The sequence below is a fragment of the Crossiella cryophila genome (assembly GCF_014204915.1).
Taxonomy (GTDB): domain Bacteria; phylum Actinomycetota; class Actinomycetes; order Mycobacteriales; family Pseudonocardiaceae; genus Crossiella; species Crossiella cryophila.
The window spans coordinates 3807501-4268873 of sequence record NZ_JACHMH010000001.1 but is presented as its reverse complement, the minus strand read 5'-3'; the positions used below and the strand labels follow the sequence as shown (position 1 = coordinate 4268873).

Annotated in this window: 382 protein-coding genes, 1 tRNA gene, 2 rRNA genes and 2 riboswitches (2 of these 387 running past the window's edge); of the genes, 160 read left to right on the top strand and 225 right to left on the bottom strand. The window is 70.2% G+C overall.

All coding sequences use genetic code 11. The features are described from left to right. From tpiA to HNR67_RS19040, 5 genes are all read right to left on the bottom strand, one after another. Window positions 1-539, bottom strand: the 5' portion of a protein-coding gene (gene tpiA / locus HNR67_RS19060; protein ID WP_185003600.1) for a triose-phosphate isomerase. 247 nt of this gene lie to the left of the window's left edge; 539 of the gene's 786 nt are visible here — the first part of the coding sequence; its start codon is at window positions 537-539; the stop codon falls past the left edge of the window. Continuing rightward, the gene (locus HNR67_RS19055; RefSeq protein ID WP_185003599.1) at window positions 539-1759 is read right to left on the bottom strand and encodes a phosphoglycerate kinase; all 1221 of its coding nucleotides are present in this window, start codon (window positions 1757-1759) and stop codon (window positions 539-541) included. The genes tpiA and HNR67_RS19055 overlap by 1 nt, the downstream gene beginning before the upstream one ends. Before the next feature lie 13 nt (window positions 1760-1772). Beyond that, complete coding sequence (gap, locus tag HNR67_RS19050; protein WP_185003598.1) at window positions 1773-2777, bottom strand: type I glyceraldehyde-3-phosphate dehydrogenase; 1005 nt, start codon at window positions 2775-2777, stop codon at window positions 1773-1775. A 184-nt stretch (window positions 2778-2961) separates the two neighbouring features. Then, on the bottom strand, window positions 2962-3816 hold the full coding sequence (locus tag HNR67_RS19045; RefSeq protein ID WP_185003597.1) for a hypothetical protein: 855 nt from the start codon (window positions 3814-3816) through the stop codon (window positions 2962-2964). A gap of 19 nt (window positions 3817-3835) precedes the next feature. Beyond that, window positions 3836-4246, bottom strand: coding sequence for a MarR family winged helix-turn-helix transcriptional regulator (locus tag HNR67_RS19040; protein ID WP_185003596.1), 411 nt, complete (start codon window positions 4244-4246; stop codon window positions 3836-3838). Between the two features lie 95 nt (window positions 4247-4341). Here HNR67_RS19040 and HNR67_RS19035 point away from each other — a divergent pair, with 95 nt between their 5' ends. The 3 genes from HNR67_RS19035 to HNR67_RS19025 all read left to right on the top strand — a co-directional run bounded on the left by HNR67_RS19035 (window position 4342) and on the right by HNR67_RS19025 (window position 6037). Continuing rightward, a complete protein-coding gene (locus tag HNR67_RS19035) occupies window positions 4342-4770 on the top strand; it encodes an ester cyclase (protein ID WP_221489963.1) in 429 nt (142 codons plus the stop codon). Between the two features lie 37 nt (window positions 4771-4807). After that, window positions 4808-5698, top strand: a complete 891-nt coding sequence (locus HNR67_RS19030; protein ID WP_185003595.1) for a GNAT family N-acetyltransferase — start codon at window positions 4808-4810, stop codon at window positions 5696-5698. 81 nt (window positions 5699-5779) lie between these two features. Next, entirely contained in the window at window positions 5780-6037 is a 258-nt protein-coding gene (locus tag HNR67_RS19025) for a hypothetical protein (protein ID WP_185003594.1), read from the top strand. Window positions 6038-6065: 28 nt separating this feature from the next. Here the strand turns inward: HNR67_RS19025 and whiA are convergent, their stop codons facing one another. The 10 genes from whiA to HNR67_RS18975 all read right to left on the bottom strand — a co-directional run bounded on the left by whiA (window position 6066) and on the right by HNR67_RS18975 (window position 16385). Then, entirely contained in the window at window positions 6066-7046 is a 981-nt protein-coding gene (whiA, locus tag HNR67_RS19020) for a DNA-binding protein WhiA (RefSeq protein ID WP_185003593.1), read from the bottom strand. Next, window positions 7037-8038 (bottom strand): gluconeogenesis factor YvcK family protein, encoded by a 1002-nt coding sequence (locus tag HNR67_RS19015; RefSeq protein WP_185010839.1) that lies wholly within the window; start codon window positions 8036-8038, stop codon window positions 7037-7039. Before HNR67_RS19015 ends, whiA begins: the two co-directional genes overlap by 10 nt. Window positions 8039-8070: 32 nt before the next feature. Then, the gene (gene rapZ, locus HNR67_RS19010) at window positions 8071-8949 is read right to left on the bottom strand and encodes an RNase adapter RapZ (RefSeq protein ID WP_185003592.1); all 879 of its coding nucleotides are present in this window, start codon (window positions 8947-8949) and stop codon (window positions 8071-8073) included. Continuing rightward, window positions 8946-10988 (bottom strand): excinuclease ABC subunit UvrC, encoded by a 2043-nt coding sequence (gene uvrC, locus HNR67_RS19005; RefSeq protein ID WP_185003591.1) that lies wholly within the window; start codon window positions 10986-10988, stop codon window positions 8946-8948. Before uvrC ends, rapZ begins: the two co-directional genes overlap by 4 nt. Window positions 10989-11033: 45 nt before the next feature. After that, entirely contained in the window at window positions 11034-11462 is a 429-nt protein-coding gene (locus HNR67_RS19000; RefSeq protein ID WP_246492547.1) for a Rieske (2Fe-2S) protein, read from the bottom strand. A gap of 14 nt (window positions 11463-11476) precedes the next feature. Continuing rightward, complete coding sequence (locus HNR67_RS18995) at window positions 11477-12469, bottom strand: hypothetical protein (RefSeq protein ID WP_221489962.1); 993 nt, start codon at window positions 12467-12469, stop codon at window positions 11477-11479. Between the two features lie 133 nt (window positions 12470-12602). After that, window positions 12603-13571, bottom strand: coding sequence for a M28 family metallopeptidase (locus tag HNR67_RS18990; RefSeq protein ID WP_185003589.1), 969 nt, complete (start codon window positions 13569-13571; stop codon window positions 12603-12605). Window positions 13572-13831: 260 nt separating this feature from the next. After that, complete coding sequence (locus HNR67_RS18985; protein WP_425554127.1) at window positions 13832-15022, bottom strand: SPFH domain-containing protein; 1191 nt, start codon at window positions 15020-15022, stop codon at window positions 13832-13834. A gap of 49 nt (window positions 15023-15071) precedes the next feature. Next, complete coding sequence (locus HNR67_RS18980; RefSeq protein ID WP_185003587.1) at window positions 15072-15500, bottom strand: NfeD family protein; 429 nt, start codon at window positions 15498-15500, stop codon at window positions 15072-15074. Window positions 15501-15599: 99 nt separating this feature from the next. Further along, window positions 15600-16385, bottom strand: coding sequence for a DUF3097 domain-containing protein (locus HNR67_RS18975; RefSeq protein WP_312987584.1), 786 nt, complete (start codon window positions 16383-16385; stop codon window positions 15600-15602). A 1001-nt stretch (window positions 16386-17386) separates the two neighbouring features. Here HNR67_RS18975 and HNR67_RS18970 point away from each other — a divergent pair. After that, window positions 17387-18160, top strand: coding sequence for a hypothetical protein (locus HNR67_RS18970; protein WP_185010835.1), 774 nt, complete (start codon window positions 17387-17389; stop codon window positions 18158-18160). A 909-nt stretch (window positions 18161-19069) separates the two neighbouring features. On the opposite strand, the gene HNR67_RS18965 is transcribed toward HNR67_RS18970, so the two are convergent. From HNR67_RS18965 to asnB, 6 genes are all read right to left on the bottom strand, one after another. Beyond that, window positions 19070-20119, bottom strand: coding sequence for a ferrochelatase (locus HNR67_RS18965; protein ID WP_185003585.1), 1050 nt, complete (start codon window positions 20117-20119; stop codon window positions 19070-19072). 66 nt (window positions 20120-20185) lie between these two features. After that, window positions 20186-20953 (bottom strand): enoyl-ACP reductase FabI, encoded by a 768-nt coding sequence (gene fabI, locus HNR67_RS18960; RefSeq protein ID WP_185003584.1) that lies wholly within the window; start codon window positions 20951-20953, stop codon window positions 20186-20188. 76 nt (window positions 20954-21029) lie between these two features. Next, on the bottom strand, window positions 21030-21731 hold the full coding sequence (gene fabG / locus HNR67_RS18955; RefSeq protein WP_185003583.1) for a 3-oxoacyl-ACP reductase FabG: 702 nt from the start codon (window positions 21729-21731) through the stop codon (window positions 21030-21032). Between the two features lie 218 nt (window positions 21732-21949). Beyond that, the gene (locus HNR67_RS18950) at window positions 21950-22654 is read right to left on the bottom strand and encodes a chitinase (RefSeq protein ID WP_185003582.1); all 705 of its coding nucleotides are present in this window, start codon (window positions 22652-22654) and stop codon (window positions 21950-21952) included. A gap of 192 nt (window positions 22655-22846) precedes the next feature. Beyond that, window positions 22847-23365, bottom strand: coding sequence for a GNAT family N-acetyltransferase (locus HNR67_RS18945; protein WP_185003581.1), 519 nt, complete (start codon window positions 23363-23365; stop codon window positions 22847-22849). Between the two features lie 2 nt (window positions 23366-23367). Continuing rightward, window positions 23368-25302 carry an asparagine synthase (glutamine-hydrolyzing) gene (gene asnB / locus HNR67_RS18940; RefSeq protein ID WP_185003580.1) on the bottom strand — a complete coding sequence of 645 codons (1935 nt, stop codon included), beginning with the start codon at window positions 25300-25302 and terminating at the stop codon, window positions 23368-23370. Window positions 25303-25467: 165 nt separating this feature from the next. On the opposite strand from asnB, the gene HNR67_RS18935 reads away from it, so the two are divergent. From HNR67_RS18935 to HNR67_RS18905, 7 genes are all read left to right on the top strand, one after another. After that, the gene (locus HNR67_RS18935) at window positions 25468-26820 is read left to right on the top strand and encodes an MFS transporter (RefSeq protein ID WP_185003579.1); all 1353 of its coding nucleotides are present in this window, start codon (window positions 25468-25470) and stop codon (window positions 26818-26820) included. 162 nt (window positions 26821-26982) lie between these two features. Continuing rightward, on the top strand, window positions 26983-28026 hold the full coding sequence (locus HNR67_RS18930; protein ID WP_185003578.1) for a trypsin-like serine peptidase: 1044 nt from the start codon (window positions 26983-26985) through the stop codon (window positions 28024-28026). Then, complete coding sequence (locus tag HNR67_RS18925) at window positions 28023-28946, top strand: hypothetical protein (protein ID WP_185003577.1); 924 nt, start codon at window positions 28023-28025, stop codon at window positions 28944-28946. Before HNR67_RS18930 ends, HNR67_RS18925 begins: the two co-directional genes overlap by 4 nt. Before the next feature lie 15 nt (window positions 28947-28961). Next, window positions 28962-29543 carry a DUF4333 domain-containing protein gene (locus tag HNR67_RS18920; protein WP_185003576.1) on the top strand — a complete coding sequence of 194 codons (582 nt, stop codon included), beginning with the start codon at window positions 28962-28964 and terminating at the stop codon, window positions 29541-29543. A 10-nt stretch (window positions 29544-29553) separates the two neighbouring features. Beyond that, window positions 29554-30219, top strand: a complete 666-nt coding sequence (locus HNR67_RS18915) for a response regulator transcription factor (RefSeq protein WP_185003575.1) — start codon at window positions 29554-29556, stop codon at window positions 30217-30219. Window position 30220: 1 nt separating this feature from the next. Next, on the top strand, window positions 30221-31624 hold the full coding sequence (locus HNR67_RS18910; RefSeq protein WP_185003574.1) for a sensor histidine kinase: 1404 nt from the start codon (window positions 30221-30223) through the stop codon (window positions 31622-31624). After that, window positions 31621-32556 carry a TAXI family TRAP transporter solute-binding subunit gene (locus tag HNR67_RS18905; protein WP_185003573.1) on the top strand — a complete coding sequence of 312 codons (936 nt, stop codon included), beginning with the start codon at window positions 31621-31623 and terminating at the stop codon, window positions 32554-32556. Before HNR67_RS18910 ends, HNR67_RS18905 begins: the two co-directional genes overlap by 4 nt. A gap of 2 nt (window positions 32557-32558) precedes the next feature. Here the strand turns inward: HNR67_RS18905 and HNR67_RS18900 are convergent, their stop codons facing one another. Together HNR67_RS18900 and HNR67_RS18895 are read right to left on the bottom strand one after the other, a co-directional pair. Continuing rightward, a complete protein-coding gene (locus HNR67_RS18900) occupies window positions 32559-33398 on the bottom strand; it encodes an SDR family NAD(P)-dependent oxidoreductase (RefSeq protein WP_185003572.1) in 840 nt (279 codons plus the stop codon). Between the two features lie 15 nt (window positions 33399-33413). Beyond that, window positions 33414-34370: a quinone oxidoreductase family protein gene (locus HNR67_RS18895; RefSeq protein ID WP_185003571.1), complete on the bottom strand. Its 957-nt coding sequence runs from the start codon at window positions 34368-34370 to the stop codon at window positions 33414-33416. Window positions 34371-34450: 80 nt separating this feature from the next. Between HNR67_RS18895 and HNR67_RS18890 the strand changes: the two genes are divergently transcribed. Then, window positions 34451-35137 (top strand): TetR/AcrR family transcriptional regulator, encoded by a 687-nt coding sequence (locus tag HNR67_RS18890; RefSeq protein ID WP_185003570.1) that lies wholly within the window; start codon window positions 34451-34453, stop codon window positions 35135-35137. A gap of 34 nt (window positions 35138-35171) precedes the next feature. Here the strand turns inward: HNR67_RS18890 and HNR67_RS18885 are convergent, their stop codons facing one another. Further along, the gene (locus HNR67_RS18885; RefSeq protein ID WP_185003569.1) at window positions 35172-36476 is read right to left on the bottom strand and encodes a helix-turn-helix domain-containing protein; all 1305 of its coding nucleotides are present in this window, start codon (window positions 36474-36476) and stop codon (window positions 35172-35174) included. A 303-nt stretch (window positions 36477-36779) separates the two neighbouring features. On the opposite strand from HNR67_RS18885, the gene HNR67_RS18880 reads away from it, so the two are divergent. After that, window positions 36780-37985 (top strand): cytochrome P450, encoded by a 1206-nt coding sequence (locus HNR67_RS18880; protein ID WP_185003568.1) that lies wholly within the window; start codon window positions 36780-36782, stop codon window positions 37983-37985. 777 nt (window positions 37986-38762) lie between these two features. Here the strand turns inward: HNR67_RS18880 and HNR67_RS18875 are convergent. The 4 genes from HNR67_RS18875 to HNR67_RS18860 all read right to left on the bottom strand — a co-directional run bounded on the left by HNR67_RS18875 (window position 38763) and on the right by HNR67_RS18860 (window position 43141). Further along, entirely contained in the window at window positions 38763-39734 is a 972-nt protein-coding gene (locus tag HNR67_RS18875) for a VWA domain-containing protein (protein WP_185003567.1), read from the bottom strand. Then, complete coding sequence (locus HNR67_RS18870; protein WP_185003566.1) at window positions 39734-40711, bottom strand: DUF58 domain-containing protein; 978 nt, start codon at window positions 40709-40711, stop codon at window positions 39734-39736. Before HNR67_RS18870 ends, HNR67_RS18875 begins: the two co-directional genes overlap by 1 nt. Further along, on the bottom strand, window positions 40708-41796 hold the full coding sequence (locus tag HNR67_RS18865; protein ID WP_185003565.1) for an AAA family ATPase: 1089 nt from the start codon (window positions 41794-41796) through the stop codon (window positions 40708-40710). The genes HNR67_RS18870 and HNR67_RS18865 overlap by 4 nt, the downstream gene beginning before the upstream one ends. Window positions 41797-41926: 130 nt before the next feature. Then, window positions 41927-43141 carry a cytochrome P450 family protein gene (locus HNR67_RS18860; protein WP_185003564.1) on the bottom strand — a complete coding sequence of 405 codons (1215 nt, stop codon included), beginning with the start codon at window positions 43139-43141 and terminating at the stop codon, window positions 41927-41929. A gap of 90 nt (window positions 43142-43231) precedes the next feature. Here HNR67_RS18860 and HNR67_RS18855 point away from each other — a divergent pair, with 90 nt between their 5' ends. Next, a complete protein-coding gene (locus HNR67_RS18855) occupies window positions 43232-43843 on the top strand; it encodes a TetR/AcrR family transcriptional regulator (RefSeq protein WP_185003563.1) in 612 nt (203 codons plus the stop codon). Here HNR67_RS18855 and mobA read toward each other — a convergent pair. Both mobA and HNR67_RS44535 read right to left on the bottom strand, forming a co-directional pair. Beyond that, on the bottom strand, window positions 43816-44403 hold the full coding sequence (gene mobA / locus HNR67_RS18850; RefSeq protein ID WP_185003562.1) for a molybdenum cofactor guanylyltransferase: 588 nt from the start codon (window positions 44401-44403) through the stop codon (window positions 43816-43818). The genes HNR67_RS18855 and mobA overlap by 28 nt on opposite strands. Before the next feature lie 6 nt (window positions 44404-44409). Beyond that, window positions 44410-44862 carry a MarR family winged helix-turn-helix transcriptional regulator gene (locus HNR67_RS44535; protein ID WP_312987575.1) on the bottom strand — a complete coding sequence of 151 codons (453 nt, stop codon included), beginning with the start codon at window positions 44860-44862 and terminating at the stop codon, window positions 44410-44412. A gap of 118 nt (window positions 44863-44980) precedes the next feature. Between HNR67_RS44535 and HNR67_RS18840 the strand changes: the two genes are divergently transcribed. After that, window positions 44981-45532, top strand: coding sequence for a flavodoxin family protein (locus tag HNR67_RS18840; protein WP_185003560.1), 552 nt, complete (start codon window positions 44981-44983; stop codon window positions 45530-45532). Between the two features lie 27 nt (window positions 45533-45559). On the opposite strand, the gene HNR67_RS18835 is transcribed toward HNR67_RS18840, so the two are convergent. The 3 genes from HNR67_RS18835 to HNR67_RS18825 are packed head-to-tail and all read right to left on the bottom strand — an operon-like array spanning window position 45560 to window position 51762. Then, complete coding sequence (locus HNR67_RS18835; RefSeq protein ID WP_185003559.1) at window positions 45560-47992, bottom strand: NACHT domain-containing protein; 2433 nt, start codon at window positions 47990-47992, stop codon at window positions 45560-45562. Between the two features lie 21 nt (window positions 47993-48013). Continuing rightward, on the bottom strand, window positions 48014-48637 hold the full coding sequence (locus HNR67_RS18830; protein ID WP_185003558.1) for an NACHT N-terminal Helical domain 1-containing protein: 624 nt from the start codon (window positions 48635-48637) through the stop codon (window positions 48014-48016). Continuing rightward, window positions 48634-51762 carry an NACHT domain-containing protein gene (locus HNR67_RS18825; protein WP_407645134.1) on the bottom strand — a complete coding sequence of 1043 codons (3129 nt, stop codon included), beginning with the start codon at window positions 51760-51762 and terminating at the stop codon, window positions 48634-48636. Before HNR67_RS18825 ends, HNR67_RS18830 begins: the two co-directional genes overlap by 4 nt. On the opposite strand from HNR67_RS18825, the gene HNR67_RS18820 reads away from it, so the two are divergent. Genes HNR67_RS18820 through HNR67_RS46270 form a run of 3 tightly spaced genes read left to right on the top strand, consistent with a single transcriptional unit; the run spans window position 51761 to window position 55079 of the window. Continuing rightward, window positions 51761-52882: a hypothetical protein gene (locus HNR67_RS18820; protein ID WP_185003556.1), complete on the top strand. Its 1122-nt coding sequence runs from the start codon at window positions 51761-51763 to the stop codon at window positions 52880-52882. The genes HNR67_RS18825 and HNR67_RS18820 overlap by 2 nt on opposite strands. A 36-nt stretch (window positions 52883-52918) precedes the next feature. Further along, window positions 52919-54049, top strand: a complete 1131-nt coding sequence (locus tag HNR67_RS18815) for a hypothetical protein (protein WP_185003555.1) — start codon at window positions 52919-52921, stop codon at window positions 54047-54049. A 52-nt stretch (window positions 54050-54101) separates the two neighbouring features. Further along, window positions 54102-55079, top strand: a complete 978-nt coding sequence (locus HNR67_RS46270) for a DMT family transporter (protein WP_221489961.1) — start codon at window positions 54102-54104, stop codon at window positions 55077-55079. A 181-nt stretch (window positions 55080-55260) separates the two neighbouring features. On the opposite strand, the gene HNR67_RS18805 is transcribed toward HNR67_RS46270, so the two are convergent. Further along, entirely contained in the window at window positions 55261-56400 is a 1140-nt protein-coding gene (locus HNR67_RS18805; protein ID WP_185003554.1) for a serine hydrolase domain-containing protein, read from the bottom strand. 83 nt (window positions 56401-56483) lie between these two features. Here HNR67_RS18805 and HNR67_RS18800 point away from each other — a divergent pair, with 83 nt between their 5' ends. Beyond that, window positions 56484-56858 carry a MerR family transcriptional regulator gene (locus tag HNR67_RS18800; RefSeq protein WP_185003553.1) on the top strand — a complete coding sequence of 125 codons (375 nt, stop codon included), beginning with the start codon at window positions 56484-56486 and terminating at the stop codon, window positions 56856-56858. Beyond that, window positions 56858-57778 (top strand): phosphotransferase, encoded by a 921-nt coding sequence (locus tag HNR67_RS18795; protein ID WP_185003552.1) that lies wholly within the window; start codon window positions 56858-56860, stop codon window positions 57776-57778. The genes HNR67_RS18800 and HNR67_RS18795 overlap by 1 nt, the downstream gene beginning before the upstream one ends. A 1-nt stretch (window position 57779) precedes the next feature. Here the strand turns inward: HNR67_RS18795 and HNR67_RS18790 are convergent, their stop codons facing one another. Together HNR67_RS18790 and HNR67_RS18785 are read right to left on the bottom strand one after the other, a co-directional pair. Beyond that, window positions 57780-59138 carry an NlpC/P60 family protein gene (locus tag HNR67_RS18790; RefSeq protein WP_185003551.1) on the bottom strand — a complete coding sequence of 453 codons (1359 nt, stop codon included), beginning with the start codon at window positions 59136-59138 and terminating at the stop codon, window positions 57780-57782. Between the two features lie 288 nt (window positions 59139-59426). Further along, window positions 59427-60965 (bottom strand): AMP-binding protein, encoded by a 1539-nt coding sequence (locus tag HNR67_RS18785; RefSeq protein ID WP_185003550.1) that lies wholly within the window; start codon window positions 60963-60965, stop codon window positions 59427-59429. A 1066-nt stretch (window positions 60966-62031) separates the two neighbouring features. Here HNR67_RS18785 and HNR67_RS18780 point away from each other — a divergent pair. Together HNR67_RS18780 and HNR67_RS18775 are read left to right on the top strand one after the other, a co-directional pair. Beyond that, a complete protein-coding gene (locus HNR67_RS18780; RefSeq protein WP_185003549.1) occupies window positions 62032-62454 on the top strand; it encodes a hypothetical protein in 423 nt (140 codons plus the stop codon). Beyond that, window positions 62438-63835, top strand: coding sequence for a flagellar basal body protein FliL (locus HNR67_RS18775; protein WP_185003548.1), 1398 nt, complete (start codon window positions 62438-62440; stop codon window positions 63833-63835). Before HNR67_RS18780 ends, HNR67_RS18775 begins: the two co-directional genes overlap by 17 nt. A 49-nt stretch (window positions 63836-63884) precedes the next feature. On the opposite strand, the gene HNR67_RS18770 is transcribed toward HNR67_RS18775, so the two are convergent. The 3 genes from HNR67_RS18770 to HNR67_RS18760 are packed head-to-tail and all read right to left on the bottom strand — an operon-like array spanning window position 63885 to window position 65642. After that, window positions 63885-64238: a VOC family protein gene (locus tag HNR67_RS18770; protein WP_185003547.1), complete on the bottom strand. Its 354-nt coding sequence runs from the start codon at window positions 64236-64238 to the stop codon at window positions 63885-63887. A gap of 16 nt (window positions 64239-64254) precedes the next feature. Beyond that, window positions 64255-64926: a hypothetical protein gene (locus HNR67_RS18765; RefSeq protein ID WP_185003546.1), complete on the bottom strand. Its 672-nt coding sequence runs from the start codon at window positions 64924-64926 to the stop codon at window positions 64255-64257. Beyond that, on the bottom strand, window positions 64923-65642 hold the full coding sequence (locus HNR67_RS18760) for an ABC transporter ATP-binding protein (RefSeq protein WP_185003545.1): 720 nt from the start codon (window positions 65640-65642) through the stop codon (window positions 64923-64925). Before HNR67_RS18760 ends, HNR67_RS18765 begins: the two co-directional genes overlap by 4 nt. A 193-nt stretch (window positions 65643-65835) precedes the next feature. Between HNR67_RS18760 and acnA the strand changes: the two genes are divergently transcribed. After that, window positions 65836-68592, top strand: coding sequence for an aconitate hydratase AcnA (acnA, locus tag HNR67_RS18755; RefSeq protein WP_312987569.1), 2757 nt, complete (start codon window positions 65836-65838; stop codon window positions 68590-68592). A gap of 69 nt (window positions 68593-68661) precedes the next feature. On the opposite strand, the gene HNR67_RS18750 is transcribed toward acnA, so the two are convergent. From HNR67_RS18750 to HNR67_RS18735, 4 genes are all read right to left on the bottom strand, one after another. Further along, entirely contained in the window at window positions 68662-69516 is an 855-nt protein-coding gene (locus tag HNR67_RS18750) for a glutamate ABC transporter substrate-binding protein (RefSeq protein ID WP_407645133.1), read from the bottom strand. Window positions 69517-69790: 274 nt separating this feature from the next. After that, window positions 69791-71407, bottom strand: a complete 1617-nt coding sequence (locus HNR67_RS18745) for an alpha/beta hydrolase (protein WP_312987567.1) — start codon at window positions 71405-71407, stop codon at window positions 69791-69793. Between the two features lie 104 nt (window positions 71408-71511). After that, the gene (locus tag HNR67_RS18740; RefSeq protein ID WP_185003543.1) at window positions 71512-73323 is read right to left on the bottom strand and encodes a LamG-like jellyroll fold domain-containing protein; all 1812 of its coding nucleotides are present in this window, start codon (window positions 73321-73323) and stop codon (window positions 71512-71514) included. Window positions 73324-73405: 82 nt separating this feature from the next. Further along, complete coding sequence (locus tag HNR67_RS18735; protein WP_312987565.1) at window positions 73406-74857, bottom strand: aminotransferase-like domain-containing protein; 1452 nt, start codon at window positions 74855-74857, stop codon at window positions 73406-73408. A gap of 87 nt (window positions 74858-74944) precedes the next feature. On the opposite strand from HNR67_RS18735, the gene HNR67_RS18730 reads away from it, so the two are divergent. Both HNR67_RS18730 and HNR67_RS18725 read left to right on the top strand, forming a co-directional pair. After that, window positions 74945-76120 (top strand): trans-sulfuration enzyme family protein, encoded by a 1176-nt coding sequence (locus HNR67_RS18730; RefSeq protein WP_185003541.1) that lies wholly within the window; start codon window positions 74945-74947, stop codon window positions 76118-76120. Window positions 76121-77400: 1280 nt separating this feature from the next. Beyond that, window positions 77401-77871: an SRPBCC family protein gene (locus HNR67_RS18725; RefSeq protein ID WP_185003540.1), complete on the top strand. Its 471-nt coding sequence runs from the start codon at window positions 77401-77403 to the stop codon at window positions 77869-77871. A 327-nt stretch (window positions 77872-78198) separates the two neighbouring features. Here the strand turns inward: HNR67_RS18725 and HNR67_RS18720 are convergent, their stop codons facing one another. From HNR67_RS18720 to HNR67_RS18695, 6 genes are all read right to left on the bottom strand, one after another. Beyond that, a complete protein-coding gene (locus HNR67_RS18720) occupies window positions 78199-78669 on the bottom strand; it encodes a nitroreductase family deazaflavin-dependent oxidoreductase (RefSeq protein ID WP_185003539.1) in 471 nt (156 codons plus the stop codon). A gap of 12 nt (window positions 78670-78681) precedes the next feature. After that, entirely contained in the window at window positions 78682-79656 is a 975-nt protein-coding gene (gene egtD / locus HNR67_RS18715; RefSeq protein ID WP_185003538.1) for an L-histidine N(alpha)-methyltransferase, read from the bottom strand. Further along, entirely contained in the window at window positions 79653-80405 is a 753-nt protein-coding gene (egtC, locus tag HNR67_RS18710; RefSeq protein ID WP_185003537.1) for an ergothioneine biosynthesis protein EgtC, read from the bottom strand. Before egtC ends, egtD begins: the two co-directional genes overlap by 4 nt. Before the next feature lie 2 nt (window positions 80406-80407). Further along, a complete protein-coding gene (egtB, locus tag HNR67_RS18705; protein ID WP_185003536.1) occupies window positions 80408-81754 on the bottom strand; it encodes an ergothioneine biosynthesis protein EgtB in 1347 nt (448 codons plus the stop codon). Beyond that, window positions 81751-82998: an ergothioneine biosynthesis glutamate--cysteine ligase EgtA gene (gene egtA / locus HNR67_RS18700; protein ID WP_185003535.1), complete on the bottom strand. Its 1248-nt coding sequence runs from the start codon at window positions 82996-82998 to the stop codon at window positions 81751-81753. The genes egtB and egtA overlap by 4 nt, the downstream gene beginning before the upstream one ends. Before the next feature lie 534 nt (window positions 82999-83532). Beyond that, the gene (locus HNR67_RS18695) at window positions 83533-86064 is read right to left on the bottom strand and encodes a PQQ-dependent sugar dehydrogenase (protein ID WP_312987563.1); all 2532 of its coding nucleotides are present in this window, start codon (window positions 86062-86064) and stop codon (window positions 83533-83535) included. 318 nt (window positions 86065-86382) lie between these two features. Here HNR67_RS18695 and HNR67_RS18690 point away from each other — a divergent pair, with 318 nt between their 5' ends. Continuing rightward, the gene (locus HNR67_RS18690; protein WP_185003533.1) at window positions 86383-86979 is read left to right on the top strand and encodes a TetR/AcrR family transcriptional regulator; all 597 of its coding nucleotides are present in this window, start codon (window positions 86383-86385) and stop codon (window positions 86977-86979) included. Between the two features lie 185 nt (window positions 86980-87164). On the opposite strand, the gene HNR67_RS18685 is transcribed toward HNR67_RS18690, so the two are convergent. Continuing rightward, window positions 87165-87872 carry a GntR family transcriptional regulator gene (locus tag HNR67_RS18685; protein ID WP_185003532.1) on the bottom strand — a complete coding sequence of 236 codons (708 nt, stop codon included), beginning with the start codon at window positions 87870-87872 and terminating at the stop codon, window positions 87165-87167. An 80-nt stretch (window positions 87873-87952) separates the two neighbouring features. On the opposite strand from HNR67_RS18685, the gene HNR67_RS18680 reads away from it, so the two are divergent. Next, the gene (locus tag HNR67_RS18680) at window positions 87953-88744 is read left to right on the top strand and encodes a sulfite exporter TauE/SafE family protein (protein WP_185003531.1); all 792 of its coding nucleotides are present in this window, start codon (window positions 87953-87955) and stop codon (window positions 88742-88744) included. A gap of 1 nt (window position 88745) precedes the next feature. Here the strand turns inward: HNR67_RS18680 and HNR67_RS18675 are convergent, their stop codons facing one another. Beyond that, complete coding sequence (locus HNR67_RS18675) at window positions 88746-88997, bottom strand: hypothetical protein (protein WP_185003530.1); 252 nt, start codon at window positions 88995-88997, stop codon at window positions 88746-88748. Between the two features lie 96 nt (window positions 88998-89093). Here HNR67_RS18675 and HNR67_RS18670 point away from each other — a divergent pair, with 96 nt between their 5' ends. After that, window positions 89094-91055, top strand: a complete 1962-nt coding sequence (locus HNR67_RS18670; protein WP_221489958.1) for a heavy metal translocating P-type ATPase — start codon at window positions 89094-89096, stop codon at window positions 91053-91055. On the opposite strand, the gene HNR67_RS18665 is transcribed toward HNR67_RS18670, so the two are convergent. Further along, a complete protein-coding gene (locus HNR67_RS18665; RefSeq protein WP_185003528.1) occupies window positions 91052-91564 on the bottom strand; it encodes a DUF1707 SHOCT-like domain-containing protein in 513 nt (170 codons plus the stop codon). The two genes, HNR67_RS18670 and HNR67_RS18665, sit on opposite strands and share 4 nt — an antisense overlap. Before the next feature lie 171 nt (window positions 91565-91735). Here HNR67_RS18665 and HNR67_RS18660 point away from each other — a divergent pair, with 171 nt between their 5' ends. Together HNR67_RS18660 and HNR67_RS18655 are read left to right on the top strand one after the other, a co-directional pair. Further along, a complete protein-coding gene (locus tag HNR67_RS18660) occupies window positions 91736-92302 on the top strand; it encodes a TetR/AcrR family transcriptional regulator (protein WP_185003527.1) in 567 nt (188 codons plus the stop codon). Beyond that, window positions 92299-93582 carry a cytochrome P450 gene (locus HNR67_RS18655; RefSeq protein WP_185003526.1) on the top strand — a complete coding sequence of 428 codons (1284 nt, stop codon included), beginning with the start codon at window positions 92299-92301 and terminating at the stop codon, window positions 93580-93582. Before HNR67_RS18660 ends, HNR67_RS18655 begins: the two co-directional genes overlap by 4 nt. Before the next feature lie 29 nt (window positions 93583-93611). On the opposite strand, the gene HNR67_RS18650 is transcribed toward HNR67_RS18655, so the two are convergent. The 5 genes from HNR67_RS18650 to HNR67_RS18630 form a co-directional block, all read right to left on the bottom strand. Then, complete coding sequence (locus HNR67_RS18650; protein WP_185003525.1) at window positions 93612-95081, bottom strand: peptide MFS transporter; 1470 nt, start codon at window positions 95079-95081, stop codon at window positions 93612-93614. 140 nt (window positions 95082-95221) lie between these two features. Beyond that, the gene (locus tag HNR67_RS18645) at window positions 95222-97882 is read right to left on the bottom strand and encodes a hypothetical protein (RefSeq protein ID WP_185003524.1); all 2661 of its coding nucleotides are present in this window, start codon (window positions 97880-97882) and stop codon (window positions 95222-95224) included. Between the two features lie 34 nt (window positions 97883-97916). After that, complete coding sequence (locus tag HNR67_RS18640; protein ID WP_312987559.1) at window positions 97917-98747, bottom strand: sugar phosphate isomerase/epimerase family protein; 831 nt, start codon at window positions 98745-98747, stop codon at window positions 97917-97919. Continuing rightward, window positions 98744-99904: a dihydrodipicolinate synthase family protein gene (locus HNR67_RS18635; protein WP_185003523.1), complete on the bottom strand. Its 1161-nt coding sequence runs from the start codon at window positions 99902-99904 to the stop codon at window positions 98744-98746. Before HNR67_RS18635 ends, HNR67_RS18640 begins: the two co-directional genes overlap by 4 nt. Further along, the gene (locus HNR67_RS18630) at window positions 99901-101058 is read right to left on the bottom strand and encodes a Gfo/Idh/MocA family protein (protein ID WP_185003522.1); all 1158 of its coding nucleotides are present in this window, start codon (window positions 101056-101058) and stop codon (window positions 99901-99903) included. Before HNR67_RS18630 ends, HNR67_RS18635 begins: the two co-directional genes overlap by 4 nt. A gap of 124 nt (window positions 101059-101182) precedes the next feature. Between HNR67_RS18630 and HNR67_RS18625 the strand changes: the two genes are divergently transcribed. The 8 genes from HNR67_RS18625 to HNR67_RS18590 all read left to right on the top strand — a co-directional run bounded on the left by HNR67_RS18625 (window position 101183) and on the right by HNR67_RS18590 (window position 109812). Next, the gene (locus tag HNR67_RS18625) at window positions 101183-102211 is read left to right on the top strand and encodes a LacI family DNA-binding transcriptional regulator (protein WP_246492546.1); all 1029 of its coding nucleotides are present in this window, start codon (window positions 101183-101185) and stop codon (window positions 102209-102211) included. A 249-nt stretch (window positions 102212-102460) separates the two neighbouring features. After that, window positions 102461-103819, top strand: coding sequence for a hemolysin family protein (locus HNR67_RS18620; protein WP_185003521.1), 1359 nt, complete (start codon window positions 102461-102463; stop codon window positions 103817-103819). After that, window positions 103816-104859 carry a hemolysin family protein gene (locus HNR67_RS18615; protein ID WP_185003520.1) on the top strand — a complete coding sequence of 348 codons (1044 nt, stop codon included), beginning with the start codon at window positions 103816-103818 and terminating at the stop codon, window positions 104857-104859. The genes HNR67_RS18620 and HNR67_RS18615 overlap by 4 nt, the downstream gene beginning before the upstream one ends. Window positions 104860-105378: 519 nt before the next feature. Beyond that, window positions 105379-105903 carry an RNA polymerase sigma factor gene (locus HNR67_RS18610; protein WP_185003519.1) on the top strand — a complete coding sequence of 175 codons (525 nt, stop codon included), beginning with the start codon at window positions 105379-105381 and terminating at the stop codon, window positions 105901-105903. Continuing rightward, window positions 105900-106601 carry an STAS domain-containing protein gene (locus HNR67_RS18605; RefSeq protein WP_185003518.1) on the top strand — a complete coding sequence of 234 codons (702 nt, stop codon included), beginning with the start codon at window positions 105900-105902 and terminating at the stop codon, window positions 106599-106601. The genes HNR67_RS18610 and HNR67_RS18605 overlap by 4 nt, the downstream gene beginning before the upstream one ends. A gap of 23 nt (window positions 106602-106624) precedes the next feature. Further along, window positions 106625-107581 (top strand): 3-methyladenine DNA glycosylase, encoded by a 957-nt coding sequence (locus HNR67_RS18600; RefSeq protein WP_246493310.1) that lies wholly within the window; start codon window positions 106625-106627, stop codon window positions 107579-107581. A gap of 131 nt (window positions 107582-107712) precedes the next feature. After that, window positions 107713-109500 (top strand): substrate-binding domain-containing protein, encoded by a 1788-nt coding sequence (locus HNR67_RS18595; protein ID WP_185003517.1) that lies wholly within the window; start codon window positions 107713-107715, stop codon window positions 109498-109500. A gap of 81 nt (window positions 109501-109581) precedes the next feature. Beyond that, window positions 109582-109812, top strand: coding sequence for a DUF397 domain-containing protein (locus HNR67_RS18590; RefSeq protein WP_185003516.1), 231 nt, complete (start codon window positions 109582-109584; stop codon window positions 109810-109812). Window positions 109813-110557: 745 nt separating this feature from the next. Here the strand turns inward: HNR67_RS18590 and gcvP are convergent. From gcvP to HNR67_RS18520, 14 genes are all read right to left on the bottom strand, one after another. Continuing rightward, window positions 110558-113440, bottom strand: coding sequence for an aminomethyl-transferring glycine dehydrogenase (gene gcvP, locus HNR67_RS18585; protein WP_185003515.1), 2883 nt, complete (start codon window positions 113438-113440; stop codon window positions 110558-110560). 64 nt (window positions 113441-113504) lie between these two features. Next, window positions 113505-113593: riboswitch (glycine riboswitch) on the bottom strand. 6 nt (window positions 113594-113599) lie between these two features. Next, window positions 113600-113699, bottom strand: a riboswitch (glycine riboswitch). An 81-nt stretch (window positions 113700-113780) separates the two neighbouring features. Further along, entirely contained in the window at window positions 113781-114044 is a 264-nt protein-coding gene (locus HNR67_RS18580) for a hypothetical protein (RefSeq protein WP_185003514.1), read from the bottom strand. A 119-nt stretch (window positions 114045-114163) separates the two neighbouring features. Continuing rightward, window positions 114164-114895: a hypothetical protein gene (locus tag HNR67_RS18575; protein ID WP_185003513.1), complete on the bottom strand. Its 732-nt coding sequence runs from the start codon at window positions 114893-114895 to the stop codon at window positions 114164-114166. Between the two features lie 131 nt (window positions 114896-115026). Continuing rightward, window positions 115027-115593 carry a MerR family transcriptional regulator gene (locus HNR67_RS18570; RefSeq protein ID WP_185003512.1) on the bottom strand — a complete coding sequence of 189 codons (567 nt, stop codon included), beginning with the start codon at window positions 115591-115593 and terminating at the stop codon, window positions 115027-115029. A 406-nt stretch (window positions 115594-115999) separates the two neighbouring features. Further along, complete coding sequence (locus tag HNR67_RS18565; protein WP_086781012.1) at window positions 116000-116473, bottom strand: bifunctional nuclease family protein; 474 nt, start codon at window positions 116471-116473, stop codon at window positions 116000-116002. 162 nt (window positions 116474-116635) lie between these two features. Next, complete coding sequence (gene ftsR / locus HNR67_RS18560) at window positions 116636-117364, bottom strand: transcriptional regulator FtsR (RefSeq protein ID WP_185003511.1); 729 nt, start codon at window positions 117362-117364, stop codon at window positions 116636-116638. Then, window positions 117361-117816: a glycogen accumulation regulator GarA gene (gene garA / locus HNR67_RS18555; RefSeq protein ID WP_185003510.1), complete on the bottom strand. Its 456-nt coding sequence runs from the start codon at window positions 117814-117816 to the stop codon at window positions 117361-117363. The genes ftsR and garA overlap by 4 nt, the downstream gene beginning before the upstream one ends. A gap of 116 nt (window positions 117817-117932) precedes the next feature. Next, window positions 117933-118319, bottom strand: coding sequence for a glycine cleavage system protein GcvH (gcvH, locus tag HNR67_RS18550; RefSeq protein ID WP_185003509.1), 387 nt, complete (start codon window positions 118317-118319; stop codon window positions 117933-117935). 46 nt (window positions 118320-118365) lie between these two features. Next, window positions 118366-119103 (bottom strand): DUF881 domain-containing protein, encoded by a 738-nt coding sequence (locus HNR67_RS18545; RefSeq protein ID WP_185003508.1) that lies wholly within the window; start codon window positions 119101-119103, stop codon window positions 118366-118368. A gap of 1 nt (window position 119104) precedes the next feature. After that, window positions 119105-119437: a small basic family protein gene (locus tag HNR67_RS18540; RefSeq protein WP_185003507.1), complete on the bottom strand. Its 333-nt coding sequence runs from the start codon at window positions 119435-119437 to the stop codon at window positions 119105-119107. After that, entirely contained in the window at window positions 119434-120324 is an 891-nt protein-coding gene (locus tag HNR67_RS18535) for a DUF881 domain-containing protein (RefSeq protein WP_185003506.1), read from the bottom strand. Before HNR67_RS18535 ends, HNR67_RS18540 begins: the two co-directional genes overlap by 4 nt. Next, window positions 120317-120943, bottom strand: a complete 627-nt coding sequence (locus tag HNR67_RS18530; RefSeq protein ID WP_185003505.1) for a CDP-alcohol phosphatidyltransferase family protein — start codon at window positions 120941-120943, stop codon at window positions 120317-120319. Before HNR67_RS18530 ends, HNR67_RS18535 begins: the two co-directional genes overlap by 8 nt. Window positions 120944-121054: 111 nt before the next feature. Beyond that, the gene (locus HNR67_RS18525) at window positions 121055-121282 is read right to left on the bottom strand and encodes a hypothetical protein (RefSeq protein ID WP_185003504.1); all 228 of its coding nucleotides are present in this window, start codon (window positions 121280-121282) and stop codon (window positions 121055-121057) included. A 315-nt stretch (window positions 121283-121597) separates the two neighbouring features. Continuing rightward, window positions 121598-122311, bottom strand: coding sequence for a DUF6319 family protein (locus tag HNR67_RS18520; protein WP_185003503.1), 714 nt, complete (start codon window positions 122309-122311; stop codon window positions 121598-121600). A 136-nt stretch (window positions 122312-122447) separates the two neighbouring features. Between HNR67_RS18520 and HNR67_RS18515 the strand changes: the two genes are divergently transcribed. Then, on the top strand, window positions 122448-122846 hold the full coding sequence (locus HNR67_RS18515) for a hypothetical protein (protein ID WP_185003502.1): 399 nt from the start codon (window positions 122448-122450) through the stop codon (window positions 122844-122846). 54 nt (window positions 122847-122900) lie between these two features. Here HNR67_RS18515 and glmS read toward each other — a convergent pair whose 3' ends face one another. Together glmS and HNR67_RS18505 are read right to left on the bottom strand one after the other, a co-directional pair. Beyond that, the gene (gene glmS, locus HNR67_RS18510) at window positions 122901-124718 is read right to left on the bottom strand and encodes a glutamine--fructose-6-phosphate transaminase (isomerizing) (RefSeq protein ID WP_185003501.1); all 1818 of its coding nucleotides are present in this window, start codon (window positions 124716-124718) and stop codon (window positions 122901-122903) included. Between the two features lie 33 nt (window positions 124719-124751). Beyond that, window positions 124752-125024 (bottom strand): hypothetical protein, encoded by a 273-nt coding sequence (locus HNR67_RS18505; RefSeq protein WP_185003500.1) that lies wholly within the window; start codon window positions 125022-125024, stop codon window positions 124752-124754. 115 nt (window positions 125025-125139) lie between these two features. On the opposite strand from HNR67_RS18505, the gene HNR67_RS18500 reads away from it, so the two are divergent. Next, window positions 125140-125949, top strand: coding sequence for an alpha/beta hydrolase family protein (locus HNR67_RS18500; RefSeq protein WP_185003499.1), 810 nt, complete (start codon window positions 125140-125142; stop codon window positions 125947-125949). 231 nt (window positions 125950-126180) lie between these two features. On the opposite strand, the gene HNR67_RS18495 is transcribed toward HNR67_RS18500, so the two are convergent. Genes HNR67_RS18495 through HNR67_RS18485 form a run of 3 tightly spaced genes read right to left on the bottom strand, consistent with a single transcriptional unit; the run spans window position 126181 to window position 128895 of the window. Then, window positions 126181-126792 (bottom strand): class I SAM-dependent methyltransferase, encoded by a 612-nt coding sequence (locus HNR67_RS18495; protein WP_185003498.1) that lies wholly within the window; start codon window positions 126790-126792, stop codon window positions 126181-126183. Window positions 126793-126850: 58 nt separating this feature from the next. Continuing rightward, entirely contained in the window at window positions 126851-128020 is a 1170-nt protein-coding gene (gene kynU, locus HNR67_RS18490) for a kynureninase (RefSeq protein ID WP_185003497.1), read from the bottom strand. A gap of 35 nt (window positions 128021-128055) precedes the next feature. Beyond that, the gene (locus tag HNR67_RS18485; protein WP_185003496.1) at window positions 128056-128895 is read right to left on the bottom strand and encodes a tryptophan 2,3-dioxygenase; all 840 of its coding nucleotides are present in this window, start codon (window positions 128893-128895) and stop codon (window positions 128056-128058) included. A 125-nt stretch (window positions 128896-129020) separates the two neighbouring features. Here HNR67_RS18485 and HNR67_RS18480 point away from each other — a divergent pair, with 125 nt between their 5' ends. Further along, window positions 129021-129476, top strand: coding sequence for an Lrp/AsnC family transcriptional regulator (locus HNR67_RS18480; protein WP_312987550.1), 456 nt, complete (start codon window positions 129021-129023; stop codon window positions 129474-129476). Here HNR67_RS18480 and HNR67_RS18475 read toward each other — a convergent pair. Beyond that, entirely contained in the window at window positions 129401-130096 is a 696-nt protein-coding gene (locus HNR67_RS18475) for a hypothetical protein (RefSeq protein ID WP_185003494.1), read from the bottom strand. The two genes, HNR67_RS18480 and HNR67_RS18475, sit on opposite strands and share 76 nt — an antisense overlap. 56 nt (window positions 130097-130152) lie before the next feature. Between HNR67_RS18475 and HNR67_RS45705 the strand changes: the two genes are divergently transcribed. Then, window positions 130153-131082, top strand: coding sequence for a TetR/AcrR family transcriptional regulator C-terminal domain-containing protein (locus HNR67_RS45705; protein WP_312987548.1), 930 nt, complete (start codon window positions 130153-130155; stop codon window positions 131080-131082). A 30-nt stretch (window positions 131083-131112) separates the two neighbouring features. Here HNR67_RS45705 and HNR67_RS18465 read toward each other — a convergent pair whose 3' ends face one another. Both HNR67_RS18465 and HNR67_RS18460 read right to left on the bottom strand, forming a co-directional pair. Continuing rightward, complete coding sequence (locus tag HNR67_RS18465) at window positions 131113-131910, bottom strand: enoyl-CoA hydratase-related protein (RefSeq protein ID WP_312987546.1); 798 nt, start codon at window positions 131908-131910, stop codon at window positions 131113-131115. Window positions 131911-131926: 16 nt separating this feature from the next. Beyond that, a complete protein-coding gene (locus HNR67_RS18460; RefSeq protein ID WP_185003493.1) occupies window positions 131927-133105 on the bottom strand; it encodes a thiolase family protein in 1179 nt (392 codons plus the stop codon). Window positions 133106-133155: 50 nt separating this feature from the next. Between HNR67_RS18460 and HNR67_RS18455 the strand changes: the two genes are divergently transcribed. From HNR67_RS18455 to HNR67_RS18440, 4 genes are all read left to right on the top strand, one after another. Beyond that, entirely contained in the window at window positions 133156-133908 is a 753-nt protein-coding gene (locus tag HNR67_RS18455; RefSeq protein WP_185010821.1) for an SDR family NAD(P)-dependent oxidoreductase, read from the top strand. After that, entirely contained in the window at window positions 133905-134303 is a 399-nt protein-coding gene (locus HNR67_RS18450; RefSeq protein ID WP_425554146.1) for a RidA family protein, read from the top strand. Before HNR67_RS18455 ends, HNR67_RS18450 begins: the two co-directional genes overlap by 4 nt. A 241-nt stretch (window positions 134304-134544) precedes the next feature. After that, complete coding sequence (locus tag HNR67_RS18445) at window positions 134545-135087, top strand: DinB family protein (RefSeq protein ID WP_185003492.1); 543 nt, start codon at window positions 134545-134547, stop codon at window positions 135085-135087. Beyond that, a complete protein-coding gene (locus HNR67_RS18440; protein ID WP_185003491.1) occupies window positions 135087-135383 on the top strand; it encodes a hypothetical protein in 297 nt (98 codons plus the stop codon). The genes HNR67_RS18445 and HNR67_RS18440 overlap by 1 nt, the downstream gene beginning before the upstream one ends. On the opposite strand, the gene HNR67_RS18435 is transcribed toward HNR67_RS18440, so the two are convergent. Next, window positions 135373-136233 (bottom strand): PaaX family transcriptional regulator, encoded by an 861-nt coding sequence (locus HNR67_RS18435; protein ID WP_185003490.1) that lies wholly within the window; start codon window positions 136231-136233, stop codon window positions 135373-135375. The two genes, HNR67_RS18440 and HNR67_RS18435, sit on opposite strands and share 11 nt — an antisense overlap. A gap of 105 nt (window positions 136234-136338) precedes the next feature. Between HNR67_RS18435 and HNR67_RS18430 the strand changes: the two genes are divergently transcribed. Then, entirely contained in the window at window positions 136339-137970 is a 1632-nt protein-coding gene (locus tag HNR67_RS18430) for an AMP-binding protein (protein ID WP_185003489.1), read from the top strand. Next, window positions 137967-138368, top strand: a complete 402-nt coding sequence (locus HNR67_RS18425; protein ID WP_185003488.1) for a DUF952 domain-containing protein — start codon at window positions 137967-137969, stop codon at window positions 138366-138368. The genes HNR67_RS18430 and HNR67_RS18425 overlap by 4 nt, the downstream gene beginning before the upstream one ends. 600 nt (window positions 138369-138968) lie before the next feature. Here the strand turns inward: HNR67_RS18425 and HNR67_RS18420 are convergent. Next, on the bottom strand, window positions 138969-139730 hold the full coding sequence (locus HNR67_RS18420) for an SDR family NAD(P)-dependent oxidoreductase (protein ID WP_185003487.1): 762 nt from the start codon (window positions 139728-139730) through the stop codon (window positions 138969-138971). 65 nt (window positions 139731-139795) lie between these two features. Here HNR67_RS18420 and HNR67_RS18415 point away from each other — a divergent pair, with 65 nt between their 5' ends. The 4 genes from HNR67_RS18415 to HNR67_RS18400 are packed head-to-tail and all read left to right on the top strand — an operon-like array spanning window position 139796 to window position 147265. Then, window positions 139796-142150, top strand: coding sequence for a bifunctional salicylyl-CoA 5-hydroxylase/oxidoreductase (locus HNR67_RS18415; protein WP_185003486.1), 2355 nt, complete (start codon window positions 139796-139798; stop codon window positions 142148-142150). Then, complete coding sequence (locus tag HNR67_RS18410; protein ID WP_185003485.1) at window positions 142150-144192, top strand: acetate--CoA ligase family protein; 2043 nt, start codon at window positions 142150-142152, stop codon at window positions 144190-144192. Before HNR67_RS18415 ends, HNR67_RS18410 begins: the two co-directional genes overlap by 1 nt. A gap of 1 nt (window position 144193) precedes the next feature. Further along, a complete protein-coding gene (locus tag HNR67_RS18405) occupies window positions 144194-145735 on the top strand; it encodes an AMP-binding protein (RefSeq protein WP_185003484.1) in 1542 nt (513 codons plus the stop codon). A 3-nt stretch (window positions 145736-145738) separates the two neighbouring features. After that, entirely contained in the window at window positions 145739-147265 is a 1527-nt protein-coding gene (locus tag HNR67_RS18400; protein ID WP_221489955.1) for an acyl-CoA mutase large subunit family protein, read from the top strand. Here the strand turns inward: HNR67_RS18400 and HNR67_RS18395 are convergent. From HNR67_RS18395 to HNR67_RS18375, 5 genes are all read right to left on the bottom strand, one after another. Continuing rightward, window positions 147262-147783 (bottom strand): hypothetical protein, encoded by a 522-nt coding sequence (locus HNR67_RS18395; RefSeq protein WP_185003483.1) that lies wholly within the window; start codon window positions 147781-147783, stop codon window positions 147262-147264. The genes HNR67_RS18400 and HNR67_RS18395 overlap by 4 nt on opposite strands. 102 nt (window positions 147784-147885) lie before the next feature. Then, window positions 147886-148662: an EI24 domain-containing protein gene (locus HNR67_RS18390; RefSeq protein WP_185003482.1), complete on the bottom strand. Its 777-nt coding sequence runs from the start codon at window positions 148660-148662 to the stop codon at window positions 147886-147888. 42 nt (window positions 148663-148704) lie between these two features. After that, window positions 148705-149010: a hypothetical protein gene (locus tag HNR67_RS18385; RefSeq protein ID WP_185003481.1), complete on the bottom strand. Its 306-nt coding sequence runs from the start codon at window positions 149008-149010 to the stop codon at window positions 148705-148707. A gap of 120 nt (window positions 149011-149130) precedes the next feature. Next, window positions 149131-150198 (bottom strand): hypothetical protein, encoded by a 1068-nt coding sequence (locus HNR67_RS18380; RefSeq protein ID WP_185003480.1) that lies wholly within the window; start codon window positions 150196-150198, stop codon window positions 149131-149133. Next, entirely contained in the window at window positions 150195-151661 is a 1467-nt protein-coding gene (locus HNR67_RS18375) for an AbfB domain-containing protein (RefSeq protein ID WP_185003479.1), read from the bottom strand. The genes HNR67_RS18380 and HNR67_RS18375 overlap by 4 nt, the downstream gene beginning before the upstream one ends. A gap of 384 nt (window positions 151662-152045) precedes the next feature. Here HNR67_RS18375 and HNR67_RS45700 point away from each other — a divergent pair, with 384 nt between their 5' ends. The 3 genes from HNR67_RS45700 to HNR67_RS18360 all read left to right on the top strand — a co-directional run bounded on the left by HNR67_RS45700 (window position 152046) and on the right by HNR67_RS18360 (window position 155702). Further along, window positions 152046-152642: a TetR/AcrR family transcriptional regulator gene (locus tag HNR67_RS45700; protein WP_185003478.1), complete on the top strand. Its 597-nt coding sequence runs from the start codon at window positions 152046-152048 to the stop codon at window positions 152640-152642. 196 nt (window positions 152643-152838) lie between these two features. Beyond that, the gene (locus HNR67_RS18365; protein ID WP_185003477.1) at window positions 152839-154059 is read left to right on the top strand and encodes a lipase family protein; all 1221 of its coding nucleotides are present in this window, start codon (window positions 152839-152841) and stop codon (window positions 154057-154059) included. A 17-nt stretch (window positions 154060-154076) separates the two neighbouring features. Then, entirely contained in the window at window positions 154077-155702 is a 1626-nt protein-coding gene (locus tag HNR67_RS18360) for an AMP-dependent synthetase/ligase (RefSeq protein ID WP_185003476.1), read from the top strand. A 1-nt stretch (window position 155703) separates the two neighbouring features. Here the strand turns inward: HNR67_RS18360 and HNR67_RS18355 are convergent, their stop codons facing one another. Together HNR67_RS18355 and HNR67_RS18350 are read right to left on the bottom strand one after the other, a co-directional pair. Next, window positions 155704-155925: a hypothetical protein gene (locus HNR67_RS18355; protein WP_185003475.1), complete on the bottom strand. Its 222-nt coding sequence runs from the start codon at window positions 155923-155925 to the stop codon at window positions 155704-155706. Between the two features lie 1050 nt (window positions 155926-156975). Beyond that, complete coding sequence (locus HNR67_RS18350; RefSeq protein ID WP_185003474.1) at window positions 156976-157608, bottom strand: TetR/AcrR family transcriptional regulator; 633 nt, start codon at window positions 157606-157608, stop codon at window positions 156976-156978. Between the two features lie 135 nt (window positions 157609-157743). Between HNR67_RS18350 and HNR67_RS18345 the strand changes: the two genes are divergently transcribed. The 3 genes from HNR67_RS18345 (at window position 157744) to HNR67_RS18335 (ending at window position 163889) form a co-directional block, all read left to right on the top strand. After that, window positions 157744-158850, top strand: coding sequence for a matrixin family metalloprotease (locus HNR67_RS18345; RefSeq protein ID WP_185003473.1), 1107 nt, complete (start codon window positions 157744-157746; stop codon window positions 158848-158850). Window positions 158851-158913: 63 nt separating this feature from the next. Further along, window positions 158914-159351 carry a PPOX class F420-dependent oxidoreductase gene (locus tag HNR67_RS18340; protein ID WP_185003472.1) on the top strand — a complete coding sequence of 146 codons (438 nt, stop codon included), beginning with the start codon at window positions 158914-158916 and terminating at the stop codon, window positions 159349-159351. A gap of 254 nt (window positions 159352-159605) precedes the next feature. Then, entirely contained in the window at window positions 159606-163889 is a 4284-nt protein-coding gene (locus tag HNR67_RS18335) for a GH92 family glycosyl hydrolase (protein ID WP_185010817.1), read from the top strand. An 82-nt stretch (window positions 163890-163971) separates the two neighbouring features. Here the strand turns inward: HNR67_RS18335 and HNR67_RS18330 are convergent, their stop codons facing one another. Beyond that, window positions 163972-165174, bottom strand: coding sequence for a serine hydrolase domain-containing protein (locus HNR67_RS18330; RefSeq protein WP_312987538.1), 1203 nt, complete (start codon window positions 165172-165174; stop codon window positions 163972-163974). A gap of 375 nt (window positions 165175-165549) precedes the next feature. On the opposite strand from HNR67_RS18330, the gene HNR67_RS18325 reads away from it, so the two are divergent. Further along, window positions 165550-166734, top strand: coding sequence for a glycoside hydrolase family 18 protein (locus HNR67_RS18325; protein ID WP_407645180.1), 1185 nt, complete (start codon window positions 165550-165552; stop codon window positions 166732-166734). Between the two features lie 59 nt (window positions 166735-166793). Here HNR67_RS18325 and HNR67_RS18320 read toward each other — a convergent pair whose 3' ends face one another. From HNR67_RS18320 to HNR67_RS18245, 16 genes are all read right to left on the bottom strand, one after another. Further along, window positions 166794-167294 (bottom strand): SRPBCC family protein, encoded by a 501-nt coding sequence (locus tag HNR67_RS18320; protein ID WP_185003470.1) that lies wholly within the window; start codon window positions 167292-167294, stop codon window positions 166794-166796. Continuing rightward, a complete protein-coding gene (locus HNR67_RS18315) occupies window positions 167291-167653 on the bottom strand; it encodes a metalloregulator ArsR/SmtB family transcription factor (RefSeq protein ID WP_185003469.1) in 363 nt (120 codons plus the stop codon). Before HNR67_RS18315 ends, HNR67_RS18320 begins: the two co-directional genes overlap by 4 nt. 36 nt (window positions 167654-167689) lie before the next feature. Beyond that, window positions 167690-168433: a hypothetical protein gene (locus HNR67_RS44510; RefSeq protein ID WP_246494078.1), complete on the bottom strand. Its 744-nt coding sequence runs from the start codon at window positions 168431-168433 to the stop codon at window positions 167690-167692. Beyond that, entirely contained in the window at window positions 168430-168924 is a 495-nt protein-coding gene (locus HNR67_RS18305; RefSeq protein ID WP_185003468.1) for a hypothetical protein, read from the bottom strand. Before HNR67_RS18305 ends, HNR67_RS44510 begins: the two co-directional genes overlap by 4 nt. Then, window positions 168921-170150, bottom strand: a complete 1230-nt coding sequence (locus tag HNR67_RS18300; RefSeq protein WP_185003467.1) for an MCE family protein — start codon at window positions 170148-170150, stop codon at window positions 168921-168923. Before HNR67_RS18300 ends, HNR67_RS18305 begins: the two co-directional genes overlap by 4 nt. Next, entirely contained in the window at window positions 170147-171250 is a 1104-nt protein-coding gene (locus HNR67_RS18295; protein ID WP_185010811.1) for an MCE family protein, read from the bottom strand. Before HNR67_RS18295 ends, HNR67_RS18300 begins: the two co-directional genes overlap by 4 nt. Window positions 171251-171456: 206 nt before the next feature. After that, window positions 171457-172623 carry an MCE family protein gene (locus tag HNR67_RS18290; RefSeq protein ID WP_185003466.1) on the bottom strand — a complete coding sequence of 389 codons (1167 nt, stop codon included), beginning with the start codon at window positions 172621-172623 and terminating at the stop codon, window positions 171457-171459. Further along, window positions 172620-173636, bottom strand: coding sequence for an MCE family protein (locus tag HNR67_RS18285; protein ID WP_185003465.1), 1017 nt, complete (start codon window positions 173634-173636; stop codon window positions 172620-172622). Before HNR67_RS18285 ends, HNR67_RS18290 begins: the two co-directional genes overlap by 4 nt. Then, the gene (locus HNR67_RS18280; protein ID WP_185003464.1) at window positions 173633-174670 is read right to left on the bottom strand and encodes an MCE family protein; all 1038 of its coding nucleotides are present in this window, start codon (window positions 174668-174670) and stop codon (window positions 173633-173635) included. Before HNR67_RS18280 ends, HNR67_RS18285 begins: the two co-directional genes overlap by 4 nt. Further along, window positions 174667-175938, bottom strand: coding sequence for an MCE family protein (locus HNR67_RS18275; protein WP_185003463.1), 1272 nt, complete (start codon window positions 175936-175938; stop codon window positions 174667-174669). The genes HNR67_RS18280 and HNR67_RS18275 overlap by 4 nt, the downstream gene beginning before the upstream one ends. After that, entirely contained in the window at window positions 175935-176762 is an 828-nt protein-coding gene (locus HNR67_RS18270) for an MlaE family ABC transporter permease (protein WP_185003462.1), read from the bottom strand. Before HNR67_RS18270 ends, HNR67_RS18275 begins: the two co-directional genes overlap by 4 nt. Window positions 176763-176765: 3 nt before the next feature. Continuing rightward, the gene (locus HNR67_RS18265; protein ID WP_185003461.1) at window positions 176766-177557 is read right to left on the bottom strand and encodes an MlaE family ABC transporter permease; all 792 of its coding nucleotides are present in this window, start codon (window positions 177555-177557) and stop codon (window positions 176766-176768) included. Further along, window positions 177554-178318 (bottom strand): glucose 1-dehydrogenase, encoded by a 765-nt coding sequence (locus HNR67_RS18260; RefSeq protein ID WP_185003460.1) that lies wholly within the window; start codon window positions 178316-178318, stop codon window positions 177554-177556. The genes HNR67_RS18265 and HNR67_RS18260 overlap by 4 nt, the downstream gene beginning before the upstream one ends. Next, complete coding sequence (locus HNR67_RS18255; RefSeq protein ID WP_185003459.1) at window positions 178315-179826, bottom strand: aldehyde dehydrogenase family protein; 1512 nt, start codon at window positions 179824-179826, stop codon at window positions 178315-178317. Before HNR67_RS18255 ends, HNR67_RS18260 begins: the two co-directional genes overlap by 4 nt. A gap of 21 nt (window positions 179827-179847) precedes the next feature. Further along, window positions 179848-180741, bottom strand: a complete 894-nt coding sequence (locus HNR67_RS18250; protein ID WP_185010809.1) for a 3-oxoacyl-ACP reductase — start codon at window positions 180739-180741, stop codon at window positions 179848-179850. A gap of 25 nt (window positions 180742-180766) precedes the next feature. Beyond that, window positions 180767-181849 (bottom strand): Zn-dependent alcohol dehydrogenase, encoded by a 1083-nt coding sequence (locus HNR67_RS18245; RefSeq protein ID WP_185003458.1) that lies wholly within the window; start codon window positions 181847-181849, stop codon window positions 180767-180769. Between the two features lie 159 nt (window positions 181850-182008). Here HNR67_RS18245 and HNR67_RS18240 point away from each other — a divergent pair, with 159 nt between their 5' ends. Both HNR67_RS18240 and HNR67_RS18235 read left to right on the top strand, forming a co-directional pair. Beyond that, window positions 182009-183190 carry an acyl-CoA dehydrogenase family protein gene (locus HNR67_RS18240; RefSeq protein ID WP_185003457.1) on the top strand — a complete coding sequence of 394 codons (1182 nt, stop codon included), beginning with the start codon at window positions 182009-182011 and terminating at the stop codon, window positions 183188-183190. 8 nt (window positions 183191-183198) lie between these two features. After that, the gene (locus tag HNR67_RS18235) at window positions 183199-184281 is read left to right on the top strand and encodes an acyl-CoA dehydrogenase family protein (protein ID WP_185003456.1); all 1083 of its coding nucleotides are present in this window, start codon (window positions 183199-183201) and stop codon (window positions 184279-184281) included. Window positions 184282-185061: 780 nt separating this feature from the next. Here the strand turns inward: HNR67_RS18235 and HNR67_RS18230 are convergent. The 3 genes from HNR67_RS18230 to HNR67_RS18220 form a co-directional block, all read right to left on the bottom strand. Then, a complete protein-coding gene (locus HNR67_RS18230) occupies window positions 185062-188748 on the bottom strand; it encodes a glycoside hydrolase family 2 TIM barrel-domain containing protein (protein WP_407645179.1) in 3687 nt (1228 codons plus the stop codon). Between the two features lie 125 nt (window positions 188749-188873). Next, window positions 188874-189971 carry an NAD(P)H-dependent flavin oxidoreductase gene (locus HNR67_RS18225; protein WP_185003455.1) on the bottom strand — a complete coding sequence of 366 codons (1098 nt, stop codon included), beginning with the start codon at window positions 189969-189971 and terminating at the stop codon, window positions 188874-188876. After that, window positions 189952-191550 carry an acyl-CoA synthetase gene (locus HNR67_RS18220; protein ID WP_185003454.1) on the bottom strand — a complete coding sequence of 533 codons (1599 nt, stop codon included), beginning with the start codon at window positions 191548-191550 and terminating at the stop codon, window positions 189952-189954. The genes HNR67_RS18225 and HNR67_RS18220 overlap by 20 nt, the downstream gene beginning before the upstream one ends. A gap of 62 nt (window positions 191551-191612) precedes the next feature. Between HNR67_RS18220 and HNR67_RS18215 the strand changes: the two genes are divergently transcribed. Further along, complete coding sequence (locus HNR67_RS18215) at window positions 191613-192404, top strand: crotonase/enoyl-CoA hydratase family protein (RefSeq protein ID WP_185003453.1); 792 nt, start codon at window positions 191613-191615, stop codon at window positions 192402-192404. A 960-nt stretch (window positions 192405-193364) separates the two neighbouring features. Here the strand turns inward: HNR67_RS18215 and HNR67_RS18210 are convergent. From HNR67_RS18210 to HNR67_RS18200, 3 genes are read right to left on the bottom strand one after another with little or no spacing between them, the layout of a single operon-like run. Further along, the gene (locus HNR67_RS18210) at window positions 193365-193829 is read right to left on the bottom strand and encodes a pyridoxamine 5'-phosphate oxidase family protein (RefSeq protein WP_185003452.1); all 465 of its coding nucleotides are present in this window, start codon (window positions 193827-193829) and stop codon (window positions 193365-193367) included. Between the two features lie 11 nt (window positions 193830-193840). After that, on the bottom strand, window positions 193841-195397 hold the full coding sequence (locus HNR67_RS18205) for an acyl-CoA synthetase (RefSeq protein WP_185003451.1): 1557 nt from the start codon (window positions 195395-195397) through the stop codon (window positions 193841-193843). After that, a complete protein-coding gene (locus tag HNR67_RS18200) occupies window positions 195394-196452 on the bottom strand; it encodes an LLM class F420-dependent oxidoreductase (protein ID WP_185003450.1) in 1059 nt (352 codons plus the stop codon). Before HNR67_RS18200 ends, HNR67_RS18205 begins: the two co-directional genes overlap by 4 nt. 84 nt (window positions 196453-196536) lie before the next feature. Between HNR67_RS18200 and HNR67_RS18195 the strand changes: the two genes are divergently transcribed. From HNR67_RS18195 to HNR67_RS18160, 8 genes are all read left to right on the top strand, one after another. After that, window positions 196537-197493 (top strand): Zn-ribbon domain-containing OB-fold protein, encoded by a 957-nt coding sequence (locus HNR67_RS18195; RefSeq protein ID WP_312989601.1) that lies wholly within the window; start codon window positions 196537-196539, stop codon window positions 197491-197493. A 25-nt stretch (window positions 197494-197518) separates the two neighbouring features. Next, complete coding sequence (locus HNR67_RS18190) at window positions 197519-198571, top strand: thiolase domain-containing protein (RefSeq protein ID WP_185003448.1); 1053 nt, start codon at window positions 197519-197521, stop codon at window positions 198569-198571. Continuing rightward, a complete protein-coding gene (locus tag HNR67_RS18185; RefSeq protein ID WP_221489952.1) occupies window positions 198571-199734 on the top strand; it encodes a thiolase domain-containing protein in 1164 nt (387 codons plus the stop codon). Before HNR67_RS18190 ends, HNR67_RS18185 begins: the two co-directional genes overlap by 1 nt. Before the next feature lie 38 nt (window positions 199735-199772). After that, entirely contained in the window at window positions 199773-201377 is a 1605-nt protein-coding gene (locus HNR67_RS18180; RefSeq protein ID WP_221489951.1) for a GMC family oxidoreductase N-terminal domain-containing protein, read from the top strand. Continuing rightward, window positions 201374-202243 (top strand): TIGR03619 family F420-dependent LLM class oxidoreductase, encoded by an 870-nt coding sequence (locus tag HNR67_RS18175; protein WP_185003446.1) that lies wholly within the window; start codon window positions 201374-201376, stop codon window positions 202241-202243. The genes HNR67_RS18180 and HNR67_RS18175 overlap by 4 nt, the downstream gene beginning before the upstream one ends. Before the next feature lie 10 nt (window positions 202244-202253). Further along, complete coding sequence (locus HNR67_RS18170) at window positions 202254-202694, top strand: nuclear transport factor 2 family protein (protein WP_185003445.1); 441 nt, start codon at window positions 202254-202256, stop codon at window positions 202692-202694. A gap of 62 nt (window positions 202695-202756) precedes the next feature. Continuing rightward, window positions 202757-203953 carry a serine hydrolase domain-containing protein gene (locus HNR67_RS18165; RefSeq protein ID WP_221489950.1) on the top strand — a complete coding sequence of 399 codons (1197 nt, stop codon included), beginning with the start codon at window positions 202757-202759 and terminating at the stop codon, window positions 203951-203953. Between the two features lie 70 nt (window positions 203954-204023). Then, the gene (locus HNR67_RS18160) at window positions 204024-205208 is read left to right on the top strand and encodes a serine hydrolase domain-containing protein (protein WP_185003444.1); all 1185 of its coding nucleotides are present in this window, start codon (window positions 204024-204026) and stop codon (window positions 205206-205208) included. On the opposite strand, the gene HNR67_RS18155 is transcribed toward HNR67_RS18160, so the two are convergent. Further along, a complete protein-coding gene (locus HNR67_RS18155) occupies window positions 205202-206425 on the bottom strand; it encodes a cytochrome P450 (protein ID WP_185003443.1) in 1224 nt (407 codons plus the stop codon). The genes HNR67_RS18160 and HNR67_RS18155 overlap by 7 nt on opposite strands. A 157-nt stretch (window positions 206426-206582) precedes the next feature. Between HNR67_RS18155 and HNR67_RS18150 the strand changes: the two genes are divergently transcribed. Beyond that, window positions 206583-207713 carry a steroid 3-ketoacyl-CoA thiolase gene (locus tag HNR67_RS18150; RefSeq protein WP_185003442.1) on the top strand — a complete coding sequence of 377 codons (1131 nt, stop codon included), beginning with the start codon at window positions 206583-206585 and terminating at the stop codon, window positions 207711-207713. Between the two features lie 133 nt (window positions 207714-207846). Here the strand turns inward: HNR67_RS18150 and HNR67_RS18145 are convergent, their stop codons facing one another. Together HNR67_RS18145 and HNR67_RS18140 are read right to left on the bottom strand one after the other, a co-directional pair. Then, the gene (locus tag HNR67_RS18145; protein WP_185003441.1) at window positions 207847-208755 is read right to left on the bottom strand and encodes an SDR family oxidoreductase; all 909 of its coding nucleotides are present in this window, start codon (window positions 208753-208755) and stop codon (window positions 207847-207849) included. After that, window positions 208752-209528: an SDR family oxidoreductase gene (locus tag HNR67_RS18140; RefSeq protein ID WP_185003440.1), complete on the bottom strand. Its 777-nt coding sequence runs from the start codon at window positions 209526-209528 to the stop codon at window positions 208752-208754. The genes HNR67_RS18145 and HNR67_RS18140 overlap by 4 nt, the downstream gene beginning before the upstream one ends. 79 nt (window positions 209529-209607) lie before the next feature. Between HNR67_RS18140 and HNR67_RS18135 the strand changes: the two genes are divergently transcribed. Genes HNR67_RS18135 through HNR67_RS18120 form a run of 4 tightly spaced genes read left to right on the top strand, consistent with a single transcriptional unit; the run spans window position 209608 to window position 212945 of the window. Then, window positions 209608-210351, top strand: a complete 744-nt coding sequence (locus HNR67_RS18135) for an enoyl-CoA hydratase family protein (RefSeq protein WP_185003439.1) — start codon at window positions 209608-209610, stop codon at window positions 210349-210351. Between the two features lie 14 nt (window positions 210352-210365). Then, complete coding sequence (locus tag HNR67_RS18130) at window positions 210366-211175, top strand: CoA transferase subunit A (protein ID WP_185003438.1); 810 nt, start codon at window positions 210366-210368, stop codon at window positions 211173-211175. 1 nt (window position 211176) lies between these two features. Further along, a complete protein-coding gene (locus HNR67_RS18125) occupies window positions 211177-211899 on the top strand; it encodes a CoA-transferase subunit beta (protein ID WP_185003437.1) in 723 nt (240 codons plus the stop codon). Then, complete coding sequence (locus HNR67_RS18120; RefSeq protein WP_185003436.1) at window positions 211899-212945, top strand: NAD(P)H-dependent flavin oxidoreductase; 1047 nt, start codon at window positions 211899-211901, stop codon at window positions 212943-212945. The genes HNR67_RS18125 and HNR67_RS18120 overlap by 1 nt, the downstream gene beginning before the upstream one ends. Window positions 212946-213133: 188 nt before the next feature. On the opposite strand, the gene HNR67_RS18115 is transcribed toward HNR67_RS18120, so the two are convergent. After that, entirely contained in the window at window positions 213134-213868 is a 735-nt protein-coding gene (locus HNR67_RS18115) for an AraC family transcriptional regulator (RefSeq protein WP_185003435.1), read from the bottom strand. A 54-nt stretch (window positions 213869-213922) separates the two neighbouring features. Between HNR67_RS18115 and HNR67_RS18110 the strand changes: the two genes are divergently transcribed. The 3 genes from HNR67_RS18110 (at window position 213923) to HNR67_RS18100 (ending at window position 217709) form a co-directional block, all read left to right on the top strand. Then, window positions 213923-215098, top strand: a complete 1176-nt coding sequence (locus HNR67_RS18110; RefSeq protein WP_185003434.1) for an MFS transporter — start codon at window positions 213923-213925, stop codon at window positions 215096-215098. Window positions 215099-215109: 11 nt separating this feature from the next. Beyond that, complete coding sequence (locus HNR67_RS18105) at window positions 215110-217191, top strand: MGH1-like glycoside hydrolase domain-containing protein (RefSeq protein ID WP_185003433.1); 2082 nt, start codon at window positions 215110-215112, stop codon at window positions 217189-217191. Between the two features lie 74 nt (window positions 217192-217265). Next, a complete protein-coding gene (locus HNR67_RS18100) occupies window positions 217266-217709 on the top strand; it encodes a VOC family protein (RefSeq protein WP_185003432.1) in 444 nt (147 codons plus the stop codon). 289 nt (window positions 217710-217998) lie between these two features. On the opposite strand, the gene HNR67_RS18095 is transcribed toward HNR67_RS18100, so the two are convergent. Beyond that, complete coding sequence (locus HNR67_RS18095) at window positions 217999-218460, bottom strand: Lrp/AsnC family transcriptional regulator (RefSeq protein ID WP_185003431.1); 462 nt, start codon at window positions 218458-218460, stop codon at window positions 217999-218001. 71 nt (window positions 218461-218531) lie between these two features. Here HNR67_RS18095 and HNR67_RS18090 point away from each other — a divergent pair, with 71 nt between their 5' ends. Further along, the gene (locus HNR67_RS18090; RefSeq protein WP_185003430.1) at window positions 218532-219008 is read left to right on the top strand and encodes a DUF2000 domain-containing protein; all 477 of its coding nucleotides are present in this window, start codon (window positions 218532-218534) and stop codon (window positions 219006-219008) included. Here HNR67_RS18090 and HNR67_RS18085 read toward each other — a convergent pair. Beyond that, window positions 219005-219604 carry a TetR/AcrR family transcriptional regulator gene (locus HNR67_RS18085; RefSeq protein WP_185003429.1) on the bottom strand — a complete coding sequence of 200 codons (600 nt, stop codon included), beginning with the start codon at window positions 219602-219604 and terminating at the stop codon, window positions 219005-219007. The genes HNR67_RS18090 and HNR67_RS18085 overlap by 4 nt on opposite strands. Before the next feature lie 113 nt (window positions 219605-219717). Between HNR67_RS18085 and HNR67_RS18080 the strand changes: the two genes are divergently transcribed. Next, complete coding sequence (locus tag HNR67_RS18080) at window positions 219718-220461, top strand: 3-oxoacyl-ACP reductase family protein (RefSeq protein WP_185003428.1); 744 nt, start codon at window positions 219718-219720, stop codon at window positions 220459-220461. A gap of 28 nt (window positions 220462-220489) precedes the next feature. Here HNR67_RS18080 and HNR67_RS18075 read toward each other — a convergent pair whose 3' ends face one another. After that, entirely contained in the window at window positions 220490-221389 is a 900-nt protein-coding gene (locus HNR67_RS18075; RefSeq protein WP_185003427.1) for a LysR family transcriptional regulator, read from the bottom strand. Window positions 221390-221449: 60 nt separating this feature from the next. Between HNR67_RS18075 and HNR67_RS18070 the strand changes: the two genes are divergently transcribed. Next, window positions 221450-222283 carry an LLM class F420-dependent oxidoreductase gene (locus tag HNR67_RS18070; protein WP_185003426.1) on the top strand — a complete coding sequence of 278 codons (834 nt, stop codon included), beginning with the start codon at window positions 221450-221452 and terminating at the stop codon, window positions 222281-222283. On the opposite strand, the gene HNR67_RS18065 is transcribed toward HNR67_RS18070, so the two are convergent. From HNR67_RS18065 to HNR67_RS18030, 8 genes are read right to left on the bottom strand one after another with little or no spacing between them, the layout of a single operon-like run. Beyond that, entirely contained in the window at window positions 222270-223325 is a 1056-nt protein-coding gene (locus tag HNR67_RS18065; RefSeq protein WP_185003425.1) for a hypothetical protein, read from the bottom strand. The two genes, HNR67_RS18070 and HNR67_RS18065, sit on opposite strands and share 14 nt — an antisense overlap. Continuing rightward, complete coding sequence (locus HNR67_RS18060) at window positions 223322-224095, bottom strand: acetylxylan esterase (protein ID WP_185003424.1); 774 nt, start codon at window positions 224093-224095, stop codon at window positions 223322-223324. Before HNR67_RS18060 ends, HNR67_RS18065 begins: the two co-directional genes overlap by 4 nt. Then, complete coding sequence (locus HNR67_RS18055) at window positions 224092-225033, bottom strand: acetylxylan esterase (protein ID WP_185003423.1); 942 nt, start codon at window positions 225031-225033, stop codon at window positions 224092-224094. Before HNR67_RS18055 ends, HNR67_RS18060 begins: the two co-directional genes overlap by 4 nt. Further along, complete coding sequence (locus tag HNR67_RS18050) at window positions 225030-226112, bottom strand: ABC transporter ATP-binding protein (protein ID WP_185003422.1); 1083 nt, start codon at window positions 226110-226112, stop codon at window positions 225030-225032. Before HNR67_RS18050 ends, HNR67_RS18055 begins: the two co-directional genes overlap by 4 nt. Window positions 226113-226121: 9 nt before the next feature. Next, a complete protein-coding gene (locus tag HNR67_RS18045) occupies window positions 226122-227006 on the bottom strand; it encodes a carbohydrate ABC transporter permease (protein WP_185003421.1) in 885 nt (294 codons plus the stop codon). Continuing rightward, a complete protein-coding gene (locus tag HNR67_RS18040; RefSeq protein ID WP_185003420.1) occupies window positions 227003-227911 on the bottom strand; it encodes a carbohydrate ABC transporter permease in 909 nt (302 codons plus the stop codon). The genes HNR67_RS18045 and HNR67_RS18040 overlap by 4 nt, the downstream gene beginning before the upstream one ends. Further along, window positions 227908-229206 (bottom strand): extracellular solute-binding protein, encoded by a 1299-nt coding sequence (locus HNR67_RS18035; RefSeq protein WP_185003419.1) that lies wholly within the window; start codon window positions 229204-229206, stop codon window positions 227908-227910. The genes HNR67_RS18040 and HNR67_RS18035 overlap by 4 nt, the downstream gene beginning before the upstream one ends. After that, window positions 229206-230522 carry a helix-turn-helix domain-containing protein gene (locus HNR67_RS18030; protein ID WP_185003418.1) on the bottom strand — a complete coding sequence of 439 codons (1317 nt, stop codon included), beginning with the start codon at window positions 230520-230522 and terminating at the stop codon, window positions 229206-229208. Before HNR67_RS18030 ends, HNR67_RS18035 begins: the two co-directional genes overlap by 1 nt. Window positions 230523-230865: 343 nt before the next feature. On the opposite strand from HNR67_RS18030, the gene HNR67_RS18025 reads away from it, so the two are divergent. Further along, window positions 230866-231141, top strand: a complete 276-nt coding sequence (locus HNR67_RS18025) for a PLDc N-terminal domain-containing protein (protein ID WP_185003417.1) — start codon at window positions 230866-230868, stop codon at window positions 231139-231141. Here HNR67_RS18025 and HNR67_RS18020 read toward each other — a convergent pair. Continuing rightward, window positions 231138-232085 carry a pirin family protein gene (locus tag HNR67_RS18020; protein ID WP_185003416.1) on the bottom strand — a complete coding sequence of 316 codons (948 nt, stop codon included), beginning with the start codon at window positions 232083-232085 and terminating at the stop codon, window positions 231138-231140. The genes HNR67_RS18025 and HNR67_RS18020 overlap by 4 nt on opposite strands. After that, window positions 232085-232387, bottom strand: coding sequence for a GNAT family N-acetyltransferase (locus tag HNR67_RS18015; protein WP_185003415.1), 303 nt, complete (start codon window positions 232385-232387; stop codon window positions 232085-232087). The genes HNR67_RS18020 and HNR67_RS18015 overlap by 1 nt, the downstream gene beginning before the upstream one ends. A gap of 79 nt (window positions 232388-232466) precedes the next feature. Here HNR67_RS18015 and HNR67_RS18010 point away from each other — a divergent pair, with 79 nt between their 5' ends. After that, window positions 232467-232940 (top strand): MarR family winged helix-turn-helix transcriptional regulator, encoded by a 474-nt coding sequence (locus HNR67_RS18010; RefSeq protein WP_185003414.1) that lies wholly within the window; start codon window positions 232467-232469, stop codon window positions 232938-232940. 9 nt (window positions 232941-232949) lie between these two features. Here HNR67_RS18010 and HNR67_RS18005 read toward each other — a convergent pair whose 3' ends face one another. After that, window positions 232950-233834 carry an LLM class F420-dependent oxidoreductase gene (locus HNR67_RS18005; RefSeq protein ID WP_185003413.1) on the bottom strand — a complete coding sequence of 295 codons (885 nt, stop codon included), beginning with the start codon at window positions 233832-233834 and terminating at the stop codon, window positions 232950-232952. Window positions 233835-233943: 109 nt separating this feature from the next. Between HNR67_RS18005 and HNR67_RS18000 the strand changes: the two genes are divergently transcribed. Both HNR67_RS18000 and HNR67_RS17995 read left to right on the top strand, forming a co-directional pair. Beyond that, on the top strand, window positions 233944-234510 hold the full coding sequence (locus tag HNR67_RS18000; RefSeq protein ID WP_185003412.1) for a TetR family transcriptional regulator: 567 nt from the start codon (window positions 233944-233946) through the stop codon (window positions 234508-234510). Between the two features lie 283 nt (window positions 234511-234793). Continuing rightward, window positions 234794-237382, top strand: coding sequence for a glycoside hydrolase family 3 protein (locus HNR67_RS17995; RefSeq protein ID WP_246493297.1), 2589 nt, complete (start codon window positions 234794-234796; stop codon window positions 237380-237382). Between the two features lie 77 nt (window positions 237383-237459). Here the strand turns inward: HNR67_RS17995 and HNR67_RS17990 are convergent, their stop codons facing one another. The 5 genes from HNR67_RS17990 to HNR67_RS17970 form a co-directional block, all read right to left on the bottom strand. Beyond that, window positions 237460-237888: a MarR family winged helix-turn-helix transcriptional regulator gene (locus HNR67_RS17990; RefSeq protein ID WP_185003410.1), complete on the bottom strand. Its 429-nt coding sequence runs from the start codon at window positions 237886-237888 to the stop codon at window positions 237460-237462. Between the two features lie 73 nt (window positions 237889-237961). Beyond that, window positions 237962-238843, bottom strand: a complete 882-nt coding sequence (locus tag HNR67_RS17985; protein WP_185003409.1) for an SAM-dependent methyltransferase — start codon at window positions 238841-238843, stop codon at window positions 237962-237964. Beyond that, window positions 238840-239265: a cupin domain-containing protein gene (locus tag HNR67_RS17980; RefSeq protein WP_185003408.1), complete on the bottom strand. Its 426-nt coding sequence runs from the start codon at window positions 239263-239265 to the stop codon at window positions 238840-238842. The genes HNR67_RS17985 and HNR67_RS17980 overlap by 4 nt, the downstream gene beginning before the upstream one ends. Window positions 239266-239360: 95 nt before the next feature. Then, window positions 239361-240086 (bottom strand): ubiquinone/menaquinone biosynthesis methyltransferase, encoded by a 726-nt coding sequence (locus HNR67_RS17975; protein WP_246492542.1) that lies wholly within the window; start codon window positions 240084-240086, stop codon window positions 239361-239363. Between the two features lie 12 nt (window positions 240087-240098). Then, window positions 240099-241415 carry an MFS transporter gene (locus HNR67_RS17970; protein ID WP_185010801.1) on the bottom strand — a complete coding sequence of 439 codons (1317 nt, stop codon included), beginning with the start codon at window positions 241413-241415 and terminating at the stop codon, window positions 240099-240101. Window positions 241416-241558: 143 nt separating this feature from the next. Here HNR67_RS17970 and HNR67_RS17965 point away from each other — a divergent pair, with 143 nt between their 5' ends. Further along, a complete protein-coding gene (locus HNR67_RS17965) occupies window positions 241559-242317 on the top strand; it encodes an IclR family transcriptional regulator (RefSeq protein WP_185003407.1) in 759 nt (252 codons plus the stop codon). Window positions 242318-243743: 1426 nt separating this feature from the next. Here the strand turns inward: HNR67_RS17965 and HNR67_RS17960 are convergent. Continuing rightward, the gene (locus tag HNR67_RS17960) at window positions 243744-244091 is read right to left on the bottom strand and encodes a hypothetical protein (RefSeq protein ID WP_185003406.1); all 348 of its coding nucleotides are present in this window, start codon (window positions 244089-244091) and stop codon (window positions 243744-243746) included. A 1097-nt stretch (window positions 244092-245188) separates the two neighbouring features. Between HNR67_RS17960 and HNR67_RS17955 the strand changes: the two genes are divergently transcribed. From HNR67_RS17955 to HNR67_RS17940, 4 genes are all read left to right on the top strand, one after another. After that, complete coding sequence (locus tag HNR67_RS17955) at window positions 245189-247033, top strand: tetratricopeptide repeat protein (protein ID WP_185003405.1); 1845 nt, start codon at window positions 245189-245191, stop codon at window positions 247031-247033. An 81-nt stretch (window positions 247034-247114) separates the two neighbouring features. Beyond that, on the top strand, window positions 247115-249922 hold the full coding sequence (locus HNR67_RS17950; protein WP_185003404.1) for a helix-turn-helix transcriptional regulator: 2808 nt from the start codon (window positions 247115-247117) through the stop codon (window positions 249920-249922). Between the two features lie 1268 nt (window positions 249923-251190). After that, a complete protein-coding gene (locus tag HNR67_RS17945) occupies window positions 251191-253578 on the top strand; it encodes a transglycosylase domain-containing protein (RefSeq protein WP_185003403.1) in 2388 nt (795 codons plus the stop codon). Between the two features lie 115 nt (window positions 253579-253693). Continuing rightward, complete coding sequence (locus HNR67_RS17940) at window positions 253694-254587, top strand: aldo/keto reductase (protein ID WP_185003402.1); 894 nt, start codon at window positions 253694-253696, stop codon at window positions 254585-254587. Here HNR67_RS17940 and HNR67_RS17935 read toward each other — a convergent pair. After that, on the bottom strand, window positions 254535-255407 hold the full coding sequence (locus tag HNR67_RS17935; RefSeq protein ID WP_312989598.1) for an NAD(P)-dependent oxidoreductase: 873 nt from the start codon (window positions 255405-255407) through the stop codon (window positions 254535-254537). The genes HNR67_RS17940 and HNR67_RS17935 overlap by 53 nt on opposite strands. Before the next feature lie 106 nt (window positions 255408-255513). On the opposite strand from HNR67_RS17935, the gene HNR67_RS17930 reads away from it, so the two are divergent. Next, entirely contained in the window at window positions 255514-255828 is a 315-nt protein-coding gene (locus tag HNR67_RS17930; protein WP_185003400.1) for a winged helix-turn-helix transcriptional regulator, read from the top strand. Between the two features lie 13 nt (window positions 255829-255841). Here the strand turns inward: HNR67_RS17930 and HNR67_RS17925 are convergent, their stop codons facing one another. After that, window positions 255842-256351 (bottom strand): MarR family winged helix-turn-helix transcriptional regulator, encoded by a 510-nt coding sequence (locus HNR67_RS17925; RefSeq protein ID WP_185003399.1) that lies wholly within the window; start codon window positions 256349-256351, stop codon window positions 255842-255844. A gap of 120 nt (window positions 256352-256471) precedes the next feature. Between HNR67_RS17925 and HNR67_RS17920 the strand changes: the two genes are divergently transcribed. From HNR67_RS17920 to HNR67_RS17910, 3 genes are all read left to right on the top strand, one after another. Further along, the gene (locus tag HNR67_RS17920) at window positions 256472-257125 is read left to right on the top strand and encodes an FMN-dependent NADH-azoreductase (RefSeq protein WP_185003398.1); all 654 of its coding nucleotides are present in this window, start codon (window positions 256472-256474) and stop codon (window positions 257123-257125) included. A gap of 122 nt (window positions 257126-257247) precedes the next feature. Then, window positions 257248-258345, top strand: a complete 1098-nt coding sequence (locus HNR67_RS17915; protein ID WP_185003397.1) for a small ribosomal subunit Rsm22 family protein — start codon at window positions 257248-257250, stop codon at window positions 258343-258345. A 1351-nt stretch (window positions 258346-259696) separates the two neighbouring features. Further along, window positions 259697-261781, top strand: coding sequence for an ATP-binding protein (locus HNR67_RS17910; protein ID WP_185003396.1), 2085 nt, complete (start codon window positions 259697-259699; stop codon window positions 261779-261781). A 10-nt stretch (window positions 261782-261791) separates the two neighbouring features. On the opposite strand, the gene HNR67_RS17905 is transcribed toward HNR67_RS17910, so the two are convergent. After that, the gene (locus HNR67_RS17905) at window positions 261792-264002 is read right to left on the bottom strand and encodes an ATP-binding protein (protein ID WP_185003395.1); all 2211 of its coding nucleotides are present in this window, start codon (window positions 264000-264002) and stop codon (window positions 261792-261794) included. Between the two features lie 412 nt (window positions 264003-264414). Here HNR67_RS17905 and HNR67_RS17900 point away from each other — a divergent pair, with 412 nt between their 5' ends. Further along, window positions 264415-265425 (top strand): hypothetical protein, encoded by a 1011-nt coding sequence (locus tag HNR67_RS17900; RefSeq protein WP_185003394.1) that lies wholly within the window; start codon window positions 264415-264417, stop codon window positions 265423-265425. Window positions 265426-265552: 127 nt separating this feature from the next. Here the strand turns inward: HNR67_RS17900 and HNR67_RS17895 are convergent, their stop codons facing one another. Together HNR67_RS17895 and HNR67_RS17890 are read right to left on the bottom strand one after the other, a co-directional pair. Next, window positions 265553-268693: a DEAD/DEAH box helicase gene (locus HNR67_RS17895; protein WP_185003393.1), complete on the bottom strand. Its 3141-nt coding sequence runs from the start codon at window positions 268691-268693 to the stop codon at window positions 265553-265555. Further along, window positions 268690-269859 (bottom strand): SEFIR domain-containing protein, encoded by a 1170-nt coding sequence (locus HNR67_RS17890; RefSeq protein WP_185003392.1) that lies wholly within the window; start codon window positions 269857-269859, stop codon window positions 268690-268692. The genes HNR67_RS17895 and HNR67_RS17890 overlap by 4 nt, the downstream gene beginning before the upstream one ends. Window positions 269860-270124: 265 nt before the next feature. Here HNR67_RS17890 and HNR67_RS17885 point away from each other — a divergent pair, with 265 nt between their 5' ends. From HNR67_RS17885 to HNR67_RS17875, 3 genes are read left to right on the top strand one after another with little or no spacing between them, the layout of a single operon-like run. Continuing rightward, the gene (locus HNR67_RS17885; protein ID WP_312987506.1) at window positions 270125-271282 is read left to right on the top strand and encodes a restriction endonuclease-related protein; all 1158 of its coding nucleotides are present in this window, start codon (window positions 270125-270127) and stop codon (window positions 271280-271282) included. After that, window positions 271279-274491: a hypothetical protein gene (locus tag HNR67_RS17880; RefSeq protein ID WP_185003391.1), complete on the top strand. Its 3213-nt coding sequence runs from the start codon at window positions 271279-271281 to the stop codon at window positions 274489-274491. The genes HNR67_RS17885 and HNR67_RS17880 overlap by 4 nt, the downstream gene beginning before the upstream one ends. Continuing rightward, window positions 274491-277094, top strand: a complete 2604-nt coding sequence (locus HNR67_RS17875; RefSeq protein WP_221489948.1) for an RNaseH domain-containing protein — start codon at window positions 274491-274493, stop codon at window positions 277092-277094. Before HNR67_RS17880 ends, HNR67_RS17875 begins: the two co-directional genes overlap by 1 nt. 176 nt (window positions 277095-277270) lie before the next feature. On the opposite strand, the gene HNR67_RS17870 is transcribed toward HNR67_RS17875, so the two are convergent. From HNR67_RS17870 to HNR67_RS17855, 4 genes are all read right to left on the bottom strand, one after another. Continuing rightward, window positions 277271-277753: a Mov34/MPN/PAD-1 family protein gene (locus HNR67_RS17870; RefSeq protein ID WP_185003389.1), complete on the bottom strand. Its 483-nt coding sequence runs from the start codon at window positions 277751-277753 to the stop codon at window positions 277271-277273. Beyond that, window positions 277750-279315, bottom strand: coding sequence for a HesA/MoeB/ThiF family protein (locus HNR67_RS17865; protein WP_185003388.1), 1566 nt, complete (start codon window positions 279313-279315; stop codon window positions 277750-277752). Before HNR67_RS17865 ends, HNR67_RS17870 begins: the two co-directional genes overlap by 4 nt. Continuing rightward, window positions 279312-280403, bottom strand: coding sequence for a nucleotidyltransferase domain-containing protein (locus tag HNR67_RS17860; RefSeq protein WP_185003387.1), 1092 nt, complete (start codon window positions 280401-280403; stop codon window positions 279312-279314). The genes HNR67_RS17865 and HNR67_RS17860 overlap by 4 nt, the downstream gene beginning before the upstream one ends. Window positions 280404-280552: 149 nt before the next feature. Next, window positions 280553-281755 carry an SAVED domain-containing protein gene (locus tag HNR67_RS17855; protein WP_185003386.1) on the bottom strand — a complete coding sequence of 401 codons (1203 nt, stop codon included), beginning with the start codon at window positions 281753-281755 and terminating at the stop codon, window positions 280553-280555. 908 nt (window positions 281756-282663) lie between these two features. Between HNR67_RS17855 and istA the strand changes: the two genes are divergently transcribed. Next, window positions 282664-283902 carry an IS21 family transposase gene (gene istA, locus HNR67_RS17850; RefSeq protein WP_185003385.1) on the top strand — a complete coding sequence of 413 codons (1239 nt, stop codon included), beginning with the start codon at window positions 282664-282666 and terminating at the stop codon, window positions 283900-283902. Continuing rightward, window positions 283902-284699 (top strand): IS21-like element helper ATPase IstB, encoded by a 798-nt coding sequence (gene istB, locus HNR67_RS17845; protein WP_185003384.1) that lies wholly within the window; start codon window positions 283902-283904, stop codon window positions 284697-284699. The genes istA and istB overlap by 1 nt, the downstream gene beginning before the upstream one ends. 238 nt (window positions 284700-284937) lie before the next feature. Here the strand turns inward: istB and HNR67_RS17840 are convergent, their stop codons facing one another. Then, window positions 284938-285669 carry a hypothetical protein gene (locus HNR67_RS17840; protein WP_185003383.1) on the bottom strand — a complete coding sequence of 244 codons (732 nt, stop codon included), beginning with the start codon at window positions 285667-285669 and terminating at the stop codon, window positions 284938-284940. A gap of 569 nt (window positions 285670-286238) precedes the next feature. Between HNR67_RS17840 and HNR67_RS17835 the strand changes: the two genes are divergently transcribed. Further along, window positions 286239-286481, top strand: coding sequence for a hypothetical protein (locus HNR67_RS17835; protein ID WP_185003382.1), 243 nt, complete (start codon window positions 286239-286241; stop codon window positions 286479-286481). Between the two features lie 1088 nt (window positions 286482-287569). Here HNR67_RS17835 and HNR67_RS17830 read toward each other — a convergent pair. Genes HNR67_RS17830 through HNR67_RS17820 form a run of 3 tightly spaced genes read right to left on the bottom strand, consistent with a single transcriptional unit; the run spans window position 287570 to window position 290360 of the window. Beyond that, a complete protein-coding gene (locus HNR67_RS17830) occupies window positions 287570-288856 on the bottom strand; it encodes a ThiF family adenylyltransferase (RefSeq protein WP_221489946.1) in 1287 nt (428 codons plus the stop codon). Next, window positions 288853-289395 (bottom strand): hypothetical protein, encoded by a 543-nt coding sequence (locus HNR67_RS17825; RefSeq protein ID WP_185003381.1) that lies wholly within the window; start codon window positions 289393-289395, stop codon window positions 288853-288855. Before HNR67_RS17825 ends, HNR67_RS17830 begins: the two co-directional genes overlap by 4 nt. Before the next feature lie 2 nt (window positions 289396-289397). Next, on the bottom strand, window positions 289398-290360 hold the full coding sequence (locus HNR67_RS17820; protein WP_185003380.1) for an SMODS domain-containing nucleotidyltransferase: 963 nt from the start codon (window positions 290358-290360) through the stop codon (window positions 289398-289400). Window positions 290361-291268: 908 nt separating this feature from the next. Between HNR67_RS17820 and HNR67_RS17815 the strand changes: the two genes are divergently transcribed. Genes HNR67_RS17815 through HNR67_RS17805 form a run of 3 tightly spaced genes read left to right on the top strand, consistent with a single transcriptional unit; the run spans window position 291269 to window position 293047 of the window. After that, window positions 291269-291775: a hypothetical protein gene (locus HNR67_RS17815; RefSeq protein WP_185003379.1), complete on the top strand. Its 507-nt coding sequence runs from the start codon at window positions 291269-291271 to the stop codon at window positions 291773-291775. Between the two features lie 39 nt (window positions 291776-291814). Beyond that, window positions 291815-292054 (top strand): hypothetical protein, encoded by a 240-nt coding sequence (locus HNR67_RS17810; RefSeq protein ID WP_185003378.1) that lies wholly within the window; start codon window positions 291815-291817, stop codon window positions 292052-292054. Between the two features lie 9 nt (window positions 292055-292063). Then, window positions 292064-293047 (top strand): hypothetical protein, encoded by a 984-nt coding sequence (locus HNR67_RS17805; RefSeq protein ID WP_185003377.1) that lies wholly within the window; start codon window positions 292064-292066, stop codon window positions 293045-293047. 376 nt (window positions 293048-293423) lie between these two features. Here the strand turns inward: HNR67_RS17805 and HNR67_RS17800 are convergent. Beyond that, window positions 293424-293497: transfer RNA gene (locus HNR67_RS17800), tRNA-Pro, on the bottom strand. Window positions 293498-294154: 657 nt separating this feature from the next. On the opposite strand from HNR67_RS17800, the gene HNR67_RS17795 reads away from it, so the two are divergent. The 4 genes from HNR67_RS17795 to HNR67_RS43520 all read left to right on the top strand — a co-directional run bounded on the left by HNR67_RS17795 (window position 294155) and on the right by HNR67_RS43520 (window position 299283). Next, complete coding sequence (locus tag HNR67_RS17795; RefSeq protein ID WP_221489945.1) at window positions 294155-294892, top strand: helix-turn-helix transcriptional regulator; 738 nt, start codon at window positions 294155-294157, stop codon at window positions 294890-294892. Window positions 294893-294975: 83 nt separating this feature from the next. Further along, window positions 294976-297960 carry an AfsR/SARP family transcriptional regulator gene (locus HNR67_RS17790; protein WP_185003376.1) on the top strand — a complete coding sequence of 995 codons (2985 nt, stop codon included), beginning with the start codon at window positions 294976-294978 and terminating at the stop codon, window positions 297958-297960. A gap of 562 nt (window positions 297961-298522) precedes the next feature. Continuing rightward, window positions 298523-298786 (top strand): hypothetical protein, encoded by a 264-nt coding sequence (locus HNR67_RS17785; protein WP_185003375.1) that lies wholly within the window; start codon window positions 298523-298525, stop codon window positions 298784-298786. A 254-nt stretch (window positions 298787-299040) separates the two neighbouring features. Beyond that, window positions 299041-299283, top strand: a complete 243-nt coding sequence (locus tag HNR67_RS43520; RefSeq protein ID WP_221489944.1) for a hypothetical protein — start codon at window positions 299041-299043, stop codon at window positions 299281-299283. Between the two features lie 10 nt (window positions 299284-299293). On the opposite strand, the gene HNR67_RS17780 is transcribed toward HNR67_RS43520, so the two are convergent. Then, window positions 299294-299656: an HD domain-containing protein gene (locus tag HNR67_RS17780; protein WP_221489943.1), complete on the bottom strand. Its 363-nt coding sequence runs from the start codon at window positions 299654-299656 to the stop codon at window positions 299294-299296. Window positions 299657-299874: 218 nt separating this feature from the next. Here HNR67_RS17780 and HNR67_RS17775 point away from each other — a divergent pair, with 218 nt between their 5' ends. Next, window positions 299875-300471, top strand: coding sequence for a DUF3558 family protein (locus tag HNR67_RS17775; protein ID WP_185003374.1), 597 nt, complete (start codon window positions 299875-299877; stop codon window positions 300469-300471). 107 nt (window positions 300472-300578) lie between these two features. Here the strand turns inward: HNR67_RS17775 and lexA are convergent, their stop codons facing one another. Next, window positions 300579-301241: a transcriptional repressor LexA gene (lexA, locus tag HNR67_RS17770; RefSeq protein ID WP_185003373.1), complete on the bottom strand. Its 663-nt coding sequence runs from the start codon at window positions 301239-301241 to the stop codon at window positions 300579-300581. A gap of 72 nt (window positions 301242-301313) precedes the next feature. On the opposite strand from lexA, the gene HNR67_RS17765 reads away from it, so the two are divergent. After that, window positions 301314-302471 carry a glycosyltransferase gene (locus tag HNR67_RS17765; RefSeq protein ID WP_185003372.1) on the top strand — a complete coding sequence of 386 codons (1158 nt, stop codon included), beginning with the start codon at window positions 301314-301316 and terminating at the stop codon, window positions 302469-302471. A gap of 25 nt (window positions 302472-302496) precedes the next feature. Here the strand turns inward: HNR67_RS17765 and HNR67_RS17760 are convergent, their stop codons facing one another. Both HNR67_RS17760 and HNR67_RS17755 read right to left on the bottom strand, forming a co-directional pair. Then, window positions 302497-303705: a hypothetical protein gene (locus HNR67_RS17760; RefSeq protein ID WP_185003371.1), complete on the bottom strand. Its 1209-nt coding sequence runs from the start codon at window positions 303703-303705 to the stop codon at window positions 302497-302499. A gap of 338 nt (window positions 303706-304043) precedes the next feature. Continuing rightward, complete coding sequence (locus HNR67_RS17755) at window positions 304044-304403, bottom strand: FKBP-type peptidyl-prolyl cis-trans isomerase (protein WP_185003370.1); 360 nt, start codon at window positions 304401-304403, stop codon at window positions 304044-304046. Between the two features lie 128 nt (window positions 304404-304531). On the opposite strand from HNR67_RS17755, the gene HNR67_RS17750 reads away from it, so the two are divergent. Further along, window positions 304532-304861, top strand: coding sequence for a hypothetical protein (locus tag HNR67_RS17750; protein ID WP_185003369.1), 330 nt, complete (start codon window positions 304532-304534; stop codon window positions 304859-304861). Here the strand turns inward: HNR67_RS17750 and HNR67_RS17745 are convergent. After that, window positions 304843-305700, bottom strand: coding sequence for a polysaccharide deacetylase family protein (locus tag HNR67_RS17745; protein ID WP_185003368.1), 858 nt, complete (start codon window positions 305698-305700; stop codon window positions 304843-304845). The two genes, HNR67_RS17750 and HNR67_RS17745, sit on opposite strands and share 19 nt — an antisense overlap. A 371-nt stretch (window positions 305701-306071) precedes the next feature. Between HNR67_RS17745 and HNR67_RS17740 the strand changes: the two genes are divergently transcribed. Both HNR67_RS17740 and HNR67_RS17735 read left to right on the top strand, forming a co-directional pair. Next, a complete protein-coding gene (locus HNR67_RS17740) occupies window positions 306072-306413 on the top strand; it encodes a hypothetical protein (protein WP_185003367.1) in 342 nt (113 codons plus the stop codon). Next, a complete protein-coding gene (locus HNR67_RS17735; protein WP_185003366.1) occupies window positions 306406-309903 on the top strand; it encodes a hypothetical protein in 3498 nt (1165 codons plus the stop codon). The genes HNR67_RS17740 and HNR67_RS17735 overlap by 8 nt, the downstream gene beginning before the upstream one ends. Before the next feature lie 22 nt (window positions 309904-309925). Here the strand turns inward: HNR67_RS17735 and der are convergent, their stop codons facing one another. From der to HNR67_RS17710, 5 genes are all read right to left on the bottom strand, one after another. Then, entirely contained in the window at window positions 309926-311332 is a 1407-nt protein-coding gene (gene der, locus HNR67_RS17730) for a ribosome biogenesis GTPase Der (protein ID WP_185003365.1), read from the bottom strand. After that, entirely contained in the window at window positions 311329-312015 is a 687-nt protein-coding gene (locus HNR67_RS17725; RefSeq protein WP_185003364.1) for a lysophospholipid acyltransferase family protein, read from the bottom strand. The genes der and HNR67_RS17725 overlap by 4 nt, the downstream gene beginning before the upstream one ends. After that, window positions 312012-312761 (bottom strand): (d)CMP kinase, encoded by a 750-nt coding sequence (cmk, locus tag HNR67_RS17720; RefSeq protein ID WP_312987497.1) that lies wholly within the window; start codon window positions 312759-312761, stop codon window positions 312012-312014. Before cmk ends, HNR67_RS17725 begins: the two co-directional genes overlap by 4 nt. A 203-nt stretch (window positions 312762-312964) precedes the next feature. Continuing rightward, on the bottom strand, window positions 312965-313726 hold the full coding sequence (locus tag HNR67_RS17715; protein WP_185003363.1) for an SDR family NAD(P)-dependent oxidoreductase: 762 nt from the start codon (window positions 313724-313726) through the stop codon (window positions 312965-312967). A gap of 107 nt (window positions 313727-313833) precedes the next feature. Beyond that, the gene (locus tag HNR67_RS17710; RefSeq protein WP_185003362.1) at window positions 313834-314250 is read right to left on the bottom strand and encodes a MarR family winged helix-turn-helix transcriptional regulator; all 417 of its coding nucleotides are present in this window, start codon (window positions 314248-314250) and stop codon (window positions 313834-313836) included. 69 nt (window positions 314251-314319) lie between these two features. Between HNR67_RS17710 and HNR67_RS17705 the strand changes: the two genes are divergently transcribed. Together HNR67_RS17705 and HNR67_RS17700 are read left to right on the top strand one after the other, a co-directional pair. Continuing rightward, the gene (locus tag HNR67_RS17705; protein WP_185003361.1) at window positions 314320-314802 is read left to right on the top strand and encodes a cation:proton antiporter regulatory subunit; all 483 of its coding nucleotides are present in this window, start codon (window positions 314320-314322) and stop codon (window positions 314800-314802) included. 5 nt (window positions 314803-314807) lie between these two features. Next, window positions 314808-315983 carry a cation:proton antiporter gene (locus HNR67_RS17700; RefSeq protein ID WP_185003360.1) on the top strand — a complete coding sequence of 392 codons (1176 nt, stop codon included), beginning with the start codon at window positions 314808-314810 and terminating at the stop codon, window positions 315981-315983. A gap of 49 nt (window positions 315984-316032) precedes the next feature. Here the strand turns inward: HNR67_RS17700 and HNR67_RS17695 are convergent, their stop codons facing one another. The 8 genes from HNR67_RS17695 to sfnG all read right to left on the bottom strand — a co-directional run bounded on the left by HNR67_RS17695 (window position 316033) and on the right by sfnG (window position 325436). Continuing rightward, a complete protein-coding gene (locus HNR67_RS17695) occupies window positions 316033-317082 on the bottom strand; it encodes a glycoside hydrolase family 19 protein (RefSeq protein ID WP_185003359.1) in 1050 nt (349 codons plus the stop codon). Between the two features lie 35 nt (window positions 317083-317117). Beyond that, window positions 317118-318071, bottom strand: a complete 954-nt coding sequence (locus HNR67_RS17690; protein WP_185003358.1) for an alpha/beta hydrolase — start codon at window positions 318069-318071, stop codon at window positions 317118-317120. Window positions 318072-318156: 85 nt separating this feature from the next. Continuing rightward, on the bottom strand, window positions 318157-319836 hold the full coding sequence (locus HNR67_RS17685; protein WP_221489941.1) for a chitinase: 1680 nt from the start codon (window positions 319834-319836) through the stop codon (window positions 318157-318159). A gap of 319 nt (window positions 319837-320155) precedes the next feature. Further along, a complete protein-coding gene (locus HNR67_RS17680) occupies window positions 320156-321310 on the bottom strand; it encodes an LLM class flavin-dependent oxidoreductase (protein ID WP_185003357.1) in 1155 nt (384 codons plus the stop codon). A gap of 10 nt (window positions 321311-321320) precedes the next feature. Next, a complete protein-coding gene (gene ssuE, locus HNR67_RS17675) occupies window positions 321321-321875 on the bottom strand; it encodes an NADPH-dependent FMN reductase (RefSeq protein WP_185003356.1) in 555 nt (184 codons plus the stop codon). Window positions 321876-321885: 10 nt separating this feature from the next. Beyond that, window positions 321886-323091, bottom strand: coding sequence for an SfnB family sulfur acquisition oxidoreductase (locus tag HNR67_RS17670; RefSeq protein ID WP_185003355.1), 1206 nt, complete (start codon window positions 323089-323091; stop codon window positions 321886-321888). Next, window positions 323088-324311 (bottom strand): acyl-CoA dehydrogenase family protein, encoded by a 1224-nt coding sequence (locus tag HNR67_RS17665; protein WP_185003354.1) that lies wholly within the window; start codon window positions 324309-324311, stop codon window positions 323088-323090. Before HNR67_RS17665 ends, HNR67_RS17670 begins: the two co-directional genes overlap by 4 nt. 3 nt (window positions 324312-324314) lie before the next feature. Further along, a complete protein-coding gene (sfnG, locus tag HNR67_RS17660; protein ID WP_185003353.1) occupies window positions 324315-325436 on the bottom strand; it encodes a dimethylsulfone monooxygenase SfnG in 1122 nt (373 codons plus the stop codon). Between the two features lie 296 nt (window positions 325437-325732). On the opposite strand from sfnG, the gene HNR67_RS17655 reads away from it, so the two are divergent. Both HNR67_RS17655 and HNR67_RS17650 read left to right on the top strand, forming a co-directional pair. Next, window positions 325733-326428 carry an alpha/beta hydrolase gene (locus HNR67_RS17655; protein WP_185003352.1) on the top strand — a complete coding sequence of 232 codons (696 nt, stop codon included), beginning with the start codon at window positions 325733-325735 and terminating at the stop codon, window positions 326426-326428. 100 nt (window positions 326429-326528) lie between these two features. Then, on the top strand, window positions 326529-327320 hold the full coding sequence (locus HNR67_RS17650; RefSeq protein WP_185003351.1) for a lysozyme: 792 nt from the start codon (window positions 326529-326531) through the stop codon (window positions 327318-327320). A gap of 22 nt (window positions 327321-327342) precedes the next feature. Here HNR67_RS17650 and HNR67_RS17645 read toward each other — a convergent pair whose 3' ends face one another. The 4 genes from HNR67_RS17645 to HNR67_RS17630 form a co-directional block, all read right to left on the bottom strand. After that, window positions 327343-328632, bottom strand: coding sequence for a carboxylesterase/lipase family protein (locus HNR67_RS17645; protein ID WP_185003350.1), 1290 nt, complete (start codon window positions 328630-328632; stop codon window positions 327343-327345). 511 nt (window positions 328633-329143) lie between these two features. Continuing rightward, window positions 329144-329896 carry a succinate dehydrogenase/fumarate reductase iron-sulfur subunit gene (locus HNR67_RS17640; protein ID WP_185003349.1) on the bottom strand — a complete coding sequence of 251 codons (753 nt, stop codon included), beginning with the start codon at window positions 329894-329896 and terminating at the stop codon, window positions 329144-329146. Then, entirely contained in the window at window positions 329893-331830 is a 1938-nt protein-coding gene (locus tag HNR67_RS17635; RefSeq protein WP_185003348.1) for a fumarate reductase/succinate dehydrogenase flavoprotein subunit, read from the bottom strand. The genes HNR67_RS17640 and HNR67_RS17635 overlap by 4 nt, the downstream gene beginning before the upstream one ends. 1 nt (window position 331831) lies before the next feature. Beyond that, a complete protein-coding gene (locus tag HNR67_RS17630; RefSeq protein WP_185003347.1) occupies window positions 331832-332557 on the bottom strand; it encodes a succinate dehydrogenase cytochrome b subunit in 726 nt (241 codons plus the stop codon). Between the two features lie 76 nt (window positions 332558-332633). Here HNR67_RS17630 and HNR67_RS17625 point away from each other — a divergent pair, with 76 nt between their 5' ends. After that, window positions 332634-333554, top strand: coding sequence for a LysR family transcriptional regulator (locus HNR67_RS17625; protein ID WP_185003346.1), 921 nt, complete (start codon window positions 332634-332636; stop codon window positions 333552-333554). 29 nt (window positions 333555-333583) lie between these two features. Here HNR67_RS17625 and HNR67_RS17620 read toward each other — a convergent pair whose 3' ends face one another. From HNR67_RS17620 to HNR67_RS17595, 6 genes are all read right to left on the bottom strand, one after another. Then, window positions 333584-334117 (bottom strand): hypothetical protein, encoded by a 534-nt coding sequence (locus HNR67_RS17620; RefSeq protein WP_185003345.1) that lies wholly within the window; start codon window positions 334115-334117, stop codon window positions 333584-333586. Further along, window positions 334114-334617: a hypothetical protein gene (locus HNR67_RS17615; RefSeq protein WP_185003344.1), complete on the bottom strand. Its 504-nt coding sequence runs from the start codon at window positions 334615-334617 to the stop codon at window positions 334114-334116. Before HNR67_RS17615 ends, HNR67_RS17620 begins: the two co-directional genes overlap by 4 nt. A 158-nt stretch (window positions 334618-334775) precedes the next feature. Next, window positions 334776-335801, bottom strand: a complete 1026-nt coding sequence (locus tag HNR67_RS17610) for an alpha/beta hydrolase (protein WP_185003343.1) — start codon at window positions 335799-335801, stop codon at window positions 334776-334778. Window positions 335802-335901: 100 nt separating this feature from the next. Next, entirely contained in the window at window positions 335902-336351 is a 450-nt protein-coding gene (locus HNR67_RS45690; protein ID WP_185003342.1) for an STAS domain-containing protein, read from the bottom strand. Window positions 336352-336410: 59 nt separating this feature from the next. After that, a complete protein-coding gene (locus HNR67_RS17600) occupies window positions 336411-338210 on the bottom strand; it encodes a SpoIIE family protein phosphatase (RefSeq protein WP_185003341.1) in 1800 nt (599 codons plus the stop codon). A 97-nt stretch (window positions 338211-338307) separates the two neighbouring features. Further along, on the bottom strand, window positions 338308-342735 hold the full coding sequence (locus HNR67_RS17595) for a HAMP domain-containing protein (protein ID WP_425554131.1): 4428 nt from the start codon (window positions 342733-342735) through the stop codon (window positions 338308-338310). A 324-nt stretch (window positions 342736-343059) separates the two neighbouring features. Between HNR67_RS17595 and HNR67_RS17590 the strand changes: the two genes are divergently transcribed. Both HNR67_RS17590 and HNR67_RS17585 read left to right on the top strand, forming a co-directional pair. After that, complete coding sequence (locus tag HNR67_RS17590) at window positions 343060-344670, top strand: PP2C family protein-serine/threonine phosphatase (protein WP_185003340.1); 1611 nt, start codon at window positions 343060-343062, stop codon at window positions 344668-344670. A gap of 239 nt (window positions 344671-344909) precedes the next feature. After that, window positions 344910-345914, top strand: a complete 1005-nt coding sequence (locus HNR67_RS17585; protein WP_185003339.1) for an XRE family transcriptional regulator — start codon at window positions 344910-344912, stop codon at window positions 345912-345914. Here the strand turns inward: HNR67_RS17585 and HNR67_RS17580 are convergent. Then, window positions 345911-346750 carry a metallophosphoesterase family protein gene (locus HNR67_RS17580; RefSeq protein WP_185003338.1) on the bottom strand — a complete coding sequence of 280 codons (840 nt, stop codon included), beginning with the start codon at window positions 346748-346750 and terminating at the stop codon, window positions 345911-345913. The two genes, HNR67_RS17585 and HNR67_RS17580, sit on opposite strands and share 4 nt — an antisense overlap. 330 nt (window positions 346751-347080) lie before the next feature. On the opposite strand from HNR67_RS17580, the gene HNR67_RS17575 reads away from it, so the two are divergent. Then, the gene (locus tag HNR67_RS17575) at window positions 347081-348316 is read left to right on the top strand and encodes a YibE/F family protein (protein ID WP_185003337.1); all 1236 of its coding nucleotides are present in this window, start codon (window positions 347081-347083) and stop codon (window positions 348314-348316) included. On the opposite strand, the gene HNR67_RS17570 is transcribed toward HNR67_RS17575, so the two are convergent. The 4 genes from HNR67_RS17570 to HNR67_RS17555 all read right to left on the bottom strand — a co-directional run bounded on the left by HNR67_RS17570 (window position 348203) and on the right by HNR67_RS17555 (window position 352642). Continuing rightward, complete coding sequence (locus HNR67_RS17570) at window positions 348203-349189, bottom strand: Ppx/GppA phosphatase family protein (protein ID WP_221489940.1); 987 nt, start codon at window positions 349187-349189, stop codon at window positions 348203-348205. The genes HNR67_RS17575 and HNR67_RS17570 overlap by 114 nt on opposite strands. After that, complete coding sequence (gene malQ / locus HNR67_RS17565) at window positions 349173-351140, bottom strand: 4-alpha-glucanotransferase (RefSeq protein WP_185003336.1); 1968 nt, start codon at window positions 351138-351140, stop codon at window positions 349173-349175. Before malQ ends, HNR67_RS17570 begins: the two co-directional genes overlap by 17 nt. A 224-nt stretch (window positions 351141-351364) precedes the next feature. Continuing rightward, the gene (locus HNR67_RS17560) at window positions 351365-351790 is read right to left on the bottom strand and encodes a hypothetical protein (protein WP_185003335.1); all 426 of its coding nucleotides are present in this window, start codon (window positions 351788-351790) and stop codon (window positions 351365-351367) included. Window positions 351791-351955: 165 nt separating this feature from the next. Beyond that, window positions 351956-352642 (bottom strand): PadR family transcriptional regulator, encoded by a 687-nt coding sequence (locus HNR67_RS17555; RefSeq protein ID WP_221489939.1) that lies wholly within the window; start codon window positions 352640-352642, stop codon window positions 351956-351958. Window positions 352643-353657: 1015 nt separating this feature from the next. On the opposite strand from HNR67_RS17555, the gene HNR67_RS17550 reads away from it, so the two are divergent. From HNR67_RS17550 to HNR67_RS17540, 3 genes are all read left to right on the top strand, one after another. After that, window positions 353658-354995 (top strand): carotenoid oxygenase family protein, encoded by a 1338-nt coding sequence (locus HNR67_RS17550; RefSeq protein ID WP_246492539.1) that lies wholly within the window; start codon window positions 353658-353660, stop codon window positions 354993-354995. Window positions 354996-355202: 207 nt separating this feature from the next. Then, the gene (locus tag HNR67_RS17545; protein ID WP_185003333.1) at window positions 355203-355925 is read left to right on the top strand and encodes an ABC transporter ATP-binding protein; all 723 of its coding nucleotides are present in this window, start codon (window positions 355203-355205) and stop codon (window positions 355923-355925) included. A 101-nt stretch (window positions 355926-356026) separates the two neighbouring features. After that, window positions 356027-356908: a Ppx/GppA phosphatase family protein gene (locus tag HNR67_RS17540; RefSeq protein WP_185003332.1), complete on the top strand. Its 882-nt coding sequence runs from the start codon at window positions 356027-356029 to the stop codon at window positions 356906-356908. Here HNR67_RS17540 and HNR67_RS17535 read toward each other — a convergent pair. The 6 genes from HNR67_RS17535 to HNR67_RS17510 are packed head-to-tail and all read right to left on the bottom strand — an operon-like array spanning window position 356829 to window position 365821. Beyond that, complete coding sequence (locus HNR67_RS17535; RefSeq protein ID WP_185003331.1) at window positions 356829-357524, bottom strand: DUF998 domain-containing protein; 696 nt, start codon at window positions 357522-357524, stop codon at window positions 356829-356831. The genes HNR67_RS17540 and HNR67_RS17535 overlap by 80 nt on opposite strands. Window positions 357525-357582: 58 nt before the next feature. Next, window positions 357583-358836: an ABC transporter substrate-binding protein gene (locus tag HNR67_RS17530; protein WP_185003330.1), complete on the bottom strand. Its 1254-nt coding sequence runs from the start codon at window positions 358834-358836 to the stop codon at window positions 357583-357585. After that, complete coding sequence (locus tag HNR67_RS17525; protein WP_312987486.1) at window positions 358833-360059, bottom strand: Gfo/Idh/MocA family protein; 1227 nt, start codon at window positions 360057-360059, stop codon at window positions 358833-358835. Before HNR67_RS17525 ends, HNR67_RS17530 begins: the two co-directional genes overlap by 4 nt. Continuing rightward, complete coding sequence (locus HNR67_RS17520) at window positions 360056-362071, bottom strand: NPCBM/NEW2 domain-containing protein (protein WP_312987484.1); 2016 nt, start codon at window positions 362069-362071, stop codon at window positions 360056-360058. The genes HNR67_RS17525 and HNR67_RS17520 overlap by 4 nt, the downstream gene beginning before the upstream one ends. Before the next feature lie 16 nt (window positions 362072-362087). After that, window positions 362088-362912, bottom strand: coding sequence for a hypothetical protein (locus HNR67_RS17515; protein WP_185003329.1), 825 nt, complete (start codon window positions 362910-362912; stop codon window positions 362088-362090). Window positions 362913-362926: 14 nt separating this feature from the next. Further along, window positions 362927-365821: a glycosyl hydrolase family 95 catalytic domain-containing protein gene (locus HNR67_RS17510; protein WP_185003328.1), complete on the bottom strand. Its 2895-nt coding sequence runs from the start codon at window positions 365819-365821 to the stop codon at window positions 362927-362929. Between the two features lie 251 nt (window positions 365822-366072). Between HNR67_RS17510 and HNR67_RS17505 the strand changes: the two genes are divergently transcribed. The 5 genes from HNR67_RS17505 to HNR67_RS17485 all read left to right on the top strand — a co-directional run bounded on the left by HNR67_RS17505 (window position 366073) and on the right by HNR67_RS17485 (window position 370988). Then, window positions 366073-367227, top strand: a complete 1155-nt coding sequence (locus HNR67_RS17505; protein ID WP_312989596.1) for a glycoside hydrolase family 88/105 protein — start codon at window positions 366073-366075, stop codon at window positions 367225-367227. A 161-nt stretch (window positions 367228-367388) separates the two neighbouring features. After that, window positions 367389-367748, top strand: coding sequence for an effector-associated constant component EACC1 (locus HNR67_RS17500; RefSeq protein WP_185003326.1), 360 nt, complete (start codon window positions 367389-367391; stop codon window positions 367746-367748). Between the two features lie 6 nt (window positions 367749-367754). After that, entirely contained in the window at window positions 367755-369194 is a 1440-nt protein-coding gene (locus tag HNR67_RS17495) for a caspase family protein (RefSeq protein WP_185003325.1), read from the top strand. 120 nt (window positions 369195-369314) lie between these two features. Beyond that, complete coding sequence (locus HNR67_RS17490; protein WP_185003324.1) at window positions 369315-369494, top strand: hypothetical protein; 180 nt, start codon at window positions 369315-369317, stop codon at window positions 369492-369494. After that, window positions 369495-370988, top strand: coding sequence for a caspase family protein (locus HNR67_RS17485; RefSeq protein ID WP_185003323.1), 1494 nt, complete (start codon window positions 369495-369497; stop codon window positions 370986-370988). A gap of 4 nt (window positions 370989-370992) precedes the next feature. Here HNR67_RS17485 and HNR67_RS17480 read toward each other — a convergent pair whose 3' ends face one another. Together HNR67_RS17480 and HNR67_RS17475 are read right to left on the bottom strand one after the other, a co-directional pair. Next, complete coding sequence (locus tag HNR67_RS17480) at window positions 370993-372186, bottom strand: GGDEF domain-containing protein (RefSeq protein ID WP_185003322.1); 1194 nt, start codon at window positions 372184-372186, stop codon at window positions 370993-370995. 409 nt (window positions 372187-372595) lie between these two features. After that, on the bottom strand, window positions 372596-373819 hold the full coding sequence (locus tag HNR67_RS17475; protein WP_312987481.1) for an MFS transporter: 1224 nt from the start codon (window positions 373817-373819) through the stop codon (window positions 372596-372598). A gap of 162 nt (window positions 373820-373981) precedes the next feature. Between HNR67_RS17475 and HNR67_RS17470 the strand changes: the two genes are divergently transcribed. From HNR67_RS17470 to treZ, 5 genes are all read left to right on the top strand, one after another. Beyond that, window positions 373982-374251, top strand: coding sequence for a glutaredoxin family protein (locus tag HNR67_RS17470; RefSeq protein ID WP_185003321.1), 270 nt, complete (start codon window positions 373982-373984; stop codon window positions 374249-374251). After that, window positions 374248-374919 carry a class I SAM-dependent methyltransferase gene (locus HNR67_RS17465; RefSeq protein ID WP_185003320.1) on the top strand — a complete coding sequence of 224 codons (672 nt, stop codon included), beginning with the start codon at window positions 374248-374250 and terminating at the stop codon, window positions 374917-374919. The genes HNR67_RS17470 and HNR67_RS17465 overlap by 4 nt, the downstream gene beginning before the upstream one ends. Window positions 374920-375032: 113 nt before the next feature. Continuing rightward, complete coding sequence (glgX, locus tag HNR67_RS17460; RefSeq protein ID WP_185003319.1) at window positions 375033-377195, top strand: glycogen debranching protein GlgX; 2163 nt, start codon at window positions 375033-375035, stop codon at window positions 377193-377195. A gap of 31 nt (window positions 377196-377226) precedes the next feature. Next, window positions 377227-379518, top strand: coding sequence for a malto-oligosyltrehalose synthase (gene treY / locus HNR67_RS17455; protein WP_185003318.1), 2292 nt, complete (start codon window positions 377227-377229; stop codon window positions 379516-379518). After that, complete coding sequence (treZ, locus tag HNR67_RS17450) at window positions 379515-381233, top strand: malto-oligosyltrehalose trehalohydrolase (protein ID WP_185003317.1); 1719 nt, start codon at window positions 379515-379517, stop codon at window positions 381231-381233. Before treY ends, treZ begins: the two co-directional genes overlap by 4 nt. 257 nt (window positions 381234-381490) lie before the next feature. Here the strand turns inward: treZ and HNR67_RS17445 are convergent, their stop codons facing one another. Beyond that, complete coding sequence (locus HNR67_RS17445; protein ID WP_246492538.1) at window positions 381491-382291, bottom strand: helix-turn-helix transcriptional regulator; 801 nt, start codon at window positions 382289-382291, stop codon at window positions 381491-381493. 98 nt (window positions 382292-382389) lie between these two features. On the opposite strand from HNR67_RS17445, the gene HNR67_RS17440 reads away from it, so the two are divergent. The 3 genes from HNR67_RS17440 (at window position 382390) to HNR67_RS17430 (ending at window position 384363) form a co-directional block, all read left to right on the top strand. Further along, on the top strand, window positions 382390-383199 hold the full coding sequence (locus tag HNR67_RS17440) for an SDR family NAD(P)-dependent oxidoreductase (RefSeq protein WP_185003316.1): 810 nt from the start codon (window positions 382390-382392) through the stop codon (window positions 383197-383199). A gap of 12 nt (window positions 383200-383211) precedes the next feature. Then, window positions 383212-383859 (top strand): formylglycine-generating enzyme family protein, encoded by a 648-nt coding sequence (locus tag HNR67_RS17435; RefSeq protein ID WP_185003315.1) that lies wholly within the window; start codon window positions 383212-383214, stop codon window positions 383857-383859. Between the two features lie 147 nt (window positions 383860-384006). Next, on the top strand, window positions 384007-384363 hold the full coding sequence (locus tag HNR67_RS17430; RefSeq protein WP_185003314.1) for a putative quinol monooxygenase: 357 nt from the start codon (window positions 384007-384009) through the stop codon (window positions 384361-384363). On the opposite strand, the gene HNR67_RS17425 is transcribed toward HNR67_RS17430, so the two are convergent. Further along, window positions 384312-385259 (bottom strand): LysR family transcriptional regulator, encoded by a 948-nt coding sequence (locus HNR67_RS17425; protein WP_185003313.1) that lies wholly within the window; start codon window positions 385257-385259, stop codon window positions 384312-384314. The two genes, HNR67_RS17430 and HNR67_RS17425, sit on opposite strands and share 52 nt — an antisense overlap. A gap of 480 nt (window positions 385260-385739) precedes the next feature. Between HNR67_RS17425 and HNR67_RS17420 the strand changes: the two genes are divergently transcribed. Further along, window positions 385740-385934, top strand: a complete 195-nt coding sequence (locus tag HNR67_RS17420) for a DUF3618 domain-containing protein (protein WP_185003312.1) — start codon at window positions 385740-385742, stop codon at window positions 385932-385934. Here the strand turns inward: HNR67_RS17420 and HNR67_RS17415 are convergent. The 4 genes from HNR67_RS17415 to HNR67_RS17400 are packed head-to-tail and all read right to left on the bottom strand — an operon-like array spanning window position 385931 to window position 389353. Beyond that, window positions 385931-386458, bottom strand: coding sequence for a hypothetical protein (locus HNR67_RS17415; RefSeq protein ID WP_185003311.1), 528 nt, complete (start codon window positions 386456-386458; stop codon window positions 385931-385933). The two genes, HNR67_RS17420 and HNR67_RS17415, sit on opposite strands and share 4 nt — an antisense overlap. Before the next feature lie 5 nt (window positions 386459-386463). After that, window positions 386464-387579 carry a hypothetical protein gene (locus tag HNR67_RS17410; protein WP_185003310.1) on the bottom strand — a complete coding sequence of 372 codons (1116 nt, stop codon included), beginning with the start codon at window positions 387577-387579 and terminating at the stop codon, window positions 386464-386466. An 11-nt stretch (window positions 387580-387590) separates the two neighbouring features. Continuing rightward, complete coding sequence (locus HNR67_RS17405) at window positions 387591-387995, bottom strand: FixH family protein (protein ID WP_185003309.1); 405 nt, start codon at window positions 387993-387995, stop codon at window positions 387591-387593. Further along, window positions 387992-389353 (bottom strand): hypothetical protein, encoded by a 1362-nt coding sequence (locus tag HNR67_RS17400; protein ID WP_185010767.1) that lies wholly within the window; start codon window positions 389351-389353, stop codon window positions 387992-387994. Before HNR67_RS17400 ends, HNR67_RS17405 begins: the two co-directional genes overlap by 4 nt. Before the next feature lie 145 nt (window positions 389354-389498). Between HNR67_RS17400 and HNR67_RS45685 the strand changes: the two genes are divergently transcribed. Then, entirely contained in the window at window positions 389499-390653 is a 1155-nt protein-coding gene (locus HNR67_RS45685) for a sensor histidine kinase (protein ID WP_185003308.1), read from the top strand. Continuing rightward, a complete protein-coding gene (locus HNR67_RS17390) occupies window positions 390650-391297 on the top strand; it encodes a response regulator (RefSeq protein ID WP_185003307.1) in 648 nt (215 codons plus the stop codon). The genes HNR67_RS45685 and HNR67_RS17390 overlap by 4 nt, the downstream gene beginning before the upstream one ends. Here the strand turns inward: HNR67_RS17390 and HNR67_RS17385 are convergent. Continuing rightward, a complete protein-coding gene (locus HNR67_RS17385; protein WP_185003306.1) occupies window positions 391294-392445 on the bottom strand; it encodes a PP2C family protein-serine/threonine phosphatase in 1152 nt (383 codons plus the stop codon). The two genes, HNR67_RS17390 and HNR67_RS17385, sit on opposite strands and share 4 nt — an antisense overlap. Here HNR67_RS17385 and HNR67_RS17380 point away from each other — a divergent pair. Beyond that, window positions 392444-392947 carry a MarR family winged helix-turn-helix transcriptional regulator gene (locus HNR67_RS17380; protein WP_185003305.1) on the top strand — a complete coding sequence of 168 codons (504 nt, stop codon included), beginning with the start codon at window positions 392444-392446 and terminating at the stop codon, window positions 392945-392947. The genes HNR67_RS17385 and HNR67_RS17380 overlap by 2 nt on opposite strands. An 81-nt stretch (window positions 392948-393028) precedes the next feature. Here the strand turns inward: HNR67_RS17380 and HNR67_RS17375 are convergent, their stop codons facing one another. Beyond that, window positions 393029-393754, bottom strand: a complete 726-nt coding sequence (locus HNR67_RS17375; RefSeq protein WP_185003304.1) for a helix-turn-helix domain-containing protein — start codon at window positions 393752-393754, stop codon at window positions 393029-393031. Between the two features lie 102 nt (window positions 393755-393856). Between HNR67_RS17375 and HNR67_RS17370 the strand changes: the two genes are divergently transcribed. Further along, window positions 393857-394240: a phosphopantetheine adenylyltransferase gene (locus tag HNR67_RS17370; RefSeq protein WP_185003303.1), complete on the top strand. Its 384-nt coding sequence runs from the start codon at window positions 393857-393859 to the stop codon at window positions 394238-394240. Here HNR67_RS17370 and HNR67_RS17365 read toward each other — a convergent pair. Further along, window positions 394191-395072, bottom strand: coding sequence for a helix-turn-helix transcriptional regulator (locus HNR67_RS17365; protein ID WP_185003302.1), 882 nt, complete (start codon window positions 395070-395072; stop codon window positions 394191-394193). The genes HNR67_RS17370 and HNR67_RS17365 overlap by 50 nt on opposite strands. An 87-nt stretch (window positions 395073-395159) precedes the next feature. Between HNR67_RS17365 and HNR67_RS17360 the strand changes: the two genes are divergently transcribed. After that, the gene (locus HNR67_RS17360; RefSeq protein WP_221489938.1) at window positions 395160-395753 is read left to right on the top strand and encodes a short chain dehydrogenase; all 594 of its coding nucleotides are present in this window, start codon (window positions 395160-395162) and stop codon (window positions 395751-395753) included. 16 nt (window positions 395754-395769) lie between these two features. After that, window positions 395770-396147 (top strand): STAS domain-containing protein, encoded by a 378-nt coding sequence (locus HNR67_RS17355; protein ID WP_185003301.1) that lies wholly within the window; start codon window positions 395770-395772, stop codon window positions 396145-396147. 166 nt (window positions 396148-396313) lie between these two features. Here the strand turns inward: HNR67_RS17355 and HNR67_RS17350 are convergent, their stop codons facing one another. The 6 genes from HNR67_RS17350 to HNR67_RS17325 all read right to left on the bottom strand — a co-directional run bounded on the left by HNR67_RS17350 (window position 396314) and on the right by HNR67_RS17325 (window position 405841). Next, window positions 396314-397651, bottom strand: coding sequence for an ABC transporter substrate-binding protein (locus HNR67_RS17350; RefSeq protein ID WP_185003300.1), 1338 nt, complete (start codon window positions 397649-397651; stop codon window positions 396314-396316). Between the two features lie 101 nt (window positions 397652-397752). Next, a complete protein-coding gene (locus HNR67_RS17345) occupies window positions 397753-398583 on the bottom strand; it encodes an ABC transporter ATP-binding protein (RefSeq protein ID WP_185003299.1) in 831 nt (276 codons plus the stop codon). Between the two features lie 4 nt (window positions 398584-398587). Then, window positions 398588-399640 (bottom strand): FecCD family ABC transporter permease, encoded by a 1053-nt coding sequence (locus tag HNR67_RS17340; RefSeq protein ID WP_185003298.1) that lies wholly within the window; start codon window positions 399638-399640, stop codon window positions 398588-398590. Continuing rightward, window positions 399637-400644 carry a FecCD family ABC transporter permease gene (locus tag HNR67_RS17335; RefSeq protein WP_185003297.1) on the bottom strand — a complete coding sequence of 336 codons (1008 nt, stop codon included), beginning with the start codon at window positions 400642-400644 and terminating at the stop codon, window positions 399637-399639. The genes HNR67_RS17340 and HNR67_RS17335 overlap by 4 nt, the downstream gene beginning before the upstream one ends. Window positions 400645-400785: 141 nt before the next feature. Further along, complete coding sequence (locus tag HNR67_RS17330; RefSeq protein ID WP_185003296.1) at window positions 400786-402405, bottom strand: (2,3-dihydroxybenzoyl)adenylate synthase; 1620 nt, start codon at window positions 402403-402405, stop codon at window positions 400786-400788. A gap of 7 nt (window positions 402406-402412) precedes the next feature. After that, complete coding sequence (locus HNR67_RS17325) at window positions 402413-405841, bottom strand: non-ribosomal peptide synthetase (protein WP_185003295.1); 3429 nt, start codon at window positions 405839-405841, stop codon at window positions 402413-402415. Between the two features lie 120 nt (window positions 405842-405961). Between HNR67_RS17325 and HNR67_RS17320 the strand changes: the two genes are divergently transcribed. The 4 genes from HNR67_RS17320 to HNR67_RS17305 all read left to right on the top strand — a co-directional run bounded on the left by HNR67_RS17320 (window position 405962) and on the right by HNR67_RS17305 (window position 424906). Continuing rightward, window positions 405962-413320, top strand: coding sequence for a non-ribosomal peptide synthetase (locus HNR67_RS17320; protein WP_185003294.1), 7359 nt, complete (start codon window positions 405962-405964; stop codon window positions 413318-413320). Next, window positions 413317-422769: an amino acid adenylation domain-containing protein gene (locus HNR67_RS17315; protein WP_185003293.1), complete on the top strand. Its 9453-nt coding sequence runs from the start codon at window positions 413317-413319 to the stop codon at window positions 422767-422769. The genes HNR67_RS17320 and HNR67_RS17315 overlap by 4 nt, the downstream gene beginning before the upstream one ends. Window positions 422770-422899: 130 nt before the next feature. Next, the gene (locus tag HNR67_RS17310; protein ID WP_185003292.1) at window positions 422900-423895 is read left to right on the top strand and encodes an iron-siderophore ABC transporter substrate-binding protein; all 996 of its coding nucleotides are present in this window, start codon (window positions 422900-422902) and stop codon (window positions 423893-423895) included. Between the two features lie 15 nt (window positions 423896-423910). Next, window positions 423911-424906 carry an iron-siderophore ABC transporter substrate-binding protein gene (locus HNR67_RS17305; RefSeq protein WP_185003291.1) on the top strand — a complete coding sequence of 332 codons (996 nt, stop codon included), beginning with the start codon at window positions 423911-423913 and terminating at the stop codon, window positions 424904-424906. A 104-nt stretch (window positions 424907-425010) separates the two neighbouring features. On the opposite strand, the gene panD is transcribed toward HNR67_RS17305, so the two are convergent. From panD to entS, 3 genes are read right to left on the bottom strand one after another with little or no spacing between them, the layout of a single operon-like run. Further along, window positions 425011-425433: an aspartate 1-decarboxylase gene (panD, locus tag HNR67_RS17300; RefSeq protein WP_185003290.1), complete on the bottom strand. Its 423-nt coding sequence runs from the start codon at window positions 425431-425433 to the stop codon at window positions 425011-425013. 35 nt (window positions 425434-425468) lie between these two features. After that, the gene (locus tag HNR67_RS17295; RefSeq protein ID WP_407645132.1) at window positions 425469-425681 is read right to left on the bottom strand and encodes an MbtH family protein; all 213 of its coding nucleotides are present in this window, start codon (window positions 425679-425681) and stop codon (window positions 425469-425471) included. Window positions 425682-425724: 43 nt separating this feature from the next. Next, the gene (gene entS, locus HNR67_RS17290; RefSeq protein WP_312987468.1) at window positions 425725-427008 is read right to left on the bottom strand and encodes an enterobactin transporter EntS; all 1284 of its coding nucleotides are present in this window, start codon (window positions 427006-427008) and stop codon (window positions 425725-425727) included. A 267-nt stretch (window positions 427009-427275) separates the two neighbouring features. Between entS and HNR67_RS46265 the strand changes: the two genes are divergently transcribed. Further along, window positions 427276-428517 (top strand): helix-turn-helix domain-containing protein, encoded by a 1242-nt coding sequence (locus HNR67_RS46265; RefSeq protein ID WP_185003288.1) that lies wholly within the window; start codon window positions 427276-427278, stop codon window positions 428515-428517. On the opposite strand, the gene HNR67_RS17280 is transcribed toward HNR67_RS46265, so the two are convergent. Next, entirely contained in the window at window positions 428493-430175 is a 1683-nt protein-coding gene (locus HNR67_RS17280) for a fatty acyl-AMP ligase (RefSeq protein ID WP_185003287.1), read from the bottom strand. The two genes, HNR67_RS46265 and HNR67_RS17280, sit on opposite strands and share 25 nt — an antisense overlap. Window positions 430176-430464: 289 nt before the next feature. Here HNR67_RS17280 and HNR67_RS17275 point away from each other — a divergent pair, with 289 nt between their 5' ends. From HNR67_RS17275 to HNR67_RS17245, 7 genes are all read left to right on the top strand, one after another. Then, on the top strand, window positions 430465-430911 hold the full coding sequence (locus tag HNR67_RS17275; protein ID WP_185003286.1) for a hypothetical protein: 447 nt from the start codon (window positions 430465-430467) through the stop codon (window positions 430909-430911). Between the two features lie 987 nt (window positions 430912-431898). Further along, a complete protein-coding gene (locus HNR67_RS17270) occupies window positions 431899-432321 on the top strand; it encodes a winged helix-turn-helix transcriptional regulator (protein WP_246492537.1) in 423 nt (140 codons plus the stop codon). 226 nt (window positions 432322-432547) lie between these two features. Continuing rightward, a complete protein-coding gene (locus tag HNR67_RS17265) occupies window positions 432548-435313 on the top strand; it encodes a prenyltransferase/squalene oxidase repeat-containing protein (RefSeq protein ID WP_185003285.1) in 2766 nt (921 codons plus the stop codon). Beyond that, complete coding sequence (locus tag HNR67_RS17260; protein WP_221489937.1) at window positions 435310-436182, top strand: LPXTG cell wall anchor domain-containing protein; 873 nt, start codon at window positions 435310-435312, stop codon at window positions 436180-436182. Before HNR67_RS17265 ends, HNR67_RS17260 begins: the two co-directional genes overlap by 4 nt. Window positions 436183-436201: 19 nt before the next feature. Beyond that, on the top strand, window positions 436202-437299 hold the full coding sequence (locus HNR67_RS17255) for a CbiQ family ECF transporter T component (protein ID WP_312987466.1): 1098 nt from the start codon (window positions 436202-436204) through the stop codon (window positions 437297-437299). Continuing rightward, window positions 437296-438900, top strand: a complete 1605-nt coding sequence (locus HNR67_RS17250; protein ID WP_185003284.1) for an ABC transporter ATP-binding protein — start codon at window positions 437296-437298, stop codon at window positions 438898-438900. Before HNR67_RS17255 ends, HNR67_RS17250 begins: the two co-directional genes overlap by 4 nt. Continuing rightward, window positions 438897-439757 carry an ECF transporter S component family protein gene (locus tag HNR67_RS17245; protein WP_221489936.1) on the top strand — a complete coding sequence of 287 codons (861 nt, stop codon included), beginning with the start codon at window positions 438897-438899 and terminating at the stop codon, window positions 439755-439757. The genes HNR67_RS17250 and HNR67_RS17245 overlap by 4 nt, the downstream gene beginning before the upstream one ends. Before the next feature lie 3 nt (window positions 439758-439760). Here HNR67_RS17245 and HNR67_RS17240 read toward each other — a convergent pair whose 3' ends face one another. The 5 genes from HNR67_RS17240 to HNR67_RS46260 all read right to left on the bottom strand — a co-directional run bounded on the left by HNR67_RS17240 (window position 439761) and on the right by HNR67_RS46260 (window position 444116). Then, window positions 439761-441257, bottom strand: a complete 1497-nt coding sequence (locus HNR67_RS17240; RefSeq protein ID WP_185003283.1) for an amidohydrolase family protein — start codon at window positions 441255-441257, stop codon at window positions 439761-439763. Between the two features lie 56 nt (window positions 441258-441313). Next, window positions 441314-441613, bottom strand: coding sequence for an amidohydrolase family protein (locus HNR67_RS17235; protein ID WP_281403239.1), 300 nt, complete (start codon window positions 441611-441613; stop codon window positions 441314-441316). 18 nt (window positions 441614-441631) lie between these two features. Beyond that, window positions 441632-442021 (bottom strand): hypothetical protein, encoded by a 390-nt coding sequence (locus HNR67_RS17230; RefSeq protein WP_185003281.1) that lies wholly within the window; start codon window positions 442019-442021, stop codon window positions 441632-441634. A gap of 317 nt (window positions 442022-442338) precedes the next feature. Next, on the bottom strand, window positions 442339-442944 hold the full coding sequence (locus HNR67_RS17225; protein ID WP_185003280.1) for a response regulator transcription factor: 606 nt from the start codon (window positions 442942-442944) through the stop codon (window positions 442339-442341). Further along, window positions 442941-444116: a sensor histidine kinase gene (locus HNR67_RS46260; protein ID WP_185003279.1), complete on the bottom strand. Its 1176-nt coding sequence runs from the start codon at window positions 444114-444116 to the stop codon at window positions 442941-442943. Before HNR67_RS46260 ends, HNR67_RS17225 begins: the two co-directional genes overlap by 4 nt. A gap of 136 nt (window positions 444117-444252) precedes the next feature. On the opposite strand from HNR67_RS46260, the gene HNR67_RS17215 reads away from it, so the two are divergent. Both HNR67_RS17215 and HNR67_RS17210 read left to right on the top strand, forming a co-directional pair. Continuing rightward, entirely contained in the window at window positions 444253-445146 is an 894-nt protein-coding gene (locus HNR67_RS17215) for an ABC transporter ATP-binding protein (RefSeq protein WP_185003278.1), read from the top strand. A 5-nt stretch (window positions 445147-445151) separates the two neighbouring features. Beyond that, window positions 445152-445886 carry an ABC transporter permease gene (locus tag HNR67_RS17210; protein WP_185003277.1) on the top strand — a complete coding sequence of 245 codons (735 nt, stop codon included), beginning with the start codon at window positions 445152-445154 and terminating at the stop codon, window positions 445884-445886. Window positions 445887-445955: 69 nt separating this feature from the next. On the opposite strand, the gene HNR67_RS17205 is transcribed toward HNR67_RS17210, so the two are convergent. After that, window positions 445956-447299, bottom strand: coding sequence for a lysine N(6)-hydroxylase/L-ornithine N(5)-oxygenase family protein (locus HNR67_RS17205; RefSeq protein ID WP_185003276.1), 1344 nt, complete (start codon window positions 447297-447299; stop codon window positions 445956-445958). A 198-nt stretch (window positions 447300-447497) separates the two neighbouring features. On the opposite strand from HNR67_RS17205, the gene HNR67_RS17200 reads away from it, so the two are divergent. Next, window positions 447498-448832: a salicylate synthase gene (locus HNR67_RS17200; protein WP_185003275.1), complete on the top strand. Its 1335-nt coding sequence runs from the start codon at window positions 447498-447500 to the stop codon at window positions 448830-448832. Here the strand turns inward: HNR67_RS17200 and HNR67_RS17195 are convergent. Genes HNR67_RS17195 through HNR67_RS17165 form a run of 7 tightly spaced genes read right to left on the bottom strand, consistent with a single transcriptional unit; the run spans window position 448829 to window position 455940 of the window. Continuing rightward, window positions 448829-450217 carry an amidase gene (locus HNR67_RS17195; protein WP_185003274.1) on the bottom strand — a complete coding sequence of 463 codons (1389 nt, stop codon included), beginning with the start codon at window positions 450215-450217 and terminating at the stop codon, window positions 448829-448831. The genes HNR67_RS17200 and HNR67_RS17195 overlap by 4 nt on opposite strands. 14 nt (window positions 450218-450231) lie before the next feature. Further along, window positions 450232-451005 carry an SDR family NAD(P)-dependent oxidoreductase gene (locus HNR67_RS17190; RefSeq protein ID WP_185003273.1) on the bottom strand — a complete coding sequence of 258 codons (774 nt, stop codon included), beginning with the start codon at window positions 451003-451005 and terminating at the stop codon, window positions 450232-450234. A gap of 26 nt (window positions 451006-451031) precedes the next feature. After that, window positions 451032-451841, bottom strand: coding sequence for an ATP-binding cassette domain-containing protein (locus tag HNR67_RS17185; protein ID WP_185003272.1), 810 nt, complete (start codon window positions 451839-451841; stop codon window positions 451032-451034). After that, window positions 451834-452658 (bottom strand): ABC transporter ATP-binding protein, encoded by an 825-nt coding sequence (locus HNR67_RS17180; RefSeq protein ID WP_185003271.1) that lies wholly within the window; start codon window positions 452656-452658, stop codon window positions 451834-451836. The genes HNR67_RS17185 and HNR67_RS17180 overlap by 8 nt, the downstream gene beginning before the upstream one ends. Beyond that, window positions 452655-453482: an ABC transporter permease gene (locus HNR67_RS17175; RefSeq protein WP_185003270.1), complete on the bottom strand. Its 828-nt coding sequence runs from the start codon at window positions 453480-453482 to the stop codon at window positions 452655-452657. Before HNR67_RS17175 ends, HNR67_RS17180 begins: the two co-directional genes overlap by 4 nt. After that, window positions 453479-454426: an ABC transporter permease gene (locus HNR67_RS17170; RefSeq protein ID WP_185010753.1), complete on the bottom strand. Its 948-nt coding sequence runs from the start codon at window positions 454424-454426 to the stop codon at window positions 453479-453481. The genes HNR67_RS17175 and HNR67_RS17170 overlap by 4 nt, the downstream gene beginning before the upstream one ends. A gap of 8 nt (window positions 454427-454434) precedes the next feature. After that, on the bottom strand, window positions 454435-455940 hold the full coding sequence (locus HNR67_RS17165; protein WP_185003269.1) for an ABC transporter substrate-binding protein: 1506 nt from the start codon (window positions 455938-455940) through the stop codon (window positions 454435-454437). Between the two features lie 138 nt (window positions 455941-456078). Between HNR67_RS17165 and HNR67_RS17160 the strand changes: the two genes are divergently transcribed. Next, a complete protein-coding gene (locus tag HNR67_RS17160) occupies window positions 456079-456618 on the top strand; it encodes a hypothetical protein (protein ID WP_185003268.1) in 540 nt (179 codons plus the stop codon). Between the two features lie 185 nt (window positions 456619-456803). On the opposite strand, the gene HNR67_RS17155 is transcribed toward HNR67_RS17160, so the two are convergent. From HNR67_RS17155 to HNR67_RS17145, 3 genes are all read right to left on the bottom strand, one after another. Beyond that, window positions 456804-458180, bottom strand: coding sequence for a GGDEF domain-containing protein (locus HNR67_RS17155; RefSeq protein ID WP_185003267.1), 1377 nt, complete (start codon window positions 458178-458180; stop codon window positions 456804-456806). 449 nt (window positions 458181-458629) lie between these two features. Continuing rightward, a 5S ribosomal RNA gene (gene rrf, locus HNR67_RS17150) occupies window positions 458630-458746 on the bottom strand. Window positions 458747-458835: 89 nt separating this feature from the next. Further along, a 23S ribosomal RNA gene (locus tag HNR67_RS17145) occupies window positions 458836-461373 on the bottom strand (it continues 574 nt past the right edge of the window).

The window sequence follows — 461373 nt, the reverse complement described above, 5'->3', positions numbered from 1 at the left end:
CCGGTGCCGATGGCCCAGACCGGCTCGTAGGCCACCACGACCTGCTGGACCTGCTCGGCCTTGAGGCCCTTGAGCCCGGCGATGAGCGCCTCGGTGGTGTACTCCACGTGCGTGCCGGCTTCCCGGATCTCCAGCTTCTCGCCGATGCAGAAGATCGGCGCGACGCCGTGCTTGAGCGCCGCGCGGACCTTCTTGTTGACCAGGTCGTCGGTCTCGCCGTGGATCTCCCGGCGCTCGGAGTGGCCGACGACCACCCAGGCGCAGCCGAGCTTGGCCAGCATCGGACCCGAGATGTCCCCGGTGTAGGCGCCGGAGTCCGACGGCGAGAGGTCCTGCGCACCGTAGGTGAGCAGCAGCTTGTCGCCGTCCTTGAGGGTCTGGATGCTGCGGATGTCCACGAACGGCGGCAGCACCGCCACGTCGACCTTGTCGTAGTACTTGTCCGGCAGGGAGAACGCGAACTTCTGGACCAGCGCGATGGCTTCCAGGTGGTTCAGGTTCATCTTCCAGTTGCCGGCGATGAACGGCTTGCGCGCCATCAGTCCTCCAGGACGGAAACGCCGGGGAGTTCCTTGCCCTCAAGGAATTCCAGGGATGCTCCACCACCGGTGGAGATGTGCGAGAAACCGTCCTCCGGCAGGCCGAGCAGGCGCACCGCGGCCGCGGAGTCACCGCCGCCGACGACGGTGAACGCCGAGGAGCCGACCAGCGCCTTGGCCACCGAGCGGGTGCCGCTGGCGTACTCGGCGACCTCGAACACGCCCATCGGCCCGTTCCAGAACACGGTCTGGGCGTCGGCGAGCTTGTCCGCGAACAGGCGTTCGGTGTCCGGGCCGATGTCCAGGCCCATCCGCCCGGCCGGGATGCCGTCCACCGGCACCACCACGGGGGCGGGCTGGGAGTCGGCGCCGAAGTCCGGGAACCGCTCGGCGGTGGCGACGTCGACCGGCAGCACCAGTTCCACGCCGCGCTCGGCCGCCTCCTTGAGGAAGCCGCGCACGGTGTCGAGCTGGTCCTCCTGCAGCAGCGACTCGCCGACCTCGTGGCCCTGGGCCTTGAGGAAGGTGTAGGCCATGCCGCCGCCGATGAGCAGGCGGTCCACCTTGGCCAGCAGGTTGGAGATCACGCCGAGCTTGTCCGAGACCTTGGACCCGCCGAGCACGACCACGTACGGCCGCGCGGTGTCGGTGGTGAGCTTGCGCAGCACCTCGACCTCGGCCAGCACCAGGCCGCCTGCGTAGTGCGGCAGCAGCTTGGCCACGTCGTAGACCGAGGCCTGCTTGCGGTGCACCACACCGAATCCGTCGGAGACGTAGGCGCCGTCGGCACCGAGCAGCGCGGCGAGTTCGGCGGCGAAGGCGGCCCGCTCGGTCTCGTCCTTGCTGGTCTCGCGCGCCTCGAAGCGCACGTTCTCCAGCAGTGCCACCCTGCCGTCGGTCAGACCGTCCACAGTGGACTTCGCCGAGGGGCCGGTCACGTCGGCGGCCAGGGCCACCTCGGCGCCGAGCAGTTCGCCGAGGCGCGCCGCGACCGGGGCGAGGGAGAACTTGGGGTCGGGCTCGCCCTTGGGGCGGCCCAGGTGTGCCGCGACGAGCACGCGGGCCCCGGCCTCGGTCAGCTGCCGCAGGGTGGGCAGCGAGGCGCGGACCCGGCCGTCGTCGGTGATGACGGAGCCGTCCAGAGGAACGTTGAGGTCGGCGCGCACCAGCACGCGCCGACCGGCAACACCCTCGGCGAGCAGATCTGCCAGGGTCTTCACAGTTGTCTCTCCGTCAGAGCTTCGAGGCGACCAGCGCGGTCAGGTCGACCAGGCGGTTGGAGTAGCCCCACTCGTTGTCGTACCAGCCGACGACCTTGACCTGGTTGCCGATGACCTTGGTCAGCGGCGCGTCGAAGATGCAGGACGCCGGGTCGGTGACGATGTCGGAGGAGACGATCGGGTCGGTGTTGTAGCGCAGGATGCCCTTGAGCGGGCCGTCGGCCGCGGCCTTGACCGCGGCGTTGACCTCCTCGACGGAGGTCTCCCTGCCCACCACGACGGTGAGGTCGGTGGCCGAGCCGGTGGGCACCGGCACGCGCAGGGCGTAGCCGTCCAGCTTGCCCTTCAGCTCCGGCAGCACCAGGCCGATGGCCTTGGCCGCACCGGTGCCGGTGGGCACGATGTTCAGCGCGGCGGCGCGGGCCCGGCGCAGGTCCGAGTGCGGCGCGTCCTGCAGGTTCTGGTCCTGCGTGTAGGCGTGGATGGTGGTCATCAGGCCCTTTTCGATCCCGAAGGTGTCGTTGAGGACCTTGGCCATCGGCGCCAGGCAGTTGGTGGTGCAGGAGGCGTTGGAGATGACGCTCTGCGACCCGTCGTAGAGGTGGTCGTTGGCGCCGAGCACCACGGTCAGGTCCTCGCCCTTGGCCGGGGCGGAGATGATGACCTTCTTGGCGCCACCCTCGTCGATGTGCTTGCGCGCGGCGTCGGCGTTGGTGAAGAACCCGGTGGACTCGACGACGACGTCGACACCCAGGTCCTTCCACGGCAGCTTGCCGGGGTCGCGCTCGGCGAGGGCCTTGATGACCTTGCCGTTGACCGAGATGCCCTCATCGGTCACCTTGACCTCGCCGTCGAGGCGGCCCAGGATCGAGTCGTACTTGAGCAGGTGCGCCATCGTGGCCACGTCACCCAGGTCGTTGAAGGCCACGATCTCGATGTCCCGGCCACTGGCGGCCAGGGCACGCCAGAAGTTGCGGCCGATCCGACCAAAGCCGTTCACACCCACGCGAACCGTCACGGTGCGTCTCCTCGAAGTTCGTCCCGGCCGTCCAAGACCGGGCGCTAACCGGCGTTTGCGCATTCACCCTAGCGGGCGGGAATGTCGCTGGTCACGGCCACCCGGGGAACTGGCTTGATCGAGACAGAGACCGAGGTCTCGGCGGTCCCCGCGAGTGGCTGCTAGCCGGAGGGCCCTCGGTCTGCTAACGGACCGCCCTGGGCAGGTGGCATTGGGTGCCGAAGGAGAAGGAGACCCGGCCGCGCTGTACCCACAGACGCAGGGTGGCCTCCTCCGGATCCCGCAGCGGAGTCCACCGCTCGCCGTCGCGGCCACCTTCCAGCGGCGGGCCGGTGAACCCGGCGGGCCGCAGCGCCGCCCGGAACGCCTGCTCGATCGCCCGCAGTTCCTCGGCGCTGAACTCCCGGCCGCCCGGACCGCTGACCTGCGGCGGGCTGCTGTCGAGACGGACGCGGTCGGTCAGCTCCCGCCCTTCGGGATGGCCGGAGCAGGGTCGCTCCTGCCGGAACAGGCTGGGCCAGCGCACGCCCGGCACCGCCTCGGCCAGCCGCCGGTCCAGCTCGGCCCGTGCGGATTCCAGCCGGGCCCGAACCTCTTCCAGGGGACTGCGCGCCCGCATCGCGGCGATCTCACGCTCGTGCTCAGCGGCCCGTTCCCGCTCCTCCGACCAGGTCCGGTCCGCCGGACTCGGCCGCTCCGTGCGCACCGAGACCGCCACTCCCAGCGTCGCCACCGCGACGGCGAGGGACCCGAGGACCAGCCAGCGCCGGTTCCAGGGCCGCGCCCGCCGGAAGACGTAGGCCGCCACCATGAGCAGCACGCTCGCGCCGAACCCGCCGAGCAGCCCCCGGTTCACCGCGGACCGGGTGGCCGGATCGCAGCCGCCGCCCCTGGGGAATTCCCGGGAGCAGTCCATGCCCAGGGTCATGAACTCCACGAACAGCGGGCCGAACAGGATCATCGGCAGCAGGGCGACGGTGCCCAGGATCGCGCTGCCCGTGGCGATGGGCGGCTTGACCCGCTCCCCCGGTCCGGTCACCCGCCGGAGTGTCCCAGGTTCAGTCGGCCGGCCCGGGGATGTGCGCGGCGAAGTACCCGGCCACCCCGTGCAGCACCCGGGTGACCAGCGCCAGCTCCGCCGGCGGCAGCGCACCGAAGAGCGCATCGGCCAGTTCCGCCGCCGAGTCGCGCATGTGCTCGATCGCGGTGCGCCCCTTGACGGTCAGGTCCACCGCGATGGCCCTGCGGTCCTCCGGGTGCGCGCCGCGGGTGACGAACCCGGACTCCTCCAGGGCGTCGACCAGGGTGGTGACGTTGCGTGGGGTGACGGCCAGGGCGTCGGCCAGGGCGCGCTGGGTGATCGGGGCGAGGGGGGCGAGGGTCCACAGGGCCTTGGCGCGGGCGGGGGTGAGGCCGTCGGCGTGCAGGGTGGCGGTCATCTCCTGGTTGATCAGGTCGTTGGCCAGCATCAGCGCCCCGAACGCCGACTCGGCAGATGATGTACCATGTTCACTATGTCCCATATTCACCATGCTACCGCGTGGTGCCGAGGAAGGAGCGAACCGTGGACGCCGTCGCCGAGCGGAACATGAACACCATGCGCACCACCTACCGGACGCTGCAGGGCGGCGACCTGGACGCCTGTGTGCGCCTGCTGACCGAGGACTTCATCGCCAACATCCCCGGCGTGCCCGAGCCCTTCCACGGCCGCGAGGTCTGGCGGATGGGCGCCCAGGCCATGCTGACCGCCTTCCCCGACCTGGACATCGAGATCGAGAACATGCTCGCCGCGGGCGATCAGCTCGCCGTCCGGGCCCGTTTCCGCGGCACCCACCGCGGCGAGTTCAACGGCGTCCCGGCCACCGGGCGCCGGGTGGAGTTCTGGAGTGTGGAGCACTACCGCTTCACCGCGGACGGACGTTTCGCCGAGGAGTGGGTGGCGCCGGACATCGCGAACCTGATGCGGCAGCTCACCGAGGACGCGCCGGGCTGAGCGGGACGCCCGGCGGGGTGCGTTTCGCTGCCCGGCGGTGGCACATCCACGTCACGGGCACCCCGGTGACCTGGGGTTCTGCTATGACCTCGGCATGGAGACGATCAGCGCCGAACTGGCCGAGCAGTCCGAGGCCGAGGCGATGCACAGCCTGGTCAGCCTGTTGTCCGCGGAAACCCGGCGGGAGCTGGGCGTCGCGGTGACCCGCCTGGGCGGCGGGGTCGTGGTCGCGGTGCGGAACGATCCGTCCGGGTTCTGGAGCCGGGCGGTCGGGCTGGGCCTCACCGAACCGGTCACCGCGGCGCTGATCGGACAGGCGCGCGAGTTCCTCGCCACGCACGGGGTGGGCTCGGCCACCGTGCAGATCGCGCCCTCGGCACTGCCCGCGGACTGGGCGGAGATCGCCGCCAAGCACGAGCTGACCGAGGGCGCGCTGCTGGTGAAGGTGGCGGCGCGGCTGGACGCGATCGTGCCGCCCGAGCCTGCCCCCGAACTGCGGGTGGCCGAGGTCACCGCGGCCCAGGCGCCGCGGTGGGCGACGGTGATGGCGGAGGTCTTCGGGCTGCCCGGTCTGGTGTTGCGCCGGGTGGCGGAGGCCTCGGTCGGGCGGACCGACCTGGGCTGGCACGCCCTGGGCAGCTGGGACGGCGGGGACCTGGTGGGCACCGCGATGCTGCGGGTGCACGGCGAGGTCGGCAACATGTTCAGCGGCGCCACCGTGCCCGCCGCGCGCGGCCGGGGCGGGCAGAGCGCGCTGCTGTGGGCGCGGGCGGAACTGGCGCGGGCTGGCGGGGCGCGGTGGCTGGTGTCGGAGACCGGGGCCGAGCAGCCGGGTGAGCACAACTCCTCGCTGCACAACATGCTGCGGGCCGGGATGGCCGTGCGGTACGAGCGGCGGAACTGGACCCTGCGCACCGGGGCGGAGTGAGCGCGCGGCCGGGGTTCCTCGGCCAGCCGCGGGCCCTGGCCACCCTGTCCGGCACCCAGCTTCGGCGGGTACGGCGGGCTGGTGTTCCTGGCCTCGGTGGGCGGGGCCTGGGTGGCCGACCGGCTGCTCGGCGCGGACCGCACGGTGTTCTACGGCGGCCTGGCCGTGCTGCTCGGGCACCTCGCGCTGGCGTCGCTGCCGGGACCGCCGGGGGTGGCGGCCGGGCTGCTGTTGCTGGTCCTGGGCTCCGGTGGGCTGACGCCGAACACCACCGCGCTGGGCGCCCTGCTACTGGCCAGCGGCGGATGGGTGCGGCGGCTCATGCACGGCGTCCACTGAGCCAGGCCCGGTGGACGCCGTCCAACGGCTAGGCGTCGAGCATGTCCGCGGTGACGGCGCTCTCGGTGTCGCCGACGCCGAGTTCGCGGGCCTTCTTGTCGGCCATCGCCAGGAGACGCCTTATACGGCCTGCCACCGCGTCCTTGGTCATCGGTGGTTCGGCGAGCTGGCCCAGCTCCTCCAGGGACGCCTGACGGTGCGCCAGGCGCAGCTGACCGGCGGCGACCAGGTGGTCGGGGACGTCGGCGCCCAGGATGTCCAGGGCGCGTTCGACCCTGGCGGCGGCGGCGACCGCGGCACGGGCGGAGCGGCGCAGGTTGGCGTCGTCGAAGTTGGCCAGCCGGTTGGCGGTGGCCCTGACCTCGCGGCGCATCCGGCGTTCCTCCCAGGCCAGCACGCTGGAGTGCGCGCCGAGCCGGGTGAGCAGCGCGCCGATGGCGTCGCCGTCGCGGACCACGACCCGGTCGGCGCCGCGCACCTCGCGGGATTTGGCCTGGATGCCCATCCGCCGGGCCGCGCCGACCAGCGCGAGCGCGGCCTCGGGGCCGGGGCAGGTGACCTCCAGGGCGGAGGAGCGGCCGGGTTCGGTGAGCGAGCCGTGCGCGAGGAAGGCGCCCCGCCAGGCGGCCTCGGAGTCGCAGGTGCCGCCGCTGACCACGTGCGCGGGCAGCCCGCGCACCGGACGGCCCCTGGGGTCCAGCAGGCCGGTCTGGCGGGCCAGGCCGTCGCCGTCCTTGACCACCCGCACCACGTACCGGGTGCCCTTGCGCAGCCCGCCCGATGTGATCACGTGCACGTCGCTGATGTGCCCGAACAGTTCCTGGATCTCCTTGCGCAGCCTGCGCGCGGCCGACCCGGTGTCGATCTCGGCCTCCACCACGACGCGGCCGGCCACGATGTGCAGCCCGCCGGCGAAGCGCAGCAGCGAGGACACCTCGGCCCGGCGGCAGCAGGTCTTGGTGACAGCGAGACGGCTCAGCTCGTCCTTGACCGACGCGGTCATCGCCATGGCTGGCCCTCCTTGAGTGCGCCGGATCCCTGTCCTCGCGGACCGGGGATCTCGGCTAGTGCTTCGTGCAGACTCACCGCGAGCGCGGCCGGATCGTGCCGGTCCGGGGCGCCGTGGTGGCAGATCTTGCGCAGGGTGGTGACCGCGCCGAGCGCGGCGGCGGCCCGCCGCAGCCGGTCCGGGGTGGACACCGAGTCGACGTCGGCGACCACCGCGTCCACCCGCAGCCGCGGCGCGTGCTCGGCCAGCACGTGCAGGTGCTGTTCCGGGGAGAAACCCTCGGTCTCCCCCGGCTGCGGCACCAGGTTGAGCACCACGACCTTGCGCGCGGTGGTGTCCACCAGTGCCTCGTGCAGTTCGGGCACGAGCAGGTGCGGCAGCACGCTGGTGAACCAGGAGCCGGGTCCGAGCAGCACCACGTCGGCCTCGGTGACCGCGGTGACGGCCTCCTCGCAGGCCTTGGGCGCCGCGTAGCCGGGGGCCGCGCCCTGCAGCCGGACCCGCTGGACCCGGCCGGGGGTGCTGGCCACGGCGACCTGGCCGCGGATCCGGCGCACCGATTTCGGGTCGTCGTCGAGACCGAGGACATCGGCCTCGATGTCCAGCGGCACCCGGCTCATCGGCAGCACCCGTCCACGCACTCCCAACAACTTGCGCACCTCGTCCAGCACCGCCACCGGATCGCCGAGGACCTCGAGGAGCCCGGCGAGCACGAGGTTGCCCACCGCGTGCCCGGCCAGCGCGCCCGATCCGCCGAAGCGGTGCTGGAACACGTCCGTCCACAGTAGACGATCTTCGTCCGGGTCCGCCAACGCGGTCAGTGCCTTGCGCAGGTCGCCGGGTGGCAGCAGGCCCAGTTCCCGGCGCAGCCGCCCGGAGGAGCCGCCGTCGTCGGCCACCGTGACCACGGCGGTGACGTCGTGGGTCATCCGCTTGAGCGCGGACAGCGTGGCCTGCAGGCCGTGGCCGCCGCCCAGTGCGACGGCCCGCATCGGCCCGCCCGGATTTCCGTTGGGTACCAGCGTCACTCCCGCCCCAGGTCCCGGTGCACGACCTTGACCGCCATCCCGTCCTCCTTGGCCAGCAACCCGGCGAGCTGCTCGGAGATCGCCACACTGCGGTGCTTACCACCCGTGCAGCCGATCGCCAGGGTCAGGTACCGCTTGCCCTCGCGGCGGTACCCGGCGCCGATGAGCCGCAGCAGCTCGTGGTAGCGCTCCAGGAACTCCTCCGCGCCCTCCTGGGAGAGCACGTAGTTGCGCACCGCCTCGTCCAGGCCGGTGAAGTCGCGCAGTTCCGGGATCCAGAACGGGTTCGGCAGGAAGCGCACGTCCATCACCAGGTCGGCGTCCATCGGCAGGCCGTACTTGTAGCCGAAGGACAGCACGGTCACCCTGGTGCTGGCCGAGGTCTCCGAGCCGAAGGCGTCCTCGATCTTGGCGCGCAACTGGTGCACGGACAACGACGAGGTGTCCAGCACCAGGTCTGCCTCCTCCCGCAACGGAGTGAGCAGCCTACGCTCGTTGGCGATGCCGTCGGAGAGCCGCCCGTCGCCCTGCAGCGGGTGGCCGCGCCGGACGTGCTCGAAGCGGCGGATGAGCACCGCGTCGGTGGCTTCCAGGAACAGCACCTTGGGCTTGTAGCCGCGGGCGTCCAGGTCCTTGATCACCGCGGCCAGGTCGTCGGTGAAGGCGCGGCTGCGCACGTCCATCACCACCGCGACCCTGGAGATCACGCCCTGGGCCTGGGCGCCCAGTTCGACCATGGTGGAGACCAGTTCCGGCGGCAGGTTGTCCACCACGAACCAGCCCAGGTCCTCCAGGCATTTGGCGGCGGTGCTGCGGCCGGCCCCGGACAGGCCGGTCACCACCGCCACCTCGACGCCGGTCTTCTCCTCGGTCACCCGTCCTCCTGCCGTCCCGGGACCGGTGTGGTCGCCGTGGTTGTCCTCGTGGCCTTGTTCTCCGTGCCCTGCAACGCCGCCAGCACGGCCAGCGCGGTCTGCCGTCCCACCCCCGGCACCTCGGTGAGGGCCTCGACGGTGGCGGCGCGGAGCTTGCGCACCGAGCCGAAGTGCTTGAGCAGTGCGGCCTTGCGGGATTCGCCGAGTCCCGCCACCTCGTCCAGGGCAGAGGTGGTCATCCGCTTGGACCGCTTCTGCCGGTGGTAGCGGATGGCGAAGTCGTGAGCCTTGTCCCGAATCTCCTGCAACAGGTACATCGCCGCGCTGTTGCGGGCCAGGATCACCGGATCGGGGTCGGCCGGCAGCCAGACCTCCTCCAGGCGTTTGGCGATGCCGATCACCGCGACATCGCTGATCTCCAGCTCCGCCAGCACCTCGGCGGCCGCGTTGACCTGCGGCGCGCCCCCGTCGATGACGAGCAGGTTGGGCGGGTAGGCGAAGCGGCGCGGTCGTCCGGTGGTGGGATCGATGCCGGGCCTGGCCTCGGCCTCCGCCTCGACCTCGCCGGTCTCCGGCGCGGTGCGGGCGATCTCCTCGACGTCGGCGCGGTGCCGGGCGAAGCGGCGGCGCACCACCTCGGCGATGGAGCCGACGTCCCCGCCGACGTCGCCGGTCTCGGCGTCGCCCTTGATGGCGAAGTGCCGGAACTCGGATTTGCGGGCCAGGCCGTCCTCGAAGACCACCAGCGAGGCCACCACGTCGGTGCCCGCGATGTGGCTGACGTCCACGCATTCGATCCGCAGCGGCGCGGTTTCGAGGCCGAGCGCGTCCTGCAGTTCTTGCAGGGCAAGGGATCGGGCCGTGAGGTCGCCGGAGCGGCGGAGTTTGAACTGGGTGAAGGCCTCGGCCGCGTTGCGGGCCACGGTCTCGGCCAGCGCGCGTTTGTCCCCGCGCTGGGGCACCCGCAGCTGCACCCGGGAGCCGCGCAGGCCGGAGAGCCAGTCGGTGACCGCCTCGGCGTCCGGGGGCAGTTCGGGCACCAGGACCTCGCGCGGCACCGCCTCGGCCGCCCCGCCGCCGTCGGCGGCCTCGCCGAGTTCGTCCTGTTCGCCGTAGAACTGGGTGAGGAACTGTTCGACCAGGCCGGGGGTGTCGACCTCCTCGACCTTGTCGATGACCCAGCCGCGCTGGCCGCGGACCCGGCCGCCGCGCACGTGGAAGACCTGCACGGCGGCGGCGAGTTCGTCCTGGGCGAAGGCGATCACGTCGGCGTCGGTGCCGTCGCCGAGCACCACGGCCTGCTTCTCCATGGCCCGGCGCAGCGCGTCCAGGTCATCGCGCAGCCGGGCGGCCTTCTCGAACTCCAGCTCCTCTGCCGCGGCCTGCATCTGTTTCTCCAGGCGGCGCATCATGGTGTCGGTGCGGCCGGAGAAGAAGTCGCAGAAGTCCTCCACGATCTCCCGGTGCTCCTCGGCGCTGACCTTGCCGACGCAGGGCGCGGCGCACTTGTCGATGTAGCCGAGCAGGCAGGGGCGACCGATCTGGCTGTGCCGCTTGAACAGCCCGCTGGTGCAGGTGCGCGCGGGGAAGACCCGCAGCAGCAGGTCGATGGTCTCGCGCAGCGCCCAGGCGTGCGAGTACGGGCCGAAGTAGCGCACGCCCTTGCGCCGGGGGCCGCGGTAGACCTGGAGCCGGGGGAATTCCTCGCCGACGGTGACCGCGAGCATCGGGTAGGACTTGTCGTCCCGGTAGCGCACGTTGAACCGCGGGTCGAACTCCTTGATCCAGGAGTACTCCAGTTGCAGCGCCTCGACCTCGGAGGACACCACGGTCCACTCCACCGAGGCGGCGGTGGTGACCATCTGTCTGGTGCGCGGGTGCAGGCCCGAGAGGTCGGCGAAGTAGGAGGAGAGCCGGCTGCGCAGGCTCTTGGCCTTGCCGACGTAGATGACCCGTCCGGTGCCGTCGCGGAACTTGTACACGCCGAAGGAGTCCGGGATGGTTCCGGGCGCTGGACGATAGGTGGACGGATCGGGCACGCCGTAAGACTACGGCGACACACCGACACCGGATCGCCTGGTCGGCTAGATCAGGACTATCCGCTCCCCGTCGACCTTGACCGGGATCTGGACGAGCCCGGTCTTGGCGGGCCCCTTGCTCACCTCGCCGGTCTCGCCGTCGAAGAGGCTGCCGTGGGTCGGACAGTCGATCACGCCGCCGACCGGCGGGCTGACCAGGTTGCCCCGGTGCGGGCAGCGCGGGTCGAAGGCGCGCACCGCGCCGTCCTTGGTGCGCACGATCAGCAGGATGCCGTTGCCCTCGGTCTCCACCAGCGCGCCGCCGGTGGCCGGCAGCGCGGAGAGCCTGGCCAGTTCGGCGCCGGGCTTGGCGGTGCCGGTGCCGCCGGTGCGCGGCGGTTTGCCGTTACCGCAGGCGGCGGCGGTTCCGGCCAGGGCGAGCAGTCCACACAGGACCGTGCGACGGGACAGCGGTGGCGGCGGCATGCCGGACATCCTAAGAAGCCTGTCTAGTCCTCGACCCGGTCCAGTCGAACAAGGATCTCCGGGTCGCAGCCGCGCTCGGCGGCGGCGCGGCGGGCGGCGTCCCGGTCGCCCTCCCAGAGCAGGATCTCCACCAGCACGGTGTTGCGCCGCTGGTCGTCCTCGCCGGGCTGGCGCAGCCAGCGCAGCACCCGCTGGCGTTCCCGGTCCCAGGACTTGGCGTGGTCGGCGACCGCGCGCAGCCGCAGGAAGGCGTCCAGGCCGGGGCGGGCACGGAAGGCGGTGCGGCGCAGTTCGACCGCGCGGTCCAGCCTGCCCAGTCGCACGCACTGGTCCACCGCGAGGTCGACCAGCCTGGGCACCGCGCCGGTGCCCTTGGCCGCCACCAGGCCGCGTTCCACCCAGGCCAGGGCGGCCTCGCTGCGGCCGGCGTCCTCGAGTTCGGAGGCGATCCGCAGGTACTGCCAGGCGGTGGACAGGTCGGTGGCCAGGATCTGCACGGTGAGGTCGGGATCGCCGGTGTGGTCGGCGAGTTCGTGCACCAGGCGGGAGACGGCCCAGCGGTGCCGGTCGTAGCGGCCGGTCTGGCCGAACCGGACGGTGGGCAGCCCGCGGCAGGCGGCCTCGGCGCCCTGGCGGTAGTAGGCGAGTCCGGCGGTGCCAAGGGCGTCGGTGTACTCGGTGAGCCGCACCTCGGGGCCGTCCGGGTGGGTCAGCTGCAGCCGGATCAGCCAACCGGCCAGTCGGTAGGGGTCCGGGCGGACCAGGCGGCAGGCGATGGCGTGCGCGGCCAGTGCCCGCTGGGCCAGGTCGGCGAGTTCGTCCCACTGCCCGGTGACCTGGTGCGCGGCCCCGGCCAGGACCTCGACGACCTGTTCGGCGAACTGCACGGCCTCCTGGGCGCGGCCGTCGGAGACGAGGTCGTGCAGGGACTGGACCACCTGGTGCAACCGTTGCCAGTGCGCGGTGTCGTCCTGGTGCCCTGGCGGGGACAGCGAGCCGTGGAGGGTGCTGCGCAACGCAGCCACATCGTGGAACTCGTCCCCTGCCCGGCCCGCCACGAGGAGATGAAACCGCACGGGTGAGCACTCCCGCGCGGGCTTGACCCCGTTCAGCGCAACGGTTGCGACCAGGTGGCCCAGTCGGACGCGGCTAGGCGGCCGAGCGCAGTGCGGCGGGCGCGGTCAGCGTCCAGACCGCGTGCGCGATCGCGTTGGTGTTGCGGGAGAGCGCGGTCGCGTTGACGTTGTTCACCCCGTCGCAGGAGCGGTGGTAGCAGGGGTCGTATGCCTGGTTGGCGGTGCCGCCCCACTTCTGCGCCTGCGCCGCGGTCTTGCGGCCCTCGGCGCCGGTGAAGGTGCCACCGGTGGCGATGCCGGCCCTGGCGAAGGCGGCGTGGTCGGAACGGCCGCCGACGCTGGTCTGCTCGGTCTGCACGCCCGCGCCGCGGAAGTAGTTCTCCAGCAACGTGGTCAGCGCCGCGGACCCGGTGGGCTGGCCTGCGCTGCTGTAGACGAAGTAGCCGGGGTTGGGCGAGCCGATCATGTCGAAGTTGAGGTAGGCCTTGATCTGGGCCTTCTGCGCCGCGGACAGGCTGGCCACCCAGCGGGTGGAGCCGATGAGGCCGAGTTCCTCAGCGCCCCACCAGCCGAAGCGCAGGTGCTTGGTGGTCTTGAGCTGCTGCTTGGCCACGGTCAGCGCGACCTCCAGGAGGCCGCTGGAGCCGGTGCCGTTGTCGTTGATGCCGGCGCCCGCGGTGACACCGTCGAGGTGGCCGCCGAACATGATGGTGTTGTTCTCATCGCCGCCGGGCCAGTCGGCGATCAGGTTGTAGCCGGTGGCGCCGCTCTGGGTGAAGGTGTGCACGGTGGTGCGGAACCCGGCCGCGTCCAGCTTGCCCTTGACGTAGTCCACCGAGGCCTTGTAGCCGGGCCGCCCGTGCGCCCGGTTGCCGCCGTTGGCCGCGGCGATCTTGCCGAGTTCGGTGAGGTGCGCCTGGATGTTCGCGGTGGGAATGGTCGGCGGCGCGGCGGGCGCGGCCGCGGTGGCGGTGCCGGCGATGCCGCTGACGACCAGTGCGGCGGTGGCCGTCACCGAGCCGAGAACGAGTCGGAGTTTCACGCGGACCTCCCGATTGGGCTGATCGCGCAGGGTTGCGATCAGCGTCACGGCGAGTGTCGAACGGGTGTGCTGGTGGGCGGTACCCGACTTTTGTCGGAAACAGTTAGCGGTATTGCGATGAGTGCATACGGTGTCGGCGGGCGGGGCGGGACCCGGCGGCGGGGAGCAGCCCGGCGGCGGGAGCTGGAAAAAAGACGCCGCCCCCGGGATTCCGGAGGCGGCGTCGGAGTGCTGCCGCGCTGGCCAGCGCGCTCTTGGTGCTACTTGGTCTCGCCGTCGCTCAGCTCGGTCGAGTCGCCCGGCGTGGCCGGGGTTTCCGGCGCGGGCGCCGGGTCGACGACCGCGGGCGGGATGACCGGCGGGACCACCGCGACCGAGGCGCGGCCGACCGGCGGCACATCGGTCTGGGCGACCGCGGTGGCCTCCTTGACCGCGCGGGCGATCTCCGGGTCGGGCGCGGTGTCGAACCAGGAGGCGATCGACTCGTCGTCCTCCTCCGGCCTGGACTCGGTGTCCGGCGGCGCGGCCTCGTAGCGGAAGACGCCGTCCTCGCCCTTGTCGCCGAACATCTTCGCGAAGCCCTGCAACGCGTCGCCGAACTGGCTGGGCACCATCCACACCGTGTTGGAGTCGCCCTGCGCCATCTGCGGCAGCGTCTGGAGGTACTGGTAGGCCAGCAGTTCCGGCGTCGGCCTGCCCGCCTTGACCGCGGCGAAGACCTTCTCGATCGCCTTGGCCTGGCCCTGCGCCTGCAGGTAACGCGCGGCCCGCTCGCCCTGCGCCTTGAGGATGCGGCTCTGCCGCTCGCCCTCGGCGGAGAGGATCGCGGCCTGCTTGCCACCCTCGGCGGCCAGGATCTGGGCCTGCTTCTGGCCTTCGGCGGTCTTGATGGAGGACTCGCGCTGGCCTTCGGCGGTGAGGATCATGGCGCGCTTCTCCCGGTCCGCGCGCATCTGCTTCTCCATCGAGTCCTGGATGGAGGGCGGCGGGTCGATCGCCTTCAGCTCCACCCGGGCGACCCGGATGCCCCAGCGGCCGGTCGCCTCGTCGAGCACGCCGCGCAGCTGGCCGTTGATGGAGTCACGGGAGGTCAGCGTCTGCTCAAGGCTCATGCCGCCGACCACGTTGCGCAGTGTGGTGGTGGTGAGCTGCTCGACCCCGATGATGTAGTTGGAGATCTCGTAGACCGCCGCCCGCGGGTCGGTGACCTGGAAGTAGACCACCGTGTCGATGGACACCGTGAGGTTGTCCTCGGTGATCACCGGCTGCGGCGGGAAGGAGACCACCTGCTCGCGCAGGTCGATCCGGGCCCGCACCCGGTCCAGGAAGGGCACCAGGATGTTCAGCCCCGGGGCCGCGACCGTGCGGAAGCGGCCAAGCCGCTCGATGACCGCCGCCTGCGCCTGCGGGATGACCAGCACTGCCTTGACGACAGCGACCAGCACCAGCAGGACTATGACGGCGACGACTACAACCGCGCCCAACCCAGCCTCCAACGCCTCAGCCTTCCGCCCACACGACCGCGGTCGCTCCAGCGATATCCATGACGGTGACGGCCCGTCCGACCTCGATCACCTGCGTCTCGTCGTAGGCGCGGGCCGACCAGATCTCACCACCGAGTTTCACCTGACCACCGTGAGCGTCCACAGTGGACAGTACTACTGCCTTGCCGCCGACCAGCGCTTCCACGTTGGTTTTCACATGGTCCCCGGCCAGCATCCGCCTGCGCAGCGCGGGCCGAACGGCCGCGAGCAGCACGATCGAACTGACCGCGAACACGGCGACGTCGACCCACAAGATGTCGATCGCGGCCGCGGATCCGGCCGCGGCCAGTGCCGCGACGCCGATCATGAGCAGCACGAAGTCACCAGAAAGCACTTCCGCTGCCAGAAGCAGGACTCCGGCTACCAGCCAGACCAGGGCGGCCATGTCGCCATCGTGGCAGAGTGCGCGACCCGTTGCCGACCGTGACCAGCCGCCGTGACCGACGTGTGATCTACCAGGCGACAGCGATCACCCGATCCGGGATCACTCCCGCGAACCCACAGTGACGAAGTCAATCAACCGTTCCACCGCCCCCACCAACGGCGTCTCCAGGTCCCGGAACCCCCGAACCCCGGAAAGCACCCGCCGCCACCCCGCAGCAGGTTCCCCCCACCCCAGCTCAGCACACACCCCCGTCTTCCAATCCTGTCCCAGGGGCACCACCGGCCACTCCCGGATCCCCACCGAAGCAGGCTTGACCGCCTGCCAGATATCCACGTACGGGTGACCCGTCACAAGCACATCCGGGTGAACCACCCCCGCCACAATCCGAGACTCCTTGCTCCCCACCACAAGGTGATCCACCAACACCCCCAACCGCCACCGCGCCCCCGGCCCGAACCCCGCAACCCGCTCAGCCAACGCGTCAATCCCGTCCAGAGGCTCGACCACCACCCCCTCCACCCGAAGATCATGCCCCCAAACCCGCTCCACCAGCTCGGCGTCGTGAATCCCCTCAACCCAGATCCGGCTGGCAGCAGCGGTTTTCGCCCGCACCCCCTCGACCCGAACCGACCCGGAGGCCGAGGCGGTGGGTTTGACGGGGACCGCGACAGGCTTGACCAGCGTGACCGGCTGCCCATCGAGGAGGAACGCGGCGGGCCGGAGCGGGAAGAGTCGCTGCCGCCCATGCCGGTCCTCAAGCACGACATTGGCGCCCTCGACGCGGAGAACGGCACCGCAGAAACCACTGGCCGGGTCCTCGACGACGAGGTCGGGCTCGGCGGGGATTTCGGGGACGGCACGGCGCTTGGGGCCGGCGGCGAGCACGTCACGTCCGTAGGGATCACCTGGGGAGGGGCGCACGGGCGACAGGGTAGTCCGGGCATGCAGGGGTCTGGCGACCTCCGGTGGATGGGCCTGGTTTGGGTCGGTGACCTGCGGTGGGCGGGCCCGGCTTGGGCGGGTGATCTGCGGCGGAGGAGGCTGGGGTTGGTGACCGGCAGTGGAAGAGGCTGGTACATAGCGGAAGAGGCTGGTTCAAGCTGGCGTCCCGCGGTGGATGAGACTGGTACGGCTCGACGTCCGGTGGATCGGCGGCCTCTGGTGGGCGGGTTGGGCATGAGCCGCCAACCCGCGCGGGATGGGGCTGTCGCGGACCGGGGGTCTGCGCCGGTTTAGGCTGTTGCGGGCCGGTGACCTGCGGTTGGCGAGTTGGTCGGGGGCTGAAGGCAACCTTTTCGGCTCGAAAAGCGTTCCGCAGAGGAAGCGGCGGGCGGGGCGGGGAAGACGCGGGCCGGGATGACGTGAGTCGGAGCGTCCGGGCCGGGTCGGGACGGCGCTGGCCGGGCTGGGCCGGGATGGCGTGGCTCAGCACGGCGCTGACCGGGGCTGCCCGTGGCTGGTCTAGCCGGGCGCGCGATCCGGGGGCCCGAGCTGGGTGACGCGAGCTGGGTGGCCGGAGTCGGGCTGGGGCCGGGGCTTGCCGGGCCGGAGCCAGGTGGCGAGGGCAGGACCGTGGGCGGCGCGGGTCGCGACGGCCGGGCGTGCGCGGGGAGGCCCGGGGTGCGCGTGTCGGCGCGGGGTGCGCGGGCGGAGCGCGGCAGGCCAGCGCGGGGCGCTCGAAGCGGCCGGAGCGCGGGGCGGCCTGGGCGGCATGTCGCGAATCGGGACGGGTGGCAGGCGAGCCGGGGCAGGCGAATGACCGGATGAGCCGCTGGTGGCCGGGCAGGCCCCCCAGGTGTCAGGCCCCCAGGTGGTGGGTGCGCGGGGCGGCGACCCGCTGGGCCGCGGCCTAGTAACCTTTTGTGGTGCCTTGTGCCTCCGCGACCATGGCGGTCTGGACCTCCGCGTGGCTGAACGGTTCCGCGGCCTCCGATGACGTGCTCGACGCCCTGCTGGCGTGGGGTGAACTCCAGGAGGTCAGTGCGGGAGACGAACACGCCGCCGAACGGTTCGACCTGCCGTTGCCCGGCGACCGCCCGGTCGGGCCCGCCCTGCTGCTGGCCTGCCTGCGCCGGTCCGGGGCGAGCGCCGGCGCGCTGGTGCTGCCCGCGCCGGGTGATGTGCGTGGACTTGGCGGGCCGGGGCCGTTCGGGGTGGCCGCGTTGCGGGCTGGGGAGGCCGTGGTGCTGCCCTCGGCGGCGGTGGGGCTGGTGCCGGAGGAGGTCGCCGAGGGTGTGGTGCGGTGGTCGGTGTTCGCCCTGGCCACTCCCCCGGTTTTGGAGTACGTCGGCATTGGTGAGGCCGAACACGGCATGGCGGAGGCGGTCCGCGCGGCCGCGGCGACCCTGGTCTCCCTGGACGTGGCCCGGCATCGCCCGGGTGTGCGCACCGAGATCGACGCCGCCTTGCGGGCCCGCCCGCGCACCCCGTGGCCGCCCGGCATGCCTGGGCGTGCGTTGCGGGTGTTGGAGCGGGCGGCGGAGGTGGCCGCGATTGTGCGGGCGGCGATGAGTGATCCGGATGGTGGCGCGGTTTCCGCTTCGGCTGCCCGCGCCCGGACTGCGGCGCTGAAGCCGCTCTCGGACGCGGTTCGCTCGGCTCGTTGCGCGGCGGTCGGCGAGGCTGTTCGTCAGCTCGCCAATCAGGCTGGTCGCCACTAACTCCGCCACAACGGCCAATGTGGGGTCCCGTTCGGGCGAACACTCCGGCAGGTTCGGGATAACACTCCGGCGAGGTGTCGAACCTGCCGGAGTGTTTGCCGTTGTGGGACGGGGTGTTTGCCCGACTGGGACGGGGTGTTTGCCGTTGTGGTGGGCGGGTTCTGGGGCTGGCGTTGGGGTGGGGCTGGTTGCGGTGGGCTGCTTCGCGGTGCGGGCTGTTCGGGGTGGATCTTGTGCTTGGGCTTGCCGTGGTTGTCCGGGGGGGGGCGTGGGTGCGGGCGTGTTTGTTGCTCTTCAGTTCTGATTTTTGGGGCAAGATCAAAGTCAGGGGCGAGGGTCAAGATCAAGAGCGTCCTCGCCGGACGGGCAGAAATCAAAGGATGGGGGGAGAAGATCAAAGGCACAGAGCAGTGCTCGTACGGTTCCCCATCCCCGTCAGCCTTCCGATACCAAACCACATCCCGATGAGCGGCCCAGTCGCGTTGGGGTTGGTTCGGCGGCGGTTTGTGTTGCGGGGCCGCTCATCGGGATGCGGTGTGTCCTCTCCAGGCTGACGGGGATGGGGAACCGCTCGGGTTAGGTTTGAAAAGCCACCCCGCCTGCTGGTTCTCCGGGCTTCGCCCGGTCGCGGCTCGTGGGAAACGCCTGGCTGCGGCGTTCCCGGGCTTCGCCCGCCTGCCCCCGGCGCCCACCGCTCCGGGCTTCGCCCGCCCGGCGTCCCACAACGGCCAACGTGGCGTACAAGAACCGCCAACATGGCGTACAAGAACGGCCAACACGCGCGGAGGGTTGAAACCCTCGCCGGTGTGTTGGCCGTTCTTGTACCGCGTGTTGGCCGTTGTCGTACCGCGTGTTGGCCGTTGCGGGACGGAGGAGGTGGGGCTTGCGGCGCGGGGTGGGAGGGGTGGGTTAGGTCGGGCGGCGGCGGGTGGGGGGTTCGCAGCAGAGGGGGGTGCAGGGGAGGCCGTTGCGGGTGCAGCCTGCGGTGGGGAGGGGGGAGAGTTTGCGGGGTGGGGTGGGGTGGGTGTGTTCGCGGATCAGTTCGACGATCAGTTGGGCGAAGCGGGGGTCTGGGCCGGGGGTGGCGGCTCGGGTGAAGGTCATGCCTAGTTCGGTGGCCCGGTCTTTGGCTTCGGCGTCGAGGTCCCAGATGACTTCCAGGTGGTCGCTGACGAAGCCGATGGGGCTGACGACGAGGGCCTGGACGCCGTTGGCGTGCAGGGTGGCGACGTGGTCGACGATGTCGGGGGCCAGCCAGGGGATGTGGGGTGGGCCGGAGCGGGATTGCCAGACGACGTCGTAGGCGGGGACGCCGACGGCTTCGGCTACCAGGCGGGCGGCTTCGGCGATCTGGCGGGAGTAGCGCTGGCCGCCTTCCTCTGGCGGGCCCGCTGCCTCGTCGGCGGAGTTGGGCACCGAGTGGGCGGTGAAGACCAGGCGGGCTTGGTCACGCTGGTCGGCGGGCAGCTCGGCGTAGGCGGCGCGGACGGCGTCGGCGACCGCGTCGACGAAGAGGGGGTGGTCGAAGAACTGGCGGAGTTTGACCAGATCGAGGGCCTCGTCGACGGCGGCGCGGGCGCGGAGGATGTCCTCGTCGTACTGGCGGCAGGCCGAGTAACCGCCGTAGGCGCTGGTCGGGAACACCAGCGCCGTGCGGATGCCGTCGGCGACCATCTTGGCGGCGGTGTCCTCCACCATGGGGTGCCAGTTGCGGTTGCCGAAGTAGACCGGCAGGTCCATGCCCTGCCTGGCCAGTTCGGCGCGCACGGCGTCGATGATGGCCAGGTTGAGCCGGTTGATCGGCGAGACGCCGCCGAAGTGCAGGTAGTGCTGGGCGACCTCGTCTAGGCGTTCCGGCGGGACCCCGCGCCCCCTGGTGACGTTCTCCAGGAACGGCCGGACGTCCTCGGGTCCTTCCGGCCCGCCGAAGGACAGGAACAGCAACGCGTCGAAGCTCACCGCACAATCCTGCCCCCGCGCCGGAATTCGCACCGGGCGGGGGCAGGGTTGTCAGGCAGTTGTCAGTCAGTCACCGACGGCGTGCATGCCGCCGTCGACCATCACCATGGAGCCGGTGGTGGCCGGGAACCAGTCCGACAGCAGCGCGCAGATGGCCTTGGCGGCCGGGGTGCGGTCGGTGATGTCCCAGCCCATCGGGGCGCGCTTGGCCCACAGCTCGTTGAAGTCGCTGAAGCCCGGGATGGACCTGGCGGCCATGGTCTCCAGGGGTCCGGCGGCGACCAGGTTGACCCGGATGCCCTGCGGGCCCAGTTCGCGGGCCAGGTACTTGGTGCAGTTCTCCAAGGCGGCCTTGGCGAAGCCCATCCAGTTGTAGCTGCTCCAGGCGACGCGGGCGTCGAAGTCCATGCCCACGATCGAGCCGCCGCCCTCCATCAGCGGCAGCACCGCCTTGGCCAGGGCCTTGAGCGAGAACGCCGAGGTGTGCACGGCGACGGAGACGTCCTCCCACGGCACGTCCAGGTACTTCTCGCCGAGGCAGGACGGCGGGGCGTAGCCGATGGAGTGCAGCACCCCGTCCAGCGCGGGGACGTGCTCGCTGATCTTGCCGGCGAGGGTGTCCAGGTGCTCCTGGTTGGTGACGTCGAGTTCGATCACCGGCGCGGGCTTGGGCAGGCGCTGTGCGATGCGCTCGACCAGCCGCAGCCGCCCGAAGCCGGTGAGCACGACCTCGGCCCCCTGCTCCTGGGCGATCCTTGCGGCGTGGAAGGCGATGGAGGCCTCGGTGATCACTCCGGTGATCAGCACCCGCTTGCCTTCGAGCAGTCCGGTCACGTGCTCTTCCTCCGAGTCGACCTAGTCGAGAACTAGTCAAGAAGTGGTGGTTAAGGGCCTAGCCTGGCAGAACGGGTCAGTGACCCATGCCCATGCCCCCGTCGACCGGCAGCACCGCGCCGTTGACGTAGGAGGCGCCGTCGGAGGCCAGCCAGGTGACCGCGGCCGCGACCTCCTCGGTCTTGCCCGCACGCCGGGCCGGGACGGTGACCAGCTGCTCCTTGAGGCTCTCGGCCAGGTGCGCGGTCATGTCGGTCTCGATGAAGCCGGGCGAGATGACGTTCGCGGTGATGTTGCGCGAGCCGAGTTCCCTGGCGATGGAGCGGGCCACGCCGACCAGTCCGGCCTTGCTCGCGGCGTAGTTGACCTGACCGGCCTGGCCGGAGAGGCCGACCACCGAGGAGATGAAGATCATGCGGCCCCAGCGCTTCTTCAGCATGCCGGAGGCCGCGCGCTTGGCGACCCGGTAGGCGCCGGTGAGGTTGGCGTCCACGACCTTGGTGAAGGACTCCTCGGACATGCGCAGCAGCAGCACGTCATCGACGATGCCCGCGTTGGACACCAGCACCTCGACCGGGCCGTGCTGGGCCTCGACCTCGCTGAAGGCGCGGTCGACCTGCGCGGCGTCGGTGACGTCGCACTGCACCCCGAACAGCCCCTCCGGCGCGCCGGAGCCGCGGTGGGTGATGGCGACCTTGTCGCCCTGCTCGGCGAAGGCACGGGCGATCGCCAGGCCGATGCCTCGGTTGCCGCCAGTGACCAGTACCGACCTAGACACCGTGGGTCCTCCATGACTCGCGCGGTTGCTGCTGTGGACGGCGTCAGGCTAGTCGGTCGGCTCGAACCCGCAGGAAAAGGCATCGAAGATGCGTAAGCAGGGCATCCACGCGGCGGCTCGCGGTCTCCCCCGCGGCGGTCGCCGAGGGTGATCCCCGGACACGCCGAAAAGGGGACGCGACCCATTCCGGGTCACGCCCCCGATCAATTCCGGGGAATTCAGCAGTACAGGTTGCCGCCGGGGGCGACACCGATGATGCCGGTGAAGCGCTGATAGTTGCTGACCCGGCTCTGCACCTGTCCGGGGTTGCGGCCGTTGCATTCCAGTGAGCCATTGATACTGCGGATGGTCTCGCCGAAGCCGCGGCTGTTCACCATGGCGTTGTGCGGGGTCATCGAACCCGGTCCGTTCTGGGTCATCCAGTACCAGATCGCGGTCCGCCAGGAGATGGTGGCGTCGTTCTGCACCAGCCAGGGGTTGCCCAGCAGGTTGACCCGCAGGTAGTCACCGGCGGCCTTGTAGTTGAAGTTCCAGCTCAGCTGGATCGGCCCGCGGCCGTAGTAGGCGGCCTGCCCGGCCGGACAGCCGTAGGGCTGGCCGCGGTCGCAGTAGTGCGGGTAGTTGGCGGTGTTCTGCTCCACCACGTGCCGCAGCCCGCCGGTCTCGTGGCTGACGTTGGCCAGGAAGGCGGCCAGTTCCTGCCGCTGCACGGTGGCGCTGCCCTGGTTGGCGAAGGCCCCAATCGTTTGGGCGGCGTTGCGCAGCCCGGTGTAGGTGTAGAAGCCGTTGCGGCCGGGGAACATCTGGTTGAACTGGGCTTCGCTGATCATGAAGGCGGTGGGGGCGGCCGCGGCGGGGATCACCGCGGCGAACCCGGCCGCGGACAGCACGGCGACCAGCAGTCCGAGAAGACGACGTCGCATGAGAACGCTCCTAGCTGCACAGGGGAAAAGCGCGAGGCGGACCTCGCGAATTCGCAGCAGGACAGCACCGGACACCACGGAAGGGCGAAGCGCAGGGGTGGCCCCAAAAACCACTTCCGGGCGGCGGTGGTGAGAGGTTCCGAACAACTGCGGGACCCATTTCGCCACAGGTGCCCGGCGGTGGGAAGTAACTTAAGTAGGGAGTTCGTAAATTTGGTCTGGACCATCTAATCCGAGTTCGTCCAAATGGGGTACCCGGCGCAGTCCGGCGCGTAGTGCGACCCGGTGCGAGGCGTGGTTGTCCGGCCGCACCCTGGCGATGACCGGCTGTCCGGGCAACTCGGCGCGGGCCCAGGTGACCACGGCGGTGGCCGCCTCGCCGCCGAGTCCGGCGCCCCAGGCGGCCGGGGCGAGCCGGTAGAGCAGGTTCAGCACCGGGCGCCGGTGCAGTTCCATCCGTTTGAGGCCGCAGAACCCGATCGGGTCAGGCGTCTCCTGGCGGCGCAGCACCCAGTAGCCGAAGCCGTGCCGCCGCCAGTGCGCGTCCCAGCGCCCGAACAGCTCCTCGGCCTCGGTGCGGCTGGCCAGGGCGTCGCCGGGGTTGTGCGCGCAGGCCAGGGGGTCGGCGTGGATGGCCAGGATCGCCTCGACATCGCCCGCGACCGGCCGGCTCAGGAGCAGCCTGCCGGTGCGCAGCGTGTCCGCGGTCATGGTCAGAGGCGGACCGGGTAGACCGGTTCGGGCACGTCGACCTTGATCCGGTGTTCGATGAAGATGCCGTGCCAGATCATGAAGCTGAGCACCGCCCAGAGCTGGCGGCTGCGGTCGCGTTCGCCGGTCTTGTGCTCGGCGAGCATGGCGAAGACGGCCTTCTTGTCCAGGATCTCGTCGGTCTTGGAGTCGGCGATGATACCCCAGGCCCAGTCGTGCATCTCCTCGCGCAGCCAGTGCCGGATGGGCACCGGGAAGCCGAGTTTGCGCCGGTTGAGCACGTGCGGCGGGATGATCTTGGCCAGGGCCTTGCGCAGCGCGTACTTGGTGGTGCCACCGGCCAGCTTCTGGTCAAGGGGCACGGTGGAGGCGACCTTGAAGACCTCCATGTCCAGGAACGGCACCCGCAGTTCGAGGGAGTTGGCCATGGTGACCTTGTCGGCCTTGGTCAGGATGTCCCCGCGCAGCCAGGTGAACAGGTCCACGTGCTGCATCCGGGCCACCGGGTCCCAGTCCTTGGAGATCCGGTACCAGGGTTCGGTGATCTCCTTGAACCCGATCCGCTCGTCGTAGTGCCGCAGCACGGCACGCAGCTGCTCGTCCCGGAAGTTGCGCGCGTTGCCGTAGTAACGCTCCTCCAGGGTGAGCGCGCCGCGGCGGAGCAGGTCCTTGCCGCGCACGCCCTCGGGGATCTTGGTGGAGACCTTGCCGAGCACCTTGCGCAGGCTGCCGGGCATCTTCTCGAACGGGGCGAGGGACAGCGGTTCGCCGTAGACGGTGTAGCCGCCGAAGAGTTCGTCCGCGCCCTCCCCCGAGAGCACCGCCTTGACGTGTTTGCGGGCCTCGCGGGCGATGAACCACAGCGGCACCAGCGCCGGGTCGGCCACCGGATCGTCCAGGTACCAGATGATCAGCGGCATCGCCTGCATCATCTCCTGGGCGGAGACGGTGCGGACCACGTGCCGGACACCGATCGCGGCCGCGGTCTCGGCGGCCACGTCGACCTCGGAGTAGCCCTCCCGCTCGAACCCGGCGGTGAAGGCGATCAGGTTGGGGTTGAACTGTTTGGCCAGGGTGGCGGTGGCGGTGGAGTCGATGCCGCCGGAGAGGAACGCGCCGACGGTGACCTCCGGGTCGGAGATCATGTGCTTGCCGACCGAATCCCGCATGACATCGGCGATCCGCTGGTACAGCGCCTCCGCCTCGGCCTCCCCGTTGACCGGCTTGGCGGTGAAGGTGGGATTGAAGTAGCGGGCGAACTCCAGCTGCCCGCCGGGCCGCAGCCGGAACGCGGTGCCGGACTCGACCCGGCGGATCCCGGCGTGCAGTGATTCGGGCTCCGGCACGTACTGCAGCACCAGGTAGTGCTGCAACGCGGTGAGGTCGAGTTCCTCGGCCACCCCGAGCACCCCGGACAGTTCGAGGAGGCTCTTCTTCTCACTGGAGAAGGCGATCCCGCCGGGACCCGAGGAGTAGTAGAGCGGTTTGATGCCGAACTGGTCGCGCGCGCCGAAGACGATCCGCTCCTGGGCGTCCCAGATCATGAAGGCGAACATGCCGCGCAGCTTGGGCAGGGCGGCCGGGCCGAGGTAGTGGTAGGCGGCCACGATGGACTCGCCGTCGCCCTGGGTGCGGAAGCGGGCGCCGAAGCGGGCGGTCAGCTCGGCGCGCAGTTCGCGGTAGTTGTAGATCTCGCCGTTGAAGTTGAGCGTGTACCGGTTGGGCGCCTCGGGCGGGCCCCAGACCAGGGGCTGGTGCGAGTGTTCGAGGTCGATGAAGCCGAGCCGGTTGAAGCCGTAGACGACCTCGGCGTCGGCCCAGGTGTCGTGCTCGTCGGGTCCACGGTGCCGCTGGCAGCGCATGGCCGCTCCGACCGCGCCGCGGGCGTTGGCCGCCTGGGCGGGGGTGGCGCAGATCAGTCCCAGCACTCCGCACACGTGGGGATTCACCTCGGGTTGCTCGACGGGCCGGAGACTCCAGTATCCCGTGCGCCCGGGTGGCGCCCGCCGACGGGTTACCTCAAGCAGAGGTAAGTTCTGCCCGCTTCCGCTTGCTGATCAGCGCGTTTGCCCACACCGTGACAGGCGTCTCAAGGAGGGCACATGTCGGTTGGCGTCAGCGCGGACGTCCCACTGGGCGGGGAACCGCCCAAGGGCAGTAAGCAGGGTGAGAAGCGGGTCGTGGCGAACGTGCTGCGCGGCTCGATCGGCAACCTGGTCGAATGGTACGACTGGTATGCGTACACAGCCTTCAGCATTTACTTCGCCAGCTCGTTCTTCCCCAAGAACGACTCCACCGCGGAGCTGCTGAACACCGCCGCGGTGTTCGCGGTCGGCTTCCTGATGCGCCCCATCGGCGGCTGGATGCTGGGCCGCTACGCCGACCGGTTCGGCCGCCGGGCCGCGCTGACCCTGTCGGTGACGCTGATGGCGGCCGGGTCGCTGGTCATCGCGGTCACCCCGTCCTACACCTCGATCGGCCTGGCCGCGCCCGCGCTGCTGGTGGCCGCGCGGCTGTTGCAGGGCCTGTCGGTGGGTGGTGAGTACGCCACCTCGGCGACCTACCTCTCCGAGGTCGCCTCACCTGGCAAGCGCGGGTTCTACTCCAGCTTCCAGTACGTCACGCTGACCGCGGGCCAGCTGCTCGCCCTCGGTGTGCAGATCGTGTTGCAGCAGGTGCTGACCGAGGAGCAGATGCACTCCTGGGGCTGGCGGATCGCCTTCGTCATCGGCGCGGCTGGCGCGATCGTGGTGATGTGGCTGCGGCGCAGCATGGACGAGTCGGAGAGCTTCAAGAAGGTCGCCCAGTCCGAGGAGGGCAAGACCCCGCAGCGCGGCACCCTGCGCGCCCTGCTCCAGCACCCCAGGGAGTGCCTGCTGGTGGTCGGCCTGACCCTGGGCGGCACGGTGGCCTTCTACACCTACACCACCTACCTCCAGAAGTTCATGGTCAACACCAGCGGCATCAGCAAGCAGAACGCGGCCTGGATCAACTTCCTCGCCCTGGTCGTCTTCGTGGTCATCCAGCCCTTCGCCGGCAAGCTGTCCGACCGGATCGGGCGGCGGCCGCTGCTGCTGTTCTTCGGCGTCTGCGGCACCCTGGGCACGGTGCCGCTGCTGACCGCGCTGGCCGGCACCAACTCCCCTGTTGCGGCGTTCTTCCTGATGCTGGCCGGGCTGATCATCGTCACCGGCTACACCTCGATCAACGCGATCGTGAAGGCCGAGCTGTTCCCCACCAACATCCGCGCGCTGGGCGTCGGGCTGCCGTACGCGCTGACCGTGGCCATCTTCGGCGGGTCCGCGGAGTACGTGGCGCTCTGGCTCAAGCAGGCGGGCATGGAGTCGGTGTTCTTCTACTACGTGGCGGGCTGCGTGCTGATCTCGCTGCTGGTCTACGGGACCATGCGGGAGACCTCGAAGTCCTCCCCGCTGGAGGAGAAGTCGTTCCGGTGATCACTGTTTTCGATGGACGCGATTTCCGCTGATCACCGTGCCCGCCGGGTGGTGCTTGTCGCCCACCCGGCGGGCATTTCGTCGCTTCCCCGGGTGAGATGGCTCCGATCGGGCTAATCTGCCCGCGGTATCCGCGTTTCACGGCCATCTGGGGTATTGACGATGCGACAACTGAGTGCCGTCGTGGCGGTGTTGCTCACCGCCACCGCGCTCACGGCCTGCACCCAGGTCTCTCCTGGGACACCGAAGGCCGGGCCCTCCACCCGCAACATCGCCGACGAGATCAAGGGCGGCCCGACCTCGGAGCTGCGCAAGACCTTCTCCACGACCCCGCAGCAGGTCAACGACTACTGGAACAGCGACCGGCTGCGCGACGCCCGGCCCAAGCAGCCCGGTCCCAGCGACGGCGGCAGCGACGTGCCCAAGGAGAACCCGGGCGCGCAGGTGGTGATCCAGCCATCCGACGGGGCGATCGGGCAGGTCAAGCCGGACTCCAACGGCACCAACCCGCGCGGCGACGCCTGGTCGCGGGCCGGGCTGAGCGAGACCACGGTGGGACGGCTCTACTACACCTTCGGCGGCAAGCCGTACGTGTGCTCGGCCTCGGTGATCAGCTCGCCGTCCAAGGTCCTGGTGGCCACCGCGGGGCACTGCGTGTGGGAGACCCAGGGCGAGAAGACGTGGGCGGACAACGTGATGTTCGTGCCAGGTGACCGGGCCGGGCAGTCCCCGCACGGCAAGTGGGCGGCGGAGTCGATCTACACCACCCGCGAGTTCCTGACCAAGGCGGAAAGTTCCGACCGGGGCACCTCCGGCGAGGGCTGGGCCTACGACATCGCCTTCCTGCGGATGCGGCCACTGGGCGGCAAGAAGATCCAGGACGCGCTCGGCGCGCAGGGCATGGCCTTCGGCGTGCTGGCCGAGGGGCTGACCGCGATCGGCTACCCGACCGCGCCGCCGTTCGACGGCAAGGTGATGCGGTACTGCTCCTCGCCGAACTGGGTCAAGGGGCCCTTCGGCGACTACACCATCAACTGCGTGATGACCCCGGGCTGCTCGGGCGGGCCGTGGTTCACCAGGTTCGATCCGGGCCGGGGCGCGGGCATCGTGGTCTCGGTGTCCTCGGTGGGCAACGCCAGGACGCTCTCCGGCGCGGTGCTCGGCCAGGTGGCGCACAACCTCTACAAGCAGGCGGACGCGGGATGATGACGAGAACCCAGCGGCGCGGGCGGCTGGCCGCGCTGGCCGGCGCACTGGCCGTGACGATCACCGCGGCGGGGTGCAGCAGCGCCTCCCCCGGGCTCGCCCTTGCCGACCAGCAGGCGGTGACCGCCTACATGGCGGCCCAGTTCGACGGCGCGTTCAAGAAGCTCGATCAGGAGCTGATCAAGCCACGGGACGAGAAGTCGACCGTGTTCTGGCACGGGCGGTTCAACGAGCGCAAGACGGACAAGGAGATCGACGTCTTCCGCTACCAGGCGGCGGACAAGGCCAAGCCGGAACCGCCCGCGATCTTCACCAAGTCCCGCACCAGCAAGGACATGAAGGACAACCTGGACCAGTACCACCCGAGCGGCTCGGAGTGGGACTACCTGCTGCTGGGTGAGCGGTTCCGTTCGCTGGCCACCACCCCGTGGGTGCGGTTCCCGACCTTCACCCCCAAGGACGGGTTCAACGTGTGCCTGCTGACCGGGGTGCAGACGGTGTGCGCCATGCAGGACGCGATGAAGGCCACCCAGAAGTCCTCGCCGGCCGGGCTGGTCAAGGAGTACCGGCAGCAGGCCGACGGCACCGCCGAACTGCTCACCGGGGTCACCCTCAAGTCCTTTGTGGACGCCAGGGTGCTGAGCTTCCCGGAGGACTTCAAGAAGCAGATGACCCCGCCGATGCTGGAGTCCTTCCTGCGCACCACGGTGACCATGGACCCGCAGGGGCAGCTCAAGAAGATCGAGATCAACGGGATCGTGGACAAGGGCGGTCCGAAGATCGAGATCCAGGTGGGTTACGAGATCCTGGGCAAGGCCACCGCGAAGGACTTCCCGCCGGAGCCCTCGCCGCTGGACCGGACCGACCTGCCTGATCTGAACGCCCGCAAGGACTTCTTCAACCGGCTCGCCGCGCTGTAGATACCGAGGTAAGAGATGAGCAACCCGTACCAGCCGCAGCAGCCGCAGTGGGGCGGTCAGCCGCAGCAGCCGAACCCGTACCAGCAGCCGCAGCAGCCGCTGCCCGCGCAACCGCAGTGGGGTGGGCAGCCCACGCCGCCGCCCGGCTATCCGCAGCAGGGCGCGCCCACCCCGCCGCCCGGCTACCCCCAGCAGGGTCCCGGCGGCCCTGGTGGTCCCTACGGTGGCGCGCCCTACGGCGGGCCGCCGCAGCAGGGGCAGGGGCCGCAGCAGAAGTCCGATGGCAGTGCGAAGAAGCCGCTGCTCTACGGCCTGGTCGGCCTGGTGCTGATCGGGATCGTCTTCGGTGTGCTGGCCTTCCTGGGTGTGTTCACCAGCAAGGTGCTCGACACCAAGGCGGTGCAGACCGGCGTGCAGAAGGTGCTGACCGAGAACTTCGGCATCGCCAAGGTCACCGCGGTGACCTGCCCGAACCAGCCGGCGATCAAATCCGGCAACACCTTCACCTGCACCGCCACCGTGGACGGCAAGCAGCGGCAGGTGCCGGTGAAGGTCACCAACGACTCCGGTGAGTACGAGGTCGGGCAGCCCAAATAGGCTGCGACGCATGAAGGTGCTGCTGGTGGAGGACGACGACGGGGTCGCGGACGCCCTCGTCGAAGTCCTCACCGCGCACGGGCACCAGCCCCGCCGGGTCCGGCACGGCGCGGACGCGCTGACCGGGCACCGGGAGGTGGATCTGGTGCTCCTTGATCTGGGTCTGCCCGACGGCGACGGTCTCGAGGTGCTGCGCAAGCTGCGCCGGGTGGCCACCGTGCCGGTGATGGTGCTGACCGCGCGCGGCGACGAACGCTCCGTCGTGCGCGGTCTGCGCCTGGGCGCCGACGACTACCTGGTCAAACCGGTCCGGCTGGCCGAACTGCTGGCCAGGATGGACGTGGTCACCCGGCGGGCCGCGCACCGGGCCACCGCCGAGGAACCCGCCGACGAGGTGGTCACCGGCGACGTCCGGATCGACCTGGCCAGCCGCCGGGTCGAGGTGGCCGGGGCGCCGATCACGTTGACCGCCAAGGAATTCGACCTGCTGGCCGCGCTGGCCCGGCGGATGGGCGCCGCGGTCAGCCGCCAGCAGCTCATGGACGAACTCTGGGGCGACGCCTACGTGGCGATCTCCCGGTCCCTGGACGTGCACATCGCCCAGTTGCGGGCGAAACTGGGCCGCCCCAACCTGATCAGCACCATCCGCGGCTTCGGCTACCGGCTGGAGCCCTAGGGTGCGGCGGCGACTCCTGGTGGTGCTGCTGGCCTTCTCGGTGCTGGCGGTGGCCGCCTTCGCCTGGCCGCTGCTGATGAGCACCGCCACCGAACGCACCCAGCAACTCCTGCTCTCCCGCACCGCCGACCTGGACCGCTTCGCCGCGCTCGCCGACACCGCGGGCACCACCGGGGACCTGGGTGCGCTGACCGCGGAGATCCAGCGCTACGGCGAGCTGTACGGCGAGGCCGTGCTGGTGGTGGACACCCGGCGCGGCTCCCTCGCGGCCACCGGCGACCTCCGGCCAGCCGACCCGGCCGTGGTCCGCCTGGTGGACGGGGCCCTGCGCAACGAACGTCAGTCCACAGTGGACCCACTCACGCCCTGGTCCAGCGAACCGGTGCTGCTGGCCCGCCCGGTCGGCACCGGCATCCGGGTCACCGGCGCGGTGGTGCTGCGGGCCGCGGTGACCGCGGCCGCCGGGGACATCGCCCGCCGCTGGGGTGTGGTGCTGCTCGGCGCGCTGGCCGCCGCACTGGCCTGCGTGAGCCTGGCCCTCGGCGTGTCCCGCTGGGTGCTGCGGCCACTGCGCGAGCTGGAACGCGGGGTGCGCGCGGTCGCCTCCGGGGAAGCACACGCCCAGGTCGCGGTGCACGGACCGGCCGAACTCCGGGTGGTGGCCGCCGCGTTCAACCAGATGTCCGACGCGGTCTCCGACGCCGCCGAACGGCAACGCCGCCTGGTCGCCGAAGCCTCCCACCAGCTACGCAACCCGATGACCGCACTACGCCTGCGGGTGGACGCCCTCGGCCCCTCGGTCGCGCAACCGGCCCAGCGCTCCTACCAGTCCGTGCTCGGCGAGGTCGACCGCCTGGAAGCACTCCTGGACGGCCTGCTCACCCTGGCCAGCGCGGAGAACCGGGCCGCCGAACTCCGCTCACCGTCCACACTGGAGGAACCACCCGCCGACTGCGAACCGCTGCTGGTACTGGCCGACCGCCGGGACGCCTGGTCCGCCGCGGCCACCGCCGCCGGGATCACCCTCCATATCGGCCGCACCCCTGGCACGCCGGTGGTGGCCGCCTTCCCCGCCGAGGAACTCGCCCAGGTCCTCGACGTGGTCCTGGACAACGCGATCAAGTACGCCGGCGCCCAGGCCGTGATCACCCTGGCGCTGCTGGCCGAACCGGAGACAGTGCGGCTCAGCGTCACCGACAACGGCCCCGGCCTGACCGCCGAGGAACTCGCCCTGGCCACCGAACGGTTCTGGCGCTCCCAGGAACATCGCGGCAGCCGCGGCACCGGCCTCGGCCTGGCCATCGCCGAACAACTCGTCACCGCGCACGGCGGCAGGCTCACCCTGGAGACCGCCCAGCCACACGGCCTGTCCGTCCACATCGGACTCCCCAGGACCGCCGGATGACCTTGCCCCGCAGGCTGTTCCTGCTCACCCCACTGGCCGCGCTGGCCTGCACCAGCACCGACTACCCCGGCCCCGCGCGCGGACTGTCCATCGGCGCGGGCGAACCCGGCGGACCGTACCTGGCCTTCGCCACCCGGCTGGCCGCCGAGATCGCCGCCGCCGAACCCGACCTGCGCGCCACCCCGGCGCAAACCCAGGCCAGCGTGGCCAACCTGCGCCTGCTCGGCACCCGCGAGGTCGACCTGGCCCTGGCGCACGCCGACGCCTGCGAGGCCGCCGCCACCGGCGCCACCCCGTTCACCGAACGGCTGCCGCTGCGCGCACTCGGCCGGATCTATGAGAACTACCTGCAGATCGCGGTCCCGGCGGCCAGTCCGGTGCGCCGGGTGGCCGAACTCGCCGGTCGCCGGATCGCCATGGGGGCACCGGGTTCCGGCGCGGCCATGGTCGCCGACCGCATCACCACCCGGCTCAACCTCACCCCCGGCCCGCAGTTGCGGCTGGCCGAGGCCGCCGCGGCCCTGGCCGAGGGCAGGGTGGACGCGCTGGTGTGGTCCGGCGGCGTGCCCACACCGGCCCTGGAGGAACTCGACATCCGCACGCCCATCCGGTTGCTGCCCCTGGACGACGTGCTGCCCGCGCTGCGCACCGCGCACGGACCGGTGTACGAACAGGTCTCCGTGCCCAGCGGCGTGTACCGCGCGCCGCGGCCGATCCCGACCATCGGGGTGGCGAACCTGGTGGTGTGCCGGGAAGAACTCCCCGTCGAGGTGGCGGCGGCGGTGACCCGGGTGCTGCTCACCCGGGCCGACCGCCTGATCCCGCAGGACGCACTGGGCATCCAGTTCCTCGATCCGCGGGCGCTGATCAGCACCGCGGCCATCCCGCTGCACCCCGGCGCGGCCGGGGTCTACCGGGAACTACACGGCTGAACTCAGCGCTGCTGCGGGATGACCGGCGGGATCACCGGCTCCTCGCCGTTGACCGCGCGGCTGAACCGGTCGGTCACCACCGGCAGGAACTCCGGGTGGGTCAGCACCCAGAACCGCTGCTCCTTGACCGCCTCGACCACCGCGTCCGCGACCTCCTCGGCCGGCTTGCCCGCGCGGACCGCGGCGCCGATGGCCTCGCTGGCCTTGGCCATCAACTTGGCCTCCAGGCCCTCCCCGTTCGCCGGCGGAGTGCTCTCGGCGATGTTGGACCTCGTCCAGGCCGGGCACAGCACCGAGGCCCGCAGCGGGGAACCGGTGATGACGAACTCGTGGTGCATGGTCTCGGTCAGCCCGACCACCGCGTGCTTCGTCGCCGCGTACGGGCCGGTGCCCATCCCGGCGAGCAGGCCGCTCATCGAGGCCGTGTTGACGATGTGGCCTTCTTCCTGCGCCATCATCCTGGGCAGGAAGGCGTGCTGGCCGTGGATCACGCCCCACAGGTTGATGTCGATGGCGCGCTTCCACTCTTCGAGGGTAAGCCGCCAGGTCAGGCCGGAGCTGCCGATGCCCGCGTTGTTGCACAGCACGTGTGCCGCGCCGAACTCGGCGTAGGTACGGTCGGCCAGGGTCTCCAGGTCCGCGGCCTTGGCCACGTCCGCCTGTACACCGATGGCCTGGACACCCTTGTCCTGGAAGGACTTCACCAGCGCGTCCAGGGCCGATGAGTCCACATCGGACAGCGCGAGGCGCATGCCCTGGGCGGCGAAGGAGTTGGCCAGGGCGGTGCCGATGCCACCCGCGGCACCGGTGATGACGGCGACTTTGCCGGTCAGGTCTCGCACAGCGAACTCCCTAGGTCAGAGGGCCGGGTCCAGGACGAGCTTGCCGACGGTGCGGCGGGCACGCAGGTCCTCGTGCGCGGTGCGCGAGGCCGACATCGGGTACTCGCCACCGATCTGCGGGCGCAGCGTGCCGGCGCGCACCAGCTCGACCATCTGGTCGAAGGGCTCCTGGATGAGGGCGCCGGGGTTGCGCAGGCAGTCGATCAGCCAGAAGCCGACGATGGACTGGGAGCCGCGCATCAGCTTGGCCGGCAGCACCGGGGTGGGCTGCACCCGGCCCGCGCTGCCGTAGGCCACGATCCGGCCGAAGGGGGCCAGCACGCTCAGCGAGTCGTCGAAGACCGGCCCGCCGACCATCTCCAGGACCACGTCGATCCGCTTGCCGCCGTTGGCCTCGCGCAGCCGCTCGGCCAGGCCCTCCGGCGCGCCGTCGACCGCGACGTCCGCACCCAGGTCCAGGGCCAGCTTGCGCTTGTCCTCGGTGGAGGCGGTGGCGATCACGGTGCCCGCGCCGAATGCCTTGGCCAGCTGCACCGCGAGGGAGCCGACGCCACCGGCGGCGGCGTGCACCACCACCGACTCGCCCGGCTGGATCCGCGCGGAGGTCTTGAGGATGTGCCAGGCGGTGGTGCCCTGGCAGATCAGCGCGAGCGCGTCACCGCTGGAGATGTCCTCCGGCACGTCGAAGAGACGCTCCGGCGCGGCCACCACCTTGCTCGCGTAACCACCGGAGTCGATCAGCGCGATCACCCGGCGGCCCTCCGCGGTGCGGCCGATGACCTCACCGCCGGGGATCAGCGGCAGCTTGGCCGGGGCCAGGTAGGAGTTCTCCACGTTGTGGGTGTCGCCGTAGTTGACGCCTGCCCGGTCGACCTCGACGAGCACCTGCCCGTCCCCCGCGACCGGATCCGGCAGGTCCACCAGCCGCATGACCTCGGGTCCGCCGAACTCGGTGATCTGTACCGCGCGCACGTGCCACTCCTTTGCCCTGCCCCAGTGCCAGCAACTGCTGTACGGCGTACAGTACGCTGTACAGTAAGGAGGAGGCAACCATGACCGAACAGCTTCAGCGCAAACGTGCGCCTCGTAACACGCTCAACCCCGAGCTGATCGTGCGCACCGCCCTGGACCTGCTCGACGCCGAGGGTGTCGAGTCCTTCGGCATGCGCGCCCTGGCCAAGCAGCTCGGCGTCGGCCCGATGGCCCTCTACACCTACTTCCGCGGCCGGGACGAACTCTTCGACGCCGTCCGCGACCATGCCATGGCCGAGCACCCGGTGCGGGCCGAAGGCGAAACCTGGCAGGAACGGGTCCGGGTGGCCTGCCGGGCGATCCGGGACATGATGCTGGCCCACCCCTGCCTGGTGCAGTTGTTCACCGCGCGCCCGCTGGCCGGGCACGAGGTGCCGCACGCGGTGGAGGCGCTGCTCGGCGTGCTGCGCGCGGCCGGGTTCGACCGGGACACCGCGGTCCGGGCCTATCTCACCCTGTTCAACCACGTGCTCGGCGTGGCCGCCTGGGAGGTCCAGCTCAGCAGGCAGCTGGCCGACCCGGCGGGTCGGCGGGCGCTGCGCGAGACCCTGGATGGCTTGTCCCGCACCAGGTATCCGACCCTGGTGGACCTGGTGCCCGAACTCAACCGCAGTGGTGGCCCGGCCCAGTACGAGTTCGGGCTGGATCTGCTGATCGGCGGCCTGGAGCAGGTCCTGGCCCGGCGGGAGGCCGGGCCAGGCGACTGAACCTGGCGGCGCGGACTGACCTCGGTGGCAGAAGTCAGGCTGCGTACTGCGACTGCACGGCGGTGATCTCGTGCACGAGCTGCTGGCAGTCCGGGTCCCGGCGGCGGGCCGCCTCCAGGCGCAGCGGCGTGAGCCGGTCCAGCACCCGGCGGGACTGGAGCTGTTCGGCCGAGGCGACCGCGGCGACCGCCGCCGGGACGCCGAGCCGGTGGTCCCCCGCGCGCAGGTACCCGGTGGCCAGGGCGATGCGCTCGAAGGTCTGGCTGCGCGCGGTGAGTCCGGTGCGCAGGCCGATGGAGTGCTCGAAGAGCGGGATGGCCCGGAACGGGTCGCCGTCGCGCATCTCCAGGTGCATCATGCCCTCGCTGGCGGCCAGGTCGGCGGCGGTGAAGAACGAGGCCCAGCTGGGTCGTTCCGGTTCGCCGTACTCCTGGGCGCGGGCGAAGTCCCGGCGCGCGCGGGCCATCGCGGTATTGGCCAGGTCGGGCCGGTTGAGCCTGCCGTAGGCCCAGGCCTGGTTGGCCGCGAGCACCGCGCCGGCGTGCGCGTCGGCGGCGTCGGCGGCCGGGATCTCGCCGAGCTGGAACAGTTTCAGCGCGTCGTTGACCGCGCCGTTGTGCAGCTCGATCCGGGCCGCGGCGTAGAGCACGCTGCACATCAGGCCGTGGTCCTCGGCCTGTTTGGCCAGTTCCACCGCCTGCACGTAGTGGTAGCGGGCGGCGTCGGCCAGGCCGACGTCGAAGGAGGTCCAGCCGGCGAACCGGTGCGCGCCGGCGACCGCGCTGAGTAATCGTTCGCGGACCGCGTCCGTGCAGTCCGCGGAGAGCAATCGTCTGCACCAGGAGACATGCGCGATGGCCGCGTCCCGGACCGACCCCCCGCCCTGCTGGTAGTCCAGGGCCTTCAACGCCCCCGTCGCTGCCTCGATCCGCCGCACGTCCTCCAGTCCCAGCCGGCCCGGCACCGGGGTCGGACTGGCCACATCGCGCAGTGGTCCCAGTTGCCCCCAGCCGAAGTCCAGCGTCGCACCGACGACGGCGCTCGCGGCGGCGGCGAGGAACCTGCGCCGTTGCACGTCCTCGTCCTCCCTCCCGCCGGATGGCCCAACCGCGGCTACTCCAGGTGAGTAACCCATCCCCATGTAACCACGCGGAATGCCTAATCCGTCACCTATACGGGCGAGCACGTCATAGGCCATCACCTGACGGCCCTTGGTGATCTCGGAGACCTCGGACTGCGACTGTCCGGTCCGGGCGGCAATGCGCTTCTGGGTGATGCCGAGTCGGCGCAACAGCTGGTAGACGCGGGAGATGTCCCGGCGGACCAACGCGGTGCGCATCTCGGGTTCTTCCCACGTCGAGGAGGGGATCGGTGGATCGCGATCCTCTACGCCGCTCATAGGGCCCCCTACCCATGGCGTGGCTCACATCGGGCTAGTACCGAGAGTAGCGGTATAGACCACTCGATCACCCACCCGTTCGGCGTAAACCCGGGTAAATCGGGCAGAAATTCTGCTCCCCGAAAGCCCTCCCCCGCCAGAGCCAGGTGGCGGGAACCGATCCACCCGATCGCGCGTTGACGCCCCCCACCCACCGGCCTAGCGTTGTAAGCAGTTGCTTACAAGCGAAGTCGGGAGCGTCGCATGACCACCACGAGAGCTGCCGCCACGGATCTCGACCCCATCCCGTACCCGTTCAACGAGGCCGCGGGCCTGGGTCTGTCCGATCTCTACGAGCAGATCCGCAACACCCCCGGCATGCTGCGGGTCACCCTCCCCTACGGCGAACCGGCCTGGCTGGCCACCCGCTACGCCGACGCCCGCTTCGTGCTGGGCGACAAGCGCTTCAGCCGGGCGATGGCCGAGGTCAGGGACGCGCCGAGGCAGTGGCCGGTGATCCGCCCCGGCGGCATCCTGGCCATGGACCCGCCCGACCACACCCGCCTGCGCACCCTGGTCACCAAGGCCTTCACCGTGCGCCGCGTCGAGCAACTCCGCCCCAGGGTGATCGAGTTGGCCGAGTCCCTGATCACCGGCCTGATCGAGCAGGGCCCGCCGGCCGACCTGGTCGAGGAGTACGCCCTCCCCATCCCGGTCGCGGTGATCTGCGAACTCCTGGGCGTCCCCACCGAGGACCGCCCCCAGTTCCGGGTCTGGAGCGACAACGCCCTCTCCACCACCGGCCTGACCCCCGAGGAGATGGCGCAGAACCAGGAAGACCTGCGCGCCTACATGGGCAAACTGATCACCGAACACCGCGCGGCGCCCCAGGACGACCTGATGACCGCCCTGATCGAGGCCCGCGACGTAGGCGACCGCCTGACCGAACTGGAAATGGTCGACCTGTGCGTCGGCATCCTCATCGCAGGCCACGAGACCACAGCCACCCAGATCCCCAACTTCCTCTGGATGCTGCTGGAAAACCCAGACCAGCTCAAGAAACTCCAGACGGAGCCAGAGCTGATCCCCAACGCCGTAGAGGAACTCCTCCGCTTCACCCCCCTTGGCGTGGGCGCCAGCTTCCCCCGCTACGCCACCGAGGACGTCCACGTAGGCGAAGTCCTGGTCAAGGCAGGCGAGCCGGTCCTCGTCTCCGTAGGCTCAGCCAACCGAGACGCCCTCAAATTCACCAACCCCGGCGTCCTGGACGTAACCCGGGAGAACATCCAACACCTCGGCTTCGGCCACGGAGTCCACCACTGCCTGGGCGCCCAACTGGCCCGCATGGAACTCCAGGAAGCCCTCCGAGTCCTCCTCGCCCGCCTCCCCAACCTCCACCTGGCCGGCGACATCACCTGGAAAACCCAAATGATCGTCCGAGGCCCCCGCACCATGCCCATCGCCTGGTAACCCCACCCACAACAGCCAACACACCGTCCCAAAACAGCCAACACCCAGTACAACAACGGCCAACACGCCGAGCGAGGTTCGGGTCTCACCCCCACCCGCGCGTGTTGGCCGTTGTCGTACGGAGTGTTGGCCGTTGTCGTACGGCACGTTGGCCGTTATGGACGGGCAGGCGGCGAGGCGGGGATGAGGGCGCGGGCGGAATCCAGAGAGCTGGGCGACTCAGGCGTCCCACAACGGCCAACCAGGCGTACAAGAACGGCCAACACTCGGTACAAGAACGGCCAACACGCCGGCGAGGGTTTCAACCCTCCGCGCGTGTTGGCCGTTATGGGACGGTGTGTTGGCCGTTCTTGTACACCACGTTGGCCGTTGTGGGCGGGCGAAGCCCGGAGCGGTGAGCGTTGCGGGCAAGCGGGCGAAGCCCGGGAACGATGCGGCTAGGCGGTTCACACACGCCGCGACCGGGCGAAGCCCGAACACCAGCAGACGGGGTGGCTTTTCAAACCCCACCCGAGCGGTTCCCCATCCCCGTCAGCCTGGAGAGGACACACCGCATCCTGGGCGCGCGGACCCGCAACCCGCCGCCGCCCTAGCCACCCAACCGCAGGGGTCCGCGCGCCCAGGATGTGGTTTGGTATCGGAAGGCTGACGGGGATGGGGAACCGTACGAGCACTGCTCTCTGCCTTTGATTTTCCCCCCCATCCTTTGATTTCTGCCCGTCCGGCGAGGACGCCCTTGATCGTCGCTCGTGCCCCACAACGACCAACACGCTGGGGTTACGGGAGGCGTTGGCCGAAGATGAGGGAGGTGCCGGCTGCCACGATGAGAGCCAGTGTGCCGAGCATCAGCCAGGGGCGACTCGCGTCGTCCTCCTTGGTCTCGTACCCGATCTGCTCCCCCAACGTGTCATACACCTTCTGCAACTGCTCCGCCGTGTCCGCCTTGTGGAAATCCCCACCCGACGCCTCGGCGATCTCCTTCATCGTCTCCACGTCAGCCGGCACATTCGTGACCCGGCCCTCGTTCTCGATCGTCCCGTAGTCCGTGCCGAACGCGATCGCCGACACCGGGATCTTCGCCTTGCCAGCCCGGGTGGCGACCTCGACCGGCTCCGCGCCGACCGTCTTCTTGCCGTCCGTCATCAGCACGATCCGCGCGGGCGGCGGCCCATCGGCGCCGGTGAGCAGCTTGCCGAAGGACTCGATGGTCGCCATGGCCGCGTTCAGCGCGTCGCCGGTGGCGGTGGCGGGGCCGAGCTTGAGGGTGTCGATCGAATCGGCGACCGGCTTGCGGTCCACCGTCGGCGAGACCAGCACCACCGCGGAACCCGCGAAGGAGATCAGGCCCAGGTTGACGCCCTTGGTCAGGCCCTCGGTGAAGGACTTGGCCGACTTCTTCGCCGCGTCCAGCCGGGTCGGTTTGATGTCGGTGGCCTGCATGGACAGCGACACGTCGATGACCAGCATCACCGTGGCGCGGTTGCGGGGCACCCGCTGTTCGGAGGTCGGGCCGGTGAGGGCGACGGTGAGCAGGATCAGCGCCACCGCGAGCAGCGCTGGCGGCACGTGCCGTACCCAGTTCTGCCGCTTGGGGATGACCTTCTCGAGCAGTTCCAGGTTGGTGAAGCGCATGACGTAGCGGCGCCGGCGTCGCTGCACCAGCAGGTACACCACCACCAGCACCGCCACCGCGAGCGCCAGCAGGAACCACCAGGGCGCGGTGAATCCGCGCAGGCTGAGGCCGAACATCAGGCCACCCCTCCCGACCAGCGGCGCTTGCGGGCCACCACGAACCGGACGGTGTCGGCGACCCAGTCCGAGTCGGTGCGCAGCACCAGATGACCGGCGCCTGCACCGCGCAGCACCGCGGCCACCTGGTCCCGGTGCGCGCTCGCCGCGGCGGCGAATTCCTTGCGCAGCAACGGGGTGGTGTGCACCTCGCGCTGTTTGCCGCTCTCCGGGTCGGACAGGACGACGGTTCCCACGTCGGGCAGCTCCACGTCTCGCGGGTCGAGCACCTCGATGGCCAGCAGGTCGTGCCGGGCCGAGAGCGCGCGCAGCGGGCGCTCCCAGCTCAGCGGACCCAGGAAGTCCGAGATCACCACGGCCAGGCCACGCCTGCGCGGCGGGCGGCGCAGCTGTTCCAGGGCCAGCGCGAGGTCGCCGCGGGTGCCGTCGGGGGCGCGCTTGGTCTGCGCGATCCGGCGCAGCAGCCCGCTGCCGTGGGCGAGGCCGCCGCGCGCGGGGATGCGCTCGGTGTGCTCGCCGGTGGACACGATCGCGCCGATCCGGTTGCCGCCGCCCCCGGTCAGGTGGGTCACCGCGGACACCGCGGCCACCGCCAGCTCGCGCTTCTCGCAGGCGGCGGTGCCGAAGTCCAGGCTGGGCGACAGGTCGACCACGACCCAGGTCTCCAGTTCCCGGTCGGCCACCGTCTCCCGGATGTGCGGCACGGTGGTCCGGGCGGTGACCGCCCAGTCCATCCGGCGCACGTCGTCACCAGGCTGGTACGGCCGCGCCTCGCCCGGTTCGGTGCCCGGCCCCGGCACCAGGCCGAGGTGGTTGCCCTGCAGCAACCCGTCCAGCCTGCGCCGGACGGTCAGCTCAAGGGTGCGCAGCGCCACGTCGAGGCGGCCCTCGTCCAGCGCGGGCGGCGCCCAGGACGGCCGCTTGGCGACCGGCGCCTCCGGGACGGCCGGGGTGTCGGGGTCAGGCGTGCCGGTCACGGGCGCTGGACCGGCGCGGCCTGCGGGACGGGCGGCGGCTGCATGGGCACGCCGAGCTGCGGCTGCGGCGCCTGCGGGCGTGCGGAGACCTGCGGCAGCGGCACGGTCTGCAGCACCCGGGAGACCAGGTGGTCCATTGGCACGCCGTCGGCGAGGGCGTCGTAGGACAGGACCAGGCGGTGCCGCAGCACGTCCGGCACCACGTCCACCACGTCCTGTGGCAGCACGTAGTCCCGGCCGCGGACCAGCGCGAGCGCGCGGGCGGCGGCCACGATGCCCAGGGTGGCGCGCGGGGAGGCGCCGTAGGCGATCCAGCCCGCGACGTCGCCGAGGCCGTGCTCGTTGGGCGAGCGGGTGGCCAGCACCACCCTGACCACGTAGTCGACCAGCGCGTGGTGCACGAAGACCTTGCTGGCCACGCCCTGCAGCCGGACCAGTTCCTCCGGGCTGAGCACCTGGGACGGCTCCGGCGGGGTGACCCCCATCCGGTAGACGATCTCGCGCTCTTCCTCGGCGGTCGGGTACTCGACGATGATCTTGAACAGGAAGCGGTCGCGCTGCGCCTCGGGCAGCGGGTAGACGCCCTCGTTCTCGATCGGGTTCTGGGTGGCCAGCACCAGGAACGGGTCGGGCATCGGGAAGGTCTTGCCGCCGATGGACACGTGCCGCTCGGCCATCACCTCGAGCATGGCCGACTGCACCTTGGCGGGCGCGCGGTTGATCTCGTCGGCGAGCACGAAGTTGGCCACCACCGGGCCGAGTTCGACGTCGAAGCTCTCGCTGCCCTGCCGGTAGATCCGGGTGCCGAGGATGTCGGCAGGCACCAGGTCGGGGGTGAACTGCAGGCGGGAGAAGGAGCCGCCGACCACTCGCGCGAAGGTCTCCACCGCGAGGGTCTTGGCCACGCCGGGCACGCCCTCCAGGAGCAGGTGCCCCTTGGCGAGCAGGCCCACCAGCATGCGTTCCACCAGCCGGTCCTGGCCGACGATGACGCGCTTGACCTCGAACACGGTGCGCTCGAGCAGTTGTGCGTCGCGCGCGGGCGTGATCGCGGCCGCGCCCTCGGCGTACCCGGGCTCGGTCACTGGCGAACCTCCTAGAACGAAAGACTGTGTACCGGCACGCACCCCACTCGTGCCGGTACACAGCAAACCCCGCGTCGGGTATGACGGCTGTGAAAGATCAGGGCGAGCGAAGCGACGGGGTCGAATCGAGTCAGCCCAGCAGGACCGGCAGGGCTTCCAGCGCCCGCAGGCCGCTGATCCGCAGCTTCAGCTCTTCTTCGGGCACCGCCAGCCGCATCCCGGGGAAGCGCTCGATGAGCGCGCCGATGGCCACCTCGCCCTCCAGCTTGGCCAGCCGCGCGCCCAGGCAGAAGTGGATGCCGTACCCGAAGCCGAGGTGCTTGCCCGCGTCCCTGGTCACGTCCAGGCGGTCGGGGTCGGCGAAGACCGCCGGGTCCCGGTTGGCCAGGCTCACCCCGGCGTAGACCGCGCTGCCAGCCGGGATCACCACGCCACCGACCGGCAGGTCGGCGGTGATGGCCCGGTTGAGGCCGGGGTTGATCGGCCCGTCGAAGCGCAGGAACTCCTCCATCGCGCTGTTGCGCAGGTCGGGGCGGGTGCGCAGCAGTTCGAGCTGGTCAGGGTGGGTGAGCAGCGCGCGCGTGCCCAGTGCGATCAGGTTGGTGGTGGTCTCGTGCCCGGCGAAGATCAGCAACGCGGCCATCGCGACCATCTCCGCGTCGGTGAGGTGCTGCCCGTCGACCTCCACCGCGGCCAGGTCGCCGAGCAGGTCGCCGGCGCCCTCGCCGCGTTTGACCACGACCAGTTCACGCAGGTACTCGGCCATGTCGTTGAGCAGCCCGACGTAGGTGGGCGCGTTGGCCAGGTCGGCGAACAGCGAGGTCATCGCGTGCGACCACTCCCGGAACAGCTCCCGCCGCGCCACCGGCGCGCCGAGCAGCTCGCAGATCACCCTGATCGGCAGCTGGAAGGCGTACTCCGCCACCAGGTCCACCGGCCCGCTCCGCCGCGCCAGCTCGTCGAGCAGTTCGGCGGCGATCTGTTCGATCCGCGGTCGCAGCGCGTCCACCCGGCGGGCGCTGAAGGCACGCACCACGAGCTTGCGCTGCCGGGTGTGCTCCGGCGGGTCCAGTTGCAGCATCGAGCCGCCGATCAGCCCGGCGATGGCCATCAGCGCCTCACCGACCGGCCCCTGCGGGTTGGTCGGCACCTGCACCCGCACGGTGGCCTGCGGCGCGGCCAGCAGCGCAGTGACATCGGCGTGCCGGGTGAGCACCCACTGCTGCCGTCCGCCGATCTCCCAGAGCAGCTCCGGCGGCCGCGGCTCGGTGATCCGCGCCAAAGCCGGTCCCAGTGCCTGGATGCTCTCGACGATCTGGTCGTCCCCATACCGCGTGGTCGACATTTCCCCTCCTCAAGACCGTTCACTACGTTCGTAGTACTACCATAGCAGTGACTTTCCGGCGCGGGCACGGGCGTGCGGCAGACTGATCACGTGCCACCCCAGAACGAAGCGCGCAAGAAGCACCTGGCCGACGCCGCGATCGACGTCCTGGCCAGGGACGGCGGTCACGGGCTGACCCACCGCACGGTGGACAAACACGCCGCGGTGCCCACCGGGACGACCTCGAACTACTTCCGCACCAGGGACGCGCTCTGGGTGGCGGTGGCCAACCGGGTGGCCGAACGGCACTGGGAGATCATCAGCACCATCGAGGGCTTCCCGGAGAAGATGGCCACGCCCAACGAGGCATCCGAGGCGATCAGCCTGATGCTGACCGGGATGGCGGATGAGGGCCGGATCTTCAACCTGGCCATGCTGGAGCTGAACCTGGAGGCGATCCGGCGACCGGGCCTGCGGCCGACCCTGCACGAGCTGAACGAGCTGGTCACCCGGCAGATGGGGATCAACCACCGACTACAGGGCCTCCCGGCCGACCGGGAGACCTTGGACATGATCGGGATCTTCCTGCGCGGCCTGCAGCTGAGCATGCTGATGCCGTGGAATCTGGGCCAGGCCTACGATCCCGCGAGGCTGATCGAACGGGCTTACGGGGCCCTGCTGGCCACCGCGCCGGATCAGACCGAACTGCCCGGATCCGGATAACCGGCCCGCCAGGCGGCGAGGTCCTCCGGCGTGTCCACGTCCCGCCCCTCCCGCACGTCCGCTGGCACCTCCACCACGGTCAGCCCGCCGAAGAGCGCGCGCAAGGCCGCGCCCGCGAGGTGCTCCGGCATGGCCGCGCGCAACGCGCCGATCCGCCACACCCCGGTGAGCCACTGCCGCCTGCCCGCATCCACCAGCAGCGCGCCGTCCGCTCCGTCCACTTCGGACAGTGCGGCGCGCAGCCGGGACACCGTGGCGGCGGTGACACCCGGTTGGTCGGCGGCCAGTACCGCCACCAGACCCTCCGATGTGGACAGTCGGGACAGTCCGGCCCCCAGTGCCGCGAGCGGTCCCGATCCGACTGGTTCCTCACGTGTCCAGGACACCGGGCGGGTCACCGTCCGTTGTGGACCGACCACCACCACGCGCTCCGCCGCCGCGACGGCGTCCAGCGCGTGGTCCAGCAGGCTGCGTCCGCCGAGCCGCAGGGCCGGTTTGTCCACGCCGTGCAATCGGCTCGCCCGTCCCCCGGCGAGCACCACGGCGTCCCAGCGTGTCATCGACGATCAGCCCGCCGCCCGCAACGCGGCCACGGCCTCGGCCAGGTCGGGGTCGCTGGCGGCCTTGTCCAGTGCGGAGCTGAGCGTCTCCCGGTAGACCGGTTCGGCCAGTGCCTGGCGTTCCCTGCCTTCCGGGGTGAGCATCGAGTACACCCCGCGCCGGTCGTTCTCGCAGGGGTCCCGCACGGTCAGCCCGGCCTCCTCCAGCCGCGCGACCAGCCTGGACACCGAACTCTGGTTGAGCCCGATGGCGTCGGCGAGCACCTGCATGCGCAGGCTGCACCCGTCCACCTCGGCCAGCCTGCTCAGCGCCCGGTACTCGGTCAGCCCGAGCCCGAACCGCCGTTGCAACGCCTTGGCCAGCTCCTGCTCGATCCGCCCGTGCAGGGTGATCACCCGTCGCCAGGCCGGTTCGTCGACCGCGTCCCGCGCGGTCGTCGTCGTGTTCTTCGCTGTCACTGTCTTCCCCACAACCACGCCCCTTGACCGGAGCCTACCTCCGGTGCCAGTATCCAACTCGGCCGAAGTACATGTAGGTGCATGCATCTACTATATCCCCTAGGAAGGTCCCCGTTCTATGCGCTCGTTCCTGTTCCTCCTCGGCAGCTCACGCCTGGGTGGTAACACAGAGACATTGGCACGTAACGCTGCGGAAAATCTCCCTACGAACGTCGAGCAACAGTGGTTCAACCTCGCCACGCTGCCCCTGACGGACTACGCGGACCGCCGCCATGTGCCGGGCAATCGTCTGCACCCGGCACCGGAGGGCAACGAGAAACTCCTGCTGGACGCCACGGTGGCGGCCACCGACATCGTGATCGCCTCGCCGACCTACTGGTACACGGTGTCCTCCTCGACCAAGCGCTACCTCGATTATTGGAGTGATTGGTTCGATATCGAGGAGCTGGGCTTCAAGGGCCGGATGGCCGGGAAGCGACTGTGGGTGATCACCGCGCTGAGCGAGGAGCCGCACCAGGCGGACGCGCTGATCGACACGCTCCGGCGTTCGGCGGAGTACCTGAAGATGGAGTTCGCGGGGGCGTTGACCGGCAACGGCAGCAAGCCGGACGACGTGCTGGCCGACACCGAGGCGATGGCCAACGCGAAGGTGTTCTTCGCTTCGGTCTGAGTGGGTGAACTGGGGGTTTGCCCGCTCTCATCGTGGAGAGCGGGCAACACCGTCGACGTAGATCTCGATGTCCCGGCCGTCCAGCGGGCTCAGGTCGATGGGGCCGCAGCGGGACAGGTAAAGCGTGGTCAGCGGCAGGGCGGCGAGCGGCGCGGCCGAGGGCAGTTCGCCCTTGTAGAGCCGCAGTCTGCGCAGTGCCGGGAAGCGCTCGGCGATCTGTTCGACGCACCGCGGATCGGTCCACCGACTCAGCTGCAAGGAACGGACCTCCCGCAACGGGCGACCAGTGGACGAGTCGAAGTTCGACACATTCTCCAACGACAGCTGTTCAAGGCTCGGCAGGTCTTCCAGCAAGGCGTAGTCGGTGATCCGTTCCAAGCCGACGAGCTTCAAGGTGCGCAGTCCGGGGAGCGCCCGCACGAACTCCAGGTTTTGCCACGGTTCCAGCTGGCGCAACGTCAACTCGGTCAGTTCGGGGAGCTGAGTCAGCGCTTCGAGCGTCAGGTAGTGCGCGGCGCCCATCAGGTACAGGAGTCGGAGCCGGGGGTGTTCGGCGAGCGGACTCAGGTCGGCTGGCCGTCCGTCAAACCGGAACCACAGGGTGTCGAAGAGCGGCAGGCCGGTGAGCGCGTCCAGGCCGCTGGCTTGGGGCTCGGCGAACAGCACCATCACCTCGGTCATCCGTTGCAGCTTCCGTAGGTGCGGCAGGAACCGGCCCTCGGCGATCCCGATCTGGCCGTTGATCAGTGGTGCGTCGGTCAGGACCTCCTCGGCGTAGCGGGCCGGGTCGAACATCCGCCAGGCCAGGATCAGTTCCTGCTGCACGCAGCCCCGGGGATCCTGGACATAGCCCGCCAACCGGGTCAGCGCCTCGGCGGTACCGGTGAGCGCGACGGCCCGGACGGTCGCTGCCGCAACAGCATCCGACAGTTTGTCCACTGTGGACGGTAGGTAGCGCAGCAGGCGGTGGCCGATGGCGGCCAGGGACTCGGTTTCCCGGATGCCGCGCGGTGGCACCAGGTGGGTGCGGATCAGCGTGTCGAGGCGGTCGTGCAGGCCGGCGTCGATCTCCTGCACGGTTTCCAGGCAGGCCGCGGCGAGCAGGCGCAGTTTCCTGGCGCGGCGGGGTTCGTGGTCGGCGCGGTCCAGGATCTGGGTGAGTAGTTCGTCGGCCTGGGTGCGTTTGGCGTGTCCGGCGGCCATCACCACGGTCTCCCACCAGGCGTCCAGGTGGGCGTGCGCGACCAGGGTGTCGATGTGGTCCTGTTCGGTGGCCTCGCTGGCGGCGAGGTACTCCTGGAAGGTGCGGTGCAGGAAGTCGACCCGGCCTGGCACGGGTTCGCGTAGCACGCCACTGCGTTCCAGGAGGTGGTCGAGGATTTCCGGGGCTGGTTCGGTGACGTTGGGCATGGCCGGGAGTTTGCGGGCGATGTGGTCGAGGGCCTTGTCTCTGGGCAGTTCGATCCGGTTGGCCAGGGTGAGCCGCCAGGCGATGTCGCGCAGCAGCACCCGTTTCTGGGCGACGTCGAGGAGTCCGGCGATGCGGCGTTTGGCGTCCCGGATGTCCAGGAGCATGGCCAGGGCGCGTTCGTAGAGTTCCATCCGGCTGCGCGGCAGATCAGCCACGTGGTCCAGGTTGAGCGCGCAGAGCAGGGCGCACAGCAGTGGGTTGGCGGCCAGTGCGCGGAGCTGGGGGCGGGTGGTGAACTGGTTGAGCAGGCGTTGCCGGGCGGCCGGCAGGTCACCGGGTGCGCAGGGCAGGAACCTGGCCTGCTCGGCGGCGGTGTGCCAGCGTTCGATGAACCGGCGGATGTCGTCGCCGGTCATCGGTTCCAGCAGGACGGCCCGGAATCCCTCGTCGGCCAGCCATTTCTCCTCCACCGCGGCGGGCCGGGCGGTGACCACGATCCGGGCCAGGGGGAACTCGGCGACCAGCTGCCGCAGCCAGTTGCGCACCTCGGCGCGTTGTCCGGCGGGCACTTCGTCGACCCCGTCCAGGAGCACGAGTCCGGTGCCGTCGCTGAGCCGCCGGTGCGCCCAGCCTTCGGGCATCTCGGCCCCGCGCATCGGCCAGGCGTGCGTGAGCAGTTGTTCCGGCTGGGGCAGCTGTCCCGCGGCGAAACTGCGTAGCCGCACCGGGAACGGCACGCACCCGTTCCACTCGGCGAGCTGCCCGGTGAAGTGCCCGCGGGCCGCGGTGACCGCCAGCCAGTCCAGGAGGGTGGTCTTGCCGGATCCGGCCTCGCCGCGGACCAGGGTGCGTTCGGCAGCCCCGATGGCGGCTTCGACCCGTCCGCTGACCGGGCCGCGCTCGCCGTCGCCGAACCAGCGTCCGTCGGCGAGTTCCCGCCGGGCCCGCGGTTGTGCCGACTCGGACACCGACAGGCTCAGGTAGGCCACGCTCAACGCCAGCCGCGGCTGCTCCTGCATGGTGAGTCCGAGCAGTTCCAGTCTGTCCAAAGTGGACTGGAGGTGCCGCAGTTACCCGGCGGTGAACTCGGCGTCGTGCCCGGTGCCGCGTGGGGCGTGCAGGGTGGAGCGCGGAATCCGGGCCAGCACCTCGTCGAGCTGCCCGCTCAACGCGCCCAGCCGCCCCAGCGCCTCGGCCAGGGCGCGGGGCTGGAAGGCGGGCAGCCAGCGCACGACCTCGACCAGGTACCGGCAGCTCTGGTCCAGGGCGACTTCGTAGAGCCGCGCCCCGTCCTCGGACAGCCCCGCCACCCGGACCTGCCCCGGACACACCGAACGCACGTGCGCGGCCAGCTTGTCGGCGTCCAGGTCGACGCCCAGGAGCAGGTCGTCGGCGAGTTCGACCTCGGCCAGGGCGTCCCCGGCGGCGTCCATGGCGGCCTGGATCTCGTTGGCCGGCAGGCCGGGGAAGCGGTTGTCCAGGAGGGGTTCGAGGCGTTCGGCGACCTGGAGGCCGAGGTTGTTGAGGAAGTTGTCCCACTTGCGCAGGTGCAGGGGGCTGGCGAGTTGTTCGGCGGCCAGCTCGGCGAGGGAGGAGACGCGTTCCTTCTGCTCGCGGTGCTTGCGCAGCCAGGCGGCCGCGGCCCGGGTGGCCACGGTCTGGCCGAGCTTGAGCACTTCCACGCCGCTGATCACGGACTCCCCAGGTTGTGGTCGCTTCGCCGGATATCCAACTTCCGCAACGACAACCGCTCCAGCGGGGCCAGGGTGCGTGCGGTACACCGGTCGATAATCAGTATTTCCAGGTTGGGTAACAGGTCCGGAATTCGTTCAAGCGCATCGGAACCCGCCTCGCCCAACACCAGCCGACGGATGCTCGGCCAGGCCCGCCCAGAACTGCTCGCCAGACTCACTCGGGACCAAAGATTCAAGGACCGCAGTGAGTTCATATCGTCAAGTGGGGAATAGTCGTCGATCTGCTCGAGTTGGTCCAGCGACAGGGTCAACAGGTTGGGCAGTGCACGCAGGAACCGGATATCAGCCATGGGTTCGTACTGGAACAGCGCTAGGTGAACCAGCTCGGGTAACCGGGCTAGCACGTCATGCCGCTGGTAGCCCGCGGTGGAAAAGAGGTGCACGGTGTGCAGGAGTGGATGCTCGGCCAGCGGTTCCAGATCAACGGTCTCGTGCTGGAGTTCAAGATTCACCGCAGTGAGTTTGGGCAGACCGGTAATGATGTCCAGTGGCGCCAAGCGGCGACCCGAGTCCAGGTCGAGCCACAGGCTGCGCAGCCGGGTGAGCCGGTCCACGAACGGCAGCAGGTGTTCGTCCCGGACGCGAATGACCCCGTCCCGCAACGGAGCCTCGGCCAGCACCTCCTCGGCGTAGCGCTGCGGCTCGAAGTACCGCCAAGCCTGGGCCAGCTCTTCCTGCACACGATGCCGCGGATCCCGCGCATATCCGCGCAGCAACGCCAATGCTTCCTGATTCTCGGTGAAGGCCGCCGCCCGCACGGTCGCCGCAGCCGAAGCCTCGGACAACTCGTCCACAGTGGACGGAAAGTACCGCAGCACCCGATGCCCAATGGCGGCAAGCGATCCCGCCTCGCGAACACTCCGCGGCGGCACCAGATGCTGCTCGATCAACGAGTCCACCCGAGCCCGAACCGCCGGATCCAGCTCCTCCACCGTCTCCAAACAAGCAGCCGCCAGCAACCGCAAATGCCTGGCCCGCCGAGGTTCCCCCGCCGCCCGATCCAGGATCTCGGTCAACAACAGATCCGCCTGCGTGCGCTTCGCATGCCCGCAAGCCATCACGATGGTCTCCCACCACACGTCCAGATGCGCCTGCGAGGCCAGCTTCTCGATCCGCCCCTGCTCGGTCGCCTCACTCGCGGCCAGGTACTCCTGAAACGTCCGGTGCACGAAGTCCACCGTGCCCGGCACCGGTTCCCGCAACACGCCACTGCGTTCCAGCAGGTGGTCCAGGATCCGATCCGCGGACTCGGTCACGTTGGGCATCGCGGGCAACTTGCGGGCCACGTGCTCCTCGGCTCGAGACCGGGAGAGTTCGATGCGGTTGGCCTCGGTGAGTCGCCAGGCCAGGTCGCGCAGCAGGACGCGTTTCTGGGCCACGTCGAGCATCCCGGCGATGCCGCGTTTGACGTCCCTGGTCTCCAGCAACATCTCCAGGGCCCTGCGGTACAGCTCCATCCGGTTGCGTGGGAGTTCGGTGGCCTGGTCCAGGTTGAGCGCGCACAGCATGGCGGCCAGCAACGGGTTCGCGGCCAGGGTGCGCAGGTGTGGGCGGCTGGCGAACTGGTTGCGCAGGCGGCGCTGGGCGGCGGGTAGTTCGGCGGGGTCGCAGGGCAGGGAGTGCGCGCGGTGGGCGGCCTCGTGCCAGCGGGCGACGAACTGGTCGAGGTCCTCGCGGTTCATCGGTTCCAGGGTGACCGCGGCGAAACCCTCTGCGGCCAGCCATTTCGCCTCGGCCGCGGCGGGGCGGGCGGTGACCACGATCCGGGCCTGCGGGAACTCGCGGGCCAGTTCGGCCAGCCAGGCGTGCACCTGCGGCCGCCGGGCGGCAGGCACCTCGTCCACGCCGTCGACCAGCAGCAGCGCGCTGCCCTCGTCGAGGCGGCGGTGCACCCACAGTTCGGGCATCTCGGCGGCGCGGCTGGGCCAGGCGTCCCGGAGGAACTGTTCGGGGCGGGGCAGTTCGCCGGTGGCGTGCGCGCGCAGCCGGATCACGAAGGGCACGCAGGAGTTCCAGTCCGCGAGCTGTTCGGTGAAGGCGGCGCGGGCGGCGGTGACGGCGAGCCAGTGCAGCAGCGTGGTCTTGCCGGAACCGGCCTCACCGCGGACGAAACTGCGGTCCGCGGCGCCGATCGCGGCCTCCACCCGGCCGGTACTGGTGGTCTCCTCGCCGGTCTCGGCGAACCAGTGCCGGTCCGGGCGGCGGCGGGTGGACCGGCTGCGGCGGTCCAGGGTGCTGGACACGCTCAGGCTCAGGTACGCCATGCTCAGCGCCAGTTTCGGCTGTTCGTGCGTTGCCAGTCCGAGCAGCAGCACACTGTCCAATGTGGACTCGATGTGCCGCAGGTAGGCGGCGGTGAACTCGGCGTCGTGCCGGGTGCCGCGGGGCGCGTGCAGGGTGGAGCGCGGGACCCTTGCCAGGAGTTCGTCGAGCTGGGCGGTCTGCGTGGTCAGCCGGGACAGGGTTTCGGCCAGGGCGCGCGGTGGCAGTGCGGGCAGGTGCTGGATGACCTGGGTCAGGTAGCGGCAGGACTGGTCCAGGGCGATGTCGTAGAGCTGGGCGGCGGGTTCGGCCAGGCCGCTGGGCGGTGGGCGGACCGAGCGGACGTGTGCGGCGAGCTTGTCCCCGTCGGCGTCGACGGCGAAGAGCAGCTCGTCGGTCAGTTCGACCTCGGCCAGTGCGTCCCCGGCCCCGGCCAGCGCGGCGGCGATCTCGTTGCCGGGCAGGGATTTGAACCGGGTGGCCAGGACCAGTTCCAGGCGTTCGGCGACCTGTCCGCCGACGTTGCCGAGCAGCCGGTTGAGCTTGTCCCGCTGCACCGGACCGGCGAGTTCGGCCGCGGCCAGTTCGGCCAGACTGGCAGTGCGCTGCTGGCGGGCCCGGTGCCTGCGCAGCCACGCGGTCACCGCCTTCTCCGCGATGATCTTGCCAAGGTCGAGCAGTTCCAGCCCGCTGATGACAGCCTCCCCCCGCCTCCGGTGCCGTGCGCAGTCTGTCGAACGCCGGCCCGGCCCGGTTAGCGAACCGGCAGGAATGTCAGTCGTTCGGCCTACCCTCCCGGGCATGAGCGCAACTCCCCCACGCCCACTGGCGCCGGGTGACATCGTGACCGCCTTCAGCGAGCACCTCGGCGAGTGGACCGCGGCCCAGATCACCGGGTTCCTCCCGGAGTCGGAGCTGGCCGCGGTGCTGCAACTGGACTGGTCCGGCCCTGAGCCGACCTCGCTGGCCGATCTGGGCGAGGTCCGGCCGCTGCGGCTGAGCCACCACAACTGGACCGGCGACCTGGTGCACACCAACTGGGAGTGGGTGCTGCCGCGCAGCCACCGGGTGCTCGGCTCGCTGCCGCTGCTGGGCCCCGAACAGACCAACTCCTACGGCAGCGGCTGGTACCTCGGGCACCAGCTCGCCACGCAGCGCCGCTGGGACGCCCAGGACACCGAGGAGCCGGTCACGCCGTGGGCGGCCGAGTACACCGCCGCCGAGATCGGCCAGGTCGAGCCGGATCCGGCGCTGCGCTGGCTGACCGTTCGCACCATCACCGAGCTGGACTGCGCGCCGCTGGTCGCCGCCTTCCCCAACCTCCAGCAGCTGAGTCTGAGCGGCCGGATGGGCAAGCTGGTCAACGCGGCCGCGTTCAACGAGCTGGCCGGGCTGCGCCGGCTGGAGATCCGCGAGCTGTTCGGCATGACCGCGGCCGATTGCCTGCTGCCGCAACGGGTTCCGCGGATCGAGCTGATCTACCTGTACGGCATCCCGGCCGACTACGCCACCGCCACCCGCCGCGAGTGGAAGCCGGAGATCCCGCAGGGCGTGCAGCTGACCATCCGCGGCGCCCGCAAACCCGAGTGGGTGGCGGAGAACCTGGACAACCCGTTGCGGGACTGGGACGGTCGGCCCGACATCAGCGCGGCCCTGTACCAGGAGTCGATCACCCAGTTCAAGCAGACCAGGCGCGCGGTGCTGGCCGTGCTCGCCGATCCCGGGGCGGACCGGCGCACCCGGCTGGTGGAGATCGGCCGGGAGTACGGCGAGAAGTTCAACGAGCTGGACGAGCGCGGGGAATTCATCATGACGGTGGAGCGCGAGGAGCTGTTCGACGCACTGGCGCAGATCGTGGGCGAGCAGCAGCAGGAGGCGTTGGACCTGCTGTGCGAGGGGGTGGAGCTGGTGCGCGACTGGTGAGCGCGATTGTCGGCCATCCGGCCTACGCTCCGGGACATGAGCCCAACGCCGCCGCGGCCGATCGCGCCTGGTGACATCGTGGCCGCGCACAGCGAGCACCTCGGCGAGTGGACCGCGGCCCAGATCACCGACCTGGACCCGGACCGGCAGACCGCCGGGGTGCTGGAGCTGGACTGGTCCGGCCCCGAACCGTCCTCGGTGGCCGAGCTGGGCGAGGTCGGTCCACTGCGCCTGGGGCACACCGACGCGGGGGTGGAGGTGCTGGCCCGCGGCAACCAGGAGTGGTTGCTGCCACGGAGTTTCCGGGTGCTCGGCTCGCTGCCGCTGCTGGTGTCCGAGGGCTATGACGGCTACTCCTCGGGCTGGCACCTCGGTTCCCGGCTGGCGCAGAGCAGGCGGCTGCGGGCGGGGGTCACCGAGGAGCAGCCCACGCCGTGGCGGCTCGAACCACGCGCGGCCGAACTGGCCGGACTGCTCGCGGCCGGGCCACGTCCCGAGGTGCGCTGGCTGCACGTTCGCGGGGTGCGGGACCTCGATCTCGCGCGGCTGGCCGAGGTGTTCCCGAACCTGCGCCGCCTGGAACTCGGCGGCGACCTGGGCACCCTGCGGCACGCGGGCGCGCTCAACGAGCTGACCGGGCTGCGCCGGGTGCGCCTGGACGACCTGTTCGGCATGACCGCCGCCGATTGCCTGCTGCCGCAACGGGTTCCGCAGATCGAGGCGATCGAACTGGACGGCATCCCGGCCGAGTACGCCACCGCGATCCGCAAGCGCTGGAAGCCGGAGATCCCGCAGGGTGTGCGCCTGGAGATCCGCGGCGCCCGCAAACCGGAGTGGGTGGCGGAGAACCGGGACAACCCGTTGCGCGACTGGGATCGCCGCGACGGCATCAGCGAGACCCGGTTCGCCAAGGCGTTCAACCAGTACAAGGTGACCCGGCGCGCGGTGCTGGCCGTGCTCGCCGACCACGCCGCCGACCGGCAGGCCCAGCTGGCCGAGATCGGGCGTGAGTACGGCGAGCTGTTCAACCGCCTGGATGGCCGGAGCCCGTTCATCGGCGCGGTCGAACGCGAGGAGCTGTTCGAGGCGCTGGCCGCGATCGCGCCGGACCAGCCGGAGGTGACCAAGGCCCTGGCGGCCGGGGTGGACGCGGTACGCGACTGGTGAGCGGCCGAAATCCGCGCGCGCTCCCGGGTGTGGCCGAGAAGAATCGGTGCACGTGACAACAGTTGTGGAGATCAGGCCGCGGCGAGCGCTCGCGGTGTCGGCCACCGTGCTCGCCGGGGTGGGACTGGCCGGTCAGGCGCGGATGAACGGCGAGTTCGGGGCCCGGCTGGGCAACGGGTTCGCCGCCTCGCTGCTGACCACCGCGGGCGGGCTGCTGGTGCTGCTGGCCGTGGTGCCCGCGCTACCGGCCGGTCGGCGCGGGATACGGAAGCTGCGGGAGGCGGTGCGCGACGGCGGGTTGCGCTGGTGGCACTGCGCGGGCGGCATCGCCGGGGCGCTGATCGTCGGTGGTCAGGGCGTCACGGTCACCTCGCTGGGGGTCGCGGTGTTCACCGTGGCGATCGTGGCGGGCACGGTCACCGGCAGCCTGGCCGCGGACCGGTGGGGGCTCGGGCCGGGTGGCGTGCAACCGGTGACCACGGCCCGGCTCGGCGGCGCGCTGCTGTGCGTGCTCGCGGTCGCGGTGGCCGGACTGGACCGCTTCGGCGACACCAGCACCCTCGTCCTGGTGGCGTTGCCGCTGGTCGCGGGGGCGGCCGGGGCGGTGCAGTCGGCGTTCAACGGGCGGGTGGCCGCCGCGGCGGGCTCGCCATGGCCCGCGACCACGCTCAACTTCCTGGTCGCCACCCTCACCCTGGGCCTGCTGCTCGCGGTGCAGGTGGCCGTGCAGGGCTGGCCGGGCCGGCCATTCCCGGCCGAACCGTGGTTCTACCTGGCGGGGATGATCGGCATCGCCGTGGTCGCGGTGGCCACCCTGGCCGTGCGCGAGATCGGCGTGCTGGTCTACGGCCTGGCCAGCGTGGCCGGGCAACTCCTCGGCGCGGTGGTCCTGGACGCGGTCACCCCCGGCCCGGCGCCGACCCTGGCCACCTGGGCCGGCGCCGCGCTCACCCTGATCGCGGTGCTCCTGGCCGCCCGCACCCGGCGGGTCAGTCCAGCTCCGGTCCCACCCCGGTCAACTCGGCGCTGACCTGCCACAACCGGGCCGCCACCGCCGGGTCCAGCACCGCGATCCGGGACGCCCCGAGGACGAGTTGTCCCGGCGGCTGCCGGCCCGCTACATGCTGGAGATCCCCGACCTGGCCGCCCTGGAGGTCGCCTTCGCCCACCTCGAACGCGGCAGGCCGGGGATCTGAGTCCGCGACGACAACTCAGCGCAGGGCGTGGTAGACCGCGTCCACGTAGGTCCCGCTGCGGTCCGAGCCGATGATGCCGGGCGCCATCCGGTTCATCACGTAGGAGATCGTCAACCGCCGCTCCAGGTCCATGATGATCATCGAGCCGCCCCAGCCGCCCCAGAAGCAGATCTTGCCCTCCGGGATCCAGGGCAGCAGGTCCGGGCGGGGCAGCGCGTAGCCGATGCCCCAGCGCAGCGGGATGCCCAGCGCGAGGTCGATGCCGTTGGCCTGCTCGGCGAAAATGGCCTCGATGGTGTCCTGGCCGAGCAGCCGGTGGCCGCCGACGGTGCCGCCGAGGGTGATCGCGGACAGCATCCTGGCCACCGACCGGGCGTTGCCGTGCCCGTTCGCCCCGCCGATGTCCGCACCGCGCCAGGCCGCGGTCCTGGCCACCTCCGCGGTCATCGCCGGTCCGGTCAGGCTCCGGACGATGATGCTGTCCGGGCCGAGTGCTTCCAGGTCGAAGTCCAGGGGCGGCGGCGGGACCAGCTCCGCGATCCGGCCCCAGTCCTGTTCGAGGGCGCCGATCTGGAAGTCCGCGCCCAGCGGTCCGGCGATCTCCTCGGCGACGAACCGCTTCAGCGACTTGCCGGTGACCCGGCGGACGAGTTCGCCGATCAGGTGGCCGAAGTTGAGCATGTGGTAGCCGGAGGCGGTGCCCGGTTCCCACCACGGGGCCTGCGCGGCCAGCATCGCGGTAGAGCGCTCCCAGTCGAAGACGTCCTCGGCCACCACCGGCTGCTCCCAGGCCGAGACCCCGGAGGTGTGCCCGAGCAGGTGCCGGACCTCGATCGCGTCCTTGCCGTTGGCGGCGAACTCCGGCCAGTACTTGGCCACCGGCGCGTACAGGTCCAGGTCGCCCCGGTCCACCAGCATCAGCGCGGCCAGGCTGGTGACGGTCTTGGTGGTGGACCAGACGTTGGTGATGGTGTGCTCGTCCCACACCGCGGTGCGGGCCTGGTCGCGGAAGCCGCCCCACAGGTCGAGCACGATCTCGCCGTCGATGTCGACCACCAGCGACGCGCCCAGTTCCGCGCCGGTGGCCACGTTCTCCGCGAACGCGGCGCGGACGGTCTCGAATCGGGCATCGTGCGTGCCCCGGATCTCGGTCATGCCGTTAAGCTAAAACCTGACATTGACGTCAGAGGCAAGGGTTGAGTGCGAAGAGGCAACAGGTGGGTCCGAACAGGCAAGACATGCGCATCGGCGAACTGGCGGCCAGGACGGGCGTGAGCGTGCGGGCGTTGCGGTACTACGAGGAGCAGCAGCTGCTGGTCTCGGCGCGCAGCGCGAGCGGGCAGCGGCACTACCCGGAGGGCGCGGTCGGCCGGGTCCAGCTGATCCAGCAGCTCTACGCGGCCGGGCTGTCCAGCCGGACGATCCTGGGCATCCTGCCGTGCGTGCTCACCGGCGAGGTGACCCCGGAGCTGCTGGACCGGCTGACCACCGAGCGGGACCGGATCAACGACCAGATCACCGGTCTGACCTCGACCAGGGACCGGCTCAACGCCATCATCACCACCTCCGCCTCCTCGCTGGCCGCGGGAAAGCCGTGCGCGGCGCAGGGCTGATGACACCCGGCGAGTTGCCGGAGTGGTTGCCGGGCTGGTGTGTGGAGGTGCTGGGCGCGGAGCCGGTCGGTGTGCGATTCGCGCGGCGGTCGCTCTCGGCGGTGTTCGGGCTGCGGCTGGCCGGCGGGCTGGACGTCGTGGTGAAGGCGCGCACGGATGACGGCCGGGCCGCGTCCTGCGTGGCCGCGCAGAAACTGTTGGCGGAGCGGGGGTTTCCGTGTCCGCTGCCGATCACGCCGGTGGTCGGAGTCGGCGCGCTGGCCGTGCACGCCGAGCAGTCCCGGCCCGGCGGCGACCTGCTGCGCGGCGACGCACCGGAGGTCGCCACCCGCTACGCGGCGGTGTTCGCCCGGTTGATGGCCGAACTGACCGAGGTGCGGGTCGCGCCGCCGCTGCCGAATCCGCGCTGGGTGCGGTGGGATCACGGCGATTCCGGACTGTGGCCCTCGATCGCGTTCCTGGACAGACGGGACCAGAGCGCTGTGCCCGCGCACATCCTCGACACGGCCGAGCGGGCGCGCGGGCGGTTACTGGCCGCGGACCTGCCGTGCGTGCTGGGCCACGCCGACTTCGAGGCGCAGAACCTGCGCTGGCGCGACGGGAACGTGTGGGCCGTGCACGACTGGGACAGCCTGGCCTGGCAGCCGGAGGCGGCCCTGGTCGGTGCGGCGTCCGGCACGTTCGCCAGTGCCTCGCCGCCAACCCTGGCCCCGATCGAGAGTTCCGCCGCGTTCCTGGCCACGTACCAGGATCTCCGGGGACGCCGGTTCACCAAGGCGGAGCAGGAGATCGCGTGGGCGGCCAGCCTGTGGCCCGCCGTGCACAACGCCCGCTGGGAGGCACTGCACGGCGACCGGCCGGTGTGTTGCGACGCCGTCCTGGCGCAGGCGGCCGAGCGCCTGCGCCGGGCGAACGCCTAGGTCAGACCAGGCGCACCGCGTAGGGCATCAGCCCGCCGTAGCGCACCGGCGAGATCCGCACCCGGGAGCCGGAGTGCGGGGCCTCGACCATCCGGCCGCCGCCCAGGTACATCGCCACGTGGTGGATGCGTCCGCCAGTGGCCCAGAACAGCATGTCGCCTGCCGCCATCTGGGACAGCGGCACCCGGCGGCCGTAGTTGTACTGGTAGCCGCTGTAGTGCGGCAGGTTGATGCCGATCCCGGCGTAGGCGTAGATCATCAGGCCGGAGCAGTCGAAGCCGACCTTGCGGTAGTCGCCGTAGGAGTCGGCGACGCCGCCGTCCCGGATGCCGCGGGTCGGGCCGGAGCCGTTGCCGCCGCCCCAGGCGTAGACCACGCCGAGCTGGGAGAGCGCGCGGTTGATCGCGATCTGCACGCCGCGGCCGGGCGCCGGGGCGACGGTGGGGCGGGCGGCGGTCTGCGGGCGGGAGGCCGGGCGGTTCTGGGTGGCGGCGGCCGCGGCGGCCCGGCGGGCCTCCTCGGCTTCGCGGCGCTGCCGCTCCTCCTCCTCGCGGCGCTTGGCGGCCAGCCAGTCCTCGTAGCGCTGCCGCTGTCCCTGCAGGCCGCTGACGTGGTTGCGGGCCTCGAAGAGCTGCTTCTCCACCGCGACCCTGGTGGCCTCGATCTCGTTGGCCCGCGCTTCCTGGGTGCTGCCCGCCTGCACGGCAATGGCCTGGGCCTTGTCCGCGACCCGCTTGGCCGCCTCGGCCTCGTTCTGCTTGGCCTCGGCCAGCTCCAGGGCCTTGCGCGCGAGGGAGTCCTTGTTGGCCTTGTCCGTGCGCGCCCGGCGCATGACCTCCAGGACGTTGGCCTGGGAGCCGCTGATCAGCTCCAGCATCTCGGTGCGGTCCAGGATCTCCTGGGGGTTCTTGGCGGTGAACAGCGCGCCGGTGGTGTCGAGCAGGTTGCCGTTCTGGTAGGTCGCGGCGACGAAGGCGTCGGCCTTGGCGCGCAGGTCCTCGATGGCCTTGGCGGCGGCGTCGGCCTCGGCGCGGGCGCCGCGGGCCTCGGCCTTGGCCCGGTCCGCGACCTCCTGGGCGGCCTCCAGGTCGACCAGGGCCTTCATCGCCTCCTCGCGGCGGAGTTCGACGTCGGCCATCAGCTCGTCCAGGCGTGCCTCGGCCCGGCTCAGCTCGTTGGCCAGCCTGCCGACCTCGCCCGCTTTGGAGTCGACCTGGGCGCGGCCGTCGCGGAGGTCGGAGTCGCTGGGATTGGGCGGTGGCGGTGGCACGGCGGCCGCCACTCCCGGCGTGCCCGCGAGCAGCGCGGCCGCCAGCGTGGTCATCGCCAAACCCAAGACGAGGTTCCGTCGTGTCGGCATGTCGCCCACCTCCGAACCTTCCCTCCGCCGGTCGCGCCCGGCCGCCAACCCCCGCTCGGCCTACACGCCGGGTACCGAACGGCTGCGGTCGGACACGCTGAGCAACTGTGACATTCAGCCCCACCAGTCGCCAGTGATCTCAACATGAACACGCGCCTCATCCCTCACACGTGTCACATTTACTGGGGACAAAGTCGCCCGATTGAGGCATTCAGCACACGCGCTGTGCACAAAAAAGCTCGGGGCACACGAGGTGCCCCGAGCTGCGGAAACGATCCGGTAAAGGGTCTAGTTCACCTTGCGGTCCAAACCGGCCCAGTAGGGCTCGCGAAGCTTGAACTTCTGGATTTTCCCGGTGGCCGTACGCGGAATGGACTCGCGGAACTCGACTGTAGTCGGCGCCTTGTAGCCGGCCAGTTTTCGCTTGCAGTGCGCGATGATGTCGGCCTCGCTGACCTGCGCGCCCTCGCTCACCACGACCAGCGCCTTGATCGTCTCGCCCCATTTGTCATCGGGTACGCCGATGACGGCTACTTCAGCCACGGATGGGTGACTGAACACGCAGTCCTCGACCTCGATGGACGAGACGTTCTCCCCGCCGGTGATGATCACGTCCTTCTTCCGGTCGGAGATCGTCAGGTGGCCCTCCTCGTCGAGGGTGCCGCCGTCCCCGGTGTGGAACCAGCCGCCCTCCAGGGCCGTCTCGGTGGCCGCCGGGTTCTCCCAGTAGCCGCCGAGCACGGTGTTGGAGCGGGCCAGCACCTCGCCGGTCTCGGAGATCTTCAGCCGCACGCCGATGCCGGGCGCGCCAGCGCGGGAGAGCTTGCGGGCCTGCTCCTCGGCGGAGAGGTCGAGGTCGGCCGGGCGGGTGCGGTTGAAGGTGAGGAAGGGCGAGGTCTCGGTGAGACCGTAGAGCTGCTGGAACCGCCAGCCGAGTTCCTCCTCGATGCGGGCGATGGTGCGGGTGGGCGGCGGCGCGCCCGCGCACACGATGCGCACCTTGTCCCGGCCGGGGATCTCGCCGTCCCAGTCCTGCGCGGCGTCCAGGACCATGTTCCACACCGCGGGCGCGCCACAGGCCAGCGTCACGCCGTGCTCCTGGACGCGGCGGAGGATCTCGGCGCCGTCGACCTTGCGCAGCACCACCTGCGGCACGCCCAGCCCGGTGGCGGCGAAGGGCATGCCCCAGCCGTTGCAGTGGAACATCGGCAGCGTGTGCAGGTAGACGTCGCGTTCCCAGACCCGCGCGTGCAGCCCGAAGGTCATCGCGTTGATCCAGATGTTGCGATGGGTCATCTGCACGCCCTTGGGGCGGGCGGTGGTGCCCGAGGTGTAGTTGATGGTGGCGGTCGCGTCCTCATCGGGCGCGGCCCAGGCCCGCGGCTCGGTGTCGAAGCGCATCACCTCGGCCTCGGTCTCGTCGCCGAGGATGAACTTGTGCCGCGCGGTGGTCCCGGTCAGCGAGGGCGCGAGTTCCGGGTCGACCAGCAGCACCGAGGCGCCGCTGTGGCCGATGATGTAGTCGATCTCCTCCGGCCGCAGCCGGAAGTTCACCGGCACGCAGATTCGCCCACTGGCGGGCACCGCGTGCAACAGTTCGAGCAGCCGCGCCGAGTTGTGACTGACCACGGCGACCCGCTCGCCCTCGCCAACCCCAAGCCGGTCCAGCCCGGCCTGCCAGGCCCGCGCCCGCCGGGCCATCTCGCCATAGGTCGTCCTCGGCACCACCGCGGCCGGCTGGCTGGGTTCGTCGATCACCGCGGTGCTGGTGGGAAAGACGGTCTCCGCCCGGTCAAGGAAGTCGGCGACGGTCAACGGTACCCGCATCGTTCAGGCTCCTCCGGTTCGTCCGAATGGCCACAGACGGTAGTCAGCACGGGTTCCCGCTGTCAGCTCACCCCTTCCCCCCGCCGGGTGACACAGCGGCCAACGACCCCCACCAGTCGACGAACGGTCACCCCCAGCCAACCCAAAACCCCAACCCCCCGCCGTGTTGGCCGTTCTTGTACGCCGTGTTGGCCGTTGTGGGACGGGTCGTTGGCCGTTATGGGACGGGGCGGGGTTTGGGGTTGGGGGTAGACCCCCACGACGAGGGTTCTCGTGTGTTCTCCGTACGGCCTGGAGCTTGCTGACCGCGCCTCGCCGAGTGGCCCCTGCAACCTGCCGCCGCCCTAGCCTCCCAAGGTGACGGGGGCCGCTCGGTGAGGTGTGGTTGGCTTGCGGAAGGCCGTACGGAGAACACGCGAGCCCTCGGAGCCACGCTGGAACCGGCCCCGGCAACCCAAACCCCGCCCCGCAACCTGCTCATCCCGGCTCTTGATCTGCCCTCCCCCCTCCGGTGGTCTGCCCGGCCGGCGAGGCCATCTTTTCCGCTCTTGATCTTTGCGCTGTTGGCCTCTGTTGCTGAGGTACCCGAACGAAAATCAAGATCAAGATCGTCCTCGCCGGACGGGCAGAAATCAAAGGATGGGGGGGAAAATCAAAGACAAGAACAAGGGCAAAGAGCAGTGCTCGTACGGTTCCCCCATCCCCGTCAGCCTTCCGATACCAAACCACATCCCGGCAAGCGACCGCCGTTGCGGTTGGGTGGCTAGGGCGGCGGCAGGTTGAGCGGCCGCTTGCCGGGATGTGGTGTGTCCTCTCCAGGCTGACGGGGATGGGGGAACCGCTCGGGGAGTGTTGAAAAGCCACCCCCGCTGCCTGTGTTCGGGCTTCGCCCGGCCGCAATCGCCCAAGGCGTACAAGAACGGCCAACATGGTGTCCCACAACGGCCAACACTCCGTACAACAACGGCCAACACGCCGGAGCTTGGGTTGGAGTTTGGGTTGGGGCTTGGGGTGTCAGCATGGGGGTGTGCGTTTTGTGTGGCCGGTGGTGGCTGGGTGTGGGTTGGTGTTGATCGTGGTGGGGACGTTTTTGCCTTGGTTGCGGTCTGGGGAGGTGTTGCGGGACAGCTATGCCGCGGTTGGTGTGCTGGGGCGGGTCTCCGGGCTGGCTGATGGGGCGGTGGGGCCGTTGCTTGCGGTTTGGCCGGGGGTCGGGATTGTGGCGGCGCTTTGTGTTGTGGCTTACGTCACTGGGTTTGTGCGTACCGCCGCGGTAGCGAACGTCCTGTTCGCGGCGATATGCGGGGTGATGGGGGGATTCGCAGCGTTCCACGTGCACGGGGGGACCGCGCTCGGCCTGGTTTGGGTCGGGCCTGTGGTGACCGTGCTGGGCGCCGTGCTGGGGGTTCTCGGCGGTGTCGCCGTGCTTGTCGCACCCATCGACAGGGATCGCAGGCACAGGAGAACCATTAGTGAGCACACCGTTTGATCCGCAGCAGCCTCAGCAGCCGCAGCAGCCTTCGGGGCAGGTCGATCCGCTGACGGGGGAGCCCATTCCGGGGACCGGGCAGCCGGAGTTCCAGCAGTCTCAGTTCTACCCGGGCGCGCCTGGTTTCACAGCCCAGCCCGACCCGGTGATCCCGGAGCCGCGCAAGCGGCGCACCGGGCTGTTCATCGGCGCGGTGGTGGCCACCGTCGCGGTGCTGGGTGGGGGTGTCACCCTCGTGGCGCTCAACAACAGTGAGCCGGTCAAGGTCGCGCAGCCGGCGGATGTGGCCAGGGACCTGGTCGCCGCGGTGGCCAAGAACGACCTGGTCGGCATCCTGGATCGGCTGCACCCCGGCGAGGCGAAGCTGTTCCGGGACGCGATGGAGAAGCAGGCCGCGGAGTACAAGCGCCTGGGCGTCTACAAGCCGGAGGCGGATCCGGTGAAGTTGCCGGAGAACTTCGTCAAGGCCGAGGGCGTGGAGTTCGACGGGCCCGGTCAGCAGATCAACGACCGGCTCACCGTGCACAGCTTCGCCAAGGGCAGGATCACGGTGAACCCGGAGGCGGGCAACACCTCCAGCGTGTACACCGAGAAGTTCCAGAAGCTGATGGACTCCCTCGGCGGGGGCAACGCCGCGGTCACCGAGACGACCACCATCGACCTGGAGCGGGTGGCCCGCGAGATCGGGCACAAGCCGACGCTGGCCACGGTCAAGGTCGGCGGCACCTGGTACGCCAGCTTCTTCTACAGCATCGCCGACAACGGGCTGAAGGCGGCGAAGAAGTCCTGGCCGCAGCAGAGCATCCCGGCCAGGGGCGCGGACAGCCCGGAGCAGGCAGTGCGGGAACTGATCACCGCGGCGGTCGACCTCAACGTGACCCGGGTGATCGAGTTGCTGCCCGCCGAGGAGATGGCGGTGCTGCACGACATGGGTCAGGTGCTGGTCACCGAACTCAGCGCGGACGAGCCGCCCTCGGCCCGGCTGCTGGAACTGGAGACCAAGACCACGGATGTCCCCGGTGGCAAGAAGATCAGCCCGACCAAGGTGGTCGTGCAGGTCGAGGGCCAGAAGTACACCGTGGAACGCCAGGGCGACTGCGTGCTGATCCCGGTGCAGAACCAGCAGCGCAAGGTCTGCGTGGACCAGCTGCTGGCCGGGATGGAGGCCGCGGCCGCGCAGCGGGGCATCGAGCTGAGCGAGGCGGCGTTCTCGGTGCTGGACCGCCTGGCCATGGCGGTGCTCAACATCGGTGTGGTGACGGTGGAGCAGGGCGGCAAGCACTTCCTGTCCCCGGCGACCACGGTCTCCGAGCTGGGCCTGTCCTTCCTGCGCGAACTCCAGCCCGCCGACATCGACGAGCTGATCAAGCTCGGTCGCTGAGGCCGAGGCTGGGCGGGTGGCGGCCCGTCCCGGCCTCAGTCAGGCCCGGTCAGTCGGCGAGGAACTCGAGTCGGTTGCCGACCGGATCGGTGGTGTGGAAGCGGTCCCGGCCGGGAATCTCGGCCGGGTCCGCCCAGTTCACCTGGTGACCGGCGCCGGTGAGTACCCCGGCCAGGGCGTGCACGTCGGTGACGAAGGCCGGGTGCGCCTTGGCCGAGGGCCGGAAGCCCTCCTCGGCGCCGATGTGCAGTTCGCCGCCGCCGGGCACGGCGAACCAGCAGCCGCCGCGGGCGGCCAGCAGCGGTGGTTTGGGGATCTCGGTCCAGCCGAGCACGCCGGTGTAGTAGGCGCGCATGGTGTCCTCGCAGCCGGGCGGGCCTGCCAGTTGGACATGGTGGATCATGGTGGTTCTCCTTGTCTCACAGTCGTTTACGGCCGAGTGCGAACACCAGGGCGACCGTGGCGGCGAGCAACCCCGCGGACAGGGTGAGGTTGAGGGCGAGCGTGCCGAGGGCGTGTCTGCCGTCGGCGCCTTCCAGGAGGGTCATCAGGTTGCCGATCGGCGGGATCCGGCCGAGGAAGATGACCAGGACCACGCCGAGCAGGATGGTGCTGACCGCGTGCACCGGGCGGTGCAGCAGCGGGCGGGCGCACAGCAGTCCGAGGGCCACCCCGAGCAACCCGCTGCCCAGGTGCGCCAGTGCCCCGGCGAGCAGCAGGCTGGGTGGCTGCGGACGCGGGTTGACGATCAGGGGCACCAGCAGCGCGATGGCGGTGAGCATCAGCAGGGCCAGCACCGCCAGGGTGACCAGCGCGGCCAGCACCCGGCCCCAGCCGCCCGCGGTGACCAGGCTGACCTGCCGCTGGACCGGGTCCTCGGCGTTGCAGATGACCATGGTCAGCGCGGCCGCCACCGGATAGATGACCAGCGCGGTGCCCTGGTAGTTCGACAGCGGCGGGCCGGGGTCGCCGCTGTTGAGCATGCCCAGCACGGCCAGGAACACCAGCGTGGGCAGGAAGAAGACCTGGGCCCGCAGCAGGTCGGCGGCCAGGTAGCGCAGCAGCGCCAGGTGGCGGGTCAGCGTGCTCACCCGGTCACCTCGACGCCGCCGAGTTCGCGGGCGGTGGCCCGCAGCGCCTCGGCCCGGTGCGCCGGCACCCGCAGGGTCAGCTCGACCAGGTCGTCGTGGCTGGTCTCGAACACCTGGACCCGGCCGTCGGCGATCTCCACCAGGCGGTCCCGGTGGATCAGGTCGTGGTGCTCCTCGTGGTCGATGAGCAGCACGTTCGCCCCCGCCGCGGCGGCCTCGGCGAGCAGTTCGCCGAGCACCCCGGCCGCGGTGGTGTCCAGGCCGGTCCACGGCTCATCCAGGACCAGCAGCCCGCACGGCGCGAGCAGCGCCTGGGCCACCGCGACCTTCTGCGTGTTGCCCTTGGAGAGCCGGTTCATCGGCTCGTCCGGCTCCCCGGCGAAGGCCAGCCGGGTGAGCAGCTCCTCGATCCGGGACTCGGTGACCGCGCGGGCCTGACCGCGCACCGCGCCCAGGTGTCGGAGGTAGTCGTGCGGGGAAAGCCGCAGGTGTGCCGGGAACCGTTCGGGCACGTAGCCCACCTGCTCCGGCCTGCCGCGCACCCGCCCCAGGCTGGGCCGACACACCCCCGCGACCACCCTGAGCAGGGTGGACTTGCCCGAGCCGTTGCGGCCGCGCACCACCGTGGTCTGCCCGCCGGGCAGGGTCAGCTCCACCTCGCTCAGCACCAGCCGGCCGCGCCCGTAGCGCTTGCCGACCCCCTCCAGCCGCAGCATCCCCAGTCCTCTCGATCCCCCGGTGTGTCCGGTGCCACGTCCCATCCAACCCGACACGCCCCACCCCCGGTTGAAGGTGAATATAGGACAAGCGTACTGTTAGAGTCAGGAGGGCACGGCGGCGCGCTCGGCTCGGGTGCGCAAGACTCGCCCTCGTTCCCCGAACTTGCACCGCCGCGAGATGGAGTTGCACGTGACCGCACCCGTGAGCAAGGACAGCTTCGGCGCACGCGGCACGCTGACCGTCGGCGACGCCTCCTACGAGGTGTTCCGGCTCAGCGCCGTGGAGGGCGCCCAGCGTCTGCCGTACAGCCTGAAAATCCTGCTGGAAAACCTGCTGCGCACCGAGGACGGGGCGAACATCACCGCCGACCACGTCCGCGCCCTGGGCAGCTGGGACCCGAAAGCCGATCCCGCCACCGAAATCCAGTTCACCCCGGCCCGGGTGATCATGCAGGACTTCACCGGCGTGCCCTGTGTCGTTGACCTGGCCACCATGCGCGAGGCCGTCACCCAGCTCGGTGGCGACCCCTCGAAGGTCAACCCGCTGGCGCCCGCCGAACTGGTGATCGACCACTCGGTGATCGCCGACATCTTCGGCCGCCCGGACGCCTTCGAGCGCAACGTGGACCTGGAGTACGAGCGCAACCGCGAGCGTTACCAGTTCCTGCGCTGGGGCCAGACCGCCTTCGACGAGTTCAAGGTGGTCCCGCCGGGCACCGGCATCGTGCACCAGGTGAACATCGAGCACCTGGCGCGCGTGGTGATGATCCGCAACGGCCAGGCCTACCCGGACACCGTGGTGGGCACCGACAGCCACACCACCATGGTCAACGGCATCGGCGTGCTCGGCTGGGGCGTCGGCGGCATCGAGGCCGAGGCCGCGATGCTCGGCCAGCCGGTGTCCATGCTGATCCCGCGCGTGGTGGGCTTCAAGCTGCACGGCGAGCTGCCCCCCGGCGCCACCGCCACCGACCTGGTGCTGACCATCACCGAGATGCTGCGCAAGCACGGTGTGGTCGGCAAGTTCGTCGAGTTCTACGGCTCGGGCGTGACCGCGGTGCCGCTGGCCAACCGCGCCACCATCGGCAACATGAGCCCCGAGTTCGGCTCCACCGCGGCGATCTTCCCGATCGACCAGGAGACCGTGGACTACCTGCGCCTGACCGGCCGCAGCGCCGAGCAGCTCGCGCTGGTCGAGGCCTACGCCAAGGAGCAGGGCCTCTGGCACGACCCGGCCGCCGAGCCGGACTTCTCCGAGCACCTCGAGCTGGACCTGTCCTCGGTGGTCCCCTCCATCGCGGGCCCGAAGCGGCCGCAGGACCGGATCTCGCTGTCGCGGGCCAAGGAGCAGTTCCACACCGACATCCGCAACTACGTGGCGGACGAGGACGGCGTGGACGAGGCGAGCGAGGAGTCCTTCCCGGCCTCCGACGCGCCGGCGCACAACGCGCGGGCCAACGGCGCCCGCCCGCACCGCACCGTCCCGGTGACCCTGGCCGACGGCACCGAGACCACCCTGGACCACGGGCACGTGGCGATCGCCTCGATCACCTCCTGCACCAACACCTCCAACCCGTCGGTGATGCTGGGCGCGGCCCTGCTGGCCAAGAACGCGGTGGAGCGCGGCCTGACCCGCAAGCCGTGGGTGAAGACCTCCCTGGCGCCGGGTTCCAAGGTCGTCATGGACTACTACGAGAAGGCAGAACTGCTGCCGTACCTGGAGAAGCTCGGCTTCCACCTGGTCGGTTACGGCTGCGTCACCTGCATCGGCAACTCCGGCCCGCTGCCGGAGGAGATCTCCAAGGCGATCAACGACAACGACCTGTCGGTGGTCTCGGTGCTCTCGGGCAACCGGAACTTCGAGGGCCGGATCAGCCCGGACATCAAGATGAACTACCTGGCCTCCCCGCCCCTGGTGGTGGCCTACGCGCTGGCCGGCACCATGGACCTGGACCTCAACACCGAGCCGCTGGGCACCGACCCGGACGGCAAGCCGGTGTTCCTGGCCGACATCTGGCCGACCCCGCAGGAGATCCAGGACGTCATCGCGACCTCGATCAACTCGGAGATGTTCGTCAAGGACTACGCCGACGTCTTCGCCGGTGACGAGCGCTGGAAGTCCCTGCCCACCCCCACGGGCAAGACCTTCGAGTGGGCCGATGACTCCACCTACGTGCGCAAGCCCCCGTACTTCGAGGGCATGGAGATGGCCACCAAGCCGGTCACCGATGTCAGCGGCGCCCGGGTGCTGGCCCTGCTGGGCGACTCGGTCACCACCGACCACATCAGCCCGGCCGGTTCCATCAAGCCGGACTCGCCCGCGGGCAAGTACCTCAGCGAGCACGGCGTGGCCCGCAAGGACTTCAACAGCTACGGCTCCCGCCGCGGCAACCACGAGGTCATGATCCGCGGCACCTTCGCCAACATCCGGCTGCGCAACCTGCTGCTGGATGACGTCCAGGGCGGGTTCACCCGCAACTTCCTGGCCGAGGGCGAGCAGACCACCATCTACGAGGCCAGCGCGGCCTACGCCGAGGCTGGCATCCCGCTGGTGGTCCTGGCCGGCAAGGAGTACGGCTCGGGTTCCTCCCGGGACTGGGCGGCCAAGGGCACCAGCCTGCTGGGCGTCCGGGTGGTCATCGCCGAGTCCTTCGAGCGCATCCACCGCTCGAACCTGATCGGCATGGGCGTGCTCCCGCTGCAGTTCCCGGCCGGCCAGACCGCGGTCTCGCTGGGTCTGAACGGCACGGAGACCTACGACTTCGCCGGCGTGACCGAGCTGAACAACGGCACCACCCCGCGCACGGTCAAGGTCACCGCGACCAAGACCAGCGGCGAGCAGGTCGAGTTCGACGCGGTCGTGCGGATCGACACCCCCGGCGAGGCGGACTACTACCGCAACGGCGGCATCATGCAGTACGTGCTGCGCAAGATGGTCCGCAGCTGACCACCTGAGCGGTACCGAACGGGGCGGGAAGGCCGATGGTCTTCCCGCCCCGTTCCAGGTCCGGGGCGCTCAGCGCTCGGTGACCGCGGGCGGCACCGGGACCGGGTAGCCGGACGGGCCGATGTTGCGGTCCAGGGACTTCTTCCACTCCCCGCTGCTGATCATCTTCTCGATCGCGGTGTTCACCTTGCCGCGGCCGGAGAGGTCCTCCCTGGCGATGCCGATCCCGTAGTGCTCCGGGTTGAACGGCTTGCCCACCACCTTGAGCAGTTCCGGGTTCTGCGCGGCGTACCCGGCCAGGATCACGTCGTCGGTGGTCACCGCGTCCACGTTGCCCAGCAGCAGGGCGCTGATGCACTCGGAGTACCGGAAGTACTCGACCAGCTGGGTGGTCTTGGCGAAGCGGTCCTTGATGGTCTGCGCCGAGGTGGTGTTCGGCACCGTGCACAGTTTCTTGCCGTTCAACGACTCAGGGCCGGTGATGTCGTTGGTGTTCAACCGCACCAGCAGCCCCTGCCCGGCGATGAAGTACGGCCCGGCGAAGGCGATCCGGGTCTTGCGGTCCTCGGTGATGGAGAACGAGGTCACCACCAGGTCCACCGAACCGTCCCGCAGCGACTTCTCCCGGTCCCCCGCCCTGGTCTCCCGCCAGGTGATGTTGCCGGCCTCCACGCCGAGTTCCCTGGCCACGTACTCGGCCACGTCCACGTCGAAGCCTTCGAACTTGCCTTCCGCCACCCGTTCGGACAGGCCAGGCTGGTCATAGGCGATGCCGATGGTGAGCTTCTTGGTCTTGGCGGCCCGGTTGACCACCGAGACATCCCTGGCCTCTTCTTCCGGCGCGGTGCCGCAGCCGGCGACGAGGACCATCGCCACCAGCACGGCCGCCGCGGCACGGAAGCCGAGCGTGCCTGACTTGCGCATCTCCTTGTGCCCTCCCGCCCATTCACTCAAGGCGTGCAGTCTGGTCATGCGCGGGCAAAGGATTTCACCCCTCGTGACCGTTCCGATGCGGGCACGTTGCGCTGCCTCCACTCGACCGTCCGTTCTCCGAGAACGGCCGAAAGTCGCTGGCAGATCGAGTGCTCTTGTTGGTTAATCGATAACACAGATCGACAGCGGTCCCGGCACGCGCGCGACCCCGCCCCGGAGCCCGGGACGGGGTCGTGTGGACGCGTTCGCGGCCGGGTTCAGCGGCTCACGCGAAGGGCTGGGCGTTGGGCTGGCAGATGATCCCGTCAGCCGGGGCCTTCAGCTCCGAGAGGTAGGCCGTGGTGATGTCGTCGGCGCACTTGGAGCGGCCCAGGATGGCGTGGCCGAAGGAGTCCACGCTGACCAGGCGGGCCGAGCCGAGCTGCTTGGCCATCCGCTGCGAGAACGCGTACGGGGTGGCCGGGTCGTAGTAGTTCCCGATCACCACGATCGGGTTCGCGGTCTTCTTGTGCCACGGTCCGGCGTAGCGGTCCGAGCCGCCGGGCCAGCTGGCGCAGGGCACCGCGTCGAAGGCCTGGAAGCGGCCGAAGGTGGGGAACTGCCGCTCCCAGATCTTGGCGATCACCGGGTAGGCCGCGGACAGCCGCAGGTAGGGCTTGTCGATGCAGTTGACGCCGTAGAAGGAGTCGTCGCCGGTGTAGGGCGTGTCGGCCAGGGCGTCCCGGCGTCCGGTCGGGTCGTTCTTGGTGAGGAAGTCCGAGGGGGCCTCGGTGGCGGACTCGGCCATGATGCCCGCGTCGGCCGGGTTCATCGCGGTGTATGCCTGCTGCAGGGCCACGGCCAGCGGCGCGAAGTTGGCCGCGCCGTACATGGCGCTGCTGACGTTGCTGGTGAACGCGCTCAGCGTCAGCTTCACCCCGGTGGGCAGGGCGATCGGCTCACGCTGCAGCCGGGTGCGCAGCGCGTCGAACTTCTTCCGGGTGTCGCCCTCGCTGAAGGCGCACTTGGGTCCGGCCGCGGTGCAGCGCTTGAGGAAGCCGTCCAGGGCCAGCTCGAAGCCCTCGGCGCGCTGCCGGTCGGACTCCAGGCCGTCGCCGGTGCGCAGCTCGGGGTCGACGTTGCCGTCGATGACGATCGCGCGGGTCCGCTTGGGGAACATGTTGGCGTAGGTGGACCCGATCAGGGTGCCGTAGGAGAAGCCGACGAAGGTCAGCTTCTCATCGCCGACGGCCTGGCGCAGCACGTCCAGGTCGCGGACCACGTTCTTGGTGGACATGTGCCGGATCAGCGGCCCGGCGTTCTTCGCGCACGCCGCGCTGTAGTCCTTGCCGGCCTGGACGGCGTCCCTGACCTCCTGCGCGGTGAACGGCACCGAGGGCTGCCGGGAGAAGACCTTCTCCGCCTCCTCGGCGGTGCTGAAGCAGCGCAGCGGGCTGCTGCGGGCCACCCCGCGCGGGTCGAAGCCGACGATGTCGAACCGCTTGAGCACCTCGGCGCCGTAGCGCCGGTCGGCCCGGATCGGACCGAGGTAGCCGGAGCCGCCGGGCCCGCCAGGGTTGATGAACATCGAGCCGATCCGGCGGGCCGGGTCGTCGGCCAGCCGCCGGAGCAGCGCGATCTCCACCGAGCCGGTGCTCGGCTTGCGGTAGTCGATCGGCACCTTGTAGGTGGCGCAGCCGAACCGGGTGCGGTCGGCCTGGGGGTCGTTGACGAACACCGCGTCGGGGCACGGCGCCCACTTCACCGACTCCAGGCCGAACTGCTGGAGGTTCTCCTCATCGGCCGCCGCCGCGCCGGTGCCGGTCAGCGCGGTGGCCGCGACCACCGCCGCCGCGGTCACCGCCCCTGCCCTGCGCAGCCACCTGAAACCCTGTCGGGCCACCGCTGTCTCCTTAGCTGGGTCGAACAAGTCTGGTCGAACCCTCACAGCCCGCGGCGGCCCGGACAAGGACTGGCCATTCACTGAATGCGCTGAACCCGCGCTGGTCAGCGCCCGATCATGAACTCGGCTGGCCGGAGCGCGCGGTCCACGATGCGCAGGTCGCCGAGCCAGCCGTAGTAGCTCTTCTCCACCTTCCGCCCGTAGGCGTAGGCCCCGATCAGCCAGCCGCCGACCGCGGCCGGGATGCCGACGGCCGGGGTGGCGGGGTTGCGCAGCAGCGGCGCGCCGTCGACGTGCAGCACGCTGCGGCGGCCGTCGTTGACCACGGCCACGTGCCACCAGTGTTCGCGCGGCAGTTCGTGGCCCCAGTTGGTGGACAGGCCCTCCTGGTTACGCGGGAACACCGCCCACTGGAACGCGGCCCCGTCGGAGAGGTTCAGCGTGGCCAGGGGCTCTTGGGGGTCGTCGCCGGTCTTGCCCGCGTCCGCGCCGGTGGCCACCGTGGTGAACAGGCCGCACCAGGCGTTGCGGCCGTCGAAGTCCTTGGGCAGTTTGACGAAGGCCTCGATGGTGTAGCCGCGCGGGAAGGTGAGCTTGCTCAGCGGGGCGTCGGCCGCGGTGCACAGGTAGCCGCCGCCGCGCAGGTGCAGGCTGCCGTGGCCGGGCTGGTCCGGGTGGTGCTCGGCGGTGTGGGTGAGGGTGTCGGCGGGTGCGCCGGGCAGGGCGTCCCTGGTGAGGTGGTTGCCGTTGCCGGAGAGGTCGGGGTAGCGCCCGGCCTGGTCGAAGCGCCAGTAGGCCACCGTGCCGGGGATCAGCACCTCGCGCGCTGGCCGGGCCGGGCGCACCGGCGGTGGCGCGAACCGGCGGAACCGCTCGGTGAAGTCGATCTCCACGGTGAACCGGTCGGCGGGTCCGGTGCGCTGGATCTCCTGTCGTTCCAGCACGTTCAGCCGTTCCGGCTTGCGGCCGAGCAGCCAGGGCGACACGGTTTCCACGTCGATCACGTCGCGTGCCAGGTCGAAGTGGTAGAGCCGCAGCATGGCGCTGCCGCCGTAGTAGCGGTCCTGGTAGTTGGCGATGTGCAGGTGCGTCTCGGTGCCGGCCTTGTTGCGCAACGTGGTGCGGCCGGGCGGCCAGAAGTGTCCGTTGAGGGTCAGGAAGATCCGGTCCTCGTCGGCGATGAGCTTGTCCCACATCTGTTGTCCCGCACCGGAAAGCTCGGCCACGCCGGTGCCGCCGTCGGCGTGCACGAGTTCGTGCGTGGTGAGGATGACCGGCAGCCCCGGGTGTTTGGCGAGCACCTGCCGCACCCAGGCGTAGCCGCTGGCCGAGACCCGCCAGTCCAGGGCCAGCAGCAGCCAGTCCCGGCCGGCGGCGCGGAAGACGTGGTAGCTGTTGTAGCCGCCCGGCGCGGCGCCGCGGAAGGTCGGGGAGTGCCGGAACCGTTGCGGCCCAAAGGCGTCCAGGTAGGGGCTGCGGCCGCGCTGGTCGTCGGTGCGCGAGTTGATGTCGTGGTTGCCCGCAAGGACGCTGTAGGGGAAGCGCCGGCGGTCGAGTACCCGGAAGGCGCGGTCGGCCTCGGCGATCTCTTCCGGGCGCCCGTTCTCGGTGACGTCGCCGAGGTGGGCCAGGAACACGATGTTCTGCTCGCGGGCCTGGTCGAGCACGTACTCGAAGGTGGCTTCCAGGGGTTCCGGGTCGCCGCGGTCGAGGTCGAAGAGGTACTGGGTGTCCGGCACCACGGCGAGGGTGAAGCGCGGGTTCTCGGTGTCCGCGCCCCGGTGGGTGGCCGCCCCGGCCTCCTCGGGGGTGGCCTGCGCGGGCAGGCTCGCCCCGCCCAGCATGGTCGCGCTCACACCGAGCAGGCCGCTGGTGCGCAGGAAGGCGCGCCGGTTCGCCGAGGGTCCGTCACTCATGGGCGGATGTTAGGAACACCAACCTCAACGGCGGCAACCCGAAGTCCGAACACGGCCGGAACGGCGGGTGAACAGGGGCGGATCACACCACCATGGCGTGCACCGCGGCCGGGGCGTGCCCGGTGCGCCGGTAGGCCCGCCAGGCGGCGGCGAGCCGGAGGACGCTCTCGGTGAGGTCCTCGGGCGGGGCGGTGAACGGGATGCGCAGGTGGTCGGCGCCGCTGCCGTCCATGGACAGCGAGTCCCCCGGCAGCACCGCCACCCCGTGCCGCAGCGCGACCTGGGCGTAGGCGGAGGCGTCGCCGCCGGGCAGCCGCACCCACAGGCACTGCCCGCCCCCGGCCGGGCGGAACCGCCAGCTCGGCAGCCGTTCGGCGAGTTGGGCGCACAGGTGGTCGTGCCGTTCCCGGAGCTGCTCACCGCGGCGGCGGGCGATCTCCGGCAGCGCGGGCAGCAGTTCGGCCGCGGCGAGCTGTTCGAGCACCGCGCTGCCCAGGTCGTGGATGGACTTGATCCGCGCGAGCTGCGCGATCTGGCCCGTCGAGGCCCGGATCCAGCCCAGCCGCAGGCCGCCCCACACCACCTTGCTCAGCGAACCGACGGTGATCACCACCCCCGGCGGGGCGAAGGTGGCCAGGTTGGGCGGATCCTCGCCGCCGTCCAGGGCGAGCCCGGCCAGGGCGTCGTCCTCGATCACCGGCACCGCGTGCTCGGCGGCGACCTCGGCGATGCGGCGGCGGGCCAGCGTGGACACGGTGCTGCCGGTCGGGTTGTGGTGGGTGAGGTTGAGGTAGGCCAGGTCGGGCCGGTCGGTGGCCACCGCGCGAGTCCAGGCGGCCACGTCCAGGCCGTCCGGCCCGGTGGGCGCGGTCCGCACCAGCGCGGCGGCCTCCCGGAACAACTCCAGCGCGCCGGGGTAGGTCGGCGCCTGCACCAGCACCTGGTCGCCGGGTTCGAGGAAGAGCCGGGCCAGCAGCGCGAGGGCCTGCTGGCCGCCGGTGGTGACCAGGATCTGCCCCGGTTCGGTTGGCAGCCCGCGGCCGGTGTGCCGTTCGGCGAGCGCGGCCCGCAACGCGGGGTGGCCCATCGGGTGGTAGCCGATGTCGCCGCTGTTCAGCCCCGGCAGCTTCGGCAGCGCCCGCTGGTAGGCCTCGGCGAGTTCCGGCGGCGGCCCGTACGGCGCGGCGCAGGCCAGCGGCAGGATGTCGTCCAAGGGTTCCAGGTAGTTCAGGAACAACGGATTGGCCGGCGCGACCTGCGCGCCCCGCCACCCGGTGAGCACCGCCGGCGCCACCCAGGTCCCGCGCCCCTGATGCCGCTCCAGCTTCCGCTCCTGCCGAAGCCGGTCATAGGCGGCCACCACTGTCGTCCGCCCCACCGCCAGCCGCTCGGCCAGGGTCCGATCCGGCGGCAACGCGGCCCGCGGCGGCAGCTGCCCGGAGTCGATGAGCTGCCGCAACCGCTCGGCCAGCAGCAGGTACAGCGGCCCCCGCCCGGCCGACCAGCGGCCGAGCTGCGCGACGAGTCGGTCCACCGACCAGGGTATTGGCTCCATTGCCAAACCAATCTACCCGGGATTGGCGCTGTCCCCACCCCCACACCCCCCACCAGGCTTGATCCCATGACCTCCACCCGCCCGGAAACCCGCGCCGTGCACATCACCACCCCCACCCTGCCCAACTCCCGCCCCATCAGCGTCCCCCTGTACCAGGCCTCCAACTTCGCCTTCGACGACCCAGACGCCCTGGCAACGGCACTGGACTCCCCCGACACCGGCTTCGTCTACAGCCGCTACGCCAACCCCACCACCAGAGCCCTGGAAAACACCGTCGCCGCCCTGGAGAACGGAGTGGCCGCGGTCTCCACCGCCTCCGGAATGGGTGCGATCAATTCGGCCCTGCTCGCCCTGCTCCGCACCGGCGACCACGTAATCGCCCAACGATGTATTTACGGCGGAGCCTTCGCCAGCCTCAACGACCTGGCCGCCCGCTTCGGCATCGAAGTGACCTACATCCCCGGCGATAACCCAGCCGAAATCGAAAAAGCCCTACGCCCCAACACCCGCCTCCTCTACCTGGAAACCATCGCCAACCCGGTGACCCGGGTGATCAACCTCCCCACCTTCCTCGCCGCAGGCAAAGCCGCCAACCTCACCACCCTGGTCGACAACACCTTCGCCACCCCCATGCTGTGCCAACCCCTCACCCACGGCGCAGACATAGTCCTGCACTCCGCCACCAAATACCTGGGCGGCCACAGCGACATCACCGGCGGAATCCTCGCCTTCGCCACCGAGGAAATGCACCACAAGGTCTGGCACTATTCCATGGAACTAGGCGCCACCCCCGACCCCTTCGCCGCCTGGCTGACCATCCGAGGAATCCAAACCCTCCCCATCCGAATGCGCCAACACTGCGCAAACGCCACCCTGCTAGCCACCCGCCTCGCCGAACACCCAGCGGTGGCGGCCGTGCACTGGCCCGGATTGGCCTCCCACCCAGACCACCAGACCGCCAAGGAACTACTCACCGACTTCGGCGGCATGATCGCCTTCGAGCTGTCCGACGGCCGCGAGGCAGGCCACACCTTCACCAAGGGCGTACGACTGGTGCAACTGGCGGCGTCCCTGGGCGGGGTGGAGACGACGGTGCTGCATCCGGCGAGCACGTCACATCGGCAGTTGAACGAGGAGGAACTCGCGGCGGCCGGCATCGGGGCCGGGATGGTGCGCCTGTCGGTAGGCATCGAACACCCGGAAGACCTGTGGACAGACATCGCCCAAGCCCTCCCCGCCTGACCCCCACCTGCCCCCACCCAAGCCGGTGGACCACAGGCTGTGGATGACCGCAACCACGCCGGGCCCCGCGGCAGTACGGTGCAGGGTCCGACCCAACCCAGTCCCCCACAATCCCGCCGACCCAACATCTCCAACACCACTTTGCCGCCCCCAGGACACCCCCGGAACACCGCATCCCTTACACCGCAACGGAATCAGAACGGCACCAAGCGGAGAAAAAAGTTGAACGGTACACAAAGGCAACCTTTTCGCCTCGAAAAGCGTTCCGCAGAGGAAGCGGCGGGCGGGCGGGGGAACAACGCGGTCCAGCCGGCGTCGGCCCCGGCCCAGGAGCAAGGCAACGGCCCAGCCCACGGCACCAGCAACAGGGCTCCGGGGAGCAACGGGGCAACGCTTCGGGGGAGCAATGCTCCGGGCCGGTGCTCCAGGGGCGGGCCGGTGCAGGGCTCCGGGTCGTTGTTGTTCCCCCGCCCGCCCGCGCGCCGGACGGGGGTCGTTGCGCCGGACGGCAGGCGCGAAGCAGGAGCGCTGCTCCGGGGGCATCCGGACCGAGGCCAGACACCGAACGGCGACACCCCGGCCGCCAGGCTCAGGCCGCCCACCTCCCCAGGCTGCCCTCCTCGCCGCCTTCGTGTGCCAGCCACGCCTCCGTCGGCCCGCCCTCGCCCCGGGCACGCCTCGCCCTGGCACGCCCGCCCTCACGTGTGCCCGCTTCTCGCCCGCCCGCGCCCGCCCACACCCGGGCGTACCCGCGCCACGTGGTCTGCCGCGCGCCCGCACCCTGGCGTCTGCCGCCTCGGGCGCGTCGGCCGCGGTGTCGACGTGCTGGTTGCGTCGAGCGTGGTGCGCGGCGGTAATTGAGCGGCGGCGATGACTGGGTGTTCGGTGTTGGCGAACTCCTCCGGGAGGCACCGAACGCCCTGTGAGTGACGCTCCCGTGGCGGTGTCCCCGCCCGTGACACCCGCCCGGGAGCGTCACACCCGCCTGAGGCTCGCGCGTACGTCGGCCCCCGCGCCTCCGTCGCGGGCGGGCAGCTTGCGCCTGCTTCAGGCCAGGGGCGCGGAGTGCGGAGCGCTCGGGGCAGGGACAGGGGCGGGAGTGGCAGGGGTGGACCGCGCGGGGCGGGGAGTGGCGGGCGCAGGTGCCTGCCGAGTTGCCGAGATCCGATCTGTTCGCCCTACTTCGGATTCGCCAGACTTCGGGTCTGGAGCCTGGCTGACGTCGGGTCCTCCGGGCTTCCGGGCTGACGTCGGACCTGGCGGCTGGCTAGCGTGGCGGCATGCTCACGATCGAGGTCACCGCGACGATCGGCTGCACGCCGGCGGAGCTGCTGGAGTTCGTGATGGACGCGCGGCGGTACGCCCTGGTCGACCGCAAGATCCACCCCGTGTTGTGGGTGCGGCGAGATGGGAAGGTGACCGAGTTCGCGTTTCGGGCCAGGGTGGCGGGGTTGCCGGGGCCGGTGACGGTGTCGCGGATGCGGTTGACGCCTGGGCGGCGGGTTGATGTCGCGTTGGCGCCTGCGCCTGCCAATCGGTTGGGGCGGGTGTTCTCGGAGTTTGATGCCAGTTTTGTGTGTGTGCCGGTTGCGGGTGGGACTCGGTTGGTGCGGACGCTCAACTTTCGGTTCCGGGGCTGGTTGCGCTGGGTGGAGCCGTTGCTGCGGCGCCGGGTGACGGCGGAGGTCGAGGAGGAGGTTCGGCTGGCCAAGCGGCATCTGGAGGGGGCGGGAGGGGCGGAGGGGAAGTAGGTCGGTTCGCTCGGCAATGGCGGAGGCAGGCGGGAGCGGGGGGCATACGTTGCCGATGGCGAACCACGAGCCGGGTGCTGCGGCGACAGTGGGCGGTGGGGGTACCGGCGGCGAACAGCGCGCGGGTTGGCTCGGCGGCGGGGTGGTGCCGACTGGCCGGGTGTGACGGCTGGCGACGGGGTGACGACTGGCCGACGGGGCCGTTGCGGCGGCGGGCTGCGGCGCGGGGCGAGCGGTGTGGTTACCCGGAGGTTGAGCCAGGGCCGCCCCCGCGGTGGCTACAGCGGCTTGGTGGCTGTGGCGGCTTCGCGGGGGCGGCGGCTGGGGTCAGTTCTTGGTGAGTAGGAAGACTCGGATCTCGCGGGTTCCCGCTCGTTCGGCGTAGGTGTTGTAGGCGGGCCAGACCTTGACGATCTCGGACCAGACCTTCGCCCGCTCCTCGCCGGTCACCAGGCGGCCGGTCACTGGGAAATGCTTGGCGCGCAAGGTGATTTGGGCGTTGGGGGTCGCGAGTAGGTTCACCGACCAGGCTGGGTGGTGTTGCTGGCCCCAGTTGGAGCCGGTGACGATGAACTGCTCGCCGTAGGGCACGAACAGCAGTGGCACCGACCTCGGTTGGCCGCTCTTGCGGCCCGTGGTGGTCAGCAGCAGGGCGGGCAGGCCCAGCAGTTCGGACACGCTGATCTTGCCCTTGGTGCGCTGCTGGATCTTGACGTCCAGCGGGACGAGCTTGCGGCCGAGTTTGGCGAACCACTCCTGGCGGCCGAACTTGACCGCCAGGTTGCGAACAAGATTCATGTTTAGACCTTATTATCCCTCGGCGCGGGCTAGCGAGACCCCGAACCTACCCGCCGGGTCGGTCCACCATTTGCGCAGGTCGAAGCCTGCGGCGGCGAGTTCTCGGCGGACGCCGGACTGGCGGAACTTGGCCGAGACCTCGGTGCGCATCTCCTCCCCGGCGTCGAACTTGACCTCCAGGTCCAGGGCGTCGACCCGGACGCTCATGGGTTTGGTGGCGCGCAGGCGCATTTCGATCCACTCCCAGTCCTCGTCCCAGACCGCGACGTGCTCGAAGGCGTCTACCTCGAAGTCGGCGTCCAGTTCGCGGTTGAGCACACGCAGCACGTTGCGGTTGAAGTCCGCGGTCACGCCCTGGCTGTCGTCGTAGGCGCGGACCAGGGTGTCGGGGTCCTTGACCAGGTCGGTGCCCAGCAGCAGCCACTCCCCCGGTTCCAGGGCGGCGCGGATGTCGGCGAAGAAGTCGGCGCGTTCGGCCGGGAGCAGGTTGCCGATGGTGCCGCCCAGGAAGGCGACCAGGCGCCTGCCGCCGACGGGGAGCCGGCCCAGGTGGCGGGTGAAGTCGCCGACCACGCCGCGGACCTCCAGGCCCGGGTAGTCCTCGGCCAGCGCCGCGGTGGACTGGACCAGGGCGGCGGCGGAGACGTCCAGGGGCACGAAGCGGTGCAGGGTGTGGTTGGCGCGCAGGGCGTCCAGGAGCAGGCGGGTCTTGGCCGAGGAGCCGGAGCCGAGTTCGACCATGGTCTCCGCGCCGGTGGTGGCGGCGATCTCGCCTGCCACCTGGGTGAGCACCTCGCGTTCGGCACCGGTGGGGTAGTACTCGGGTAGCTCGGTGATCTTCTCGAAGAGTTCACTACCACGTTCGTCGTAGAACCACTTGGGCGGCAAGGACTTCGGATTGGCGGTGAGTCCACTGAGGACATCGGCGCGCAGTGCGGCGGCCGCATCGTGCTCAGTCAGGTGGATGTCCAGGACAGGCAGGGTCATCGATGATCCTCAAGGGGAATTATGTCCAGAGTGGACGAATTGGCCAGCATCAGATGCCGGTCGGGGACCGGCTGCCAGTCGCGCTCATCATCAGTTGGTTCTGAGGCGACGGTCACGGAGTTTCCCGTGTGGCGCACGGACAGCGAGTGCCACCAGGTGGTGGCCACGATGTTCGTGCCGTCGGTCAGCAACAGGTTGAGCCGGGAGTCCGGGGCGGCCGCGGCCACCGTCCGGACGAGATCGGCGACGGCGGTCGCGGCGGGTTCGCCCGCGCGCAATCGCCTGCGCAGCAACGCCCACAGCAGGGCGGAGTCGGTGGCGGCGTCCAGGGTGAGCAGGTCGGTCGCCGGGAGGGTGTCGGCCAGGGCGGCGAGGGAATGCGGCCAGCCGGTGACTTTTCCGTTGTGGCTGAACAGCCAGCCCTCGGCGAGGAAGGGGGCGTTGGCGGATTCGGCGACCGGCATGCCGACGGTGGCCGAGCGCACCGCGGCCAGCACCGCACCCGCGGACACCGCACCCGCCCAGGAGGCGAACGAGGTGTCAGTCCACAGTGGACTCGCGGTGCGGTGCCGGACCGGGGCGGCGCCGGGCGTGGGGTACCAGCCGACGCCGTGGCCGTCGGCGTTGATCGTGCCGCCGCCGCGCATGTCCGCGGGCGCCCAGGACTGCCGCAGCAACGAGTGCGGCGGGGTCAGCACCAGGTCGGCCAAGGGCATGGCGGGGCCCAGGTAAGCCAGGTGGCGGCACACGCCTAGCGGTTCACTTCCCCCGGTCGCGCGTCGCGCGCGCACCGGAATCCACTGAAGATCTGCCGGCGGACCGGGTGGTCCCAGTTGCGGAAGGTGCCGCGCACCGCCACCTGATCAGTGCCGAAACTGCCGCCGCGCAACATCTTGTAGTCGCCGCGGAAGAACACCTCGGAGTACTCGTCATAGGGGAAGGCGGCGAAACCGGGGTAGGGCGTGAAGTCGCTGTCCAGCCACTCCCAGACATCGCCGATGAGCTGGCGCACCCCCAGCGGGGAGGCGCCGTCCGGATAGGACCCGGCCGGTGCGGGACGCAGGTGCCGCTGGCCAAGGTTGGCGTGTTCGGGGCCGGGATCGGCGTCGCCCCAGGGATATCTGCGGGATCTGCCGGTGGCCGGGTCGAAGCGGGCGGCCTTCTCCCACTCCGGTTCGGTGGGCAGCCGCTTGCCGGCCCAGCCGGCATACGCCTGGGCCTCGTGGAAGCTGACGTGCACCACGGGTTCGTTGTCCGGCACCGGTTCCAGCACGCCGAAGCGCCTGCGCAGCCAGCCGTCGTGGCCGTCGGAGCGCCAGAACAGCGGGGCGGAGAGGTTGGCGCGCTGCCGGTGTGCCCAGCCCGCCTCGCTCCACCAGCGTTCGTCGTCGTAGCCGCCGGCGGCGATGAACTCGCGGTAGGCGCCGTTGGTGACCGGGGTGGTGTCCAGGAAGAAGTCGGCCACGTGCACCGGGTGCGCGGGGCGTTCGTTGTCCAGCGCCCACGGTTCGGTGGAGGTGCCCATCTCGAACCGGCCGCCGGGGATGAGCACCTCGGCCGGAAGTCTGTCCACATCGGACGGTGCGTCGGGTGGCGGCGGGGCGTGCAGGACGGCCCGGCCGATGCGGAGCTGGTGGGTGGCGAGCATGGTCTCGTCGTGCTGCTGCTCGTGCTGGGCGATCATGCCGAAGACGAACGCGCCGTCGAGCAGCCGGCCGCCTTCCAGCGGTGAGGTGTCCAGCACGTCCAGGACCTTCTCCCGCACCTCGCGCACATAGGTCCTGGCCTCCCGCGGGTTGAGCAGCGGGAGTTGCGGACGGCCCGCGCGGGGGTGCTTGAAGGCGTCGTACAGCTCGTCGATGTCCTGGCGCACCGGGTCGCGGCCGCCGACATCGCGCACCAGCCAGAGTTCCTCCTGGTTGCCGATGTGGGCGTAGTCCCAGATCAGCGGGGACATCAGCTTGGAGTGCTGTTTGACCAGGTCGGCCTCGTCCACCGACTCGGTGAGGCCGGTGCTGCGATTCCTGGCCCGCTGTAAGGATTCCGCGACGGAACCGCGTAGCTGCTCGATGGGCAGATCGACTGGGTTGGTGGTCATGCCAGCTCCTCGGCCGCGCCGACCGGAGCACGGCCGGCCAACAGGTATCCCACGGTCTCCTCGACCAGCGCCCTGGTGGCGGCTGGCAGCCCTAGCTCGGGCAACGCGCGCAGCGCCAGGTCGAAGACCCGTGGCGCCACCATGGCCAGCACCGGATCGGTGAGTCCGTGCCTGGCCGCCTCGACCCAGCGGTCGGCTGCCTGACTCACCGCGTCCAACGCGCTGTCCACTGTGGACTCGCGGTGGAACAGCGCGATCAGCAGCGCCACCGGGACGGTCCATTCGCCGGTCGGCTGGGTGTCCAGGTAGCGGATCTCGAGGTACCCGCGCGGGCGGACCGGCGGGAACATCGTGGTCAGGTGGTAGTCCAGGTCGTCGGTGCTGGGACGGCGCTCCAGCGCGCCGTCGGCCCAGGCGCCGAAGGTCAGGCCCGGCGGCGCGTCCCAGCAGGTGCCGGGGCGGCGCAGGCAGATCAGCGGGGTGTCCATGACCCGGCGGGCCCAGTCCGCGGCCGGGTCGGTGCTGACCTCGCCCGCCCTGGTGCGGTTGGGGTCGGTGCCGAACAGGGTGCGCATCCGGGCCGAGGCCCAGCCGGTGCGCCGCCCGGCGAACTCCGCTGAGTTGGCGAAGGCCGCCGCCATCACCGGCCCCAGCGCGTGTGCGGCGGCCCAGCGGGTGGCGACCCGGTCGGGTTCGCCCGCGTCCACGCAGACCTGGAGTCCGGCTGTGCTGCACATCATGGTCCGGCCGTCCGGCCCTCGGCGGTTGAACGCGGTCTCCATGGCCGCGTAGCGCGGGACCTGGAGCAGGCGGTGCGGGAGCCGGTGCGCGTCGATGCCGTGCTGGCCCAGCCGGAGCCCGGCGGTGCGCAGGAGTTCGACGAGATAGGCGATGTCGGCGGTGGCCACGGGCAACAGCCCGGCCAGGCTGGGCGCCGGTTGGGAAGAGATCTCGACCTGGCCACCGGGTTCGACGGTGATCAGGGAGCCGTTCGGGAGCGGATGGTGCGGGCTGCCCGGGTCCAGCAGCGGTGGTGCGTGCGTACCCAAAGCGTCACGGAGAGTATCCGTACTGAGCGGGCGACGGGGCTGGTCCGCGTGGTGCACGGTCCATTCCAGTTCGACCCCGACCAGCGCCGGTGGGCCGGTTTTGAAGCAGACAGAGGCGACATATGCCTCAGCCTCCGCCCGGTCGTGCAGCGGTTGGGACAGCGGTTCCGCGAAGGTGGTGGCTTCTGACGGCATCACTTTTGATCACCCCTTGTGATCGACCGACATCCGAAGCTACACGCCGAAAGTGAACCTCGCACTCCAACGATCGGCTTGCCGGGGGTCGGTGCCGCTGGGGGCGAGGTTCTTGGCCCGGGTACTTGGGCTGGGGTGGCCGGGGCTGCTGGTGGGCGGCGAGCCGGACGATTTGGTTTGGGGCCCTGGGTCATGCCGAATTGGAATGAAGGGGCAGGCGACGAAGGCTGCCCAATCGAGGGGGTTTGGGGGGCGGTTCGCAAATTCGGCGGGTTTAAGCGGGAGGGTGGCCTCTACCACTTGTTTTGCTTTGTTTGGTGGCGGCTTCGCTGATCGCTGGGACTTTTGTGGACCGAGGGTTCGGGTGGGTTTCGATTTGGGCTGCGGACTTGCCGAGTTGGACTGAGTTTCAGGCTTTCCGACCGCCGGAATTTGCCTCTCCGGGGTCGCTGGATAAGCGAAGCCGGGGTGCTGCGGGCGCAGCTTGGGCTGGGTGTCCTTGGCTGCGCCCGCAGCGGCTACCGGCTGGGGTGGTCAGCCGGCCTTGGCGTTGGAGCGGCCGCGCAGCACGGTGTTGGCGGTGCTGTTGGCCTTGATGGCCGCTTCGATCTGGGCCATGGTCGAGCCCGAGGTCAGGCCCGGCACCGTGGTGGTGTTGAGGGCGTACAGGGTGAAGGTGTAGGGGTTGGTGTTGCCGCCGGGGCAGGGGCCGAAGAACTTCTGCGCGTTGGCCCCGCTGCCCATGGCCTTCTGCTTGGCGCCGCCCTGACCGGGGACGGTGAAGCCCGCCGGCAGGTCATCGGGCAGCTTCAGGGTCGAGGCGGGGATGTCCCAGATCGCCCAGTGCAGCTTGTTGCCGTTGTTGACCCGGTCGGCGAAGACGATCGCGTACGCCTTGGCGCCCGCGGTGCCCGCGCCCCAGGCCAGCGGCGGGGACGGGTCCTGGCCCGCGACCTTGTCCCCGGCACAGGTGTGCCGGGCCGGGATCATCGCGTTGTCGGCGAAGGCGGTGCTGGCCAGCTTGAAGTCGCCGGGCTGGGGTTCGCCGCCGTCGTACTGGACGTCGATGCGCAGGATGCGGTCGTTGTTCGCGGTGCCGTCCTTGTCGGTGCTGGTGGTCAGCCAGATGTCACCCTGCTTGTCCACCTCCACCGTGCGCAGCCTGCCGTAGCTGCCCTGGAAGTAGATCTTCTGGTCGACCAGGTTGCCGCTGGCGTCGATGCGCATCCGGTAGATCCGCTCGCCCTTGGTGGTGGCGACGAAGACGTGGTCGTTGATGATGGTCAGCCCGCTGGGGCTGGCCGCCGCGGTGGACCAGGTCTTCTTCGGCGGGATGGTGCCCGCGCAACCCGAGCCGGACGTGCCCTCGCACTTGTCCCAGCCGTAGTTGCCGCCCTTGGTGATCAGGTTGACCTCGTCCTGGCTGGAGTTGCCGAACTCCGAGGCCCACAACCGGCCCTGCGAGTCGAAGTCCAGGCCCTGCACGTTGCGGTGGCCGTAGCTCCAGATCGCCTTGCCGGGGAAGGGGTTGTCCGCCGGGATGCTGCCGTCGGCGTTGAGGCGCAGGATCTTGCCCGCGTTGTTGTTCAGGTTCTGCGCGTTCGGGCCGTTCTGGGCGTCACCGGTGGAGATGAACAGGTGCTTGCCGTCCGGGCTGAAGCGCAGTCGGCCGCCGTTGTGGAACCGGCTCTTCGGGGTGCCGCTGAGCAGGGTCTGCCAGCCGGAGAGGGTGTTGCCCTCCAGCTTGACCCGCACGAGCTGATTGCCCGAACCGGCCGTGTGGTAGATGTACACAAATCCGTCGCTGGCGAAGTTGGGCGAGACCTCCAGGCCCAGTGCGCCGCCCTCGCCGCCGGTGCTCTGCGCGCCGGGGATCTTGCCGAGCACGGTCTTCTGACCGGACGGGGTCACCCGCAGCACGTTGAAGCTCTCCCGCTCGGTGACCAGCGCGGAGCCGTCGGGCAGGAACGCCAGGCCCCAGGCCACGTCCACGCCGCCGACGATCTGGCTGACCGCGCCCGGCTCGGGCACGCCGGTGCCGCCGCTGGGGTTGGTGGTCACGGTGATCGAGGCGGACAGGTCGGAGCGGTTGCCCGCGGCGTCCCGAGCGCGCACCTGGAAGGTGTAGGCCTTGTTCGGGGCCAGGCCGGCCGCGGTGTGCGTGGTGGTGCTGCCGTCGGCGGTGCCGGTCTGCGCGCCGTCGGTGAAGATCTCGTAGCCGGTGACCTTCACGTTGTCCGTGGAGGCGGTCCAGGCCAGGTCGATGCTCGTCGAGGTCTTGCCGGGCGAGCGCAGCGAACCGGGGATGGTCGGCTTCTCGTTGTCCGGCGGGGCCGGGTCGGTGCGCACCGGCACCGGGTTGGACGCCTGGGAGACGTTGCCCGCGGCGTCCTTGGCGAAGACGGTCCAGTCGTAGAGGGTGTCCGGCTCCAGGTTGTCCACCGTGGCGGACAGGACCGCGCCGACGCTCTTCATCAGCTGGCCGTGCTGGTAGATGTCGTAGCCGGTGACGCCCACGTTGTCGCTGGCCGCGTCCCAGGCCAGCGAGACCGAGGTGGCCGACTTGCCGGTGGAGCGCAGGTTCGGCGGCGGGGTCGGGGCCTGGGTGTCGGTGCTCTCCACGGAGAGCTTGTCCACGTTCGGGCCGCCGTTGGCGGTGACCGCGGTGGCCCGGATCTTGTTCGCGCCCGCCTTCAGGGTGGCGGTGATGTTCTTGGTGGTCCAGGTGGTCCACGCGCCGGTGCCCTCGAAGGCCAGGTCGTTGGCCACGATCGCGCCGTCGACGGCGACGTCCATGGCCCGGTTCACCGCGGTGCCGTTGGCATAGCGCAGGGTGAGGGTCTGGGTGCCCGCGGCGGCCGCGGTGACCGTCCACTCGACGTAGCTGCCGGTCACGTTCGCGTAGTTGACGAAGCCCCGGCCGGTGAACCCGGCGTGGTTGGACTCGACGACTCCCTGGGAGATCGAGGCGTCCTCGGCCTCGTGGTCGGTGGGCGCCGCGCTCGCGGCGGGAGCGGAGCCCACGGCGAACGCCGCGAGCGCCACAGCGATGGAGGCCGCGGTCACACGTCGTGACCGGGTTGGACTCGTTGCCACAGTTACCTCACACAGCTTGCGGAAGTGCGGTCGTCTGCAGGGGGCGGCGGACGTGCGCGAGCTGGCGGACTCACCTGGTGCCTGTCCGGTGAAAACGCGGACAGTAAACAAAGTTTCCTAACCTGCGGGCCAGATAACACCACCGGGACACCGGACTGTCAACGGCCGGTCGTCGGGTTGCGAGAACGTTTGCAGGAATGAACCCGATCGGCCGTGGGATGAATCCCAGACTGTGAAGTACGTACGTACGGTTTGCACCCGCCCGGTTCGGACTGTCACGATCAGTAGGTGCCACGGGTAAGTCAGGACCACCTCGACGCGCGCCGCCGCCAGATCCTCGACGGAGCGCGGAGTTGCTTCGCCCGCTTCGGGTACGAGGGTGCCACGGTCCGCCGCCTCGAGGAAGCCACCGCGCTCTCCCGCGGCGCCATCTTCCACCACTTCCGGGACAAGGAGTCGTTGTTCCTGGCGCTGGCCGAGGACGACGCGCACCGGATGGCGCAGGTGGTGGCCGAGCAGGGCCTGGTGCAGGTGATGCGCGAGCTGCTCAAGCACGAGTCGCACGACGGCGGCGAGCACCCGGCGGACTGGCTGGGCACCCGCCTGGAGGTCTCCCGGCGACTGCGCACCGACCCGGACTTCCGGTCCCGCTGGGCCGAACGGTCCGAGGCGCTGACCGCGGCCACCCGGGCCCGGTTGCAGCGGCAGCGGGAGGCCGGGAACCTGCGCGACGACGTGGATGTCGACGTGCTGACCGGGTTCCTGGAACTGGTCCTGGAAGGTCTGGTCTCGCACCTGGCGATGGGGTTGCCCGCCGACGACCTGGACCCGGTGCTGGACCTGGTCGAGGAAACCGTGCGACGCCACCGCCGCACCCTGCCCTAGCCCCCGGCCCGTACGACAACGGCCAACAAGGCGTACAAGAACCGCCAACACTGCGTACAAGAACCGCCAACACGCGGGGCGGGGTTCATGCCTCGCGCGTGTTGGCCGTTCTGGGACGGTGTGTTGGCCGTTGTCGTACGGGGTGTTGGCCGTTTTGGGGTGGGGTTTTGGGTGTTGTGGGTGGGTTAGGGGGCGGGGCTGGCTTCGGTGAGGTGTTCGCCGAGGGCGGCTCGGGTGCGGCGGACGTGCTGGCGGGCGAGTTCGGCGGCCAGGCCGGCGTCGCGGTTGCGGATCGCGGTGACCAGGGCCTGATGTTCGGCGATGCTGTCCGCGCCGCGGGCGGGGGCGACCGCGGCGAAGTAGAAGCGGACCCGCTTGGCCAGGCCGGCCCGGATGCCGGCGAGGACCTCGTTGTGCGCGCAGGCCGCGATCGCGGCGTGGAAGTGCTCGTTGATGGTGGGCAGCCGCTCGGGTTCCTCGCAGTCCAGGGCCTCCCGGCCGAGTTCGACCAGTTCGGTCAGCCGGGCCAGCTGCGGTTCGGTGCGGCGCAGCGCGGCCTTGGCCGAGATCTCGCCCTCCAGCACGGTGCGCGCCTCGAACAAGTCCACCACCTCCTGGGTGGACCAGGTGCGCACGAAGGCGCCGTCGCGCGGCCGCAGTTCGATCCAGCCCGCGGCGTCCAGCGCGCGCAGCGTCTCACGGATCGGGATACGACTCACCCCGAAATGGGCGGCCAGTTCCTCCGGGTCCAGGCGCTGTCCCGGGGCCAGGGTGCCGTCCAGGATCGCCTCCTCCAGCAGGCGATACAGCTGATTGCCCAACGGGGTCGGCGCGCTGAGTCCGGGCAGCTCGGTTACCTTGGCCGTCGGCGTGTCATTGCGCGGCCTGGGCACGAGCGCCTCCTAGTTGCCATATCAACAATCTGCTGCAAATACTGTAGCCATTTCCGTCCGCCGCCAAACCGAGGATGCGCATGCCCGACCAGCTCGACCAGGTCCAGCACTCCCCCGTCCGGCAGGCGCCGACCGCCCTGCTCGCCATCGGGCTGACCAGCGGTCTGCTCTCCGGATTGTTCGGTGTCGGCGGCGGGGTCCTGATCGTTCCGGCCCTGGTGCTGTTGGCGGGTTTCGGCCAGAAGCTCGCGCACGGCACCTCACTGGCCGCGGTGGTGCCGATCTCGATCACCGGCGCCATCGGCTACGCGGTGGACGGCTCGGTGAACTGGATGGTGGCCGCGTTGCTGGCGGCCGGTTCCATGGCCGGCGCGGTGCTGGGCACCTGGCTGCTGCACGTGCTGCCGGTGCGCTGGCTGCGTTACGGCTTCGCCGCGGTGCTGCTGTTCACCGCGATCCGGCTCGGTTTCGAGACCCCGCAACGACTCGGCGAGGTCGAACTCGGCGTGGGCGGGGCGGCGCTGATGCTCGCGCTGGGCCTGCTGGTGGGCACGCTGTCCGGGATGTTCGGCGTGGGCGGCGGGATCATCATGGTGCCGGCCATGATCCTGCTCTTCGGCATCAGCGATGTGGTCGCCAAGGGCACCTCGCTGCTGGTGGTGATCCCGACCGGGATCATCGCCACCGTGCAGAACCTCAAGCGCGGCAACACCGATCTGCGCTCGGCCACGATCCTCGGCCTGGCCGGGGTGGTCTCGGCCTACGGCGGCGTGCTGCTCGCGCTGCTGCTGCCGCCGCGGCTCTCGGTGGTGCTCTTCGCCGCGCTGCTGGCCTTCACCGCCTATCGCATGCTCCGGGCCAAGTCGGACTAGCTCAGCCGCCGGTGAACCGGCTGAAGAAGGTCACGATCGGCTCGAACTGGTTGAGGATGCCGTTGAGCCAGGCCAGTGCCGAGTCGGCGTTGACGAGCAGCCACACCCCGAGCGCGACGGCCCCGATCACCAGCACCACCGCCACCAGCGCGGCCACCAGCAGCAACCGGAACACAAGCCTGCGGACACCTCTGGCCGTGTCGGAGCCCGCCGCCGCCCTGGCGGATTCGACGTACTTGTTCAGCTGAGCCATCTCACGTCTCCTTCGCTGTTGCCGTTCCTTCCATCTAATCATATAGTCACATTGCAATGTATGCATGAGTTATTCGCGGGAGGCAGGTGGGACCCGATGGCGAGTACCGAGGACGGCGGGCTGTTCGGCGGACGCGGCGAGCTGGTGTTCGCGCTGCTCGCCGGTGCCCTGCTGGGTGCGGGCGCGGCACTGGACGCGCTGGGCGCGGCGCCGGAGGTGTTCCTGGGCGTCAACGTGCTCGCGTTCGCCTTCGGCGCCTTCCACACCGTGCCCGAGGCGTACCAGAAGATCCGGGCCAGGCGGTTCGAGATCGACTTCCTGATGCTGGTGGCCGCGGCGGGCGCGGCGGCCCTCGGCTCGGTTGCCGAGGGCGCGCTGCTGCTGTTCCTGTTCGGCCTCGGCCACGCCCTGGAGGGCTACGCGCTGACCAGGGCCCGGCGCTCGATCGAGGCCCTGGCCGACCTGGCCCCGAAGACCGCGCTGGTCCGGCGCGGGGGTGACCTCACCGAGGTGGCGATCGACGAGCTGCGGATCGGCGAGGTGGTCCTGGTCCGGCCGAACCTGCGACTGCCCGCCGACGGGTTCGTGCTCGCCGGTCTGAGCAGCGTCGACCAGGCCCCGGTGACCGGGGAGAGCGTGCCCGCGGACAAGAGCCCGGTGCCCGACGCCGAGGCCGCCGCGGCCGACCCGGACCTGGTCCCGGCGCGGTCCCGGGTGTTCGCGGGCACGATCAACGGCGCGGGCGCGCTCGAGGTGCGGGTCACCCGGCTCGCGGCGGACAGCACCCTGGCCAGGGTGGTCCGGCTGGTCACCGAGGCCCAGGACAAGACCTCGCCGACCCAGCGGTTCACCGACCGGTTCCAGCGGATCTTCGTCCCGGTGGTGCTCGCCGGGGTGGTGCTGCTGCTCTTCGCCGGCCTGGTCATCGACGAACCCTTCGGCGCCACCCTCTACCGGGCCCTGGCCGTGCTGGTCGCCGCCAGCCCGTGCGCGCTGGCCATCGCCACCCCGAGCGCGGTGCTCTCCGCCCTGGCCCGCGCGGCGCGGACCGGCGTGCTGGTCAAGGGCGGCGCGCCCCTGGAGGAACTGGGCAGGCTGCGGGCGATCGCCTTCGACAAGACCGGCACCCTGACCCAGGGCAGCCCGCGCCTGGCCGACGTGGTGACCGCCGCCGGAGTCAGCGCGGAGGAGCTGCTCGCCGTCGCCGTGGCCGTGGAGAGCCAGAGCGAGCACCCCCTGGCCAGGGCCGTGGTCCGGGACGGCCGCGCCCGCCTCGGCGACCTCGCCACACCGACGGCGACCGGGGTCCGCTCGGTCACCGGTCGCGGTGTGCTGGCCACCGTCGCGGGCACCGAGGTCTGGCTCGGCAAGCGCGAGCTGTTCACCGAACTGGACCTGACGCCGCCGCGCGAACTCGACGACGCCCTGACCCGCCTGGAAGCCGAGGGCCGCACCACGATGCTCCTCCGCGCGGGCGGGCGCTGGCTGGGTGTGCTCGGCCTGATGGACCTGCCGCGGCCCCGGGCGGCCGCGGTGATCAGCCGCCTGCACCGGCTCGGCATCCGGCGCACGATCATGCTTTCTGGGGACAACCAGCGGGTGGCCACCGCCGTCGCCGCCGAGGTCGGGGTCACCGAGGCGCACGGCGATCTGCTGCCCGAGCACAAGGTCGCCCAGGTGACCCGGCTGCGCGGGCGTGAGGGCCGGGTGGCCATGGTCGGCGACGGGGTGAACGACGCCCCGGCCATGGCCACCGCCACGGTCGGCATCGCCATGGGCGCCGCTGGCTCCGACGTGGCACTGGAAACCGCCGACGTCGCCCTGATGGCCGACGACCTGGACACCCTGCCCTTCGCCGTCGGCCTGAGCCGCCGGGCGGGCCGGATCATCCGGCAGAACCTGTTCGCCAGCCTCGGCGTGGTCGCGGTGCTGATCCCGGCCACCGTCCTGGGTCTGGGCATCGGCGTCGCGGTGGCCGTGCACGAGGGCTCCACCCTCATCGTGGTGGCCAACGCACTGCGCCTGCTGGCCTACCGCGACCGCTCGGCCAGGACCTAGCCGCGCAGCACCGCGAGCTTGCTCAGCGTGCTGCGCCCGGTGATCCGCACCCGCGGACCCGGCGCCTGGATCGCACCCGGCAGCGCCCGCTTGCCCAGCACCGCGCTGCCCTCGTCCAGCACGGTCGCGTTGTGCGGCACCGTGATGATCACCTTGCCGCAGAAGGCGGTGGCCACCACCTCGACCTCGGTGTCCCCGGAGAGCCCGGACAGGTCCAGGATCACCGCGCCGAAGACCGCCTTGACCTCCACCCGCCCCGGCTCCATCGCGCGCTGGATCTTGCTACCCACCGCGACCACCCGCTGCGCCGGCACCTCGGGCGCGCCGAGGTCGGCCAGCACCGGCAGCAGCTCGGCCGAGGTGCGCGCGGCGTAGGCCCTGGCCAGTCGCTCGTTGTGCTCGGGCCAGGTCAGCCTGCCGTCGGCGACCGCGGTGTTGAGCCGGGCGACCGCGACCTCCCGCTCCTGATCGGTGATCCGCAGCACCGGACGATGGTCCTCGACGGCCATGACTGTCCCCCTGGTTCTCTCAGTGCGTGAGATTCTTTCGTGACGCTGAGTTCTCGTCAAGCGCACCGGCGGCCAACCGAACGGGTCAAGGTGCTGGCGCCGTCCGGCCCCTTGTCCGTGGCACTGGGTGAGGGGGAGAGTGGAACAAAGTTGTTCCACTTGGAGCAGGACATGCCCAGTACACCGCACCTGCCCCGCGGGGCGCGCACCCGGCACCGGGTCCTGGACGCCGCCGCCCGGCTGCTGGCCAAGGACCCTGGCGCGAGCCTCGGTGAGATCGCCGCGGCCGCCGGGATCGGCCGCACCACCGTGCACCGGCACTTCCCGACCAGGGACGACCTGTTGCAGGCCTTGGCATTCGACGCCCTGGCCGCCATCGCGGAGGGTGTCGGCGAGGTCCCGATGGCCACCGAGCCGCCGGAGTCCGCGCTGCTCGCGCTGGCCACCGCGTTGCTGCCGCTGGGGCCCAGGGTGTCCTGGCTGGCCAACGAGCGGTCGCTGACCGCCGACCGCGAGGTGCTGGCCGCCTTCGAGCGGGTCGCCCGGCCGCTGCGGGAACTGGTGGAACGGGAACAGGCCGAGGGCCGCTTCGCCCCGCACCTGGCGCCGCACTGGGTGGTGCAGGTGTTCGTGGCGGTGCTGTGCGCGGCCTGGGAGGCCGTGGACAACGGCGAACTGGCCCCGAAGGCGGCGCCGGAGCTGGTGGTCGAGACCGTGTTGAGAGGGGTCGCCCGATGACCGTGCTGGGACACCTGAGGTCGCAACTGGCCTTCCTGACCCACCGGAGCGTGCTGTGGGGCGCGTCCGCGCTGGGCGATCCCGGCGCGCGGCTGGTGCGTCGGGGCACCGCCGACCCGTACCCGCTCTACGACGAGATCCGGGCCACCGCGCCACTGGTGCGCAGCAGGCTGGGCTTCTACGTCGGCGCCGGGCACGCGCTGTCCGCGCGGCTGCTGCGGGACGACCGCTTCGGCATGCCGGGCCCGCACGGGGTGTTCCCGTTACGGGCGGCCACCGAACCGGTGCACCCGATCGAGGACTCGTTCCTGATGATGGACCCGCCCGATCACACCCGCCTGCGCAGGCTGGTCGCGCCCTGGTTCACCTCGCGCACGGTGGCCCGGCGCGCCGAGGAGATCGAGCGGATCGTGGCCGACTGCCTGGACGAGTTCGAGGGCGCGGGCGAGGTGGACCTGGTCCCGTTGTTCGCCAACCGGGTGCCGGTGCAGGTGATCTGCGATCTGCTGGGTGTGCCCGCGCCGGAGCACGAGCGTTTCCGGGGCTGGGCGAACCGGATCGCGCCCGCCTTCGACGGGGTCAACTCGGTCGGGGAGTTCGAGCGGCTGCGGCAGGTGATGCTCGAGCTGCAGGAGTTCTTCACCGAGCTGATCGCCTTCCGCCGCAGGCACCCGGCCGAGGACATCCTCAGCGGCCTGGTGCACGCCAAGGTCGACGGGGAATCGCTGAACACCAAGGACCTTCTCGCGACCAGCGGGTTGCTGCTGCTGGCGGGCTTCGGCACCACGGTGAACCTGATCGGCAAGGGCGCGCTGGGCCTGCTCACCCACCCGGACGCGCTTGGCCACCTGCGCCGCGACCCCGGGCTGGCCGCGGCGGTGGTGGAGGAGACCCTGCGCTACGACCCGCCGGTGCACCTGACCGCGCGTTTCGCCAGGGAGGACGCCGAGGTGGCCGGGTTCCGGTTCCGGCGGGGAGACCAGATCGTGCTCTCCCTCGCCGGGGCCAACCGGGATCCGGCGGTGTTCGACCACCCGGACCAGTTCGACCCGACCCGCCCCAACGCCAGGGAACACCTGGCCTTCTCCGGCGGGATCCACTTCTGCGTCGGCGCGGCGCTGGCCCGGCTGGAGGCCGGGATCGCGTTGCGCGCGCTGTTCCAGCGGCACCCCCGGCTGGAACTGGCCGGGGCGCCCGAACGCGGTGACGGGCGGACCCTGCCGATGCTGACCAGCCTGCCCGTGCACTGCCCGCGCCGGGCGGCCAGTTCGGCGGCCTGACCCGGCGCGGGCAGTGGGATCTCAGCTGATCAGTTGACGCCGTGCATCAGCCGCTTGACCCGGTTGGCGCCGATCCACAGGAACACCGCCAGCAGGATCGCGGCGCCGCCGAGCAGGCCGAAGTAGGCCAGCTCGGACATGGTGGTGGACAGCGGCGCGATCTGCCCGGCGATGCCGTTGCCCGCCGCGGTGGCCAGGAACCACAGGCCCATCATCTGCGAGGAGAAGGCGGCCGGGGCCAGCTTCGTGGTGGCGGACAGGCCCACCGGGGACAGGCACAGCTCGCCGACCGTCTGCACCGCGAAGACCAGCAGCAGCCACAGCGCGGCGACCTTCTCGCCGCTGAGCCCGGCCACCGCGAGGATGCCGAAGGACAGGCCGATCAGCACCAGCGCGACGGCGAACTTGCGCGGGGTGGACGGCTGCCGGGTGCCAAGGCGCAGCCAGAGCGCGGCGACCAGCGGGGCCAGCAGCACGATGAAGGCCGGGTTCACCGACTGGAACCAGGGGGCGGGGAACTCCCAGCCGAAGATGTCGCGGTCGACCCGCTCCTCGGCGTAGATGTTGAGCACCGTGCCGGCCTGCTCGAAGATCATCCAGAACAGGGTGGCGCCGATGAACAGCGGGATGTAGGCCTTGACCCGGTCCCGTTCCACCGGGGTGGTCTTGTCGCTGCGCAGCATGAACATGAAGTAGCCGGCGGGCAGCAGGATGGACAGGGCGCTGATCAGCAGCACCACGCCGCCGACCTCGAGCACGCCGAGCATGATCGCGGCCACCACCGCGGCGACCACGGCGAGCACGATGCCGACCAGCCGGCCGACGATCTTGGCGCGCTGGTCCGCCGGCAGCGGGTTGGTCGGGTGCAGCCCGGCCTCGCCGAGGTTCTTGCGGGTCAGCACGTACTGGACCAGGCCGAAGAACATGCCGATCGCGGCGACGCCGAAGCCGACGTGGTAGCCCCACTGGGCGGCCAGGAAGCCGCACAGCAGCGGTGCGACGCCGCCACCGATGTTGATCGACATGTAGAAGATGGTGAAACCGGCGTCCCGGCGCGGGTCGTCCTCGCGGTAGAGGCGGCCGACGATGCTGGAGATGTTCGGCTTGAGCAGGCTGGTGCCCAGCACGATCAGGATCAGGCCGAGGTAGGTGGTCGAGGCACCGGCCGGGATGGCCATGCTGATGTGCCCGAACATGATCAGGATGCCGCCGTAGAGCAGCGCCTTCTGCGCGCCGAGCAGGCGGTCGGCCAGCCAGCCGCCGGGCAGGGAGCCCATGTACACCGCGGCGGCGTACACCGAGCCGACCGCGATCGCGGTCTCCTTGGGGATGCCCAGACCGCCCTCACTCACGGCCTTGTAGAGGTAGATGACCAGCAGCGCCTTCATCCCGTAATAGGAGAACCGCTCCCACATCTCGGTGAAGAAGAGGCTGGACAGCCCTTTTGGCTGGCCGAAGAAGCCGCGTTGCGGCGCCGCTTCGTTGACGGTCGCGCTCACGGTGAGGTCCCTCCTGATGTCACACCGCCCGGGTTAACCGGACCTGTCAAGGGCGGAAGAGTACGCGCGTCCGATTTGGCTCGACAACGGCCCGTCTTTCACCGAATTAAGTGCTACGAAAGGACCTGGTGACCCAGGTCTCATTCACTGCTAAAACGCTTGGTCAGCACAACTGCCAGATCCGGATCGACCGCCAGCGCGGCCCTGGCGCGGGCCAGCAGGTCCAGCTTTTCATCACCGAGTTCGCGCCACTCCCCCGGTTCGGCGGCGTGCCCGGCCATGATCGCGACATAGCCGGCATAGGCCGCGGACTGCCTGCCCAGCACGACCGCGTCGCCGGTCAGCGTGGGCGGATCGGCCAGCAGCTGACCGAGTCGCGCGGGGTCGGTGGCCCTGGCCAGCCAGCCGGTCAGGTTGGCGGCGGTGGGGTCGGTCAGGGCGGCGGCACGGCGGAGCTGTCCGTCCACAACGGAGCGCAGGTCGGCGGCGATGAGGTGTCCGGAAAGGACGGTGAACTCGGCGGAGCCGGTTTTCTCCTTGGCGTGCACCAGGTTCAGCACGGCGCGCAGCAGGTCGCGGGGCAGTCCGCCGGCCAGGCTGTGGCAGAGCCAGAGGAAGGGTTCGGGCAGCACGAGGGCTCGTCCGGCGAGCAGTTGGCGGGCGCGGGCGAGGTCGAGCCGGGACACCGCGACCACCTCGTCGAAGGCGCTGTCGAAGGTGCTGCGCACGGTCAGCGCCCGCAGGTCGAAGGCGGCCAGGGCGTCCTCGGAGACCGAGACCAGGAAGTGGCAGCCGCGGACCCCGAACAGCGACTTGAGGTCGTTGAGGAATCGTTCCGCGTCCTCGGCGGTGTCGATCTTGTCCAGCTCGTCGATCCCGATGACGACCTTTCCGTCCTGGCCGAGTAACTCGAGGAATTCCCGCAGGTCACCGACAAGCTCCGGATAGCCGCGGACGAGTTCGGTGTGTTCCCGGCCACGTCCGGCACTGAATTCCAGCCCGGCGGCGAGTTTCATCCCGCCGGTCCGATTCGCGGTGTCCTTGCGCTGGAATCGCAGTGCCCGCAGGTTCTGCCTGGCCAGGGTCACCACCGAACTGGCTTCCCGCCCGCGCCGCCGTTCCGCCCGCGCGTCCGCCTCGGCGACGAACACCCCGGCCAGTGCCAGCACGAGTCCGCCGATGCCAATGGCGACTTCGGGATTACCGGTCACCCACCCGCGTCCGGCGCTGACCAGTTCCCAGCCAAAGCCCAGCACCGCGATGAGGGCACCGAGCGCGACCAGCCCGGTGCCCAGCAACCGGCGGCCGGAGGGTGTCGCACCGGGTTCGGCCAGCCCGCCGGGTGAGGCGCGCACGACCTGCTCGCAGACGGTCTGGAAGAGGTGGACCAGGAACTCGCGGCGGTCGTAGCTGGTGGGGGCGGGGACGAAGACGGTGAGGTGGTCGGCGAGGTCGCGGCCGCAGAGGCGGCGTAGGAGGGTGCTCTTGCCGACGCCGCGGGGGCCGCTGACGCCGATGCTGCTCTGGGCGAGGGTGTCGACCAGCCATTCGATGCGGTCGCTGGTGTCGCTGCGGACGAAGCCTTCGGGGCGGGAGAGTTCGCCGAGGGAGCGGAGGTTGAGGTCGGGCAGCAGCAGGCCGTACCGGCGGGGCGGGGCGGTCTCCGGCGCGGGCAGCAGCCGGTTGACCAGGTGGTCGAGGAACTCCAGTTCGGCCGTCCTGGCCTGGTGGACCAGGGTCAACGGCGCCCCGGGGACGCGGTCCCAATCGAGGGTGGGGGTCTTGGTGAGGGCGCTCAGCAGTTCGCCGTAGGGCAGGCTGCGCAGCCGTTGCAGCAGCATGAGCAGCCCCAGCACCGCGGCGACTGGGAAGAGCACGGTGGCCAGCGTGGCTGGCTGGCCGGGCCCGGCCACCATGATCAGCGCCGCGGTCATCAGTCCGAGCAGGTAACCGGGGAACCCCGCTGCCCATCGCATCCGCCGGATCACCCGGGCGCCCGCGAAGGCCGCGGTGAGTGCCAGCAGGACCGCGACCGCGAGCACCAGTGCGGAGAGGGAGGACAGGACCAGCAGGCCCGCGGAGGCGACGGCTGATCCGAGCACCACCCAGCACAGCGGTGGGAACAGCGGGTCGCGGGCCAGGCGCACCGGCCGACTCGCCGGAACCGCGCGCAGCACGGCCTGGCGGGTCAGCTCAGCCTGCACTCGCAGTCCGTGAACGGCCCAGCTCAGGTCGGAGGCGGCGAGGTCATGCCGGGCGTCGGCCTCGAACTCGCGGCGCAGCTCGGTGACACCGCCGGTGTGCGCCAGCACTTCGGGCCGGTCGAGCAGCCGGGCGATGACCAGTTCGGTGCGGTCGACGATGGCCTGCCTGGTGTGGTGGTCCACTTCGCTCCCGGCGGACCCCTCGATGACGCGGCGGGGCAGCAGCCACGGCGCGAGCAGCCCGGTCAGGCAGGCCAGCACCACGAGCACACCCACGCCCGGAACGGGCACCGCCAGCCCGGCGCCGACCGGGATCAGCAGCAGGTACACCAGCACGGCCTGGATCAGCGCACTGATCACGATCTCGACCTGGGCCGCCAGCTTGCCGTCCTGGGCCTCGCCGAACACGACCACTTCCGCGGGAGTCCAGGGCCGGGCCAGGATGGCCAGCACGCCCGCGAGACCGGTGGCCAGCAGCAGGCCGGGCAGGGACAACCAGGGCGCTTGGACACCGGCCAGGGACGAACCCAGCCAGGCCAGTGCGGCGGCCAGCGCTGTCCGCCCCATCGCCGAGCCGATCGCGATCCAGATCCGCATGCCTCCAGGCAAGCGGATCATCCGTCGAACGCCATCACCCGGAGAGGTGACGCTCCAACCCCGGCAGCACCAGTTCCCGATGCGCCCGGATCACCCGCGCGAACACCTCCTCCGGATCAGCCGCCCACACCTCCTCGTGGAAAACCTCCACCTCGGCGAACCCCGAGTACCCCGCAGCCGCCACACACTCCCCCAGCACCCCGAAGTCGATGTGCCCCTGCCCCGGAATCCCCCGCCCCGCAAGCACATCCGCCGGCAACGGGGTGATCCAGTCGCACACCTGGTACAGCGCGATCCGCTCCCCCGCCCGCGCGATCTGGACCTCCACCTCCGGGTCCCACCACACGTGCACGGTGTCCACCACCACCCGCACCGCCGGGCTGCCGATCGCCTCGACCATGTCCAGGGCCTGTTTCAGCGTGGACAGCACACCGCGGTCGGCGCAGAAGACCGGGTGCATCGGTTCCAGGGCCAGGATGACGTCGCGTTCGGCGGCGTAGGGGGCGAGTTGGGCGACGGCGTCGGCTACCCGGGTTCGAGCGGCTGGCAGGTCGCGGTCGAACAGGCCGCCGACGACCAGGACCAGGGACTGGGCGCCTAGTTCGGCGGCCTCGTCGATGGCGCGGCGGTTGTCGGCGAGGGCTTCGGGCTGGTTGGCGGGGTTGGTGAGGAAACCGCCCCGGCAGAGGGAGGTGACCTGGAGGCCGGATTCCCTTACCTGGTGGGCGGTTTTGGTGACGCCGTTGGTCTGGACCGGGTCGCGCCACAGGCCCACGGCGGGGACTCCGTGGCGCTGGCAGGCGTCCAGGAGTTGGGGGACGGTGAGGCTGCGGACGGTCATCTGGTTCATGGACAGGCGGTTCACGACTCGACTCCCGCGGTGGCGAGGAGCAGGCGCCAGCGGTGGGCGGCCAGGTCCGGGTCGGGTAGCAACCCGGTCTGGTCGGCCAGGCGCAGGACCTCGGCCAGGTGGGCCAGGGAGCGGGCCGACTGGGCGCCGTTGACCATGGCGAAGGCGGACTGGTGGCCGGTCAGCCAGGCGAGGAAGGTCAGGCCGGTCTTGTAGTGGTAGGTCGGGGTGGCGAAGAGGTGACTGGACAGCGGGACCGTGGTGGCCAGCTGGGCGCGGAAGCCCGCGGTGTCCCCGGTGTCCAACTGGGACAGTGCCGCGGCGGCGATCGGGGCGATGCCGTCCAGGATGCCCAGCAGGGCGTCGCTGTGGCCGTGTTCGTCGCCGGCGATCAGCTCCGGGTAGTGGTAGTCGTCGCCGGTGTAGCAGCGCACGCCGTCCGGGAGCCGGCGGCGCAGGTCGATCTCATGCCCGGCGTCGAGCAGGGAGACCTTGATTCCGTCCACTGTGGACGCGTGCGCGTGGATCAGGTCCAGGAAGTGCCCGGTGGCCTCGGCGACATCCTCGCTGCCCCAGTAGCCGGTGAGCGCTGGGTCGAAGGCCGGGCCGAGCCAGTGCAGGATGACCGGGCGGTCGGCGGCGGAGAGCACCCGGTCGTAGACCCGGTGGTAGTCCTCGGGGCCGCGGGCGGTGGCGGCCAGGGCGCGGCTGCACATCAGGATCGGCTGGACCTCGGCCTCGGCGGCCACCTCCAGCTGTGTCAGGTATGCCTGCGCGACCTGGTCCAGGGTGGCCGGGCCGGTCAGGTGGTCGGTGCCGATGCCGGCGGCGATCCGGCCGCCGCAGGCGCGGGCCTCCTTGGCGCTGCGCCGGATCAGCTCGGCGGCCCTCGGCCAGTCCAGGCCCATGCCGCGTTGCGCGGTGTCCATCGCCTCGGCCACCCCCAGGCCGTGCCGCCACAGGTGGTGCCGGTAGGCCAGGGTGCTGTCCCAGTCCAGTTCGGGCGGGGCACCGGGGGTGTTGTCGGCGAAGGGGCAGGCGACCACGTGCGCGGCGGCCAGGACCTGCCGGGAGGTCGCGGGCCTGGCCGGTGGTGGCCAGCGCCAGCCGCGGGTGTCCAGGGTGTGCCGGTGCAGGGCGCCGCCGGGCTTGGGCAGCAGGACCTCGGTCACGTCAGCTCCGGCACGCTCAGCCGCCTGCCCTGCGCCGAGGAGCGCAGGCCCAGCTCGGCGAGTTGCACGCCGCGGGCGGCGGTGTGGAAGTTGTGCGGGTAGGCCTGCGCGGGTTCCGGGTCGGCCAGGTGCCGGAGGAACTCGGTCCACTGCTCCTTGAAGCCGTTGTCGTGACTGGCGTTGTCCGGCACCGGATGCCACTGCGAGCGGAAGTCCACCTCCACCGGCAGGTCCGGGTTCCACACCGGTTTCGGCGTGTGCGCGCGGTGCTGGGCCACGCACTCGCGCAGTCCGGCCACCGCGCTGCCCTGCACACCGTCCACCTGGAACTCGACCAGCTCGTCCCGGCGGACCCGGGTGCACCAGGAGGAGTTGACCTGCGCGATCACGCCCTCGCCCAGCTCGAAGATGGCGTAGGCGGCGTCGTCCGCGGTGGCCTCGTATGCCTGGCCCTGTTCGTCCCACCGTTGCGGGACATGGGTGACCGCGCGCGCGGTGACCGCGGTGATCGGGCCGAACAGGCCCTCCAGGAGGTAGCTCCAGTGGCAGAACATGTCCAGCACGATGCCGCCACCGTCCTGCGCGCGATAGTTCCAACTGGGTCGTTGCGCCGGTTGCCAGTCGCCCTCGAACACCCAGTAGCCGAACTCGCCGCGCACGCTGAGCACCCGGCCGAAGAACCCGCCGTCCAGGAGTCGCCGCAGCTTCTTGATGCCGGGCAGGTAGAGCTTGTCCGCGACCACGCCGTGCCGGATCCCGGCGGCCTCGGCCGCCCCGGCCAGTTCGAGGGCGGCGGCCACGTCCGGGGCGATGGGTTTCTCCGCGTAGACGTGCTTGCCCGCGGCGATGGCCCGGTGCACCGAGGCGACCCTGGCGCTGGTCACCTGGGCGTCGAAGTAGACCTGCACCCCTGGGTCGGCCAGCACACCGTCCACATCGGTGCTCCAGCGCGGCAGGTCGTGCCGGTCGGCGATGTCCTTGAGCTTGGCCGGATCCCGGCCCACCAGGACCAGTTCCGGTAACAAGGTGTCCCCATTCGGCAGTCGGACGCCGCCCTCGTCCCGGATCGCCAGCAGCGAGCGCACCAGATGTTGCCGGTAGCCCATGCGTCCGGTGACTCCGTTGAGTGCGATCCCGATGGGGCGCACCGACATGTCGACCTCCCGTGAACTCCGGCGGCAGTCTGGAAAGCGCTTTCCAACACGCTACGGTCACGGGCTCACCACCGTCAAGGCGCGGGCCAGCTACTCTGCGTACCGCGAGTATGGAGGTGGACCGTTGACGCAACGGCAGGTCACGCTGGCCGAGGTGGCCAGACAGGCGAGCGTGTCCTTGGCGACCGCGTCCCGCGTGCTGAACGGCAGCACGCGGCAGGTGAGCACCGAACTGCGGGACCGGGTGCTCTCCACGGCGCGTTCCCTCGGCTATCTCCCGAACGCTTCGGCGCAGGCCCTGGCGCGCAACTCCAGCGTGCTGGTCGGCCTGGTGGTGCATGACATCGCCGACCCGTACTTCTCCTCCATCGCCGCCGGGGTGACCAGGGTGGCCGAGGAGAACGGGCTGATCGTGGTGCTCGGCACCACCAACCGGGATCCAGGGCGGGAACTGGCGCTGCTGTCCACCCTGCGCGCGCACCGGGCCAGGGCGATCGTGCTGGCCGGTACCCGCACCACCGACCGCAACACCACCGCGCAACTGGCCGCCGAGGTGCAGGCGTTCACCGCCCAGGGCGGCAGGCTGGCCTGTGTGTCCCAGGCCAGGCTGCCCGCGGACACGGTGATCCCGGCCAACAAGCTGGGCGCCACCAAGCTGGCCCGCGCCCTGGTCGAGCAGGGTCACCGGCGCTTCGCCGTGCTGGCCGGACCGGCCGAGCTGGTCAGTGCCAGGGACCGGCTGGCCGGGTTCCGCGCCGGACTGGCCGAATCCGGCATCGAACTCTCCGCCGAGGCGGTGCTGCACGGCGGCTTCACCAGGGACGGCGGCTACCAGGCCGCCCAGCAGCTGCTGACCAGCCGCGACGGCGCCACCTGCGTGTTCGCCGTCAACGACGTGATGGCGCTGGGCGCGATGGCCGCCTTCCGGCAGGCCGGGCTGACCGTGCCCAAGGACATCTCGGTGGCCGGGTTCGACGACATCCCCACCCTGTCCGACCTGGTGCCCTCGCTGACCACGGTCCGGCTGCCGCTGGAGGAGATGGGTGAGCGCGCGGCCCGGCTCGCGCTGGACGAGCAGCCGCCACCGCAGACCCGCTCGATCCGGATCAACGGCGAGGTCGTGCTGCGCGATTCGACGGCGCCGCCGCGCTGAGAGCACTGTCAGACACGCGCGACATTCCCACTTAGAGGGGACATGGGTCACAGAATCGCGGCCGGACCGCGTTTGTCCAGCGCTTACACTGGGTAGGATCCGCGCACGCGGGTCCGATTCTGTGATCCATCCTGTTTGAGGAGTGAAGCACCCCGTGCCAGACGCGCGGTCCCCCGGAAACAGTAGCGAGCCGGGGGAAAGCCCCGGCTGTCATAGCGGCCCGGACACCAGCCTCCCCGGAGGCCAGCGGTGACCGGAACGCTATCCATCGTGCTCAGCCTGGTCGGCCTGTTGGTACTGACCCTGGGTACCGGCCTTTTCGTGGCCGCCGAGTTCTCCCTGTCCGCGCTGGAGCGCAGCACCGTGGACGCGCACGCCCGTGCCGTCGGCGACCGCAGGGCCAAGCAGGTCCAGCACGCGCACCGGACCCTGTCCTTCCAGCTCTCCGGCGCCCAGCTCGGCATCAGCATCACCACCCTGGTCACCGGCTACCTGGCCGAACCGGCCCTGGCCCGGCTCACCGGACCACTGCTGACCTGGCTGGGCCTGCCCCAGTCGGTGGCACTGGTGCTGGCGGTGGCCTTGGCGGTGCTGCTGGCCAACGTGCTCTCCATGGTCTTCGGCGAACTCGTGCCCAAGAACCTGGCCATCGCCCGGCCGCTGCCCACCGCCCGCGCCACCGCGGGTCTGCAGGCCGGGTTCTCCGGCGTGTTCCGGTGGGTGATCACCGGGCTCAACGGCGCGGCCAACTGGATCGTGCGCGGTTTCGGCGTCGAGCCGGTGGAGGAGCTGCGCTCGGCGCGGTCCCCGCACGAACTCGGCTCCCTGGTGCGCACCAGCGCGGCCCGCGGCTCCCTGGACAAGGGCACCGCGACCCTGCTGGACCGGTCACTGCGTTTCGGCGACCGGCTCGCCGACGAGCTGATGACGCCGAGGGTGCACGTGCAGGCGTTGCGCTCGGAGGCCACCGTGCCCGACCTGATCGAGCTGAGCCTGCGCACCGGGTTCTCCCGGTTCCCGGTGCACGGCGGCGATCTGGACGACGTGATCGGCGTGGTGCACGTCAAGCAGGCCTTCGGCGTGCCGGTGGACCAGCGCGACAGCACCAGGGTCGCCTCGCTGGCCAGGCCGGTGCCGACGGTGCCGGACACCCTGGAGGGCGACGCGCTGCTGGACCGGCTGCGCGCCTCCGGGCTCCAGGTCGCCCTGGTGGTCGACGAGTACGGCGGCACCGCCGGGCTGGTCACCCTGGAGGACCTGGTCGAGGAGATCGTCGGCGACGTGCGCGATGAGCACGACCGCGGCGAGGTCAACCCGGTCCGCCCGCTGGGCAAGCAGAGCTGGATGGTCTCCGGGCTGCTGCGCGGCGACGAGGTGGCCGAGGCCACCGGCTTCGACCTGCCGGAGGGCGACTACGAGACCATCGCCGGCTACGTGCTCTACCGGCTCGGCCGGATCCCCCAGGTCGGCGACGAGGTCCGGCACGACGGCTGGCGGCTCACCGTGATGCGGATGGACCGCAACCGGATCGCCGACCTGCGCGTCACCCGCGTGCCCGAGGCAGTGCCGGCCGGGTCCGCGGTCGTCCCCGAGGAGGTGCCGGCATGAGCGGCGGAATCGCACTGATCGTCTCGCTGGTGTTGCTCGGCCTCAACGCCTTCTTCGTCGGCGCCGAGTTCGCCCTGATCAGCGCCCGCCGGGACCGCCTGGAGGCGCTCGCCGACGCCGGTTCGACCGGGGCGCGGACGGTGATCAGGGCCAGCGAGCAGATCTCGCTGATGCTGGCGGGCGCGCAGCTGGGCATCACGCTGTGCTCGATCGCGCTGGGCGCCATCGCCAAACCGGCGGTGGCCGCGCACCTGAGTCCGCTGCTGCTGCCGCTGGGCGTGCCCGAGGCGGTGGCCGACGTGCTGGCCTTCATCGCCGCGGTGCTCATCGTGGTGATGCTGCACATCGTGCTCGGCGAGATGGTGCCCAAGAACATCGCCATCGCCGGCCCCGAGCGCACCTCGCTGCGCATGGTGCCCGCGCTGGTGTTCTTCGTTCGCCTGGTCCGCCCGGTGATCACGGTGCTGAACTGGCTGGCCAACGGCGTGCTGCGGCTGCTCAAGGTGGAGCCGAAGGACGAGATCGACACCGCCTACACCCCCACCGAGCTGTCCGAGCTGATCGCCGAATCCCGGCGCGAGGGCCTGCTGGACGACTCCGAGCACCGCCGCCTGACCCAGACCCTGTCCTCGGCCCAGCGCACCGTGGCCGATGTGCTGGTGCCACTGGACAAGCTGACCACGGTGCCGGAACGCCCCACGGTCGGCGACGTGCAGCAGGCGGTGGTCAGCACCGGCTACTCCCGGTTCCCGGTGCGCACCGCCACCGGCTCGGTCCGCGGCTACCTGCACGTCAAGGACGTCCTCGACCTGGCAAGCGCCGACCCGGCCACCCCGGTCCCGCTGAACCGGATCCGCGGCCTGCCCGAACTCCCGGCGGACGCCCGCCTGGACGAGGCGGTCGCGGCACTAAGAAGAGCCCAAAGCCACCTGGCCGGCGCAGTAGCCCCAGACGGCGCGGTGCTGGGCGTGGTCGCACTAGAGGACCTGGTAGAGGAATACGTAGGCACGGTGCGGGACGCCACGCACGTGCCCAGCTAGCCAGGGCGGAGCCAGGAGCCCACTTGTTGCGAAAGAGGCGTGGCGCGCAGCGACACGGCGGGCTCTTGACCAGCAGCGCGGTACCGATTTTTCGCGTTGCCTTGCCGTGTCCTCGACGCATCCGAAGCTTGCTTCGCGTGCGGCGAGGGCACGGCGAGGCGACTTAGAGGCGAAAAATCCAGCGGCGCGGAGCGCGCCAAAGACAACGGGGCCAGCACCCACATGCCAGGTGCCGGCCCCGTTGCGCGGGATGCTCCGCGCTCGGGGCAAATCGTGACATCCGCCCGCTCGAGTCGCGTTCTCCCGCCCTGGTGGTTGCCAGCGACGGAGGCGACGCGGTCGGCCCTGCTCCGACCGCACCGTCCCGCTGACGACCCTTGGCGTTGCCCCCGTATGGGTACGAACGGGAGTCACAGTCCTGAACTGTGAGCTGACTCACACGCCCGTGGACGACGCGCCTGTACACAGAATGGCGAGACAATCACGGACTGTAATCCTCCTCGCCAGTGGGGACACCCCATGCGGAACGCGTCGCCGCCCGCCATGTCCTTCTCCGCCGCCGACTGGGGCCAGTGCGTCAGACTGCGCCCCGAACTCGTCCGCCTCGCCACCCGCCGTGGCGCGGGGGACGATGCCGAGGACCTCGTGCACGAGGCCTTCATCCGCACCGCCGCGCACCCGGACCTGGATCGCAGCCGGTTGCGCCCCTTCCTGATGACCGTGGTCAAACGGCTGTGCGTGGACCACCTGCGCCGCCAGTCGGTGGCCAACCGGATCTTCGACCACCCGATGCTGGCCCCGGTGACCGGCGCGGGTGTGGCCGAGGCGGTCACCGACCGGATGCACGCGCACTGGATGCTCGATCAGCCCGACCTGCTGGCCGAGGCCGACCGGAAGGTGCTGATGCTGCTCGCCGACGGCCGCTCCTACCGGGAGGTCGGCGAACGGCTGCGGATCAGCGAACTGGCGGTCGAGCAGGCCGCCCGCGCCGGACGCCGCCGGATACGCCGCAAGATCGGGCAGGTGGAACCGGCCGAACGGTGACCCAACCCAGTCCGCTCCGGCTGATCGCCTGGCACCGGAACCAGCTCGCGGTGGTCCAGCCGGTGGGCAGGCTGGACCTGTCCACCCGGCAACGGTTGCTGGACGGCCTGCTCAAGATCGCCGCGGCCGAACCCGCCGCGCTGGTGGTGCACCTGGGCAAGCTGGAGCTGGGCACGCCGCCCGCACTCGGCGTCTTCCACCGGGTGCGGCGGCAGGTGCACGAGTGGCCCGGCATCCCGATGGCCCTGGTCGCCGAGGAACCGGGCCTGCTGGCCGCGCTCATCCGGAGTCCGAGGGACCGGCTGCTGCCGGTGTGCCCGTCACTGAGCGAGGCGGTGCGGGTCTGCCGCTCGCCGCCGATCCGGCAGCGCCAGCTGCACCTGCCGTGCCGGGACATCAGCGAGCTGCGCGCCCGGCTGTTCGTCACCGAGGTCTGCCTGGACTGGGGTGTGCAGGCGGCCCTCGGTGACGCGCTGCTGGTGGTGGCCGAACTGGTGGCCGCCGCGGTCGCCGCGGGCGGGGCCGAGCTGTGGGTGCGGGTGCACTCGCGCGGGCCCCGGCTGACCGTGTCGGTGCGGGACCGGACCCCGGTGGCGGTGGCCCAGGTCCTGCCCGCGGTCGCCCAGCTCGCGCTCGCGCACGGGCAGGCGCCGACCGCGGGCGGCAAGGTCGCCTGGGCCGTGCTGCACCTGCGGTGACCTAGAATCGGCTGGTGGCCGCGCTGTCAGCAGAGCACCTCGTCCTGGGCGAGGCGGCCTGGCATGCACAGCGCGCGACCTACCTGGAGCGCATCCGGCCGTGGACCGACGGGCATCGCGCGCGCAAGGCGGCCGGCGAGAAGCACCCGGTGCTCGACTTCATGTTCACCTACTACAGCTTCAAGCCCGCGCAGCTGGAACGGTGGCATCCGGGACCCGGCGTGACCCTGGCCGGGGACTCGGCGACGGAGTACCTGAACAAGCCCGCCTACGCCCGCACGCCCGACGGCGTCACCCTGGACCCGGCCGCGTTCCCGCCCGCCCGGCGGCGCACCGCCGAGTTCGTCGCGGCGCTGCTGAGCGCGACCGCGAGCAGGCCGCCCCGGCTGGGCTGCTTCGGCCTGCATGAGTGGGCGATGGTCTACCGGACCGATCCGGAGCAGGTCCGGCACGTCGGCTGGCCGCTGCGGCTCGGGCACGCCGGCACCGACGCACTGGTCGAGAACAGTCAGATCCGCTGTTCGCACTTTGACGCCTTCCGGTTCTTCACCGAGCCCGCCCGGCCGCGCAACACGTTGCAGCCGACCAGGGAGAGCCAGGTCGCGATGGAGCAGCCGGGCTGCCTGCACGCGACCATGGACCTGTTCCGGTGGGCCTACAAACTCGCCCCGTACCCGCCTTCCACACTGATCGCGGACTGTTTCGAGTTGGCCCTGGATGTGCGCGAACTGGACATGCGGGCCAGCCCGTATGATCTCGCCGCACTGGGTTATCCACCGGTCCGGATCGAAACAGTGGAAGGCCGCGCCGAGTACGTCAAAATGCAAAGTGCATTTTCCCGGCGGGCCGAGCCGCTGCGTGCCGCACTGGTCGACCTGTGCCGCACGCTGCTCCGATGGTCCGGGCCGGGCATCGCGGAGGCGGATCGTGACGATCACGAGACGTTTCCGCAAACCTCGGCTTCCATCCACTCTCCGTGACATATCTTGACGCTCTTGTGTCACCTGTTAGCGTGACACGTCAACGGCTGATGGCTGTTGATTACCAACGGTTTGATGGTGATCCCGGTGGGAAATGCCGGATGGTCACGCGGGGCTGAAGGGGATGTCGGATGGCTCGACACCGCGCGGCTGGGGAGGGCACCCGGCGCGGGATGGCTCGATGGCCCTTTGTCATCGTCGGCGTCGTCGCGCTGTTCGTGCTCGGCTACCTGAGCTGGACCTGGCTGGGCGGCATCCTGGACCGCAGGGCCGCCGCGCAGGCCGCGGAGTGCAGGCAGGGCGAACTGGTGCTGCGGATGGCGGTCACGCCGAGCGTGGCCGATCCACTGCAGAGCGCCGCGATCGCCTGGAACGGCCAGCGCCCGGTGATCGACGACTACTGCCTGCGGGTGGAGATCCAGGCGCTGGACTCCCCCACCGTGCTCACCGCGCTCACCCAGGGCTGGGACACCGGCAAACTCGGCCAGCCGCCCTCGGCCTGGCTGCCGGAGTCGTCCCTGTGGGTCAACCAGTTGCGCGCGCAGAACAAGTCGCTGCTGGGCGCGCCCGCGGAGTCCATCGGCAACTCGCCGGTGGTGCTCGCGGTGCCCGAGCCCGCCGCGCAGCCACTGCGGTCCGGGCAGGGGTTCCGGTGGAGTGAGATCCCCGGTCTGCTGGCCGCGCCGGATGGCTGGAAGCGCTTCGGCATGGACGACTGGGGCCGGTTCACCATGGGTGTGCCGGACCTGGTGCGCAACCCGGCCAGCGCGCTGGCCGTGCAGTGCGCGCTGGCCTGGGCCGGGAAGAAGGAACGCGGCCCGGTGACCATGGACATGCTGACCCTGCCCGCGGTGCGCACCGCGCTGAACCAGGTGGCCAAGGCCAAGGTCGCGGGCGTGCCGCCGACCACCCAGGACGCCCTGGTGGAGCTGAGCAAGAACCCCGACCTGGCCACCTCGCCCTACGACGGCGTGCCGGTGCTGGAGATCGATTTGTTCCGCCGGAACCTGGGCGTGGACGGCAAACCGAAACCGGACAAGCCGCTCTACGGCATCCCCGCGGCCGGCCCGGCCCCGGCGGCGGACTTCCCACTGCTGCCCCTGTCCGGCGACTGGATCAAGGACGCCCAGGTGCGCGCGGCGCAGAAGTTCGGCGACTTCCTGCGCGAGCCCGCGCAGGAGAAGGTCCTGGCCCAGCAGGCCGGGGTGCGCGTGCGCAGCACCAACGAACGCCCGCTGACCTCGCCGGGGATCACCTGGATCGCCAACGACGACCTGCTGGCGCCAGCGGATGAGAACACCTCGCAGCAGCTGGCCGCGTCCTGGGCGAGTTCGGCCGACAACGGCCAGACGGTGACCATGCTGGTGGACGTGTCCGGGTCGATGCACGCCGACGGCGGCCAGGACAAATCCCGGATGGACTGGCTCAAGGCCGCGTTGCGCGGTCAGGTGGACCGGTCGGTGTCGGGTTCTATGGGTATGTGGGAGTTCTCCCGGTCCCTGGATGGCAAGAAGCCGTACCGCCAGCTGGTGCCGACCAAGGGGATTGAGCAGCAGCGCAACGCCCTGCGCGGTGCGATCGAGGGCCTCAAGCCGGTGAGCGCGACGCAGCTGTACTCAAGCCTGGCTGTGGTGTACCGCTCGGCGGTGGAGAATTACGAGCAAGGGCGGACGAACCGGATCGTGGTGCTCACCGACGGCCCCAACGACGGCGGTCTGAACCTGCAGCAGTTGCAGGCCGAGCTGGACAAGGTGCGTAACCCGAACAAGAAGATCTCGATCAGCTTCATCACGATCGGCCCCGACCCGGAACGCGCCCCGCTCACCAAGATCGCCCAGTCCACGGGCGGCTCGGTGTCCGTCGCCGCGGACGGCGCGGCGATCGACCCCGCGCTGGCGCAGTTGCTCTCCGCCGGCTGACCTCGTTCCTCCGCCGAGGACCTGTCGACGTGACGGTGGCCGGGACGCACATGCCGCACCCGGGCACGAATGGAGTGGGTAATGGCAGCAGACCGCCCCGCGCCGCGATGGCGCAAGAGCAGCTACAGCAGCGGCAACGGGGAGAACTGCGTGGAGGTGGCCGGGTTCCCGGACGGGGTGGCGGTGCGGGACTCGAAGAATCCGGAGGGGGCTGGGCTTTTGTTCTCCCGGGGGGCGTTCGCGGGGTTTCTGGGTGTGGTGGATGAGTTGGATGCTCGTGGGCGGGAAGGGCTTGGCGGCGGGGAGGACTGAGGTGGCGGGGGTCCTTTGTGGACGGTTGGGGGTGAAAACCCACGACGAGGGTTCTCGCGTGTTCTCCGTACGGCCTGGAGCTTGCTGACCGCGCCTCGCCGAGTGGCCCCTGCAACCTGCCGCCGCCCTAGCCTCACAAACGTGACGGGGGCCGCTCGGGGAGGTGTGGTTGGCTTGCGGAAGGCCGTACGGAGAACACGCGAGCCCTCGGAGCCACGCTGGTTCTCGAGTCGGCAGCACAAACCCCGCCCCGCAACCTGCTTACCCGGCTCTTGATCTGCCCTCCCCCCTCCGGTGGTCTGCCCGGCCGGCGAGGCCATCTTTTCCGCTCTTGATCTTTGCGTTGTTGGCCTCTGTTGCTGAGGTACCCGAGCGACAGTCAAGATCAAGAGCGTCCTCGCCGGACGGGCAGAAATCAAAGGATGGGGGGGAAAGTCAAAGACAAGAACAAGGGCAAAGAGCAGTGCTCGTACGGTTCCCCCATCCCCGTCAGCCCTCCGATACCAAACCACATCCCGGGCAAGCGGCCCGTTGCGGTTGAGAGGCTAGGGCGGCGGCAGGTTGCAGGCCGCTTGCCCGGGATGCGGTGTGTCCTCTCCAGGCTGACGGGGATGGGGGAACCGCTCGGAGAGTGTTGAAAAGCCACCCCGGCCGCCTGTTCGGGCTTCGCCCGCCTCTCCCCAGTCTCAAAGCGAAGCGCCCCGGGCCTGTCGGCCCGGGGCGCTTCGCTTTGCTCAGTCCCTTGTCAGCTCTCGAAAGCGCTGATCGGCGGGCAGGAACAAACCAGGTTCCGGTCCCCCTTCGCACCGTCGATCCGGCGCACGGGCGGCCAGATCTTCGGCCGGTCGGACTTCACCGGGAAGGCCGCCTCGGCCCGGGTGTAGGGGTGATCCCATTCCCCGGTCAGGGATTCCGCGGTGTGCGGGGCGTTGCGGAGGGGGTTGTTCTCCACCGGCCACTCGCCCGCGCCGACCTTGTCGATCTCCTTGCGGATGGCGATCATGGCCTCGCAGAAGCGGTCCAGCTCGGCCAGGTCCTCGCTTTCCGTGGGTTCGACCATGAGGGTGCCTGCCACGGGGAAGGACATGGTGGGGGCGTGCAGGCCGTAGTCGGCCAGGCGCTTGGCCACGTCGTCGACGGTGACGCCGGTGGCCTTGGTGATGGGGCGCAGGTCGAGGATGCACTCGTGGGCGACGAAGCCGCCCTCGCCGGTGTAGAGGACCGGGAAGTGTTCGTCGAGTTTGCGGGCCACGTAGTTGGCGGCGGCGACCGCGGTCAGGGTGGCGCGGCGCAGGCCGTCGGGGCCCATCATCCGGACGTAGGCCCAGGAGATGGGCAGGATGGAGGCGCTGCCCCACGGTGCGGCGCTGATCGGGCCGACGCCGGTGGCGGGGCCGGCGGTGGGCTGCAGGGGGTGGTTGGGCAGGAACGGGGCGAGGTGTTCGCGGACGCCGATGGGGCCGACGCCGGGGCCGCCGCCGCCGTGCGGGATGCAGAAGGTCTTGTGCAGGTTCAGGTGGCTGACGTCGCTGCCGAACTTGCCGGGGCGGGCCAGGCCGACCAGGGCGTTGAGGTTGGCGCCGTCGACGTAGACCTGGCCGCCCGCCTCGTGCACCAGGGCGCAGACCTCGGTGACGGTTTCCTCGTACACGCCGTGCGTGGACGGGTAGGTGATCATGATGGCGGACAGGTCGTCGCGGTGGGCCTCGACGGTCTCGCGCAGGTGGCCGAGGTCGATGTTGCCCTTGTCGTCGCAGCGGACCACGATCACCCGCATGCCGGCCATGACCGCGCTGGCGGCGTTGGTGCCGTGCGCGGAGGACGGGATCAGGCAGACGTCGCGGGCTTCCTGGCCACGGCTGCGGTGGTAGGCGCGGATGGCGAGCAGGCCGGCGAACTCGCCCTGGCTGCCCGCGTTGGGCTGCACGCTGACCGCGTCGTAGCCGGTGACCTCGGCCAGCCAGGCCTCCACGTCGTGCACCAGGGAGAGCAGGCCGGCGGCGTCGGCGGCGGGGGCGAAGGGGTGCAGGCCGGCGAACTCCGGCCAGGTGATGGATTCCATCTCCGCGGTGGCGTTCAGCTTCATGGTGCAGGAGCCGAGCGGGATCATGCTGCGGTCCAGCGCGACGTCCTTGTCGGAGAGGCCGCGCAGGTAACGCAGCAGCGCGGTCTCCGAGCGGTGGGCGTGGAAGACCGGGTGGGTCAGGTACTCCGACTCGCGGTTCAGTTCGGTGCCGAGGGCGTCGGGGGTGGCCGCGTCCAGCGCGTCCACGTCGCCGGTGACGCCGAATGCCTGCCACACCAGCGCGAGGTGCTCGCGGGTGGTGGTCTCGTCGCAGGCGATGCCGACGTGGTCGTTGTCGGCCAGGCGCAGGTTGACGCCCAGGGCGCGGGCGTTGGCGACGATCTCGGCTGCCCTGCCGGGCACGTGCGCGAGCACGGTGTCGAAGTAGCGCTCGTGCTTCAGGTCGATGCCGCCTGCCCGCAGGCCGGCGCCGAGCACGGTGGCCAGGCGGTGCACCCGGGTGGCGATGCCGCGCAGGCCCTCGGGGCCGTGGTAGACCGCGTACATCGCGGCGATCACGGCCAGGAGCACCTGGGCGGTGCAGATGTTGCTGGTGGCCTTCTCCCGGCGGATGTGCTGCTCGCGGGTCTGCAGCGCGAGCCGGTAGGCGGGGTTGCCGTCGGCGTCCACGCTGACCCCGACCAGGCGGCCGGGCAGCTGGCGCTCGAGTCCGGCGCGCACCGCCATGTAGCCGGCGTGCGGGCCGCCGAAGCCCATCGGCACGCCGAAGCGCTGGGTGGTGCCGACCACGACGTCGGCGCCGAACTCGCCGGGCGGGACCAGCAGGGTCAGCGCGAGCAGGTCGGCGGCGACGGCGACCTGGGCACCGCGTTCGTGTGCCTGCTCGACCAGCGCGCGGTAGTCGCGGACCGCGCCGCCGGCGCCCGGGTAGGACAGCAGCACGCCGAAGAACTCGCCTTCGGGCAGGCCCTGGGTGAGGTCGGCGAGCACGATCTCGATGCCGAGCGGTTCGGCGCGGGTCTCGATGACGGCGATGGTCTGCGGCAGCGAGTCGGCGTCGACGACGAAGCGCGGCGACTTGGACTTGCCTGCCCGGCGCACCAGCGTCATGGCCTCGGCGGCGGCGGTGCCCTCGTCGAGCATGGAGGCGTTGGCGGTGTCCAGGCCGGTCAGGTCGGAGACCATGGTCTGGAAGTTGAGCAGGGCTTCGAGCCGGCCCTGGGAGATCTCCGGCTGGTACGGGGTGTACGCGGTGTACCAGGCGGGGCTTTCCAGGATGTTCCGCTTGATCACCGGCGGGGTCACGGTGCCGTAGTAGCCGAGCCCGATCATGGGGGCCTTGAGCGTGTTGCGGGCGGCCAGCGCGCGCAGTTCGGCCAGTGCCTCGGCCTCGGTGGCCGGGGCGGGCAGGGCCAGGGTCAGCTCACCCTCGCGGATCACCTGGGGCACCGCCCGCTGGGCGAGTTCCTCCAGCGAGCCGACCCCGATGACGTCGAGCATCCGGGCCAGTTCGGCGGGCCGCGGACCGACGTGCCGGTCGGCGAAGGGCGTGCCGTGCTCAAGCGCGGCCAACGGGATGCGATCGGGGTTCGGCTGGGTCATGCTCTCGCCTCCGGCGCCTAGGGGTGGGCATGCGGAACTGCCCTCCCCCTCTGTCCGTACCCGGTGTCCGGGCGCCTGAGAGCTTCACCCGGCCACGGCGGACCGGACTTGCACCGTCGGCGGGTCCGCGCGCACGGCGAGGACCGCTTTCCAGAGGCGTCTGCCCACACGGTCCGCTTGGCCTGAGAGGTTCCGGGGAGGAGTTGCTCCTTCGGCGCCGGACCGATGGCTCCGGTCCGGGCTCTCCCGCGTGGGGATCACGACTACGCGCGAATGTTACCCCGCCCGAGTTAACCGGAAGTTTCCGACGTGCCCAAGAACACCAGGTCACCAACGGTGGTCATGGACAGATACAGGTAGTGGTCGTGGTGGTACGCCGGGTGGTCGTGCTGGTGGTGCGCCGGCCGGTGCTGGTGGTCGGCCGGATGATGCTGGTGCGAGCGGTGGTGCGGGCGGTGGTGAGGGGTTCCTGGCTGACCACCCTGGTCGGACTCGGCGAGCTGCCGCCGGGTTCGATCACCGCTCTGGTCAGGAACACCCCGACCACCGCCGCCACCACCGCGCCGACGGCCCCGATGACCGCGGCGGAACGTTCGAAGGCCATGGCCCTCCCCCAATCCGGATACCTTGCGCACCAGCGAGGATGCGTCCGGTTCCGGATCGGGGGACTAGGTCGTTCAGGTCATCGGCGGTAACGATCGCGGATACCTGGAGCGCCGCTGGTCAGCCGCTGCTTGGCGGGCCGCAGTCGGCGGGCTGGCCGAGTGCGCCCTGGCGGCAGACCCGGTAGGCGGTGGGGGTGCTGAACCGGAACGCCTCGCGCACCTGTTCCCGGGAGGCGCCGCACTGGGTCTGGGAGATGTCGGTCCAGTTCGTGCCGGCGAATGCCTCCGCCCAGTAGCAGCTCAGCCTGGGCGCCCTGGTGTCGAAGACGCCGGAGACGGTGGTGACGCACGCCGGGTTGCACACGGTCTGCGCCGAGGCGGAGAGCTGGGCCCGGCCGTCGGGGTGGCTGACGCTGATCGAACCCAGCGGCGCGGCGGCGGTGGCGGGGCTGCCGTGGATGTCCCAGACCGGGGTGCGCACCTCGGGGCCGCAGTCCGGCCAGACACCGCGGCAGATCCGGTAGAAGCCGGGCGGGAAGGTGTGCCAGGACTGGGTGACCCGGCTCTTGTCCAGGCCGCACTGGGGTTCGGTGAACGGCAACCACAGCCCGCGCATCGAGCTTTCCAGGCGGTAGCACTCCTCCGGGGCGCCCGCGGTGACGAACACCCCGCGCACCGTGTCGGTACACCGGGGATCGCAGACCCTGGTGACCTGGGCGACGAAACCCGCCTGCTCGAATCGCAGGGTCATCGGTCTGGTGGCGCCCTCCGGACCGGCCGCCGCGGTCGCGGCCAGGCCGAAGGCCGCGGCCAGCACCGCGAGCAGCAGCAACACAACACGTCGAATCATGGCTGGTGAACCCCCTGATCACGGCCGCCCTGCGGCGGCCCGCGGTCAGTGTTGGGCACCGGGTGCGCCGGCAGAAGGGCGAGCGCGGTTTCCTGCCCCGGCGGTCGACCCGTTCGGAGCAGGGGCGGGGTTCAGCCGGTCTGCCGGTCCCGGCGCTTGCGGGAGAGTTCGTCGTCCTCGCCGGGCAGCAGCTCCACGCCGTCGGCGCGTTCGGCCGGGAACTCGTGGATGGTGCCGCTGATCTCGCGCATCGCCCCGCTGACGGCGATCCCGAACACGCCCTGCCCGCCCTGCAGCAGATCCACCACCTCCTCGGGGGAGGTGCACTCGTACACCGTGGTGCCGTCGCTGAACAGCGTGATCCGGGCCAGGTCGCGCACGCCGCGGCGGCGCAGGTGATCCACCGCGACCCGGATGTTCTGCAGTGAGACACCGGTGTCGAGCAGACGTTTGACCACCTTCAGGACCAGGATGTCCTTGAAGGAGTAGAGGCGCTGGCTCCCGGAGCCGTGGGCACTCCTTATGGTCGGCGAGACCAGTCCGGTGCGGGCCCAGTAGTCGAGCTGCCGGTAGGTGATCCCGGCGATCTGACAGGCGGCGGGCCCCCGGTAGCCGACCAGTTCGTCCGGCAACGACAGGTCCGGGAACAAGGCACCCTGCTCGGGCGCGCCTCGATCGCTGGGCGCTTCCTCGACCACGCGTGCCTCCCCTCGGCCGACCTTCCGGTCGGCAACGGCGACCGCACGCCCGTGCGAAGACTGGCGTGCCGGTCCTGAGCAGGCGGCCGGGAAGTGGATCAGCCCCGGCGCGATTGACTCGCCACCGACGGTAAGACGGCCCATCCCCCGGGTCAACGCGACGCGCGGGGAAGGCTCCCGCGTCCCGCCCAGACCTCGGGCCCGGTTCACTCTTCTGAACCGATCCGCGCCTTGTCACCTGGTCGGACGGTGACGAGCGGCCACGCATCCCAGCACAACCGCCACAAGATCACAGCTTGACCGCACGATCGTGTGCGGGACGAAGGTTGGTGATCACTGAATGAGTAAGGCCCGGCGACTCCGCTCACGCGGTGTCGCCGGGCCCTGGCAAAAGTCAGCGTTGTCTCTAGGTGTCCGCCCCGCGGAAGTCCTCCGGTGAGACGGAGTCGAGGAACTCGCGGAACTTCTCCACCTCGTCCTCCTGCTCGTCCGGGATGACCAGGCCCGCCTCGGCGAGCACGGACTCCTCGGCGTGGATGGGCACCCCGACCCGCAGCGCGAGGGCCACCGAGTCACTCGGCCGGGCCGAGACCCGCACATCCCCGTCGAAGACCAGCTCCGCGAAGAAGGTGCCCTCCTGCAGATCGGTGATCCGGACCTGTTCGAGCTGCCGCCCCAGTGCCCCGATCACGTCCTTGAGCAGGTCGTGGGTCAGCGGCCGGGACGGTCGCACCCCCTGCTGCTCCAGTGCGATCGCGGTCGCCTCCACCGAGCCGATCCAGATCGGCAGATAGCGGTCACCTTCGGTTTCACGCAGCAGCAGGATCGGCTGGTTCGCGGGCAGCTCCACCCGCACACCGACGACGCGCATCTCGCTCATCGGAACTCGCCTCCTCCAGTGCGTTGGACCGCAACATCCCCACCATGACGAGGATCGCGTACCGACTCCCCCGACGCTACCCGCCGCAGGACACGGTTGCCCGCTCCAGTCCATGTCATCGCGGGCACGAATATCACGTTTCGGCCGCGACCTGCGCGGGAGTCACCCGCCGGTCACGCCCCGCAGTCCGATCTTGACCAGCAACGTGTGCAGCGTCACGGACAGCGCGGCCAGCTCCCTGACCACCTCATCCGCCCTCGCCCGCGCGTCCCGGTCGCGTTGCCGGGCCAGCGGTGCGGCGATTTGCTCCACCAGCCCTACTTCCCGGTCGGCGGAGGAACGAAACGCGCGCAGGTGCCGGGGTTCGATGCCGAACTCGGTCATCGCGCGCACGGTGCGGACCAGCGCGGCGGTGTCGGAGTCGTAGAACCCGGCGGCGCCCGCCCGCACCAGCCCGTAGCGCTCCAGCTCGATCAGGGTGGCCGCGTCGATGCCGGTGCTCTCCAGCAGTTCCTCGCGGGTCAGCCGGATCTCGCCACCGCGCTCGAAGGCGGTGGCGGTGGGCAGGCCGTCCACCGCGACCAGCGTCCGCGGCGGGCGCGGGGCGGGACCGGAGGGCAGCTCGCCGTCGTCGATCGCCTCCAGCTGCTCCTTGATCACCTTCAGCGGCAGGTAGTGATCCCGCTGGGCGGCGAGCACGAAGCGGAGGCGTTCGACGTCGATCGGGGAGAACTGGCGGTACCCCGAGGGGGTACGCGCCGGGCGGACCAAGCCTTCCGATTCCAGGAACCGGATCTTGGAGATGGTCACCTCGGGGAACTCGGCCCGGAGCTGCGAGAGCACCGTGCCGATGCTGAGGCCACCACGCTGGGGCCGCCCGGCCGCCGTCACTGAGCCGGTGCGCCGGGGCCGGTCAGGAAGACCAGTCGGAACTTGCCGATCTGGACCTCGTCCCCGTTGGCCAGCACCGCGGTGTCCACCGGCGCCCGGTTGACGTAGGTGCCGTTGAGGCTGCCGACGTCGACCACGACGAACTCCCCGCCCTCACGGCGGAACTCGGCGTGCCGCCGGGAGACCGTGACGTCGTCGAGGAAGATGTCGCTGTCGGGGTGCCGGCCGGAGCTGGTGGTGTCCCGGTCGAGCAGGAAGCGCGAACCCGCGTTCGGGCCACGCTTGACCACCAGCAGGGCCGAACCCGACGGCAGCGCGTCGACGCCGGAGATCGCGGGCTCGGGAGCCGCGGTCTCGGTGCCTTCGACCTCGGAGAGGAAGTCGGCGCGGAAGATCGAAGTGGACTCTGCGGGACGCTCCGGCGGAACGCCGGGCCCGTCGTGCGTGCTCACCTGAGTGCTCCTCGTGCCGGATGGATCATGCGAAGTGTCCTGCCAACGTACCGTGTTGGTCTCGTCGTTCCCTGAGCGGCTCCTGCGCTTGCCGAAGAGCCGGCGAAAGATCGAGATCACGCTTCGCTGATCTTCTCGGCATAGGCGGCGGCGTCGAGCAGCTGCTCCAGCGCCGCGGCGTCGTCCAGCCGCAGCTCGAAGAGCCAGCCCTCGCCGTAGGGATCGGTGTTGATGGTCTCCGGCGCGGTGACCACGACCTCGTTGACCGCGGTGACCTCACCGGCCAGCGGCGCGTAGATGTCGGAGACGCTCTTGGTCGACTCGACCTCGCCGACGGAGTCGCCGGGCTTGACCGTGTCGCCGAGGGCGGGCGGCTGCACGAACACCACGTCACCCAGCGCGTCCTGCGCGTAGTCGGTGATGCCGATGCGCACCACGCCCTCGCTGGTGACCTGCACCCACTCGTGGTCGTCCGTGTACTTCAACTGCTCGGGCACATTCACCGAGTGTTCTCCTCCCGTGCCGGTGCGACGCGCCGACCAACTTGTGTCAACCGGCTGGTCGAGCGTATTTCTGCTTGCGTTCCGCTCGCAACGCGGTGATCTCCACGCGCTCCTGTTGCTGGATGCGTGTCGAGCCGCCCTTGCGTTCCACTGTGTCCACCACCCCACCGGGGATGTTCAGTGCCGCGGCAAGAGTAGGGGGATCGCCGATGGCCGTGATCACGTAGGGCAGGGTCAGGGTGGTCCCGTCGATCCGGATCAACCCGTCCGCGCCGGTCAGCGCGGTGTCCACGCCCACCCGGACCGGTCCGGCCTGCAGGGCCTCGGCGCCGGCGTTGCGCAGTTCCTGGATGACGTCCAGCAGCACCTCCGGCCCGAGTTTGCCGGTGCCGTCGTTGATCTCCACCCGCAGTCCGGGTCCGGCCACCGGCACCGTGCCGGTGAGCACGGCCAGCGCGGTGACCCGGCGGCGGGCCTCGTCCAGGGCCGCGGCCGAGGCGGTGCCGCCCTCCTGCAGCCTGCGCAGGGTGGCCTCGGACTCGGCGATCTCCTTGCGCAGCGCGGCCTCCTTGGTCTGCAGGCCGTCCAGCAGCACGATCAGGTCCTGCGGCCGGGCCTCGGCCAGGCCCTCGCCGGTCTGGGTGCGCCGGACCTGGGCGACCAGGGCCACCCCCAGCACCAGGCAGAGCAGCACCATGGTGGATCCGGTGACCCAGCGGTTGTCCCTGATCCGGACCAGGCGATGTTTGGCGCCGACGCGTTTCGGCGATTCCGGTTCGGCCATCTCAGGCCTTGAACAGGTGTCGCCGGATCGCCGCGGCGTTGCCGAAGATCCGGATGCCGAAGACCACCACGACCGCGGTGGACAGTTGCGCGCCCACGCCCAGCTCGTCACCCAGCCACACGATCAGCGCGGCGATGACGACGTTGGAGACGAAGGAGACCACGAAGACCTTGGCGTCGAACTTGCCGTCCAGCCGGGCCCGGATGCCGCCGAAGAGCGCGTCCAGCGCGGCGACCACCGCGATCGGCAGGTAGGGCTGAGCCCATTCGGGCACCGTGGGGTCCAGCCACAGGCCGAGCAGGACGCCCACGGCCAGGGCGAACAGGGCGATCACCGTTTTCCTCCAGTGGTGCTGGTGGGCGGGGTGGTCGAACGCGGCGGCGGCTGGGTGGTCGAGGAGACCGGCGGTTTGGTGACGGTGGCGGCCAGTCTGCCCTCGGTGATGCCCGCGGCGGCCAGGCGCAGCTCGTCGCGGGTCTCGACGGTGAACACGGTGCCGTAGTCGGCGGCGAAACCGAGGAAGCGGCGGCTGGCCTCGGTGAGGGAGAGCGCGTCGCGCATCTCGGCTGGCGAGCCGATCGCCTCCAGCACGTAGGGCTGGGTGATCGGGCGGTTGTCCACCAGCATCGCGCCGCCGGCCTGCCGGATGGTGGCCCGTGGCTGCAGCCGGACACCGCCCACCGCGACCGCCTCGGCCCCACTCGACCACAGCGCGTTGACCAGCACCTGCAGGTCCCGGTCCAGGATGTTCTGGTGGTTCTGCGCGCCGCGGGCCTCGATCGGGTCCCGGACGGTGATCAGCAGGCCGGGTCCGCGCACCGCGACCGCGCCGGCGGCCTGGTTGAGCGCGGTGAGCCGGTCCAGTTCGGCCCGGCCCGCCTCGTCGCCGTCGAGGGCGCGGCCGCGGGCCTGGTCGAGGGACTGGGCGAGTTCGGCGGCGCGGCGGCTCAGCTCCTCGGTGTTGGCCCTGGCTGCCTGCACGTCATCGGCCAGGCTGCGCCGGGCCTGGTCGGCGTCCGGGGCGCGCTGACCGGCGTCGGAGGCGGCCACGCCCATCAGCAGCCCGGCCAGCAGCGCGCCGCCGACCAGCCATGCCTTGTGGCTGCGTCGTTTCGGCGGTTCGCCGCCACGCCGCTGGTGCGCCTCGTCGTAGCCCGCGTCGAGGTGGTCGCCGAGCAGCTGACCGAGGATCCCCAGCTCAGCGGGTTTCGGGTCAGCCACCGGCGGCCTGCGCGAGCCGGGGCGGGGCGCCCGCACGCAGCGCGCCGCCGAGCTGGATCAGGTAGAGCACCGCGGCCCAGACGTACATCGCGCTGCCCCAGATGGTGAAGGCGTAGGCCAGCGGCCGGAACCACTCGGCGCCGGTGTAGGTGCCGTCGGTGAGCAGCAGCAGCGGGAAGGCGTACATCAGGCAGAAGGTCGCGGCCTTGCCGACGTAGTGCACCTCGAACGGCCCGTAGCCGAGGCGGCGCAGCACCAGCACCGCGATGCCGAGCACGATCTCCCGGCCGACCAGCACCGCGACCACCCACCACGGCACGATGTCGCGGAGCAGGAAGGCGATCAGGGTGGCCAGGATGTAGAGCCGGTCGGCCGCCGGGTCGAGCAGGGCGCCGAGGCGGCTGGACTGGTTGAGCCAGCGGGCCAGCTTGCCGTCCAGCCAGTCACTGAGACCGGCGACGACCAGCACGATCAGCGCGAGGATGTCCGCTTTCGGGCCCAGCAACAGCCACAGGAACAGCGGGACTCCGGCGAGCCGGAGGAAGCTCAGGATGTTCGGAACGGTCCACACCCGGTCCGGCAGCTCGGCCTGTGCCGGTTCCTGCCTGGTGCTGCTCACTCGTTCCCCTCCAGCCACCCGTCTGATCCGCGCTGCTCAGGGTGCCACACCGGTTCGGGGTCGATGTGGGGTGGCCCGAGGGGATCAGACGGGTGGCGAGGGCGCCGCGACTCAGTCGCGGCGGGTGCTCCACCCCTGACGCTGCAGATCCGCATTCGTCAGCAACTGCGCACGGCCGCGGTCATCGACGCCGGCCCAGCGGGAGCGGCCGAAGCCCTGCTCCAGGACGAACGCGTGTCCACCGCTCCACACCACGCTGCACGGCGCGGTGGGCAGGCTGGACAGGCGGGTCGTACTCGCCGGGGTGTCGATGGTCGCGAAGACCGTCTGTGCGCTCATGGTGGGCGGCACCTCCATCAGGTAGTTCGGCTCGCCGCGGTTGAGCGTTAGCGGCGATGAACCAATGATGTGGTGCACGCGACAGGTTTAGGCCTGATTCCCGGTGGGTAGCGGTGACCGGCGCCACGGCGTCGGTGAAGGGCAACCAAGACTTCGTCCCGGCTAAAGCCTTGATGTTCTATCGACCGGAAGTTTCCGGCCCGAAACAAGAAGTAACAGGTCAGAGCGGTGCGCGCCCTTTGAGGGCCGTCTGGTCCAACGGCGACGGAGCCGCACGCTGGGCGCGCGGCTCCGTCGACGAACGGTTGAGCGGCCTCAGCCGGCCAGCTCCTCCAGTGCCTGCTGGGCGGCGGCCAGCTCGGCCTGCAGCTGCTCGACGCGCTGACGGTGCCGTTCCCTGGCGGCGTCGATGACGGACTGGACGGCCTCGGCCGCCTCCTCCGGCAGCTCGGCGGCCAGGTTCGCCACGTTGGCCGCGGCCACCGGTGCGGGCTTGACCTTCTTCTTGCCGCTGACGACCTCGACGGTCCACTCGCCGTCGGCGGTGGCGGTGAGGGTGACCGTCAGCTCAGCGGCCCCGGCGGCCGGGGCCTTCTTGGCCGCGGGCTTGGCCGGCTTCGGCTTCTCCGCGGGCTTCTCGGCGGGGACGGACGGGGCGGACTCGGCCGCGGGGGCGGCCGGAGCCGACGACTCGGCCGCGGGCGAGGGCGCTGGGGACGCCGGCGCCTCGTTGGGGGACTCGGCCTCTGCCGTGGTCACGGGAACCTCCTCGGTTGGGGTCACCGTCCGTTTGCGGGACGGCTTCGTGATGGTGACTTCGCTCGGTGAGAAGGACAGCACGTCCATCGACCCGGTCGGCCGGACCTGGATGAAGTCGCCCTCCGACTCATCACCCAGGGCCAGCACCTTGCCGGAACGACCTTCCTCGACGCCAACCGCCGAGGAGGTGAACCACACGATCGGGAGGCGACCCTCGGTGAGTTCACCGCGGACATGGTCCAGATCCTGCTCCGACAACACCTGGGGCATCGACAACTCTTCTCCTTGCAGGGGCGTGATCTTGATGATCTTGGTCAGCGGAAGAAAGCTTGCCGCACACCCCTGACAAAACATATCGGGAGGGTCCGAGGCACCGAATCGGGCCGCCAGCGGGCATGATCGGGGTATGACGCAGCAGAACCTGTGGCTGGCCGATGTCGACGGCAACCTGGTCAGGGCCGCTCAGGTGGTCGGCCTGAGCGTGTACGCCCTCGGCGGCTACCCGGTCGGCAAGGACGCGCCCGGCGAAGTCACCCTCCGCGCCGATCTGGCCGCCACCGCCCCGGACGGCTCCAGCCTGACCCGCACCCTGACCGCCGCGCTGCCCTTCGCCGTGGTCGACGAACTGCGCAGGCACCTGGTGCAGCAGCTGGCCCGGCTGGGCGAGTCCGCGGAGCCGGTGGTGCTGCGGGTGGAGCTGAAGGACAACGTGATCCGGTGGACGGTGGACCGCTTCGGCGCCCGCCCCGAGGCCCCGGCGCCCGCGCCGGTCCCGGAGCCTGCCGCCGCGGGCGTCCCCGGCTGAACGACCGAGGGCGGGCGGTGTCGGTGATCGACACCGCCCGGTACCGCGGCGGGCTCACTCCACGGTGAGGCTCTTGGCCAGGTTGCGCGGGCGGTCGATGTCCCTGCCGAGCTTCTCCGCGATGTGGTGGGCGAAGAGCTGCAGCGGGATGCCGAGCAGCACCGGGTCGAGCTGGACCTCGTTGCGCGGCACGAACAGCACGTCGTCGGCCAGTCCGGCGGGCAGTTCGGTGTTGGTCACCGCGATGACGGGGCCGCCGCGGGCCTTGATCTCCTCGATGGTGGCCAGGTTCTTGCCGAAGGTCTCATCCGCCGGGATGACCACCACCGAGGGCATCTCCGGGTTGATCAGCGCCAGGGGTCCGTGCTTCAGCTCGGCCGACTGGTATGCCTCGGCGTGGATGTAGGAGATCTCCTTGAGCTTCTGCGCGCCCTCGCGGGCCACCGGGTAGCCGCGCACCCGGCCGACGAAGAACATGTGCCGGGCGTCGGCGTACTTGTGCGCGACCGCGCGGATCGCCTCCTCGGCGGCGAGGATCTCGCCGAGCTGGTCCGGCAGCCTGCGCAGCCCGTCGACCAGGCGGCGGCCGTCGGCCAGGCTGAGGTCGCGGACCCGGCCCAGGTGCAGGGCGAGCAGGGCGAAGGAGGCGGCCATGTTGGTGAAGGACTTGGTCGCGGCCACCGAGACCTCGGGTCCGGCGTGCAGGAACAGCCCGCTGCCGCATTCCCTGGCGATGGCGCTGCCGACCACGTTGACCACGCCGAGCAGGCGACCGCCCTTGCGCTTGAGTTCGGCCACCGCGGCCAGGGTGTCGGCGGTCTCGCCGGACTGGCTGACCGCGATGTAGAGGGTGTCGGGGTCGATCACCGGGTTGCGGTAGCGGAACTCCGAGGACGGTTCGGCGTCGGCGGGGATCCGGGCGAGTTCCTCGACCAGGGTCGCGCCGATCTGGCCCGCGTAGTAGGAGGATCCGCTGCCCAGGAACTTCACCCGGCGGATCGAGCGCACCTCGCGCGCGTCCAGGCCGACCCCGCCGAGGCGGGCGGTGCTGAAGCGCTCGTCGAGGCGGCCGCGCAGGGCGCGGTCGAGTGCGGCCGGCTGCTCGTGGATCTCCTTGTGCAGGAAGGTCTCGTGCCCGCCGCGGTCGTAGTCCTCCACGCTCATCGCGAGGGTGGTCGGCGTCTTGGCCACCGCGGAGCGGTCCAGCCTGCTGGTCACGTACTCCCCGGCGCGCACGGTGGCGAGTTCGCCGTCGTCGAGGTAGACCACCTGCTGGGTGTAGCGGACCAGCGCGGCGACGTCGGAGGCGATGAACATCTCGTCGTTGCCGATGCCCAGCACCACCGGGCTGCCCTGCCGCGCGACCACCAGTTCCTGCGGGAACCGGGTGTCCAGCACCACGATCCCGTAGGTGCCCTCGACCTCGGAGAGGGCCTCGCGCACGGCGTCCTCCAGGCGCTGCGCCGAGCTGCGCGCGACCAGGTGGGCCAGCACCTCGGTGTCGGTCTCGGAGGTGAACTCGGCGCCCTCGGCGCTCAGCTTGGCCCGCAGCACCTCGGCGTTCTCGATGATCCCGTTGTGCACCAGGGAGATCCGGCCGGTGGGGTCCAGGTGCGGGTGCGCGTTGGCGTCGGTGGGCTCACCGTGGGTGGCCCAGCGGGTGTGCGCGATGCCGATCCCGCCGACCAGCTTGTCCGGCACCAGTTCACGCAGTTCGGCCACGCGCACGGCGGCCTTGACGGTCTTGAGCCTGCCCTTGCTCAGCACGGCCAGCCCGGTCGAGTCGTAGCCGCGGTACTCCAGCCGGTGCAGGCCCTCCAGGAGCACCTCGGCCGCGTCCCGGTGTCCGACATAACCGACAAGTCCGCACATACGCTGTTTCTCCCTGCTCAGTGGATGATCCGGCTAGCCGTAGACGATCCGGCGCAGCTGCCGCGCGGACAGCGCGGGCGCGGCCACCGGCCGTCCGGCCAGTTCCGCCGCCACGATCGCCCAGATGTCGTCGTTGCGCCGGTTGCGCCGTTTCAGTTCCCGGTGCCGCCGCCGGACGTAGTCCTCGACCGGTTCGGCGAAGTAGCCCATGACATCGCTGACCACCCGCGCCGCGACCGCGGGTGGCAGCCCCGTGCTCGCGACCACGTGCCGTACGAGATCGTCCGGCAACGGCGGCGCGCCCACAGGTACCTCCAGCCCAGAGCCTGCCCCGCCGCGGTCCGGCTGAGCAACTTTCCTGCCCGAATTCGGGCAAGCCAGCCTCCCATACTGCCCCGTCCGGCGGTGTTAGCGTCGCCGCGTGGCCGACTCGCGTGACGTGCTGACCCGCCCGGCACCCGCCCCTGACCGCGTGCTGCGGTACGGCGAAGGACCGGACCGGGTGATCGATGTCAGATACCCGGTCGCCGAGGGCCCGCACCCGGTGATCGTGGTGGTGCACGGCGGTTTCTGGCGCGCCGAGTACGACCGCACGCACACCGGCCCGATGTGCGCGGCCCTGGCCGACGAGGGCTATCTGGTGGCCACCATCGAGTACCACCGGGTCGGCCAGCCCGAGGGCGGCTGGCCCGGCACCCTGGACGATGTGGCGGCCGCGCTGGACGCCCTGCCCGGCCTGCTCGGCGCGTCGGCCGATCCCGATCGGGTGGTTCTGCTCGGCCATTCCGCGGGCGGCCAGCTCGCCATGTGGTCGGCCAGCCGCCACCGCCTCCCAGCACACAACCCCTGGCACCTCCCACGGCGCCCCACCCTGCGCGGCGTGCTGTCCCTGGCCGGGGTGCTGGACCTGGTGCTGGCCAACGAGGAGCAGCTCGGCGACGGCGCGGTGGCCGGCCTGCTCGGCGGCCACCCGGACTCACACTGGGAGCACTACGCCGCCGCCGACCCCACCCGCCTGGTCCCGACCGGCGTCCGCGGCATCCTGCTGCAGGGCCTGGCCGACCCGTGGGTGCCACCGGAGGTCAGCCGCTCCTACGCGGCCGCGGCGGTGGCCGCAGGCGACCCCACCGAACTGCGCGAACTCCCCGGCGAGGGCCACTACGGCGTGATCGACCCGGACTCGGCGGCCTGGCCCGAGGTGCTGCGCGCGCTGGCCGACCTGATGGCCTGACCGGCCGAGCAGCCCGCGCCGCTCGCCAGCCAGAGCCGACCTCCGCCCGCCCGTCCACCAGCCCAAGCCGAGCAGCTCCCGCGCGCGGGCCCGAGTGTCAGCGCCCACCCGCCAACCCGGGCCGGCCAGCACCACTCGCCGGCCCGAGCGTCAGCACCCACTCACCAACCCGGGCCCATCAGCACCGCTCATCGGCCCGAGCGTCAGCGCCCCCGCGCCTCCCCGGTCGCCTCAGCCGTGCCGTTGGGCGCGGAAGACCGTGTCGTGGGTGTGCGGTGTGCCCGGCGGCGCCGGACTCACCCGCGGCCGGGTCTCGTCGACCAGCGTGGTCCAGCCCGCGCCGAGCTGATCGGCGAAGTCGGTCGGCGCGTAGAAGTCGGCCATCCTGAACTCCGTGCCGTCGTGCCCCCGGTGGTCGTGCCCCTCGGTCAGGTCGTGGCTGACCACCAGCAGCGTCCCGCCGGGCGCCACCGCCTCGGCCAGCGCGCGCAGACTGGCCGGTCCCAGGGACCGGTGCAGCGGGAAGTAGCTCAGCGCGACCAGGTCGAAGGCGGCCACCGGCGGCGGGGTGGCCGGGATGTCGGAGTGCAGCAGGGTCAGCGTCACCTCGCGTGCCTTGGCCTCGGCGTCCGCCCTGGTCAGCGCTTCCTGGGAGATGTCGGCGGCGGTCACCCGCCAGCCCTGTTCGGCCAGCCAGATCGCATCGGCGCCCTCACCGCAGCCGACTTCCAGGGCCCGGCCCGGCGGGAGGCCGGTGATCTCGACGACCAGCACGCCGTTGGGCGCGCCGCTCCACACCTGGTCGCGGGTCCGGTACAGGGTGTCCCAGTAGGTCTCGTCCATGGGGACACCGTGCGCCGGTACCGGCCCCGCTGACAATGTTCCTTGCCGGAATGGCAAATCAGATGACGCCCGCGATCACCTCGACCGCGGTCAGCGCGTCGGCGTAGCGCACGTACAGCGGGGCGAACCCGAAGCGCAGCACGTCCGGCGGCCGGTAGTCGCCGATGACCTCGCGCGCGATGAGTTCCTTCATCACCTGTCCGGCATCCGGCACGGACAGCGCGACGTGGTTGCCGCGGCCGGTGTCCCGCGGGGTGCGCACGGTGACCCGGTCGCCGAGCAGTTCGTCCACACAGGACAGGAAGAAGTCGGTCAGCCGCAGGCCCTTGGCCCTGACCTCGGCGATGCTGGTCTTGTCCCACACGTCCAGGGCGGCGTCCAGGGCGAGCATCGAGAGGATGTCCGGGGTCCCGGTGCGCCCCCTGGTCACGCCGGCGCCGGGGGTGTACTCGGGGGTCATCGCGAACGGTTCGGCGTGCCCGCACCAGCCGGACAGCGGCTGGTCGAAGGCGTCCTGGAAGCGTTGCGGCACATAGAGGAACGCGGGCGCGCCGGGTCCGCCGTTGAGGAATTTGTAGGTGCAGCCGACCGCCAGGTCGACCTGGTGCGCGTCCAGTTCCACCGGCAGCGCGCCGACGCTGTGGCACAGGTCCCAGACCACCAGCGCACCCGCCCGGTGCGCGGCCTCGGTGATCGCGCCCATGTCGTGCAGCACGCCGGAGCGGAAGTCGACGTGGTTGGCCAGCAGCACCGCGGTGTGCTCGTTGACCTCGGCGGCGGCCTCGGGCATGGGCACCGGCCGGACCCGGACCCCGGTGAGCCGGGCCACCGAGGCGGCGATGTAGCCGTCGGTGGGGAAGGTCGCCGCGTCCACGAGTAGTTCCGGCCGCCCCGGGTTGAGCCGGATCGCGGCGACCAGGGCCTTGAACAGGTTGACGCTGGTGGAGTCCCCCACCACGACCTGTCCCGGCGCACTGCCGACCAGCGGCGCGAGCCGGTCGCCGAGGCGTTCCGGCGCCCCCCACCAGCCCTCACCCCAGCCCCGGATCAGCCGGCGCCCCCACTGCTGTCCCACCACCTCGGCCAGTCGCGGCGCGACCGCACGCGGCAACGCGCCGAGGGAGTTCCCGTTGAGGTAGACCACATCCGGGTCGAGATCGAACTCGTCCCGGCAGTGCGCGATCGGGTCGAGCGCGTCCAGTTTCCTCGCTGTGTCAGCCAAACTCATCGTGACCTCCATCCTCAGTGGCAGCCGGGCGGTCCTCAGACGTAGCTGCGTGCGGTCCACAGCTCGGGGAAAACGGTGCGCTGCACCCGTTTCTCCAGCCAGGCCACCCCGGCCGACCCGCCGGTGCCGACCTTGGCGCCCATCGCGCGGCGGGTGGCCAGCAGGTGGTCGTAGCGCCAGCGCGCGAACTCCTCGGCGATGTCGGTGAGCACCTCGCCGAGCCGCTGCTCGTCGTGGTGCTTGGTGCGGTCGGAGTAGATCAGCGTCCAGACCTGTTCCACCCGCGGATCCGGTTGGTAGGGCTGGGTGTAGTCGCGGTCCGAGGCCGAGTCCGGCACGTCGTAGCCACGGCGGCGCAGCAGGCCGAGCGCGTCGTCGTACAGGCTGGGCCGGGCCAGCGCCTCCTCCAGTTCGGCGTGCATCGCGGGCACCGCCCGGTGCGGCACGAGCAGTGAGGCCGATTTCTCGCCGAGCAGGAACTCGACATGCCGGTACATACCGGACTGGAAGCCGGAGCCCTCGCCGAGGTTGGCGCGGAAGGCGTTGAACTCCTCGGGGGTCATCCGGGCGATCGAGCGCCAGGCCGCGTTGAGCCCCTGCACGTGCAGCACGCTGCGGTGCAGGGTGCGGACCGCGGAGTCCAGGTCGTCGGCGCGCATCTCGGTCTGCGCCTGCCGCCACTCGAAGCACAACAGTCCGAAGTAGAGTTCCATGATCTGGGTGATGACCAGGAAGGACATCTCGCCGGGGTCGCTGGACCAGCGCTGCTGCAAGGAATGCAGCACCGAGGCGTGCACGTAGTCCTCATAGGGCGTGGTGCCGCCGAAGTCCAGCTTCGGCTCCGCCATGATCGGACAGCCGCCGGTGTCGGTCATGGTCCTCCCTTCGTGGTGGGCCTCAATTCCATCGCTGTCCCGGCCAAACCGGAATGGGCGGTGACGGCGAATCCGGTGGTCGCGCCTTGCGTTCGAATCCGGTTGGGCCGCCTAGGCTCACGTTCGTGAACTCGGAGCTAGACAAGGTCGACTGGGCGCTGCTGGAGGCGTTGCAGGCCGACGCGCGGCTGTCCTACAACGAGTTGTCGCGCCGGGTGCACGTCTCACCACCCACCGTGGCCCAGCGGGTGCGGCGGCTGGAGCAGATCGGCGTGATCGCCGGGTACCACGCCAGGGTGGACCCGACCATCGCCGGCCGGCCGGTGATCGCGTTGGTGCGCATGAAGTGTTACGGCGCGCGCTGCATCACCGTGCACCCCGAACTGCTCGACGACTGCCCCGAGGTGCTCGAAGTGGTCCGGCTGACCGGCGACATCTGCTCGGTGGTCAAGGTCGCGGCCAGTTCCATCCGCGCCCTGGAACGCCTACTGGAACGGTTGGCGACCTACGGTGAGACCTCCAGCGCGATGGTCCTGTCCACCCCGGTGGACTGGCGCCCGGTGACCGAACCCACGGACTGACGCCACCACGAGATCCCCAGCCCCAGCACCCAGAGCTGCACCACCCCGGCCAGCGGCGCCACCACCGGGAACCCGATGCCGGGAACCCGCAGGAACATCAGGCAGCCGCCGACAAACCACCCGGTCGCCGCGACCAGCCCCAGCACGCACAGCCACGTCGGCGCGCGGCGGGACCGCAGCAGCACCAGCGCCCACACCGCGAAGGCCAGCCCGAACAGCACCTGGACCAGCATGGTCGTGGAGCCGACCACGGCCCGGAACATCAGGTCCAGCTCGGCGTGCGCCCCCGCCTCGGCGAGCTGGGCGAAGCCGAACCCGTCCAGTGCGAAGTCGATGGCGAACACGGTGAAGCCGATCACCAGCAGCGGCCGGGCCAGCCGGACCAGCAGCGCGCCAGGCCCGGTGACGATCACCGAGCCCACCGCGGTGAAGGCGAACACCCACAGCAGCAGGGCCAGGATCGTGCCCAGGTGGATGGCCCGCCAGTCCCGCGCGAGCACGTGCCGGGCCAGCTCGTGCGCGGTGCCGGGCAGGAACCCGTGCACCAGGGTGAGCACCAGGTAGGCCACCGAGCCGATGACCGCGCAGCAGGCGGCCACCCGCAGTGCCGTTCTCTCCATCACGAACCCCCTCTATCAGTGATAGGGAAAAATCTATCACTGATAGAGTCTCGATTGTGGCGCTCGACCTCCCTCGGATCACCGCGGCCGCGGTACGGCTGCTGGACGAACACGGCCTGGCCGCGCTGAGCACGCGCAAACTGGCCGCCGAACTGGGCGTGCGCTCCGCGACCCTGTACTGGCACGTCCGCGACAAGGACGAACTACTGGACCTGGTCGCCGAGGCGATCTGCGCCGAGGCCTTCGACATCGACGACACCCTGCCCTGGCGCGACCAACTGGCCACCGGCCTACGCCAGTTCCGCACCCTGCTGCGCACCCACCGGGACGCCGCGCAGTTGCTGCGGCTACGCCCACCGCGCGGCCCACACCGCCTGGGCCACATCGAGACCACCACCCGGATCCTGCTGACCGCGGGCTTCACCCCCACGGACACCGCGGCGATCTCGGTGCTACTGGCCGACCACGTGCTCGCCTCCGCCGCCGAGGACGACCGTCGAGCCGGCGCGGCCCCACGGGCGGAGCTGATCGGCTCCCCCACGGGCCTCACCGGCCCAGCCACGGAACCAACCGGCCCGCCCGCCAACCCGACCGCCACACACGCGGGGCAGAGCGGCTCACCCGCAGACCCGCCCACCGCCCCCGCCGACCCGCCCACCGCGTCCGCGGAACAGAGCGCCTCACCCGCGGACTCCACCGGCCCAGCCGCAGAACCGAGCGGCCCGCCCGCCGACCCGACCGCCGCTCCCGCGGAGCGGAACGCCTCACCCGCGGGCCCCACCGGCCCAGCCGCAGAGCCGACCGGCCCGCCCGCGGGCCTGGCCGCCTCCACTGCGGGCCCGACCGGCCTGCCCGCGGACTTCCCGCACCTGCGGCGGGTGGCGCCCGCCTACCGGGACCTGACCGGCGAGGCGCTGTTCGAGCTGGGCGTGGAAGTGCTCCTGGACGGGCTGGCCGCGAAGCTGGCCAAGACCTCCTCCGCCTAGCGGAGCCGAGATGACCCCGCGGCTGTCGCCCTAGCGGTACTGGCGGAAGTCCGGATCCCGCTTCTCGGCGAACGCGGCCGCGCCCTCCTTCCCCTCCGGCGTCTCGGTGAACAGCTCCAGGCCGTCGAAGGCCAGGTGCGAGATCCCGCCGATGTGGTCGGTGTCGGCGTTGAAGGAGTGTTTGAGGAAGCGCAGCGCGGTCGGCGAGTAGGAGCCGATCTTGCGTGCCCAGGCGCGGGCGGTGTCGAGCAGTTCCTCGGCCGGGACGACCTGGTTGACCAGGTTCCAGCGTTCGGCGGTGTGCGCGTCGAACAGGTCGAGCAGGAACCAGATCTGCCGTGCCCGCTTCTCCCCCACCACCCGGGCCAGGTAGGCGGAGCCGAACCCGGCGTCGAAGGAGCCGACCCTGGGGCCGGACTGGCCGAAGCGGGCGTGCTCGGCGGCCACGGTCAGGTCGCACAGCACGTGCAGCACATGACCGCCGCCCACCGCGACGCCGTTGACCGCGGCGATCACCGGCTTGGGCACGTCCCGGATGAGCCGGTGCAGCCGTTCGATCTCGAAAGTGCCCCATTCGGTCTCGCCGTAGCCACCGGTCTCGGCCCGCTCCTTGACGTCGCCGCCGGCGCAGAAGGCCCGCTCACCGGCGCCGGTGAGGATGATCGCGGCCACCCGTTTGTCCGCCCAGGCGTGTTTGAACGCCGCGATCAGCTCATCCACGGTGCGGCCGCGGAAGGAGTTCATCCGCTCCGGCCGGTTGATGGTGATCACCGCGTGGTTGTCGTCCTCGACGGTGTAGCCGATGTCGGTGAAGTCCTCGATCCGCACGGTTCTCCTCGTCCTCTCAGTCGGTCTGGACGAGCACGGCCATGCCCTGCCCGACCCCGATGCACGCCGCGACCACACCCAGCCCGCCACCGCGCCGCCGCAGTCCGCGGGCGCAGTCCACGATCGCCCTGGGCATGGAGGCGCCCAGGGGGTGCCCGAGGGCGATGGCGCCACCATCCGGGTTGACCAGGTCGGTGTCCAGCTTGCAGCCCTCGGCGGTGAGCTGGTCCAGGGTGGACAGCACCATCGCGGCGAAGGCCTCGTTGATCTCCCAGCGGGCGATGTCCCGGTGGGAGAGGCCGTTGCGGTGCAGCAGGGTGAGGATCGCGGGCACCGGGGCGACCGCGAAGCGGTGCGGGTCGGTGGCCGCGGTCGTGCTGTCCCTGATGCGCGCCAACGGTTCCAGGCCCAGCTCGGCAGCTGCCGCCCTGGTGCTCAGCAGTGCGGCCAGTGCGCCGTCGGAGAGCGGGGAGGAGTTCCCCGCGGTGACGGTCCCGTCCGGGCTGAACGCCGGGCGCAGGCGGGCCAACGCGGCAGCCGAGGTGTCCGGGCGCAGCGACTCGTCCCTGCCGACCTGCTCGACCGGCATGACCCAGTCGTGCGAGCCGTTGTCCCAGGCCGCGCTCGCCAGCCGGTGCGAGCGCAGCGCCCACTCGTCCTGGGCCGCCCGGCCGATGCCCAGGCCCGCGGCGACCTGTTCGGCGCAGGCGCCCAGGCTCGCGGTCCACTCGGCCGGGAACTTCGGGTTGACCAGCCGCCAGCCGAGCGCGGTGGAGACCATCTCCATCCGCTGCGGCAGCACCTCGTCCGGGCGCGGCACCACGAACGGCGCGCGGGACATGCCCTCCACGCCACCGGCGATGGCGATCCGTCCCGCCCCCACCGCGAGCATCCGGGCGGCCTGGATGACCGCCTCGCCACCGGAGGCGCACAGCCGGTTGACGGTCACCCCGGGCACGGTCACCGGCAGCCCGGCGAGCAGCGCCGCCATCCGGCCGATATTGCGGTTCTCCTCCCCAGCGCCATTGGTGTTGCCGTAGATGACCTCGTCCACCAGGGCCGGGTCGAGGCCGGGGTTGCGGCGGGTCAGCTCGGTGATCGGCAGGGCGGCCAGGTCGTCCACCCGGATCCCGGCCAGCCCGCCACGATGGCGGCCGAACGGGGTGCGCACGGCATCGAGCAGATAGGCGTCCATATGTCGTCATCTTGACGGTCGTCACCAACGTTTGACAAGCTTCGCAGGTGATGGCACGCACCAGCCTGGTCACCGGCGCAGGCCGGGGAATCGGCGCGGCCGTGGCCCGCCGGTTGTCCACCGAGGGCCACCGGGTGGCGCTCACCGCGCGTAACGAGGCCGAACTGCGGGCGGTCGCGGCCACCCTGCCCGGGGAGTCCCTGGTGCTGCCGGCCGATCTCACCGAACCGGGCGCGGTGGCCGGCCTGTTCGACGCGGTGGAGGCCGCCTGGTCGCCGGTGGAGATCCTGGTCGCCAACGCGGGCTCGGGCACCGCCACCCCACTGCACCGGATCACCGACGAGGAGTGGTCGGCCGCTCTTGCCCTCAACCTCACCGCGCCGTTCCAGTGCCTGCGCCGGGCCATCCCGGCCATGCGCGCGGCGGGCTGGGGACGGCTGATCGTGGTCGCGAGCACCGCGGCGAAGCAGGGCGAGGCGCACATCGCCGCGTACACCGCGGCCAAGCACGGGGTGCTGGGCCTGGTCCGGGCGGCAGCGGCCGAGCTGGCGCGGACCGGGGTGACCGCGAACGCGATCTGCCCGGCGTTCGTGGACACGCCGATGACCGAGCGGACCGTGGACGCGGTCGCCGAGCGCACCGGCAGGCCCCGGGCGGAGATCCGGGCCATGCTGGCCGCGAAACAACCCATCGGGCGGATGATCTCGGTGGAGGAGGTCGCGGACGCGGTCTCCTTCTGCGTGGCGAGTCCGGCGTTCACCGGACAGGGGTTGAACATCGACGGCGGGACGGTGCAGTCGTGAGTCTGGAACGGGTCAATCCACCGGAGCTGGCCAGGCCCTCGGGCTTCAGCCACGCCGTGGTCGCCGGGGCGGGGCGGACGGTGTACCTGGCCGGGCAGACCGCGCTGGACGCGGACGGCCACATCGTGGGCGCGGATGTGGTGGCGCAGTTCCGCCAGGCGCTGGGCAATCTGCTGACCGCGTTGCGGGCCTCGGGCGGGCGCGCGGATCAGCTCGCCACGCTGACCATCTACCTGACCGACGTCGAGGACTACAAGGCGCGCGGCAAGGAGATCGGCAAGGTCTGGCGCGAGCTGGCCGGCGAGTCCTACCCGGCGATGGCCGCGATCGGGATCGCCCGGCTGTGGGACATCGAGGCGCTGGTGGAGGTTCAGGGAACCGCGGTGCTGGACTGAGGACAGGCGAACGCACAGCGGGCGTCGCGCTGCCGTGCGCGCGGACCCTTCCCTTGCGCGATAAGGGATCGGGCGGGTGGCGGCGGGTAGGGTGAGCTGCATGGCCGGGCTTCTCCAGACGGTCGAGGTGGTCGGTGGCGAACCTGCCGTGCCAGTCTGCGCACACCTCCGCAACGTGTTCGCGTAGCGAAAGAAAGTTCGCCAGGCGACCGGTGTCGGTGGGCCGTGGAACGCTCCTCGCATGGCACTCACCCAGCCCGCACACCTTGCGGAGAAATGGCCGGCGGACACCCGGCAGCCCTTGCCCCTGGACGGCTCCGAACGCGAGATCCTGACCTCCTACCTGGACTGGCACCGGACCACCTTCGAACTGAAATGCCGGGGCGTTCGCCCGGAAGCCCTGTCCCACGCCCAGATTCCACCGTCGAGCCTGACCCTGCACGGGATCCTGCGGCACCTGTCCGGGGCGGAGCGGTGGTGGTTCCAGATGCAGTTCGCCCAGCGGGACGTGCCGCACCTGTACTACTCCGACGAGGACCCCAGCCAGGATTTCGACAGCCTGGACGGGGACGTCGACGAGGCGTTCGCGGTGTGGCGGGCCGAGGTGGCGAAATCTCAGGAGATCCTGGCGGCGCACGCACTGGAGGACACCGGGGTCCACCTGGCCACCGGGCGGCCGCTGGCCTTACGCCGGGTGCTGGTGCACATGATCGCGGAGTACGCGCGGCACTGCGGGCACGCGGATCTCTTACGTGAGCGGACCGACGGGGTCACCGGCCACTGATGCGGCGGCTCACCGAGGCGGAGTTCCGCGCGACCATCCAGGCCCGCCCGGTGCTGGTCGCCGCCGAGGTGCCCGCGGTGATCCGGGCGTACCTGAAGTCGGTCCCGCGCGCCGAACGGCGTGGATTCGCGACCACGCCCGAGGCGGTGCGGGACATGCCGGAGCCGGGTTTCCGGCACGTCTTGTTCCCCGGTCCGCGGAACGTGTTTCTCGTGGTGGTGCTGGACGTGCCCGCGGGCGCGGTGCTGGGTCACCACGTACTGGATCTCAACCAGGTCTACGGAGTCAGGAGGTGATGCGGGACTCGGCGTGGTCGTGCGCGGCCGGGGCGAGCTTGTCCTGCAGGGCGGTGAACAACTCGGCGGCTTCGGCGCCGGGCCAGTCCACCGGCAGCAGTTCGGCGGGCAGACCCGGGTCCAGGTAGGGCAGGCGGCGCCAGGCCGTGAGCAGACGGACGTAGTCGGCGAATGCCTCGGCGGGCTGCACCGTGCGGCGGCGACGCCAGCGGGCCAGCAGTGGGCGGTGCGCGGTGAGGAACTCCGTGTACAGCGCGCGCAGGGCGGCCAGGTCCCACCAGGTGGCGACCTTGTCGGTCAGCTCGGCGAAGCCCAGGTGGTCGGCGCGGAACAGGTCGACGTAGGCGGACAGGTCCAGGCGGGACAGGACCTCGGCGGTCTCGGCGCGCAGGTGTGCCGGGGCGATCCACACGCCGGGGGCGGTGTTGCCGAAGCCGAGTCTGGTGAGCTGGGAGCGCAGGGTGTGCCGCTTCTGGCGCTCGGACTCGGGGACGGAGAAGACCGCCAGCACCCAACCGTCGGCCACGGTGGCCCTCGGGCGCTCGAAGATGCGGTGATCGCCCTCGCGCAGGATGAGTCTGGCCTGCTCGGACAGGGCGTACCCGGCCGCGCCGCCCACCCGGGAGGCGTCCAGGATGCCGCGGCGCTTGAGCCGGGAGATGGAGGACCGGACCGCCGGTTCGTCCACGCCCAGTTCGCCCAGCAGGCGGATCAGGGCGGCCACCGACAGCCAGCCGCCGACCTCGCGGGCGTAGAGGCCGTAGACGGTGACGATGAGCTGGCGGGGTTGCGCGGACTGGGCGTCCGCCGCTCCCCCGTCCACTTCGGACAGGTCAACCAGGGTGGTCACCGGCAAACGATATCGCGTCGATGCGTATGTCGGCCTATTGACTGTCGTCATGAACGGTGAATACTGGCCGGGCAGCTCACCGACGCCGAGACGAGGTGCGTGCTCGTGGATCTGTCCCGCTCAGCACACGTCGACACGTTCTGCCGGGACCACCTGCCGCCGCGCGAGCAGTGGCCGGAACTGGAGTTCAGCCTGCCCGAACTGATCTACCCGGACCGGCTGAACTGCGCGGTCACCCTGCTGGAGGACACCATCGCCCGGCACGGCGCGGACCGGCCGTGCCTGCTCAGCCCCACCGGTCCGGCCTGGACCTACGGGCAGCTGCGGGACCGGGCGAACCAGGTCGCGCGGGTGCTGGTGGAGGACTGCGGGCTGGTGCCGGGCAACCGGGTGCTGCTGCGCGGGCCGAACAACCCGTGGCTGGTGGCCTGCTGGTTCGGCGTGCTGCGGGCGGGCGGGGTCGCGGTCACCACCATGCCGTTGCTGCGCTCGGGTGAACTGTGCACGCTGACCGAGATCGCGAAACCGGTGATCGCGCTGTGCGACAACCGGTTCCTGGCCGAACTGGCGGCCGTGGATCTGCCGGTGATCGGCTACGGCGGTGCCGACCCGGCGGACCTGACGGTGCGCGCGGCGGCGAAACCGGCCGAGTTCGCGCCGGTGGACACCGCGGCCGACGACGTGGCGTTGCTGGCGTTCACCTCCGGCACCACCGGGCGCCCCAAGGCGACCCTGCACTTCCACCGGGATGTGCTGGCCAACTCCGACACCTTCGCCCGGCACGTGCTGCGGCCGGATGCGCGGGACATCTTCACCGGCACTCCCCCGCTGGGCTTCACCTTCGGCCTCGGCGGGCTGGTGGTGTTCCCGCTGCACGTGGGCGCGGCGACGCTGTTGCTGGAGCGGGCCACGCCGGCCGAGCTGGCCGACGCGGTGCGGGAGCACGGGGTGACCGTGCTGTTCACCGCGCCGACGGCGTACCGGGCGATGCTGGCGGCCGGGCTGGCTGATCGATTACGCGGGTTGCGGCGGGCGGTGTCGGCCGGGGAGGCGTTGCCGAGCACGGTGTGGCACGAGGCCGAGCGGACGACCGGGTTGCGGATCATCGAGGGCATCGGTGCGACCGAGTTGCTGCACATCTTCATCTCCGCCGCCGATGACGACATCCGTCCCGGCGCCACCGGCCGTCCGATCCCCGGGTTCCGGGCGGAAATCCTGGACGAGCACGGGAAACCCGCGCCGGACGGCGTGGTCGGCCGACTCGCGGTGCGCGGCCCGACCGGCTGCCGCTACCTGGACGACGAGCGGCAGCTCAGCTACGTCCAGGACGGCTGGAACCTGACCGGCGACGCCTACCTGCGCGATGCCGACGGCTACTTCTGGTACCAGGCCCGCACCGACGACATGATCATCTCCTCCGGCTACAACATCGCAGGCCCGGAAGTGGAGAACGCCCTGCTCAGCCACGCCGAGGTGGTCGAATGCGGGGTGGTCGGCGCGCCGGACGAGCAGCGCGGCATGGTGGTGCACGCCTACGTAGTGCTCACCCCTGGCGTCACCGGCGACGCGGCCAAGGTGACCGAACTGCAGGACTTCGTGAAGAGCGTGATCGCGCCGTACAAGTACCCGCGGGTGATCGAGTTCCTGCCCGAGCTGCCCCGCACCACCACCGGCAAACTGCAACGATTCCGACTGCGCGAACGCGCCGCGACGGAGTCTGGGACCATCGGCGGGTGATCCTGCACATCTGCTCGCACGCGGACTGGGCCGCGGCCCAGGAGTCCGGACGGCACGAACCCGCTGGCTATGCCGCCGAGGGCTTCGTGCACTGCAGCGACTTCGGCCTGGTCCACCTCCCGGCGAACCGCCTCTTCCGCGGCCGGGACGACCTGGTGCTGCTGGTCATCGACCCGGACCTGCTGGACGCGGAACTGGTGTGGGAGCGAGCCTCCAGCGATCCGGGCAACCCGTCCGCGCCGTGGTTCCCGCACGTCTACGGCACGATCCCGGTGTCCGCGGTGATCGCCGTGCACGACTTCCCCGAGCAGCCGCACGGCTTCGAGCTGCCCGCGGCACTGCACCGCTGGCCGATCGCGCGCACCCACCCGAGGACGGCGGCCCCCGCCGAGAGGTGAGGTAGTCCCGGGGGCACGAGTTGTTCGGGGGCATTGCCATCCCGGGGACACCGATCCGCAGCAGGGCGGCGGGCGCCGGGCGGGGCCACGGAAGCCCTGCGGGGACGCAGGAGCCCGACGGGGTTGCGAGCCGAGCGAGGGTTCCGGGAAACGGCCGAGGCAGCGAGCCAGGCGGGGGTTCCGGGAAACGGCCGAGGCAGCGAGCCAGGCGGGGGTTCCGGGAAACGGCCGAGGCAGCGAGCCAGGCGGGGGTTCCGGGAAACGTCCGGGGCTGCGAGCCGGGCAGGGAGGCGAGACCCGGGGCGAGGGCACCAACCCGACGCAAGGGTGGCAGCGGAAGCCAAACAGGGCGGGAATCGGGCGAGGGCGGCAGAAGCCGGGCGAGAGCGGCAACCGGGCGAGGGCCGCAGAAGCCGGGCGGGACGCATCGGGCGAGGCCCGAGGCAGGCGAGGCCGCGTGCCGGGCGGGAGCGCGAGTCGGGCGAGACCGCGTGTCGGGCAGGAGCGCGAGTCGGGCGAAGCCGCGTGTCCGACGGGGCCGTGTGTCGGGCGGGGACGCGAGTCGGGCGGGGACGCGAGCCTCCCCGACGGAGTGGGGCGTCAGAGGGGCATGAAGCGGCCGCCGTTGACGTCCAGGACCACCCCGGTGATGTACGACGCCTCCGCCGAGCACAGGAACAGGATCGGGTCGACCGCCTCCCTCAGCTCCGGCATGCGGCGCAGTGGGATCGCGTTGAGGACCTCGTCGCGCTCGGTCTGGCTCAGGCCGTCGAACATGCCCTGCAATCGATCGGTGAGGAACAGCCCCGGGGCGATCGCGTTGACGCGCACGCCGTCCGGGCCGACCTCCTTCGCCAGTCGCTTGGTCAGGCCGACCAGGGCCGCCTTGCTCGCCGCGTAGGGCACGCCGGTGACCGGGGAGGGTTGGCGGCCGCCGATCGACGATGTGGTGACGATGGCGCCCTCGCCCGCGGCGGACAGGTACGGCAGGGCTGCCTGGCAGCAGTAGAAGGTGCCTTTGAGGTTCACGTCCACTACCAGGTCCAGGTGTTCCGGTTCGATGTCGGGGAGGTCTTTTGGGGTTCCCAGGGAGCCGCCGGCCAGGGCTACCAGGATGTGGGGGCCGCCCAGGTCGCGGTGGATGGTGGACATCACTTCGGTGACCTGGGCTGGGTCGCGTACGTCGACGGTGTAGCCCGCGGCGACCGCGCCCGCGGTGGTCAGGGTCTCGGCGAAGGCCTCGGCGCCCGCGACGTCCAGTACCGCTACCGCGGCGCCCTCGGCGGCGAAGCCCGCGCAGACCGCGCGGCCCAGGCCGCCGGTGCCGCCGGTGACCACTGCGGTGCGACCCTCGAAGCGCATCCCGACCTCCGGTCTGGCATTTCGTTCTGTTGACGGTCGTCAGGATTGCAGCATACCCTGACGGGGTGCGAATCGCGGTTGTCGGTGGCGGGCCAGGCGGGCTCTACTTCGCCGCGCTGGCGCGTCAGCTCGGTCCCGGACACGAGATCACCGTGTGGGAGCGCAACGCGGCCGATGACACCTTCGGCTTCGGCGTGGTGTTCTCCGATGAGACCCTCGGTGGCATCGAGCACGCCGATCCGGTGATCCACCAGGCCATGCAGCGGGAGTTCGCGCGCTGGGACGACATCGACGTGCACTACCGCGGCCGGGTGATCACCTCCGGCGGGCACGGGTTCGCCGCGATGAGCCGCCGCCGGCTGTTGCAGGTGCTGCACGAACGCTGCGCCGAGGTCGGGGTGCGGGTGCGACTGTCCACGCCCGCGCCGGATGTCGCCGAACTGGCCGCCACGCACGATCTGGTGGTGGCCGCGGACGGGGTCAACTCCGCGGTGCGCGCCCGGTACGCCGAGGTGTTCCGGCCGAGCGTGGAATCTCGGCGGTGCCGGTACATGTGGCTGGGCACCGACCTGGTGTTCCCCGCGTTCCTGTTCCACATCAAGGACACCCCGCACGGCGTGATGCAGATCCACGGCTATCCCTACGACGCCAAGGGCAGCACGTTCATCGTGGAGATGCACGAGGACGTGTGGCAGCGGGCCGGGTTCGCCCGGCACCACCGGGACGACCTCGCGCCGGGTGAGAGCGACGAGGGCTCGATCGCGATGCTGCGCGAGCTGTTCCCCGAGGTCCTCGACGGGCATGAGCTGTACGCGAACAACTCGCGCTGGGTCACCTTCGGCACCGTGCGCAACCAGACCTGGCGGCACGGCAACATCGTGCTGCTCGGCGACGCCGCGCACACCGCGCACTTCTCCATCGGCTCCGGCACCAAACTCGCCATGGAGGACGCCCTCGCGCTGGCCGCCTGCCTGCACGAGGAGTCCACAGTGGACGCCGCACTGGCCGCCTACGAGACCGAGCGGCGGCCGGTCGTGCTGTCCACCCAGCGCGCGGCGCAGGCCAGCCTGGAGTGGTTCGAGAACCTGGGCGGTTACGCCCATCAGGCGCCCGAGCAGTTCGCCTTCAACATCCTCACCCGCAGCCGCCGGGTCACCTACGACAACCTGCGGCTGCGCGATCCGGAGTTCGTGGCCGGGATCGACTCCTGGTTCGCCGGCGACGGCGAGGTCCGGCCGCCGATGTTCCAGCCCTATCGGCTCGGCGAGCTGGAGCTGAAGAACCGGATCGTGGTCTCCCCCATGGACACCTACTCCGCCACCGACGGCACCCCGGACGACTTCCACCTGGTGCACCTGGGCGGCAAGGCACTCGGCGGGGCCGGACTGGTGATGACCGAGATGGTCTGCGTGTCCGCCTCCGGGCGGATCACCCCCGGCTGTGCCGGGCTGTACCGGCCCGAGCACGAGGACGGATGGCGGCGGGTGGTGGACTTCGTGCACGGCAACACCTCTGCCCGGATCGGTGTCCAAATCGGACACTCGGGGCGCAAGGGGTCGACCCGGTTGATGTGGGACGGCATGGACCAGCCGCTGCCCGCCGGGAACTGGCCGGTGTGCGGGCCCTCGCCACTGCGCTACACCCCGGACAGCCAGGTGCCCAGGGAGCTGGACCGGGCAGAAATGATGCTGATCAGGGAGCAGTTCGCCGACGCCGCCCGCTCGGCCGCGCGGGCCGGGTTCGACGTGCTGGAACTGCACTGCGCGCACGGCTACCTGCTGTCCTCCTTCCTCTCGCCGCTGACCAACCAGCGCACCGACTCCTACGGCGGCAGCCTGACGAACCGGTTGCGCTACCCACTGGAGGTCTTCGACGCGGTGCGCGCGGCCTGGCCGGTGGAGCGGCCGATGACGGTGCGCATCTCGGCCACCGACTGGGCCGACGGCGGGGTGGACATCGAGGAGGCACTGGCCATCGCGGACGCCTTCGCCCGGCACGGCGCGGCCGGGATCGACGTGTCCACCGGGCAGGTCGTCTCCACCGAACAACCCGCGTACGGACGCAGCTTCCAGACCCCCTTCGCCGACCGGATCCGCAACGAGGTCGGGCGCAGGCACGGCATCGCGGTGATCGCGGTCGGGGCCATCTCCTCCGCCGACGACGTCAACTCGATCCTGCTGGCCGGCCGGGCCGACCTGTGCGCACTGGGCCGCACCCACCTCTACGATCCACAATGGACACTGCACGCGGCAGCGGAACAGGATTACGCAGGCCCTGCCGCGGACTGGCCGGCACAGTTCCGGGCCGGGCGGCGGCGGCCGCAGACCGGGCGCACCGACGGGCCACGACCACGGCTGGACCTGGTCCGGGAGGGCGAAGTGGCCACCCGGCACGCGCGCTGGACTCCGGACGGCACCTGATGCGCGCCCTGGCCGCGTTGTGGTCGGCTCGATCGGTGGCCGTGATCGGCGCGACCGAACGGCCCGGCGCGCTCGGCGGGCGGCCGGTGGAGTTCCTGCTGCGGTACGGGTACCAGGGGCGCGTCCTGCCGGTGCATCCCAAGAACGAGAAGGTGTTCGGGCTGCCCGCCTATCCGACGGTGGCGGCGTGTCCCGGGCCGGTGGACCTGGCGATGATCATGGTGGCGGCGGACCGGGTGCCCGCGGCGATCGAGGACTGCGTGGCGGCCGGGGTGCGGGCGGCGATCGTGTGCTCCTCCGGGTTCGCCGAGACCGGCGCCGAGGGCGCACTGCGGCAGGAAGCCCTGGTGGCCCAGGCGAAAGCGGGCGGACTGCGGGTGCTGGGGCCCAACTGCATCGGGTCGGTGGGGGTGGCGAGCGGGCAGGTGACCTCGTTCAGCCCGCTGTTCGAGGCGGCCTCGACCCGGCTGGTGCCGGGGTCGCTGGCGCTGGTGAGTCAGAGCGGGGCGCTGGGGTTCGGGGCGGTGAGCCTGGCGTTCGAGCGCGGGCTGGGCCTGGGCTGGGCGGTGAGCACCGGCAACGAAGCCGAGGTGACGGCACTGGAGGTGCTGGCGACGCTGGCCGAGGAGCCCGGATGCACCGGGTTGCTGGGGTACGTGGAGTCGCTGGCCGATGTCCAGTCGTTGCGGCGGTTGGCCGCGGCGGGCAAACCGGTGGCGCTGGTCAAGGCCGGGCGGTCGGCGGCGGGCGCGCGGGCGGTCGCCTCGCACACCGGGGCGCTGGCCACCGACGACCGGGTGACCGACGCGGTGCTGCGGCGGTACGGGATCGTGCGAGTGTCCGATGTGGACGAACTCCTCGATGTCGGTGCGGCGTTCGCGGCCGGGACGCGGCCGGGTGGGGACCGGGTCGCGGTGGTGACCACCTCGGGTGGGTCCGGGATTCTGGCCGCGGATGCGTTGGCGCAGCACGGTTTGCGGTTGGCGGAGTTGGCGGCGGGGACGCGGGCGGCGCTGGCGGAGGTCGTGCCGGCGTACGGGTCGGTGGAGAATCCGGTGGATGTCACGGCGGCGGTGATGGCGCGGCCGGAGTTGTTCCGGCGGTGCCTGGACGTGGTGGCGGCGGATCCGGCGGTGGATGTGGTGCTGGCCTGTTTCTGCGTGCTGACCGGGTCGGATGTGGCCGGGATCGCGGAGGCGTTGGCACGGGTGCGGCGGGAGTCGGGGAAGGCGGTGCTGGTCGCGCGGACCGGGGCGGAGCATTTGGCGCCGGGGGCGGGGGCGGTTTTGCGGGCCGGTGGGGTGCCGGTGTATTCGACGCCCGGACGGGCGGTGCTGGTGGCGGCGGCCGCGGTGCGGGCCGGGGCTCGGGTGGCGGCGGTGCCGGGCACGGCAGGCACGGCAGGTGGGATTGCGGCCCCTGCCCGTGGGATCAGCGAGGCTGACTTCAAGGAATTGCTGCGCGAGAACGGGATTCCGGTGCCGGTCGGGCGGGTGGTCGACTCGGCTGAGGACGCCGTCGCGGCAGTCGGCGAAGTGGGCGGGCGAGCCGTGTTCAAGGCCGTGGTGCCCGGGTTGGTGCACAAGACCGAGGCCGGTGGGGTTGAGCTGGATGTCGATCCTGTTGCCGCGGCTGGGGTTTACGAACGGCTGGCCGGCCTTGGTGGGGCGGTGCTGGTCGAGGAGTTCGTGACTGGCGCGGTGGAGGTGCTGGTCGGGGTGGCTCCTGGGCCCTGTGGGCCGATGCTGGCGTTGGGACTGGGCGGGATTCTCGCCGAGGTGCTGGATGACGTGGTGCTGGCGCCGTTGCCGGTGGATGTCGGCGAGGTGCGGCGGATGGTCGGGGAGTTGCGGGGATCCGCCTTGCTGTACGGGGTTCGGGGGCGGGCCGCGGTGGATGTGGATGCCCTGGTTGACCTTGTGGTTCGGGTGAGTTCGCTGGTTTCGGGGTGGGGTGGGCAGGTGGATCTCAATCCGGTGGCGGTGCTGCCGCGCGGGGTTCGGGTGCTGGACGCGGTGTACCTGGCCGAGGGAGCTGACTGAGGTGGATGTCGGACGGGTCATCGCCAGGGCGACACGGCGGTTCGCGGCGCGGACCGCCCTGGACGGGCCGCAGGGGCGGCAGAGTTTCGGGCAGCTCGGGGATCGGGTGGCTCGGCTGGCCAACGGGTTGCGGGGCCTGGGACTCGCCGCCGGGGATCGGGTTCTGGATCTGCAGACCAATCAGAACACCTATGTGGAGACTGATCTGGCGCTGGCCGCGGCCGGGCTGGTGCGAGTGGCGTTGAACTACCGGTTGCATCCTCGGGACTGGGAGCACATCGCGGAGGACTGCGGGGCCACCGCGCTGATCTACGACGCGCGGTTCGCGGAGTCGACCGAGGCGTTGCGCAGTGGGCTGGCCGGGCGGGTGGTGGTCATCGGGGACGGGCCGGGGATCCGGTACGAGCGCCTGATCAGTGACGCGGCTACGGGATGGCCCTCCGGTGTGCTGGACGCGGACGCGTTGGTGTCGTTGAACTATTCCTCCGGGACCACCGGGCGACCCAAGGGCGCGCAGCGGACGCACCGGAATCGGCTGGCCAGTGTGGTCAACATGACCTCCGATGTGCTCGGGGTGATCCCGGGCAGCGCGGACACCTACCTGCACGCGGGGCCGATCACGCACACCAGCGGACTGTTCGTGCTGCCGTTCCTGGTGGCCGGCGCCGCGCAACTCATTCTGCCGCAGTGGGATCCGGGGGCCGTGCTGGACGCGGTCTCGCGGCGTGGGGTCACGCACACCGCACTGGTGCCGACGATGATCGCGCGACTGCTGGCCATGCCGGAGTGCGACCGGAAGACCATGCGGGGCTTGAAGATGCTCGGTTACGCGGGCGCGCCGATGCCGCCGGAGCAGATCCGGCAGGCCTTCGAGCGGATCACGCCCAACCTGGTGCAGTACTACGGACTGGTCGAGGCCATTCCGCCGGTGACCGTGCTGGACGCGGCCGATCACGCCGCCGGACTCGGGAAACAGCCGGAGCTGCTGACCTCGGCCGGACGGCCCGCGTTCGGGGTCGAGGTGCGGGTGGTGGACGAGGACGGAGTGGACGTCGCGGCGGGTGGGATCGGGGAGGTGATCACCCGGGGCGAGCATGTGATGCGTGGCTACTGGCAGTCCGGGCGGCGCACCGATCTGGGCAAGAGCGTGCGGGAGGGCTGGTTGCACACCGGTGACCTGGGGCGGCTGGACGAGGCCGAGCGGCTGTGGCTGGTGGACCGCAAGGGCGACATGATCATCTCCGGTGGCTACAACATCTACCCGCGCGAGGTGGAGGACGTACTCGCCGAGGTGCCCGGGGTGCACGAGGTCGCGGTGGTGGGCATCGCCGATCCGGACTGGGGACAGCGGGTGGTCGCCGCCTACTCCGTCCACAGTGGAGCATCCGTGGACGAGGACGTGTTGCTGGCGCACTGCCGGGAACGGCTTGCCGCCTACAAGAAACCCAAGGAGCTGCACCGGGTGAGCGGTTTTCCGTTGAACTCCACCGGGAAGATCGCCAAACAGGTGCTGCGGCAGACGCTCGGCGAGCGGAAGGACTGAGTCGTGGTGGAGCGGCTGCGCGCGGACTACGCGCCCGACGGGGCGGAGCACCCCGGGGAATTCCCTTACACGCGTGGGGTTTCGGCCGAGCCGAAGCCGTGGATCATGGGTCAGTACGCGGGGTTCGGCACCCCTGCGTCCAGCAACCTGCGGTTCCAGAAACTGCTCGCGGCCGGGGTGACCGGGTTCAGCGTCGCGCTCGACCTGCCCACCCAGCTCGGCCTGGACTCCGACCACCCCCTGGCCGCTGGCGAGGTCGGCCGGGTCGGGGTGGCCATCGACTCACTCGCCGACGTCGAGATCCTGATGGACGGCATCCCGCTGGAACGCATCAGCCAGGTGCGCACCACCGCCAACTCCATCGGCTACATCTGGGCCGCGATGTTCCTGGCCCTGGCCAAACGCCGCGGCGTCGACCCGAATTCGTTCGGGCTGTTCATCCAGAACGACGTGCTCAAGGAGTTCATCGCCCGCGGCACCCAGATCTTCCCGCCGGAAGCCTCCCTCCAGCTCGCCGTGGACGTCATGGAACACGTCTCCGCGCACGCCTCCCGCTGGGTACCCCTGGCCATGAGCGGCTACCACATCCGGGAGGCCGGGGCGGACGCCGTGCAGGAGATCGCCTTCACCTTCGCCAACGCCCGCGCCTACCTGGACGAGTGCGTGCGCCGCGGGATGAGCGTGGACGACGTCGCGCCGACCCTGTTCACCTTCCTCTCCAGCAACATCGACCTGCTCCGCGAGGTCGCCAAGTTCCGGGCCGCCCGGCGGGTCTGGGCCCGGCTGACCCGCGACCACTACGGCGCCCTCGACCCGCGCTCGCACCAGCTGCGGATCTTCGCCTTCACCGCCGGATCCTCACTCACCGCGCAGCAACCGCTGAACAACGTCGCCCGCACCACCGTCGAGGCCACCGCCGCGGCACTGGCCGGGGTGCAGACCCTGCACGTGTGCGCCTACGACGAAGCCCTCGGCGTGCCCACCGAGGCCGCCGCCACCCTGGCCCTGCGCACCCAGCAGGTGGTCGCCTTCGAGACCGGGCTGACCGAGACGGTCGACCCGCTGGCCGGTTCCTACGCGGTGGAATCGCTCACCGACGAGCTGGAAGCGCGGATCTGGGGTCTGTTGGGCGAGATCGAGGACCGTGGCGGCGCACTGGCCTGCATCGGCTCCGGCTGGTTCCAGCGCGAACTCTCCGACGCCGCCTACCGGTACGCGGTGGAGGTGGAAAGCGGCGAACGGCCCGTAGTCGGGGTCAACCTGTTCCCCTCCGGCGCCGAACCCCTCGAGGTCTTCTCCGTCGACCCGGGCGCGGAGGCCGAACAGGTCGCGGCCGTGCGGCGGGTGCGCGCGGAACGGGACGCGGCCGCGGTCGAACACGCCCTGGACGAGCTGAGCGCGGTGGCCAAGGCGGGCGGGAACATCGTGCCGGCCTGCGTGGTCGCGGTGGAGGCATACGCCACCGTCGGCGAGATCGTGGACCGGTTGCGGGAGGTCCACGGCCGCTGGACCCCCACCACCGCCTTCTAACGCGCCCGCGCCCCCTGCACCCGGCTCAGCGGCAGCTCGATCGAGGAGGAATCGGCGAAGGTCAGGCGCAGCAACGGTCGCCGCCGCGAGCCGTACACCCGCATCGACTCGTACCGGCCTTCCCACAGCGTCCGCACCTCGCCCTTGGCGGTGACGAACACCGTCACCCGGTTGCCGCCCGCGGCCAGCCACGGCTCCCGGTCGACCCCGCCGAGGCGCACCGTCCGGGACGCCTCGCCCAGGCCGACCGCCAGCGCGTCCGGCCCCGCCCCACGCACCTTCGGCTTGCGGTCACTGCGATCCCAGCCGCCGGGGGCCAGGAACGAGGCGAACCCGGCGACCGCGATCAGCACCACCACGGGCACCAGCCAGACCAGGTGCAGCTGCCACGGCGCGCCGGGAGCCCTGGGCGGGTAGTCGCGGACCGCGTAGTCCGGCCGCTTGCCGAAGTCGGCCACCACCACGGCCTCGGGCCAGGTTCTGGTGATCGCCCTGGTGGCCGCGTCTTCACTGCGCATGCCCAGACCGTACGGCTCCGCACCCGGCCTCCGGGGCACTCGGCGGCGAGACCAGCCGCTAGTCAGCGGAGTCGCAGACTTTCGTCAGGGGCGGTGTTGTGCTCAGGGGCGGCGGGACAGCGCCTCGCGGGCCATCAGCGTGGCGGCGATGAACACGATCGGCATGGCCAGGATGGAGACGAACGGGATGGCGCACAGCAGGTAGGCGGGCACGCCGAGGCCCAGCACCATGCCGCGGTGCCGGCGCAGGATGTGGTGGCGCTGCTTGAGGGTCAGGCCGCGGCGGGTGAACGGGACCGCGGAGAACTCCAGGGCCAGGATCCAGCCGCCCACGCAGGCCACCAGCACCGGGATCACGGTCTGCCCGACCACCGGGATGAACCCGGCGAACAGCAGCGGCAGGTTGATCAGGATGCTGACCGCGACCAGCACGATCGAGTCCCGGATGCCCAGCCACAGCATCCGGCCCCAGGACGCCTTCTCCGCGTCCGGCACCCCGCCGAGGCCGTCCTCGACGGTTTCGGAGATGTGCTCGTAGAACGGGCTGCCCACGACCAGGGTGATGGCGGTGAAGGCGACCACGCTGACCGCGACCGCGCCCAGCACCACGGCCAGGCCTGCGACGAACCGGGTGGCCTGGCGCAGCCAGTCCGACCAGGTGTCGGCGAACGGGGTCAGCCAGGTGGCCAGGTCACCCACCCAGTAGGCGAGGGTGATCAGGCCGCCGAGCATCAGCAGCGTGGTCAGCACCGCCGGGATGGCGCCCAGGAGCAGCAGTTTCGGGCTGCGGAAGGCGATGCCGACCGCGCGGCCCAGGAAGCCGAGGCCGGTGAGGACGCCGGGTTTGCCAGGGGTGGGGACCTGGGCTGGATGTGACATACCGATCATCGTAGGGGTGTCACATCCAGCCAGGAGGGCGAATCAGGCCTCGTCCGCTTCTTCCTCGGCGTCGGGGTCGTACTCGGTGACCTCGCCGTCCCAGCCGACCTCGACCAGCTCGACGCCGGGGGCCTCGTTGACCACGGCGAAGGGGTCGATGAAGTAGGACAGGGCGTCGGCCGGGTCGGCCTCCAGCGCGGCGATGGCCTCCTCGCGCGCTTCATCCGACACCTCGGTGTCGGCCTTCAGCTGCTCCAGCGCAGCGGCCTTCAGCTCACCCTCATCGGTCAGCTCCACGATCAGCTCGACGTTCAGCCGGATGTACCGCGGCGCGGTCTCGGTGCTCATGGGCAGAAACATAGGCCACGCCCCCGCGCTCGCTCTAGCGGGGCTGCCGGTGACGTCGTCGCAGGTCCGGGGCCTGAACTCCGTCAGGTGAATTCCGGGCCGGCGGGGTTGACGCGGGGGTCAGGACAGGGTTCGGCGAAGGTCACCGAGCAGGACGTCCCGGTCGGTGGGACTCAGCGTGCCGAGGGTGGCGGCCAGGGTCTCCAGGGCCGCTGTCAGGGGGTCCGGCAGCAGGGCCACGCGCAGGGCGGCGAAGGCCGAGGTCTGCTGCCGCGGTCCACCGGGCACGGCCACCGTGCTGGGCACGGCGGGGTCGGTGAGCAGCAACTGTCCAGCCGCCCGCCAGTCGCTGAAGGGCTGCTCACCGCGGTCCACCGCGGCCAGCGCGCCGGTGATCCAGTCCAGGGCGGTCAGGCGGGCGGCGGCGCATGCCTGCCTGGCCAGCGCGGCGGCCAGGGCGCGCTGGGTGGCCGGGTCCGCGGCGGCCAGGGCCTCAGCAAGGTCCCGGTGCTCGCGGATCATCTTGCGGGCGTTGCCCTTGAGCTGCCGGAGCGCGGGGCTGGGCGGTTCGCCGCCCCAGCGGCGGATGTCCTCCTGGCGTTCCCGCAGCGCGGCCCGCACCGACTCCTCCGCGTCACGGCGGGCCGCCTCGGTGGCGAGTTCGGCCGGGGTGGCCGGTGGCGGGAGCTTGCGCGCCTCGGTGTGCCAGTAGGCGGCGGACCGGCTGGTCTGGCTGAGTACCGCGTCCGGGGCGGGCTCGGCCGGCCAGAGCTGGAGCAGGTAGCGGTCCAGCACGCCGTCGGCGGTGACCGCGTCGTTGGCCGCGTCCATGCCCTGGGCGCAGTACCGGATCCGGTAGTCACCCGGCGGGAGATCCAGCTCGTACCAGCGTTCGCCCCACTCGCTGAGCACCGGATCATCGCCGGTCAACCGGCAGGACGCCTCGACGACGTCCGGCCAGTCCGCGGCGGGCGGCGGTTCCCGGTCGTGCAGCTCGATGTCCAGGCCCACCTCGCCGGTGTGCCTGCCGGTGATCAGGAACAACAGCTCGGGGCGGGCCGCGCCGAGCAGCCCGTTCGACTGGCCCCGGAAGCTCGCGCTCAGGTCGCCGTCGAACGGGCTGTCCCGGTTCAGCAGGTACATCTGTCCGTAGTGCACGGACACGGTCTTGCCCAGCAACAGCCTCACGGCAACGGCACCGGCTGGTGCGCGCTGACCGCGGTGCCGAAGATCGGCTGTCCGGCGCCGTTGAAGGACAGCGGTTGCAGCCGGACACTGCGGCCCATCCAGCCGGTGCCCGGGTGCTGCCTGGCGTGGTAGGTGATCCACCAGCGGCCGTTGACCTGGATGAATCCATTGTGGCCTGGCGCGATGGTGCTGTCCTGCCCGGCAAAGACGCAGTCGCCGGACTTGGACCAGGCACTCGGTTCGGTCGGCGAGCCGTTGAGGGTGAGCAGGCCGATGCAGTAGTCGTCGGTCCAGCTCGCGTTGGCCGAGAAGGTCATGAAGAGCTGGTTCTGCGGCCCCATGATCGGCTGCGGGCCTTCGTTGAGCAGCACGTTCGCGTGGTTGGGCCGGGTCTCCCAGCGCTGGGTCGGCGAGGAGATCTTGACCCTGGGCCCGGCCGGGGTCATCGGATCGTGCATCCTGGCCACGTACAGGTGCTGGACCTCGTTGGCGTTGCCGTAGTCCCGGTCCCAGCCGGACCACGCGTAGTAGCCCTGACCGTCCTTTTCGAACCACACGCCGTCAATGGCCCACTGCCCGTCCGGCAGCCGCTGTTCACCCAGATAGTCGTATGGGCCCGAAGGATCGTCGGTACGGCCACGCAGCGCGAACATCCGATGGCTGCGGCCGTTGCCGTTGTCCGAGGCGCCGGTGAAGAAAATCCACCACTGGTTGCGGATCCGCTGCAGTTCCGGCGCCCACACCTCGGTGCAGGCGATGGCCGGGCACTGCGGGTGCCGCCACAGGATGATCGGCGGCGCGTCGCGCAGGCCCTCCACCGAGCCGGACTTGCGGATCACCAGGTCGTTGCCGTTGTACTGGTCGCCCTGCAACAGGTAGTAGACGTTGTTGTGCCGCACCATGGTCGGGTCGGCGCCGCGGTCCAGCAGCGAGTTGTAGAAGACCCCGGAGATCAGCGGCGAGCTGGTCCGGAAGGTCGCGTCGGCCCGGAACAGCGGGCTGTTGTCGTTGTCCGCCAGGTAGACCTGACCGCCTGCGTGCCGCAGGAAGGCGTTGCCGAACTGGAAGGAGCGCAACGACACCGCGTTGGGGTCGGCCAGCCCGGAGACCTGGCAGAACGTGGCGTCCTCACGGAAACCGCGGCTGTCCTGGAAGCCGTCCAGGCGCAGCCTGCCGTTCTGGTGCCGCAGGTAGTGCCGCTTGAAGTTGCGCGACTCCAGGGACACGCAGTTGCCTGCCAGCCCTGGCACGACGGCCCAGGTCGCGTCCGCCCGAGCCCATTCCGGGCTGTGCTGGTAGATGTCGTCCAGCCGGGCCCAGCCGCCGCCGTGGCGCACGTACCCGTTGGGAATGTTGAAGGCCCGCAAGGAGGTGTAGGTCGGGGCCTGACCGCTCTGCGCGGTGGCTATCGGCTCGGCGATCAGCCCGAAGGCGAGCCCGATGATCCCCAGGAACGCGACCAAGCGCGCAGGGCGAGACCACATCGCCGACCCCCTTTGGTCGAGCATGCCGCGTGTCGGACCATGGTAGGTAGCCAAACGGCGGGGTTGAAGCGGCCATCCGGTGCCTATCGCTTGCCGCACAACCCCTTACGCCGACTGCCTGGCGCCACGGTAAGTCATTAACCTCCGATCTCCCTACTCGCCACGACAACTTCTTGATCACGACCCACCGAACGGCGGCGCGGCGGCTGGCCACCGGCAGGGTCGCCTCCGGGGGCGAACCGGCAGAACAAGGCCGGTCCGACTTGGCCCGTTCGGAGTCATTTCATACAGTTTATTCAGTACGCTCGCACTGATACCGGACACTGGTGTATTCGTTCGGTAGTCACAGGGAGGGGTCGTCCGGTGCCCAAGGTCGTCGATCACGAACAGCGACGCCGCGAGCTGGGCCGGGCGCTCTGGCAGGTGATCCGGCAGCAGGGCATCGACGGGGCGTCGGTGCGCAGCGTGGCCCGCGAGGCAGGCTGGTCGCCGAGTTCGGTGCAGTACTACTTCACCACCCAGGCCGAACTGCTCTCCTTCGCGATGCGGATGATCTCCGAGGTGCTGCGCAGGGCGCCCACCAGGAGCACGCTGCCGCCGGACCCCAGGGATGCCGCCCAGGAAGCCCTGGAACGCATGCTGCCCATGGAGTCCGAGCTGCGCGCGGTGGCCGAGGTGTGGGTGGCCTTCCTGTCCCGGACCCTGGTCGACGACGAGGCGCGGCGGATCAACCGCGGCGGACACGAGCACCTGTCCCGGACCTGCCGCCGCCTGCTGGACGAGCTGGCGGCCAACGACATGCTGGCCGAGGGCCTGGACCTCAAGCTGGAGGCGGACCGGCTGCACGTGCTGATGGACGGCATGGTGCTGCACGCGGTGACCGCCCCGGACCTGATGCCGCCGGAGCGGCTGCGCGCGGTGCTGCACCGCCAGCTCACCAGCCTGCTCGCCAAGGACTGAGTCAGTCCACACTCGACAGTCCACAATGGACTTCATTGCCGACTGACCCGCACCTGGGACACGACTGTCTCACAATCGCGCCAAGACCCCTTGCCGGAGCAATCCGGTAAGGGGTCTTGTCAGTTAACGAGCGAGTAGGTACGGTCCGTTCATCTGGCAACAGCCCTTATCAGACGCCCGGAGAAAAGGGGCGAACATGTCGAGTAGTTCCCGTCGTCGTGTACTACTGACCAGCCTGCTCACCGCCGTCCTGACCCTGTCCTCGCTGGTCACAGCACCGGCTCAGGCCGAGACCGCCGGGGTGCCACTGCCCTCGGCCGACCCCTTCTACCGTCCCCCGGCTCCCCTCCCGCCGGTGGCCGCGGGCGATATCCTGCGTTCCCGGCCGATCGTGGCCAAGGCATTGGTGCTGCCGTTCCCGGTGCGGGCCTGGCAGGTGCTGCACCGCTCCACGAACAACCAGGGCGCGGCCAACGCGGTGGTCGCCACCGTGCTGGTGCCGCACACGCCGTGGACCAACGGCCCGCGTCCGCTGGTCGCCTACAACATCGGCACCCACGGCCTGTCCTCGAACTGCGCGCCCTCGTTCTGGTTCCGCGCCGGGATCGAGTACGAGCTGGCGCTGATGACCCTGGCGCTGGTCAAGGGCTGGGCGGTCGTGGTCAGCGACTACGAGGGCTCGGCCACCACCGGCCCGCACACCTACACCGCGGGCCGTCCCACCGGGCACGCCGTGCTGGACGGAGTCCGTGCCGCGCAACGACTTCCCGAGGCCGGGCTTGATCCGTTGGGTCCGGTGGGCATCTGGGGGTACTCCGAGGGTGGCCTGGCCTCCTCCTGGGCGGCCGAGCTGCAGCCGGGGTACGCGCCGGAGCTGAACGTGCGCGGGGTGGCCGCGGGTGGGGTGCCCAGGGACATCGGCAACGTCGGCTACAAGATCGACGGCGGCCCGTTCTTCGGCTTCTTCCTGGCCGCCGCGATCGGGCTGGACACCGCGCATCCGGAGATGCGGCTGGAGAAGGTGCTCAACGCCAAGGGACGCAAGGCCTTCGCCGAGGTGCGCAACCAGTGCCACGCGCAGTGGACGCCGCCGTACGCCTTCCACCGGATCAGCGAGTTCACCGACGTGCCCGACCCGATCCAGCTGCCGGAGTTCCAGCAGGTGCTGGCGCACAACCGGCTCGGCACCGGCACGCCTCGGGTCCCGGCCTATGTCTACCAATCGGTCAACGACGAGTTCATGCCGATCAACGACGCCCGGCAGCTGGTCCGCGGCTGGTGCTCGCGCGGGGTGCCGGTGCAGATGCGGGAAAGCCTGCTGAGCGAGCACATCAGCCTGGCCATCACCGGCGCGCCCGGTGCCGTGCACTGGCTGGCTGACCGGTTCGGCAACCGTCCGGCGCCGAACAACTGCTGAGTGAGGGGAAGGCTGACGTGACGCGGACCTATCCCGCGATCGCCGACCTGGCCGCCTGGGCGGGCGGGGTCTACGGCGACGCGCCCGCACTGCGGTTCCACCGGGACGGCGACTGGCGCGACCTGTCCTACGCCGAACTCGCGGGAGCGGTCCGCGCCACCGCCGACGGCCTCACCGGCATCGGCATCGGGCCGGGCGACCGGGTCGCGCTGCTGGCCGAGACCGGTCCGGAGTGGACGGTGACCGACCTGGCCATCGCCGCGGTCGGCGCGGTGGTGGTGCCGGTCTACCCCACCAACTCCGCACCGGAGTGCGCCTGGGTGCTGGGTGATTCCGGCGCGAAACTGGTCTTCTGCGGCAACGCCGCGCAGGTGGACCGGGTGGCCGGGCTGCGGCCGGAACTCCCGGAGTTGCGGCACATCGTGAGCTTCACCGAGGTGGCGGGGGCGGTCTCGCTGGCGGAACTGCGTGCTCGTGGGGTGCGCGCGGCTCCGCCCGCCCCGGACCTCAACACGATCATCTACACCTCCGGCACCACCGGCCCGCCCAAGGGCTGCCTGCTGACCGAACGGAACTGGCACGCCGCGCTCAACGCGATCGGCCCGCTGGTGCGGATCGCCCCCGGCGACGTGATGTTCCTGTACCTGCCGCAGGCGCACATGTTCGCCCGCATCGTGCAGTTCCTGACCCTGTCCCACGGCGCCACGCTGGGCTTCTACCGCGGTGACATCCGGCAGTTGCTGCCCGACCTGGCCGCGTTGCGCCCGACGATTCTGCCCTCGGTGCCCCGGCTGTTCGAGAAGGTGCACAACACCGTGCAGGCCCTCGGGTTGCCGCCGGAGCAGGTCCCGGAGATGGTGCGCGCCGCGTTCGGCGGCCGGTTGCGGGAGGCGCTGACCGGGGCCGCGCCGATCGCGCCCGCGGTGCTGGAGTTCTTCGCCGGCTGCGGGATCCCGGTGTACGAGGCGTACGGGATGACCGAGTCCACCGCGTTGATCAGCGGCAACCACCCGGAGGCGTGGAAGTTCGGCACCGTGGGCAAACCCTTCCCCGGCATCGAGGTGCGCATCGCCGAGGACGGCGAGGTGCTGGCCCGGGGCGAGAACGTCTTCCCCGGCTACCACAACAACCCGGCCGCCACCGCGGACACCGTGCGCGAGGGCTGGCTGCACACCGGTGATCTGGGCGCCCTGGACGAGGACGGGTTCCTGCGGATCACCGGGCGCAAGAAGGACATCATCATCACCGCAGGCGGCAAGAACCTCACCCCCGCCAACCTGGAGAACGACCTGCGCGGCTGCCGCTGGATCTCCCAGGCGGTCATGCACGGCGACCGCCGCCCCTACCCGGTAGCGCTGATCACCCTGGACCCGGAGGAACTGCCGAACCTGGCCAGGGAGCTGGGAATCAGCGCCGAGCCCGCCGAGCTGGCGGCGCATCCGCGGGTGCGCGCGCTGATCGAGGAGGTGGTGACCGCGGCCAACGAGGCGTACGCGCCACCGGAGCGGATCCGCCGATTCGCCTTGCTGGCGCGGGATTTCAGCGTGGAGACCGGGGAGCTGACGCCGACGCTGAAGCTGCGGCGGGCGGTGGTGGCGACCCGCTACGCGGCCGAGTTGGACGCGCTCTACCCGGAAAGCTGAGCTAGGGCGGCAGCACCGCGGTGGTCACACCCTCGACCACCCGGCCGCGTTCGGCCGCGGGCTGCCGCCACCAGCCCGAACAGCCGTGCACGCACGGATGCCGCAACTGCCGCAACACCATGCCGCCGGGTCCGGGCGCGGGCTGGGTCCACTCGAAGTACCCGGTGCCACGGCACAGGGTGCACGGGGACTCAGTGCTGACCCGGGACGTCTCCAACGCCACCGCACCTCCCGCAGGCCGTGTAGTCCTTGTCGGGGACGGTGCCGGAACCGAAGCAATCAGGACAGAGCTTCATGCGCACGAGCATCCATCATGAATGATCGACATCTGCCCCTATCCGGCAAAATTCACCGCATTTCATCCGGAAGTGCAGACCATACCGCCATCCGAGTGTTTGCCGTTATGGGACAGCGTGTTGGCCGTTGTCGTACGGAGTGTTGGCCGTTCTTGTACGCCGTGTTGGCCGTTGTGGGACGGGTCGTTGGCCGTTGTTGTACGGCCGCAGGCCGGGGGGTTGGGGTTGGGGGGTGAAACCCCACGACGAGGGGTCTCGCGTGTTCTCCGTACGGCCTGGAGCTTGCTGACCGCGCCTCGCCGAGTGGCCCCTGCAACCTGCCGCCGCCTGCCCACGAATCCGCAACGGGGGCCGCTCGGTGAGGTGTGGTTGGCTTGCGGAAGGCCGTGCGGAGAACACGCGAGCCCTCGGAGCCACGCTGGTTCAGGCCCCGGCAGCACAAACCCCGCCCCGCAACCTGCTCATGCCGGTTCTTGATCTGCCCTCCCCCCTCCGGTGGTCTGCCCGGCCGGCGAGGCCATCTTTTTCGCTCTTGATCTTTGCGTTGTTGGCCTCTGTTGCTGAGGTACCCGAACGACAGTCAAGATCAAGATCGTCCTCGCCGGACGGGCAGAAATCAAAGGATGGGGGGGAAAGTCAAAGACAAGAACAAGGGCAAAGAGCAGTGCTCGTACGGTTCCCCCATCCCCGTCAGCCTTCCGATACCAAACCACATCCCGGGCACGCAGACCGTTGCGGTTGGCAGGCTAGGGCGGCGGCAGGTTGCGGTCTGCGCACCCGGGATGTGGTGTGTCCTCTCCAGGCTGACGGGGATGGGGGAACCGCTCAGGTGGGGTTTGAAAAGCCACCCCGGCCGCCTGTTCTCCGGGCTTCGCCCGGTCGTAGTTGCCCAAGGCGTACAAGAACGGCCAACACACCGTCCCATAACGGCCAACACTCCGTACAAGAACGGCCAACACGCGGGAGATTGGGGTGGGTCAGTGTTGGATTTGGGAGGTGGCTATGCGGGCTATTTCCCTGGTGATGTCTTCGATTGGGGTGCTGCCGCCGAGTACTGACCAGTGGTGTACGAGTTCGTTCACCGCGCCCATCAGGGCGATCGCGGTGAGCCGGAAGTCCCGGCGTGGGGCCTCGCCTCGGTCCACCGCGCGCTGGGCCTCGGCCTCCAGGAGGTCGATCCAGCGTTCTCGCCAGCCCGCTCGGTAGCGCTCGACCTCGGGGCTGACCCCGACCACCTCCACGTAGGCGACCCTGGCCAGGCGGGGGTCGTGTGCGGTGGCGTTGAGGTAGGTGTGTACGGCGAGCTGGGTGCGTTCCACCAGGCCCGCCTCGGGCAGGGCGGCGAAGGCGGTGCGTACGGCCTCGATGGCGGCGGTGTTGACCCGGTCGTGCAAGGCCATCAGCAGGGCTTCCCGGCTGCCGAACTCCTCGTAGAAGTTGCGGGTGGAGACCGCGGCCTGGGCGCAGAGGCGTTCGATGCTGGCGGCGGCGTAGCCCTCGGTGCCGAAGAGTTCCAGGCCTGCGGCGAGCATCCGGTCCCGGCGTTGTGCCCGGCGGTCCGCGGCCGAGCGACCCGCGTAGTCCCGTCGTGCCACCGGTCCCGCGCCCATGACCCTCCTCCAGTGCGCCGCTGCCGGGTCACTGTACCGACCAAGCTCGCCCCGCTCACTCCGATGGCGGGCACCGGATCGGAGTGCGCGCGCTGACCATGGAGGTTCGGCCGTCATTGCGAGGAGGGCGCTGACATGCCCGAACAGGACCAATCCGCCGATTTCCGCTACTGCGCCCTGCGCACCCAGTCCGCCCCCGCGGTGCCCGAGGGGCTGAACCTGGAGCGGGCGCGGGCGATACTCCGGACCCGCTCCAAATGGGCCAACGGCACGGTGTTGCACTACTACTTCTTCGACCGGGACACCGACGGCGAGCAGGTGCGCTTCTCCGACGGCAGCACCCGGTTCGTCTCCTGGGTCGGCGCCGAGCCGCAGCGGGAGGTGGTGCGGCGGGCGTTCCGGTCCTGGCAGGAGCTGGGCATCGGGCTGCGGTTCGAGGAGGTGCCGGACCGGGCCCAGTCCGAGCTGCGGATCGGGTTCATGGACGGTGACGGGTCCTGGTCGTATGTGGGCCGGGACGTGGTGCTGCACGCCGGGGTGAACGACCGGACGATGAACTTCGGCTGGGACCTGACCGAGGACGCCTACGGCATGACCACGGCCCTGCACGAGATCGGCCACACCCTGGGCATGCCGCACGAGCACCAGAACCCGTTCGCCGGCATCGAGTGGGACGAGGCCAAGGTCTACGCCTCGCTGTCCGGCCCGCCGAACTTCTGGGACCGGCAGACCATCTTCCACAACATCCTGCGCAAACTCGCCAACGACGAGGTCACCGGCTCGTCCTGGGACCCGGACTCGATCATGCACTACGGCTTCGGTCCCGGCCTGATCCGCCAGCCGGCCAGGTACGCGAGCGGCCTGCGTCCGCCGGGGGTCCTCTCGCCGGTGGACAAGGAGTTCGTGCGCAAGTGGTACCCGGCCCCGACCGGCGCGCCGACCGCGCTGGAGCACCTCAAGACGGTGCAGCTGGAGCTGGCGGCCGGTCAGCAGGCCGATTTCAGCATCACCCCGGCCGCCACCGGCAAGTACCAGATCGGCACCTTCGGCGGCTGCGACGCGGTGCTGGTGCTCTTCGAGGAGATCGACGGCCAGCCGGTCTACCTGGCAGGCGATGACGACAGCGGCACCGACCTGAACGCGCTGATCGAGGCCAGGCTGGTGCAGGGCAGGCGCTACCTGGTGCGACTGCGGCTGTACTACTCGTGGAGCTTCGGCGGGGTCGGACTGATGTACTGGTGAGGCCGGTGGGGCGGGTCCGCCCGCCCCACCGCGCGCCCAGCGTCGTCCGGGAGGGGAAGGCACGTGGCGGAACTCGGTCCTGAGGTGCGGGAGTGGCTGGCCAGGCCGCTGTTCTGGCACCTGGCCACGCTCAACGCGGATGGATCGCCGCAGGTCACGCCGATGTGGGCGGAGGCGGACGGGGACCGGGTGCTGATCAACACCGCGCTGGGCCGGGTCAAGGAGGACAACCTGCGGCGCGATCCCCGGGTGTCGTTGTCGGCGACCTCGCCGGACAACCCCTATGACCGGGTGGAGATCCGCGGCCGGGTGGTGGAGTTCGTGACCGGGACGGTCGCCGAGGACGGGATGGACCGGCTGGCCCGCAAGTACGTCGGCACCCCGACCTACGAGTGGCGGATCCCGGGTGAGCGGCGGTTGGTGCTGGTCATCGAGCCGCTGCGGGTGCGCCGGGTGGTCGGGGTGGAGCCGTTCCGGCCGGGCGCGCTGGAACGCCCCTGAGCCCTGGGTGGCGACCCGAACGGCGCAACACCTTCGGATGACAGCGACTGCCAGGGATTGAGCCGTCCGGCCTCATCCGCCGCCTGAGGTGTGACAAGACCGGACGAAGTTCTTGACATCGATGTCAGTGCCGGGCTTCGCTTTCGTCCGGGTTGTGCCGGGTCGAGTCCAGCACAGCCGTCTGCACCCCCCGACATCCCAGGCGGAGGACTCGAAGCGTGAGGAACAGAGTGCGCGCAGCACGATCACCGATGATGCTGGTCTGCGCGAGCATCGTGGCGCTGAGCCTGGCCGGGTCCCCGGTCGCGCTGGCGGCGCCACCGGAGACAGACCAGGGGCAGCCAGTGGAAGGCACCTCGTTCGCCACCTCCTTCGAGGCAGGCGAGCCACAGCCGACGTGGACCGACACGCCCGAGACCGGGCCGGACGGCAGACCGAAGGCGTCCGGGGTGACCGGCGCGGACTCGGTGAGCATCCCGGGCAGCGTCAACGACAAGATCACCGCCACCGCGGCCAGCGCGGAGAACACCGGCGGCGGTGAGGTCAGGGACAACCTCTTCGACGGCAGCCTGGCCTCCAAATGGCTGGCCTTCGAGCGCACCGGCTGGGTCTCGCTGACCCTGTCCGAGGCGGTCGCGGTGCAGAAGTACGCGATCTCCTCGGCCAATGACGCGCCCGAACGGGACCCGAAGGACTGGACCCTCAAGGGCTCCAACGACGGCGCCAACTGGACCACTGTGGACAGTCGGACCGGCGAGAGCTTCGCCAAGCGGCAGGAGACCAAGACCTTCACCCTGACCAACACGGTCGCCTACCGGCACTACCGCCTCGACATCACGCTGAACAACGGCGCCTCGCTGATCCAGCTGGCCGAGCTGCAGCTGGCCGGGCCGAGCAACGGCGAGTTCCCGCCGTACATGCGCACCGTCGCGGGCAAGGGCCCGGCAGGCGGGTACAACGTGCGCAACAACAGCGGGTTCACCGGCTCGCGCGCCTTCCGCTACCTGGGCACGCACGAGGCCAAGGGCCGCGGCTACTCCTACAACAAGGTCTTCGACGTCGACATCCAGGTCGGCCGGGACACCGAGTTGTCGTACCTGATCTTCCCGGAGTTCGTCTCCGGGGACATGAACTACCCCAGCACGCACGCCGCGCTGGACCTGGCCTTCTCCGACGGCACCTACCTCAGTGACCTCAAGGCCACCGACCAGCACGGGTTCGAGCTGTCGCCGCGCGGTCAGGGCGCCTCCAAGGTGCTCTACACCAACCAGTGGAACCTGCAGCAGTCGGTGATCGGCAAGGTCGCCGCCGGCAAGACCATCAAGCGGATCCTGGTCGCCTACGACAACCCGACCGGCCCGGCCAGCTTCTCCGGCTGGGTGGACGACATCCGGGTGGGCACCGCGCCGAAGATCAACGCGAAGCGGCCGTCCGAGCACGTGATCACCACCCGCGGCACCAACTCCAGCTCCGGTTTCTCCCGGGGCAACAACTTCCCGGCGACCGCGGTGCCGCACGGCTTCAACTTCTGGGCCCCGATGACCAACGCGGGCACCACGAGCTGGCTGTACGAGTACGCCAAGAGCAACAACGCGCAGAACCTGCCCACCTTGCAGGCATTCACCGCCAGCCACCAGCCCAGCCCGTGGATGGGTGACCGGCAGACCTTCCAGGTGATGCCCTCGGCCGAGGGCACGCCGAAGCTGGACCGCGCCGCCCGCGCCCTGCCGTTCAAGCACGTCAACGAGACGGCGCAGGCGCACTACTACGGCGTGACCTTCGAGAACGGGATGAAGACCGAGATCGCGCCGACGGATCACGCGGCGTTGTTCCGGTTCACCTTCACCGGGGACACCTCCAGCCTGCTGTTCGACAACGTCAACAACAACGGCGGGCTGACCCTGGACCCGGCCACCGGCACCGTCTCCGGCTTCTCCGACATCAAGAGCGGCCTGTCCACCGGCGCCACCCGGCTGTTCGTGCACGCCAGCTTCGACCGTCCCGCGGTCGACGGCGGCAAGCTGACCGGGGCAGGCCGGGACAACGTCACCGGGTTCCTGCGCTTCGACACCCCGGCCGACAACCGCACCGTCACCATGCGGATCGCCACCTCGCTGCTGAGCGTGGAGCAGGCCAAGAAGAACCTGGCCCTTGAAGTGTCCACTTCGGACACCTTCGACTCGGTCAAGGAGCGCGCGCAGACCGAGTGGGACAAGCAGCTGCGCGTCATCGAGGTCGAGGGCGCCACCCAGGACCAGCTGCACACGCTCTACTCCAACCTGTACCGCCTGTTCCTCTACCCGAACTCCGGGCACGAGAACGTGGGCAGCAAGGACAAGCCGGTCATCAGGCACGCCAGCCCGGTGGCCGCGCCGACCGGTCCGGACACCCCGGTGAGCACCGGCGCGAAGATCGTCGACGGCAAGATCTACGTCAACAACGGGTTCTGGGACACCTACCGGACCACCTGGCCCGCCTACTCGCTGTTCACGCCGAAGAAGGCGGGCGAGATGGCCGAGGGCTTCGTGCAGCAGTACAAGGAGGGCGGCTGGGTCTCCCGCTGGTCCTCCCCCGGCTACGCGAACCTGATGGTGGGCACCAGCTCGGACGTGGCCTTCGCCGATGCCTACCGCAAGGGCGTGACCAACTTCGACGTGCGCGCCGCCTACGACGCCGCGGTGAAGAACGCCACCGTGGCCCCGCCGAACCCCGGCGTGGGCCGCAAGGGCCTGGACACCTCGGTGTTCCTGGGCTACACCTCCACCAACACCGGTGAGGGCATGTCCTGGGCCCTGGACGGCTACATCAACGACTACGGCATCGCCGTGCTGGCCAAGACCCTGTATGAGGAGGCCAAGCCGAATGACCCGCGCCGCAAGGAGTTCAAGGAGAACCACGAGTACTTCCTGAACCGGGCGCAGAACTACGTCAACATGTTCGACTCCAGGGTCGGCTTCTTCCAGGGCCGCAAGCCCGACGGCAGCTGGCGGGTCGAGCCGGACAAGTACGAGCCGCGCGAGTGGGGCCACGACTACACCGAGACCAACGCCTGGAACATGGCCTTCCACGCCCCGCAGGACGGTCAGGGCCTGGCCAACCTCTACGGCGGCCGGGACAAGCTGGCGGCCAAGCTGGACAAGTTCTTCAGCACCCCGGAGACCGCGGAGTTCCCCGGCTCCTACGGCGGGACCATCCACGAGATGATCGAGGCCCGCGATGTGCGGATGGGCCAGTACGGGCACAGCAACCAGCCCTCGCACCACATCACCTACATGTACGACTACGTGGGCCAGCCGTGGAAGACCCAGGAGAAGGTGCGCGAGGTGCTGTCCCGGCAGTACACCGGGTCCACCATCGGCCAGGGCTACGGCGGTGACGAGGACAACGGCGAGCTGTCCGCCTGGTGGCTGTTCAGCGCGCTCGGCTTCTACCCGCTGCAGATGGGCAATCCCAGCTACGCCATTGGTTCCCCGCTGTTCACCAAGGCCACCGTGCACCTGGAGAACGGCAAGGACCTGGTGATCAAGGCGCCGAAGAACAGCCTGCGCAACGTCTACGTGCAGGGCCTGAAGGTCAACGGCCGCAACTACGGCAAGACCGACCTGCCGCACGACCTGATCGCCAAGGGCGGCACCCTCGAGTTCGACCTGGGCGACAAGCCCTCGAAGTGGGGCACCGACAAGGACGCCGCGCCGAAGTCGATCACCGAGGGCAGCGCGGTCCCCACGCCGTTGCGCGACGCCGAGGGCACCCGCACCGCCTCGACCGGCCTGGACGCGTTGGTGGACAACACCTCCGCGACCGAGACCGCGTTCAACGGCAGCGGCTGGGTGCAGTTCCAGCCCAAGGTGCAGACCGACCCGGTCACCTTCTACACCCTCACCTCCGGCAAGGCCGCGGCCGATGCCACGGGCTGGGTGCTGAAGGGCTCCTACGACGGCACGACCTGGGCCACGGTCGACGAACGCAAGAACGAGAAGTTCGTATGGCGCCAGCACACCAGGGCGTTCAAGGTGGCCAAGCCGGGCCGCTACAGCCACTACCGGCTGGAACTGACCGGCACCGGCGGTTTCTCCGTCGCCGAGGTCGAGTTCCTCAGCAAGCCGGCGGCCAAGCCGGCCAAGGAGATCACCGGCAAGCACGAGGGCCCGCTCACGGTCACCGAGGGCACCACGGTCCTGCGCGACGCCGAGATCACCGGCCCGGTCACCGTCGCCCCCGGCGCCGCCCTGCACGCCTACGGCAGCCGGATCAGTGGTCCGCTCAGCGCGGTCGGCGCCACCAGCGTGATCCTGTTCAACAGCAACGTATCGGGTCCGATCAGCATCACCGGCACCACCGGCGAGCTGAGCATCGAATCCACCCGGATCGAAGGCCCGGTGACCCTGGTGGGCAACACCGCGACAGAGGCCCCCGTGGTCTCCGCCAGCGGCATCCAGGGCCCGGTCACCTGTGCGGGCAACACCACCGCACCGGTCGACAACGGCTTCGACAACACCGGCACCGGCCCCCGAACCGGCCAGTGCCAGGACCTGTAGTCCGCTAGCCAACTGAACAACCGAAAGGCCCTCCCCGCAACGGGAGGGCCTTTCGCTGTCCCAAAAACGCAGCCCCCAGCCCTCAGTCCTCCATCGCCTGATAGGCCGTAGTCCAGAAGTCCTTGATCAGCAACCGGGACACCGGCGAGTCCAACGCCACCTGGGTCAGCAACACCCCACTGAACCCGGCCCCCGGATCAGCCTGCGCCGAAGTCCCCAGCCCCCCATCCCAGCCGAACTGCCCCACCTGCGCGAACCCCCGCCGCACAGTCCGCACCCCCATCCCGAACCCAAACCCGCCGTGATCCCCGAAGAACTCGTTCAACTCGTCCTTCTCCACCTTCTGCGCGGGCGTGAGCTGGTCGGAGGTCATCAACGCCACCGAGCCCCCCGACAGCACCCGTTCCCCCCGATACTTCCCACCCTGCAACAACATCCGCTGAAACGCGAAGTAGTCCGACGCGGTCGAGACCAGCCCGTCCCCACCGGTCTCGAACCTGGGCGGCTTGCTGTACTTGCCCCCCACCGCCGGATCCCACACCACCAGCTCCCCCGTCGCCGGATCATGCGCGTAACTGGTGGGCAACCGCCCGATCTTGTCCTCAGGAACGAAAAACCCGGTATCCACCATCCCCAACGGCGCGAAAATCCGCTCCCGCAGGAACTCCCCCAGCGAAACCCCGGTCACCCGCGCCACCAGCAACCCCAACACATCCGACCCGACGTGATAAAGCCACTTCTCCCCCGGCTGAGCCATCAACGGCAACGACCCCAGTCGCGCGATCCACACATCCGGCTCAAACCCGGAAGGCGGCACCAGCAAACCCAATTCCAGCATCGCCCGCCGGATTGGCGTGTCAGCCCCGGTCAGGTCAACCCCGAACCCCCAGGTGAAGGTCAGCAGATCCCGCACGGTGATGGCCCGCCGAGCCGGCACCGTGTCCGTCACCTCGGCATCCGGCCGCACCAGCACCCGCCGATCCGCCAGTTCCGGCAACCATTCCTCAATCGAGTCATCCAGCCGCAACCGGCAATCCTCGACCAGCGCCAGCACCCCCGCGGCGATGATCGGCTTGGTAGCGGAGGCAAGCCGGAAAATCGAGTCCTCCGCCATTGCCGCCCCACCCCCGACATGCATATCCCCCAGCACCTCGACGTGCGCCGAATCCCCATTCCCCAGCAACGCGACCAGCCCCGGCACCTCTCCGGAATCCACCCGCTTCGCCAGCTGCTCCCGAACCCGCCGCAGCCCCGACCTGTTCATCGTCACTCCCCAGTCGCGCACATCGTTCCCGTCTTGCGCACACTGTACGCACGATGGGGCGAGGCTCGCAAGCGGAAGGACGAAGCCCAGCGAACAGACAGCCGGACCGGCTTCTCGAACATCCCCGAGCGGTTCCCCTTCCTTTGATTCCCGCCCGTCCGCCAAAGCCGCCCGCAGCTCTTGATCTTGTGGCTGCGCAACGCAACCCGCCACGACAAGCCCCGGCAAAGAAACCGTTGACCTAGTGGTCTAAACCACCTAGCGTGTGACGCACGCCGCCAGCGTGCCCCCTGTACCTCGTCCCCTGCGGAGTTACAGATGACCAGTACACGTCGGCGCACCATGGCCGGAACCCTCGTGGCCGCGTTCGCTACCGCCGCGGCCCTCATCGCCTCCATGGCCCCAGCCTCCATCGCGGCCCCAGCGGCCGCTCCGGCTGCCGCGGAGCCACTGGCCGCGGCCGCGCCCAACAAGGTGATCGGCTACTTCGCCCAGTGGGGCACCTACGCCCGGAACTACCACGTGAAGAACATCGTCACGAGTGGTTCCGCGTCGAAGCTGACCCACATCAACTACGCCTTCGGCAACGTCACCAACGGCCAGTGCGCCATCGGTGACGCCTACGCCGACTACGACCGCGCCTACACCGCCGACCTCAGCGTCGACGGCAAGGCCGACACCTGGGATCCGGGTGTGCTCCGGGGCAGCTTCGGTCAGCTGCGCAAGCTGAAGAAGCAGTTCCCGCACATCAAGGTGCTGTGGTCCTTCGGTGGCTGGACCTGGTCCGGCGGTTTCGGCGAGGCTTCCAAGCGCGCCGCGGCCTTCGCCGAGTCCTGCTACAAGCTGGTCGAGGACCCGCGCTGGGCGGATGTCTTCGACGGGATCGACATCGACTGGGAGTACCCGAACGCCTGCGGGCTTTCCTGTGACACCAGTGGTTTCGGCTCGTTCAAGACGCTGATCGAGGCGCTGCGCAAGCGGTTCGGCAACAACAACCTGGTCACCGCCGCGATCACCGCGGACGGCTCCAACGGCGGCAAGATCGACGCCGCGGACTACGCCGGCGCCGCGCAGTACCTGGACTGGTACCTGCCGATGACCTATGACTACTTCGGCGCGTTCAACGCCCAGGGCCCGACCGCCCCGCACTCGCCGCTGACCTCCTACACCGGCATCCCGCAGCAGGGCTTCAACTCCGACGCGGCGATCCAGAAGCTCAAGAGCAAGGGCATCCCGGCCAGCAAACTGTTGCTGGGCATCGGTTTCTACGGTCGCGGCTGGACCGGCGTGACCAAGAAGGAACCGGGCGGCACCGCCACCGGCGCCGCGCCGGGCACCTACGAGGCTGGCATCGAGGACTACAAGGTGCTCAAGACCAAGTGCCCCAGCAACGGCACCGTCGCCGGCACCGCGTACGCGCACTGCGGCAACCAGTGGTGGAGCTACGACACTCCCGCCACCATCCGCGGCAAGGGTTCCTACGCCAAGACCCAGAACCTGGGCGGCGCGTTCTTCTGGGAACTCTCCGGTGACACCAGCAACGGCGAGCTGATCACCGCCGTCAAGGGTGGCATCAGCTAGTTCCCTTGCCCCACAAGGCAACCGGGGTGGTCCCACCACTGGGACCACCCCGGTCTCCATTACTCCGACACGGTCAGCGTCTCGTAGTACTCCTTCTGCGCCGGGTAGTAGTCGTCGAAACTCGGCAGCGCCTGGCCCTCCCTGGACGCGACCAGCATGTCCAGGTAGTACTCCCACCCAGGCCCGATGTCCCCGGCACCCTCCCGACTCTCTCGGTGGTGCACCAGCTTCAGTTCACTCACACCGTCCACTTCGGACACCTCGACGGTCAGCAGCCAGACGCCGACCTCGTCCACGGTGCTCAGCTTCAGCAGCCGGGGCGGGACGCAGTCGTCGATGCGGATGTCCATCCACCCCTGGCCTTCCTCGAAGACCATCTGCACCTTGATGGTGCGGCCCGGACCGGATTCCCCGGTCCACGGCCCGAACCAGCGCGCGGTGCGCTCGGACTCGGTCAGGCTGGCCCAGACATCCTCGGCCGGAGCGCGAAAGGTGCGGGTCAGCACCAGGTCCACCCCGGCGTCGGTGCCGAACAACCGGCCGGTTGGCAACGGTGTCATGCCGTGTTCTCCTTGTCGTCCAACGCCGAAGGCAGCGCGCGGCGCTCCCGGCGGGTGCGGTAGACCTCGGTTTCCAGGGCGTCGAGCCGGTGTTCCCACCCGGTCGGCCGCTCGAACTGGGCCAGCCAGGCGGCCAGCTCCCGGAAGCGTTGCGGATCAAGTGCGTACAGCCGCTGCCTGCCGACCAGCTCGTCCTGAACCAGCCCGCTCTCCCGCAACACCCGCAGGTGCCTGCTCACCGCCGGCCTGCTGATCTCGAACCGCCCGGCGATCTCACCCGCGGCCAACCGGCCGTCCCGGAGCAGCACCAGGATCTCCCTGCGCACCGGATCGGCGATCGCCGCCGCCACCTCATCCACCGCGGAAGCGTAACCCACTGGTTACGCGTTGGCCAGTCAGAGCACCTTCAGCTCGATGATCCGCCAGTTCGGGCCGTCCCGCCGCGCGGTGACCTCCAGCTGCGCCGCGCCGGAGTTCTGCACGTTGTCCCCGGTCCGCAGCATCTGCTGGTCGACGAAGACCAGCACGGTGGCGGTGTCGCCCTGGATCTCCCGCACTCCGGCCGCCCGGATGGTGGTGGTGAGCACGAGTTTCTGCGCCGGTGCGACCTTGCGGACCTCGGCGAACAGCTCGCGGTACTGCTCGATGGCCCGGCCGTCGAGCACCCGGGCGGCGGCCTGTTCGGTGCGCCCGGTGTCCGAATGGTCGTAGCTGAAGGTGTCCCGCACGGCATCGGTGACCTGCCGCAGCACCAGGTCCGTCGCCGCGTTGTCGACCAGCGCGACATTGGTCCCCGGCCGCAACGCCTGGGTCGCCACCCCAGCCCAGACCGCGAACCCCGCGGCGAGCACCAGCACCACCCCCAACACCGCCACCAGCGGAAACGCCCGCTTCACCACCGGCTCCGGGTCAACGGATCGAACCGTCCCGGCGCGATCCACTTCGGGCGGCTCCAGCACCGCAGCCGCCACCTCAGTCGGGACGACGTCCACCACTACCGGCGATACTGCCTCAACGATCGTGGTCGCTGACTCGATGACCTCCGGTTCCACGGCCGTCGCCCCCACCGGCCGCGGATGCCGCCCGGCCACCACCCGCACCCGCCGCACCGGCTTCTTCACCCCACGCCCGCGGGTCACGGCCCACCCACCCCCATCGTCTGCAACCGCCCCACCCGCCACCCCGCCGCCGTCCGGGTCAGCTCCGCCGACAACCGGCTGCGCTGGGTGCTCGGCTGCGCCCCGTCCCTGGCCACCGTCACCTCCACCGCCGCGATCAGCGTCGCCGCCCCCGCGTGACCGTCCACAGTGGTCAGTGCGGCCGACAGCAACCTCGCCGTGGTGGCGGTCCGCGCCGCCTTGATGTCCCTGGCGTGCTGTTCCCGGTTCTGCGCCAGCTCGTCCAGCAACGTCCCGGTGGCCACCTCCCGCCACCGCGCCAGCCCCGCCTCCACCTCCCGGTGGTCCAGGGTGTTCAGCTCCACCACGGCCCGCTGCCCCGCGGCCAGCGCGGCATCCCGCTCCACACCCTGCCGCAGATCCGGATCCCCACTCGCCAGCCACCACCCCCAGCCAAACCATCCGGCCGCGACCAGCGCCACCGCGACGAGTCCATAAAGGACTGTCTTCATCGACCCTCCAACCCCAGCAACTGCCCCAAAGTCCGCGGCCCCGGCTGCGGCCCGAGCAATCCCAGCGGCCCCGGCAACCGCGGATCAGCCTGCTGCTGCTTGGCCGGTGGCGACGCGGTGGGCCGCCCGCCGAACGGCGCGTTCTGCGAGCCACGCACCCCGGTCGGACTGTTCGGCGGCTCCGCGCAGTACGCCTTGTTGTTCAACGGCGCGTCCGTCGTCTCCTTGCCCGCCCGCTGCTTCGTGCCCTCATAACCCTTGGTGCAACTGAACGGGTCGAAGAAGTTCAGCACCAGCCCCAAATGCCCGGTCCCATCCCCGGACGCGGTCGGCGAGGTCGCGGTGATGATCGGAAACGCCACCAGCAACTGCTCCAGTCCAGCCGTCCGCGCACTGGTGATCCGGCTGGTGGTCAACAGGTTCGCCAGCAGCACCGACAACCCGGTCCCGGACCGCCGCAGCAGATCATCGGTCCGCGCCGCGACCTCCGGCACCTCTTTGGCCAGCACGCGCAGGTCCGGATCCGACCGCCGCAGCTGTTCGGCCAGCTCGCGCAGACTCCGGCTGTAGTCCACGATCTGCCGGCTCTGCTCCTCCTGCGTGCCCAGCACCGTCCTGGCGTTGGCCAGCAGCTCCTTGGTCTGGGGCAGGTGCTGGATCGCGGTCCGGGTCAGGCTGTCCGCACTGTCCAGCAACCGCTGCAGGTCCGGACCGGCATCCGCGAAAGCCGTGTTCAACTCGCCGACCACGGTCCGCAGCGAGTCCACCGGCACGCTCTTGACCAGGCGGTGCGCATCGGCCAGCACCGAGGACACCTCGGCCGGGATGGTCGTGCGCTGCTGCTCGATCACCGACCCCTCGGCCAGATAGGGCCCGCCGGTGTGCTTGGGCCGCAGGTCCACGTACTGCTCCCCCACCGCGGACCGGGTCGCCACCACCGCCTCGGTGTCCGCCGGGATCCGCGGCGCGGAGTGCTCGATGTCCAGCTCCACCTCAAGCCCGCGCTCGGTCAGGTGCAACTGCCCAACCCGCCCCACCGCGACACCGCGATAGGTGACCTCGGCATTGGTGAAGATCCCGCCGGAATCGGCCAGCTGCAACGTGACCAGGTACCCGCGCGTGCCGAACAGCCGGTCCAGCCCCGCGTACCGGGCGCCCACATAGCTGAGTCCGATCGCCGCGATGGCCAGGAACAGTCCAATTCGGATGATCACGCCCCGGCTCATCGCCGACCACCCAGGATCGTGTGCAGCAACCCGCCGAGCCCACCCAGCAGACCGGGCTGCTCGGGCGGTTTGGGCGTCCCCGAAGGCGCACCGGGCAGCAGCGGCTCAGCCGGGGGCTTTCGTGGATCGGGTGGCTGGATGATGGGCTGGTTGGAGCGGGTGAGGTTGTCCAGGATCGAACTCAGATCCAGGTCCAGCTTCACATCCGCGTTGACGTAGTCGCCGCGGAGGGTTTGCAGGGTCTGGTCGGTGAACGGGAAGCTGACCAGGATCTCCAGCGACTTGGGCAGGTTCTCGCCGGCCTCGGCGATCTTGCGCAGCACGGGTTCGAGCAGTTTCAGGTCGGCGACCAGGTTGGTCGAGCTGCGGCGCACGGTGTCGGTGGCGGTGACCGCGAGTTTGTCCAGTGCCCGCAACATCTCCACCAGCTGGTCCCGCTGGGTGTTGAGCACCGCGAGCCCCGGCGCCAGGTGGTCCAGCGCGGTGGTCAGGTTGTGCCGCTGCGCGACCAGCGTCGTCGACAACCGGCTGATCGAGTCGATGGCCCTGGTGATCCCCACCCGCTGCCCGTCAAGGTCGGCCACCACCTTGTCCACAGTGGACAGCAACCCGCGCAGCCTGGCCTCATTCCCGGCCAGTGCCGCGTCCAGCTCAGTCGTGATCGTCCGCAGCTGCCCGACCCCGCCACCGTTGAGCAGCAGGGACAGCGCCCCCAGCACCTCCTCGATCTCGGTGCTGCGGTTGGTCCGATCCACCGGGATCACCGCACCCTCGGCAAGCTGCCCCACGGGTTCCTTGGGCGCGGCCAGCTCAACGAACTTCTCCCCCAGCAAACTCGACTGCCGCAGCCGTGCCAGCGCGTTGCCCGGCAACCGCACCGCCCCGTTGACCGCGAGCCGCACCTCCGCGGTCGCGTAGTCCGCACCGAGCCTGATCTCCTCCACCCGCCCCACCGCGACATCGTTCACCTTGACCCCGGCCTGCGGCACCAGATCCAGCACGTCCGCGAACCGCACAGTGATCCGGTACGGCACGTCACCCAGATCCGCCCCACCAGGCAACGGCACCCCATACACCCCAGTACACCCACCCAACAACATCACCACCCCCAACACCCCCCACCCCGAGTGTTGGCCGTTCTCGTACCGTGTGTTGGCCGAAGTGGGACGGTGTGTTGGCCGTTCTCGTACGGTGTGTTGGCTGTTCTCGGACGGCGCTGTCCGGCGGCCTGTCCGCAACGGCCAACGTGGCGTACGACAACGGCCAACACTGCGTACGACAACGGCCAACACTCTGGTGGGGGGCATTAGCGACCGCCTAGGAGCGGGAGCTTGGGGAGGTGGCCTTGTTGCAGGCTGGCGAGGATTTCGGCTGGGCTGGGGAGCTTGAGGACGCCGTCCAGTAGGGGGGCGAGTTGGGCGCAGGCGTCGCCTAGCAGTTTGGGGAGTTGTTTTGGGGTTCCGGCCTGGATGACCCGGCACAGCAGGAGCACCGGCGGGTAGGTCAGCTCGTTGATCGCGCCGCGTACGGCGAAGGTGCCGGAGGCGGCGTCGTAGCTGTTGAGGTAGTTGGTGGCGGCCAGCGGGGCCACGTCGAGGACCTCGGCCAGTGCGGCCCGCTGGTCGACCAGGACCTTGGTGACGCTGGCCAGTTTGTCCACTGTGGACTTGAGCCGGTCCTGGTTGGCGGTGATGAACTCCTTGACGTCGATCATCGCCCCGGCCAGTCCCTGCAAGGCCGCGCCGAGGGTTTCCCGTTCCGCGGCGAGGTGGCCGCTGACCGAGGCGAGCCGGTTGTTGAAGGCGCGCAGCTGGCCGTCCGAGGCGACCAGGGCGGCGGTGAACTGGCGCAGGCCGTCGACGGTGGCGAAGAGGTCCTTGCGGGATCGGTTGAGGGTCTCCGCGGCGGCGGCCAGGTCCTTGACGGTGGCGTTGAGCGCGGCGCCGTTGCCCTTGAGGTTGGCCGCCGCGGTGTCCAGCAGGCCGGAGAGGGCGCCGTTCTTGTTCGCCCCGTCCGGTCCCAGTGCCCGGCTCAGCTCGCCGACGTCGCCGAGCAGTTCGTCCAGTTCGACCGGGATCATGGTGCGGGTCAACGGGATCTCCGCGCCACCGGCCATTTCCGGGCCGGTCTCGTAGGCGGGGGTGAGTTGCAGGTACCGGTCACTGACCAGGCTGGGCGCGATCACCACGGCCTTGGCCTCGGCCGGGATCCGGATGCCGCGGTCCACCTCGAACCGCACCCGGACCCGCTCGCCCTCGGGGGTCACCTCACGCACCCGCCCGACCGGCACGCCGAGCACCCGCACCTCCGAGCCCGGGTACAGCCCGACGGTGCGGGCGAAGAACGCGGTGATCGACGGGCCGCCGGAACCGCCCTGCCACCACACCAGCGAGGCGCTCAGCAGTAGCGCGATCACGCAGGCCAGGGCAAGCATGTTGGTGAGGCTGCGGCCGGTGGTGCTGCGGTGGGTCATCGGCCACCTCCGGTGAGCGGTGGGGTGCAGATGTTCTCGTTGATCTCGAACACGCCGACCTTGGCGTACGGCGGGACCAGGCCGCAGAAGTAGCCGTCGAACCAGCGCCCGTTGCCGATGGTGTTGTTGAACAGCCGCACGTACGGGGCCAGGTCGCGCAGTCCGGCGCTGAGCTGGTCCTGGTTGTGTTGCAGGATCCCGGTGACCTTGTCCAGTTCCTTGAGCGCGGGTCCGAGCTGGGCCCGGTTGTCCGCGACCAGGCCCTTGAGCTGTGCCGCGAGATCCTTGGTGCCACGCAGCAGCGCGCTGATCGCGGCCTTGCGCCGGTCCAGTTCGCCGAGCAGCTGACTGGCATCCGCGATGAGTCGGCGGACCTGGTCGTCGCGGCCGGCGAGGGTGCCGCTGAGCTGGGCGGTGTTGGCCAGCAACGCGGCTAGCTGGTCATCGCGGCTGGCGATGGTGCGAGACAACGCGGACAGCCCGTCCAGGGCGGATTTGGTCTTGTCCGGGGTGTTGCGGAAGGTGTCGGTGAGTACCTGGAAGCTGTCCGCCAGCTGCCGGGTGTCTACTTTGGACACGGTGTCGCCGAGCTGGTTGACCGCGTCGGTGACGTCGAAGGGGGTGGTGGTGCGGGCCAGCGGGATGGGTTCGGCCGGGCGTTGCGGCTGGGCGCCGTCGGGGATCAGGGACAGGTACTTGTCGCCGAGCAGGGTCTTGATCTCGATGGCGGCGGTGGTGCGGTCGCCGAGCCGGGTGTCGGACAGCCGGAAGCCGACCAGGACCTTGTTGCCCGCCAGGCTGATCGTGGTCACCCGGCCCACCTTGACCCCGGCCACCCTGACCTCGTCGCCGGTGCGCAGGCCACCGGCCTCGGCGAATTCGGCGCTGTAGGTGGTGCCGCCGCCGATGATCGGCAGGTCCTCGGCGTTGAACGCGGCCAGGGTGCCCAGCAGCAGGCCGACCACGGTGATCGCGCCGATCCTGGTCTGCGTGCTCGCGCCGACCCGCCTCATTGGCTGCACCGTTCCGGCATCGGGGTGCCCACCAGGGGCAGCAGTGGCAGGTCGACGGTGAGGCCGAGAGCGCCGACGCCGACCTTGCCGGAGATGCGGCAGGCGAAGAAGTTGAACCAGCCGCCGTAGCTGGCCACCCTGGCGATGGAGCGGACCTTGGTCGGGAAGCGGTCCAGGAAGTTCTCGAGGAGGTCGCTGCGGTTGCCGAGCTGTCCGGCGATCTGGCCGAGGGCGCCGATATCGGCCTTGAGCGCGGGGCGGGCGGCGTCCAGCAGTCCGGCGGTGACCTGGGTCAGTTCGCCGAGGGCGGCGATGGCCTGGCCGATGGGCTGGCGTTGTGCGGCCAGGCCGCTGGCCAGGCGTTGCAGCTGGTCGAGCAGGCCGGTGAGTTCGCCGGTGCGGCCGTTGACGGTGTCCAGGACGGTGTTGAGGTTGCCGACGACCTCGCCGATCACCTTGTCCTTGGCCGCGATGGCCGAGGTGAGCGAGGCGGTGTGGCCGAGGATGCTCTCGATGGTGCCGCCCTCGCCCTGGAAGACCTGGATGATCTCGCCGGCGAGTTTGTTGACCTGGTCCGGGTTGAGGGCCTGGAACAGCGGGCGGAAGCCGTTGAACAGCACGGTGAGGTTGAGCGCTGGCCGGGTGCGGGACAGCGGGATTTCCGCGCCCCACGGTAGTTTCTGCCGGATGTCGCCGTTGTCCAGGGCGAGTGCGAGGTAGCGCTGGCCGACCAGGTTGCGGTACTTGACGGTCAGCGTGGCCGAAGCGGGAAGCGGGGTCGCACTGTCCACTTCGAACTCGACCCTGGCCTGTTTCTCGTCGGCCACGGTGATCGAGGTGACGCTGCCGAGCCGGACGCCGGACATGCGGACCTCGTCGCCGACGTTGAGTCCGGTGACATCGGTGAACCTGGCCGAGTAGCCGGACTTGGGGCCGCCGGTGGAGTTGGCGATGGTGAGGGCCAGCAACGCGGTCAGCGTCACGGTCACCGCGGTGAACACGATGAGCTTGGCCAGTGGGGAGAGCACGTTCATCGCAGGGTCACCTCCGTGCCCCGGAACATCGGTCCCAGCATGAGTCCGGCCCACTCGGGCACCTCGGCCACCGGTTTCTCCAGGATCGGCGCGGCCAGCGCGTTGATCAGCTCGCGTTCCGGCCGGGAGTTGGCGACCGAGGGCGCGGCGGCCGGGTGGGTGGAGCCGTCCAGCACCGGGCCGCCGGGCGGGTACTGCGGGAACCGGCCGGGTGGTTTGGCGGGCGGGTAACAACGGGGGCCGCGTTTGTCGAGGTACTTGGGCACGTCCACACCCGGCCGGTACTTCCCGCGGCTGGCGGTGATCTCCAGGGTGAACTTGGCAATGTGCGGTTCCTTGCTGCCCTTGCCGAAGGTCTTGTCCGTGTTGGGGATCATCGCGACGAGTTGCTCCAGCAGGCAGGGGTACTCGGGTGCGTACTTGGCCAGCACTTCCAGGGTTGGCCTGCCCTCGGCGACGAGTGCGATCAGGTTGTCCCGGTTGACTTTCAGGAACGCCTCGATGTCGATCGCGGCCAGGGTGACGTTGCCGAACAGGGCACGCAGGTTGTGCTGCTGGTCGAGCACGGTCCGGGTTGTGGTGGTGGCGTCGGCGAGGGCCTGGATCAGGTCGGGGGCGGCGGTGGTGTAGGTGTCGGCGACCTTGGCCAGCGCCTTGAGGTCGGCACGCAGATCGGGCAGGGACGGGGCCAGTCCGTCCAGGTAGTCGCCGAGCCGGATCAGCGTGCTGCCGAGTTGCTTTCCCCTGCCGCGCAGGGCATTCGCCATCGCGGTGAGGGTGGCGGAGAGCTGGTCGGGGCGGACCGCGGTGAGCACCGGCAGCAGGTCGTTGAGCACCGCCTCGATCTCCACCGCCGCCTGGCTGCGGTCCAGGCCGATGGCCTGACCGTCCACAAGGGACTTACCGCTACGCTGGGGCGGTGGTTGCAGAGCCACATAACGTTCGCCGAAAAGGGTTTTGGGCAGCAGGCGGGCGGTGACCTCGGCCGGGATCAGCGGGATCCGTTCGGGTTGCAGGGCCAGTTCCAGCACCGCCCGGTCCTGGCCGGTCCTGATGGCCCGGACCTCGCCGACGATCAGCCCGCGCACCTTGACATCCGCGCCCGCCCGCAGCTGCGTCCCGGCCCGGTCGACCTCCAGCAGCACGGTGGCCACCGGGGTGAACGCCTTGCGGTACACCGCGATCGAGCCAGCCACGAACAGCGCGACCACCAGCAGGAACACCAGTCCCAGCAACTGGAAGCGCAGTGGTGACCCGCGATCGTTCATCCGGCGATCCGCACGGTGGTGGTGGAACCCCAGATGGCCAGGCTGAGGAAGAGGTCCAGGAACATCTGGGCCACGATCGCCGCCCGCACCGCCCGGCCCACCGCCACGCCGACACCGGCCGGGCCGCCGCTGGCGGTGTAGCCGTAGTAGCAGTGCACCAGGATGATCACCACGGCGAACACGATGACCTTGAGGAAGGACCACAGCACGTCGGCCGGTGGTAGGAACAGGCCGAAGTAGTGGTCGTAGGTGCCGGCGGACTGGCCGTAGAAGAGCACGGTGACCACCCGGGAGGCCAGGTAGGAGCAGAGCAGGCCGACCACGTAGAGCGGGATCACCGCACCGAGTCCGGCCAGGATGCGGGTGGTCACCAGGTAGGGCAGGCTCGGCACGCCCATGACCTCCAGGGCGTCGATCTCCTCGGAGATGCGCATCGCGCCGAGCTGCGCGGTGAACCCGCAGCCGACCGTGGCCGAGAGCGCGAGTCCGGCGGAGAGCGGGGCGACCTCGCGGGTGTTGAAGTAGGCCGAGATGAACCCGGTGAGGGTGGAGGTGCCGAGCTGGTTGAGTGCGGAATAGCCTTGCAGGCCAACGACCGCGCCGGTGAACACGGTCATGCCGATCATCACGCCGAGGGTGCCGCCGATCAGCGCCAGTGCGCCGCTGCCGAAACTGACCTCGGTGAGCAGCCGCAGGATCTCCCTGGTGTAGCGGCGAATGGCCAGGGGGATCAGCGCGAGGGCGCGCAGGCAGAACCAGAGCTGGCGGCCCAGTGCCTCCAGCCCCGGCACGGGTAATCGGGCCTTGCGCGTCACCACGACCACGGCTCAACCGCCCTTCGCCGGGACGAGCTGGAGGTAGACGCCGGTGATCACCATGTTGATCAGGAACAGCAGCAGGAAGGTGATCACCACGGCCTGGTTCACCGCGTCGCCAACGCCTTTGGGGCCAGGTGAGGGGTTGAGGCCGCGGTAGGCAGCGACGATGCCCGCGACGAAGCCGTAGAGGAACGCCTTGAACTCGCTGATCCACAGGTCGGAGAGCTGGGCCAGCGCGGAGAAGCTGGACAGGTAGGCGCCGGGGGTGCCGCCCTGCAGGACCACGTTGAAGAAGAACCCGCCGAGCACGCCGACCACGCTGACGACCCCGTTGAGCAGCACCGCGACCAGCATCGCGCCGAGCACTCTCGGCAGGATCAGCCGGTGCACCGGGGAGACCCCGAGCACCTCCATCGCGTCGATCTCCTCGCGGATGGTGCGCGCCCCGATGTCCGCGCACATCGCCGAACCCCCCGCTCCCGCAACGAGCAGCGCGGTGATCAGTGGGCTGGCCTGCTGGATGATCGCGAGCGCACCGGCCGCGCCGGTGAAGGACTGGGCGCCGATCTGCTGGGTGAGCGAGCCGAGTTGCAGCGAGATGACCGCGCCGAAGGGGATGGCGACCAGCGCGGTGGGCAGAATGGTGACGCTGGCGAAGAACCAGGCCTGCCGGATCGACTCGGCGAGCGGGAAAGGCCTGCGCGGCAGGCTGATCAGCACCTCCCAGGACAGCAGGCTCATCCGCCCGACCTGGCGCAGTGCCGCCAGGCCGGGGACCTGCCTTGCCGGGGGAGCGGTCATCCGACCGACCCGAAGGCGTGCGTGGCGGTGGCGCCGCCGTCCGCGGCGAACTCGCCACCGGAGCAGTAGGAGCTTTCGTCGCTGGCCAGGAACAGCACCACGTTGGCCACCTCCTCGGGCTGGCCGATCCGCTTCATCGGCACCAGTTTGCCCATGGCGGTGCGGTCGATCTCGATGCCGCCCAACGCCTCGCTGGCCATCTGGGTGTCCATCGCGCCGGGGTGCACCGAGTTGACCCGCACGCCCTGCGCGGCCAGTTCCAGCGCGGCCACCTTGGTCATGCCGCGGATGGCGAACTTGCTGGCGGTGTAGGCGGACAGGGTCGGCATTCCGGCCAGACCCTCCACAGAGGACACGTTGACGATGGATCCGGCGCGGGCCTCGGTCATCACCGGGATCACCGCGCGCATACCGAGGAAGCAGCCGACCTGGTTGACCCGGATCACCCGCTCGTAGTCGGCCAGCGTGGTCTGCGCCAGCGGCGCGAAATGCAGCACCGCGGCGTTGTTGACCAGCACGTCCAGCCTGCCCAGGTCGGTGACGGTCTCGGCGACCACCCCGGCCCAGTCGTCCTCCGAGCCGACGTCCAGGTGCCGGTAGCGGGCGTTGGGGCCGAACTCGGCGGCGAGCCGGTGGCCGGTGTCGTCGGCGATGTCGGCCAGCACCACCCTGGCCCCCTCGCGCAGGAACCGGCGGACCACCGCCTCGCCGAGTCCGCGGGCCGCGCCGGTGACCAGGGCGACCTTGCCGTCCAGCCTCACATCAGCTCCTCGGTCAGCGGTAGCAGCACGGTCTTCAGTTCGGTGTATGCCTCATAGGCGCTGCGGCCGCCCTCGCGGCCCAGCCCGGACTGCTTGAACCCACCGAAGGGCAGGTGTGGTTCGACGGTGAACCCGTTGATGCCAATGGTTCCGGCCCGGAGTTTGCGGGCGACCCGGAAGGCGCGTTTGCTGTCCGCGGTGTAGACCCCGGCGCCCAGGCCGTACTCGGTGTCGTTGGCCAGCCGGATCGCCTCGTCCTCATCGGTGAACGGGACCACCACGAGCACCGGGCCGAAGATCTCCTCCTGGGCGATGGCCATGTTGTTGTCCACGTCGGCGAAGATGGTGGGCTGCACGAAGTGACCCGTACTCAGCTCACCCTCCACTTTGGACCCGCCGGTGACCAGCCTGGCGCCTTCCTCCTGACCCCGGTTGATATAGCCGAGCACCCGCTCCAGCTGGCGTTCGTTGATCAGCGGACTGGCCAGGGTGCCCGCGTCGAACGGGTCGCCGTAGGTGATCGCGCCCGCCATCATCTGCGCGGCGGCCAGGAACTCCTCGTAGACGTCGCGGTGCACCAGGGCCCGGCTGTGCGCCACGCATGCCTGGCCGGACAGGCCCATGGTGACCGTGCCCATCGAGGTCATCCCGGCCAGGCCGACGTTCGGCGCGTCCGGGAACACCAGGCTCGGACTCTTGCCGCCCAGCTCCAGGGAAACCCGTTTGAAGGTGCTGGCGGATGCCTCGACGATCCGTCTGCCGACCGCGCGACTGCCGGTGAAGCTGATCTTGTCCACCCCGGGGTGGGTGATCAGCGCCTCGCCCACCGTGGCGCCGGGGCCGGTGACCACGCTGACCACGCCGTCGGGCAACCCGGCCTCGGCGAGCAGTTCCACCATGCGCAGCACGGAGAAGGTGGCGTACTCCGACGGTTTGAGCACCACCGTGCACCCGGCGGCCAGCGCGGGCGCGAGTTTCTGCGCGAACAGCAGGAACGGCGCGTTCCAGGGCAGGATCGCGGCGACCACACCCACCGGTTCGCGGAAGGTCATGGCCAGGTGATCACCGCCCTGGTACGGCGGCAGGGTGTCCCCGCCGAGCTTGTCGATCCAGCCGGCGTGGTGGTCGAAGACGTCCGCGGCCGCGCCCACCGAGGTGGTGTAGATGCCGCCGAAGGACAGCGGCACGCTGTTGTCCAGTGCCTGCAACGCCTGCAGCTCGGCGGTGTGCTCGCGCAGCAGGTTGCTGTAGCGGTGCAGGGTGCGGATGCGTTCCCCGGCACGGGCCCTCGGCCACGGGCCCTCGTCGAAGGCACGGCGGGCGGTGCGCACGGCTTCGTCCACATCGGACACCGTGGCCACCGCGAAGCCGCCGATGTCCTCGCCGGTGGCCGGGTGCCGGTGCCGCCAGAGTTCGCCGTCGGCCGCCGCCCGCCACTTCCCGTCGACCAGCAGCTGACCTTCGGACAGGCCCGCGGTGTCCCGGTGCGGCAACACGGTGAGCGGCATGGCTACTCCTTAGCTGGCGGATCAGGGGCGGGCCTGCAACGCGTTCAGCTCGGTGCAGGCGAAGGTGCGCTCGGCCGGGCGGCCGGTGAAGTACTCGCCGACGGTGGCGTCCAGCTCGGCCAGGCTCCAGGTGTCCCCGGTGGTGACGAAGCGTTGTTCCACCGTGGGCGGGGCGAGCAGGGCGACCATGCCGCCGTGCACCACGAACACCTGGCCGTTGATCGACTCGGCGGCGGGCGCGGCGAGGTAGGCGACGAAGGGCGCGACGTGTTGTGGGTCAAGGGGATCCAGGCCCTCGGCGGGGGCCTCGCCGAAGACGTGCCTGGTCATGCCGGTGCGGGCGCGCGGGCAGATCGCGTTGGCGCGCACCCCGTAGTGGGCAAGGGCCCTGGCGGTGGACACGGTCAGCGCGGCGATGCCCGCCTTGGCCGCGGCGTAGTTGGCCTGGCCGGGCGAGCCGAGCAGGAAGGACTCCGATGCAGTGTTCACGATCCGGCCGTACACCGGCCCGTCGGTGTACTTGGCCTGCTGCCGCCAGTACGCGCTGGCGTTGCGGGACAACAGGAAGTGCCCGCGCAGGTGCACCCGGATGACCAGGTCCCAGTCCTCGTCGGAGAGGTTGAACAGCATCCGGTCACGCAGCACCCCGGCGTTGTTGACCACCACGTGCAGGCCGCCGAACTCGGCCAGCGCGGCGGCCAGCAACGCGTCCGCGGTGGCCCGCTCGGCGATGTCCCCGGCCACCACGGTCACCGCGCCACCGGCGGCCTTGATCAGCTCGGCGGTCTCCTCGGCCGCGCCGGGCAAGTCGTTGAGCACCACGCTCGCCCCGGCCGCGGCCAGTGCCAGCGCTTCCGCGCGTCCGAGTCCGGCGCCGGCGCCGGTCACCACGGCGACCTTGCCGGACAGGCTCAGCCCATCGTCCACAAGCGACACCCGCCTAGTCGAAGGTCACGATCTGCCGGATCACCTTGCCGCCGCGCAGGGTGTCCAGGCCGTCGTTGATCTTGGACAGCGGCAGCCTGCGGCTGATCATGCCGTCCAGGTCGAGCTGCCCTGCCCGCCAGAAGTCGATCATCTTGGCCGAGTCGCGGCGGACGTCGGCCGAGCCGTAGAAGGAGCCCAGCAACCGCTTCTCGTGCAGGAAGAGTTCCTGGGCGGAGAAGCTGACCTGGGCCTCGGCCCGCCCGGCGCCGACCACCACCACGGTGCCGCCGCGGCGGGCGGAGTCCCAGGCGGAACGGATGGTGGCGGGCAGACCCACCACCTCGAACGCGTAGTCCGCGCCCTCGCCGCCGGTCACCTCGGCCAGCAGCGCGGGCAGTTCCTCGGGGGTGGCGGTGTGCGTGGCGCCGAACTTGAGCGCGGCCTCGTGCTTGTCCCGCACCGGGTCCACCGCGATGATCGTGCTCGCCCCGGCGATCCGCGCACCCTGCAAAGTGGACACGCCGACCCCGCCGCAGCCGATCACCACCACGGTCGAACCGGGCTCGACCGCGGCCGTGTTGAGCACCGCGCCCGCGCCGGTGAGCACCCCGCAGCCGATCAGCGCGGCGATCTCGAACGGCACGTCCTCGGGCACCTTGATCGCCGCGGGCTGCGGCACCACCAGCTCCTGGGCGAAGGTGCCGCAGCCGGCGAAGCCGAACAGCGGCTGCTCACCATCGAGGAAGCGGGGTTTCATGAAGGACTCGATCGCGTACACCGCGCACAGGTGCGACTGCCCGCGCAGGCAGGACTTGCAGCGCAGGCAGGGTGGCACGAACGTGATCAGCACGTGGTCACCCACCGCCAGATCGGTGACCGCCGAGCCGATCTCCACCACCTCGCCCGCGCCCTCGTGGCCGAGCACACCCGGCGCGAGCGCGGGCAGGGTGCCGTCCATGGCGTGCAGATCGCTGTGGCAGATGCCGGAGGCGCGCACCGCCACCCGCACGTCGAAGGGGCCGGGCGGGACCGTGGCCACATCGGTCCGCAGCTCCAGCCGGTCGTCGCCAACCTGGTTCAGCACGGCAGCCTTCACCGAATCCACTCCTCGATGAGTAGTGCGCCCTCGGATGGGGACCGACACTAGAATGTGTTCTCGATCTGAGCAAGGGCCAACTGAGTGGCACAGGTGTACCGGGGTGGACGACTCAAGTCTACGTTCCGGATTCGAAAGAACGTGTTCTAGTATTGGCCCATGCGGATCGCCTTCACGCGGGAACAGCAGCAGTTGCGCGCGGACTTGCGGGCGTACTTCGCCGAGCTGATGACCCCGGAGCGGCGCGCGGCGCTGTACACCGGTGGCGGCGGCGACTACGGCGACCGCGCCACCTATCTGGAGGTGGTGCGGCAGATGGGCCGGGACGGCTGGCTCGCGCTGGGCTGGCCGCGGGAGTACGGCGGTCAGGAACGTCCACTGCTGGACCAGCTGATCTTCACCGACGAGGCGGCCACCGCGGGTGCGCCGGTGCCGTTCCTGACCCTCAACAGCGTGGCCCCGACGATCATGCGCTTCGGCACGGACGAGCAGAAGGCCTACTTCCTGCCCCGCATCGCCGCCGGTGAACTGCATTTCGCCATCGGCTACTCCGAGCCCGAGGCCGGCACCGACCTGGCCTCACTGCGCACCAGGGCGGTGCGCGACGGTGACGAGTGGGTGATCAACGGCCAGAAGATGTGGACCAGCCTGATCCAGTACGCCGACTACGTGTGGCTGGCCTGCCGCACCGATCCGGGGGCACCCAAGCACAAGGGCCTCAGCGTGCTGATCGTGCCCACCGACGCCCCCGGCTTCTCCTGGACCCCGGTGCGCACCATGGCCGGACCGGGCACCAGCGCCACCTACTACAGCGAGGTCCGGGTCCCGGCCGGCGCGCTGGTGGGCGAGGTGAACAAAGGCTGGCCACTGATCACCAACCAGCTCAACCACGAACGCGTGGCCCTCACCTCCGCCGCCCCGATCCGCAACGCCCTGCAGGAGGTCCTGGACTGGGCGAAGGCGACCAAGCTGCCCGACGGCACGCCAGTGGCCGACCAGGAGTGGGTGCGGATCCACCTGGCCAGGGTGCACGCGAAGGTGGAGTACCTGAAGCTGCTGAACTGGCGAATCGCCTGGGGCGCTGCGCACACCCCGACCCCGGCCGACGCCTCCGCCACCAAGGTCTACGGCACCGAGCTGGCCACCGAGGCCTACCGCCTGCTGATGGAGGTGCTCGGCCCCGTCGCCACTCTGCGCGCGGGTGCGCCAGGAGCCGCACTGCACGGCAAGATCGAGCGCCTGCACCGCTCCTGCCTGATCCTGACCTTCGGCGGCGGCACCAACGAGGTGCAACGCGACATCATCGCCGCCACCGCCCTCGGCCTCCCCATCCGGCGTTAGGAGCGATCGTGGACTTCAGCACCACCGAGGCCCAGGACGCACTGTCCACTTTGGCCACCGAGATCCTGACCGACCAGGTGACCCAGGACCGCCTGCGCGCCGCCGAGTCCGACCCAGACCACTTCGACCGTCCACTGTGGAATATGCTTGGGACGTCAGGCCTGCTCGGAGCCGGTATCCCGGAGTCCATGGGCGGCTCCGGCTACGGCGTACTGGAACAGTGCTCAGTCCTGGTCGCCCTGGGCAGGTCGGTAGCCCCCGTCCCCTACCTGGCCTCCACCACCCTCGCCGCCACCACCCTCGCCGAGTTCGCCACCCCGGCCACCCGCGAACGCTGGCTCCCCGACGCCCTCTCCGGCGAAACAGTCCTGACCGCCGCCCTCACCGACGAATCCCCCACCACAGCCGACCCCACCCCCGACGGCTGGCTACTCACCGGCACCAAAACCGCCGTCCCCGCGGGAGCCCTCGCCGCGGCAATCCTGGTCCCCGCCGAAACCCCCAACGGCCCCCAGGTCTTCCTGGTAACCCCGGAAGACCCCCGCGTCACCCTCCGCCGCCAGCAAACCGTCAACGGCCCAACCACCGCCCAACTAGACCTCAGCGCCACCCCTCTCCCCCCCGACCGAGCCCTCTCCCCCGAGGCCGCGGACTTCCTCAACACCAGATCCATCCTCGGCTGGTGCGCCCTCCAACTAGGCATCACCGAACGAGCCCTGGAACTCACCGCCGCCTACGCCCGCGAACGCATCCAGTTCGGCCGCCCCATCGGCCAATTCCAAGCCGTAGCCCAACGCCTCGCCGACGCCTATGTGGACGTCCAAGCCATCCGCCTGACCCTCTGGCAAGCAGCCTGGCGAGTAAGCGAGAACCTCCCCAGCTCAGAATCCCTCTCCACCGCCAAGTTCTGGGCCGCCGACGCCGGCCACCGAGTAGCCCACACCGCAGTCCACATCCACGGCGGCGTAGGCATCGACCAAGACCACCAACTCCACCGCTACTTCACCGCAGCCAAACAAGCCGAATTCACCCAAGGCAACGCCACCACCCACCTCCGCACCCTAGGCAACGCCCTAGCCCACCGCCCCTAACCCCCACCCCCACACATCGTGTTGGCCGTTGTCGTACACCGTGTTGGCCGTTATGGACAGGCAGACGGCGAGGCCGGGGTAGGCGGAGCCCGGAGGGCGGCGTCGGGGCGGCCTCGGAAGGGACGCCCCTAGAGCTGGACAACTCAGCGCGTCCCACAACAGCCAACCAGGCGTACAAGAACGGCCAACACGCGGTACAAGTACGGCCAACACACCGTCCCAGAACGGCCAACACTCCGGGAGGTTGAAACCCCGCCGGCGTGTTGGCCGTTCTCGTACCGGGTGTTGGCCGTTGTGGTACGGCACGTTGGCCGTTGTGGGACGGGGACGGGGACGGGGACGGGGACGGGGCCTGGTGGGCGGGCGGAGCCCGGAGCGGTGAGCGTTGGGGGCAGGCGGGCGAAGCCCGGGAACGCTGCGGCTAGGCGGTGAGGACGCGCCGCGACCGGGCGAAGCCCGCACACAAGCAGACGGGGTGGCTTTTCAAACATCCCCGAGCGGTTCCCCCATCCCCGTCAGCCTGGAGAGGACACACCACATCCCAGCCAGCGGCCGCTGCAACACAAACCGCCGCCCGGCCAACCCAACGTGACGGCGGTCGCTGGCTGGGATGTGGTTTGGTATCGGAAGGCTGACGGGGATGGGGGAACCGTACGAGCACTGCTCTTCATCTCTGCCTTTGACTTTCCCCCCCATCCTTTGATTTCTGCCCGTCCGGCGAGGACGCCCTTGACTGTCGCTCGTGCCCCACAACAACCAACACGCCAACCAGAGACCAACTCAAGACCCAGCAGGCAGCCCAGTCGCAACCTCACCTCGACTGAGCGGCCGAAGCATCATCGTGTAGCTATAGTCCCGATCCGCCCGAACCTGATAAGGCTTCAACAGCTCAGCCGGAGTATCCCCAACCCCACTAGCCTGAAACGCCGCACTGACCGTAGTCCACCCCGGATTCCGCCGAAGCTGGAACGGATACTCAGCCCGATCCAGATCATCGTACCGACTAACCCCAACATCATTGGCCCCAGCCACCATCAACCCCCCACTACGACCATCCGTCAACACAGCCCACCGCGTATCCGTCCGATTCCCATGCTCCTGCGGCTTCCCATAACCCCGCTGCTCAGCATCCACAGTGGACTGCCACACCCCAACCGGACTCCCCTCCTTCCGATCGCTGTAGCTCTCCACCTCCCGCCCATACCAACTGAACCGCTGAAACTCCTGCGGCACCGCGAAACTGAGCCCAATCCGCGGCAAGTACGGCAACGTACGCATCCGGCCACGGGGCTGCACGTCATGCCCCACCGAGATAGTCCCCGCACCATCCACCGTGTACCGCACAGTCTGCCCAAACGAGGCATCCGCGACCCCAGGTGCGGCAACCGTGCTACGAACCTCAATCACGTTTCCCCGCACCGAAACCGACTCGACCGTCGCGGCCAGTCGATCCAGCCCAACCGCACGCCACCGATCCGCCTCGGCCAGATGCCAGCTGGACACCTCATTGTCAATGGGCGCCCGCCACACGTTCAGCTTCGGCCCCTGCTTCAACAGCTCCACACCATTGACCCGCATCGAGGACAGCGTCCCGGTCCGCTTGTCGACCACATACCGGAACCCATTACCCCCCACCACAACCTGATTCATCCCATCCACGATCACCGGCCGCCCACTGGCCGGCGGCGGCGCGGCACCGGGCACGACCTTGCCGCCCAAACCAAACTGGTCGTGCGCGAAGACCTCACCACCCCGCAACACCCGCACCGCCAGGAACCGCTCCCGATCACCAGGATTGGCGACCACCGGAATCGGCACACTCAAGGTCTGCCCCGGCTCAATCCTAAGTGGACTCTCCGACCGCCGAACCTCCTTGCTCCCCTCGGTGATCCGCCACTCCAGCCGAACACCCTCCACCGCCGCGAACTGCTGCTCATTACTGACCCGCAAGTTCCCGTCACCATAAGCAAACCGCAGCGGCTGATGCGCCCAGGCCAGCTGCGCAGTCTCCGGCTGCAACCGCCGATCGGTATCCACCAGCCCATCGGCCCCAGACTGGTGCGCCCCAAAGGAGTCATACCGCCCGGCATCCACCGCCTCATCGAAGTTCAGCGCCAGCACCGCGCTCCCACTCGGATCCGCGGCCAGCTCCTCCGCGCTCAACGCCCGGTCGTACACCCGGGCGTCATCGATCAGCCCATGCGCCATCCGCCCGTTGTGGTCCTCGTGCAGCTCCGAGTTACGCCCGATGTTGACCTGCTCCACCGTGTTGTTCACCGGCCCGGACCATGCCTTCTGCCCAACCTCCCGGCCATCGATGTACAACCGCAGCATCGCTCCGTCATAGCTCCCGCTGACCCGATGCCAGTTCCCATAGAAGTCCGCGGGCACAGTGGCGTGCACGAACCGCCAGTCCCCCTGGGAATAAACAAAGAACTCCAGCGTCCGCTGATCCTTCATCTTCAACGCGAACTGGTGATCCCCCTTGGCGATCACAGTGAAGTCACCCCGCCACTGGGTAGCAGGCTTCACCCACGCATCCAGCGTCAGCGGGCCGGTCAGATCAAGCTTCCGATCCCGATAGACCTCAACAAAATCGTCCAGCCCGGACAGACTGACCGCCTTGCCCCGACGCCCCTCCGCCAACTCCGGCATCCCATTGAGATGCGCGGTGATCTTGTTGGCTGAACTGTCCGGCGTGAGCTTCAACGGCAGGCTCAGATTCTGCTCCGCCCAGTCCCAGATGAACCCACCCTGCAACGCCGGATTGGCCCGGATGACCTCCCAGAACTCACGGAAGTTACCCAGACTGTTCCCCTGCGCATGCGCGTACTCCCCCATGATCACCGGCTTGGTGGTCCGCTCGGCATGCCGCGCCAACCGGTTCGGATCAGGGTAACGAGCACCCCATACGTCAGCGTACGGCGCGTCGCCGTCCGGGTTGTTGGACTGGTGGTACAGCGGGCGTCCGGGTGCGTTCTTCTTCGTCCACTCCGCCATCTTGTAGTGCGCGGCGCCCAGTCCGGCCTCGTTCCCGGTGTCCCACATGAACACGCTGGGGTGGTTCTTGTCCCGCTGCACCATGGCGATGTACCGCTCCAGGAACGAATCCTGCCACTCCGGCTTGTCCGCCAGGCAGTTGCTGGGGCAGTTGTCCCTGGAGTGCGTCTCGATGTCGACCTCATCGTCGATCCACAGTCCGTGCTGGTCGGCCAGGTCATAGAAGTGCGGATCAGAAGGATAATGCGAGGTCCGCACCGCGTTGACGTGCAACTTCTTCATCAGCTGCACATCAAGCAGTTGCTTGTCCCGCGGCACATGCCGACCGTGCCGCGGATCGGTTTCCGCCCGGTTGACGCCCTTGAACAACACCCGCTTCCCATTGACCAGCAGCTGTTTGTCCTTGATGGACAGTTCACGGAAGCCGATGGTCTCCCTGGTGGTGTGCACGACTTTCCCGTCCGGGCCAAGGAGTTCGAGCACCAGGGAATGCAGGTTCGGGGTCTCGTCGGTCCACTTGGCCGGGTTGCTCACCGGAACGCTCAGGGTGAGTTTGGCGGTCTCACCGGTCAGGTCGGCCTCACCGCTCGCGCTGGCGATCACCCCGCCGCCCGCGTCGTGCACGGTCGCGTTGACCCGGTGTTTCCCAGTGCTGCCAACGGGTTTGCGGGCGAGTTCGACGGCGGCGTCCAGCCTCGCATCCCGGTAGTTCTCATCCAGGTCGGTGTGCACGGTGAGATCGCGGATGAAACTGGCCGGGGTCGAGTACAGCCACACCGAGCGGAAAATCCCGGCGAAACGCCACTGGTCGACGTCCTCCAGGTAGGCCCCGGCGGCCCAGCGATGCACCTGCACGGCCAGCCGGTTGACGCCTGGCCGCAGCGCGTCGGTGATGTCGAACTCGGCCGGGGTGTAACCACCCTGGTCGTAGCCGACCCGCTTTCCGTTGACCCACACGAAATAGCTGGACGTGGTGCCCTCGAACCGGAGCACGGTGCGGCGGCCGTCGAAGTCGGCGGGGACGGTGAAGTCCTTGGCGTAGGCCGCGGTCGGGTTGATGTCCCTTGGCACCTTGGGCGGGGTGTCCGGCACGATCTCCTCGGCGATGTTGCGGAAGATCGGGTGGTCCAGACCGTCGGTCTGCCAGGTGTGCGGCACCCGCACGGTGCGCCAGCCGCGCACGTCGTAGTCGGCGGCGCTGAACCCGGCCGGCACCTTCTCCGGCAGCTCGGCCATCTGGATCTTCCAGTCGCCGTCCAGGCTCTGGGTGAACGGCGTGCGCTCATCCCCGCGCAACGCGGCCGCGTGATCAGCATAGGGTCGCAGTTCGGCGTGGTGCGGCTCCTGGCCCTCACCGGTGATCCGCGGATTCTCCAGGTAGGAGTACACGTCCAAGGCTGGTTGCGCCGTGCCGATCGGCAGCTGCCCACCGGCCAGCAGGGCCGCTGACAACGTTGTCGCAAGCACGGCCCGATGTCTCACCCGCACGGTTCGATCCTCCCGATCGGTACCCGGTCCCCAGCGAGCCTGCGCGGCCGCCGGTGCCGGCTCAACCTCCGATCGGGGGGTACTTGCTGGCCGGGTGTGGACTTTCAGCCCAGTTCGGCGAGCCGGCGCACGGTCTCCTGGTACTCGGCCACCAGCTCGGCCATGATCCGCGCGACCGGCCTGACCTCGTTCATCCGCCCCACGATCTGCCCGACCGGCATGGCCACCACCTCGGGGTCGTCCGCGGCGGCGAGTCGCTGATGAGCCTGGCTGACCAGGAGGTTCTGCAACGGCATCGGCAGTGGTTCGGGCGCGTCCGGCGCGGCCCACGCCTCGGTCCAGCGGGTACGCAGCAACCGGGCTGGTTTGCCGGTGTAGATGCGGGAACGCACGGTATCGCTGGAGCGGGCGGCCAGCAACGCACGCTGGGTGGCCGAATTCGGACCGCCGAGGGTGTACTCGGCACTGGTGAGCCAGTAGGACCCCATCCAGACCCCTTGCGCGCCAAGGGCGATGGCCGCGGCAGCCTGGCGACCCGAGCCGATGCCACCCGCGGCGAGCACCGGCACCCGGGCGCCAACAGCGTCCACGATCTCCGGCAGCAGCACCATGGTGGCGATCTCCCCGGTGTGCCCACCCGCCTCATAACCCTGGGACACAACGATATCCACCCCACCGTAGACGTGCCGGACCGCGTGCTCGGCCCGCCCGGCCAGTGCCGCGACCAGTACGTCGTGCTGGTGCGCGCGGTCGATCACGTCGATGGGCGGCGGGCCGAGCGCATTGGCGATCAGCCGGATCGGGTGTCCCATGGCAACGTCCACATGGGACCGTGCCACCGAATGCAGCCAGCCGAGCACGCCACCGGGTTCGGCGTCCGCCGTCTCCGGGACGCCGAGTTCAGCCAGCGTCCGATGGACGAACTCCCGATGTGCCAACGGGATCAGCGCGTCCAGGTCTACCGCCGTGCCCTCCTTCGGCGGCGCGGCGGGCATCACGATGTCCACACCGTAAGGCTTTCCGTCGGTGTTGGCGTCCATCCAGTCCAGTGCGGCGTCCAGATCCTCCGCCCGGTTGTACCGCACGCAGCCGAGCACACCGAACCCACCGGCCCGGCTGATCGCGGCGGCGACCTGCTCGGACGGGGTGAAGCCGAGCACCGGGTACTCGATGCCCAGTACCTCACACAGCGACGTTCGCATCCCGGTGCTCCTCGACATAGCGTTGCGCCCAGCGGTAGTCCGGTTTCCCGCTGGCGGTGCGGCCGATCTCCTCGACCAGCCACAGACTGCGCGGCACCTTGTACCCGGCGATCAGTCCGCGCACATGCGCGTCCAGCGCGGAAAAGCCAGGCGTGGCACCGGGTCTGGGTTGCACCAGCGCGGCCACCCGCCGGCCGAGCCGCTCGTCCGGGATGCCGACCACGAGCGCGTCGAAGACGTCCGGATGCGATTTGAGCGCGCCCTCGACCTCCTCCGGGTAGACCTTCTCGCCGGCGGTGTTGATGCTGGTGTTTCCCCTGCCCAGCAAGGTGACCGTGCCATCGGGTTCGACCCTGGCGTAGTCGCCGGGGATGGCGTAGCGGCGGCCGTCGATCTCGGTGAGCATGGTCGCGGTCTTGACCGGATCCTTGTAGTAGCCCAACGGCACGTGCCCCGACCGCGCCAACCGCCCCACAACCCCTGCGGCGACAGGCTTTCCGTCCTCGCCGATCACCACCGTGTCCGCGTCCACCTTGACCCGCGGTCCGTCCTTGGGCTGCCCGTCCCGGCCGATCACGCCGATGCCGCTGAACCCGGTCTCGGAGGAGCCGATCGCGTCGGTGAGCATGATGTTGGGCAGCGCGGCGACGTACTGTTCCTTGACACTGGGCGAGAACAGGGCCGCGCTGCTGGAGACCGCGTACAGCGAGGAGGCGTCGTAGCCACCGCGGTGGTATGCCTCGATGAGCGGGCGGGCCATGGCGTCGCCGACGATGGTGAGCACGTTGACCCGGTGCCGCTGGATCGCCTGCCACACCTCGTCCGCGTCGAAGTGCGGCACCAGCACCACGGTCCCGCCGCCGAACAGGCTCTGGAAGGTGGCCCACTGGGCGGCGCCGTGGATGAGCGGGGCCACCGGCAGCCGGATCAGCGCGAAGTCCTTGCCAGCACGGCATTGGTGCCATTCGTCGGGCAGCCGGGCGCCGCTGAGGAAGTCGATGCCGCCGCCGAGCACCCGCCAGATGTCCTCGTGCCGCCACACCACGCCCTTGGGCTGGCCGGTGGTGCCGCCGGTGTAGAGGATGTAGCGGTCGTCCGGGCTGCGCTCGGCGAAGTCGCGGTCCGGGGCGCCGTCGGCGAGCGCGTCCGGGTAGGCCACGCCGGTGAACTCCTGGCCGGACTCGTCCGGGATGACCACGGTGTGCCGCAGTCCCGGGACGTGCGGCAGCACTTCGGCGACCACCTCGCTGTGCCGCTGCTCGTGGATCAGCGCGACCAGGTCGGCGTTGCTGAACAGGTACTGTAACTCGTTCTTGAGATACCGGTAGTTGACGTTGATCGCCACCGCGCGCAGCTTGTACGCGGCGATCATCGCCTCCACCGCCTCGATGGAGTTCCGCGAGTGCACCCCGATGTGCGAACCGGGTACGACCCCACGCTTTCGCAGGTGGTGGGCGAGTCTGTTGGACCGCGCCTCCAGTTCCGCGTAGCTGACCTGACGCCCACCGCAGATCACGGCGACGCGCTCGGGGACGAGATCGACGGCATGTTCGACGAGATCCGCGATGTTGACGGCCACGCTTCGAAAGTAGAACGTGTTATCGTTGTCCGGCAATAGCCCATGGAGAGGAGAACGGCTCCATGCCCGCTGACGCTCCGCATTGCCTGGTGGAACAACGAGACGCCGTGCTCGTGGTGACGCTGAACCGCCCGGAGGCGCGCAACGCCCTGTCCGGCCCCATGCTGTCGATCATGAGCGAGGCCTGGGACGAGGTAGACAACAACCCCAGCATCCGCGCCTGCGTACTCACCGGCGCGGGCGGCGCCTTCTGCGCGGGCGCGGACCTCAAGGCCATGACCCAGTCCCACCCCAGCGACCAGTTCCGCGCAGGCTTCGACCTGGCGGTGATCCCCGCGTTGCTGAAAGGCCGCCGCCTCAGCAAACCATTGCTGGCCGCCGTCGAGGGCCCAGCGATAGCCGGCGGCACCGAGATCCTGCAGGCGACCGACATCCGGGTCGCCGGCGAGAGCGCGAGGTTCGGCGTATCCGAGGCCCGCTGGGGCTTGTTCCCCTTGGGCGGCAGCGCGGTCCGGCTACCCCGGCAGATCCCGTACACCGTGGCGGCGGACCTGCTGCTGACCGGCAGACACATCACCGCCGCCGAAGCCAAGGACATCGGCCTGATCGGCCACGTCGTCCCAGACGGTCAGGCCCTGGAGAAGGCCCTGGAGCTGGCCAACCGAATCGCCGCCAACGGACCACTCGCAGTACAGGCGATCCTGCGCACCATCCGGGACACAGAGGGCATGGCCGAGGACGAGGCGTTCCAACTGGAAGGAAAGCTGGGAGCAGCGGTCTTCGCCAGCGCCGACGCAAAGGAAGGCCCCCGCGCCTTCAAGGAAAAACGCCCACCCCAGTTCCGAGGCGAGTAAACCGCCCCCGTCTGTCCCACAACGGCCAACACACCGTCCCAGAACGGCCAACACGCCGAGAGCTTGAACCCCCAGCCCGCGTGTTGGCCGCTTTGGTACGGGGTGTTGGCCGCTTTGGTACGGCATGTTGGCCGTTGCGGGACGGCGAAGCGGTGGGCGTGGGGGGCAGGCGGGCGAAGCCCCGGAGGCGGGCGGCCGGGTGGTGGTGGTGGTGGTGGTGGTGGTGGGCGCGGGGCGGGCGGAGCCCGGGGCGTGGCGGCTGGGCGGTTCCGGGCGGAGGAAGCCCGGAGCGGGACAGCCGGGCGGTTCCGGGGCTGGAAGACGGGCGAGTTGGCAGCAGGGCTCCGCCCGCCCGGCGTACGACAAGTGCCAACTCGGCGTACAAGAACGGCCAACACACGGTACGACAACGGCCAACACGCCGGGAGAGGGTTGGGGTTCAACCCCCTCCGCGCGTGTTGGCCGTTATGGGACGGCGTGTTGGCCGTTGTGGACGGTGTGTTGGCCGAAGTGGGACACCATGTTGGCCGTTGTGAGTCGAGGACGCGGCCTGGTGGGCGGGCGGAGCCCGGGGCGGGGAGCGTTGGGGGCAGGCGGGCGAAGCCCGGGAACGATGCGGCTAGGCGGTTCACACACGCTGCGACCGGGCGGAGCCCGAGGACGGGCGGCCGGGGTGGCTTTTCAAACATCTCCTGAGCGGTTCCCCATCCCCGTCAGCCTGGAGAGGACACACCGCATCCCGGGCAAGCGGCCTTCAACACAATCCGCCGCCGAGTCAACACAAACGCGACTGGCCGCTTGCCCGGGATGTGGTTTGGTATCGGAGGGCTGACGGGGATGGGGGACCGTACGAGCACTGCGTCTTTGCTCTTGATTTTCTCCCCCCATCCTTTGATTTCTGCCCGTCCGGCGAGGACGCCCTTGACTGTCGCTCTTGCCCCACAACGGCCAACCCGCCGCTCAGTACACCCCCGCCCCCAGCTTCCGGTGATCCCAGCTCGCGATCCGGCTGCGATGGAAGGTGATCGCGACCCGTTTCACCGCCTGCCGGGCGATGTGCTCCTGCGCCGCCTCGTCCACCGGCCCGCCGCCGTAGCGGGTGAGGATCGCCGTCCCCACCCGCAGCACCGCCGCCGGGTCGGTCTCCACCTGCGCGGTGCCCTCCATCGACACCCCGCGCAGCTTCTCGTAGCTGTCCCCGGCCTCCACCAGGCAGCTCAGCCGTGGGTCGCGGCGCAGGTTGAGCACCTTCTGCGAGGAGGCGTAGGTCCAGAACACGATCTCCCCGTCGAGCAGGGCGAACCACATGGGCACCACGTGTGGGTGGCCGGTCGGGCCGAGGCTGGCCACCACCAGCGTGCGGCGCTCGGCCAGGAAGTCCTCCACCTCGGCCGGGGACATGGTGATCTGGTCGCGGCGACTCATGCGGCTCCCTCTCAGATGTTGCGTGCGCTGCCCGCCCAGTACGGTTCGCGCAGCCTGCGCTTGTACAGCTTGCCGTTGGGATCCCTGGGCAGCGAGTCGAGGTAGTCGATGCTGCGGGGCAGCTTGAACCTGGCCAGCCGGGTGCCGGCGTAGGCGAGCAGCTCCTCGGTGAGCGCGGCGTCCGCGGTCACCCCGTCGGCTGGCTGGACCACCGCCTTGACCTCCTCGCCCCAGTCCGGGTGCGGGATGCCGAAGACCGCCACATCGGCCACCTTCGGGTGCACCGCCAGCTCGCCCTCGATCTCGGCCGGGTAGATGTTCACCCCACCAGAGATGATCATGTCGTTACGCCGGTCGCACAGGAACAGGTAGCCCTCGGCGTCCAGGTAACCGATATCTCCCATGGTGAACAGCTCGCCGACCCGGTTGGCCTTGGTCTTCTCCGGATCGCCGTGGTACTCGAACGTGGTCACCGCCCCGGCCTGCAAATACACCAGACCGGGCTCGCCTACCGGTCGGTCGGTGCCTTCCTCGTCGAGCACCCTGACCTGCGATCCCGGCCAGGGCAGGCCGACCGAACCGGGTTTGGCCAGCCACTGGGCGGAGTCGATCACCGCGCCGCCGCCCTCGGTGGCCGCGTAGTACTCCATGATCACCGGCCCCAGCCACTCGATCATCCGGCGCTTGGTCTCCGGCGGGCAGGGCGCGGCCCCGTGCACGATCTTGCGCAGCGAGGACAGGTCGTAGCGCGCCCTGGTCTCCGCAGGCAGGGTGAGCAGGCGGTTGAACTGGGTGGGGACCACGTGGCTGTGCGTGATCCCGTGCCGTTCGATCAGCCGCAGCGACTCCTCCGCGTCCCAGCCGTCCATCAGCACCACCGGATGCCCGTAGAGCACCGAGACGACGCCGAAGCTGAGCACCGCGGCGTGGTAGAGCGGCGATCCGCACAGGTGCACGTGCCCGTCGTGCGGTTTGAGGTCGAACAGGGCGAAGAACAGCCGGTTGCGGGCCGGGATCTCGTCCACCGGCTCCCCGGTCAGCGGCCGGCGCACGCCTTTCGGCCGCCCGGTGGTGCCGGAGGTGTAGAGCATCGGCGAGCCCAGCACCCGCTCGTCCGGCCGGGTGGCGGGCTCCCCCGCGCCCAGTTCGGCCAGCGGCCGGAACCCCTCGATCTCCCCGACCGCGAACCGCGCCTCCTCGGTCACCGCGGCACCCGCGACCGCCGCCTGGGCGGCCTCGGTGAAGCGTTCGTGCGCGAGGAAGACCTTGGCCCCGCTGTCCCCGATGATGTAGTTGATCTCCGGGCCGACCAGGTGCCAGTTCACCGGCACGAAGTACAGCCCGGTCTGCAACGCGGCGAAGAACACCGCGAGCAGGTCGGCGGAGTTGGGCAGCAGCGCGACCACGGTGTCCTCCGGCCGCAGGCCCAGCGCCTGGAAACCCCGGCCGTAGCGGTTGGCCCGCCGGACGAGTTCGCCGTAGCTGACCTGCGTGCCGTCCGGTTCGACCACCGCGGTCCGGTCCGGGTACGCCTGCGCGATCTGCCACAGTCCGGTCGGCTCGCTCATACCGCCACCCCGCTCTCGCTCGACACCACAGCCGCACCCACCGCGCGTACCGCCGCGGCGTCCTGGCAGCCGACAACCAGCATGCTCACCCCGGCCGCCGCCCATCGCCGCACTTCCGCGCGCACCCGCTCCGGCCCGCCGATGATGGTCACCTCGGACACCATCTCATCGGGCACCGCCCGCGCGGCGTCCTCCTTTCGACCGGCCACGAACAGCCGCGTCACCTCCGCCACCACCTCGCCGTATCCCATCCGGGCGAACACGTCGGCGTGGAAGTTCATCGACGGCGCGCCCATGCCACCCAGGTAGAGCGCGTAGGTCGGTTTGAGCCGGGCGAGTGCGGCGGCCGGGTCCTCGGTGACCACCACCGGCACACTCACCGCGATCTCGAAGTCCGCGGCACTGCGCCGCGCGCCGGGCCGGGCGAAGCCCTCCTCCAGGTACTCGCGGTAGATCCCGGCCAGCCGTGGCGTGTAGTAGATGGCCAGCCAGCCGTCGGCGATCTCCGCGGTCTGCGCGATGTTCGCCGGACCCTCCGCACCGAGCCAGATCGGCAGGTCGGCGCGCAGCGGGTGGGTGATCGGCTTGAGCGGACGACCCAGGCCGAGTGCGCCGGTTCCGGTGTAGGGCAACGGGTAGTGCGGCCCGTCGTTGCGCACCGGGGCCTGCCGGGCCAGCACCTGGCGGATGATCGAGACGTACTCCCTGGTGCGGGCCAGGGGTTTGCGGAAGGGCTGCCCGTACCAGCCCTCCACCACCTGCGGTCCGGACACGCCGAGGCCGAGGATGGCCCGGCCGCCGGAGAGGTGGTCCAGGGTGAGGGCGTGCATGGCGCAGGCGGCCGGGCTGCGCGCGGAGAGCTGGGCCACCGAGGTGCCCAGCCGGATCCGTTCGGTGCGCGAGCCCCACCAGGCCAGTGGGGTGAAGGCGTCCGAGCCCCAGGACTCGGCGGCGAAGACCGCGTCGAACCCGGCCTGCTCCGCCTCGGTAACGAGTTCCAGGGTGTCCGCCGGTGGTCCCGCACCCCAGTAGCCGAGCTGCAACCCAAGCCGCATAGCGCACAACCATCCTTCCGGGGTCTGCCTACGCCTACCATCTTGCCGCAAAAACGAGAACGTGTTTCACTCATTTCCGTGACCGTGAGCCACGAGCCGCTCAGCGCTGAGCTTCGGGTGGAGTTCGCCTACACCCGCTCGCTCGGGCCGACGCTCGGCGCCTTCCTGACCGCCCTGCGCGAGCACCGCGTGCTGGGCGTCCGTGGCGCGGACGGACGGGTGCACGTGCCGCCCGCCGAGTACGACCCGGTGACCGCCGAGCCACTCACCGAACTGGTCGAGGTGGGCAGCGCCGGGACCGTGCTGAGCTGGACCTGGCAGCCGGAACCCCTTGCCGGACAACCACTGGCGCAACCGTTCGCGTGGGCGTTGATCAGGCTGGACGGCGCGGACACCGCCCTGCTGCACGCGGTGGCCGCACCCGGCCCCGGCGCGATGTCGATCGGCCTGCGGGTCCGCGCCCGCTGGGCCGAAGAACCGGTCGGCGCCATCACCGACCTGGCCTGCTTCGAACTGCTGGACTCCCCCACCCCCGAACCACCGGTGCGCACCTTCGACGAGCCGGTGCGCGGCACGGTGAGCCCGGTGGACCTGCGCTACCGGCACAGTGCCTCGGCCGCGGAAAGCGAATTCCTGCGCGGCGTCGAGCAGGGCAGGCTGACCGGCCAGCGCTGCTCGGTGTGCACCCAGGTCTACATCCCGCCGCGCGGCGCCTGCCCCACCGACGGCGTGCCGCTGACCGACTGGGTCGAGCTGGCCGAGGAAGGCACGGTGACCAGCTTCTGCGTGGTCAACGTGCCGTTCCTGGGCCAGCGCATCCAGCCGCCGTACGTGGCCGCCTCGGTGTTGCTGGACGGCGCGGACATCCCGTTCCAGCACCTGGTGCTGGGCATCGCGCCCGAACAGGTCCGGATGGGCCTGCGGGTGCGCGCGGTGTGGCGGCCCCGCGACCAGTGGGGCCACACCCTGGAGAACATCGACCACTTCACCCCGACCGGCGAGCCCGACGCGCCGTTCGACAGCTTCGCCCGCCACCTGTAACCCACCACCAGCAGAGGAGCCGGCCGTGCCGGAGGTCGCCGTCGTCGGATTCGCCCAGTCCCCGGCCGTGCGCCGGACTTCGGCGTCCGGCAACGGGGTCGAACTGCTCGTACCACTGTTCCAGCAGGTCTACCTGGACACCGGACTGTCCAAACAGGACATCGGGTTCTGGTGCTCGGGGTCATCGGACTACCTGGCCGGGCGGGCGTTCTCCTTCGTCTCCGCGGTGGACGCGATCGGCGCGTTCCCGCCGATCAGCGAATCACACGTGGAGATGGACGCGGCCTGGGCGCTGTACGAGGCGTGGGTGCGGCTCAAGCTGGGCGAGGTGGATGTCGCGCTGGTGTACGGCTTCGGCAAGTCCTCCGCCGGTGAACTGCGCCGAGTGCTTGCCCTGCAACTGGATCCGTACCTGATGACCCCGCTGTGGCCGGACTCGGTGAGCATCGCCGGGTTGCAGGCCCGCCTCGGTATGGCCCAGGGCCGGTGGAGCGAACGCGCGATGGCCGAGGTCGCCGCGCGTTCCCGGGCCGACGCGCGGGACAACCCCGAGGCGCAACTCATTGGCACGCCAACGATCGAGGAACTCCTGGACCAGCCCTACCTCGCGGATCCGTTGCGGGCGCACGACTGCGCGCCGATCAGCGACGGCGCCGCGGTGGTGGTCCTGGCCGCCGGGGACCGGGCCCGCGAACTGTGCCCGCGCCCGGCGTGGATCACCGGCCTGGAACACCGGATCGACAGCGGCCAGCTCGGCGCCCGCGACCTCACCGCCGTCCCCTCCGCGGTCGCCGCGGCGCGCGCGGCGGGCAGCGACGGCGTGCAGGTTGCCGAGTTGCACGCGCCGTTCACCCACCAGGAAATCCTGCTCCGCCAACAACTCGGCCTCGACGAGGCCAGGATCAACCCCTCCGGCGGTGTGCTCGCGGGCAATCCGATGTTCGCCGCCGGACTGGCCCGGATCGGTTTGGCGGCAAGGCACATCCACACCGGCACCGCGGACCGGGTGCTGGCGCACGCGACCAGTGGCCCGTGCCTGCAACAGAATCTGGTGTGCGTCATGGGGGGCGAGGACTGATGGCCCAGCTCGCGGCCGTGCTCGGCACCGGCCAGACCCACCACGCGGCCAAACGCCTCGACGTCTCCATGGCCGGACTCTGCCGCGAGGCCGTCGACCGCGCGCTGATCGACGCCGGGGTCGAACTCGCCGACATCGACGCGATCGTGCTCGGCAAGGCCCCTGACCTGTTCGAGGGCGTGATGATGCCCGAACTGCACCTGGCCGACGCCCTGGGCGCCACCGGGAAACCGTTGCTGCGCGTGCACACCGCCGGTTCGGTCGGCGGCTCCACCGCGGTGGTCGCGGCCAGCCTGGTACAGGCCGGGATCCACCGCCGGGTCCTCGCGGTGGCCTTCGAGAAGCAGTCCGAGTCCAACGCGATGTGGGCGCTGTCCGTGCCGACCCCGTTCGTGATGCCGGTGCACGCCGGCGCGGGCGGCTACTTCGCACCCCATGTGCGCGCCTACATCCGGCGCGCGGGAGCACCCGAGCACATCGGCGCGCTGGTCGCGGTCAAGGACCGGCGCAACGGCGCCCGCAACCCGCACGCGCACCTGCGGCAGCCTGACATCACCCTGGAATCGGTGCAGGCATCGCCGATGCTGTGGGACCCGATCCGCTACGACGAGACCTGCCCCTCCTCCGACGGGGCCGCCGCGATCGTGCTCGGCGACGAGACCGCGGCCCGCGCCGCACCCGGCAACGTGGCCTGGGTGCACGCCACCGCGATGCGCACCGAACCGACCAGCTTCGCCGGGCGGGACCAGGTCAACCCGCGTGCCGGGCAGGAAGCCGCGGCCGCGCTGTGGCGGCAGGCCGGGATCACCGATCCGCTGCGGCAGGTCGACGTGGCCGAGATCTACGTGCCGTTCTCCTGGTTCGAGCCGATGTGGCTGGAGAACCTCGGTTTCGCCGAGGCCGGTCAGGGCTGGAAGCTCACCGAGGCGGGCGAGACCGAACTCGCGGGCCGCCTGCCGGTGAACCCCTCCGGTGGGGTGCTGAGCACCAATCCCATTGGCGCATCAGGGTTGCTGCGCTTCGCCGAGGCCGCCCGGCAGGTGCAGGGCCGCGCGGGCGCACATCAGGTCGAGGGAGCACGCACCGCGGTGGGGCACGCCTACGGCGGTGGATCACAGTTCTTCGCACTGTGGGTGGTGGGAGCGGACAGACCGGGAGACTGACAATGAGCACACCCGTACGACGACGGACCCTGTTCAAGGTGGCTGCGGCTGGCGCCGGAGCCGCGGTCGCCTCCGGGGCGCTCGGCCGCTTCGGCGCGCTGGCCGCCTACGGCGAAGTACCCGCGCTGGCCGGGAAAACCGCCATCGTGGTCGGCAGCGGGTTCAGCGGGGCGGTCGCCGCGCTGCGGCTCGGTCAGGCCGGGGTGCGCACCACGGTGCTCGAACGCGGCCGCCGCTGGGAGGTCAAACCCAGCGGGGACACCTTCTGCACCATCAAGAACCCGGACTGGCGCTGCGCCTGGTTCAACGACCGGCCACCGCTGGGCCTGGACATCAACAAGAAGATCGAGCGCAAGGCCGGGCTGATCGCCACCCACGAGGGCGAGGGCATCCGGGTGCTCAGCGGTGCGGGCGTCGGCGGTGGCTCGCTGGTGATCGGCCTGTACATGCCGCAGCCACGCCGGTCCGAATGGGACAAGGTCTACCCGAGTCAGCTGCCCTTCGACGAGATGGACGGCACCTACTGGCCGCGCGCCAGGGAGAACCTGAAGGTCGGCTTCATCCCCTCCGACGTGCAGGCGCACCCGCAGTACCGGGGCGCGCGGGCCTGGCTGGAGTACCTGGCCGAGTTCGGCAAGGAGCCGGTGCCGATCCCGTTCGCGGTGGACTGGAACGCCATTCGCGAGGAGCTGGAAGGCAAACGCATCGCCTGCCACAGCATCGGCGAGGGCCCCTTCGGCAGCAACTCCGGCGCGAAGAACAGCGTGGACCGCACCTATCTGGCCCGCGCCACCGCCACCGGCAACGTGACCATCCTGGCCCAGCACGAGGTCACCGAGATCCGCGAGGTGGCAGGCCGCTACGAGGTCGTGGTCAAACTGACCAACGACAACGGGGATGTCCTGTCCACCAAGAAGATGGACGCCGACTACCTGTTCCTGGCCGCCGGATCGGTGTACTCCTCCGGGCTGATCGTCACCGCCAAGGCCAAGGGCTGGCTGCCCAAACTCAACGAGCAGATCGGCAAGGGCTGGGGCAACAACGGCGACTTCCTCGTCCTGCGGATGACCCTGCGCAAGGACGTCGGCTTCGACCAGGGCGGGCCGGGCAACGTCAAGTTCTTCGACGACAAGAACCCGTTCGCACCGACCTCGATGGCCTGGGAAGCCGCGCCGGTGCCCAACATCCTCAACGTCGCCTCCACCACGCACCTGATCACCTCGGTCACCCCGGAACGCGGCGAGGTGCGCTACGACCCGGCGACCGGCGGCGGCAAGGTGTACTGGCCCTACGGCGTGATGGAGACCCTGGGCGAGAAGGCCGGACGCGATCTGGCCACCCGGTTCTGGTGGGAGACCGAGGGCAAGAAGGGCTTCCTGTTCAACGGTTTGCCCAACTACGACCGCGGCACCGCGCACGGATTGGGCGCCCGCAACACCTATCACCCGCTCGGCGGACTGGTGATGGGTCAGGCCACCGAGTTCACCGGTCAACTCAAGGGATATCCGGGCCTGTTCTGTGTGGACGGCGCGCTGCTGCCCGGCTCCACCTGCCTGGCCAACCCGTCGCTGACCATCACCGCCAACGCGGAACGTTGCATGGACCTGTTCGTGGCCAACCAGATCCGGGGAGGCGGCCGGTGAAGTTCACCTGCGCGGTGGCGATGAGTCCGATCGAGCAGTTGCCCGAACTAGCGCGCACCGCCGAGGAATGCGGGTTCGCCAGCATCGCCCTGCCGGACTCGCTGTTCTTCTCCGAACAGGTCTCCGCCGACTACCCCTACACCCCCGACGGCAGCCGGTTCTGGACCGAGGACACGCCGTGGGTCGACCCGATGGTGGCCGCCGCCGCGATGGGCGCGGTCACCTCCCGGATCGGCTTCTACACCCAGGTGCTCAAACTCGGCTCGCGCAACCCGGTGCTGCTGGCCAGGCAGGTCGGTTCGGTGGCGGTGCTCACCGGCAACCGGTTCGGGCTCGGCGTCGGACTCGGCTGGTCGCCTGAGGAGTTCGAGTGGTGCGGAACGTCCTATGTGGACAGAGGGCCACGCGGGGACGAGGCGATCGAGGTGCTCAAGCTGATCCTCGGCGGCGGCATGGTCGAGTACCACGGCGAGCACTACCGGTTCGGCAAACTGCGGATGAGTCCGGCGCCGACCAAACCGGTGCCCATCTACGTCGGCGGGCACAGCGGACCGGGACTGCGGCGGGCGGCGCGCATCGGCGACGGCTGGACCTCGGCGATGATGACCTTCGCCGACCTCAAGACCACCATCGCCCGGCTGGCCGAACTCCGCGCGGGCTACGGACGCGCGGCGGAACCCTTCGAGATCCAGTCGGTCTGCATCGACCGGTTCGGCCTGGAGGGCTACCGGGAACTGGCCTCGATCGGCGTCACCGACGCGATCACCATGCCCTGGGTGCTGGACGGGGTGCCCTTCGACGGTCCGCTGTCGGCCAAACAGGACTCGATGCGCAAGTTCGCCGAGACGATCATCGCCAAACTGTGAGGAGCGCTGGATGACGGTGACCTGGACCGCCCCCGACGGCGAGCACCCGGCGCGGGCGGCCTCCATCCGCTCGATGACCGCGGTCGCCGCCGGGGACAAACAGGGCTGGCTCGCGTTGTGGGCCGAGGACGCCGTGGTGGAGGACCCGGTCGGGCCCTCGATCTTCGACCAGACCGGGAAGGGCCATCACGGAAGGGCGGCCATCGGGGCGTTCTGGGACCTCACCATCGGGCACATGGCCCGGATGGAGTTCGCCATCACCGACTCCTTCGCCAGCGGGGACGAGGTGGCCAACGTGGGCACCATCTCGGCCATCGCCGCTGATGGCACCCGCATCGACACCGACGGCGTGTTCGTCTACCGGGTCGGCGAGGACGGCCTGCTCCGGTCGTTGCGGGCCTTCTGGGAACTGGACCGGGCGCTGTCCACTGTCAGCAAACAGGAAGGTTGAGCCACGCCCATCCCCGATATGATGCGAGTGCATGACAACATGCGACTGAGCACCTTTTGGGGGTGGGCGTGACCCAGATCCACGGCACGGTGGCACCAGGTTTCGAGCCGGTGCGCGATGCCTTCCTGGCCAACTTCACCGACGGCCCCGACGTCGGCGCCGCGGTCACCGTGTACCAGCGCGGGCAGAAGGTCGTCGACCTGTGGGGCGGCGTGGCCGACGTCGACACCGGCCGCGCCTGGGACCAGGACACCATCCAGCTGGTCTTCTCCACCACCAAGGGCGTCACCGCGACCATCGCGCACCTGCTGGTCCAGCGCGGTGAACTGGATCTGGACGCGCCGGTGGCCCAGTACTGGCCGGAGTTCGCCGCCGCGGGCAAGCAGGACATCCCGGTGCGCTGGCTGCTCACCCACCAAGCCGGACTGGCCATGCCGGAGCGGAAGTTCCCGCTCGCCTGGCTGGCCGAGTGGGATCCGATCGTCGCCCAGCTCGCCGCGCAGGAACCCAACTGGGAGCCCGGCACCGCGCACGGCTACCACGGCGTCACCTACGGCTGGCTGGTCGGCGAGGTCATCCGCCGGGCCACCGGCCGCACCGTCGGCACCATCCTGGCCGAGGACGTGGCCAAGCCGCTGGGGCTGGACCTGTGGATCGGCCTGCCCAAGGAGCAGGAACCGCGGGTGGGCAAGTTCATCGAGGCCGACCTGAGCGCCCCGCCGTCCCCGGCCGAGGATCTGCCGCCGGAGCTGGCCAGGATGCTCGCGGTGCTCGCCGACCCCAACTCACTCGCCATGCGCGCGCTGAACGTGATGAGCGACCCGATGCCGGCCAACAGTCCCGAACTGCGCGCGGCCGAGGTGCCGGCGATCAGCGCGGTCGGCACCGCGGACGCCTTCGCCCGGCTGTACGCGAGCACGGTCGGCGAGGTGGACGGTTTCCGCCTGCTGGAGCGGGAGACGGTGGACCGGGCCCGCGCGGTGCAGTCCGTCGGTCCGGACAAGGTGCTGATGCTGCCCAGCATCTGGGGCCTGGGCTACATGACCGGCGCGCACGCCGAGGGCGTCACACCGATGATCAGCCATCTCGGGCCGGGCACCTTCGGGCACGGCGGCTACGGCGGTTCGCTGGCCTTCGGCGATGTGGATCACGAGATCGGCTTCGGCTACGTGATGAACAAAATCCACAGTGGACTGACCGGCGAGGGCGCCACCGCGGCCCGGCTGGTCGACGCGCTCAAGGGCGTGCTGGCGGGTTGATCTCCACGGACCGGCGGCACGCGGGCGACCGGGTGCCGCCGGTCCGCGTTGTGCGGACGGGGTGATGGCGATGACCGAGGTGCACGGCGCGGTGGCGCCCGGGTTCGAGGCGGTGCGCGAGGTGTTCGCGCGCAACTTCACCGAGGGCGGCGAACTCGGTGCGGCGGTGTGCGTGTACCGGCACGGGCGCAAGGTCGTGGACCTGTGGGGCGGGATCGCGGACGAGCGCGCCGGACGGCCTTGGGCACGGGACACCCTGCAGTTCGTGTACTCGGTCACCAAGGGCGTCACCACGATGCTGGCGCACCTGCTGGTCGAGCGCGGGCACCTCGACCTGGACGCGCCGGTGGCCCGGTACTGGCCGGAGTTCGCCGCCGCGGGCAAGCAGGACATCCCGGTGCGCTGGCTGCTCACCCACCAGGCCGGACTGCCCGCGCTGAACGAGCGGTTCCCGGTGGCCGAACTGGCCGAGTGGGACCGGGTGGTGGCCCGGCTGGCAGCGCAGAAGCCTTGGTGGACACCGGGAACCGAGCAGGGGTATCACGCCTGGACCTTCGGCTGGCTGATCGGCGAGGTCATCCGGCGGATCACCGGACGGGGTTTCGGCGAGGTGTTCGCCGCCGAGATCGCCGACCGGGTGGGCGCGGAGGTGTGGATCGGGCTGCCGGAAGCCCTGGAGCCGCGGGTGTCCCGGATCGTGTCCGCGCCGGTGCCGCGGGAACTGGCCCGGCCACCCGCCGACCTGCCCAAGCCGACTCGGAAACTCCTTGCCGAGTACGACGATCCGGACTCGCTGATCATGCGCACCTTCGAGCTGACCACGCCGCAGCTCAACGCGAACAGCCGCCTGGTGCACGCGGCGGAGATCCCGGCCGCCTCCGCGATCGGCACCGCGGACGGGTTCGCCCGGCTGTACGCGGCCACCGTCGGCGAGGTGGACGGGGTGCGGTTGCTGGCCCCGTCAACGGTGGAACGAGCGCGGGCCAGCCAGACCGCGGGGCTAGATCGGGTGCTGGTCAAACCGGCCCGGTGGGCACTGGGGTTCATCCCACACGGGCAGTTGCCGGGTGAACTGACGCTGCTGGGGCCAGGGTCGTTCGGGCATGACGGGCACGGTGGCTCGCTGGCCTTCGGCGATGTCGAACACGGGATCGGTTTCGCCTACGTGATGAACCGGTTGCAGCACGGACCGGCCGCGGACGGCGGCCGGGCCGGGCGACTGGTCACCGCGTTGCGGACCGCGCTGGGTCAGTAGGAAACCGGGAACTCCTTGATCCCGTTGAGCCAGCCCGAACGCAGCCGCCGCGGCTCGCCCGCCTTGCGGATGTCGGGCAGGTGGTCGGCGATGGCGTTGAAGATGAGGTCGATCTCCAGCCTCGCCAGGCTGGCGCCAAGGCAGAAGTGCGCGCCGCTGCCGCCGAAACCCAGGTGCGGGTTGGGATCGCGGGTGATGTCGAAGCGCTCCGGGTCGGTGAAGACGTCCTCGTCGAAGTTGGCCGAGCTGTAGAACATGCCGATCCGGTCGCCGGACTTCACCGGCACCCCACCGATTTCCGTGTCCGCGGTGGCGGTGCGCTGGAAGGAGACCACCGGGGTGGCCCAGCGCACGATCTCGTCCGCGGTGGTCTTGGGACGCTCGGCCTTGTACAGCTCCCACTGCTCCGGGTTGTCCAGGAAGGCCATCATGCCGTGCGTGATCGCGTTGCGGGTGGTCTCGTTTCCGGCCACCGCCAACAGGATGACGAAGAAACCGAACTCGTCGGCGGAGAGCGAGTCACCGTCCACATCGGCCTGGACCAGCTTGGTCACGATGTCGGGCATCGGGCACTTCTTGCGTTCCTCGGCCATGTTCATCGAGTAGGCCAGGATCTGCGCCGCGGCCATCGCCGAGTCGGTCTGGAACTCCGGGTCGTCGTAGCCGATCATCTCGTTGGACCAGTCGAAGATCTTGCGCCGGTCCTCCTGGGGCACGCCGAGCAGTTCGGCGATGGCCTGCAACGGGAGTTCGCAGGCGATGTCGGTGACGAAATCGCCCGCGCCCTCGGTGCGCGCGGTCTGCACGATGCGGTGCGCGCGTTCGGCCAGGGCGTCCCGCAGTCCGGCGATGGCCCGCACCGAGAAGCCGCGGGAGACGATGCCGCGCAACTTGGTGTGCTCCGGCGGATCCTGGTTGAGCATGATAAGTCGTTGCAGGTCAAGCTGTTCCCTGGTCATGTCCGAGCCGAACCGGATGATCGCGGTGTTGGCGGAGCTGGAGAACAGGCGGCTGTCCAGGGAGACCCGCTTGACGTCGGCGTGCCTGCTCACCACCCAGTAGCCCTGGTCAGGGAATCCGTCCCGGCCCGGCGGTTTGGCGTTCCAGAACACCGGCGAGGTGCGTCGCAGCTCGGCGAACTCCTCGATGGGCAGCCGCTGCGCGTACACGTCGGGGTCGGTGAAGTCGAAACCCCGGGGAAGTTGGGGCAGGGCCATGGCTGTCCTCCGTGCTCACACAGCGATGTGGAACAGGTTCTACTGGATTCAAACACGAGACCCGCGTTGAGTGAAGGGTGTTCACTGAGTCTTACCAACCTCACTGAAACATGTTCTACTCATACAAATGACTACTGATCCACGGTGAGGAGTTCCCATGGGCGACCCGGTCATCGTCGGCGCGGTGCGCACCCCGATCGGGCGGCGCGGCGGCTGGTTGTCCGGGGTGCACGCGGCGGAGTTGCTGGGTGTGGCGTTGCGCGGGTTGTTGAACCGGGTGGCGGTACCCGCGGCCGAGGTGGAGCAGGTAGCGGCCGGGTGCGTGACGCAGGCGGGCGAACAGGCCGGCAACATCGCGCGCAACGCGTGGCTGCACGCGGGACTGCCGGAGACCACCGGCTGCTTCACCCTGGATGCCCAGTGCGGCTCGGCCCAGCACGCGGCCCACCTGGTGGCGGCGCAGATCGCGGCGGGCGCGATCCAGACGGGGATCGCCTGCGGGGTGGAGGCGATGAGCCGGATCCCGTTGCGCAGCAACATGAACGGACCCACCGGGATGCCGAGGCCGGAGTCCTGGGACCTCGACCTGCCGAACCAGTTCGAGGCGGCCGAACGGATCGCGGTGCGCCGCGGGCTGACCCGGCGGGCCCTGGACGAGTTCGGCGTGCGATCGCAGTTGCTGGCCCAGCAGGCCTGGGCTGGTGGACGGTTCGACCGGGAGCTGGTGCCGGTGGAGCTGGCCGAGCCGGTGCACCGGGATCAGGGCCTGCGGGAGAGCAGCGCGGAGGCCCTGGCCGGACTGAAACCGGTGCTGGACGGCGGGTTGCACACAGCGGCCACGGCCTCACAGATCTCGGACGGGGCGGCGGCCGTGCTCATCATGGATTCGGGGCGGGCGGCCGAACTCGGCATCCGGCCCCGCGCCCGGATCCGCGCCCAGTGCCTGATCGGCGCGGAGACCTACTACCACCTGGACGGCCCAGTGCAGGCCACCGAACGGTTGTTGACCCGGGCCGGGATGCGGCTGGCGGATGTGGACCTGGTGGAGGTGAACGAGGCTTTCGCGGCGGTGCCGTTGTCCTGGCTGAGCGTGTACGGGGCGGCCGAGGACCGGCTGAACGTCAACGGCGGCGCGATCGCGCTGGGCCATCCGGTGGGCAGCACCGGCGCCCGGCTCCTGACCACGGCGCTACACGAGCTGGAGCGCCGCGACGCCACCACCGCGTTGATCACCATGTGCGCCGGCGGCGCGATGGCCACCGGCACGATCCTGGAACGGATCGGGTAAGGACCCACCGGCGTGTTGGCCGTTCTCGTACACAGTCTTGGCCGAACTGGTACACCCACTCCGCCAACACACCGCCCACAACAGCCAACACACCGTCCAGTTCGGCCAACACACCGTACGAGAACGGCCAACACTAGGTGCCGTAGGCCGGGGTTGGTGGTGGGGTGGCGGCCAGGAGGCGTTTGACCGCGTCGCCGACCTCGCCGAGGGGCCAGCGGGATTCGCGGTCGATGAACGGGCCGTGCCGCCAGCCGTCCGCGATGCTGATCCGCCCGCCCTCGACCTCGAACATCCGGCCCGTCACGTCGCCGGACTGCTCGCTTCCCAACCACACCACCAGCGGTGAGACGTTCTCCGGCGCCATCGCGTCGAACTCGGTTTCCGTTGGCGCGGCCATGGTTTCGGCGAAGGCCAGCTCGGTCATCCGGGTCCGGGCGGCCGGGGCGATCGCGTTCACCGTGACCCCGTACCGGGCGAGTTCGGCCGCCGCGACCGTGGTCAGCCCGGCGATCCCGGCCTTCGCCGCGGAATAGTTGCCCTGGCCGACGCTGCCCAGTAACCCCGCCCCGGAGCTGGTGTTGATCACCCTGGCCTGGATGGGCCTGCCCGCCCGGTGTTCGGAGCGCCAGTAGGCCGCCGCGTGCCGCAGTGGGGCCATGTGGCCCTTGAGGTGGACCCGGATCACCGCGTCCCACTCGTGTTCCTCCATGTTGACCAGCATCCGGTCACGCAGGAAGCCCGCGTTGTTCACCAGCACGTCCAACTGACCGAAGGATTCCACCGCCGATCGGACCAGTCGCAGCGCGCCCTGCCAGTCGGCGATGTCCTCGGTGTTGGCCACCGCCTGCCCGCCGAGGGCGAGGATCTCGTTGACCACGGACTGGGCCGGGCTGGTGTCGGCGCCCAGTCCGTTGAGCGAGACCCCGGCGTCGTTGACCACCACCCTGGCGCCTGCCTCGGCGAAGGCGAGTGCGTGCGCGCGCCCCAGGCCGCGGCCCGCGCCGGTGATGATGACGACGCGGTTGTGGCACAGCGGGGTCATGGGGCCTCCCGGGAGGTGCTTGCCGACAGGAAGGCCGGTGACTCACCTCCGCCGTGCACCGGGAGCGTAGCGCCGCTGACGTAGGAGGCCAGTGGGGAGGCCAGGAACACCGCGCAGGAACCGATTTCCGCCGGGTCGGCGAGCCTGCCGAGCGGAACCGTCCGGCCCACCGCGGCGATGCCGGCCTCGTCGCCGTAGTGCAGGTGGGACAGCTCGGTGCGCACCATGCCAACGGCCAGGGCGTTCACCCGGACCTTGGGCGCCCATTCCACGGCCAGGGTGGCGGTGAGGTTGTCGAGCCCGGCCTTGGCCGCGCCATAGGCGGCGGTGCCGGGGCTCGGACGTCTGCCGCTGACACTGCTGATCATCACGATCACTCCCCCGCTGTCCTGTTGCTGCATCACCCGGTTGGCGGCCTGGGATACGAGCAGCGGGGCCAGCAGGTTCAGTTCGACCACCTTGGCGTGGAACCGGGGCGAGGCCTCTCCTGCCATCGCGAACGGCGCGCCGCCGGCGTTGTTGACCAGGACGTCGAGGCAGCCGTGGGTGCGGGTGATGGTGTCGACCAGGGTGTCCACCTGGGCTGGGTCGCGGACGTCACAGGGTAGGTACTCGGGTGCGCGACCGGCTTCCTCGATCGGCTGATCGGGTGGCCTGCGCGCGCAGGTGAGCACGGTGGCGCCGGCGGCGAGGAAGGCCCGGGTGATACCCGCGCCCACGCCACGAACACCACCGGTGATCAGGACTACTTGACCGTCCAGGGACAAGTCCACCGCACACCTCCGGGGCTAGGCCGGGCGCCGGGCTTGCTGTTAACGTACCAAGCAATCGCTAGGTTTGGAAGAAGGCGCCATGGGCATCACCCGGAACGCGGCCGAGACCTCGATATCCGTTGTGACACTGGACTTTCCGCCGGTCAACGCGTTGCCCGCGCAGGCTTGGCACGACCTGGCCGACACCATCACCGAGGCGGGCCGGGACCCGGCAACGCACGTGCTGGTGCTGCGCGCGGAGGGGCGCGGGTTCTGCGCGGGCGTGGATCTCAAGGAACTCCAGGCCGATCCGGACCGGGCGGCGATCATCGGGGTGAACCGGGGGTGCGCGGCGGCCTTCGGCGCGGTCTACGACTGTCCGGTGCCGGTGGTGGTGGCGGTGCAGGGGTTCTGCCTGGGCGGTGGGATCGGCCTGGTGGGCAACGCGGACATCGTGGTGGCGGCCGAGGACGCGAGTTTCGGGTTGCCGGAGGTGGATCGCGGGGCGCTGGGGGCCGCGACGCACCTGGCGCGGCTGGTGCCGCAGCACCTGATGCGGGCCTTGTACTTCACCGCCTCGCGGATCGACGCGCGGGCGTTGCTGCACCACGGGTCGGTGTACCGGGTGGTGCCGAGGGCCGAACTGGACGAGGCGGCCCTGGTGGTGGCGCGGGAGATCGCGGCCAAGGATCCGCGGGTGATCCGGCGGGCCAAGGAGGCGATCAACGGCATCGATCCGCAGCCGGTGCACCGGAGTTACCGCTACGAGCAGGGGTTCACCTTCGAGCTGAACCTGACCGGGGCGGCCGATGAGGCCCGGCAGGCTTTCCTTGACCGCGGTTGAACGGGAGGATCACCATGCGGGACAAGCGGATGACCGCACGGGACGTGGTCGCCGAGCTGGCCGACGGGATGACGATCGGGATCGGCGGCTGGGGGTCGCGGCGCAAGCCGATGGCGCTGGTCGAGGCGATCCTGCGATCCCCGTTGCGGGACCTGACCGTGGTGTCCTACGGCGGCCCGGACCTGGGCATGCTGTGCGCGGCGGGCAAGGTGCGCAAGGCGGTGTACGGGTTCGTCTCGCTGGACACCATCCCGTACGACCCGTGGTTCCAGCAGGTGCGCCAACGCGGCGGGCTTGAAGTGTCCGAAGTGGACGAAGGCATGCTGCAGACCGGGTTGCGCGCGGCCGGGCACCGGCTGCCGTTCCTGCCGATCCGGGCCGGGCTGGCCTCCGACGTGCTGCGGGTCAACCCCGAACTGCGCCTGGTCGCCTGCCCGTACACCGGGGAGGAACTGGTCGCCATGCCCGCGCTGCCCCTGGACGTCGCGCTGGTGCACCTCAACCTGGCCGACCCGCACGGCAACGCCCGCTACCTCGGCCCTGACCCCTACTTCGACGACCTGTTCTGCCTGGCCGCCGCCCGCCGCTACGTCTCCTGCGAACGGGTCGTGGACACCGCTGACCTTGTCGCGGCCGGACCGCCACAGGGCTTGCTGCTCAACCGGATGATGGTGGACGGAGTGGTCGAGGCGCCCGGCGGCGCGGGGTTCACCAGCTGCGTGCCCGACTACGACCGGGACGAGAACCGTCAGCGCGCCTACGCCAACGCGGCGCGCGAGCAGTCCTGGGAGTCCTTTGTGGACAGCTACCTGCGGGAGGACTGAGATGACCGCGACCAGGGCCGAGGTGTGCGTGGCCGCCTGCGCCGACCTGTTCGGCAACGACGGCGAGATCCTGGCCAGCCCGATGGGTCTGATCCCCACCCTGGGCGCCCGGCTGGCCCGGCTGACCACCGCCCCGGACCTGTTGCTCAGTGACGGCGAGGCCACCCTGCTCGCCGGGACGCCCGCCCTCGGCGAGTCCGCGCCCGCCGAGGGCTGGCTGCCCTACCGCCAGGTCTTCGACGTGGTCGCGCACGGCCGCCGGCACGTGATCATGGGCGCGAACCAGATCGACCGGCACGGCAACCAGAACATCTCCTGCATCGGCCCGCACGAGCAACCCGTCCGCCAGCTGCTCGGCGTGCGCGGCGCCCCCGGCAACACGGTCAACCACCGCACCAGCTACTGGGTGCCGCGGCACAGCAAACGCGTGTTCGTCCCGGCCGTGGACCTGGTCTCCGGGGTGGGCACCGACCGCGATCCCGGCCGCTTCCACGACCTGCACCGGGTGGTCACCAACCTGGCGGTGCTCGACCTCACCGGCCCGGACGGCACCCTGCGACTGCGCTCGGTGCACCCCGGCGTCACCGTCGAGGAGGTCCTGGCTCAGACCGGATTCCCGTTGCACACCAACGGTCACACCGAGACCCGGCAACCGGGTGAGCGGGAGCTGGCGCTGATCCGGCAACTGGATCCGCAGGCCCGGCGTGACCGCGAGGTGCCGTGATGGACACCGCGCTCACCCGCCTGGTCGGCGTGCGACATCCGGTGGTGCAGACCGGGATGGGCTGGGTGGCCGGTCCGCGGCTGGTCTCGGCCACCGCCAACGCGGGCGGCCTGGGCATCCTCGCCTCGGCCACCATGACCTTCGCCGAGCTTGAGCACGCGATCCGGGAAACCCGCTCCCGCACCACAAACCCGTTCGGTGTCAACCTGCGCGCCGACGCGCACGACGCGGCCGAGCGGGTGGATCTGCTGATCCGCGAACAGGTCCGGGTCGCTTCCTTCGCCCTGGCCCCCAAACCCGAACTGATCACCAGGCTCAAGGCGGCCGGGATCGTGGTGATCCCGTCGGTGGGCGCGGCCCGGCACGCCCGCAAGGTCGCGGACTGGGGCGCGGACGCGGTGCTGGTGCAGGGCAACGAGGGCGGCGGGCACACCGGCGGCATCGCCACCACCCTGCTGCTGCCCGCGGTGGTGGACGCGGTGGACCTGCCGGTGATCGCCGCGGGCGGCTTCTTCGACGGCCGCGGCCTGGCCGCCGCGCTCTGCTACGGCGCGGCCGGGATCGCCATGGGCACCCGCTTCCTGCTCACCCGGGAAAGCCCGGTCCCGGACGCGGTCAAGCAGCGCTACCTGGCGCACGACCTCAACGGCACGGTGGTGACGCACAAGGTAGACGGCCTGCCGCACCGCGTGCTGCGCACCGAATTGGTGGACCGCCTGGAGCACAACGGAAACCTGCGCGGTCTGCTCCGCGCCCTGGCCAACGCCCGCCGCTTCCGCCGCCTGACCGGCCAGCCATGGACCACCCTGATCCGCGAGGGTTTCGCCCTGCGCCACAACAAGAAACTGAGCTGGGCACAGACCATCATGGCCGCCAACACCCCCATGCTCCTACGCGCCGGTCTCGTCCAGGGCGACCCCGCCGCCGGGGTGCTCGCCTCCGGCCAGGTGGTCGGCCTGCTCGACGACCTGCCCACCTGCGCACAACTCATCGAACGCCTGGTCGCCGAAGCCGAAGAGGTGTTACGTCGCAACAACCCCGGCTGACCAAGCGGCCAGAAGCACCCACCCGCCACCGTGTTGGCCGTTCTCGTACGGTGTGTTGGCCGAACTGGACGGTGTGTTGGCCGTTATGGACGGTGTGTTGGCCGGATGGGTGTACCAGTTCGGCCAAGACTGTGTACGACAACGGCCAACACGCGGGCGGGATACGGACCGGGCCGCTGGCCACATGCCTAGACCCGGCCCGGGGTGCGGCCGAAGGCGCGGCGGAAGACGTCGATGAACGCACTCGGCGTGGCCCAGCCGCAGCGGTGCGCCACCGTGGTCACCGGCAGGTCCTCGGCCAGCAGGATCAACGCGTGCTGCAACCGCAGCTGGGTCCGCCACTGCGGGAACGACATGCCCAGCTCGGCCCGGCACAGCCGGGACAGCGTGCGTTCGCTCGCGCCGAACTCCACCCCGAACTCGCCCAGCGTGCGCCCGTCCGCCGGATCCGCGTCCAGCCGCGCGCACACCGCGGCCAGCCGCGGATCCCGGGCCGCGGGCAGCCGGATCGGCTCCTGTGGGGACTGCCGCAACTGGTCCAGCAGCACGGTCAGCAGCCGCCGCCGCTCCGGGGTGTCCCGGTCGCCGTAGGCGGTGTAGCCGATGATCAGCTCACGCAGCAGCGGCCCGACCGCGAGCACCGCCGGGTGGTCCAGACCGAGCGGGTTCTGGGTGAGCGGCAGGCCGATCAGGTGCAGTTCGATCCGCCCGTAGGCCCGGTGCTCGTGGGTCACCCCGGCGGGCACCCACAGCGCCTTGGTCGCCGGGGCCAGCCAGCGGCCCGCGTCCGTGCGCACCGCGAGCACCCCGGTGGCGGCGTAGAGGATCTGGTTGTCGTCGTGCCGGTGCGCGTCGATGCCCGACCCAGCGGCCAGTTCCTTGTGTGTGGTGGGCGCCACCGGCATGTGGCGGGATTTCGACATTGTCTGGCAGTTTACCGGAAGCACGCCGTCCAGCCCAGGAGCAGCCTGGAACCCATGCAGACCTCACGACGAGTGCCCACGCTGCTGCTGGCGGTCGGGCACGGCAGTGTCGACCTGTTCCAGGGCGCGGTGCCGGTGCTGGTGCCGTTCCTGGTGGCCGAGCGCGGTTACGGCTACGTCGCGGTGTCCGGCCTGGCACTGGCCGCCAGCCTGCTGTCCTCGGTGGCGCAACCGCTGTTCGGCCTGTGGACCGACCGCCGCCCGCTGCCCTGGCTGGCCCCGATCGGCCTGGTACTGGCCGGGCTGGGCATCGCACTGGCCGGCCTGGTGGAGAGCTACCCGCTGACCTTCGCCGCGGTCGCGCTCAGCGGCCTTGGCGTGGCCGCCTACCACCCGGAAGCGGCCCGGCTGGCCCGCGCGGTCACCGGCGGCGACCCGGTCGGCATGAGCACCTTCTCCGTCGGCGGCAACATCGGCTTCGCCCTGGCCCCCGTACTCGCCGCGCCGGTACTCGCCCTCGGCGGCCTGCAAGCGGCCCCGCTCCTCCTGATCCTCACCACAATCGGCCTGTTCGCCACCCTCCCCCTGCTGGGCAAGCACTCCCCTGCCCCCGGCGCACGCAAGTCCAAGCCCGGCAAGGACAACTGGCCTGCCTTCCGCACCCTGTCCGCGGTGATCGTGGTCCGCTCGATCGGCTACATCGGCCTGAGCACCTTCCTCGGCCTGTTCGTCCAGCAGCGGGTGCACGCCAGTGCCACGGCGAGTGCGGCCGCGTTGTTCGTGCTCTACGCCGCGGGCGCGGTGGGCACCATGCTCGGCGGCAGGCTGGCCCGCCGCTGGGGCCGGGTCCGGGTGCTGTGGATCTCCTACGCGGCAGCGGTTCCCGCCCTGCTCGGCCTGGCGCTGGTGCCGGGTCCGGCGCTGTACCTGTTCATCGCGGCCACCGCCATCGCCTTCTCGGTGCCGTTCTCCCTGCACGTCACGCTGGGCCAGGACTACCTGCCGAACCGGATCGGCACCGCCAGCGGCGTCACCCTGGGCCTGGCGGTCAGCGCGGGCGGCGTGTTCGCGCCACTGCTGGGCCTGCTCGCCGACGCCACCTCGCTGCAACTCACCCTGGCCTGCCTGGCGATCCTGCCCGCCGCGGCCTGGCTGCTGGGGCGGCGGCTGCCCGAGCCGGAGCTGACCGTTGTCGGCCACAACGACCCAGCCCGCACCGGTTCCCGGTAACACTCGATGCCATGCCACGCCGGATAGCCGCGCTGTTCCTGACGCTGTGCACCGCCCTCGGCCTCACCCCACTGCCCGGCCACGCCGCCCCGAACGCCGGTCCCTACCCGGCGGTCGGGGCGGGCACGCGTTTCCTGGACCAGGACCGCCTGCTCGGCGACCTGCCGGAACCGGGCTGGTTCAAGGCGAACATCCCGTTCGTGGACCTGCCGGATGCCCAGGTGCAGGAGATCTACTACTACCGCTGGAAGGTCTACCAGGAGGCGCTGAAGTACACCGGCCCGCGCGAGGGGTGGATCGTCAGCGAGTTCCTCGGCCCGGTCGGCTATTCCGCCCCCAGCGGCGGCATCGTGGCCGCCGCGGGCCACCACGTGTACGAGGGCCGCTGGCTGCGCGACACCCGCTACCTGGACGACTACCTGCGCTACTGGTTGCGCGGCAACGGCGCGGGCCCCAAGCCCGCCACCGAGTTCCTGAACAAGAACACCACCGACTGGGCGCACCAGTACTCCAGTTGGCTGGCCGACGCGACCGTGGCCAGAGCCAAGATCACCGGCGACTGGCGCTTCGCCACCAACCTGCTCCCCGAGTTGCGCAGGCACTGGGACCGTTGGTCTCCCCAACTCGACACCACCACCGGCCTGTACTGGCAAACCCCGGTGTGGGACGCCATGGAGTACACCGCCAGCTCCTACCAAAGCCCCGACCCGTACCACGGCGGCGATGGCTACCGCCCCACCCTGAACACCTACCAGATCGCCGACGCACGAGCCATCGCCACCCTGTCCCGCCGCACCGGCGACCACACCGCAGCCGCCTACTTCACCCAACGGGCAAAAGACCTCTCCGAAGCCCAACAGAAGTGGCTCTGGGACCCCCAATCCACCTTCTACAAACACGTGATGCGCGACAACAACCCCACCCACGCCAAAATCGTCGACCGCGAGCAAATCGGCTTCGTCCCCTGGGCCTTCCACACCGCCCCCGCCACCAACGCCGCGGCCTGGTCCCAACTCACCGACCCGCAAGGCTTCGACGCCCCCTACGGCCCACCCACGGTGGAACGCCGCAGCCCCTGGTTCATGCACGAAGCGGAAAAGGGCTGCTGCCGCTGGGACGGCCCCAGCTGGCCCTACGCCACCAGCCAAACCCTGACGGCCCTGGCCAACCAACTCATCGACTACCCACCCCAGTCCTATGTGGACAAGAACACCTACTACACCGCACTCCGCCGCTACGCCCAGACCCAGTACAAGAACGGCCGCCCCCACGTGGCCGAGGCCCACCACCCAGACCGTCCACAATGGATGTACGACACCCCAGGCCACAGCCAGGACTACAACCACTCCACCTACACAGACCTGGTCCTCTCCGGCCTGCTGGGCATCCGCCCCCAACCAGACGCCACAGTCCTGATCCACCCCCTGACCCCCACCACCTGGACCCACTTCGCCCTGGAGAACCTCCCCTACCACGGCCGCAACCTCACCGTTCTCTGGGACCAGGACGGCACAAAGTACAACCAGGGCAAAGGCTTCCGCGTCTACCTGGACGGCAAACAGGTAGCCACCCGCCCCACCCCAGGCCCCCTGCGCGTCCCAGTCCCGGACGCCCCCCACCGCCCCCTCCCCCACCAGATCGACGACGCGGCCAACCCCTCAGCCCAGGGCTTCCCCCAAGCCACCGCCTCCTACGCCAACCCCGGCGACGCCCCCAGCAAGGCCACCGACGGCCAAAACCACTTCCTGGACATCCCCAACACCCGCTGGACCACCTACCGCTCGCCCAACCACGAGGACTGGCTGGCCATCGACTTCGGCCGCCCAACCCCTGTCAACGACATCCGCCTCTACTTCTACGACGACAAGGGCGGCGTCCAACCCCCACAAACCTTCTCCCTGCAACACAAACTCCCCAACGGCACCTGGACCGAAGTCCCCGGCCAACCCCAATCCCACCCCACCCCCAAAGGCAACGACCTGACCCGGATAACCTTCCCCACCCTGGAAACCACAGCCCTACGCGTCCTCGCCAAACCCAAACCAGGCACCACCTTCGGCCTGACCGCCTTCCAATCCTGGCGAACCCCCTAGCCCCGTCCCACAACGGCCAACATGCTGTACAACAACGGCCAACACACCGTCCAGGGTGCTGGGAAGGGATCTTGATGTCCGTCCGCTACCAGTTGGTGATCGACTGCGCCGACCCCAACCGCCAGGCCCACTTCTGGGCCGCCGCCCTGGGCTACGAACCAGCGCCACCCCCAGCGGGCTTCACCACCTGGGACGACTACTACCGCGACCTGGGCCTGCCCGAAGAAGCACTGACCGGCGCCGCGGACCGAATCAGCGACCCCCAGGGCCACGGCCCAGCCATCTGGTTCCAACTCGTCCAGGACCCGAAGTCCGTCAAGAACCGCCTACACATCGACATCCACGCCAGCGGCCCCCGAACAGACCCCATCGAGACCCGCAAGACCCGCGTGAACACCGAAGCCAACCGCCTGGTCGACCTGGGCGCCACCATCACCAACGTGCTGCACCAGGACGGAATCGACCACTACGCGGTCGCCATGCAGGACCCCGAAGGCAACGAGTTCGACATCAACTGACCACCGGCCGGGCCGCGTACAACAACAGCCAACGTGCCGTACAACAACGGCCAACACACCGTCCAGTTCGGCCAACACACCGTACGACAACGGCCAACACGCCGGGAGGTTGGAACCCCAGCCCGCGTGTTGGCCGTTCTGGTACGGGGTGTTGGCCGTTTTGGGACGGGGTGTTGGCGGAGTCCGAACACGGGCGGCTGGGGTGGCTTTTCAAACCCCAGCCGGGCGGTTCCTGATTCTTTGATTTCTGCCCGTTCGGCGAGGGCGCCGGTAGCACTTGGTCTTGAAGCTAGCCGGGCTCCACTACCGCGCTGCGAATGTGCTCGTACACCACGCTCGTCCGCACATCCGCCACCTCAGCCCGCTCGGTCAGCCGGTCAATCACAAACGCGTACAAACTGTGGTTGTCCGGCACAGCAACATGAATCAGAAAGTCCTCCCCGCCGGTCACCACAAACACCCCCACCGTCTCCGGCAACCCCGTGACCCACTCCCGGAACGCCTCGATCCGAGGCCGGGACGGCGGCCGCAGCCGTACCGCGATCAACGCCTGCACCGGCCGCCCGATCCGATCCAGATCCACCTCGGCCCGGAACCCGCTGATCACCCCCCGCTCCCGCAACCCCCGCACCCGCTCCAGCGAGGTGGACGGCGAGACCCCGGTGGCCGCGGCCAGCTCCCGGTTCGTGCGCCGACCATCCCGCTGCAGTTCCCGCAGCAACGCCTGATCAAGTTCGTCAAGCTTGTCCATTTTCGAGGTCTCTCCGAATTAAGTTCGATTGTATCGCGATCATACCGCCGAACCGCCTAGCATCCGGAGCCATGTCCGCATTTACCACGCCAGTTGAGCTGGTCGCCGAAGAACTGCGCACCGACCAGTCCACCCGCCAGACCCGGATCAAGTGGGTCATGGTCGTCGACGCCGAGCTGCCCGCCGGCCTGATCGCCAACGCCACCGCCTGCCTGGGCGCCGTGATCGGCCGGGCCCTGCCCAACGTGCTCGGCCCCGACGCCAAGGACGGTTCCGGCACCATCCACCCCGGTCTGCCCTGGCTGGGCTGCCCGATTCTGGCCGCGGACGCCACCGCGCTGGCCCGCATCCGCGCCAAGGCCCTGGACCGCCCGGACATCCTCATCGCCGACATGTCCGAACTCGCCCAGAACGGCCGCGTCTACGACGAGTACCAGGACACCCTCGCCACCACCGACGCCGAGGACATCCGCTACCGCGCGCTCGCCATCGTCGGTCCCCGCAACCGCGTCGACAAGCTCGTCGGCGGACTCTCCCTGCTCCGCTAGCCGCTGACCATGCCGTCCCAGGCGCGCAGCGTCAGCTCCACCACCCGCTCCAGCTGCGCCCGGGACGCCCCACCCGCCGCCTGCACCGACACCCCGAACGCCACCGCCCCCACGTACCGGGCCAGATCCCCCGGCTCCACAGTGGACGGCAACTCCCCTGCCCGCCGCGCCCGCCGGAACCGTTCCCGCAACGCGACTTCCCCATCCCGCCGCCACCCGGCCAGCGCCTCCCGGATCTCCTCATTCTCCGGCCCGGCCACCAAAGCCCCTTGCACCCCAAGGCATCCGCGCGGACACCCCTTGGCCGTGGTCACCCGCACCGCCCCCCGCAGGAACACCTCCACCACTTCCCGCGCGGTGGACTGCGCCAAAGCCTCGCTCATGTGCGTGGCGTAGTGCACGGAGTAGTGCTCCAGCGCCCGCCGGAACAACTCAGCCTTGTTGCCATAGGCCGCGTACAGGCTGGGCCGGTTGATCCCGACCGCCTCGGTCAGGTCGGTCAGCGCGGCGCCCGCGTACCCCTGCCGCCAGAACACCCGCAGCGCCGCGTCCAGCCCCGCCTCCACGTCGAACTCCCGCGGCCGACCAGCAGGCATCCCACACCTCCGCCACCATAACGGATACCACTCGGTACAAAATAGCCTTGACAACCGGCTCCCGCCAGCCGTAAATCTGTACTGACCGATAAAAAATCGTGGAGGAGCAGATCATGGCACAGCAGCTCGCCGGTCGGGTCGCACTGGTGACGGGTGGATCACGCGGAATCGGCGCCGGGGTGGCGATCCGGCTGGCCAGAGAGGGTGCCGCGGTCGCCCTGACCTACGCCAACTCACCGGACCGCGCCGCCGAGGTGGTCCGAACCATCACCGAGGCAGGCGGCCGGGCGGTGGCCATCAAGGCCGACTCCGCCTCGGAAGCCGAGGTGATCGCCTCGGTAGCGCAGACCGTGACCGAGTTCGGTGGCCTGGACATCCTGGTCAACAACGCCGGCGGCGGCCGCTGGGCCACCATCGACCAGGCCAGTCTGGCCGACTTCGACCAGACCTTCGCGGTCAACGTGCGCGCGGTCTTCGTCGCGGTCAAGGCAGCCGAGCCGCACCTGCGCGAGGGCGGGAGGATCATCACCATCGGCAGCATCAACGGCGACCGCATCCCGGTGCCCGGCGGCGCGATCTACGCCGCGACCAAGGCCGCCCTCGACGGTCTCACCAAGGGACTGGCCCGCGATCTCGGCCCGCGCGGAATCACCGTGACCAACGTGCAGCCCGGCCCGGTGGACACCGAACTCAACCCGGCCGACGGCCCGATCGCGGACACGATGCGCGGGTTCATGGCGTTGCCGCGCTACGGTTCCGTCGAAGAAGTGGCGAGCTTCGTCGCCTACCTGGCGGGCCCGGAGTCCAGCTTCATCACCGGCACCAGCCTGGACATCGACGGCGGCTACGGCGCCTGAGCGAACCGGACCCGATCCGGGTGCCCGCTCAGGCAGCGCGGTCGCACAAACACCGCACACACGACTCGGCGAACACCCGGATCGCCTCCCGCTCGTCCTCGCTCCGCCAGATCACCGCCAACTCGGCGGGCGGCAACCCGGTGACCGGGCGGCACACCACATCAGGCCGTTGGTACAGCTCGACATTCCCCGCCGCGAGCAGGCTCACCCCAAGCCCAGCCGCCACCGCCTCGAAACTCTCCTCCGCGGTCGCCGCCTCCACCCCGATCCGCGCCGGCGTATCCCGGTACTCGTTGGCCAGCCAGAAATCCCGCTGCAACCCGGCATTCACGGGCAGCGCGACAAACGGCTCCCCGGCCAGCTCCGCGAACGACACGGTGTCCGAAGTAGACAGTCGATGCCCCACCGGCAACGCGGCCCACAGCGGTTCCGTGCTCACCACCTTCCAGGACAGCCCGGCGTGCTCCGGCACCGGCAACCAGCTGATGGCCACGTCCGTCTGCCCGTCGAGCAGCCCGGCGGCCGGGTCGGTCCAGCTCACCTGCCGGAAACTCAGCCGCCACTGCGGCAGCACCGCCCCCAGCCGGGCGGTGACCGCGGGGATCAACCCACGCCCGATCCGGGTCTGGAACCCCACGGTGAGCACCGTGGCACAGCAGGACGCCGCCTCGCCGACCAGTCGCCGCGCCTGCTCCCAGCGCTCCAGCAACTCCCTGGCCAGCGGCAGCAGCGCGGCCCCCGCGGGGGTGAGCGCCACCGTGCGCCGGTCCCGGTCGAACAGCTCGGTCCGCAGCTGCGTCTCCAGCTGCCGGATCTGGCGGCTCAGCGTGGGCTGGGCGATGAACAGCCGTTCACTGGCCGCCCTGGTGAAGCTCAGCTCCTCGGCCACCGCCACGAAGTAGCGCAGATCCCGCAGGTGAGGCTCCATAGCAACAGGCTATAACAACAGGTCTTGGACGCGGGGGCGAATCGAGCAGACGATGGCGGCATGGAGCTGAGCGTGCAGGGGCTGAACCTGCGACACACGGTGGACCCCGGGCAGACCACCCGGCTGGCCCGGCTGGCCGAGGACCTGGGCATGCGTGGCTGGTGGGCCAGCGAGCACGTGGTGCTGCCCAGCCCGGCGCCCGCGGACACCCCGATGAACCCCCTGGAACCGATCCTGGACCCGTTGGTGCACCTGAGTTTCGTCGCCGCGGTCACCGAGCGCCTGGAGCTGGGCACCGCGATCATCATTCTGCCGCAACGCAATCCCCTGGTGCTGGCCAAGCAGGTGGCCAGTCTGGACCACCTCAGCCGCGGCCGGTTCACCCTGGGCGTCGGCGCGGGCTACCTGGAGCCGGAGCTGACCGCGGTGGGTGTGCCGATGGCCGAACGCGGCGCCCGCACCGATGAGTACCTGGACGCGATGAACGCGTTGTGGCGGCAGGAAGCGCCGTCCTTCGACGGGAAATTCACCCGGTTCGCCAACGTGGACGCGCACCCGAAACCGGCCGACCAGCGGATCGTGGTCGGCGGCCACAGCCAGGCGGCCTACCGGCGCGCGGTCTCCCGCGGCCACGGCTGGTACGGGATCGCCGCCAACGCCGAGGACCTGCGCCGCAGTCTGGCCGGGCTGCGCAAGGCCGCCGACCAGGTGGACCGCCCGGAACACCTGGGCCGCCTGCGCATCCACCTGGTGCAGGCCCCCACCCCGCCGACCCGGGCCGACGCGGACACCTACCGCGAACTCGGCGTGGACGAGCTGGTGCTGTTCCCCACCTACGACACCGGCCCGGATGAGATCGCGCTGGAGATGGAGAACTTCGTCAAGCTCGGCTAGCCAGCAAGGCCCGCAGCACCGCGGTCAGCACCGGTTCGACCTCCTCGGCGGCCACGGTCTGCGGGTTCAACGCGATGGCCGCCGCACCGAGCACGCCCACCGCGACCCGGGGTTCCCCGGCCAGCAAGGCGGCCACCACCCGATCCCGGTCCGGTCCGATGTGGACGATCGCCCGGGAGTGCGGCTGCCCGGCCTCGCTGGGATAGCCGCGTTCCAGCCGCATCCCTGGCACCGCGGCCAGTCCGGCCAGCCACCGGTCCACCACCGACTCGTACCCGGCCAGCACCGCGGTCTCGTCCTGGGCCAGGTTCCACTCCACCGCGGCGAGCAGGCCGAGCAGTTCCTCCTTGCCCACCTTCATGCCACGCCCGACCCCGTGGTTGGGCGACCCGTTGACCCGGCAGCCCTCGATCACCGATCGCCTGCCCAGCACCAGCCCCGATGCCTGCGGTCCGCGCAATCCCTTGCCACCGCTGACGACCACGGCCGCCGCACCGAGTTCCACCGTGTGCCGCCACAGGGTGGCGATCGGCGGGATCTGCGCGGCCGCGTCCACGATCACCGGCACCCCGGTCGCCACCACCTCGGCCAGCTCCGGCGCGCCCTCGGCGAATCGGGGGCCCGCGTACCACAGCACCGCCGCGGTGCGCGGCCCGATCCGGGCGCTCAGCCGCGCCCCGGTGAGCCGCGCCGCTTCCTCATATCCCTTGCGCTGCGCGGCGAAGACCACCACCTCGTCCCTGGGCAGGCCCCGGGTGTCCGGCAGCCGCGCCGCCAGCTCCGGGTCGGCGCCGACCAGGCAGGCGGCCACCGCGTGCACGGTGCCCGCCCAGGCGCCGCAGGTCACGTACCCGGCCTCGTTGCCGGTCAGCTCGGCCAGCCGGTCACCGACCGCGCGGTGCAGTTCGGCCAGGTCCACGAACTCGCGCCCGGCCGCGACCATCGCCGCGGCCACCGGGGGTGCGAGCACCGAGCCGCCGAGCCTGGTCAGGGTGGAGTCCGCGTTGATCACCGGCCGGATGCCCAGGTCGCGGTAGGTCATCGCGGCACCAGGCCGAACTTGCTCATCGGGGCCACGCCGAGCTGCCCGGCCAGCCAGGTGTCCAGGACCGCGTCGTCCTCGGCGTCCCGGTGGGTCAGCTCCAGGTCCCGCCCCACGCGCAGGGTGGCGGCGGTGATCGACTCGGCGTGCCGGTCCGGGTCGAACAGGGATCTGGTGTGCTGGATGCGGTCGGTGTGCTCCGGGTAGGCGCGCAGGCGATCGGCGATCTCCTCCTCGACCTCCGGCGGCCCGGAACTGCGCATCGCGGCGAAGCCGGGCCTGCGGGCGGCGGTGAGCAGGGCCAGGTCGTCGCCGGTGACCGCGGTCCTGGCCGGGTCGATCTCCTGGCGGGAGCGCAGGAACTCCGCGCCGCGCAGGCAATCGGCGACTATTCCTCGGTACACATAGGACAGTGGGTCCTCGATGCCGAGGGTGGCCAGTCCGGGATATCCGGCCTGGAAGGGCACGTCGGCGAGGCGCTGGCCGCGATGCATGACGGTGAAGGTGAGGTAGCGCAGCCGGTCCCGGTAGTGCGGGGGCTGGTTGACGCTGCCGTAGCGCGGGGTCTCCAGCACCGCGGGGAACGGCCCGTCGCCGGTGGGGATGCTGAGGAAGCCGAAGATGCGGTAGGGGCCGATGCTGGTGAGGTGCACGTCGTAGGCGGTGAAGTCCACTGTGGATCGGGCAGGGACCTGGGTGAGCACCGGTCCGGCCGGGACCGCGGCCAGTTCCTCGTCCACGGCCCGCCAGTACCGGTCGAACTCGCTCATCGCACGGCCTCCGGGGTCAGGTGTCCGGCCAGGAACGCCTCGATCTTGGGTTGCACCCAGGGCAGGCCGGCGTGGTGCGCGCAGCCGGCGTAGGTGTCCAGGACCTTGTCCCCGCCGAGTTCACCGAACACGGCGAACCCGGTCTCCGGCGGACACACGTCGTCTTCGAGGCCGATGTACACATAGGACGGTGCCCGTACCAGTGGTGCGAAGTTCATCCCGTCGTAGTAGGCCAGCGACCGTTGGATCTCCTCGGCCTGCTCCGGGTGCACCCGGAGGTACTCGGTGATCTCCTCGTACGGATAGGAATGGGTGAGCCGGGTGGACGCCCAGATGCCGCACAGGTAGGGCGCGCCCGCGGCGAAGCAGCGGACCAGGTCGGGGCGCAGGGCGGCGCTGACGATGCCGAGTCCGCCGCCCTGGCTGGAGCCCTGCACGCCGATCCGTTGCGCGTCGACCTCGGGACGGGCGGCGAGCACGTCCAGGGCGCGGATCACGTCGGCGTAGAAGCCGCGGTAGCCGTAGGTGTGGTGGTCGACGATGTTGTGCGTGAGCAGGCCGGGGTAGCCGGGGTTGAACACCGCGTTGGAGCGGAGTTTCCCGCGTGGGGCCACCGAGAGGGTGGCGTAGCCCAGTTCGGCCCAGTACCGGGGCACGCTCGGTTCGCTGATGTAGCCGGGAATCGTGACCAGGCCGGGGAAGGCGCGGCCGTCGCCGCGCGGCACGGCGTACCAGGCGGCGATCTCCACGTCCTGGTAGCTGGTGTAGCGCAGGTCGAACACGGCCACCGCGTCGGTGGACAGCGTGGGCAGGTAGGCCAGGGCGGCGTCGGGTTCGGGCAGGCCGTCCAGGGTCCGCGCCCAGAACTCGTCGAAGTCCGGCGGGCGGGGCACGGTGATCACCGCGGTGGCGGGGTCGCGGGTGGCGGTCACGGTCATCCTCTCCTCAGCGCGCGGCCGTCCGCGGCCGCGAACAGGTGGATCTGGGCCGGGTCGAGTCCGATGTGGACGAAGCTGTCCTGGCCGAGCAGGAACGGGGACGGCACCCTGGCCTTGACCAGGGCGGCGCCGACGTCGACGGTGACCAGTACGTCGGAGCCGAGCAGCTCGGCCACGAACACCCGGCCCGGCAGGTAGCCGGGCCGGGGCATATCGGCGATCCGCACGTGCTCGGGCCGGATGCCCAGTTCCACCGCACCGGTGAGCACATCGGCGACTGGCGGGGGCAGGTCGAGCACCACTCCCCCGCCGCGGAACCGGCGCACCCCGTCCTCGTCGCGGATCTCCCCTGGCAGCAGGTTCATCGGCGGGCTGCCCATGAACGCGGCCACGAACCGGTTGGCCGGACGCTGGTAGATCTCCTCGGGCGGCGCGCACTGCTGAAGTTTCCCGTCCGACATCACCGCGATCCGGTCGGACATGGTCATCGCCTCGACCTGGTCGTGCGTGACGTAGATGAAGGTGCGGGACAGGTCGGCGTGCAGGCGTTTGATCTCCGCGCGCATGTGCACCCGCAGCTGGGCGTCCAGATTGGACAGTGGCTCGTCCAGGAGGTAGGCGCCGGCGTCCCGGACGATGGCCCGGCCAAGGGCGACCCGCTGGCGCTGGCCGCCGGAGAGTTCGCGGGGTTTGCGGTCGAGCAGGTCGGTGATGCCCAGGGCCTCGGCGGCGGTGCGCACCTTGGCCGCGATCTCCGGTTTGGGCACCCGCATCATCTTCAGCGCGAAGCCGATGTTCTGCTCGACCGTCCGATGTGGATAGAGCGCGTAGCTCTGGAACACCATGGCCACATCGCGTTTGTTCGCGGGCAGATAACCCACCGATTGCTCATCGAAGAATATTTCCCCACTGCTGGGCCGTTCCAGGCCGCAGATCATCCGCAGGGTGGTGGACTTGCCGCAGCCGGACGGGCCGACCAGGGTCAGGAACTCCCGGTCCCGCACGGTGAGGGTGAGGTCCTCGACCGCGGTGGCCCGGCCGAACTCCTTGCGCACCCGCTCCAGGCGTACCTCGGCCATCGGCCCTCCCTATCCCTTGACCGAACCGGCGGCCATCCCGGTCACGATGAGCCGCTGGAAGATGAGCACCAGCACCAGTGGCGGCAGCACGGCGAGCACTCCGGAGGCGGCCATCACGGTGAACTGGGTGTTGATGTCGGTGGCGAAGTTGGCCGCGATCACCGGCATGGTCTTGGCCGCGGTGGTGCTGGTGAGGAACAACGCGAACATGAACTCGTTCCAGGCGGTCATGAAGGAGAACACGGCGGCGGCGACCAGTCCGGGCGCGGAGATGGGCAGCACCACCGACCACATGGTGCGGAACCAGCCGCACCGGTCCACCCTGGCCGCGTCCTCCAGTTCCCGGGGCACCGCGCGGAAGAAGTCCTTGAGCACCCAGATGGTCACCGGCAGCGCGAAGGTGGTGTAGGACAGGATCAGAGCCCAGTAGGTGTCGAGCAGGTCGAGCTGCCGCATCAGCAGGTAGAACGGCACGATGATGGCCACCCCCGGCACCATCCTGGTGACCAGGTAGAGGATGAGCAGCACCCGGCTGCCGCGGAAGTTCAACCGGGAGAAGGAGTAGGCGGCGAACACCGCGAGCAGCAGGTTGAGCAGCGCGGTCAGCGTGGCCACCAGCAGGCTGTTGCCCAGTGCGAACGGGGTTTCCTTCACCGCCCGCCCGCCGACCAGGGCCTGGGCGGCGGTGGGGTCGACGAAGGCGCGGTAGTTCTCCAGGGTCGGCTGATCCGGTATCCATTGCGGTGGCAGCGAGTTCGCGTCGGCCTCGGTCATGAAGCTCATCGCGACGATCCAGTAGAACGGCAGCACCAGGTAGGCGGCGAAGACCAGGGCCAGCACCGAGACCAGGATCTTCTTCCATGGCACCCGGTAGCGCAGCGGGATCGCGGTCATACCTCGAAGCTCCCTCGCCGGTAGAGCAGCCCGACATAGCCGACCGAGACGACCATGGTGATCAGCGTGATCACCCACGCGTAGGCGCTGCCTAGTCCGACGTCGGTGTAGCTCAAAACCCGTTGCACGGTCAGCAAAGCGACCGTGGCGGTGGCGTCGCCGGGGCCGCCGCCGGTGAGTACGTAGATGGTGTCGAAGGCCCGGAAGGCGTTCATCGTCTCCAGGATGAGCACGATCAGCAGTGGGTGCAGCAGCCAGGGCAGGGTGACCTCGCGGAAGCGTTGCCAGGGCCCGGCCCGGTCCACGGTGGCCGCGTCGTACAGCTCGCCGGGAATGGTGGACAGCCCGGCCAGCAGGATGATCACCGCGAACGGCAGGGTGTTCCAGACCTGGGCGAAGGCGGTGAGCAGGAACGCGCCGGTGGCCGAGGACAGCCAGGCCTGGTATTCGTCGATCCAGCCGAGGTCGGTGAGCAATCCGTTGAGGGCGCCGGTTTTCGCGTCGAACACGGTGCGCCACATGAGTCCGTTGACCACGCCGGGCATCGCCCAGGGCAGCAGCACCAGGCTGCGCAGCACCCCGCGGCCGAAGAAGGTCTCGTTGAGCACCAGGGCCATGGCCAGGCCGAGCAGCACGGTGGCGCCGACCACGGTGAGCACGAACAACGCGGACACGCCGAGTGAGCACAGGAAGACGGGATCGTCCACAAGGGACAGGTAGTTGTCCAGGCCGATGAACTTGCGCACCGCGGGCTGGGCCAGGTTGTCCCGGTGCAGGCTCACCCAGAACGAGTAGCCGATCGGGTAGGCCACCAGCAGCAGCAAGGCGAGCAGCGCCGGCGCGTTCATCGCGTAGCCGCGGGCGGTGTCGCTCCACGGCTTGCGGGTCTTGGCCGGGGCGGTCACGAGTACCTCCTGGCGAGCAGCTCGGCGCCGCTGTCCAGGGCGGTGGCGGCCTCGGCGGCGTCGGTCTGGTCGGTGAGCAGGCGCTGCACGGTCTTCTGCAGGCCGTGCTCGTACTCGGCGTACCAGGGCACGGCCAGGACGTTGCGGGCCTTGGCCATCCCGGCCAGTTCGGAGTAGACGACCGGGTCGGTGAACTTGGCCAGCGCGGTGGTGATCTCCGGATCCCTTTCCAGGGCGGGGAAGGCGAAGCCCAGGCCGCGTTTGAGGAACCAGAACCGGGCGGTGAGCGGACTGCCGCGCTCGTCGTAGCCGCCGAGGTAACGCAGCAGCCGGAACGCCTGCTCCTTGACCTGGGTGTGCGCGGCCAGGCAGTACATCCGGGTGTTGCCCGCGGTGCCCAGTCGCCGCCCGTCCAGGCTGGGCACGTAGCCGAGTTTCACTCGCCCGGCGACCTTGGATCGGGCCGGGTCGTTGAAGGCGCGGGCGGCGTAGCGGGCGCCGATGGTGAAGGCGTACTGCCCGGCCATGAACGCGTTGTCCAGGGGCACCGGGGTTTGTTGCAGCGAGGCCGGGTCGATCACCTTGGTGACGGTGGCCGCCCGCCGCACCCAGGCCAGGACGTCCCGGACCGCGGTGTCATTGGCGGCGTTGGGGCGCAGGTCGTCGGTGAACAGCGCGCCGCCGCTGCCGTAGAGCAGTGTCCAGATCCAGCCGGACCAGGTGTCGGAGAGCTGAGCCGGGAACCCGATGGGATAGCGCAGGATCCCGGCCTGTTTGATCCGCAGCGCCTGCGCCTCCAGTTCGTCCAGACTGGACGGTGGGGTGCTGATCCCGGCCCTGCCGAGCAGTTCGGCGTTGTAGAGCAGCCCGTGGCAGTCGGTGTAGTACGGCAGCCCGTACCGCTTTCCCTGGTACGTCATGGCTTTCGCGTTGGACTCGTACAGTCCTTTGTAGACCTCGTCGACGCCGGGCAGGCCGTCGATGGGTTGCAGGTACCCGGCCTGAGCCCAGCTGGCCAGGGAGTCGTCGTAGCAGTACAGCGCGTCCGGCCCGTTGTCGCCGGTGAACTCCGCGACCACCTTGCGCACGTACTGGGCGCTGGTGATCGGGGTGTACTCGATCCGCAGGTCCGGGTTGGCCTGGCCGAAGCTGTCCAGGTTCTGTTGCACCAGGGTGGCCTCGTAGTCCCAGCCCTCGAACCGGACCGCGCCGGTGCGGCCGCCACCGCGGCCGCAGGCGGCGAGCACGGGCAGTGCGGCGGCCGCGGTGAGCAGGGTGCGGCGGGACAGGCCCATCACGACTCCCCGCCGGTGACCGACTGCACCGCGTCGCCGATCGCCAGCCGGTACAGCCGGGTCGGCCGGCCCTTGCGGTGGTTCTGCGCGGTGCCGTCGGCTCGCACAAGGCCGCAGGCGATCAGCTTGCGGATCAGCCTGCGCCCACTGGGATCGGTGATGCCGAGCGAGTCGGCCAGGTCGCTGGGTGCGATCGCCTTGCCGTGCAAGGTCTTCTCCAGCGCGGCCAGCCGGGACAGGGTCACCGTGCTCAGTCCGGCGCCCCTGGCCAGGGTCTCCAGTTCGGCGGTGTGCGCGCGGTAGGCGAAGGTCAGCGCGGGCTGCGCCCGGCCCATCGGACCGATGATCACCCCGCTGTCCTCGATCAGGTAGCCGCAGGAGACGCCCTCGGCCTCGGCGCGGGCGGCGGCGCGTTCGGCCAGCAGCACGCAGTTGCGCGCCGAGGCGCCCACCCCGAACCCGGCGACCACCCGCGAACCCAGCGCGGCCTCGGCGTGCCCCAGTACCGGCACCGACACCCAGTGGTCGGTGATCCGCTCGAACAGGGCGTGCTGGGCGAAGACCACCACCCCGCGCCGGTCCCGGTTCTCGATCCACGCGTCGGCGAACTCACTGGTCTGCACCAGCAGGTTGAGCAGCCGCACCCGGGTCCGGTCCAGGTCCACCGCACCGTCCGAAGTGGACAGCAGGAACACCCCGGCGGCGAAGCGTTGCGCGCTGGCCCGCTGGGATTCGATCCGCAGCACCAGCTCGTGCAGCTGGGCGCGCATGGTGGAGACCACCTGCTCGGTGGTGACCAGCCGGAGGTCGCCGAGTTCCCTGGCCACCGCGGTGCGCATGGTCAGCACGCACCCGCCGGGCTCGCGGGCCAGGAACTCCCGGTGGAAGGCCACGATCTCCGCCGGGGTCTGCTCCGGGGCGTAGGGCAGCACCGCGATCCGGTCCCGATCCGCGCCGAGCGCCATGGCGACCTCGTCCACGATCCCGGTCTCGAAGGTGTCGATGCTGACCGGCTGCGCGGCCCAGCCCCTGGCCAGCGCACGGCAGAACATCAGCGACAGGTCCAGCGCGACCGGCCTGGTCACGGTGACCTGGAGGTCCGGCGGCAACAGGTCCCGGCACTGCGCGTAGGGCATCAGGCCGAGCAGCAACCCGTCGAGGTGTTGCCGCGCAAGGAGTTCGGCCACCGCGGGCCGGATCTGTTCCTCGCGTTCGTAGGTCACCCACTCCAGGCGCACCCCGGCCAGCGTGCGCGCGGCCTCCTGGAAGGTCGCCAGCCCCTGGGCGTGGAAAACCAGTCCCAGCACCGTTTCCATGACCACCTCGCCGCCGGTGTTCCGCACCAGGTTCGCAAATGGTTCGTTTGTCGCGGTGTCCAGAAGCTAGCGCGGCAGGTGCGGGCGTCGACAGCGCCGATCGTCGGGTTTGGGCCGTGTCCCGTGGATCCCGCGCGTGAGCGCCGGAGTCCAGGTCGTTCCTGGTGGTGCAGTCGGGGCGGCCGCGTACTGGTGCGTACGTGGTCGTTCCGACTGTGCCGTCAGGGGCGGGCTGGGCCCGGCGATCGCGTGTGAGATCCACGGGACACGGCCCTACCACCCGATCGATTGATCATCTGGTTCTGGACGCGCCGGATTCCGGTTCCGGCCTTACCTTGCGGGCATGTCGCTCACTGTGCTCGCGCAAGACCGTCCCGAGGACGTGGTGGACCGGATCGCCGGGTTCATCTTCGGGGTGACCGGCGGGATCATCGGGATCCTGTACCTGCTGCTGTTCCTGTTCGCGGTGATCTCGATCCTGCGCAGCCAGCGGCTCACCGGCGGCGGCAAGTTCCTGTGGATCGTGGTCGCGCTGGCCTACCCGTTCCTGGGCAGCCTTGGCTGGTTCGTCTTCGGCAAATCCGCCCAGCTGGTCAAGCAGGGCAGTTACACCGGCTAACGACGCGGGCGGCGGGGAGTGAGCCGGACGGTCGGCAGCACCGGCGCCGGGATCCGCTCCCCGTTGTGCGCGGGGATCACCCCGAACCGCACCGGATCCGCCGCCTCCCAGTCCTCCCGGGCCGCGGCGATGTCCTCGTGCGTGCGGCCGACGAAGTTCCACCACATCACCAGGTCGTCCGGGAACGGCTCGCCGCCCAGCAGCACGAGACGCGCCCCGTCCGCACTGCCGATGTCGAGCCGGGTGCGGTCCAGGCCGAGGTAGAGCAACGGTCCGGCGTCCAGGTCCACCCCGTCGACGGTCACCGAGCCCTCGATCACCAGCACCGCGTACTCGAAGTCCGGCCGCAGCGGCAGCGCACCGCCACCCGGTTCGACGGTCACCTCCGCGCCGACCAGCGGCGTGTAGGTGGTCGCGGGCGAGACGACCTCGCCCAGCGTGCCCATGAACACCACCGCGGACACCCCGTCACCGGTGTGCCGCGGCAGTTCCACGTGCTGCTCGAAGTGCGGCGCCACCCCGGCACTGGCCGCGGGCAGCGCCACCCACAGCTGCAACGCGTGCAGCACCGAGTCGGCGCCCACCGAGAACTCCGAGTGCGCGATCCCGTGTCCGGCGGTCATCAGGTTGAGCTGTCCCGGCCGCAGCACCGCGTCCGAGCCGACGGTGTCCCGGTGCCGGATCTCCCCGGCCAGCGGCCAGGTGACGGTCTGCAGCCCGATGTGCGGATGCGGCAGCACGGACATGTCCAGGCGTTGCGGCCCGAACTGGTCCAGGAAGCACCAGGCGCCCACGGTGGGCCGGGCCCGTTGCGGCAGCAGGCGTCGCACCCGCATCGCACGCAGCCCGCCCAGCGGGACCTCGCGTGGTTGCAGGAGTTCGGTGACCGCGCCCGGACCGGCATGGCAGGGGGTGAGGGCGGGGGTGGTGTCGAGGTTGCTCATCACGCCTGCTCAGGCCAGGCCACCCGGCCGGCGAAGTCGGGGTGGCGGGTCAGGTAGCGGGCGATGAACGGGCACAGCGGCACGATCTCCAGATCCCGCCCGGCCGTGTCGGACAGCGCCTCCGCGGCCAGCACGCCGCCGAGTCCGCGACCGCCGAACTGCTCGAACACCTCGGTGTGGGTGAAGTAGGCGCGCCCGTCCCGCAACTCGTACTCGGCGAACCCGGCGAGCACCCCGCCGACGGTCACCTCATACCGGTTCGCCTGCTCGTTCCGCGTCACCTGGACGTCCTGCTCAGCCATGACCGCTCCGATCGCCGGGTCGCCCCCGACGCTAATCAGCTCTGGTTTCCATGTCAACCACATCGCTATAGTGGGTGACATGGCGGGCGAGCGATGGCTGGACGAGCGGCAGCACCAGGCGTGGCGGGGCTTCATGGGCATGCAGTCCCGGCTGCTCTCCCACCTGGCCCGCGAACTGCAACGGCAGAGCGGCCTCTCCGACGCCGACTACGCGGTGCTGGTCGGCCTGTCCGAGTCCGAGGACGGCAGGCTGCGGCTGAACGAACTCGGCGCCGAACTCCAGTGGCAGAAGAGCAGGCTGTCCAAGCAGATCACCCGCATGCAGGAGCGCGGCCTGGTGCAGCGCGAGGAGTGCCCGACCGACGGCCGCGGCGCCTTCGCCACCCTGACCGACCAGGGGCGGGCCACCATCGAGGCGGCCGCGCCCCTGCACGCCGAGCAGGTCCGCCGGTACTTCGCCGACGTGCTGACCCCGGCCCAGCTGGCCGCGCTGACCGAGATCACCGGCACCGTGCTCAGCCACTTGGCCACGGCCGAACCACCGCAGTCCTGACCCGGCGACTCAGCCGAGTTCGGCGAGCTTGGGCGCCAGCGGCACGCAGCGCCGCTCGATCCACTCCGCCGGACTGCCCTCGCCCGGCGGCACCAGGATCGCCGTGCTGATGCCCAGTTCGGCGTAGGCGGCCAGTTCGCGGGCGGTCTGGTCCAGGTCGCCGTTGTCCAGGGCGGGGCTGCGGTAGACCATGGTGCGCTGGATCTCGCCAGGGTCGCGGCCCAGGTCGGCGCAGTGCGCGTCCAGCACGGCCAGCTTGTGCTTGACCCCCTCCACACCGATGGGGAACAGGTTGCAGGCGTCGGCGTACTGGGCGACCAGGCGCAGCGTCTTGCGCTCGCCACCGCCGCCGATCAGGATGCGCGGCCGCGGCGAGCTGACCGCCCTCGGCGAGTTGAGGGTCTCGGTGAGCCGGTAGTGCTTGCCCTCGTAGGCGCCGTTGTTCGCCGGATCCCACATCTGGCCGCAGATCTCGAGCGTCTCCTCCAGGCGCTCGAACCGCTCGGCGGTGGCCGGGTACGGCACGCCGAGGCCGAGGTGCTCCCGGTCGTACCAGGCGGCGCCGATACCCAGGAAGGCCCGGCCGCCGGAGAGCACGTCCAGGGTGGTGACGATCTTGGCCAGCAGGCCGGGGTGGCGGTAGGTGACGCCGGTGACCAGCAGGCCCAGCCGGGCCGCGGTGGTGTGCGCGGCCAGGAAGCCGAGGGTGGTGTAGCCCTCCAGCATCGGGTGTTCGGCCAGCCCGTTCTGCTCCATCTGGAAGTAGTGGTCCATCACCGAGAGCGTCTCCGCGCCTGCCGCCTCGACGGCACGCCCGGTGGCGGCCAGCTCGGCGGCCAGTCCGGCCGGGTCAGCGGGGTGGTTGAAGGTGCTGAGGTGGATGCCGAGTCGCATACCACTCGACGCTAGACCTTGGAGCACACTCCAGGTCAAGTCCACAATGGACTGTCAGCCAACCAACCATTCTGTTGACAAACCCGCTACCCGCTGTTTCCCTGCCGGAATGGCTCGTGACGCGGAACAAACCAAACGTCGGCTGCTGGACGCGGCCATCGCCGAGTTCGCCGCCTACGGCATCGCAGGCGCCAGGGTGGACCGGATCGCGGAGCAGGCCAAGGCCAACAAGGCGATGATCTACTCCTACTTCGGCAACAAGGAGCAGCTCTTCGACGCCGCGTTCGATCTGCTGGTCAACGGCACCGTGAACGAGGTGCCCATCGACGCCGACGACCTGCCCGGCTACGCGGGACGGCTCTTCGACCGGTTCTGGCAGTCCCCCGAGGTGGTCCGGCTCTCCGCCTGGCACCGCCTGGAGCGCGGTGCGGACGGGCCGCTGCACGAGCGGGTGGCGCAGGCGCACCGGGACAAGATCGCCGCGATCGAGGCCGCGCAGGCCGACGGGCGGCTGCCGGGGCACATCCCAGCGGCCGGCCTGCTGAGCCTGGTGCTGGTGCTGGCCACGATGTGGACGCCGGGTAATCCCGACGCGGCCTCGACCAAGTTCGTCACCACCAAGAAGGCCCGGCGGGAGACCGTCACCGAGGCGGTCCGCCAGATCGTGCGCACCTGATCGATTCGGGAAGTTTCGCTATTCGGACACGCCTGCCACGCTGCGAGTTCAGGTAAGTGATCAAGCGCTAGTCCGAATGCGCAGGCGGGAGCGTGCGAGAGCGCTTCCACCAAACTCTTGACACGGATGTAACCGGGCGGTCAGGATCGGCGCGGCTTTCCCAGGCCCGCGCCGTAACACTCCGCAACTTCCGCCTCAAGGGAACGGATCGTTCATGGCAAGAAGATCGTCGGTTGGCTCTCGCGCCTGTCGGATCGGGTTGGCCGTGCTGCTCGGGGTCAGCATGGCCGGCGGGATCGCCAGCGCCGCGCCGGAGCCGGACGCGACCGCAGCGGCCAAGCAGCCGGTGGTGGGCAAACCCGATCTGGGCTGGGACGGCTGCGCCCGGATCCAGGACAAACTGCCCGCCTTCGCCGACTGGCCCAAGGTCAAGAGCAACATCGGGCGCAACGCCGCGGACGAGCGGCGGATCGCCAAGATCCTCTCCGAGCTGACCCTCGAGGAGAAGGTCGGCCAGATGATCCAGCCGGAGATCGCCGCGATCACCCCGGCCGAGGTCAAGCAGTACGGCATCGGCACCGTGCTCAACGGCGGCGGCTCGTGGCCAGGCAAGAACAAGAAGGCCACCCCGCAGGACTGGCTGACCCTGGCCGACGCCTACTGGCAGGCATCCAAGGAGTCGCGCACCAAGATCCCGGTGATCTGGGGCATCGACGCGGTGCACGGCAACAACAACGTCTTCGGCACCACGGTCTTCCCGCACAACATCGGTCTTGGCGCGACCCAGGATCCTTGCCTGATCAGGGACATCGGCGCGGCCACCGCCGAGCAGGTCCGTGCCACCGGCCAGGACTGGGCGTTCGCGCCGACCCTCGCGGTGGTCAAGGACGACCGCTGGGGCCGCACCTACGAGGGCTTCTCCGAGGACCCGCGGATCACCCGCGCCTACGGCTACGAGGCCACCCGCGGCCTGCAGGGCGACAACCCGCGCGGCATCGGCTCCGACGGCGTGATCGCCACCGCCAAGCACTTCATGGGCGACGGCGGCACCACCAAGGGCAAGGACCAGGGCGTCAACGCCTCGTCCAAGGCCGACATGATCAACACCCACGGTCAGGGCTACTACGGCTCGCTGGCCGCGGGCGCGCAGAGCGTGATGATCTCGTTCAACAGCTGGACGAACGAGGAGCAGGGCATCAAGGAGGGCAAGCTCCACGGCTCCAAGCTGATGGTGGACGAGGTCCTCAAGAACAAGATGGGCTTCGACGGTCTGGTCGTCTCGGACTGGAACGGCCACGGCCAGGTCGACGGCTGCACCAACGCCAGCTGCGCGCGGGCGGTGAACGCGGGCATCGACGTGTTCATGGTCCCGCACGAGTGGAAGGCCTTCCTGACCAACACCATCGCCCAGGTCAACAGCGGCGAGATCCCGATCGCGCGGATCGACGACGCGGTCACCCGGATCCTGCGGGTGAAGCTGCGCTCGGGGCTGTTCGAGGCCAAGAAGCCCTCGGAGCGTGAGCACGCCGGCAAGGCGGATGCCCAGCGCGCCAAGGACATCGCCCGCGAGGCCGCGCGCAAGTCGCAGGTGCTGCTCAAGAACGACAAGCGGGTGCTGCCGCTCTCGCCGCGGTCGAAGGTCCTGGTCGTGGGCAAGAGCGCGGACAGCATGCAGAACCAGACCGGCGGCTGGACGCTGACCTGGCAGGGCACCGGCAACACCAACGCCGACTTCCCCAACGGCACCACCATCCTCGGCGGGCTCAAGGGCGCGCTGGGCGAGGCGAACGTGACCTTCAGCGAGAAGGCCGACAACGTCGACCCGTCGAAGTTCGACGCGGTGATCGCGGTCATCGGGGAGACCCCGTACGCCGAGGGCACCGGCGACATCGGCAAGCGCTCCCTGGAGGCGGCCAAGCTGTTCCCGGAGGACCTGGCCGTGCTGGACAAGGTCGCCGGCAAGGGCGCCCCGGTGGTGACGGTCTACGTCGCGGGCCGGCCGCTGCACGTGAACAAGGAGCTGAACCGCTCGGACGCCTTCGTCGCGGCCTGGCTGCCGGGCACCGAGGGCGCCGGCGTGGCGGACATGCTGGTGCGCGGCTGGCACACCGGTTTCGGCTACCAGGGCAAGCTGTCCTACTCCTGGCCGAAGGCGGCCTGCCAGACGCCGCTGAACGCCGAGCAGAAGGACTACGACCCGCTGTTCAGGTACGGCTACGGCCTGCGGAACTGGGAGACCGGCAACGTCGGCAAGCTGGACGAGACCTCGCCGGAGAGCTGCTCCCCGCCCGGTGGCGGCACCGCTGAGGAAGACCTGGAAGTCTTCGTGCGCAAGGACATCAAGCCGTTCAAGGGCTTCATCGGGTCGCCGGAGAACTGGGGCGGCACCGAGATCGGCCCCGACGGCACCGCCGCGCACGCCTCGATCAGTGTGGAGCCGACCGACGTCAGCGTGCAGGGCGACGGGCTCAAGACCACCTGGAACGGCACCGCGCCCGGTCAGCTGTACATGCAGGCCCCCGCTCCCGGCGAGGACCTGCGCGGCTACCAGAACGCCAACGGCGCGCTGGTCTTCGACGTGATCGTGGGCCAGGCCCCGGCCAACCGCACGGTGATCTCCACCCACTGCGGTTACCCGTGCCAGGGCGAGGTGGCCGGGACGAAGTTGTTCACCGACCTGCCCATCGGGGTGAAGCAGACGGTGAAGATCCCGGTGTCCTGTTTCGCGGAGAAGGGTCTGGACCTGGAGGCGGTCAACACGCCGTTCCTGGTCTACACCGACGGCGCGTTCCAGGCCTCCTTCGCCAACGTGCGCTGGGTGCCCAAGGCAGCCGCCGATCCGGACGCGAAGAAGTGCTCTGATCTGACCTGACCACGGTCGGGTTGACCGGATCCTGCGCGCCTACCGACCGTTCGGTAGGCGCGCAGTCCGTTTCGAAGGGGTATTTATTACCGTTCGCCGCGGATGTGCGTGGTGAGGCGGGTCAGCAACGCGGTCAGCCTGGCCACCTCGGCGCGTTCGCCGGGCGACAGTTCCTCGATCGCGGCGGCCAGCCGGTCCGCGCGGCGGCGGCGTTCGGTGTCCAGTAGTTCCCGTCCGGCCGCGGTCAGGTGCAGTGGCACCTTGCGGCCGTCGGTGGCGTGCCTGCCCGGTTCGACCAGGCCGGCGGCCAGGAGTTCCTTGACCGCCTTGGCCGCGGACTGGTGCCGGATCTGGCGGCGTCCGGCCAGTTCCGCGGTGGTGAGCGGCCCTTCCCGGTCCAGGTGACCGAGCAGGGCCAGTTCGCCGGGCGGCATGAGCTGTCCGTTGCGCGCGGTGCGCACCAGGGCGCCGATCGCGGTGCGCAGCTCCTCCGCCAGCTCCCCGCTGTCCGTCATGCTCGGAATCCTAATCAGGAGTACAGCTCGGCTGTGGACTGTTCAGTTGGCCGGATTTCAGTGTGGTCCAGGTTCAGTGCCGCCCGGAGATCAGGTGCACCCGCAGTGGTTCGGGGATGCTCCGGTCGAACAGGGTGGGGTGCGGGCGGCCGAGTTCGGTGAGCTGGTCGAGCAGGTCGAGGTGCCCGCCGGTCCAGCCGTGTTCGGCCAGCCAGGTCGCCGGGTCCGGGTCGGGTCCGCCGACGGTGTTGCCGACCAGGAGTTCGCACAGCGCGTGGTCCTGCGGGTCGGCGAGCACCGCGTCGGTCATCCGGGGGCGGCGGGACATGTACTCGGTGAGCAGGGTGCTGCCGGGCGTGGTCTGCTCGGTGACGGTGTCCAGGAGGGTGTCGGCGGCGGCTTCCGGGAAGTACATGAGCAGTCCCTCGGCCACCCACACGGTCGGCCAGGCGGGGTTGAACCCGGCCCGGCGCAGTGCCCGCGGCCAGTCCTCGCGCAGGTCCACCGGCACCGGGATGCGCGGGGTGCTGGGCAGGTGTCCGGCGAGCACGGCGGATTTGAACTCGTGCACCTCGGCGGTGTCGACCTCGTAGAGCACGGTCCCGGCGGGCAGCGCGAGCCGGAACGCCCTGGTGTCCAGTCCGGCGCCGAGCAGCACTACCTGCCGCGGCCCGTGTTCCCTGGCGGTGGCGGCCTGGATGGCCCGGTCGTAGAAGACGGTGCGGCCGGCCAGGTAGCCGTTCATGCCGGTCCACAGTTCGGAGGAGCCGTCCTCGGCGGCCGGGCCCAGCCGGGGCAGTCCGGCCAGGGTGGTGTCCCCGGCGACCTCGACGAAGCGGGCCGCCAGGGGGTCGGTGAACAGCGCGTCCGGGCGGGCGGATTCGACCGCGCGGTTGTAGGCGGTCATCAGGCCGGTGAAGCCGACGGCGACGGGCAGCCGGATCTGGGTGCTCACTCGAACTCACATCCCGGGTTGGCCTCGTCGACGGCCAGCGGCGCGCCGTGCGGGAGCACGTAGAGGACTTCCAGGATCAGCGGTTCGGTGCCCAGGTTGCGGCCGACATGCACGTAGTCGGGCCGTTCCACGATGGCCTGGCCGCGTTTGTACACGCCGTCGCTGGCGCAGTCGGCGTCGAAGTGGCTGAGCACGCCGCCGCGGACCACGCCGTAGAGGGTGCCGAGGTGGCGGTGCCAGCCGGTGGTGCCGCCGGGGGCGATGGTGATCTCGCGCAGCACGTAGTCGGTGTCGCCGACGGTGTGCTGGGCGAGGAGTTTCGCGGTGACCCCTCGGGAGGGGGTGGCGGAGGCGGCCGGGGCGAGCAGCACCGAGCCAAGCAGTACCAGGGCGGCCACGATGGCCCGGATCGACAGTCGCATGTGGACGGAAAGCCGGGCCGCCGCCGGTTATTCCCGGGACCCGCCACCCTGCCCGGGGGTGTGCCCGGCCGGGCGGGATTCGGTGTCCCCCAGGGCTATTCCGCGGCCGGGGCGGTGCCCACGTGCAGGTGCACCACTCCCCCGGACAGCGGCCGCCAGGCCACCCGGGTCCAGCCGGCGGCGGTGAGTTGTTCGCCGAGCCGGGGCGGGGTGTGCCAGGCCTGGATGGACTCGGCGAGGTACTGGTACGCCTCGGGGTTGGTGCTGACCCGGCGGGCGATCAGCGGGATGACGTGCCGCAGGTAGGCGGTGAACAGCGCCCCGTTGAGCGGCTTGGGCGGGATGCTGAACTCGCAGACGACCAGGCGTCCACCGGGCCGGGTGACCGCGCGCATCTCGCGCAGCGCGGCGGTCGGGTCGGCGATGTTGCGCAGCCCGAAGGAGATGGTCACCGCGTCGAAGGCGCCCCTGGCGAAGGGCAGGGCCAGTGCGTCGGCGGCGATCCGCGGCATGCCGGGGTGGCGGCGGCCGGCCACCCCGAGCATGCCGAGGGAGAAGTCGCTGGCCACCGCCCGCGCGCCGGTGGCGGCCAGGGCCGCGGTGGAGGTCCCGGTGCCCGCGGCCACGTCCAGCACGCGCTTGCCGGGTCCGGCGCCGGCCGCGGCGGCCATCTCTCGGCCCCAGGCGTCCATCCGGCCCCACCACAGGCGGGCGCGGGTGCGGTCGTAGCCGTCGGCGACCTGGTCGAACATGGCCGACACCTGGCTGGTCTGCTTGTCGAGGTTCGCGCGCACCATGGCCCCCAGCATGCCAGTGGCCATGGCCCGCCCCGCCTACGCCTGCACGGCCTCCGGCCCCGCTCCCGCCTGGGCCGCCCCCTCACGCCCGGCCTCCGGCCGCGCGGCTTCCGACCGTTCGGTCGGGACCGGTGCGGCCCCGCGCCCGGCCACCGCGGCCACCGCCACCGCGGCGAGCAACCCGATCACCGCGAACAGGTAGAAACCCCACGGATAGGCGATCCCGGCCGCGACCAGCCAGCCGCCGAGCAGCGGCCCGGTGATGCCGCCGATCCGGCCCATGCCGGTGGTCCAGCCCAGCCCGGTGGCGCGGGCGTGCGGCGGGTAGACGTGCTGGGTGTAGGCGTAGATCAGCACCTGCGCGCTGAAGACGAAGCACCCGGCCAGGAAGACCATCACGTAGAGCCCGAGGGTGGGCAGCCGCAGGCTGAACAGGGCCAGGAAGACCGCGGCGCCGAGGAACCAGCCGATCACCGACTTGCGCACACCCACCCGGTCGGCGACCCGCCCGGCGACGAGCAGCCCGACCACCGCGCCGACGTTGAGGGTCAGCAGCAACCCGAGCGCGTCACCCAGCGGATATCCGGCCTGGCGCATGATCTGCGGCAGCCAGGTGTTGAGCCCGTAGACCAGCACGAGGCCGAGGAAGGTGCTGACCCAGAACGCGATAGTGGCCCGCAGCAACCGGCCCTGGAACAACGTGCGCACCACGGTCCCCGCCGCGGCCGCTGCCGTGCCCGACCCGGCGGCCACCTCGGCCCGAGCCCGCTCGAAGGCCGCGGACTCCGGCAGGTACCTGATCATCAACGGCACCAGCACCAACGCGGGCAACGCCCCCGCGACGAACATGGCCCGCCACCCCAGCTGCGGGATCAACAGCAGTCCCAGCAACGAGGTCAGCACCGCACCCGCGTGATAGCCGGTCATCACCAGCGTGGCCGCGCTGCTGGCCCGCCCCCGCTCCGCACTCGCCTCCGACACCATGCTGATCGCCGTAGGCAGACACCCACCCAGTCCCAGTCCGGCCAGGAACCGCAACGCGCCGAAGACCAACGCCGAAGGTGCGAACGCGCACAACAACGTGCACACCGAGAAAATCGTCACCGACAAGATCAACGTCTTCCGGCGCCCAATGACATCGGTGACGGTCCCGATGGTCAGCCCACCGATCATCATCCCGACCAACCCAACGGTCGACACGGCCGCGCCGGTGCCCGCGGTCAGCCCCCACACCCCGTCGGCGAGCAGCACGGGTAACACCACACCCAGGACCACGAGGTCGAATCCGTCCAGCAGGACCGCGGTCCAGCAGAGTGGCTGCACCCAACTGCGGCGCGGGTTTCTGGTCTGCATCACGCGGGCTCCTTCGCCGGCCGTCCAAGGTCCGGCAAGCCTAGGAACGTGACCGGAACCACTACCACGCTACCCTTCCACTGAGCGGAAAACCCCAGCCCACCCCCACCCCATTTTCTCTAGCACACCCCCAGGAGTCCTAAATGGACACTCCCCCGCCCCGCTCAGTCACCCTCCGAGCCCTAACCCTCCTGTCCACCTTCACCCCCACCCACCCCCGCCAAACCCTCTCCGAACTCTCCCGCCGCTCCACCCTCCCCCTGGCCACCGTCCACAGACTCCTGGGCGACCTCACCACCTGGGGCGCCGTGACCCGAGACCCCGACGGCGCCTACCGAATAGGCCTCCGCCTGTGGGAACTCGGCATGCTCACCCCCGCCGCCAGCCGCCTACGAGAAGTAGCCCTCCCCTTCATGCAAGACCTGTACGAATCCACCCGAGAGAACATCCACCTGGCAGTCCGAGTAGGCCACGAAGCCCTCTACGTAGACCGCCTCAGCGGCCACAGATCAGTCCCCATCATCTCCAGAGCAGGCAGCCGCCTCCCCCTGCACGCCACCGGAGTGGGAAAGGTCCTCCTGGCCCACCAGGACACCGAGTTCATCCGCCGCTTCTGCGCCGCAACCCCCACCCGCTGCACCCAGTACACGATCGTGGAGCCCGGCCGACTGTCCCGGGAGCTGAAGGAGGTCCGCAGGCGAGGGTTCGCCCTGACCTCGGAGGAGATGACGCTGGGCACCTGCTCGGTGGCGGTGCCGGTACGGGATGGAGACGGGGCGGTGATCGCGGCACTGGGGATGGTGCTGCATACGGTCAGGGCTGACCTGGCGAAACAGGCGCCGGGGTTGCAGGCGGCTGCGGTGGGGATCGAGCGGCGGCTGGGGGGCGGGGAGGAGGAGTGACCGTAGGGGCGGTGGCCGTAGAATGGGGTGCGAGCGGAGATCGCCGACCGGCTGGGGCAGGCTTGGACGGACGCGGCCCGGAGGGTTCGATTCACCCGGTCGAGCGCAAGATCCAGACGGCAAAGCAACCTTTTTGCCTCGAAAAGCGTTCCGCAGAGGAAGCGGTGGCGGGGGCGGGCCGGACCCGGCTCACACGGCCCCACCCAACCCGGCCACCAGCCAGACAACCCCGGCCAGCCCCAGCGACCCCGGCAGCACCCAGCGACCCCGGCCAGCCCCGGCGACCGTCGTTACCGGGCACAGGCGACCGCCGCCCGGCCACCGGCCCGGCCAGTCGCGTTGGCCTACGGTGCCCAGGCCCACGCGTGGCGCCCGACCCAGAGCCGTGCGCAACCGGCGAGCGCGTCGGAGCCGGAGCCGTGCGCAGTTGGCGAGCGCGCCGAGAGAGAGCCGTGCGCGCACCCGTCGCGCGTCGCACGGGGCGTGCGCGACGCGGGGCGTGCGGCCAGCGGGTCGGTCGGGTCGGGTCGGCGTGCGTGCTGACTTGCGAGGAGACGCAGCCCGGAGGCGCGACGCGTCAGCCGGTGGCGGCCGGCGGCGGCCGGGTGCCTGGGCGCGGCCGGGAATCGTGGCCGGGATCGGCGGGCGACGACAAGCACGCTCCGCATGCGAGCCGCCAGCCGCGTCCGACGCGCGGCCTCGCTAGGTGGCCTCGCTGGCGGCGATAGGCCCCGCTACCCGTCGTGGGTCTGGCCGGGGTGACCTGCGCGAGCCAGGGGCATCCAGTCGGCGGGGCCGAGGCCGCCCAGCCGGGCCCAGATGGCCTGGGCAAGCTGGAGTGGTCTGCGTAGCCCAAGGTGTGACCGGGCCGGGCCGGGCCAGGCCGGGCGACCTGCGATCTGCGAGGGCCCGAGGCGGCCAGCGCGGCTGACGCGGCCTGCGAGGCATGAGTTGGCTGCCCCCACGCTGCGCCCGCGATGCCTGAGTTGGCCGGCAAGGGCCGGGGCGAGCTGGGCGAGCCGGGAAGCCGGACGAGCCAACGTCGGGGCTGGGGAGCGGGGCGGCCGGGAATCGCGGCCGGGAATCGGTGCGGGCCGCCGCGGGCCACAGCGGCGGCAGCCGGGCCGATTATCCTTTGTGGACAGTGAAACCCGGGCGAAGCGGGGCTCGGCCGATGCCGGGGGTTCCGGCATCAGCCAACGCCGCACGGTGTGTGTCGAGGCCGGCAACCGGCAAGTGGCAAGTGGCCTCGAACGGGTGGAACTGAGGTGCTTGATGTGCTGGTGACCCGATCGGGGCAGTTCTGCGCCCCCGGGTCGCGGTCTGGGGCTGGTCTGGTGACCTTGGCGCGACCGCTACCGGCCTCGGCGGTGCTCTGCCGTCGAGGGGGAAGTGCCCGACCCGCCAACGGGTCAGGGCTGGTGGATCAGGACCTCACCGAGTTGGCGTCGGCCTCAGCGCGCAGGACTTCGTCCAGACGCTCAAGGAACAGCTCGAAGCTGATCTCCGGCGGGAGGATGTCGTCCTCGCCGGTCAGCTCTACCTGCGGAAACTCGTCGACGGGCAGATCGACGCGGTCATCGACCGGCTGCGCTGGCTCGCGATCGAGCGCGAACAGGTCCTGCTGCCCTTTGATGGTGTTGGACGGTTCGGTGACCGTGGCCTGATTCCCGTTCGCACTTGCCGGGCCGTGCGCGATGCGTGGCATCGCGGCCCGCCAGGTGACCTTCGAACTGGTGATGCGGCTTCGCCGAACCGGGTGCGGCGTGAACACGAACGTCTCCGTTCTGGCCAGTTGAGAAGTACCCCCACAGAGAGGGTAACGAATCGGAGAAGAATACTGCTAATAGGACTCGGTCACTCGACTTCCGGCGAGTTGCCACGGACCGCCTTCAGCGGCCACACCCGCCATGATCAGCTACTTTCGCCGTCGCCGGAGCAGCGGCGTTGCCGTTGGCGCGCAGACGCTGGCGGCTTCGCGACATCGTGTTGAGGCGTTCGTCACCGCCAATTACGGACCGCCGTCCGCGCGGAAATAGCGGCACCGGGAAGCACCCGTTCGGACCAACGGGTTGTGCGTTCTCCGGACACCTGGGTGGGACATCGGCCAGGCAGGCATCGGCGGGGCCGGACCATGAACAGTGGGACGGGTTGCGGACGCCCGAGCCAGAGAAGATCGAGAACCCGGGAGGAGGAGAGAGACGGAGGCCGGGGGCGGGGGCGGGGATTGAGAGTGGGAGTGAGGCAAGAAGGGGCGGGGCCGGGTCGACCGGGGCGCAGGACACCGGGGGTGCGAAACAAGGTGCCGATCACGGTGATCTTGTGGTCGGACCAGAGGGCAGAGCGAGCCCTAACGGCGATCCGGGTGTTGTTGACCGGGCGAGCAGCCCCGGTTCGTGTTCGCGGTGAGTCTTGCCCGATGGCAGGATCCCTTGCCCGAGAAGGATTCCGAGCCTTCCCTGCGGCGTCGCAGCAGACTTCTGTCGAGTCCACTGTGGACATGATGTGCAGCGACGGGGCAGGTGGGGGTCGTCGTGGGCAGCGCGGGACGCCGGTGAGCGGCGGTTGGTGACACAGAGTCTGGATTGTGTGGTTTTGTGCCACACACCCTAGGTGATCGTGAGTGTGCACGTTGCACATCAACTCGTGTTGACAGACCTATTAGCGTGACTGCCATCACTCGTTCGCGAGTGGTGGTTATACAGGTAAATCGCCTGGTAGCAGGGGGCGGGACACGTGAATTGGAATGCGCTCTCCGGTGGGACGCGGGGTGGGGCGGCGCCGGTGGATCAGGTCCGGGGTGACGGGGGTTTTCGGCTGCAGGCCACGGGGTCGACGGCCGAGCCGCGGTGGCCGAGGCGGTATGGCGACGTGCCGTTGACCGCGGACTGTTTCCAGGCTCGCGGCGAGGGGGCGCGGCTGGCGGAGCTGGTCGCGGGCGGGCAGTCGGTGGTGCTCGCGGGGCCGGGTGGGGCGGGCAAGACGCAGCTGGCCGCGGACCTCGTGCGCCGGGTCTCTGGAGATCTGGACCTGGTGCTGTGGGTCAGTGCGACCTCGCGGGAGGCGGTGGTCGCGGCGTTCGCGGCTGTCTATGCCGACTTGACGGGGTTCGGTGGCGGTGCGGACGTTGCGGCGCAACGGTTTCTGGGTTGGCTGGCGAACGCGCCGCGGCGTCGGCTGGTCATCCTGGACGATGTGCGCGCGCTCGCCGACCTCGACGGGTTGTGGCCGCCGGGGCCGGTGCTGGCGACCACGCGGGAGCGGGACGCGGCGGCGGCAGGCGGGCCGCGGGTGCTGGAGGTCGGGAGGTTCGGCGTCGAGGAGGCCGGGGCCTACCTGGCGGCGCGGTTCGGTGCGGATCCGCGCCTACCGGCCGGGACTGCTGAGCTGGCCGAGAGACTCGGGCGGTGGCCGTTGGCGTTGGCGCTGGCCAGCGCGGTTGGGCTGGAGCGGGACCAGCCGCCTGGGCTGGTGCGGGAGCAGGGCTGGAGGACGCGGGAGTCGGCCGGTGGGCGGGAGTCGGAGCTGTCACCCGAGCGTGGCTGGCTGCCGGACATGGCCGACGCGGTGGGTGTGGCCTGCGCGTTCTCGGTCGGGTTGGCCGATCGGTGGGAGCCGGTGGGGATGGCTCGGCCGCTGCTGGAGCTGGCGAGTCTGCTTGAGGCGAGCGGTATGCCTGAACGGGTGTTCACCAGTTCGGTGGTGCTGGGCTGGCTCGGTGCGGTCGCCGGGCGGGTGGTGGACGCGGATGAGGTGCGGGCGGCGGTGGGTGGGCTGCGGCGGCTGAGTCTGCTGGAGCAGGATCCGGGGGCGTCGGATCGGGTGATCCGGGTGTCCGGGCTGGTGCAGCGGGTCGTGCGGGCGGAGCTGGGCGAGCGGCTGGGTGTGGTGGCGCGGGTGGCGGCGGACGCGCTCTACGACGTCTGGCCGGCGGCGGAGGAGGACGGGGCGCTGGTCCGGGCGTTGCGGGCGAACGCGGCGGCGTTGCGGCGGCATCTCGGCGGGCAGGGGTGGGTGGCGGGGCATCCGTTGCTGTTCCGGGCCGGGAACAGCCTGGGCGAGAGTGGGCAGGCCGCGGCGGCGGCGCGTTACTTCGCTGATTTACGCGTGCTTACCGAACGGTCGGTAGGGACGCGGCATCCGGGCACGTTGACCGCGCGGCACGATCGGGCGTACTGGTGCGGGGAGGCCGGGCAGGTCGCGATCGCGGTGCGGGAGCTGGAACAGGTGTGCGCCGATCAGGCCCAGGCGCTGGGACCACGGCATCCGCACACGCTGACCACCCGGCACAACCTGGCCCGCTGGCGGGGACAGGCCGGGCGGCACGCGCGGATCGTCGCCGAGCTGGCCACGGTGCTCGAAGATCAGCTCGCCGTGCTCGGCCCCCGGCACCCGCACACCCTGACCACCCGGCATGACCTGGCCCGATGGCGGGGCGCGACCGGTGACGCGGCCACCGCGGTGACCGAGCTGGAACAGCTGCTGCGGGACCAGATCTTCGCGCTGGGACCCTGGCACCCGAACACCTTGACCACCCGGCACAACCTCGCGCGCTGGCGCGGTCACGCGGGTGACGCCGGGGCCGCGGTGACCGAGCTGGCCAGGGTGCTCGACGACCAGGTGCGGGAACTCGGGCCGTGGCACCCGAACATCCTGATCACCTGCCACAACCTGGTGCACTGGCGGATGGTGCTGGACGGCGCCGCGACGCCCTGATCCGCCAGACGGGGTCACGATCGATCGCCCAGGTTGATCTCCAGCGGCTTCACCGGGGGTTTTCGCGGTTACGATCCGGCCGTGCGCACGCCTGACTCCGGAGTCCTCGAACGTGAGCCGGAGCTGTCCCGGATCCAGGCCGCGCTGGACTCGGCCGCCCGTGGCGAGGGCCGGGTGGTGGTCATCGAGGGCCGCGCCGGGATCGGCAAGACCCGCCTTGTCCAGGCCACCAGGGATCTGGCCAAAGCCCGCGGCTTCGGCCGGTTGCAGGCCGTCGGCGACGCCCTGGAAAGCGCCATGGCCTGGGGTGTCGTCCGGCAGATGGTCGAGCGGTCGGTGTCCCGCTACACCGGCGAGATCCGGGCCGCGCTGCTGGCCGGGCCCTCCGGCGACGCCCTGCGCGCGCTGGACGCCGCCGCGACCGACCCGAGCGAGGCCGAACTGGCCCGCACCCTGCACTCGCTGTGGTGGGTGGCGGTGGACCTGTCCGCGACCCGGCCGCTGCTGATCACCGTGGACGACGCGCACTGGGCCGACCTGTCCTCGGCGCAGTTCCTGGTCTACCTGTCCCGGCGGATCGCGGACCTGCCGATCGCGCTGGTCGTGGCCACCCGCCCACCAGCGGAGAACACCGGGCCGCTGGCCCAGCTCAGCGTGTCCCGGCAGGCCGAACGGGTGCTGCCCCGGCCGTTGAGCGTGACCGCGCTGACCGACCTACTGACCGTTCGGTCGGCGCCCGCGCAGGCCGTGGTGGCCGCGGTGCACGCGGCCAGCGGCGGCAACCCGTTCCTGGCCAGGGTGCTGGTCGACGAACTGGACGCGCTGGGGCTGCCCCTGGACGTCCCCGGCACCGCGGCGCGGGTCGGGACGCTGGGGCCGAGCACGGTGTTCCGGGCCGCGCTGGGGCGGTTGCCCGCGGACGCGGTGCGGCTGGCCGGCGCGGCCGCGGTGCTGGGCGTGGGCAGCGATCCGTGGCAGGCGGGCGCGATCACCGGGCTCGACCCGGCCGCGCTGACCGTCGCCGCCGAAGCCCTGGCAGCGGCGAATGTGCTGGTCAGCGACGGGGATCATCTGGTTTTCGTGCATCCGGTGGTGCGCGAGGCGGTGCTGGCCGATCTGGGACCGGTGGCGCGGACGGCCTTGCACGCGCGGGCCGCGGTGGAACTGGCCGCGGCGAACGCGCCTGCCGACCGGGTCGCCGCGCACCTCGCGCAGGCCCCGCGCGGCACCCTGCCCGAGGCGGCGGGAGTGCTGCGCAAGGCCGCGGTGGCGCTGCTGGCCGCCGGGGACGCGCGGACCGCGACCGCGCACCTGACCAGGGCCGTTGACGAGGATCCGGACGATCCGGCGTTGCGGGCCGAGCTGGGGCGGGCGTTGCTGCGCACCGGGGAGGCCGCGCGGGCCAGGGACGAACTGCGCGCCGCGGCGGTCGGGCTGCCCGATGCCGAACTGGTCGCGGCGGCGGCCTCGGCGACCGCGGTGGTCGACGGACCGGGTGCGGCCATCGCCGAGTTGGAGGCCGCGATCCGGGCCCGGCCGGCCGGGGACCGGGACGTGGGGCGGCTGCACCTGGAGGCGCGGCTGGCGGTGATCCGCTCGTTCCTGCCGGAGGAGCGGCGCCGGTCCTCCGAGCACCTGCGCGGGTACGCCGGCCTGCCTGGCGGCACCCCGGACGAGCGGACGTTGCTGGGACTGCTGGCGCAGATGGGTCGCTACGAGGTCGCGCCCGCCACCGAGGTCGCCGCCACCGCGAGCCGGGCGCTGGCCAACGGCGCCTACTTCGACGACGCCACCGGGTCCACCGAGGCCATGGTGGCCTGGGTGGTCGCGTTGCTCGCGCTGATCTCCGCGGACGGGGTCGCGCCGGCCCGCCGGGAGATCGACCGGGCGCGGCTGCGGGTGCGCGCGCACGGGTCGCCGGTGGAGTTCGCCATGGTGGCCAACGCGGCACTGTTCCTGAGCTGGCGGCTCGGCGACGTCACCGCGATGGAGGCCGAGTCCGAGGGCGCGCTGGCCGCGATCGCCTGCGAGGACCCCGCCCCGCACGTGATCGCCCTGCGCGCCACCGGCACCCACTTCAGCGCCTACGCCGCCCTGGAACGCGGCGACCTGGACGCCGCGACCGCCGCGCTGGACCGCTTCGAGGCCGAACACCCCGACCGGCCGCGGCTGATGCCCACCATCTGGCTGCACGAACCGCGGGCGCTGATCGCGCTCGGGCACGGCGATCCGCGGCAGGCGCGGGCCCAGGCATTGCGGCAGCGGGACCTGATGCTGGAGGCGGGCCTGGATCCGCCGACCATTCCGTGGCGGGCGCCCGCGGTGCGCGCGGCGATGCTGCTCGGCGACCTCGGCGAAGCCTTGGAACTGGCCGCGGAACAGCTGGTCATCGCGCGGCGCTGGGGTGCGGCGACCGAGGTGGGGGCGGCGCTGCGGCTGCTCGCGCACGCCGATGCGGACCGGCGGCTGGACCTGCTGACCGAGTCGATCGCGATGCTGGAAACCGGTCCGGCGCGGCTGGAACTGGCCCGGTCGCTGGTCGACCTGGGCGAGGCGCTGCGGGTGGCGCGGCGGCGGGGCGACGCACGGGAGGTGCTGCACCGGGGCATCGACCTGGCCGGGGACTGCGGGTCCGCGGCACTGCGGCAACGCGCACTGGAGGCCCTGGAGGCGCTGGGCGACCGGCCGCGACGGCCGATGTTCGCCGGGCCGGAGGCGCTGACCGCCAGCGAACGCCGAGTGGCTGGCCTGGCCGCGGCCGGACGGGCCAACCGGGAGATCGCCCAGGAACTGTTCGTGACCCCCAAAACGGTGGAGAACCACCTCGGCCGGATCTACACCAAACTCGGCATCGCCGGTCGTCGCGACCTGGCACAGGCGCTCGTGTAGGGGGTCCCGGCGATCAGGCTCTGCCTATCAGGCCGCGAGGGGTGGCGCAGACCGGTGGATGGTCTACGGCCGCTACAAGGCAGGGAGCCTGGCAGGGGCCTGGAGCGCAACAGCGGGAACACCGTGCAGCTGAAGCTGGCGGATCCGGGGCGCGCGTGGGATCCCTGGGGTGGGGACTAGCTGAAGATCCAGTCGGCGTATGAGTCGCTGGATGTGACGCTGACCCGGCGGGTGCTCAACGAGTATGTGCCGGTGGACGACGATCCGGAGGCGGCTGGGGACGGGAGCCTGCAGCCCGGGAGCTACCGGACGGTGGACCGGTGGGAGCTGACTGGGCCGCGGTAGGTGGGGGCCACTTGGCAGATGGTGGCGACGTTCAACTGGTTTGGGATGGCTTGCTGAGCTTGGCTGACTGGCTTGCTGGCCTTGGTCGGGCTGGTTTCGTCTTGGTCGGGCTGGTTTCGGATGGCGCGCTGGCTGGCATCGGATCGCACCCTGATCGGGTGAATGTCGGGGGCGGTTGGGGATTGGTGGGGCGGTTGTTCGAGGTGAGCTGGGTGGGTCGGGACTGAGTGCTCTGCCTGGTGGCGGGGCCTTTGGTACGTTCGGAGCGGGTTGGCGTGCTGGGGCGGGCAGGGTGGCTTGGGCGGGTCGGATTGACCTGATCGAGGTCAAGATCCAGACGGGAAAGCAACCTTTTTGGCTTGAAAAGCGTTCCGCAGAGGAAGCGGTGGCGGGGGCGGGGCGAGCGCGGGTCAGTGGTGCGGGCGCGGGCCGGGAGTGGGTCGTGCAGGACGGGGCGTCTGGGCCGGGGGAGGGCCGTGGTGCCGAGCCCGGTGACGGGACGGGGCGTGGCGGCACGGGGCAGCCCGGGGCGTGGCGGAGGGGTGCCGGGGCGGCGGGCTCGGAGTTCAGACATCGAGGCGTCAGGCGTCGGGGAGGCCAGGCTCCGGGGGAAGCGTCGCGGCTGGGCCGTGCGGGGAACCGGGGTCGAGGCGCGGGTGCGCGGGCCGGGACGCGCAGGTACGCGAGCGCACGGGCGCAGGTGGCGGGTGCCCGCGCGCGGGCCGGGCGCCGCCCGGGGGCGTTCCGTACAGGTCGAGGTACGCGCGGGCCAGGCACGCGCGGGCCGGGCAGAGGTCGTGTGGGACACGCGGGGTGCGACACGCGGCCGGCGACACGCCACCTGATCGAGTTGGTTGCCTGGGCAGGCCCTGGGCTACCACCATGGGAGGTACCTGGGCACTCCGAACGGCGGGCTGGTCGCGATGACGGGATCCACGGGCACACCGTTCGACACCCTGCTCGACGAGGCTGAGCCGGTGGCTCCTCGGGGGCGGCGGGTTGTGGTCGGGGTGTTGAAGTTGGTGGGGTTGTGCGCGTTGGGCGGGATGCTGGCGGCGGGGGTGTTGTTTCCGCTGGCCGGGGGTGCGGGCACGGTGGCGGTGCTGGCCAGTGACGATGTCGACCGGACGGCGGCGGCGTTGATCGCGGATGAGGCGCCGCAGATGACCGCGTTGCTGGACAGCGAGGGGCGGCCGTTCGCGCATGTGTATGACCAGTACCGGGTGCCGGTGCCTGCCGCGGAGATCTCGGGCTTGGTGAAGTCGGCGCTGGTGGCGATCGAGGATCACCGCTTCTACGAGCACCAGGGTGTGGATCCGGTGGCGTTGGGGCGGGCGGCGCTGGCCAACGCGGTGTCGGGGCGGATTTCGCAGGGTGGGTCGACGTTGACCCAGCAGTACGTGAAGAACCACCTCACGCACATCTCGGCCGAGACCGCGGTGGAGCGGACCCGGGCGCAGGAGCAGTCGATGGCGCGCAAGGTGCGCGAGTTGCGGATCGCGTTGCAGCTCGAGCACACCCTGAGCAAGGACGAGATCCTGGCCCGGTACCTCAACACCGTGCCGTTCGGGCAGGGGGCGTTCGGCATCCAGGCCGCGGCGCGGGCATACTTCGACACCACCCAGGACAAGTTGACCGTCGCCCAGGCCGCGTTGCTGGCGGGGATCGTGAACGAGCCGAGTGCGTTGAATCCCTACCGGCATCCGGAGCGGGCTTTGGTGCGGCGCAACGTGGTTCTCGACGAGATGGTCCGCCAGGGCCGGTTGCCCGCCGAGGTCGGCGCGGCGGAGAAGAAGACCAACCTGGACATCGTGCCCACCCCGGCGCGGCCGGCCAACGGCTGTGTCGGCACCGGCGACGCGGGCTACTTCTGCGACTACGCCTTGAAATACCTGGAAAACTCCGGCTTCCAGCGCGACGATCTGCGCCGCGGCGGCTACACCATCAAGACCACCCTGGACCGGGACGCGCTGACCAAGGCCAAGGCCGCGGTGGACGCCGAAGTGCCGCCGCAGACCCGGAATGTGGCCAACGCGATGGCGATTGTCCAGCCTGGCAAGGACAAACACCGCGTGATCGCACTGACCGCCAACCGCACCTACGGTCTCAACCGCGACGCCAGGGAGACCACCCTCGGGCTGCCCTACGCGCCGCAGAACCACGGCGCGGGCTCCATCTACAAGATCTTCACCGCCGCCGCGTTGCTCGAACAGGGCGGCACGATCACCGAATCGGTGCCGGTGCCGGACTCCTACGTCTCCCCCGTCTTCCTCGGCGGCGCGGCCAGTTGCCCGCCTGGCGCGCTGGGGCTGCGCAAGTACTGCGTGCAGAACGCCGGTGAGTACCCGGCCCGGATGAGCCTGCAGGACGCGCTGGCGAAATCGCCGAACACCACCTTCGTGCACCTGTTGGAGCGGGTCGGGGTCAGGGCCGCGGTGGACATGGCGCAGCGGCTCGGGCTGCGGTCGCTGGGCACCATGATCGCCGCGGAGGATCGAAAGAAACGACCGATCGGCAGGTTCTTCGCCGAGCAGAACTTCGGTTCCTTCACCCTCGGTCCGACGCCGACCAGCACCCTGGAACTGGCCAATGTCGGCGCGACCCTGGCCAGTGAGGGCAAGTGGTGCCCGCCGAGTCCGATCGAGACCGTGCTGGACCGCCGCGGCAACCCGGTCCCGGTGCGCGATCAGGCGTGCGAGCAGGTGGTGCAGCCGGGGCTGGCCAACGCGATGACCGTGGCGCTGAGCAAGGACACCCTGGGCGGCACCGCGACCGCCGCGGCGCGCGGGGTGAAGTGGGACCGGCCGATGGCCGGCAAGACCGGCACCACCCAGGAGCACAAGTCGGCCGGGTTCCTCGGCTTCACCCCGCAGTTGTCGGCCGCGGTGTTCACCTTCGACGACACACCCGCGCCGCAGACGCTGTGCGACTCGGGGGTGAACCAGCCACCGCGGCCCTGCTCGTCCGGGCGCTACATCTACGGCGGGAAGTACTCGGCGCGCACCTGGTTCCGCGCGATGAACGGGGACAACGGGCGCGGCGGGATCATGAGCGGGATGCGGGTAGCCGGGCTGCCGGAGGTGGAGCGGCGGTACCTGCACAGCGACCGCCCGCGCCCGGTGGATCTCTCCGACATCGGGGATCGCCGGCCGCAGCCGTCGAAGACGCGGACGGCGAGCGCCACGCCGCCGCCGCCGACCACCAGCGCCGGCGGCGGGCCGGTGACCACGACGCCGAGCAGACCGCCGGTCACCACCCGGCCGACCACACCGCCGCCGCCGACCCGGCCCAGGCCGACCGGGATCGGCTGACCCGCCGGACCGTGCGTCCGTCTACCGACCGGTCGGTAGACGGACGCACGGCAGCCGGGTTGCCGGGTGACTGCCCTGGTGCGCGGGTCGCCGGGTGGCGGGGCAGACTGCCGCCATGACCTCGGAGACGATCACCGCCGCGGACGCGGGCAGTTGGACGCTGGGCGACCGGACCGTGCACCGCCTCGGCTTCGGCGCGATGCGCCTGACGCACCAGGCCGACGGCTCCCCCAGTGACCGGGACCGGGCGATCTCGGTGCTGCGGCGCGCGATGGAGCTGGGCGTGAACCACATCGACACCGCCGCCTTCTACTTCTCCCCGCTGCGCTCGGCCAACGAGCTGATCAACACCGCGCTGGCGCCCTACCCGGAGGACCTGGTGATCACCACCAAGGTGGGCCCCGGCAAGGACCTCGCCGGCGAGTGGCTGCCGCTGGCCCGGCCCGAGCAGCTGCGCGGCCAGGTCGAGGAGAACCTGCGGCAGCTCGGCCGCGATCACCTGGATGTGGTGAACCTGCGGGTGCACGGTCCGGAGTCGATCGCCGAGCGCTTCGGCGCGCTGGCCGAGTTGCGCGCGGCCGGGCTGATCCGGCACCTGGGCATCTCCAACGTGCGCGCGCACCACCTGGCCGAGGCCCAGGCCATCGCGCCGGTGGTGTGTGTGCAGAACCAGTACGGGCTCGGCGCGCCCGCGCGGCAGGACGATCTCCTGCGCCTGTGCGGCGCGCAGGGTGTGGCGTTCGTGCCGTTCTTCGCCATCGCCGGCGCGGGCAAGGAGTCCGGCGCGGGCGGGGCGGAGGACACCGAGGTGGTGGCCATCGCCACCGCGCGCGGGGTGAGCACGGCCCAGGTGCGGCTGGCCTGGACGCTGCAGCTGGGCCCGCACGTGCTGGCGATCCCCGGCACCGGCAACCCGGAGCACCTGGCGGCCAACATCGCGGCCGGGTCGCTGCGGCTCACCGATGACGAACTGGCCCGGCTGGCCGCGGTGCACCAGGGTTCCGGATGACCTCGACAATGCTGGCCAGGCTGTCCTGACCGAATCCGTCGGCCAGACGCCGGTCCAGGAATTCCTTGATGGGCGTCATCAGGTCGGACGCTATTCCCTGTTCGCGCCCGGCCTGGATCATTTTGGCCAGTCCGTGCGCGTTCAGGGAAACGGTGGACACCGCGCCGCCGTAGTCGCCGGAATCGACCTGTTTCGCCGCGCCCCGGATACTGGGCAGCACGACATTCGTGAGCCAGGATTCAGCGAAAGGCAGCAGCCGCTCCCCCGATCCGGTGAGCGCGAATCCCTGCAACGCGCTGGTCAGGGTGGCCCACAGGATGCCGAGCAGGGCGAGGTCGTACTGGGCAGCGCTGCCCGGGTCGGCGCCGAAGTACACCGAGGTGCCCAGTGCGCCGAGCACCTCCGCGCAATCCCGGTAGACCTGCTGCTCACCAGCGTAGAAGAGCTGCGTCTGAGGCTGGCCGACCGCCGGCGGCACGGCCAATACGGCGCCGTCGAGGTAGCGCAGGCCGAGTCCACGCGCCCAGTCCGCGGCCGCGCGGGCCTCGCTGGGCAGGCCGGAGGTGAGGTTCACCAGCACCTTGCCGGACAGGGTTTCGCGTACTGGTTCGAGCAGCTCGTACAGCGCCGGATAATCGAGTACGCAGACCAGGATGATGTCGTTTTCGGCGACCGCGGCGGCCAGGTCAGCCGCTTTTAGTGCGCCGCATTCCACCAATGTATCCGCTTTGTCGGCGGATCGGTTCCACACTGTTGTCGCATATCCGGAATCAAGGAAGGCTCCGGCGATCGCCGCGCCCATCCGACCGAGTCCAAGCACCGTAATCACATTTCCAACCTAGGTCGGCGGGGAATCGCGCTCAAGTACGCACATCAAGGTAAGTGCCTCGCCGCGGTTATCCTGGCCTCGACTTGGGGGTGGTCGGATGAAGGTGCGGACGCGGTTGACGCACTGCGCGGTGGAGGCCGCGATGCAGGTGGTCACCGGCAAGTGGAAGGTGCACATCCTGTGGGCGCTCAGTCCGCGGCCGCGCCGGTTCGGCGAGCTGCGGCGGTTGCTGCCGGGGGTCAGCGAGAAGGTGCTCATCGACCAGCTGCGTGAGCTGATGACCGACGAGATCGTGCACCGGGACAGCCAGCCGGGCCCCGTGCCGCACGTGGAGTACTCGCTGACCGCGCGCGGCGCGGCGCTCAACGAGGCGCTGCGCCCGCTCGGCGCGTGGGGCCGCGAACACCTGTGACCAGGGACTTCGGCTACGGCAAGCCGGTCGGGCCCAGTTTCTCGGCGGCCAGGGCGTGTTCGGCGACCTGGCAGGCGTTGGGCACGTCGCCGGCGTAGGCGGCCAGGCGGGCCAGCATCCCGCGCAGCACCTCGCGCTCGGACTCATCGAGGGGGGTGAGCACGGTGTCCTCGACCGCGCTGAGCCTGCGTTCCAGCCTGCACAGCTCGGCCTGGCCGGTCTCGGTGATCACGATCTGCCGGGAGCGGCGGTCGGCCGGATCGGGGCGGCGCTCGACGAAGCCGGCGCGTTCCAGGTCGTCGAGCAGGTAGGTCATCACGGTGCGGTCCACGCCGAGCTGCTGGGCCAGCGCGATCTGGCTGGGCGCCTCGCCGCGGGCGGCGGCGGAGAGCACCTGGTAGCCGCGCGGGCCGCCGGGCAGGTCGTCCACGGCGCGATCGGCTGCCTTGAAGTACCCCCGCACGACCGCGCCCAGCGCCAGCCCGAAGTCGAACTGCGCAGGTCGTCGCTGGTGCTGGTCCACCTACTCAGCATAGTCCGCCGCTGTGGCCCGAAATACGTTCTGTTGACAAGATAGTCTGTTGAGCAGAACATCTTGTCGACAGCTGTTCTGGAGAGCAGCGCTTCTTGTGGAGGGAAGACGATGACTCTGCTGCGCGTGGACACGAGCATCAGGACCGAGGGCTCGGTCAGCCGGGCACTGGGCGACACCTTCGAGCAGAGCTGGCTGACCGCCCGTCCCGGCACCCCGGTCCGCCGCCGGGACGTGGGCCGACACCCGCTGCCCGCCGACGTCTGGCCGCGGTCGGTGTCCACGGTCTGGACCCCGGCCGAGGAGTGGACCGAGGAGCAGCGCGCGGCGGCGGGGCTGGCCACCGAACTGGCCGATGAGCTGCTCGGCGCGGACGGCCTGCTGCTGACCGCCCCGCTGTACAACTTCGGCGTGCCGACCCAGGCCAAGGCGTGGATCGACCTGCTGCTGACCGAACCGCGGCTGTCCCCCGCGAAGGGTCAGCAGCCGCTCAAGGGCAGGCCGGCGGCGCTGATCGTGACCCGCGGCGGTGGCTACGGGCCGGGCACCCCGCGCGAGGGCTGGGACCACGGCACGCCGTGGCTGCACCGGATCCTCAACGACGTCTTGGCGATGGACGTGCGTGTGGTCGACGCCGAACTGACCCTGGCCGACGTCAATCCCGCAATGGCCGAGCTGCGCGAACTGGCCGCGCAGTCCCGGGAACAGGCGCACACGCTGGCCGGGAAGGTCGCCCCGGAACTGGCCGGGATCGTCGCCGCCTGACCCGGCGATGGGCCGCGGGTCGGGGCGAGGCCGGTCATCGGGGTGTCCAGCGCCGAACACCCCGATGCGGTGCCACCGATCCCCGCACCAGGCCCCGGCGGTGACCAGGCAGAATTCCGGCCATGACCGCCCTGCCCGAGCAGCTCCAGTCCGCATTGGACACTGCCCTGCGCCGCTTCCCGCAACAGGAACTGGCCCGCGCGGTCACCCGCCTGATCACCCGCTACCGCCAGGGCGAGGCCGCCACCACCCCCATCCTGGTCACCCCGGTCGACGCCGCCGCCTACGCCGGCTACCGGATGCCCGGCACCTACGCCGCCGTCCGCTCCGCCCTGACCGAGATCGCCCGCCAACTCCCGGACTTCGCCCCCCGCAGCCTGATCGACGTCGGCGGCGGAACCGGCACGGCGGTGTGGGCGGCGACGGAGACCTGGCCGTCACTGGCGGAGTTGACGGTGGTGGAGCAGGCGCCGGAGGTCGTCGCGCTGGGGCGGCGGTTGATGGCGGAGTCGCCGCGGCTGCGGGGGACGGCGTGGCAGCGGGGGCGGATCGACCCGGCGGCGGAGGCACCGCGGGCGGATGTGGTGACGCTGTCCTATGTGCTGGGCGAGTTGCCGGAAGCTGTGCGGGCGGCGACGGTGCGGTGGCTGGGTCAGTCGGCGGGGTTGCTGGTGTTGATCGAGCCGGGGACGCCCGCGGGGTATGAGCGGATTTTGCGGGCGCGGGATGAGTTGATCGGGGCGGGGCGGGATGTGGTGGCGCCTTGTCCGCATCAGCGGGCTTGTCCGATTCCGGCTGGGGAGGATTGGTGCCATTTTTCGGCTCGGTTGCCGCGGGTTGGGGCGCATCGGGTGATCAAGGAGGGGTCGCTCAACTTCGAGGATGAGAAGTTCTCGTATGTGGCGGTGGTTGGGGCGGGGGTGGCTGGGGTTGGCGGGGGCGAGGCCGGGGGCGTGGGGGCTGGGGGGCGGGAAGCCGCGGGCGGGGTTGTGAGTGGGGGCGCGGGGGCTGGTGGGGCTGGGGTTGTGGTGGGGCGGGCGGCTAATCGGGTGTTGCGGCATCCGGTGAAGCGGAAGGGGTTGGTGGCGTTGCGGTTGTGCACGGGGGCGGATGGGTTGGCTGAGGTGACCGTGACGAAGCGGCATGGGGTGGATTACCGGGCGGCGCGGGATGTCGAGTGGGGGGAGGAGTGGGCGCCGAGCATGCCGGATCGCGACTGACCGCTGGCCGGGCGCTAGGTGCCGGGTGCGAGATCTGAACACTGGGCGCTCGACGCTGGGTCTGAGCGCTGGGTACCTGGGGGCGCGGTCTGCGGGGTGCGGCTGGTGGGTCGGACGTGTTGAGCGGTGTCCGGGGAGGGCTGACCGACCTCGCGGGGGACTGTCTGAGGAAGACTGAGCGCTCTGTTCGCCGGGGCTAGGCTACGTTCGCTGCGGAGTTAATCTTCATGGATCTACCTCGGCAGCGGCTCCACGAGGACCAACAGGACGACAGAATTAGAATCTACGGCCTCTTGCCACCGGCCACGGTGACTGATCAGCATTCTCCGACCCGTTCTCCAGGACAGATTCCAACGTAGCCAGCCTGGCGAAGGCATCCGCGGTTCAGCAGGTTCAGTCGTGATGACCAGACAAATCTGACCCCATCATCGCAACGAATGCGTTCTGATAGAGGTCCGATCGCCTTCTCTCGGCGTTCAGGAACTCCTCTCGGCATGGAATTTCCGCCCTCCGGCACAGCTCGTAGGCCACTCGGCGGGCGTGGCCCGCCCCGGAGTGAGGTTTCCTAGATCAGGGCCCGTGGAACTTTCTTGCTGAGAAGCCTCGACGATCATGTCAATCCGCAGCAGCCATGATCGTCGGCGAGGCGCGGAAATCTCGACCGTCGCTCAACACTGCCACATGGCAGCGATCAGGCGACACGTAAGGGTAATGTGGATTTGGGCATGGCGTTATCCCTTCTCGCGTTTCCCGAAGTAGCAGCGCAGGAAAGGTCTGTTGGTGACTTTGATGGCCGACAGAGCAGCTGTACAGAGGAGGCACTGCGCAGCCCGTGGTGGCGTCGCTCGGGGCGCAACTTGCGGATCAGGTGGGCGAGCAGCGGAGCGGTGAACGCTTGCCCGGGCAGGACGAGGGTCGACTCGCGTGCGGCCGCAGAGGTCTTGGCTGCCGCGGTGAGATGCCGCCTTCGGGTCAGGCATCACGCTCACGCAGGTGCTCGACCACCTCGTCTTGTCTGGCCCGGCGGATGCCACCAACGCCTGGACGCTGAACAGCAGGATGAGCGGGAAGTGGGTGGAGCAGACGAGGGCCCACTCCATCACAGCAGTGATCGAGTCAAGCAGTTCACGGAGTTGGTTGACCTCACTTGCCCAGTTCGTTGCCGGGTCCCTACTGCGGGCGGCGAGCGCCCGCAGGCACCGCCATGGTCAGTCGTGATGCGCACAGATCTCAACCACCAAGCCGGCGTTCCAGACGGCGGGGTGGCCGCTCCTTCGCGGACCGCCCAACGACGAGTCGTGATCAGCCGCACCCCGCCGCCCTGAACATTCCCAACCCTATGGAGGGCGTGATGGACAACAACGCGATGTCGGGTGTGACTGGCAATGTCGTGCAGGCGGCGACGATCGTGGGAGGTGTCCACATCCACGCCACTGACGAGGCGAGATCCGTGCCCCGACAGTTACCTGCGCTGGCGCGTGGGTTCACCGGGCGCGAGCCGCTGCTCGCCACCATCGACGAGGCGATGGGCAATACCCCGCCCGATACCGTGCCGGTAGTGGTGTTGTCGGGCATGGGCGGAGTGGGGAAGACCGCCCTCGCGGTCTCATGGGCGTCAGCGGCCGCTGAGCGCTTTCCCGGCGGCCAGTTGTACGTGGACCTGCGGGGGTATGGACCAGACGAGCCGTTGCCACCAGGTGAGGTGCTGGGTGGTTTCCTGAGGGCGCTTGGTATGGCCCCGGAATGGATGCCAACAGACACGGGGCAGCGCGCATCCACCTTTCGATCACTGGTGGCCGGGCGGCAGGTGCTCGTCCTGCTCGACAACGCGCGGGACGCCGAGCAGGTTCGTCCCCTGCTGCCGGGCCCGGGGTCAAGCGTCATCGTGACGAGCCGCAGCCCATTGACCGGCCTGGTGGTGACACAGGGGGCCACACCTGTACCCGTAGACGTACTCGGCACCGAGGAGGCACTCGCTCTGCTACGCACCCTCCTGGGTCCACAGGGCGAGGAGGAGCCTCACACCGTCGCCACGTTGGCGCGGCACTGCACGCATCTGCCACTGGCCCTGCGCGTCGTCGCTGGCCTCGTGCGGTCCGTCCCGGCACGACCACTCGCCGAGGTGGCGGCGACGCTGATCGACGAGCACCGGCGACTCGACTCGCTGGATGTCGGTGATCCACGCACAGCAGTACGCACGGTGTTCTCGTGGTCCTATCACCGGCTTCCAGCGCACCAGGCGAGGATGTTCCGCCTGCTGGGCCGGGTTCCCGGGGCGACCGCGCCGAAGCAGGCGCTCGCCGCGTTGGCCGGTGTCTCCCTGGCGGTGGCCGATCGCCTGTTGGAGGCGCTCGCCGAGGCACAACTGGTGACAGCGACCGCGAACCACCGGATAGGCATGCACGACCTCCTCCGCCTATACGCGTCGGAACTCGTGGAGCGAGACGACGGGGACGAGCGGTTCGAGGCCACCACACGCTTGTTCGACCACTATCTGCATGGTACGGACCAGGCCGACCGGTTGTTGACGCCCAACCGGTTCCGCATCCCCCTGGAGGGACTGCCCCGCGAAGTACCGTCCTTCCCCGACCAGGACGCGGCGCTGGCTTGGATGGTTGCTGAGCAGGAGGTCCTCACCGGGTTGCTCCAACTCGAGGACTACCGCTTGGACGTTCGGAGCTGGCAGCTGGCGTACACGATGCGCGGCTACTTCTTCCTCACCAAGGACTGGGATGCCTGGATCCGCACGCACGAACTCGCCCTCACCGCAACTGTGCGCCTGAAGGACCGGAAGGCCGAGGCATCAACGCGTAACAACCTCAGCATGGCGTTGCTGGAACGGGGATCGGTGGAGGCTGCTGAACGCCACTGCTGGGCCGCACTGCAAATCTTCGACGACTTGGGCGACCTGCGCGGCGCAGGCAACGCCCTGGGTAACTGCGCGTGGGTCCTGCACAGGAGAGGGGACCACGAAGGTGCGCTGGAGCAGGTGACCCGGGCGCTGGGGAACTACCACCGCTGTGGCGCACGCACGAACGCCGGGATCACCTTGCGCAGCATAGCGATCTTCGAGACGGCATTGGGCAGGTACGAGATCGCGATCCGTCACATCCACGAGGCGATGGCGATATTTGAGGAGCGCTCGTCGTTGCTAAACATGGCGATGGCGCTCAACTGCCTGGGCGAGACACACCACCAGTCCGGCGACCTGCGAGCGGCCGACCAGGCGCACGAGGAGGCGATCACCCTGGCGCGCGCGCAGGGCAGCGCGTTCGAGGAGGCCCGCGCCCATCACGGCCGGGCGCGGGTCGCCGTGCTGTTCGGCGACCACGAACAGGCCGTGACCGAGTTCGAGGCCGCGTTGGAGCTGTTCACCCGGTTGTCCGCGTTCGAGGGGGAGGAAGTGGCGGCGGAACTGACCAGGCTGCGCCCCTGACGGATTCCGGTCAGTCGCCAGCCCGTACACGTGCTTCCCCGACCATTCTCTGATCCAGGGGCGGGTGCAATTCGTCGGCTCGCGTCCACTCCGCCTGTGCCTCGGCGGAACGCCCCGCGGCGGCGTGGACGTTGCCAAGCCCGATGAGCGCGCGGGCGTGTTCGTATGGGCTGCCGCAGTCGCTGGCCGACGCCGCGGCCAGCCGGTACCGCTCGGCGGCGAGTTCGTGCTGATCCGCTCTGAAGTGTGCCCACGCTGAGCTGTTGAGCGACATGGTCATGTCCAGGGGGAGGTCCAGCTCCCGGAACCGGTCGTACGATTCGTCCGCGTGTGCGACGGCGTCGTCGTGCCGGCCGAGTTCCACCTCCGCCAGGGAGACCCCGCGCAACGCGATCGCCGCGTTGCGTTTGTTCCCAAGGCGCCGGTACGCGGCCCCGGCGGTCCACAGCTCATGCCACGCGCGCTCGTGGTCGCCCAGATACAACGCTGCCCAGGCCATGTTTGAGGCGGCGTTGATCAGACCGTGCTCGTCCCCGGCCTCGCGGAAGAGGTCCGACGCCTCCTCGTAGTGGCCGGTCGCCTGCTCCAACTCACCGCGGTCGGCGTACGCGATGCCCAGGTTGTTCAACGTCAGAGCCAAGGCACGGTTGTCACCTGCCACACGGGCTGCCGCAGCAGCCGTGCGGTGAGTTCCGATCCACTGGTCCCACAGCTTCGACTGGAAGAAGTAGTCGCGCAGCAGAAAAGCGAGCTGCCAGCAGTGGCGGTGGAGCCGTTGGGTGGCGGCCAACCCGCACAGGCCGACCAGGGTGGGCCAGCGCCGGTCGAACCAGGCCAGAGCGCTCTCACGGTCCGGCAACGCCGTGGAGGACACCGGCAGATCCGGAAGGTCGAGCTGCACCCGGTAGCGGTGCGGCGCAAGGAATTCGTCACTCGTCCTGGTGAGCTGCAGGTTGTGGTCGAGCAGCCGGCGAACCGCCGCGCCCTGCTCCTCGACCTCAGGGAGGGCGCGCGCGAAGTCGCGGATGAGGTCGTGCAGGATCACGTGACCATCCGCCGTGTGGGTCACGAGGTGCGTGTCGCCAATGCGGTCGGCCAGAACGGTGGCCTGTTCGAGGTCGACATCGGCGAGCGCCGCGATGTCGTCGGTCTCGATGACGCGTCCCGGATGCAGGGCCAGCAGTCTGAAGACCCGGGCCTGGTCCAGCGGGAGTTCCCGGTATGACAGGGCGAACGCGGCCGCGACACTGCGCTCCCCGTCGTCGAGGACGCCCAGTCTGGAGGTCTCCTCCGCCAGGCGCCGCTCGAAGTCCTGCAACGACGCGTTGGCGCCCGTACGCAACCGAGACCCCGCGATGCGGATCGCGAGGGGCAGCCGGCCGCACAGCTGCACAACTCGGGCGACCAACTCATCAGGTGCGGCGCTGACGCGATCCCCAGCGATCGCACGGAACAGCGTCACGGCTTCGGCATGGGGCAGCACGTCGACGTTGACGCGAACCGCGTCATCGAGCGCATTGAGCTTGTTGCGACTGGTGATCATCAGACTGCACCTCGGTTCCGCAGGTATGAGTGGGGCAACTTGAGCGGTACCTGCCGCGTTGTCCAGCACCACCAGGAGCCTCTTGCCGCGCAGTCGGCTGCGGTAGAGGTTCGCCCGGGCGTCAAACTGCGGCGGGATCTGCTCGCCGGGCACGCCGAGCAATCGGAGCAGCAGGTCGAGGATGTCGTGTGCGGTGGCTTGCGCGCCGGCCAGCGCCTGGCCATCCAAGTCGAGGAAGAGGCAGCCGTCAGGGAAGAGGTCAGCCACGTCCCAGGCGCTGCGCAACGCCAGCGCGGTCTTCCCCACGCCAGCCATGCCGCTCAACACGCACACGCCCTCCGTGCTCATGTCACGGAGAACCGCGACGATGGCTTTCCGTTCCCGTTCGCGACCGGTGAAGTGCCGGGTCACCGGCGGCAGGCCGGTCACGGCTGCTGTGCGGGTACCGGCTCGCCGGTGCGGTCTGTCGCGCATGAGGGCCAGCAGCGCCCCGTTCGCTTCCAAGGCGATGTCGCACTTCTGGGCGAATTCCCGGTTGCCTGCAGCACAGCCGGTTTCCACCTTGCTGAGGTGGCTCTTGCTGTAGTGGATCAGTTTGGCGAAGGCCCCCAGGGAAAACCCTGCGCGTTCACGTCGCCTGCGCAGTTCGCCACCGAACTCATGCTTGTGCGAGTCCATGCCCGGATCATGCCCGTTCCGGGACGGCCACGGGCTCAGACCCACGACTCACGAGGCCGACAGGGGCGCCACCCGCCGAACCTGGCACCAGCTCAGCCGACCATGACGAACAGGTACTGCGCGATGACGAACACGACGTGGGTGTGCATCTCCGTCCACCTCCTCCCCTCAGGACACCACCCCGCAGCTCGGGAAGAAGTCGGGAGCACCCCACACGAGCGTTCGTCTCCCATTTTCTTCCAGACACCACACCAGGTGGTTTTCCTTCACATTCCCTCTGTCTTCCGCAAGAACACGATCTCGCGATTCCCAGCACGGCGGCAACGGGTTTCCGTTTCCTCGCTCGACAGGAAACGGTCGTGGATGCCAAGCGAACTGCGGCTAGAATCGCATCCACAGGAGGAGCTACTGCATGGTCGAGAACGAGGCGAGCCAGCTCGTCGATGAACTCAAACTTCTGAGACGACGGCGCGCGTTGGACTCATCGAACCTGGCGGATGTCACCGGCCCGCTGCTGCGGAGAACCCTGGGGTTGGCCGTCGACGGCAAACCGCTCCAGCTAAGGGAAGCTCTGCGGCACGAACTCACGGACGTGGCCAGGCACCTGCCCGATGAGCAACGTCAAGCGGTGTTGATGGCCTACGGGCTCACTGACGAGAGTGCGGCCACGGCCAACTTCACCCAAAGGTTGGAACTCGTCGCCAACCTGATCGACCGAGATCCGAAAACCGCGAAGAGGCACATCGACAAGGCGCTGGAGGCGTTGGCGAAGCTGATGCTCGTGGCGCGCCGCGAACGGCGGCGGCCCGGAGCGCCCTGGCGCACGACGTCGCTACACACCTCCGTAGTGCTCGACCAGGGACTTCCCCAGGTGTATGAGAGGCGGCGCTTCGTCGTCTCAGCCGAGGAGGTCGACGAAGTCGAACTCGAGGTGTCCGTGCCCCTGCCGCCAGGTTGGGCCGGAGGAATCCCACCCGACAGCACCGGCATCGAGGTCCTCCACGGTGGCACACTCCAGGTGCGGCAGCGGCGGTCCAGCGCGAGGCTGGGTTACGTGTTGCGGTTGCCACACAAGCTGCCCCGTCACGCGGAGCACGAATTCTTCCTGCAATTCCACTTCACTGAACAGCGCTTGATGCGGCCGTTCTACGTGTGCACGCCGACCTTTCCGTGCGAGCTGTTCGAGCTGCACGTCAAGTTCGATCCCGAGCGCGTGCCCGACCGGATCTGGCGGATCACCGATCTTCCTCCATCCGAAGTAGAAGACGAGTTCGCGCCGCGCGAACTCGTCAAGGCCGACCCCTGCGGCGAGGTCCACTTCACGTTCACCGACCTGACGCCCAACCGGTCGTTCGGCGTTGTGTGGGGAGAGGAGTTCCTCGCCGAGAGCGAAGCCACCCCGGGCGCCCGGCGGGCACCGTGAGAAGTACGGGCGCCCGGCGGACGGCCAAGCGGCCAGCATCCCGAGCCAGCAGGGGCATTCAGGCACCAGCAACCCGGTTCCGGCTGTTGGTGCCGCCCGTGTGCTGGGTGCCCTTGCAAGTTGAGTGTCAGTCTTCGGGTAGGTCCACCAGATCGTCGAGGGTGGGTTGGTTCGCCTCCGCCACGGCCGCTTCAGCCGCTGCACGCAGGGCGGTGGCCAGGTCCTCGTCGCCATCCGCGCAGTCGAGCAGCTGCTCAGTGCCAGCCGTGGCAATGGCCTCGGGAACGCTGAGCCCTGCTTGGGCCAGGCTCAGGTAGACCTCGCGTTCGACACGGCGGCCCACGTGCCTGGCGATGTGCGCCAGCCCTTTGCCGATCCCCTCCGAGAGCCGACACGGAAGGGTCTCGGCGAGGTCACCGAGATCGGTTTCCGGGTGCAGGTGGCGAGCGATGTCGACGACCGCCCGGATGACGTCGGCGGTCCGTTGCGCCGCCTGCGCGATGGGCCCCGGATCGCGGACGCCTGCCTGCGATTGCAGGTGGAGGGTCAGCGCGGTCTCGATCTTGGAGATGGGCTGGCCTGCAGACCACATCTGGCAGGCCAGGGCACGGCGTGCCCGCCCGTTCCCGGCCCTGTCCCGGCTGCGGGGTCCCAGCAGGGCAGCCGCCACAGCGGGCGCGGCCCCTTGCCGAGGCAGTTGCCGGGCGAAATCGTCGTACTCGCGTTGCCACTTCGCGGATGGCTTCGTGAAGCGGACTTCATCGACCTCGGTGACCAGTTGTGCCGCGCCGATCAGGGTCATCCTGGTCAACTCGACGTCCGTCACCGCCCCCAGCGTGGCCACGAGTACGCGAGCCGACTCGATGCGCAGGCCGCTGCGGACCACGACCTCGCCGAGCGTGGTGAGCTGGTAGCCGTGCTCCGAAATGGCCAGGAAACCGCCCTCATGGAGCGAGCCGACCACTGCCCGCACCTCGTCGGGTGGAAAGGGGTCGTCGGCACGGGCGGTGCTGCTCTGGAAGGAGGCGAAGGTCCATGCCAGGAAGTCGGCGACCCCGGCCGCGTCGGCTCCACCAGGCTCGTCGGCGAGGCACTTCAGCACGTTGAGGGCGAGGTTAGCCAGGTCGAGACCGGGTGACAACAGCGCGGAGCGAGCCTGCTCAGGCTCGGCATTCACGTAGTCGCGCCAGATCCGCTGGGTCTCGAGGCCGCCGTTGGTCACGACGATCGTCCGCCCCGGCACGTCCTGGCCGAGGTTCCGCCCAGCCCGGCCCGCCATGTTCTTGTACTCCGAGGAGGTGTAGGACCTCCCCGGTCGTCCTGGGTGTTCCAGTTCGCAGATCACGACCGAATCCGCTGAGAGGTTCACCCCCTGGGCGAGGGTAGTGGTGGCCACAACCACCCGGATTTCACCTGCGGGCTCGCGAAAACCCCGCACCACTGCCTGCTGCTCGGATTCGCGGAGATCGGTGTTGTGGAAGGCCACACCGCTGCCGAGGCAGTCGCGCAGCACTTCTGCCACCCGGGAGACATCACCCCGGGGCAGGGTGCTGAGCACGGAACTGGCGGCGGGCAGACCCAAGCGGTCGGCGAGCCGCCGGGCGAAGGCTCGGGCACCGGCACGGTTGGCGCGGAACACCAGGACCCGGTTCCCCTGCGCCACGAGTTCACCGACCAGCCGTTCCGCGAGGTCGTCCCCGGCAACCAGCCCAGAGGTGGTGAGTATCTGCTGTTCGGCCTTCGCCACCGGCGCGAGCCCACCTCCGTGGCGTCGGTACCGGTAGGTCCCGTCCGGGCCGAGAACACCTTCGCACAGCGGGACAGCGCGGTCGGGGAACTGCACCAGTGCCGCGCTGAACCAGGCGGCCAACTCCTCTGGATCGCCGAGCACGGCTGAGAGCCCGACGAGCTGTGGCGTGGGCAGGTGCCGCTTGACGGCACGGCGCAGCCGGGTGAACAACAGCTCCAGCCGGGGCCCCCGGTCCGGCAACAACAGGGACTGGATCTCGTCGACGACCATCACACCTATCCCGTCCAGCAGACGGGCGTGTCCAGCGAGGAGACCGATGAAGGTCTCGTACGTCACCACCGCGACCTGGTAGGCGCCGGTAATCAGGTCGCTCACCTGATCGCGCACCCCGCCGGTCGCCCGCAGGACCTGGACTCCGAGCGGGCCGTACGTGTCCTGGAACCGCTCGTACTGCTCGTTGACCAAGGTGCGGCTCGGCAACAGGAAGACTGCCTTGCGGTTGTGCGCCACCGCGTGCAGCGCGGCGATCTCACCGACGAGGGTCTTCCCGCTCGCGGTCGGCGCGCTGACCAAGACGTTCTCTCCACGCAGGAGACCGCCGTGGTTGATGGCGGCGACCTGCACGTCGTTGAGCTTCCCGAACCGCTCTCGCCATAGCTCCACCACTGACGACGGGATGCCGTGGGGCACGAGGGACTTCAGGTCCTTGTTGGCGAGCGGCGGCTGGGTGTGGCCACCGATCGCCGTGTACCGCTTGCCTGGCACCAGCGGCGGGAAGCGGGTCAGCCGCATCGTCCCCTCGAAGGTGGGGCGCTGTCTGCGGCGTCTGGACCCGGTCTCCTCGGCGCTGACCCGGTCCAGCAGCTGCGCCACCAACGACGACAGGCGCACCATGCCCCGGCCGTCGAGGACGCCACCAGCTCCCATCAACCCCTGGAGGAGGTGGTGGGTCAGCACGCCGTGCTGGTAGCGGGTCGATTCGAATGCCTCCTCGTCCGATGAGGCCGCGCCGAGGAAGATCCGGCCGTCGCCGCTGATCGAGCGCAGCACGTCCCACGCACCCACCTCGTCGGACCTGGCCGCGGCACCGTCATCGGGCTCGAAGAACGCCCGGGCCAGCATGCCGCCGGAGAAACAGCTGTCGAGCACGACGACCAACAACCGAGCCCGGATCTCGCGGACCCGGTCGACGAATTCAGTCAGCGGCAGCGCCGTCTCGGCGAACCGCCCAGGGGTCGCGTCGTACGTCGCCAGCTCCCGTGATCGCGTCCCGTGCCCGGAGAAGGTGACGACGACGATGTCGCCGTCACCGCTGACCTCGGCGAGGCGGGTCAGTTCGGCGGTCACCCCGGTTCTGGTGGCCTCCTCGTCCGGGAGGAGGACGCAGTCACCGCCGGTATTGTCGGAGAACAACGCATGCAGCACCCGGGCGTCGCGTCCGGCGAACTTCAGGCGGCGGAAGGCGGGGTCGCGGTAGTTGTCGATCCCGATGAAGAGCCCGTGGAAGGCACTGCTCACCGCTGGTGCCACCCCCGCCACGGCGGAGTCGAGCGGATCGCCTTGAGTAGGTACTCGACCTCGTCCTCGATGAGCGCCTCGACCAGGTAATGGTCCATGGTGACTGGACTCAGGAACATCGGGATGTCGTCGACCGAGCAACCCGGCAGAACGACGGGAAGGACGTGGCTCGCCCACTTCGCGTCCTTCTGCAGCAAGTTCCTGATCACACCGAGTTCGCTGCGGATACCGGCGCGACCTGCGCCCCGGTAGGTTCCCTCGCCGACAGCCCGGCACGTCGGCGACGCTATGACGGCAACGAAATCCGCTGACCGGATCTCGTGGAGGGCCCAATGCCCCCAATCTATGCGGGCCCCCTCCTGATACCTGTCGATTACCGGTTCCACACCGCTCTTGCGCAGCAGGTCGGCGAAGTCCCGGACCTTCCTCTTGTGCACCTCGTCCTCGTGCGCGTAACAGATGAAGACTCGCGGCGACACGTCGGGACGCCCGACTCCCGGGCCAGCCGGCTCCTCGGCCTCGACCACGGATGCCCGGGCGATTCTCGTGAGCGATACGGCGAACTCCGTTGACTTCGGGAGCTGGCGGAAGTCATCCCCGTCGGCGAGTTCCGGGTCGAAGCGCGCGGTCAGCCGGAATTTCTGCTCAGTAGCCCCAGCGGGCGCAAGCAGCACGACCCACGACGAGTAGGTACCAGGTCGGACTCCGGCCTCGTCCGGCATGACGTGCAGCCACCGGATCGAGTCGCCGGAGGCGCCGTAGGCGTGCACCGCGCCCTCGGTTGGCGGGATGTGGACCAGGGCGGCGCTGTGCTCGACCGGGATGAACTCAAGCTTGTGACTGAGTGCGTAAGAGGCGGCCGGCTGACGCTCGGCGGCACCGCGCGGCACCGCGGCGACGATCGTGGAGTCGCTGTCCACCAACGCGAAGCCGACCTCGAACCAGCGCACGACCGGAGCCCCAGGGTCGACGCGCAGATCGTAGTTGATCTTTACCAGGTAGGCGGCACGATCGACGAAGTCCGCGCCTGCCCCGGCCACTGGGTGCACCTGCCAGCGACCGAGGTGCACGGCGCCGAACGCCACCTCCTCCGGGCCAGCGTCAATCCGGCGCCCACTGTTGTCCACAAGCGTCAACGGGACGCCGATGTCACCTTCCGGCTGCATACCCGCTCCTTCCCGATCAGTTCGATGTCGGCGACAGATTAGGCACACGATTCGCAGGGTTCGGCACATGAATCGCAATGTCCACAAAATGTCCTGAAATTGTCCAGCGACCGGACTTCGGGAAGTTTTGCAAGAGAATCCAACCTGTGGTTTGCTTCCAGTCGCAGATTCCAAGCGGCCAGCTCCCCACTCCGCCGATCACTGGAATTCATTTTCTTCACTCGCCGACATCGTTCATGGACGACATCCAGGAGAGGTTGTATTCGTGGCGGAATTCCTGGACGGAACCGTTCCGCTGAACCGGTCCCCGGTCAACCAGCGCCGCGACCAGGCGATCACTGCCTGCTGTCTCGCAGCAGCCGTGCTCGGCGACCCCGACCTGCGCGGGGACCGCCAGGGCCGCGTGCTGATGAGCTGCCTCGGCGTGCTCGCCGCCACGCATCCCGTTGGTCGAGCACCTTCCATGTCCCACTTCCGCTCGGGGCTTCGCGGCCCCCTGGGGGACCTGCTGCCCGCCGACGTGGATACCCACGGGATCGCCGAGCTGAGGCTGCTCGACGTACGAGGCCAGTTCGCCGACGAGGCAGAGGACCTGTGCCGGGAGTTCCTGGTGCCATCCGCGGCCCTGGAGGAACACTGGCCGTGGGACCGAGTTGCCGCCGAGCAGGAGGAGCGGCGGATCTACGAGGTGCTGCGCAGACTCCCGGAGGAGGAGTACACCCGGTTGCGCGCCCATCTGGTTGAACAGCCCGTCGGCGACCTCCGGACCTTGCGGCGCGTCTGGGACGCGCTGCTACCGCAGTTCTACGAGCCGGTCGCGGAGTGGCCGTGGCGGCAGGTACACGGTTGGTTCTTCGAGTGCCCAGCCTGCGGGTGGCCGATGCGAGTGATCGGTGGCGGGCGGATCGTGGACGTCCGGTGCGAGGCTCACGCCCGCCACGGCGTGAGCTACACCTGTGAGGTCAACGCCCGTTCCGACGGCGCACCCGTCCTGCGGCCCGCAGGCAAGCGCGCCGAGCCGGTGGCCGCGAAACCAGCCACCAAGGAGTCGCTGGCGGTGTCGCGTGTGGTCTGGCGGTACGTGACCTTGCCCGGCCTGCTTGAGTGCGCGCTGCGCGATCACGCGCTCAAGTTGGGGGCGGACGTGGTGATGTGGCCGCACCGAGACCGATATGACCTCGCGATCACGCTGGGCCGGCAGGTGTGGCGGGTGGACGCCAAGGCATGGGCGTCCCCGGTCGCGCTGGGCGAGGCGTTGCGCGGCACCCCACCCGTCGCACCGGGTCTGGTCATCGTCGTCCCGAATCACCAACGTCCGAGCCTGGACCTGCTGCGGCACGTGGTCGGGGACTCCGGGTACCGGGTCATGACGGCGAAGGAGTTCACCAGCGAGCTGGCCGAGGCCGCGGCGGTGACGGCATGACCAGCCAGACGACACCCAGCGGAATCGCGATCCAGATCGCCTGCGCCCTCGCCGAGCACTTCTTCGGGTTCCCCACCCCCGACGGTCGCACGGCCGTGCCACTCGACGCGACGGCACTGGTCGCCGCGGGCAGGCTCGACCTGTGGCAGGGCTGGGCCGCTCAGCCCGAGGCGATCCGGCATCTGGTGGGGCGGTTCCTCCGGGTTCGCCCCAACGAGGTCGGGGCGCCTCGCCGATTCACCGAGGCCGCGCGCGCGCTGTGCAAGGACTCCGACTGCCCGTACGAGGCTCCCGAGGACGTCCCCGACGACGAAGTCGTGGCGGTACTGGCCCGGCACGGCCAACAGCCACTCGACCTGGTCGCGCGCCTGCTTGACGAAGCCGAGGTCAAGTACGCCCAGAGCAGGAGCCCGCTGCCCGTCGCGGGCCCAGGGCGGTGGAAGTTCGGGTGGCGCGGCGAGTCCATCGTGGACCTCCCCTCGACCGTGCGGGGTGCCGTCGTGGACCCGATCGTCCTGGACACGACCCCGGCCGCGGCGGAGGTGCTCGTCAAACCGGAAGACTTGCGGTTGCTGGCCCGCGACATCGCACAGCGCCGCGGTCACGAGCCGTGGCGGGATGATGTGCTCCGACAGCTCCTCGCCGGACTGCGCGACGACCAGGAGGTCGTGGTGCACGAACTCCTGCTGCGCGCAGGCGGGATCCGTCTGCTCAACGCCCCGACCGGGGTCGGCAAGTCCGTCCTCATCGGACTCCTCGCACTGCACTTGGCCCGGAGCGGTCTCCCGGTCACGATCGTGGTCGGCACCGTCAGCGAAGCAGTGGAACTCGCAGACAAGATCACAGCGGATCTGCTGGCGCTCGGTTCGTCCCTGCGCTGCACCGCTTTGGTCTCGCCCCGGCGTCTTGCTGAGAAGGCGGAGCAGGCGGCCGAACGCGGGCAGTGGGACAGGTTCGACGCGTTGGCCTACGGCTGCGCGCTCGCACCTTTGGTGGTCGACGGGCCGAAACCCGTGGCCCCGGACGAACCGTGCACCGGGCTGCGGGCAGCGGTTGAGCAGCCTGGGCGAGGGCGCAAACAGCAGCCCACCCCCCGCCATGCCTGCCCGCACTTGGCGGTCTGCGGCCGCCATCACGGCCTGCGGTTGGCGGCTGGTGCCGACATCATCACCACCAACCACCACAACTTCGTCCACGGCACCGTCCCGGTCCCGGTGCGGGTCGACGGCGTCGAGCTGAACCGGCTGCCGGTGCAGGAGTTCCTGCTGCGCCGGTGTGCGGTGCTGCTGGTGGACGAGGTGGACCTGTTGCAGAGCAACATGTTCGACGCCGGTGCCCGGCAGCTCCGGCTCGCGGCCAGCGGCGCCCCTGTCGATCTGCCCCTGGTCCGGTTGGACGGTGAGCGGGCCATGCTGCTCCCTGCCGAAGACCGCGCGGTCGTGCCACCGCTGACCCGCACCAGGTTCCTGGCCGACCAGTTCCTGAACTACGTTTTGGAAGGCGACCTGTGGCTGGGGGACTCGAACCCGACTGCTCCCGGTCCACGCAAGTCGGCCGCCGTCGGTGTGGATTCAGGCTGGCACCTGCCGGGTTCCCGGGACCGGATGCTGCTGAAGCACCTGTTCAAGGTTGACGACAGCCCCGAGGACGGCCCCGACGAGGCCGTGCCGGCCGAGGTCTACCACCAGTTCAACACGCTGTTCCCAGACGTTGGCGGGACCGGTGGCGCCGAGCTGCCGCGGTGGCTGCGCGCGGTCGCAAACCTGCTGGCATCGGCGGTCAGCAACGACAACGGCCAGGACCAGATCAAGGAGGTCCGGCACCGCCTACACGGAGTGCTCGCCAGGCACGTCCCGGTGGAGGAGGATCGCCGGGAGGTGGCCAACGCCCTGCTGGTGCGCACCTGGCTGGGAGCACTGCACCAGGCGCTGACCCGCCTCACCTTCGCCGTCGCCGCGCCGGGGACGGAGATGCCCGCGGCCCGCGCCCTCGCCGAGCAACTGGGAACCGTGGCTCAGCACCAGGCGATCCCGTACGGCCCTCTGGGCTATCTGCTGTTCGGGTTCCGGGTCGACCGGGTCGAAGACCCCCGACCTGGCGGGAACCTGTCTGTACAGGCCGTCGGGGGCGATCCGCACACCACCATCGCCCAACTGGGCGGCACCGTCGCGCTGGCTGCCGCCGGTGTGCAACGCGTGGTGCTGGGCCTGTCCGCCACGGCGTACTTCCCCGGTGCCGCACGCGAGCACATCCGGGCAGGCATCACCTATGCGATGACCGACGCGACCCCCGGGGCCTTCACCACCCTGCCGGGCCACGCCTTGGACGCGCAATTCCAGACCATCAGGATCGGGGGCCGCGCCGAGTCCGGGAAGGCGGCAGCGATCCTCGCGCTCGGTAAGTCGTTGTGGGAGCAACTCGACCTGCACCTGCGAGGGCTACCGGACACCGAACGGGACCGCGAGCGGTGCATGCTGGTCGGCAACTCCTACCGGCACGCCGCGCTGCTCGGGGCCGGGATCGCAGGCCAGGTCCCAGATCCAGGCTGGGTGGCGGTCGTCGTCCCCCGGCACGGTCATCCGCCTCCAGTCGTGCTGCCCGCTGAGGTCGTGCTGGTGACAGTTGACGATCTGGAGTCGTTGCCGGCTCGTCACCCACAGGTCAAGGTGTGCATCGCGCCGCTGAGCGTGGTGGCCCGAGGGCTCAACATCCTGGTACCCGGTCACCAGCGCTCAGCGTTGGCCTCGGTGTGGGTGTGCGTGCGACCGCCCACCCAAGTCACCGACTCGGCGGAGATGTTCGCCAGCGTCAACGCGCACGCACTCTGCAGGGACACCTCGAGTTCCGACCCGGTGGCGGTGTGGGCCGAGCAGCGCAAGCGGGCCTTCGCCCGGCTGTTCCATATCCTCACCAGCGACCCTCGGTTCAGCAGGCTCAGCAGGGCACTCAAGTCCGAGTCAGTCGCCGGGATGCTCGTCGACATGATCCAACTAGCGGGCCGGGCTCGGCGCGGCGGCACACCGGTACAGCTGTTCCTGGTGGATGGCGCGTTCCACGACCCGAAGTACGGCACCGACATGCCCGGCCTGCTCCGGTACTACTACGCGAACCTCACCCCTGTCGAACGGCGCGAACTGCGCCGCACCTACGGCTCGACGCTTGGGTCCTGGCTGGACTTCGCGGGCATCGGTCATGAGGAGAACCAGTGATGACTGGCGAGAAAGAACTGTCCCTGCTGGCGTACCCCCTGACCGAGGTGCTGCACGGAACGGCTCACGTCCACCGGTTGCCCGAGAACGTCGCGGAGGTGTGGGAGCGACTGCGGAGCCGCTATCGGGAACGGGTCCACCACAACGTGAACCTCCCGTACTCGGGTCTGGCCACCGCACTGCACGCCTACAGCGGTGCCTGCGTGAATCTGTTCCCCACGAGCAAGCAGCACGCGCCGCAGCGCCTGGTCTCCAGCAAACCCCTCGACCGACGCGACGTCCACGACGCAGTGGTCCTGTGGGAACAGGCCGTGCTCGGCGTGCCCGATGAGGAGATCACCTTCGGCTACCCGAGCGAGTTGGCTGAGCTGTTCGCGGACAGCACGGTTGAGCAGGTGTCGCTCGCCTCCCAGGTGCACCACGTCGGCGACCAGCCGGACGCGCCGAACTGGGTCTACGACGCCGCCACCTGGGAGGTCGCCCGCCGGCTAGCTGGTACGTCGTGGCGGATCGACGGCCGTGAGGTGTCGCTCCGCACCGACACCGACGGGAACCTGCTGGTGTGGGCCCAGGACGCCTTGTGGTCCGGTGCGTGGCGGCAGGGTGGGGAACTCCGCTACGCCGCGCTCCGGATTCGCCTGCTGATGAAGACGCTGCCGGGCGTGCGAACTCCCGTCGTCGTGCTTGACCCGTCAGTGGCCCGCCTGAGCCAATGGCTCGCCGGCACCCGCAACGCCTGGCTGGCACCTCGCCGGGACGAGGACCCGCTGCTCTGCCTCGCGATGGAAGGTCGAGGTCGCCTCGGCCGGATCGAGACGACCAGCCGCATCGCGTTGTCGGTTGCGCACCGGCTGCGCGGGGAGAACTTGCTGGAACCAGGCGACCTCGAACTCGCAGGTGTTCCCCAGCGACTGCGGGCGCTGGTACCCAAGTCCGTGCGATTCCCGATCGGTCGCGGTGTGGGCATGTACACCCTGCGCGAGCTGATCCGCCACGCCGGGGACGTGCTCGGTGTGGCGAACGTGACTGCCCGTGAGGTGAAGGGGCACCAGTTCTCCATTCAGACCAAGCGGACCGTTGAAGCCGGCCGGGACGTCAACCTGCTCGACGAGAGCGGGCTGCCCGCGATCATCAAGGCATCTGGCACCGAGCGGCTGCGCGTCCTCGTCCTCTACACCACCCAGCGCACCCGCGCCCGGGTGCAACGGCTGCTCGCCCATCACCTCCACCGCACCGACCTCACCGAGGGCGTTCCGGAAGACACCCTGGTCCAGGTCTGGGCGCACGTGGAGGTTGTGTTCCACCACGTACCCGAGCTGCTAGCCCACGGCAGGCGGTACCAGGAACGGGTCGCAGCGCTGAATCGAGTCCCGCACCTCGTCGCGCCAGACGGGACGCGGGTACTGGCGTTGTGCGAGACCGAGTACGACGGCCGCTCGCCGGACGGGGACGCGAAGCCCGCGGTCAACCGCTTGCTCGCCGAGCGCAGCGCACTGGCCCAGTTCTTGGCGACGGCACCACCGGCCAAGGAGCTGGAGGCCCCGGCGAAGGACCACGCGGGGAACAACGCGGTGGCCGACCTGCTGCGGGTCGCCGGCCTGGTCCACCCGAGGATGACCAGTGCGCTGGCCTCGGGTCGCCTCGGGCTGCAGGAGCCGATTACGTACGTCGGCCTACACGTGCGGGCCCAGCGAGGGGAGGCGTGGACCAAGGGCGCACCGAAGCTGAGCTGGTCCCTGGTCGCCATGGTTCCCGACGGTGTGCACTGGCGGGTCCTCGCCTACCAGCCCGCGCCGCATCCGAAGAGCGGCAAGGGCATCGGGTGGCACGACTACGCCACCGCGAACACCGCGTACCGCGCGCTCCCGCTGCCCGGGGGCAAGCGGCAGGACGAGGACCTACTCATGGCGATCGACACCGCTCTCGGCCAGCTACGAGCGCACGTGGCCACCGGAGTGGGTTACGTGCTGATGGTCTCCGGAGACAGCTCACGGTCCTTGTGGCCGTTGCTCGCCAACAAGAATCTCGACCTCGAACCGAACTCGGCCGGCCGGGTTGACGACCGCCCCGCGCTGCCTGGCTGGGACCCGGCCCTCGGGCACCGCCCGCGGGCGGTGGTCCGGGTAACTTCGGGGACACGCGACCTACCGCGTCCGGTCGAGGTGCGAATCCCCGATGCGGCGGCAGACAACAGCTGGCGCGTCGGCAAGACGACGCGATCCCTCTATCAGCTCGGCAGTTCCGCGAACACGTGGATCTTGGCCAACATCCCGCGCCAGTTCGCAGGCAATGGCCGGTACAGCAGGGCAGGTCTCGACGCAGGACGGTGGTCTGCCGATGAGGAGACGGGCACGCACACTTGGTATGCCCACACCAGCACCGAAATCGTGGTAGTCGGCGCGGACTCCGACTCGCAGAGCTACGCCGTTGCGGCGGCGCGGCTGTGCGACCACGCCGTGTCCTGGGACGGGCGGACCAGCTACCCCGTGCCGGTTCACCTGGCGGCGTTGATGGATCGCAACCACCCGGAGTACCGGCGCACCGTCGACTGGGACGACGAAACGGAGTACGAGGAAACCGCCGAGGCGGCACCCCGTCGGTAGCGGCTGCGAACCGCCGCAGGCCAGTTCCTGCACGAGGAGGTGTGCCTCCACTGTCGCCTAGACTTACTGCTGCCAACTGAGTTCGTGGAGCGGGGCCTCGACCAGGTCTGGCAACGATTTGCCGTCGTATCCCTATGCCTCTGGGCAACACGTCACCGAGGTCGATGCAGCTCGCCTCAACGTCGCGGCGGCGGAAGCGGCGGGAGATCCCCGGCAAGCCTGACTTCACAGGTCCGCGGAGCGACGGCAACGATCCGGCGCGCGTCGAGGACGTATCCATTGATCGTGTTGCGCACCACGACCAGGGTGGGATTCGGGGCCCAAGGGTGCAGCACCGAGATGAGCCCGAGGCTCACGAGGTCCGTGCGGCTGGGACCGATGTCAACGGGGTGGCTGTGCCAGTCGCCGAGGTAGCCCAAACGGTGTTCGGACCTCCGCGCGTCGCGCACGGCCGGCTGCGTCGCCCCGGCGGGGATCTTGTAGTGGCGGGGTCCCCGATCAGCGCTGGGGATCTCGATCGCGACGGTGACCCACGGCTGACCGTCCACGTGCACCCCGACCAGGATGCCGCCTGCCTCGGTGGGGTGTGCCCGAGCGGCTGAAGCGACCATTGTGGCTTGCGCCGTTTCGGAGACCAGGAGCAGCGGCCATCCGGTCATGTAGTGCCGCCCCTCCTCGGCCCGTCGAACACCCCGGTGCGGTTGAACGGGGCTTGCAGCGGTCTCAACACGACGATGCGTTCATCTGGCCAGTGATGCCGACCAGCGAGGAAGTCGACCGCAGCGTGCGAAATTTCTGCGGCAGCGGACAGGACAGCGATGGGTGACGCATTGTTCACCGGCGCCGTACAGCCCAGCTCCAGAAAACCTGCTTGAGGTGCTACCCGATCTTCGGTTGGTAGATCCAGGTAGTCCGGATCCATCAGGCGAGCAGCGATGGGGGTGTCTCCAGGCGCTTGCCTCCGAATGCGGAAGAGGGCACCTGCGTGGTAGAGCGCGCCCGTGATGAGTGGGGTCGCTGTCTGTCGGCAGACGTCGGCCAGTGCCGCCGAGAGAGAGAAAACGCCAGTGCAATCGAGGACGAGATCAACCCCGTGAACCTGCGCAGCGAGTGTAGCTGGAGCATACGAGAGCGCGTCGCCCCTGTGGACTCCCGCCCAAGGGGCGTGGCCCCTGATCACCGCTGACACGGCAAGGGTCTTCGGGAACCCAGTCAAGTATTCCGGACATACATGCCGCACAAGATTGACCGACTTGAGGCGGTCACTGTCGTGGATCTTGATCGCCCCAACACCACTGGAGGCAAGAGCGGCAGCGACATGACCTCCTACCGAACCCGCGCCTGCGATCAGCACGGTCTTGTCGCGGAGCAGATCCGCATCGGGACCAGATCGGCGTTTACGCGAGACGGTGTCACTGGGTGTGACGGCCATTGCGGTGGCTCGCAGGGAGGCTCCGCGGTTCTCGAATCCCACCACGAGTGCGTCGTGGTCGCTGCCATGGCGCGGCCACGCGAGCACGATGAAGTCGTGTCCTCCACTCGGTTCCGCCAACGCGGCCGGTTCTCTGCGCTCGAGGCCGCACTCGAGATCCTTCACTTGCCTGTTGGTGAGGAGATCACGGATCTCCTCGAGGTTCCGAGGCGGGGAGTCGAGGTGTCGACGGAGGTAGAAGGCACCCTGGAGTCGAGGTTTCCCCTCGTCTCCCGCGTCTGATGTCCCACCAGGTTTGATGATCAAGGTGCCCGCTCGATTGGCAGCGGTCAATGGAGCGCGATACCCGTTGTTTCCTCGACAAATCAGATCAGCCAGCGGAAGTTCGGCGTGGTAACCGCCCAGTTCATCGAAGCCAACATACGCGTCGAGGGCTCGATCCTCCACGCGAAATCCACGCTGCGCGGCTGCCGCCCACTCATCCACTCGCTCCCATAGCACGTTCAGGTCGCGCCCACCGACCTGAGCTGGATCATCCTCGGCCCACAAACAAATAACCCCACGTGCCGCATGCTCTGTCTGGAGCCCTTCCACAGTGACGCGTGCATAGCGGAGCGGCCAACCTTCAGGAAAGCTGACCTTCATCCTGGTGGCGTTGGTGAGCGTCCGGAGGCTCGGCCGAACCGGGCCAAGCCATTCCTGCTGCTCGGTTCCCCGCACCGGGGAGAAGCCCTGGTTGACCAGTTCAGCGCAGAAGTGCTCGAACGCGGAGTCGTCGTAGGTGTTCACTTGCTTCGGCGGCACCGGCTGTGAGTCAACGGGGCCGAACCCGCGAACCCCCGTGGCTCGTTGCTACCAACCCCGCTGACAGCAGTGATCGCACTGATCGGGAACCCATTGGCATCGCATCCACCTGGGAGCGGCAGGACCTGTCCCCGGTCGTTGGTACCGAGGATGTCGCGCCAGATTTTCGCCGCCATGCAGCGCTCCGCGTCGAGGGCTTGACGGGCCCGCTCCGCGAGCCCGTTGAACACATCAGCCGCGATCATCCACTGACGTGGTTCGACTGCGGGCGTCATCGGGGTACCGAACACGGGGTCGAGCAGACCGCTCTCCGCGCACTCCGAGAATCTCCCGGCAACTTGTTCAAGGGTCGCGGCCAGCAGCTCCGCCCAGGAAGTGCCGACCACTAGCTGGTCTTTCCACGCGTAGTAAGCCGCAACCTCCGTGAACAGCCCACCGGGGCGCTGGTCTCCAAGGTGTACGTGTCGCACTTGCCGCAACAGACGCGCTACGGGGCGATAGGCGTTGGCCCCGGCCACGGTCGGGCTCCACGTCGCGGTCGCCAGGCCGTTGGTGTCCTCAGCGAACTTGATCGGATTGGTCTTGATCCAACGCCGCTCCTCCTTGTCCCACTCGTTGCGGTCGCGGTTGGGGATGCCCCAGTGTTCATGCCACCGCACTGCCGGCACCGCATCAATGGAGAAGAAGTCCTCGCCGGTCGGATCGCCGGAAGTCGCGAAGTCGATCTTCAACGATCTGGGTTGCCGCGTGACACGTCCGTGCGCGTCTTCTTCCTTCAATCCATACGTCGCAACGAGTACGCGTTCTACCGCGTTGTAAATCTTCTCCGGGGCGTGCCGAACTGAGCGTTCGGTGAAACGCAGGAAGATGTCCACGTCCTTGCCTGGATAGCGGGCTGTCAGCCGAGCATAGGAGCCGATGAGGATCGTGTCGATCCCACAGTCGCGCAACTCGGCATCTGCCTCGAGCAACTCGCGGATCTCGGTATGTGCCTGTTTCGCTTGATCCAGCTTCTCGTCACGAATTCTGACGTTCCGAACTGCCTGCGCAAACTCACTGACCAGGTCTTCCACCTGCACCTCCTGATATGGACCGGCGAATGTGCGCGATCGACATGCCGACGATCGCCTCTGAAGGATAGGCGCCGATACCGACAAGAAGTGGACGAACCCCAGCTAGAAGCAGATTTGTCCACAAAGTGTCCGCATCATGGGTGGAACTGTCAGCGACCTGTCGTCCCTGGCAGGACGGGACCTCCGATCCGGCCTGCGGACACGGTGGCCACTTCAACGTAGGTCGGAGTTTCCAACTCCTTCTCCCACTCGTAGACGGTCACGCGCAGCGTGTTGCACTCCCTGCCCAGCATCACTGCTACGGGAAACGGGGCACGCATGAACAGGTGCACGGGTCCACCCGCTGCGAACTCACCGATCCGGCGACGCAGTTCAGTCACCAGAGCGCGGCCCGCGGCCGCGGGGATAAGTTCTCGTGCAGCCACGGAAATCTCCACGGCGCGGCTGAACGAGTGGCTCTCGACGTACTGCCTGAACCCCGTGTTGGGTGCTGCGGGAACGAGGTCCAGGTAGACGGCAACCGGATCGCCCCCCGAGCCATTCAGGGGAATCTCGTCCTGTACGACCGACACCGGAGCATCCCTCTCTCCACCCCAGTCGTTGCCGTCCTGGCCGGCGACCGTGACCACGAGCCCGGTCGTGGTCGGCACTGCCGCCCCAAGCGCGAACGCGATGCTCAAGTGCGCGCCGCCGGTGACGTGCAGGTGGCCAACGCCCGACACCTGCACCAGGCGGGGCAGGTCACCGAGGAAGGGAGCGATGTCCGCCCACGCTTGCGGCGGCGGCACACTCGTGCCGGGCGAAGGCGGGCGGGTGCGGACCGCGAGCGGCACCTTTGGCGTACCGAGGGGAGGGAGACGGGTCTGGATGTCCAGGCGCAGGCGGCCCTCAGAGGCTGCGTTGCGCACGCGCCGGGCCGCCATCTCCCCAGCCAGGCGGGCCAACCCGGCGTGGTCGACCACCGAGAACTGATCGAAGTCGCGCAGCAACCACCCCTCCTGCGGCAGCAGGCGGTCGGGTGCGCCATAGTCCAGCTTGCCATCCGGACCGCTGATCGTGCTGCCGATGGCGAAGGTGAACGCCGAATCCGCCTCCAGTTGAAGCAGCCTAGGCAGTTCCAGATCCCGAACGATCTCCGAGTAGGCCATGTCGGGGGTGATCAACAGCACCGCTCCGGACAGGCCGGACTCCAGGGCCTCCTGGAGTCGCCGCTTGAAGTGCCCGGGCGGCAGGTGTGTCTGGTCATGCCACACGGGGAGGCCATGTGACCTGAAGACCCAAGCTGCACTCTCCGCCAATGAATCACCGTCGGAGTGTCTATAGCTCAGGAAAATGTCGTCCAGGTCGTTCACCTGGGGCACATTCAACCTCCGGAGTGCTGGTGCTCGACTCAGACCGCGAGAACGGCGCAGGCATGGGGCAGGACGATGTTTCGCGGACAGCGGGTGCGGTGTTCTCCCAAGCTCAAGCGAGGATACGGGTGTTTCGGTTGCCACGGCCGAACCTGCAGGGGATGTCGGGCGAAGTGGTGGGACGGAATCGCGGCTCGCCCACCATCAGCTCCGTGCGCCTGAGGGCATCGCGATCCAGACGCGGGCGTTGACCGGCACGGGCGGTAACAGCTCCTCGTGCCCCATTGCCAACGGTTCGTCCCTCCCGGACGACCCCGAACGGTTGGATGTCCAACTCGTGCAACGCGACCTGCAGCGCCCGGAGGTCTGGCGGCCCTCGGACGGGAATCGCAGTTGCTGTGCTCACGGTCCTCGGGCAGGTTCGACTGCCTGGATCCCTCCTGCTGGTCAACAAGTTGGACTGTCCGCCCAACGATCGGCGAACTGCCCGGCTGAGCACACAGTACGAACCTCCTGAGACCAGGGGAGGATTCTGCCCCGAAACGATTCGGTGTCTCATCTCGCCGACGTGATACAAAGCCCTGAACTGCGCGTTCGGCCCTCCTCGACCGTCAGGACGACAGGGCCGCACCTGCGACACCTTGTCCCAAGAGGGCCGCAGGAGTTGACCATGCAGGAGCGCCAGAAGCAGCCGTCGACGAACAGGGCGATGCGAGCACCGCGCATCAGGACGTCGACCCGCCTGCGGCGATCCGCCCCGGTGACGAACGGTCCACGACGAAGCGCAATCCTCTGCGGTGCAGCGCGCCGGTTTCGTGCCCGACCGCCTGGCACACGGCATTGTCGGCGACGCGCCAAAAATGACCCCCTGTGGACGGGTGAGAACGGACCCCCGTTGACAGTAGGGAGTGCTTAGCGTGGAGGACTGGGCGGAGATCCGCCGTCTTCACCGAGCTGAGGGGATGCCGATCAAGGCCATCGTCCGTCAGCTCGGGATCAGCCGTAACACCGTCCGGCGGGCCTTGGCCGCGGACGGACCACCCCGGTATCAGCGGCCGGCGAAAGGCTCGATCGTGGATGCGGTCGAGCCGCAGATCCGGAGGTTGCTGGCCCAGTGGCCGACGATGCCGACCACCGTGATCGCCGAGCGGATCGGCTCGACCCGCTCGCTGACCGTGCTCAAGGACCGGGTGCGGGAGCTGCGGCCGGTATTCATCCCGCCGGACCCGGCCAGCCGGACGGACTACCAACCGGGCGAGCTGGCCCAGTGTGACCTGTGGTTTCCGCCAGTGGACATCCCGCTTGGCTTCGGCCACTTCGGGCGGCCGCCGGTGCTGGTCATGGTCTCCGGCTACTCCCGCATGATCACCGCCAGGATGATCCCCTCCCGGCAAAGCCCAGATCTGCTGTCCGGGCACTGGGCGCTGATCAGCGACTGGGACCGGGTGCCCAAAGCGCTGGTCTGGGACAACGAGTCCGCGGTCGGGGCCTGGAGATCAGGCAAGCCGGTGTTGACCGAGGCGATGAACGCCTTCCGCGGAACGCTGGGGATCAAGGTCATCCAGTGCCGCCCGGCCGATCCGGAGGCCAAGGGCCTGGTCGAGCGGGCCAACGGCTACTTCGAGACCTCCTTCCTGCCCGGACGGTCCTTCACCTCGTCAGCAGAGTTCAACACGCAGCTGGCCGAGTGGCTCATCCGCGCCAATCAGCGGCAACACCGCCGGTTGGGCTGCCGCCCCCTCGACCGCTGGGAGGCCGATCGGGCCGCCATGCTGGAGTTGCCTCCAGTGGCCCCGGTGACCGGCTGGCGGGCCACGACCCGCCTGCCCCGCGACCACTACATCCGCTTGGACTCCAACGACTACTCCGTCCACCCGTCCGCGGTCGGCCGACGGGTGGAGGTCATCGCCGATCTGGAACAGGTCGCGGTCACCGTCGAAGGACTGGAAATCGCCCGGCACCAGCGGTGCTGGGCCGACCACCAGTCCATCACCGACCCCGCCCATGCCCAGGCCGCGGCCCAGCTGCGGCACAACCGCCGCCTGGTCGCCGTCCCCACCGCCGCCACCGAGGTCGAGCACCGCGACCTCAGCGACTACGACCGCATGTTCGGCCTGGCCGACAGCGAGACCGAGGAGATCGCCTGATGGGCACCAAGACCACAAACCCGAAGGGACGCAACGTTTCCAGCGAGATCGCCTACCTCACCCGGGCGTTGAAGGCGCCCTCGCTGGCCGGGGCGGTGGAACGTTTGGCCGAGCGCGCACGGGCTGAGGAGTGGACGCACGAGGAGTTCCTGGCCGCCTGCCTGCAACGGGAGGTCGCCGCCCGGGAAGCCCATGGCGGTGAGGGCCGCATCCGCGGCGCCCGATTCCCTTCCCGCAAGTCGTTGGAAGAGTTCGACTTCGATCATCAGCGGTCGTTGAAGCGGGAGACGATCACCCATCTCGGGACGCTGGATTTCATTGCGGGCAAAGAGAATGTGGTCTTTCTCGGCCCGCCCGGAACCGGCAAGACGCACCTGTCGATCGGGCTCGGCATCCGAGCTTGCCAGGCTGGGCACCGGGTCGCTTTCGCCACCGCAGCGGAGTGGGTCGCCAGGCTGGCGGATGCCCATCAGGCCGGCCGGTTGCAGGCGGAGTTGGTCAAGCTGGGCCGGATCCCGCTGATCATCATCGATGAGGTGGGCTATATCCCGTTCGAGGCTGAGGCGGCCAACTTGTTCTTCCAGCTGGTCTCCTCCCGTTACGAGCGGGCCAGCCTGATCGTGACCTCGAACAAGCCCTTCGGGCGCTGGGGCGAGGTCTTCGGAGATGACGTGGTGGCCGCGGCGATGATCGACCGCCTGGTTCACCATGCTGAGGTGATCTCGATGAAGGGAGACAGCTACCGGCTCAAGGACCGTGATCTGGGCCGGGTTCCGGCTGCCAAGACCACGGACTGAGAGATCAACAACCGTTGAGGGGGTCCGGTTTCAGCCGTCGACCGGGGGTCCACATTGGAACGACGTTGACACGCATCAGCATTGCTTCGGCAGGGTTTGCGGCAGGAGGCGTCGGCCCTGGATCCAAGTAGCTGTAAAGGGCTTCAGGTTGCCAATCACCTCCGACAACCCGCCCAGTACGAAACCATCCAGGCGCCGCAGGCTGTCGCCCGCTCGCCGCACGGCCAGGTGCGGTCGGTCAAGCCTCACCCGTGATGGCGCGGGGGTCAAAGGCATACCCTCGTTGGCTGTAGGGAACAAGGCGCCCATCAGAACCGACGTCAGCGGACACGTAGACGCAGCGGGCACCGAGGAGCCCGGCGACGCGCATCATCGCGAGGGTGAGCGGAACGCTCCCGCCTGTGACATCGATGAGCACCCGATCGGCGGGGACGTCGAGGTCACGAAGTTGATCGAGGACTTTGCCGCTGCCCTCGACCGCGCCGACTGGGCTGTGCGCGTTGTCGATCAGCACTGGCCGGAACTCGATGCCGTCAGCAGCCAACTCCGCCGCGAGGTCATCTGCCATCGATGCAGTTCGTGGGCTCAAAACGCCGACAACCGTCTTAGGCGTGCTCTCGTCGCAGAGGAACTCTGGTACCTCAGGACCGCGGTCACGGCGCTGCTTGCGCAGGTACGGGTTCGAGCGAGCGCTGATCGGCAGGACCAAGACGTCAGCGGCAGGTAGCGGGGTGAAAGGTCGGCGAGCACGTTCGCCTCGAAGACGCACCCAGGCGTTGCGAGCGATTCCGACAAGGACCGCGATGGTGAAGACCGCAACCACGGCCAGCACTCGCAGTACACCGTTGTGCTGGGGCTGGCCGGGGTCGCCGAGCCAGTCGACGAACAAGTCAGGTACGACCGGGATCAGCAGGACCGCAACGAACACGCTCTCCAGGTGACGCCGAGCGCCGAAGATACGGTCGCCCACCCAAGTCAAGATCCTCATGCTCATCCCCACCTCTAGCCGCAACAGCCAGCACGGGCCGAGTTCGTGCTGTGCTGCGGCTGATTGTCGCGGGTGGATCACCGCAGGTGACTCTCGAGGTCGTGCATGCGCCCGCGCACGGTTAGGAGGCACATCAAGAGGCGGCACTGGAATCGTCGAATCGAGCCGACCCGCGGTAGGTCTATCACCCACTGCCCTGCCAGGTTATCAACTATCCGCGATCTCGAATCCCATCCACATTCGACCGAGCATCACTGACCACTGGCAACTGTCAGAGAGCGTCCGATTCCACTCCCCGCACTCACCAGCTCGCAAACGTCACCAAGCGGGAAGGACCGTCGATGGCAAACCTCGCCAAGTCGTTCAAAGCAGCACTGAGCAGGTTGGGCAAGTCGACGTTCCTGATCGGGTCGTGCTATCGGCACGCGTCGATCAAGCGGGTCTAGGACGTCGACGTGTTCACCTGACTGACCACGGCGACTTCATCACTGCGCCGGAGAGACCTGCTCGATCATGCAACCGAAGTCCTGGAGGAGACCATCCCGGACCGCGTGCAGCGCCAACACCTCAAGGCGAAGGCAGAGCAGATCGAGGTGGCGGCCAAGGGGATCACCGAAGCGGCTGTCTCGGCGATGATTGCGCTCGAAGAGGAGGACAGTTGCAGGCCTGCGGCGCTGTGGTGTGATCTGTGGGGCGAAACGCAGAACCTCCACGAGTCCGAGCGCGCGTTTCCTCTTCCCGGCTACCACGAACCCGACGAGTCCGGCCAAGCCTTCAGGTCACGCACTGGCTGAAGGAGCCCCGGCTGTACAGGCGGGGATAATCGGCACACGTGAGCGGCCCTTCCGGCGGCTGCGGACCAATGGCACGAACAACTGGTGGTGTTCAGGTTCACCGATGAGGGTGATCGCCTCCGTGGGCCGGCGCGATGGCATCAATCGACGACCGGCCGGATCAACATCGGACGTGTGGTGATCAGGCCTGGCCCGGCCTTCCCATTCCTGTCTCCGCGGTGATCCTGCTGAACCCAAGGGGTACCCGTTCGAGGCCAGGTTCCCCTCAGGTGCCGACGACCCCCTGTGCGACTAGGGGCAGGCGACGTGGTTGTTGACGTGTCCACAAGCCGCTTCAAGCCCATCGACTCAGCACAGCGCTACATCTCCTCCCCGCCGTTCAACGACGTGGACGAGCAGCACCACCAGCTCATTCGAGTGCACCTCCGCTCAGGGACGCACTCCCCCGCGGCGCATCCGCCACCTCCGACCAGTCGGACGGCTGGTACGTGCCTGACTTGGCCCCGCTCTCACCAAGCGGGTTGTCCTCGATGAGCCGTTCTCCACACCGCCTGGGCAACTCTGGCGACCACAGGTGCGGAACCGTCATATGCCTCGAAGTCCCTTCAAGATGAGCGGGGGTTCGGACTCGATCGGGACAGCTGTCATCCCCGTCGTGGTACAGGCCCACCCCACGACGCAGGCGTTCGTCGTCGGCGAGAAGGGGCCGATCACGATGGCGAGCCCACAACATCGAAAGCGAGCGCCGGATCGGCCGGCAGCTTGGAGTGGGTGAGAACGTCACGCGGGCTCGGCACCGCGTCGGCACCGGGATGCGTGTGTCATTCACCGATCCAGATGCTGCCGTTGGCGCGGAATGCAGCATCCGCCAGGAACTGGGCGTGAGCGAGGTCGCGTAGGAAATAGTCCGGGATCCCTGTCGCCGCTGGTCCAGGGGTGTCCGTGTGCCGTGCCGTCATCTTCAATTCGTCCCATGAGGATTCCGCTGGTCTCAGCACCGTCGCCTGCCTCTGGCACGGTGCGGTGGATGGTTCTGGCGCTGTCCGGAGTCACGACGATCCACCTCACAACGGTGGCGTTCGCGTTGTTCACGGCTCCTCGCAAGTGGGGCATCCTGGATGGGGCGGGCTGTGCGGCAACCAGCGGATGTCACCGCTGCGGTTCAGGTCGAACGGAGGAGCCCAGCCAAGGGCCGGCCGCAGTCCGAGGATGGCATGCTCACCAGGCAATTTCTGGTCGGGATGGCCTCTCCGTTCCAGCACCGTGGCCACGGCGGTCTTGGCGGCCACCTGGGCGACGAGGTGCAGGTCCCCTCCGACAGCGGTCATCGGTCGATGAGTGGTCCCGGTGCCGTACCCCAGGTCGAGGGCGGGTTCAGGATCCATCGCTCCGCGTGCTGTGAGCGCCTCGCGGTGGCAGGTCAGACAGCCATGGTCGCTCCAGGGGCGCAACCGGATGATCTCGCCGATCGCGCCGTCTTGGAGCGCGCAGGCGAGAACGGCATCGGTCCGCGCACGCCGCGCCAGGTGGCTGATGACGCGACGTGCTGCGACGCCGTCAGCCGTGCAGAGCACGACGTCGACATGACGAAGACGGGGTCTGATCAGGTGCGCCGCGGCGATGGCGTCCACGGGGAGCGTGTCCACTCGAGTGGCAGGCCACGCCTCGGCCAGTTCCTGCTTGACGGCATCGACCTTCAACCTGCCGACGTGCTTGGCCGAGGAGACGTGGCGCACCACGTTGTGGCTGAGCAGGCGGTCGGGGTCGATGAGGACGAGACGACCCACACCGTAGCTGGCCAGGGCGTGAGCGGCGGCTCCGCCGATGCTGCCCGCCCCGACGAGCATGATCGAACTCTCTGCCAAGTGAGTGGTCGGCCAGTGCCCAGCAAGCTGCGGAAAGCCGTGCTCAGCGGACACCACGTCGATGGCTACCGGGCAGGCGGCGTCCGGAGTGACATACCAGGCAACCATCTCGGGGATGCTGATATCCGGGTACTCAGCCGGTGCCTCCGTGGCCACGGTCAGCGCCACGTAGTTCCTGCCAGCCGAAGGGCTCAACCAGCGGCCGGCGACCTTCTCTTTGAACACCTCCAGTGCGACCTCGCGACCGGTGTTCCTCGCATGCCACCACAAGAGGTGCAGCTCGGGCGCGGCCCGGTACCAGCGGTGCTGGCCTCGGGCGTGTCCGGCGTTGAGGAAGTGGTTGGTGGAGTGCAGCGGGGTGGGCATCACCGGGTTGGAGCCGTCTGACACCGCGATCACCGCGCCGACGTTGTCCGGATCCGATACCCGGAAGGTGATCTGGCCCCACTGACCACCTTCCTTCATGCGGCGGGCCGCCTCGCCCGAAACAAGCACGAGCAGGTCGCTCACGGCTGACCTCCACCAGCGGAGAGCTGTTCGAGTGCCTGCCTGACCAGGTGGTCACGGCTGGCATCGTTGACGATGCCGTTGATCGTCATGGACTCGACGACGCCGCTCTTGAGCAGCGCGTACTCCACGCGCCAGCCCACCGCCTTCAACAGCAGTTCGATCACCGATTGCCTGCCGGTCCACGTCGAGCAGTCCTGCAACAGGCACAGGCTCCCATTGCCAAGGACGTGGAACCGGTGCTGCCTGTATTCGGCCAGTTCTGGTTCCGGATCGAGTGGGAAGATCGCCGGTGGCACCATCGGGTAGGCATGCCCGTACTGCACCCTGACAGGCATGCCCTCCTGCCCAACCAGTTCAGCCATGCCTGCGGGCTCGGGCCGGTTGAACGGCCACCTGGGCAGACGCCCCTCCCAGCGGCCAGCTCCTTCAGCGCACCACGTCAGCTCAGGGAACAGCTCGGCCACTTCGCGCTGATCGCGAGCCAAACGCCTGGGCTCGCACTCCCACCAGGAGATGGGTACTTCGCCATCGGTGTTCATCGTCAGCCCTGGGGCGCGTCCACGACTGGCCGTGGGACGTACAGGAATGGGCCGACAGCGGTCCCCGAACTCTTCTCCTCCGGGGCCGGGAAATCATCCCCGAACAACTCCCGCCAGAGCAACGCCGCTCCATCGCTGTCACCGTCAGCGGCAGCCGCACATGCCTTCTCGGCGATGTCGCGCGCGGACTCCAAAGCGGTGCGAAGCACCTCGGTGTCGAGGTCAGGCTGGATTGCGCCACAGTGCCTGGCTGGGTCCACCACACCGTAGTTGACCTCGACCGCGGCGGCGGTGAAGAAGGCCCTCAATGCCAGCGGCCGCGTCTTGTCTGTGGGGAGGCACTTCAGGGCGAGCACCTCCATGACGAGCGACTTGACCTTGGTGGGAACGCCGTGGCGCCACTGCTTGAGGACACGCACCGTCGGGCGGAAGTGCGACCACTCCTGCTGTCGTTCCTCGACCTGCGCGATGAGGTTCTCCGGGTCCGCGGTGCTCCAGTACCGCTTCCGCTTGCTGGGGACCAGCAGGGTGTTGTCCGCTTGGCGCAACACGGGCATGACGTCCACCGTGAACGCGTCATCCTGCTCGGGCGGGTCGATGAAGCACTTGACGGCACGATCACGTGGCTTGGCCAAGCGAACCAGCTCCGCAACGGTTCCCTCGTTGTCACCGAGGAGCCTCTTGACCATCTCGCGAACCACCTCCAACGCCTCAGCTGAGGAGTCACCGACCTGTCCCCACTCCGGGTGCACGGCAGCGTCGAAGACGGCGATCAGGTCAACGTCGTGCACCGGCTTGAGCTGGGTGCTACGTGCCAACGAACCAGAACCGAACACTTCGAGCACGCCCGGTTCTCCCTTGAGAGCCCTTTTGAAGGCGTCTCGCCGCTCACGAGCCAGCTTCACCTGGTCGATGTCGGCATCCACAGTCCGTTGGAAGGTGGCGAAAGCCTTGGTCAGATCCACTACTGCACCTCATCCCGTTGCCGTACCTGCGCACGAGCCATCGCTTCGACAGGGATCCCCTCGAAGGCAAGTCGGCACGTGTCGCGTCATGGGGCGACGATAAACATGACCCCTGACAACTTTTCTCCACTCGAGACCAACAAGATCAACAAGAATTACAAGACGCAAAAGTCTCGAAAATTCAGAGCCGCCGCGATAAATACGTCACCGGGCATCAACCCGACCGAATTCAAACACTAAACTTACGCAAACGCGTGACACTGAGGGAAGGAAGGCGTCGATCCAACATGTGCCTGGCGGCACTTCACGCAGCTGGATCGGGAACTCAACCCCGACGAGTGAACCACCGCATCCGTCGGCGATCGAGATATCTCCAGGCCGGCACGCGATGTCCACATCCTCGCCGTCGCGGCTTCACACCGGCAGCTCGTCGCCCGAGACCGAGAGAATGCGTCCGACCAACCTGTACCGAGCATGCGGGTCCTAGAACCGCCAGGTACACGCCTGCGACGTATCCCACCCCGACAGACCGTCAACCGATACGCCACGACGCACCAGTAAACGACGCTGAGATCGGTCTCCTGGCGCGTCCTCATCCCTGCCACCACCTCGGATAACCGCGGGGACCGTGTTGAGGGAGGGTTCCGCGTGCACGTGCAGCCCAGGAACGGCACGCACCGATGCATTCTCCAACAGGTCACACCCAGACACCCTGAGCACGAATTTCAGCGGGCTCTCGCGCACGGTGACCAGGTTTTCGGGCGAGGCTGCCTCGCCATAGCAGTCGGCACCCAGCGCATACACCAGCAGGCTGTCCCCATCGGCCTCGGCCACGGCGGCAGCCGAACCAACGACAAAGCAGTGCGCGAATACAAGGTGTACCTCCCAGCGTACCCACAGTAGTCGAAATGGACACCAATGCGGATGCTCGGCGCTACACTGAACTAATGCCACAAAACGGTTCCGTCAGCGACACGGCTCAGCAGCTGCTCGCTCAGCTGGGGTACGTCGAGCTGCACTTCGACGGCCGAACGAGCCTTGTCGGCGCCGAACTGACCGACCCGGGCACCGTGGGCTGGCACGCGACCGCGACCATCAACGTGTGGCCCAGCGACGCGCCTGAAGAGCGCTGGCACGCTCTGCCGGGGGTATCGCTGATATCCACCGATCACGGCGATGGCGGGCGTGAACTGGTCATGTTCGAGGCAGATGGACTTGTCGTCGACCTCGTACAGGTAGAGGACCCGACCGAGACGCTGGATGCCCGCAGCGAGGACTACGCGCGTTTCATCCCACTGTTCGGCGAAGGCCGGACACTCTCCAGTGCAGACCTGGCCGACGACTTGGCGGACAGGCTCGAATGCCTCGGCAGCCAGGTTGTGATCATTGACCGGGTCCGGCTGGCTCCGGCATAGCGTGGCCTGGGTGGCGATGGGCGTCTGCTCACCGGTCGAATGCTGAACTGGATTGCTGCTGCGGCCAGAGTGGTCGCGGTCCACCCGTTCCCTATTGACCTGGACGAGGGGCAGCACAAGGACTCGACGGTCCTCGAGCCGGCCATGGAACAGATCCGTCGCACCTGGGCGTCGCTCGGCTTCGAACCGTTCGACGACACGATCTGGATCATGGATCCGAACATGGCAGCACACGGCAACGCCGTGAAGAGCATTGCTGACCAGCTGGGGCTGAGGTAAGGGATGACCATGTCATCGATCACCGGTCAGCCAGGCAAGGGTCCAGCCGAGATCGCCCGCCCGCAACGATGCGCGCACCTGACGGCGGATCCACGTGGGTACCCGATCATCGCGACCGTCGGCCAGCCGCTGGGCAAGGTTGACTTCGGCACTCTGTCGGAACAACGCAAGCTCGCGCTCGCCACATTCGATCTGTGCGCCGTGTGCGCACACCCGTTCGGCACCGAGCTTCGCTGGCAGGTCGGCTTCGACGGCCTCCTGCCGGATAGGTTCACCGAGGCGCCTGTGCATGAGATCTGCGCGTTGTACGCGGCCCAGGTCTGCCCTTTCGTGTCATCACCCCACGCCAGGCTCGGTGACGACTGGCGCAAGGGATTGCGCCGACCTGAACTCCTGACCCTCACCGGCTTCCACAGGACCAAGGCGGTCACCGGTGGCCGGTCAGGTCTCCAGCGTGACTCGGTGCTGCTGTTCGAGATGGCTGGCCCCACGGAATCGCACCAGATCAGGACCGCTGAACAGGCCTGGCAACTCTACGCCGAGGCGTTGACGACCGATACCGCACTGGCGCCCGTTCCAGCGGAACAGGCTCTGATCGACGTCCTGTGCAGTCCGACTGCGGAGGAGAATGAGGACTCCGGCGGCGTGATGGCCGGCGCCGCCTGGTACTGCGGCGCGGCATTCTGCCCGAATGTCCGCAAGGTTCAGGGGATGGATCGCTTCATCAGACCAAGCAGTTATGACCAGATCGCCGCCCGGCTCGTGCTGCGCCCAACGGCCGCAGCAGACCTTGCGGAGTCGAATGACATGGCCACCCGAGCTGCCATGAACTGGCTGCTGACGCGAACCGAACTGCCCGAGGTGCTGTCGGCGTGGCGCCGACGCGGTCGGCGGCAGTTGTTGGACTCCGCCATGCATGAAAGCACCGACGAACAGCGAAAGAAGACGAAGCGGAAGCAGCAAGCGACGGGCCGGCGACGCAACCGTCGTTGACGCTCAAGGCCGGCCGGTAGCGAACTCATGTCCGTCATGGCCAGGTTGTCAACGACGGGCCGCTGCTGAGCGACGAGTCAGCAGCGGCAGGTTGGCGGTTCGTATGCTGCGGTTGGTGCTGTCGGCCCACGGGGCGCGAGCCAACAGCCGGGCCTGCAGGTGCCGACTGATCGCTCGAGTGGCCAGCCGAACGGAGGGTGCGGTTCCGGTCCGTAGCCCTGCGGGCCGATAGTGATCTTTCAGGTCCAGGAGCGGAATCCCCGGAACCTTACGATGCGAGGTGTCGCTGAGCGGTGTGCTCGACCTCGAGGACAGTGCCAAGATCGCAAAAAGAAAGCCCCCGCAGGCCATAACCTGCGAGGGCTTCCTCAGACCGTCGGGACGACAGGATTTGAACCTGCGACCCCTTGACCCCCAGTCAAGTGCGCTACCAAGCTGCGCCACGTCCCGGTCTTGCGTTGTTCTCTCGAACGTGGTGAAGCCTAGCGCACCGCCCCGCCCACCCGGAAATCGGGCCCCCCGAGGTGATCTTGCCGGGCCCTCCGGTGACACGAATGGACGCAGGATCGGGCTGAATTTGCCGGACCGGGAAGTTCGCACAACCCGCTGACCTGCTTGTATGGCTGGCCATACAACCGGCGGGCTGGATCAGGGCCGATCAGGGGGTTGATGCTGTGCGGGGTTGGCCGAGGCGCTTGCTGGGGAAGAAGTCGTCGGTCGGCCGGTGCATGGCGCGGGAATCCCCCCTCCCGCCGCAGCGTTCCTCCCATCCCCTCGGGACGAACTCTCCTGCCGTGCGCCGGTTGTCCTGGCCTACCGAGATGAAGAACGGGAAGCCGTGGGCCGCGGGATCCCTGGATGGTGTGTGCCACGCGCTGACCCCCGTGCGCACACCGTTCCGGTGGACCCCTCCTCGACATCCGCCGGCCCGCGCCCGCGGCTCTCCCTTCTCCCCGCGACCCGGCCGGTCGCGACGCCCCGTGACTGACCAGGGCGTTCGAGGGCGGGAAAGTGTGTCCGGCGGGACCATTGACAGCTCGTTGACGCCGCGTTGACAGCCCTGCGGTTTGCTTGCGGTCGAGGGGACACAGAAAAGGGGCCGCCGCCATGGGCTTGAGTTTGTCCAATGAGGTTGTTGAGGGCACGTCGCTGAAATCCGTCGTCCCGGTCAGCGTGGGCGGCAACTCCGCGTTCCTGCGGGCCGCGGAGCCGCGCGACCGGATCACCGTCGCGGTGCGGGTGGACGACCAGCTGCTGGCCGCGGAGATGATCCCGCAGCTGGCCCTCTCGCCCGACCTGCACCTGCTCGCTGCGGGTGAGAGCGCTCCAGCGGACGTGGTGCTGGTGCTCGGGAACAGCGTCACCGACGAGTTGATCGACGATCTGGCCGCGATGGCCGACCGCGCGGAGAACTTCGCCCAGCGGGTGGTGCTGGTGGCCGGGCCGTTGCGGGAACGCCACCTCAGCCGGATCTTCGGGGTCGGCGTGGTCAGCATCCTGCCCCGCCGCGACATCTCCGCCCGCCTGGTGACCAGGGCACTCATCGCCACCAGGGCAGGCGGCGCGGTGCTGCCGGAGAAGCTGACCCGGTGGCTGGTCGATGAGGCCCGCGGCTTCCAGAGCGATCTGCTGGCCAAGCAGGGGCTGACCTCCGGCGGGCTGACCGCGCGCGAGGTCGAGGTGCTGCGGCTGATCGCCCAGGGTGAGGACACCGCGCACATCGCCACCCAGCTCAGCTACTCCGAGCGCACCATCAAGAAGATCATGCAGGACCTGCTGTCCCGGCTGGAGCTGCGAAACCGGGCGCACGCGGTCTCCTACGCACTGCGCGTCGGAGCCATCTAGGCCGGCGAATCCCCGGGCAGCAGGCGAAAAAGCCGGACTGTGCAGGGGATTACACTGGAGTTCCAGGCAGCAAGGGGAGCTCAGTGAAGCAGGGGCTGGCGTTCGGATTGCTCGGGCCGGTTCGTGCCTGGCACGACGGAGCCGAGCTGAACCTCGGGTCACCGCAGCAGCGACTGACCCTGGCCACATTGCTACTGGCGGACGGGCGGGCGGTCCCGGTCGAGGAGATCGCCGCCGCCCTCTGGGGCGAGTCCGTGCCCCGCGCGGCCCGCGGCACCATCCGCACCTACGTCCAGCGGCTGCGCCGGGTCCTGGAGACCGGCGAGGCCGATCCGGTGATCGTCTCCACCGGTGGCGGCTACGCGGTCCGGGTACCCGAGGACGCCGTCGACCTGGGCCGATTCCGCCGGGACGTGCGCGCGGCGGAGGCGGCCAGGGCACGCGGGGAGACCAGGGCCGCCGCCGAGCTGTACAAGAGCGCGGTCGAGGAGTGGGACGGCGAGCCCCTGGCGGGACTGCACGGCGAGACCGCCGAGGCCGAACGCGCCCGGCTGCGCCGCCGACGCCTTGGCGTGGTCGAGGAGCTGGCCGGACTCGAACTGGACCTGGGCCGCTGCCCCGACCTGGTGGAGCGGCTGGCCGCCGAGGCGCAGGCCGAACCACTGCGGGAGCGGCTGCACGAACTGCTGATGCTGGCCCTCTACCGTTCCGGCAGGCAGGCCGAAGCCCTTGCCGCCTATGACAAACTGCGCGCGCTGCTGGCCGAGGAACTGGGAGTGGACCCCGGTCCGACCGTGCGTGAACTGCACTACCGCATCCTGCGCGCCGACCCAGAACTGCTCGCCGGCCCGCGCGAGCAGCCCAGGATCGCCCCGGCCGCCGTCCCGGTGGTCACCCCGGCCCAGTTGCCGCCGGATCTGCCTGCCTTCATCGGCCGCGCCGCCGAACTGGCCGCGCTGACCATGCCGGACGCGCCGGATCCGAGCTGCCCCGCGGTCGCCGTCGTGCACGGCACCGCCGGGGTCGGCAAGACCACCTTCGCGGTCCGCTGGGCACACCAGGTGGCCGCGGACTTCCCGGACGGCCAGCTCTACGTCGACCTGCGCGGATTCGAACCCGAGGAGGTCGTGGTCGAGCCGAGGGAGGCGGTGTGGGGGCTGCTGGACGCGCTCGGCGTGCCCACCACGCTCCGCCCGGACCGCCTGGACGCGCTCACCGCGCTCTACCGCAGCGTGCTCGCCGAGAAGCGTTGCCTGATCCTGCTGGACAACGCCCGCGACACCGCCCAGGTGCTGCCGCTGCTGCCGGGCAACCCGAACTGCTTCGTGCTGGTCACCAGCCGGGTCGAACTGTCAGGGCTGGTCGCGGCCACCGGCGCGCACACCGTGGCGCTGGACATCCTCAGCGAGGAGGACGCCACCGCCTTCCTGGCCCGGCGGCTGGGCCGGGCGCGGGTGGCGGCCGAACCCGAGGCGGTGCGCGCGATCATCGCCGCCTGCGCCCGGTTGCCACTGGCCCTGGCCGTGGTGTGCGCCCGCGCCGCCTACCACCCGGCGTTCAGCCTGGCCGCGGTCGCCGAGGAGTTGGAGGCCGCGCGCGGCGGGCTGGACGCCTTCACCGGCGCGGACAGCCGCTCCGACGTCCGCTCGGTGCTGTCCTGGTCCTACCGCGCGCTGTCGGTGCCGGCCGCCAGGCTGTTCCGGCTGCTCTCCTTCCACCCCTCCACCAGCATCGACCTGCGCGCCGCCGCCAGCCTGGCCGGCCTGCCGGTGGCCCGCGCGCAGGCGCTGTTCCGCGAACTGACCGCCGCGCACCTGGTCGCCGAGATCGCCCCCGGCCGCTTCCACACCCACGACCTGCTGCGCGCCTACGCCCTGGAGTTGGTGGCCGCCCAGGACAGCGCCGCCGACCAGCGCGCGGTGCTGCGCCGCGGCCTGGAACACCACCTGCACACCGCCCACGCCGCGGCCCGGATCCTGTCCGCACACCAGGACCTGCCCGCGCCCGGCGACCCCGACCCCGCGGTCAGCCCCCGCGGGTTCGCCAGTTACGAGCAAGCTCTGGACTGGTTCATCCTGGAACACGGGGTGCTGATCGGCCTGACCCAGCGCGCGGCCACGACCGGGTTCGAACGGCAGGCCTGGATGCTGGCCTGGATGATGCGGCACTACCTGGACTGGGCAGGCCACTGGCGTGACCTGGAGACGGTGAACCGCACCGCGCTGCGCGCCGCCACCGACATCGGCGACACCCTGGGCGTGGCCTACGCCCGCCGCGGCATCGCCCGGATCGAGGCCCACCACGGCCGTTTCGGCCCGGCCCGCACCCTGCTGGCCGAGTCCCTGACCGGCTTCACCGTCGCGGGCGACACCCTGGCCCGCGCCTACACCCACCGCCAGGCCATCGGCGTCCGCCAACTGGAAGGCGACTACGCCGGCGCCCTGGAAGAAGCCACCGCGGCCCTGGCCCTCTTCCGCGCCGCGGGCTCCGCCGTCGGCGAAGGCGCTGGCCTACTGGGCCTGGCCGCCAACCAAACCCGCCTGGGCCGCCCCGAAGACGCCCTGGTCTCCGGCGCCCGAGCCCTGGACCTGCTGATGGCCGCGGGAGACCTGTACGACCTGGCCCTGACCCTGGAAGTGCTCGGCCGGGCCTGCGCCGCCCTGGGCCGCTTCGCCGAGTCCGCGGGCTACCGGGAACGCGGCATCGAACTGTCCAAGTCCATGGCCAACAGAGGCGACTTCGTCACCTCCCTGCTACACCGCATGGTCACCTCGGCCCTGATCTACCTGAGCGAGGCCCGCCACCAAGCAGGCCACCACGACCGCGCCAACGCCGCCCTGCGCGAAGCCCTGACCAGACTCCACGACGAACTGAGCGAGCCCTACCTGGTCATCGGCGGCGGCGACGGCGCCACCGAAGACGCCCTCCGCGACGTCCTCGCGACCCTGGCCGAGTTCCTGGCCGAGCCAGAGGAGGGCCAGGACTGGTACGAACGAGCGGGAACGGTCCTGCACAAGGTAGCCAGCACAGCCGAAGAACTGGGCCTGGGCGCCTACCTGACGGAGTAGCGAAGACCGCCAACCCAAGCCACAGAACACTTCCTGGCCCCACGCACCGCGCCCTGCCCCAGACAGCGGCACCGTGTCCGGAGTCGCCAGGGGCCTGTGGATAGCCGCGCCGGTTAGGTCACCCACAAGGGTATTCTCACCCTACGAACCGCATCCCAGCGATTCACATCGTCGCAGGTGAAGGCACGCGCGCCAGCGTCTCGCACGAAGCAGAATGGCCGCCCCCAACCCCCAAACGAGCCCAAGATCAACAGGAAAGGCAACCTTTTCGGCCCCAAAAGCGTTCCGCAGAGGAAGCGGCGGGCGGGGCGGGCAGCACACGCGGCCCCGGAGACAGGGCGCCACGGCCCGGGCGGGACCGGCTGTTCGCGGCGCCTGGCGCCTGGGACACCGGCGACGGCGTGCACGGCAGTCAGTGGGTCGGCGCCGAAGGCGGGACCGGCGATCCGAAGCGGGCGCGACTGGTCACGCTGACCTCCGGTGGGACCACCGCCGCCCGGGCCACTTCGACGGGACCGGCTCGATCACCAGTGCGGTCACCGATGCCCGGACCGGTGCCTCGGTGTCCGGGCTCTGCACCAGCGTCCGGCCCGCCCTGGCCGGGGATCACCGCCCGTGGGGTGTGCGGGGCACCAACGCCGAGGGCCGCTACACGATCTCCTTCCTCGGCCCCTACGGCTGGCGCGTGCAGTTCCCGGACATGAAGGGCGACTACGCCTGGCAGTGGTCTGGCGCCGCACCAGACCGGTTCGGCGCCACCCAGGTGCGGGCGACCGCGAGCGAGACCACTCGCTCGATGCCCGGCTCAAGCCCGCCAGCAAGGTGACCGGTCGGATCGTCGGCGCCGCCATCCCGTTCCGGTACGACACGGTGAATGTCCACAACGCGCGCACCGGCGACTACGCCGGCCCCGACGGGGCTGATCAGGTCGGATGACTAGTACCAGCTGTTCGGATTGGCCACCTAGGTGGTCAGGATCGGTTTCTACGCGACACCACACCAGGACTGGCATCCAAAGCCGGTGCGCGTCACCGCTGGGGTCACTCGGGCCGGGGTGGATCTGCACGGCACGCCGTAGAGGTGACCGTGGCCCTGGTGTGGCGTCACCAGGGCGAGGTGGTCACTGAGCGTAGCCAGGTCTCGGTTAGCAGCGCGACCGAAACCTGGTCAACCACTCTGACCACCAGGATCCGCGGCTACACCGTCACCGCCTGGACGGAGGCGTTGCCCGACCGGAATCGCCCCGGCACCGGTGCAGTCCTCCAGGTCGTGGATGGCATAGGTGATTTCGTCCGCGGCTTCCATGATCGAGGCTTCGAGTGACTGCGTCTCGTCAGGGAAGTCGTTGCCACGCCCCGAACTGGTGCGGAACCTTCGAGCGATGTCGAAAGCGGCCCGCTCCGGGCAGTAGACGTTGAACTTGCGCCATTTCCGCCGGTAGGCCGGGTCGGTCGACAGGTGGCTCTCGTGGTCCTCGCGGAGGGTGGGCGCACGCGGCCAGGGTGATCTCACCGACTTGACCGAACGGCGGATGATCGAGATCGTGCGCCAGCGTGGCCGTCCCCAGCACATCCGCGTCGATACCGCCGAGTTCGTGGATGAGCCCCCAGGAGGACTTCTCGGCGAGCAACCGCTGCGCGATGGCCTGGGCGACCTGGGCGACCTTCCGCGAGTGGGTCAGTCGATTGTGCGTCAACGCGATGTCCTCGAACGCAGTTCCTCATCCGGCACCGAGTGGGAGCCGACCTGCCCCGTCGGCGGTCTGCGTTACCGTGGCCGACGGGGAGAGGTCGACAGGGGCGGGGATTCGGGTACGCGGTCCGCCCGCGACAACACGGGGACGACCAGACGGGACGGTCTGGGGCGTGACGGGGGGGTTCGATCAGCATGGGCAAAAATCGGGGTCACGTGGGAGTGGCCACCTCGCACGTGGTGCAGGTGGGCGAGGTGTTCGCCGGGGAGGCCGGGCAAATCGGGGAGCAGCACTCGCTGGTGCGCGGCAGCGGGGTGTCGGCGCGGTCGGCTGGGCGTGGTTTCACCGGCCAACGCCAGGTCTGTGAATTGCTGTGGGGTGGTGTCGTGCTCGGGCTGGCCGCGATCCTGGCCGGCTGCGGCACCACGGTCTGGTCCGCCGCACCCACCACCACCTCGGCCACGGGCACCGGCTCCGCGCCGCCGCCCGCCACGCCACCCCTGGTCGATCAACCCAAGCAGTTGCGGGACCTGCCGCCGTGCGGGTTGCTGACCGAGGCGCAGCGGGGTGAGTTCGGCATCTCCGTGCCGGGCGCCGGGTCGTACGCGCCGGTGAACGACACCAGGTGGTGCCGCTGGTCCGGCTTCGTCAAGGATCCGGATGTCAGTGCGGGTCTGGAGGTGAGGACCTGGGAGCAGGGTGGGGGTCTGACCGCACTCCATCTGCGCAGGGTGGAGTTCCCCATGTTCGATCCGTCCACTGTGGACGGTTATCTCGCGGTGCGGGTTGAGGACGACAAGACCAGAGCTTCGAGGTGAAGCTCGCGGCGATCAAGGACCTCAAGCCGTTGTACCCGGACACCTGTGGGCGGGCGGAGGCGATCGCGGGGGCCGTGCTGCGCAACATCCCCGCCGCCCGGTAACCCTCAGACGCTGCGCAGCACCGAGACCACCGTGCCCAGCACCACGGCCTTGTTGCCGTCGATGACCTCGTAGGCCGGGTTGCGGGGTTCCAGGTAGACGTGGCCGTTGCGGCGGCGGTAGACCTTGACGGTGGCCTCGTCGTCGATCATGGCGGCGACGATCTGGCCGGAGTGGGCCTCGGTGGTCTGGCGGACCACGACGATGTCGCCGTCGCAGATGGCGGCGTCGATCATGGAGTCGCCGCGGACGCGCAGGCCGAAGACGGTGCCGCGGCCGGTGAGTTCGCGGGGCAAAATCAGCTGGTCGTCCAGGTGTTCTTCGGCGGTGATCGGGCTGCCCGCGGCGATGTCGCCGACGACGGGGACGGTGACCGAGTCCTCGTTCGCCTTGTGGGCGCCGGTGTCGCGCAGGAACAGGCGGACGTCGATCGGGCGGGACATGGACGCGCTACGGCGGAGGAATCCCTTCTCCTCCAGGCTCATCAGGTGCCTGGACACCGTGGAGGCCGAGCGCAGGCCGATGGCGTCGCCGATCTGCCGGGTGCTCGGCGAGTAGCCGTGCCGCACCACCCAGTCCCGGATGGTGACCAGGATCTGCTGCTGCCGCAGCGGCAGGGACGCGGCGTCCAGGTGTTCGAACACGTCAAGATCGTCGTAGGCGGTCACCCGCCGAATGGTAGAGGTGGGGTCTGGACGTCGGGCGGGCGGGCGTGGTAGCCGGTGTGGCAGGGTGCCGGTATGCGGGTGGCGGTGGTGTCCGGGGGTGAGCCGGGGCATGTTTTCCCGGCGATCGCGTTGTGCCTGCGGCTGATCGAGGCCGGCGAGCAGCCGACGTTGTTCACCGTGGGGCCGTGGGTGGCGGCCGCGATCGAGGCGGGGATTCCGGTGCCGCGGCTGACCGGGCTGCCGCTGGCGGATGCGGGTGGGCGGGAGGATCTGGGGCGGTGGCAGCACGAGCGGGCGGCGGCGATGGCCACCGCGCTGGTGCCGTGGATCGCGCGGGCGCGGCCGGATCTGGTGGTGTGCGATGTGCTCGCGCCGGGTGGTGGGCTGGCGGCGGAACTGCTGGGGGTGCCGTGGGTGAAGTTGTCGCCGCATCCGTTGTACGAGCCTTCGCGGGGGTTGCCGCCGGTGGGCAGTGGGCTCGCGGTGGGGACCGGGATCGCCGGGCGGGTGCGGGATTCGTTGCTGCGGGCGGCTACCGGGCGTTCGGTTCGGTTGGGGGTGCGGCAGCGGGCGCGGGCTCGGGTGGGGCTGGGGTTGGCGGCGCGGGATCCGGGGCCGGTGGCGCGGATGATCGCGACGTTGCCCGCGCTGGAGGTGGCGCGGCCGGACTGGCCGGGGAACGCTCGGGTGGTGGGGCCGTTGTTGTGGGAGCCGACGCGGGCCGTGCTGGCGCCGCCGCCGGGGGACGCGCCGTTGGTGTTGGTCTCGGCTTCGACGGCGGCGGCGGGGGCGGTGGGGGTGGCCGAGGCGACGCTGGAAGCGTTGGGGGGTATGGGGGTTCGGGCGGTGGTGTGCACGTTCGGGGCGCCGCCCGCCGGGTTGCCCTCGTGGGCTCGGGCGGGGCTGGGGCGGCAGGATGTGTTGCTGCGGCAGGCTTCGGTGGTGGTCGGTGGGGGCGGGCACGGGGTGCTGGCGAAGGCGTTGCTGGCCGGGGTGCCGATGGTGGTGGTGCCCGGCGGCGGGGATCAGTGGGAGCTGGCCAACCGGGCGGCGCGGCAGGGCAGTGCGGTGATCGTGCGGCCGCCGGGGGCGGAAACGTTGCGGGCGGCCGTTTCCCGGGTGCTGGGCGAGCCGGGGTTCGCGGCCGCGGCGGCGCGGGCGGCCTGCCTGGACGGGGTGTGGGATCCGGTGCGGGTGTGCCGGGAGGCGGTCACCGGTGCCTTGGCCTGAGCGGCACCGGTGACGTCGGCCTGACTCAGTACGCGGCCTCTAGGGCGATGCGCCGGGCGGTCACCTCGGCCGGGTCGTCGCCGAAGACCAGCAGCTGCAGGGTGGACTGGCGGAGTGGGTTGTCGGTGCGCGCGGTGTCGTGGCCTGCCAGCACCAGCAGGCCGCCGGCGGCCAGCGCCGGGCGCAACCCGGTGAGCAGCTCGGCCAGTGGCGCGGCCACCGTCAGCTTCACCGACTCGGCCGGGCGGTCCAGTGCGTCGGGCCGGACGGATCGCAGTGCCAGCAACGGGATCGAGCCGCTGGTGATGCGGAAGTTCAGGTCCAGCATGATCAGTCTGCCGTCGGCGGTCTGCGCGCAGTCCAGGCTGCACAGCCCTCGGTAGCCGGCGTCGGCGGCGCGCTGGGCGATGGCGACGCATTCCGTGCGCAGCTCCGCGGGCAGCGGGGTGACCAGGCCGAACCGGCCGCCGGTGTAGATCCCGGCCGCGTCCACGTGCTGTTCGGTGACCGCGAGCAGGCGGGCGGTGCCGTCCGCGGCGACGTAGAGCTGGATGCCCCAGTTGCGCCGGATGTCCAGGTACTCCTCGACCACGAACTCACCGAGCACCTCGGTGAAGGCCGGCAGGGTGACCGGCTCGTCGGCCAGGTGCAGGCACACGTCCAGGCTGCCGCCGTGCGCGTCGTCGGTGGCCGCCTTGAGCACCCAGGACTTCTGCTCCGGGGTCGCCTCGGCCAGCTCCGCCCGGGAGACCACGGTGCGCCGGGCCCGGAACCGCGGGTCGACGAAGGTGTTGATGCTCGCCTTGTTGTTCAGGTGCCCGACCAGCGCCGCGCTCTTCACCGAGTGTTCCTCGGCGCACAACGCCTCGGGCTGCGGGTATTCCATCGAGATCCGCAGCCCGTCCCCGATCGCCTCCCGCACCCTGGCCGCGAATTCCACCTCACCGCGGAAGGCCCGCAGGTCCGCGCCGACCGGTAGACCGCCGTCGCGCAGCATCGCCAGCAGCATCGGGTCGGTGCCACCCGCGCTGCAGATCACCGCGGTGTCCCCGGCGACGCCGATCGGCCGGGCGGAGAGCACATCGCGGGTGTGCCGGGCGCCGCTGACCGCCCCGGTGGCCTCCACCGCGGGACGGGCGCAGACGGCGACGCCGGGGCCATAGACATCGGTGAGGGCACGGGGGGCGCCGAGCGACGGCGACAGGACGGTGGTCAGACTGATGGTGAACCTCATGAGGTAGCGGGGTGGCGACGGCGACGCCCCGACACGGGCGTAACGCGACCTGGGCCGTACGGGTGACGACGAATCCGGCCTGGCGAGTCGGCTTCCACGGTGGGGCCGATCGATGCTCGCGAGCCAACTCCCACAATCTCACGTCCTGGCCCCGCTGGCCAGGTGCCGATCACCACCCCGGCGGCCACGGGCCGGGGTGATCTGGATTGGCGCGGGCTACCCAGGAGGGCGGGCGGTAACGCGGTCACGCCCGGGGGACAGCGTGTGGCTGGGTTCTCCGGTGGGCCCGGCGGCCTCCCCGCGTCGCGGGAACCGGCCGCCGGGCCGTCAGGCCAGGCTCAGCGCGTGCCGACCAGGTCGATCACGAACACCAGGGTCTTGCCGGAGAGGCGGTGCCCGGCGCCCGCGGGGCCGTAGGCGAGTTCCGGCGGGACGGTGAGCTGCCGCCGTCCGCCGACCTTCATGCCCGGGATCCCCTGCTGCCAGCCCTGGATCAGGTTGCGCAGCGGGAACTCGATGGTCTCGCCGCGGTTCCAGGAGGAGTCGAACTCCTCGCCCGTCTCGAACTCCACGCCGACGTAGTGCACCTCGACCGTGGCACCGGGGGCCGCCTCCGCGCCCTCCCCCACCGCCAGGTCGGCCACCACGAGTTCGGTGGGCGGCGGGCCACCCTGGAAGTCGATTTCCGGCTTCGTCATGCGTCGGATCCCTTCATCTTCTTGCCGTCAGCGGATCGCGCCCACCGTAGCCGCCGGGATACGGCGATCCGGGCAGGGGCAGGCGCGTTTCGCGGACATGGCCCGGGTGGGAACGGCACCATGGCCGGATGAGCGAGATCCCCACCGAGGACGAACTCGACCGGATCGAGGAACGCGCCCGGCAGGCGTTCGCGGTTGCCCCGCTGCCCTGGCTGGACTTCCTGGAAACCCGGCACGGCATCGGCGGTTGCAGCTTCATCCGGCTGGACGCGGACAGCGAACTCGACCACGAGCTGTACGTCAACATCTATCAAGGCAGCGAAAAGTGGCCCGGCCGGGATGCCCGGATGGACGCGATCCTGCACTACATCGCCTCCGCCGCCGCGGACGTGCCCCGGCTGGTCGCCGAGATCAGGAGACTGCGCGCCGCGGCAGCGGATCACGACACCGAGCGGTAGTGCTCGGCGATCTCGTCGCTGGTGGTCAGCCACACCCCGGCGTGGTTGACGATGTACTCCAGGGCCTCCTCCAGGTACCGGTGCCGGAATGGCTGGTTGATCACGAAGGGGTGCAGGGCCAGTGCCATCACCCGGCCGCTGTCCGCGGAGTCGGCGTAGAGCTGGTCGAACTGGTCCTTGACCACGCGGACGAACTCGGGCCCGCTCAGGCTCTTGCCCAGGAACAGGCCGATGTCGTTGAGTTCCACCGAGTACGGCACGCTCAGCAGGCCGGGCACGGTCAGCGGGTACGGCTGGTCGTCGTTGGTCCAGTCCAGCACGTACCCCAGTCCCAGCTCGGCCAGCAGTTCCGGCGTCCGGAAGGTCTCGGTCAGCGCGGGACCCATCCAGCCGCGCGGACGGCGGCCGGTGTGCTGCTCGATGGTGTCCACCACCTCGGTGAGGTAGGCGCGTTCCTGCTCGACGGTCATGCCGGCCTGCAGGGTGGAGTTGTTCTTGCCGTGCGCCAGCCAGGTCCAGTCCCGTTCCCGGCCGGCCTCGATGATCCGCGGATACCGTTGCGCCACATCGGAGTTGAGCAGCACGCTGGCCTGCAGGCCGAGGCGGTCCAGGGTCTTGATCAGCCGCCAGATGCCGACCCGGGGGCCGTAGTCGCGCCAGCCGTAGTTGAGCGGGTCCGGCGAGAGGTGGGTGGTGCCGGCGAAGATGCTGGTGGAGGGCTGGTCCACCAGGTAGTGCTCGACGTTGACGCCGAGGTAGAAGGCGACCCTGGCACCGCCTGGCCAGTGCAGTGGCGGGCGGTCGATGATGGGGCTGTACTCGAAGGGCGTGGTGTCCATGCCGCCATGCTCGAAGCTTCACACTGATGTGAAGGTCAAGCGGTGGCCGGACCGGGCAGCATGGCGACACGCCCGAGGCGCCGGCACCGCGCGGCCGGGTTGGCGGTGGCGGTCATCGGCGGCCTACCGCCGCCGTAACCGCACTACGCGAACCCGGTTGGAAAAACTCGTTCGAGCTAGCTGTTCGAACTCGCCAGAAGTCGGGCCCAACTCCCGATACGCTGTCGCATCGTGGGCCTGTCCCTCCCCCCTTTGGCGGGCCCACGACAGGGCGCTGGTCTGCCCATCCCCCCTGGCCGGCCAGCGCCCCCCGGAGGCGGGCACTCGTCACCGAGTGTCACGCCCCGGGTCGGACGTGCGAGGGTAGGCGGATGAAGCCCGGTCGAGTCGTCCTGGTCCTCACCCTGCTGGTGGTCGCGGGCCTGCTGGTCTGGCTCGCGCTGAGCCGCTGGGACGACGCCAACAAGATCGCCACCACCGCCTCGGCCCTTGGTGCGGTGGCCTCGGTCGGCATCGCGGTGTGGGCGGCCCTGCGCACGGCCAAACCCGGTGGCACGATCCGGGTCTCCGGCACCGGCAAGGCCACCGCGACCGGGGCGGGCAGCGCGAACACCGGCTTCCGCGGCAAATCCGGCGGCACCGCGGAGGCGAGGAACACCGGCGAGGCCGACTCCGGCGGCGGTGACGCCAACACCGGGATCCGGCTTGACTGACCGTCCCCGCCGGATCGAGGTCGGCGACAGCGGCATGGCCAGCGCCAGCTCCGGCGGCTACGCCAACACCGGTGTGCACATCGGCGACGTCAACCTGCTCACCGGCGTGCCCGTCCGCACCAACTACCGCCACCAGGTCAGGCGGATCGCGCCGCCACAGCTGCTGGACCGCGAGCGGGAACTCGCCGAACTGGCCGAGTTCTGCACCTCCCCGGCCACCGCGGGCCGCTACCGCTGGTGGCAGGCGGGCGCCTGGTCCGGCAAGACCGCGCTGCTGTCCTGGTTCACGCTGAACCCGCCGCCCGGGGTGCGGGTGATCTCCTTCTTCATCACCGCCCGCCTGGCCGGCCAGAACAACCGCGCCGCCTTCCTGGACAACCTCCTGGAACAACTCCTCGCCCTGCTCGGCGAAACCGTGCCCCCGTTCCTGACCGAGCACACCCGCGAACCCCACCTGCTGTCCCGCCTTGAGCACGCCGCCCAGCTCTGCCAGGACCGCGGCGAACAGCTGATCCTGCTGGTCGACGGCCTGGACGAGGATCGCGGCGTCACCACCGGCCCCGACGCGCACAGCATCGCCGCCCTGCTCCCGGACCCTCCCCCGGCAGGTATGCGCGTCCTGGTCGCGGGCCGCCCCAACCCACCCGTCCCGGCCGACGTGCCCCAGCACCACCCGTTGCACGCCAAGGACATCGTCCGCCCCCTGGCCCCCTCCCGTGCCGCCAAGGCCATCCGCCGCGAGATGGAACGCGACCTGCACTGCCTGCTCAACGGCACCCCACTCGAACAGGACCTTCTGGGCCTGCTCACCGCGGCGGGCGGCGGACTGACCAAGTTCGATCTGGCCGAACTGACCGAACTGACCGACTGCTCACCCTGGGAGGTCGCCAGTCACTTGAACACGGTGACCGGCCGCAGCTTCGCCCGCCGCGACAGCCACTACCAGCCCGAACAGTCCCCGGAGGTGTTCCTGCTGGGGCATGAGGACATCCAGCTCACGGCCCAGGACATGCTCGGCCCGGCTCGACTGGCGGCGTATCGCGAGCGGCTGCATGGGTGGGCTGAGGGGTATCGGGAGCGCGGGTGGCCTGTGGGGACGCCGGAGTACCTGGTTCGTGGGTATCACACGATGTTGACGGCGCTGGGGGATCTGGTGCGGTTGACGGCGTTGGTGACGGATCCGGGGCGGCAGGAGCGGATGCATGAGTACTCGGGGAGTGACAGCAATGCTCTTGCCGAGATCGTGTCGGTGCTGGCTGGGCAGGTGGAGCGGGCGCAGCCGGATCTGACGGCGATCACGCGACTGGCGGTCCACCGCGACCACCTCAACGATCGGCACAGCGACATCCCGCCGGAAATGCCCGCGGCCTGGGCGATGGTGGGTCAGGTCAGCCGAGCCGAGGCTCTGCTCCAGTTCCTCACCCCGGCGCACGCCCGCCTCGACGGGGTGCTGGCGCTCGTGGAAATAGTCGCCGACCCCGCCCTGCTTGTGGAGGCCACGCCGCTGGCCAAGGGCCACAAGGACCTGCTCCGGCTCGCGGCGGCGCACGCCCGCATCGGCGACCTGGACCGAGCGGCCGCGCTGATGGACCAGGTCGAAGGCCAGGCAGCCGACGCTGCCCCCGAGGACCGATCCGAGATCCTGCTCGACCTCGCGCTGACGCGTTTCCGGCTCGGTGAGACGGAATCAGCCATCGAGACCATCACCGGGGTCAAGTCGGCGCCCGCGCTGCCCGGCCCGGTGGACCGGGCGGCGCAACTGATCGGAATCGCCAACGTCCGCGTGCGCATGGGCGAGGTGGCCATGGCGCGGACGCTGGCGGGCGAGGCCGAGCGGCTGCTGCGCTCGGTCCCGGACCGCGATGAGCCCGCGCTGCTGGACTCCCTGGCCAAGGTGCTGGCGCGGTGCGGCGACCTCCAGCACGCCGAGACGGTCGCCCGCGCCATCACCAACCCGTACACCCGGGACAACGCACTGCGGGCCGTAGCCCGGGCCAGCGACCCACACCGGAGCGCGGCGATCATCCGGAGCATCGCGGACCAGGCCACGAAGGTCAGCACGATGGCGCTGGTCACCGCGGACCTCGACCGGTTGCAGGCCCTGGTCTGGCTCGCCGAGGCCGACACGCTCACTCAGGTCATCGAGGACGCCTACGACCGGGGCCTCGCCCGGGCCGACATCACCACCGCGCTGATCCGGATCGGCGAACTGGGCCACGCCGAGGCGAGCGCCCGCGCCATCGAGGATCCACGCACGCACGCGACCGCGTTGATCGCGGTGGCAACGGCACACGCGCGGACAGGAACGGTGGACCGGGCGTTCACGCTGGTCCATGATGCCTACAGCTACGTCAGAACGTACGGCGACCGGGTTCGGGTGGCGGAAACCCTGCTCGCCACCGCACAGGCGTGCATCCGCGTCGGAGACCACTCTCGGGCCGTGCGACTGCTCAGCGAGGCCGAGCCGTGGGCGCGCGGCAGCGACAACGGCGCCGGACGCGGCCACCTGCTCTGCCTGCTCGCCGATGCCCTGCTGGACGCGGGTGCGTTCGACCAGGCCAAGACCCTGGCCGACACGGTTCCCGAGGACTGGCGGGACGTGGCCGCCACCTACCTCACCGAGCACCTGTCCGACAGCGGCGATCTCGCGCAAGCGGAACGGATCGCGCGGGCGATCCCCACTCACCGGGCCAGGTACTGGGCCCTGCTGACGGTCGCGGACGCCGGTGCGGCCGCGCTGATCGACGAGGTCGAAGCGCACGCTGACGAAGAGGACGACCTGCTCTGGCGAGAAGAACTGCTCGCGCGCATGGCCGAGAGCATGGCCGGCCACGACGAGCTGGTCGACCGGGCGGTCACCACCGCACGCTCGCTGACCATGACCCATCTCCGGTTCGCCGCGCTGGCCTCGGCCGCGCTGGGGCACGCCCGACTCGGTCAGGACCGGGACTCGGCGACGCTGCTGGACGAGGTGGAGGACATTGCCCAACAGGCAACGCTGGAGCTGCGGGAGAACTCGCAGGTCGTGCCCGAGGTCATCGCCGGTCTGGCCCGGATTGGCGACTTCGACCGCGCGGAACGGCTGATCAGCGCCCTCCCCGACGGACTGCACCGCAGCATGGCGTTGAGCGAGTGCGTCCGGGAACTGGCAACCCGCGGTGATCTCGGCCGGGCCGAGCGGCTCACCGGGGACATCACCGTGCTCGACTCCCGGGTGCGGTCGCTGCTGGTACTGGCTCAGGCAGACCCCGCCCGGCGCGACAGCCTCATCGACGAGGCGGAACAGGTCGCGGGCACAACCGGCAACCCGGACTTCCAGGCCGGAATGCTGATCGACATCGCCGCTCACGCACCCGAACGGGCCACGCGGCTGATCGCGCGGGCGATCCAGCTGCACGACCTGGACAACGCCGTCGGCGAACTAGTCCGCGTCCAGCCCACCGCGATCGACACCATCGAGCAAGAACTGGCCGTGGTCTCCGGCGACTGATCGCCGCCGGAGACCCCAAGCCCTACTTCTTGCGCTTCTCCCGGACCCGCACCGACACCTGCACCGGCGTGCCCGCGAACCCGAACTCCTCGCGGAACTTGCGCTCGATGAACCGCCGGTAGCTCGCCTCCAGGAACCCGGAGGCGAACAGCACCAGGGTCGGCGGACGCACCGCGGCCTGGGTGGCGAAGAGGACCTTCGGCTGCTTGCCGCTGCGGACCGGCGGCGGGGTGGCCGCGATCAGGTCGGACAGCCAGGAGTTGAGCTGGCCGGTCGGGACGCGGCGTTCCCAGGAGTTCAGCGAGGTGCGCAGGGCCGGGGCGAGCTTGGCCACGGCGCGGCCGGTGAGGGCGGAGATGTTGACCCGCTCGGCCCACGGCACCCGCTTGAGGTCCCGCTCCAGTTCCCTGGTCATGGCCAGGCGGCGGTCCTCGTCGACCAGGTCCCACTTGTTGAAGGCCAGCACCAGGCCGCGGCCCGCTTCGACCACCATGGTGATCACCCGCTGGTCCTGCTCGCTGATCGGGGTGCTGGCGTCCAGCAGCACGATGGCGACCTCGGCGGTCTCGATCGCGGAGTGGGTGCGCAGCGACGCGTAGTACTCGGCGCCCTGGGCGAAGTTCACTCGTTTGCGCAGGCCCGCGGTGTCCACGAAGCGCCAGACCTCGTCGTCCAGCTCGATCAGCGAGTCGACCGGGTCGACCGTGGTGCCCGCGACGTCGTGCACGACCGAGCGCTGTTCGCCGGCCAGCTTGTTCAGCAGGCTCGACTTGCCCACGTTCGGGCGGCCGACCAGGGCCACCCGGCGCGGACCGCCCACCGGCGCGCGGAAGTCGTCCCGCGGGCTCTCCGGCAGCACCTCAAGGACCTTGTCCAGCAGGTCGCCGCTGCCCCGGCCGTGCAGGCCGCTGACCGGGAAGGGCTCGCCGAGGCCGAGTGACCACAGGCTGGCCACGTCGGCGTTGAGCCGGTCGTCGTCGACCTTGGTGGCCACCAGGATCACCGGGCGGTCGGTGCGGCGGAGCAGCCGGGCCACGGTCTCCTCGGTGCTGGTGGCGCCGACGGTGGCGTCCACCACGACCATGATCGCGTCCGCGCTGCGCATGGCGTACTCGGCCTGCGCGGCCACCGCGGCCTGCAGGCCGCTGGCGTCGGGCTCCCAGCCGCCGGTGTCGACCACGTTGAAGCGGCGGCCGTTCCACATCGCCTCGTAGGTCACCCGGTCACGGGTCACCCCAGGGACGTCCTGCACGACCGCCTCACGGCGGCCCAGAATGCGGTTGACCAGGGTCGACTTGCCCACGTTCGGACGGCCGACCACGGCCAGCACCGGCAACGGCTTGGCGCCGTCCTCGATACCGCCGTCCTCGATCGCGTTCTCCACCGCGGCCCAGTCGGCCTCATCAGTCCATGTGCCGTCCAGGCTCACGCGCTGTCTCCTTCTTGCTGCTCGGCGTTGCCCGGGTACCCGGCACGCATCACGTCCAACTCCGCGACCAGTTCGGCCAGGTGCCCGCGGATCACCTCGGTCGCCTCGGTCAGGGCGGCCTTGCCCTTGCCGGGCGGCAGCGCGAACGGCGTGCCGAAGAGCACGTCGACGCGCGGCCGGAACCGGCGCCCTGATCCTTCCGGACGACGGAAGCCACGGCACGCCACGGGCAGCACCAGAGCGCCACCCGATCGGGCGAGCCAGGCAGCGCCGTTGGCGGCCTTGACCACCTCGCCGGTGCCCCTGGTGCCTTCCGGGAACACCCCGACCAGCCCGCCGTCGCGCAGCAGCCGCACCGCGGTCAGCAGCGGCGTCCGGTCCGGGGCGCCGCGGCGCACCGGGAGCTGGCCGAGCCGCCGCAGGAACCTGCCGAGCGGTCCCTGGAACTGTTCGTGCTTGACCAGGAACACCGATCGGCGACCGAGCACACAGAAGAGTACGGGACCGTCCAGGAAGGCGGTGTGGTTGGCCACCATGACCACCGCTCCGGTGCGTGGGATCCGCTCCTGGCGGTGCAGGTGCAGGCGGTACGGGGTGCGCGCGACCACGGTGCCGAGGCCGCGGCAGAAGTCGTTGAACCAGGGCCAGGCGCCTTCGGGCAGGCCGCTGGGGCGTTCGGTCACGGCCCGGTCCGCTCCGGCACCGCGCTCAGGCCAGCCTGCTCCGCCAGTTCGACCAGGCGGGCGACCACGCCGTCGATGTCCAGTTCGGTGGTGTCGACCTCGATCGCGTCCTCGGCCTTGCGCAACGGCGAGGTCTTGCGGGTCGAGTCGTAGGTGTCCCGGCGCCGCACGTCGGCCATGACCGCCTCGACCGAGGCGGTCCGCCCGGCGCGCACGTCCTGGTCGACCCGGCGCTGGGCGCGGGCCTCGGCCGAGGCGGTGAGGTAGATCTTGAGGTCGGCGGCCGGGGCGACGGTGGTGCCGATGTCGCGGCCCTCGGCCACGATCCGGCCGCCCGCGGCCACCACGTCGGCGATGATCTGCTGCTGCTGGGCCACGATCAGCTCGCGCACCGCGGGCACCGCGGAGACCGGGGACACCGCGAGGGTGACCTCGGGCCCGCGGATCTCGGCGGCCACGTCCTCGGTGCGCTCCAGGTCGGCCGGGTCCGGATCGGCCAGCTCGATGGTCGGCCCGAGCGGGTCGGTGCCGACCAGCATCCGGGTGGCCTCGACCACGGCGAGCACCTTCCCCGCGTCGTCGGGGTCGACTCCGGCACGCAGCACCGCGAGGGTGGCGGCGCGGTACATCGCGCCGGTGTCCAGGTACCGGGCGCCGAGTGCGGTCGCGAGCCGCCGGGTGACCGTGGACTTGCCGGTACCTGCCGGACCGTCCACCGCCACCACGCCACGCACGCCCTGTGTCACCGTGAGCCTCCTCGCCTACCCCAACAAGCGTCCGCCGGATATTGTGCCGTCTCCGCCGGGACCCGCCCGCACCAGCCGGAACACAACTGCCGGTCCGGCAGTCCCGGATGCCGTTGCCCCGGCACGGAAATCAGCTCACCAGCACTGATCCCCGCCCGGGGCCGGGGTGGCAGCGGTCACACCGAACCGGGCCGGAAACCGGCCTAGTCCTTACCGCCGTCCACCACGATCTCGCTCCCGGTGATGCCCGCGGCCCCCGGCGAGGCCAGGAACCCCACCGCCGCCGCGACCTCGTCCACGGTCACCAGTCTGCCGATCGGCGTGGCCCCCGTCACCCCGGCGATGGCCTCCCCGATCTCCTCCTCGGCCTTCTTCGAGGCGATCAGCCCCGGCGTGACCACGTTGACGGTGACCCCGGCCCGCCCCACCTCCCAGGCCAGGCTGCGCGAGGCCCCGTGCATCGCGGCCTTGGCCGCCGAGTACGGGACCCCGCCGGGCAGGCCGGAGTGCACGAGCGTGGAGGAGATCGACACGACCCGCCCGTAGCCGGCCGCGAGCATGCCCGGCAGGACCGCGCGGATCAGCGAGAGGGTGCCTTCCACGTTGTGGCGCACCAGGTTTCGCCAGCTCGCGTCGGTGGCGTCGGTGAAGGCGGCGAGGTCGGGGCGGCGGGTGTCGGGCTGGGGCAGGGCGTTGTTCACCAGGATGCCGACCGGGCTGAATCCGGCCGCCTCGATGGTGTCGAGCAGGGTCGCCGACGCGTCCGGGTCGGCCAGCTCGAAGGGTGCCGCGAGTGCGGGGGTGCCCGCCGCCTCGAGTTCGGCGGCCAGGGCATTGGCCCGGTCGGCGGCGCGCTGGTAGGTCAGGACCACCGGGTGGCCGGCCTTCGCGAGGGCTCGGCTGATCGCGGTGCCCAGCAGGCCGGCACCGCCGGTGACCAGCGCGGTTGTGTTGTGTTCGGACATGATGATCTCCCCAGATAAGATAGATAGTCGGCTATGTATTTGCTTGGAAAAAAGCGATTTCCCGAGACTGATCCCCTGCTCGGTGACGAGCGGGCATGAGCGGTCGCTCACTCACCGCCAAAGCAACGCCGCAGCAACCGCACCAACTCCACCCGCTCCCCCTCCGCCAACCCCTCCCCGAGCCGCACCTCCGCCTCCCGCCAGGCGGCCTCCACCGCGGGCCGGGCCGCCCGCCCCCGCTCCGTCAGCCAGATCCGCACCTTCCGCGCATCCCGCTCATGAGCCCCCCGGCGCAGGAACCCCGCGGCTTCCAGGCGCTTGACCGCCTTGGCCACCGTTGGCTGCTCAACCCCCAGTCGCTGCACCAGCTCGGACTGGCACAGCCCGTCCTCCTGCCACAGTTCGTCGAGCAGGAAGTCCTGACCGGGGGACAGACCGGCCTCGGCCAGCATCGAATCCAGGGGGCGCCGCCAGCGCTTGGTGGCGGCCAGTAGCTGGAAGGCGTCGTGTTGTCGGAGGCTCACTCTGACGATGGTAAAGTTACATAGTCGGCTATGGGTTACGCAAGCGGTATGACGAGTTAGGGTGGAAACGTGCATGTCGAGGTCACGCCACTGCCTGGTATCGGCACCCGTCAGGACTTCCTGACCAAGACTGGTCGGCGGATCGGGGTGATCACGCATCGGGACGGCCACTTCGAGTTGATCGCGTCCAAGTCGGACGATCCGGACGCGTGTGTGGCCTCGATCCCGCTCTCCACCGAGGAAGCGGGCGCGCTGGCGAGTCTGCTGGGTGCGCCGCAGCTGGTGGCTCAGCTGCGGGCTGAGCAGAACGAGCTGGCCGGGGTCACCACCAAGCAGCTGCCGCTCTCCCCCGGCTCGCCGTTCGACGGGCGTCCGATGGGTGACACCGAGCTGCGTTCGCGCACCGGCGCCTCCATCGTCGCGGTGGTCCGCGCGGGCACCGTGCACCCCTCCCCCAAGCCGGACTACATCCTCGGCGGCGGCGACCTGCTGGTGGTCGTGGGCACCGGTCCGGGCCTCAAGGCCGCGGCGGACATCCTCGACAAGGGCTGATCCGCGTGCACCACACGGCTTTGGCACTGATCGAACTCGGCGCGGTGTTCTTCGGACTGGGACTGCTGGGCAGGCTGGCCTGGAAGATCGGCGTCTCGCCGATCCCGCTCTACCTGATCGGCGGCGTCGCCTTCGGCAAGGGCGGCATCATCCCGCTGACCGGCATCGAGGAGTTCACCGGCATCGCCGCGGAGATCGGCGTGGTGCTGCTGCTCTTACTCCTCGGGCTGGAGTACTCGGCGAACGAACTGGTCACCGGGCTCAAGCGGTCCTGGGTGGCCGGGGTGGTGGACCTGGTCCTCAACGCCACCCCCGGCGTGGCCGCCGCGCTCATCCTGGGCTGGGGGCCGATCGGCGCGCTGGCCATGGGCGGGGTCACCTACATCTCCAGTTCCGGCATCGTGGCCAAGGTGCTGGGCGATCTGGGCCGCCTTGGCAACCGGGAAACCCCGGTGGTGCTGTCCATCCTGGTCTTCGAGGACCTGGCGATGGCGGTCTACCTGCCGGTGCTCACCGCGCTGCTGGCCGGGGTCAGCTTCTGGGGCGGACTGTCCACAGTGGGCATCGCGCTGTTCGCCGTGAGCGTCGTGCTGATCATCGCGATCAAGTTCGGCCGCTACGTCTCCACCCTGGTCGACAGCCCCGATCCCGAGGTCTTCCTGCTCCGCGTCCTCGGTCTGGCGCTGCTGGTGGCCGGACTGGCCTCGCAGCTCCAGGTCTCCGCCGCGGTCGGCGCCTTCCTGCTGGGCATCGCGATCTCCGGCTCCACCGCGGAGAACGCCACCAAACTCCTGGAACCGTTGCGGGACCTGTTCGCCGCGGTCTTCTTCGTGGTCTTCGGCCTCAACACCGACCCGCGTGACGTGCCGCCGGTGCTCGGCGTGGCGGTCGCCCTGGTCATCGTGACCACCGCGACCAAGATGCTCACCGGCTGGTTCGCCGCCGGACAGCAGGGCATCGCCCGGCTCGGCAGGCTGAGAACCGGCGCCGCCCTGGTGGCCAGAGGCGAGTTCTCCATCGTGATCGCGGGGCTGGCGGTCGCCTCCGGTGCGGTGGACTCGCAACTCGCCCCCCTCGCGACCGCCTACGTGCTGCTGATGGCGGTCTTCGGGCCCGTCGCGGCCCGGGTGGTGGAACCGTTGGCGCGCAAGGCCGTCGCCCTGCGGACCAGAACCGCGTGACCGCGAAGGTGCCCCGGCCCGACTGCCGGGCCGGGGCACCTTTCCGCGATCAGCAGTACAGGCCCCCGCCCGGGGTGACACCGATGATGTTGCTGAAGTTCTGGTAGGCGTTGACCCGGCTCTGCACCTGCGCCGGGTTCTTGCCATCGCACTCCAGCGACCCGTTGATGCTCCGGATCGTCTGCCCGAACCCGTGCCCGCCGACCATCGCGTTGTGCGGGGTCATCGAACCCGGCCCGTTCTGCGTGTTCCAGTACCAGAGCGCCGTCTTCCAGGCGATCGCCGGATCGTTCTGCACCAGCCAGGGGTTGCCCAGCAGGTCGATGCCCAGCGCGTCACCGGCGGCCTTGTAGTTGAAGTTCCAGCTCAGCTGGATCGGGCCGCGGCCGTAGTAGGCGGCCTGGCCTGCCGGGCAGCCGTAGGGCTGGCTGCGGTCGCAGTAGTGCGGGTAGTTGGCGGTGTTCTGCTCCACGATGTGCACCAGGCCACCGGTCTCGTGGTTGGCATTGGCCAGGAACGCGGCCGCCTCCTGCTTGCGCGTCACATCCGAGCCGGTCTTGGCGAAGGCCGGGAAGGCCGCGACCGCGTTGAGCAGGCCCTGGTAGGTGTAGAAGGGGTTCCGGCTGGGGAACATCTGGTTGAACTGGGCCTCGCTCACCACGAACGCGCCGGGGTTGCCCGGATCGCCGCCGCCGTCACAGGAGTACGGCTCCCAGTACCAGGTGCTGATCACCGGGTCGTAGCCGGGGTTCTCGTGCTTGGCCCGGTAGTACTGGCCGTTGGTGTAGCGCACGATCGAACCCGCCGCGTAGAACTGCCCGGCCACCCAGTTCGGGTGGCTGCAGCTCGGCGTGCCGCCCCCGCCGCCGCAGGCGCCCTGGTCGGCCCACACCGCAGCGCCGCCGGGGGTCTCGTTCTGGGTCCACCACTTCGCCGAGTAGTTGCGGCCGTTGTGCGAGACCTGGGCCCCGCCGGTGTACTGCTGGCTGGAGTTCCAGCCCGCGGCGCAGGCGGCGGCCTCGGCCTGCGGGGTGGGCACGAACAGGGCGAGCGCGCCCGCGACGAGGGCCGCCAGCGTCAGTCCGATGAAGCGTTTCATGGTGGCTCCTTCAGTGCTCTGCACAGGGATCAGAGTCATGCGCCGATGGAGCGGAGCAGCATCGGCAGGGAGTGCTTCAGGGCGCGCTCCCAGTAGGGCCAGTTGTGGCGACCGGCCCCGTACAGATCAGTGCTCAACCGAACCCCGTTGCGCCGCAACTCATTGGCCAGCGACACGGTCTGTTCGCCGAGCAGTTCCTCCACCCAGTCATTCGTCGACCCCGGCGGGTCGAGCGGTCCGGGCCGTCCGTCGCCGGAGGCCAGGTACACCGGCGTGTGGCGCAGCCGGGCGGCCAGGTCGAACGGGTTGTGCGCGCGCCAGATCCGTTCCTGCGCGACAGGATCGCCCCACAGCGCGTTCTTGTCGAAGCCGCGTTCGGTCAGGATCCGCTGCACCAGGTCGGTGCCGCGGGAGCCCTGGTAGCGGGTGTGCACCACACCGCTGTAGGCGGCCGCGTAGCTGAAGAACCCCGGATGCCTTGCCGCATAAGACAGTGCGCCGAACCCGCCCATGGACAGCCCGGCCACCGCGCGCCGCTGGTTGGCCCGGAACTCCTTCTCCAGCAACCGCTTCAGCTCACCCAGGTGGAACCGCTCCCAGGCCGGGCCGTCGCCGAGCCAGTTCGAGTAGAACCCGGCCGCGCCGCCCTCGGGCATCACGATCAGCGCCTGCGCGCCCGCGGTGGCCGCCGCGCCGTCCACGTTGACCGTCCAGGACCGGTACCCGGTCTCGCCCTCGCAGCACCCGTGCAGCAGGAACAACGTAGGCCAGCGCCGCCCCGGCTGCTCCCGGTACCCGGCGGGCAGCAGCACCCGGACGCCGACCTCCTTGCCGCCCAAGGCATCCGAGCGCACCGCGAGTTCGACCAGCCGGTCGGACAGGGTGGTGGAGCGGACGATCCGGGCCCCGCTCTCCGCCGCGGTGGCCGGGACGGCGAGCAGAACGTTGAGCAGCAAGGCGAAGACGAGCAGCAGCGAACGAAGTCGCATGGGATCCCCCTGGTGGCGTGGGTGATGGGGCGGTCCGCGCCCCCGGATGGGAGGACGGGGACGCGGACCGCCGTTCGGGGACGGCTCAGCCGAGTGCGTTCAGATGCGGCTTGACCGTGTTGGCGAACTGCCTGCCGTTGCTCTGATCCCAGTTGATCGACCAGGTCATCACGCCACGCAGGTTCGCCGCCGCCGCACCGGGTTTGAAGCCGCCGCAGCTCTGCAGCTTCACCAGGCAGCTGGCCGCGTTGTTGACCACCGAGGGCGAGACGTAGCCGCTGCCCGCGCCGCTGGTGGAGGCGGGCACGCCGAGCGCGACCTGGTCCGGCCGCAACGTCTTGAGCAGGATGCAGGCCTGGCCGGTGATGAAGTCGATGTTGCCCTGGTGCACCACGCCGCCGTTGCAGTCGTTCATCGACCCGGAGTTGTAGTACTGGGTGTGCACCACGGTGAGGATGTCCTTGGTGGCCTCGATCAGCGGCATGTACCGGCCGCCGGGCTGCACGTCCAGGGTCTGCGGGGCCATGGTGTAGATGAAGTTGGCGCCGAAGGTGTTGCGCAGCTGGCGGACCGCGTTGGCCACGTTCCCGGCGTGCAGCCCGTGCTCCAGGTCGATGTCCACGCCGTCCACGCCGAACTTGCGGATCAGCGCGGTCATCGTCTCCACGAACGCGCCCACGTTGGCCGCGTTGCTGAAGTCCACGTTGCCGCGTTCGCCGCCGATGGAGAAGACGAATCGCTTGCCCTGGGCCTTCTTCGCCGCGATGTCGGCGATCATGTCCGCGTCGCTGTACCCGCCGAGCGCGCTGGACAGGCCGGGATCCACGCTGAAGCCGACCGCGCCGGGCCGGGTGGTGAGCGCGTCGGCGAAGGCGATCGCGATCAGGTCGTACTGCGGGTCGATGTCCCGGATGCGCAGGTTGGCCGCGCCGTTGACGAAGTTCTGCCAGTACCCGGTCAGGATCCGCTTGGGCAGCGGGCCGCCAGGGTTGCCGGTGCCGCCGGTGGTGCTGGCCGGCACCGCGCCGGAGCGGGTGGACTCACCGACCGTGTTGTACGCGCTGACCTGGTAGGAGTAGCTGGTCGACGGGCTCAGGCCGGTGTCGGTGTGCGAGGTCCCGGTGACGCTGGCGACCCGGCTGCCGCCGCGGTAGACGTGGTAGCCGGCCGCGCCGGAGACCGCCGACCAGGACAGCGAGATCGAGGAACTGGTGGGCGAACCCGCGCTCAGCCCGCCGGGGGTGGCGGGGGCCTGCGGGTCGGGATCGCCGGTGCCGGGCGGGCCGGTCAGCGCGACGTCGTCGACGAAGTAGGCGCCCTGGCCGTACCAGCCGTGCGTGTAGACGGTGACCCGGCTGGTGTTCGCGCCGGTGGTGAAGCTGGTGGAGAGCTGGGTCCAGGCGCTGCCGCCGGGGGTCCAGGTGCTCACGTCGGTGCCGCCGGTGCCACTGGCGCCCAGGTAGGTGTAGCTGCCCTGCACCCAGGCGGTCAGCGTGTAGCTGGAACTCGGCTTGACCGGCACCGACTGCGAGCAGCGCGCGTTGTCCTGCCCGGCCGGGGTGGTGGTCAGCGCGGCCGCGCCGGAACGCACCGGGCCGGCCACCGTGCTGCCGCCCGCGGTGCAGGTCCAGCCCGCGGTGCTCTGCTCGAACCCGGGATTGGCCACCAGGTTCGGCTCGGCCGCGCTCGCCGGGACCCCCAGTCCCACTGCGGCCGTGGCCATGGCCAGAAGTCCCACCAGCAGTTGCTGACGTCTGCGCGTCACGACAACCTCCACACCTCGCGAGCAACGGACAACCGTTTGGCGGCGGTGTGTTGCTCTCGGCGTGGAGTCGTGTTGTAGTGCGGCTCACACCGAGACTGGCGTGAACCCAAAATGGACTAGACCACTCTGCCGTGTCAAGAGTGTGAACAGAACCGGCCCAGTGCCTGTCCGTGGAGCCGCGTGCGTGAGAGTCGTGATCGAGGTGGTTCCTGGCGGTGCGGCCGGGCCGCCCTCATACAGGGCGTATTCGGGTGGTCCGGCCGTGCCGCCAGGGGCCGCCTCGGCGCGGCTATCGCGTGCGTGGCTCCGCGGACCGGCACTACTCTGCCGCGGGTTGGGCGAACGGGATGGCGGCGGTGGGTTGCGCCGTTTGGCCGTATGGGTTGCGCCACAGGCCCCTGCGGGCGAGCACCGGCAGCACGCCTTCGCCGAACCAGTAGGCCTCCTCCAGGTGTGGGTGCCCGGAGAGCACGAACTCCTCGATGCCCAGGGCGTGGTACTCGGCGATCCGGTCGGCGACCTCCTCGTGGCTGCCGACCAGTGCGGTGCCCGCTCCCCCGCGCACCAGGCCGACCCCGGCCCACAGGTTCGGCGCGATCTCCAGGCCGTCGGTGGAGCCACCGTGCAGGGCGATCATCCGCCGCTGCCCTTCGGACTCGCTGCGGGCCAGACCCTGTTGCACCGCTTCGATCGTGGCCGGGTCCAGGGCGTCGAGCAGGCGTTGCGCCTCGGCCCAGGCGTGTTGCGCGGTGTCCCTGGCGATCACGTGCAGCCGGATGCCGAAGCGCACGGTGCGACCTTGTTCGGCGGCCAGTTTCCGGATCCAGGCGATCTTCTCCGCGACCTGCGCGGGTTGCTCGCCCCAGGTGAGGTAGACGTCGGCGTGCCGGGCGGCGATCACGCCCGCGGCCGGGGAGGAACCGCCGAAGTAGATGGGCGGCACCGGATCCGGCACCCTGGTCAGCTCGGCGCCCTCCACGGCCAGGTGCACGCCGGTGTGGTTGACCCGTTCGCCGCGCCACAACCGGCCGACGATGTCCAGGAACTCCCCGGTGCGGGCGTAGCGCTCGTCCTTGCCGAGGAAGTCGCCGTGCGCGCGTTGTTCCTGGCTTTCCCCGCCGGTGACCACGTTGAGCAGCAACCGTCCGCCGGAGTGCCGCTGGTAGGTGGCGGCCATCTGCGCGGCCAGCGTGGGCGAGAGCAGGCCCGGTCGGAAGGCGACCAGGAACTTGAGGCGTTCGGTGACCTCGGTGAGCATCGCGGTGGACAGCCAGGCGTCCTCGCACCAGGCCCCGGTCGGGGTGAGCGCGCCGACGAAGCCGAGTTGTTCGGCGCTGCGGGCGATCTGGCCGAGGTAGGCCAGGGTGGCCGGGCGGGCGCCGCCCGCGGTGCTGGTGTGCACGCCGTGGCCGCCGCCGACCAGGTAGCGGCTGTCGCCGTAGGTGGGCAGGAACCAGTGGAAGGTGAGGGTCATCGGAGTCCGTTCAGCTGGCCGCGAGCAGTTCGCCGCGGCGGCGGTGCACCGCGGTGGAGAAGGTGTCCACAATGGACAGCAGGTTGCGTTCGGCTTCCTCGGCGAGTGCGATGCCGGACTCGGTGCGCTCGATGAGCTTGTCCAGCACGAAGTAGCCCTGCACGATGTGGTGCGCGCCAAGGGAGTTGAGCACCGGCCGCAGCGCGTAGTCCAGGGCCAGCACGTGTGCCGGGCTGCCGCCGGTGAGCAGCGGCAGTACCACCTTGCCGGCGAAGGCGAACTGCGGCAACAGGTCCAGCAGTGCCTTGAGCACGCCGGTGTAGGCGGCCTTGTACACCGGGGAGGCGACCACCAGGCCGTCCGCCTCGGCGATGGCCCGCACCACCTCGGCGATCCGCGGGTTGGTCGCGTCGGCGGCCAGCAGCGCCTCGGCGGGCAGGGAGCGCACCGCGATGGTGCGCACCCGGTGGTCCTGCCCGCCCAGCCGGTCAGCGAGCTGTTCCACCAGGGCCGCGGTTTTCGAGCTGGCGGACGGACTTCCGGAGATCACCAGGATGGTCGGCATGCGCTGCTCCCTAGATCAATCCGTGCCGGGGCGGGGGTGCGCCGGTCAGGGTGTGGCGGCCGATGTGCTGGATCTTCCAGCGCACCGGGTCGTGCAGGGTGTGCGTGCGGGCGTTGCGCCAGTGCCGGTGCAGGTTCAGCTCGTCCAGGGCCGACCGGGTGCCACCCAGCTCGAAGAGGGCGTTCGTCAGCTCGATGGCGGCCCGGTCGGCGGCCGCCTTGGCCACCGCCACCGCGATGGAGGCGGTGGCCGCGGTGGCGTCGGTGAGGTTCTCCCTCGCCTCATCGACCTGGGCCGCGGCCGTGGTGAGCAAGGCTTCCGCGGCGCGCACGGACACGGTCAGTTCGCCGAAGCGTTGCGCGGTCAGCGGATCCTGATCGGCCCGGTCCACCCCGCTCTCGAACCAGGGGCGGCTGCGGGTGCGGACGAACTCGACCGCCTCGGTCAGCGCACCACCGGCGATCCCGGCGTCGATGGCCGCGTGCAGCAGCTGGGCCACCGCGCCGTGCAGTTGCGGCCCGGTGAAGGTGCGGTGGTGCGGCACGACGTGTTCGGCGGGCACCGGCACGTCGTCCAGCCGCACGGTGCCGCTGGCGGTGGTGCGTTGCCCCATGCCGTTCCAGTCATCCACAATGGACAGTCCGGGGGCACCGGCGGGCACGTAGGCGACCTGGAGGTTGTCCTCGGGGTCCTTGGCCAGCACCGGGATCCAGTGCGCGAACAGCGCGCCGGTGCTGTAGTGCTTGACCCCGTTGAGGGTGAACTTCCCTGGTCCGGCCGGGTTCAGGCGGGTCCGGTAGTCCTGGACGTGTTTGGTCCCGGCCTCGGACTGGGCGTTGCCGAATCGTTTGCCGGCCAGGAGTTCGGCGAAGAAGAACGCCTGTTGTGCCGGGTTTCCCTGGGCGCGCAACACGTTGACGTAGGCGAAGTGGCTTTGCGGGATCTGGGCCAGGTTCGGGTCGGCGGCGGCGAGCAGCCGGAACACCTCGGCCAGGGTGGTGGTGGCCACCTCGGCGCCACCGTGGGCGGCGGGCACGGTGATGCCGAGCAGGCCGCTTCTGGACAGCTCGTCGAGTTCGGCCTCGGGCAGCCACCGGTGCGCGTCGCGGTCGGCCGCGCCGGTGGCGAACTTCTCCGCGAGCCGGGCGGCCACCGCCAACGCCTCGGCGTCGCCGCTGATGACGCGCGCCGACGCCGAGGCTGGGATGGTGGTCATGAGTACCAGGTGGGAGCCGGGATCTCCGCGCGCAGCAGGTACACCCCGACCTCGGCCCGCTTGTAGGCCACCGGGTCGTGCAGGGTGTGCGTGCGCACGTTGCGCCAGAACCGGTCCAGGCCCTGGCTGCTCGCGGTGGCCCTGGCGCCGGTCACCTCGAAGATCCGTTCGGTCACCTCGAGGGCGACCTCGGTGGCGCGGGCCTTGACCGCGGCCACCCGGACCTCGTGCTCGCCGCGCTGCCGTTCGGTGAGCGCGTCCGGATCGTCGTGGATGCGTTGCGCCTCAACGGCGACCTGGTCCGCGAGGGCCTCCACCGCCCACAGCTTGGCGCCGAGGTCGCCGTAGATGTCGAGCACGTAGGGCTCGTCCACCGCGCGCTCGTACGGGGAGTTCAGCCAGGAGCGGCTGTGCTCGCGGGTGTAGGTGGCCGCGGTTTCCAGTGCGCCCCTGGCGATACCGAGGTAGAAGTTGACGAAGACCAGCTGGATGGCGGGCACGTTGAGCGTGTTGTAGACCCTGGTCTGGAACACCTTGTCCACGAACCCGGCCGCGGCCGCCCAGTCCACGTGCACGTCCCGGATCTCCGCGCTGCCGCTCTCGGTGAGCCGCTGCCCGATGTTGTCCCAGTCGTCGTGGAAGATGATGCCGGGCTGATCGGAGGGCACGATGGCGAAGACGTGCGTCTCGGTGCCCTCCAGGACACCTTCGAGCACGGTGACGTCGGAGACCTTGCCGCCGGTGGAGAAGGACTTCCGTCCGTTGTAGACGATCGTGTTGCCGGTGTCCCTGATGACCAGGTCGCCGTCCCTGGGGTTGACCGCGCCGCCGAAGAACCAGCGGTGCTTGGCCGCGGCCTCCTCCACCGCCTCGATCTGCGCCGGGGTGCCGACCAGCCGGACCGCCCAGGCCCACAGGTAGTGGTAGCCGAGCAGCTGGCCGATGGAGCCGTCGGCCTTGGCCACCTCGCGGATCACCTGGTAGGCGGTGACCCAGTTCTGGCCGCCGCCACCGTGTTCGGCCGGGGCGAGCAGGGTGACCAGGCCGGAGTCCTTGAGCAGCTTGACTTCCGCGTACGGGGTGGCGCCCGCCTTGTCGCGGGCGACCGCGTCCACGGCCAGGATCGCGGCCACCTCACCGGCCCTGGCGATCCACTCGTCGGGGGTGCGGGGCTGGGGACGGTCGTCGAAGGTGGTGGCGCGGGCTTCGGTGTTGGTCATGGCTCAGACTCCCGTCACGACAGGCTCGCGCCTGGCGGCGTCGGCTTCCAGCTCACGGACGATGGGCAGCACGTGCTTGCCGAAGTACTCGACCTCTTCCAGGTAGTGCAGGAAGCCGAGCAGCAGCAGGTCCACCCCGCGCCGCTTGTACTCCACGATCCGGTGCGCGATCTGCTCCGGGGTGCCGATCAGCCTGCTGCGGAAGCCGTCGTTGTACTGCACCAGGTCGTCGAAGTCGGAGTCAGCCCACATCCCACGTTTGTCCGAAGTGGACCGTCCGGCCTGTGCGACCGCGTCCCGGAACCCGTGCACGGCCTCGACGTTGGCCTTGGCGATGATCTCGCGCAGGGTCTCCTTCGCCTCGGCCTCGGTGTCCCTGGCGATGAGGAAGGCGTTGAGTCCGAATCGGACGGTGCGCCCGTTGGCCGCCGCCGCGCCCTTGACCTCGGTGACCTGTTCGGTCACCCCCTCGAAGTCCTTGCCGTTGCTGAAGTACCAGTCCGAGACCCGCCCGGCCATGGCGCGGGCGGCGGTGGAGTTGCCGCCCTGGAAGATCTCCGGATGCGGCCTGCCCGGTCCGGCCAGGGGTTTGGGTTTGAGGTCGAAGTCGTGCAGGCGGTAGAAGTCGCCGCGGAACTCGGCCGCGTCGGAGGTCCAGATCTCCCGCAGCACCCGGATGAACTCCTCCGAGCGCCGGTAGCGCTCATCGTGTTCCAGCCAGGGTTCGCCGAGTTTGGTGAACTCGTCCTTGAACCAGCCGCTGACCACGTTCACCGCGGCCCGGCCGCCGGAGAGGTGGTCGGCGGTGGCGATCAGCTTGGCCAGCACGCCCGGCTGCCACAGTCCGGGGTGCACGGCCGCGATCACCTTGAGCCGCTGGGTGGCCAGCAGCAGGGCGAGGCTGAAACTGGTGGACTCGTGCTGGTAGGCGGCACCATAGCTGGCGATGTAGCGGACCTGGCTCAGCGCGTACTCGAAGCCGTTGTTCTCCGCGAGCACGGCCAGCTTTTTGTTGTACTCATAGCCCCAGTCGGTGCGCTGCTCGATGTCGCTGGTGACCAGGCCACCGCTCACATTCGGCACCCAGTAGGCGAACTTCAACGATTCGGGTGTGGATAGGGACACAGCTCTCTCCCAGCCGCTGAAAAAAGAAGATCAAGAATTCCCGGGGCAGCACGAATTGGCCGCTGGCAACGGGATGCGGTGCGGATGTCCTGGTCAGGGACTAGCTGAGAGAGTTCGGACAGCCTTGAGCGGCGACACGGACTAGGTCGACGTGCCGGCGCCGGACGAGAGGCGTCGAAAGGGACACGCCATTCATGGCAACAGGTCCGGGTGACACTGTCAACGGCGCGTCCCGGCGAATCCCGTTCCCTGGGACGTGATTGACCGGCCCCCGGCGAATTCCTAGCGTGCGAATCATGAACCGGGGAACCCTGGTAGTCCTGCCAGGCCGCGGCGAGCACGCCGACCGCTATTCCAGGTTGACCGCGCGGCTGGCGGTCGACGGCTACCAGGTGCGGGTCGTGGACCTGCCCGAGCCAGAACCGTCCTTGGCCCTGGCCCGCGTGCACACGCTGGCCAAGGCCACCGAGGGCCCGCTGTACCTGCTCGGCGCGGACACCGGCGCGCTGCTCGCGCTGCACGTGGCGCGGTTCGAGCCCGCGGTGCGGGCGGTGATCGCCGCGGGCGTGCCCGGCGGCGCGCTGCCGGCCGACGGCGAGACCCTGGACTTCGACGACGAGCTGAAACTGCGGCTGCACAGCGCGGACCAGCGGACCGAACTGGCCGCCGACGAGGGACTGCGGCGTGGCGAGCTGCTGCGCAAGCCGGTGCCGCCCGCGCTGGCCGAGGCGGCCCTGGCCGGTGGGCCGGACCTGCCGGTGCTGGTGCTGCACGGCGATTCGGATGTGCTGTGCCCGCCGCTCACCGCCCGGACGCTGGCCCTGCGGCTACGCCAGTCACGCTTCGTGACCGTGGCCGAGAGCAGGCACGACGTGCTGCACGACAGCCATCACCGGAGCGTAGCGGCACAGATCGTGCAGCTGCTGGAGCAGACGAGGACCAGTCGCTACTCCACCCCGGCGCTGCGAGTCTCGATTCGGTCGACGTTCTGACACCGGGTCCCCGGAAGGGGGGACAAGGCGGCACCAAGATCGGGTGATTCGCCGTGGTGCCGCCCGGCGAAATCGGACAACACCGCTTACCGTCCGCGACATGACCTTCTCTACCCCGGGTGCAAGGTCGTGCACACTGGCGACCCTCGCGATCCTGCTGCTCGCCGCGACCGCCCCCGCCCACGCTGCCGGGTCCGGCGCCGAACGCGCCTTCGCCGGCGCGGGCGCGGCCGAGACCAGGGACGGCACCGTGTACCAGCCCAGCGGCAAACCGCTCGGGCTCGACGTCAGCGGTCACCAGGGCGAGGTGAACTGGGCCGCGGTCAAGAACAACCAGGCCACCTTCGCCTACGTCAAGGCGACCGAGGGCACCGGGTTCAAGAACCCGCGGTTCAGCCAGCAGTACAAGGGTTCCTTCGAGGTCGGCCTGATCCGCGGCTCCTACCACTTCGCGCTGCCCGACCGCTCCGGCGGCGCGGCCCAGGCGAACTTCTTCGTGGACAACGGCGGCGGCTGGTCCGGTGACGGGCGCACCCTGCCCGGCGCGCTGGACATCGAGTACAACCCTTACGGGCCAACGTGTTACGGCAAGAGCCCGGCTGCGATGTCGGGCTGGATCCGGGAGTTCAGCGACCAGTACGTCAAGCGCACCGGGCGGCATCCCACCATCTACACCACCACCAACTGGTGGAAGCAGTGCACCGGCAACGATCCCTCCTTCGGCAAGGACCATCCGCTGTGGCTGGCCAGGTATGCCAAGGAACTGGGGGAACGGCCGGCGGGGTGGAGCTTCCACACCTTCTGGCAGTTCGACGACAAGGGCAAGTTCCCCGGCGACCAGAACGAGTTCAACGGCACCCTGGACCGGCTCAGGGTCTTCGCCAAGGGCTGACCCCGAGCCGGGAGTTCGAGCCTCAGCCGCCCAGCCAGCGGACGAAGGGCGTGTCGTCGGTGAACGGCGGCCAGCCCGGATCCCCGTTGGCCGCGAAGGAGGTCCAGCCCTGGTTGACCGCGCGGGCCAGGTCCTGCGGCGGTGCTTCGCCTTCCAGGGTCGAGTGACCGAGGTTGTCGAAGACGAAGCCGAGTTCCAGTCCGTGCGCGGCGCCCGCGCCGGGTAGCGGTGAACGCCAGCCGAACTCGTAGACGTAGGTGGCCGCGGCGGCGGAGCGGGATTCGGCCAGTGCGTAGACCGGTTCGCGGAAGACCAGTTCGGTCAGCGCCGCCGAGGTCGCCTCGTCCTGGGTCAGCAGCAGGAGTTCGTCGGAGTTGGTGCCGATGAGCAGTTCGGTGTCCCGGCCCGCGCCGTCCAGGACGGCTTGGTACGGGTGGTGCGGCAGGACGTGTCCGTCGACCACGGGGCCGAAGGCCATCGAGGCGGCGGCCACGGATTCGCCCCAGCGCAACGGATCCGGGTCCGCCATCACCGCGAGGGCCAGTCCGCTGGACAGCTCGGCGAGCCGTTGTGGTGCCACGGTGGCCAGTCCGGCGGCGGTGGCCGGTACCCCTGCCTGGTCCGCCAGTTCCTTGGCGATCCGTTCGGCGTCCACTGTGGACAGTGCGGATCTGGCGGCCACGCTCTGGACCACGGCCCGGTGTAGCAGACCGGTGTCCAGGGACAGCAGCGAGAGCACCGCACTGGCACCGGCCGAGCTGCCGCTGACCGTGACCCGGTCCGGGTCACCGCCGAACGCGGCGATCTCGCGCCGGACCCACTCCAGGGCGGCCCGCTGGTCGAGCAGCGCCCGGTTGGCCGGGGCGTCGGGCAGCTGCGCGTGGCCCTCGGCGCCGAGCCGGTAGTTGAAGGAGACGAACACGATCCCGTTGGCCGCGAACGCCTGTCCGTCGAAGATCGGCTGGGCGGAGGAGCCGGTGACGTGCGCGCCACCGTGGATCCACACCAGCACCGGCCGCCGCGCGTCGTCCACGCCCGGCGTCCACACGTTGAGGTTGAGGTATTCCTCGCCCGGAATGGCCGGTTCGACCAGGAATTCCAGTCCCGGCCCACTCAGGCCCACCGCGGGCGCGGTGGCGCCGAACTCGGTGGCCGCCCGCACCCCCGCCCACGGCCGCACGGGTTCCGGCGCGGCGAACCGGCCGATGCCCCGCGGGGCGGATGCGTAGGGAATACCCAGAAAACGGACGATCCCGTCGGCACTCTGCCCCCGAACCCGACCGTGGGACGTGGCCGCCAGCACCTCGGTCACCGCGCGGCTCCCTGGAACCACGGCGGCGGCAGGTCCGGCGACCCCGCCCCCATCGGAAAGCCCTTACCCCCCGGACACGCAACCTTCATCGGTCTTTCCTCGTTCTTCTGGCGCTCCTGGAGCCCCCAGCCAGGCATCCGGCCGTCCTCCATGACGCAGCATAACCAGGAAAACCAACCGACCGGTCACCTTGTTCCAAGCTTCGAATTAACTGATCCAGCTGGCGCGCCAGGTGAACCGGTCAAGACCGAGGGCAAGGTCAAGAGCAGTGCTCAGCGGCCTGCACCGCCCGGCCGCCCGCCCCTGGGCTTCGCCCACCCACTCCCCACGGGCTCCGCCCACCCGCGCCCGAAACGGCCAACCCGGCGTACCACAACGGCCAACACCCCGTACCAAACCGGCCAACACGCGCGGGAGGGTTTCAACCTCCCGGCGTGTGGGACGGTGTGTTGGCCGTTTTCGTACCGTGTGTTGGCCGTTTTCGTACGGGGTGTTGGCTGTTTTGGGTGGGTTAGCGGGTGCGGTTGGCGAGTTTGGCGCTGAGGTAGTCGGCGTTGAGGCGGGCGATGGATTCCAGGGGGATTCCCTTGGGGCAGACCGTGGTGCATTCGCCCGCGTTGGTGCAGCCGCCGAAGCCCAGGGCGTCGTGGGTGGTGAGCATGTTGATCACCCGGGTGTCGCGTTCCGGCTGGCCCTGTGGGAGCAGGCCGAGGTGGGTGACCTTGGCCGCGGTGAACAGCAGGCCGGAGCCGTTGGGGCAGGCGGCCACGCAGGCTCCGCAGCCGATGCAGGCGGCTGCCTCGAAGGCGGTGTCGGCGTCGGGTTTGGGGACGGGGGTGGCGTGCGCGTCGGGGGCGCTGCCGGTGGGGGCGCTGACGTAGCCGCCTGCCTGGATGATCTCGTCGAAGGCGCTGCGGTCCACGACCAGGTCCTTGATCACCGGGAACGGGGCGGCTCGCCACGGTTCGATGGTGATGGAGTCGCCGTCGTCGAAGTGGCGCATGTGCAGCTGGCAGGCGGTGGTGGCCTTCTCCGGGCCGTGCGCGATGCCGTTGATCATCATGCCGCACATGCCGCAGATGCCCTCGCGGCAGTCGTGGTCGAAGGCCACCGGCTCGTCCCCGGCCAGGGTGAGCTTCTCGTTGAGCACGTCGAGCATCTCCAGGAAGGACATGTCCTCGGAGACCTCTTCGAGCCGGTAGCGCACCATCCTGCCCTTGTCCTCGGGCCCGGTCTGGCGCCAGATGTTGAGGGTCAGTCTCACTTGTAGCTCCGCTGGCTGGGGGTGACGTAGTCGAAGGCGAGGTTTTCCTTGTGCAGCACCGGGGACTGGCCCGCGCCGGCGAACTCCCAGGCGGCGACATAGCTGAACTGCTCGTCGTCGCGGCGGGCCTCGCCGTCGGGGGTCTGGCTCTCGGCGCGGAAGTGGCCACCGCAGGATTCGGTGCGGTGCAACGCGTCCACGCACATCAGCTCGGCCAGCTCGAAGAAGTCGGCCACCCGGCCTGCCTTCTCCAAAGCCTGGTTGAGGCCCTCGCCGGTGCCGGGCACCTTGACCTCGCGCCAGAACTCCGCGCGCAGCTCCGGAATGCGTTCCAGGGCCTTGCGCAGGCCCTCCTCGCTGCGTTCCATGCCGCAGTGGTCCCACATCAGGCGACCCAGTTCGCGGTGGAAGTCATCGACTGTCCGGGTGCCGTTCACCGAAAGCAGTTTGTCCACAGTGGACTTCACCTCGGCGAGGGCGTCCACCGCGGCCGGGTGGCCTTCGTCGACGGCCTCGAACGGGCCGTCGGCCAGGTAGTCGCCGATGGTGTTGGGCAGCACGAAGTACCCGTCGGCCAGGCCCTGCATCAGCGCGCTCGCGCCGAGCCGGTTGGCGCCGTGGTCGGAGAAGTTGGCCTCACCGACGACGAACAGGCCAGGGATGGTGCTGCGCAGGTCGTAGTCCACCCACAGCCCGCCCATGGTGTAGTGCACCGCGGGGTAGATCCGCATCGGCACCGCGTACGGGTCCTCGCCGGTGATCCGCTGGTACATCTCGAACAGGTTGCCGTAGCTGGCCGAGACCGCGTCCCGGCCCAGCCTGCGGATGGCGTCGGCGAAGTCCAGGTACACGCCCAGCCCGCCCGGCCCGACCCCGCGGCCGGCGTCGCAGACGTTCTTCGCGGCCCTGGAGGCGATGTCGCGTGGCACCAGGTTGCCGAAGCTGGGGTAGATCCGCTCCAGGTAGTAGTCGCGCTCGTCCTCGGGGATCTCGTTGGGCGGCCTGCTGTCCCCGGCCTGCCGCGGCACCCACACCCGGCCGTCGTTGCGCAGCGACTCGCTCATCAGGGTCAGCTTGGACTGGTGGTCGCCGCTGACCGGGATGCAGGTCGGGTGGATCTGGGTGTAGCAGGGGTTGGCGAACAGCGCGCCGCGGCGGTGCGCCCGCCAGATCGCGGTGGTGTTGCAGCCCTTGGCGTTGGTGGAGAGGTAGAAGGCGTTGCCGTAGCCGCCGGTGGCCAGCACCACCGCGTCGGCGAAATGCGTGCTGACCTCGCCGGAGACCAGGTCGCGGACCACGATGCCGCGGGCCCGGCCGTCGGCCACGATCAGGTCCAGCATCTCGGTGCGCGGGTGCATGGTGACCCGGCCGGCGTGGATCTGCCGGGACAGCGCCTGGTAGGCGCCCAGCAGCAGCTGCTGCCCGGTCTGGCCACGCGCGTAGAAGGTGCGGGCCACCTGCGCGCCGCCGAAGGAGCGGGTGTCCAGCAGGCCGCCGTACTCCCGGGCGAAGGGCACGCCCTGGGCCACGCACTGGTCGATGATCTGGGTGCTGATCTCGGCCAGCCGGTGCACGTTGGACTCCCTGGCCCGGAAGTCGCCGCCCTTGACCGTGTCGTAGAAGAGCCGGTGCACGCTGTCGCCGTCGTTGCGGTAGTTCTTGGCCGCGTTGATCCCGCCCTGCGCGGCGATGCTGTGTGCCCGGCGCGGGCTGTCCTGGTAGCAGAAGGAGCTGACCCGGTAGCCCAGCTCGGCCAGGGTGGCCGCGGCCGAACCGCCGGCCAGGCCGGTGCCGACCACGATCACGCTCAGCTTGCGCTTGTTGGCCGGGTTGACCAGCCGCGCGCTGAACCGGCGGCGTTCCCAGCGGCTCTCGATCGGCCCGTCCGGCGCCCTGGTGTCGGCGATCGGGTCGCCCTCGACGAAATAGCTCATGTCAGCTCACCAACCCGGTCAGCACAGCGAAGGGGACGGACAGGTAACCGGCGCAGATCAGCACCGCCACGGTCAGCGCGATCAGCCGCAGCCGCGCCTCGGTGCGGGCCCGGCCGCGGCCGAGGCTGCGCAGCGCGCTCCACACCCCGTGCCGCAGGTGGAAGCCCAGGGTCAGCACGGCCAGGGTGTAGACCAGCACCACCGGCCAGCGCTGGAAGTCCGAGGTGACGTTGTTGTACGCCTCGCCGTGCACCCCGTGCGGGTTGAGCCACAGCAGGGTCAGGTCCATCAGGTGGTAGAGCACGAACAGCGCGATGATCACCCCGCCCCAGCGCATGGTCCTGGCCGCGTAGCTGCCCTGCACCTTGCTGCGGTGGTGGTAGCGCACCGGCCGGGCCCTGCGGGCGCGGCGGGCCAGCATGGTGGCCGCGACGATGTGCGCGAAGACCGCGACCAGCAGCCCGATCCGCATGATCCAGAGCAGCCCGCGCTCCGGGATGAGCGGCTCGCCAACGGTGCGCAGGAAGCGCGCGTAGCTGTCGAAGGACTCGGCGCCGAAGAAGATCTTGAGGTTGCCGACCATGTGCGCCACGACGAAGCCGAACAGGGCCAGTCCGGTCACGGCCATGACGGCCTTGAGGATCACCGAGGAGATCCGGGGCGACCGGCGAACACGGCCGGTCGGCGTCCGTGGTGGGACGGCGGTGGTCAAGCTGGGAACAGCCATGGATCGACGGTAGGAGCGCTGCGACGAGTCGTCCAATATATGGAATGGCTGGACTCGATAGCCGTACGCTATCGAAATGAACTTGCAGCAGCTCGGGTACTTCCTGGCGGTCGCGCAGACCCGGCACTTCACCCAGGCCGCCGACCTGCAGAATGTGGCGCAGCCCTCACTCAGCAAGCAGATCAAGGTCCTGGAGGACGAGCTGGGCGCGCCGCTGTTCAGCCGGGCCCGCGGCAACATCGCGCTCACCCCGGCGGGTGAGGCGCTGCTGCCACTGGCCCGGCGCATCCTGGCCGATGTGGACACCGCGCGGCTGGAGGTCCAGGAACTCGTCGGCCTGCGCCGCGGCCGGGTCCGGCTGGGCGCGACGCCGAGCATGTGCGTGAGCCTGGTCGCCGAGGTGCTGCGCCGCTTCCGCGACCGCTATCCCGGGATCCGCCTGGTGGTGCAGGAGAGCGGCTCGCAGGACCTGGTCCGCGACCTGACCCGGGGCGAACTGGACCTGGCGCTGATCATCGTGCCCGGCAGCGGCGCCGAACCCGCGCTGACCACCACGCCGATCCTGCGCGAACCCCTGGTCGTGGCCAGCCCAGCCAACGCCAAACCGCTGACCAGATGGACCCACCTCAAGATCGAGGAGCTGGCCGCGCGGGAACTGGTGATGTTCCGCCCCGGCTACGACCTGCGCGAGGCCACCCTGGCCGCCTGCCGCCGCGCCGGGATCGAACCCCGCTTCGCGGTGGAGGGCGGCGAGATGGACGCGGTGCTGCGCTTCGTGGAGACCGGCCTCGGACTCGCGCTGGTGCCCAGCCTGGTGCTGGTCAACCGGCCAGGACTGCGGGCCACCCCGCTGGCGCCGCCGGGGATCCCGCGCACCATCGCGCTGGCGCACCGGACCGATGTGGCGCTGACCAACGCGGCGGCGGCCTTCCGGGACACGGTGCTGGAGTACGTGCGGGACGCGGTGTTCCCGCGTGGGGTGGAGGCGTTGCTGTAGCCGGGGTGGCGGCCCCGGCCACCGCATGGTCAGGCGGACTGGCGGGACGCCCGCAGCCCGATGAACCACTCCGCGTACTCCGGCGCCACCGGCACCGCCTCGTGGAAGTCCCGGCCGGTGCGGATGCGCAGCAACCGATCGGCTGGCTCCCAGCGCCGCGCGGCGGTGTAGGTCTCCTCGTAGGTCTCCCCCAGCGGGCCCGCCCACTCCCTGGCCACGGTCAGCGGATCATGCGGGGTGTTCTCCGCGTCGATGATGGCGAAATGCTGGAATACCCGGCACCGGCAGGACCCGGCGCAGGAACACACCCAGGCCGCGCGTTCCATTTCGCCGAACTGCCGTTCCAGGGCGAGCTGTTCCTGGTATCGGCGCACGTATTCCTCGGGCACGGGTTCGGCGCGGTGCAGAATCGGGTAGATCCGGGTCGCGGCGAGATGCCGGGACGGAATCCAGCCGTCCAGGGTGCACCGTTCTTCCCCGTCGGCATTCTCCCGGATCACGCACAGCGGGTCGGTGAGCGGGAATTCACGGGTGTCGACAATGGCGAAGTACCGGTAGGTCACGGGAACTCCCTGATGTCCATGGCCCCGGGCGGCACATCCACCAGCCCGTAGATCCGCGCCGACTCCGCCTGCAACACCTTGCGCCGCCGCGCGGTGGTCACCCCGCGCAACTGCTCGTAGATCGCGGTGTCCGCGGCCACCGCCCAGTTGCTCTCCTCGCTCTCCAGGTACACGGTGAACACCTGGTCCTTCGGCGCGGGCTGGCGCAGCACGGCCCGAACCCCGAGCCGACCGCGGCCACCGTGGTGCCTGCGCCACAGGTTGCGCACCTCCACCAGCTGATAACCCTGGCCAAGGAAGGAGTTCAGCGCCCGCATCACGCCGTCGGTGTACTCGGGATCGTCGAAGGTGAGCGTGTAGTGGATGACGTCCTTGATCTTGGCCGCGGCCCGAGGGAACCCGGCGTCCCGGTCGTCCATCTCGGCCAGATCGGTGGCGAGCTGCCATTTGATCGAACGCTCGTCGCGCAGGTTCTGGCCGTCCGATTCCTTTGTTGCCATATGCTCCTCCCCAGGTTTCGCTTCCGGCGCACCACGGAATGCCAGAAGAGGCATGCGAAACCAGCGGAATGCACTCTTCCCGGAATCCCCCAGATTGTGGCTCCAGAAGGTGCACATATTCTTATCATGGGATAAGACCGGAAAGCCAGTGGTCCGGGTCACACCACAGAATTGACCCAGTCCAGCACCTCGGCGTGCAGTACCGGCGCGTCCGGGTTCAGGTTGAACGAATGCCCGGCGGTGGGCAGCACATAGGTCCGCACCGAGGGCGCCAGCGGGTAGTGGACGTTCTCCCGGAGCTGCAACGCGGCTGTGGTGCACTGCGGTAGCAGCAACCCGCAGAAGTACTTGTCCCGCTCGCCGATGGCCACCAGCACCGGCACGGTGACCAGGGCCGAATAGGGCGCCAGGAAACCGAGGCCGAGGCCGTCCGGGGCCTCGGTGGCCGAGACCACGTCCCGGCTGGCCTCATCCGCCGCGAGCACCTGGGGGTCCACCGGGTCGGGGGCGTGGAAGGCCGCGTCGCGGTGGCCCGGCACGGTGGTCAGGTAGCCGGGATCGTGGTGCGGGAAACCGGGATCCAGGGCGACCGAACGCAGGTGGGTGCTCAGCAGCACGGCCGCGTTCACCGCGTTGACCACGTGCGAGGCGCCGGTGACCAGCAGCGCGTCCACGTCGTGGAAGGTGGCGGCCTCGACGATGGCGATCGCCGAGCCGAGCGAGTGCCCGCCCAGCACCACCTGGTCGAAGGCGTGGCCGCCGACCTCGCCCGCGCGCAGGGCCTGGACCACGTCGTGCACGGCCGCGGCCTGGGTCAGGGTGGTGAGCTGGGCGCTCAGTGGCCGGGTGCTGCCCCCGGTGCCGAGGCGGTCCACCGCGAAGGTGGCGTGGCCGGCGGCGGTCATCGCGCGGACGAAGGAGTAGGTCTCCGGCTGGTACGGGAAGTCCCAGTACACCGAGTTGTACGTGGCGCCGGGCACCAGCAGCAGCACCGTGCCGGGTGCGGGGCCGTCCGGAAGACACAGCGTGCCGTGCATCGTGCCGGTGACCGTCAGCGTGCTCACCGCAACGTCGTGCGGGACGCAGGTGGCTGCCGGATCGGCCGCCGCGACGCCACCGGGCAGGAGCAACGCGCCGGCGAGTACGCAGGTCAGCGTTGCCGCGACAACGGATCGGGTAGTCATGCCCGATCCGTCGGTTAGGCCGGATGGTTGTTATCGACCGCGACCACAAGGTGACCGAATACCGCCATCCGGCGTAACAACGGTCGCTGTCGGTGACCGGTCAGTCGCTGGCCGAGGTCACATCCGCGTACAGCGCCAGGGTGCTGTCCAGGCCGGTGCTGGTGATGGCCCGTTTCACGATGCCCTCCACGCAGACCACGCGCAGTTCGCGTTCCTGCTCCTTGGCCTGCTGGTGCACCTGCACGAGCAGGGCCAGGCCGCTGGAGTCGAGGAAGTCGACCTGGGACAGGTCCACCACCAGGCGGCGGCTGCCGGCCACCGACTCGGTGCGCAGGCAGTCCTCCAGCAGTGGGGCGGTGTACATGTCGACCTCGCCGCTGACCGCGACCACCGCGGTGTCCGCGTCCCTGGTCCGCACTTCCAGGCTGATCAGCTCTTCTGGGTCGCCTTCGGCGTACGGGGGCGCGATCGGCGCGCCACTGCCCGTGGCGTTGGAGCCGTGCGGCTCCACGACGTCCGGCTGCTCCACTCCGGTTCCCCTGTCCCTCACTCGCGCGCTGCTTGCCACCCTAGACCGCCGCGCAACGCGTCGGCAGAAGGCCCTGCTGGTCAACTCGGGGGAATGCTCGGCTCCGGCTCGTCCGGTTGACTGGCCACCACCATCACCTCGGCCACCGCGTGCAGGCCGGTGTTGGCCAGCACGTAGGCCGCCGAGCTGCCGGTGGCCGCGTGCACGTGCAGCCGGCAGCCCGCGGTGCTGGCCTGGTGGGCCAGCTCGAAGAGCAACGTCACCCCGGCGCTGGAGAGGTGTCCGACCTGGGACAGGTCCACCGAGAGCGGGACGGTGCCGCCGCAGGTGAGGTTGGCCAGCTGGCGGCCGAGCACCTCGGTGGCCGCGCCGTCCAGCTCGCCGGAGAGCCAGGCGTGCACCCGTTCCCCGATGTAGGCGGTGCGCAGGTCCGCCCCCGCGGGCAGCCGGTTGGCCTCCTGAGGCGCGCCGAACCCGCTGAGCCCGCCCTCGTCCTGTTCGGCCACGTCCAGTCCGCGCAGCCGGTGCCGCAGGCAGACCGAGGTGCCGTGTTCGGTCGGGGACACCCGCAACTCGTCAACGCACTGCCGCATCAGCAGCAGGCCGCGGCCGCGGGAGCCGCGGTCGTGCCGGGGCGCGACCCAGCCGCCCTGGTCGGTGATGTCGACCTGCACGGTGCCGTCCGGGTCCAGCCTGGCCCGGAACTCGACCTGGCCGACGGTGCCGGGCGGATAGGCGTGCTCGATCGCGTTGGTCATCGCCTCACCCGAGGTGAGCTGCAGGATCTCCACGTCCTGCTGGCTGGCCCCCGCCGTGCCCAGCCAGTCCTGGAACTGCCTGCGCACCGGGCGCAGCTGGTCCGGCCGCGCCGGCACCACCATGGTCAGCGGCGCGGGCGCGCTGGGCCGCAGCCGGGCGGCCAGCAGCACCGCCTCGTCGCGCAGCTGCCGGGAACCGGCCAGGTCCTCGATGATGGCCCGCCCGGCCTGTTCCACGGTCAGCCCGGACTCGGTGAGCCGGGCCGCGGCCGAGCGCAGCAGCAGGTGCGCGTTGCGTTCGGCGTCCGGGCCGGGCAGCCAGAGCAGTCCGTTGGTGTGCAACAGGACCGTGTCGGCCTCGGTGAGCTGGGCGGTCTGCGCGCGGTAGCCGCCGTCGCCGTAGCCCAGCGGGGCGCCGCCGGTGCGGGCCAGCGCCCGGCTGCCGCCGTCGGCGCCGATCAGCAGCGGCGGCGGGTGGCCCGCGGTGACGTAGTCCAGGCGCAGGCTGCCAGGGTCGAGCACGGCCAGGCTGGCGGTGCTGCCGCCCGCGCCCGCGGTGCGCCCGGCGAAGCGGCCCAGGTTGGCCATGACCTCCTCCACGCCCATGCCTGCCAGCAGGTAGGCCAGCAGCGCGCCGCGCAGCCGGGTCATCGCGCCCGCGGTGTCCTCGCCCTGCCCGACATCGCCGACGGCCAGCGCGATCCGGCCGCCGTCGAGCGGGATGGCCTCGTAGAAGTCGCCGGCGGCCGCGGACAGGCTGGCGTTGACCCGGTGCACCCCGGCCACCGCCACCCCCGGCACGGTGTGCGCCTCGGCGGTTTCCCCGCCGGAGCGCAGTGCCTCGGCCACATCGGCCAGCACGACCAGCACCGCGGAGTCCCCGCCCAGCAGCGGGGTGACCGCGCCGGCGTGCAGGTCCAGGGTGACCCGGGTGGCCTGACCGGTGAGCGCGGCCTCGGTGACCGCGGCCCGGAGTTCCGGACCGCCGAAGGGCCCGGCGCCGTGCGCGCGGGCGGCCGCGTTCGCGCCGAGAGGCTGGTTGCGCAGCCCGTCGACCAGCCAGACCAGCAAGGGCGCCGACTCGAACGCGGCGAGCGCGGTCAGCCCTACGTTCCGGGACATCCCTTCGTGAGGGTCGCCCAGTTGCTCTGTCACGTTCAGTGCCCCAAAGGTGGTGCGTGCACGTTCCCCAGTGTCGTCTACCCACTGGGATTCGATGCTAAGCCTCGATACCGAGTGGATCGGTGTCCGTGTCGAGGTAGCTGGCGATGAGCCGGATCAGGTGCTCGGTGTCCACCGGTTTGGTCACGTAGTCGGTGGCCCCGGAGGCCAGGCTCTTCTCCCGGTCGCCCTTCATCGCCTTCGCGGTGACCGCGATGATCGGCAGGTCCTCGTACGCCGACATCTCCCGGATCGCGGCCATGGTCGCGTTGCCGTCCAGCTCGGGCATCATGATGTCCATCAGCACCAGCGCGATGTCGTCGTACTGCTCCAGCGCGCGCACCCCGGCCACCCCGTTGTCGGCGTAGACCACGTGCAGCCCGTGCAGTTCGAGCACGCTGGTCAGCGCGAAGACGTTGCGCAGGTCGTCGTCCACGACCAGCACCTTCTCGCCGTGGAAGCGCACCGGGTGCTCGCTGCCGCCGTCCTCCTGCGGCACCCGCACCCGCACCGGCAGCGGCGCCCTCGGCGGCACCGGCACCTCGGCCTCGAACGGGTCGCCGTTGCCGGATCCCGCGGCCAGGGACCGGATCACCGGCTCGGCCGGCGGTTCGACCCGCACCGCGGGCACGGTGATCTCGTTGGGCTGCTCCACCGGCAGGATCAGGGTGAAGGTGGAGCCGTGCCCCGGCGCGCTGCGCACCTGGAGTTCGCCGCCCAGCAGATCGGTCAGCTCGCGGCTGATGGACAGGCCGAGGCCGGTGCCGCCGTACTTGCGGCTGGTGGTGCCGTCGGCCTGCTGGAACGCCTCGAAGATCACGCCCAGCTTGTCAGCGGCGATGCCGATGCCGGTGTCCTGCACAGCGAAGGCGACCAGCGAGCGCTGTCCGCGCAGGGCGGAGCGGCGCACCTCGGCCACGTCGGCGTTGCGGATCTCCAGCCGGATCCGGCCCTCGTGGGTGAACTTGACCGCGTTGGAGAGCAGGTTGCGCAGGATCTGCTGCAGCCGGTGCTCGTCGGTGTGCAGCACCTCGGGCACGGCCGGGTCGACCAGGACGGCGAAGTCCAGGCCCTTCTCCACGGTCAGCGGGCGGCAGAGCGCCTCGACGTAGCGGACCAGTTCGGTCACGGCCACCTCGGCCGGCTGCAGCAGCAGGTGCCCGGCCTCGACCTTGGTCAGGTCCAGGATGTCGTTGATCAGCTGGAGCAGGTCGCTGCCCGCGTCGTGGATGGTGCGGGCGTAGTCGACCTGCTTGTCGGTGAGGTTGTTCTCCAGGTTGTCCGCGAGCAGCTTGGCCAGGATCAGCAGGCTGTTCAGCGGGGTGCGCAGCTCGTGGCTCATGTTGGCCATGAACTCCGACTTGTACTTCGAGGCCAGCGAGAGCTGCTGGGCGCGTTCCTCCAGCTCCTGCCTGCCGCGTTCGATCTCGATGTTCTTGATCTCGATATCGCGGTTCTGGGTGGCCAGCAGGGTGGCCTTCTCGGCCAGCTCGGTGTTGGAGCGCTGGAGTTCCTCCTGCTGCGCCTGGAGCTGTTCGGAGCGGGCGCGCAGTTCCTGGGCCAGCCGCTGGGACTCGGCCAGCAGCAGGTCGGTGCGCGAGTTGGCCAGGATGGTGTTGACGTTGACGCCGATCAGATCCCGCAGCTGTTCGAGGAGGTCCTGGTGCACGCTGGTGAACTCGCTGACCGAGGCCAGTTCGATCACGCCGAGCGTGCTGCCCTCGAACAGCACCGGCAGCACGGCCACGTTGACCGGCGCGGTGGAACCGAGTCCGGAACTGATCCGCAGGTAGTCCGGCGGCGCCCCGGACACCATGATCGTCTTCTTCTCGATGGCGACCTGGCCGATCAGCGACTCGCCGAGGCCGAAGCGCAGTGGCTCCTCGGCCTGCGCGCGGTAGCCGTAGCCCGCGGTCAGCTCCAGCACCGTGTCCTCCTCCTCCAGCTGCCTGGCGAGGAAGAACGCGCCCTGTTGCGCGGACACCACCGGGGTCAGCTCACTCATGATGAGCTGTGCCACGGTGGCAAGGTCGCGCTGTCCCTGCATCAATGAGGTGATTCTGGCCAGGTTGGTCTTGAGCCAGTCCTGATCCCGGTTGGCCGTGGTGGTGGCCTTCAGGTTGCCGATCATCTGGTTGATGTTGTCCTTCAGATCGGCCATCTCGCCCTCGGCGTCGACGGTGATCTGCCGGGTCAAATCGCCCGCGGTCACCGCGGTGGCCACCGCGGCGATGGCGCGGACCTGGGTGGTGAGGTTGCCTGCCAGCTGGTTCACGTTCTCGGTGAGCCGCCGCCAGATGCCCGCGACGCCTTCCACCTGGGCCTGACCGCCGAGCTTGCCGTCGGTGCCGACCTCGCGGGCGACCCGGGTGACCTCGGCGGCGAAGGAGGAGAGCTGGTCCACCATGGTGTTGACGGTGGTCTTCAGCTCCAGGATCTCCCCGCGCGCGTCCACGTCGATCTTCTTGGACAGGTCGCCCTTGGCCACCGCGGTGGTGACGATGGCGATGTTGCGGACCTGGGCGGTCAGGTTGTCCGCCATGAAGTTGACGTTCTCGGTGAGGTCCTTCCAGGTCCCGGCCACGTTGGGCACGGTGGCCTGACCGCCGAGGATGCCCTCGGTGCCGACCTCGCGGGCGACCCGGGTGACCTCGTCGGCGAAGGCGCGCAGCGTGTCCACCATGCTGTTGATGGTGGAGGCCAGCGCGTTGACCTCGCCCTTGGCTTCGACCGCGATCTTCTTGGACAGGTCGCCGCCGGCCACCGCGGTGGCCACCGTGGCGATCGAGCGGACCTGCACGGTCAGGTTGTCCGCCATGACGTTGACGTTGTCGGTCAGGTTCTTCCAGGTGCCGGCCACCCCGCGGACCTGCGCCTGACCACCCAGCTTGCCGTCGGTGCCCACCTCGCGGGCGACCCGGGTGACCTCGTCGGCGAACGCGGAGAGCTGGTCCACCATCGTGTTGATGGTGTTCTTCAGCTCCAGGATCTCGCCACGGGCGTCCACGGTGATCTTCTGCGTCAGGTCGCCCTTGGCCACCGCGGTGGTCACCTCGGCGATCGAGCGCACCTGCGAGGTCAGGTTGTTGGCCATGAAGTTCACGTTGTCGGTCAGGTCCCGCCAGGTGCCCGCGACCCCGGCCACCTGCGCCTGACCACCCAGCCGCCCGTCGCCGCCCACCTCACGCGCGACCCGGGTGACCTCGTCGGCGAAGGAGGAGAGCTGATCCACCATGGTGTTCACGGTGTTCTTCAGCTCCTGGATCTCCCCGCGCGCGTCCACGGTGATCTTCTTGCCCAGGTCGCCCTTGGCCACCGCGGTGGTCACCTCGGCGATGGACCGGACCTGCGAGGTCAGGTTGTTCGCCATGAAGTTCACCGACTCGGTCAGGTCCCGCCAGGTCCCGGCCACGCCTGGCACCTGCGCCTGACCACCGAGGATGCCCTCGGTGCCGACCTCTCGCGCGACCCGGGTGACCTCGTCGGCGAAGGAGGAGAGCTGGTCCACCATGGTGTTCACGGTGTTCTTCAGCCCGAGCAGCTCGCCGGAGACCTCGACGGTGATCTTGCGGCTCAGATCGCCGGTGGCCACCGCGGTGGTCACCTCGGCGATGTTGCGCATCTGCGAGGTCAGGTTCTGCGCCATGAAGTTGACGTTCTCGGTGAGGTCCTTCCAGGTCCCGGCCACGCCAGGCACCTGGGCCTGACCGCCGAGGCGGCCCTCGGTGCCGATCTCGCGGGCCACCCTGGTGACCTCGCCGGCGAAGGTGCGCAGCGTGCCGGTCATCGAGTTGAGCGTGTCGGCCAGCGCCGCCACCTCACCGCTGGCGTTCACCGTGATCTGCTGGGTCAGGTCGCCGTTGGCCACCGCCCCGGCCATCGAGGAGATGTCCCGCACCTGACTGGTCAGGTTGGAGGCCATCAGGTTCACCGAATCGGTGAGCGCCCGCCACTGCCCGGCCGCGCCCGGCACGTCGGCCTGCGCGCCCAGCTTGCCCTCGGTGCCCACCTCGCGCGCGACCCTGGTGACCTCGGAGGCGAACAGCGAGAGCTGCGACAACAGCCCGTTCACCGTGGTCGCCAGCCGGGCGAACTCCCCGCGCAGCGGCCGCCGCTCGGTCTGCTCGGTCATCCGCTGGGACAGGTCGCCCTGGGAGGCCGCGGCCAGCACCCGGCTGAGTTCCTCGGTGGGCTGCATGAGGTCCTCGATCAGCCCGTTGACCTCGTCGATGGCCTGCGCCCAGCCGCCCTGCGGGCCGCCGTCGCCACTGGCCAGCCGCTCATGCAGCCGACCCTCCTCGGCCACCGCCTGGCGCACCCGGACGAGTTCCCCGATCAGCCACTGCTTGCGCGCCGCGACCTGGTTGAACACCTCCGCGATCCGGGCCGAGGTGCCGTTGGTGCCCGCCACCAGCCGTCGACGGAAGTTCCCATCCCGCAGGTCCTCCATCGCATCGAGCAGTCGCTCGAGGAACGGCTCGTCCACGCCGGCCTCCTGGTCCTGTGTCGATCGCAGTCGGTCATCGGTCCCCGAGTCAGGGGGTGCCTCGTGGATATCGGCCGGCGGGCGTCGGAGTCCAGCTTGTTCCTGGCAAGGCGCCGTGGTGGCCTCGTACCGATGTTGTACGTGGCCGCCGCGGCAACGCGGCCAGGGACGAGCTGGGCCCGACGACCGTCGTTCGAGATCCACGAGGTGCCCCCTTAGCCTCCCATGCCGAGCCGTGCGTCACGACCGAGCGGTGCACGGTCACCGGGCGCGGCTAGACTGATCACCCGATCCCTGTCCTCCAGCGAACGGGAAGTGCTCGCGGTGAGCTACCCGGAACGCCCGCCCACGGCACACGTCCCCAGCGTGGAAACGGGGATGTGGCAGGCGCTGCTGGACGGGGTCGAGGACGCCGTGCTGGTGCACGACGAGCACAACGTCATCCACCTGCTCAACCAGGCCGCGGCCACCCTGTTCCCCAAACTGCACCCCGGCGCCGCACTGGCCGAGCTGGACATCCGGGTGCTGACCGCTGGCCAGGCCAGGGACACCGAACTGGTCGAGTTCCAGCACGACGGCCGCAGGCTCAAGGCCCGGCACCGCCGTCTCGGCGAGACCCGCTACGCCTGGTACATCCACAACGTCACCGACGAGATCGACCACGTGGCCGAGCTGCTCGTGCAGCGCTCCCAGGTCGGTTTCCTGGCCGAGGCCAGCCGCCAGCTCGGCTCCTCGCTGCAACGCGGCCGCACCCTGCGCTCCATCGCCCAGCTCGCGGTGCCCACCCTGGCCGACTGCGCCACCGTGCTGCTGCCTGCCCGGCGTGGCCTGTTCGAGTGGTGGCGCTGCTCGGCCGCGGCCAGCCCACCCGACCGCGGCCGGGCGGGCCGCCGGGTCCTGCGCACCATGCCCGGCCTGGCCGAGGCCCTCACCGGCACCGCCACCGAACTCGACCCCGCGCAGCTGCCCCCGGACGCGGCCTGGGCCTTACCCGAGGCCGCCGAGGGCTTCGGCCAGATCCTGCTCGCGCCCATGACCCACGACTCGCGCACCGTGGGCGTGCTGGTGCTGTCCCGGCGCAAGGCCAGAGGCGGCTTCCAGCCTGACGAACAGGCCCTGATCGAGGACTTCACCACCCGCGCGGCCCTCGCCCTGTCCCAGGCCGCCAGCTACGCCGAGCAGGTCAACACCTCCGCCACCCTGCAGGCCGAACTCATCCCGCCGCCGCTGCCCTCGGTGCCCGGCGCCGTGCTGGCCGCCTGCTACCGCCCGGCCAGGGAACCGCTGCGGGTCGGCGGCGACTTCTACGAGGTGCACCCCCGCCCCGACGGCAGCGCCATGTTCCTGCTCGGCGACGTCTGCGGCAACGGCGTGGAGGCCGCCGCACTGGCCGGCCGCGTCCGCCACTCCCTGCACGCGCTGCGCCTGGTCGAATCCGCCCCCGCCCGGCTGCTGCACCTGGTGAACCAGGCGGTGCTCTCCCACGGCGGCAACAGGTTCACCACCATGCTGGTCGGCTCCATGACCCCCGAACCCAGCGGCGAACTCGAACTCACCCTGGGCGGCGGCGGGCATCCCAACCCGATGGTGGTGCGGACAAACGGGGCCGTTGAGGAAATCGACGTCCCCGGCGCCCTGGTCGGAATCCTGCCCGACGCCCGATTCGGCGAAACAACCCTGACGCTGGCCCCCAGCGAAGTCTGCGTCCTCTACAGCGATGGTGTGACCGAAGCCAGAGGCGGCGCCACCGGCCGCGAACTATTCGGTAGCGAACGACTGAAAACAGCGCTGCGCGAGTTCGCCGGACTACCCGCCAGCACCCTCATCCACCGGGTGGAACAACGCATCGACGCCTGGCTGGACGGCCGGGACCACGACGACATCGCCCTGCTGGCGGTCCAGGCGGCGCCGATGACCACGGCGGAACTCAGCTAATCGCGAGCCGGAATGCTTTAAAACCAAATCATTCACTCAGCCGATCACCGGCGTTCACATATAAGAACCCGACGACGCGGAGCAGCCCGGCGGCGGGAGCTAAAAGGAAATAGTCTTGGCTCCTGTGAAAATCAACCCAACCTAAGGCCGTTGTCCCTGCCCGCATATCCCCGCACAATGACCCCCGCCGCAACACAAACCCGCCGCGCCACCGCCAACCGCCACCCTGCGGAGGGGTCATGCCCACCACCGCCAGCAACATCACCGCCACCCGCAGCACCGCCGCCGGCTCGACCACCCGCCCGCCGCGCACGCAGGCCAATCCGGAATCCACCGCCACCCGCCTGGCCAAGGCCCTGCACACCGGCCCGTTCAGCCTCGCCCTGCGCCTGGCCGTCCGCCAGTCCGGCCTCAGCCTCGAGCGCCTCCAGTCCCACCTGCACTCCAGGGGCACCCCCGCCAGCAAAACCGCGCTCAGCTACTGGCAGCACGGCCACACCCGGCCCGAACGCCCCGAATCCCTGCGCGCGGTCACCACCCTCGAACAGCTGCTCGGCCTGGCCCCCGAGGCCCTCACCTCCCTGCTCGGCCCGCGCCGCCCGCGCGGCCGCTGGCTGCACCACCACTCCGGCACCCTGCCGCCGGACCGCGCCTGGGCCCGCCCGGACGGCCTGGCCCGCGCCCTGGCCCACCTGGACGCCCGCCCGGAATCCCTGCACCACCTCAGCCGGGTCGCCACCCACCTCACCGTCACCGTGGACGCCACCCGGCACATCACCTCGATCGCCTACCACCACCTGCTGCGCGCCCAGCGCGACACCGACCGCTACCTGGTCGCACTGCGCTCCGACCACGCCGAGGGCCCGCTCCAGCTGCCCGAATCCCGCGGCTGCCGGCCCGGCCGCCAGCGCGCCGACGACACCACCGGCTTCCGCGTGCTGGAACTGCTGCTGGACCGGCCGCTGCGCGCGGGCGAACTCACCGTGCTGGACTACACCCTGCTGCCCGGCAGGCTGCCCGACGCGGAACACACCGTGCGGATCGGCCAGGCCGTCCGGGACCTGTCCGTCCAGGTGCAGTTCGCGCCGGGCAACCTGCCTGCCAGGGTCGTGCGCGGCTACCGCCACTCCGTCGGCGAACCGGACACCGTCGCCGAACTCTGGGTCGGCGCCAGCCGCACCGCCCAGCTCACCGAGGTCGACCCCGCGCCGGGGATCTACCGGGTGAGCTGGGACTGGTTCTAGCGCTTGGCGTGGCAGGTGCCGGTGAACGAGTCCTTGTAGGACTGTCCGCTCACCGGCACGAAGTCACCCCGGTAGCTGGTCCCCGACAACGTCAGCTTCAGCACCCCGTTCGACTTGGCGTCCTTGGCGTCCACATTGGGCAGATCCCGGCTGAAGTTGTAGTTCGACTTGCCACCGGTGCCGACCAGCACCTGCCGCAGCCCGGCGGAATCCGCCTTGCCCTGCGGATTCTGCGGGGCGAACCGCTGGTAGTTGTGGTCGTGCCCGACCAGCACCAGATCCGCCTTGGCGTCATAGAGCGCCTGCCACAGCGGCCTGGCCTTGGTCTCCCCGGTGTGCGAGCCCAGGGTGAACAGCGGGTGGTGCCAGTACGCCGCCACGCACTGCTTTGTGTTGGTGCGCAACCGATCCTTGAGCCAGCTCAGCTGCGCGGCACTGTCGATCTTGCTGAAGTTGCTGTTCAGCGCGATGAACTTCCAGTTCCCGATTTCCCAGTCGTAGTAACCCTTCGAGCGGTCGCCTGCCCGTCCGTTCTGGACGCCGACCCCGTTGAAGTAGTCGAAGTACCCGGAGGCCTTGGACGTGTTGTACTCGTGGTTGCCCGGACTCGGATAGGTGATCGTCTTGTACTTGCCCCAGGTCGGGTCATAGCGGGTCCGGTACTCCGACAAGGTGCCGCTGTCGTAGGCGTTGTCGCCCGCGGTCAGCACGGCGGAGGGGTTGATCTGCCCGACCACGGCGGCGGTAGCCTTGCAGTTGGACCCGCAGATGTCTCCGGCCGCGACCACGGTGACATCGGCCGCGGGCGCGGCGGCGGCGGCCGCGACCGGTGCCACGAGTGGAGGACTAGCCTGGGGGGCAAGGGAAACCGCGCCCAGGCCCAATACCAGGGCACCGCCTAACGCGTAGGCGGCCAGGGGATGGCGCATCTGGTCAGCTCCTCTTTCTGGTGGTGGGAGGTGCTTTCCCACCGCACCGTATTGCCCGCTCGCGCACTTTCCACGGCCGGAACGCGCACCCGGTGTATTCCCGGAACACCCACCCCGCCGACCTGCCCGAAGGCGCCGGAAACCCGGACCGTTCCGAGAATTGCCGCCACGGCTGAACAGCGGTTTCCCCAGCTCACCGGCCCCGCCGGCCCGCGGGCGCCGCGCATACTCCCCGGCATGGGACAGCATGGGACCGACAGCGACCTGTCCACAGTGGACTCCGACGCCCGGGTGGCCCGCCGGGTGCGGCTGGTCGTCGCCTGGGTGCTCACCCCCGTGATCATCCTCGCGGTGACCGCCATGGTGCTGCTGTGGCCCGACCGCGGCGGCATCGTGCAGGACGTGCTCGACGCGCCGCGCGGTGCGGGCACCGTGCAGGAGATCACCCCGTGCACGGTCGCCCCGAAGGACTGCGACATCGCCACCCTCGCCCTCACCGACGGGCCGGGCGCGGGCAGCACGGTGTCCGCGGTGGTGCCGCGGGCCAGCGGCGTCAAGGTCTCCGTCGGACAGACCGCGCTGGTCGCGCACTACCCCACCCGGCTGGTCGAATGGGAGCGCTACGAGGTCGAGGGCCCGGACCGGTCGCTGCCGCTGGGCCTGCTGGCGCTGGTGTTCTGCCTCGCGGTGATCGCGCTGTCCCGCTGGCGTGGCCTGGCCGCGCTGGGCGCGCTGGGCCTGTGCCTGGCCGGGCTGACCGAGTTCGTGATGCCCGCGATCATCCACGGCGCCAACCCGTTGCTGGTCGCGGTGGTCGGCGGCACGGTGATCATGGTGGCCGCGCTGTTCCTCACCCACGGCTTCAACGCGCGCACCGCGGTCGCCGTGCTCGGCACCGCGGCCGGCCTCACCCTCACCGGCGTGCTCGGCTACGGATCACTGGAGATGGCCGGGATCACCGGGCTGGGCAGCGACAACGTCGGCTTCCTCAGCGGCTACCTGGAAGGCGTCGACCTACAGGGATTGCTGCTGGCGGGCCTGGTGATCGGCGCGCTGGGCGTGCTCGACGACGTCACCGTCACCCAGGCCACCGTGGTCTGGGAACTGGCCGCCGCCGACCCGAGTGCCAGTCGCGCCAAGCTGTTCAGCGCGGGCCTGCGGGTCGGCAGGGCACACGTGGCCTCCACGGTGAACACCCTGGTGCTGGCCTACGCCGGCGTGGCACTGCCGCTGCTGATGCTCTTCGCCATCCGCGGCATGCCCGGCCAGCACGTGATCTCCAGCGCCGCGATCGCCGAGGAGGTGGTGCGCGCGCTGGTCGGCAGCCTGGGCATCATCGCCGCGGTGCCGCTGACGACGCTACTCGCCGCCCTCGCCGTTGGCGGGCGCGGTGCCGCTGTCGTCGAGGTGCCGGAGCAGGATCCCCTCCCGGAGACCCCACGGGCAGATCTCCACGCGGGGCACGTCCAGTAGTTCCAGCAGGATCCGGGCGAGGACCGCGCCGGCCACGATGGTGCGGGCGCGGGCCACCGAGATCCCGGGCAGCGCGGCGCGTTCGGCGGTGGTCATCCGGGCCAGCTTCGGGATCCAGCGCCGCAACTCCCGGTATTCCAGCACCAGCGGCCCTTGCGCATCCGGCGCGGCGGTGAGTTTGGCCAGCTGGGTGAAGATCTTGGACACCGCGACCACGAGCTGCGGATCCGGCTGTTCCCGGAACGCGGCAATCGTTGGCGCTAGCACTTCGCGCAGCCGCCGCCGCAGTTTTTTGACCTCCTGCGCGGTCGGCGGGTCCTGGCTCAGGTACCGGCGGGTGAGCCGCCAGGCGCCCAGCGGCAGCGAGACCGCCAGCTCCGGCTCCTCGCCACGCCCGATGGCCAGTTCCACCGTGCCGCCGCCGATGTCCAGCACCAGCATCCGGCCGCTCTGCCAGCCGTACCAGCGGCGCGCGGCCAGGAAGGACAGCCCGGCCTCGGCCTCGCCGCTGAAGAAGGACATGTCCACGCCGGTGGCGCGGCGGATCAGCTTGCACGCCTCGATCCGGTTGGGCGCGTCCCGCACCGAGGAGGTGCCGAAGGGGACCAGTTCGGCCACCCCGTAGGCCTCGGCCTCGGCCACGCACTCCTGCACCGCCTGCACCAGCCGGTCCAGCCCGTCCGGGCTGATCACCCCGTGCCGGTCGATGTCCTCGGACAGCCCGATCTGCGCCTTCACCGTGTGCAACGGCGCGGGCGAGCCGCCCGGGTAGACGTCCACGACCTGCAGGTGCGCGGTGTTGGACCCCACGTCGAGCACCCCGAGCCGCACCGCCTGGGAGAGGGGCGTCGGTTCGTCAGTCGTCCTGCTCACCCACACCCTCCTTCACTACCCGGATGATCCGATCGACCAAGGGATCCTCGAACAACTCCCGCACGGTCGTGGGAAGCGGTATCCGCCAGTTGGGATAGACGTCCACGGTGCCCGGCAGGTTGGGCTGACGTGGCTCACGCAACACGTCATAGGGCGAGATCAGCACGAACCGGCTGGGCGTGGCGGCCAGGAACGCGTGCATCGCGACCACCACCTCCTCCTCGTCCGGTTCTCCTTGCCCGCCAAGGAATCCCTCGGCGCGCAACAGTCCGATCAGCTCGTCCCGGTCGGCCGCGGCACGTGCCGCCTCGTCCTCGACGGACCCGGCGAGCACGCCAAGCTCCGCGCGCACCCTGACCTGTTCGCCACGCAGGAAACCCGCCGCCGTCGGCAGGTCGTGGGTGGACACACTGGCGGCCGCCTCCGCGGGCCAGCGCGCGCTCGGCAACATCGGCTCACCCGTGGTGTCGGCATCCCGCTGGAACCACAACACCGCCGAGCCCAGAATGTTGTGCTCTCGCAGGGAATCGGTGACCTGCGGCAGCACCGTGCCCAGATCCTCGCCGATCACCACCGCACCGGCGCGCACGGCCTCCAGCGCGAGGATGCCGAGCATCGCCTCTGGATCATAGTGGACATAGGCGCCGCGTTTGGGCGATTCGCCCGGTGGCACCCACCACAACCGCCACAGTCCCAGAATGTGGTCGATCCGGATCCCGTCGGAATGCCGCAGCACGGCCCGCAACATGTCCCGATAGGCGGCGTACCCCGTGGCCACCAACCGATCCGGCCGCCAGGGCGGCAACGCCCAGTCCTGCCCCTGCTGGTTGAACGCGTCCGGCGGCGCCCCCACGGTCACTCCCGCCGCGAGCACGTCCTGCAAGGCCCAGGAGTCGGCTCCCTCCGCGGCCACCCCCACCGCGAGGTCGTGCACCAGTCCCACGGCCATCCCGGCTTCGCGCGCGGCCGCCTGCACCCCACCCAGCTGCCGCGCGCACAATTCCTGCAACCACACGTGGAAGGCCACCCGATCGGCCAGTTCCACCCGAGCCGCCGCCACCGCGGGCGAGGACGGGTGCCGCAACTCGACCGGCCAGCTCCGCCACCGAGCCCCATGCCGTTCAGCCAAAGCGCAGAACGTGGCGAAGTCCAGCAGCCCGGCCTCAACCGGCTCGCCGGACCGCTCGGCCAACGGCCACAACACTTCCAGCGCCGCGAGCTTGCTCTCCCACACCGCCGCGTAGTCGATCAGCTCGGCGTCCCGGGCCGGCCGGACCGCGTCAACCTCAAGCCGCACAGCGGGTTCCGCCGCCCGGTACTCGGCGAGATCCTCGATCCGCAGGTACAGCGGATTGGCGAACCGCCGACTCGACGGCGAGTAGGGCGAAACCTCCACCGGCCGCACCGGCGTCACCGCGTGCAAGGGGTTCAGCAGAACGACATCCGCCCCCCGGGCCCCCGCCAGCCCGACGAACTCGGAAAGATCGGCGAGATCCCCAACCCCCCAGGATCCGTTCCCCCGCAACGCGTAAAGCTGCAACATCCAACCCCAGGCCCGCGCGGGCCGGGGCAACGAGCCAGGCGCGACCACCAACGTGATCTCCGCGCCGTCAACCCGCAAAGTGTGCCACCCCAACGGCAAATCCCCCGGAACCCCGTCCGGCAGAACCCGCCGACTCCCATCCTCCAGGATCAGCTCGGCGGCACTGCCCAGCGCCAGCCCCCGCCCCTCCCGAAGCACCAGCGTCCCCGGCAACACTCCCGCGTCAACCCGAGCCCGAGCCGAGGCCAACCCCGCCCGAACCGCCTCCGCGCTCGAAGCATCCACCCCAAGCTGGGCCAGCACCGCGACCACGACATCGGCCTCGATGTCGACCCGCCGCCGCCCACTCCCCTCGTACCAGGTAGACACCCCGTGCGCCTCGGCAAGTGCGGCCAACTCGGCGTTCACGGGCCTCCTTCTGTTCACCTGTCCGTTATTTCCACTTTCCCAGCAAACCAGTCCAAGACCGTCATCAATTTGACGATTTGAGCGAATTTCTTACGTCGAACGGCCCACAACCCACCCAGAGTTCACCCAAAGTGACCACCGGTAGTCCCAACCCACCGACCACGTCTACGCCGAACGCGCGTGGGCCCCAACCGATCGGTCGGGACCCGCGCGCGTCTCGAACCTCAGATGCCCTGCCAGGCGCAGAACGGGACGTCCGCGCCCGCCCCGCTCTGCCGCCGCATCCGCACGCCGCCATCCGCGGTCAGCGCGCACACGGTCACCACACCCGCGTCGTCCACGACCGCGGTGTGCTGATCAACCTGACCGCCAGACAGATCCGTCCAGTCGCCGTAGCCGACGTTCGGCCCGTTCTGCCTGACCACCTTCACCCCGGTCAAGTAACGACCGAACAGCGTCACCCGCGCGTCCGCCCCGTTCGGCGCAGTCACCGCGGCCAGACCGTCCCGCACCCCCATGCCCTTGAGGTCGACCCAGTCCTGGTTCCACCCGCCGTTGGGCTCGGCCTGGTAGTAGGTGCTGACGCCACCACCACCGTTGCGCAGGAAGATCCGCAGCCGCCCATCGGCGTTCCGCGCGACCACCGGCACACCGACCTCCGCCGCGTTCGGCGCACCCGCGTTCGGACTGCCGAAGTCCTGCCAGAGTCCGGCCCACCCGCCAAACCACCCCAGCCCGCCAGACCCGCCAAGCCCTGTCAGGCCACCCCACCCGCCAGACCCGCCAGCTTGCCCTGCCTATCTCACCCGCCCCGCCTACTCCGCCCGCCCCGGCTGCCCCGCCCGCTCCATCCCACCCGAGCCCCCCACACCCGAATCCACCGCCAGCCCCGCGCCCCCAGCCCCGGTCCCTCCCCCTCCCCTGTCCGCACCCGCACCCGCACCCGCACCCGCACCCGCACCCGCACCCGGCAGATCATCAAGCTGCTCAACCGCCCAAGCCGCCCAGTCCCGAATCGCCGCGAAATGCCGCCGCCCCAACTCCGCCGCGATCCGCCCGAACGCCGTGTTCTCCGGCCCGGACATCTCCTCGATCTTCTCGATCTCCTCCCCGATCGCCAAGATCTCCCGCTCGCTGTAAGCGATCTCCTCCCGCAACAACTCCTGCGCCGCCCCCGGCTCCAACGCGGTGATCAAGAAGATCCGCAACAACGCCTTGTTGCGCACCGTGTTCACCGTCTCCAGCCGCCCCTCCCCCAGCCACGCCTGGAGTTCGGCCCGCCCCGCCTCGGTGACCACGTAGTCCCGCCGCCCGCGCGCCCCCTCCGCCACGGCCGCGACCAGCCCATCCTCCGCCAGCTTGTTCAGCTCGGTGTAGATCTGGTTGTGCCGCGCGCTCCAGGCATACCGGCCGATGCTGCCCTCGAAGTGCTTGGCCAGGTCGTAACCACTGGCCTCGGGACGCAGCGCCAGCATGCCGAGCAGGGCATGACGCAGGGACATAACCGTTCCTCACCTCGCAAGATCGCCCCGAGCCTAGACGCTCACCCACCCCAGGCCCCGCGACCTCGCCATCGCCCCGCGCCGCCTCGGCGAGACGGGGCTGGGCTGGGCTGGGCGGGCGTTGGGTCGACGTTGGGTCGACGGGGCGACGCCAGCCACAGGCAACTGCCGCGAGTGCCCCGCCCTGCACACCCGAGCCCCGGCTCATCGGGCCCCGCCACGGGTCAGGCCGAGCCCAGCCGATCCGATCCGATCCGGGCCGATCCTGGCCCAGCCGATCCGGGCCGGGCCAGGGCCAGCGCCGAGCCATGCCTGGCCACCCGGGCCGCACGCCTGGCCGGCCCGCTCGCGCGCCCGGTCACCCCATTCACGCCCGGTCACCCAATGCGCGCCCGGCCTGCCCGTTCACACCCGGGCGTCGGCGCTGGACCTGGCCCAGCACCGTTCACGCGCCCGGAGTGCGCGTTCTCCCGGAGCCGGTTCGCCGGGAGCCTGTTCACCCGGCACCCGGCACCTGTTCACCCCGGGGCCGGCTGGGCCGTGTTGCTTCCCGTGGCCCGCGGGTGCCGTGGTCCCAGCCGCGATGCTCCCCGCCGCCGCCCGCCGCTTCCTCTGCGGAACGCTTTTCGAGCCGAAAAGGTTGCCTCGACCCCTCGACCAATCTGACCCAAGCACCAGCCGCCGCAAGTATCCGCAGGTCAAACAGTATCCCACAGCCCCCAAGAAGCCCCACAACCCCAAAACCCATGCAGCCAGTCCCCACCTCACACCACCCACCTCGCCCACTCACCTCACACCACCCACCTCGCCCACCAACTCCTCCCCAACCCTCACCCACCCCCTCCAGCACTCCAACCTTGACATGTCAAAAATGACACGTCATAAATGAACTATGTCCAACACCACCACCCGCCCAACCTCAGGCCCCACCCCAACCCCCGAGAGCCCCACGACCTCCAGCACCTCCACCCCCACAAACCACACCCCCACCACCCCCCTCCACCTCTCCGGCGCCATGGCCCCCGTCCCCGACGAACACACCACCCACACCCTCCCCACCACCGGCGCCCTCCCCCCAGAACTCACCGGCCGCTACTTCCGCAACGGCCCCAACCCCCTCCCCGGCTCCCCCGCCGGTCACTGGTTCACCGGCGCCGGCATGATCCACGGCGTCCGGATCAGTGACGGCCGCGCGGAGTGGTACCGGAATCGCTGGATCAAGACCCCCGCCGCGACCGGTGACGACCGCCCCTTCCTCCGTGAGGACGGCACGGTCGACCTCACCGCGACCTCCGCCAACACCCACGTCATCCCGCACGCCGGCCGCATCCTCGCCCTGGTCGAGGCCGGACTCCCCTACGAACTCACCCCGGACCTCGACACCGTCGGCCCCTGCGACTTCGGCGGGCAACTCACCACCGCCATGACCGCGCACCCCAAGGAAGACCCGATCACCGGGGAACTGCACTTCTTCGGGTACTCGCTGCGGCCGCCGTTCCTGACCTACCACGTGTTGTCCGCGGCGGGGGAACTCATCCGCAGCACGCCGATCGACGTGCTCGGGCCGAGCATGATGCATGACTTCGCGATCACCGCGAACCACGTGCTGTGGCTGGATCTGCCGATGACCGCCAATCCCGAACTGATGGTGACCGGTGGGATGCCGTTCGCTTGGAACGACAACTACCCGGCGCGGATCGGGGTGATGCCTCGAAACGGGTCCAGTGCCGACGTGCGGTGGATCGAGATCGATTCCTGTTACGTCTTCCACGTGGCCAACGCGGCCGAGAACCCGGACGGCACCATCGCCTTCGACGCGGTGCGCTACACCCCGGCGATGATCCAGAAGGTCTGGCATGGCATCGGGGGGCACGCGGAGCTGACCGACGCCCAGGCCAACGCTCCCACTTCCTTGCACCGCTGGGTGTTGGATCCGGTGCGGGGGACGGCGCGGGAGTCGGCGCTGGGGGCGGAGTCGGTGGAGTTTCCGACCATTGACGATGGGCTCACCGGGTTGCCGAACCGGTTCGTCTACACCGTGGGCAGCAATCTGGCCGGTGGGGTGCGCGGGATCGTGAAGTACGACCTGCGGGACGGGTCCACCGATCGGCATCTGCTCGAGGACACCTGGCAGCCGGGGGAAGCGGTGTTCGTGCCGGCGCAGGACGGCGACGCGGAGGACGCGGGGTGGTTGTTGTCGGTGATCAGCAGTGACACCGGTGCGCCATCGGAACTGCTGGTGCTGGACGCCACCGACCTGGCGGCTGGGCCGGTGGCGTCCGTGCACCTGCCCCGCCGGGTGCCGTCCGGATTCCACGGATCGTGGATCACCGACGCGGAACTGGCGGGTTGAGATCCGAGCGGGGCGACTCCCCAGGGCCGCGGCGGGACCGGCCCCGGGGAGCTGCCTCGCCCTCGCGTCTCCGCGAGGGATTTTCTGGCGGCCGAAGGTCCTCGGTGACCTGTCCCTAACCTGCCCGCAACACGGCGAGCCGTCAATAGGTCTAGACCAAATTAGCCCGATCTGGACAGTGCGCCCCGACCTGACAGACTGCTGTCCATGGCAGAGCGCAGGCCGCCCACGCTGGCACTTTCCGACCTGCACCGCAGGCACGGGAGCGGTCCGCGCAGCGTGCACGCGTTGCGCGGAGTAACCCTGACGGTCGACCCCGGACGGCTGGTAGCGGTGATGGGGCCCAGCGGTTCGGGCAAGTCCACCCTGCTGAACCTGGCGGGCGGACTCGACTCCCCCACCGCGGGCAGTGTGCTGATCAACGGGCGGGACCTGGCCACGCTGCGCGCCGCGGAGCTGGCGGCCTTGCGGCGCAACACAATCGGCTACGTCTTCCAGGAGTACAACCTGGTGCCCGCGCTCACCGCAGCGGAGAACGTGGCCTTACCCAGGGAACTGGACGGGATTCCGGCCCGCACCGCGCGGGCCGAGGCGCGGGAGACCTTGACCCAGCTGGGCATCGCCGACATCGGCGATCTGTTCCCCGATCAGCTCTCCGGCGGGCAGCAGCAGCGGATCGCCATCGCCCGCGCGGTGGTCGGGCCTCGGCAGCTCATCCTGGCCGACGAACCCACCGGCGCGCTGGACTCCGACAGCGGCGAGGCGGTGCTGCGGCTGCTGCGGGCCCGCTGTGACGCGGGGGCGGCCGGGGTGCTGGTCACGCACGAGGCCCGCCATGCGGCGTGGGCCGATCAGGTGATCTTCCTTCAGGACGGGCGGCTGGTGGACGAAACGGGATACACGCTGGACCCGGAGTCCCTGCTCAGCTGAGTGGGGCGGTTTCGCGTGACTGTCGTCACCCGTTCTGCCCTGTCCGGTCGCTCTCCAAGATCCCTAGGCTCGGCAGCAGTCGAGTGCTGGGGAGAGTTGTGGTGCCACAGGGCAGGGTCGCGGCCATCGAATGCGGCGCTGACTCCATCCAGCTGCTGGTCGCCGATCTGGCGGCCGCGGACGGGCAGGGCCTGACCGAGGTCGCCCGGCGGTTCGAGCCGCTGTGCCCCGGCGAGGAGGCGTTGCCCAGGACCCGCGCGGTGCTGGCCGACTACGCCGAGGTCATCGCCCGGCTGCAGGTGCACCGGGTACGCCTGTGCGGCACCGGGGCGGATGAGTCGCTGGCCGCGATCGCGCTGGACACCCTCGGCGTCGAGCCGGACACGCTGACCGGGGCCGAATGCGCCCAGCTGGCCTTCGCCGGCGCGGTGGGCGATCTGCCCGGCGCCGGGCAGGTGAGCCACCTGGTGGTCGACATCGGCAACCGCAGCACCCAGTTCGCCCTCGGAATGTCCACTGTGGACCGCATCGCCTCGGTGGACCTGGGTTGCGCGGCCATCGCGGAACGCTATTTCCAGCACGATCCGCCTGCCGAGGAGGAGATCGAGCAGGCCAGGCAGGACATGACCTTCCTGGTCGACCACGCGCTGGCCGCGGTGCCGGGCTGGCGGACCGCGCGGCTGGTCGGCGTGTCCGAGTCGGTGGCCAGCATCGCCGCGTTCGTGCTGGGTGACCGGCCGGGACCGGAGCAGCCGTTGCACCACGCGGTGATCACCGAGGAGGAGGTCAGCGTGGCCACCGCGGAACTGCTGACCATGCCGGCGGACACCCGCCGCGCCCTGGTCACGCCCTATCCGCACCTGGCCGACGTGCTGCCGTCCTGCGCACTCGCGGTGCAGTTGCTCATGCAGCGAGCGGGCCAGCAGCGTCTGATCGTGAGCAGGCACGACATCCTGCACGGCCTGGCCCGGTACACAGGATGAGCCCGATCACCAGCAGCCACAGGTTGAACGGATAACTCGCCAGTCGTTCCATCGCGCCCGCGCCGAGCCCGAAGTAGAGCACCGGCACCGAGTACTGGCCTGCGGAGAACAGCATCGAGGCGATCACCGTCACCCCGGCGATCAGGTAGCCGAACGCGCTGATCCAGCGGGCCTGGTCCACGATCGCCAGGCTGACCAGGAAGATCGCGATGCCGCCGATGGGCAGGTGCAGCGCGGAGATCAGGTGCACGGTGCGGCTGATGTTCTCCGGCACCAGCCCACTGAGCGCCTCCAGCACGCCGGTGGTCAGCATCAGCACGTACGCGGTGCCGCCGGCCCAGCCGCCCGGCCACAGCCCGCGCAGCAGCAGCGCGCCGCCGATCACGCCCAGTCCGGCCAGCACCAGCGCGGTGTTCATCAGCGGGTACAGCGGTGAGCAGACGAACTGCGGTGGTCCGTGCGATTCCAGGAACAGCCCGCAGTCGGTGTTGCCCAGGTGGCTGATCAGGTCCTGGTCCCAGGTGTAGGGCGTCTCCCAGGCCGCGGCGGCCACCAGTTGCCCGCCGACGCACAGCAGCGCCGAGCAGAGCCACAGCAGCGCACCGAGCACGACCATGGCACCCACTATGGCCGGTGCGCGCCTCCCGGTGCGGGAGGCGCGTCACACTCGGGGCCTACTTGAGGTGGTTGGCCGCGTCGGCGAAGAACTGTTTGACCGCCTCGTCGATGCTCTTGCGGCCGAAGACGACCTCCTCGTTGAGTCGCTGCATCAGCTTGTACACCGCGCCGTCGCCCTTGGGCGGGGGTGGCGGGGCATCGCCGAGGTGCGGGTCCAGCGCGGTCTCGTAGTCATAGACCTGCCGGTCCGCGCCCTGCAGGGTCTGCGCGACCTGGGCGCGGATCTTCAGGTTGGGCGGCAGGCCGCGGGTGGCGCCGAGGATCTTGCCAGCCTCCTCGTCGTTGAGCAGGAAGTCGACCAGCTTGAGCGCGGTGGCCTGCTGTTTGGTGCGGGCGAACACCGAGAGCAGCTGGGAGGGCTTGCGGTACTGGCCGAGCTGCTTCGGGTCGTCGCTGGGGTAGGGCGCGAGTTTCAGCTCGCCGGGCCGGATCGCGTGGTAGCCGCCGAAGATGCTGTCGTAGCTGTGTTCGGTGGCGGTGCGCCTGCGGCCCAGCGGGGTTTGTTCCGGGCCCTGGTTGAGGCCGGAGGTCAGCTCCACGTGGTTGAACGCGCCCGCGGCCCGGAACCTGGCGGCCAGCTGCCAGAACGCGCGCAGGTCGGCCTCGCCGAAGGCGAACTGGCCGTCGGCGGTGTAGAGCTGTTTTCCGTGCTGCCGCAACCACATCTCGAAGACGTCCTCGGTCCCGGCGAAGTCGGTGGCGCCTGCCACCTGGCCCTCGCTGAGTCTGGTGGCCTGGGCCAGGTAGTCCTGCCAGGTCCAGCCGAGCTTCGGTTCCGGGACACCCTTGGCGGCGAAGGGTTTCGGGTCGTAGACGATGGTGGTGGCGTTCTGCGCGAACGGCACCCCGACCTGCTTGTCCTTGACCTTGCCGGAGCCGATCAGCCCCTGGTTCCAGTCCGCGGTGCGGATCTGCTTGCCCAGACTGGCGGACAGGTCCAGCAGCACCCCGCGACCGGCGTACTCGTTGAGGTAGCGGTAATCCATCTGGATCACATCGGGCGGGTTGCCGCCCGCGGTCTCGGTGGCCAGTTTCTCCCAGTAGGCGCCGAAGGCGGTGAACGTGGTGTCCACCCGCACGCCCGGGTTTCGCTGCTCGAACAGGCGGACCGCGCGTTCGGTCAGGGTGGCCCGGTCCTGGTTGCCCCACCACACGAACCGCAGCCGGGTCTCCCCGTCCGCCGCCCCGCCACCGCAGGCGGCCAGGCCGAACACCAGTGCCAGCACCGAGAGCAGTGCCAGTTTCCTCATAATCGAACCCCCAGATCGGTGGTGCGCACCGGTGCGCCGGTGACCAGGCTGCGGTTGGCCGCGAAGCCGGTCAGCAGCGAGCGCGCGCCTGCCAGGTGGTCGGCGCGCTTGCCGGTGGGATCCTCGGCGGCCGGGCCGAACAGCGCGGCGCACAACCGGCGGTCCGCGGTGGAGTGCCCTTCCTCGGCCGACATCGGCAACTGCTGCGGTGGCTGCCAGAACTTGCGCAGCCACAGGCTGCCGTGCGGTTGGCCGCCCGGATCGGCCTCCACCACCTCCAGTTCGAGCCTGCCGTGGCTGCCGTTGACCATCACCCGCACGCCCTCCCACGGCGAGTAGGCGGTCAGGTGGTAGGTCAGGGTGGCCCCGGAGTGGTAGCGGGCGAGCACCGCGAGATCGTCCTCAATGGACACTCCGGGGGCGAAGACGTCCTGGTCCCTGCGGTAGCCGTCCTCGTGCCGGGCTTCCTGGTACAGCTCGCGCAGCCACGGGTCCTCGTCCAGCGACAGCGTGAAGGGGGCCGGGTCGTGACCGTGTAGCTTGGCGTTCTCGGGTCCGTAGAAGAACAATCGGCCCTGGGCGTAGACCTCGGCCGGTTCGGAGTCGAGCCACCAGTTGATCAGGTCGAAGTGGTGGGTGGCCTTGTGCACCAGCAGTCCGCCGGAGTTGGCCTTGTCCCGGTGCCAGCGGCGGAAGTAGTCCGCGCCGTGCCGGGTGTCCAGCAGCCACTCGAAGTGCACCGAGCCGATCTCGCCGATCTCCCCGGCCGCGATGATCTCGCGCAGCCGCTCGAACACCGGCTGGTAGCGGTAGTTGAAGGCCACCGTGACCTCGCCGCCGGTGGCCGCCACCGCGTCCAGGATGCGTTGGCAGCGCGCGGGATCGGTGGTCATCGGCTTCTCGGTGACCACATTCCGGCCCGCGTTGAGCGCGGCCACGATGTACTCGTCGTGGGTGCTGTCCACTGTGGTCACCAGCACGGTGTCCACGGACTCCTTGTCCAGCATGGTCAGGAAGTCCGTGGCCGGGTACTCGGGCACGGGGTCCGCACCGAGCCCGGAGAGCCGCCGGTTGTGCGCGGCCATCCGGGTCCGGTTGACATCGGCCAGTGCCACCAGTTCCGCGGTCCCGGCGTGTTCGACGGCCAGGCCGTGCAGGAACGTCGAGGCCCGGTGGCCGGCGCCGATGAGTGCGTACCGCTTGCGGGTCAAGGGATCCCTCACAGGTGGCAGGTCAGTACGGGGTCGGCGAAGTCGCCGCGGTCGAACTGCACGCCGTCGCCGCCGTCGGTGATCACCAGCTTGAGGTAGCGGGCGCCCTTGAGGTCGGCGGACAGTTGCACGGCGTCGTCCCGCCAGGTGCGCAGGCCACTGTCGGCGACCTTGCGGCCGTCGGCCCAGATCTCGAAGGTGGCCGAGCCGAGCTGCCGTTCGTCCCGTTCGTCGTCGATGCCGACGGTGGTGCGCAGGCTGTCGCAGCGGCCGTTGAGGTAGTAGGTGAGCGTGCTGGGGGCGTGTCCGCCGAGGCCCTTGGCGAAGCGTTGTCCGTTGATGGTCAACGGTTTGCCGTCGTTGCCGCGGTAGCTGCCGTTGGACATGTCGCGTTCGATCGGGCCGTAGCCGCCGGATTCCACCGCCGAGCGGATGTCACCGAGGCTGCTGACCGTGCCGGGCACCATGGGCGGCACGATGAGTTCCTGTTCACCGCCCAGTTTCACCTTGCTCGCCCCGGCCCAGGCGTACTCCAGGCCGTTGTGCAGCTTGGCGAAGCCGTCGGGTGCGGTGGCCGGCACGGTGACCTCGTAGACCGCGCGCACGGTCTCGCCGGTGCGCAGCAGCCAGCGGCGGTCGGTGCGCACCAGCCGGGCGTGCCACTTCGGCGGCACGGCCAGGGTCAGCTTGGGCTCGAAGACCGGGGTGCGGGCCAGGTTGGTGGCGAAGACGCCGACCTGGAAGCTGCGGCCTGCCGGGGTGAGGTTGGCCGGGATGCCGGGGACGGGCGAGTCCAGTTCCAGGCCGGTGCTGACCGCGGGCTGCTGCCAGGACCAGTCGTGCCCGGCGGAGATCCGGTACATCGCGGTGGCGTGCGGCGGGACCACCGCGGAGACCTCGCCCGCGGTCTGGAAGTTCTTGTGCTGCCACAGGTCCCGCACCTTGTAGCCGGCGCGCTGGGGCAGGCCCAGTTCGGCCGCGGTGGCCCCGATCTTGGCGGCCACCTCGGTCTCGTTGAACAGCGCCACCGCGATATCGCCGTTGGCCAGTGGCTTGACGAAGGTCCAGCGACCGTCCTTGTTGGACAGTACCCGGCCCTGCTTGCCGAGCTTGTCCTGGTCGATCGCGATGACCTCGCGGTTGTTCAGGATGTCGAAGGTGGCCGGGGTGACCTTGCGCAGGTCGGCGCCGATCAGCAGCGGGGCGGCCATGATCGACCAGAGGCTGAAGTGCGAGCGGTACTCGGTGTCGGTCATGCCGCCGTTGCCGACCTCCAGCATGTCCGGGTCGTTCCAGTGCCCCGGTCCGGCGTACTTGTCCAGCGGGGCGTTCTTCTTGAGGATGTCGACCATCTTGGCCCAGGTGTCGGTGATGTCACCGGTGGTGCGCCACAGGTGCCCGACCTCCTTGCCCCATTCCCACGGCTTGTTCTCGCCCCACTCGCACAGCGAGTAGACGATCTTGCGCCCGGTCTTCCTGATCGCGTCGCGCATCTTGGTGTAGCGCTCGATGGCCGGGCGGCCCTGGTTGTTGCAGTTGTCGTACTTGAGGTAGTCGACCTCCCAGTCGGCGAAGGTCTGGGCGTCGATCTCCTCGTGGTCCAGGCCGCCGGGCATGGTCTTGGCGCAGGTGACCGTGCCGGCGCTGGTGTAGATGCCCAGTTTCAGGCCGCGGGCGTGCACGTAGTCGGCCAATGCCTTGATACCACTGGGAAAACGCTCCGGGTGGTGGGTGAGTCGTTTGGTCACCGGGTCCCGTTCCGGCGCGGCCCAGCAGTCGTCGATGTTGACGTATTCGTAGCCGGAGTCCTTGAGCCCCTTGCTGATGAACAGGTCGGCGGTGTCCCTGATCAGCTTCTCGTCCACCGCGCATCCGGTGGCGTTCCAGTTGTTGAAGCCCATCGGCGGGGTGAGCGCCTGCCCGTCCGGTAGCGCCGCCGCCTGCTGCGGCAGCGCCACCAGGAGTCCGAGCACGGTGCCCGCCGCGCCGATCGTCGCGATCAGCTTGCGCGCCAACCTGTTCACCGCTACTCCCTTGCTGTCACTGGAGGATGTAACCCTTGTAGCCACGGATGAGCTGGTAGCAGTCCTTGAGTCCGGCACTCTCGATGCTGCGGTAGATGCCCCACTTGGGGCGCAGGTAGTTCTTGTTGCGCCACATGTCCACCGCGGTGGTCCGGTAGTCCTGGACCACCCGGCCGCCGTCCTTGATCACCCAGCGCACGTAGCCGCCGCTGTTGACCGCCTTGACCTCGAACTCGATGTCGATCCACTTGTTCTGCAACGGGGTCAGCGGCACCGGCGAGTGCACGGTGTTGGAGTCGTCGTCGCGCAGCGTGAGCATCTCGATCTTGGGGCCGTTGCGCTCGCGCAGGGTCATGGTGATCAGCGGGCCGCCGACGTCCTGCACCTTCATCTGGAAGATGTGACTGAACTTCGTGGTCGCCGTGAGCGCGCTGGGAATGTAGGTCTGGTAGGTGATCCGCCAGGTCTGGCCTTCCTGGATCTTGTGCAGGGTGCCGCCGCTGCGCATGCCCTTGGACTCGTTGCGCTGCCGGTCGGAGCCGTCGCGGTCCCTGGTGTGCATGTCGAAGCGCCAGTGGTCGGCCAGCGCGTGGATGTGCTTGACACCCTTGTGCGAGCCGGATCGGTCGTCCTCCAGGCCCTCGAAGGCCTGCAGTTTGTCCACGGCTGGGCTGGGGTTCCAGCGCAGCGCCCAGTCAGCGGGGCGGGGTTCGACCGCGCTGGTGTAGGCCGGGGTGGCCAGTGCGGGTAGCGGGGTGGCCAGCCCGCCGGCGGCCAGTGCGCCGAACGCGCCCAGTTTGAGCGCCTTCCGGCGGTCGATGCGGTTGGGTTCCTCGGACATGGGAGTCCCCTTCCTCAGGCAGGGTTGGTGACCTTCTCCAATGTCACGGCGAACACGTGCGAGCGTGGTTTCGCGTTGGCGGACAGGGTGATCGCGCGCAGTCGCCGCGTGCTGTCGGCGGCGAGAACCTGGTGGAACACCGCGGCCCGGAGCGGTGCGGGCCCGGTGCGGGTGTGGATCTGGTTGGTGCGCAAGGCTTCGCTCTCGCCGAAGGCCGCGGAGGCGAGCCAGTCGGTGAGCGCGAACTTCACCGGGGTGGCGGTGCCGTCGGTGTAGTGCAGGGTGACGGTGCTGTCGGTGTTGCCGTTGTCGCTGGCGCCCAGTACGTGCAGCCTGCGGTAGTTGCCCTCGGGCAGCTCCACGGTCTGACCGGCCGCGATGATGTTGTTCCTGGTGCCTTCGTGGCCGTTGGTGAAGCGGAACGGCACGCCGTCGTCGGTGAGGGATCCGTTCTGTGGCAGCGCGCCGGAGGGGTAGGTGCGGCCGGTGCCGTCGAAGTCGCCGTCGCCGAGGTAGAACTCGTTGGTGATGCCGTCGTTGGTGTAGAAGGGTTCCAGGTCCACGGTCACCATGTCACCGCCGGGCGGCAGCGGCGGCAGCCCCCAGGGCGGGGCCGGTTTGGTGGTCTTGACCGGGGCGATGGTGAGGTCGGGGCGGGCGCCCGCGGCGTGCACGATGACCTCTTCGCCGCGGCGCAGTTCGATCTCGATGGTGTTGTCCGCGCCCTGCTTGTACCGGTGCGGGCGGCCGTGGTTGTCCCGCACGGCGAGGCGGCCGGGGATGCCGGTGCGCACCCGGCAGGGTTCGCCAGCCAGGCTGCGGATGCGCACGAAGTCGGTTTTCCCGTTGCGGCGCACCGCGCTGACCAGGAAGGCGCCCTCGGTGCGGAAGTCGTGCAGGGTGACCTCGGCCCATTCGCCCGGCACCGCTGGGAAGATCCGGATGATGCCGCCCCAGCTCTGGCAGAGCATGTCGTGCAGGGACTGCATGCCCGAGAGCGGGGTTTCGATGACCGGTCCGGCCTCGTAGTACATGGTGTTGGGCTGCAGGAAGCGGGCGACCAGTTCGCGCAGGTACTTCAGCGCGTCCTCGCCGCGGCCGAACTGACTGGAGATGGAGGCGGCGCCGGTGAAGCTGTAGCCGCGCAGCGCGCCCTCGAAGCTGATCCAGTGCTTGAGCGAGCGATCGATGAGGTCGCGGTGCTCGGGTTGTTCGGCGTTGACCAGGTAGAGCGGGTAGACCATGAGCAGGTGCGAGTAGTGCCGGTGCGATTTGGCGAACGGGGCGCCCGCACCGATCATGAAGCCGTTGCCGTCGACCGGGTAGTCGACCAGCTTGTCCAGCACCTCCCGCCAGCGCGCCGCGAGGGGGTCGTGGATGCGCAGCAGGCGCACGGATTCGAGCAGGGTGGCGCAGCTCCAGCGGATCAGCGCGAGGTCGTAGTTGCAGTCCGGCGCGCTGCCGTATTCGGGGGAATACGTCGGTGGCAGGTGGAGTTTGCCGTCCGCACCGGGGGCGAGGAAGTGCAGGTAGTAGTTCATCGCCTTGCGCAGCAACGGGTAGAGCACCTCGCGCAGCAGGCGTTCGTCCATGCTGTGCCGGTAGGTGAGCCAGACGTTGTGCAGCAGCCAGGGCAGGTCGCCGACCTCGGGGTCGGGCGAGAACTGTCCTGGCACGCCGACGAATCCGGCGTCGTCGAACTGGGCGTCGGTGCTGCGACGCAGTCCGGCCGAGTCGTGCCGGTACTCCGGGCGCAGGCCGTCGACCAGGGTCTGCCGGTGGGTGGACAGGGTGCGCGGGATCGGGTCCAGTTCGGGGTGGCCGGAGCCGTGCACCGGCCAGTACTGCAGCTGGGCGTTGAGGTTCCACCACACCGAGGGCCAGGGCGTGGGTTCCAGCCAGGGGCCGGTGGTGGCCATCACCGGGCCGCTGGCGCGGGAGGCGCTGGCGAGTTTGTAGAGCTGGATCCAGTAGAAGCTCTGCAACAGACCGTCCGGAATGGACAGGAAGCTGCGGCGATAGCAGTCGTGCCACCAGTTCCGGTGCTCGCGCAGCAGTTCGCTCTCGCCGGTGAGTGCGGCGCGACGCACGGTGGTGCGGGCGAACTGCTCGGCGGTGGCGTCCGGGTGGGTATGCGCGACCGAGAGCAGCAGGGTGGTCTCGTTGCGGCCCTTGGCTTCCCGGTAGGCGGTGGCGGTCTGGCCGCCCGCGACCATGGGCTGGACGACGATCTTGAGGTCGCCCGCGGTGCGGAGTTCGGGTGGCGGGTTGCGGGTGAAGTTCTTCGGCGGTTCCTCGCGGATGGTGCGCGGGCTGATCGCCTCGGCCGGATGGAAGGCGAGGGTGAAGTCCTTCTCCCCCAGGCTCGGTCGCACGGTCAGCCGCAGCAGTGACCGGACACTGTGGACGATCGCGCGGATCTCCAGGGTGCCGCGGTCGGTGGTGACGGTGCCGCGCAGTTCAGCCTGCCAGAGGTCAAGACGCAGGTCCACGCCGGTGATCGTGCCGACCGGGGTGAGCAGCAGCCGGCCAACCGGCAGCCGGGCCACACCCCATTCGTTGCCGAAATTCGGGCGGTGGTCCTGGACCTGGCTGTGGTCGACGGTGAAGCGCAGCGCGTTCGCGCCGGGTTCGCGGTAGACGCTGGTGGCCAGGAAACCGTTGCCCAGGAAGGGACCCTCGTACCAGGTGCGCGGCATCCGGGCCCAGTGCAGGTCCTGCGCGCCGAGGAACTCCGCCCAGGCGTGCTCGGAGCGCATCCGGTCGCGCAGACCGGATCCGGCCCCGTCCGCGACGTCGGCGGCCAGGCTCTCCGCGGCCAGCGGCCCGGCCAGCGATCCGGCGAGCGAACCCGCCACCGCCACCCCCAGGAAGCCCCTGCGGGAGATGCCCGCGGTCCCCTCGTCCATCGACACCATGTCCTCACAGTTCAAGCATGTAAACGTTGCTCAAAGATCGGATGTGTGACCGCCCCGAGCGTAGGACGGGCCAAAACGGGCGTCAAGGCGCAGCCGCGGTTAGGCCAACGGCAGGACAGCGACTTCCGACCCTTGACAGGGTCTCTGGACCCCGGTGTGCTGGACGAACCGCCCCCCACTCGCCGCCGCCGCTCTCAGTTGAGATCGGATGATTACCTTTACATCGAGAGGTGGACGACGTGATCACCACAACCCGCGCCCGCGGGCTGGTCCTCGGTCTGCTGCTGGCCCTGACCACCACACTGGGCGCTCCCGCCGCGGTCGCCGCACCGGCGGCGCCGGATGACTGGTCGAAGGCGGTCGTGGACTCGACCATGAAGCGCTTCACCCCGGCCACCCTTGGCGGCTGGAGCTACACGCGCGGGCTGTACCTGTACGGGCAGTACCTGGTCTACAAGCGCACCGGGGAGAAGAAGTACTTCGACTACATCAAGGCGTGGGTGGACCGCTTCGTCAACAGCAACGGCGAGATCAGCAACAGCTTCACCAACCTGGACTCGATGCGCGCGGCCACGCTGCTGATCATCCTGCACACCGAGACCGGGCAGGCGAAGTACAAGAAGGCAGCGGACAAGCTGCGCAACCGGTTCCCCAGCTACCCCCGCACCAGCGACGGCGGCATGTTCCACGCGGCCAGCAAGGTCGGCCAGTTGTGGGCGGACGGGGTGTACATGGCGCAGCCGTTCATCGCAGGCTACGCCAAGCAGTACAACGAGACCTACGGTTATGACGAGTCGGTGCGTAACCTGGCCGCCTACTTCAAGAACCTCAAGCGCGACAACGGATTGCTCTGGCACGCCTACGACGAGGACGGCTCCGAGTCCTGGGCGAAGAACCCCGGCCGCCACTCGGCCGAACACTGGGCCAGGGCCATCGGCTGGTTCGGCATGACGGCAATCGACATCCTGGAGGTCCTGCCGGCCACCCACCCCCGCCGCGCCGAGGTGATCGCCATGGTGCAACACCTGGCCCGCGGCTACCAGCGCTACCAGGACGCCACGACCGGCCGCTGGTTCCAGGTCGTGGACAAGCCCACCGCGAACGGCAACTGGACGGAGACCTCCGCCTCGGCGATGTACACGTTCATGATCTCCCGCGGGGTGGAGCGGGGGTACCTGGACGCGAGCTTCAGCGCGGTGAGCCGCAAGGGGTATCAGGGCGTGCTGGGCAAGGCCAGCCTGGGCACGGACGGCCTGACCAACATCAAGGACATCAGCGAGGGCACGAACGTCGGCAACCTGGCGTACTACCTCGCCCGCCCCAGAAACACGAACGACTTCCACGGCCTGGGCGCATTCCTGATCATGAACGAACAACTGAGGAAGACCGGCGCCTGACCCGTTCGAGGCGATCGCTGGACCCGGCCGAAGGGTCGGGTCCAGCGATCACGGCGTTGTCTCGGCTGAGCTACACAGTGGACAATCCCGGCAGCCCGCTGCGTGATTACCCGGTCACCCCGAGTAGGATTACTGACTCTTAGTGATCAAAGGGGGCGCGCGTGACCGAGGCCGTGCACATCAGTCTGGACGGTGCCGACGAGGACGAACTGCGGCGGCTGGCGTCCTGGCTGCGCGACGAGGAGGAACTACGCGGCCAGGTCAGCCTGTCCCATCAGCCGATACGTCCTGGCGAGATGGGCGGCGCGATCGACACCATCGTCGTGCTGGTCACCAGCGGCACAGCGGCCGCGATGGTGACCGCGGTATTCGATTGGCTGGCCCGCCGCAAGGAGGCCGACCGGGTCACCCTTCGCCTGCGCGCCAAGGACGGCCGGGAGCTGGAGATCGGATGCCGGTCCACCCAGGATCTGGACGCGGTGGTGGGTCAGGTGACCAAGGCCCTCGGCGGCGGAGAGTAACCGGCTGTGCCGACTACCGCCGAGCCCGCGCTATCCCGAGCGGTCCTGATCGGAACCAGCGAGTACGCCGACGATCAGGACCTGTCGAACCTGCCCGCGGTCCGGCACAACCTCAGTGATCTGCTGGCCGCCCTGACTGATCCGGTGACCGGCATTCTGGACTGGGCGCAGTGCACGGTGATCGACACACCGGACTCGCCCCAGAGCATGCTGGTGCGGCTGGAGAAGGCGGCAAACCAGGCGCGGGACCTGCTGCTGGTCTACTACGCCGGACACGGTCTGCGCCACGACCGGCGCGAGCAGCTCTACCTCACCGTGCGGGAAAGCCGCAGCGACCAGTTGCTGGGCAGCACCGTACCGTTCGATTCGATCCGGGAGATCATCGAGAACAGCAAGGCGCGCACCAGGTTGCTGCTCCTGGACTGCTGCTATTCGGGGCTGGCGCTCGGTGCGATGTCCGGCGGGTCGATCGACACCCGGGATGTCCTGGTACAGGGTACGACCGTCATCACCTCGTCCCCGCGGAACAAGATCTCGCACTCACCCATCGGCGAACGCAACACCGCGTTCACCAGCGAGGTGATCAGGTTGCTGCGCAACGGCTCTCCGCTACCTGAGGAGCCGCTGACGGTGCAGGAGTTGTACCGGTCGGTGTACGCGGCCATGGCCCAGCGCGGCTACCCTTCACCCAAGATGAGCAGCGGCGACACCAGTGCCGATCTACTGCTCCGCAGGCAGCCTCCGGTGGTCCTGCCCCAGCCTCCCCTGGCTGAGCCACCGCCACCGCCTTTGCCATCGCCAGAACCGCCGCAGCCGCCGGAGCCAGTGGTCACACCGCCCGTTGCCGAGGTACGGACGGACCTTCCCGAACCGACGACTTCGAAGGACACCGGTGGGCCGGACACACCATCCACGGCCGCGCCTGAGGCGGAGCCTGCGGGAACGTCGTCGCCCGCGTCGCTCCGGACCTACCTGCCGGAGGCTGGTCGGCTGTTGGTGACCTTCCTGCTGTGGTTGGGGGTGCTGATCTTCTTCCCCTTCGGCATCGACAGCCTCGCCACCAGCAGCGCGGTGTCGACCGTCAGCCCGGCAGGCAGTGTCGGCACAAGCGTGTTCGCCTTTGTCGTCGTCGGACTTTGCGCGGGTGGTCTGTATCGCCGACACAGGCACCAGCAGCGGACAGACCGTCCCCGCCCTGCACTTGCCGATGTCAATCCAGTGCTGGCCCAACGGCTGAATCGGGCAACAGTAGTCCTTCTCTTCGTGGTGATCGTGCTGATGGCCATCGCCGTTATGGGGATCATGCAGACCCTGGGCCAAGACGGAAAACGCTCCCCTTCCGTCGGTGCGATCATCCTGTGGGCCGAGGTGTTCGGGGGCTGCGGCTACCTGCTCTACCGCCGCATCGCTCGGCGCTCGCGAGGCGTTGCGGCTCGATCTGTGTGACCACGGACTGTTCCTGCGGCTACGCCGAATCTTTGCGTGGACGTGATTTCTCCGCTCCCTCCCACCGGATCCGCTGGGATAGCGTCATCACCCTGGGTAGTCAACCGTGCAGGGGGAGTGATGACCGGCGCGAGTGTCGCGATCAGTGGCAGCGAACCGGAGCAGTTGCGGGAGCTGGCTGGGTGGTTACGGGGTGAGGGTGAGTTACGGGGGCGGGAAGTCACCTTGCAGGCGGGGTCGGCGGATGAGGCGCAGGCCGTGCTCGCCGAGGTGCGCAGGGTTCTTGACGGCGGGGCGTGAATGCGGGCGCCGGAGCCGCGGTTGTCGCGGGCGGTGCTGATCGGCACCAGCCACTACGCGCACGCCGAGGAGCTGCCGCCGTTACCCGCGGTCGGGGACAACCTGGCCGACCTGCGCCGGGCCCTGACCGATCCGGACACCGGCATCCTCGAACCCGCCCAGTGCACGGTGATCGACACCCCGGACTCGCCCGCGAGTCTGCTGGAACGACTCGGCGAGGCGGCGGGGCAGGCGGAGGATCTCCTGCTGGTCTATTACGCGGGGCATGGGATCCGGAGTCAGGTGCGGGAGCAGTTGTTCCTGGGGGTTCGGTTGACCAGTCCGCGGAATCTGTGGGGGACGGGGGTGCCGTTCGACTCGATCCGGGAGGTGGTGGAGTCCTCGCCCGCGCGGACCCGGGTGTTGTTGCTGGACTGCTGTTACGCGGGGCTGGCGGTGCGCACGATGGGCGGGGCGGGAGTGGACATCCAGGAGGTGGATGTGCGGGGGACGGCGGTGATCGCGTCCTCGCCGCGGAACGAGCGGTCGCATTCGCCGGTGGGTGAGCGGCACACCGCGTTCACGGGGGAGGTGATCCGGTTGCTGCGGGATGGGGCGCCGGTGCGGGACGCGCCGTTGACGGTGCAGCAGTTGTTCCGGTCGGTCTCGGCGGCGTTGGCCCGGCGGGAATTGCCTCGGCCGAAGGGGAGTTTGGGGGATCTGAGCGGGGATCTGTTGCTGCGGCGGGAACCCGGGAGGCCGAAGGTGGCTGAGGTGGGGGCGGGGACCGTAGTACCGGTGGACCGGGAAATGACGATGGTGACTCCGGTGCCGGTCACGTCGGAGCCGACCGAGCCAGGGCCGGTGGCGCCGATGCGGCCGGAGCCGTCGGAGGCGAAGCCGGGATCACCGGTGGTGCGGCCGGAGGCGGGCGGGACGAAGCCGGGGGCTGCGGTGGTGGATGCCGCGTTGGCGGCGTTGGCGCGGGAGATTCCGGAGCCGGTTCCCGCGTTGACCGAGCCGGTGCCCTACCAGCCGCCGGGACCGCCCACCGCCAAATACCTGCGCGGCCGCCCCATGCCGCGCGCCTACTACCCCCGCGTCCTCGGCTCGGCGCTCACCACCACCCTGCTGTGGCTGCTGACCGGCTACCTGACCGCGCAGGCCGCGGGGGCGGTGCTGGAGGCGTTCGTGCGGTCGGGGTTCACCGCCACGGTGGTGGTGTTGCCGGTGCTGGCCGGGGCGGCGGGCATGGTGTTGCGCAATCGGCGGCGGGTCCAGCTTTTGCGAGGGCCTCAGTGGCCCGCGCTGGGGGAGGTGCGGCCTCGGTTGGCGTTGCGGCTCTACCACACGGCGAATCTGCTGCTCTGGGCCTCGTTGCCGCCGTTGGCGGTGGCGATGCTGGCCGCGGCGGTCAACACCAGGGATCTCAGCCTGGGGATTCATTTCCTGGTGGCCGAGGGGCTGGTGGGGGCGATCTACCTGTTGCGCAGGCTGAGCAAGCTCACCTGGTGACGGGTCAGTGCTCGCGTTGTTCGGGTAGGCGCAGGGCCGGTTCGGCCGGTTCGACCCGGTCGCGGCCGCTCTCCTTGGCCCGGTACAGGGCCGCGTCGGTGGCCGCCACCAGGCTGTCCAGGTCGGGGCCGTGGTCCGGGGAGATGCTCAGGCCGACGGAGGTGGTGCGGTCCTCGATGATGATCACGTGGCCGCCGCGGCGGTGCGTGGTGGGGACCTGCATCTCGCGCACCTTGGCCCGGATCCGCTCGGCCACGGTGTGCGCTTCCAGGCGGGAGACCTCGGGCAGCAGGATGATGAACTCCTCGCCGCCCCAGCGGCCGACCAGGTCGCCGGACCTGGTGCTCTCGCGCAGGACCTCGGCGACCGCGCGCAGCACGTCGTCGCCGGCGACGTGGCCGTAGGTGTCGTTGATGGACTTGAAGTGGTCCAGGTCCAGCATCAGCAGGGCGGCCTGGTGGTCGGCGCGGACCAGGGTGCGGTTGGCCCGGTCCAGCCAGCCGCGGCGGTTGAGCAGGCCGGTCAGCGCGTCGGTGGAGGCGTCCCGTTCGAGCTGGCGGAGCAGGGCGATCCGGTTGAGCACCGCGGCGGCTGGGACCAGGGCCAGCGCGATGAACGGGTTGTGGATCAGCACCACGGCGGCCACCGCGCCCAGTGCGATGGTCATCGCCTCCAGGGCGTTGTCCGGGACGGTGCCGAAGAGTTCGGCCAGTGCGGGCTTGGGCATGCTCAGCGCGATCACGCCGGCCACCGCGAGCAGCTGGGTCAGGCCGTAGGTGAGCGCGGCCGCCAGGGTGATGCCAGCTTCGGCGAGCATGGTCAGCGGGTGCCCGGTGGTCCAGGCCGGGGTGCCGAGCAGGTCCAGGACCTCGTGCGCGGCCAGCGCGGCGAGCAGGATGCTGCTCGTGCTGAAGGCGAAGCGGAACAACGGGCGGCGCGCGATGAGGTAACGCTGGGTACGAATGGCGATGACCACCAATGCCATTAGCGGCACCGGCAACAGCAGAACGGCGGGCAGGGTCCAGATACTCGTAAGATCGATATGCGGGCCAGGGGCACTGCCGCGGCGTTGTTCCTCGGTGCGGCGGGACAGGTGGACGTGCGCGCCCGCACAGATGATCAGTACCGCGCAGGTCAGCCATTCCTTGCCGGTGGGCACCGTCATGGCCAGCACGGACGTGACTAGAGCGGTCAGCACCGCCACCTCGACTACCAGCAGATAAACGATTACCCGCCGAGGCAGACTCCACAGCGCCCATTTACTCGGGCGAATTCGTCGCAACGATTCCCGCTTCTTCGTTTGGCCCGTGTGCGACTGACCCCCCACACTGTCCATACCTCTATCCCGTGTGCCCGGCACACGGGTGTCGTGTAGCTGCGGCCTGAGCGTGGCGCTGACCTCCCGGGGAGGTGGTCTCCGTGTCCGACCGCGACTGGTGAAGGTCATGGCCGTCCCCTTTCGCCCGCACCGACCGCAGCCGACCGGAGGTGATTCCCGTGACTGACCGCGACTGGTGACTCTCGCTTGGTTTGTCGGCGCCGCAGCCCGGCGTCGTTACACCGGTGTACCCCGTCTGCCACCCCGTGTGACCGGCAACCGCTGAGTCTCACACCCATGACGGACTCACCGGCCCTTCCTGACGCGCCCGTCGCCATGCCCAGGCGGCCGGAACCGCCAGGACCAGGCCCACGGCCCCTGCCAGGGTAACCGTCGTGCTCGGGCTGCCGATCAACTCGGTGCCAACGCCGCCCGCGACGACGCCCAAACCCTGCACCACGCGGAGCCCGGTGCGAGCCACGCCATAGGCCGCGCCCCGGTCCGCGTCCGGCACCGCGGCCATGAACTCGGCCGCCGCCGTGACCTGGTAGGCGGCCAGCGCGCCGGAGACCGCGAGCAGGATCAACGCGCCGGTCAGGCCCACCCCGGCGAAGCCGAGCAGCATCGCGACCGAACCCACCGCGAACACCCCGAGCAGCCGCAACCTGGTCTCCGTGCTGGTCCAGCGGGTCAGCAGGAAGGTGCTCAGCGCGTAGGCGGCCGGGTCCACCGCCAGCAACCAGCCCACCGCGGCCGGTCCGGCCCCGTACTCGGCGGCCAGCGGCGCGGCCAGGCCCTCGGGCACCACCGCGATCCCGGCCAGCCAGGACAGTCCGAGCAGTGCGCGCAGCCGCCGGTTCCGCCACACCAGCAGCACCCCGGAACTGCGCCGGGCCGCGGTCGCGGGGGCCTCCCTGGCCGCGGGGCGGTGCTTGACGCCGAGCCGGACCAGCAGCGCGACCAGGGCGAAGGTGACCGCGTCGATGGCCAGCGCGACGTGCGGGCCGAGCAGGCCGACCGCGAGTCCGCCACCGGCCAGGCCGAGCAGCATGGCCGCGTTCGCGGTGATCTGCCGCAGCGCCTGTCCGGCCTGGTAGACCTCGCCGGTGAGCACCACCGGCACGGTGGCGGCCTGGGCCGCGGCGAAGGGCGCCTGCACCAGCTGGACCAGCACCAGCAGCGCGGCGACCAGCCACAGCGGCATGCCGGGCACGGCCATCAGACCGACCAGCAACGCTTGGGCAAGCGAGGTGTGCGTCATGACCGTGCGGCGCGGGTAGCGGTCGGCCAGCCAGGACAGCAGTGGACCGGCGACGAGCTGGGGCAACATGGTCAGCGCGTAGGCCCCTGCGGTCAGCAGCGGCGAGCGGGTGCGCTCGAAGACCAGCAGCGAGAGCGCGACCTTGGCGAGTTGATCTCCGATCACCGATTGGAGTTCCGCCAGCCACAGCGCGCGGAACTCTGCGATTCCGAACGCCGCAACGAACCCGCCCTGCCGCGACACATCGAACACCCTAAGAGCGCACGAAAGCGCACGCTGCCTTCGGCGCAGGTCGTACCGGAAAAGAGCAACACAGGGTGCTCCCCGGTGACGGTGGGTACCTGGATCCCGCGCAAACCGCTGGTAGGCAACCCTGATTTGGCTGCGACCGGTAGCGGCGGGTAAACGTGACGTATGAGCGAGAACGCGGTGGAGTTCTACTGGCGCCCTGGCTGCGGCTTCTGCATGAACCTGGAGCGGGCGCTGAACCAGGCCGGCCTGCCGTACACCAAGGTCAACATCTGGGAGGACCCGGCGGCCGCCGCGCGGGTGCGGTCGGTGGCCAACGGCAACGAGATCGTGCCGACCGTCTTCGTCGGCCCGGCCGCGATGGTCAACCCCAGCCTCGGCGAGGTCACCGCCGCGGTCCGCGAACACGCCCCCGAACTGCTGCCGCAGGCATGACCGACTGGGAGCCCTTGGCGGGCAGGCTCGCGCACGAGGCGCTCGCCGAGGGCGCCCCCACCGCCTGGTTCGACCGCCTCTACCGGGCGGGTGCGGACGGCGAGGTGGACCTGCCGTGGGACCGCCAGGCCCCGCAACCGCTGCTGGCCGCCTGGGCGGCCGCAGGCGAGCTGTCCGGGGCCGGGCGGCGGGCCGTGGTGGTCGGCTGCGGGCTGGGCGCGGACGCGGAGTTCCTGGCCGGACTGGGCTTCGCCACCACCGGCTTCGACATCGCCGAGACCGCGATCCGGACCAACCGGGAACGCCGCCCCGACTCCCCCGTGCACTACACCACCGCCGACCTGTTCGCGCTGCCCGCCGAGTGGCGCCGGGCCTTCGACCTGGTGGTGGAGATCTTCACCGTGCAGGCCCTGCCCGCACCGGTGCGCCCGAAGGCGGTGGCCGGGGTGCGGGAGCTGGTCGCGCCCGGCGGCACGCTGCTGGTGATCGCCCGGCACGCCGGGACGCCGCCCGCCGAGGCCGACGGGCCGCCGTGGCCGCTGACCAGGACCGACCTGGACAGCTTCAGCACCGCTGACCTGGCCCAACGCCGGGTACAGCAGGTCGAGGACAGCGGGCGGCCGAGCCGGGGCAGCTGCTGGGTGGCCGAGTTCGAGCGTCCCCGGTAACTGTTCACGTACCCGCCGCATTGCGGAACTCTCCCTTCGCTAGCGTTGTCGCGCCGGAAACCGGGCAATAACCACAGGACAACGTCGTCCCGCGACAACCCCCTGGAGCAGCCATGCGGCCGTGGCCTGGCCACGCCTACCCCCTCGGCGCGACCTACGACGGCGCGGGGACCAACTTCACCCTGTTCTCCGAGGTCGCCAAGCGGGTCGAACTCTGCCTCTTCGACGAGGACGGCGCGGAGAGCCGGGTGGTGCTGCCCGAGGTCGACGGCTTCGTCTGGCACGGCTACCTGCCCGGCATCGGCCCCGGCCAGCGCTACGGTTACCGGGTCTACGGCCCGCACGATCCGGAGCACGGGCTGCGCTGCAACCCGAACAAGCTGCTGCTGGACCCCTACGCCAAGGCCGTGCACGGCCAGATCGACTGGGACGAGTCGCTGTTCGGCTATCGCTTCGAGGACCACGACGCGCGCAACAACCTGGACTCGGCGCCGCACGTGCCCAAGTCGGTGGTGATCAACCCGTTCTTCGACTGGAACAGCGACCGGCCGCCGCGCACCCCGTACCACCAGACGGTGATCTACGAGACGCACGTGCGCGGGCTGACCATCGCGCACCCGGACATCCCGGTCGAACTGCGCGGCACCTACTCCGGGCTGGCGCACCCGGTGATGATCGACTACTTCAAGGAGCTGGGTGTCACCGCGGTCGAGCTGATGCCGGTGCACCAGTTCATCAACGACCACCACCTGGCCGAGCGCGGGCTGACCAACTACTGGGGCTACAACACCCTGTCCTTCTTCGCCCCGCACGACGGCTACGCGGCGGTGACCGCGCAGGGCAACCAGGTGCAGGAGTTCAAGGCCATGGTGCGGGCGCTGCACACCGCCGGGATCGAGGTGATCCTGGACGTGGTCTACAACCACACCGCCGAGGGCAACCACCTCGGGCCCACGCTGTCCTGGCGCGGCATCGACAACGCCGCCTACTACCGGCTGGTCGAGGACGACCCCCGGCACTACATGGACTACACCGGCACCGGGAACTCGCTCAACGCGCGCAACCCGCACACCCTGCAGCTGATCATGGACTCGCTGCGGTACTGGGTGACCGAGATGCGGGTGGACGGCTTCCGCTTCGACCTGGCCTCCACCCTGGCGCGTGAGTTCTACGACGTGGACAAGCTGAGCGCGTTCTTCGACATCGTGCAGCAGGACCCGATCATCAGTCAGGTCAAGCTGATCGCCGAGCCGTGGGACGTCGGGCCCGGCGGCTACCAGGTGGGCAACTTCCCTCCACTGTGGACGGAGTGGAACGGCAAGTACCGGGACACCGTGCGCGATTTCTGGCGCGGGGAACCGGCCACGCTGGGCGAGTTCGCCTCCCGGATCACCGGCTCCTCCGACCTGTACCAGGACGACGGCCGCCGCCCGTACGCCTCGATCAACTTCGTCACCGCGCACGACGGCTTCACCCTCAACGACCTGGTGTCCTACAACGACAAGCACAACCAGGACAACGGCGAGGACGGCCGGGACGGGCACGACGACAACCGCTCCTGGAACTGCGGCGCCGAGGGCCCGACCGACGATCCGGGGATCATCGCGCTGCGGGAGCGGCAGCGGCGCAACTTCATCGCCACCCTGTTCCTGGCCCAGGGCGTGCCGATGCTCTCCCACGGCGACGAGCTTGGCCGCACCCAGCGCGGCAACAACAACGCCTACTGCCAGGACAACGAGATCGCCTGGGTGGACTGGTCGCTGCTGGAGTCCACTGTGGACCTGCTGCACTTCACCAGGGCCACCGCGCGGCTGCGCCGGGAGCACCCGGTGTTCCGGCGGCGGCGGTTCTTCCGCGGCCGCCCGGTGCGCAAGGGCGAGGAGCTGCGCGACATCGCCTGGTTCACCCCGTCCGGCGAGGAGATGACCGAACAGGACTGGGAATCCGGCTTCGGGCGCTGCATCATGGTCTTCCTCAACGGGGACGGCATCACCGACCTGGACGCCCGCGGCGAACGGGTCACCGACGACTCGTTCCTGCTCTGCTTCAACGCCCACGACGGCGAACTGGAGCTGACCGTGCCCAATTCGGGGTATGGCAAGGAGTGGGCGGTCGTACTCGACACCGCCACCGGCGAGGCGTTCGGCGGCTCCGGCGGCGGGGTGGTGACCGGGGTGATCGCGGGTGGCACGCCCAGCCGCGCCCGGACCGTTCGCGGCGGGGAGACGATCAAGGTCGTCGACCGCTCGCTGCTCGTGCTCCAGCGCACCGACTGACCAGCTCACTCCACCGACGGGGGCACCACCGATGACCACGCCGAGTTCGACCTACCGGCTGCAGCTCAACGCGGAGACCACCTTCGCCGACGCCGCCGAACTGGCCGACTACCTGGCCGGACTGGGCGCGGGCGCGCTGTACGCCTCCCCCGTGCTGCAGGCGGCGCCCGGCTCCACGCACGGCTACGACGTGGTCGACCCGACCAAGGCATCCGAGGTGCTCGGCGGGGCGGACGGCCGGGCCGCGCTGAGCACCAGGCTCGGGCAGCGTGGGCTGGGCCTGGTGCTGGACATCGTGCCCAACCACATGGGCGTGGCCGACGCCGCGGCCAACTCCTGGTGGTGGGACGTGCTCAAGCTCGGCCAGGCCTCGCCGTGCGCGCACTACTTCGACATCGAGTGGTCGCACGGGCCGCTGCTCATCCCGGTGCTCGCCGACGACGAGGCCGCCCTGGAGGAGTTGCAGGTCAAGGAAGACTGCCTGGTCTACGGCGACCTCCGGTTCCCCCTCGCGCCGGACACCGGCGAGGGCACGCCGCGGGCGGTGCACGAGCGGCAGCACTACCGCCTGGTGGACTGGCGGCGGGCCGCCACCGAGCTGAACTACCGGCGGTTCTTCGACATCAACGAGCTGGCCGCGGTGCGGGTGGAGGACGAGGAGGTCTTCCAGGCCACCCACGGCGAACTGCTGCGCTGGCTGACCGCGGGCCAGGTCACCGGGTTGCGGATCGACCACCCGGACGGCCTGACCGACCCCGGCGGCTACCTGCGCAGGCTGCGCACGGCCGCGCCGGAGGCCTGGCTGGTGGTGGAGAAGATCCTCGGCGCCGACGAGGCGCTGCCGACCTCCTGGCCGGTGCACGGCACCACCGGCTACGACGCGCTGCGGGAGATCTGCGGGGTGTTCATCGACCCCAAGGGCGAGCCGGTGTTCACCAGGCTGGCCGCCGAACTCGGGGTGCCGGTGCAGGTGCACGAGGTGGAACGCGGCTGCCGACGGCGGGTCGCCTCGACCATCCTGGCCGCCGAGGTGCGCCGGATCGCCCGGCTGCTGCCCGAGTTCGAGCCGGCCCGCGCCGAGGCCGGGATCGCCGAACTGCTCTCCTCCTTCCGGGTTTACCGCAGCTACCTGCCGGAGGGACGCGGGCCACTGTGCGCGGCGCTGGCCGCGGCCAGCATGGCCCGGCCGGACCTCTCCGACGTGATCAGCCTGGCCGGGCAGCGGATGCTCACCGATCCGGACTGCGAGCTGACCCGGCGGGTGCAGCAGACCTCGGGCATGGTGATGGCCAAGGGCGTGGAGGACACCGCGTTCTACCGGTGCACCCGGTTCGCCGCGCTGAACGAGGTCGGCGGCGCGCTGGACCGGTTCGGGGTGTCCGTGGCCGAACTGCACTTCCGCAACGCCGCCCGCGAGGCCGGCTGGCCGGGCACCATGACCGCGCTGTCCACCCACGACACCAAGCGGTCCGAGGACGTGCGGGCCCGGCTGGCGGTGCTGGCCGAGGTGCGCGACGAGTTCGCCGGGGCAGTGCGCCGGTGGACCGCGCGGGCCGGGCTGCCCGAGCCCTCGCTGAACCTGCTGGCCTGGCAGACCCTGGTCGGGGCCTGGCCGATCAGCCAGGGACGACTGCGCGACTACCTGGCCAAGGCGGCCAAGGAGGCCAAGGTCGCCACCTCCTGGAACGACCCGGACCCGGAGTTCGACGCGCTGGTGGCCGCCTGGCCGGAGCGGGTGCTGGCCGAGGCCGAACTGGCCAAGGACGTCACCGCCTTCGCCGAGGCGATCCGCGCGCACGGCTGGTCGAACTCGTTGGGGCAGAAGCTGATCCAGCTCGCCGGACCGGGCGTGCCCGATGTGTACCAGGGCACCGAGCTGTGGGACCTGTCCCTGGTCGACCCGGACAACCGGCGGCCGGTGGACTTCCCGGCCCGCCGGGAACTGCTGGCCCGCATCGACTCCGGCTGGCTGCCCGAGGTGGACGAGGAAGGCGCGGCCAAGCTCCTGGTGACCGCCAAGGCGTTGCGGCTGCGCCGGGACCGGCCCGAGCTGTTCACCGGCTACCGGCCGCTGGACGCCGAGGGGCCCGCGGCCGAGCATGCCTTCGCCTTCGCCCGCGGCCCGAAGCTGGACCTGGTCGCGGTGGCCACCCGGCTGCCGGTCGGCCTTGGCGCCTCGGGCGGCTGGCGCTCCACCATCCTGCCGCTGCCCATCGGCGACGGCTCCTGGACCGACGCGCTGACCGGGCGGCCGGTCTCCGGCAGTCCCCGGCTGGCCGAACTGCTCTCCCCGTACCCGGTCGCGCTGCTGGTGCGGGCATGACCGACTTCGGCGTGTGGGCGCCCAAGGCCGAGCGGGTCCGGCTGCGCCTGGACGAGGCCACCCACGACCTGACCCGGCAGCACGACGGCTGGTGGCGACCGGCGGAACCGTTGTCCGGCAACGACTACGGCTATCTGCTCGACGACGATCCCACCGTGCTGCCCGACCCGCGCTCACTGCGCCAGCCCAACGGCGTGCACGAGCGGTCCCGGGTCTACCGGCACGAGTTCGCCTGGACCGACAGCGGCTGGACCGGCCGCGCGCTGCCCGGTTCGGTGCTCTACGAGCTGCACATCGGCACCTTCACCGCCGGCCGCACCTTCGACGCCGCGATCGAGCGCCTGGACCACCTGGTCGAACTGGGCGTGGACTTCGTGGAGGTGCTGCCGGTCAACTCCTTCGACGGCCCGCACGGCTGGGGCTACGACGGGGTGCTCTGGTACGCCGCGCAGGAGTCCTACGGCGGCCCGGACGGCTTCAAGCGGTTCGTGAACGCCTGCCACGGCAAGGGTTTGGGCGTCATCCTGGACGTGGTGCACAACCACCTCGGCCCGTCAGGGGCCTACCTGGACCGGTTCGGCCCGTACTTCGCCGGGCAGACCATCTGGGGGCCGACGCTCAACCTGGACGGCCCGGACTCCGGCGAGGTCCGCCGGTACGTGCTGGACAACGCGCTGTCCTGGTTGCGCGACTTCCACGTCGACGGCCTGCGCCTGGACGCGGTGCACGCCCTGTCCGACCGCCGCGCCACCCACCTCCTGGAAGAGCTTGCCGTCGAGGTCGAGGCGCTGTCCGCGCACGTGCGCCGGCCGCTGACGCTGATCGCCGAGTCCGACCTCAACGACGCCCGCCTGGTCACCCCGCGCGAGGCGGGCGGGTACGGCCTGCACGCCCAGTGGGACGACGACATCCACCACTGCCTGCACACCACGCTCACCGGCGAACGCCAGGGCTACTACGCCGACTTCGGCTCCCTGGAATCCCTGGCGCGCACCCTGCGGGAAGCCTTCTTCCACAACGGCACCTGGTCCTCCTTCCGGGGCAGGACGCACGGCCGCCCGATCGACCCGCACCGCCAGTCCGGCCACCGTTTCCTGGCCTACCTGCAGAACCACGACCAGATCGGCAACCGCGCCACCGGCGACCGCCTCTCCGCCACCCTGTCCCCCGGCCTGCTGGCCTGCGGCGCGGCCCTGGTCCTCACCGGGCCGTACACGCCGATGCTGTTCATGGGCGAGGAATGGGGCGCCCGCACCCCGTGGCAGTTCTTCGCCACCTTCCCGGACCCGAAGCTGGCCGAGGCGGTGCGCACCGGCCGCCGCCGCGAGTTCGCCGACCACGGCTGGACCGAGGAAGAAGTCCCGGACCCCATGTCGCCACAGACCCTCGCACAGTCCACAGTGGACTGGTCAGAGCCTGACCAGCCCGAGCACGCCCAACTCCTCGCCCTGTACCGGAACCTGATCCGGCTGCGCCGCGAACACCCGGCCCTGTCCGACCCGCGCCTGGACCTGCTCCGGGTCGACTACGACGAACAGTCCCGCTGGCTGGTGCTGCACCGCGGCCCACTCCGGGTGGCGGTGAACCTGGCCGCCACCGAGATCACCCTCCCCCTCCCGGCCCACACCGTGCTGCTGTCCTCAGCCCCGATCACCCCCGGCGACACCCTCACCCTCCCACCGGAGTCCTTCGCCATCCTCAACACCACCACCTAAACACCCACCCACCCCCGTGTTGGCCGCTATGGGCGGCGTGTTGGCCGTTCCGGACGGTGTGTTGGCCGTTGCCGTACGGTGTGTTGGCCGAACTGGGCGGTGTCTTGGCCGTTGCGGGCGGTGTGTTGGCCGAACTGGACGGTGTCTTGGCCGTTGCGGGCGGTGTGTTGGCGGATGGGCGTACCAGTTCGGCCAACACTGTGTACGACAACGGCCAACACGGCGGTGAGGGGCGGGTCGGGCTTCTGGACACGGGGCTAGGGCATGGATCGGAACATCAGCGCCAGTTGAGTCCGGGTGGACGTTCCCGTCTCCGCGTACACCCGGCTCAGGTGCTTCTTCACCGTGTCCGCGCCGATGAACAGCTGCCGCCCGATCTGCGGATTCGTCAACCCCCGCACCGCCAACCCGGCCACCTCCCGCTCCCGCGGCGTGAGCCGCCACTCCCGGATCCGGGACCGCCCAAGCTGATCGGCGGCCAGTGGCGCCAGGTGCCGCCGCAACACCCGTAACACGGCGACATCCCGCACCGGCACGGTCGCCGCACCCCGCACCACCGCGCCCACGTACAGCACTCCCGCCGCACCCGCGTCGACCACCGTACCCAGCTTGTCGGTGATCCCATGCGGCCGCAGGAAACCGTCCACGTACTCCTGGTGCTCCGGCGCCAGCAGATCCGCCAGCGTCACCACACCCCGCTCCGCCAGCAACTGGAACGCCCGCGGCGTCAGGAACGGGTCAGCCGCCACCCACTTGGTCGCGTACTCCGCCAGGAACGCCTCGGAGTAGCCGCTCTTCACCCCGGCCCCACCACGCAACGCCTCCGCCAGCGTCCGCCCGTGCAGCACCGCAACCGTGCCGTAGCCGAACCAGGTCTGCAAAGCCCGGACCAGCGCCTCGCCAAAGGCTTCCAGGTCCGGCGCCCGATCCACCGCCTCCAGCACGCCCACCAGTCGCCGGTAGTCCTCGGCCGGGAGCGGCTCGTCCGAAGGCAATGGCCGCGGCGGCCCTGGAACGTCCACCATGGTCCGCCGTGCGGCCCGAGGTTCAGTCGCCATGTCTCCGTTGTATTCCGTGCCAACCTGGCACGGCAACCCGGAACCTTCCACCATCGGGCCATACCCGGCCCGCACCCCGCCCCGGCAGGGTTGACCCCATGCGAACCTGGTTCATCACCGGCGCCAACAGCGGTTTCGGCGCGGCCTTCACCCAAGCCGCCCTGGCCGCGGGCGACACCGTCATCGCCGCCGTCCGCCGCCCGGAAACCATGCAGGCCATCGCCGAGGCCAACCCCGCCCGGGTAACCGTGCTGCCCCTGGACCTCGGCGACCCCACCGCCCGCGAACACGCCATCGGCCAGGCCCTGGCCGGCCACGGACACATCGACGTCCTGGTCAACAACGCCGGCTTCGGCTACGTGGGCGCCATCGAGGAAACCCCGGAGGCAGACCTCCGCGACGTCATGGAGGTCATGTTCTTCGCCCCCCTGCACCTGACCCGGCTGGCCCTGCCGCACATGCGGGCCCGCCGCACCGGCACCATCATCCAGCTCACCAGCATGGGCGGCCTGCTCGCCTTCCCCGGTGTAGGCGCCTACTGCGCGGCCAAGGGCGCCCTGGAACAGGCCAGCGAAGCCCTCGCGGGCGAAGTGGCTCCCCTGGGCATCCGGGTCCTGATCGTCGAACCCGGCGCCTACCGCACCGGATTCGCCGGCCCCGGCCTGAGCACCAGCAGGCAGATCCCCGACTACGCGGCCACCGTCGACCCGGTCCGCCAGACCCTCGCCGACAGCCACGGCACCCAACCCGGCGACCCGGCCGAAGCCGCCACCGCGGTACTCGCTGCCCTGGAACTCCCGGACCCGCCCCTGCGCCTCCCCCTTGGCGAGGACGCGGTCCAGGCCATCCAGGACAAACTCGCCGCGGTGGCCGATGACCTGGCCCGCACCCACCATCTCCGCCGATAAACTCGCCACACCATGAAGCTGATCGCCATCCCAGCCGGCCAGGCCACCCTGACCGACCGCCGCACCCAGCGCACCTGGTCAGTCCCGCTGGCGCCCTACCTGCTGGCCGCCCACCCGGTGACCCAGGCCGAATACGCCGAAGTCACCGGCCACAACCCCAGCACCGCCAAGGGCGAGCGCCACCCGGTGGAAACGGTCTCCTGGCTGGACGCGATCACCTTCTGCAATACCAAGTCAGAGCAGGAGAACCTGACTCCGGCATATCGAATCGACGCGGGCGAAGTCGAGTGGAACCAGGCCGCCACCGGCTATCGGCTCCCCGCCGAAGCCGAATGGGAATACGCGTGCCGGGCGGGCACAACCACTCCCCGCTACGGCCCGCTGGACGACATAGCCTGGTATCGCGACAACTCCGCCGAGCACCCGCACAACGTGGGTGAGAAGGCCGCCAACCCCTGGGGCCTGCACGACCTGCTCGGCAACGTCTGGGAATGGTGCTGGGACCTGTACGACCCCGAGGTCTACGGCACCTACCGGGTGCTCAGGGGCGGCGGCTGGCTGGACGAGCACTGGAGCTGCCGGGCCGGGGTGCGGCGGCGGAGTCACCCGAGTTTCGCCATCGACGATGTGGGTTTCCGGATAGCGAGATCCGCCCACTAGCAGGGCTCCTGTCACCGCGTATGCGCGCGAAGCATGGCGCCATACCCGGTCGGCGTTGGCTCCGCGCCCGATGGTGGGCTTGTATTGAGTCACGGACGCCGCAGGCGAATTCCGCGGCTCACACAGGCACGGGAAAGGGATGTGGAGTTGAACGCACGTGATGAGGAGCAGGAATCCGGGCTTTGGGCGATCTCCGAGCCCGGGGTGCCGCTGTTCATGAATGTCACATTGACCATCAAGCCCGAGCTGCAGGAGTCGTACCTGGCCGCCCTGCTCGAAGTCCTCCCCGCGGCGCGGGCCGAACCGAGCTGCGTCTATCTGAACGTCGGCCAGTCGATGGCCGAACCACACGTCTTCGTACTCTCGGAAGGCTGGAAAGACCTCGTCGAATATCGCGACGTCATCCTGCGGAAAGCCTACTTCCAGGATTATCTGCGGCTCAGCGAGGGCGCTTACGCCAAGCCTCGCGACGTCGTGGTTCTTTCCCCGATCGCACCGGCATGACGTACGAACCGCGCCACGTCAGGAGAGGTCGCCTTCGCGGCCCAGGCGATCCAGAGTTCGCTGGGTGACAGGCCCGCGACCGAGGGGATGACGCTGATGCCGTCGCGTGGCACGTCCGGGAGATGGGGCGCCGCGATGAAGCCGATCGCCTGGCCGAGCCGGATGCTGCCGACGAACTGGGCGCCATCCTGCACTGCCGGGCCTGGCCGCCATGGGTGATCCTCGAGATCCGTGCCCATCCAGAAGGCCGTTTCGGCGGGCGTGAGGTCGGGCCAGACCGGAAACATCTCGCCGGCCAGTTCCGTCCGCTGCACCACCGGCCGGCCCGCCATCGGATGCGACTCGGGTACCAGTGCGACGCGGGGATCAGACCGCAGGAGTTCGGCGTCGAGGCCACGCCTGTCCGCTGGGAAACGCAGCAGCGTCACCTCGGCCTCGCCGGCCCGGACCTCGTCGGCCTGGACCCGCCGGTCAACCATGGCCGCGTGGGCCGGCCGCGCGCTCGGATAGCGCTCGTTGTAGGACTCCACCAGCGCCTGCAGGATGCGCACATCGCACCCGGGGGCGGTCACGCGGAGCGGCGGTCGGTCGGGTCCGAACCTGGCTGCCCTGGTCAGCGCGGCGCCGACGGACTCGACCAGCGTTCGGGCATCCTGGCTCAGGATCAATCCGGCCGGGGTCAGCGTGGTGCCACGTGGCCCCCGGGTGAACAGCGGGGTGCCGACCGCCTTCTCCAGTGTTCGGATCGCGCGCGACAGCGCAGGCTGGGTCATGCTCAGGCGCTCGGACGCACGGGTGAAGGTGCCCTCGTCGGCCACCGCGAGAAAGTAGCGGAGAAGTTTGAGATCGACGTCAGATTGCACGCGTTCAGGATTCCATGCGTCGGATCCATTCATGGGTGAGCCCTGCACCACAAACTGATCACTGTGGGTGGCCAGGCCCAACCCGCACCGCGATCCGCCCCCAGTTCCCACTCGTATAAGGCCATAACCGATCAGCCTCCCGAATCACCTCGTGCACCACCTTCGCCGAAAGCCCGGGTGCGACAACGGTAGCCACCACCTCCAAGCTGTACTCCCCGTTGAGACTCCCCACGAACTGCGAACATGCCGCCACCTGGAACTTCCCGGCCGCCACCCCCAACCGCCCGGCCGCCTCAGCGACGGCATGCCACAGGCAGGCAGCCATCGCCTCGGCATGTAGCTGCTCGGGCGAGAACCGCCCCTCGTCAACCGCGACGGCTTCGGCACGACGTACTGGCGTGGGTTCGACGGCATCCATATCCAGGCAGGTGCCCGCCAACCTGCCTGCGAAAACGGAGTTTCAACCACCGATCCCGGGTTACTCCGAACGCAGTCACGGAAAGGAGCCCGGCGATGAGCGGGACAGACCGGGTCGAGGAACTCCAGCAGCAGGTCCAGCACACCCGGGCGCGGCTCGGCGACACCGTCGGCGAACTCAACCGCCGGGCCGAGCGGAAACTGCACCGGGCCGCCGAGTTCGTCCCGTTCGCCCTCGGCGGCCTGGCCCTGCTGGTCGTTCTCCTGCTCCTGCGGAAGATCCGCGGCTAGCCGGCGAGCGCTGGCTCCGGCCTGCTCCGCCGCCAGGCCACCACCAGCAAACCCACCAACCCGAACAGCGGCAACGTGCTGATCGCCCAGCTCAACCCCATCGGCGGCCCAGGCTGCTCCAGCACCGGCACACTCAGCTGCCCGGACCCTGCCCCCTGCGCACCGTCCACAGTGAACTTGAGCGTCCAGTTCCCTTCCGTGGGCAGGCTTTGCACGTCCAGTCCCCACACCTCGCGCTTGCGCGGATGCCGCACCAACGGCCGCGGGTACTCCCGGGTCGTCTCCGGCCCCAGCACCGTCAGCTTGCCGGAGCGGCCCTGGATCCCGCCCTCCGGTGCGAAGCTGAAGTCCAGTGACTGCAACGCTTTCAGCGGCCAGGTGCTGAAGCCCACCGTCAGTTTGTACGGCCCGGCCTGCACCGTCTCCGCGTGCACCACGTTCACCGGCTCATAGGCCAGCGCGGGCGCGGCCGAGCCCAGCAGCAAAGCCGCCGCCCCCAGCATCCCCGCCACCGCTTTCCGCATCCCGCTCACCCTTCCCGCACCGGAGCGAGCTGCCGCAGCATCCCGCCGAACCGCACCGCCAAGAACCCGCCGACCGCCCCCAGCACCAACCCGGCGACCGCGGTGGCGATCAGCACCTCCGCCCCAGGCAACGGCAGCTCGCGCAACACCACCGTCTGCACCGGCGCCAAGCCGCCGACCAGCAAACCCGCCACGCCACCGGCGATCCAGCCCATCCGGCCCAGGTCACCACCACGCCGGGCGACCCCGAGCAGCAGCTCCACCAGTCCACCGACCACCAACAGGCTCAACGGCCAGATCGACGGCAGGTCGGGAATCCCGTCCACGTAGTCCCGCACCGGCAACCCGATCGCATCCGCGTAAACCCTTGCCGCCCAAGGCGAGAACCACCAATACACACCCTGCAACGCGGCCAGCACCGCCGCCACCCCCAGCGCGCCCCCTGGCCGATCCACCAGCCGGGCACCCAGGATCAGGATCAACGCGGCCAGGAACGCCGTCCCCGCCGGGACCGGCTCCACCGGCCCGGTCGGAATCTGGCCGAGCCCGATGGTGATCACCGTGCTGAACCCGAACAGCACCGCCAGGCTGACCAGTCCGCCGATCACGCCCCAGCGGTGGTGCCGGGCGGTCGCGAACACCATCACCGTGCCCACCATGGTGATCGCCACCGACAGCAGCAACCCGATGTGCGGTGGCGAGGCGATCACCGCGTCGAACCCGTACAGCGAATGCCACCACTGATCCCACAGGCCGTACAACAGGAACGAGGCCGCGCCCAGTCCGGAGATCAGGTACCCCACCGGCGCGGCGAAGGTACGCCCGAACACCCCGACCGCACGCCCGCCCACGATCGGATCCACCTCGCGGCCGGCCCGCTCGGCCGCGGTGGTCAGCAGCACCACCACCAGGCTGGCGATCCCGGCGATGGCGCTGCCCGAGTACAGGAGCAGGTGCGGCAGGGTGAAGAAGGTGTCCGGCCCGACATCGCTGTGCCACTGGATGTCCCAGGTCAGTCCGGTCAGCGACAGCACACTGCCGCCGAGCACGAATCCGGCCGCGACCAACCCCTTCGGCGCGCTCGTCGACACCGCTGTCGCGGCCGGCGCGGTGATCTCCATCGGCGTTCCTCTCACTTGACCAGCAACGAAAAGGGGACCCGGTCGACCCCGGACGGTCCGTGCAGCACCACGGTGACCTGCCACGGCCCGGACATGTGGAACAGGTGCCCGTGCGCCCGGAACCGCCCCGGCGCCTCGGCCACCGCGCTGAGCGGGGTGAGCGCGTGACCCATGGTCGGCATCACCGGCTCCACGCTCACCCGGTCCACCGCGGCGGGATTCCCGTTCCGCTCGGTCACCGCGAGCAGCACCGTGTTGTCGCCGGGTTTCGGGTCGGTGATGGCCAGTTCCACGGTGTGCTTCGGCGTGCTCTGCTTGGCGGTCGTGGTACCGGCCTCGGCCCGCGGCCACAGGAACACCATCAGTCCGGCGACAACCAGAAGTACCGCGGCGGCAAGGAGAACCGGCTTTCTCATCGGGCGGCCTCCGGCACATCGACGACCGCGGCGACGGTCCGGACCGCGTAGTCCCGCTCGGCCTGCGCCCACACCAGGTACCGGCCGGGCAGCGGAAAGCTATAGGTGAACGGCACATCCGGCCCGTACGCGGCCACGCTCTCATCCGGCCGCCCCAGCTGCCCCGGCGTCGGCGGGATCATCGAGTGCACATGCGCCCACACCGGCGAATCCGCGATCTCCCCGCGCACCGGGCCGACCACGATCAAGTGCCCCAGCATGCCCAGCCACGGCTGGAGATCCGCCTTGCCGAACCGAGCGGTCAAGGTGCTCGGCGTGCCGGCGGGTTCGATCACCCGCGACAGCTCGACCTGTTCCAGCCGCGCCACCGAGGGCGCGATCTGGTTGAGGTGCAAGGAAGTCCGGGCCAGTTGACGCCCGCCTCCCCGGCGTGCCACCTCGGCCGCCACCGCGTACCGGCCGGATTCCGGTGCGATCAGCCGGGCCCGGTAGTCCCCAGCCGCCACCCGGATCGGGTGCAGGTGCCACAACCGCCCCGACGGCGAGACCACCGCGAGGTGCACCAACGCGTTGTCGTGCACCAGCAGGTCGTCCACCGGCTGGCCGGTGGCGCTGTCGGTGATGGCCAGCCGCAGGTCCTCGCCGATCTGGTCGGCGAGCACGGTGACCGGTGGCCGGGCCGGGTCGATCGCGGGTTGCGGTGGGCGGGCGTACGGGTCGGCGACGTTGTCGTAGGTCGGGTCCCAGACCGAGCCGGGGGCGGGTGGCGGTGGCACGGTGGCCGAGAGCAGCGCGGCGGTGACCGCGACCGCGAGCGCCGCGATCATCCCGGCAGCCGGGGCCACCGCGAGCAGGCCGTGGCCGCGCAGCGCGAGCAGCAGGGCGGCCAGCAGCAGGACCCCGGCGGCGACGAAGCCGCCGTACACGGTGTTCTCCGCGGTGGACTTCACCCTGGCCGGGACCACGAACGGGATGGTGGCGACCCGGTTGCCGTCGTCGACGGCCAGCTCCCACGGGCCCGCCCGGTCCACGCTCAGCGTGCCGCGGTGGAAGCCGGGGGTGGCGCCGAGCTGGACCTTGGCCGCGCTGAACTGCACGCCGGAGCTGGACAGCCGCAACGCGAGTTCGCCTGGCGGGCTGCCCGCGTGCGTGACCACGTCCACCCGCACCGGGCCGGGCACCGGTTCGACGGTGCGGATCACCACGGTCAGCTCGCGTTCGCCCAGGGTCTGCGCGACCTGGATGTCCGCGCCGGTGTCCGCGCCGTCGGCCAGCGCGAGGCCGGGGCCGAGTAGCAGGCCGAGCGCGCACACCAGGCTGACCAGCACCGTTGCCCGCGTCTTGCCGGAGATGTCCATCACCGCTGGACGTTAGGGTCGGCCGGGGCGGAAAGCGTCACGGCACAGGGTGATCCGGGCTCCCCCGCACGGGGGACTCGGCCTCCGGGGGCGGTGTCGGATCATCTCAGGGTCGGCCGGGCGGACAGGGTGGGGAGGACTGGGCATGCGCATTGGCGCCAACGAGCCGAGCCGGTCGTTGTCCCGGCAGTCGGTGCTGGTCGCCACGGTGTGCGCGCTGACCGACTCGATGCTGTTCCTGCTCAGGGGCTGCGGCACCAGCTGGCAGGCCTGGGCCGTGCTGGCCGCGGTGGTCCTGGTGGACCTGGGGCTGGCCGGACCGGCCCGGCATTCCGGGGTGATGGCCGCGTTGCACGGGATCGTGCAGATGACCTCGGTGTTGCTGCTGGTGGAGGGCAACGACGCCGGGCTGATGGTGGCCGGGTACCGGGCGGGGGCCTGGCTGTCCGGGTGGCAGGCGTGGACCGCGCTGGGCGTGCTGGTGATCTCCCGGGTGGCCACCCAGCTGCTGCACCGGCCGGAGGTGTGGCACCTGTGGCCGGTGGCGATCCTGACCGGGGCGGTGCTGCCCTGGCTGGTCGGGCGCTACACCACGGCGCGGCGGGCCTACCTGGCCGAGCTGGAGCAGCGGGCGGAACGGGAACAGCGGGACGAGGAACAGGCACTGGCCGAGGCGATCGCCAGGGAGCGCAGTGCGATCGCCAGGGATCTGCACGACGTGATCGCGCACCACGTCAGCGCGATCAACCTGCACGCCGGGGCGGCCCGGCTGAGTCTGGGGCCGGGGGCGGCGGGGGCGGCCAGTTCGCTGCGGGCGGTGGAGAGCGCGAGCCAGGCGGCCATGGTGGACCTGCGGCACCTGCTGGACCTGCTGCACGGGGACAACGGGGACGGCGCGCGGCAGCCGGGGCTGGAGAACCTGGAGGAGTTGTTCGACGGGGTGCGCGCGGCCGGGATACCGGCGCGGTTGCGGCGCAGTGGCGAGCCGAGGGCGGTGCCGGACTCGCTGGGCATCACGCTGTACCGGATCATCCAGGAGATGCTCACGAACGCGTTGCGGCACGGGGATTCCCGCGGGGTGGACGTGGAGCTGGAGTTCCGGGCCGGGGCGCTGGCGGTGCACACCAGGAACACGGTGGCGGTGCGGGTGGCCCGGGATCCGGCGGCGGGCGAGGGCCGTGGGCTGGCCGGGATCCGCAGCCGGGCCGGGATGTTCGACGGGGTGGCCACCTACGGGGTGGATCCGGACGGTCGGACCTGGTCGACCTCGGTGACGTTTCCGCTGGGGGTGCGGGGATGACGGTGCGGGTGCTGCTGGCCGACGATCACGCGATGCTGCGGTCGGGGTTGCGGGCGCTGCTGGACACCCAGGCGGACCTGGAGTGCGTTGGCGAGGCCGCGGACGGGCGGGCGGCGGTGGCCGAGGTGGCCAGGTTGCGGCCGGATGTGGCGATGCTGGACATCCGGATGCCCAAGGTGGACGGGCTCAGCGCCACCGAGGCCATCCTGGCCGCGCCGGACAACCGGACCAAGGTGGTCGTGCTGACCACCTACGACAACGACGAGTACGTCTACCGGGCGTTGCGGGCCGGGGCGAGCGGGTTCCTGCTCAAGAGCCTGCCGCCGGAGGAGCTGCTGACCGCGATCCGGGTGGCCGCGCGCGGGGACGCGCTGATCGACCCCTCGGTGACCCAGCGGCTGATCGCCCGGTTCGCCGGCAGCCTCGCGCCGCCGGCCTCGGATCCGGGGCTGGACTCGCTGACCGTCCGGGAGCGGGAGGTGCTGCTGCTGGTGGCGCGGGCGTGCAGCAACGCCGAGATCGCCGCGGCCCTGCACGTGGGCGATGAGACGGTGAAGACGCACGTGTCCCGGATCCTGGCCAAGCTGGGGTTGCGGGACCGGGTGCACGCGGTGGTGTACGCGCACCTCAACGGGCTGGTCTAGGGCCGCCCGACCCAGTCCAGGCAGACGCCGACCGCGTCGTCGTCCAGGTACTGGTCCTGGCAGAAGGCGCGCAGGTCGTGCAGCAGGGCCCTGATCGCCTCGCCCGGTGGCAGGTTGGCGGTGGTCTTGAGCATGCGTTCCAGGCTGTCGGCGTAGCGGCGGCCCTCGAAGATGGACTCGTAGATGCCGTCGCTGAGCAGGAACAGCCGGTCGCCTGGCCGGACGCTGAACTCCTGCTCCACGTAGACGGTGCTGTCGAACATGCCCAGCGGGAGCTGCGGTTCCAGGTGCACCGGGGACACCTCGCCCGCGCGCAGCCGCCAGATCCGGGGCGAGCCGGCGTCGATGGCGGTGACCCGGCCGTCCGGGATGTCCAGCCGGAGCAGCAGGGTGGAGACGTGCTGGTGGCCGCCGTGCTGGGACCAGATGGCCTGGTCGGCCAGTGCGGCCTGGTCGGGCAGGCTCAGGCCGGCCCGCCGGGCGTTGCGCAGGGCGTTGGTGGCCAGGCTGGTGAGCAGGGCGGCGTCCACGCTCTCGCCCATGCCGTTGGTGACCGCGACGATCACCGAGTCGGCGTCGGCGGTCCAGTCGTAGTTGTCGCCGCGCACGGCGTAGGCCGGTTCGAGCTGGCCGGCCAGGGTGAACTCGGGGCGGGCCAGGCCGCGGCCGGGCAGCAGCTGCCACTGGATCTCCGCGGCCAGGGTCAGCCGTTCGGCCCTGCGGGCCTGGCGGAAGCGGTCGGTGGCGGCCTCGGCCACCTGGAATGCCTGGGCGGCGGCGTGGGCCAGGTCGACCAGTTCCTCGGCGTCGGCCTCGGCGGGCTGACTGGCGAAGGAGACCCGGAGCACGCCGAAGCGGTCGCCGCGCACGGTCATCGGCAGGTAGAGGACCTCGTGCGTGTCCTCGGTGCGGCGCACCGGTTCCTGGCCGCCGAAGGCCAGGCCGGCCGGGGTGCCCGCGATGGCCATCGGGGCCGGGGCTTCCGCGCGCAGGGGTTGCAGGGCCAGCATGCGGTAGTCGGCGAGGAACACCTCAGTGCCACTGGCTCCGTACTCGGTGTGGAGAATGTCCGCCAGGACCTCACCCAGATCGTGCGCGGGCGCGCGGAGCATGGCACGCTCAGCGAAGGCGAGACGGTTGGCACGCATGTCAAGACACCTGCCTGAGTGGAGTACTGCCCTGGTTAGGAACCACAGTCACCGTCCGGCCGAACTCGCGGCCGCGGTGGAGGCTGCGGCGGAAACGCTGGTCATCGTGTGGGGGCGGGCAGCGGAGAGCGTCCACCCCAAGGTATCGGCCTCGCAGCTGGGCGCGCTGGTCGTGGTGGAGCGGCACCGGTCCATCACGCTGGGCAAGCTGGCCGAGGAGCTGGGCGCGATCCCGTCCTCGGCGAGCCGGTTGTGCGATCGGCTGCAGGCCGCCGGTCTGCTGGCGCGGCGGTCCAACCTGGCCGACCGGCGCGAGGTGTCCCTCGAACTCACCAAGGACGGTTCCCGGCTGCTGGCGCAACTGCGGGGTGCGCGCCAGGCCGAACTGCGCCGGGTGCTCGACGGCATGAGCCCGGCGGAGCAGACCGCGTTGCTGACCGGGCTCGCGGGCTTCCACTCGGCCTCGGGCACGCTCGGCGTCGAGCGTGAGGACACGGCGTAGTCGCCACCGCATTCCCGCCCTCCGCGTGTCGCCCCAGCCAGGTATTTGTCATGAGGCAAGGATTCTAGCCATAAACCCTTGTCATCCCGCAACTTCCTCCGCGGTGGCGAGCACTATGCGGGTGCCGCCGGCGAGCAGGGTGCTGGCGTTGAGGCCGAACATGCGGTGGAAGCTGGTGCTGAAGTGGGCGGCGGAGGCGAAGCCGACCGCGTTGGCCGCGGTGGTCAGGTCCTGTCCGGCGCTGATCGCGGCGGCCATCCGCAGCATCCGGGTCCACAGCCGGTACTGGCGGAAGCTGGTGCCGGTGTGCGCGGCGAACAGGTGCAGGAACCGGGAGGTCGACAGGTGCACCCTGGCGGCGATCCCGGCGGCGCTCCATTGGTTTTCCGGGTGGGCGCGCAGGATGTCCAGGGCGGTGCGGATTCGTTCGTCCGGCTGACCGGTATCGGGTGTGCCCAGTAGCGCGAAAAGGGTTTCCGGGTCGGGTGCGGTGTCGCGCTGGAAATGGCGGATCAGGTCGTTTTCCGCCGGGTGGTCGAAGTGCGCGATCGGGGTGTGTTCGCGCATCCGGTCCCGGAGGTGGCCGGCCAGGGTGGTGTGCGGGTCCAGGTAGTGGAACAGGATCCGGCCGTCGGCGATGATCTGGTGCCGGGTGCGTGCGGGGATCAGGGCACTGCGGGATTTGCGTTCGCCGAGGCCGTCGGCGCACAGCGTGAACGGCTGTTCCAGGCCCACCGCGAGGCAGTCCACCGAGCCGGAATGCGGGTCGAGGCGCAGTGACGGACCCCGGTAGACGGCCTGGCCCATTCGGATCCAGATGGTGGCCGCCGGGTCAGGACAGCACGTTTCTGGAAGCGGACCGGTGTCCATGTCGGCGATGATCGCACAGACCACCGGGAGGGAAACGGAATGCGCAGAACGCGTCTGGGGCAGGGTTTGCTGGTACTGGCCGGGCTGATCAACATCCTGCCGGGGGTGGGCGCGTTGTCGGTGTCGAGTGCGGAATCGGCCTATGGCATTGAGATCGCCGGGGCGGATTTGCAGGTGCTGATGCGGCATCGGGCGGTGTTGCTCGCGTTGATCGGGGTTGTCTGCGTGGTCGGGGCGTTCCGGCCCGGTTGGCGGCCGGCGGCGGTTTTCGGCAGTGGGATCAGCTTCGGCAGTTTCCTGATCGTGGTGCTGGCGAACACGCCGGTGAATCCGGAGTTGACCAGGGTGGCCTGGATCGACGTGGTGGCGCTGGTCATCCTGGGTGGTGGCGCGGTGCTGGCGCGGGAGCGGCGGCCGGGGTGAGCAGGGTGCCGCCGAGCAATTCCAGGGCGGTCGCGGAGGCCGAGCCGGGTTCGGCGTGGAAGAGGACCAGGCGCTGGCCTTCGGTGTCGGGCAGGGTGAGCAGGTCGTCGGTCAGGGTGAGGCGACCGAGGACGGGATGCCGGTAGTCGCGGCTGTGGCTGGCGCAGTCGCGGACCGGGTGGCCGGACCACAGCGCGGTGAACTCGGGGCTGGACAGGGTGAGTTCGCCGATGAGTTCGGCCAGTGCCGGGTCGCCCTGGTGGTGTCCGGCGATGCGGCGCAGGTCGGCGACGGTGTCCCTGGCCTTGCCCGCCCAGTCGCCGAAGAGTTCGCGCAGGTGTGGGTCGAGGAAGAACAGCCGGGCCCAGTTGGGGCGGGTGGCCGGGGTGTCGGGGGCGGCCGGGTCCAGGTGGGCGGCGAGCAGGGCGTGCGCCAGGGGGTTCCAGGTCAGGATGTCGGTGTGGCGGCCCAGGATCAGCGCGGGCACGTTGAGCGTGGCGACCAGGGTGCGCAGGTGCGGCTGGAGGCGTTCCGGGCGTCCGCGGCGGCGGGCCTTGGGGGCGGGGCGGGCCAGGGTGTGCAGGTGGGCGCGTTCGTCCTGGTCGAGTCGGAGGGCGTTGGCCAGGGCGTCCAGGACGGCTTCGGAGGCGTGCTGGCTCTGGCCCTGTTCCAGGCGGGTGTAGTAACCCGCGCTGACCCCGGCCAGCCGGGCCAGTTCCTCGCGGCGCAGGCCGGGCACCCGGCGGCGGTCGCCGTAGTCGGCGATGCCCGCCTCGGCCGGGGTGAGGCGGGCGCGGCGGGATCGCAGGAACTCGCCCAAGACCGTGTCCATGGCTCCAGCATGCGCGAAGTGGCGCGCGGATTTCCTGCACCTGACAGGGGCAGGCAGCCGGGCCGGGCGGCGGGCACGATCGGCGACATGGTGAACGTGCTGGTGATCGGCGGGTCCGGGACGATCGGGGCCGCGGTGGTGCGGGAGTTGCGGGAGCGCGGACACGCGGTGCGCAGCGCCTCCCGGTCGGGCGAACTCGCGGTGGACATCGAACGGCCGGAGTCGGTGGACGCGCTGCTCGCCGGGTTGCCGGAGCTGGACGCGGTGGTGTGCTGCGCGGCCAGTGGCGGGCTGACCATGGTGGACGCGGGCGGTGACGCCGAGTTCACCCGGGGGTTGGACGGGAAGCTACTCGGACAGGTGCGGTTGCTGCGCAGCGCGATCCCCCGGTTGCGGGACGGCGGATCGGTCACGCTGACCGGGGGCACGTTCGTGGAACCGTTGCCGGGGGCCAGTTTTGGCGCGCTGGTCAACGCAGGGCTGTCGGCGTTCGTGGCCGCGGCGGCACTGGAGTTGCCGCGTGGGCTGCGGGTGAACCTGGTGGCGCCGGGGTGGGTCCGGGAAACGCTGGGGTCGGCCACGGACGGGGTGCCCGCGGCGGAGGTGGCCCTGGTTTACGCGCGGGCGGTGGAGCAGGCCGGTCTCACGGGGAACACTTTAATTGTCGCCCGACAAAAATAGGGGCTACGGTGGGGTGGTGATTCCAGCGACGCACGAACCGGCCGAGCCGCCGCAGAACCAGCAGATGCTGGAGTTGTCGACGCGCTCCGTCGGCGACGCCCTGGTGCTGACCGCGGTCGGCGAGATCGACCTGCTCACCGTGGCCGCGCTGCGCACCGCCCTGTACGACCAGCTCGCCACCGCACCACCACTGCTGGTGCTGGACCTGGGCGGGGTCTCCTTCCTGGCCTCCTGCGGACTGGCCGCCCTGGTGGAGTTCGAGCGGGCCGCGGCCGAACAGTCGGTGAAGCTACGACTGGTGTCCACCGCCCGCTCGGTCACCCGCCCATTGCAGGCCACCGGACTGCTCCGCACCTTCGAGCTGTTCGACGACGTCCGCACCGCCCTGCGCTGACCCCACACAACTCACCGGCGTGTTGGCCGTTGTCGTACGCAGTGTTGGCCGTTGTCGTACCCAGTCTTGGCCGAACTGGTACACCCATCCGCCAACACACCGTCCATAACGGCCAACACACCGTCCAGTTCGGCCAACACACCGTACGAGAACGGCCAACACGGTGTCAGTGCTTGCTGCGGCCGACTTTGGCCGCCCAGGGTTGGGTCAGGTAGGCCGGGGTGGTTGGCGCGCCGGTGATGCGGTGGTTTAGGTAGAGGGTGTTGGGTAGTTGGACCAGGGGGATCCAGCGGGTCCAGGCTGGGTCTGCCAGGGTGGGTGCGCCGGTGACCAGGGTCAGGTCGGCTCGGCCCTCGCCGATCCTGGCGGGCAGGCCGATCCGGGTGCAGGCGGCCAGCACCTCGTGCGCGACCGCGGTGGCCTCCAGCCCGGTGCCGACCTGGATGACCAGGTCCTGGCTCAGTGGCTCGGCCTCGGCTACCAGCTGGCGGGCCTGGTCCAGTGCGGAGCGTGGCAGCTGTGGGCTGGCGCCGGCGGCCAGGATGGTGCCGTCGCCCTCGGTGGCCGGTGGTTCGGTGGGCTGGACCAGGCCGGCGTAGGCGGCGCGGGCGATGGCCTCGCGGTCCAGGGCCAGGGACAGCGCGCGGCTGCGCCGGGGGTCGGCCAGTGCGCCGCCGGGCCGCGGGTCCAGCGCGGCCAGGGTGTCGCCTTGGCCGAAGTAGACCCGGCCGGTGACGCTGCGGGTCAGCCGGACCATCGCGGTCGGGCTGGCCAGGTAGCTGCCCTCGATCGAGGAGTCCAGCAGGCCGTTGATCAGCGCGGGGCCGTCGGCGAAGGTGAACCGGACCGAACCGGCCCTGGCCCGTTCGGCCTGGTTCCAGTAGCCCTCGAAGCGGGTGAGCAGGATGTGCGAGCCGGGAACCCATTCGGCCAGCCGGAACGGGCCACTGCAACCGTCCGATGTGGACGGTGCGCCGTCGGCGAGGTAGCGCAGGCTGGCCACCACGCCCGCGTTGCCGGACAGCGCGTGGGTGAGCAGCGGATCGGGCTGGCGCAGCCGCAGGGTGACCTCCAGCGGCCCGGTCGCGCTGATGCCCGCCACCTTGTCGAAGCGGTGCGCCTGGGCGCCGCCGAGGCTGTGATCGGCCGAACGGCGCAGGCTGGCGACCGCGTCCGCGGCGGTCAGCTGGCGGCCGTCGTGGAAGCGGATGCCGGTGCGCAGCCGGTAGATCAGGGTCAGCGGGTCCGGGGTGGCGATCTCGGCGGAGAGTCCGGGCAGCCGCTCGCACAGGTTCGCGGTGACGGTGTCCTCCGGCGGCTCACCGCCGCGCAGCCAGTCCAGTGACCGGGGTTCGCGCGGGATGGCCCAGCTGAACCCGGCGATGTCCCCGGCCGCGGCCGGGGTCTCGGCGGAGTAGCGCAGCTGCACCAGCCCCGGCGCGACCGCCCCGCACCCGGCCAGCAGCACGCCGAGCAGGGCGAGCGCGACCGGGCGGAGTGTCATGGCCCGATGCTGACAAAACCGCCGCCGCCCCGGCAAGGTCTGGGGCTGTGGTCTTTCGGACCAAATCCTTCGGTACCGAAAGATCTTCGGTCCACAGTGGATCAGCCCGCGGCGGCCACCGGGGTCTGCTCGCGGACCCGGCGGGCCGGCACCACCAGCGGGGTGCCGGTCTCCGGGCACGGGATGACCCGGCAGGCCAGCCCGAACACCTCCCGCACCAGTTCGGCGGTGACGATCTCCCTGGGATCGCCCTGGGCCACGATCCGGCCGCCGCGCATGGCGATCAGGTGGGTGGCGTAGCGGCAGGCGTGGTTGAGGTCGTGCAGCACCGCGACCAGGGTGTGCCCGCGCTGCTCGTGCAGGTCGGCGCACAGGTCGAGCACCTCTACCTGGTGCGCGATGTCCAGGAAGGTGGTCGGCTCGTCCAGCAGCAGGATCGGGGTCTGCTGGGCCAGCACCATGGCCAGCCAGACCCGCTGCCGCTGCCCGCCGGAGAGTTCGTCCACGAACCGCTCGGCCAGCTCGTCCACGCCGGTCAGCGCCAGCGCCTCGGCCACCGCGGCCTCGTCCTCCAGTGACCACTGGCGGAGCAGCCGCTGGTGCGGGTACCGGCCGCGGGCGACCAGGTCGGCCACGGTGATCCCGCTGGGCGCGATGGAGGTCTGCGGCAGCAGGCCGAGCCGCCGGGCGACCTCCTTGGCCGGGTAGGAGGAGATCGCCGCGCCGTCCAGCACCACCGAGCCCGCCTTGGGCTTGAGGATCCGGGACAGCGCCTTGAGCAGGGTGGACTTGCCGCAGGCGTTCGGGCCGACGATCACGGTGAAGGATCCGTCCGGGATCCGCACGCCCAGGCCCTCGGCCACGATCCGGGCCTCGTAGGCCAGCGTCAGGTCCTCGGCGTGCAGCCGGGGTTCGCTGTGTTCCGCCGCCATCGATCTACCTTCCTCGCCATTCGGTGGCCAGCAGCCAGGCGAGGTAGATCCCGCCGACCGCCGCCGTCATGACCCCGACCGGCACCGCGATCGGGGAAAAGAGCCGTTGTGCCGCGAAGTCGCTGAGTGAGACCACGAACGCGCCCATCAGCGCGGTGGGCACCAGGACCGGGGAGGCGGCCCTGGTGAGCCGCCGGGCCAGCTGGGGGGCCATCAGCGCGACGAAGGCGACCGGTCCGGCCGAGGCCACCGCGACCGCGGCCAGTGCCACGCTGGTGACCATGAGCACGGCCCGGCTGCGCTGCACCGGCACGCCAAGCGCGCTGGCCGCCTCATCGCCCATCTCCAGCAGCGCCAGCCGCCTGGCCATGGTGAAGGCCAGTGGCAGCAGCAGGGCCAGCGCGATGCCCACCGGCAGCACGTGTTCCCAGCCGCGGGCGTTGAGGCTGCCGGTGAGCCAGGCCTGCGCGATGGTGGCGTCGCGCAGTTCGGCCCGGCTGATCAGGTAGGAGTTGACCGCGATCAGGATCGCGTTCACCCCGACGCCGACCAGCACCAGCCGGGAGCCGTGCACGCCCCTGGTGAAGGCCAGCAGGTACATGGCCAGCGCGGTGAGCAGGCCGCCCGCGATGGCCCCGAACGCGAGCTGGGCCGCGCTCGCGCCGGTGATGATCATCAGGATGCCGCCGGTGGCCGCGCCGGTGGTGAAGCCGATGAAGTCGGGGCTGCCCAACGGGTTGCGGGCCAGGCTCTGCATGAGCGCGCCGCTGACCGCCAGCGCGGCGCCGACGAGCAGGCCGGTGAGCCAGCGCGGCAGCCGGAACTCGGTGATCACGTACTGGGCGGCCCTGCCGCCTTCACCGGCCAGCGCGGCGAGCACCTGGCCGACGGTGAGTTCGTACTCGCCGATGGTCAGGGTGAACGCGCCGATGACCAGGATGGCCAGCACCAGGCCGAGCACCACGGCGGCGGTGCGGCCGTGCAGGCGCAGGGAGAAGTGGCCGCCGCGGCTGCGCAGCACCCGGGACGGGCGGGGTCTGGTGGCCAGGTCGGTCATGCCGCCACCAGCTTCCGGCGGCGCACCAGCAGGATGAACACGGGCGCGCCGAGGAACGCGGTGACCACGCCGACCTCCAGTTCGCCTGGCGAGAGCAGGATCCGGCCGAGGATGTCGGCGGCGAGCAGCAGCACCGGGGACAGGACCATCGAGTAGGGCAGCAGCCAGCGCTGGTCGGGGCCGGTGAAGCCGCGGACCATGTGCGGCACGGCCAGTCCGACGAAGCCGATCGGGCCCGCGGCGGCGGTGGCCGCACCGCAGAGCAGGGTGATCGCGACCGCGCCCAGCGCGCGGGTGCGGCCGATGTCGGCGCCCAGTGCCCTGCCCGCCTCCTCGCCGAGGGCGATCGCGTTGAGCGAGCGGGCCAGCAGCAGCGCGAGCACGATCCCGGCGAGCAGGAACGGGGCCAGTTCGATCACCGTGGACATCTTGCGCCCGGCCAGCGCGCCGACCACCCAGTAGCGGAACTGGTCGAAGGTCTTGTTGTCCAGCAACACCACGGTGGAGATGAACGCGGACAGTGCCGCGCTGATCGCCACCCCGGCCAGCACCAGGCGTTCGGGGGTGGCGGCCCGCCGCCCGGCCGAGCCGAGCAGGAACACCAGTACCGAGGCGGCCGCGGCCCCGGCGAAGGCGAACCAGACGTAGCCACTGGCCGCGCCGACGCCGAACCAGCCGATGCCGATCACCACCGCCGCGGAGGCGCCCAGGTTGACGCCGAGCAGCCCGGGGTCGGCCAGCGGGTTGCGGGTCAGCGCCTGCATGAGCGCGCCCGCCAGGCCGAGGGCCGCGCCGACGCCGAGGCCGAGCAGGGTGCGTGGGATGCGCAGGTCGTGGATGACCAGGGACTCGGTGGAGTCCGACGGCGACCAGAGCGCCTGCCAGACCTCGGGCAGCGGGATGCTCCGCGCGCCGACGGCGATGCTGAGCAGGCACACCAGCACCAGCACTCCGCAGGCGCCGAGCAGCCCGGCCCCTCGGGTGGCGCTACCGGCCGAGATCACCCTGTCCCCCTTCTGCCCCGCGACGGTTCAACTAAGGCGAGGCTAACTAAAGGGGTTCAGCGGCTCAATGACGGGGGTCACCCGAGGGGTTGCGGTCCGGTGTCGATCAGAACACGGTGCGTGACGACCGGCTCCCGCTGGTCAGGGCTTCGCCAGCCGAGCGGCGACCTCGCGCTTGTCGATCTTGCCCACCGCGGTGCGCGGCAGATCCGCGGCCAGTTCGAGGAGGTCAGGGAGCTTGTACTGGGCCAGGCCGCGGCCGGTGAGGAAGGTCTTCAGCTCGCGCAGTGCGGGGGCCTCGCCCTCGGGCACGATGACCGCGCAGACGCGTTCGCCGAGCATGTCATCGGGCACCGGGATCACCGCGACCTGGCGGATGCCGGGGTGCGCGAGGAGGTGCTCCTCGAGTTCCTCGGCCGAGACGTTCTCGCCGCCGCGGTTGATGACCTCCTTGACCCGGCCGGTGACGATCAGGTGCCCGCTGGGGAGCTGGCGGACCAGGTCGCCGCTGCGGTAGTAGCCGTCCGGGGTGATGGCGGTTTCGTTGTGCTTGGCCGCGCGGTAGTAGCCGCGGATCGTGTACGGGCCGCGGACCAGGAGTTCGCCGGTCTCCCCCGCCGGGACGTCGTCGCCCTCGGCGTCGACCACGCGCAGTTCGTCCTCGGCGGAGAGCGGGCGGCCCTGGCTGATGGCCACGATCTCGTCGTCATCGTCCGCGCGGGTGTAGTTGAGCAGCCCCTCGGCCATGCCGAAGACCTGCTGCAGCCGGCAGTCGAGCTGGCCGGGCAGCGCACGCGCGGGTTCGGGGGCGAGTTTGGCGCCGCCGACCTGGAGCAGGCGCAGCGAGGACAGGTCGCCGTCCTCCCATTCGGTGGCCTGGCCCCAGAGCATGGCCAGCGGTGGCACCAGCGCGGTGACCGTTGCGCCGGTCCGCTCGATCAGCGGGAAGGCGTTGTCGGGGCTGGGGTCGGAGAGGAAGACCGCACTGCCGCCCACCCCCAGGATGCCGAGCACGCCGGGACAGGCCAGCGGGAAGTTGTGCGCCACCGGCAACGCGACCAGGTAGACGTCGTCCTGGGTGAGTTCGCAGACCTCGGCGCTGGCGCGGGCGTTGTAGGCGTAGTCGTTGTGCGTCCTGGGGATCAGCTTGGGCAGGCCAGTGGTGCCGCCGGAGACCAGCAGCACCGCCACGTCGGCCGGGTTGACCTCCGGGAGATCGACCAGGTCGGCGTCCACTGTGGACAGTGGGATGCCGACGTCACCCGGATCACCGAGTACCAGCACGTGTTTGACCGACGGCACCCTGGCCACGACCTCACGGGCCAGGCCGCGGTAGTCGAAGCCGCCGAAGGTGTCCGGGATGACGTAGGCCACCGCCTCGGCGAGTTCGGCCAGGTGACCGATCTCGTGCGAGCGGTGCGCCGGCAGGGTCAGCGCGGGCACCGCGCCCACCCGGAGCAGGGCGAAGAGCAGCACCACGAACTCGGCCACGTTGGGCAGCTGGACCACGACCCGGTCCCCCGGCGCGATGCCGAGTCCGAGCAGCCCGGCGGCCATCCGGTCGGCGGTGGCGTCGAGCTGGGCGTAGCTGATCTTCCGGTCGCCGTCCACCAGCGCGGTGCGGTCGCCGTGCCGGAAAGCCCAGTCCCGCAGGAGTTCCCCGATCGGCACGTCCTGCCAGTGCCCCGCCTCGCGGTAGCGCCGGGCGTACTCGTCCGGCCACGGCACAAAACCGTCCAATGTGGACTGATTCTCGGTCATCACGCCCTCATTCACCCGCGCTGCGGGACAGTTCGGCCTCGACCTCGTCGGCCGACATCTCCAGCACGGCCAGGTAGATCTCGGCGACCTGGTCCAGTCGGCCCGATGTGGTCTCCCGCTCGAGAAGCTGGGCGGCCATGCCACCCACCGACAGGGTGGCGAAGAGCAGCTTCACCGAGACGGCCGTGGTGTCCAGCGCCTCGCGCAGCCTGCTGACGATGGTGGTGGCCAGCACGGAATCGCCGCCCCGCTGGAAGAAGTCGTCGTCCAGGCCGAACTCGGCGCCGCCGAGCACCTCGTGCCAGACGCCGGCGACGACCTTCTCCAGCGCGGTGCGCGGCGGCACGAACGGCCTGCTGTTGTCCTGTTCGGCCCACAGCTGCTGCACCGCGCGGCGGTCGATCTTGCCGTTGGCGGTCAGCGGCAGTTCGGCCAGCACCACGATCCGCTCGGGCACCATGTGCGGCGGCAACGCCTGGCGGACCTGCTCGCGCAGTTCGTCGCCGGTGACGCCGGTGGCGGCCACCGCGGCGACCAGGGTCGCGCCGGGCGCCCTGGTGACACCGGCGATGGCGCGGCCGACGCCGTCCAGCGCGCCGAGGGCGGATTCGACCTCGCCGAGTTCGATCCGGAAACCACGAAGCTTGACCTGGTGGTCGCGGCGGCCCAGGAACTCCAGGGTGCCGTCCGGCCAGTAGCGGCCGAGGTCGCCGGTGCGGTACCAGTTCTGTCCATTGTGGACGACGAAGCGGTCGGCGGTGCGTTCCGGGTCGCCGCGGTAGCCAAGGGCCACGCCGTCGCCGCCGATCCAGAGTTCGCCTGCCACCCAGTCGGGGCAGTCCCGGCCGCGGGCGTCGACCACCCGGCAGCGCACGTTGGTCAGCGGGGTGCCGTAGGGCACCGAGATCCAGTGCGCGGGCACCTCGCCGGTGACCTCGCACACGGTGGAGTGGATGGCGGTCTCGGTGGTGCCGCCCAGTCCGACGAAGCGGGCGGCGGGGGCCTGGGCGCGCAGGCGGCCGGGCAGGTCGACGGTGACCCAGTCGCCGCCGAGCAGCACCAGGCGCAGGGTGTCGCCGAGGTCGCCCGCGTTGAGCAGCATGTCCAGCAGCGGCGGCACGCAGTTGACGATGGTCACCCCGCGGTCGCGGACCAGGGTGGCCCAGTCCGCGGCCTCGCGCCGTTCGCTCTCGCTGACCAGCACGATCGCGCCGCCGACGGAGAGCGGGCCGAAGATGTCGAAGACGGAGAGGTCGAAGTCGAGCGCGGAGACGCCAAGGGTGCGGTCGGCCGGGCCGATCTCGTAGCGGGCGTTGAGGTCGTCGATGGTGTTCATCGCGGCCCGGTGCGGCACCTCGACGCCCTTGGGCTCGCCGGTGGAGCCGGAGGTGAACAGCACGTAGGCGGGGACTTCTTCCTCGCCCAGCACGGGTTCCGCGGGTTCGGCGCGCAGGGCTTCGGCGAGCCGGTCGGCGTCCAGGACCAGGCGCACCCCGGCCCTGGCGTGGATGCGTTCGCGGCGGGCGGCCGGTTGTTCCACGCTGACCGGCACGTAGGTGGCTCCGGCGGCGAGCACGCCGAGCACCGCGACGAGCTGGTCGGGGCCCTTGGGCAGGGTGATCGCGACGGCCTCGCCGATTTCGACGCCGCGGGTGCGCAGCGCGCCGGCGACCCGGCCGGCCCGCTCGGCGAGTTCGCGGTAGCTGAGTTCGCCGTCGGCGCCCCAGAGCACGGCGGGCGCGTCCGGGGTTTCCTTGGCCTGGTTGAAGAATCCCTCGTGCAGGCGGCGGCCGGAGCGCGGTGCGGCGGTGTCGTTCGCGGTGTCGCGGGCGGTGAGCTGGGCGGTGGGCAGCAGCGCGGGCACCGGCTGGTGCCAGTCCGAGTCGGCCGAGCCGAGCCAGTGCACCAGGGTGCGGTATGCCTCGAACATGGCGTCCATCAGCCCGGCCGGGAAGGCGGATTCGCGGATGTCCCAGTTGACCAGCAGCCCGCCGTTGACCTCGGTGACCTGGGCATCCAGCAGCACCTGCGGGCCCTGGGAGATGATCCACACCGGTTCGCCGAAGCTGCCCTTGACCTTGTCGTCGAACAGCTCGCCCAGGTTGAGCGCGCTGGTGTAGACGACCGGGGCGAGGATCTGTTCGCCGTTGGCGCGGGAGAGGTCGCGCAGCACCTCGACGCCGGAGTAGTCGGCGTAGGCGGCGTCGGTGTGCATGCGGGCCTGCAGCCTGCGCGCGTCCTCCAGGAAGGAGCGCGGTTCGGAGAGGTCCACGTCCAGCAGTACCGAGCTGGTGAAGTCGCCGACGAGTTTGCCGACGTCGGCGTGGGTGTTCTCGCGGTCGAACAGCGGCAGGTTGAGCAGGAACCGGGGCTGCCCGCTCCAGGCCGCGAGCACCTCGGCGAACACGGTGGCCAGGGCCATCGCCGGGGTGATCCGGTGCTGGTGCGCGCGTTCGATCAGGCGCTGCTTGTCCTCGGGTGCGAGCCACAGGTGCTTGCGCACGGTGTGCAGTCCGTCACCGCGGTCGGCCTCGGGCACCAGCGGCAGGTCGGGTGCGGCGGGCAGTTCGGGCAGGCGGCTCTGCCACCAGCTGCGCGCGCGTTCCCAGGCCTCGCGGCGCAGCGGGGCGCGCTCGGCGAGGTACTGGGGGTAGCTGTAGTCGATGGGGGCGAGGGTTTCGCCCTGGTAGAGCGCGGCGAGGTCGGCGAGCAGCACCCGGAAGCTGAGCGCGTCGGCGGCGACCATGTCCACGTCCACGTGCAGCCTGCTCCGCCCGCCGGGCAGCCGGGTGAGCTGGAGTGCGAAGACCTGGCCGCCCTCGATGTCCAGGATCTGGTGCGACCACTGCTCGCGCAGTTCGGCCAGCCGGGCCCCGGCCGCTTCTTCGGCGTGTTCGCGCAGGTCCTCGACGGTGAGTGCGTCGTGGCTCGGCTGGTCCTGGATGCGCTGGCGGCCGTCGTCGGTGAGCCGGGCGCGCAGCATGCCGTGCCGGGCGATGAGGGCGCGCACCGCGGGCGCGAACCGGTCCGGGTCGACCTCGCCGCCGTCGAACTCGACGTAGAGGTGCGCGGCCACCGCGCCGAGTGCCTGCCCGTCCCCACGACCGACCCAGTAGGCGTGCTGCATGAGCGCGAGGGGGAACTCGGCGGCGCTGTCGAAGCGCTCGACCGGCGCGGCGGGCGCCGCCGGGGCGGGTGCGGGGGTGAGGCGTCCGGTGAGCAGTTCGAACCACTCGCCGAGGCTGGGCCGCTCGGCCAGTTCGGCGAAGGTCACCTCGATACCGCGCTTGCGCCACTGCCCGGCCAGCCGCATCAGCCGGATCGAGTCCAGTCCCAGCTCGATGAGGTTGTCCGCGTCCAGGAGTTCCTCCGGCGTGCGGTCCACCAGTTGTGCCACTTCACGGCGCAGGTCATCGGCGGTCGGGCTGCTCGACACGGGCTTGTGCTCCCTTGTGATCCAGGCTGCATGGCACACTGGCCTCTTGCAAAAGTGAGGCTAACCTAAGCAAGGTTTACCTCATAGCCCCTGCTCCGCGCTCTCCGAGGACGACGACTGATGACTGACGAACCGGGCGCGCGGAACGACGCCGCAGCCAAGCGGCGTGCGTTGATGCGCAAGCTCATGGCCAAAGCGGGCATCGCCGAGGACTCGTCGCCGGAACGCGTCGTCCCCCGGGACCGCTCGCAGCGCACCCCGCTGTCCTTCGCCCAGCAGAGCATGTGGGTGCACCAGCGGACATTCCCCCAGTCCACGACCTACAACGTGCCGTTGCTGATCACGCTGTCCGGCCCGGTGGACGTGCCGGCGCTGCACCGCGCGCTGCAGTCCCTCATCGACCGGCACGAGATCCTGCGCACCCGCTACCTGGCCGAGCCGGACGGGTCGGCGCACCAGGTGGTCACCGCGGACTACCGGGTCGGGTTGCCCGTGAGCGAACACACATCGCTGCCCGAGTCCGAATGGGCGGCCACCGGGCGCCAGGCGGCCGAGCGGCTGGCCGCGGTGCCCTACGACCTGTCCGCGGAGGAGTCGATCCGGCTGGCCCTGCTCCGCTTCGCCGAGCGGGAACTCGCGCTCATCCTGGTGGTGCACCACATCGCCTGGGACGGCGGCACCTGGGGCGTGCTCTCGCACGAGCTGTCCGCGCTGTACCGGGCCGAGGCCACCGGCGAGCCCAGCGGACTGCCCTCGATGGAGGTGCAGTTCGCCGACTACGCGGCCTGGGAACAGGCCCGCTGGCCTGCCGAGAGCACCGCCACCGACCTGGCGTACTGGCGTGAGCAGCTCACCCCCGTCCCGGAACCCCTTGACCTGCCTACGGATCAGCCGCGCGGCAAGGGCGGCTCCGAACGCGGTGGGCTGGTCGCGAAGTGGTTCGACCCGGCGATCGCGCACGGCCTGCGGGCGGTCGCGGCGAGCGAGAACGTCACCCCGTTCATGATCATGGTGGCCGCGTGTTCGGTGCTGTTGCGGCGCTACACCGGCGCGAGCGACATCCCGCTCGGCTCCGCGGTGATGGACCGTGGACACGCGCAGGCACAGAACCTGGTCGGCAACTTCGGCAACACCCTGGTGCTGCGCACGGACGTCTCCGGCGATCCGACCTTCCGCGAGCTGCTCGGGCAGGTGCGGCGCACCGCCACCGATGGCTTCGCGCACCAGGGCCTGCCCTTCGACAAGCTCATCGACGACCTCCGGCCGGAGCGACGGCGCGGGCACAACCCGCTCTTCGACGTGATGCTGCTGTTCTTGGCCCAGCGCATCGGCGGCCTGGACCTGCCCGGCATCCGGACCGACTGGGAGCACATCCGCAACGACGGGGCTCAGTTCGACCTGTGGCTGGAGGCGTTCCTGCGGCCGGACGGGCTGCTGGTGGAGGCCACCTACCGGCTGGACCTGTTCGAGGCGGACCGGATCACCCGGCTGCTCGAGCACCTTGAGCACCTGCTCGGCGCCGCACTGTCCACTCCGGACACTCCGATCAGCGCGCTGCCGTTGCTGCCCAACGAGGAACTGCTCGATCAGCTCGCCGAGTGGAACGACACCGAGCGGGCGACTCCGCAGGCCACGGTGGTGGACCGGTTCGAGGAGCAGGCCCGGCGCACCCCGGACGCGGTGGCGGTGCGTGGCGAGGACGGGTCCACGCTGAGCTACGCCGAGCTGGACCACCGGTCCGAGCGGCTGGCGGCGGCCTTGTGCGCCAAGGGGATCGGCGCGGAGTCGGTGGTGGCGTTACTGCTGCCGCGCACGCCCGACCTGGTGGTGGCGCTGCTCGGGGTGCTCAAGTCCGGCGCGGCCTACCTGCCGCTGGACGCCGACCACCCGGCCGACCGGCTGGCGTACATGATCACCGACGCGGGCGCGGCCTGCGTGCTCACCACGGCCGCGCTGGCCGAGCTGGCGCCGGGTCCGGACCGGCTGGTGCTGGACCAGCCGGGCTGGGACGCCTTCGGCGCGGAGCCGACCGGACGGCTGCTGCCGGGTCAGCTCGCCTACACCATCTACACCTCCGGCTCCACCGGCCGCCCCAAGGGCGTGGGCATCCCGCACTCGGCGCTGGCCAACTTCCTGTCCACAATGGACGAACTGAGCCCGCTGTCCGGGTCGGACCGGCTGCTCGCGGTGACCACCATCGCCTTCGACATCGCCGCGCTGGAGATCTACCTGCCGCTGGTCTCCGGCGCCCAGGTGGTGCTGGCCACCAAGGACACCGTGCGCGATCCGGCCCGGCTGGCCCGGCTGGCCACCGAGTCAGGGGCCACCGTCATCCAGGCCACGCCCTCGCTCTTCGGCGCGATCCTCGGCCAGGAACCGGGTTTCCTGCGTGAACTGCGGGTGCTGGTCGGCGGCGAGGCACTGCCCCCGGCCACCGCGGCCGAGCTGCGCGCGGCGGCGGCCAAGGTGATCAACGTGTACGGGCCGACCGAGGCCACCATCTGGGCGACCGCGGCCGAGGTGACCGGCGCGCCGGTGATCGGCAGGCCGTTCCACAACACCCAGGCCTACGTGCTGGACGACCGGCTGCGCCCGGTGCCCTTCGGCGTCACCGGCGAGCTGTACCTGGCGGGCGCCCAGCTCGCCCGCGGCTACGCCGGTCGGCCGGGGCTGTCCGCGGAACGCTTCACCGCCAACCCCTACGGCCCGGCGGGCAGCCGGATGTACCGCACCGGGGACCTGGCCCGCCGGCTGGCCGACGGCTCGCTGGACTGCCTGGGCCGGGTGGACGAGCAGGTCAAGATCCGCGGGTTCCGGGTGGAGCTGGGTGAGATCGAGGCCGCGCTGGCCGTCCAGCCCGAGGTCGCGCAGTGCGCGGTCGTGGTGCGGCACGGCCTGCCGGTGGCCTATTTCGTGCCGGTGGGCGAGGTCGACCTCGCCGGGCTGCGGGCCGCGGTGGCCGAGCGGGTGCCGGACTACATGGTGCCCGCGGCGTTCGTCACCCTGGACCGGCTGCCGGTGACGGTGAACGGCAAGCTGGACCGCCGCGCGCTGCCCGAACCCGACCTGGCCGCCCAGGTCTCCGGCCGTGGCCCGCGCACCGAGCGGGAACGCGTGCTGTGCGGGGTGTTCGCCGAGGTGCTCGGCCTGCCCGAGATCGGCATCGACGACGACTTCTTCGCCCTCGGCGGGCATTCGCTGCTGGTCACCAAGGTGATCGGCCGGGTGCGCGGCCTGTTGTCGGTGGAGCTGGACCTGCGCACGCTCTTCGACGCGCCCACCGTGGCCGAGCTGGCCGACCGGCTGCCCGCGGCCAGCACGACCCGGCTCGCGGTGCGCGGGGTGCACCGGCCCGATCCGGCCCCGGCCTCCTTCCCGCAGACCGGGATGTGGTTCGAGGAGAAGCTGCGCGGCCCGTCCACCTCCTACGGGCTGCCGCTGGGCGTGCGGGTGCGCGGACCGGTCGACCTGGACGCGCTGCGGGCCGCCTTCGGCGACGCGGTGGCCCGGCACGAGGCCCTGCGCACGCTGCTCACCGAAGGCCCGGACGGCCTTCCGGCGCAACGGGTCCTGTCCCCCGCGGAGGCGCGGACCCGGCTCGTCGTGTCCACTGTGGACGATCTGAGCACGGCGGCAGCGCACACCTTCCGGCTGGACACCGAGCTGCCGGTGCGGGTGAGCCTGGCCAGGGCCGGCGAGCAGGAGTGGGAGTTCGTGCTGCTGCTGCACCACACCGCCGCGGACGAGTGGTCCTTCGGGCCGCTGCTGGCCACCCTCGGCGAGGCCTACACCGCGAGGGCGGCGGGCCGGGAGCCGGTGTGGCCGGAGCCGCCGGTGCAGTACACCGACTTCGCGGTGTGGCAGCGGGAGATCCTCGGTTCCCGCGCCGAGGCGGACTCGGTGGCCAGTCGCCAGCTCGACTACTGGACACGCACCCTGGCCGGCGCCCCGGCGGAACTGAGCCTGCCCACCGACCGCCCGCGGCCAGCGGAGGCGAGTCACCGCGGCGGGCTGGTGCGGTTCCACCTGTCCCAGGAACTGCTCGCCGGGATGCGCGCGCTGTCGGCGAGCCACGGCGTCAGCGTGTTCATGGTGCTGCACGCCGCACTGGCCGCGCTGCTGCGCAAACTCGGCGCGGGCACCGACATCCCGCTGGGCTCGCCGATCACCGGCCGGGCCGACGCTGACCTGGAGTCCCTGGTCGGGCTGTTCGCCAACACCCTGGTGCTGCGCACCGACCTGTCCGGCGACCCGAGCTTCACCGAGCTGCTGGGCCGGGTGCGCGCGGCGGACCTGGACGCCTTCGCGCACGCCGACGTGCCCTTCGACTGGGTGGTGGAGCGGGTCGCGCCGGAGCGTTCGCTGTCCAGGCACCCGCTGTTCCAGGTGATGCTGATCCACCAGCGCGCCGACGACCTCGAACTCCAGCTGCCCGGACTGACCACCGAGCCGTTCCTGCCGGACACCGGCGGGGTCAAGTTCGACCTGGACCTGTACTTCACCGAGACCGCCACCGCCGGGGTGGACGGATTCGCGGTCTACGCCAAGGACCTCTTCGACCAGGACACCGTGCGCGGCCTGATCGACCGGCTGGAACTGCTGCTGCGGACCGCGCTGGCCGAGCCGGACCGTCCACTGTCCACTGTGGACATCATGTCCGCCGCCGAGCTGACCGCGGTGACCACCGGCGCCAACAACACCGCCGTCGACCGCACCGCACCCACCCCGGCCGCGTTGTTCGCCGCCCAGGTCGCACGCACCCCCGAGGCCACCGCGGTGCTCGCCGGGACCGAGACCCTGAGCTACGCCGAACTCGACCGCCGGGCCGAAGCCCTCGCGGACGCCCTCGCCGCCCAGGGCGCCGGACCGGAACAGGTGGTCGCGCTGGCCCTGCCGCGCACCGCCGAACTGGTGGTGGCGCTGCTGGCCATCGTCAAGACCGGCGCCGCCTACCTGCCCGTCGACCTGGGCTACCCGCGGGACCGGATCGAGCTGATGCTCGCCGACGCCCGGCCCGCGATCACGGTGTGCCGCCCCGAATTCGCCACCGAGTTCGGCCTGACCGGCACCTGCTCGCCGGATGCCACCGGACCCGCGCGGGCCGCGGTGGCCATCCAGGACGGGCACCCGGCCTACCTGGTGTTCACCTCCGGCTCCACCGGCCGCCCCAAGGCGGTCACCGGCACCCAGTCCGCGCTCGCCAACCGCCTGGACTGGGGACGCGAGCTGGCTGGCGGGGTGCGGATCGCGAAGAGTTCGCTGAGCTTCATCGACGGCTCCACCGAACTGCTCGGCGGCCTGGTCGCCGGGGACACCGTGGTGCTGGCCGACGACGCCGCGGTCAGCGATCCGGCCGCGCTGGTCGACCTGATCGACCGGCACGCGGTGGACCTGGTCACGGTGGTGCCCAGCCTGCTGACCGCGCTGCTGCGCACCGCGCCCGCGGACTCGCTCGGCTCGGTGCGCACCTGGATCACCAGTGGCGAGGCGCTCTCCGCCGAACTCGCCGAACAGGCCAGTACCCGCTGGCCGCGGGCGAAGCTGGTCAACCTCTACGGCTGCTCGGAGGCCGCCGGGGACAGTCTCGCCCAGGTCGGCAGCCTGGGCGCGGGGCCGGTGCCGATCGGCCTGCCGGTGGCCAACACCCAGGCCTACGTGCTGGACGAGGCGCTGCGCCCGGTGCCGCCCGGTGTGGCCGGTGAGCTGTACCTGGCCGGGCACGGCCTGGCCCGCGGCTACCTCGGCCAGCCCGGCCGGACCGCGGAACGCTTCCTGGCCAACCCCTACGGCCCGGCCGGATCCCGGCTCTACCGCACCGGCGACCGGGCCCGCCGCCGCCAGGACGGGGTGCTGGACTTCCTCGGCCGCGCGGACAGCCAGGTGAAGATCCGCGGTTTCCGGATCGAACCCGGTGAGGTCGAGGCCGCGCTGACCGCCGAACCCGAGGTGGACAAGGCCGTGGTGATCGCCCGCCCCGGCCCCGGCGGCGCACTCCGGCTGATCGGCTACCTGATCCCGGCGCCGGGCGCGCGGCCGGACCTGACCGCGCTGCGCGAGCGGCTGGCGGCCCGGCTGCCCGACTACCTGGTGCCCGCGCTGCTGGTCGAACTGGCCGAGTTCCCGAAGAACCCCAACGGAAAGCTCGACCGGACCAAGCTGCCCGACCCGGCCCCGGTCACCGCGACCAGCACCGAACCGGCCACCGAGACCGAGACCACCCTGGCCCGGCTGTTCGCCGAACAACTCGGCCTGGACCAGGTCGGCGTGCACGACAGCTTCTTCACCCTCGGCGGCGACAGCATCAGCGCCGCCCTGCTGGTGGCCAAGGCCAAGGAGGCCGGGCTGGCGCTGTCGGTGCGCGAGGTGTTCAAGCACCGCACGGTGGCCGCGCTGGCCAGGCAGTGCGCGCCGGCCGCGATCATCCCCGGCCCGGTCACCCCGCCGCCGCTGCTGCACTGGCTGCGGCAGAGCGACCTCGGCGTCAACGGCCTGCTGGTCCGCACCACCAGGGCGATCGAGGCCACCGAGGAAGCACTGCGGGCCGCCGCCGCGACCGTGCTCGCCCGGCACGAATCACTGCACCTGGTGGTCGACCCGAGCAACAAACGGTTGTGGCGCGCCGAGATCCAGCCCGGCGAACAAGACCTCACCGAGATCGACATCACCAGGGGCGCCACCCTCCGCCTGGAGCGGACCCCCGACGGCGTGACGCTGACCGGGCACGGCCTGGCCGTGGACCAGCCCTCCCTGGAGCTGATCGCGGACGAGATCACCGCCGTGCTCGCCGGGCAGACCCTGGCCCCGGCGCCGACCAGCTTCCGCGCCTGGACCGAACACCTGGCCGCCCAGGCCAACGAGGTGGCCACCGCGCTGCCGGAGTGGACCGCGGCGCTCCAGGAGACCGCCGACCCGATCCCAGCCGGGGCCCGCACGCCGGGCAGCGGCGGCCGGGTCAGCCAGACCGTGCGGGCCGACCCGGCCGCGGTGGACGCCGCGTTCGTCGAGGCCCTGCGCACCTGGTCCGGCGGCACCGGATCCCGGCTGCGGATCGACCACGAGGTCGACCCGCGCACCAGCGCCAAATCCCCGGCCGGGGACCTCTCCGGCACGGTCGGCCCGCTGAGCCACCGGCACCCGTTCGCCTTCACCGCCGCCCCGGCGCCGCGGGCCGAGACCGAACTGGAGCTGCGCTACTGGGCCGACCGCGGCCACGAGTTCGGCCTGCTCCGGCACGCCAGCCGGGCCGGGGCCAAGGCGTTGCGCGACCACCGGGACGCCGCCGTGCTGCTGCGGGCAGGCGCCCCCGACCCGCTGCTCCCGGCCGGGCGCACGATCGTGGCCACCCGGCAGGTCCGGGCCGACGGCGTGCTGCTCGACCTCCAGTTCTCCCCCGACCTCGACCCGGCGGCCGCCAGCGCGCTGCTCGGGCTGTGGACGGCCGCAGTGACCGCACCAGCAGAATCGGAGCCGAAGAGTTGAGCGCATCATCCGGTCAGATCCACCTCGCCGAGACCCCGGCGGCCGCCTGGCTGGCTGAGGCGTTCACCGGGACCGCGGCGCCCGCGCTGCGCCTGGTCGCCGGGCCGTCGGACACCGGGCCGGCGGCCGTGCAGGCCGCCGTGCGCGCCGTCATCGAGGCGCACGAGGTGCTGCGGCACCGCGGCGAACTGCGCTGGGGCGGCACCGGCGCCTCGGTCGGTGAGCTGAAGCGGCACACCGCCGGGCTGCTCGACGCCGACGCCGCACTGGCCGCGGCCTGGGTGGACCGCGGCGCCGAACGGGACGGGCTGCTGGTGGTGGCCGCGCACGCCGCCGACGTGGACGGCGAGGGCTGGGCGGTGCTGGTCGCCGACCTGCGCGCCGCACTCGCCGGTGGCACGCCCAGCACCTCCGGCACCGGGGAATACCTGTCCGCGCTGGACACCCTGGCCCGCGACCCCGGGCTGGCCGACCGGGTCGAGCCCTGGCTGGAACTGGCCGACCGGGTGGACGAGCTGGACCTGGACTCCCCATGGGCCAGCGACGGCGAGACCGGCGGGCCGCAGCTGCGGGCCGAGCGGATCCTGCCGCTGAACGAGGTCGCCACCGCCGAGGGCCTGCGCGCGCGAGTGCTGCTCAGCCTGGTGCCACAGCTCGGCGCCACCAACGGTCTGCTGCTCGACGTCAGCGAGTCCGACCGGGACCGCCCCGGCGTGCTGGGCAACCTGCGCCGGGTGTTCCCGGTGCTGTTCGGCCCGGCCGAACTGTCCGATGTGGACGGTGCGGGGACGGCAGCGGTGGCCGCGACCGACACCGCGGCCACCGAGTTCGGCGTGGCCAAGTACCTCAGCGGCAGCACCTCGGCCACCTTCGCCGACCTGGTGGAGGCCGCGATCCTGCTCGAGTACGGCGTCACCGACCTCGGCGACGACCCCGAACCCGGCCTCGGCGAACCGGCCGAGGAGGCCGAAACCCGTTACCTGCTGCGGATCGGCGCCTGGTTCGACCGCAACAGCGAACGCGTGCGCCTCACCCTGTCCTGGGACCCGGCCGCGCTGCCCGAACTGGACGCCGACACCCTGCTCACCGCCTGGGGCCAGGCGTTGCGCGCACACGAGCCCGCCGCCGCGCCCGCCCCCGCCCGCGCGCTGCCGCCGGGCGCGATCGAGGCGCTGCCGCTGTCCCCGTTGCAGGAGGGCCTGCTCTTCCACCTGATGCTCGACGGCGCCGAGCGCGACATCTACGTGCAGCAGGCCGTGCTGCACCTGGGCGGCACCCTCGACCCGGACCGCTTCCGGGAGGCGGTCCGGCTGGCCCTGGCCAAGTACCCCAACCTGGTCGCCGGGTTCGCCACCGCCGACGACGCCCCGCCGGTGCAGTTCATCCCCGGCGAGTTCGAGCTGCCCTTCGACTACGTTGATCTGTCCACACAGGACGAATCCGCGTTCGACGACTTCGTGGCCGGACAGCGGGCCAGGCCCTTCCACGCCGACCGGCCGCCGCTGATCCGCTTCGGCCTGGCCACCGTGGCCCCCGGCGCGCACCGGCTGGTGATGACCTCCGAACTGATCCTGCTCGACGGCTGGTCCGGCGGTCTGCTGCTGAGCAGCCTGCTGGAGTTCTACACCGACCCGGCCGCCGAGCACGCCCGGCCGACCACCCCGTTCCGGGACTACCTGCGCTGGCTCACCGCGCAGGACCACGAGCAGGCCCGCGCGGCCTGGCGGCGCAACCTGGACGGCCTGGCCGAACCCACCCTGCTGGTCGCGGGCACGGACAGCCGGGCGGTCGATGTCACCGCCGCCGACGAGATCCACCTGGAACTACCCGCCGACCTGGCCACCAGGCTGGCACACCGGATGCGTGAGTCCGGGATCACGGCCAGCACCCTGTACGAGACCGCGTGGGCGATGCTGCTGGGCAGGCTCACCGGCCGGGACGACGTGGTCTTCGGCGCCTCGGTCTCCGGCCGCCACCCCGACGTGGCAGGCGTGGAGACCACGGTCGGCCTGCTGTTCAACACCGTGCCGGTGCGCGTCCGGCTCGGCGCGGCCGACGCACTGGACACCGTGCTGCGCCGGGTCCAGGAGGAACAGGCCGACCTCTTCGACTACCCCTACCTCGGCCTCACCGACGTGCAGGCGCTGGCCGGGATCGGCACCCTGTTCGACACCCTGTTCGTCTTCCAGAACTTCCCGCGCCCGTCCAAGGAACGCGCCTTCGGCCCGGACGGCTCGCTGCGGGTGCTCGAACACGAGGTCCTGGACGCCACGCACTACCCGGTCACCATGGTGGTCAACCCCGGTGTGCGGACCGAACTCCGGGTGATGTTCCACCAGGACGTGTTCAGCCGCACCGAGATCGAGCGGCTCCTCGAACGCTACCTGCGCATCCTCACCGCGCTCGCCGACACCCCGGCGGCCTCCTGCGCCGCGGTGGACGTGCTGGTCGGCGACGAGCCCGCGCTGCTGCGCCAGGGCTGGGACAGCACCGCCAACCCGGTGCCGGACATCACCATCGCGGACATGCTGGAACAGCAGGCCGCCCGCACCCCCGAGGCGACCGCGCTGGTCTTCGGGCAGGTCACGCACACCTACGCGGAGCTGAACGAGCGCGCCAACCGGATCGCCCGCTGGCTGGTCCGGCACGGCGCCGGGCCGGAAACCGTGGTGGCCCTTGGCCTGCCGCGCTCCAGTGACATGGTGGCCGCGTTGTTCGCGGTACTCAAGACCGGCGCCGCCTACCTGCCCCTTGACCTGGACTACCCGGCCGACCGGCTGGAGTTCATGCTCACCGACACCGTGCCGCTCTGCGTTCTGTCCACTGTGGACGTCGACCCGACGCTGCCGCACACCGAGGTCCCGCACGTCCTGCTGGACTCCGCCGAGATCGCCGCCGAACTGGACTCCCTGCCCGGCAACGATCTCGCCGACGCCGAACGCCGCGGCTTCAACCGCACCGACGCCTGGCGGCTGGAACACCCGGCCTACGTCATCTACACCTCCGGCTCCACCGGCAAGCCCAAGGGCGTGGCCACGCCGTACCGCGGCCTGACCAACATGCAGTTCAACCACCGGGTGGCCATCTTCGACCCGGTGGTCGAGCAGGCCGGGCGGCGGCTGCGGATCGCGCACACCGTGTCCTTCTCCTTCGACATGTCCTGGGAAGAACTCCTGTGGCTGGTCGAGGGCCACGAGGTGCACGTGCTCACCGAGGACATGCGCCGGGACGCCCTGGCGCTGACCGCCTACTGCGACAAGCACGCCATCGACGTCATCAACGTCACCCCCACCTACTGCCAGCAGCTCATCGACAACGGGCTGCTGGAGGAGAACCCCGGCCACCGCCCCGTTCTGGTGCTGCTCGGCGGCGAGGCCGTGTCCGAACAGGTCTGGTCCGCCCTGCGCGACACCCCCGGCGTGCTCGGCTACAACCTTTACGGCCCAACCGAATACACCATCAACACCCTGGGCGGCGGCACCGAGGACAGCGCCACCTCCACGGTCGGCAAGGCCATCTGGAACACCCGCGCCTACATCCTGGACGCCTACCTGCGGCCCGTGCCGGTCGGCGTGCCCGGTGAGCTGTACATCTCCGGCGTCGGCCTGGCCCGCGGCTACCTCAAGCGCCCCAGCCTCACCGCCGACCGCTTCATCGCCGACCCCTACGGCACCACCGGCGAACGCATGTACCGCACCGGCGACCTGGTCCGGGAACGTCAGGACGGCAACCTGGACTTCCTCGGCCGCACCGACGACCAGGTCAAGATCCGCGGCTACCGGGTGGAGATCGGCGAGGTGGAGAGCGCCCTGGCCGCGCACCCCGAGGTCGCCCAGGCCGCGGTCATCGCCGCCGACACCGATCTGCCTGGGGTGAAACGACTTCTCGGCTACCTGGTGCCCGCCGAGGTCAGCGGGGAGGAGGCCCGCTCGGAGGTCGAGGCCGAGCAGATCGCCGAGTGGAACCAGATCTACAGCGACGAGTACACCGAGATCCCCACCGCGGTCTTCGACGAGGACTACGCGGGCTGGGACAGCAGCTACGACGGCGACCCCATCCCGTTCACCGACATGAGCGAGTGGCGGGCCGCCACCCTGGACCGCATCCGCGAGCTGAAGCCCAAGCGGCTGCTGGAGATCGGCGTCGGCACCGGCCTGCTGCTCTCCGGCCTGGCCAGGGACACCGAGTCCTACTGGGCCTGCGACTTCGCCGCCCCGGTCATCGACAAACTCGGCCGCGACCTGCAAGCCGACCCGGAACTGGCCGCCAAGATCGAGCTGAGCTGCCGTCCCGCGCACGACACCGACGGCCTGCCTGCCGGGCACTTCGACACCATCGTGATCAACTCGGTGATCCAGTACTTCCCGAACATCGACTACCTCACCGAGGTCATCGGCAAGGCACTGGACCTGCTCGCCCCCGGCGGCGCGCTGTTCGTCGGCGACGTGCGCAACCTGCGACTGGCCCGCACCTTCCACACCGCCATCCAGCTCGGCCGCGCCGACGAACGCACCGAGGACGCCGCGCTGCGCAAGGCGATCGAACGCGCGGTGCTGCTGGAGAAGGAACTCCTGGTCGACCCGGACTACTTCACCGCCCTCGGCGACCACCTGCCCACCCTCGCGGGCGTTGACCTGCGGATCAAGCGCGGGCACATGCACAACGAGCTGTCCCGGCACCGCTACGACGTGGTGCTGCGCAAGGCAGGCGCGGACGCACTGTCCCTTGTGGACGGTCCGTCGCTGCCGTGGGACGGCGCGCTCGACCTGGCCACCCGGCTGGCCGAACGCCCGGACTCGCTGCGCATCACCCGCATCCCCAACGCCCGGCTCACCGCCGAGGTCGCCGCGCAACGCGCACTGGAGGCCGGTTCCCCGGTCACCGGCGCGCGCAGCCTGCTCAACCCGGCGACCGGCGTGGGCATCGAACCCGAGGCGCTGCACGAGCTGGCCGACCAGTCCGGGCACCGGCTGCTGCTCACCTGGTCCGACACCACCGACGGCAGCTACGACGCGGTGTTCACCCTGGCCCAGGACGAGATCCTGCTCAACGCCTACGCCCCCACCAGGGCCCGCAACTCCGCACTGTCCGGCTACGCCAACAACCCCTCCGCGGCCCGCGACAACACCGGCCTGGTGGCCAGGGTCCGCGACCACCTCAAGGCCGTGCTGCCCGACTACATGGTGCCGGCCGCGCTGGTCACCATGGAACGACTCCCGTTGACCACCAACGGAAAGCTCGACCGGCGTGCCCTGCCCAGCCCCGACCTCGCGGCCGGCGCGGGCGGCGGACGGCCACCGGCCAACCCCACCGAGGAAGCCCTGTGCGAGCTGTTCGCCCAGGTGCTCGGCGTGCCCAAGGTCGGCGTGGCGGACAACTTCTTCGACCTGGGCGGGCACTCGCTGCTGGCCGCCCGGCTGATCGGCAAGGCCCGCACCGGACTCGACGTGGACCTGGCCATCCGGGACCTGTTCACCTGCCCCACCGTGGCCGAACTGGCCGCCAAGGCCCTGGACAGCGCGCCCGCCATCGCCCAGCCCGTGCTCACCGCGGGCGCCCGCCCCGAGCGGATCCCGCTCTCCTTCGCCCAGCAACGGCTCTGGCTGCTCGACCAGATGGACACCGCCGGCTCGGCCTACACCGTGCCCACCGGCGTCCGGCTGCACGGCGAACTGGACCTGCCTGCCCTGCGCGCGGCCTTCGCCGACGTGCTGGCCAGGCACGAGAGCCTGCGCACGGTGATCGAGACCCACGAAGGCCTGCCCTACCAGCGGATCCGGCCCATCGAGGACAGCACCCCCGAGGTCACCGTGACCGCGGTGGCCGAGGCCGAACTCGACGCCGCGGTGGCCGCCGCCATCGCGGTGCCCTTCGACCTGGCCGCCGACCACCCGGTCCGGCTGGCCGTGCTCACCCTCGGCCCGGCCGATTGTGTGCTGCTGGCCGTGTTCCACCACATCGCCTTCGACGAGTGGTCACTGCGGCCCTTCGTCGAGGACCTCACCGCCGCCTACGCCGCCCGGCACGAAGGCCACGCCCCGGAGCTGACCCCGCTGCCGGTGCAGTACGCGGACTACGCGCTCTGGCAGCGCGCCCTGCTCGGCGCGCCGGGTGACCCGAAGAGCCTGCAGGCCAAGCAGTTGACCTACTGGCGGCAGGAACTGGACGGCATCCCCGAGGAGCTGTCCCTGCCCACCGACCGGCCCCGGCCCGCGGTGGCCAGCTTCCGCGGCGAGACCATCCAGCGGGAGATCAGCCCGGACCTGGCGGTGCGGTTGCGGCAGCTCGCCCGCACCCAGGACGCCACCGTGTTCATGCTGTTCCAGACCGCGGTCGCGGCGCTGCTGCACCGGCTCGGCGCCGGTACCGACATCCCGCTGGGCAGCCCGGTGGCCGGCCGGGACGAGGAGCAGCTCAACGACCTGATCGGCTTCTTCGTCAACACCCTGGTCATCAGGGCCGACGTCAGCGGCAACCCCAGCTTCACCGAGCTGCTGGACCGGGTCCGGCGCACCGACCTGGCCGGGCTCAGCCACGCCGACGTGCCCTTCGAGCGCCTGGTCGAAACGCTCAACCCGACCCGGACGCTCTCCCGCAACCCGCTGTTCCAGGTGATGGTCGGCTACCAGAACCAGGGCACCGGCTCGGCCGTCTTCCCCGGCCTGACCCTCACCGAGGGCCGGTTCGACCCGCCGACCGCCAAGTTCGACCTGGACTTCGTGCTGCGCGACTACGGCACGGACACCGACGGCATGGGCCTGGACGTGGAGTACGCGGCCGACCTGTTCGACTGGACCACCGCGGCCGGTCTGCTGGACCGGCTGCTCGACCTGCTCGAACAGGCCGCGGCCCGGCCGGACGTGCGGATGGCCGAACTGGACGTGCTCGGCGCGGCCGGGGCCCGCCTGGACGCCTGGAACCGGACCGAACGCGAGATCCCCGCGGTCACCATCGCCGACCTGCTCGAACAGCAGGCCGCCCGCACCCCGGACGCGCCCGCCCTCCTCGCCAACCCGGACCTGCCCGGTGAGATCCGCTGGAACTACACCGAGCTGAACGAGCGCGCCAACCGGATCGCCCGGCTGCTCATCAGCCGCGGCGCGGGGCCGGAAACCGTGGTGGCCCTTGGCCTGCCGCGCTCGGCGGACATGGTGGCCACCCTGTTCGCGGTGCTCAAGACCGGCGCCGCCTACCTGCCCCTTGACCTGGACTACCCGGCCGAGCGGCTGGCCTTCATGCTCGCCGACGCCAAGGCCGTCTGCCTGGTCAGCACCACCGAGGTCGCCGCCACCCTGCCCGCGTCCCCGGCCCCGACGGTGCTGCTCGACGCGGCCACGGCGGAGCTGGATGCCTTGTCCGGCAACGATCTCGCCGACGCCGAACGCCTCGGCTTCAACCGCACCGACCCACATCGCCTGGAGCACCCGGCCTACGTCATCTACACCTCCGGCTCCACCGGCAAACCCAAGGGCGTGGTCACCCCCTACCGCGGCCTGACCAACATGCAGTTCAACCACCGCGCCGAGATCTTCGACCCGGTGGTGGCCGAGGCCGGACGGCGGCTGCGCATCGCGCACACCGTGTCCTTCTCCTTCGACATGTCCTGGGAAGAACTGCTCTGGCTGGTCGAGGGCCACGAGGTGCACGTCTGCGACGAGGAACTGCGCCGCGACGCCGAAGCCCTCACCGCCTACTGCGACCAGCACCGGATCGACGTCATCAACGTGACGCCGACCTACTGCCAGCAGCTCATCGACAACGGCCTGCTCAACCAGAACCCCGGCCACCGCCCCGTTCTGGTGCTGCTCGGCGGCGAGGCCGTGTCCAACCAGGTGTGGGAAACGCTGCGGGACACCCCCGGCGTGCTCGGCTACAACCTTTACGGCCCAACCGAATACACCATCAACACCCTCGGCGGCGGCACCACCGACCGGGACACCCCCACCGTCGGCCGCCCGATCTTCAACACCACCGCGCACGTGCTCGACGAGTACCTGCGCCCGGTCCCGCCCGGCGTGGCCGGCGAGCTGTACATCGCCGGGATCGGCCTGGCCCGCGGCTACCTGGACCGGGCCGCGCTGACCGCGGACCGCTTCATCGCCAACCCCTTCGGCGTGCCCGGCGACCGGCTCTACCGCACCGGCGACCTGGTGCGCTGGTGCGCCGACGGCACGATCGACTACCTGGGCCGCACCGACGACCAGGTCAAGATCCGCGGCTACCGGGTGGAGATCGGCGAGATCGACACCACCCTGGCCGAACACCCCGGCGTCCGGCAGGTCGCGGTGATCGCCGCCGACACCGACCTGCAGGGCGTCAAACTGCTGGTCGCCTACGTGGTGGGCGCGGCAACCGAGGAGGAGCTGCGCGAGTGGGCCGGGCAGCGACTGCCCGGGTACATGGTGCCCTCGGCGTTCGTGACCGTGGACGCGCTGCCGCTGACCGTCAACGGCAAGCTCGACCGGGCCGCGCTGCCAGCCCCCGACCTGGGCGCCAGGGTGTCCAGCCGGGGACCGCGCACCGAGCGGGAAGCCGTGCTGTGCCAGGTCTTCGCCGAGGTGCTCGGCGTGCCGAGGGTCGGCGTCGACGACAGCTTCTTCGAGCTGGGCGGCCACTCACTGCTGGCCATGCAACTGGTCAGCCGGATCCGCCTCAGTGGCATCGAGGGCGTCTCGGTCGGCGCGGTGATGGCCGCCCCGACCGTGGCCGCACTGGCCGACCGGCTCGGGTCCACCGACGGGTCCGACCCGGCACTGGCCCCGCTACTGGCCCTGCACCCCGAGGGCGCGAAGCCGCCGCTGTTCGCCATCCACCCCGGCTTCGGCCTGGCCTGGCCCTACGCCGCGCTGGTGCCGCACCTGGACGAGGACCGGCCGCTCTACGGCCTGCAGTCCCCGGTGGTGACCGGCGAGGAGGTGTCCAGCTTCGACTCACTCGCCCGCGAGCACCTGCGCCGGATCCGGACCGTGCAGCCCAGCGGGCCGTACCACCTGCTCGGCTGGTCCTTCGGCGGTCAGCTCGCGCACGCCATCGCCGGCCTGCTCCAGGCCGAGGGCGAGGAGGTCGCCCTGCTCGCGGTGCTGGACGCCCAGCCCGCCGACCCGGCGCTGCCCGCGGACGAACCACTCTCCGCCGAGCAGATCAGGGACCGCCTGCGCCTGAGCGCCGACGAGCAGACCACCGAGGCACTCGTCCGGGCCTGGACCGCACACGACCGGCTGCTGCCGCAGACCGGCTACCCGGTCTACACCGGACCGCTGGTGTTGTTCAGCGCCAAGGGATCCACCGGCACCGGCGCGGCGAACTGGACCGCACTGGCCACCGGCCGGATCGAGGACCAGGAGCTGCCGCACGCCCACGACGAGCTGCTCTCCCCGGACGCGGTCGCCGCGTTCGGGCCCGCGCTCACCGCCGCACTGGGCCGGAACGGGGCTGGGCAAGTGCAGTAATTCCGTTACCGCCAGCGGACCATCCCGTGATCGCCGAACCGAACTCGTCGTTTAGGGTTGGCTAACCTAATCGTCGCCAGGAAAGAAGGACATCTGCATGTCGACGCGAACGCACAGGTCGTCGAGTCGAATGGTTCGTCTGGTCGCGGCCGGGGCGGCACTGGTGCTGGGCCTGACCGCGTGCGGTGGCGGCGGTGACGCCGGCGCCCCGAAGGACACGTCGGCCGGTGCCGCGCCGGGTTACCCCATCACCATCACGCACAAGCTCGGCACCACCACGATCAAGTCCGCGCCGAAGCGGGTCGTGGTGCTCGGCGAGACCGACCAGGACGTGCTGCTGTCCCTTGGCATCACGCCGATCGCGATGGTCAAGACCAACATCGGCGACGGCGTCGCGCCGTGGACCAAGGCCAAGCTCACCGGCGCCGCGCCCACGCTGCTGACCGCCGGCGACAACGGATTCGACGTCGAGCAGGTCCTCAAGCTCGAACCGGACCTGATCCTGGCCAACTACGACTACTACCTCGACAAGTACTGGAAGAAGCTCAACGACATCGTGCCGACCACCGCCTACGAGACCGGCCCCGCCGAGGACTCCTGGCAGCAGGTCACCCGCCAGGTCGGCAAGGCCGTCGGCAAGAGCGCCGAGGCGGAGAAGCTGGTCACCGAGGTCGAGGGCAAGATCGCCGGGGTCAAGAAGAGCAACCCGGAGCTGACCGGCAAGAAGTTCGCCTTCGGCGTCACCGGCCAGACCGGGACGATCATGGTGCTCAAGTCCACCACGGACACCGCGACCAAGCTGCTCGGCGAGTTCGGCCTGGTGCTGCCGCCTGCCATCCAGCAGCTGCCTGGTGAGTCCTTCGCGGTCGAGGTCAGCGCGGAGAAGTACGACCTGCTCGACCAGGACGTGCTGATCACCTACTTCAACGACAACAAGCAGCACCAGCAGGACGTCGAGCAGAACCCGTTGTTCAAGAAGCTCAAGGTGGTCAGCAAGGGCGGCACCATCGTCGTCGACCTGAGCGAGTTCTACTCGATCCGCACCCCCTCCCCGCTGGGCATCCCCTACGCCATCGACAAGATGGTGCCGAAGCTGTCCGCGGCGGTGAAGAAGACCGCCGTCTGATGCCAGACTGAGCCGGTGAGCCTTTCCAGCACAGCGATCAGGACCTGGGCCGCGCTGCTCGTCAGCGCGGCCCTCGTCGTTGCGGCGGGTTGTGCGAGCACACCCGAGGCGGCGCCACCCGGCGCCGGGGCCGGATTTCCGGTGACGCTGAACCACAAACTCGGCACCACCACCATCCCGGCCGCGCCCAAACGGGTGGTGGTGCTGGGCGAGGTGGACCAGGACGCGCTGCTCTCCCTTGGCATCACGCCGGTGGGCATGCCGCGTTCCAACGAGCACCCCAGCGGGATCACCCCGTGGGCGGCGGCGAAACTGGGCTCGGCCAAGCCGGAACTGCTGGTGGCCGGGGACAACGGCTTCGACCCCGAGCAGGTGCTCAAGCTCCAGCCGGACCTGATCCTGGCCGGCTCCGACTACTACCTCGACAAGTACTACGCCAAGCTGAGCGCGTTCGTGCCGACCACCGCCTTCGAGACCGGGGCCTACCAGGACACCTGGCAGCAGGTGACCCGCCAGGTCGGCAAGGCCGTCGGCAAGTCGGCCGAGGCGGAGAAGCTGGTCGCGGACACCGAGTCGGCGCTGACCAAGGTCCGCACGGATTTCCCGGCACTGCAAGGGAAACGCGCCACCATGGCGCAGGCGGCAGGCGCCGGGAAGCTGTACGCGCTGCGCTCGCCAACCGATCCGGCCGGGATCATGCTCGGCGCGTTCGGTCTGCGGATTCCCGATTCCCTGCAAGCACTTCCCGGCAACTTCGCGGCGGAACTGGGCGCGGAGCAGTACGACAAGCTGGACGTGGACCTGCTGCTGATCAACTACGACGGCTCCAAGGACAACGAGCGCGCGGTGGAGTCCAACCCGCTGTTCCGCAACCTGCCCGTGGTCAAGTCCGGTGGCCGGATCATCCTGGACGGCCTGGAGTTCCACGCCCTGCGCACCCCGACCCCGGTCAACATCCCTTGGCTGGTGACCCAGGTCCTGCCCAAACTGCGTGCAGGCAGCGGCGGCTGAGGCGAAACCGTTGTGGCATAAGAAAGGGCGGTCACCCGCACCCCGGGTGACCGCCCTCGTACGCGGTTGCCGTCGGCCCCGAACCGCCGGCCGCCGCTGGTCTACTAGTGCGCGGCCGCGACCACGCGCCCGGAGAGCTGCTCGCTGCCCGGCACCGGCTCGGCCGGATCGTTGCCAAGGGCCAGGATCCGGTTCCGCTCGTCCACGTGCACGACGTGCGGGACGTGCGTGGCCCGTTCCTCCTCGGTGAACTCCGCGAAGGACATGATGATCACCATGTCCTCCGGGTGCACCAGGTGCGCGGCCGCGCCGTTGATGCCGATCACGCCGCTGCCCCGCTCGCCGGTGATGGCGTAGGTGGTCAGGCGGGCGCCGTTGGTGATGTCGACGATGTGCACGACCTCGCCCTCGACGATGTCGGCCGCTTCCAAGAGGTTCGCGTCAATGGTCACCGAACCGACGTAGTGCAGGTCGGCCTGGGTCACGGTGGCCCGGTGGATCTTGCCGTTCATCAACGTACGCCGCACGTGGCGCTCTCCTTCATAGAACGTCAGGTGAGAAGTCAGTCGGCGGCGCGCATGGCCTCGACGAGGCTCTTCGGGCGCATGTCGGTCCAGCTCCGCTCGATGAACTCAAGGCAGGCGACCCGGGAGTCCTTGCCGAAGGCGATCGTCCAGCCGGCGGGCACGTCCACGAAGACCGGCCAGAGCGAGTACTGGCCTTCCTCGTTGACGAGGGCGTAGAACGTGCCGTTCTCGTCATCCAGCGGGTTCATCCACAACTCCTTGAGCGACTGTCCAAACGCCTCGAAGCTTAGGTTAGGTAAAGCTAACCTTGCAACCTTGTGTGACGCGTTCCTGCTCGTCCGCGCTGGGCCCGCTCAACGTGGCTTTACGCAGCTCAGGCAACGCGATCGCGATGCCGACCACACCGAGCACGCAGACCGCGCCACCGGCCACCAGGGCCATGCCGGAGCCGAGCAGCCGGGACAGGCCGCCCATCACCGCGTTGCCCGCGGAGGTGCCGGTGGTGGCCTGGGCCAGCCACATGCTGCCCACCCGGCCGAGCAGCCGCTCCGGGGTGTGGTGCTGCAACAGGGTGCGGCGCAGGATCTCCGAGATGGTGTCGGCCGCGCCGGCCACCGCCAGGAACAGCAGTGCCAGCCACAGCGCCGGGCTCAGTCCGAAGCCGATCACGGCCAGGCCCCACAACAGCACCGAGCCGATCAGCACCAGTCCGGAGCGGGCCACGGTCGCGGTCCAGCCACTGGTCAGCGCGGCCAGGAAGGCGCCGACCGCGGGTGCGGCGTAGAGCAGTCCGGTGGCGAACTCGCCGCCGAAGACGGCCACGCCCATCTCCGGGAACAGCACGTACGGCATGGCGAAGACCATGGCGCAGACGTCGATCAGCAGCAGTCCGGTGACCACCCGGCTGCGCCGCAGGAAGGCGAAGCCCTCCACGATGGAGCGGACGGGGTGCTCGTGCTCGACCGAACCCTCCGGTTCGAGCTTGGGCAGGAAGGCCAGCAGCACCGCGCCGAGCAGGAAGGTGGCCGCGTCGATGGTGAAACACACCGCCAGGCCCCAGGATTCGGCGATGAACCCGGCCAGCAGCGGGCCGATCATGGCGCCGATCTGGGTGGTGACCGCGGTCAGCGCGCCCGCCGCGGCCAAGTTCTCCGGACCGACCAGCGCCGGGGTGGCCGCGATCAGCGCGGGCGCGCCCAGGCCGTTGATCAGTCCGGCCGGGATCGCGGTGGCGTAGATCAGGGCCAGGCTGGGCGAGTCCAGGCTGGAGTTCCAGGCCAGCACGCCCAGCACCACCACCATGCCCAGCCGGGTGGTCACGATGATCAGGCGTTTGCTCGCCCGGTCGGCCAGCACGCCGCCGACCAGCAGCCCGAACAGCAGGGCCACCCCGAGCGCCAGGCTGACCAGCCCGACCTGCAGCGAGGACCGGGTGATGGCGAAGACCTGGAGGTTGGCCGCCACCACGGTGAGGTTGGTGCCGACCATGGCGATCACCTGCACGGCGAACACCAGCCGGAACGGCGGGCTGCTGCGCAGCGGGGCGGTGTCCATGACGAACTGTCCGAGTCGCACGCCCAGAACTTACCTTAGGCTTACCTAAACCCGACATCCCGGCGCGAACGGTTGCGTTCCCCCAGGCCCATCCCGCTCGTTAGTGGGAGTGACGGAGTACGACGACCAGCGGTTTTCTGTCGGGAGGAACAAATGAGAGCGCTCTTTTCCGAAAACAGGCCGGATCATGGGATGTAGTTCCTTCGAAGGATGACAACGGACGAACAGCCCAGCATTGTTGACCCCTCTCCGCAATTGCTCGCCCCCTTCCCGCCATTGGAGCAGGGCGTGAACCAGCTACGCGCGGGCCTGGACCCGTGGAAAGTGCTTTCCCGCGATCTGGCGCCGTTGATGCGGGCCGAGGTCCCGGATGTGGCCGACCAGATACTCGGCGAGATCCAACGCGGTATACCCGAGTACTCCCGGCCACTCGACGAGTCGTTCGGGCAGATCATCAGCGACGGGATCGAGTACGCGCTGATGCAGTTCGTGGACCGGGTGGCCGACCCCGGCGCGCCGCAACCGGCGATCGCCGAGATGTACCGGCGGCTGGGCCGCGGCGAGTTCCACGAGGGCCGCAGCCTGGACACGCTGCAGCGGGCCTACCGGCTCGGCGCGCGGATCGCCTGGCGGCGGCTGACCGACTTCGGCGAGCGGGTGCACCTGTCGGTGGACACCATGCGGCTGCTCGGCGAGGCGGTCTTCGCGCACATCGACGAGCTGGCCGCGCTGTCGGTGGAGGGTTACGTGGCCGCCCAGCAGCGGGCCACCGGCGCCAGGGAACGCAGGCGGCGCAGGCTGCTGGAGGTGCTGCTGGCCGATCCGCCCAACCCGAGGCACCTGGTGATCGAGCTGGCCGCGGCCGCCGAGTGGGAGCTGCCGGACCGGGTGTGCGCGGTGGCCCTGGAACCGCGGCCGGACCGGGTGAACAAGGGCGAGCCCCGCCTGGACCGGGCCATCCTGGTCGACTTCGAGGGCAGCGCGCCCTGCCTGCTCATCCCGGCCGGCGCCGAGCACGAGCGGCTGCTGGACCGGCCGTTGCAGGACTGGCTGGTCGCGGTCGGCCCCACGGTGGAGCTGTCCAGCGCCGCGGAGTCGCTGCGCTGGGCCCGGCACGCGCTGAACCTGATGCGCGCGGGCACCCTGCCCGCGCTGGACGTGCAGCACTGCGCGGACCACCTGTGCACGCTGTGGCTGCTGCACGAGGACTTCCTGCTCGACGAGCTGACCGCCAGGGTGCTGGCCCCGCTGGCCGAGCTGACCCCGCGCCAGCGCGAGCGGCTCACCGAGACCCTGCTGGCCTGGCTGGAGACCCGCAGCGGCGCGCCAGAGGTGGCCGCCAGGCTGGGCATCCACCCGCAGACCGTGCGGTACCGGTTGCACCAGCTGGAGAGCCTGTTCGGGCACACGCTGACCGATCCGGCGGCCCGCTTCGAGCTGGAACTCGTGCTGCGGGCCGCCCGGCTGCGCCAGTCAGGAACGGCCGGCCAGCCGATTCAGCCCGGTCAGTCGAAGCCGCCGGTCAGGTAGCGGTCCCTGGTGGTGGCCCGGCAGACCGCGCCGTCCGGGGTGCGCGGCAGCCGCCCGGTGTCCACCAGCACGACCCGGTCCAGCACCAGGCCGTGCCGGGCGGTCACCGCGCGCCGGACCTGGCCTGCCACCTGCTGGGTGGAGCATTCCCGGACCCGTTCGGCCACCAGCACGGTGAGCACCCGCTCGAACTCGCGCACGGTGAACACGGCGGCCTGGTGCGCGCGCAGCGCGGAATGCGCGCCGGCCACGGTGGCCTCCACGTCGTAGGGGTAGTGCTGGCGCTCGCGCACGGTCAGCAGTTCGCCGACCCGGCCGAGCACGTACAGCTCACCGTCGTCGACCAGGCCGAGATCCCCGGTCCGCAACCAGCCCTGAGCAGGGGCGTCAGCGTCTTCGAGGCGGTTGCCGAAGGGCCGCTCGCCCGCCTTGCGGCGTCCCCAGAACCCGGGGCCGAGCGCGCCGGAGACCCACACCTCGCCGACCGCGCCATCCGGCAGCGTCCGTCCGTTGTCCGGGGCCACGATCCGCACCCGATGGCGGGTGGGTGTGCCGCTGGAGAGCAAGGTCAGCGCGTCGGGGGAGTTCTCCGCGCGGGGCTCGGCCCGGCCCCGGCGCAGCAGGGCCCGGTCGAAACCGGTGCGCCGGGGTGCGGCGGTGGTCACCGAGACCAGGGCGGCCGCGCCGACCGGCCCGTAGCCACAGCGCACCGCTTCCGGGCGGAGTCCGCATTCGGCGAAGGCGTCCAGGAACCGGCTCAGCGTCTGCGCCTGGGCGCTGGCCCCGTCCACGAACAGCGAGCGCACGTGGTCCAGCCGCAGCAGGGCCTTCTCCTGGGCGCCGATCCGGGCCGCGCAGTAGCCGTAGGCGAAGTCGGGGGCGGCGCTGACCGCGCCCGGGTTGGCGGTGAGCGCGCGCAGCCAGCGCTCGGGCTTGAGCAGGAAGGCGGCCGGGTCCATCAGCACCGCGCGGGCCCGCACCGCCACCGGCGCGATCACCCCGAGCAGCAGGCCCTCGGCGTGGTGCAGCGGCAGCCAGCTCACCGAGGGCGACTGACCGGGCAGCGCGCCGATGGACTCGACCAGGGTGAGCGCGTTGTCCACCGCGTTGCGGAAGGTCACCTGGACCGCGCAGGGGGCGCCGGTCCAGGTCGGCGGGTACTGCAGGTAGGCCACGTCGTCCCCGGTGTGCCAGGCCGGTTCGACCTCGGCGCCGATCGCGTCGGGCAGCGCGTCCACCGCGACCACCTCGGGTTTGCGCAGGCCATGGCTGTCCAGGAACCCGTCGACCGCGGCCAGCTGGGCGCGGGTGGTCAGCACCAGCCGCGGCCCGCAGTCGGCGAACATCGCGGCCAGCCTGCCCACCGTGCCCGGATGGCCGGGCGGGAACAGCGGCACCGCGATGATCCCGGCGCGTAAGGCGGCCAGGAACGCGATCACGTAGTCCGGCCCGTGCGGGGCGACGATGGCCGCCCGCTGGCCGCGGCAGGCGCGGCGCTGGATCCAGGCGGCCACCGCGCTGACCCGGCGGTCCAGCTCGGCCCAGGTCAGCACGACGGCCTCACCGAGCGGGCGCGGCCCGTGGTGGTCCAGGAAGGTCAGCGCGGGCTGGTCGCCGAACCCGGCCGCCCAGCGGTTGAGGTTGTCCGGCAGCGACAATCCGCCCTGGTCCAGCTTATGGAAGAGCTGTTGCGGAATTAGTGCGGCAGCACGAAAAGACCCGATCACAATGTTTTCTCCTCCGACTTCCCCGAGCTGGACGCTATTTATCAACGAGGAACACTGTCAATAGCCAGGAGGTGAACCGCGGTGACATTCCGCCGACCACAAACCCGGATCAGTCCCGCCCGCTGGGAAATTTGTGAGCCAGGTGACAAGTCGCCTTACACAATCGGGTGACAACGATTGGGAACCGCGACTTTCCCGCGGCCGTGCCGTTGATCACGACATGGTGGAGTGCCGAACCGAGTCCGAGGCCGCAGTGGCCCTCACCGAGGTGGCCGGGCGCCTGCGCCAGGCAACCGAGGAGAGCTGCCAGTACCGCCGGGCCGAGTTGTTGATCGGGATCGCCGAGTCCGTCCAACGGATCAGCGACGACCTGGAGTGGCTGGTCGCCGCCCAGTACGAGCCAGTCCCCCCGCCCAGGGCGGAACACAGCGCCGAGGTGGTGGTCCGTCAGGCAAGGCTGGAACTGGTCCTCCCCAACGACGAACTGGCCACCGTCACGGTCAGCCCAGGCCTGCGCGGCCCAGAGTGGAACGCCCAACCCTGGCTACCGCTGTTACCCATGAACGGCTCCATCCGCCTCGCCATCGAAGCCGCCCTCCGCCGCATGGGCCACGCCGTAACCGAAGCCATGGTCCCCTCCCCCATAACCGAACACCGCCAACCCTGACCCCCACCCCCCCTCCCACCGTGTTGGCCGTTCTCGTACGGAGTGTTGGCCGTTCTCGTACGGGTCGTTGGCCGTTGTGGGACGGGGCGGGGTGTGGGGTTGGGGGGTAGACCCCCACGACGAGGGTTCTCGCGTGTTCTCCGTACGGCCTGGAGCTTGCTGACCGCGCCTCGCCGAGTGGCCCCTGCAACCTGCTTCCGCCCTAGCTTCCCATCGTGACGGGGGCCGCTCGGTGAGGTGTGGTTGGCTTGCGGAAGGCCGTGCGGAGAACACGCGAGCCCTCGGAGCCACGCTGGAACCGGCCCCGGCAGCCCAAACCCCGCCCCGCAACCTGCTCATCCCGGTTCTTGACTTGCCCCACCCCCTCCGGTGGTCTGCCCGGCCGGCGAGGCCATCTTTTCCGCTCTTGATCTTTGCGCTTGTGGCCTCTGTTGCTGAGGTACCCGAACGAAGATCAAGATCGTCCTCGCCGGACGGGCAGAAATCAAAGGATGGGGGGAGAAGATCAAGGGCAGAGAGCAGTGCTCGTACGGTTCCCCATCCCCGTCAGCCCTCCGATACCAAACCACATCCTGGGCGCGCGGACCCCTGCGGTTGGGTGGCTAGGGCGGCGGCGGGTTGCGGGTCCGCGCGCCCAGGATGCGGTGTGTCCTCTCCAGGCTGACGGGGATGGGGAACCGCTCAGGGAAGGTTTGAAAAGCCACCCCGGCTGCCCGTCCTCGGGCTCCGCCCGCCCACAACGGCCAACACCCCGTACCAAAACGGCCAACACTCGGTACGACAACGGCCAACACGCGCGGAGGGTTGAAACCCCCCGAACCCCTCCCCGGCGTGTTGGCCGTTCTTGTACGCCGTGTTGGCCGTCGTCGTACACCGTGTTGGCCGTTCTCGTACGCCACCCCGGGGGCCGCCCCGGGGCGGGGCCGGACTGGGCGGGGACGTGCGGATCATTCCCACCCCTGCACCCCATGTGATACCAAGTACCCCATGGGAAGTATGCAGGTGAAAACCGACTGGATCCCCGATGCGGAAGTGCGGGACGTCTACTCCCGCCAGTGCCCCTGCCGGGATCTGCTCGACATGCTCGCCGACAAGTGGACCGCCCTGACCATCGGCGCCCTGGAGGACGGCCCGCGCCGGTTCGGCCAACTCCGCGTGAAGCTGGAGGGCATCAGCCAGAAGATGCTCACCCAGACCCTGCGCACGCTGGAACGGGACGGCCTCGTCACCCGGACCGTCTACCCGACCGTGCCACTACGCGTGGACTACGAGCTGACCGAACTGGGTCGCTCGGCCGCCGAGCCGCTGGCCGCGGTGCGGGCCTGGTCCACTGGCAACCTGCCGCAGGTGGTGACCGCGCGGCGGGCCTTCGACCAGCGGGCCGCGGACGTGCCGCAGCCCTCCTCCTAGCCGCTTGTGTCCCCGCTGTACGGAGCCGTACCGTCAGGTTCTGTCTCAGTACGGGGGAAGCCGGTCAAATCCCGGCGCTGACCCGCAACCGTAGGCGATCTTCGTGATCGCGAGCCGGAGTGCCTGTCTGAGCTGCGCGGCTTCATCTGTCGAGGACTACAGGGTGGAGCCGGTTGGCTCCCCTGTGCGCCTGCCGGACTCGACCACCGCGAGGAAGGCACTGGGGATGAACCAGATCTGGCGGCGAGCGCTGTCCGCGTTCGCCGGGGCAGCACTGTTATTGAGCATGGCCGCGCCACTGGCCGCGGCCGCGCCGGCACCGATTCCCGGCAGTCCCGGCTACTGCCCGGACGGCAACGGGGTCACCGTGGTGGTGGACTTCCAGGAGCTGGGTGGGGCGACCGAGATCCGGTGTGCGCCCGGCGACCAGGCTTCGGGGCTGACCGCGCTGGAGAACTCCGGTTTTGTGGTCGAGGGCACCCGGCGCTGGGGCAAGGCGTTCATCTGCCGCATCCAGGGCAAGCCGGGTGTGGACACCGAGGCATGTATCAACACCCCGCCCGCCAACGCCTACTGGTCCTACTGGCACGCCCCCAACGGCGGCAGCTGGGCCTACAGCACCTCCGGCGTGACCGGGCGCAAGCCCCCGCTGGGCAGCTTCGAGGGCTGGTCCTTCTCCAAGGACAAGACCGGCAGCACCAACCCACCGCCGCGGGTCGCCCCGGTCCGGCCGGCCGCGACCGCGCCCAGGACCGAGCCCAAGCCCGACACCAGGTCCGCGCCCAAGACCGATGACGTGGCCGCGGGTGGTCCGGAGGCGAGCCGCTGGCTGGCCGGCTTCCTCAAGGACGGCCTGCTGCCCGGGGTGATCGGCCCCGAGATGCCCGACCACGGGCTGACCCTGGACGCGTTGTTCGCGCTGGTGGCCACCAAGACCGATCCGGCGGCCCAGCAGCGGATGACCGGCGCGCTGGAACGCTCCGTGCTGGACTACATCGGCAACCCGTGGGGCGGGAACCCGAACGAACGCCAGGGCGACCAGACCGCGAAGGCGTTGCTGGGCGCGGTGGCCGCGGGGGTGGACCCGACCGACTTCGGCGGCGTCGACCTGCGCCAGGAAACGCTCAACCTGATCGCGGGCGCCGACGCTGGCGCGTTCGCCGGCGAGCTGCGCGACCGGGATGTGCAGCCGAAGTCCGAGACCAACCTGTTCGGCCAGAGCTTCGCCGTGCTGGGCCTGGCCCGCAGCGGCGGGGTGCCGCAGCCGGTGGTGGACTTCCTGGTCAAGCAGCAGTGCGCGGCCGGCGGGTTCCGGCTGTCCTGGACCAGTTTCGGCGCCACCGGCGCCCGCTGTGACGAGGACCCCAAGGCGGTGCTGGACCCGGACTCCACCGGCATGGCCGTGCAGGCCCTGCTCACCGCGGCCAGGTCCGGCAGCACCGGCGCGGCCGATGCGGCGACCAAAGGGCTGAACTGGCTGGAGAGCAAGCAGGACGAGGCGGGCGGCATCGGCGGCTCCGGCCCGACCGCGCCCTCCAACACCAACAGCACCGGACTCGGCGGGCAGGCACTGGCCGCCGGTGGCCGGACCAAGGCGGCCGAGCGGGCCGCCGAGTTCGTCCGCTCGCACCAGCTCACCAAGGACAACGGCGGCAAGGCAGGCGCCCAGGCAGGCGGTATCGCCTGGAACCGCGCGCAGTTCGAGGAGGCGGTCAAGGACGGCTTCCCCGAGCTGCCGGGCGCGCAGGACTCCTGGCGCCGGGCCACCGCGCAAGCGCTGCTCACCCTGGCCGGGGTGCCGCTGGGCGAACTCGGCCCCGAGGTCCCGGACGCCGGCCCCAACGGCAAGCTGGCCAAGTACCTGACCGGCAAGCTGGTCAACGGCGACCACGTCGAGGTCACCGCGGGCGGACAGTCCTTTGTGGACTACGGCCAGACCGCGGACGTCGCCTACGGCCTGCTGCTCTCCGGCAGGCAGCCCAGCAGCCTGACCAAGGTGCTGGCCTTCCTGGACAAGAAGGACAGCGTCGAGGCATACACCCAGGGCAAGCCCTTCGACAAGCCGGGCGCCCGCTACGCCGGGGCCACCGCCAAGCTCGCCTTCCTGTTCACCCTGGCCGGGAAGAACCCGCGCGCGGTCGGCGGCATCGACCTGATCGACCAGCTCAGCGGCCTGCTCGGGGACAACGGCCGGTTCGCCGACATCAGCGAGTTCGGCAACAACGCCAACACCTTCGGCCAGTCCTTCGGCATCCTCGCGCTGACCGCCGTTGGTGACACCACCCGCGCGGACAAGGCCGCCACCGCACTGGCCGCGGCCCGCTGCAAGGACGCCACCGTGCCGGTCGGCTTCCCCGCCGCCGAGGGCTGCGCCACCGGCACCGCCGATGCCACCGGCCTGGCCCTGCAAGCCCTCAACGCGGTGCCCAAGAACGGCGGCGCGCTGAGCCCGGATCGCAAGACCGCGCTCACCGAATCGGTGCGCGCACTGGAGAAACTGCGCCAGGGCAACGGTTCCTGGATCGGCCCCGGCGGCGAGAACGTCAACAGCACCGCCTACGCCACCATGGGCCTGCTCGGGGTCCGCCAGGACGCCAAGGACAGCCGCGCCTGGCTGCTCAGCCTGCAGCGCCAGGACGGCGGCCTGCCGCTCAACCCCGGCGCCGAGAGCAACCTGCTGGCCAGCGCCCAGGCCCTGCCCGCCACCGCCGGGAAGTCCTTCCTCAGCAAGGACAACGGCCCGGTCAAGCCGGCCGAGCGGGTGGCCAGGCCCGCCGACCCGAAGCCCGAGCCCAAACCGAACGACCCGCCGCCGAACGACCCGAACCCGGGTCCCGGCACCGATCCCGGTCCGGCCCCGCAGCCGCAGTACCGCCCGGCCGCACTGGCCCGCACCGGCGCCGAGGTCTCCGAGACCCTGCTCGCGGGCGCGCTGCTGCTGGGCGCCGGAGCGGCCATGGTGGTGCTGACCCGCAGGCGGCGGGCGGCATGACCGCACTACGCAAGCTGATCGTCGTGCTCGCGGTCCTCGCGGGCACGACGATCGGCGCGCCACCGGCCTTCGCCGCGGGCACCCCCGGCTACTGCCCCGACGACACCGGCGTGACCGTGATCATCGACTTCCAGCAGCTCGGCGGCAGCACGATCATCCGCTGCGCGCCGGGCAAACAGGCCACCGGCCACGCCGCGCTGCGGGCCGCGGGCATCAACATCACCGGCACCAACCGCTGGGGCGAGGCGTTCATCTGCCGCATCGAGGGCAAGCCGGGCAAGGACACCGAGCCCTGCATGGACACCCCGCCCGCCAGCGCCTACTGGTCCTACTGGCACGCGCCCAACGGCGGCGGCTGGACCTACAGCCAGCTCGGCGTGATGAACCGGACGCCGCCACCGGGCAGCTTCGAGGGCTGGTCCTTCTCCAAGGACCGCAGCGCCGAGTCCAACCCGGCCCCCCGCATCGCCCCCAGGCGCCCGAACCCCCAGCAACCCCCGCGCACCAACCAGCCGCCGCCCGGCAATCCCCCGCCCGGCAACCCGCCCCCCGGTGGCAACCCACCGCCCGGCGGTCAGCCACCTCCCGGCGGGAACCCGCCGCCCAGCTCGGATACCCCGCCACCCAGCGGCGAACCGACCTCGGCGACCACCCCACCGTCCACTTCGGACACGCCAACCTCGTCGAGCACTCCGCCCTCCACCAGTGAGGGACTGGCCTGGACCGGTGGCGTGGAGGCTGAGAAACCCAAGGCGGAGCAGGGTTTCCCGCTCTCCACCGCACTCGGCATCGGCGCGGTGGCCGTACTCATGACCGGCGCGGGCCTGCTGGCCTGGCGTCGCCGCCGCAACGCCGACAACCCGAGCTGACGTGACCCTGACCCAAGCCGTGACACGGCGCTCGACCAGGCTGCCCCGCACCCTCCACCCCGGCGCGTGGTGGGTGTGGGCGCTGGGCCTGGCCACCGCCGCCGGCCGCACCACCAACCCGCTGCTGCTGATCATGATCCTGGCGGTGGCCGGTTACGTGGTGGTCAGCCGCCGCGGCAACGCGCCCTGGGCGCTGGCCTTCCGGATGTACCTGCTCTTCGGCGCGTTCATCATCCTGATGCGGGTGCTGTTCCGGATCATCTTCGGCGGCGGCCAGGGCGAGACGGTGCTGTTCACCCTGCCGCAGATCGTGCTGCCCGAACTGGTCGCGGGCATCCGCCTGTTCGGCCCGGTGGCCGCCGAACAACTGCTGGGCGGCCTCTACGACGGCCTGCGCCTGGCCACCATGCTGATCTGCCTGGGCGCCGCCAACGCCCTGGCCAACCCCAAACGCATGCTCAAGGCCGTCCCCGGCGCCCTGTACGAGGTCGGCTCGGCCGTGGTCGTGGCCCTTTCCGTTGCCCCGCAACTGATCGAGAGCGTGCACCGGGTCCGCCGCGCCCGCCGCCTGCGCGGCGGCAGGCAACGCGGCATGCGGGCCCTGCGCGGCATCGTCATCCCGGTACTGGCCGACGCGCTGGACCGCTCCCTGCTGCTGGCTGCCGCGATGGACTCCCGCGGCTACGGCCGCCGCGGCACCGCGAGCCCCAGATCCCGCCTGCTCACCGGCACCCTGGTGCTGCTCGGCCTCTCCGGCGTCTGCGTCGGCGTGTACGGCCTCCTGGACGGCACCACTCCCCGCGCCCTCGGCCTGCCCTTCCTGCTGGGCGGACTGGCCATCGCCGCGACGGGTTTCGTCATCGGCGGCAAACGCGTCCAGCGCAGCATCTACCGCCCCGACCACTGGCACCTGCCGGAGATCCTGGTCGCCGCCACCGGCATCACCGCGGGCGCGCTGCTCTTCCTCACCGGCGCGGTGGACCCGACCAACCTCTACCCCTCGCTGAACCCACTGGCCTGGCCCGAACTGTCCCTGTTGCCCAGCATCGGTGTGCTCATCGCCGTGCTGCCCGCCTGGCTCAGCCCACCCCCACCCACCACGGAGCAGCACCGGTGATCAGGTTCGAGCAGGTCTCCATCCAGTACGCGGGCGCCGCCGAGCCCACACTGTCCACAGTGGACCTGGAAATCGGCGAGGGCGAACTCTGCCTGGTCACCGGCCGCACCGGCACCGGCAAGTCCACCTTCCTCGGCGCCATCAACGGCCTGGTCCCGCACTTCACCGGCGGCACCCTGCGCGGCCGGGTCACCATCAACGGCCTGGACACCCGAACCCACAAACCACGGGACCTGGCCCACCTGGTCGGTGTGGTCGGCCAGGACCCCCTCGCGGGCTTCGTCACCGACACGGTCGAGGAAGAACTCGCCTACGGCATGGAACAACTGGCCATCCCGCCGGAGGTGATGCGCAAGCGAGTGGAGGAAACCCTCGATCTCCTGGGCATCGCCGAACTCCGCAACCGTCCACTCCGGACACTCAGCGGCGGCCAGCAACAACGGGTCGCCATCGGCTCGGTCCTCACCACCCACCCCAGGGTCCTGGTCCTGGACGAACCCACCTCAGCCCTGGACCCCACCGCCGCCGAGGACGTCCTGGCCGCCATCACCCGCCTGGTCCACGACCTGGGCGTGACCGTCGTGGTGGCCGAACACCGGATGGAACGCGTGGTCCAGTACGCGGACCAGCTGATCCACCTACCCGGCAACAAAACCCTGGAGCAAGGCCCCCCGGCCACCCTCCTGCAGACCACCACCATCGCACCCCCCGTGGTCGAACTCGGCCGCCTGGCAGGCTGGTCCCCGCTCCCCCTCTCCATCCGGGACGCCCGCCGCCAGGCCGCCCCCCTGCGCGCTCAACTGGCGGACAAACCCCAACCCACGCAGGGCAGAACCGCCACCGACTCCCCCACCATCCTCGCCGCCAGCAACATCACCGTCCGCTACGGCCAGGTGATCGCCGTCCGCGAACTGACCATTTCCCTGCACCAGGGCCAGATCCTCGCCCTGATGGGCCGGAACGGCTCCGGCAAGTCCTCACTCCTCTGGGCCCTGCAAGGCTCCGGCCCCCGCCAGGGCGGCACCGTCTCGGTCAACAACCAGGACCCCCGGGCGGTCTCCGCGGCGACAGCCCGATCCCTGGTCGGCCTGGTCCCGCAAACCCCCGGCGACCTGCTCTACCTGGAAACCGTCGCCGCCGAATGCGCCGAGGCCGACCAGGAAAGCCAGTCCCCCCAGGGAACCTGCCGCACCATCCTGAACCGCCTGGCCCCCAACATCCAGGACACCACCCACCCGCGTGACCTCTCCGAAGGCCAACGCCTGGCCCTGGTCCTGGCCATCCAGTTGACCGCGGCCCCCAACGTGATCCTCCTGGACGAACCCACCCGCGGCCTGGACTACACGGCCAAGAAGGAGTTCGCCACCCTCATCCGCGCCCTGGCCAGCGAGGGCCGGACCGTCGTGGTGGCCACCCACGACGTGGAACTCGTGGCCAACACCGCGGACCGGGTGACCGTCATGGCCGAAGGCGAGATCGTCGCGGACGGACCCACCGCCGACATCATCATCGCCAGCCCCGCCTTCGCCCCCCAGGTAGCCAAAATCCTCAACCCCCAGCCCTGGTTGACGGTCGCCGAGGTAGCCGAGGCCCTGTCATGACAAAGACCCCCAAGCCCGCCCCCGCCCCGAAACTGCACACCCTCCCCACCCTGGACCCCCGCGCCCTCCGGGTAAGCCCCCGCACGGCGCTGGTCCTCACCATCGCCTCCATCGCGGGCCTGGCCATGTTCCTCTGGCCCCTCTTCGCCGTCGCCCAGCCGGAAGCCATCGCGCACAGCAACGACGCCCCGCTGATCTTCCTGATCGCCCTCCCCGTCCTGCTGGCGATCATCCTGGCCGAGATCACCACCGGCGGCATGGACACCAAAGCCCTGGCCATGCTCGGCGTCCTCTCCGCCATCAACGCCGCCCTGCGCCCCCTGGGCGCCGGCACCGCGGGGATCGAAACCGTCTTCTTCCTCCTGGTCCTGGCAGGCCGGGTCTTCGGTCCGGGCTTCGGCTTCGTCCTGGGCTCCACCTCCCTGTTCGCCTCCGCCCTGCTCACCGCGGGCGTTGGCCCCTGGCTGCCGTTCCAGATGATCGCCAGCTCCTGGATCGGCCTGGGCGCCGGCCTGCTCCCCCGCAGGGTGAAGGGCCGCTGGGAAATCGCGATGCTCGTCGGCTACGGCATCTTCGCCGCCTACGCCTTCGGCTTCGTGATGAACATGTGGTTCTGGCCCTTCACCGCCACCATCGACACCCAACTCGGTTACATCCCCGGCGCCCCGCTGGGCGACAACCTGCACCGCTTCTTCATCTTCACCCTGATCACCTCCAGTTTCGGCTGGGACACCGGCAGAGCCATCACCAACACCATCGCGATCCTGTTGACCGGCCACGCGGTACTGGCGGTACTACGCCGCGCTTCCAGAAGAGCGGCCTTCGACGCCCCGGTGACCTTCACGCCACCGAAGTGACCCTCAGCAACACCCGACCCGCGCGACACCCGCCACCGGCGGCTCCAACGCGGCCTGCTCCACCTCGGCCAGCATCCGCACCCGATCCGCCGCGGTGATCACCCGCCCGCGAGTGGCGACCAGGTGAATCCGCCGCGTGTTCGCGATCGAGGCCAGCGGATCCCCGTCCAGCACAACGACGTCAGCCCGCTGCCCAACCGCAAGGGTGCCTGCCCCCGCCGCCTCTCCCAGGAACCGAGCCACCTCAGAAGTCCCGGCCCGCAACGCGTCCATCGGCGACAACCCCGCCCGCACCAGCAACTCCAGCTCCTCGTGCGCCGAGAACCCGGGGAACACATAGGGATTCCCGGTGTCGGTCCCCAGCAGTGTCCCCACCCCGAACCGGTGCTGCTCCGCCACCATCCGCAGCCGAGCGTCGAAGAACTCCCGCTGCTGCCGGATCTCCAGCTCCGTCACCGGAGACCATCGGGCCAGCTGCCCCGCCCAGTACTCCCGGTAGAACGGCGGCATGTACTTCATCCGCTCGTCCCCCACGAACTCCGCCGCGGGCGAGGAGAAAACCCGCATGGCCACCATCGTCGGCGACTGCCAGGACCCATTGCGCCGCAACTGATGCGCGAGCACCCGAGCCTTCACCGCGCTGTGGCTCAACGCGGCCTCCCGCTCGATCTCCCGCACCCCCTTGAACCACACGAAGGGATCCGCCGGATCCAACGGCATCGCCGCGATCCGCCGCCGCAACTCCGCCTCCCGGGTGCTCGTCGCCAGCGGCAACCCGTACATGTGCTCAAAAGTCCGCTGCCCCAGCGAACTCGACTCACTCATCGGCACATGATCCGAGGCATGCCCGGCGAACCGCACCCCCAGCACCCGGCACTCATCCGCCACCGCCCGCAACAGCACCCGGTCCAGGAACGGATACACCTTCACGAAATCCGCCCCGCCGGCCACCGAGTCCCGCACGGCCTTCCGCGCTTCCTCCGGCGTCCGCACGATCAACGCCATCGGCAACACCGAATCCGGCCCGTCGATGATCGCGCTGCCAATGATCAACCGAGGCCCGAACACCTCCCCGGCCTCGATCCGCCGCCGCAGATCATGGTGCTGCGGGAACCCCCACATCTCCCGGAACCCCACCACCCCGTGCACCAGGCACAGCGGCAGCGTGACCTTCTCCAGGAAAGCCCCGTGCACGTGCATGTCCCACAACCCGGGAATCACATACTTCCCAGGCAGATCGAACACCTCCGCCCCCGCGGGCACCGGCAGATCCCGCCCACCCACCGCGAGAATCCGCCCCTCCCCCAACACCAAGGTGGCATCCCGCCGCACGGGAGAAGCACCGGTATCCACCAGCGTCACCCCACGCAACACCTGCACCGCAACAGAATCAGCGGCCGCGGCCACCCCGGAGCCCATCAGGCTCCCGGCAGCCGCGGCCGCCCCGATCCCACTGAGCCAGCCCAGGAACTCCCGGCGGCTCGTCCCGTTCGCACGCATTCCCGCAGCCTGCACCCTGACGTAACGTCAAGTTCAAGCCCAACCACCTAAAAGTGTCAGCAACACCGCCCCGCCAAAACCTCGCCCGCACGCGAGGCGGCCACCGGCGGCTGCCACTCCAACGCGGCCCGCTCGATCTCCCCCAGCAACCGAACCCGCTCCGCAGGGCCAAAAACCCGCCCCCGGCTCACCACCGAGTGAATCCGCCGCACATTGGCGATCGAGGCCAGCGGATCCGCCTCCAGCACCACCAGATCCGCCTTCTTCCCCACCGACACCGTGCCCACCGAGGAAGCCAGCCCCAGATACCGGGCCGCGTCCCGGGTCACCGTCTGCAACGCGGCCATCGGCGACAACCCGGCCGCGACTGCCGCTCATAGAACTCCCGCTGCTGCGCGATCTGCTCCGGCGTCACCGGCGCCCACCGGGCCGCCCCATCCGCCCAGTACTGCCGGTAGAACGGCGGCAGTTACCTCATCCGCTCGTCCCCGGCGAAGGTCTCCTTGGGCGAGGTCGCCATGTGTATCGCCCGCAACGTCGGCGACAGCCACCCATCCCGCTCCCGCAGCTTCCGGGCCAGTCCGCCGGTACTCGGCCTCCTCCCGCGAGGTGCCGAACAGGAACCCGAACATGTGCTCGTAGGACTTCTGCCGCCGCACCAGCGCCGCGTCCACCGGCACAAAATCCGCCAGGTGCCCGGCAATGCGCAGCCCCAGCCGATCCGCCTCATCCGCGATCGTGGTCAGCAACTCCGGCGTGAGCATCTGATAGACCTTGATGAACTCCGCACCCTTGGCATGCTCGGCCGGGACCGCCGCCCGAGCGCGGTCCCGGCCTCGAACTCCCGCCGGGCCTGATGCGATTCGGCCAGCCCCCACATCTCCCGCGCCCCGGCCAGGGCGCGACGCAGGCCCCGTCGATCAGGGTGGCCCCGCGCAACACGGTGACCTGCACCGTGTCCGCACCGGCCGAACCGGCCAGCACGGGCCACGCTCCGCCGGCAGCGGCGAGAGCGACCCCGTTCCTGGACATCCAAGCTCATGAACTCACATCGGTTGACCGCCAACTTCACCGCCTGCGCTCACAGCCAGCCGTGGTCGCGCGCGATCCGGGCCGCCTCCGCCCTGGTCCGCGCGCCCAGCTTGGCCATCGCCGAGGACACGTAGTTGCGCACCGTGCCCGCGGACAGGTGCACCGCGGCCGCGATATCGGCCGCGGTCGCGGTGTCGTGCACCTGCCGCAGCACGTCCAGCTCCCGCTCGGTCAGCGGGCAGTCCGCCTCGGCCAGCGCGTCCGCGGCGAACTCCGGGTCCACGTACCGCAGACCCGCGTGCACCCGCCGGATCACCTCGGCCAGCAACGAGGCAGGCGCGTTCTTGGCCAGAAAACCCTTGGCCCCCAACGACAACGACTGCCGCAACACCCCTGGCCTGGCATGCCGGGTCAGCATCACCACCCGCACCGCCGGGAACTCCCGCGCCAGCCGGGCGGCCACCGCGGGCCCGTCCAGCCCCGGCATCTCCACGTCCAGCACCACCACGTCCGGCCCGTGCTCGGCCACCGCTGCCAGGCCCTGCAAGCCGTCGGAGACATCGGCGACCACGGTCAGATCCGGTTCCAGCCCCAGCAACGCGGCCACCGCCTGCCGGGTCAGCCGCTCGTCGTCGACCAGCACCACCCTGATCACCGCGCCACCGCCGGCTTCGGCAGGCTCGCGGTCACCACGAACTCCCCGTCCCGCGCCACCGCGCCGAACTCGCCGCCGCCCCCGCTGATCCGCGCCGCCAGCCCGGCCAGCCCCGAGCCCCACTCGCCCGCGTCCAGCACGCCGTCGTTGCCCACCCGCAGCACCACCGATTCCCCTTGCCCGTCAAGGGTGATCCAGCACCGGCGGGCGTCGGCGTGCCGCAGCAGGTTGGTCACCGCCTCCCGCAGCACCCAGCCGAACAACTCCCGATGCGCCGCGGACAGCTCCTCCGGCCGCGCGTCCACCTCGCACCGGATCTCCGCCGAGGCCAGCAACTTGCGCGCCCCGGCCAGCTCACCCAGCAGGTCGGTGCCGCGCTGCGCGTGCGCCAGCGTCCGCACGTCCTGCAACGCCCCCCGCGCCAGCTCCTGCACCTCCACCATCTCGGCGTGCGCCCGCGCGGTGTCCACAGTGGACAGCCGGGCGGCCAGCTCGCTCTTGAGCGACACCACTTCGAGGGCGTGCCCGAGGATGTCGTGCAGGTCCTGGGACAGGCGCAGCCGTTCCTTGGTGGCGGCCAGCTCGGCCGCGGCCAGCCGCGCGTTGTCCAGGTCCAGGCTGGAGCGCCACAGCCGCGCGGTGGTCTCCTGCAGGTAGCAGGTCAGCCCGAGCATCACCACCGACATGATCAGCTGACGGCCCACGTCGGGCACGCCCGCCACCCCGTGGGCCAGCAGCCCCAGACCCGCGAAGATCGCGGACAGCAGACCGGTCAGCGGCCACACGTACCGGACCGACCGGTTGAGCAGCAACTCCGCGCAGGCCAGGCCGGGCAGCACCGCCCAGAATATCGCGACGGCACCCCACACCAGGGCCAGCACGGTGAGCCCCAGCCCGAGCGCCAGCAACGGCACCCCGGTGCGCAGCGGCCGCACCCGCCACGGATCGCGCAGCAACCTCAGCGCGCCGGGCAGGAAGAGCGCGTTGAACGCCGCCCAGCCCACGAGCAGGACCGTCACCTGGACCGGGCTCAGCTCTTCGGAGTTCAGCAGGGACAGCAGCGGGAACATCACCGCCAGGCCCGCGCCGCCATAGAGGGCGTCGCGGAAGTACTTCCGGAGGTGCTCCAGCGCCGCGGCAGACGCCGACTCCTGCTCCTTGATGGCCGTCACCAGCCAAAACTAGCAGCGGACGGCGCCGGCTCCGCCCAGCGGATGACACCTGTCATGCCCACGCACGACACCCGTCACGCCACCCCCTGACATCGCACACTGCCCGCGCGCCCGCCCGATCCATAACTTTGCCCTCATGAACGGCAACGTGATCGAGGTCGAGGACCTCCACTATCGCTACGGCGAGTTCGCCGCGGTGCGCGGGATCGACTTCACCGTACGCCGCGGCGAGACCTTCGCCCTGCTGGGCACCAACGGGGCAGGCAAGACCACCACCCTGGAGGTGATCGAGGGCTTCCGCAAGCCGGCCAAGGGGCGGGTGCGGGTGCTCGGGCTGGACCCGCACGCCGACCGCTACCAGGTGCAGGCCCGGACCGGGGTGATGCTGCAGAACGCGGGGCTGATCGAGGAACTGACCGTGGCCGAGACGCTGCGGCTGTGGCAGCGGCTGTCCAGCCGCACCGACAAGGTGGCCACCGCACTGTCCAGAGTGGACCTGGCGCACAAGTCCGATGTCCAGGTGGACAAGCTCTCCGGCGGCGAGCGGCGGCGGCTGGACTTCGCCATCTCCACCTGGGGCGCACCCGAGCTGGTGGTGCTGGACGAGCCGACCACCGGCCTGGACCCCGAGTCCCGGCAACGGCTCTGGGCCAGGGTCGGGGAGCTGAAGGAGTCCGGCAGCACCATCCTGCTGACCACGCACTACCTGGAGGAGGCCGAGGCGCTGGCCGACCAGGTGACCATCATGCACAACGGGGTCGCGCAGATCTCCGGCACGCTGCACGAGGTCCTCTCCGGCCGCCCGGCCACCATCACCGCGGACCTGCCAGCGCACGCTCCCGCACTGCCGACCCTGCACGGATCGACCACAGTGGACGGTAACCGGATCAGGGTGGAAACCCTTGCCCTGCAAGCCGATCTCACCACCCTGCTGAACTGGGCTGGTCAGCACCGGCTGGAGCTGGAGAACCTCAACGCGAGCCCGGCCTCACTGCACGAGGTCTTCCTCGCGACCTCCGAGAAGGGATGACCGGCATGCGTGCCGCTGTGCTGCTCGGCCTGACCGAGCTGAAGTTGCTGCTGCGCAAGAAGATCAACGCGGCATCGGTGCTGGGGGTGCCGGTGGCGATGTGCGTGGTGGCCTATTCCAACGACCGGCCGGACAACGCGGCCGACTGGGGCTCGATGTTCGCCAACAGCTTCATGATCGTGCTGCTGGTGTCCACCTTCCTGGTCAGCACCACGGTGTTCACCGCCCGCCGCCAGTCACTGGTGCTCAAGCGGATGCGCACCGCGGAGATCACCGACGCGGCCCTGATCGCCGGCATGGTCACCCCACTGATCGTGGTCACCCTGGCCCAGATGCTGGGTTACCTGGCCTTCTGCGTGGCCATCGGCGCCCCACTGCCGGAGAACCCGCTGCTGGCCCTTGGCGGCATCCTGCTCGGCGCGGCGATCGCGCTGCTGGCCGGTGCGGCCACGGCCAGCCTGAGTTCGAGCGTGGAGGTCACCCAGATCACCGCGATGCCGGTGCTGGTGGCCGCGCTCGGCGGCATGATCGCCGGCTTCTCCGACTCCGACCTGGTCCGCACGATCGGCATGCTGATGCCGCTCAACGGTCCGACCACCATGCTGGCCAAGGGCTGGGGCGGCGGTGGCGCGGGCATCCAGTTGCCCGAGATCGCCCTGGTCCTGCCCGCCGGGATCGCGTTGTCGATGGTGGTGTTGGGGGTGATCACCATCCGGTTCTACAAGTGGGAACCGCGCTGATCACCGGAAGAGAAACGCCCGTGCGCCTGGAGGGGTCGCACGGGCGTTTTCCGTTTCCGGGCAAGCAGATCAGGCAGGCACGGCCTGGTCCTTGACCAGTGCCGCGGTCGGCCGCTCGGTGGCCAGCAGGATCGAGTCCAGGATCTCGCCGACCCGGACCGCCGTGTTGGACAGCAGGGTCGAGGTGATGCCGTGGCTGGTCTCGGTGGAGCCCTGCAGGTAGATCCCGGCCCGCAGACCGTCCTGAGTGGACACCCGGTAGTCCCGGTCCACCCGGAGTTCGCCGCGCTCGTCCCGGTGGCAGTGCTCGCCGAGTTCGCCCAGCAGCGACAGCGGGTCCACCGGCCGGTAGCCGGTGGCGTAGACCAGCACGTCGGCCTCGATCACGCTCATCTCGCCGTTGGGCAGGAAGCGCAGCGAGGCGCGGACCCCGTTCGGCGAGGCGTGCACCTCGGTCAGCCGGGAGATCTTGTGGATGTGCATGCGGTGCACACCGCGGACCTTCTCCTGGTACACCCTGGCGTAGAGCTGGTCGATGAGGTCCATGTCCACCGCGGAGTAGTTGGTGCCGCGGTGGTAGTTCAGCAGCATCCGCTTGACCTCGTCGCTGGCGGAGAAGAAGTAGTCCACCGCCTCCGGGTCGAAGATGCCGTTGACGAAGGCGCTGTCATCGGCCGGCGCGTAGCCGTAGCGGGCGAACACCGCGTGCACCTGGGCGTCGGCGTAGCGCCGGTGCAGGTACTCGGTGGTCTCCGCGGCGCTCTGCCCGGCGCCGACCACGATGAACCGCTTGGCCGCGGACTCGGGCAGCTCCTCGAGACGGTGCAACAGCTGCTGGTTGTGCCAGACCCGTTCGGAAACCACGGCGTCCGCGGGCAGGTTCGGCCGCAGGCCCGCGGCCAGCACGATGTTGCGGGCGCGGTGCTCGGTCAGCTCGCCGTCCTTGCGCACCACCACGTCGAAGTAGTCGATCACGCCGTCGGCGGTGTGCACCGGGCGCAGCTCGACCACCTCGCTGCCGTACTCGGCCAGGTGCTCGAACCGCTCGGCCACCCACTCCAGGTAGTCGTGGAACTCGATCCTGGTCGGGAACAGCATCTTGTGGTTGATGAAGTCGGCCAGCCTGCCCTTGTCCTGCAGGTAACACAGGAAGCTGTGCGGGCTGGTGGGGTTGCGCATGGTGACCAGGTCCTTGAGGAAGGAGACCTGCATCGTGGTGTCCTCGATCAGCATCCCGCGATGCCAGCCGAACCGCGGCTGCTTCTCGAAGAACACCCCGCGCAACTGCCGTTGGTCCGGCTGTTGCTGGTTGCGCTCCTCCATCGCCACGGCCAGCGCGAGGTTGGACGGGCCGAACCCAATGCCCACGAAGTCCAGGACCGGAATATCTCGTTCCTCGGTCGCAGTCGACACGCTTGCCCCTTCACTGCCGAGCCACGGCACTGGAAACTTAGGTTAGCCTTACCGAAACAATCAGACGGGCCCCTGTCAAGTTCACAACGCCCAGATGCCGCGCACGACACAGTCGCCCCGCCCAGGCTAGGTGTTTAGCCTAACCTAAGTTAGCGTTGCCTACCAGAACTGTCCGATCTTGAGTGGTGGAGGACGCCGGTGCCGCTCGAAGCGCCAGCCAGACAGGACAACGAGCAGCGCACGGTCGATCTGCTGGCCGATCCACTGCTGGTGGCGACCCGGCTGACCGAGGCGGGACTGAGCGAGACGCACGTGCTCTACGAGCGCTCCGGCGAGTTCGCGGTGGCATTGGGCGCGGCGGCCCGGATCACCGTCACCCGCACCGAGATCACCTTGGTCGCGGGCGAGTTACACCGCACCCTGCCCTGGCAGCGCACCCCGCTGGAACGCATCGACGAGCTGCTCGCCCAACTCCCCTTCACCGGCTGGCGCGCCTACGGCTGGGCCGGGTTCGAGTTCGCCTACGCGCACGCGGGCCTGCTGGACCAGGTGGGCGAGGATCCGTTGCTCCACCTGGTGATCCCGACCGTGGAGGCCCGGCTGTCCGAGGGTTCCGCGGTGGTCACCGGCACCGATCCGGTGCTGCTGGCCAAGGTCGCCGCACTGCTGGCCGAACCGGTGGCCGAACCCGCCTACCAGCCGGTGCCGGTGGAGCTGGGCGAGGCGGGCGCGGAGCAGTACCGGACCGCGGTCGCGGGCGCGATCGAGGAGATCCGCGCGGGCCGCCTGCAGAAAGTCATCCTCTCCAGAGTCGTCCCGGTGGAGCAGCCGGTGGACCTGGCAGGCACCTACCTGGTCGGCCGCCGCCGCAACACCCCGGCCCGGTCCTTCCTGCTCGACCTGGGTGGCGTGCGCGCGGCCGGGTTCAGCCCGGAGACGGTCCTGGAGGTGGACGCGCACGGCCGGGTCACCACCCAGCCGCTGGCCGGCACCAGGGCGCTGACCGGTTCGGCCGAGGAGGACCAGCGGCTGGAGCAGGACCTGTTGCAGGACAGCAAGGAGATCTACGAGCACGCGATCTCGGTGAAGGTCGCGCACGACGAGCTGGCCGAGCTGTGCCGCCCTGGCAGCGTGGACGTGCACGGGTTCATGTCGGTGAAGAAGCGTGGCAGCGCCCAGCACCTGGCCTCCACGGTGACCGGCGAACTGCCCGCGGGCGAGGGCCCCTGGGGAGCCTTCGCCGCGTTGTTCCCCGCGGTCACCGCCAGCGGCGTGCCCAAGCGCGCGGCCTACGAGACCATCGCCCGGCACGAGTCCGAGCCGCGTGGCCTGTACTCCGGCGCGGTGTTCCGTGCGGACAGCGAGGGCACCCTGGACGCGGCGCTGGTGCTGCGCACGGTGTTCCAGCGCGCGGGCCGGACCTGGCTGCGTGCCGGGGCCGGCATCATCGAGCAGTCGGATCCGGACCGCGAGCTGGAGGAGACCTGCGAGAAGCTGCGCAGCGTGTCCCCGCACCTGGTGCGCGGGGACTAGCCCACCGGCCAGGGCCGCTGCGGCGGCCGCAGCTGCTCGAACGCGCGGGCCAGTCGCAGCACCCCGAGGTCGTCGAAGCGCTTGCCGGTGATCTGCACGCCGATCGGCAACCCGTCCGCGCTGTAACCCGCGTTGAGCGAGAGCGAGGGCTGCCCGGACATGTTGAACGGCACGGTGAACCCGATGTGCTCGAACGGTTTGGCCGGATCATCCACCGGTGATGCCTGTTCGGCGCCGAAGGAGACCACCGGGCAGACCGGGCTGAGCACGAAGTCGTACTCGCGGAAGGCCCTGGTGGCCGCGGCGCTCATCACGTCCATCTGGGCGAAGCCGCGGTACACCGCCAGACTGTCCACTTCGGACCCGTCGAACACCCAGTCCCTGATGTAGGGCAGGATCTTCGCGATCCGCTCTTCCGGCCACCCGGCCAGGTCGGCGGCGAACCTGGTGCGCCAGAACCGATCGAGCCCGTCCAGGACCTCCTGGGTGAGGAAGGGCCGCACCGGGGTGACGATCGCCCCGGCCGCCTCGAAGGCCGCCGCGGCGGCCCGCACCGCGGCCAGGACCTCGGCTTCGACCGGCAGTCCGGCGCCCGCCTCCTCCTGCAACCCGATCCGCAGGCCCTTGACCTCGATGTCGAGCTGCTGCCACGGGAGCTGTTCGGGCGGCAGGCTCCAGTAGTCGCGGTCGTCGGGCTGGGCGAGCACGGACATCAGCAGCGCGGCGTCGGCCACGGTGCGGGTGATCGGCCCGGCGACCCGGCCCAGGAACGGCGGATCCACCGGCACCCGCCCGAAACTCGGCTTGTGCCCGACGAGTCCGCACAGCCCGGCCGGCAGCCGGATGGAGCCGCCGATGTCGGTGCCCACGTGCAGTGGCCCGTACCCGGCCGCGGCCGCCGCGGCGGCGCCGGCGCTGGAGCCGCCGGGGTTGCGGTCCAGCCGCCACGGGTTGCGGGTGAGCGGGTGGAAGCTGGACAGGCCGGAGGTGAGCATGCCGAAGTCCGGCATGGTGGTCTTGGCCAGGAACACCGCGCCCGCCTCGCGCAGCCGGGCCGCGGGCGGCGCGTCCACCGGCGCGGGCACCAGATCGGTGGCCGCGGTGCCCAGCGGCACCGGCACGCCCTCGGTGGCGATGTTCTCCTTGATGGTGACCGGCACGCCGTCCAGCGCACCGCGTGGTTCACCACGTCGCCAGCGCTGTTCGGCGGCCTTGGCCTGGGCCAGCGCGGTGGCCGGGTCGGGGTGGTAGAGGGCCTGGATATCGGGTTCCCTGGCGCCGATCCGGGCGAGCACCGCCTCGGTCACCGCCACCGGGGACAGCTCCCCGCAGCGGTAGCCCGCAAGGAGTTCGACGGCGGTCAGGTCGGGTAGTTCCGTTGCCATACCGGGGTTTCCTCTCAGCTCGCCGGCGGGTCGAAGCGGCCGTCGACGGCGGTCCAGCCGCCGTCCACGCTGAGCACCGCGCCGGTGACGTAGCTGGCCGCCTCCGAGGCCAGGTACACCACCGCCCCGGCCAGCTCCTGCGGTTTGGCCCATCGGCCGAGCGCGTTCTTGTCGGCGTACGCCTGGTACCACTCGGGACTGTTCTTGATCTGCTGGGTCAGCGGGGTCTCCACCACGCCGGGCGCGATCGCGTTCACCCGCACCCCGGCGGGCCCGAACTCCGCGGCCGCGGTGCGCAGCAGCTGCACCATGCCGGCCTTGGTCGCGGCGTAGGCGCCCTGCCCCGGTTCCACGGTGACCGCGCGGATGGAGGAGAAGGCGATGATGCTGCCGCTGCCGCGTTCGACCATGGCCCCGCCGAAGGCCCGCACCACCTCGAAGGTGGCGGTCAGGTTCAGCGCGATCACCCGGTCGAATTCGGCGCGGGTGTAGTCCAGCAGCCGTTTGCGCACGTTGACCGCTGCGGTGAGCACCACGATGTCGATCTGACCGAGGCTGGCCGCGGCCTTGGCCAGCGCGTCGGAGTCCAGCACGTCGAGCTGGACCGCGCTGGCGGCCGGGCCGATCAGTTCGGCGGTTTCCCTTGCGGTGACCTGGTTGTAGTCCGCGCACACGACTTTCGCGCCGTGCGCGGCCAGTGCCCGTGCGGACTCACGGCCGATGCCGCTGCCGCCGCCGAGCACCACGGCGGTCTTGCCGTCCAACCGGAACAGGCTCGAATAGTCCATTGTGGACACTCCTCACTCTGGCCGAATCACTCTGGGTCGAACCGGGCCAGCGACCGCGCCAGGCTCGGCGCGGCGGCGATCAGCCCTGCGGTGTAGTCCTGTTGGGGCGCGCCGTAGACCGTCGCCACCGGTCCCAGCTCGACGAGTTCGCCGCGGCGCAGCACGGCCACGGTGTCGCAGACGTGCCGCACCACGCCGAGGTCGTGCGAGACGAACACCAGGGTCAGCGCGTACTGGCGGACCAGGTCGTCGAGCAGGTTGAGGATCTGCGCCCGCACCGAGACGTCCAGGGCGCTGACCGGCTCGTCCGCGATCAGCACGCTGGGCTTGGGCGCGAGCGCGCGGGCGATGGAGATCCGCTGCCGCTGCCCACCGGAGAACTGATGCGGATACCCGTCGGCGGCGTCCACCGGCAGCCCGACCGCGGCCAGCAACTCGGCCACCCGTTCCTTCCGGCCGGGGATGCCTTGCACCACCAGGGGTTCGCTGATGATGTCGCCGACCCGCAGCCGGGGGTTGAGCGAGCCCATCGGGTCCTGGAACACCAATTGCAGTTCCCGGCGCAGGAACCCGAGCCGCCGTTCGGGCAGTCCGGTGATCTCCTTGCCCTGGAACCGGATCGACCCTGCGGTGGGTTTGTCCAGCGCGGCCAGCAGCCGGACCAGCGTGGACTTGCCCGACCCTGATTCGCCGACCACGCCGAAGCGCTGCCCGGCGGCGATGTCGAAGGACAGCTCGCGCAGTGCCGGGATCTCGGCGCCGGACCGCAGCAGCGAGGTGCGGGTCCGCCGGTAGGTGCGGTGCAGCCCGCGGACCTGGATGAGGGGTTCAGTCATCGCCATTCCAGGTGATCGTGCGCAGTTTCCCGTGCTCGTCGAGTTTCTCCAGGTCGGATGCTGCCAGCAGGCCCTGGGTGTAGGGGTGGCGCGGGCTGGTGAACAGGCCGGGCAGCGGGCCCGCGTCGACCACCCGGCCGCCGTGCATGACCAGCACCCGCTCGCACATGTCGGCGACCACGGCCAGGTCGTGCGTGATGAACAGCAGCGCGGTGCCACGTTCCTCGGTCACCGCGCGGATCAGTTTGAGCAGCTTGGCCTGCACGGTGACGTCCAGCGCGGTGGTCGGCTCATCGCAGATCAGCACCTCGGGGTCGTTGGCAAGGGCCATCGCCAGCAGCACCCGCTGCCGCTGCCCGCCGGACAGCTCGTGCGGGTAGGCCCGCGCGGTGATCTCCGGATCGGGCAGCCGCACCTGGTCCAGCAACTCCACCGCGGCCGCCTTGGCCGCGCGGCGGGTCCTGGTGCGGTGCAGGGTCATCGCCTCGGCGACCTGCCTGCCCACCCGCATGGCCGGGTTGAGCGCGGTCATCGGTTCCTGGAAGACCATGGCCATCCGCCGCCCGCGCACCCTGGCCAGTTCCCGCTCCCGCAGCCGGAGCAGGTCACCGTCCACTCCGGACAGTCGCACCGACCCGGTGGCCCGCACGCCCTCGGGCAGCAGCCCCATCACCGCGGCCGCGGTCATCGTCTTGCCGGACCCGGACTCGCCGATCAAGCCGACCCGCTCGCCCCGCGCCACCTCGAAGGACACCCCGCGCACCAGCGCGCGATGCGCAGTGGACACGGTCAGCTCCGCCACGCTCAGCACACTCATGACCGACTCACCAGCCGAGGGTCGAACCGGTCCCGCAACCCGTCGCCGAGCAGGTTGAACCCCAGCACCGCCACCGCGATCGCGATCCCGGGCGCCACCGCCAGCCGCGGTTCCACCGACAGCAGTTCCTGGGACTCCTGCAGCATCCGGCCCCAGCTCGGCGTCGGCGGCCGGGTGCCGAAGCCCAGGTAGGACAGGGCGGCCTCGGCCAGCACCGCGATCGCGAAGGACACCGAGCCCTGCACGATGACCAGGCCGCCGATGTTGGGCAGCACGTGCCGCACCGCGATCCCGGTCCGCCCGCGCCCGGCGGCCCGCGCGGCCAGCACGAACTCCGCCGAGCGCACCTGCGCGGTGGCCGCCCTGGCGATCCGGGCGAACCCGGGCACGGTGGCGATGCCGATGGCGATCATCGCGGTGGAGGTGTCCGCACCGAAGACGGCGCCGAACATGATGGCCAGCAACAGGGTCGGGAAGGCCAGCAGCAGGTCGTTGGCCCGCATCACCAGCTCGTCCAGCCAGCCGGGCCCGAGTGCGGCCAGCACGCCGAGCGGGGTGCCGATCAGCGCCGCCGCGCCCACCGAGACCAGTCCGATCAGCAGCGTGGTCTGCGCGCCGATCATGAGCTGGCTGACGATGTCGCGGCCGAACCGGTCGGTGCCCAGCCAGTACTCCGGGCCGGGCCCGGTCAGCCGCAGCGTGGCGTCCACCAGCGTCGGGTCGTGCGGGGTCCACAGCAGCGACAGCAGCGCGGCGCAGCCCACGAGTCCGATGAGGACGGTCCCGGCCCACAGGCTGGCCGAGCGGCCCTGGCGCGCGCTCACGTGGCCTGCCGCAGCCGAGGGTTGAGCACCGTGTGCAGCACGTCCACCGCGAAGTTGACCAGCAGCACCGCGCACACCAGCACCATCACCACGTTCTGCACCACCAGCAGGTCCCTGGCCGCGACCCCGTCCAGCAGCAGGCTGCCCAGCCCCGGCAGCACGAACACCCGCTCCACCACCACCGCGCCGATCAGCAGCGTGGTGAGCTGGAGGCCGAGCACGGTGAGCACCGGCCCGGCGGCGTTGCGCAGCCCGTGCCGCAGCAGCGCGCTGAACCTGGTGTGCCCCTTCGCCCGCGCCGTGCGCAGATAGTCCTCTGTGGACACATCCAGCACCGCGGAGCGCACGTACCTGGTCAGCACCGCGCCCTGCACCAGCCCGAGGGCCAGCGCGGGCAGCACCAGTCCACGCAGGAATTCCAGTGGATCCCGCACCGGCGGCGTCCAGCCGCCGGCCGGCAGCAGCTGCCAGCGCACCGCGAAGAGCTGCACCAGCAGGATGCCCGCGATGAACCCGGGCACGGCCAGGCCGAGCTGGCTCAGCCAGGACACCGCGACCCCACCGGCCCGCCGCCGTGCCATCGCCGCGTACACCCCGGCAGGCACCGCGATCAGCAGCGCCACCAGCATCCCGGCCCCGACCAGCCACATCGTCACGCCGAGCCGGTCCATCAGCTGCGGGCCGATCGGTTCCCTGGTCACGTAGGAGCGGCCGAACTCGCCGGTGACGAACCCGCCGAGCCAGTCCAGGTACTGGGTGAGCGGCGGCCGGTCGGTGCCGAACTCGCGCCGGGTCTGTTCGAGCAGCTCGGGCGAGGCACTCAGACCCAGCGCCACCTGGGCCGGATCACCGGGCAGCAGGGCCAGGAAGGCGAACACCACCACGGACGCGATCAGCGTGCTGACCAGCAGGATCGCCGTACGCCGGGCCAGTCGCGGCAGCATCGCCGCGGTCACTGCCTGCCCAGCCGGGCGAACTCGAAGGACTCGCCGATCTCGTTGCGCGGCAGCCCGGTCACCTTGGTCCTGGCCACCACCAGGTTGGGGAAGACGAACAGCCAGCAGGCGGCGGCGTCCGTGGCGATGGTCCGGGCCGCCTCCCGCATCAGCCGGTTCTGGGTGTCCGGGTCGACCTGGTCGGCCCGGTCCAGCAGGGTGCGCACGGCCGGGTTGTCGTAGCCCCAGTAGTAGTTGGGGTTGCCGAAGCTGTCGATGTCGCGGGCCTCGACGTGCTGCACGATGGACAGGTCGAAGTCGTGTTCGGTGAAGACCTGCTTGAGCCACACCGAGGGGAAGTCCACCGGCTCGATGCCCACGGTCACGCCGACCTTGTCGAGGTAGGACTTGATCACCTGGGCGGAGGAGATGGCGTAGGGCAGGTTCGGGATGCGCAGGGTCAGGTTCAGCCCGCTCACCCCGGCCTCGCGCAGCAGTTTCCGCGCCTGGTCCGGATCGTAGGGCGTGACGCCGGTGAGGTCCTCGAACCAGGGATCGGTCGGTGGGACCATGCTGCCGATCAGCACCCCTCGCCCGGCCCAGGCCAGTCGCAGCAACGCGGCCCGGTCGATGGCGTGGGTCAGTGCCCGGCGCACCCGCACATCCGACAGCGGCGCGCGGCGGTTGTTGAAGGACAGCACCACCTCGCCGTTGGTGGTGCCCTCCAGCACGGTGAACCGGCGGTCCTGGGTGAACTGCGGGATCGAGTCCGGCGCGCCGACGGTGGCGATCACGTCGATGCCGTTGCTCAGCAGCGCGTTGTTCAGCGCGGTCGGATCGCGGAAGTACTTCAGCGCCACGGTGGTGTAGGTCGGCCGCGCTCCCCAGTAGCCCTCGCGGGCCCGCAGCACGATGGAATCGCCCCTGGTCCGGGAGAACACCTCATACGGTCCGGTGCCCACCGGCCGGGTGCCCAGCTCGTTGACGCCGGTCGGGGAGAACATCGCGCCCACCCGCCCGGTCATGGCGAACAGCCAGCCGTTGCTCGGCCTGCTCAGCACCACCCTGGCGTGCAGCGGGGAGACCACCTCGACCTGGCGTAGAACGTCCATTGTGGACTTGAGGGAGACCGCCCAGTCGGTGCGTACCCGCTCCAGGCTGAACTTCACGTCCTCGGCGCTGAACGGCGCCCCGTTCGCGAAGCGGACATTCGGCCTCAGTCGGAAGTCGTAGACCGTCCGATCGGGACTCACCGTCCACGATTCGGCCAGTCCCGCCGCGATCCGGCCCCCCTCGTCCCGCTTGACCAGACCCTCGTAGACGTTGCCGAGCAACACCTGTGGGATGGCGGCCCCGTCGGTCCTGGTGAAGTCGAAGTTCTGCGGCTCAGCGGTGAAACCGATGCTCACGGTGTTCGGATCGGCCGGTGCGACGGCACGTTCACCCGCCGAACATCCGGTGAAAACGACGCTGAGGACGAGAAGCGACGCGACCGCGCGCAGTCCGCTGGATGATCGTCGCATGTCGGCACACTACGGCTTTCACCGACCGTTGGCCGCCCCCAACGGGTGCAAATCCGCACTGAGTCCGGTGGTGTGTGTCATCCCGGGTTAGCTTGCGCAGAGAACGCGTTGTCAGTACTGGGGTAGGGAGGTTCGAACGTGGAGGGCAACGCACCAGTACAGCTCGCCCGGCGGTCCACACCGCCGAAGCCCGGCACCGAGGTGCCGCTACTGGCCTTCGCACCCCGGGTCGGCCTGCAACTCGGCCACCGCCCGGTCCTGTTGTTCTTCTCCGGCGGCCTGCGCCTGCGCGCCGAGGCCTCTGTCGACGGCCGCAGCCGGCTCCGCGTCCTGGGCTTCCACCTGCTGGCCGATCATCCGCAACTCGGCAAGGTGACCATCACCCGAACCGAACCGGACTCGGCCCCCACCAGCCTGGTGGACACCGGCGGCACCGAGGCTCCCGGCGTGAGCGCCCTGTTCCTGCACTGCGCGGTGGACATCGAGCGTTCCCCCGGTTCGGGCCGGGCCCTGCACCTGCGGACCTCGACCCCGTTGCAGCTGGTCGGCCGCGCCCGGACGTTCCCGCCGGTCAGCGAGCCGTTCCGATCACAGCGGACGGTGGAGCTGTACCAGCCGGGCGATTCGGTGCCGATGGGTTCGCTGGACCCGTTCCGGGTGAACCTCGGAGGTTGCTGACCCAGTTCCCGCCCACACCCGCCGCGGTCAGCCGCGCTCGCCCCGGCCGCCTCGCGATGCCAGCCGACATTGCCCAGCGGCGGCGTGCGACCAGCTGCCATTGTCCCGCGGCCGCGTGCGACCAGCCGACATTGCCCCGCGGCCGCGAGGCGACCAGCCGCCATAGCCCCGGCCGCCTCGCGCGGTCAGCCGCCGATGCCCAGTGGCCGGTGCGTCGCGGTCGCGGTGACCTCTACCCCGGTGCCGTGCACGATGAGCCGCCCCTTGCCGCGGCGCTTGGCCGAGTACATCGCCGCGTCGGCCAGGCCGAGCAGCTTGTCCGCGGTCAGGTCGTGCTCGAACACGGTCAGGCACACCACGCCGATGCTCGCCCTGGCCACGTGCTGCTGCCCGGCGATCGCGTACGGCACCTGCAACGCGGACAGCACCCGCTCGCCGACCTCTTCCGGCGGGTGGTCGGTGCCGTCGAGCAGCACCCCGAACTCGTCCCCGCCCAGCCGCGCCACCGTGTCCGTGGCGACCACGCAGCCGCGCAGCCGTTCGCCGACCGCGCGCAATACCGCGTCGCCCGCGGCATGTCCGAACCTGTCATTGACAGCCTTGAAGTCGTCCACGTCGATGAACAGCAGCATCAGCGGCCGATGCTCGTCGATCCGGCTGCGGATCGCCCCGCTGAGCCGGTCCCGGAAGACGACCCGGTTGGCCAGCCCGGTGAGCGAGTCGTGGTAGGCCTGGTATTCGAGCTGCCGCTGGCTGTCCTGCAGGCGTTTGAGCAGTCGCATGTTGTCCGCTGAGGTCAGCAGCTGGCGCACCATGATCAGCCCGACGCAGAACAGTCCCAGGTAGACCTGCCACATCCCCAGTTGGATGCCCAGTGCGGTGCCGATCGCGATGAACACGCCGGTGATCACCAGCGGCACGTACGGCACCACCAGGTGCAGGTAGTCCCCGGCCTGCAACCGGCCCGAGTCCCGCCCCGCAGGCCCGCGGTCCACCGGCGCCCACGGCGCCAGCGCGAAGATCAGGGTGCCCGCCATGAAACCGGCGTCCGCGATCGGCGGCACATGCCCGGTGCCCTTGGAGATCAGGTAGGCGAACAGCCAGCCGGAGGCGGACTGGCAGGCGAAGGCCACGCTGAGGAAGACCACCGGGAGCTGCCGCGCGGTCTGCCGGACCCGGGACAGGGTGGCGACCACGCCGAGCAGCACCACATAGGCGGCCGGGTGCACCAGCAGGGTGATCATGCCGGGACCACTGCTGAACCAGGAGCGCGGCGCCCCGCTGGGGATGGCCGAGGCCACCCAGAACAGGAAGGCCAGCGAGCCGAGGATGATCAGCGCGTCCACCAGCAGCATCGCCCCGCCGTAGCGCCGCCGTGCCACCGGCGCGGCCACCTCGGAATGCTCGCCGCGGGCCAGTTCGACCACGCCGGCCATGGACAGCAATGGCGCGATGACAAAGGCGGCCGAGGCGACAATCGCGATTGTCCGGGTCATCCCGACCATCGAGCCCACGGTCAGCGCCGCCAGCCCGAAGGCCAGCCCGACGCTCGCCGCGGCCATCCAGTTCCGCCACCGCCGGCCCACCCCGGTCCGCCCCCGAGCGGTCCAGGAGTACCCGAACACTGCGAACAAGGCCGCTACCAGCTGAAACGCCTTGTCCGTGATCATCGACGCCCAGGGGGACAAGATCCCCGAACTGGTGACGACCACCAGCAACGACAACCCGACCAGGGTCGTCGTGGTCAGCACACGGAACGTTCGCGCGGCCATTGCTCCCGCTGTCGACTAATGCGGCGGATATGCAGGGACCGGACCACTGTAGTAATAGCCGCCAGAACTGTCGACCTGATCGGGTGACAACGGCACCCTTGACCGGCAATGTGCAACATGCACTCTGCGATTTTCGGTCAATGAATTCAATGCACTAAAGGGCACTGAACAACGCCAAAATGCGAAAAAGCTTCCGGCCCCGGGGCGAACCCACGAGGCCGGAAGCCTTCTCAAATTTAGTTCGGCGGCGTCCTACTCTCCCACACGCTCACGCATGCAGTACCATCGGCGCTGGAGGACTTAGCTTCCGGGTTCGGAATGGGACCGGGCGTTTCCCCTCCGCCATAACCACCGAAACACTATGAAAAAACACAAACCATCAACACACACTCAGGTGTGCCAGGTTGGTTCTTTCAGAACCACACAGTGGACGCGTAGCAACTTTGTGAGCAAGCCCTCGGCCTATTAGTACCCGTCAACTCCACCTATTACTAGGCTTCCATCTCGGGCCTATCAACCCCATCGTCTATAGGGGGCCTTAACCCTTCAAGAGGGTGGGAGACCTCATCTCGAAACAGGCTTCCCGCTTAGATGCCTTCAGCGGTTATCCCTTCCGAACGTAGCCAACCAGCCATGCCCTTGGCAGAACAACTGGCACACCAGAGGTTCGTCCGTCCCGGTCCTCTCGTACTAGGGACAGCCTTCCTCAAGTCTCCAACGCGCGCGGCGGATAGGGACCGAACTGTCTCACGACGTTCTAAACCCAGCTCGCGTGCCGCTTTAATGGGCGAACAGCCCAACCCTTGGGACCTACTCCAGCCCCAGGATGCGACGAGCCGACATCGAGGTGCCAAACCATGCCGTCGATATGGACTCTTGGGCAAGATCAGCCTGTTATCCCCGGGGTACCTTTTATCCGTTGAGCGACACCGCTTCCACAAGCCAGTGCCGGATCACTAGTCCCGACTTTCGTCCCTGCTCGACCCGTCAGTCTCACAGTCAAGCTCCCTTGTGCACTTACACTCAACACCTGATTGCCAACCAGGCTGAGGGAACCTTTGGGCGCCTCCGTTACCCTTTGGGAGGCAACCGCCCCAGTTAAACTACCCACCAGGCACTGTCCCTGAACCGGATCACGGTCCGAGGTTAGATATCCAGTACGACCAGAGTGGTATTTCAACGATGACTCCACCACAACTAGCGTCGCAGCTTCACAGTCTCCCACCTATCCTACACAAGCCGAACCAAACACCAATACCAAGCTATAGTAAAGGTCCCGGGGTCTTTCCGTCCTGCCGCGCGTAACGAGCATCTTTACTCGTAATGCAATTTCACCGGGCCTGTGGTTGAGACAGCGGAGAAGTCGTTACGCCATTCGTGCAGGTCGGAACTTACCCGACAAGGAATTTCGCTACCTTAGGATGGTTATAGTTACCACCGCCGTTTACTGGCGCTTAAGTTCTCAGCTTCGCCACACAAGTGTGACTAACCGGTCCCCTTAACGTTCCAGCACCGGGCAGGCGTCAGTCCGTATACATCGTCTTGCGACTTCGCACGGACCTGTGTTTTTAGTAAACAGTCGCTTCTCCCTGGTCTCTGCGGCCAACCAACCCTAGCCCGTAAAGAGCTTCAAGTCAGCGGGCCCCCCTTCTCCCGAAGTTACGGGGGCATTTTGCCGAGTTCCTTAACCACAGTTCACCCGAACGCCTCGGTATTCTCTACCTGACCACCTGTGTCGGTTTGGGGTACGGGCCGCGTGAACACTCACTAGAGGCTTTTCTCGGCAGCATAGGATCACTCTACTTCGCCTCAATCGGCTACGCATCACGTCTCAGCCTTAATGGATGACGGATTTGCCTATCACCCGGCCTACACGCTTACACCAGTACTACCACTCACTGGCGGAGCTACCTTCCTGCGTCACCCCATCGCTTGACTACTACGAGATCAGGTCCCACGCTCACTCAGTTTCTCCCGAAGGATCCACTTCGCTCGGGTGGTTAGTATCCCTCGCCTCACCATGGGCGCATCCACACGGGTACGGGAATATCAACCCGTTGTCCATCGACTACGCCTGTCGGCCTCGCCTTAGGTCCCGACTTACCCTGGGCGGATTAACCTGGCCCAGGAACCCTTGGTCATCCGGCGGCAGAGGTTCTCACTCTGCAATCGCTACTCATGCCTGCATTCTCACTCGCACACCCTCCACAACTCGCTCACGCGGCTGCTTCCCTGGATGCACGACGCTCCCCTACCCATCCACACGACTAGACACCCGGTTCAAGCCCGGGAGCCGATCTATAGTGTGAATGACACGGCTTCGGCGGTACGCTTAAGCCCCGCTACATTGTCGGCGCGGAACCACTTGACCAGTGAGCTATTACGCACTCTTTAAAGGGTGGCTGCTTCTAAGCCAACCTCCTGGTTGTCTGAGCGACCCCACATCCTTTCCCACTTAGCGCACACTTAGGGGCCTTAGCCGGTGTTCTGGGCTGTTTCCCTCTCGACTACGAAGCTTATCCCCCGCAGTCTCACTGCCACACTTCACACACCGGCATTCGGAGTTTGGCTGATTTCAGTAAGCTTGTAGGCCCCCTAGACCATCCAGTAGCTCTACCTCCGGCGTGAAACATGTGACGCTGCACCTAAATGCATTTCGGGGAGAACCAGCTATCACGGAGTTTGATTGGCCTTTCACCCCTACCCACAGCTCATCCCCCAGGTTTTCAACCCTGGTGGGTTCGGGCCTCCACGACGTCTTACCGTCGCTTCACCCTGGCCATGGGTAGATCACTCCGCTTCGGGTCTAGAGCACGCGACTATTTCGCCCTATTCAGACTCGCTTTCGCTACGGCTACCCCACACGGGTTAACCTCGCCACGCACCACTAACTCGCAGGCTCATTCTTCAAAAGGCACGCCATCACCCGAAGGCTCTGACGGATTGTAAGCACACGGTTTCAGGTACTCTTTCACTCCCCTCC

What these genes read in the sequence shown, in the direction of transcription:
- HNR67_RS18290 (WP_185003466.1), bottom strand. Translation starts at nt 172,623, where the DNA reads ATGACCCACCGCAGCACCACCGGCCGCAGCCTCACCAACATGCTTGCC.
- HNR67_RS17405 (WP_185003309.1), bottom strand. Translation starts at nt 387,995, where the DNA reads ATGAGAAAGCCGGTTCTCCTTGCCGCCGCGGTACTTCTGGTTGTCGCC.
- HNR67_RS18110 (WP_185003434.1), top strand. Translation starts at nt 213,923, where the DNA reads ATGCAGACCTCACGACGAGTGCCCACGCTGCTGCTGGCGGTCGGGCAC.
- HNR67_RS17390 (WP_185003307.1), top strand. Translation starts at nt 390,650, where the DNA reads ATGACGGTGCGGGTGCTGCTGGCCGACGATCACGCGATGCTGCGGTCG.
- HNR67_RS18725 (WP_185003540.1), top strand. Translation starts at nt 77,401, where the DNA reads ATGCTCACGATCGAGGTCACCGCGACGATCGGCTGCACGCCGGCGGAG.
- HNR67_RS18475 (WP_185003494.1), bottom strand. Translation starts at nt 130,096, where the DNA reads ATGGAGAGAACGGCACTGCGGGTGGCCGCCTGCTGCGCGGTCATCGGC.
- HNR67_RS18495 (WP_185003498.1), bottom strand. Translation starts at nt 126,792, where the DNA reads ATGGACGAGACCTACTGGGACACCCTGTACCGGACCCGCGACCAGGTG.
- HNR67_RS18825 (WP_407645134.1), bottom strand. Translation starts at nt 51,762, where the DNA reads ATGCCCGGGAGGGTAGGCCGAACGACTGACATTCCTGCCGGTTCGCTA.
- HNR67_RS18080 (WP_185003428.1), top strand. Translation starts at nt 219,718, where the DNA reads ATGGCACAGCAGCTCGCCGGTCGGGTCGCACTGGTGACGGGTGGATCA.
- HNR67_RS18120 (WP_185003436.1), top strand. Translation starts at nt 211,899, where the DNA reads ATGGACACCGCGCTCACCCGCCTGGTCGGCGTGCGACATCCGGTGGTG.
- HNR67_RS17400 (WP_185010767.1), bottom strand. Translation starts at nt 389,353, where the DNA reads ATGGACATCTCCGGCAAGACGCGGGCAACGGTGCTGGTCAGCCTGGTG.
- treY (WP_185003318.1), top strand. Translation starts at nt 377,227, where the DNA reads ATGACCACGCCGAGTTCGACCTACCGGCTGCAGCTCAACGCGGAGACC.
- HNR67_RS17940 (WP_185003402.1), top strand. Translation starts at nt 253,694, where the DNA reads ATGACCTCGGAGACGATCACCGCCGCGGACGCGGGCAGTTGGACGCTG.
- HNR67_RS18115 (WP_185003435.1), bottom strand. Translation starts at nt 213,868, where the DNA reads ATGTCGAAATCCCGCCACATGCCGGTGGCGCCCACCACACACAAGGAA.
- HNR67_RS17530 (WP_185003330.1), bottom strand. Translation starts at nt 358,836, where the DNA reads ATGAGGAAACTGGCACTGCTCTCGGTGCTGGCACTGGTGTTCGGCCTG.
- HNR67_RS17410 (WP_185003310.1), bottom strand. Translation starts at nt 387,579, where the DNA reads ATGGAGATCACCGCGCCGGCCGCGACAGCGGTGTCGACGAGCGCGCCG.
- HNR67_RS18770 (WP_185003547.1), bottom strand. Translation starts at nt 64,238, where the DNA reads ATGATCCACCATGTCCAACTGGCAGGCCCGCCCGGCTGCGAGGACACC.
- HNR67_RS17795 (WP_221489945.1), top strand. Translation starts at nt 294,155, where the DNA reads ATGGGCTTGAGTTTGTCCAATGAGGTTGTTGAGGGCACGTCGCTGAAA.
- HNR67_RS18010 (WP_185003414.1), top strand. Translation starts at nt 232,467, where the DNA reads ATGGCGGGCGAGCGATGGCTGGACGAGCGGCAGCACCAGGCGTGGCGG.
- HNR67_RS18200 (WP_185003450.1), bottom strand. Translation starts at nt 196,452, where the DNA reads ATGCGGCTTGGGTTGCAGCTCGGCTACTGGGGTGCGGGACCACCGGCG.
- HNR67_RS18950 (WP_185003582.1), bottom strand. Translation starts at nt 22,654, where the DNA reads ATGCGACGTCGTCTTCTCGGACTGCTGGTCGCCGTGCTGTCCGCGGCC.
- HNR67_RS18030 (WP_185003418.1), bottom strand. Translation starts at nt 230,522, where the DNA reads ATGGAAACGGTGCTGGGACTGGTTTTCCACGCCCAGGGGCTGGCGACC.
- HNR67_RS18385 (WP_185003481.1), bottom strand. Translation starts at nt 149,010, where the DNA reads ATGAGCACCGAGACCGCGCCGCGGTACATCCGGCTGAACGTCGAGCTG.
- HNR67_RS17805 (WP_185003377.1), top strand. Translation starts at nt 292,064, where the DNA reads ATGTCATCGATCACCGGTCAGCCAGGCAAGGGTCCAGCCGAGATCGCC.
- HNR67_RS18320 (WP_185003470.1), bottom strand. Translation starts at nt 167,294, where the DNA reads ATGACACCGTTGCCAACCGGCCGGTTGTTCGGCACCGACGCCGGGGTG.
- HNR67_RS17755 (WP_185003370.1), bottom strand. Translation starts at nt 304,403, where the DNA reads ATGACGAAGCCGGAAATCGACTTCCAGGGTGGCCCGCCGCCCACCGAA.
- HNR67_RS18920 (WP_185003576.1), top strand. Translation starts at nt 28,962, where the DNA reads ATGAGCAACCCGTACCAGCCGCAGCAGCCGCAGTGGGGCGGTCAGCCG.
- HNR67_RS18515 (WP_185003502.1), top strand. Translation starts at nt 122,448, where the DNA reads ATGACGCAGCAGAACCTGTGGCTGGCCGATGTCGACGGCAACCTGGTC.
- HNR67_RS17670 (WP_185003355.1), bottom strand. Translation starts at nt 323,091, where the DNA reads ATGACCACCATCCCAGCCTCGGCGTCGGCGCGCGTCATCAGCGGCGAC.
- HNR67_RS18325 (WP_407645180.1), top strand. Translation starts at nt 165,550, where the DNA reads ATGGCCCCAGCCTCCATCGCGGCCCCAGCGGCCGCTCCGGCTGCCGCG.
- HNR67_RS17815 (WP_185003379.1), top strand. Translation starts at nt 291,269, where the DNA reads ATGGACACCAATGCGGATGCTCGGCGCTACACTGAACTAATGCCACAA.
- HNR67_RS17990 (WP_185003410.1), bottom strand. Translation starts at nt 237,888, where the DNA reads ATGACGGACAGCGGGGAGCTGGCGGAGGAGCTGCGCACCGCGATCGGC.
- HNR67_RS18860 (WP_185003564.1), bottom strand. Translation starts at nt 43,141, where the DNA reads ATGTCGACCACGCGGTATGGGGACGACCAGATCGTCGAGAGCATCCAG.
- HNR67_RS17760 (WP_185003371.1), bottom strand. Translation starts at nt 303,705, where the DNA reads ATGAGGTTCACCATCAGTCTGACCACCGTCCTGTCGCCGTCGCTCGGC.
- HNR67_RS18445 (WP_185003492.1), top strand. Translation starts at nt 134,545, where the DNA reads ATGGCACTCACCCAGCCCGCACACCTTGCGGAGAAATGGCCGGCGGAC.
- HNR67_RS18185 (WP_221489952.1), top strand. Translation starts at nt 198,571, where the DNA reads ATGGCCCAGCTCGCGGCCGTGCTCGGCACCGGCCAGACCCACCACGCG.
- HNR67_RS18590 (WP_185003516.1), top strand. Translation starts at nt 109,582, where the DNA reads ATGGCAGCAGACCGCCCCGCGCCGCGATGGCGCAAGAGCAGCTACAGC.
- HNR67_RS18720 (WP_185003539.1), bottom strand. Translation starts at nt 78,669, where the DNA reads ATGAATCTTGTTCGCAACCTGGCGGTCAAGTTCGGCCGCCAGGAGTGG.
- HNR67_RS17545 (WP_185003333.1), top strand. Translation starts at nt 355,203, where the DNA reads ATGGCAGAGCGCAGGCCGCCCACGCTGGCACTTTCCGACCTGCACCGC.
- HNR67_RS18255 (WP_185003459.1), bottom strand. Translation starts at nt 179,826, where the DNA reads ATGCCGCTCACCGTGTTGCCGCACCGGGACACCGCGGGCCTGTCCGAA.
- HNR67_RS18130 (WP_185003438.1), top strand. Translation starts at nt 210,366, where the DNA reads ATGCGGGACAAGCGGATGACCGCACGGGACGTGGTCGCCGAGCTGGCC.
- HNR67_RS18265 (WP_185003461.1), bottom strand. Translation starts at nt 177,557, where the DNA reads ATGACCGCTCCCCCGGCAAGGCAGGTCCCCGGCCTGGCGGCACTGCGC.
- HNR67_RS17945 (WP_185003403.1), top strand. Translation starts at nt 251,191, where the DNA reads ATGACGGGATCCACGGGCACACCGTTCGACACCCTGCTCGACGAGGCT.
- HNR67_RS18390 (WP_185003482.1), bottom strand. Translation starts at nt 148,662, where the DNA reads ATGTCACATCCAGCCCAGGTCCCCACCCCTGGCAAACCCGGCGTCCTC.
- HNR67_RS17510 (WP_185003328.1), bottom strand. Translation starts at nt 365,821, where the DNA reads ATGGACGAGGGGACCGCGGGCATCTCCCGCAGGGGCTTCCTGGGGGTG.
- HNR67_RS18645 (WP_185003524.1), bottom strand. Translation starts at nt 97,882, where the DNA reads ATGCGGATCTGGATCGCGATCGGCTCGGCGATGGGGCGGACAGCGCTG.
- HNR67_RS18485 (WP_185003496.1), bottom strand. Translation starts at nt 128,895, where the DNA reads ATGACCGACACCGGCGGCTGTCCGATCATGGCGGAGCCGAAGCTGGAC.
- HNR67_RS17445 (WP_246492538.1), bottom strand. Translation starts at nt 382,291, where the DNA reads ATGGCGACTGAACCTCGGGCCGCACGGCGGACCATGGTGGACGTTCCA.
- HNR67_RS17260 (WP_221489937.1), top strand. Translation starts at nt 435,310, where the DNA reads ATGACCGCACTACGCAAGCTGATCGTCGTGCTCGCGGTCCTCGCGGGC.
- HNR67_RS18545 (WP_185003508.1), bottom strand. Translation starts at nt 119,103, where the DNA reads ATGGCCGAACCGGAATCGCCGAAACGCGTCGGCGCCAAACATCGCCTG.
- HNR67_RS17435 (WP_185003315.1), top strand. Translation starts at nt 383,212, where the DNA reads ATGAAGCTGATCGCCATCCCAGCCGGCCAGGCCACCCTGACCGACCGC.
- HNR67_RS18105 (WP_185003433.1), top strand. Translation starts at nt 215,110, where the DNA reads ATGCCACGCCGGATAGCCGCGCTGTTCCTGACGCTGTGCACCGCCCTC.
- HNR67_RS18145 (WP_185003441.1), bottom strand. Translation starts at nt 208,755, where the DNA reads ATGACCCCGCTGTGCCACAACCGCGTCGTCATCATCACCGGCGCGGGC.
- HNR67_RS18750 (WP_407645133.1), bottom strand. Translation starts at nt 69,516, where the DNA reads ATGCGCAAGTCAGGCACGCTCGGCTTCCGTGCCGCGGCGGCCGTGCTG.
- HNR67_RS18525 (WP_185003504.1), bottom strand. Translation starts at nt 121,282, where the DNA reads ATGAGCGCACAGACGGTCTTCGCGACCATCGACACCCCGGCGAGTACG.
- HNR67_RS17625 (WP_185003346.1), top strand. Translation starts at nt 332,634, where the DNA reads ATGAACTTGCAGCAGCTCGGGTACTTCCTGGCGGTCGCGCAGACCCGG.
- HNR67_RS17240 (WP_185003283.1), bottom strand. Translation starts at nt 441,257, where the DNA reads ATGCGTGCGAACGGGACGAGCCGCCGGGAGTTCCTGGGCTGGCTCAGT.
- HNR67_RS18660 (WP_185003527.1), top strand. Translation starts at nt 91,736, where the DNA reads ATGCCCAGTACACCGCACCTGCCCCGCGGGGCGCGCACCCGGCACCGG.
- HNR67_RS18015 (WP_185003415.1), bottom strand. Translation starts at nt 232,387, where the DNA reads ATGGCTGAGCAGGACGTCCAGGTGACGCGGAACGAGCAGGCGAACCGG.
- HNR67_RS18890 (WP_185003570.1), top strand. Translation starts at nt 34,451, where the DNA reads ATGACCGAACAGCTTCAGCGCAAACGTGCGCCTCGTAACACGCTCAAC.
- HNR67_RS18820 (WP_185003556.1), top strand. Translation starts at nt 51,761, where the DNA reads ATGAGCGCAACTCCCCCACGCCCACTGGCGCCGGGTGACATCGTGACC.
- egtD (WP_185003538.1), bottom strand. Translation starts at nt 79,656, where the DNA reads ATGACCCTGCCTGTCCTGGACATCCACCTGACTGAGCACGATGCGGCC.
- HNR67_RS18170 (WP_185003445.1), top strand. Translation starts at nt 202,254, where the DNA reads ATGACGGTGACCTGGACCGCCCCCGACGGCGAGCACCCGGCGCGGGCG.
- HNR67_RS17340 (WP_185003298.1), bottom strand. Translation starts at nt 399,640, where the DNA reads ATGACCGACCTGGCCACCAGACCCCGCCCGTCCCGGGTGCTGCGCAGC.
- HNR67_RS17745 (WP_185003368.1), bottom strand. Translation starts at nt 305,700, where the DNA reads ATGGACACCACGCCCTTCGAGTACAGCCCCATCATCGACCGCCCGCCA.
- HNR67_RS17915 (WP_185003397.1), top strand. Translation starts at nt 257,248, where the DNA reads ATGACCGCCCTGCCCGAGCAGCTCCAGTCCGCATTGGACACTGCCCTG.
- HNR67_RS17750 (WP_185003369.1), top strand. Translation starts at nt 304,532, where the DNA reads ATGAGCGAGATCCCCACCGAGGACGAACTCGACCGGATCGAGGAACGC.
- HNR67_RS17635 (WP_185003348.1), bottom strand. Translation starts at nt 331,830, where the DNA reads ATGAGCTATTTCGTCGAGGGCGACCCGATCGCCGACACCAGGGCGCCG.
- HNR67_RS18930 (WP_185003578.1), top strand. Translation starts at nt 26,983, where the DNA reads ATGCGACAACTGAGTGCCGTCGTGGCGGTGTTGCTCACCGCCACCGCG.
- HNR67_RS17690 (WP_185003358.1), bottom strand. Translation starts at nt 318,071, where the DNA reads ATGCGACTTCGTTCGCTGCTGCTCGTCTTCGCCTTGCTGCTCAACGTT.
- HNR67_RS17440 (WP_185003316.1), top strand. Translation starts at nt 382,390, where the DNA reads ATGCGAACCTGGTTCATCACCGGCGCCAACAGCGGTTTCGGCGCGGCC.
- HNR67_RS18460 (WP_185003493.1), bottom strand. Translation starts at nt 133,105, where the DNA reads ATGGACGCCTATCTGCTCGATGCCGTGCGCACCCCGTTCGGCCGCCAT.
- HNR67_RS17415 (WP_185003311.1), bottom strand. Translation starts at nt 386,458, where the DNA reads ATGCGGAAAGCGGTGGCGGGGATGCTGGGGGCGGCGGCTTTGCTGCTG.
- HNR67_RS18095 (WP_185003431.1), bottom strand. Translation starts at nt 218,460, where the DNA reads ATGGACAAGCTTGACGAACTTGATCAGGCGTTGCTGCGGGAACTGCAG.
- HNR67_RS17870 (WP_185003389.1), bottom strand. Translation starts at nt 277,753, where the DNA reads ATGACCGGATGGCCGCTGCTCCTGGTCTCCGAAACGGCGCAAGCCACA.
- HNR67_RS18000 (WP_185003412.1), top strand. Translation starts at nt 233,944, where the DNA reads ATGGCTCGTGACGCGGAACAAACCAAACGTCGGCTGCTGGACGCGGCC.
- HNR67_RS18410 (WP_185003485.1), top strand. Translation starts at nt 142,150, where the DNA reads ATGCGCGCCCTGGCCGCGTTGTGGTCGGCTCGATCGGTGGCCGTGATC.
- glmS (WP_185003501.1), bottom strand. Translation starts at nt 124,718, where the DNA reads ATGTGCGGACTTGTCGGTTATGTCGGACACCGGGACGCGGCCGAGGTG.
- HNR67_RS17970 (WP_185010801.1), bottom strand. Translation starts at nt 241,415, where the DNA reads ATGCAGACCAGAAACCCGCGCCGCAGTTGGGTGCAGCCACTCTGCTGG.
- HNR67_RS17875 (WP_221489948.1), top strand. Translation starts at nt 274,491, where the DNA reads ATGACTGGCGAGAAAGAACTGTCCCTGCTGGCGTACCCCCTGACCGAG.
- HNR67_RS17370 (WP_185003303.1), top strand. Translation starts at nt 393,857, where the DNA reads ATGCGCAGAACGCGTCTGGGGCAGGGTTTGCTGGTACTGGCCGGGCTG.
- HNR67_RS17490 (WP_185003324.1), top strand. Translation starts at nt 369,315, where the DNA reads ATGACCGGCGCGAGTGTCGCGATCAGTGGCAGCGAACCGGAGCAGTTG.
- HNR67_RS18440 (WP_185003491.1), top strand. Translation starts at nt 135,087, where the DNA reads ATGCGGCGGCTCACCGAGGCGGAGTTCCGCGCGACCATCCAGGCCCGC.
- HNR67_RS17630 (WP_185003347.1), bottom strand. Translation starts at nt 332,557, where the DNA reads ATGGCTGTTCCCAGCTTGACCACCGCCGTCCCACCACGGACGCCGACC.
- HNR67_RS17265 (WP_185003285.1), top strand. Translation starts at nt 432,548, where the DNA reads ATGAACCAGATCTGGCGGCGAGCGCTGTCCGCGTTCGCCGGGGCAGCA.
- HNR67_RS18240 (WP_185003457.1), top strand. Translation starts at nt 182,009, where the DNA reads ATGCGGATCGCCTTCACGCGGGAACAGCAGCAGTTGCGCGCGGACTTG.
- HNR67_RS17665 (WP_185003354.1), bottom strand. Translation starts at nt 324,311, where the DNA reads ATGACCAACACCGAAGCCCGCGCCACCACCTTCGACGACCGTCCCCAG.
- HNR67_RS17740 (WP_185003367.1), top strand. Translation starts at nt 306,072, where the DNA reads ATGAAGCCCGGTCGAGTCGTCCTGGTCCTCACCCTGCTGGTGGTCGCG.
- HNR67_RS17210 (WP_185003277.1), top strand. Translation starts at nt 445,152, where the DNA reads ATGCGTGCCGCTGTGCTGCTCGGCCTGACCGAGCTGAAGTTGCTGCTG.
- treZ (WP_185003317.1), top strand. Translation starts at nt 379,515, where the DNA reads ATGACCGACTTCGGCGTGTGGGCGCCCAAGGCCGAGCGGGTCCGGCTG.
- HNR67_RS17910 (WP_185003396.1), top strand. Translation starts at nt 259,697, where the DNA reads ATGGACAACAACGCGATGTCGGGTGTGACTGGCAATGTCGTGCAGGCG.
- HNR67_RS17230 (WP_185003281.1), bottom strand. Translation starts at nt 442,021, where the DNA reads ATGCTCACGCCGGAGTTGCTGACCACGATCGCGGATGAGGCGGATCGG.
- HNR67_RS17920 (WP_185003398.1), top strand. Translation starts at nt 256,472, where the DNA reads ATGACTCTGCTGCGCGTGGACACGAGCATCAGGACCGAGGGCTCGGTC.
- HNR67_RS17550 (WP_246492539.1), top strand. Translation starts at nt 353,658, where the DNA reads ATGGCCCCCGTCCCCGACGAACACACCACCCACACCCTCCCCACCACC.
- istB (WP_185003384.1), top strand. Translation starts at nt 283,902, where the DNA reads ATGGGCACCAAGACCACAAACCCGAAGGGACGCAACGTTTCCAGCGAG.
- HNR67_RS17650 (WP_185003351.1), top strand. Translation starts at nt 326,529, where the DNA reads ATGACCTTCTCTACCCCGGGTGCAAGGTCGTGCACACTGGCGACCCTC.
- egtA (WP_185003535.1), bottom strand. Translation starts at nt 82,998, where the DNA reads ATGCCGTCAGAAGCCACCACCTTCGCGGAACCGCTGTCCCAACCGCTG.
- HNR67_RS18025 (WP_185003417.1), top strand. Translation starts at nt 230,866, where the DNA reads ATGTCGCTCACTGTGCTCGCGCAAGACCGTCCCGAGGACGTGGTGGAC.
- kynU (WP_185003497.1), bottom strand. Translation starts at nt 128,020, where the DNA reads ATGAGTTTGGCTGACACAGCGAGGAAACTGGACGCGCTCGACCCGATC.
- HNR67_RS18935 (WP_185003579.1), top strand. Translation starts at nt 25,468, where the DNA reads ATGTCGGTTGGCGTCAGCGCGGACGTCCCACTGGGCGGGGAACCGCCC.
- HNR67_RS18655 (WP_185003526.1), top strand. Translation starts at nt 92,299, where the DNA reads ATGACCGTGCTGGGACACCTGAGGTCGCAACTGGCCTTCCTGACCCAC.
- HNR67_RS18875 (WP_185003567.1), bottom strand. Translation starts at nt 39,734, where the DNA reads ATGTTCGGCCTCAGCCTGCGCGGATTCACCGCGCCCTGGTGGTTCCTG.
- HNR67_RS17215 (WP_185003278.1), top strand. Translation starts at nt 444,253, where the DNA reads ATGAACGGCAACGTGATCGAGGTCGAGGACCTCCACTATCGCTACGGC.
- HNR67_RS45685 (WP_185003308.1), top strand. Translation starts at nt 389,499, where the DNA reads ATGCGCATTGGCGCCAACGAGCCGAGCCGGTCGTTGTCCCGGCAGTCG.
- HNR67_RS17975 (WP_246492542.1), bottom strand. Translation starts at nt 240,086, where the DNA reads ATGGCCACTGGCATGCTGGGGGCCATGGTGCGCGCGAACCTCGACAAG.
- whiA (WP_185003593.1), bottom strand. Translation starts at nt 7,046, where the DNA reads ATGGCGATGACCGCGTCGGTCAAGGACGAGCTGAGCCGTCTCGCTGTC.
- mobA (WP_185003562.1), bottom strand. Translation starts at nt 44,403, where the DNA reads ATGACACGCTGGGACGCCGTGGTGCTCGCCGGGGGACGGGCGAGCCGA.
- HNR67_RS17610 (WP_185003343.1), bottom strand. Translation starts at nt 335,801, where the DNA reads ATGACTACCCGATCCGTTGTCGCGGCAACGCTGACCTGCGTACTCGCC.
- HNR67_RS18575 (WP_185003513.1), bottom strand. Translation starts at nt 114,895, where the DNA reads ATGATTCGACGTGTTGTGTTGCTGCTGCTCGCGGTGCTGGCCGCGGCC.
- HNR67_RS17465 (WP_185003320.1), top strand. Translation starts at nt 374,248, where the DNA reads ATGACCGACTGGGAGCCCTTGGCGGGCAGGCTCGCGCACGAGGCGCTC.
- HNR67_RS19000 (WP_246492547.1), bottom strand. Translation starts at nt 11,462, where the DNA reads ATGTCCGGCATGCCGCCGCCACCGCTGTCCCGTCGCACGGTCCTGTGT.
- HNR67_RS17190 (WP_185003273.1), bottom strand. Translation starts at nt 451,005, where the DNA reads ATGGACTATTCGAGCCTGTTCCGGTTGGACGGCAAGACCGCCGTGGTG.
- HNR67_RS17195 (WP_185003274.1), bottom strand. Translation starts at nt 450,217, where the DNA reads ATGGCAACGGAACTACCCGACCTGACCGCCGTCGAACTCCTTGCGGGC.
- HNR67_RS17880 (WP_185003391.1), top strand. Translation starts at nt 271,279, where the DNA reads ATGACCAGCCAGACGACACCCAGCGGAATCGCGATCCAGATCGCCTGC.
- HNR67_RS18915 (WP_185003575.1), top strand. Translation starts at nt 29,554, where the DNA reads ATGAAGGTGCTGCTGGTGGAGGACGACGACGGGGTCGCGGACGCCCTC.
- HNR67_RS17555 (WP_221489939.1), bottom strand. Translation starts at nt 352,642, where the DNA reads ATGTCCCTGCGTCATGCCCTGCTCGGCATGCTGGCGCTGCGTCCCGAG.
- HNR67_RS17360 (WP_221489938.1), top strand. Translation starts at nt 395,160, where the DNA reads ATGGTGAACGTGCTGGTGATCGGCGGGTCCGGGACGATCGGGGCCGCG.
- HNR67_RS17810 (WP_185003378.1), top strand. Translation starts at nt 291,815, where the DNA reads ATGCTGAACTGGATTGCTGCTGCGGCCAGAGTGGTCGCGGTCCACCCG.
- HNR67_RS18125 (WP_185003437.1), top strand. Translation starts at nt 211,177, where the DNA reads ATGACCGCGACCAGGGCCGAGGTGTGCGTGGCCGCCTGCGCCGACCTG.
- HNR67_RS18980 (WP_185003587.1), bottom strand. Translation starts at nt 15,500, where the DNA reads ATGGCCGCCCTGGTCTGGCTGGTAGCCGGAGTCCTGCTTCTGGCAGCG.
- HNR67_RS18305 (WP_185003468.1), bottom strand. Translation starts at nt 168,924, where the DNA reads ATGAAGACAGTCCTTTATGGACTCGTCGCGGTGGCGCTGGTCGCGGCC.
- HNR67_RS18675 (WP_185003530.1), bottom strand. Translation starts at nt 88,997, where the DNA reads ATGGCTCAGCTGAACAAGTACGTCGAATCCGCCAGGGCGGCGGCGGGC.
- HNR67_RS17270 (WP_246492537.1), top strand. Translation starts at nt 431,899, where the DNA reads ATGGGAAGTATGCAGGTGAAAACCGACTGGATCCCCGATGCGGAAGTG.
- HNR67_RS17695 (WP_185003359.1), bottom strand. Translation starts at nt 317,082, where the DNA reads ATGAAACGCTTCATCGGACTGACGCTGGCGGCCCTCGTCGCGGGCGCG.
- HNR67_RS17420 (WP_185003312.1), top strand. Translation starts at nt 385,740, where the DNA reads ATGAGCGGGACAGACCGGGTCGAGGAACTCCAGCAGCAGGTCCAGCAC.
- HNR67_RS18840 (WP_185003560.1), top strand. Translation starts at nt 44,981, where the DNA reads ATGCGCTCGTTCCTGTTCCTCCTCGGCAGCTCACGCCTGGGTGGTAAC.
- HNR67_RS17320 (WP_185003294.1), top strand. Translation starts at nt 405,962, where the DNA reads ATGACTGACGAACCGGGCGCGCGGAACGACGCCGCAGCCAAGCGGCGT.
- HNR67_RS18665 (WP_185003528.1), bottom strand. Translation starts at nt 91,564, where the DNA reads ATGGCCGTCGAGGACCATCGTCCGGTGCTGCGGATCACCGATCAGGAG.
- HNR67_RS18135 (WP_185003439.1), top strand. Translation starts at nt 209,608, where the DNA reads ATGGGCATCACCCGGAACGCGGCCGAGACCTCGATATCCGTTGTGACA.
- HNR67_RS18285 (WP_185003465.1), bottom strand. Translation starts at nt 173,636, where the DNA reads ATGAGGCGGGTCGGCGCGAGCACGCAGACCAGGATCGGCGCGATCACC.
- HNR67_RS18035 (WP_185003419.1), bottom strand. Translation starts at nt 229,206, where the DNA reads ATGGGCCTGTCCCGCCGCACCCTGCTCACCGCGGCCGCCGCACTGCCC.
- HNR67_RS17330 (WP_185003296.1), bottom strand. Translation starts at nt 402,405, where the DNA reads ATGACCGAGAATCAGTCCACATTGGACGGTTTTGTGCCGTGGCCGGAC.
- HNR67_RS18020 (WP_185003416.1), bottom strand. Translation starts at nt 232,085, where the DNA reads ATGAGCAACCTCGACACCACCCCCGCCCTCACCCCCTGCCATGCCGGT.
- HNR67_RS17385 (WP_185003306.1), bottom strand. Translation starts at nt 392,445, where the DNA reads ATGCGTGCCAACCGTCTCGCCTTCGCTGAGCGTGCCATGCTCCGCGCG.
- HNR67_RS17365 (WP_185003302.1), bottom strand. Translation starts at nt 395,072, where the DNA reads ATGGACACGGTCTTGGGCGAGTTCCTGCGATCCCGCCGCGCCCGCCTC.
- HNR67_RS18595 (WP_185003517.1), top strand. Translation starts at nt 107,713, where the DNA reads ATGGCTCGACACCGCGCGGCTGGGGAGGGCACCCGGCGCGGGATGGCT.
- HNR67_RS17310 (WP_185003292.1), top strand. Translation starts at nt 422,900, where the DNA reads ATGGTTCGTCTGGTCGCGGCCGGGGCGGCACTGGTGCTGGGCCTGACC.
- HNR67_RS18805 (WP_185003554.1), bottom strand. Translation starts at nt 56,400, where the DNA reads ATGACCGAGATCCGGGGCACGCACGATGCCCGATTCGAGACCGTCCGC.
- HNR67_RS17655 (WP_185003352.1), top strand. Translation starts at nt 325,733, where the DNA reads ATGAACCGGGGAACCCTGGTAGTCCTGCCAGGCCGCGGCGAGCACGCC.
- HNR67_RS18795 (WP_185003552.1), top strand. Translation starts at nt 56,858, where the DNA reads ATGACACCCGGCGAGTTGCCGGAGTGGTTGCCGGGCTGGTGTGTGGAG.
- HNR67_RS18615 (WP_185003520.1), top strand. Translation starts at nt 103,816, where the DNA reads ATGAGCGGCGGAATCGCACTGATCGTCTCGCTGGTGTTGCTCGGCCTC.
- HNR67_RS18275 (WP_185003463.1), bottom strand. Translation starts at nt 175,938, where the DNA reads ATGAACGATCGCGGGTCACCACTGCGCTTCCAGTTGCTGGGACTGGTG.
- HNR67_RS18350 (WP_185003474.1), bottom strand. Translation starts at nt 157,608, where the DNA reads ATGGGCGCGGGACCGGTGGCACGACGGGACTACGCGGGTCGCTCGGCC.
- HNR67_RS18060 (WP_185003424.1), bottom strand. Translation starts at nt 224,095, where the DNA reads ATGAGCGAGTTCGACCGGTACTGGCGGGCCGTGGACGAGGAACTGGCC.
- HNR67_RS17905 (WP_185003395.1), bottom strand. Translation starts at nt 264,002, where the DNA reads ATGGACTCGCACAAGCATGAGTTCGGTGGCGAACTGCGCAGGCGACGT.
- HNR67_RS18215 (WP_185003453.1), top strand. Translation starts at nt 191,613, where the DNA reads ATGCCCGCTGACGCTCCGCATTGCCTGGTGGAACAACGAGACGCCGTG.
- HNR67_RS18045 (WP_185003421.1), bottom strand. Translation starts at nt 227,006, where the DNA reads ATGACCGCGATCCCGCTGCGCTACCGGGTGCCATGGAAGAAGATCCTG.
- HNR67_RS18905 (WP_185003573.1), top strand. Translation starts at nt 31,621, where the DNA reads ATGACCTTGCCCCGCAGGCTGTTCCTGCTCACCCCACTGGCCGCGCTG.
- HNR67_RS17980 (WP_185003408.1), bottom strand. Translation starts at nt 239,265, where the DNA reads ATGCGACTGTCGATCCGGGCCATCGTGGCCGCCCTGGTACTGCTTGGC.
- HNR67_RS18785 (WP_185003550.1), bottom strand. Translation starts at nt 60,965, where the DNA reads ATGCGGGTACCGTTGACCGTCGCCGACTTCCTTGACCGGGCGGAGACC.
- HNR67_RS17615 (WP_185003344.1), bottom strand. Translation starts at nt 334,617, where the DNA reads ATGGCAACAAAGGAATCGGACGGCCAGAACCTGCGCGACGAGCGTTCG.
- HNR67_RS18610 (WP_185003519.1), top strand. Translation starts at nt 105,379, where the DNA reads ATGCGGAACGCGTCGCCGCCCGCCATGTCCTTCTCCGCCGCCGACTGG.
- HNR67_RS17715 (WP_185003363.1), bottom strand. Translation starts at nt 313,726, where the DNA reads ATGTCCGAACACAACACAACCGCGCTGGTCACCGGCGGTGCCGGCCTG.
- HNR67_RS17485 (WP_185003323.1), top strand. Translation starts at nt 369,495, where the DNA reads ATGCGGGCGCCGGAGCCGCGGTTGTCGCGGGCGGTGCTGATCGGCACC.
- glgX (WP_185003319.1), top strand. Translation starts at nt 375,033, where the DNA reads ATGCGGCCGTGGCCTGGCCACGCCTACCCCCTCGGCGCGACCTACGAC.
- HNR67_RS18100 (WP_185003432.1), top strand. Translation starts at nt 217,266, where the DNA reads ATGTCCGTCCGCTACCAGTTGGTGATCGACTGCGCCGACCCCAACCGC.
- HNR67_RS17930 (WP_185003400.1), top strand. Translation starts at nt 255,514, where the DNA reads ATGAAGGTGCGGACGCGGTTGACGCACTGCGCGGTGGAGGCCGCGATG.
- HNR67_RS17900 (WP_185003394.1), top strand. Translation starts at nt 264,415, where the DNA reads ATGGTCGAGAACGAGGCGAGCCAGCTCGTCGATGAACTCAAACTTCTG.
- HNR67_RS17600 (WP_185003341.1), bottom strand. Translation starts at nt 338,210, where the DNA reads ATGTCCCGGAACGTAGGGCTGACCGCGCTCGCCGCGTTCGAGTCGGCG.
- HNR67_RS18050 (WP_185003422.1), bottom strand. Translation starts at nt 226,112, where the DNA reads ATGGCCGAGGTACGCCTGGAGCGGGTGCGCAAGGAGTTCGGCCGGGCC.
- HNR67_RS17515 (WP_185003329.1), bottom strand. Translation starts at nt 362,912, where the DNA reads ATGTCCGAGGAACCCAACCGCATCGACCGCCGGAAGGCGCTCAAACTG.
- HNR67_RS18075 (WP_185003427.1), bottom strand. Translation starts at nt 221,389, where the DNA reads ATGGAGCCTCACCTGCGGGATCTGCGCTACTTCGTGGCGGTGGCCGAG.
- HNR67_RS17965 (WP_185003407.1), top strand. Translation starts at nt 241,559, where the DNA reads ATGGACACTCCCCCGCCCCGCTCAGTCACCCTCCGAGCCCTAACCCTC.
- HNR67_RS18335 (WP_185010817.1), top strand. Translation starts at nt 159,606, where the DNA reads ATGCTGGTCTGCGCGAGCATCGTGGCGCTGAGCCTGGCCGGGTCCCCG.
- HNR67_RS18880 (WP_185003568.1), top strand. Translation starts at nt 36,780, where the DNA reads ATGACCACCACGAGAGCTGCCGCCACGGATCTCGACCCCATCCCGTAC.
- HNR67_RS18680 (WP_185003531.1), top strand. Translation starts at nt 87,953, where the DNA reads ATGCCCGACCAGCTCGACCAGGTCCAGCACTCCCCCGTCCGGCAGGCG.
- HNR67_RS17275 (WP_185003286.1), top strand. Translation starts at nt 430,465, where the DNA reads ATGGTGGAGTGCCGAACCGAGTCCGAGGCCGCAGTGGCCCTCACCGAG.
- HNR67_RS18815 (WP_185003555.1), top strand. Translation starts at nt 52,919, where the DNA reads ATGAGCCCAACGCCGCCGCGGCCGATCGCGCCTGGTGACATCGTGGCC.
- HNR67_RS18630 (WP_185003522.1), bottom strand. Translation starts at nt 101,058, where the DNA reads ATGTCGGTGCGCCCCATCGGGATCGCACTCAACGGAGTCACCGGACGC.
- HNR67_RS18740 (WP_185003543.1), bottom strand. Translation starts at nt 73,323, where the DNA reads ATGAGTGACGGACCCTCGGCGAACCGGCGCGCCTTCCTGCGCACCAGC.
- HNR67_RS19015 (WP_185010839.1), bottom strand. Translation starts at nt 8,038, where the DNA reads ATGCGGGCCGTCGCACTGGGCGGCGGCCACGGCCTGCAGGCCACGCTG.
- HNR67_RS17180 (WP_185003271.1), bottom strand. Translation starts at nt 452,658, where the DNA reads ATGAGTGTGCTGAGCGTGGCGGAGCTGACCGTGTCCACTGCGCATCGC.
- HNR67_RS18055 (WP_185003423.1), bottom strand. Translation starts at nt 225,033, where the DNA reads ATGACCGTGACCGCCACCCGCGACCCCGCCACCGCGGTGATCACCGTG.
- HNR67_RS19040 (WP_185003596.1), bottom strand. Translation starts at nt 4,246, where the DNA reads ATGCTGGCCAACGACCTGATCAACCAGGAGATGACCGCCACCCTGCAC.
- gcvP (WP_185003515.1), bottom strand. Translation starts at nt 113,440, where the DNA reads ATGACCCAGCCGAACCCCGATCGCATCCCGTTGGCCGCGCTTGAGCAC.
- HNR67_RS18160 (WP_185003444.1), top strand. Translation starts at nt 204,024, where the DNA reads ATGACCGAGGTGCACGGCGCGGTGGCGCCCGGGTTCGAGGCGGTGCGC.
- HNR67_RS18565 (WP_086781012.1), bottom strand. Translation starts at nt 116,473, where the DNA reads ATGAGCGAGATGCGCGTCGTCGGTGTGCGGGTGGAGCTGCCCGCGAAC.
- HNR67_RS17825 (WP_185003381.1), bottom strand. Translation starts at nt 289,395, where the DNA reads ATGAACACCGATGGCGAAGTACCCATCTCCTGGTGGGAGTGCGAGCCC.
- HNR67_RS17680 (WP_185003357.1), bottom strand. Translation starts at nt 321,310, where the DNA reads ATGACCCTCACCTTCCACTGGTTCCTGCCCACCTACGGCGACAGCCGC.
- HNR67_RS18085 (WP_185003429.1), bottom strand. Translation starts at nt 219,604, where the DNA reads ATGCCTGCTGGTCGGCCGCGGGAGTTCGACGTGGAGGCGGGGCTGGAC.
- HNR67_RS18280 (WP_185003464.1), bottom strand. Translation starts at nt 174,670, where the DNA reads ATGAACGTGCTCTCCCCACTGGCCAAGCTCATCGTGTTCACCGCGGTG.
- HNR67_RS18155 (WP_185003443.1), bottom strand. Translation starts at nt 206,425, where the DNA reads ATGGCCCTGCCCCAACTTCCCCGGGGTTTCGACTTCACCGACCCCGAC.
- HNR67_RS18970 (WP_185010835.1), top strand. Translation starts at nt 17,387, where the DNA reads ATGGCGGTCTGGACCTCCGCGTGGCTGAACGGTTCCGCGGCCTCCGAT.
- HNR67_RS18945 (WP_185003581.1), bottom strand. Translation starts at nt 23,365, where the DNA reads ATGACCGCGGACACGCTGCGCACCGGCAGGCTGCTCCTGAGCCGGCCG.
- HNR67_RS18670 (WP_221489958.1), top strand. Translation starts at nt 89,094, where the DNA reads ATGGCGAGTACCGAGGACGGCGGGCTGTTCGGCGGACGCGGCGAGCTG.
- HNR67_RS18790 (WP_185003551.1), bottom strand. Translation starts at nt 59,138, where the DNA reads ATGCCGACACGACGGAACCTCGTCTTGGGTTTGGCGATGACCACGCTG.
- HNR67_RS17765 (WP_185003372.1), top strand. Translation starts at nt 301,314, where the DNA reads ATGCGGGTGGCGGTGGTGTCCGGGGGTGAGCCGGGGCATGTTTTCCCG.
- HNR67_RS17155 (WP_185003267.1), bottom strand. Translation starts at nt 458,180, where the DNA reads ATGGCCGCGGCGAGCGTCGGGCTGGCCTTCGGGCTGGCGGCGCTGACC.
- HNR67_RS17350 (WP_185003300.1), bottom strand. Translation starts at nt 397,651, where the DNA reads ATGACACTCCGCCCGGTCGCGCTCGCCCTGCTCGGCGTGCTGCTGGCC.
- HNR67_RS18420 (WP_185003487.1), bottom strand. Translation starts at nt 139,730, where the DNA reads ATGCGCTTCGAGGGTCGCACCGCAGTGGTCACCGGCGGCACCGGCGGC.
- HNR67_RS18800 (WP_185003553.1), top strand. Translation starts at nt 56,484, where the DNA reads ATGCGCATCGGCGAACTGGCGGCCAGGACGGGCGTGAGCGTGCGGGCG.
- HNR67_RS18210 (WP_185003452.1), bottom strand. Translation starts at nt 193,829, where the DNA reads ATGAGTCGCCGCGACCAGATCACCATGTCCCCGGCCGAGGTGGAGGAC.
- HNR67_RS18760 (WP_185003545.1), bottom strand. Translation starts at nt 65,642, where the DNA reads ATGCTGCGGCTGGAGGGGGTCGGCAAGCGCTACGGGCGCGGCCGGCTG.
- HNR67_RS18300 (WP_185003467.1), bottom strand. Translation starts at nt 170,150, where the DNA reads ATGAGCCGGGGCGTGATCATCCGAATTGGACTGTTCCTGGCCATCGCG.
- HNR67_RS17585 (WP_185003339.1), top strand. Translation starts at nt 344,910, where the DNA reads ATGCCCACCACCGCCAGCAACATCACCGCCACCCGCAGCACCGCCGCC.
- HNR67_RS17380 (WP_185003305.1), top strand. Translation starts at nt 392,444, where the DNA reads ATGTCAAGACACCTGCCTGAGTGGAGTACTGCCCTGGTTAGGAACCAC.
- HNR67_RS18455 (WP_185010821.1), top strand. Translation starts at nt 133,156, where the DNA reads ATGGCACGCACCAGCCTGGTCACCGGCGCAGGCCGGGGAATCGGCGCG.
- ssuE (WP_185003356.1), bottom strand. Translation starts at nt 321,875, where the DNA reads ATGCCGACCATCCTGGTGATCTCCGGAAGTCCGTCCGCCAGCTCGAAA.
- HNR67_RS17185 (WP_185003272.1), bottom strand. Translation starts at nt 451,841, where the DNA reads ATGACTGAACCCCTCATCCAGGTCCGCGGGCTGCACCGCACCTACCGG.
- HNR67_RS18070 (WP_185003426.1), top strand. Translation starts at nt 221,450, where the DNA reads ATGGAGCTGAGCGTGCAGGGGCTGAACCTGCGACACACGGTGGACCCC.
- HNR67_RS17295 (WP_407645132.1), bottom strand. Translation starts at nt 425,681, where the DNA reads ATGAACCCGCTGGATGACGAGAACGGCACGTTCTACGCCCTCGTCAAC.
- HNR67_RS18205 (WP_185003451.1), bottom strand. Translation starts at nt 195,397, where the DNA reads ATGAGCGAGCCGACCGGACTGTGGCAGATCGCGCAGGCGTACCCGGAC.
- HNR67_RS17535 (WP_185003331.1), bottom strand. Translation starts at nt 357,524, where the DNA reads ATGGTCGTGCTCGGTGCGCTGCTGTGGCTCTGCTCGGCGCTGCTGTGC.
- HNR67_RS17245 (WP_221489936.1), top strand. Translation starts at nt 438,897, where the DNA reads ATGACAAAGACCCCCAAGCCCGCCCCCGCCCCGAAACTGCACACCCTC.
- HNR67_RS18580 (WP_185003514.1), bottom strand. Translation starts at nt 114,044, where the DNA reads ATGGCCTTCGAACGTTCCGCCGCGGTCATCGGGGCCGTCGGCGCGGTG.
- HNR67_RS17575 (WP_185003337.1), top strand. Translation starts at nt 347,081, where the DNA reads ATGGGACAGCATGGGACCGACAGCGACCTGTCCACAGTGGACTCCGAC.
- HNR67_RS17995 (WP_246493297.1), top strand. Translation starts at nt 234,794, where the DNA reads ATGGCCGGCGGGATCGCCAGCGCCGCGCCGGAGCCGGACGCGACCGCA.
- HNR67_RS17375 (WP_185003304.1), bottom strand. Translation starts at nt 393,754, where the DNA reads ATGGGCCAGGCCGTCTACCGGGGTCCGTCACTGCGCCTCGACCCGCAT.
- HNR67_RS17165 (WP_185003269.1), bottom strand. Translation starts at nt 455,940, where the DNA reads ATGCGACGATCATCCAGCGGACTGCGCGCGGTCGCGTCGCTTCTCGTC.
- HNR67_RS18925 (WP_185003577.1), top strand. Translation starts at nt 28,023, where the DNA reads ATGATGACGAGAACCCAGCGGCGCGGGCGGCTGGCCGCGCTGGCCGGC.
- HNR67_RS18150 (WP_185003442.1), top strand. Translation starts at nt 206,583, where the DNA reads ATGGGCGACCCGGTCATCGTCGGCGCGGTGCGCACCCCGATCGGGCGG.
- HNR67_RS18295 (WP_185010811.1), bottom strand. Translation starts at nt 171,250, where the DNA reads ATGTTGTTGGGTGGGTGTACTGGGGTGTATGGGGTGCCGTTGCCTGGT.
- HNR67_RS18065 (WP_185003425.1), bottom strand. Translation starts at nt 223,325, where the DNA reads ATGACCTACCGCGACCTGGGCATCCGGCCGGTGATCAACGCGGACTCC.
- HNR67_RS17170 (WP_185010753.1), bottom strand. Translation starts at nt 454,426, where the DNA reads ATGCTGCCGCGACTGGCCCGGCGTACGGCGATCCTGCTGGTCAGCACG.
- HNR67_RS18520 (WP_185003503.1), bottom strand. Translation starts at nt 122,311, where the DNA reads ATGCCCCAGGTGTTGTCGGAGCAGGATCTGGACCATGTCCGCGGTGAA.
- HNR67_RS18005 (WP_185003413.1), bottom strand. Translation starts at nt 233,834, where the DNA reads ATGCGACTCGGCATCCACCTCAGCACCTTCAACCACCCCGCTGACCCG.
- egtB (WP_185003536.1), bottom strand. Translation starts at nt 81,754, where the DNA reads ATGACCACCAACCCAGTCGATCTGCCCATCGAGCAGCTACGCGGTTCC.
- HNR67_RS17425 (WP_185003313.1), bottom strand. Translation starts at nt 385,259, where the DNA reads ATGAATGGATCCGACGCATGGAATCCTGAACGCGTGCAATCTGACGTC.
- HNR67_RS18225 (WP_185003455.1), bottom strand. Translation starts at nt 189,971, where the DNA reads ATGCGAACGTCGCTGTGTGAGGTACTGGGCATCGAGTACCCGGTGCTC.
- HNR67_RS18090 (WP_185003430.1), top strand. Translation starts at nt 218,532, where the DNA reads ATGTCCGCATTTACCACGCCAGTTGAGCTGGTCGCCGAAGAACTGCGC.
- HNR67_RS18885 (WP_185003569.1), bottom strand. Translation starts at nt 36,476, where the DNA reads ATGCGCACCGCGTTGGTCCGCCGGGACATCTCCCGCGTCTACCAGCTG.
- HNR67_RS18365 (WP_185003477.1), top strand. Translation starts at nt 152,839, where the DNA reads ATGTCGAGTAGTTCCCGTCGTCGTGTACTACTGACCAGCCTGCTCACC.
- HNR67_RS18395 (WP_185003483.1), bottom strand. Translation starts at nt 147,783, where the DNA reads ATGCGCAGTGAAGACGCGGCCACCAGGGCGATCACCAGAACCTGGCCC.
- HNR67_RS18730 (WP_185003541.1), top strand. Translation starts at nt 74,945, where the DNA reads ATGACCTCCACCCGCCCGGAAACCCGCGCCGTGCACATCACCACCCCC.
- HNR67_RS17470 (WP_185003321.1), top strand. Translation starts at nt 373,982, where the DNA reads ATGAGCGAGAACGCGGTGGAGTTCTACTGGCGCCCTGGCTGCGGCTTC.
- HNR67_RS17345 (WP_185003299.1), bottom strand. Translation starts at nt 398,583, where the DNA reads ATGGCGGCGGAACACAGCGAACCCCGGCTGCACGCCGAGGACCTGACG.
- HNR67_RS18345 (WP_185003473.1), top strand. Translation starts at nt 157,744, where the DNA reads ATGCCCGAACAGGACCAATCCGCCGATTTCCGCTACTGCGCCCTGCGC.
- HNR67_RS17890 (WP_185003392.1), bottom strand. Translation starts at nt 269,859, where the DNA reads ATGCAGCCGGAAGGTGACATCGGCGTCCCGTTGACGCTTGTGGACAAC.